The 461,373-nt window shown below is 40.8% G+C and carries 425 protein-coding genes, 4 tRNA genes, 4 pseudogenes and 1 CRISPR repeat array (1 of these 434 only partly in view); of the genes and pseudogenes, 214 read left to right on the forward strand and 219 right to left on the reverse strand.

What is annotated here, in order from left to right; translation table 11 throughout:
- The coding region (locus ACE1CI_RS00005) for a choice-of-anchor Q domain-containing protein (protein ID WP_496615154.1) at nucleotides 1-2,128 on the forward strand (2,128 nt) is incomplete at its 5' end.
- Nucleotides 2,129-2,197: 69 nt separating this feature from the next.
- On the opposite strand, the gene ACE1CI_RS00010 is transcribed toward ACE1CI_RS00005, so the two are convergent.
- Nucleotides 2,198-3,139, reverse strand: coding sequence for a DUF8738 domain-containing protein (locus tag ACE1CI_RS00010; protein ID WP_413265766.1), 942 nt, complete (start codon nucleotides 3,137-3,139; stop codon nucleotides 2,198-2,200).
- Nucleotides 3,140-3,415: 276 nt separating this feature from the next.
- Here ACE1CI_RS00010 and ACE1CI_RS00015 point away from each other — a divergent pair, with 276 nt between their 5' ends.
- From ACE1CI_RS00015 to ACE1CI_RS00025, 3 genes are all read left to right on the forward strand, one after another.
- Nucleotides 3,416-3,820, forward strand: coding sequence for a hypothetical protein (locus ACE1CI_RS00015; protein ID WP_413265767.1), 405 nt, complete (start codon nucleotides 3,416-3,418; stop codon nucleotides 3,818-3,820).
- 24 nt (nucleotides 3,821-3,844) lie between these two features.
- Nucleotides 3,845-4,324 carry a peptide-methionine (S)-S-oxide reductase MsrA gene (msrA, locus tag ACE1CI_RS00020; protein ID WP_413265768.1) on the forward strand — a complete coding sequence of 160 codons (480 nt, stop codon included), beginning with the start codon at nucleotides 3,845-3,847 and terminating at the stop codon, nucleotides 4,322-4,324.
- Between the two features lie 338 nt (nucleotides 4,325-4,662).
- Entirely contained in the window at nucleotides 4,663-6,870 is a 2,208-nt protein-coding gene (locus tag ACE1CI_RS00025; protein ID WP_496615155.1) for a family 10 glycosylhydrolase, read from the forward strand.
- A gap of 121 nt (nucleotides 6,871-6,991) precedes the next feature.
- On the opposite strand, the gene ACE1CI_RS00030 is transcribed toward ACE1CI_RS00025, so the two are convergent.
- The 8 genes from ACE1CI_RS00030 to ACE1CI_RS00065 all read right to left on the reverse strand — a co-directional run bounded on the left by ACE1CI_RS00030 (nucleotide 6,992) and on the right by ACE1CI_RS00065 (nucleotide 14,193).
- Nucleotides 6,992-7,495: a DUF8738 domain-containing protein gene (locus ACE1CI_RS00030; protein WP_413265770.1), complete on the reverse strand. Its 504-nt coding sequence runs from the start codon at nucleotides 7,493-7,495 to the stop codon at nucleotides 6,992-6,994.
- 686 nt (nucleotides 7,496-8,181) lie between these two features.
- Complete coding sequence (gloA2, locus tag ACE1CI_RS00035) at nucleotides 8,182-8,568, reverse strand: SMU1112c/YaeR family gloxylase I-like metalloprotein (RefSeq protein WP_413265772.1); 387 nt, start codon at nucleotides 8,566-8,568, stop codon at nucleotides 8,182-8,184.
- A 13-nt stretch (nucleotides 8,569-8,581) separates the two neighbouring features.
- Entirely contained in the window at nucleotides 8,582-10,186 is a 1,605-nt protein-coding gene (locus ACE1CI_RS00040) for an FAD-dependent oxidoreductase (protein ID WP_413265783.1), read from the reverse strand.
- A 55-nt stretch (nucleotides 10,187-10,241) separates the two neighbouring features.
- Nucleotides 10,242-11,018 carry a PIN domain-containing protein gene (locus ACE1CI_RS00045; protein ID WP_413265773.1) on the reverse strand — a complete coding sequence of 259 codons (777 nt, stop codon included), beginning with the start codon at nucleotides 11,016-11,018 and terminating at the stop codon, nucleotides 10,242-10,244.
- Between the two features lie 69 nt (nucleotides 11,019-11,087).
- On the reverse strand, nucleotides 11,088-12,611 hold the full coding sequence (locus ACE1CI_RS00050) for a site-2 protease family protein (protein WP_413265774.1): 1,524 nt from the start codon (nucleotides 12,609-12,611) through the stop codon (nucleotides 11,088-11,090).
- Nucleotides 12,612-12,653: 42 nt separating this feature from the next.
- Nucleotides 12,654-13,595, reverse strand: coding sequence for an N-acetylmuramic acid 6-phosphate etherase (murQ, locus tag ACE1CI_RS00055; protein WP_413265775.1), 942 nt, complete (start codon nucleotides 13,593-13,595; stop codon nucleotides 12,654-12,656).
- 15 nt (nucleotides 13,596-13,610) lie between these two features.
- Nucleotides 13,611-14,033: a DUF3110 domain-containing protein gene (locus tag ACE1CI_RS00060; protein WP_413265784.1), complete on the reverse strand. Its 423-nt coding sequence runs from the start codon at nucleotides 14,031-14,033 to the stop codon at nucleotides 13,611-13,613.
- A gap of 25 nt (nucleotides 14,034-14,058) precedes the next feature.
- The gene (locus ACE1CI_RS00065; RefSeq protein WP_496615156.1) at nucleotides 14,059-14,193 is read right to left on the reverse strand and encodes a hypothetical protein; all 135 of its coding nucleotides are present in this window, start codon (nucleotides 14,191-14,193) and stop codon (nucleotides 14,059-14,061) included.
- Between the two features lie 106 nt (nucleotides 14,194-14,299).
- Between ACE1CI_RS00065 and ACE1CI_RS00070 the strand changes: the two genes are divergently transcribed.
- The gene (locus ACE1CI_RS00070) at nucleotides 14,300-21,250 is read left to right on the forward strand and encodes a translocation/assembly module TamB domain-containing protein (RefSeq protein WP_413265776.1); all 6,951 of its coding nucleotides are present in this window, start codon (nucleotides 14,300-14,302) and stop codon (nucleotides 21,248-21,250) included.
- A gap of 491 nt (nucleotides 21,251-21,741) precedes the next feature.
- Entirely contained in the window at nucleotides 21,742-24,006 is a 2,265-nt protein-coding gene (locus tag ACE1CI_RS00075) for an ATP-binding protein (RefSeq protein ID WP_496615157.1), read from the forward strand.
- A 184-nt stretch (nucleotides 24,007-24,190) separates the two neighbouring features.
- Here the strand turns inward: ACE1CI_RS00075 and ACE1CI_RS00080 are convergent, their stop codons facing one another.
- The 5 genes from ACE1CI_RS00080 to ACE1CI_RS00100 all read right to left on the reverse strand — a co-directional run bounded on the left by ACE1CI_RS00080 (nucleotide 24,191) and on the right by ACE1CI_RS00100 (nucleotide 29,607).
- Nucleotides 24,191-25,069, reverse strand: a complete 879-nt coding sequence (locus ACE1CI_RS00080; RefSeq protein ID WP_496615158.1) for an ABC transporter permease subunit — start codon at nucleotides 25,067-25,069, stop codon at nucleotides 24,191-24,193.
- 77 nt (nucleotides 25,070-25,146) lie between these two features.
- Entirely contained in the window at nucleotides 25,147-26,808 is a 1,662-nt protein-coding gene (locus tag ACE1CI_RS00085; protein ID WP_496615159.1) for an NAD+ synthase, read from the reverse strand.
- A gap of 57 nt (nucleotides 26,809-26,865) precedes the next feature.
- The gene (locus ACE1CI_RS00090) at nucleotides 26,866-27,612 is read right to left on the reverse strand and encodes an NUDIX hydrolase (protein WP_413265297.1); all 747 of its coding nucleotides are present in this window, start codon (nucleotides 27,610-27,612) and stop codon (nucleotides 26,866-26,868) included.
- Nucleotides 27,573-28,172: a nicotinate-nucleotide adenylyltransferase gene (locus ACE1CI_RS00095; protein ID WP_413265296.1), complete on the reverse strand. Its 600-nt coding sequence runs from the start codon at nucleotides 28,170-28,172 to the stop codon at nucleotides 27,573-27,575. Before ACE1CI_RS00095 ends, ACE1CI_RS00090 begins: the two co-directional genes overlap by 40 nt.
- 34 nt (nucleotides 28,173-28,206) lie before the next feature.
- Complete coding sequence (locus tag ACE1CI_RS00100; protein WP_413265295.1) at nucleotides 28,207-29,607, reverse strand: nicotinate phosphoribosyltransferase; 1,401 nt, start codon at nucleotides 29,605-29,607, stop codon at nucleotides 28,207-28,209.
- A 456-nt stretch (nucleotides 29,608-30,063) separates the two neighbouring features.
- On the opposite strand from ACE1CI_RS00100, the gene ACE1CI_RS00105 reads away from it, so the two are divergent.
- Complete coding sequence (locus tag ACE1CI_RS00105) at nucleotides 30,064-30,225, forward strand: hypothetical protein (RefSeq protein ID WP_413265294.1); 162 nt, start codon at nucleotides 30,064-30,066, stop codon at nucleotides 30,223-30,225.
- Between the two features lie 254 nt (nucleotides 30,226-30,479).
- Here the strand turns inward: ACE1CI_RS00105 and ACE1CI_RS00110 are convergent, their stop codons facing one another.
- On the reverse strand, nucleotides 30,480-31,178 hold the full coding sequence (locus ACE1CI_RS00110; RefSeq protein WP_413265293.1) for a diacylglycerol/polyprenol kinase family protein: 699 nt from the start codon (nucleotides 31,176-31,178) through the stop codon (nucleotides 30,480-30,482).
- A 13-nt stretch (nucleotides 31,179-31,191) separates the two neighbouring features.
- Here ACE1CI_RS00110 and yidD point away from each other — a divergent pair, with 13 nt between their 5' ends.
- Nucleotides 31,192-31,473: a membrane protein insertion efficiency factor YidD gene (gene yidD / locus ACE1CI_RS00115; protein ID WP_413265300.1), complete on the forward strand. Its 282-nt coding sequence runs from the start codon at nucleotides 31,192-31,194 to the stop codon at nucleotides 31,471-31,473.
- 8 nt (nucleotides 31,474-31,481) lie between these two features.
- Here yidD and ACE1CI_RS00120 read toward each other — a convergent pair whose 3' ends face one another.
- Nucleotides 31,482-31,907: a hypothetical protein gene (locus ACE1CI_RS00120; protein ID WP_413265292.1), complete on the reverse strand. Its 426-nt coding sequence runs from the start codon at nucleotides 31,905-31,907 to the stop codon at nucleotides 31,482-31,484.
- Between the two features lie 61 nt (nucleotides 31,908-31,968).
- A CRISPR array of direct repeats spans nucleotides 31,969-32,470; the repeat unit is 37 nt; unit sequence TTTTCAATCCCTGAAAGGGATTAATTGAAGTTTAAAC.
- Nucleotides 32,471-32,727: 257 nt separating this feature from the next.
- Between ACE1CI_RS00120 and ACE1CI_RS00125 the strand changes: the two genes are divergently transcribed.
- Nucleotides 32,728-33,432: a M15 family metallopeptidase gene (locus ACE1CI_RS00125; RefSeq protein ID WP_413265291.1), complete on the forward strand. Its 705-nt coding sequence runs from the start codon at nucleotides 32,728-32,730 to the stop codon at nucleotides 33,430-33,432.
- A 217-nt stretch (nucleotides 33,433-33,649) separates the two neighbouring features.
- Here the strand turns inward: ACE1CI_RS00125 and argG are convergent, their stop codons facing one another.
- Nucleotides 33,650-34,894: an argininosuccinate synthase gene (argG, locus tag ACE1CI_RS00130; RefSeq protein ID WP_413262791.1), complete on the reverse strand. Its 1,245-nt coding sequence runs from the start codon at nucleotides 34,892-34,894 to the stop codon at nucleotides 33,650-33,652.
- A 400-nt stretch (nucleotides 34,895-35,294) separates the two neighbouring features.
- On the opposite strand from argG, the gene ACE1CI_RS00135 reads away from it, so the two are divergent.
- The 6 genes from ACE1CI_RS00135 to recG all read left to right on the forward strand — a co-directional run bounded on the left by ACE1CI_RS00135 (nucleotide 35,295) and on the right by recG (nucleotide 42,580).
- Nucleotides 35,295-36,236 (forward strand): glycosyltransferase family 2 protein, encoded by a 942-nt coding sequence (locus ACE1CI_RS00135; RefSeq protein WP_413266838.1) that lies wholly within the window; start codon nucleotides 35,295-35,297, stop codon nucleotides 36,234-36,236.
- Nucleotides 36,237-36,502: 266 nt separating this feature from the next.
- Nucleotides 36,503-37,102, forward strand: coding sequence for a hypothetical protein (locus ACE1CI_RS00140; protein ID WP_413266839.1), 600 nt, complete (start codon nucleotides 36,503-36,505; stop codon nucleotides 37,100-37,102).
- Nucleotides 37,103-37,254: 152 nt separating this feature from the next.
- Nucleotides 37,255-38,052, forward strand: coding sequence for a 30S ribosomal protein S2 (gene rpsB, locus ACE1CI_RS00145; RefSeq protein WP_413266840.1), 798 nt, complete (start codon nucleotides 37,255-37,257; stop codon nucleotides 38,050-38,052).
- A 42-nt stretch (nucleotides 38,053-38,094) separates the two neighbouring features.
- Entirely contained in the window at nucleotides 38,095-38,757 is a 663-nt protein-coding gene (gene tsf, locus ACE1CI_RS00150) for a translation elongation factor Ts (RefSeq protein ID WP_413266841.1), read from the forward strand.
- A gap of 348 nt (nucleotides 38,758-39,105) precedes the next feature.
- Complete coding sequence (locus tag ACE1CI_RS00155) at nucleotides 39,106-40,014, forward strand: hypothetical protein (protein ID WP_413266842.1); 909 nt, start codon at nucleotides 39,106-39,108, stop codon at nucleotides 40,012-40,014.
- A gap of 82 nt (nucleotides 40,015-40,096) precedes the next feature.
- Entirely contained in the window at nucleotides 40,097-42,580 is a 2,484-nt protein-coding gene (gene recG / locus ACE1CI_RS00160) for an ATP-dependent DNA helicase RecG (protein ID WP_413266843.1), read from the forward strand.
- Between the two features lie 462 nt (nucleotides 42,581-43,042).
- Here recG and ACE1CI_RS00165 read toward each other — a convergent pair whose 3' ends face one another.
- The 4 genes from ACE1CI_RS00165 to ACE1CI_RS00180 form a co-directional block, all read right to left on the reverse strand.
- On the reverse strand, nucleotides 43,043-44,104 hold the full coding sequence (locus tag ACE1CI_RS00165) for a trypsin-like serine protease (RefSeq protein WP_496615160.1): 1,062 nt from the start codon (nucleotides 44,102-44,104) through the stop codon (nucleotides 43,043-43,045).
- 135 nt (nucleotides 44,105-44,239) lie between these two features.
- Complete coding sequence (locus ACE1CI_RS00170; protein ID WP_496615161.1) at nucleotides 44,240-45,292, reverse strand: trypsin-like serine protease; 1,053 nt, start codon at nucleotides 45,290-45,292, stop codon at nucleotides 44,240-44,242.
- Between the two features lie 131 nt (nucleotides 45,293-45,423).
- On the reverse strand, nucleotides 45,424-45,783 hold the full coding sequence (locus ACE1CI_RS00175; protein WP_413267106.1) for a hypothetical protein: 360 nt from the start codon (nucleotides 45,781-45,783) through the stop codon (nucleotides 45,424-45,426).
- Between the two features lie 113 nt (nucleotides 45,784-45,896).
- Complete coding sequence (locus ACE1CI_RS00180; RefSeq protein WP_413267105.1) at nucleotides 45,897-47,147, reverse strand: sensor histidine kinase; 1,251 nt, start codon at nucleotides 47,145-47,147, stop codon at nucleotides 45,897-45,899.
- A gap of 549 nt (nucleotides 47,148-47,696) precedes the next feature.
- Here ACE1CI_RS00180 and ACE1CI_RS00185 point away from each other — a divergent pair.
- Entirely contained in the window at nucleotides 47,697-49,358 is a 1,662-nt protein-coding gene (locus ACE1CI_RS00185) for an ArnT family glycosyltransferase (RefSeq protein ID WP_413267104.1), read from the forward strand.
- A gap of 120 nt (nucleotides 49,359-49,478) precedes the next feature.
- Here ACE1CI_RS00185 and ACE1CI_RS00190 read toward each other — a convergent pair whose 3' ends face one another.
- On the reverse strand, nucleotides 49,479-49,859 hold the full coding sequence (locus ACE1CI_RS00190) for a hypothetical protein (protein WP_413267103.1): 381 nt from the start codon (nucleotides 49,857-49,859) through the stop codon (nucleotides 49,479-49,481).
- 352 nt (nucleotides 49,860-50,211) lie between these two features.
- Between ACE1CI_RS00190 and ACE1CI_RS00195 the strand changes: the two genes are divergently transcribed.
- The gene (locus ACE1CI_RS00195) at nucleotides 50,212-52,137 is read left to right on the forward strand and encodes a chloride channel protein (protein ID WP_413267102.1); all 1,926 of its coding nucleotides are present in this window, start codon (nucleotides 50,212-50,214) and stop codon (nucleotides 52,135-52,137) included.
- Between the two features lie 346 nt (nucleotides 52,138-52,483).
- Here the strand turns inward: ACE1CI_RS00195 and ACE1CI_RS00200 are convergent, their stop codons facing one another.
- Nucleotides 52,484-52,882, reverse strand: a complete 399-nt coding sequence (locus tag ACE1CI_RS00200; protein ID WP_413267101.1) for an AbrB family transcriptional regulator — start codon at nucleotides 52,880-52,882, stop codon at nucleotides 52,484-52,486.
- Nucleotides 52,883-53,212: 330 nt separating this feature from the next.
- Between ACE1CI_RS00200 and ACE1CI_RS00205 the strand changes: the two genes are divergently transcribed.
- From ACE1CI_RS00205 to ACE1CI_RS00225, 5 genes are all read left to right on the forward strand, one after another.
- On the forward strand, nucleotides 53,213-53,656 hold the full coding sequence (locus ACE1CI_RS00205; protein WP_413267107.1) for an RrF2 family transcriptional regulator: 444 nt from the start codon (nucleotides 53,213-53,215) through the stop codon (nucleotides 53,654-53,656).
- Nucleotides 53,657-53,667: 11 nt separating this feature from the next.
- Nucleotides 53,668-54,630: an adenosylcobinamide-phosphate synthase CbiB gene (cbiB, locus tag ACE1CI_RS00210; protein ID WP_413267100.1), complete on the forward strand. Its 963-nt coding sequence runs from the start codon at nucleotides 53,668-53,670 to the stop codon at nucleotides 54,628-54,630.
- Nucleotides 54,631-54,734: 104 nt separating this feature from the next.
- The gene (locus ACE1CI_RS00215) at nucleotides 54,735-54,956 is read left to right on the forward strand and encodes a QAALIT motif small membrane protein (RefSeq protein WP_413267099.1); all 222 of its coding nucleotides are present in this window, start codon (nucleotides 54,735-54,737) and stop codon (nucleotides 54,954-54,956) included.
- 50 nt (nucleotides 54,957-55,006) lie between these two features.
- Nucleotides 55,007-57,076: a thioredoxin domain-containing protein gene (locus tag ACE1CI_RS00220; protein WP_413267098.1), complete on the forward strand. Its 2,070-nt coding sequence runs from the start codon at nucleotides 55,007-55,009 to the stop codon at nucleotides 57,074-57,076.
- 156 nt (nucleotides 57,077-57,232) lie between these two features.
- A complete protein-coding gene (locus ACE1CI_RS00225; protein ID WP_413267097.1) occupies nucleotides 57,233-57,625 on the forward strand; it encodes a four helix bundle protein in 393 nt (130 codons plus the stop codon).
- Between the two features lie 15 nt (nucleotides 57,626-57,640).
- Here ACE1CI_RS00225 and ACE1CI_RS00230 read toward each other — a convergent pair whose 3' ends face one another.
- Nucleotides 57,641-59,569: a penicillin-binding transpeptidase domain-containing protein gene (locus tag ACE1CI_RS00230; RefSeq protein ID WP_496615162.1), complete on the reverse strand. Its 1,929-nt coding sequence runs from the start codon at nucleotides 59,567-59,569 to the stop codon at nucleotides 57,641-57,643.
- Between the two features lie 31 nt (nucleotides 59,570-59,600).
- Complete coding sequence (locus tag ACE1CI_RS00235; protein ID WP_413267095.1) at nucleotides 59,601-60,059, reverse strand: hypothetical protein; 459 nt, start codon at nucleotides 60,057-60,059, stop codon at nucleotides 59,601-59,603.
- 277 nt (nucleotides 60,060-60,336) lie between these two features.
- On the opposite strand from ACE1CI_RS00235, the gene ACE1CI_RS00240 reads away from it, so the two are divergent.
- The 4 genes from ACE1CI_RS00240 (at nucleotide 60,337) to glgB (ending at nucleotide 64,502) form a co-directional block, all read left to right on the forward strand.
- Nucleotides 60,337-60,549 carry a hypothetical protein gene (locus ACE1CI_RS00240; protein ID WP_496615163.1) on the forward strand — a complete coding sequence of 71 codons (213 nt, stop codon included), beginning with the start codon at nucleotides 60,337-60,339 and terminating at the stop codon, nucleotides 60,547-60,549.
- A gap of 212 nt (nucleotides 60,550-60,761) precedes the next feature.
- Nucleotides 60,762-61,427: a glutathione S-transferase family protein gene (locus ACE1CI_RS00245; protein ID WP_413267093.1), complete on the forward strand. Its 666-nt coding sequence runs from the start codon at nucleotides 60,762-60,764 to the stop codon at nucleotides 61,425-61,427.
- Nucleotides 61,428-61,582: 155 nt separating this feature from the next.
- Nucleotides 61,583-61,879 carry a glutathione S-transferase gene (locus ACE1CI_RS00250; protein ID WP_459564067.1) on the forward strand — a complete coding sequence of 99 codons (297 nt, stop codon included), beginning with the start codon at nucleotides 61,583-61,585 and terminating at the stop codon, nucleotides 61,877-61,879.
- 307 nt (nucleotides 61,880-62,186) lie between these two features.
- Nucleotides 62,187-64,502 carry a 1,4-alpha-glucan branching enzyme gene (gene glgB, locus ACE1CI_RS00255; RefSeq protein WP_413264894.1) on the forward strand — a complete coding sequence of 772 codons (2,316 nt, stop codon included), beginning with the start codon at nucleotides 62,187-62,189 and terminating at the stop codon, nucleotides 64,500-64,502.
- Between the two features lie 137 nt (nucleotides 64,503-64,639).
- Here the strand turns inward: glgB and ACE1CI_RS00260 are convergent, their stop codons facing one another.
- The 7 genes from ACE1CI_RS00260 to htpG all read right to left on the reverse strand — a co-directional run bounded on the left by ACE1CI_RS00260 (nucleotide 64,640) and on the right by htpG (nucleotide 75,980).
- Nucleotides 64,640-65,167: a pilus assembly FimT family protein gene (locus ACE1CI_RS00260; RefSeq protein ID WP_413264895.1), complete on the reverse strand. Its 528-nt coding sequence runs from the start codon at nucleotides 65,165-65,167 to the stop codon at nucleotides 64,640-64,642.
- 117 nt (nucleotides 65,168-65,284) lie between these two features.
- Complete coding sequence (locus ACE1CI_RS00265) at nucleotides 65,285-65,905, reverse strand: pilus assembly FimT family protein (RefSeq protein WP_413264896.1); 621 nt, start codon at nucleotides 65,903-65,905, stop codon at nucleotides 65,285-65,287.
- 61 nt (nucleotides 65,906-65,966) lie between these two features.
- On the reverse strand, nucleotides 65,967-67,025 hold the full coding sequence (locus ACE1CI_RS00270; RefSeq protein ID WP_413264897.1) for a hypothetical protein: 1,059 nt from the start codon (nucleotides 67,023-67,025) through the stop codon (nucleotides 65,967-65,969).
- A 39-nt stretch (nucleotides 67,026-67,064) separates the two neighbouring features.
- The gene (locus ACE1CI_RS00275; protein WP_413264898.1) at nucleotides 67,065-67,820 is read right to left on the reverse strand and encodes a prepilin-type N-terminal cleavage/methylation domain-containing protein; all 756 of its coding nucleotides are present in this window, start codon (nucleotides 67,818-67,820) and stop codon (nucleotides 67,065-67,067) included.
- Between the two features lie 32 nt (nucleotides 67,821-67,852).
- On the reverse strand, nucleotides 67,853-72,361 hold the full coding sequence (gene hpsA, locus ACE1CI_RS00280; RefSeq protein WP_496615164.1) for a hormogonium polysaccharide biosynthesis protein HpsA: 4,509 nt from the start codon (nucleotides 72,359-72,361) through the stop codon (nucleotides 67,853-67,855).
- A gap of 770 nt (nucleotides 72,362-73,131) precedes the next feature.
- On the reverse strand, nucleotides 73,132-73,368 hold the full coding sequence (gene rpmB, locus ACE1CI_RS00285; RefSeq protein ID WP_413264900.1) for a 50S ribosomal protein L28: 237 nt from the start codon (nucleotides 73,366-73,368) through the stop codon (nucleotides 73,132-73,134).
- Between the two features lie 632 nt (nucleotides 73,369-74,000).
- The gene (gene htpG, locus ACE1CI_RS00290) at nucleotides 74,001-75,980 is read right to left on the reverse strand and encodes a molecular chaperone HtpG (protein WP_459564068.1); all 1,980 of its coding nucleotides are present in this window, start codon (nucleotides 75,978-75,980) and stop codon (nucleotides 74,001-74,003) included.
- A gap of 165 nt (nucleotides 75,981-76,145) precedes the next feature.
- Between htpG and ACE1CI_RS00295 the strand changes: the two genes are divergently transcribed.
- Both ACE1CI_RS00295 and ACE1CI_RS00300 read left to right on the forward strand, forming a co-directional pair.
- Nucleotides 76,146-77,615 carry an MBOAT family O-acyltransferase gene (locus ACE1CI_RS00295; protein WP_496615165.1) on the forward strand — a complete coding sequence of 490 codons (1,470 nt, stop codon included), beginning with the start codon at nucleotides 76,146-76,148 and terminating at the stop codon, nucleotides 77,613-77,615.
- 7 nt (nucleotides 77,616-77,622) lie between these two features.
- Nucleotides 77,623-78,780, forward strand: coding sequence for a hypothetical protein (locus ACE1CI_RS00300; protein ID WP_413264903.1), 1,158 nt, complete (start codon nucleotides 77,623-77,625; stop codon nucleotides 78,778-78,780).
- Nucleotides 78,781-78,839: 59 nt separating this feature from the next.
- Here ACE1CI_RS00300 and ACE1CI_RS00305 read toward each other — a convergent pair whose 3' ends face one another.
- Together ACE1CI_RS00305 and ACE1CI_RS00310 are read right to left on the reverse strand one after the other, a co-directional pair.
- The gene (locus ACE1CI_RS00305) at nucleotides 78,840-79,433 is read right to left on the reverse strand and encodes a sulfotransferase family protein (protein ID WP_413264904.1); all 594 of its coding nucleotides are present in this window, start codon (nucleotides 79,431-79,433) and stop codon (nucleotides 78,840-78,842) included.
- A 47-nt stretch (nucleotides 79,434-79,480) separates the two neighbouring features.
- Complete coding sequence (locus ACE1CI_RS00310) at nucleotides 79,481-80,602, reverse strand: radical SAM/SPASM domain-containing protein (RefSeq protein WP_413264905.1); 1,122 nt, start codon at nucleotides 80,600-80,602, stop codon at nucleotides 79,481-79,483.
- 148 nt (nucleotides 80,603-80,750) lie between these two features.
- On the opposite strand from ACE1CI_RS00310, the gene ACE1CI_RS00315 reads away from it, so the two are divergent.
- On the forward strand, nucleotides 80,751-81,731 hold the full coding sequence (locus ACE1CI_RS00315; protein WP_413264906.1) for a glycosyltransferase: 981 nt from the start codon (nucleotides 80,751-80,753) through the stop codon (nucleotides 81,729-81,731).
- A 45-nt stretch (nucleotides 81,732-81,776) separates the two neighbouring features.
- The gene (locus ACE1CI_RS00320) at nucleotides 81,777-82,775 is read left to right on the forward strand and encodes a glycosyltransferase (RefSeq protein ID WP_413264907.1); all 999 of its coding nucleotides are present in this window, start codon (nucleotides 81,777-81,779) and stop codon (nucleotides 82,773-82,775) included.
- Here the strand turns inward: ACE1CI_RS00320 and ACE1CI_RS00325 are convergent.
- From ACE1CI_RS00325 to ACE1CI_RS00355, 7 genes are all read right to left on the reverse strand, one after another.
- Nucleotides 82,772-83,947 carry a glycosyltransferase family 4 protein gene (locus ACE1CI_RS00325; protein ID WP_413264908.1) on the reverse strand — a complete coding sequence of 392 codons (1,176 nt, stop codon included), beginning with the start codon at nucleotides 83,945-83,947 and terminating at the stop codon, nucleotides 82,772-82,774. The two genes, ACE1CI_RS00320 and ACE1CI_RS00325, sit on opposite strands and share 4 nt — an antisense overlap.
- Nucleotides 83,948-85,117, reverse strand: coding sequence for a glycosyltransferase (locus ACE1CI_RS00330; protein ID WP_413264909.1), 1,170 nt, complete (start codon nucleotides 85,115-85,117; stop codon nucleotides 83,948-83,950).
- Complete coding sequence (hpsE, locus tag ACE1CI_RS00335) at nucleotides 85,114-86,073, reverse strand: hormogonium polysaccharide biosynthesis glycosyltransferase HpsE (RefSeq protein ID WP_496615166.1); 960 nt, start codon at nucleotides 86,071-86,073, stop codon at nucleotides 85,114-85,116. The genes ACE1CI_RS00330 and hpsE (ACE1CI_RS00335) overlap by 4 nt, the downstream gene beginning before the upstream one ends.
- 76 nt (nucleotides 86,074-86,149) lie before the next feature.
- Nucleotides 86,150-87,118 carry a hormogonium polysaccharide biosynthesis glycosyltransferase HpsE gene (gene hpsE / locus ACE1CI_RS00340; RefSeq protein ID WP_413264911.1) on the reverse strand — a complete coding sequence of 323 codons (969 nt, stop codon included), beginning with the start codon at nucleotides 87,116-87,118 and terminating at the stop codon, nucleotides 86,150-86,152.
- Between the two features lie 39 nt (nucleotides 87,119-87,157).
- Entirely contained in the window at nucleotides 87,158-87,907 is a 750-nt protein-coding gene (locus ACE1CI_RS00345; protein WP_413264912.1) for a class I SAM-dependent methyltransferase, read from the reverse strand.
- 129 nt (nucleotides 87,908-88,036) lie between these two features.
- Nucleotides 88,037-90,670 carry an ATP-dependent chaperone ClpB gene (clpB, locus tag ACE1CI_RS00350; RefSeq protein ID WP_413264913.1) on the reverse strand — a complete coding sequence of 878 codons (2,634 nt, stop codon included), beginning with the start codon at nucleotides 90,668-90,670 and terminating at the stop codon, nucleotides 88,037-88,039.
- Nucleotides 90,671-90,826: 156 nt separating this feature from the next.
- Nucleotides 90,827-91,093 (reverse strand): YciI family protein, encoded by a 267-nt coding sequence (locus ACE1CI_RS00355; protein WP_413264914.1) that lies wholly within the window; start codon nucleotides 91,091-91,093, stop codon nucleotides 90,827-90,829.
- A gap of 37 nt (nucleotides 91,094-91,130) precedes the next feature.
- Here ACE1CI_RS00355 and ACE1CI_RS00360 point away from each other — a divergent pair, with 37 nt between their 5' ends.
- The 4 genes from ACE1CI_RS00360 to ACE1CI_RS00375 all read left to right on the forward strand — a co-directional run bounded on the left by ACE1CI_RS00360 (nucleotide 91,131) and on the right by ACE1CI_RS00375 (nucleotide 93,031).
- The gene (locus tag ACE1CI_RS00360) at nucleotides 91,131-91,679 is read left to right on the forward strand and encodes a 2'-5' RNA ligase family protein (protein ID WP_413264915.1); all 549 of its coding nucleotides are present in this window, start codon (nucleotides 91,131-91,133) and stop codon (nucleotides 91,677-91,679) included.
- A gap of 53 nt (nucleotides 91,680-91,732) precedes the next feature.
- Nucleotides 91,733-92,215, forward strand: a complete 483-nt coding sequence (locus ACE1CI_RS00365; RefSeq protein ID WP_413264916.1) for a DUF29 domain-containing protein — start codon at nucleotides 91,733-91,735, stop codon at nucleotides 92,213-92,215.
- 187 nt (nucleotides 92,216-92,402) lie between these two features.
- The gene (locus tag ACE1CI_RS00370) at nucleotides 92,403-92,639 is read left to right on the forward strand and encodes a type II toxin-antitoxin system Phd/YefM family antitoxin (protein WP_413264918.1); all 237 of its coding nucleotides are present in this window, start codon (nucleotides 92,403-92,405) and stop codon (nucleotides 92,637-92,639) included.
- Nucleotides 92,636-93,031 carry a type II toxin-antitoxin system VapC family toxin gene (locus ACE1CI_RS00375; protein WP_413264919.1) on the forward strand — a complete coding sequence of 132 codons (396 nt, stop codon included), beginning with the start codon at nucleotides 92,636-92,638 and terminating at the stop codon, nucleotides 93,029-93,031. Before ACE1CI_RS00370 ends, ACE1CI_RS00375 begins: the two co-directional genes overlap by 4 nt.
- 36 nt (nucleotides 93,032-93,067) lie before the next feature.
- On the opposite strand, the gene ACE1CI_RS00380 is transcribed toward ACE1CI_RS00375, so the two are convergent.
- Entirely contained in the window at nucleotides 93,068-94,432 is a 1,365-nt protein-coding gene (locus tag ACE1CI_RS00380) for a helix-turn-helix domain-containing protein (protein ID WP_413264920.1), read from the reverse strand.
- A 340-nt stretch (nucleotides 94,433-94,772) separates the two neighbouring features.
- On the opposite strand from ACE1CI_RS00380, the gene ACE1CI_RS00385 reads away from it, so the two are divergent.
- The 4 genes from ACE1CI_RS00385 (at nucleotide 94,773) to ACE1CI_RS00400 (ending at nucleotide 97,204) form a co-directional block, all read left to right on the forward strand.
- On the forward strand, nucleotides 94,773-96,023 hold the full coding sequence (locus tag ACE1CI_RS00385; RefSeq protein ID WP_496615168.1) for a DUF1232 domain-containing protein: 1,251 nt from the start codon (nucleotides 94,773-94,775) through the stop codon (nucleotides 96,021-96,023).
- Nucleotides 96,024-96,116: 93 nt separating this feature from the next.
- Nucleotides 96,117-96,413, forward strand: a complete 297-nt coding sequence (locus ACE1CI_RS00390; protein WP_413264922.1) for a hypothetical protein — start codon at nucleotides 96,117-96,119, stop codon at nucleotides 96,411-96,413.
- Nucleotides 96,414-96,518: 105 nt separating this feature from the next.
- Nucleotides 96,519-96,641 (forward strand): hypothetical protein, encoded by a 123-nt coding sequence (locus ACE1CI_RS00395; protein ID WP_413264923.1) that lies wholly within the window; start codon nucleotides 96,519-96,521, stop codon nucleotides 96,639-96,641.
- Between the two features lie 74 nt (nucleotides 96,642-96,715).
- On the forward strand, nucleotides 96,716-97,204 hold the full coding sequence (locus ACE1CI_RS00400; protein WP_496615169.1) for a PIN domain-containing protein: 489 nt from the start codon (nucleotides 96,716-96,718) through the stop codon (nucleotides 97,202-97,204).
- A 272-nt stretch (nucleotides 97,205-97,476) separates the two neighbouring features.
- Here ACE1CI_RS00400 and ACE1CI_RS00405 read toward each other — a convergent pair whose 3' ends face one another.
- Entirely contained in the window at nucleotides 97,477-97,812 is a 336-nt protein-coding gene (locus ACE1CI_RS00405) for a PIN domain-containing protein (RefSeq protein ID WP_413264925.1), read from the reverse strand.
- A 60-nt stretch (nucleotides 97,813-97,872) separates the two neighbouring features.
- On the opposite strand from ACE1CI_RS00405, the gene ACE1CI_RS00410 reads away from it, so the two are divergent.
- Entirely contained in the window at nucleotides 97,873-98,073 is a 201-nt protein-coding gene (locus ACE1CI_RS00410; RefSeq protein ID WP_413264926.1) for a hypothetical protein, read from the forward strand.
- A gap of 62 nt (nucleotides 98,074-98,135) precedes the next feature.
- On the opposite strand, the gene ACE1CI_RS00415 is transcribed toward ACE1CI_RS00410, so the two are convergent.
- Nucleotides 98,136-98,762 carry a Uma2 family endonuclease gene (locus ACE1CI_RS00415; RefSeq protein ID WP_413264953.1) on the reverse strand — a complete coding sequence of 209 codons (627 nt, stop codon included), beginning with the start codon at nucleotides 98,760-98,762 and terminating at the stop codon, nucleotides 98,136-98,138.
- A gap of 257 nt (nucleotides 98,763-99,019) precedes the next feature.
- On the opposite strand from ACE1CI_RS00415, the gene ACE1CI_RS00420 reads away from it, so the two are divergent.
- Both ACE1CI_RS00420 and ACE1CI_RS00425 read left to right on the forward strand, forming a co-directional pair.
- On the forward strand, nucleotides 99,020-100,291 hold the full coding sequence (locus ACE1CI_RS00420) for a RuBisCO small subunit-like domain-containing protein (protein ID WP_413264927.1): 1,272 nt from the start codon (nucleotides 99,020-99,022) through the stop codon (nucleotides 100,289-100,291).
- Nucleotides 100,292-100,398: 107 nt separating this feature from the next.
- Complete coding sequence (locus ACE1CI_RS00425) at nucleotides 100,399-101,319, forward strand: hypothetical protein (protein ID WP_413264928.1); 921 nt, start codon at nucleotides 100,399-100,401, stop codon at nucleotides 101,317-101,319.
- 233 nt (nucleotides 101,320-101,552) lie between these two features.
- Here ACE1CI_RS00425 and ACE1CI_RS00430 read toward each other — a convergent pair whose 3' ends face one another.
- From ACE1CI_RS00430 to ACE1CI_RS00440, 3 genes are all read right to left on the reverse strand, one after another.
- Complete coding sequence (locus ACE1CI_RS00430) at nucleotides 101,553-101,888, reverse strand: ribulose bisphosphate carboxylase small subunit (protein ID WP_413264929.1); 336 nt, start codon at nucleotides 101,886-101,888, stop codon at nucleotides 101,553-101,555.
- A gap of 46 nt (nucleotides 101,889-101,934) precedes the next feature.
- Entirely contained in the window at nucleotides 101,935-102,348 is a 414-nt protein-coding gene (rcbX, locus tag ACE1CI_RS00435; protein ID WP_413264930.1) for a RuBisCO chaperone RbcX, read from the reverse strand.
- 145 nt (nucleotides 102,349-102,493) lie between these two features.
- The gene (locus ACE1CI_RS00440) at nucleotides 102,494-103,924 is read right to left on the reverse strand and encodes a ribulose-bisphosphate carboxylase large subunit (protein ID WP_496615170.1); all 1,431 of its coding nucleotides are present in this window, start codon (nucleotides 103,922-103,924) and stop codon (nucleotides 102,494-102,496) included.
- 258 nt (nucleotides 103,925-104,182) lie between these two features.
- Between ACE1CI_RS00440 and ACE1CI_RS00445 the strand changes: the two genes are divergently transcribed.
- The 4 genes from ACE1CI_RS00445 to clpP all read left to right on the forward strand — a co-directional run bounded on the left by ACE1CI_RS00445 (nucleotide 104,183) and on the right by clpP (nucleotide 107,799).
- Nucleotides 104,183-105,334: a ligand-binding sensor domain-containing protein gene (locus ACE1CI_RS00445; protein ID WP_413264932.1), complete on the forward strand. Its 1,152-nt coding sequence runs from the start codon at nucleotides 104,183-104,185 to the stop codon at nucleotides 105,332-105,334.
- Nucleotides 105,335-105,473: 139 nt separating this feature from the next.
- Nucleotides 105,474-106,247 carry a 3-methyl-2-oxobutanoate hydroxymethyltransferase gene (panB, locus tag ACE1CI_RS00450; RefSeq protein ID WP_413264933.1) on the forward strand — a complete coding sequence of 258 codons (774 nt, stop codon included), beginning with the start codon at nucleotides 105,474-105,476 and terminating at the stop codon, nucleotides 106,245-106,247.
- Nucleotides 106,248-106,317: 70 nt separating this feature from the next.
- Nucleotides 106,318-107,031, forward strand: a complete 714-nt coding sequence (locus tag ACE1CI_RS00455; protein WP_413264934.1) for a hypothetical protein — start codon at nucleotides 106,318-106,320, stop codon at nucleotides 107,029-107,031.
- 129 nt (nucleotides 107,032-107,160) lie between these two features.
- Nucleotides 107,161-107,799, forward strand: a complete 639-nt coding sequence (gene clpP, locus ACE1CI_RS00460; RefSeq protein WP_413264954.1) for an ATP-dependent Clp endopeptidase proteolytic subunit ClpP — start codon at nucleotides 107,161-107,163, stop codon at nucleotides 107,797-107,799.
- Nucleotides 107,800-107,865: 66 nt separating this feature from the next.
- Here clpP and ACE1CI_RS00465 read toward each other — a convergent pair whose 3' ends face one another.
- Entirely contained in the window at nucleotides 107,866-108,711 is an 846-nt protein-coding gene (locus ACE1CI_RS00465; protein WP_413264935.1) for a slr1353 family protein, read from the reverse strand.
- A 675-nt stretch (nucleotides 108,712-109,386) separates the two neighbouring features.
- Between ACE1CI_RS00465 and ACE1CI_RS00470 the strand changes: the two genes are divergently transcribed.
- The 4 genes from ACE1CI_RS00470 (at nucleotide 109,387) to purU (ending at nucleotide 114,257) form a co-directional block, all read left to right on the forward strand.
- A complete protein-coding gene (locus ACE1CI_RS00470) occupies nucleotides 109,387-111,729 on the forward strand; it encodes a ribonuclease R family protein (RefSeq protein ID WP_413264936.1) in 2,343 nt (780 codons plus the stop codon).
- Between the two features lie 108 nt (nucleotides 111,730-111,837).
- Entirely contained in the window at nucleotides 111,838-112,530 is a 693-nt protein-coding gene (locus tag ACE1CI_RS00475) for a flavin prenyltransferase UbiX (RefSeq protein WP_413264937.1), read from the forward strand.
- Nucleotides 112,531-112,566: 36 nt separating this feature from the next.
- Nucleotides 112,567-113,319, forward strand: coding sequence for a LapA family protein (locus ACE1CI_RS00480; protein WP_413264938.1), 753 nt, complete (start codon nucleotides 112,567-112,569; stop codon nucleotides 113,317-113,319).
- 83 nt (nucleotides 113,320-113,402) lie between these two features.
- Nucleotides 113,403-114,257 carry a formyltetrahydrofolate deformylase gene (purU, locus tag ACE1CI_RS00485; protein WP_413264939.1) on the forward strand — a complete coding sequence of 285 codons (855 nt, stop codon included), beginning with the start codon at nucleotides 113,403-113,405 and terminating at the stop codon, nucleotides 114,255-114,257.
- 197 nt (nucleotides 114,258-114,454) lie between these two features.
- Here the strand turns inward: purU and ACE1CI_RS00490 are convergent, their stop codons facing one another.
- On the reverse strand, nucleotides 114,455-114,919 hold the full coding sequence (locus ACE1CI_RS00490) for an ABA4-like family protein (protein WP_413264940.1): 465 nt from the start codon (nucleotides 114,917-114,919) through the stop codon (nucleotides 114,455-114,457).
- Nucleotides 114,920-115,148: 229 nt separating this feature from the next.
- Between ACE1CI_RS00490 and ACE1CI_RS00495 the strand changes: the two genes are divergently transcribed.
- Nucleotides 115,149-115,358, forward strand: a complete 210-nt coding sequence (locus ACE1CI_RS00495; RefSeq protein WP_413264941.1) for a hypothetical protein — start codon at nucleotides 115,149-115,151, stop codon at nucleotides 115,356-115,358.
- 77 nt (nucleotides 115,359-115,435) lie between these two features.
- On the opposite strand, the gene ACE1CI_RS00500 is transcribed toward ACE1CI_RS00495, so the two are convergent.
- Together ACE1CI_RS00500 and ACE1CI_RS00505 are read right to left on the reverse strand one after the other, a co-directional pair.
- The gene (locus tag ACE1CI_RS00500; protein ID WP_413264942.1) at nucleotides 115,436-115,861 is read right to left on the reverse strand and encodes a DUF4112 domain-containing protein; all 426 of its coding nucleotides are present in this window, start codon (nucleotides 115,859-115,861) and stop codon (nucleotides 115,436-115,438) included.
- Between the two features lie 105 nt (nucleotides 115,862-115,966).
- Nucleotides 115,967-116,254 carry a YkvA family protein gene (locus ACE1CI_RS00505; RefSeq protein WP_413264943.1) on the reverse strand — a complete coding sequence of 96 codons (288 nt, stop codon included), beginning with the start codon at nucleotides 116,252-116,254 and terminating at the stop codon, nucleotides 115,967-115,969.
- A 185-nt stretch (nucleotides 116,255-116,439) separates the two neighbouring features.
- On the opposite strand from ACE1CI_RS00505, the gene ACE1CI_RS00510 reads away from it, so the two are divergent.
- Both ACE1CI_RS00510 and ACE1CI_RS00515 read left to right on the forward strand, forming a co-directional pair.
- Nucleotides 116,440-117,606 (forward strand): pyridoxal phosphate-dependent aminotransferase, encoded by a 1,167-nt coding sequence (locus ACE1CI_RS00510; protein WP_413264944.1) that lies wholly within the window; start codon nucleotides 116,440-116,442, stop codon nucleotides 117,604-117,606.
- A gap of 14 nt (nucleotides 117,607-117,620) precedes the next feature.
- Nucleotides 117,621-118,226 (forward strand): class I SAM-dependent methyltransferase, encoded by a 606-nt coding sequence (locus ACE1CI_RS00515; RefSeq protein ID WP_413264945.1) that lies wholly within the window; start codon nucleotides 117,621-117,623, stop codon nucleotides 118,224-118,226.
- A gap of 284 nt (nucleotides 118,227-118,510) precedes the next feature.
- Here ACE1CI_RS00515 and ACE1CI_RS00520 read toward each other — a convergent pair whose 3' ends face one another.
- A complete protein-coding gene (locus ACE1CI_RS00520; protein WP_413264946.1) occupies nucleotides 118,511-118,702 on the reverse strand; it encodes a hypothetical protein in 192 nt (63 codons plus the stop codon).
- Nucleotides 118,703-119,053: 351 nt separating this feature from the next.
- Here ACE1CI_RS00520 and ACE1CI_RS00525 point away from each other — a divergent pair, with 351 nt between their 5' ends.
- From ACE1CI_RS00525 to ACE1CI_RS00555, 7 genes are all read left to right on the forward strand, one after another.
- On the forward strand, nucleotides 119,054-120,547 hold the full coding sequence (locus ACE1CI_RS00525; RefSeq protein ID WP_413264947.1) for an NB-ARC domain-containing protein: 1,494 nt from the start codon (nucleotides 119,054-119,056) through the stop codon (nucleotides 120,545-120,547).
- 11 nt (nucleotides 120,548-120,558) lie between these two features.
- The gene (locus ACE1CI_RS00530; RefSeq protein WP_413264948.1) at nucleotides 120,559-121,125 is read left to right on the forward strand and encodes a shikimate kinase; all 567 of its coding nucleotides are present in this window, start codon (nucleotides 120,559-120,561) and stop codon (nucleotides 121,123-121,125) included.
- A 95-nt stretch (nucleotides 121,126-121,220) separates the two neighbouring features.
- A complete protein-coding gene (gene argB / locus ACE1CI_RS00535; protein WP_413264949.1) occupies nucleotides 121,221-122,129 on the forward strand; it encodes an acetylglutamate kinase in 909 nt (302 codons plus the stop codon).
- Nucleotides 122,130-122,300: 171 nt separating this feature from the next.
- The gene (locus ACE1CI_RS00540) at nucleotides 122,301-122,825 is read left to right on the forward strand and encodes a hypothetical protein (RefSeq protein ID WP_413264950.1); all 525 of its coding nucleotides are present in this window, start codon (nucleotides 122,301-122,303) and stop codon (nucleotides 122,823-122,825) included.
- 30 nt (nucleotides 122,826-122,855) lie between these two features.
- Nucleotides 122,856-123,659: a DUF3153 domain-containing protein gene (locus ACE1CI_RS00545; protein WP_413264951.1), complete on the forward strand. Its 804-nt coding sequence runs from the start codon at nucleotides 122,856-122,858 to the stop codon at nucleotides 123,657-123,659.
- A 395-nt stretch (nucleotides 123,660-124,054) separates the two neighbouring features.
- Entirely contained in the window at nucleotides 124,055-125,227 is a 1,173-nt protein-coding gene (locus ACE1CI_RS00550) for an RNA-guided endonuclease TnpB family protein (RefSeq protein WP_496615171.1), read from the forward strand.
- A gap of 558 nt (nucleotides 125,228-125,785) precedes the next feature.
- A complete protein-coding gene (locus tag ACE1CI_RS00555) occupies nucleotides 125,786-126,124 on the forward strand; it encodes a P-II family nitrogen regulator (RefSeq protein WP_413262371.1) in 339 nt (112 codons plus the stop codon).
- Nucleotides 126,125-126,174: 50 nt separating this feature from the next.
- Here ACE1CI_RS00555 and rdgB read toward each other — a convergent pair whose 3' ends face one another.
- The 6 genes from rdgB to ndhC form a co-directional block, all read right to left on the reverse strand.
- Nucleotides 126,175-126,759, reverse strand: coding sequence for an RdgB/HAM1 family non-canonical purine NTP pyrophosphatase (rdgB, locus tag ACE1CI_RS00560; protein WP_413262381.1), 585 nt, complete (start codon nucleotides 126,757-126,759; stop codon nucleotides 126,175-126,177).
- Nucleotides 126,760-126,893: 134 nt separating this feature from the next.
- The gene (locus ACE1CI_RS00565) at nucleotides 126,894-128,357 is read right to left on the reverse strand and encodes a phosphoglucomutase/phosphomannomutase family protein (protein ID WP_413262372.1); all 1,464 of its coding nucleotides are present in this window, start codon (nucleotides 128,355-128,357) and stop codon (nucleotides 126,894-126,896) included.
- Between the two features lie 246 nt (nucleotides 128,358-128,603).
- The gene (locus ACE1CI_RS00570; RefSeq protein WP_413262373.1) at nucleotides 128,604-129,896 is read right to left on the reverse strand and encodes a hybrid sensor histidine kinase/response regulator; all 1,293 of its coding nucleotides are present in this window, start codon (nucleotides 129,894-129,896) and stop codon (nucleotides 128,604-128,606) included.
- A gap of 198 nt (nucleotides 129,897-130,094) precedes the next feature.
- Complete coding sequence (locus ACE1CI_RS00575; protein WP_413262374.1) at nucleotides 130,095-130,613, reverse strand: NAD(P)H-quinone oxidoreductase subunit J; 519 nt, start codon at nucleotides 130,611-130,613, stop codon at nucleotides 130,095-130,097.
- Nucleotides 130,606-131,349: an NADH dehydrogenase subunit K gene (locus ACE1CI_RS00580; protein WP_413262375.1), complete on the reverse strand. Its 744-nt coding sequence runs from the start codon at nucleotides 131,347-131,349 to the stop codon at nucleotides 130,606-130,608. The genes ACE1CI_RS00575 and ACE1CI_RS00580 overlap by 8 nt, the downstream gene beginning before the upstream one ends.
- Complete coding sequence (gene ndhC / locus ACE1CI_RS00585) at nucleotides 131,346-131,708, reverse strand: photosynthetic/respiratory NAD(P)H-quinone oxidoreductase subunit C (protein WP_193981533.1); 363 nt, start codon at nucleotides 131,706-131,708, stop codon at nucleotides 131,346-131,348. The genes ACE1CI_RS00580 and ndhC overlap by 4 nt, the downstream gene beginning before the upstream one ends.
- 262 nt (nucleotides 131,709-131,970) lie before the next feature.
- Here ndhC and ACE1CI_RS00590 point away from each other — a divergent pair, with 262 nt between their 5' ends.
- The 6 genes from ACE1CI_RS00590 (at nucleotide 131,971) to ACE1CI_RS00615 (ending at nucleotide 134,314) form a co-directional block, all read left to right on the forward strand.
- Complete coding sequence (locus tag ACE1CI_RS00590; RefSeq protein WP_413262376.1) at nucleotides 131,971-132,306, forward strand: rubredoxin; 336 nt, start codon at nucleotides 131,971-131,973, stop codon at nucleotides 132,304-132,306.
- Between the two features lie 193 nt (nucleotides 132,307-132,499).
- Nucleotides 132,500-133,507: a photosynthesis system II assembly factor Ycf48 gene (locus tag ACE1CI_RS00595; RefSeq protein WP_413262377.1), complete on the forward strand. Its 1,008-nt coding sequence runs from the start codon at nucleotides 132,500-132,502 to the stop codon at nucleotides 133,505-133,507.
- Nucleotides 133,508-133,590: 83 nt separating this feature from the next.
- Nucleotides 133,591-133,839: a cytochrome b559 subunit alpha gene (psbE, locus tag ACE1CI_RS00600; protein ID WP_413262378.1), complete on the forward strand. Its 249-nt coding sequence runs from the start codon at nucleotides 133,591-133,593 to the stop codon at nucleotides 133,837-133,839.
- A 24-nt stretch (nucleotides 133,840-133,863) separates the two neighbouring features.
- Nucleotides 133,864-133,995, forward strand: a complete 132-nt coding sequence (gene psbF, locus ACE1CI_RS00605) for a cytochrome b559 subunit beta (RefSeq protein WP_193980582.1) — start codon at nucleotides 133,864-133,866, stop codon at nucleotides 133,993-133,995.
- 9 nt (nucleotides 133,996-134,004) lie between these two features.
- The gene (gene psbL / locus ACE1CI_RS00610; RefSeq protein WP_413262379.1) at nucleotides 134,005-134,127 is read left to right on the forward strand and encodes a photosystem II reaction center protein PsbL; all 123 of its coding nucleotides are present in this window, start codon (nucleotides 134,005-134,007) and stop codon (nucleotides 134,125-134,127) included.
- Nucleotides 134,128-134,194: 67 nt separating this feature from the next.
- Nucleotides 134,195-134,314: a photosystem II reaction center protein J gene (locus ACE1CI_RS00615; protein ID WP_413262380.1), complete on the forward strand. Its 120-nt coding sequence runs from the start codon at nucleotides 134,195-134,197 to the stop codon at nucleotides 134,312-134,314.
- A 575-nt stretch (nucleotides 134,315-134,889) separates the two neighbouring features.
- Here ACE1CI_RS00615 and ACE1CI_RS00620 read toward each other — a convergent pair.
- The 6 genes from ACE1CI_RS00620 to ACE1CI_RS00645 form a co-directional block, all read right to left on the reverse strand.
- Nucleotides 134,890-136,812, reverse strand: a complete 1,923-nt coding sequence (locus ACE1CI_RS00620; protein WP_496615173.1) for a hypothetical protein — start codon at nucleotides 136,810-136,812, stop codon at nucleotides 134,890-134,892.
- Nucleotides 136,813-136,953: 141 nt separating this feature from the next.
- On the reverse strand, nucleotides 136,954-137,169 hold the full coding sequence (locus tag ACE1CI_RS00625; RefSeq protein ID WP_413264560.1) for a DUF4351 domain-containing protein: 216 nt from the start codon (nucleotides 137,167-137,169) through the stop codon (nucleotides 136,954-136,956).
- Between the two features lie 31 nt (nucleotides 137,170-137,200).
- A complete protein-coding gene (locus ACE1CI_RS00630; RefSeq protein WP_413264562.1) occupies nucleotides 137,201-138,022 on the reverse strand; it encodes a DUF4351 domain-containing protein in 822 nt (273 codons plus the stop codon).
- Nucleotides 138,023-138,299: 277 nt separating this feature from the next.
- Nucleotides 138,300-139,196: an RpnC/YadD family protein gene (locus ACE1CI_RS00635; RefSeq protein WP_413264559.1), complete on the reverse strand. Its 897-nt coding sequence runs from the start codon at nucleotides 139,194-139,196 to the stop codon at nucleotides 138,300-138,302.
- Between the two features lie 568 nt (nucleotides 139,197-139,764).
- Nucleotides 139,765-139,977 (reverse strand): hypothetical protein, encoded by a 213-nt coding sequence (locus ACE1CI_RS00640; protein WP_413264558.1) that lies wholly within the window; start codon nucleotides 139,975-139,977, stop codon nucleotides 139,765-139,767.
- 157 nt (nucleotides 139,978-140,134) lie between these two features.
- The gene (locus tag ACE1CI_RS00645; RefSeq protein WP_413264557.1) at nucleotides 140,135-140,362 is read right to left on the reverse strand and encodes a hypothetical protein; all 228 of its coding nucleotides are present in this window, start codon (nucleotides 140,360-140,362) and stop codon (nucleotides 140,135-140,137) included.
- 248 nt (nucleotides 140,363-140,610) lie between these two features.
- Between ACE1CI_RS00645 and ACE1CI_RS00650 the strand changes: the two genes are divergently transcribed.
- From ACE1CI_RS00650 to ACE1CI_RS00670, 5 genes are all read left to right on the forward strand, one after another.
- On the forward strand, nucleotides 140,611-141,513 hold the full coding sequence (locus ACE1CI_RS00650) for a DUF4384 domain-containing protein (protein ID WP_413264556.1): 903 nt from the start codon (nucleotides 140,611-140,613) through the stop codon (nucleotides 141,511-141,513).
- Nucleotides 141,514-141,629: 116 nt separating this feature from the next.
- Nucleotides 141,630-145,103: a CHAT domain-containing tetratricopeptide repeat protein gene (locus ACE1CI_RS00655; protein WP_413264555.1), complete on the forward strand. Its 3,474-nt coding sequence runs from the start codon at nucleotides 141,630-141,632 to the stop codon at nucleotides 145,101-145,103.
- 318 nt (nucleotides 145,104-145,421) lie between these two features.
- Nucleotides 145,422-146,213 (forward strand): tetratricopeptide repeat protein, encoded by a 792-nt coding sequence (locus ACE1CI_RS00660; RefSeq protein ID WP_413261580.1) that lies wholly within the window; start codon nucleotides 145,422-145,424, stop codon nucleotides 146,211-146,213.
- Nucleotides 146,214-146,336: 123 nt separating this feature from the next.
- The gene (locus tag ACE1CI_RS00665; RefSeq protein WP_459563985.1) at nucleotides 146,337-147,038 is read left to right on the forward strand and encodes an actin-binding WH2 domain-containing protein; all 702 of its coding nucleotides are present in this window, start codon (nucleotides 146,337-146,339) and stop codon (nucleotides 147,036-147,038) included.
- The gene (locus ACE1CI_RS00670) at nucleotides 147,039-147,863 is read left to right on the forward strand and encodes a SirB1 family protein (protein WP_413261578.1); all 825 of its coding nucleotides are present in this window, start codon (nucleotides 147,039-147,041) and stop codon (nucleotides 147,861-147,863) included. It abuts the gene before it with no gap.
- 11 nt (nucleotides 147,864-147,874) lie between these two features.
- Here ACE1CI_RS00670 and ACE1CI_RS00675 read toward each other — a convergent pair whose 3' ends face one another.
- Complete coding sequence (locus ACE1CI_RS00675; protein WP_413261577.1) at nucleotides 147,875-148,342, reverse strand: SRPBCC family protein; 468 nt, start codon at nucleotides 148,340-148,342, stop codon at nucleotides 147,875-147,877.
- A 442-nt stretch (nucleotides 148,343-148,784) separates the two neighbouring features.
- Between ACE1CI_RS00675 and ACE1CI_RS00680 the strand changes: the two genes are divergently transcribed.
- Nucleotides 148,785-150,479, forward strand: coding sequence for a mechanosensitive ion channel (locus ACE1CI_RS00680; RefSeq protein ID WP_496615174.1), 1,695 nt, complete (start codon nucleotides 148,785-148,787; stop codon nucleotides 150,477-150,479).
- A 692-nt stretch (nucleotides 150,480-151,171) separates the two neighbouring features.
- On the opposite strand, the gene ACE1CI_RS00685 is transcribed toward ACE1CI_RS00680, so the two are convergent.
- Nucleotides 151,172-152,653: a GTP-binding protein gene (locus tag ACE1CI_RS00685; protein ID WP_413261575.1), complete on the reverse strand. Its 1,482-nt coding sequence runs from the start codon at nucleotides 152,651-152,653 to the stop codon at nucleotides 151,172-151,174.
- Nucleotides 152,654-152,775: 122 nt separating this feature from the next.
- On the opposite strand from ACE1CI_RS00685, the gene ACE1CI_RS00690 reads away from it, so the two are divergent.
- Entirely contained in the window at nucleotides 152,776-153,039 is a 264-nt protein-coding gene (locus ACE1CI_RS00690) for a DUF3146 family protein (protein WP_413261582.1), read from the forward strand.
- A 3-nt stretch (nucleotides 153,040-153,042) separates the two neighbouring features.
- On the opposite strand, the gene ACE1CI_RS00695 is transcribed toward ACE1CI_RS00690, so the two are convergent.
- The 3 genes from ACE1CI_RS00695 to ntcA all read right to left on the reverse strand — a co-directional run bounded on the left by ACE1CI_RS00695 (nucleotide 153,043) and on the right by ntcA (nucleotide 156,216).
- Nucleotides 153,043-153,501 (reverse strand): pre-16S rRNA-processing nuclease YqgF, encoded by a 459-nt coding sequence (locus tag ACE1CI_RS00695; protein WP_413261574.1) that lies wholly within the window; start codon nucleotides 153,499-153,501, stop codon nucleotides 153,043-153,045.
- Between the two features lie 206 nt (nucleotides 153,502-153,707).
- Nucleotides 153,708-155,399 (reverse strand): DUF3084 family protein, encoded by a 1,692-nt coding sequence (locus tag ACE1CI_RS00700; RefSeq protein WP_413261573.1) that lies wholly within the window; start codon nucleotides 155,397-155,399, stop codon nucleotides 153,708-153,710.
- 145 nt (nucleotides 155,400-155,544) lie between these two features.
- A complete protein-coding gene (gene ntcA, locus ACE1CI_RS00705) occupies nucleotides 155,545-156,216 on the reverse strand; it encodes a global nitrogen regulator NtcA (RefSeq protein ID WP_413261572.1) in 672 nt (223 codons plus the stop codon).
- Between the two features lie 463 nt (nucleotides 156,217-156,679).
- Between ntcA and fabI the strand changes: the two genes are divergently transcribed.
- Complete coding sequence (gene fabI, locus ACE1CI_RS00710; protein WP_413261571.1) at nucleotides 156,680-157,459, forward strand: enoyl-ACP reductase FabI; 780 nt, start codon at nucleotides 156,680-156,682, stop codon at nucleotides 157,457-157,459.
- Between the two features lie 27 nt (nucleotides 157,460-157,486).
- Complete coding sequence (gene hisB / locus ACE1CI_RS00715) at nucleotides 157,487-158,131, forward strand: imidazoleglycerol-phosphate dehydratase HisB (protein ID WP_496615175.1); 645 nt, start codon at nucleotides 157,487-157,489, stop codon at nucleotides 158,129-158,131.
- Nucleotides 158,132-158,311: 180 nt separating this feature from the next.
- On the opposite strand, the gene ACE1CI_RS00720 is transcribed toward hisB, so the two are convergent.
- The 3 genes from ACE1CI_RS00720 to ACE1CI_RS00730 all read right to left on the reverse strand — a co-directional run bounded on the left by ACE1CI_RS00720 (nucleotide 158,312) and on the right by ACE1CI_RS00730 (nucleotide 160,687).
- The gene (locus ACE1CI_RS00720) at nucleotides 158,312-159,640 is read right to left on the reverse strand and encodes a GTPase family protein (protein WP_413261569.1); all 1,329 of its coding nucleotides are present in this window, start codon (nucleotides 159,638-159,640) and stop codon (nucleotides 158,312-158,314) included.
- Between the two features lie 252 nt (nucleotides 159,641-159,892).
- The gene (locus tag ACE1CI_RS00725) at nucleotides 159,893-160,285 is read right to left on the reverse strand and encodes a DUF6575 domain-containing protein (protein ID WP_413261568.1); all 393 of its coding nucleotides are present in this window, start codon (nucleotides 160,283-160,285) and stop codon (nucleotides 159,893-159,895) included.
- Between the two features lie 9 nt (nucleotides 160,286-160,294).
- The gene (locus ACE1CI_RS00730; RefSeq protein ID WP_413261567.1) at nucleotides 160,295-160,687 is read right to left on the reverse strand and encodes a hypothetical protein; all 393 of its coding nucleotides are present in this window, start codon (nucleotides 160,685-160,687) and stop codon (nucleotides 160,295-160,297) included.
- A 178-nt stretch (nucleotides 160,688-160,865) separates the two neighbouring features.
- Here ACE1CI_RS00730 and ACE1CI_RS00735 point away from each other — a divergent pair.
- From ACE1CI_RS00735 to ACE1CI_RS00750, 4 genes and pseudogenes are all read left to right on the forward strand, one after another.
- Nucleotides 160,866-162,321 (forward strand): annotated as a pseudogene (locus tag ACE1CI_RS00735) (folate/biopterin family MFS transporter).
- A gap of 117 nt (nucleotides 162,322-162,438) precedes the next feature.
- Nucleotides 162,439-163,956, forward strand: coding sequence for a carotenoid oxygenase family protein (locus ACE1CI_RS00740; RefSeq protein ID WP_413261565.1), 1,518 nt, complete (start codon nucleotides 162,439-162,441; stop codon nucleotides 163,954-163,956).
- Between the two features lie 178 nt (nucleotides 163,957-164,134).
- Nucleotides 164,135-165,352: a glycosyltransferase family 2 protein gene (locus tag ACE1CI_RS00745; RefSeq protein ID WP_413261564.1), complete on the forward strand. Its 1,218-nt coding sequence runs from the start codon at nucleotides 164,135-164,137 to the stop codon at nucleotides 165,350-165,352.
- A 270-nt stretch (nucleotides 165,353-165,622) separates the two neighbouring features.
- The gene (locus tag ACE1CI_RS00750) at nucleotides 165,623-166,156 is read left to right on the forward strand and encodes a phycobiliprotein lyase (protein WP_413261563.1); all 534 of its coding nucleotides are present in this window, start codon (nucleotides 165,623-165,625) and stop codon (nucleotides 166,154-166,156) included.
- A gap of 37 nt (nucleotides 166,157-166,193) precedes the next feature.
- On the opposite strand, the gene ACE1CI_RS00755 is transcribed toward ACE1CI_RS00750, so the two are convergent.
- The 6 genes from ACE1CI_RS00755 to ACE1CI_RS00780 all read right to left on the reverse strand — a co-directional run bounded on the left by ACE1CI_RS00755 (nucleotide 166,194) and on the right by ACE1CI_RS00780 (nucleotide 171,619).
- A complete protein-coding gene (locus ACE1CI_RS00755) occupies nucleotides 166,194-166,388 on the reverse strand; it encodes a hypothetical protein (RefSeq protein ID WP_413261562.1) in 195 nt (64 codons plus the stop codon).
- A gap of 123 nt (nucleotides 166,389-166,511) precedes the next feature.
- Nucleotides 166,512-166,910: a type II toxin-antitoxin system death-on-curing family toxin gene (locus ACE1CI_RS00760; RefSeq protein ID WP_413261561.1), complete on the reverse strand. Its 399-nt coding sequence runs from the start codon at nucleotides 166,908-166,910 to the stop codon at nucleotides 166,512-166,514.
- Entirely contained in the window at nucleotides 166,897-167,085 is a 189-nt protein-coding gene (locus ACE1CI_RS00765; RefSeq protein ID WP_413261560.1) for a DUF2281 domain-containing protein, read from the reverse strand. Before ACE1CI_RS00765 ends, ACE1CI_RS00760 begins: the two co-directional genes overlap by 14 nt.
- A gap of 177 nt (nucleotides 167,086-167,262) precedes the next feature.
- Nucleotides 167,263-168,987 carry a diflavin flavoprotein gene (locus ACE1CI_RS00770; RefSeq protein ID WP_413261559.1) on the reverse strand — a complete coding sequence of 575 codons (1,725 nt, stop codon included), beginning with the start codon at nucleotides 168,985-168,987 and terminating at the stop codon, nucleotides 167,263-167,265.
- An 82-nt stretch (nucleotides 168,988-169,069) separates the two neighbouring features.
- Nucleotides 169,070-169,645 carry a phosphate-starvation-inducible PsiE family protein gene (locus ACE1CI_RS00775; protein ID WP_413261558.1) on the reverse strand — a complete coding sequence of 192 codons (576 nt, stop codon included), beginning with the start codon at nucleotides 169,643-169,645 and terminating at the stop codon, nucleotides 169,070-169,072.
- A 252-nt stretch (nucleotides 169,646-169,897) separates the two neighbouring features.
- Entirely contained in the window at nucleotides 169,898-171,619 is a 1,722-nt protein-coding gene (locus ACE1CI_RS00780) for a diflavin flavoprotein (RefSeq protein WP_413261557.1), read from the reverse strand.
- 158 nt (nucleotides 171,620-171,777) lie between these two features.
- On the opposite strand from ACE1CI_RS00780, the gene ACE1CI_RS00785 reads away from it, so the two are divergent.
- A complete protein-coding gene (locus tag ACE1CI_RS00785) occupies nucleotides 171,778-172,482 on the forward strand; it encodes a pantothenate kinase (RefSeq protein WP_459563984.1) in 705 nt (234 codons plus the stop codon).
- A 91-nt stretch (nucleotides 172,483-172,573) separates the two neighbouring features.
- On the opposite strand, the gene ACE1CI_RS00790 is transcribed toward ACE1CI_RS00785, so the two are convergent.
- Nucleotides 172,574-173,029, reverse strand: coding sequence for an NUDIX domain-containing protein (locus ACE1CI_RS00790; RefSeq protein ID WP_413261555.1), 456 nt, complete (start codon nucleotides 173,027-173,029; stop codon nucleotides 172,574-172,576).
- A 176-nt stretch (nucleotides 173,030-173,205) separates the two neighbouring features.
- Here ACE1CI_RS00790 and ACE1CI_RS00795 point away from each other — a divergent pair, with 176 nt between their 5' ends.
- Nucleotides 173,206-173,394 (forward strand): Asl3888 family RNA-binding protein, encoded by a 189-nt coding sequence (locus tag ACE1CI_RS00795; protein ID WP_413261554.1) that lies wholly within the window; start codon nucleotides 173,206-173,208, stop codon nucleotides 173,392-173,394.
- Nucleotides 173,395-173,585: 191 nt separating this feature from the next.
- On the opposite strand, the gene argH is transcribed toward ACE1CI_RS00795, so the two are convergent.
- The 6 genes from argH to ACE1CI_RS00825 all read right to left on the reverse strand — a co-directional run bounded on the left by argH (nucleotide 173,586) and on the right by ACE1CI_RS00825 (nucleotide 181,068).
- Nucleotides 173,586-174,974 carry an argininosuccinate lyase gene (gene argH / locus ACE1CI_RS00800; RefSeq protein ID WP_413261553.1) on the reverse strand — a complete coding sequence of 463 codons (1,389 nt, stop codon included), beginning with the start codon at nucleotides 174,972-174,974 and terminating at the stop codon, nucleotides 173,586-173,588.
- Between the two features lie 196 nt (nucleotides 174,975-175,170).
- Nucleotides 175,171-175,422 (reverse strand): hypothetical protein, encoded by a 252-nt coding sequence (locus tag ACE1CI_RS00805; RefSeq protein WP_413261552.1) that lies wholly within the window; start codon nucleotides 175,420-175,422, stop codon nucleotides 175,171-175,173.
- Nucleotides 175,423-175,560: 138 nt separating this feature from the next.
- Nucleotides 175,561-177,066, reverse strand: coding sequence for a SpoIIE family protein phosphatase (locus tag ACE1CI_RS00810; RefSeq protein WP_496615176.1), 1,506 nt, complete (start codon nucleotides 177,064-177,066; stop codon nucleotides 175,561-175,563).
- A 556-nt stretch (nucleotides 177,067-177,622) separates the two neighbouring features.
- Nucleotides 177,623-179,326: a signal recognition particle-docking protein FtsY gene (gene ftsY / locus ACE1CI_RS00815; protein ID WP_413261550.1), complete on the reverse strand. Its 1,704-nt coding sequence runs from the start codon at nucleotides 179,324-179,326 to the stop codon at nucleotides 177,623-177,625.
- 104 nt (nucleotides 179,327-179,430) lie between these two features.
- Entirely contained in the window at nucleotides 179,431-180,057 is a 627-nt protein-coding gene (gene nusB, locus ACE1CI_RS00820; RefSeq protein WP_413261549.1) for a transcription antitermination factor NusB, read from the reverse strand.
- A 285-nt stretch (nucleotides 180,058-180,342) separates the two neighbouring features.
- Nucleotides 180,343-181,068 (reverse strand): DUF502 domain-containing protein, encoded by a 726-nt coding sequence (locus tag ACE1CI_RS00825; RefSeq protein WP_413261548.1) that lies wholly within the window; start codon nucleotides 181,066-181,068, stop codon nucleotides 180,343-180,345.
- Nucleotides 181,069-181,486: 418 nt separating this feature from the next.
- On the opposite strand from ACE1CI_RS00825, the gene ACE1CI_RS00830 reads away from it, so the two are divergent.
- Both ACE1CI_RS00830 and ACE1CI_RS00835 read left to right on the forward strand, forming a co-directional pair.
- Entirely contained in the window at nucleotides 181,487-181,747 is a 261-nt protein-coding gene (locus ACE1CI_RS00830) for a type II toxin-antitoxin system HicA family toxin (RefSeq protein WP_413261547.1), read from the forward strand.
- Nucleotides 181,722-182,087: pseudogene (locus tag ACE1CI_RS00835) on the forward strand (type II toxin-antitoxin system HicB family antitoxin); the annotation flags it as partial. The gene ACE1CI_RS00830 and the pseudogene ACE1CI_RS00835, both read left to right, overlap by 26 nt.
- Before the next feature lie 312 nt (nucleotides 182,088-182,399).
- On the opposite strand, the gene ACE1CI_RS00840 reads toward ACE1CI_RS00835, so the two are convergent.
- Entirely contained in the window at nucleotides 182,400-183,308 is a 909-nt protein-coding gene (locus ACE1CI_RS00840) for a glycosyltransferase family 2 protein (protein WP_413261545.1), read from the reverse strand.
- A 205-nt stretch (nucleotides 183,309-183,513) separates the two neighbouring features.
- On the reverse strand, nucleotides 183,514-184,338 hold the full coding sequence (hpsJ-B, locus tag ACE1CI_RS00845) for a hormogonium polysaccharide biosynthesis protein HpsJ (RefSeq protein WP_496615177.1): 825 nt from the start codon (nucleotides 184,336-184,338) through the stop codon (nucleotides 183,514-183,516).
- A gap of 613 nt (nucleotides 184,339-184,951) precedes the next feature.
- Between hpsJ-B and ACE1CI_RS00850 the strand changes: the two genes are divergently transcribed.
- A complete protein-coding gene (locus ACE1CI_RS00850) occupies nucleotides 184,952-185,500 on the forward strand; it encodes a LeuD/DmdB family oxidoreductase small subunit (RefSeq protein WP_413261543.1) in 549 nt (182 codons plus the stop codon).
- A 147-nt stretch (nucleotides 185,501-185,647) separates the two neighbouring features.
- Nucleotides 185,648-186,001, forward strand: coding sequence for an NAD(P)H-quinone oxidoreductase subunit M (locus ACE1CI_RS00855; RefSeq protein ID WP_413261542.1), 354 nt, complete (start codon nucleotides 185,648-185,650; stop codon nucleotides 185,999-186,001).
- A 79-nt stretch (nucleotides 186,002-186,080) separates the two neighbouring features.
- Here the strand turns inward: ACE1CI_RS00855 and ACE1CI_RS00860 are convergent, their stop codons facing one another.
- On the reverse strand, nucleotides 186,081-186,341 hold the full coding sequence (locus tag ACE1CI_RS00860; RefSeq protein ID WP_413261541.1) for a hypothetical protein: 261 nt from the start codon (nucleotides 186,339-186,341) through the stop codon (nucleotides 186,081-186,083).
- Nucleotides 186,342-186,548: 207 nt separating this feature from the next.
- Between ACE1CI_RS00860 and ACE1CI_RS00865 the strand changes: the two genes are divergently transcribed.
- From ACE1CI_RS00865 to ACE1CI_RS00885, 5 genes are all read left to right on the forward strand, one after another.
- Nucleotides 186,549-186,806 (forward strand): DUF6737 family protein, encoded by a 258-nt coding sequence (locus tag ACE1CI_RS00865; RefSeq protein WP_413261540.1) that lies wholly within the window; start codon nucleotides 186,549-186,551, stop codon nucleotides 186,804-186,806.
- Nucleotides 186,807-186,878: 72 nt separating this feature from the next.
- Nucleotides 186,879-189,182 (forward strand): protein phosphatase 2C domain-containing protein, encoded by a 2,304-nt coding sequence (locus ACE1CI_RS00870; RefSeq protein WP_413261539.1) that lies wholly within the window; start codon nucleotides 186,879-186,881, stop codon nucleotides 189,180-189,182.
- A 113-nt stretch (nucleotides 189,183-189,295) separates the two neighbouring features.
- Entirely contained in the window at nucleotides 189,296-190,963 is a 1,668-nt protein-coding gene (locus ACE1CI_RS00875) for a CHAT domain-containing protein (RefSeq protein ID WP_413261538.1), read from the forward strand.
- Nucleotides 190,964-191,014: 51 nt separating this feature from the next.
- Nucleotides 191,015-191,161 (forward strand): hypothetical protein, encoded by a 147-nt coding sequence (locus tag ACE1CI_RS00880; protein ID WP_413261537.1) that lies wholly within the window; start codon nucleotides 191,015-191,017, stop codon nucleotides 191,159-191,161.
- A gap of 44 nt (nucleotides 191,162-191,205) precedes the next feature.
- Entirely contained in the window at nucleotides 191,206-191,832 is a 627-nt protein-coding gene (locus ACE1CI_RS00885) for a hypothetical protein (RefSeq protein ID WP_413261536.1), read from the forward strand.
- 223 nt (nucleotides 191,833-192,055) lie between these two features.
- On the opposite strand, the gene ACE1CI_RS00890 is transcribed toward ACE1CI_RS00885, so the two are convergent.
- The 3 genes from ACE1CI_RS00890 to ACE1CI_RS00900 all read right to left on the reverse strand — a co-directional run bounded on the left by ACE1CI_RS00890 (nucleotide 192,056) and on the right by ACE1CI_RS00900 (nucleotide 196,117).
- Entirely contained in the window at nucleotides 192,056-192,250 is a 195-nt protein-coding gene (locus tag ACE1CI_RS00890) for a hypothetical protein (protein ID WP_413261581.1), read from the reverse strand.
- Between the two features lie 21 nt (nucleotides 192,251-192,271).
- Nucleotides 192,272-192,835 carry a peptide deformylase gene (gene def, locus ACE1CI_RS00895; protein WP_413261535.1) on the reverse strand — a complete coding sequence of 188 codons (564 nt, stop codon included), beginning with the start codon at nucleotides 192,833-192,835 and terminating at the stop codon, nucleotides 192,272-192,274.
- A 63-nt stretch (nucleotides 192,836-192,898) separates the two neighbouring features.
- Nucleotides 192,899-196,117 (reverse strand): Calx-beta domain-containing protein, encoded by a 3,219-nt coding sequence (locus tag ACE1CI_RS00900; RefSeq protein WP_413261534.1) that lies wholly within the window; start codon nucleotides 196,115-196,117, stop codon nucleotides 192,899-192,901.
- A gap of 652 nt (nucleotides 196,118-196,769) precedes the next feature.
- On the opposite strand from ACE1CI_RS00900, the gene ACE1CI_RS00905 reads away from it, so the two are divergent.
- On the forward strand, nucleotides 196,770-197,594 hold the full coding sequence (locus tag ACE1CI_RS00905; protein ID WP_413261533.1) for a DUF3598 family protein: 825 nt from the start codon (nucleotides 196,770-196,772) through the stop codon (nucleotides 197,592-197,594).
- A gap of 50 nt (nucleotides 197,595-197,644) precedes the next feature.
- On the opposite strand, the gene aat is transcribed toward ACE1CI_RS00905, so the two are convergent.
- On the reverse strand, nucleotides 197,645-198,220 hold the full coding sequence (gene aat, locus ACE1CI_RS00910; protein WP_413261532.1) for a leucyl/phenylalanyl-tRNA--protein transferase: 576 nt from the start codon (nucleotides 198,218-198,220) through the stop codon (nucleotides 197,645-197,647).
- A gap of 262 nt (nucleotides 198,221-198,482) precedes the next feature.
- On the opposite strand from aat, the gene ACE1CI_RS00915 reads away from it, so the two are divergent.
- Nucleotides 198,483-198,812, forward strand: coding sequence for a DUF8822 family protein (locus tag ACE1CI_RS00915; protein WP_413261531.1), 330 nt, complete (start codon nucleotides 198,483-198,485; stop codon nucleotides 198,810-198,812).
- A 134-nt stretch (nucleotides 198,813-198,946) separates the two neighbouring features.
- Here ACE1CI_RS00915 and rpsN read toward each other — a convergent pair whose 3' ends face one another.
- Nucleotides 198,947-199,249 carry a 30S ribosomal protein S14 gene (gene rpsN, locus ACE1CI_RS00920; protein WP_413261530.1) on the reverse strand — a complete coding sequence of 101 codons (303 nt, stop codon included), beginning with the start codon at nucleotides 199,247-199,249 and terminating at the stop codon, nucleotides 198,947-198,949.
- A 243-nt stretch (nucleotides 199,250-199,492) separates the two neighbouring features.
- On the opposite strand from rpsN, the gene ACE1CI_RS00925 reads away from it, so the two are divergent.
- The 5 genes from ACE1CI_RS00925 to ACE1CI_RS00945 all read left to right on the forward strand — a co-directional run bounded on the left by ACE1CI_RS00925 (nucleotide 199,493) and on the right by ACE1CI_RS00945 (nucleotide 202,149).
- Complete coding sequence (locus ACE1CI_RS00925; RefSeq protein ID WP_413261529.1) at nucleotides 199,493-199,759, forward strand: GIY-YIG nuclease family protein; 267 nt, start codon at nucleotides 199,493-199,495, stop codon at nucleotides 199,757-199,759.
- A 6-nt stretch (nucleotides 199,760-199,765) separates the two neighbouring features.
- On the forward strand, nucleotides 199,766-199,990 hold the full coding sequence (locus tag ACE1CI_RS00930; RefSeq protein ID WP_413261528.1) for a hypothetical protein: 225 nt from the start codon (nucleotides 199,766-199,768) through the stop codon (nucleotides 199,988-199,990).
- A gap of 388 nt (nucleotides 199,991-200,378) precedes the next feature.
- Nucleotides 200,379-201,665 carry an RNA-guided endonuclease IscB gene (gene iscB, locus ACE1CI_RS00935; protein WP_413261527.1) on the forward strand — a complete coding sequence of 429 codons (1,287 nt, stop codon included), beginning with the start codon at nucleotides 200,379-200,381 and terminating at the stop codon, nucleotides 201,663-201,665.
- 77 nt (nucleotides 201,666-201,742) lie between these two features.
- Nucleotides 201,743-201,907, forward strand: a complete 165-nt coding sequence (locus tag ACE1CI_RS00940) for a type II toxin-antitoxin system HicA family toxin (RefSeq protein ID WP_413261526.1) — start codon at nucleotides 201,743-201,745, stop codon at nucleotides 201,905-201,907.
- 26 nt (nucleotides 201,908-201,933) lie between these two features.
- Entirely contained in the window at nucleotides 201,934-202,149 is a 216-nt protein-coding gene (locus ACE1CI_RS00945; protein ID WP_413261525.1) for a type II toxin-antitoxin system HicB family antitoxin, read from the forward strand.
- A gap of 20 nt (nucleotides 202,150-202,169) precedes the next feature.
- Here ACE1CI_RS00945 and nth read toward each other — a convergent pair whose 3' ends face one another.
- The 5 genes from nth to ACE1CI_RS00970 all read right to left on the reverse strand — a co-directional run bounded on the left by nth (nucleotide 202,170) and on the right by ACE1CI_RS00970 (nucleotide 206,445).
- On the reverse strand, nucleotides 202,170-202,835 hold the full coding sequence (gene nth / locus ACE1CI_RS00950) for an endonuclease III (protein ID WP_413261524.1): 666 nt from the start codon (nucleotides 202,833-202,835) through the stop codon (nucleotides 202,170-202,172).
- Nucleotides 202,832-203,923, reverse strand: coding sequence for an RIP metalloprotease RseP (gene rseP, locus ACE1CI_RS00955; RefSeq protein ID WP_413261523.1), 1,092 nt, complete (start codon nucleotides 203,921-203,923; stop codon nucleotides 202,832-202,834). Before rseP ends, nth begins: the two co-directional genes overlap by 4 nt.
- A 38-nt stretch (nucleotides 203,924-203,961) precedes the next feature.
- Nucleotides 203,962-205,257 (reverse strand): serine--tRNA ligase, encoded by a 1,296-nt coding sequence (serS, locus tag ACE1CI_RS00960; protein WP_413261522.1) that lies wholly within the window; start codon nucleotides 205,255-205,257, stop codon nucleotides 203,962-203,964.
- 145 nt (nucleotides 205,258-205,402) lie between these two features.
- Nucleotides 205,403-205,678 carry a hypothetical protein gene (locus ACE1CI_RS00965; RefSeq protein ID WP_413261521.1) on the reverse strand — a complete coding sequence of 92 codons (276 nt, stop codon included), beginning with the start codon at nucleotides 205,676-205,678 and terminating at the stop codon, nucleotides 205,403-205,405.
- A gap of 185 nt (nucleotides 205,679-205,863) precedes the next feature.
- Complete coding sequence (locus ACE1CI_RS00970; RefSeq protein ID WP_413261520.1) at nucleotides 205,864-206,445, reverse strand: DUF3611 family protein; 582 nt, start codon at nucleotides 206,443-206,445, stop codon at nucleotides 205,864-205,866.
- A 156-nt stretch (nucleotides 206,446-206,601) separates the two neighbouring features.
- Here ACE1CI_RS00970 and ACE1CI_RS00975 point away from each other — a divergent pair, with 156 nt between their 5' ends.
- From ACE1CI_RS00975 to ACE1CI_RS00985, 3 genes are all read left to right on the forward strand, one after another.
- Nucleotides 206,602-206,892 carry a hypothetical protein gene (locus ACE1CI_RS00975; protein WP_413261519.1) on the forward strand — a complete coding sequence of 97 codons (291 nt, stop codon included), beginning with the start codon at nucleotides 206,602-206,604 and terminating at the stop codon, nucleotides 206,890-206,892.
- A 378-nt stretch (nucleotides 206,893-207,270) separates the two neighbouring features.
- On the forward strand, nucleotides 207,271-207,675 hold the full coding sequence (locus ACE1CI_RS00980) for a PadR family transcriptional regulator (RefSeq protein WP_413261518.1): 405 nt from the start codon (nucleotides 207,271-207,273) through the stop codon (nucleotides 207,673-207,675).
- Nucleotides 207,676-207,718: 43 nt separating this feature from the next.
- Complete coding sequence (locus ACE1CI_RS00985) at nucleotides 207,719-208,255, forward strand: cofactor assembly of complex C subunit B (RefSeq protein WP_413261517.1); 537 nt, start codon at nucleotides 207,719-207,721, stop codon at nucleotides 208,253-208,255.
- A gap of 520 nt (nucleotides 208,256-208,775) precedes the next feature.
- On the opposite strand, the gene ACE1CI_RS00990 is transcribed toward ACE1CI_RS00985, so the two are convergent.
- Nucleotides 208,776-209,093, reverse strand: coding sequence for a DUF3155 domain-containing protein (locus ACE1CI_RS00990; protein ID WP_413261516.1), 318 nt, complete (start codon nucleotides 209,091-209,093; stop codon nucleotides 208,776-208,778).
- A 437-nt stretch (nucleotides 209,094-209,530) separates the two neighbouring features.
- On the opposite strand from ACE1CI_RS00990, the gene ACE1CI_RS00995 reads away from it, so the two are divergent.
- Nucleotides 209,531-210,883 carry a GAF domain-containing sensor histidine kinase gene (locus tag ACE1CI_RS00995; protein WP_413261515.1) on the forward strand — a complete coding sequence of 451 codons (1,353 nt, stop codon included), beginning with the start codon at nucleotides 209,531-209,533 and terminating at the stop codon, nucleotides 210,881-210,883.
- Between the two features lie 72 nt (nucleotides 210,884-210,955).
- On the opposite strand, the gene ACE1CI_RS01000 is transcribed toward ACE1CI_RS00995, so the two are convergent.
- The 4 genes from ACE1CI_RS01000 to ACE1CI_RS01015 all read right to left on the reverse strand — a co-directional run bounded on the left by ACE1CI_RS01000 (nucleotide 210,956) and on the right by ACE1CI_RS01015 (nucleotide 213,839).
- Complete coding sequence (locus ACE1CI_RS01000; RefSeq protein WP_413261514.1) at nucleotides 210,956-211,648, reverse strand: hypothetical protein; 693 nt, start codon at nucleotides 211,646-211,648, stop codon at nucleotides 210,956-210,958.
- 53 nt (nucleotides 211,649-211,701) lie between these two features.
- Complete coding sequence (locus ACE1CI_RS01005; RefSeq protein WP_413261513.1) at nucleotides 211,702-212,268, reverse strand: cyclic nucleotide-binding domain-containing protein; 567 nt, start codon at nucleotides 212,266-212,268, stop codon at nucleotides 211,702-211,704.
- Between the two features lie 321 nt (nucleotides 212,269-212,589).
- Nucleotides 212,590-213,354 (reverse strand): hypothetical protein, encoded by a 765-nt coding sequence (locus ACE1CI_RS01010; protein WP_413261512.1) that lies wholly within the window; start codon nucleotides 213,352-213,354, stop codon nucleotides 212,590-212,592.
- Between the two features lie 230 nt (nucleotides 213,355-213,584).
- Entirely contained in the window at nucleotides 213,585-213,839 is a 255-nt protein-coding gene (locus ACE1CI_RS01015; RefSeq protein WP_413261511.1) for an NACHT domain-containing protein, read from the reverse strand.
- A gap of 141 nt (nucleotides 213,840-213,980) precedes the next feature.
- Here ACE1CI_RS01015 and ACE1CI_RS01020 point away from each other — a divergent pair, with 141 nt between their 5' ends.
- Nucleotides 213,981-214,382 (forward strand): response regulator, encoded by a 402-nt coding sequence (locus tag ACE1CI_RS01020; protein ID WP_413261510.1) that lies wholly within the window; start codon nucleotides 213,981-213,983, stop codon nucleotides 214,380-214,382.
- A 22-nt stretch (nucleotides 214,383-214,404) separates the two neighbouring features.
- Here ACE1CI_RS01020 and ACE1CI_RS01025 read toward each other — a convergent pair whose 3' ends face one another.
- Nucleotides 214,405-214,551, reverse strand: a complete 147-nt coding sequence (locus ACE1CI_RS01025; protein ID WP_413261509.1) for a hypothetical protein — start codon at nucleotides 214,549-214,551, stop codon at nucleotides 214,405-214,407.
- 97 nt (nucleotides 214,552-214,648) lie between these two features.
- Nucleotides 214,649-216,976, reverse strand: a complete 2,328-nt coding sequence (locus ACE1CI_RS01030) for an NACHT C-terminal helical domain 2-containing protein (RefSeq protein ID WP_413261508.1) — start codon at nucleotides 216,974-216,976, stop codon at nucleotides 214,649-214,651.
- A 166-nt stretch (nucleotides 216,977-217,142) separates the two neighbouring features.
- On the opposite strand from ACE1CI_RS01030, the gene ACE1CI_RS01035 reads away from it, so the two are divergent.
- The 5 genes from ACE1CI_RS01035 (at nucleotide 217,143) to ACE1CI_RS01055 (ending at nucleotide 222,275) form a co-directional block, all read left to right on the forward strand.
- Nucleotides 217,143-217,469, forward strand: coding sequence for a hypothetical protein (locus ACE1CI_RS01035; protein ID WP_413261507.1), 327 nt, complete (start codon nucleotides 217,143-217,145; stop codon nucleotides 217,467-217,469).
- Between the two features lie 405 nt (nucleotides 217,470-217,874).
- Nucleotides 217,875-218,150 (forward strand): hypothetical protein, encoded by a 276-nt coding sequence (locus tag ACE1CI_RS01040; protein WP_413261506.1) that lies wholly within the window; start codon nucleotides 217,875-217,877, stop codon nucleotides 218,148-218,150.
- Nucleotides 218,143-218,484, forward strand: coding sequence for a type II toxin-antitoxin system PemK/MazF family toxin (locus tag ACE1CI_RS01045; RefSeq protein WP_413261505.1), 342 nt, complete (start codon nucleotides 218,143-218,145; stop codon nucleotides 218,482-218,484). Before ACE1CI_RS01040 ends, ACE1CI_RS01045 begins: the two co-directional genes overlap by 8 nt.
- Nucleotides 218,485-219,139: 655 nt before the next feature.
- A complete protein-coding gene (sbcC, locus tag ACE1CI_RS01050) occupies nucleotides 219,140-222,169 on the forward strand; it encodes an exonuclease subunit SbcC (RefSeq protein ID WP_413264671.1) in 3,030 nt (1,009 codons plus the stop codon).
- Between the two features lie 34 nt (nucleotides 222,170-222,203).
- Nucleotides 222,204-222,275, forward strand: a tRNA-Thr gene (locus tag ACE1CI_RS01055).
- A gap of 10 nt (nucleotides 222,276-222,285) precedes the next feature.
- Here the strand turns inward: ACE1CI_RS01055 and ACE1CI_RS01060 are convergent.
- On the reverse strand, nucleotides 222,286-222,597 hold the full coding sequence (locus ACE1CI_RS01060; protein WP_413264672.1) for a hypothetical protein: 312 nt from the start codon (nucleotides 222,595-222,597) through the stop codon (nucleotides 222,286-222,288).
- 113 nt (nucleotides 222,598-222,710) lie between these two features.
- Here ACE1CI_RS01060 and ACE1CI_RS01065 point away from each other — a divergent pair, with 113 nt between their 5' ends.
- Both ACE1CI_RS01065 and ACE1CI_RS01070 read left to right on the forward strand, forming a co-directional pair.
- Entirely contained in the window at nucleotides 222,711-223,010 is a 300-nt protein-coding gene (locus ACE1CI_RS01065; RefSeq protein WP_496615179.1) for a FitA-like ribbon-helix-helix domain-containing protein, read from the forward strand.
- Nucleotides 223,007-223,459, forward strand: coding sequence for a type II toxin-antitoxin system VapC family toxin (locus tag ACE1CI_RS01070; RefSeq protein ID WP_413264674.1), 453 nt, complete (start codon nucleotides 223,007-223,009; stop codon nucleotides 223,457-223,459). The genes ACE1CI_RS01065 and ACE1CI_RS01070 overlap by 4 nt, the downstream gene beginning before the upstream one ends.
- A 189-nt stretch (nucleotides 223,460-223,648) precedes the next feature.
- Here the strand turns inward: ACE1CI_RS01070 and ACE1CI_RS01075 are convergent, their stop codons facing one another.
- The 7 genes from ACE1CI_RS01075 to ACE1CI_RS01105 form a co-directional block, all read right to left on the reverse strand.
- A complete protein-coding gene (locus ACE1CI_RS01075) occupies nucleotides 223,649-224,218 on the reverse strand; it encodes a Uma2 family endonuclease (RefSeq protein ID WP_413264675.1) in 570 nt (189 codons plus the stop codon).
- A 67-nt stretch (nucleotides 224,219-224,285) separates the two neighbouring features.
- On the reverse strand, nucleotides 224,286-224,732 hold the full coding sequence (locus ACE1CI_RS01080; RefSeq protein WP_413264682.1) for a GNAT family N-acetyltransferase: 447 nt from the start codon (nucleotides 224,730-224,732) through the stop codon (nucleotides 224,286-224,288).
- 83 nt (nucleotides 224,733-224,815) lie between these two features.
- Nucleotides 224,816-225,145: a divalent-cation tolerance protein CutA gene (gene cutA, locus ACE1CI_RS01085; protein ID WP_413264676.1), complete on the reverse strand. Its 330-nt coding sequence runs from the start codon at nucleotides 225,143-225,145 to the stop codon at nucleotides 224,816-224,818.
- Nucleotides 225,138-226,043, reverse strand: coding sequence for a pentapeptide repeat-containing protein (locus tag ACE1CI_RS01090; protein WP_413264677.1), 906 nt, complete (start codon nucleotides 226,041-226,043; stop codon nucleotides 225,138-225,140). Before ACE1CI_RS01090 ends, cutA begins: the two co-directional genes overlap by 8 nt.
- A 371-nt stretch (nucleotides 226,044-226,414) precedes the next feature.
- Nucleotides 226,415-227,404 (reverse strand): sigma factor-like helix-turn-helix DNA-binding protein, encoded by a 990-nt coding sequence (locus ACE1CI_RS01095; RefSeq protein ID WP_496615180.1) that lies wholly within the window; start codon nucleotides 227,402-227,404, stop codon nucleotides 226,415-226,417.
- 15 nt (nucleotides 227,405-227,419) lie between these two features.
- Nucleotides 227,420-228,556: a hypothetical protein gene (locus tag ACE1CI_RS01100; protein WP_413264679.1), complete on the reverse strand. Its 1,137-nt coding sequence runs from the start codon at nucleotides 228,554-228,556 to the stop codon at nucleotides 227,420-227,422.
- Nucleotides 228,557-228,698: 142 nt separating this feature from the next.
- The gene (locus tag ACE1CI_RS01105) at nucleotides 228,699-229,361 is read right to left on the reverse strand and encodes an Npun_F0813 family protein (protein WP_413264680.1); all 663 of its coding nucleotides are present in this window, start codon (nucleotides 229,359-229,361) and stop codon (nucleotides 228,699-228,701) included.
- 399 nt (nucleotides 229,362-229,760) lie between these two features.
- On the opposite strand from ACE1CI_RS01105, the gene ACE1CI_RS01110 reads away from it, so the two are divergent.
- Nucleotides 229,761-229,834, forward strand: a tRNA-Arg gene (locus tag ACE1CI_RS01110).
- Nucleotides 229,835-230,065: 231 nt separating this feature from the next.
- Here ACE1CI_RS01110 and ruvC read toward each other — a convergent pair.
- Nucleotides 230,066-230,548, reverse strand: coding sequence for a crossover junction endodeoxyribonuclease RuvC (gene ruvC, locus ACE1CI_RS01115; protein ID WP_413268226.1), 483 nt, complete (start codon nucleotides 230,546-230,548; stop codon nucleotides 230,066-230,068).
- 301 nt (nucleotides 230,549-230,849) lie between these two features.
- Between ruvC and ACE1CI_RS01120 the strand changes: the two genes are divergently transcribed.
- A complete protein-coding gene (locus ACE1CI_RS01120) occupies nucleotides 230,850-232,253 on the forward strand; it encodes a gluconeogenesis factor YvcK family protein (RefSeq protein WP_413268225.1) in 1,404 nt (467 codons plus the stop codon).
- The gene (gene tsaE / locus ACE1CI_RS01125) at nucleotides 232,250-232,711 is read left to right on the forward strand and encodes a tRNA (adenosine(37)-N6)-threonylcarbamoyltransferase complex ATPase subunit type 1 TsaE (protein WP_413268224.1); all 462 of its coding nucleotides are present in this window, start codon (nucleotides 232,250-232,252) and stop codon (nucleotides 232,709-232,711) included. Before ACE1CI_RS01120 ends, tsaE begins: the two co-directional genes overlap by 4 nt.
- On the opposite strand, the gene ACE1CI_RS01130 is transcribed toward tsaE, so the two are convergent.
- The gene (locus tag ACE1CI_RS01130) at nucleotides 232,712-234,043 is read right to left on the reverse strand and encodes a dihydroorotase (protein WP_413268227.1); all 1,332 of its coding nucleotides are present in this window, start codon (nucleotides 234,041-234,043) and stop codon (nucleotides 232,712-232,714) included.
- A 139-nt stretch (nucleotides 234,044-234,182) separates the two neighbouring features.
- Here ACE1CI_RS01130 and lepB point away from each other — a divergent pair, with 139 nt between their 5' ends.
- Complete coding sequence (gene lepB / locus ACE1CI_RS01135) at nucleotides 234,183-234,803, forward strand: signal peptidase I (RefSeq protein ID WP_459564169.1); 621 nt, start codon at nucleotides 234,183-234,185, stop codon at nucleotides 234,801-234,803.
- 154 nt (nucleotides 234,804-234,957) lie between these two features.
- Here the strand turns inward: lepB and ACE1CI_RS01140 are convergent, their stop codons facing one another.
- Together ACE1CI_RS01140 and ACE1CI_RS01145 are read right to left on the reverse strand one after the other, a co-directional pair.
- Nucleotides 234,958-236,196 (reverse strand): dihydroorotase, encoded by a 1,239-nt coding sequence (locus tag ACE1CI_RS01140; protein ID WP_413262453.1) that lies wholly within the window; start codon nucleotides 236,194-236,196, stop codon nucleotides 234,958-234,960.
- Nucleotides 236,197-236,371: 175 nt separating this feature from the next.
- Nucleotides 236,372-237,754, reverse strand: a complete 1,383-nt coding sequence (locus ACE1CI_RS01145; protein WP_413262465.1) for a histidine phosphatase family protein — start codon at nucleotides 237,752-237,754, stop codon at nucleotides 236,372-236,374.
- Between the two features lie 107 nt (nucleotides 237,755-237,861).
- On the opposite strand from ACE1CI_RS01145, the gene ACE1CI_RS01150 reads away from it, so the two are divergent.
- From ACE1CI_RS01150 to ACE1CI_RS01195, 10 genes are all read left to right on the forward strand, one after another.
- Nucleotides 237,862-238,188 (forward strand): type II toxin-antitoxin system RelE/ParE family toxin, encoded by a 327-nt coding sequence (locus ACE1CI_RS01150; RefSeq protein WP_413262454.1) that lies wholly within the window; start codon nucleotides 237,862-237,864, stop codon nucleotides 238,186-238,188.
- A 4-nt stretch (nucleotides 238,189-238,192) separates the two neighbouring features.
- Nucleotides 238,193-238,480, forward strand: coding sequence for a helix-turn-helix domain-containing transcriptional regulator (locus tag ACE1CI_RS01155; protein ID WP_413262455.1), 288 nt, complete (start codon nucleotides 238,193-238,195; stop codon nucleotides 238,478-238,480).
- A 6-nt stretch (nucleotides 238,481-238,486) separates the two neighbouring features.
- A complete protein-coding gene (locus ACE1CI_RS01160; RefSeq protein ID WP_413262456.1) occupies nucleotides 238,487-238,846 on the forward strand; it encodes a DUF5678 domain-containing protein in 360 nt (119 codons plus the stop codon).
- Complete coding sequence (locus ACE1CI_RS01165; RefSeq protein ID WP_413262457.1) at nucleotides 238,846-239,298, forward strand: hypothetical protein; 453 nt, start codon at nucleotides 238,846-238,848, stop codon at nucleotides 239,296-239,298. Before ACE1CI_RS01160 ends, ACE1CI_RS01165 begins: the two co-directional genes overlap by 1 nt.
- A gap of 97 nt (nucleotides 239,299-239,395) precedes the next feature.
- Complete coding sequence (locus ACE1CI_RS01170) at nucleotides 239,396-240,922, forward strand: CPBP family glutamic-type intramembrane protease (protein ID WP_413262458.1); 1,527 nt, start codon at nucleotides 239,396-239,398, stop codon at nucleotides 240,920-240,922.
- 160 nt (nucleotides 240,923-241,082) lie between these two features.
- Nucleotides 241,083-241,304 (forward strand): hypothetical protein, encoded by a 222-nt coding sequence (locus ACE1CI_RS01175; protein ID WP_413262459.1) that lies wholly within the window; start codon nucleotides 241,083-241,085, stop codon nucleotides 241,302-241,304.
- Nucleotides 241,305-241,387: 83 nt separating this feature from the next.
- The gene (locus tag ACE1CI_RS01180; protein WP_413262460.1) at nucleotides 241,388-241,732 is read left to right on the forward strand and encodes an NINE protein; all 345 of its coding nucleotides are present in this window, start codon (nucleotides 241,388-241,390) and stop codon (nucleotides 241,730-241,732) included.
- Between the two features lie 25 nt (nucleotides 241,733-241,757).
- Nucleotides 241,758-242,456 (forward strand): helix-hairpin-helix domain-containing protein, encoded by a 699-nt coding sequence (locus tag ACE1CI_RS01185; protein WP_413262461.1) that lies wholly within the window; start codon nucleotides 241,758-241,760, stop codon nucleotides 242,454-242,456.
- A 118-nt stretch (nucleotides 242,457-242,574) separates the two neighbouring features.
- Nucleotides 242,575-244,986 (forward strand): heavy metal translocating P-type ATPase, encoded by a 2,412-nt coding sequence (locus ACE1CI_RS01190; protein WP_413262462.1) that lies wholly within the window; start codon nucleotides 242,575-242,577, stop codon nucleotides 244,984-244,986.
- A gap of 163 nt (nucleotides 244,987-245,149) precedes the next feature.
- Nucleotides 245,150-245,566, forward strand: coding sequence for an FHA domain-containing protein (locus ACE1CI_RS01195; RefSeq protein ID WP_413262463.1), 417 nt, complete (start codon nucleotides 245,150-245,152; stop codon nucleotides 245,564-245,566).
- A gap of 54 nt (nucleotides 245,567-245,620) precedes the next feature.
- Here ACE1CI_RS01195 and ACE1CI_RS01200 read toward each other — a convergent pair whose 3' ends face one another.
- Nucleotides 245,621-245,968, reverse strand: a complete 348-nt coding sequence (locus ACE1CI_RS01200) for a hypothetical protein (protein ID WP_413262464.1) — start codon at nucleotides 245,966-245,968, stop codon at nucleotides 245,621-245,623.
- A gap of 161 nt (nucleotides 245,969-246,129) precedes the next feature.
- On the opposite strand from ACE1CI_RS01200, the gene tmk reads away from it, so the two are divergent.
- Nucleotides 246,130-246,840: a dTMP kinase gene (gene tmk / locus ACE1CI_RS01205; RefSeq protein ID WP_413262466.1), complete on the forward strand. Its 711-nt coding sequence runs from the start codon at nucleotides 246,130-246,132 to the stop codon at nucleotides 246,838-246,840.
- A 623-nt stretch (nucleotides 246,841-247,463) separates the two neighbouring features.
- Nucleotides 247,464-248,432 (forward strand): DNA polymerase III subunit delta', encoded by a 969-nt coding sequence (locus ACE1CI_RS01210; protein WP_413264582.1) that lies wholly within the window; start codon nucleotides 247,464-247,466, stop codon nucleotides 248,430-248,432.
- A 3-nt stretch (nucleotides 248,433-248,435) separates the two neighbouring features.
- On the opposite strand, the gene ACE1CI_RS01215 is transcribed toward ACE1CI_RS01210, so the two are convergent.
- Nucleotides 248,436-248,990, reverse strand: a complete 555-nt coding sequence (locus tag ACE1CI_RS01215; RefSeq protein WP_413264581.1) for a Uma2 family endonuclease — start codon at nucleotides 248,988-248,990, stop codon at nucleotides 248,436-248,438.
- A gap of 287 nt (nucleotides 248,991-249,277) precedes the next feature.
- Between ACE1CI_RS01215 and ACE1CI_RS01220 the strand changes: the two genes are divergently transcribed.
- From ACE1CI_RS01220 to ACE1CI_RS01230, 3 genes are read left to right on the forward strand one after another with little or no spacing between them, the layout of a single operon-like run.
- A complete protein-coding gene (locus tag ACE1CI_RS01220) occupies nucleotides 249,278-249,745 on the forward strand; it encodes a hypothetical protein (RefSeq protein ID WP_413264580.1) in 468 nt (155 codons plus the stop codon).
- Nucleotides 249,746-249,749: 4 nt separating this feature from the next.
- The gene (locus tag ACE1CI_RS01225) at nucleotides 249,750-250,520 is read left to right on the forward strand and encodes a ParB N-terminal domain-containing protein (RefSeq protein WP_413264579.1); all 771 of its coding nucleotides are present in this window, start codon (nucleotides 249,750-249,752) and stop codon (nucleotides 250,518-250,520) included.
- A 10-nt stretch (nucleotides 250,521-250,530) separates the two neighbouring features.
- On the forward strand, nucleotides 250,531-251,421 hold the full coding sequence (locus tag ACE1CI_RS01230; RefSeq protein ID WP_413264578.1) for a hypothetical protein: 891 nt from the start codon (nucleotides 250,531-250,533) through the stop codon (nucleotides 251,419-251,421).
- Nucleotides 251,422-251,529: 108 nt separating this feature from the next.
- Here ACE1CI_RS01230 and ACE1CI_RS01235 read toward each other — a convergent pair whose 3' ends face one another.
- Nucleotides 251,530-252,741, reverse strand: a complete 1,212-nt coding sequence (locus ACE1CI_RS01235) for a quinone-dependent dihydroorotate dehydrogenase (RefSeq protein ID WP_413264577.1) — start codon at nucleotides 252,739-252,741, stop codon at nucleotides 251,530-251,532.
- 319 nt (nucleotides 252,742-253,060) lie between these two features.
- Between ACE1CI_RS01235 and ACE1CI_RS01240 the strand changes: the two genes are divergently transcribed.
- Both ACE1CI_RS01240 and ACE1CI_RS01245 read left to right on the forward strand, forming a co-directional pair.
- Nucleotides 253,061-254,788, forward strand: coding sequence for a GAF domain-containing protein (locus ACE1CI_RS01240; RefSeq protein ID WP_496615181.1), 1,728 nt, complete (start codon nucleotides 253,061-253,063; stop codon nucleotides 254,786-254,788).
- On the forward strand, nucleotides 254,773-256,008 hold the full coding sequence (locus tag ACE1CI_RS01245; protein ID WP_496615182.1) for a hypothetical protein: 1,236 nt from the start codon (nucleotides 254,773-254,775) through the stop codon (nucleotides 256,006-256,008). The genes ACE1CI_RS01240 and ACE1CI_RS01245 overlap by 16 nt, the downstream gene beginning before the upstream one ends.
- Before the next feature lie 123 nt (nucleotides 256,009-256,131).
- On the opposite strand, the gene secA is transcribed toward ACE1CI_RS01245, so the two are convergent.
- From secA to queG, 7 genes are all read right to left on the reverse strand, one after another.
- On the reverse strand, nucleotides 256,132-258,945 hold the full coding sequence (secA, locus tag ACE1CI_RS01250; RefSeq protein ID WP_413267576.1) for a preprotein translocase subunit SecA: 2,814 nt from the start codon (nucleotides 258,943-258,945) through the stop codon (nucleotides 256,132-256,134).
- 554 nt (nucleotides 258,946-259,499) lie between these two features.
- On the reverse strand, nucleotides 259,500-260,054 hold the full coding sequence (locus tag ACE1CI_RS01255; protein WP_413267575.1) for a diheme cytochrome C: 555 nt from the start codon (nucleotides 260,052-260,054) through the stop codon (nucleotides 259,500-259,502).
- Nucleotides 260,055-260,166: 112 nt separating this feature from the next.
- Nucleotides 260,167-261,075 carry an AAA family ATPase gene (locus ACE1CI_RS01260; protein WP_413267574.1) on the reverse strand — a complete coding sequence of 303 codons (909 nt, stop codon included), beginning with the start codon at nucleotides 261,073-261,075 and terminating at the stop codon, nucleotides 260,167-260,169.
- A 99-nt stretch (nucleotides 261,076-261,174) separates the two neighbouring features.
- Entirely contained in the window at nucleotides 261,175-262,254 is a 1,080-nt protein-coding gene (locus ACE1CI_RS01265) for a bifunctional riboflavin kinase/FAD synthetase (protein WP_413267573.1), read from the reverse strand.
- Nucleotides 262,255-262,323: 69 nt separating this feature from the next.
- Nucleotides 262,324-263,226: an MBL fold metallo-hydrolase gene (locus tag ACE1CI_RS01270; protein WP_413267577.1), complete on the reverse strand. Its 903-nt coding sequence runs from the start codon at nucleotides 263,224-263,226 to the stop codon at nucleotides 262,324-262,326.
- 708 nt (nucleotides 263,227-263,934) lie between these two features.
- Nucleotides 263,935-264,585 carry an HAD-IA family hydrolase gene (locus ACE1CI_RS01275; protein WP_413267572.1) on the reverse strand — a complete coding sequence of 217 codons (651 nt, stop codon included), beginning with the start codon at nucleotides 264,583-264,585 and terminating at the stop codon, nucleotides 263,935-263,937.
- Nucleotides 264,582-265,589 (reverse strand): tRNA epoxyqueuosine(34) reductase QueG, encoded by a 1,008-nt coding sequence (gene queG / locus ACE1CI_RS01280; protein ID WP_413267571.1) that lies wholly within the window; start codon nucleotides 265,587-265,589, stop codon nucleotides 264,582-264,584. Before queG ends, ACE1CI_RS01275 begins: the two co-directional genes overlap by 4 nt.
- Before the next feature lie 248 nt (nucleotides 265,590-265,837).
- Between queG and ACE1CI_RS01285 the strand changes: the two genes are divergently transcribed.
- Both ACE1CI_RS01285 and ACE1CI_RS01290 read left to right on the forward strand, forming a co-directional pair.
- The gene (locus ACE1CI_RS01285) at nucleotides 265,838-266,359 is read left to right on the forward strand and encodes an orange carotenoid protein N-terminal domain-containing protein (RefSeq protein ID WP_413267570.1); all 522 of its coding nucleotides are present in this window, start codon (nucleotides 265,838-265,840) and stop codon (nucleotides 266,357-266,359) included.
- 112 nt (nucleotides 266,360-266,471) lie between these two features.
- Nucleotides 266,472-266,900, forward strand: coding sequence for a ketosteroid isomerase family protein (locus ACE1CI_RS01290; RefSeq protein WP_413267569.1), 429 nt, complete (start codon nucleotides 266,472-266,474; stop codon nucleotides 266,898-266,900).
- Nucleotides 266,901-266,907: 7 nt separating this feature from the next.
- Here ACE1CI_RS01290 and ACE1CI_RS01295 read toward each other — a convergent pair whose 3' ends face one another.
- The 4 genes from ACE1CI_RS01295 to ACE1CI_RS01310 all read right to left on the reverse strand — a co-directional run bounded on the left by ACE1CI_RS01295 (nucleotide 266,908) and on the right by ACE1CI_RS01310 (nucleotide 270,583).
- A complete protein-coding gene (locus ACE1CI_RS01295; RefSeq protein ID WP_413267568.1) occupies nucleotides 266,908-267,348 on the reverse strand; it encodes a hypothetical protein in 441 nt (146 codons plus the stop codon).
- Between the two features lie 290 nt (nucleotides 267,349-267,638).
- Nucleotides 267,639-268,070, reverse strand: a complete 432-nt coding sequence (locus ACE1CI_RS01300; RefSeq protein WP_413267567.1) for an ATP-binding protein — start codon at nucleotides 268,068-268,070, stop codon at nucleotides 267,639-267,641.
- A gap of 3 nt (nucleotides 268,071-268,073) precedes the next feature.
- The gene (locus ACE1CI_RS01305) at nucleotides 268,074-269,753 is read right to left on the reverse strand and encodes a SpoIIE family protein phosphatase (RefSeq protein WP_413267566.1); all 1,680 of its coding nucleotides are present in this window, start codon (nucleotides 269,751-269,753) and stop codon (nucleotides 268,074-268,076) included.
- A 101-nt stretch (nucleotides 269,754-269,854) separates the two neighbouring features.
- Nucleotides 269,855-270,583, reverse strand: a complete 729-nt coding sequence (locus tag ACE1CI_RS01310) for a response regulator (protein ID WP_413267565.1) — start codon at nucleotides 270,581-270,583, stop codon at nucleotides 269,855-269,857.
- 753 nt (nucleotides 270,584-271,336) lie between these two features.
- Here ACE1CI_RS01310 and ACE1CI_RS01315 point away from each other — a divergent pair.
- Nucleotides 271,337-273,202 (forward strand): ATP-binding protein, encoded by a 1,866-nt coding sequence (locus tag ACE1CI_RS01315; protein ID WP_413267564.1) that lies wholly within the window; start codon nucleotides 271,337-271,339, stop codon nucleotides 273,200-273,202.
- On the opposite strand, the gene rsmH is transcribed toward ACE1CI_RS01315, so the two are convergent.
- A complete protein-coding gene (gene rsmH, locus ACE1CI_RS01320; protein WP_413267563.1) occupies nucleotides 273,191-274,099 on the reverse strand; it encodes a 16S rRNA (cytosine(1402)-N(4))-methyltransferase RsmH in 909 nt (302 codons plus the stop codon). The genes ACE1CI_RS01315 and rsmH overlap by 12 nt on opposite strands.
- Before the next feature lie 310 nt (nucleotides 274,100-274,409).
- Here rsmH and ACE1CI_RS01325 point away from each other — a divergent pair, with 310 nt between their 5' ends.
- The gene (locus ACE1CI_RS01325) at nucleotides 274,410-274,724 is read left to right on the forward strand and encodes a hypothetical protein (protein ID WP_413267562.1); all 315 of its coding nucleotides are present in this window, start codon (nucleotides 274,410-274,412) and stop codon (nucleotides 274,722-274,724) included.
- A 104-nt stretch (nucleotides 274,725-274,828) separates the two neighbouring features.
- Here ACE1CI_RS01325 and ACE1CI_RS01330 read toward each other — a convergent pair whose 3' ends face one another.
- Complete coding sequence (locus ACE1CI_RS01330; RefSeq protein ID WP_413267561.1) at nucleotides 274,829-276,748, reverse strand: M48 family metalloprotease; 1,920 nt, start codon at nucleotides 276,746-276,748, stop codon at nucleotides 274,829-274,831.
- 149 nt (nucleotides 276,749-276,897) lie between these two features.
- Between ACE1CI_RS01330 and ACE1CI_RS01335 the strand changes: the two genes are divergently transcribed.
- Together ACE1CI_RS01335 and ACE1CI_RS01340 are read left to right on the forward strand one after the other, a co-directional pair.
- Nucleotides 276,898-278,082, forward strand: coding sequence for an NAD(P)H-quinone oxidoreductase subunit H (locus tag ACE1CI_RS01335; protein ID WP_413267560.1), 1,185 nt, complete (start codon nucleotides 276,898-276,900; stop codon nucleotides 278,080-278,082).
- Nucleotides 278,083-278,164: 82 nt separating this feature from the next.
- On the forward strand, nucleotides 278,165-279,343 hold the full coding sequence (locus ACE1CI_RS01340; RefSeq protein WP_413267559.1) for a class I SAM-dependent methyltransferase: 1,179 nt from the start codon (nucleotides 278,165-278,167) through the stop codon (nucleotides 279,341-279,343).
- Nucleotides 279,344-279,566: 223 nt separating this feature from the next.
- Here ACE1CI_RS01340 and ACE1CI_RS01345 read toward each other — a convergent pair whose 3' ends face one another.
- Nucleotides 279,567-280,706 (reverse strand): M14 family metallopeptidase, encoded by a 1,140-nt coding sequence (locus ACE1CI_RS01345; RefSeq protein ID WP_413264583.1) that lies wholly within the window; start codon nucleotides 280,704-280,706, stop codon nucleotides 279,567-279,569.
- 188 nt (nucleotides 280,707-280,894) lie between these two features.
- On the opposite strand from ACE1CI_RS01345, the gene ACE1CI_RS01350 reads away from it, so the two are divergent.
- Complete coding sequence (locus ACE1CI_RS01350) at nucleotides 280,895-281,977, forward strand: ATP-dependent 6-phosphofructokinase (protein ID WP_413264584.1); 1,083 nt, start codon at nucleotides 280,895-280,897, stop codon at nucleotides 281,975-281,977.
- A 62-nt stretch (nucleotides 281,978-282,039) separates the two neighbouring features.
- Here the strand turns inward: ACE1CI_RS01350 and ACE1CI_RS01355 are convergent, their stop codons facing one another.
- The 5 genes from ACE1CI_RS01355 to sufR all read right to left on the reverse strand — a co-directional run bounded on the left by ACE1CI_RS01355 (nucleotide 282,040) and on the right by sufR (nucleotide 284,372).
- Entirely contained in the window at nucleotides 282,040-282,573 is a 534-nt protein-coding gene (locus ACE1CI_RS01355; RefSeq protein WP_496615183.1) for a methyltransferase domain-containing protein, read from the reverse strand.
- Nucleotides 282,570-283,007 (reverse strand): PIN domain-containing protein, encoded by a 438-nt coding sequence (locus tag ACE1CI_RS01360; protein ID WP_413261247.1) that lies wholly within the window; start codon nucleotides 283,005-283,007, stop codon nucleotides 282,570-282,572. Before ACE1CI_RS01360 ends, ACE1CI_RS01355 begins: the two co-directional genes overlap by 4 nt.
- Complete coding sequence (locus ACE1CI_RS01365; protein WP_413261248.1) at nucleotides 282,991-283,254, reverse strand: hypothetical protein; 264 nt, start codon at nucleotides 283,252-283,254, stop codon at nucleotides 282,991-282,993. The genes ACE1CI_RS01360 and ACE1CI_RS01365 overlap by 17 nt, the downstream gene beginning before the upstream one ends.
- Nucleotides 283,255-283,438: 184 nt before the next feature.
- Complete coding sequence (locus ACE1CI_RS01370) at nucleotides 283,439-283,696, reverse strand: NDH complex assembly factor CRR9 (RefSeq protein ID WP_413267799.1); 258 nt, start codon at nucleotides 283,694-283,696, stop codon at nucleotides 283,439-283,441.
- 10 nt (nucleotides 283,697-283,706) lie between these two features.
- The gene (gene sufR / locus ACE1CI_RS01375) at nucleotides 283,707-284,372 is read right to left on the reverse strand and encodes an iron-sulfur cluster biosynthesis transcriptional regulator SufR (RefSeq protein ID WP_413267798.1); all 666 of its coding nucleotides are present in this window, start codon (nucleotides 284,370-284,372) and stop codon (nucleotides 283,707-283,709) included.
- Nucleotides 284,373-284,631: 259 nt separating this feature from the next.
- Here sufR and sufB point away from each other — a divergent pair, with 259 nt between their 5' ends.
- From sufB to ACE1CI_RS01405, 6 genes are all read left to right on the forward strand, one after another.
- Nucleotides 284,632-286,068: a Fe-S cluster assembly protein SufB gene (gene sufB, locus ACE1CI_RS01380; RefSeq protein WP_413267797.1), complete on the forward strand. Its 1,437-nt coding sequence runs from the start codon at nucleotides 284,632-284,634 to the stop codon at nucleotides 286,066-286,068.
- A gap of 106 nt (nucleotides 286,069-286,174) precedes the next feature.
- Nucleotides 286,175-286,609 (forward strand): clan AA aspartic protease, encoded by a 435-nt coding sequence (locus ACE1CI_RS01385; RefSeq protein ID WP_413267796.1) that lies wholly within the window; start codon nucleotides 286,175-286,177, stop codon nucleotides 286,607-286,609.
- Nucleotides 286,610-286,670: 61 nt separating this feature from the next.
- Nucleotides 286,671-287,459: a Fe-S cluster assembly ATPase SufC gene (sufC, locus tag ACE1CI_RS01390; RefSeq protein ID WP_413267795.1), complete on the forward strand. Its 789-nt coding sequence runs from the start codon at nucleotides 286,671-286,673 to the stop codon at nucleotides 287,457-287,459.
- Nucleotides 287,456-288,802 carry a Fe-S cluster assembly protein SufD gene (gene sufD, locus ACE1CI_RS01395; RefSeq protein WP_413267794.1) on the forward strand — a complete coding sequence of 449 codons (1,347 nt, stop codon included), beginning with the start codon at nucleotides 287,456-287,458 and terminating at the stop codon, nucleotides 288,800-288,802. The genes sufC and sufD overlap by 4 nt, the downstream gene beginning before the upstream one ends.
- A 271-nt stretch (nucleotides 288,803-289,073) precedes the next feature.
- The gene (locus ACE1CI_RS01400; protein ID WP_413267793.1) at nucleotides 289,074-290,336 is read left to right on the forward strand and encodes a SufS family cysteine desulfurase; all 1,263 of its coding nucleotides are present in this window, start codon (nucleotides 289,074-289,076) and stop codon (nucleotides 290,334-290,336) included.
- A gap of 84 nt (nucleotides 290,337-290,420) precedes the next feature.
- Nucleotides 290,421-291,053: a type I restriction endonuclease subunit R gene (locus ACE1CI_RS01405; RefSeq protein WP_413267792.1), complete on the forward strand. Its 633-nt coding sequence runs from the start codon at nucleotides 290,421-290,423 to the stop codon at nucleotides 291,051-291,053.
- Between the two features lie 236 nt (nucleotides 291,054-291,289).
- Here the strand turns inward: ACE1CI_RS01405 and ACE1CI_RS01410 are convergent, their stop codons facing one another.
- The 3 genes from ACE1CI_RS01410 to ACE1CI_RS01420 are packed head-to-tail and all read right to left on the reverse strand — an operon-like array spanning nucleotide 291,290 to nucleotide 292,148.
- A complete protein-coding gene (locus ACE1CI_RS01410; protein WP_413267791.1) occupies nucleotides 291,290-291,703 on the reverse strand; it encodes a hypothetical protein in 414 nt (137 codons plus the stop codon).
- Complete coding sequence (locus ACE1CI_RS01415) at nucleotides 291,688-291,906, reverse strand: type II toxin-antitoxin system HicA family toxin (RefSeq protein ID WP_413267790.1); 219 nt, start codon at nucleotides 291,904-291,906, stop codon at nucleotides 291,688-291,690. Before ACE1CI_RS01415 ends, ACE1CI_RS01410 begins: the two co-directional genes overlap by 16 nt.
- Nucleotides 291,906-292,148 carry a type II toxin-antitoxin system HicB family antitoxin gene (locus tag ACE1CI_RS01420; RefSeq protein ID WP_413267789.1) on the reverse strand — a complete coding sequence of 81 codons (243 nt, stop codon included), beginning with the start codon at nucleotides 292,146-292,148 and terminating at the stop codon, nucleotides 291,906-291,908. Before ACE1CI_RS01420 ends, ACE1CI_RS01415 begins: the two co-directional genes overlap by 1 nt.
- Before the next feature lie 78 nt (nucleotides 292,149-292,226).
- Here ACE1CI_RS01420 and ACE1CI_RS01425 point away from each other — a divergent pair, with 78 nt between their 5' ends.
- The 4 genes from ACE1CI_RS01425 (at nucleotide 292,227) to ACE1CI_RS01440 (ending at nucleotide 293,793) form a co-directional block, all read left to right on the forward strand.
- Nucleotides 292,227-292,427, forward strand: a complete 201-nt coding sequence (locus ACE1CI_RS01425; protein ID WP_413267788.1) for a hypothetical protein — start codon at nucleotides 292,227-292,229, stop codon at nucleotides 292,425-292,427.
- 206 nt (nucleotides 292,428-292,633) lie between these two features.
- Nucleotides 292,634-293,050 carry an Imm1 family immunity protein gene (locus ACE1CI_RS01430; protein WP_413267787.1) on the forward strand — a complete coding sequence of 139 codons (417 nt, stop codon included), beginning with the start codon at nucleotides 292,634-292,636 and terminating at the stop codon, nucleotides 293,048-293,050.
- A 64-nt stretch (nucleotides 293,051-293,114) separates the two neighbouring features.
- Nucleotides 293,115-293,504 (forward strand): hypothetical protein, encoded by a 390-nt coding sequence (locus ACE1CI_RS01435; protein WP_413267786.1) that lies wholly within the window; start codon nucleotides 293,115-293,117, stop codon nucleotides 293,502-293,504.
- 70 nt (nucleotides 293,505-293,574) lie between these two features.
- Nucleotides 293,575-293,793 carry a hypothetical protein gene (locus ACE1CI_RS01440; RefSeq protein ID WP_496615184.1) on the forward strand — a complete coding sequence of 73 codons (219 nt, stop codon included), beginning with the start codon at nucleotides 293,575-293,577 and terminating at the stop codon, nucleotides 293,791-293,793.
- A 123-nt stretch (nucleotides 293,794-293,916) separates the two neighbouring features.
- On the opposite strand, the gene ACE1CI_RS01445 is transcribed toward ACE1CI_RS01440, so the two are convergent.
- The gene (locus tag ACE1CI_RS01445; RefSeq protein WP_413267784.1) at nucleotides 293,917-294,309 is read right to left on the reverse strand and encodes a DUF5615 family PIN-like protein; all 393 of its coding nucleotides are present in this window, start codon (nucleotides 294,307-294,309) and stop codon (nucleotides 293,917-293,919) included.
- Entirely contained in the window at nucleotides 294,306-294,680 is a 375-nt protein-coding gene (locus tag ACE1CI_RS01450) for a DUF433 domain-containing protein (RefSeq protein ID WP_413267783.1), read from the reverse strand. Before ACE1CI_RS01450 ends, ACE1CI_RS01445 begins: the two co-directional genes overlap by 4 nt.
- A gap of 197 nt (nucleotides 294,681-294,877) precedes the next feature.
- Here ACE1CI_RS01450 and ACE1CI_RS01455 point away from each other — a divergent pair, with 197 nt between their 5' ends.
- Nucleotides 294,878-295,351, forward strand: coding sequence for a TspO/MBR family protein (locus ACE1CI_RS01455; protein WP_413267782.1), 474 nt, complete (start codon nucleotides 294,878-294,880; stop codon nucleotides 295,349-295,351).
- Between the two features lie 20 nt (nucleotides 295,352-295,371).
- On the opposite strand, the gene ACE1CI_RS01460 is transcribed toward ACE1CI_RS01455, so the two are convergent.
- The 6 genes from ACE1CI_RS01460 to ACE1CI_RS01485 all read right to left on the reverse strand — a co-directional run bounded on the left by ACE1CI_RS01460 (nucleotide 295,372) and on the right by ACE1CI_RS01485 (nucleotide 301,923).
- The gene (locus tag ACE1CI_RS01460; RefSeq protein ID WP_413267781.1) at nucleotides 295,372-296,727 is read right to left on the reverse strand and encodes a glycosyltransferase family 4 protein; all 1,356 of its coding nucleotides are present in this window, start codon (nucleotides 296,725-296,727) and stop codon (nucleotides 295,372-295,374) included.
- Nucleotides 296,728-297,024: 297 nt separating this feature from the next.
- On the reverse strand, nucleotides 297,025-298,059 hold the full coding sequence (locus ACE1CI_RS01465; protein ID WP_413267780.1) for an SGNH/GDSL hydrolase family protein: 1,035 nt from the start codon (nucleotides 298,057-298,059) through the stop codon (nucleotides 297,025-297,027).
- A 143-nt stretch (nucleotides 298,060-298,202) separates the two neighbouring features.
- Nucleotides 298,203-298,772 carry a YdcF family protein gene (locus tag ACE1CI_RS01470; protein ID WP_459564155.1) on the reverse strand — a complete coding sequence of 190 codons (570 nt, stop codon included), beginning with the start codon at nucleotides 298,770-298,772 and terminating at the stop codon, nucleotides 298,203-298,205.
- A gap of 82 nt (nucleotides 298,773-298,854) precedes the next feature.
- Nucleotides 298,855-299,583, reverse strand: coding sequence for a class I SAM-dependent methyltransferase (locus ACE1CI_RS01475; protein ID WP_413267778.1), 729 nt, complete (start codon nucleotides 299,581-299,583; stop codon nucleotides 298,855-298,857).
- A 7-nt stretch (nucleotides 299,584-299,590) separates the two neighbouring features.
- Complete coding sequence (locus ACE1CI_RS01480; RefSeq protein ID WP_413267777.1) at nucleotides 299,591-300,778, reverse strand: glycosyltransferase; 1,188 nt, start codon at nucleotides 300,776-300,778, stop codon at nucleotides 299,591-299,593.
- Nucleotides 300,775-301,923 carry a glycosyltransferase gene (locus tag ACE1CI_RS01485; RefSeq protein ID WP_413267776.1) on the reverse strand — a complete coding sequence of 383 codons (1,149 nt, stop codon included), beginning with the start codon at nucleotides 301,921-301,923 and terminating at the stop codon, nucleotides 300,775-300,777. Before ACE1CI_RS01485 ends, ACE1CI_RS01480 begins: the two co-directional genes overlap by 4 nt.
- Nucleotides 301,924-301,974: 51 nt before the next feature.
- Here ACE1CI_RS01485 and ACE1CI_RS01490 point away from each other — a divergent pair, with 51 nt between their 5' ends.
- Nucleotides 301,975-302,778 carry an FkbM family methyltransferase gene (locus ACE1CI_RS01490; protein ID WP_413267775.1) on the forward strand — a complete coding sequence of 268 codons (804 nt, stop codon included), beginning with the start codon at nucleotides 301,975-301,977 and terminating at the stop codon, nucleotides 302,776-302,778.
- On the opposite strand, the gene ACE1CI_RS01495 is transcribed toward ACE1CI_RS01490, so the two are convergent.
- From ACE1CI_RS01495 to ACE1CI_RS01600, 22 genes are all read right to left on the reverse strand, one after another.
- Nucleotides 302,775-304,025 (reverse strand): glycosyltransferase family 4 protein, encoded by a 1,251-nt coding sequence (locus ACE1CI_RS01495; RefSeq protein WP_413267774.1) that lies wholly within the window; start codon nucleotides 304,023-304,025, stop codon nucleotides 302,775-302,777. The genes ACE1CI_RS01490 and ACE1CI_RS01495 overlap by 4 nt on opposite strands.
- Nucleotides 303,970-304,467: a hypothetical protein gene (locus ACE1CI_RS01500; RefSeq protein WP_496615185.1), complete on the reverse strand. Its 498-nt coding sequence runs from the start codon at nucleotides 304,465-304,467 to the stop codon at nucleotides 303,970-303,972. Before ACE1CI_RS01500 ends, ACE1CI_RS01495 begins: the two co-directional genes overlap by 56 nt.
- Nucleotides 304,424-305,392, reverse strand: coding sequence for a hypothetical protein (locus tag ACE1CI_RS01505; protein WP_496615186.1), 969 nt, complete (start codon nucleotides 305,390-305,392; stop codon nucleotides 304,424-304,426). The genes ACE1CI_RS01500 and ACE1CI_RS01505 overlap by 44 nt, the downstream gene beginning before the upstream one ends.
- Before the next feature lie 17 nt (nucleotides 305,393-305,409).
- A complete protein-coding gene (locus ACE1CI_RS01510; RefSeq protein ID WP_413267772.1) occupies nucleotides 305,410-306,546 on the reverse strand; it encodes a glycosyltransferase family protein in 1,137 nt (378 codons plus the stop codon).
- 25 nt (nucleotides 306,547-306,571) lie between these two features.
- Entirely contained in the window at nucleotides 306,572-307,654 is a 1,083-nt protein-coding gene (locus tag ACE1CI_RS01515) for a hypothetical protein (protein ID WP_413267771.1), read from the reverse strand.
- Nucleotides 307,655-307,885: 231 nt separating this feature from the next.
- A complete protein-coding gene (locus ACE1CI_RS01520) occupies nucleotides 307,886-309,358 on the reverse strand; it encodes an ArnT family glycosyltransferase (protein ID WP_413267770.1) in 1,473 nt (490 codons plus the stop codon).
- Nucleotides 309,359-309,374: 16 nt separating this feature from the next.
- Nucleotides 309,375-309,596, reverse strand: coding sequence for a hypothetical protein (locus ACE1CI_RS01525; protein WP_413267769.1), 222 nt, complete (start codon nucleotides 309,594-309,596; stop codon nucleotides 309,375-309,377).
- Nucleotides 309,583-310,650, reverse strand: a complete 1,068-nt coding sequence (locus tag ACE1CI_RS01530) for an NAD-dependent epimerase/dehydratase family protein (RefSeq protein WP_413267768.1) — start codon at nucleotides 310,648-310,650, stop codon at nucleotides 309,583-309,585. Before ACE1CI_RS01530 ends, ACE1CI_RS01525 begins: the two co-directional genes overlap by 14 nt.
- A 35-nt stretch (nucleotides 310,651-310,685) precedes the next feature.
- Nucleotides 310,686-311,357, reverse strand: coding sequence for a class I SAM-dependent methyltransferase (locus tag ACE1CI_RS01535; protein WP_413267767.1), 672 nt, complete (start codon nucleotides 311,355-311,357; stop codon nucleotides 310,686-310,688).
- 26 nt (nucleotides 311,358-311,383) lie between these two features.
- Nucleotides 311,384-312,700, reverse strand: coding sequence for a glycosyltransferase (locus ACE1CI_RS01540; protein ID WP_413267766.1), 1,317 nt, complete (start codon nucleotides 312,698-312,700; stop codon nucleotides 311,384-311,386).
- A gap of 48 nt (nucleotides 312,701-312,748) precedes the next feature.
- A complete protein-coding gene (locus tag ACE1CI_RS01545) occupies nucleotides 312,749-313,813 on the reverse strand; it encodes an NAD-dependent epimerase/dehydratase family protein (protein ID WP_413267765.1) in 1,065 nt (354 codons plus the stop codon).
- A 19-nt stretch (nucleotides 313,814-313,832) separates the two neighbouring features.
- Nucleotides 313,833-314,180, reverse strand: a complete 348-nt coding sequence (locus ACE1CI_RS01550; protein ID WP_413267764.1) for a glycosyltransferase — start codon at nucleotides 314,178-314,180, stop codon at nucleotides 313,833-313,835.
- A 61-nt stretch (nucleotides 314,181-314,241) separates the two neighbouring features.
- Nucleotides 314,242-315,339, reverse strand: coding sequence for a glycosyltransferase family 9 protein (locus ACE1CI_RS01555; protein ID WP_496615187.1), 1,098 nt, complete (start codon nucleotides 315,337-315,339; stop codon nucleotides 314,242-314,244).
- Between the two features lie 49 nt (nucleotides 315,340-315,388).
- Complete coding sequence (locus ACE1CI_RS01560) at nucleotides 315,389-316,576, reverse strand: glycosyltransferase (RefSeq protein WP_413267762.1); 1,188 nt, start codon at nucleotides 316,574-316,576, stop codon at nucleotides 315,389-315,391.
- 96 nt (nucleotides 316,577-316,672) lie between these two features.
- The gene (locus tag ACE1CI_RS01565; protein WP_496615188.1) at nucleotides 316,673-317,470 is read right to left on the reverse strand and encodes an FkbM family methyltransferase; all 798 of its coding nucleotides are present in this window, start codon (nucleotides 317,468-317,470) and stop codon (nucleotides 316,673-316,675) included.
- A 57-nt stretch (nucleotides 317,471-317,527) separates the two neighbouring features.
- Entirely contained in the window at nucleotides 317,528-318,412 is an 885-nt protein-coding gene (locus tag ACE1CI_RS01570; protein ID WP_413267760.1) for an FkbM family methyltransferase, read from the reverse strand.
- Between the two features lie 129 nt (nucleotides 318,413-318,541).
- Nucleotides 318,542-319,528, reverse strand: coding sequence for a glycosyltransferase family 2 protein (locus ACE1CI_RS01575; protein ID WP_413267759.1), 987 nt, complete (start codon nucleotides 319,526-319,528; stop codon nucleotides 318,542-318,544).
- Between the two features lie 60 nt (nucleotides 319,529-319,588).
- Complete coding sequence (locus ACE1CI_RS01580; RefSeq protein ID WP_496615189.1) at nucleotides 319,589-321,376, reverse strand: hypothetical protein; 1,788 nt, start codon at nucleotides 321,374-321,376, stop codon at nucleotides 319,589-319,591.
- Nucleotides 321,377-322,015, reverse strand: coding sequence for a methyltransferase domain-containing protein (locus ACE1CI_RS01585; protein WP_413267757.1), 639 nt, complete (start codon nucleotides 322,013-322,015; stop codon nucleotides 321,377-321,379). It lies immediately after the preceding gene.
- A 9-nt stretch (nucleotides 322,016-322,024) separates the two neighbouring features.
- Entirely contained in the window at nucleotides 322,025-323,248 is a 1,224-nt protein-coding gene (locus ACE1CI_RS01590; RefSeq protein ID WP_413267756.1) for a glycosyltransferase family 2 protein, read from the reverse strand.
- A 183-nt stretch (nucleotides 323,249-323,431) separates the two neighbouring features.
- The gene (locus tag ACE1CI_RS01595; RefSeq protein ID WP_413267755.1) at nucleotides 323,432-325,681 is read right to left on the reverse strand and encodes a CHASE2 domain-containing protein; all 2,250 of its coding nucleotides are present in this window, start codon (nucleotides 325,679-325,681) and stop codon (nucleotides 323,432-323,434) included.
- 31 nt (nucleotides 325,682-325,712) lie between these two features.
- Entirely contained in the window at nucleotides 325,713-326,510 is a 798-nt protein-coding gene (locus tag ACE1CI_RS01600; protein ID WP_413267754.1) for a DUF928 domain-containing protein, read from the reverse strand.
- A 116-nt stretch (nucleotides 326,511-326,626) separates the two neighbouring features.
- Between ACE1CI_RS01600 and ACE1CI_RS01605 the strand changes: the two genes are divergently transcribed.
- Nucleotides 326,627-327,523 carry an alpha/beta fold hydrolase gene (locus ACE1CI_RS01605; RefSeq protein WP_413267753.1) on the forward strand — a complete coding sequence of 299 codons (897 nt, stop codon included), beginning with the start codon at nucleotides 326,627-326,629 and terminating at the stop codon, nucleotides 327,521-327,523.
- A gap of 64 nt (nucleotides 327,524-327,587) precedes the next feature.
- Here the strand turns inward: ACE1CI_RS01605 and ccmS are convergent, their stop codons facing one another.
- Nucleotides 327,588-328,019, reverse strand: coding sequence for a beta-carboxysome assembly chaperone CcmS (gene ccmS / locus ACE1CI_RS01610; RefSeq protein WP_413267752.1), 432 nt, complete (start codon nucleotides 328,017-328,019; stop codon nucleotides 327,588-327,590).
- A gap of 446 nt (nucleotides 328,020-328,465) precedes the next feature.
- Nucleotides 328,466-329,698, reverse strand: coding sequence for an RNA-guided endonuclease InsQ/TnpB family protein (locus ACE1CI_RS01615; protein WP_413267801.1), 1,233 nt, complete (start codon nucleotides 329,696-329,698; stop codon nucleotides 328,466-328,468).
- Between the two features lie 279 nt (nucleotides 329,699-329,977).
- On the opposite strand from ACE1CI_RS01615, the gene aroC reads away from it, so the two are divergent.
- The 5 genes from aroC (at nucleotide 329,978) to ACE1CI_RS01640 (ending at nucleotide 335,708) form a co-directional block, all read left to right on the forward strand.
- A complete protein-coding gene (gene aroC / locus ACE1CI_RS01620; protein WP_413267751.1) occupies nucleotides 329,978-331,090 on the forward strand; it encodes a chorismate synthase in 1,113 nt (370 codons plus the stop codon).
- Nucleotides 331,080-331,934: an MBL fold metallo-hydrolase gene (locus ACE1CI_RS01625; RefSeq protein WP_413267750.1), complete on the forward strand. Its 855-nt coding sequence runs from the start codon at nucleotides 331,080-331,082 to the stop codon at nucleotides 331,932-331,934. Before aroC ends, ACE1CI_RS01625 begins: the two co-directional genes overlap by 11 nt.
- Nucleotides 331,935-332,017: 83 nt before the next feature.
- Nucleotides 332,018-332,608 carry a cytochrome P450 gene (locus ACE1CI_RS01630; protein WP_413267749.1) on the forward strand — a complete coding sequence of 197 codons (591 nt, stop codon included), beginning with the start codon at nucleotides 332,018-332,020 and terminating at the stop codon, nucleotides 332,606-332,608.
- Between the two features lie 373 nt (nucleotides 332,609-332,981).
- Entirely contained in the window at nucleotides 332,982-335,096 is a 2,115-nt protein-coding gene (argZ, locus tag ACE1CI_RS01635; protein WP_413267748.1) for a bifunctional arginine dihydrolase/ornithine cyclodeaminase, read from the forward strand.
- A gap of 162 nt (nucleotides 335,097-335,258) precedes the next feature.
- Nucleotides 335,259-335,708, forward strand: a complete 450-nt coding sequence (locus ACE1CI_RS01640) for a DUF29 domain-containing protein (RefSeq protein WP_413267747.1) — start codon at nucleotides 335,259-335,261, stop codon at nucleotides 335,706-335,708.
- Between the two features lie 67 nt (nucleotides 335,709-335,775).
- Here the strand turns inward: ACE1CI_RS01640 and ACE1CI_RS01645 are convergent, their stop codons facing one another.
- The 4 genes from ACE1CI_RS01645 to ACE1CI_RS01660 all read right to left on the reverse strand — a co-directional run bounded on the left by ACE1CI_RS01645 (nucleotide 335,776) and on the right by ACE1CI_RS01660 (nucleotide 339,545).
- Complete coding sequence (locus ACE1CI_RS01645) at nucleotides 335,776-336,462, reverse strand: Uma2 family endonuclease (protein ID WP_413267746.1); 687 nt, start codon at nucleotides 336,460-336,462, stop codon at nucleotides 335,776-335,778.
- A gap of 103 nt (nucleotides 336,463-336,565) precedes the next feature.
- Nucleotides 336,566-337,114: an NUDIX hydrolase gene (locus tag ACE1CI_RS01650; RefSeq protein ID WP_413267745.1), complete on the reverse strand. Its 549-nt coding sequence runs from the start codon at nucleotides 337,112-337,114 to the stop codon at nucleotides 336,566-336,568.
- A gap of 69 nt (nucleotides 337,115-337,183) precedes the next feature.
- Nucleotides 337,184-338,980 carry an N-acetylmuramoyl-L-alanine amidase family protein gene (locus ACE1CI_RS01655; RefSeq protein ID WP_459564154.1) on the reverse strand — a complete coding sequence of 599 codons (1,797 nt, stop codon included), beginning with the start codon at nucleotides 338,978-338,980 and terminating at the stop codon, nucleotides 337,184-337,186.
- A gap of 16 nt (nucleotides 338,981-338,996) precedes the next feature.
- Entirely contained in the window at nucleotides 338,997-339,545 is a 549-nt protein-coding gene (locus ACE1CI_RS01660; protein WP_413267744.1) for a pyridoxamine 5'-phosphate oxidase family protein, read from the reverse strand.
- Between the two features lie 189 nt (nucleotides 339,546-339,734).
- On the opposite strand from ACE1CI_RS01660, the gene pyrG reads away from it, so the two are divergent.
- Entirely contained in the window at nucleotides 339,735-341,462 is a 1,728-nt protein-coding gene (pyrG, locus tag ACE1CI_RS01665) for a CTP synthase (RefSeq protein WP_413267743.1), read from the forward strand.
- 239 nt (nucleotides 341,463-341,701) lie between these two features.
- The gene (locus ACE1CI_RS01670; protein ID WP_413267742.1) at nucleotides 341,702-342,121 is read left to right on the forward strand and encodes a hypothetical protein; all 420 of its coding nucleotides are present in this window, start codon (nucleotides 341,702-341,704) and stop codon (nucleotides 342,119-342,121) included.
- A gap of 69 nt (nucleotides 342,122-342,190) precedes the next feature.
- On the opposite strand, the gene ACE1CI_RS01675 is transcribed toward ACE1CI_RS01670, so the two are convergent.
- From ACE1CI_RS01675 to ACE1CI_RS01685, 3 genes are read right to left on the reverse strand one after another with little or no spacing between them, the layout of a single operon-like run.
- The gene (locus tag ACE1CI_RS01675) at nucleotides 342,191-343,084 is read right to left on the reverse strand and encodes an ROK family protein (RefSeq protein ID WP_413267741.1); all 894 of its coding nucleotides are present in this window, start codon (nucleotides 343,082-343,084) and stop codon (nucleotides 342,191-342,193) included.
- Nucleotides 343,085-343,119: 35 nt separating this feature from the next.
- A complete protein-coding gene (locus tag ACE1CI_RS01680) occupies nucleotides 343,120-344,004 on the reverse strand; it encodes an ABC transporter permease (protein ID WP_413267740.1) in 885 nt (294 codons plus the stop codon).
- A 19-nt stretch (nucleotides 344,005-344,023) separates the two neighbouring features.
- Complete coding sequence (locus ACE1CI_RS01685) at nucleotides 344,024-347,242, reverse strand: TylF/MycF/NovP-related O-methyltransferase (RefSeq protein WP_413267739.1); 3,219 nt, start codon at nucleotides 347,240-347,242, stop codon at nucleotides 344,024-344,026.
- A 159-nt stretch (nucleotides 347,243-347,401) separates the two neighbouring features.
- Between ACE1CI_RS01685 and ACE1CI_RS01690 the strand changes: the two genes are divergently transcribed.
- The 3 genes from ACE1CI_RS01690 to ACE1CI_RS01700 all read left to right on the forward strand — a co-directional run bounded on the left by ACE1CI_RS01690 (nucleotide 347,402) and on the right by ACE1CI_RS01700 (nucleotide 352,089).
- On the forward strand, nucleotides 347,402-349,996 hold the full coding sequence (locus tag ACE1CI_RS01690) for a tetratricopeptide repeat protein (protein WP_413267738.1): 2,595 nt from the start codon (nucleotides 347,402-347,404) through the stop codon (nucleotides 349,994-349,996).
- 52 nt (nucleotides 349,997-350,048) lie between these two features.
- Nucleotides 350,049-351,200, forward strand: coding sequence for a class I SAM-dependent methyltransferase (locus ACE1CI_RS01695; protein ID WP_496615190.1), 1,152 nt, complete (start codon nucleotides 350,049-350,051; stop codon nucleotides 351,198-351,200).
- A gap of 313 nt (nucleotides 351,201-351,513) precedes the next feature.
- Entirely contained in the window at nucleotides 351,514-352,089 is a 576-nt protein-coding gene (locus ACE1CI_RS01700; RefSeq protein ID WP_413267736.1) for a class I SAM-dependent methyltransferase, read from the forward strand.
- Between the two features lie 212 nt (nucleotides 352,090-352,301).
- Here ACE1CI_RS01700 and ACE1CI_RS01705 read toward each other — a convergent pair whose 3' ends face one another.
- Nucleotides 352,302-354,080 carry a tetratricopeptide repeat protein gene (locus tag ACE1CI_RS01705; protein WP_413267735.1) on the reverse strand — a complete coding sequence of 593 codons (1,779 nt, stop codon included), beginning with the start codon at nucleotides 354,078-354,080 and terminating at the stop codon, nucleotides 352,302-352,304.
- 290 nt (nucleotides 354,081-354,370) lie between these two features.
- Nucleotides 354,371-355,741, reverse strand: a complete 1,371-nt coding sequence (gene trxB, locus ACE1CI_RS01710; RefSeq protein WP_413267734.1) for a thioredoxin-disulfide reductase — start codon at nucleotides 355,739-355,741, stop codon at nucleotides 354,371-354,373.
- A gap of 216 nt (nucleotides 355,742-355,957) precedes the next feature.
- Between trxB and ACE1CI_RS01715 the strand changes: the two genes are divergently transcribed.
- The 4 genes from ACE1CI_RS01715 (at nucleotide 355,958) to ACE1CI_RS01730 (ending at nucleotide 361,715) form a co-directional block, all read left to right on the forward strand.
- Nucleotides 355,958-357,280: a class I SAM-dependent methyltransferase gene (locus ACE1CI_RS01715; RefSeq protein ID WP_413267733.1), complete on the forward strand. Its 1,323-nt coding sequence runs from the start codon at nucleotides 355,958-355,960 to the stop codon at nucleotides 357,278-357,280.
- Between the two features lie 137 nt (nucleotides 357,281-357,417).
- A complete protein-coding gene (locus tag ACE1CI_RS01720; protein ID WP_413267732.1) occupies nucleotides 357,418-358,746 on the forward strand; it encodes a class I SAM-dependent methyltransferase in 1,329 nt (442 codons plus the stop codon).
- Between the two features lie 113 nt (nucleotides 358,747-358,859).
- Complete coding sequence (locus ACE1CI_RS01725) at nucleotides 358,860-359,396, forward strand: type IV pilin-like G/H family protein (protein WP_413267731.1); 537 nt, start codon at nucleotides 358,860-358,862, stop codon at nucleotides 359,394-359,396.
- Between the two features lie 105 nt (nucleotides 359,397-359,501).
- A complete protein-coding gene (locus tag ACE1CI_RS01730) occupies nucleotides 359,502-361,715 on the forward strand; it encodes an O-linked N-acetylglucosamine transferase, SPINDLY family protein (protein ID WP_413267730.1) in 2,214 nt (737 codons plus the stop codon).
- Between the two features lie 19 nt (nucleotides 361,716-361,734).
- Here ACE1CI_RS01730 and ACE1CI_RS01735 read toward each other — a convergent pair whose 3' ends face one another.
- Nucleotides 361,735-364,038, reverse strand: a complete 2,304-nt coding sequence (locus ACE1CI_RS01735) for a methyltransferase domain-containing protein (RefSeq protein ID WP_413267729.1) — start codon at nucleotides 364,036-364,038, stop codon at nucleotides 361,735-361,737.
- A gap of 194 nt (nucleotides 364,039-364,232) precedes the next feature.
- On the opposite strand from ACE1CI_RS01735, the gene ACE1CI_RS01740 reads away from it, so the two are divergent.
- Nucleotides 364,233-365,045 carry a hypothetical protein gene (locus ACE1CI_RS01740; protein ID WP_413267728.1) on the forward strand — a complete coding sequence of 271 codons (813 nt, stop codon included), beginning with the start codon at nucleotides 364,233-364,235 and terminating at the stop codon, nucleotides 365,043-365,045.
- Nucleotides 365,046-365,087: 42 nt separating this feature from the next.
- Here the strand turns inward: ACE1CI_RS01740 and ACE1CI_RS01745 are convergent, their stop codons facing one another.
- A complete protein-coding gene (locus ACE1CI_RS01745) occupies nucleotides 365,088-365,807 on the reverse strand; it encodes an MORN repeat-containing protein (RefSeq protein WP_413267727.1) in 720 nt (239 codons plus the stop codon).
- Nucleotides 365,808-366,461: 654 nt separating this feature from the next.
- On the opposite strand from ACE1CI_RS01745, the gene ACE1CI_RS01750 reads away from it, so the two are divergent.
- From ACE1CI_RS01750 to ACE1CI_RS01775, 6 genes are all read left to right on the forward strand, one after another.
- The gene (locus ACE1CI_RS01750; protein ID WP_413267726.1) at nucleotides 366,462-367,289 is read left to right on the forward strand and encodes a photosystem II manganese-stabilizing polypeptide; all 828 of its coding nucleotides are present in this window, start codon (nucleotides 366,462-366,464) and stop codon (nucleotides 367,287-367,289) included.
- A gap of 530 nt (nucleotides 367,290-367,819) precedes the next feature.
- Nucleotides 367,820-368,596, forward strand: a complete 777-nt coding sequence (locus ACE1CI_RS01755; protein ID WP_413267725.1) for an RNA polymerase sigma factor SigF — start codon at nucleotides 367,820-367,822, stop codon at nucleotides 368,594-368,596.
- 313 nt (nucleotides 368,597-368,909) lie between these two features.
- The gene (locus ACE1CI_RS01760; protein ID WP_496615191.1) at nucleotides 368,910-370,760 is read left to right on the forward strand and encodes a hypothetical protein; all 1,851 of its coding nucleotides are present in this window, start codon (nucleotides 368,910-368,912) and stop codon (nucleotides 370,758-370,760) included.
- Between the two features lie 12 nt (nucleotides 370,761-370,772).
- Nucleotides 370,773-371,057 (forward strand): hypothetical protein, encoded by a 285-nt coding sequence (locus ACE1CI_RS01765; protein WP_413267723.1) that lies wholly within the window; start codon nucleotides 370,773-370,775, stop codon nucleotides 371,055-371,057.
- Nucleotides 371,058-371,316: 259 nt separating this feature from the next.
- Nucleotides 371,317-372,612, forward strand: coding sequence for a histidine--tRNA ligase (hisS, locus tag ACE1CI_RS01770; RefSeq protein WP_496615192.1), 1,296 nt, complete (start codon nucleotides 371,317-371,319; stop codon nucleotides 372,610-372,612).
- A gap of 127 nt (nucleotides 372,613-372,739) precedes the next feature.
- Complete coding sequence (locus ACE1CI_RS01775) at nucleotides 372,740-373,222, forward strand: KTSC domain-containing protein (RefSeq protein WP_413267721.1); 483 nt, start codon at nucleotides 372,740-372,742, stop codon at nucleotides 373,220-373,222.
- On the opposite strand, the gene ACE1CI_RS01780 is transcribed toward ACE1CI_RS01775, so the two are convergent.
- Both ACE1CI_RS01780 and ACE1CI_RS01785 read right to left on the reverse strand, forming a co-directional pair.
- Nucleotides 373,219-374,760 (reverse strand): FAD-dependent oxidoreductase, encoded by a 1,542-nt coding sequence (locus ACE1CI_RS01780; RefSeq protein ID WP_413267720.1) that lies wholly within the window; start codon nucleotides 374,758-374,760, stop codon nucleotides 373,219-373,221. The genes ACE1CI_RS01775 and ACE1CI_RS01780 overlap by 4 nt on opposite strands.
- 201 nt (nucleotides 374,761-374,961) lie before the next feature.
- Nucleotides 374,962-376,065, reverse strand: a complete 1,104-nt coding sequence (locus tag ACE1CI_RS01785; RefSeq protein WP_413267719.1) for an ATP-binding protein — start codon at nucleotides 376,063-376,065, stop codon at nucleotides 374,962-374,964.
- A gap of 367 nt (nucleotides 376,066-376,432) precedes the next feature.
- On the opposite strand from ACE1CI_RS01785, the gene ACE1CI_RS01790 reads away from it, so the two are divergent.
- From ACE1CI_RS01790 to ACE1CI_RS01800, 3 genes are all read left to right on the forward strand, one after another.
- Nucleotides 376,433-376,870, forward strand: coding sequence for a hypothetical protein (locus ACE1CI_RS01790; protein ID WP_413267718.1), 438 nt, complete (start codon nucleotides 376,433-376,435; stop codon nucleotides 376,868-376,870).
- Between the two features lie 89 nt (nucleotides 376,871-376,959).
- Nucleotides 376,960-377,172, forward strand: coding sequence for a hypothetical protein (locus tag ACE1CI_RS01795; protein WP_413267717.1), 213 nt, complete (start codon nucleotides 376,960-376,962; stop codon nucleotides 377,170-377,172).
- 459 nt (nucleotides 377,173-377,631) lie between these two features.
- On the forward strand, nucleotides 377,632-379,452 hold the full coding sequence (locus ACE1CI_RS01800) for a hypothetical protein (protein ID WP_496615193.1): 1,821 nt from the start codon (nucleotides 377,632-377,634) through the stop codon (nucleotides 379,450-379,452).
- 174 nt (nucleotides 379,453-379,626) lie between these two features.
- Here the strand turns inward: ACE1CI_RS01800 and ACE1CI_RS01805 are convergent, their stop codons facing one another.
- The 4 genes from ACE1CI_RS01805 to ACE1CI_RS01820 all read right to left on the reverse strand — a co-directional run bounded on the left by ACE1CI_RS01805 (nucleotide 379,627) and on the right by ACE1CI_RS01820 (nucleotide 383,140).
- Nucleotides 379,627-380,313, reverse strand: a complete 687-nt coding sequence (locus ACE1CI_RS01805; RefSeq protein ID WP_413267715.1) for a Uma2 family endonuclease — start codon at nucleotides 380,311-380,313, stop codon at nucleotides 379,627-379,629.
- Nucleotides 380,314-380,390: 77 nt separating this feature from the next.
- Entirely contained in the window at nucleotides 380,391-381,668 is a 1,278-nt protein-coding gene (locus ACE1CI_RS01810; protein ID WP_413267714.1) for a beta-ketoacyl-ACP synthase, read from the reverse strand.
- A 121-nt stretch (nucleotides 381,669-381,789) separates the two neighbouring features.
- Nucleotides 381,790-382,518, reverse strand: coding sequence for a peptidylprolyl isomerase (locus ACE1CI_RS01815; RefSeq protein WP_413267713.1), 729 nt, complete (start codon nucleotides 382,516-382,518; stop codon nucleotides 381,790-381,792).
- Between the two features lie 46 nt (nucleotides 382,519-382,564).
- Nucleotides 382,565-383,140 (reverse strand): photosystem I assembly protein Ycf4, encoded by a 576-nt coding sequence (locus ACE1CI_RS01820; protein ID WP_459564156.1) that lies wholly within the window; start codon nucleotides 383,138-383,140, stop codon nucleotides 382,565-382,567.
- Nucleotides 383,141-383,436: 296 nt separating this feature from the next.
- Between ACE1CI_RS01820 and psbD the strand changes: the two genes are divergently transcribed.
- The 5 genes from psbD (at nucleotide 383,437) to ACE1CI_RS01845 (ending at nucleotide 387,614) form a co-directional block, all read left to right on the forward strand.
- A complete protein-coding gene (gene psbD, locus ACE1CI_RS01825) occupies nucleotides 383,437-384,495 on the forward strand; it encodes a photosystem II D2 protein (photosystem q(a) protein) (protein ID WP_496615593.1) in 1,059 nt (352 codons plus the stop codon).
- A 144-nt stretch (nucleotides 384,496-384,639) separates the two neighbouring features.
- On the forward strand, nucleotides 384,640-386,001 hold the full coding sequence (gene psbC, locus ACE1CI_RS01830) for a photosystem II reaction center protein CP43 (RefSeq protein ID WP_413268208.1): 1,362 nt from the start codon (nucleotides 384,640-384,642) through the stop codon (nucleotides 385,999-386,001).
- Between the two features lie 244 nt (nucleotides 386,002-386,245).
- A complete protein-coding gene (locus ACE1CI_RS01835) occupies nucleotides 386,246-386,548 on the forward strand; it encodes a type II toxin-antitoxin system HigB family toxin (protein ID WP_413268105.1) in 303 nt (100 codons plus the stop codon).
- Nucleotides 386,508-386,942 carry a helix-turn-helix domain-containing protein gene (locus ACE1CI_RS01840; protein WP_413268106.1) on the forward strand — a complete coding sequence of 145 codons (435 nt, stop codon included), beginning with the start codon at nucleotides 386,508-386,510 and terminating at the stop codon, nucleotides 386,940-386,942. The genes ACE1CI_RS01835 and ACE1CI_RS01840 overlap by 41 nt, the downstream gene beginning before the upstream one ends.
- Nucleotides 386,943-387,062: 120 nt before the next feature.
- On the forward strand, nucleotides 387,063-387,614 hold the full coding sequence (locus ACE1CI_RS01845; protein ID WP_413268107.1) for a Uma2 family endonuclease: 552 nt from the start codon (nucleotides 387,063-387,065) through the stop codon (nucleotides 387,612-387,614).
- Nucleotides 387,615-387,680: 66 nt separating this feature from the next.
- On the opposite strand, the gene ACE1CI_RS01850 is transcribed toward ACE1CI_RS01845, so the two are convergent.
- Nucleotides 387,681-390,158 (reverse strand): ATP-dependent Clp protease ATP-binding subunit, encoded by a 2,478-nt coding sequence (locus ACE1CI_RS01850; RefSeq protein WP_413268108.1) that lies wholly within the window; start codon nucleotides 390,156-390,158, stop codon nucleotides 387,681-387,683.
- 533 nt (nucleotides 390,159-390,691) lie between these two features.
- Here ACE1CI_RS01850 and ACE1CI_RS01855 point away from each other — a divergent pair.
- A complete protein-coding gene (locus tag ACE1CI_RS01855; protein WP_413268109.1) occupies nucleotides 390,692-390,964 on the forward strand; it encodes a DUF433 domain-containing protein in 273 nt (90 codons plus the stop codon).
- Here the strand turns inward: ACE1CI_RS01855 and ACE1CI_RS01860 are convergent.
- Nucleotides 390,910-394,056, reverse strand: coding sequence for a CHAT domain-containing protein (locus ACE1CI_RS01860; protein WP_413268110.1), 3,147 nt, complete (start codon nucleotides 394,054-394,056; stop codon nucleotides 390,910-390,912). The two genes, ACE1CI_RS01855 and ACE1CI_RS01860, sit on opposite strands and share 55 nt — an antisense overlap.
- A gap of 158 nt (nucleotides 394,057-394,214) precedes the next feature.
- Here ACE1CI_RS01860 and ACE1CI_RS01865 point away from each other — a divergent pair, with 158 nt between their 5' ends.
- Nucleotides 394,215-394,550: a hypothetical protein gene (locus tag ACE1CI_RS01865; RefSeq protein ID WP_413268111.1), complete on the forward strand. Its 336-nt coding sequence runs from the start codon at nucleotides 394,215-394,217 to the stop codon at nucleotides 394,548-394,550.
- A gap of 252 nt (nucleotides 394,551-394,802) precedes the next feature.
- On the opposite strand, the gene ACE1CI_RS01870 is transcribed toward ACE1CI_RS01865, so the two are convergent.
- Nucleotides 394,803-395,132: a winged helix-turn-helix transcriptional regulator gene (locus ACE1CI_RS01870; protein WP_413268112.1), complete on the reverse strand. Its 330-nt coding sequence runs from the start codon at nucleotides 395,130-395,132 to the stop codon at nucleotides 394,803-394,805.
- Between the two features lie 109 nt (nucleotides 395,133-395,241).
- Here ACE1CI_RS01870 and ACE1CI_RS01875 point away from each other — a divergent pair, with 109 nt between their 5' ends.
- The 4 genes from ACE1CI_RS01875 to ACE1CI_RS01890 all read left to right on the forward strand — a co-directional run bounded on the left by ACE1CI_RS01875 (nucleotide 395,242) and on the right by ACE1CI_RS01890 (nucleotide 397,906).
- Nucleotides 395,242-395,940 carry a pirin family protein gene (locus tag ACE1CI_RS01875; RefSeq protein WP_413268113.1) on the forward strand — a complete coding sequence of 233 codons (699 nt, stop codon included), beginning with the start codon at nucleotides 395,242-395,244 and terminating at the stop codon, nucleotides 395,938-395,940.
- 79 nt (nucleotides 395,941-396,019) lie between these two features.
- Entirely contained in the window at nucleotides 396,020-396,400 is a 381-nt protein-coding gene (locus tag ACE1CI_RS01880) for a hypothetical protein (protein ID WP_413268114.1), read from the forward strand.
- A 74-nt stretch (nucleotides 396,401-396,474) separates the two neighbouring features.
- Nucleotides 396,475-397,056 carry an NADPH-dependent FMN reductase gene (locus ACE1CI_RS01885; RefSeq protein ID WP_413268115.1) on the forward strand — a complete coding sequence of 194 codons (582 nt, stop codon included), beginning with the start codon at nucleotides 396,475-396,477 and terminating at the stop codon, nucleotides 397,054-397,056.
- Between the two features lie 166 nt (nucleotides 397,057-397,222).
- A complete protein-coding gene (locus ACE1CI_RS01890) occupies nucleotides 397,223-397,906 on the forward strand; it encodes a Uma2 family endonuclease (protein ID WP_413268116.1) in 684 nt (227 codons plus the stop codon).
- 83 nt (nucleotides 397,907-397,989) lie between these two features.
- Here ACE1CI_RS01890 and aroF read toward each other — a convergent pair whose 3' ends face one another.
- Nucleotides 397,990-398,844: a 3-deoxy-7-phosphoheptulonate synthase gene (aroF, locus tag ACE1CI_RS01895; RefSeq protein ID WP_413268117.1), complete on the reverse strand. Its 855-nt coding sequence runs from the start codon at nucleotides 398,842-398,844 to the stop codon at nucleotides 397,990-397,992.
- 444 nt (nucleotides 398,845-399,288) lie between these two features.
- Between aroF and ACE1CI_RS01900 the strand changes: the two genes are divergently transcribed.
- A complete protein-coding gene (locus tag ACE1CI_RS01900; RefSeq protein ID WP_413268118.1) occupies nucleotides 399,289-399,411 on the forward strand; it encodes a hypothetical protein in 123 nt (40 codons plus the stop codon).
- A gap of 73 nt (nucleotides 399,412-399,484) precedes the next feature.
- Here the strand turns inward: ACE1CI_RS01900 and ACE1CI_RS01905 are convergent, their stop codons facing one another.
- Nucleotides 399,485-399,670: a hypothetical protein gene (locus ACE1CI_RS01905; RefSeq protein ID WP_413268119.1), complete on the reverse strand. Its 186-nt coding sequence runs from the start codon at nucleotides 399,668-399,670 to the stop codon at nucleotides 399,485-399,487.
- Between the two features lie 443 nt (nucleotides 399,671-400,113).
- Here ACE1CI_RS01905 and ACE1CI_RS01910 point away from each other — a divergent pair, with 443 nt between their 5' ends.
- From ACE1CI_RS01910 to ACE1CI_RS01945, 8 genes are all read left to right on the forward strand, one after another.
- A complete protein-coding gene (locus tag ACE1CI_RS01910; protein ID WP_413268120.1) occupies nucleotides 400,114-402,534 on the forward strand; it encodes a response regulator in 2,421 nt (806 codons plus the stop codon).
- 25 nt (nucleotides 402,535-402,559) lie between these two features.
- Complete coding sequence (locus ACE1CI_RS01915) at nucleotides 402,560-407,035, forward strand: PAS domain S-box protein (RefSeq protein ID WP_413268121.1); 4,476 nt, start codon at nucleotides 402,560-402,562, stop codon at nucleotides 407,033-407,035.
- On the forward strand, nucleotides 407,025-407,405 hold the full coding sequence (locus ACE1CI_RS01920) for a response regulator (RefSeq protein ID WP_459564168.1): 381 nt from the start codon (nucleotides 407,025-407,027) through the stop codon (nucleotides 407,403-407,405). Before ACE1CI_RS01915 ends, ACE1CI_RS01920 begins: the two co-directional genes overlap by 11 nt.
- A 616-nt stretch (nucleotides 407,406-408,021) precedes the next feature.
- Complete coding sequence (locus ACE1CI_RS01925) at nucleotides 408,022-409,920, forward strand: response regulator (protein ID WP_413268123.1); 1,899 nt, start codon at nucleotides 408,022-408,024, stop codon at nucleotides 409,918-409,920.
- A gap of 329 nt (nucleotides 409,921-410,249) precedes the next feature.
- Nucleotides 410,250-413,846, forward strand: a complete 3,597-nt coding sequence (locus ACE1CI_RS01930) for a PAS domain S-box protein (RefSeq protein ID WP_413268124.1) — start codon at nucleotides 410,250-410,252, stop codon at nucleotides 413,844-413,846.
- A gap of 26 nt (nucleotides 413,847-413,872) precedes the next feature.
- Nucleotides 413,873-414,253, forward strand: coding sequence for a response regulator (locus ACE1CI_RS01935; protein ID WP_413268125.1), 381 nt, complete (start codon nucleotides 413,873-413,875; stop codon nucleotides 414,251-414,253).
- A 265-nt stretch (nucleotides 414,254-414,518) separates the two neighbouring features.
- Nucleotides 414,519-414,929, forward strand: a complete 411-nt coding sequence (locus ACE1CI_RS01940) for a response regulator (RefSeq protein WP_413268126.1) — start codon at nucleotides 414,519-414,521, stop codon at nucleotides 414,927-414,929.
- Nucleotides 414,930-414,968: 39 nt separating this feature from the next.
- On the forward strand, nucleotides 414,969-416,411 hold the full coding sequence (locus ACE1CI_RS01945; protein ID WP_413268127.1) for a bifunctional orotidine-5'-phosphate decarboxylase/orotate phosphoribosyltransferase: 1,443 nt from the start codon (nucleotides 414,969-414,971) through the stop codon (nucleotides 416,409-416,411).
- Between the two features lie 43 nt (nucleotides 416,412-416,454).
- On the opposite strand, the gene ACE1CI_RS01950 is transcribed toward ACE1CI_RS01945, so the two are convergent.
- Complete coding sequence (locus ACE1CI_RS01950; RefSeq protein ID WP_413268128.1) at nucleotides 416,455-419,220, reverse strand: adenylate/guanylate cyclase domain-containing protein; 2,766 nt, start codon at nucleotides 419,218-419,220, stop codon at nucleotides 416,455-416,457.
- Nucleotides 419,221-419,440: 220 nt separating this feature from the next.
- Nucleotides 419,441-420,172, reverse strand: a complete 732-nt coding sequence (locus tag ACE1CI_RS01955; RefSeq protein WP_413268129.1) for a gamma-glutamyl-gamma-aminobutyrate hydrolase family protein — start codon at nucleotides 420,170-420,172, stop codon at nucleotides 419,441-419,443.
- Nucleotides 420,173-420,467: 295 nt separating this feature from the next.
- On the opposite strand from ACE1CI_RS01955, the gene ACE1CI_RS01960 reads away from it, so the two are divergent.
- The 5 genes from ACE1CI_RS01960 to ACE1CI_RS01980 all read left to right on the forward strand — a co-directional run bounded on the left by ACE1CI_RS01960 (nucleotide 420,468) and on the right by ACE1CI_RS01980 (nucleotide 424,807).
- Nucleotides 420,468-421,733, forward strand: a complete 1,266-nt coding sequence (locus tag ACE1CI_RS01960; protein WP_413268130.1) for a GTP cyclohydrolase II — start codon at nucleotides 420,468-420,470, stop codon at nucleotides 421,731-421,733.
- An 85-nt stretch (nucleotides 421,734-421,818) separates the two neighbouring features.
- Nucleotides 421,819-422,208 (forward strand): four helix bundle protein, encoded by a 390-nt coding sequence (locus tag ACE1CI_RS01965; RefSeq protein WP_413268131.1) that lies wholly within the window; start codon nucleotides 421,819-421,821, stop codon nucleotides 422,206-422,208.
- Between the two features lie 47 nt (nucleotides 422,209-422,255).
- Nucleotides 422,256-423,473 carry a URC4/urg3 family protein gene (locus ACE1CI_RS01970; protein WP_413268132.1) on the forward strand — a complete coding sequence of 406 codons (1,218 nt, stop codon included), beginning with the start codon at nucleotides 422,256-422,258 and terminating at the stop codon, nucleotides 423,471-423,473.
- A 10-nt stretch (nucleotides 423,474-423,483) separates the two neighbouring features.
- Entirely contained in the window at nucleotides 423,484-424,116 is a 633-nt protein-coding gene (upp, locus tag ACE1CI_RS01975; protein ID WP_413268133.1) for a uracil phosphoribosyltransferase, read from the forward strand.
- 223 nt (nucleotides 424,117-424,339) lie between these two features.
- Nucleotides 424,340-424,807 carry a phosphatase domain-containing putative toxin gene (locus ACE1CI_RS01980; RefSeq protein WP_496615194.1) on the forward strand — a complete coding sequence of 156 codons (468 nt, stop codon included), beginning with the start codon at nucleotides 424,340-424,342 and terminating at the stop codon, nucleotides 424,805-424,807.
- Nucleotides 424,808-424,811: 4 nt separating this feature from the next.
- Here the strand turns inward: ACE1CI_RS01980 and pdxA are convergent, their stop codons facing one another.
- Nucleotides 424,812-425,903: a 4-hydroxythreonine-4-phosphate dehydrogenase PdxA gene (pdxA, locus tag ACE1CI_RS01985; protein WP_413268135.1), complete on the reverse strand. Its 1,092-nt coding sequence runs from the start codon at nucleotides 425,901-425,903 to the stop codon at nucleotides 424,812-424,814.
- A 103-nt stretch (nucleotides 425,904-426,006) separates the two neighbouring features.
- Here pdxA and petM point away from each other — a divergent pair, with 103 nt between their 5' ends.
- From petM to ACE1CI_RS02000, 3 genes are all read left to right on the forward strand, one after another.
- The gene (petM, locus tag ACE1CI_RS01990; RefSeq protein WP_073594361.1) at nucleotides 426,007-426,111 is read left to right on the forward strand and encodes a cytochrome b6-f complex subunit PetM; all 105 of its coding nucleotides are present in this window, start codon (nucleotides 426,007-426,009) and stop codon (nucleotides 426,109-426,111) included.
- Nucleotides 426,112-426,275: 164 nt separating this feature from the next.
- A complete protein-coding gene (locus ACE1CI_RS01995; protein WP_413268136.1) occupies nucleotides 426,276-427,250 on the forward strand; it encodes an SDR family oxidoreductase in 975 nt (324 codons plus the stop codon).
- A gap of 50 nt (nucleotides 427,251-427,300) precedes the next feature.
- On the forward strand, nucleotides 427,301-428,218 hold the full coding sequence (locus ACE1CI_RS02000; protein ID WP_413268137.1) for an NAD(+) kinase: 918 nt from the start codon (nucleotides 427,301-427,303) through the stop codon (nucleotides 428,216-428,218).
- 179 nt (nucleotides 428,219-428,397) lie between these two features.
- On the opposite strand, the gene ACE1CI_RS02005 is transcribed toward ACE1CI_RS02000, so the two are convergent.
- Nucleotides 428,398-429,138, reverse strand: coding sequence for a TRP family putative cation channel (locus ACE1CI_RS02005; RefSeq protein WP_413268138.1), 741 nt, complete (start codon nucleotides 429,136-429,138; stop codon nucleotides 428,398-428,400).
- 250 nt (nucleotides 429,139-429,388) lie between these two features.
- On the opposite strand from ACE1CI_RS02005, the gene nblR reads away from it, so the two are divergent.
- Together nblR and ACE1CI_RS02015 are read left to right on the forward strand one after the other, a co-directional pair.
- Nucleotides 429,389-430,084 carry a response regulator transcription factor NblR gene (gene nblR / locus ACE1CI_RS02010; RefSeq protein WP_413268139.1) on the forward strand — a complete coding sequence of 232 codons (696 nt, stop codon included), beginning with the start codon at nucleotides 429,389-429,391 and terminating at the stop codon, nucleotides 430,082-430,084.
- 26 nt (nucleotides 430,085-430,110) lie between these two features.
- Complete coding sequence (locus ACE1CI_RS02015) at nucleotides 430,111-430,689, forward strand: DUF192 domain-containing protein (RefSeq protein ID WP_413268140.1); 579 nt, start codon at nucleotides 430,111-430,113, stop codon at nucleotides 430,687-430,689.
- Between the two features lie 290 nt (nucleotides 430,690-430,979).
- On the opposite strand, the gene ACE1CI_RS02020 is transcribed toward ACE1CI_RS02015, so the two are convergent.
- Nucleotides 430,980-431,207 carry a hypothetical protein gene (locus tag ACE1CI_RS02020; protein WP_413268141.1) on the reverse strand — a complete coding sequence of 76 codons (228 nt, stop codon included), beginning with the start codon at nucleotides 431,205-431,207 and terminating at the stop codon, nucleotides 430,980-430,982.
- Between the two features lie 330 nt (nucleotides 431,208-431,537).
- Between ACE1CI_RS02020 and ACE1CI_RS02025 the strand changes: the two genes are divergently transcribed.
- The 5 genes from ACE1CI_RS02025 (at nucleotide 431,538) to ACE1CI_RS02045 (ending at nucleotide 439,288) form a co-directional block, all read left to right on the forward strand.
- Complete coding sequence (locus ACE1CI_RS02025) at nucleotides 431,538-431,759, forward strand: DUF2949 domain-containing protein (RefSeq protein WP_459564166.1); 222 nt, start codon at nucleotides 431,538-431,540, stop codon at nucleotides 431,757-431,759.
- Between the two features lie 30 nt (nucleotides 431,760-431,789).
- Nucleotides 431,790-431,915, forward strand: coding sequence for a hypothetical protein (locus tag ACE1CI_RS02030; RefSeq protein WP_413268142.1), 126 nt, complete (start codon nucleotides 431,790-431,792; stop codon nucleotides 431,913-431,915).
- Nucleotides 431,916-432,173: 258 nt separating this feature from the next.
- On the forward strand, nucleotides 432,174-433,004 hold the full coding sequence (locus ACE1CI_RS02035; RefSeq protein WP_413268143.1) for a DUF928 domain-containing protein: 831 nt from the start codon (nucleotides 432,174-432,176) through the stop codon (nucleotides 433,002-433,004).
- Between the two features lie 87 nt (nucleotides 433,005-433,091).
- Nucleotides 433,092-436,247 (forward strand): two-partner secretion domain-containing protein, encoded by a 3,156-nt coding sequence (locus tag ACE1CI_RS02040; RefSeq protein WP_413268144.1) that lies wholly within the window; start codon nucleotides 433,092-433,094, stop codon nucleotides 436,245-436,247.
- Between the two features lie 341 nt (nucleotides 436,248-436,588).
- Complete coding sequence (locus tag ACE1CI_RS02045; protein ID WP_413268145.1) at nucleotides 436,589-439,288, forward strand: CHAT domain-containing protein; 2,700 nt, start codon at nucleotides 436,589-436,591, stop codon at nucleotides 439,286-439,288.
- Nucleotides 439,289-439,370: 82 nt separating this feature from the next.
- Here the strand turns inward: ACE1CI_RS02045 and ACE1CI_RS02050 are convergent, their stop codons facing one another.
- From ACE1CI_RS02050 to lpdA, 4 genes are all read right to left on the reverse strand, one after another.
- Nucleotides 439,371-440,522, reverse strand: coding sequence for a pyridoxal-phosphate-dependent aminotransferase family protein (locus ACE1CI_RS02050; RefSeq protein ID WP_413268146.1), 1,152 nt, complete (start codon nucleotides 440,520-440,522; stop codon nucleotides 439,371-439,373).
- Between the two features lie 203 nt (nucleotides 440,523-440,725).
- Entirely contained in the window at nucleotides 440,726-441,007 is a 282-nt protein-coding gene (locus ACE1CI_RS02055; RefSeq protein ID WP_413268147.1) for a DUF5340 domain-containing protein, read from the reverse strand.
- A gap of 39 nt (nucleotides 441,008-441,046) precedes the next feature.
- Nucleotides 441,047-441,943, reverse strand: a complete 897-nt coding sequence (gene trpC / locus ACE1CI_RS02060; protein WP_413268148.1) for an indole-3-glycerol phosphate synthase TrpC — start codon at nucleotides 441,941-441,943, stop codon at nucleotides 441,047-441,049.
- A 131-nt stretch (nucleotides 441,944-442,074) separates the two neighbouring features.
- The gene (gene lpdA / locus ACE1CI_RS02065; protein WP_413268149.1) at nucleotides 442,075-443,514 is read right to left on the reverse strand and encodes a dihydrolipoyl dehydrogenase; all 1,440 of its coding nucleotides are present in this window, start codon (nucleotides 443,512-443,514) and stop codon (nucleotides 442,075-442,077) included.
- A 242-nt stretch (nucleotides 443,515-443,756) separates the two neighbouring features.
- Here lpdA and ACE1CI_RS02070 point away from each other — a divergent pair, with 242 nt between their 5' ends.
- Nucleotides 443,757-443,975: a hypothetical protein gene (locus tag ACE1CI_RS02070; protein ID WP_413268150.1), complete on the forward strand. Its 219-nt coding sequence runs from the start codon at nucleotides 443,757-443,759 to the stop codon at nucleotides 443,973-443,975.
- Here the strand turns inward: ACE1CI_RS02070 and ACE1CI_RS02075 are convergent.
- Both ACE1CI_RS02075 and ACE1CI_RS02080 read right to left on the reverse strand, forming a co-directional pair.
- Nucleotides 443,970-444,761 carry a TrmH family RNA methyltransferase gene (locus ACE1CI_RS02075; protein ID WP_413268151.1) on the reverse strand — a complete coding sequence of 264 codons (792 nt, stop codon included), beginning with the start codon at nucleotides 444,759-444,761 and terminating at the stop codon, nucleotides 443,970-443,972. The two genes, ACE1CI_RS02070 and ACE1CI_RS02075, sit on opposite strands and share 6 nt — an antisense overlap.
- Nucleotides 444,762-444,840: 79 nt before the next feature.
- Nucleotides 444,841-444,922, reverse strand: a tRNA-Leu gene (locus ACE1CI_RS02080).
- A 349-nt stretch (nucleotides 444,923-445,271) separates the two neighbouring features.
- Between ACE1CI_RS02080 and murA the strand changes: the two genes are divergently transcribed.
- The 3 genes from murA to ACE1CI_RS02095 all read left to right on the forward strand — a co-directional run bounded on the left by murA (nucleotide 445,272) and on the right by ACE1CI_RS02095 (nucleotide 447,771).
- Nucleotides 445,272-446,645 (forward strand): UDP-N-acetylglucosamine 1-carboxyvinyltransferase, encoded by a 1,374-nt coding sequence (gene murA, locus ACE1CI_RS02085; RefSeq protein WP_413268210.1) that lies wholly within the window; start codon nucleotides 445,272-445,274, stop codon nucleotides 446,643-446,645.
- A 188-nt stretch (nucleotides 446,646-446,833) separates the two neighbouring features.
- The gene (locus ACE1CI_RS02090) at nucleotides 446,834-447,709 is read left to right on the forward strand and encodes a M48 family metallopeptidase (RefSeq protein WP_413268152.1); all 876 of its coding nucleotides are present in this window, start codon (nucleotides 446,834-446,836) and stop codon (nucleotides 447,707-447,709) included.
- Nucleotides 447,688-447,771 (forward strand) — tRNA-Leu (locus tag ACE1CI_RS02095). Before ACE1CI_RS02090 ends, ACE1CI_RS02095 begins: the two co-directional genes overlap by 22 nt.
- 91 nt (nucleotides 447,772-447,862) lie before the next feature.
- On the opposite strand, the gene dndE is transcribed toward ACE1CI_RS02095, so the two are convergent.
- The 7 genes and pseudogenes from dndE to ACE1CI_RS02130 form a co-directional block, all read right to left on the reverse strand.
- The gene (gene dndE, locus ACE1CI_RS02100) at nucleotides 447,863-448,249 is read right to left on the reverse strand and encodes a DNA sulfur modification protein DndE (RefSeq protein WP_413268153.1); all 387 of its coding nucleotides are present in this window, start codon (nucleotides 448,247-448,249) and stop codon (nucleotides 447,863-447,865) included.
- Nucleotides 448,250-448,400: 151 nt separating this feature from the next.
- Nucleotides 448,401-450,401, reverse strand: coding sequence for a DNA sulfur modification protein DndD (gene dndD / locus ACE1CI_RS02105; protein ID WP_413268154.1), 2,001 nt, complete (start codon nucleotides 450,399-450,401; stop codon nucleotides 448,401-448,403).
- A gap of 156 nt (nucleotides 450,402-450,557) precedes the next feature.
- Nucleotides 450,558-452,201: a DNA phosphorothioation system sulfurtransferase DndC gene (dndC, locus tag ACE1CI_RS02110; RefSeq protein ID WP_413268211.1), complete on the reverse strand. Its 1,644-nt coding sequence runs from the start codon at nucleotides 452,199-452,201 to the stop codon at nucleotides 450,558-450,560.
- Nucleotides 452,202-452,315: 114 nt separating this feature from the next.
- Nucleotides 452,316-453,194: pseudogene (locus ACE1CI_RS02115) on the reverse strand (LAGLIDADG endonuclease); the annotation flags it as partial.
- Nucleotides 453,195-453,213: 19 nt separating this feature from the next.
- Nucleotides 453,214-454,470 carry a DNA sulfur modification protein DndB gene (locus ACE1CI_RS02120; RefSeq protein ID WP_413268155.1) on the reverse strand — a complete coding sequence of 419 codons (1,257 nt, stop codon included), beginning with the start codon at nucleotides 454,468-454,470 and terminating at the stop codon, nucleotides 453,214-453,216.
- 241 nt (nucleotides 454,471-454,711) lie between these two features.
- The gene (dndB, locus tag ACE1CI_RS02125) at nucleotides 454,712-455,755 is read right to left on the reverse strand and encodes a DNA sulfur modification protein DndB (protein WP_413268156.1); all 1,044 of its coding nucleotides are present in this window, start codon (nucleotides 455,753-455,755) and stop codon (nucleotides 454,712-454,714) included.
- On the reverse strand, nucleotides 455,748-456,056 hold the full coding sequence (locus ACE1CI_RS02130) for a hypothetical protein (protein WP_413268157.1): 309 nt from the start codon (nucleotides 456,054-456,056) through the stop codon (nucleotides 455,748-455,750). Before ACE1CI_RS02130 ends, dndB begins: the two co-directional genes overlap by 8 nt.
- Before the next feature lie 142 nt (nucleotides 456,057-456,198).
- On the opposite strand from ACE1CI_RS02130, the gene ACE1CI_RS02135 reads away from it, so the two are divergent.
- Both ACE1CI_RS02135 and ACE1CI_RS02140 read left to right on the forward strand, forming a co-directional pair.
- Entirely contained in the window at nucleotides 456,199-457,797 is a 1,599-nt protein-coding gene (locus tag ACE1CI_RS02135) for a DGQHR domain-containing protein (RefSeq protein WP_413268158.1), read from the forward strand.
- A gap of 132 nt (nucleotides 457,798-457,929) precedes the next feature.
- Nucleotides 457,930-458,055, forward strand: a pseudogene (locus tag ACE1CI_RS02140) (glutathione S-transferase family protein); the annotation flags it as partial.
- A gap of 253 nt (nucleotides 458,056-458,308) precedes the next feature.
- On the opposite strand, the gene ACE1CI_RS02145 reads toward ACE1CI_RS02140, so the two are convergent.
- From ACE1CI_RS02145 to ACE1CI_RS02165, 5 genes are all read right to left on the reverse strand, one after another.
- Nucleotides 458,309-459,169, reverse strand: coding sequence for a hypothetical protein (locus ACE1CI_RS02145; protein WP_413268159.1), 861 nt, complete (start codon nucleotides 459,167-459,169; stop codon nucleotides 458,309-458,311).
- A gap of 430 nt (nucleotides 459,170-459,599) precedes the next feature.
- The gene (locus tag ACE1CI_RS02150) at nucleotides 459,600-460,067 is read right to left on the reverse strand and encodes a DNA phosphorothioation-associated protein 4 (RefSeq protein ID WP_413260808.1); all 468 of its coding nucleotides are present in this window, start codon (nucleotides 460,065-460,067) and stop codon (nucleotides 459,600-459,602) included.
- Nucleotides 460,068-460,072: 5 nt separating this feature from the next.
- Nucleotides 460,073-460,393: a nucleotide pyrophosphohydrolase gene (locus tag ACE1CI_RS02155; protein WP_413268160.1), complete on the reverse strand. Its 321-nt coding sequence runs from the start codon at nucleotides 460,391-460,393 to the stop codon at nucleotides 460,073-460,075.
- Nucleotides 460,394-460,406: 13 nt separating this feature from the next.
- Nucleotides 460,407-461,048, reverse strand: coding sequence for a Uma2 family endonuclease (locus tag ACE1CI_RS02160; protein WP_413268161.1), 642 nt, complete (start codon nucleotides 461,046-461,048; stop codon nucleotides 460,407-460,409).
- Nucleotides 461,038-461,373, reverse strand: the end of a protein-coding gene (locus ACE1CI_RS02165; protein ID WP_413268162.1) for an AAA family ATPase. Its footprint extends 1,728 nt past the window's final position; the window shows 336 of its 2,064 coding nt (coding positions 1,729-2,064); the start codon falls outside the window, past its right edge; its stop codon occupies nucleotides 461,038-461,040. The genes ACE1CI_RS02160 and ACE1CI_RS02165 overlap by 11 nt, the downstream gene beginning before the upstream one ends.

Raw genomic sequence — 461,373 nt, forward strand, 5'->3', positions numbered from 1 at the left:
CAATAATAAATCTGGGTTGAATGGTGGTGCTATTTCAAGTTCGAGTACGCTGAATATTACTAAAAGTACCTTTTCTGCTAATAAGTCTACCGTCGGTGGTGCGTTATCGATCGCTGGTACAGCCAATATTACAGATAGCAATTTTTCCGAAAATGCAGCACTGGTGAGTATTGGAGGTGCTGTTTATATCGATACTAAGGATACCGTGACGATCGATCGCACTACCCTAGCAAATAACTCTGCAAATCAAGGCGGCGCTATTTGGAATCAGTCAAATGGTACTGTGAAAGTTACTAATAGCACGATCGCTAACAATACTGCCAACAATACTGGTGGTGGAGTGGTGAATAATGGCAATCTTGATATTAGTAACAGCACTATTTCCGGTAACAAAGCAAATAGAATTGGTGGGGGAATTTATCACGATAGTACTACTAATACCTTCAACATTAACCAATCAACAATTACCAACAACACTGCTGATTTCGACAGCAATGATACTGGTTCTCTTGGGGGCGATAATGGAGGCGGTATCTTTATCCGAAGTGGGACTGTCAGTGTTAAAAATACGATCGTTGCCGCCAATATTGATAACTCAACGTTTGGGGGAATCAATCCCGATTTTTCTGGCAATCTCACATCCAAAGGTTACAACTTAATCGGCAATGTTGGCACTCAGAATTTTAGCAGCAACACTACAGGCGATTTATACGGCGATCCTAAAAATACTACTACTAAAAATACAGGCGCAACCGAATTTGCTAGTGCGATCGATCCCAAACTCGCCCCTTTAGCAAATAACGGCGGATTGACTCAAACTCACGCATTGCAAACAGGAAGTCCTGCCATTGATGCGGGAGATCCTGCTTTTGTACCGCCTCCAAATACAGATCAAAGAGGTGCTTCCTTCGATCGCATTCAAGGTGGCAGAATTGATATTGGTGCTTTTGAATCTAAATTTACACCTACAGAAATCCGGGGGATAAAATGGAATGATTTGAATGGCGATCGGATTCGCAATATTGGTGAACCCGGACTTGCAGGTTGGACGATTTACCTAGACTTAAATAACAACAGTAAACCCGACTCTGGCGAACCTTCCACTACAACCGATGTCAATGGTAATTATGCTTTTACTGGCTTATCAGCTGGAACTTATACTGTTGCTGAAGTGCGACAACGGGTCTGGAGACAAACCTTTCCCGGCACTTTTGTTAATGGTTCGGGAACGGGAGGAAATATTTTAGTCAGCACAAATCAAACGATTGGAGAATATACTCAAGCTGGCACTGCTGTTTCTGCTGCGATTAATATTCCCTATGGTGCTGGTGCTCGTCCGGGAACAGAAAGTGCAAGAGATATTATCATCGACCAAAATAATCTCGTCTTTAATTACAATGGCACATTCGATCCTTTTTTAAGTATCTACGATCGGAGTAATAGCAGTTGGAACCACAGAACTCATCCAGGTTGGAGTACGGTTAATAATGTCAGCTATGGTGGCATTGCTAAGTATCAAAATTTTGTTTATGCCACTGATATGATTACCTCTGGTCCAGGCGATACACCTACAGGAATTGTACGTTTCGATCTCAGCAACAATACATCTGCGCGTTTTGCAGATACCCAGCAATATATCGACTTAACAATGGGTTTGGACGGTGTACTTTATGCCCTAAAAGATGATAGCAGTTCGTCAGGACGTACAGTTGATGCTTACGATCCAGTAACTATGAATTTATTGTGGACAACTACTCTAGCTAATGATGCTAGAGGCATTGCTGTTAATGAAAATGGTGATATTTTTGCTGCTGCTTGGGATGGCAATATTCGTCATTTTGATTGCGATGGTAATCAACTAAATTTTAAGGCTAGTGGCACTACAAACTTAAGCGATATTGATGTTTCGTTTGATGGAAAAATAATAGTTGGTTCGCGGTTCGGTCAAGTTATTATTACTGATGAATCCCTTGCTAGCCAAACTTCCTTTTCAGTAGGTAGCGACGACATTTTTGTATCGTTCAGTACGCCACAAATGCCGATCGCAATTCTCAACCCAACCCATACTGTAACCCTAAATACTGGTCAAGTTGTAACTGGAATTGATTTTGGTGCGATCGCCACTTAGCCCCTTTCTTTCACCCAGAAAACTAACTCGATCGTCAGAAACCAGGTTTTTGAGAAAACCCGGGTTTCTTTAGTTCCTAGTACTAATAATTTTATTCCAAGCTTGAATTACTTCTCGCAAAGATTTCGGCAATTCACTTTGGACAATATCAGCATAACGAACCGTACCAGATGAACTAATTAATGTCACTGTAATGTAATCAGCAGCGCCCCTTGGTGCCGGGTAACTCAAGCGATTATATTGAGACAATGGTTGACGTTTTAATAAACTTTGAAATTGGCGTAATTCTTGAGGGGAAACTTTTTGTACGCTGCGTTCAGAATCATTAGCATCGCCTATTCTCACTCGCATTAGTAACCCATCATTCATTAAAGTAGTTTGATAAGTACGTCCAGCAAAACCACCGCTAGAAATTGCTTGAAACATCATACCTCTATCTAAAGCTGGTGGTAGTTCGCTGCTAGGAATTTGCGATGGTTTAGGAGTAGCAGCAATCAGAGTTTCGTTACTTACTAACTGCAATGATTTGGGTAATAAGGAAACATTCTGGTTTTCTAATTGGATATTTCTGCCGCTATTATCAGTGCGATAAACCCAAGTTTTTTGCCCATCACTTATCGTAATTCGCCAGCCGGGAACTAATGCTTGAGTACATATTTGATCAGGTGCAGAAATACCTAAACAACCATTAGGCCAAGTTTCTTGTTTATAGTTAGTAACTTTAAGCTTTCCGGGAGCTATTCCGGTACGGCTAGCTAAGTCTTTTTTTACAGCATTAGCTATGGTATTTGGTAAAGTATTGGTGCGATCGGACCGATTTTGACTAACCAAACTACTTCTAGGATTAACAATTTCGTTACTCGCTTGCTCACTACTTTCTGGATAAGCAACAGCAGAGTTAAGCAGAGTAAAATTAGCACCCAAGGACAAAATTGCAGCTAAAACAAAAGCCGGAAAAATGCGCCCTTTCATGGTTGAACTTGTGGTAAACTGATGAGTAAAATGTTTCATGGTAGTGTCACCAATCTTTAATTATGTAATTTGGCGGAGTCTTCGCCTGTGCCTAGCACCTATCGCGCCTCAAAGAAAGAGATTCTACAGCTAGAATATCTTTACTCAGGCGCGATTCCCTCGCCTACGTTGAAATTTTAGACGCTATTACCCCATTCCTGAGTTCCCGGAATTTATCTGTAATATTTAAATTATTCCTCCCCAAGGAGTATGGCTGAGAATTGCCGATTAATTAAGATCTCAGAGTAAACATCAGTTAGAAACCCAGGATTTAAAGTGATTAAAGTTACTAAAAATTGGCGGCTGATTTGTCGAATATTTGTGACTGGATTGTTAATTACAAACATTTGGTTGTTCAACTCGCCAACTGCAACAGCAGCAGTTAATACTCCTCATGAAGAGACTCATCTCACTCAAGGAGAGTCCAACGTTTCTAAAGCTAGGATTAAACGCATTGACGCTATTGCAGAATGCAGAAAATATTTAGACCAAGGAAATAATAGTAGCACTGCCAATTTAGACAGACCATTAGATAAAATGGGAAACGATCGCTTAGTGGGAGCTCTAAAAGCTACAGATAACCCAAATCCGACAGAAGCAGAAGTCGCCTTTAAGCGTTGTCTGGAAGAGAACAAGATTGTACCCAAGCCTAAAGAAAGCGATCGCCCTAGTATTCTATAATCACTTTAACCAACATAGAAAAACATGGAAAAAGCCACTTTTGCTGCTGGTTGTTTTTGGGGAGTTGAAGAAACTTTTCGTCAAGTTAAAGGCGTTATTTCCACAGCAGTTGGTTACACAGGTGGACATTTTCCTAACCCTTGCCATTTAGATGTTTGTGCTAGAATTACGGGTCATGCAGAATCAGTACAAATAGAGTATGACCCGTCACAAATTACCTATAATGAACTATTAGAAATCTTTTGGAATTGTCACGATCCAACCCAATTAAATCGACAAGGGCCCGATCGAGGCGAACAATACAGATCTGTTATATTCTTTCATACTCCAGAACAGGAAACTGCTGCCCAAGCATCTAAACAAAAATTGCAAATTTCCGGGAAATATGATAAAGATATTGTCACAGAAATCAAGCCTGTGGGAGAATTCTATTTAGCAGCAGCAGAACATCAACAATATTTTGCCAAAAAAAGGCAGAAAAGCACTAATTACCAAGCTTTATAAATTTAGACTGGGTAGCTGAATATTTTTATATCTTAGGCTCATAAAGTTTTGTATATCAATTGCATTGAATAATTTCCAGGGAAACAGCAAAATTTTCTGCTTGCTGAAAAACTTTTAATGGTAATCTACTGATTGTTTCCAATTCCACCGACAAGTTATTCAACTTTCAAGTCGGTTCTCATCGCAAAACCGGGTTAACCACCACCCTTTTGATTTTGAGTAGAGAGGTTTCATAAGTTGAGTAGAGACGTTTCATAACAAACTGTAGAGACGTTTCATGAAACGTCTCTACAGTTTGTCAATAAAATTTTCCATGAGGTGTGATAGGAGTTAACGATATGTTTAAAAAGCGCAGATGGTTTCCCCTTTTAATAGCCTTGAGTATGATAGTAGCAGTGTTAACACCAAGCCGCTCCTACTCGCAAACAAAACTTGCTGACATTCAAGGACATTGGGCACAACCTTGCATCGAACAATTAGTGCAAAAACAAATTATTACTACTTATGAAGATGGTAATTTTCGCCCCGATTCGCAAGTAAATCGAGCCGAATTCGCTACTATAATTAGTAAAGCTTTCCCTGAGAGACCAGTAACTAGAAATGCCATTCGTTTTGCTGATATTCCCTCAAATTATGGGGCAGCTAATAGTATTCGTCAAGCTTATCAAACAGGATTTCTTTCCGCTTATATAGGCGAAAGTTTTAACCCGTTGCGAAAGATGACGCGACTACAAGTTTTACTATCTTTAGTAAATGGTTTAAAATACTCACCCACTCAACCAGTAGAAAAAACATTAAAAGCAGTTTTTGATGACGCACAAGAAATCCCCAATGATTCTCGAAATGCGATCGCTGCTGCCACTGAAAAATTACTAATCGTCAATTATCCAAACGTCCGCCAACTCAAACCAAATCAAATAGTTACCCGTGCAGAAGTAGCCAGTTTTTTATGTCAAACATTGGGAACTTCTCAATCAATTCCCCAAGAATATATTGCCAGAATTAGTTCTCCCGATCCAACTACAACCGCACTCAGAAATCAAACTCCTCAAACCACACAAACAACAGAAACTAAACCCACTCCACCGCCAACTTCTCCCACACAAACAACAGAAACTAAACCCACTCCACCGCCAACTTCTCCCACACAAACAACAGCAACTAAACCCACTCCAATCCCAACTTCTCCCACACAAACAACAGAAACTAAGCCCACTCCAGCGCCAATTTCTGCGACTACTCCCAGATTATCAACCCCCGCCCAAACCACATCTCCAGCAGCAGTTTCTATCATAACTCCAACTTCTCGAACTAATATAAATAGAACTGCTGAAACATCAACAAATCCCGCAAACATAACTAACACACCACCAAAACCCTTAGCTATAATTAGAAAACCCACTCCTCAAACATTAGAAAGAACAACAGAAATCAGGGGCGTTTGGCTGACAAATATTGATAGTGACGTTCTCTTTTATAAAAACCGACTTTCTGAGGCGATCGTTCGTTTAAAATCACTAAATTTCAACACCTTGTATCCCACAGTTTGGAACTGGGGTTACACACTTTATCCCAGCCAAGTAGCAGAAACAATAGTAGGAAGTCCCATACGTTTAGTGACACCAACAGATGAAGACCTTGACCCAGAATTAGGCACAGATAGAGATGTGTTGCAGGAAATAATCACCCAAGGACATAAACAAGGTATGGCAGTTATTCCTTGGTTTGAATTTGGCTTTATGGCACCAGCAGATTCTCAAATAGCCAAACTTTATCCAGATTGGATTCTCAAACGTCGGGATGGTAGCCAAATATGGATTGAAGGGCCACATCAACGAGTTTGGATGAATCCTTTCCACCCAGAAGTGCAGCAATTTATTGAAAGTTTAATCCTAGAAATTGTCACCAAATACGATATTGATGGCATTCAATTTGATGACCATTTTGGTTTCCCATCAGAATTAGGCTACGACAAATTTACCGTCGCACTTTATCAACAAGAACACGCGGGGCAATCTCCTCCAGATGATTTTCAAGACCCTGAATGGGTTCGTTGGAGAGCAGATAAAATTACTCAATATATGCAACGAATTCACCGCGCCATTAAACAACGTAAACCCAAAATTGTAATTTCTGTATCTCCCAATCCGCAAGAATTTTCTTACAAATACTTTTTGGCTGATTGGCAAACTTGGAGAGAACAAGGGTTAATTGACGAACTAGTTTTACAAGTTTATCGCAATGACTTGAATCGCTTTATTGCAGAAATAGAACGTCCTGAAGTGGAAGCAGCAAGACAGCGAATTCCTGTTGCTATTGGCATTATGACGGGAGTAAAACCTCAAGCTATTCCTATGTCACAAGTGACAGAACAAGTAGAAGTTGCTCGGAACTGGGGATTTTCGGGAGTTTCTTTCTTTTTCTATGAAAGTTTGTGGAATTTAACAACAGAACCGCCTGCATTTAGACAGTCGGCTTTACAAAATATGTTCCCAAATAAGATGCCAAGACCTAATATTTTTGTAGGCTGGAATCCCCCTCGTTGAGGGACTCTCGGAGATGGGGGGATGGGGGGATGGGGGGATGGGGGGATGGGGAAGATAATTTAATTACCTTTTCAACTCTCCCCACCACCCCGCCTCTTGTTCAGGAGTTCCCTATTACCCACTACCCATTACCAAATGATGTGATATTGCTGGCAAAAGCGTTTCCTTGACTTTTGTGTGTGGGTGTGACATTGCCGTTGTCTAGTTTCAACATCGAACCAGATTTATTCGTGCGATACACCCAGCGTTTTTTTCCACTGGCTACAGTTATTTGCCACCCTGGTATTTCTGACTCAACACAAAGTAAATTAGAGTTTTTGCTAATTAAACAACGATCGCTCAAAATTAATTGTTGAGCATCTATTATTTTTAATTCTGATTCTGCTAAACCCGATCGCTTAGCCAAATCTTTGACCACCGCATCAGCAACCGATTCCGATAAAGCTGTTTGTGAAGCACCAGACTCAACAACGACCTTAGTACTTCTATTAATTGATGGTCTAACAGCGAAGCATAAAACAGTTGTAAACACTAAAGCTAAAACAAAAGGGTTTGGTTTCCCACTGGTTTTAGTGGTTTTATTAAGTGTTGCTTTAATAGCGCCAGTAGTAATTGTATTTTCCATAACAAGCTGGGCGAATCATGGCGTTAACAAAGAGCATTCTCAAAGGTAGAGACTACACCCCGATTCCTGGAAACTCCAGAAAACTTTTAAAGTTTTTCATCGGGTGTGTTTGTAATGCTGTTGCAATATAGCTTTAAGCTTGATAGAGAGCGATTCACTCTAAGAGTCGCACTGGCATCACAGAAGGTTTTCAGAAGAGGCAAGCACCTGCACTCAAAAAATGTTAGTTCCGCAAATGGTTGGTTTTTGAGGAAACTTTACTGAAACCTTACATTACTAGTTTGCTTGTTATTTCCAGATCTTCACACCTTGAAAATACGGAAATAGCTGTAAAAATTGTTACTTATAATCATACGAAATATTAAGTTGCTCACCATACTCAGGACTTACGCAAAGCTTCTATCTGTAGGGTGAGTACAACCTGCGGCATTTAAGATATGCGATCGCGTAACGCACCATTCCCATCAAGCGAATTACGTTTCTCCTTTCTCGTTCCCCGGTTCAACGAGGTGAATGGAGGTAGAACCTCCATGTTTCTCGTTCCCAGGTTCAACCTGGGAACGAGAAATTCACCTCGTTCCCAGGTTGAACCTGGGAACGAGGTGAAAGGAGGTTCTACCTCCATTACAGCCAGATCTGAGTATTTTTCGCTCTGTTCCCAACCAGTAAAAATTGACTTTTAAAAACTACTTTTCGTATATTTCTAAAGGCAAATCATCCGGGTCTTTAAAAAAAGTAAATCGCTTCCCTGTAATTTCATCAACTCGAATATTTTCAACTGGTACGCCATGAGATTGGAGATTAGCGACAGCTGCATCAAGATTGGACACTTGAAAAGCTAAGTGCCTAAGTCCACAAGCTTCCGGGTTGTTGGTTCTTTGGGGAGAATTGGGGAAAGAAAAAAGCTCAATTTGGTCAGTGTCACCAACGCGCAAATCTAATTTATAGGAATTTCTTTGAGCTCTAAAAGTTTCCTGAATTACCGAAAAACCTAAAATATCCACATAAAATTTTTTAGACTTTTCGTAATCTGAGCAAATAATGGCAACATGGTGAAAGCCTGTAGTTTTCATGATCGCTAAAAATTTAAGCTACAAAAACATTACCCAATGCGGATTCAAACGCGCTTAACCTGCTAGCTTCAGCAATTTTAGCAATGCCAAAAATGCGAGGTAAACGGTTAGTATTGGCTAAAACTTGTCTGACTTCTCGATTTGTGACATCTGCCAAATTTCTGTTTTTTAGTAGTGCGATCGCAGCCGCAATACCTAAAGCTTGACCGACACCAGAATTATATTCTACTATTCTGCCGGAAGTAGGAGCCATGCCAGTAAAACCCGAACCCGGACTAACAACCGCTAAGTTACGCACACTCTTTATTAAAGCGTGTTGAAAACCCACATTGTACAGAGGTAACGGAAAACTAACTTGGGTAAAACCATTAGCAGAAGCTTTTTCACCAATGCCTTTAATCCCTCCCCGAACATCAAAATGATAGCCGAAAGTACCCAAAGCTTCATTACTAGAAACACCACTCATTAACATATCCGCACCATCAAGAGGTTGCACCACACCAGTAACATTCCCAGCGTGTCTAATGTAAAGTTCAGTAGCCGGAATTAAATCACTAGCACCAATACTTTTAAACCATTTTTCCAGGTAATTCATTTCTGATAAAAAAGGCAAACTTGGTTTAGCGCCACCCCTAGCTAAAGCTTCTGCTGTGGAAGCATTTACAGCGAATAACAGAGAATTCCAAGAAAGTCTTCCTCCGGGAAGAATAGCGATATTTGCTTTATCAAAAAGTATTCCCGATTCATTGAGAGAAAACTTTAAATTGCGGAAAGAATGGTAAGCTACAGAAAGGGCGGGAGAACGCACTACAATATCATCTGTTCCTACCCAGAGAGTTTTCAAATTTCCCTGAGCATCAACCATATCTTTTCGCAGTTGTTGTACTAGCAGGTCATTATTTCCCGCAGCTTTCCACAACCATTTTTGAGCTTCTATATCTGAGAAGTTAGTAAAGCGTTTGAGTAGCTGTAATTCAAAATTTCTCAGTTCGGTGATTGTGAGTCCTTGAGTTTCAAAAACCAAGGTAACAGGTAACTCAGATTCTGGTAAACCAAAAGTTTCAAAACCCTTTAATTTTCGCACTCCTGCTGCTTGAGCTAATTCGGCATTGACTGTGGCATCAATAAACTGTTTAGCTGTGAAAGTTTCGCCAGTAAAAGTGGTGATACTAACCAATCTATCAGCTTGTTTATCAACTAATTTAATTCGCACATTGCTAATGAAATCGATATTAGCTTCGGTTAGCATTTGTCTGAGAACGGCGCTACCTTTAGCAGGGTCGAGGGAAACTACAAGAACACCAGCTTTTTGCAAAAATTCTTTGTAAATAGCTGGGGGATCGCCAAAGGTATCTAAACCAAGTGAATCTCGCACCGATTTTTCAATTTGACTTCTATCTAAACAAGCAAGTCCACCTCTGATTAAATGACCGCCAATGCCTTGCTGTAAATTACCTTTGGATAGTAAAAGAACTCTGGGATATCTGTTAGTACGGCGGCGGTATTCTCTGGCAGCAGCAACTACAGCAAATACCCCCGGAACTTCATCCCCAAAACCGATAATGTCGTAGGTACGTACTACGCTGGGGGAGGATTGAATTCGCAGCAAAGAACCCATATTAATCAAGCTAAGTAACTCCTATTAACTCAAGTAATTATTCACAAAGTTTAGGTCACTGACCCGGAAGTGCTGGTAAACCTGTTTGTCGCCAAAATTGATTGAAACTTTCGGGTTGAATAAAGCGCCATGCGGTTAAACCTAGTACAAAAAAGATGACCAAACTTATTAATGTACCAGCTATTTTTGTCACCAAATTATTGCTGCTAGACCTTTGTTTGGTTGGTGTTTGGGCAGCTGAGGCGGGACCTGTCATCTGGTGAGAATTTGCGGGAGGTGGGTTTTCTTCCTCAAGGTTTGGTTGAGAAACTGTGGCTGATGTTTCAGAATTAGTAAAGGTTTGTAATTGTTGAGTTACTGCTGGGGGGCGCTGTTTTGTGCGTACCCATTGTAATAGTGCGGCTGTGGTGATACCGCAAAGATTGGCTGTATTTAAACCGGGAATTCGTTGCAGAATTGGTTGAGAATTGGAGACAAAAACTACTAAGTTATCGGGGTTGTCTTGGGCGAAACCATACATACATTGAGCGACAGATACTACTAGTCTGGCTTGTTTGCTTAAGTTTTGCCCAGCAGCGGGATTAAGGGTGCGATGAACGGCGTGGGCGTTGGTTAATTCCCAACCACTTTCGGGAAAAAAGCGGGTAAATTCTCTGGCTGTTTTTTCTAGTTTTGGTTCTGGGGCGCGATCTGTGAGAAATTGGATTTCTTCATAGATTATTTGGGGGAGGTAGCAGTTGCCAATGCGGGAATATTCTTGCCATTCGCGGATGCTGCTACCCATGATGGCGCTGAGGTCGAGAAGAATTGCTATAGGCGGTGTTGTTGCCATGACCTTTACAGGATTTTAGATTTTAGGTTTTAGATTTTAGATTGTTTTTGATTTTTCACGATCGCTAATCTAAAATAGATTATTTGCGCCACCAATTCCCAACCTTCCGGCAATTCCGGGAGTCAGAGGAATTAAGGCGGTAATCATCAAAAACAAGGCTAACAAACCTAATGCTGCTCTAGCATCATCTGGTTCGGTAATTTCGTTTAAGCTGGGGCGTTCTAAATCTCTTTGCAGGAACAAAATAATAATCGCCCAATATAGAGCAATGGGGTTGGCAAAAGCGGCGATCGCTAAAAAGATAAAAGTTGCTAACGTGGCTCTAGAAGCAATTTTCCGCCCATAAATTGCGTGAACTATTCGCCCCCCATCTAATTGTCCAGCTGGCATGGTATTTAGGGCGGTAATTACTAAACCTAGCCAACCAATTATTGTTAAAGGATGGACATCAACTAAAGGTTTTTGCAATGCCGAACCTAAAACAACTTTGGCTAAAGTTCCGACTAAAATTGACCCTTGAAAAAACTCTGCTGGAACTTGGAAAAAACTACCTTCATGGGAAAGAATCAAGCCAATAATTAACATTAACAAAGAAACTATTCCCCCGGCGGCTGGCCCTGCGATCGCCATATCAAACATTACTTTCCGGTTGGGTAAAAGTGATTCAAAGCGAGTGATTGCACCAAAAGAACCAAGTTGCCAAGCGGGAATAAAATAAGGTAAACTTAAGCGAATATTATGGCGTTTAGCCATTACCCTGTGACCGATTTCATGGGATACTAAAATCGCTAAAATTCCGGCAGCAATGGGTAATACTTCATTAAGTCTGCTCAAGTTGTTGTAAAAATCAAAACCTAAGAAGAAGCCAGCAGTTTCTAAACAAGTAGCGATAGTAGCTAACAGGAGAATCACAGCTAAAATCTTTTGGTTTGTCGTAGAAACTTTCGGGTCATTGGTGCTAGGTAAAACGACAATAGTGGGTTTTCCTTCGGGATTTTCGATCGTAAACAGCCGATAGCGATCGCCCAATCTTTCCTTTAAAGCAGCGGATAATCGATTGTGAGTTGCTTCCGCTTCGCCGCGCAAATTTCCCTTAAAAATTGCGCCTTCTTGATAGGGAATTGTTTCTGTGACGAAAAAGGTATCAATACCAAAAATTCCTTGAATTACTTTTAGGTCTTCATCAGGAATCGGAATTGTTTCTTTAATTCCTAATAATTCTGAGCGCCCCTTACCATTTTCTGATTGTGCTACTTCGGGGGGCTTTTGAGAATCTTGATTAGCTGGCATCATGTTAGCAGCTTTTTCTCGCACTATGGCATCTTGACCAGCGGCGCGGAGTTGTCTACCTAAGTAAATATATAAGCCAGAGGAAAGCACCAACATCAACAAAATAGCGGCTAAGTTAATGTAAATTCCTGCCGCAAACAATCCAAAGAATAACAGCCAAGGAACCATTAATACTACTGATTGTAACCAGGCTAAAATTCCGATTTTACCGAAGGGTTTAGCCCGAAAAAATCCCCAACTTAATATTCCTAAAGCAACTAGCACAATTAATGCTATTACAGGAGTTTCTGATGCCGTAAACATTTCCAAATTTCTTGCTCCTAAAAAAGAAAGTTTGAACTTAATTCATATCAATTTCCCAGGCAAATTTCCAAGTTTGTTTTGATTTTGTACAGCTTGTCTGAGATTTCCAAGATTAGCAATTAAAAGTTTTTCACCTTGTTCTTCATCTAATCCTGTCCAGTGCATTAGTAATGCTAATTTGACATTTTTGCCACTGCGTTCTAGTAAGTTAGCAGCGGCATCCCTGTTTAAATCGGTAAGGTCTTGAATAATTCGCAAAGCTCGATCGCGCAATTTACTATTAGTAACTGCGACATCGACCATGCGATTGCCGTAAACTTTCCCCAACTGTACCATTACTCCAGTTGAGAGAATGTTTAAAGCCATTTTAGTCACTGTTCCGGCTTTTAATCTGGTAGAACCTGCTAAAATTTCCGGCCCTACTAACAATCTAATGTCAATATCAGCATCGCAGCTAAATTGTTCTTGGGGGACGCAAGCGATAAAAATAGTAGTAGCACCCCGACTTTTGGCTGCTTGTAAAGCGCCGTGAACAAAGGGCGTAGTTCCACCAGCGGTGATTCCCACCACTACGTCTAACTGAGTGATTTCTTTTTGGTCGATCGCAGCTGCGCCATCCGGGGCTCGATCCTCCAAAGCTTCCGAACTCCGCACCAAAGCATCTGCACCCCCAGCGATAATTCCCTGTACCAACTCTGGAGGTGTACAAAAAGTGGGGGGACATTCGGCTGCATCTAAAACGCCCAAACGCCCGCTAGTACCCGCGCCGACATAAAACAGCCTTCCGCCTTGGCGTAACGCTTTGGCTGTGGCTGCGATCGCTTCGGCGAGGGGAATACGGGCTTTGGCGATCGCGGCAATAGTTTGTTGATCCTCTTGATTGAACAGATCCACCAATTCCAGACAGCTTAATTGATCTAAGTTTTGACTATTCGGGTTAATCTGTTCAGTCAAAAGATGACCACGTTCTTCTAATTGTTTCATTGCACCTCGCTTTTATTAAAGTAACCCTTCCAGCCTACGGCGAATATTATCCAATTCTGCATTGGACATTTCTGAGGCTTCCGATTCTTCAGACTCAGCTAGAAGTTCATCATCGAAGTCATCCTCAAATTCTGCATCAAACTCATCATCTATTTGCCAATCAGTTTCTTCGACGTTCGTTTCTGGAGGTAGAGTTAATTCACCCTCGGCGATGAGTTCCCAGTCATAATCCGCACTTTCGCAAAACGCTTTAATTTCGCGATCGTCCATTGATTCTACCGAGGCAGGCGGAAAGTCTTGGGCTTCCAGCATCAAACCATAGCGGGTAGCATCGTCTTCTGACTCGAACATCAGCACTTTATTGCGATCGCCAATCTGAAGGGTATGAATTCCTTCGTTGTCTGTACCAGCATTGAATAACAAAACGAATACACGCATGGTCATTACTTTACTTTTGCGCTCATCAGTTATTTATATTACTAACCAAGGGCGATCGGTAGTTGGTAATTGGTAGTTGGTAGCGCAAAAGCAACAAAAATCTAATATTAATTTCTTCTTTGAGGCATTGGCTAATCCAGCAACTCGACGTATCCTTCATATAGATTTTGATTGCCAATCCACTGCAACGGAATCTTTTGTGCTACTACAAAAGTCTAAAATGCTGTTTGCTGGTGCTGTCTTAACTTGGCTGGTGTGAGGTTGAAATGACAAATTCTCCAAATTCCAATAACGAAAATAACGAAACCGAACAAACTAGAAATCGTCGTGTGTGGCTGTTGTGGCTAAGTCGTGCTGGGCTTGGTTTTGGTGTAATTGCACTTATAGGTATACTTGCGGGTGCTTGGTGGGCGTGGGTTTTTATTAATCGAGAGTTAGCCCCGCTGGTGGAAAAAAATGTGAGTGACTTGTTGCAAAGACCTGTAAACTTAGGCAGAGTAGAAAGATTTACGTTAAATAGTTTAAGGTTTGGTGCTTCTAGTGTACCAGCAACGGCGACAGATACCGATCGCGCCACCGCCCAAGCAGTAGATGTAAATTTTAATCCCCTACAATTACTTTTTAGTAGAACTTTAAATCTCAATATTACTTTAGTTAATCCTGACGTTTTCATTGAACAAAGTCCTGATGGGCGTTGGATTACTACTCAAATTAAACAATCGGAAGCAAAAGGGGCAATTACTACTAATGTAGAGTCAATTCGGGTTAGTAATGCTAATGTGGTACTCCTTCCCCAAGCTAAAGCAACTAATCCCAGAATACCAGTTAATATTAATCCGATTTCTGCGACTGTAGACTTTTTTGATAATGGTCAAAGATTTGGCTTTAATGCTGAAGGGCGAATTGGACAAACTCCTAATAATCAATCATCTAATAATAATCAGGCTACTTTTAGAACTAATGGCGAATTTTTAGTTCCCTCTCAACAATTAAATGCTCAAGTACAAGGGCAAAATATTCCTGTTAGAGAGATCGATCGCTTAATTCAACTTCCCAATGCTAACTTAATCGCAGGTCAAGTCAGCGGTAATTTAAATGTGAGATATACTCCCCAAGAAACACCTTTTGTTTCGGGAGTCGCCAGTTTACAAAATGTTGCTCTCACCAGTCCCCGATTACCAGCACCAATTGTTAATACTAACGGTGTAGTTAACTTTACTGGTAGAGGCTTAAACTTAAATAATTTTTCCACATCTTTAGGACAAATTCCCGTTTTACTTGGGGGAAGTGCTGACTTAGATAAAGGGTTAAATTTAGATGTCACAGTTCCTAATGTTAATGTGGCAACTTTAACTCAAACTTTCAAAGTCGCGCCACCAGTTCCGGTAATTGGGGAAATCAGATTAGCCTCAAAAGTAACTGGAACTGTTGAATCACCAACTATTTTAGGGCGAGTTAGTACTACTAAACAAGCCCAAGTTGATAAACTGAATTTTCGAGACATTAGCACTAACTTTGCTTTCGCACCACAAACAGGCGAAATAATTATTTCTGAGATCCAAATTGCCCCGGTAGCAGGGGGAAGAATTACAGGTAAAGGTAATGCTAAATTAAGTCAACCTGGGGGAGTGGCGTTAGATTTACAAGCGCAGAATTTGCCCGCAGATGCGATCGCCAAAATCTACAACGTCAATCTTCCTGCTAACATTACTCTTGGCAATGTTAACGCCAAAACTCAAATCTCTGGCCCCTTAAATAATATTAGCATTGCCACTAATTTTCAAGCTCCCCAAGCCACTTACCCGTTAACCGGACAAGCAACAATTAATAATGGCATAATTCGCTTGACAAATGCGATCGCTCAAGTACCAGGCGGCAATGTTCAAGCATCAGCCACAATTAATAATCGGGATCGAAGTTTGGAAGCAACAGTGCAAACAGCCCAACTTCCAGTTAATAGTATCTTAGCCATTATTCCGACAGAAAATCAAACTCAAACCCCACAACAAAGCCAAACAGAAATTCCTCAACCCATCCGCCAAGGAACAATTACCGGAACCGTAAATTTAGAGGGAAATCTTAAATCTTTACAACTAGAAAATCTCACAGCAACCGCCCAAGGAAACTTACAAGTTGCTGGCGGAAATATTCGACTTACTCAAGGACAATTAAACCAGGGAAATTGGCGAGGCTTAGTCAACGCTTCCGGCATTAACTTAGCACTTTTCCCCCAAGTTCCCCCACAATTTAGATCCAATTTTAACGGAGAATTCCGCGTAGCAGGAAATCTCAACGCGCCAACAACAAATATTCAAGCAACGGGACAAGGAAACATCAATGTTGCCGGGGGAAATGCCCAAATTTCGCAAGTAGCATTAAATAATGGCAACTGGAGTGCTACAGTTAGAACTAATAACATTAACTTAGGACAATTAGCCGAAGTTCCCCGCGAATTACAAGCACCTTTTAATGGACAATTCCGCTTATCAGGAAATTTAAATGAACCAGGTACTAATAACATTACAGTAACAGGTTCAGGAAATATTCAAGTAGCTGGCGGTAATGTTAACATTCGCAGTTTACAACTAAATCAAGGCAATTTTCTAGCCACAGTTGCAGCATCAGGAGTACAATTAGCCCGCCTTCCTCAAGTACCAAAAGAATTACCAATTGGCGCATTTACCGGACTATTTCAAATTGCCGGAAACTTAAATAATCTTACCACTCAAACAGGTGAATCTCCCCTGAATCAAATACAAGTTTCTGGACAAGGAAACGTACAACTTGCTGGCGGAAATGTGCAACTGCGTCAATTCCAATTAAATCAGGGAAATTTCCAAACATTAGTTGATGCCAATAACGTCCAAGTTGCCCGTTTTCCCCAAGTACCAAACAATTTTCAAGGTACATTTAATGGACAATTACTAGCTAGAGGAAATCTTACTAATTTAACCGCCGAAAATGCTCAATCTCCTCTCAATCAAATTCAAGCAATTGCCAGAGGAACTTTGCAAACTCCTACCGGAAATCTGCAACTACAACAAGTAGAATTAAATCAAGGGAATTTCCAAGCAAGAGTAACAGCAAATAACCTACAATTAGCCCAATTTGACCAAGTACCAAAAGATTTTCGCGGCACATTTAGCGGTGAATTACAAGCTAGAGGAAATCTTGCCAATTTAACTGCCGAAAATGCTCAATCTCCCCTGAATCAAATTCAAGCAACTGCCAGAGGAACTTTGCAGACTCCCACCGGGAATTTGCAATTGCAACAAGTAGAATTAAATCAAGGGAATTTCCAAGCAAGAGTAACAGCAAATAACCTACAATTAGCCCAATTTGACCAAGTACCAAAAGATTTTCGCGGCACATTTAGCGGCGAATTACAAGCTAGGGGAAATCTCGCCAATTTAACCGCCCAAAATGCCCAATCTGTTCTGAATCAAATTGAAGCCAACGCTACAGGAAATCTGCGAATTGGTGCGGGAACATTACAAATAGAACAGTTGCGATTAAATCAAGGTAACTTCCTGGCTAGAGTTAATACAAATAATCTCCAATTGGCGACTTTACCGCAAGTTCCCAAGGAATTTAGGGGTACATTTACCGGACAATTAGAAGCAGAGGGAAATCTAGATTCATTAACTAATCTGCAACCAAATCAATCTCCTCTTGCGGAAATTCAAGCCAACGCCCAAGGAGTTTTAAGAATTCCCAATGCTGGGACTGTTGAATTACGCCAAGCTACATTAAATCAAGGAAATTGGCAAGTAGCTTTGGAGGTAAATCGTTTACAATTGGCACGTTTACCCCAAGTACCGCCCCAGTTTCAAGGAATATTTACCGGACAATTACTAGCTTCGGGAAATGTTGCCAGTTTGACCCAAAAAAGACAAACTCCGCTAACAGGAATTGACGCAATTGGTAGGGGAACATTACAAATTGCTGGTGGGACAGTTCAGATTAGAGAAGCACAAGTAACTCAAGGACGTTGGGCGGCAGCTGTTAATTTAGCTCAAGTACAATTAAATCAGTTTTCTAATCAATTTAAAGGTAGAGTTAGCGGTGATTTAAAAGTAGGAGGAAGTTTAGCAGCACTAACTCAACCAAAAGGTTCGCCATTAGCAGATATTCAAGCTGCAGGTGATTTAAACTTTACCCAAACACCTTATTTAAATCGTCCTTTAAATGTTGCTTTTCAATGGAATGGGCAACAATTAGAAATTCAACGGGCGACAGCACCCGGACTTAATGCTAGTGGGGTAATTACTGCCAGTTTTGACCAAAAAAATACGCCCCAAATTGGCAACATAAATTTGAATGTGCAAGCGGAAGATTTTAATTTACGAACTCTGCCAATAGCTTTACCGCAAAAAGTGGCTTTATCGGGTTTAGTTGATTTTAATGGGCAGATTTCAGGACAGTTAAATGCTTTAAATGTTAATGGTCAAGTTGGATTACAAAATTTAGTAGTTGGTAACTTTAGATTCGACCCAAATTTGCGGGGGAATATTACGGCAACGGCGGGTAGAGGAGTGAGTTTGCAACTCCAAGGAGAGCAAGATAAAATTGCTGTTGAATTAAATGAAAATTACCGACCAGAAAGTTTATTATTCCGCCGAGGTGACATTTTAGCGCAGGGGAGAAGACAGGGCGATTTATTCTTGTTAGATTTGGCTAATGTTCCTGTGGCAACGGTGAAAAATTTAGCGCAAAATTTTGTAAATTTACCGCCAGAAATAGTTGCTCAACAAGTTAGCGGACAAGTTTCGGGGAATTTGGCGATTAATTTTGATACATTGAGTGTAGAGGGGCGGAATGTGGCGATCGCAAAACCCCGAATCGGTGAATTACAAGCAGATTCCTTAACCGCTGATTTCCGCTACGCTGATGGTAGATTACAAATTCTCAACAGTCGATTACAACAAGGTGAAAGTATTTACGCCCTAAGCGGTACCGCAACTCAACTATTAACTCAAAATCCCCAATTACAAGGAAAAGTTACTATTGAAAAAGGCAAAATTCAGAACGTTTTAGCCGCTCTTGATTGGTTGAATTTACAAGGTTTTGGTACTAGGGGAGGAGAAAATGTTGGTAGAGCCGCCAATGTGCCAACTACCCCCGTAGGAATACCAAATTCTTCCTTAAGGACGCAACTAGAAAGATTTTCGGAAATTACCTCTTTACTGCAACAAGAACGGGCGGAAAATAGAAGAGGTTTTTCCATACCAGATATTACTCAATTGCAGGGTAATTTTAGCGGAACAGTTGATTTTGCCGGAACTTTACCCAGAGATATTCAAGCTAGTTTCAATCTCCAAGGTAATGATTGGAAATTAGGGACTTACACCGCCGAACAGGTAGTAGCTCAAGGAACTTATAATGGTGGGAATTTGAATGTACAAGCCTTACAAATAAAGTCCCAAGATACCAGGGTAGCATTTCAGGGAACTTTGGGAACAGAAGCACAAAATGGAGTATTACAAATCCAAAATTTCCCCTTAGAACCACTCAACAATATTTTACAGTTACCTGTTTATGTCACCGGAAATCTAGACGGAACAGTTAACATAGCCGGAAATTTAAATAACCCTTATGCTAGTGGTCAATTAAATGTTAAAAAAGGCACTTTCGATGGTACAGCTATTCAATCCGCCGTCGCCAATTTTACTTATGAAGATGCTCGGTTAAACCTTGATTCTCAAGTATTAATCAATCCCCCACAACCAATTGTAATTGCTGGTAGTGTTCCTTTTAAATTACCCTTTGCCCAAGTCCAGCCAGCTAGCAATCAAATTAGCCTTAATGTTAATGTTCAAAATGAGGGATTAGCATTAATTAACTTGCTGACAAATCAACAAGTGCGCTGGGTAAATGGTACAGGACAAGCACAGTTAACAGTGGGGGGAACTTTAGAACGTCCAGTTCCCAAAGGATTTGTGAATTTACAAAATGCGACTCTTGGTGGTCAGTTACTTGCAGAAGATTTGAAAAATGTGAATGGACAGATACAATTTGAAGGCGATCGCATTGTCGTAGAAAATCTTACAGGTAACTTCCAACAAGGACAAGTAATTGCCCAAGGAACTATTCCGATTTTCACACCTTTAGACTCTCAAGATCCAGCCCGTCAAAATCCTCTAACGATCGCCCTCGAGCGAGCGAGAATCAACCTGAAAGGATTGTATGGAGGTATTGTTGATGGCAGAGTGGTCATCGCGGGATCGGCAGTCAATCCTATACTCAGAGGAGGAGTCAACTTACTTGATGGTCAACTTTCTTTACCGCAAACTCCCGCTACCGTCGCTACTGTAAGCGACACCACAGCCACCAAGCAAAATCTAGTTATTGAATTTGAAAATTTCCAAATCGGATTAAGCGATAACGTTAGCATTACCTTACAACCAATTCTCGCTTTCCGAGGTAGCGGTAGTTTAACACTCGGAGGTTCTTTAGATTCTCCTCGCCCAGAAGGTGCGATCAAATTACAAAGAGGTGTTGTAAACTTATTTGCCGCCCGGTTTAGACTAGAGCGTGGTTACGATAATATTGCATTGTTTGTTCCTGAGCGAGGATTCAATCCCTTTTTAGATGTAAGATTGTTCGCTACTGTTTCGGAAGTAACTACTTTTCGCTTACCTGCTTCCGCTTTAAGTTCTGAGGTTAGTGATAATCCCGCTACAGGTTTCGGCAGTTTACAATCAGTTAGGGTAAGGGCGAATGTTCGCGGTTGGGCGAATCAATTAGGTGTAAATCCCGATCCTAATGTGGCATCATCTCAAATTATTCAACTAACCAGCGATCCTCCCCGCAGTGAATCAGAAATTGTGGCTTTAATTGGTGGTAGTTTTATTAATAATCTCGGTCAAGGTGGCGATGGTATTGCAGGGTTAGCGGGAATTGCTAGTTCGGTATTTTTGCCCGGTTTAGAAGGATTTTTTGGTGATCTTGGCGAAAAACTTGGTTTAAGCGAGTTTCGCATCTTCCCCACAGCCGTAACTTCTGGAAGAGAAAACGCCTCAGTATTAGGTGTAGCCGCAGAATTTGGCGTTGATATTACTGATAATTTATCAGTTTCCCTCTTAAGGATTTTAACTGCTGAGCAACCCACTCAGTTTGGTTTACGTTATCGTTTTAATCCCGAATTTACTCTCAGAGGTTCTACCGATTTTTCTGGTGATACTAGGGCAATTCTTGAATTCCAAAGAAGATTTTAGTTTTCGGTTTGTTGTGAGGACTTTAGTCCTTTTCTTAGGGGAAATACGACTGAAGTCGATACAACGAACCTAAAGGTTATGGGATATCATTAATAGAGTTAACCAACATTTCATCCCGACAATTTGGTTATGAATTCGGTTATAACTACTTCGATCGCAGAGGGTAATTAAATAAAAATGTTGAGCGCGTTCAAATTAAAAAAATTAAGCTGAGAAATAGGGCAACCTGATATAGCTAAAGATATGGATTAGTATAGTTATCGCACTGGATAATAGTTGGGGAGGGATGATGCAGCTTATTTTTATCCGGGCGATCGTAGCTTTTTCTCACAACATACCGTACAGCACTCTACATGAGAAATAAATGGTGGAAAATACAGTCTACATGGACTGGATTCATAAGTATCTTTGTTAAGCGAATTGCTTCAACAATTGAACATCCCGATCGAACTTCTTCCAGAAACCAGATACTTTCGCTGAGGTGGTATCTTGTGCTGCTAGTGGCAGGTACTTTAGTTCCTGTTGTGTTGTTTGCCGTTGCTGTCGTCTATAAACTGTCAAGTCAGGAACAGGCAGCATCGGAGCGACGTATACTTCTAGCTACCCGTAACTTAGCTTCGATCGTAGAGCGCGAACTTTCCAGCACAACTCGGACACTCCAAGCAGTAGCAGCGTCAGAACGGTTAGAGCCAAGAAACCTGAAAGCTTTTCACAGCGAGGCGACGCGAGTTGTACAAACGCAAGGCTCATGGATTAGTGTAATTCTCCTCACACCACAGGGGCAGCAGGTTGTAAATACTCTACGACCGTTTGGTAGCCAGTTGCCTAAAGTAGAAGAGCCAGCAAGCCTACGGCGCGTTGTCAAGACTCAGCAGCCGACTGTGGGCAATTTCTCCCGTTCAATGCTTAAGTCCAATCTTATGGGCTTCCGAGTTCGGATTCCGGTGATGCGCGATCGCAAACTCCGGTACATACTTACGGCTATCATCGACCAAAAGGCGATCGCTAAAGTCGTCAGCGAGCAAACCAGCATCGATGGAGAATGGACGCGCACAGTCGTTGATGGTCAAGGGGTTGTGGTCGCTCGCACTCGTTACCCGGAACGCTTTGTCGGCAAGAGGGGAACGCCATCTTTTCTCAAACGAATCTCAGAGGCAAGAGAGGGAGTTTACCGCGATACCACTTTAGAAGGGAGGAAGGTTTATGTCGCCTTCAGTCGGGTCAGTGATACCCCTTGGACAGTTGCCATCTCTGTACCCGTTGATTTGATTTTTGAACCAGCCCGACGAGCGATGTGGCTGGTTATCGGGTCTGGTTTAACCTTGCTTTTGGTCAGTGCCATCGGTGCTTTCATTCTCTCCCGATACCTTTCTCGCAGCATTACCTCGGCTGCCTTGGTTGCGGAAGCATTAGCTAAAGGTGAGTTTCCCCGAATCAAACCACTCTTAATTAAAGAAGTCGTCTTGTTAGGGCAGTCTTTGGAATTTGCGGCTAATCTGCTGTCACAGCGCGAACGGGAACGGACGGAAAATTTGCTAAGGGCGGAAGCGGCAAGAGAAGAAGCCGAGGCAGCTAACCGTATGAAGGATGAGTTTTTAGCCGTGTTATCTCATGAGTTGCGAACGCCTCTCAATCCCATTCTCGGCTGGTCTAAATTACTCCGCACTGGCAGATTAGATGCTCTGAAAACGGCTTTTGCTTTGGAAACGATCGAGCGTAACGCCAAACTGCAAACCCAACTAATTGAGGATCTCTTAGATGTGGCTCGGATCATGCAAGGTAAACTGAGCCTGAAAATGGTTCCCGTCAACTTGGTATCTACGATTAGTTCGGCAATTGAAACAGTACAATTAGCGGCAGAAGCTAAGTCGATCGATTTACGATTTATCACTGATGATGGCGAATCCCAAAATCCCATATTTCTAGTTTTAGGAGATTCCGCCCGCCTCCAGCAAGTCTTATGGAATTTACTTATTAATGCGGTTAAGTTCACAGCGGAAGGAGGACGGGTGGAAGTGCGTTTGTGGCGTGTCGCTTCACAGGCTCAAATTCAAGTTATTGATACAGGCAAAGGCATTAATCCCAACTTCCTACCATTTGTATTTGAGTATTTCCGTCAGGAGGATGGCAAGATAACCCGTAAATTTGGGGGTTTGGGGTTGGGGTTGGCGATCGTGCGACATCTGGTAGAACTACATGGGGGAACGGTTAAAGCCTATAGTCCCGGAGAAGAACAAGGTTCAACGTTTACAGTCAGCTTGCCATTGTTAAAAGATGAACCTATAAACATCAGTGATGAATCAATAGACTCTTCATATTTGCCGCTGCACTCCTCACCCCTGATGGGACTTCGAGTTTTAGTGGTTGATGATGATGCAGACACAAGAAATTTTCTTGCCTTCACGTTAGAGCAAAATCAGACGATCGTAACTGCTGTATCATCTGCAAGTGAGGCATTGCAAGTTTTGGAAGAAAAAACCTTCGATCTGCTGATCAGTGATATTGCTATGCCAGAGATGGATGGCTATATGCTAATGCAGCAAATTCGCAGCAGGTATTCTCAACAAGATCGGCAGGTGAAAGCGGTAGGCGAAGCTATGCCAAAGGCGATCGCGCTGACGGCTTTTGCGGGAGAGCACAATCAACAACAAGCTCTCAAGGTTGGATTTCAGCGTCATATAGCTAAACCTGTAGAACCAGAAGCATTCGTTAGAGCGATCGTAGATTTAGTAAGCAGTTGCGAAGAAAAGCAGTAATTTAGCTTTTTTAATATCAATTCAGGATTATCTATAGCCTCGATGTATTAAGTAGGTGTAAATAAATAAAGTGATAATAGTTATATGAGGATGGGGCGGGCAGGATGCCCACCCCACAAGAAAGCTATAAATTTTGTGGGGTGGGCATCCTGCCCGCCAAAGTTTTCACTTTATTTATATCTACCTACTTAGTTACAGAGGATGAATTACTAAAAATAATTCGTAAAATTGACAATCCCAAAATTATTAAAAATAATACTAAGCCAATGGTGCAAGCGTAACTGATTTCTAAATCTCGGAAAGCTCGATCGTACAGGTAATATACAACTGTTTTAGAACTGTTTCTTGGCCCTCCCTGCGTCATAATATAAACTTCTTCAAAAACTTTGGTTGCTGAAATTGCCGAAATTACTGCTACTAAAAATAGATAGGGTTTCATTAAAGGAACGGTAATATCCCAGTGTTTTCTTAGTCCGTCAGAACCATCGATCGCAGCTGCTTCATAAAGATCGTTAGGAATAGACTGTAACCCAGCTAAATAAATCACCATGTAATAACCTAATCCTTTCCAAATTGTCACTGCCATAACGCTAAACAACACCCAATTTGGACTAGTTAACCAGGGAATTCCCTCGTTAAAACCAATTAATTTTAGTAGTTGATTCAGTAAACCATTTTCCGCATAAAGCCATTTCCAAGCTAATCCAGCAACTACCATTGAAATAATTACAGGTGTGTAATAAGCGGCGCGAAACCAACTAATTCCCCGCAGTTTTTGGTTAACTAAAATTGCCAATGCCAAAGGTAAAATTACTAAAATGGGTACTACTACCACTAAATAAATTAATGTGTTTCTGAAGGTCTGCCAAAATATTTTATCTGCTATTAATCTCTGAAAATTAGCTAATCCTACCCATTCCGGCGCTTGGGTAATATCATATTCGTAACGAGTGAAACTGAGGTAAAATGCTTGGAAAGCAGGCCAAATTACTGTTAATCCTAAAAGTATGATGGCTGGTAATAAAAATAAGTAGGGAGTAATTTGTTTTTGGTTAATTGTCATTGGTAATCAAGCAAGTAAATTTAAGTACGTTGTTGCGCTTTAGCGCTAACAGTAGCGCTGAAGCGCAACAACGTACACTAGCTTAGTTTACTGGCGATCGGCATTCGCCAACCAGTACCAAAGGCGCGATCGGTTATTTTTAATCCTGGAGGTGCTTGGCGGCGTTTAAATTCTGCCCTTGAGACTAACTTTACTACTTTTTGAACTACCGCAGCATCGTGTCCTGAAGCGATAATTTGATCGACTGATTCATGCTTATGAATTAGCTTTTCTAAAATATCATCTAACACATCATAAGATGGTAGGGAATCTTGGTCAACTTGTCCGGGTTTTAGTTCGGCGCTTGGGGGTTTTTCTAACACATTTTCGGGGATAATTTCCCGATAACGGTTTAGCCATTTACAAATTGAATAAACGCGAGTTTTGGGTACATCTGCGATCGCAGCTAATCCCCCATTCATGTCACCATAAAGAGTACAATAACCCACCGCCATTTCTGATTTATTTCCGGTGGAAAGTAGCAGATAACCAAATTTATTGGCTATTGCCATTAACAAGTTTCCCCGAATTCTAGATTGGATATTTTCTTCGGCAATGCCAAACTCTGTTCCGGCAAAGATATTAATTAAACTTTCGTCATAGGTTTGCATTAAATTGGCGATCGGTAAAGTATGAGTACTAATTCCCAAATTTCTCGCTAATGCTAAAGCATCTTTAACCGAATGATCGGAACTATAAGGCGAAGGCATTAACACACCTAACACATTTTCTGCACCTAACGCTTCTCTGGCGATCGCAGCGACTAAAGATGAATCAATCCCGCCACTTAAACCAATTAAAACTTTAGAAAAACCGCATTTATGCGTGTAATCCTGCACCCCTAAAACCAACGCCAACCATATTTCTTCATCCGAATTTTCTGGTTGATTAGCTATAGTTCCAGAAACTAAATCTTGACTTTTTTCATCAAATTCTATAGTTGCCAACTCAGTTTCAAAAGAAGCTAAAGCGCTGATTAATTCCCCTTGACGATTTACGGCAAAACTACTTCCATCAAAAATTAAATCATCATTTCCGCCAATTTGATTTGCATAAATGATTGGTTGCTGATATCTAATGGCACTGTGACTCAGCATTGCTTTGCGTAAATCTGGTTTTCCCACTGAATAGGGAGACGCAGAAACATTGACTGTAAAATCTACACCTATTTTGGCTAAATCTGCGATCGGATTCACTGCATAAGTGCGCTTTCCCCAAAACTCTTCATCATTCCATAAATCTTCACAAATAGTTACCCCAATGCGAACTTGATCTAAAGTAAAATAATTTGCTTCTAAACCAGGTTCAAAATAACGATCCTCATCAAAAACATCATAAGTCGGCAATAACCGTTTATGAAATACCTGTTTAATTTTGCCTTTTTCTAACAAAGCGATACTATTAAATAAAGGCTTGCCTCCGGTAACTTCCGCCTGGGTATTTGGTTCAACTGTACCCACTAAAACTGCTAAATTCTCTGGTAAATCTTGGGCTAATTTATCTAATACAGTTGCCATTCCCTCGACAAAACTAGGCATTAATAATAAATCTCTCGGTGGATATCCACATAAAGAGAGTTCTGGAGTTAACAACAACCTTGCACCTGAATCAACTGCTTTTTTGGCAGCTTTCAGAATAGCTTGGGCGTTACCAGTCAAATCACCGATAATGGGGTTAAGTTGAGCGATCGCTATTTTCATAAATTATCATTTGTCATTTGTTATTTGTCAGTTAGATTCACCAATGACTAAGAACTATTAAATAAATACCAAAGGTTTATCCTTAAACGGCACAAAAGCCTCAGCATCAAATCGATATAAAGTAGCCGGACGACCTGCACCACGAGAAACTTTTATTCCTGTATCGCATAAAAAACCTAATTTTAACAATCGAGAGCGAAAATTGGAATAATCAGAAAAATTTTCTCCTAACACAGTAGTATAAAGCTGATAAAGGTCGTTTAAGGTAAAAACATCTGGCAAAACATCAAAAGCTACGGGACTATACTCTAATTTATTTCGTAACCTTTGATAACCATATTCTAATATTTTATTGTGATCGAAAGCTAATTGGGGAACTAGTTGAATAGGATACCAAGCAATGCCACTTACACCATCAGCAATTAACTCTGCTTCGGCAAATCTCACTAAAGCAAAATAACTTACCGATAGGTAACGGACACCAAAACTATCTGGCCCTTCTCTGGGGTCACGACCTGGCCCGCCAAAGGTATATAATTGTTCCAAATAAAGGTTTTCTACGCGAATTTTTTCCGCTAAAATTCGATATGCCGCATCCTCTAAAGACTCCCCATGTCTAACTAAAGTTCCCGGTAGACACCACTGACCTAAAAACGGTTCCTCATGGCGCATTACTAACAAAACTAACAAGCGATTTTGCGAGGTATCGACAGAAAAAATCACGTTATCCACCCCGACTTTAAAATCAGCTAATGCCTGTTTTTTTAACGGATATGCAATTTTTCTCGTCGTGCGTTCTGACATTCGTATAATTGCTCTCGATCGATATATGCCTCAATAGTCGGCGTTAAACTTGTGGTATCTTTATTTTGACGATAAGCTGTAGAAGAAACATTTGGGCCATTTAGGGAAGCGATCGCTACTTTCGCACCCAAATTCCGCAATTCCCCCAAACTAATCTCTTGTATAGGAGATCCTGGACGAGGTACTACTAATAATTCCACTTGCTGCAACAAATCTTCAACTCTGTACCAACGTGGTAGCTGTTTCACCAAATCCGAACCTACAATTAATGTTAGTTCCGCATCAGGCCATAAATTTTTCGCTTTTTCCACAGTTTCCAAAGTCCGAGGGCTACTTAATTCTTGGTGTAAACCAATATTATATCTTGGAGGAGCGATATCTTTAATTAATAATCGCAACATTGTCGCCCGATGTTCTAACGGCGTTTGGTGAGATTTAAAAGGATTGTCCGAAGCCCAAACTGCTACCCAATCAAAATGTTGAGATAGCCAATTAATTATTGTTTGATGTCCCGTTGTCGGGGGATCGGCACTAGTACCAAAAAGAGCAATTGTTGTCATGATTAATTGGTTGTTGGTAGTTGGAATTTAGCTTTTAGCGTTTGGTTTTTTCGGTTAATTCCGTGAGTGCGGGAGAAATTTCTACTGGGATCTGTTGGGGTTGGGTTAATTGGCGGGTCGCAGCTGGTAAACTAGCTAAAGAACTGCTGGTGCGATCGCGAATTTCCGCCAAACTTGCCGGAGATTTTACCCTTTTTCCTTGTTGTAAAAATAGTTGCAGCAAAGCTTCTTCTCCCTCTAAACTTTCGCTGATTAATCCCAATCGATCGGAGTGAATTTCTCCCTTTTCCCAACGGCGAAAAATTTGTTTCCGACCAGGATAAGTTACTTTATTACTGGACTGTTTCATTGTGGGAATGCCATCAATTTCTACCAGTTTATAAACACCACCAACAGGCGTACCTGTAACTAATTTTGTTCCTAAACCATAACCATCAATACAAGCACCAGCCGCTTTTAATTTAGCAATTTCCCACTCATCCAAATCGCCGCTAGCAAAGATGGGAACTCCTGGTAAAAGCGATCGGACTTTTTGCGACAAATTGGTTAAATTCCCCGAATCTAATCGCACCCCCGACAACTGCATTTCCCCAGCTTCGATCTTTTCTAACAACATTTGGGCAGCGGCAACAGTATCGTAAGTATCTATCAGTAAAGGTGCCCCCGGAAAATACTCGTGAAACGCCTTAAAAGCTTCTTCCTCACTCCCAGAAGTCGCCGTCAACGCCATCACAAAAGCATGAGCCATTGTACCACTAGGTTTTTGCCCCAACTTCAGCGCCGCCAACACATTCGATGTCCCATCTAATCCGGCTGCTAAGGCCGCTCGCGCCGCCCACAAAGCCCCTTGCGGACTAAAAGCCCGTCGCGTGCCAAATTCCAGCAAAGTCGCCTCTGGGCCTGCCACATCTCGCAGTCGCGCCGCCCTAGTCGCCACCAAAGTCTGATAATTTAGCGTATTCAGCAGGTAAGTTTCCACAATCTGCGCTTGCCATAGCGGTGCTTCCACCCGCAACAAAGGCTCATTAGCAAACACAGCCGTTCCCTCTGGTACCGCCCAAATATCCCCAGTAAAACCCGATTCTGCTAAAAGTGACCAAAATTGAGCAGGCGCGTGTTGGAAAATCCCCGTCGCCCGCAAAGCATCTAGTTGGGCAGGACTAAAGCGAAACTTCTCCAAATAGTCTAAGGCTTGTTCTAAGCCCATCGCAATCAAATAACCAAAACCTTCTGGTAATTGGCGCACAAATAACTCAAAACTAGCCTTTCTCTGATCTAATCCTTTACCCACATAACAAGCCGTCATCGTCAGTTGGTAAAGGTCAGTCAACAAGCTATAATCTTCGGGATAAAGCGTGAGTTCCCTATCCTCCAAGGTTTCTGCCTGTTGAGTATTTTCAGGAGCTAAACATTTGCAGTCCGGGGCAACAGTCATAGCCCAACTTCCTAATCAAGTTTGATTAATCCAATTATAGTAACTTTCACCAAAATATTGTCAAGGGATTTTGTGAAGATTGCATGAAATCGGGACTGGGGACTGAGAAAGTTTTGAGTTTTGAGTTTTGAGTTAGGAAGAGTTGGACAGTTTTAAGTTTTAAATTCTCCCCTGCCCCTCTGCCCCTCTGCCCCTCTGCCCCTCTGCCCCTCTGCCCCTCTGCCCCTCTGCCCCCAGTCCCCTCCATCTGAAAAATTCTTGTGCAGTGATTAACAAATAATACAAAGTGTATAGATTTAGTAGTTTAACTAAACAATTAGGGGAGTTTAGGACAAAGTATTGCAAACATAATCAAACAAGTGTTGCAATGATGGTTGCTCGATCGAATTTTATAGATAATAAAAATCAGATAGACAAAAAACTATCTCACTATATATCGAAAGGGAGAACAATTTTATGGCTAAGATACCTGAAATGTTTGACCGCGTGACTCAGTTCTTCTCGGAAGCTTTAACCAGAATTTTCAGCCCTCCAGAAGATAAAGATTATCCTGAAATTGGTGTCCAACCTTTTGAAGGAGACGCTTACAAAAAAACCTCTAGAGGTTCAGATTATTAATTGTGCAAAGAAGTAATCCGTTTGTTAATCAAGGTCAAACATCTAACTTTTTGTAGGCTATGCGATTTGCTTGTGGGAAATTCTGCGATCGCCTAGCCTCCTGTTATCATTCAAAATTTCATTGTCATTTCTTCCTAGATAAAATGGGTGGCGAAATTAATTTTCCACCCAATTTTAATTTAACGCTGAAGCGTTCACAACGAACACAATACAGGTTCGTTGTAAACACTTTAGTGTTTCAGCGAAGACAGCGCTTACAACGAACTTGTTAATGTTTCAATTAATAAAAAGCAAAAAGCTGCACTACCAACAGGAACTGTTAAGTTATCTACGCCTAATTTTGAGAAAGTTTCTAAGGCAGTGGCGACTAAAGCAACAGCTATGGATACTACATAAGTTTGCCAGATGTTACCTTGTACAGCTAATAAAATTAAACTAGTGACTACGAAACTTACTACAGCCATTGTTAACGAACCTTCCCAACTTTTTTGGATACCGCCAATTTTGTAGGGATGTTTTCCGTATTTTTGTCCGATTAAAGCTGCTAGTCCATCGCCCCAAGTCATGACTAAAATACCTATGGCAGCGTATTGGGGTTGTTGGATCTGCCAAAACCAAGCTACTAGAATACCAATACTTAAAGCGTAAAAGAAAGTGCCTAAACTTTTGCGTCCAACACTATTTATGCCGGGAAGGATGGGAAATTTATAAGATAAAAGTGTGATGGTACTCGCTAAAATAGAAGCGGTAATTCCTACCCAAGCAGGGATTTCTAACCACCAAGCGAGGAGAATTACTTGTCCAGTTCCGATGTGTACTACTTTGCGAATTTTTTCGGGATCTGTGTTGGTGTAACGGTGCAATAATTCAGCAGTCAGGACGATCGCACACACCCAAACAGCCGCGATCGCAATTTTAAACCACAAACTTGATATGAATGGAAAACTTGACACAGTTGTTAATTTAATGAAAATTTTACTAATTTGGCTAATTCGTGGCTATCAGATGTTCATTTCGCCCTTGTTTCCACCTTCCTGCCGCTATCAGCCCACTTGTTCTAAGTATGCCATGCAAGCGATCGAACGTTTCGGCCCTTGGCGCGGAACGTGGATGGCAATACGTCGCATCTTGCGCTGTCACCCCTTCCATCCCGGTGGTTACGATCCTGTTCCAGAAGTTGATGCTTGTTCTTGTCACCCGGAAACAGGAGATTTTGCAGATAAAACAATAAATAACAATTTAAAATAGTTTTATGTTTAACCGTGACCATTACTACGTTGATTAAGTAAGTATTGCCAGATTTGATTTACTTCCGCTTGCATTTCTCTGATTTGAGCTTGCGATTCTCTCATGATTGCGCGATCGGCTTCCCCATTTCTAGTCAGTCTTCCCACTGCATCTACTAAAGTTTCGATCGCCGCTTCCGTTCTATTTTGTCTCTCAGATAATCCACCTAATATTCTTTGCACTTCAAAAACTAAGCTATCCATACGAGTAGCTAGCTGTTGCTGCTGTTGTTCTAGCTGTTGTTGTTGTTCAGCGAATTGTCGTTGTTGTTGTTGTACTAGCTGTTCTAGCTGCTGCTGTTGTTGAGCAAATTGTTTTTGTTGTTGCGCTAGCTGCTGCTGCTGTTGAGCAGTTTCTTGCAAAATTGCTTCTATACGGTCTAATCTCTCTGTCATCTTTGTTTCTCTGGTTTTAGCAAGCTTAACTCTTATTATCGCTTGTATTGATTGCAGTGCAGTTTCAATCCCTGATAGGAATTAATTGAAGTTTAAACATTACTGGGGGTGTTGGGTGTTGGGTGTTGGGTGTTGGGGAAATTCTCTTCTTCTAGGTTTCAATCCCTGAAAGGGATTAATTGAAGTTTAAACAATTGTACAGTTGTTAATCCCATGTTTCCCTCACCTTTTCAATCCCTGAAAGGGATTAATTGAAGTTTAAACTATCTTTGGAAACATCTTTCCAAGGTTTATTCATATCTAATTTTCAATCCCTGAAAGGGATTAATTGAAGTTTAAACTCCCCGATTGTACCTTACCGCAATGCGGGAATTTTTCGCCTTTTCAATCCCTGAAAGGGATTAATTGAAGTTTAAACGGAATTTGGCATCAAGATTTGAAATCGTGGGAAGTTTTTCAATCCCTGAAAGGGATTAATTGAAGTTTAAACAAAAGATTAAATCTAAGCTTGATGGCGCACGAAATTTTTTCAATCCCTGAAAGGGATTAATTGAAGTTTAAACTGCGGCACTCCGAAACCCTTATGATATGTAATTTTCGAGGTACAGTTGCGCCAGACAAAATAAATTTATCATTTCAGCCCGCAGCGTGTAAATACCTCTCAAAGGCATTTTCGCCAAAACCCTTACCACGCAAGCATTACAAACATTGCGCGGATAACAATTCCCCCATAAAAACCCCAAACACTTGTACATTAAGGATTTGAAGCTCAAAATAGACAACACTGCCAAAAACACCCACCCATTCGCGCAACCTGTCTATGAAACCCTACCAAAAAATCCCCATTTTAGAATGTGGCGAACCCCTAACACCCATTCCCCTAGAACACTTTGCTGCCCAAACACCCCACGCTTACGAAAAACTCCGCGCCCCTTACGGCAAACTTTCACCCTATTATCTCCGGGAAACTGTCCTGGAAAACCTGATTCAAGCGCAAAACCAACTACAGCTAACCCATCCTGACTGGCGAATTTTGATTTTTGACGCTTACCGACCAGTAGCAGTGCAGCAATTTATGGTTGATTATACCTTTGCTGAACTAGTCAACGATCGACAACTAAACCTTGACGAATTAAACCAAACTCAAATCGAAGAACTTTGGCAACAAGTATATCAATTTTGGGCAGTACCGAGCCTCGATCCTGCGACACCACCACCCCACAGCACAGGCGCAGCGATCGATGTTACCTTAGTTGATGAAAATGGCAATTTAGTTAACATGGGTTCTGCCATTGATGAAATTTCCCCAGTTTCTTTTCCCGATTACTTTGCTAATAGTAACGAATTCCCAGAAACAGAATATCATGCTCATCGACAATTGTTGTTTGAGGTGATGCGAAGTGCAAATTTCCAACAACACCCTAACGAATGGTGGCACTTTTCTTACGGCGATCAAATGTGGGCTTGGTTATCCCAACAACAACAACCCAATCAACGGTTTACAGCCAGTTATGGTAGAATTTGAACGATATTAGTTATCACTTATTAATCAAATTTAATAGTACGTTGTTGCGCTTTAGCGCTAAACCTAGCGCTAAAGCGCAACAACGTACCTTTATTTTTTAGTTACTAGTTTCCTAAAAACCAATTTCATGGTAACAATTCCTTGACTAATTTTGAATCTTTGAGTATACAGATACCCGACTTCTTCAAGAAGTCGGGTATCTGGTTTTCAGCCTTTTTTATTCTGTTAATTTCACTTGTCCGCTAGTAGCTAAAACTCTCGCACTTACACCAAACACGCGCAACAAACCTTCGGAATCAGCATGATTATAGCTACCTACACCTTCCATTGAAGCGTTTTCTTCCGAATATAAAGAATGTGCCACATCAGTCGCCGCCAAAAAGGAAATATTTCCCTTATAAATTGCTACTTTAATTGTTCCCGTTGCCAACTCTGCGGTACATTTAATCGCCTGAAGTGCCATCTTAGTCGCCAAATCATACCAGTAACCTTGATAGATTTGTTTGGCAATTAATAAAGATAACTGATCGTAAAACTCACGGGCGCGACGATCCAAAATTAATTGCAACAAATAAGCATAACAAGTCCCTAACAACTCAACCCCTGGACTTTCATAAACTCCCCGTGATTTAATTCCGACAAAACGGTTTTCTACTAAGTGAGTGCCAATACCTAAACCATACTTTCCACCGATCGCATTTGTTTGCAAAAATGCTTCCACCAAACCTACAGAATTACCATTAATTGTTACCGGAACACCCTTTTCAAATCTCACAGTAAATTCTCCCGTTTCATCAGGCGCATCAACCGGATAACAACCCATAATTGGTTTAACAAAATGTGCCGGAGTTGTTAACTCTTCCAACATTCCCGACTCATGAGTTAAACCTAACAAATTCGCATCGGTTGAATAAGGTTTATCTTTAGTAGCAGAAACAGGCAAACCCTTTTCCTGGCAAAAATCAATCATTTCGCTACGTCCAGGGAAACGGGCTAAAAATTCCTCATCGCGCCAAGGAGCATAAACTTCAAATTCAGGAGCTAACATATTAGTAATTAATTGGAAGCGTACTTGGTCATTTCCCCTACCAGTAGCGCCATGACTAAAAATAGTTAAACCCCGTTTTTTCATCTCCAAAATCATCGCTTTGGCTAACACACAGCGGGCAATCCCTGTTGTATTCCAATAGCGTCCTTCATAACAAGCTTGAGCTTGAATTACATCTATACCAGCTTGTGCGATCGCCTCTCTAGCAGGTAATAATACAAAATCAGTTGCCCCAGCTTGCAACATTCTTTGGCGAACTGCTTCAATATCATCTTCATCCGGTTGTCCCAAGTCAGCTGTAAAACAGACAACATTTACCCCGATATCAGTCAGCCAACGAGTAATTGTACAACTATCTAATCCACCCGATCCGGCAAATGCAACTGTTTTCCCTTTCAAATCCTGTGCTTTCATCGCCAATTTTCCTTTAAAGTAGCTGCTAATAAAACCAAAAGCCTAAAAAGACAAACTCTTATTATCTACCAATAGCGATCGATATCTGTCCCCCAAGGCACAGTTTTTTGGGGACTGGGGATTGGGGACTGGGGACTGGGGACTGGGGACTGGGCGACAAGGGGACAAGGGGGCAAGGGGGCAAGGGGACAAGGGGACAAGGGGACAAGGGGACAAGGGGACAAGGGGACAAGGGGACAAGGAGAATTTTGGCCTTCTGCCTTTCCCAGTCCCTAGTCCCCAGTCCCCAGTCCCTAGTCCCCAGTCCCCAGTCCCCAGTCCCCAGTCCCCACATTGACACCAAGCCGATCGCCAAGTAACATAAAGCCTTGACCAACTAAGCCAAGAAGCTCTCTTACAGGTGTTTTTCAGCGTTGTCATTCCCACTTATAACCGTCAACCTATACTGGAAAAATGCCTCAAAGCTTTAGAAAAGCAGCATTTGTCCCCAAATAGCCCGATTACTGGCTACGAAGTGGTATTAGTCGATGATGGTTCTACTGATAATACCCTGTCTTGGTTGGCATCCCACGCTGCCCAACTGCCTCATGTTAGGTTATTTCAGCAAAGTCACCAAGGGCCTGCCGCTGCCCGGAATTTGGGTGTGGAAAAGGCGATCGGTGACACAATTATATTTATTGATAGCGATTTAGTAGTAACTGAAAATTTCCTGCAAGCCCATGCAGATGCTTTAGTAGCAGGGTATCAGAAAATCGGGAGCGATCGCCTTTTTACCTACGGACGAGTAATTAACACCTGTAACTTCGATAATCCCACAGCTGAACCTTATAAAATCACTGATTTTTCAGCAGCCTATTTTGCTACCGGAAATGTGGCAATTTCCCGACATTGGTTAGAAAAAGCTGGATTATTTGACACCCAATTTCAACTTTATGGTTGGGAAGACTTAGAACTAGGAGTACGCTTAAAAAAATTCGATTTAAAACTGATTAAATGTCCCGCCGCTGTAGGATATCATTGGCATCCACCCTTTGCATTAAACCAAATTCCCAACTTAATTGAAAAAGAAATTCAACGCGGACGTATGGGAGTTTTATTTTACCGAAAACATCCCAGTTGGTCAGTAAAAATGATGATTCAAATGACTTGGATACACCGTTTACTTTGGGGAATCTTATCTTTGGGCGGTAGCCTCAACGAACGTACCCTTGCCCCATTATTACAAGCATTAATCAACCAAGGTAAACCACAATTAGCCCTGGAAATCGCCAGAATTTTTCTCAATTGGTACAACGTCAAAGCAGTTTATCAAGCAGCAATCTCAAACCATTTTAAATATTAGATTTGAGAAGCTCGAAAATCGAAAATTGAAAATTGAAAATCGAAAATCCTTGATCCCAGCCATTTAACATCACCACAAATCCAATAACACCACTAAAATTGAAAATCGAAAATCCTTGATCCCAGCCATTTAACATCACCAGCAAATCGCAAAGATATGGTATGTTAATATGGCTATTTTCACACACCGACTTGGTGTTGAATCTTTTTTCAGGAAGTAACAGCTTCCCCAAATACAGCAATTCACTTTTAAATGTGAGATGTAATATGCTTAATCGGGCAAAATTTTTAGGAGTGGTTTCAGGATTAGCTGTTTTAGTAGCTGCTTGTTCTGATAGCACCCAAAGCGCTACAAATACCACCACCCCAGCTGCGGATACCGCTGCCAATGTCAGCACTACTGCACCTGCTGGAGAAAAAAACACAACTCCAGCTATCAACATTAGCAGCTTGGGTGTGAAAGATGTCGGCGAAATCAAATTTCAGACACCACCTGCCACCGTTTTAAATGGTTTTTTTGATGCTGTGAATAACTCAGGGGGACTAAAACATAATGTAAGTAAAAATGGCACCCTTACATTAACTGGTTGGGCAATCATCCCAGAAAAAACCAAAACAGCTGAAAAAGTGATTATTACCTTACCAGATAGTAATCAAATTGTCGCGATCGCTAATGTAAATTTAGCCAGACCTGACGTAGCCAAAGCTATCAAAAATCCAGCCTACAAAAACGCAGGCTGGACTACTTCATTTAAAGCCAACACTTTGCCCACAGGTAGGGTACTCTTAAGAGCTTGGGCTTACGATCCGGCTACCAAGACAGCAACAGGGCTGAAAAATATCCATGAACTTACTGTTGCCGAATAATGGGAACAAGTTTCCCCTAACTTTGCCAAATTGTGTTAGTTTAGGAATTGCTGTCTAAAATCACACATCTGAGGTTTCGGGTGTTTCTGTCACACAAAGCGATCGGAGATGCCCTCAGATGGAGGATTAACCCGAAAGGAGTTTAAAAAATTATGCCAGTTGTCTCTTTGGCTCAAATGATGGAGTCTGGTGTTCACTTTGGGCACCAAACTCGCCGCTGGAATCCGAAAATGTCCCCTTACATTTACACATCTCGTAACGGGGTACATATTATCGATCTAGTCCAAACTGCTCAGTTGATGGAGGAAGCTTACACCTTCATGCGAACTGCGGCAGAACAAGGGAAAAAATTCCTGTTTATTGGCACCAAGCGCCAAGCAGCGGGGATTATTGCCCAAGAAGCTTCTCGTTGCGGTGCTTATTATGTTAACCAACGTTGGTTAGGCGGAATGCTTACCAACTGGACAACTATTAAAACCAGAGTCGAACGTCTCAAAGATTTAGAAAGACGGGAAGAAAGCGGCGCACTGGATTTATTGCCGAAAAAAGAAGCTGCCGTTTTGCGCCGGGAAATGGAAAAGCTGCAAAAGTATTTGGGCGGCATTAAGTTAATGCGGAAAATTCCCGATGTGGTTTTAATTGTGGATCAGAAACGGGAATATAACGCGGTTCAAGAGTGCCAGAAACTAGGATTAACGATCGTTTCCTTGTTAGATACAAACTGCGATCCAGATGTAGTTGATATTCCGATTCCGGCAAATGATGACGCAATTCGATCGATTAAGCTAATTATAGGTAAGTTGGCAGATGCGATTTACGAAGGTCGTCACGGTCAACTAGATGTAGCTGAAGAAGAAGATTACGAAGATTACGAAGGTACGGAAGACGATCTGGAATACGATGAAAGTGATTTCGTAGATTCTGACGAAGACGAAGATACTGAGGAATAATCACGTTGAATCCGTAAAAACTAGATTAGGTAAGGGCAAGAGATGGCGGAAATATCTGCAAAACTAGTTCAAGAACTGCGTAAAAAGACGAATGCAGGGATGATGGATTGCAAAAAAGCACTCCAAGAAACTGAAGGTGATGTTGAAAAGGCGATCGACTGGCTGCGGCAAAAAGGAATGCTCAAGGCTGGTAAGATTGAAACCAAATCAGCCACAGATGGATTAGTGGGTAGCTACATTCATACTGGTGGCAGAGTAGGAGTTTTGGTGGAAGTGAACTGCCAAACAGACTTTGTTGCCCGTAATGAAGCTTTCAAAGCCTTAGTGCAGAATATCGCTATGCAAATCGCTGCTTGCCCTAACGTCGAGTATGTTAAGGTTAGCGATATCCCAGGTGAGATTGTGGAAAAAGAAAAAGCGATCGAAATGGGACGCGAAGATTTAGCGAATAAGCCAGCTAACATCAAAGAAAAAATTGTCCAAGGGCGGATTGAAAAACGCCTCACAGAGATGACATTGCTCGATCAACCTTACATTAAAGATCAAAATATCTCAGTGGAAGAGTTGATTAAACAAAATGTTGCTCAGTTGGGCGAAAACATTCAAGTTCGTCGCTTTGTACGCTTTGTACTCGGTGAAGGATTAGAAAAAGAAGAAAGCAACTTTGCTGAAGAAGTTGCAGCCCAAATGGGGGGTAATAAATAACTACTTCGATCCCCCTAAATCCCCCTTAATAAGGGGGACTTTGAAGAGATCCCCCTTGTGTTTTGGGGGGTTAGGCAGGGCTAATTCATGGTCAACAGAGAAATTGATTTGTGTAGCAGAGATGATGCAAACAAAGGAAAAATCATCTAGCTTCTCTTTCTCCCCTTGTCCCCTTGTCCCCTTGTCCCCCCATCTGTTTAATTTTCTTTGATGACAATGAAGTAGCCCTGGGGTTAGGGGGGATCTAACTTGTGTTAAATAGTTAATACTTTTGTAGATTTTCAGCATTGCGGTACTGTTAAATTAATACCGCAATGCTTTATGTATTATTAAATTTCCAGTAAAATTATGGCAAGAGCAATTGAGCGAATTGAACGGGAAATTGGGGTACTAGAGCAGACGATCGCAGAACTCGCAGAAGAATTTTACAAGATCTATAGCGGTTATTTGACTGCTTTAGGTCAAGGAATCCGGCAACAGCTGATCGTGGCAACTTATCATTTATGTACGCAAAGTTATCCCCAAGAATTTCTCAGTTTGTCTTTTAATCAGCGGCAAAAGTTGCAACAGACAATCAAACAATTGGCAGATCGTACTGCACAAGAGTTAATTATTCAAGTCAACTCACCGATGCAGGAAAAATCACGTTCATCGTCAATAAAGGAACTGGAAATTAGCGAACTTCGGGAATTAATTGAGGAAAGTATTGCCGAAGTAGAACCACAGGAAAGTGATGAAGAAAAGCCTGTTTCGGAGTCGGATTCTCCATTAAGTAATTCTGAAGCTACAACGGAAAAGCCAAATACTCAGATTAAAAATCCCGAAGCTTTGTTACAATGGCAGGAAAAATTAGAAAGTGCGATCGCCAAAAGTTTGCAAAAGCTTTCTCGCGACAGTAACTTAAAATTACAGCAAGCAGGATTATTACCCAAAAAACTGCCCGAACCTGTTTTAGAAGCAGCTGCTAAAGTGGAAGCAGCAGCGGAAACAATGCCGGGACCACCAAATTTATTAAACTTGGTAATTGAGACAGAAAGCGATCGAGAATCCCAAAGTTCCACCGTTACACATTTAGTTGCTATCCATCTCCGCTTGTCAGAAATCGAATTTCCTGACTCCACCCTAACCACAATGCGTCAGCAAATTAGAAACCTCTCAGTAAGACTACATACAACCCGCCGAGAGTATCAGAAAAAACAGCGAGAAAAAGCGATCGCACAAGCAGAATTAGCTTGGCGTGCTAGTTGGTTTGATTAATCCTTGTTATTGGTTATTAGTCATTCGTCATTGGTCATTTGTTAGACTATAAATCTAAAATCTAAAATCGGAAACTTGGTTTATGACTAATCCTCAACCCGATTGGGTAAGGTGGCAAAAAGCCTTAGAAGTAGAAGAAAAAAGCGGTTTTGTTGACTTAATAGGCAATCAATACCGCTTTAGTGAGTTTCTTTGCCTAACTTTTGGTAAACCTCCCACACTTTTAGATTCAGAATGGCGGAATAACTGGCAAGAAATGGCAAGTAGATTTGCGAAATATCCCAACTTGTCAATTACTGAACGAGAAAATTTAGTTAAACTAGCCAAGTTATTTCTCCAAGCTTCTGAAGAAGAATGTCAAAGAATTTGGCAACAAAGGAGTAAATTAACAGAGAAACTAGAGAACAACGAAACCTTAAAACAATTACCAACTCCCAACTACCAACTCCCAACTACCCAACCAGAAATTTACTTAGATCAACCCTTAAGAGAAGTACCAAAATTAGGAATTACCAGAAGTAGACATTTAGCCAAATTAGGACTTTATACAGTTCGGGATTTACTGTTTTATTATCCTCGCGATCATATCGATTATTCCCAACGAGTTGATATTTCTCAGCTAGAAGCTGGCGAAACCGTAACTATTGTCGCCACTATTAAACGCAGTGAATGTTTTACTAGTCCCAAAAATAAAAAATTAACTATTTTAGAAATAGTCTTACAAGACCGTTACGGTAAAATGCGGTTAAGTAGATTTTTTGCAGGTAATCAATATACTAATCGCGGTTGGCAAGAATCCATTAAAAAGCGTTATCCTGCGGGAGGAATAATTGCCGCATCTGGATTAGTTAAAGCGACTAAATATGGCTTAACTTTACAAGATCCCGAAATGGAAATGTTAGCCAGTCCGGGAGATAACATTGAATCAATTAATATTGGTAGAGTTGTACCAATTTATCCTTTAACTGAGGGAGTACCCGCTGATGTAGTGCGACAAGCGGTAATGGCAGTGTTACCAGCAACCGCACAAATTGAAGATCCTTTGGTGGAGGGATTGCGCGATCGCTACGGATTAATTAAACTACAAGATGCCATTAATAACATTCATTTTCCCACAGATAGCAACAGCAAAGAAGCAGCCAGAAGACGTTTAGTATTCGATGAATTCTTTTATTTACAATTAGGATTTCTCAAACGTCGGCAAACATTACGCCAAACTCAAGCCTCAGCAATTTTAGCCCCCACAGGTAAACTAATCGAAAAATTCTATCAAGTATTACCCTTTAAATTAACAGGCGCACAACAAAGAGTAATCAACGATATTCTCAACGACTTACAAAAACCTACACCCATGAATCGATTAGTTCAAGGAGACGTAGGTGCAGGGAAAACAGTAGTAGCAGTAGTCGCCATTCTCGCCGCCATTCAAGCAGGTTATCAAGCCGCATTAATGGCACCCACAGAAGTATTAGCCGAACAACATTATCGCAAATTAGTTACTTGGTTTAACCTCCTACATTTGCCCGTAGAATTGCTCACAGGTTCCACTAAAGCCGCCAAACGTCGAGAAATTCACGCCCAATTAGAAGACGGAACTTTGCCTTTATTAGTAGGTACTCACGCCTTAATTCAAGACAAAGTTAACTTTCACAGTTTAGGTTTAGTAGTAATTGATGAACAACATCGTTTCGGCGTTCATCAACGCGCCAAACTACAACAAAAAGGCGCACAACCTCACGTATTAACCATGACAGCAACCCCAATTCCCCGCACCTTAGCCTTAACATTACATGGGGATTTAGATGTTAGTCAAATCGATGAATTACCCCCAGGAAGACAAGCGATTAATACAGTAGCTTTATCAGGAAAAGAACGCAACGAAGCTTACGATTTAATCCGCCGAGAACTTGTTCAAGGCAGACAAGTTTATGTTGTTTTACCTTTAGTTGAAGAGTCAGAAAAATTAGATCTTAGGGCAGCAACAGTAGAATACGAAAAATTACAAGAAAGCATATTTCCCGAATTTAAAGTTGGCTTACTTCATGGTCGCATGACTTCAGCCGAAAAAGAAGAAGCAATCAACGATTTCCGAGACAATGAAACCCAAATATTAGTAGCTACAACAGTAATTGAAGTTGGTGTAGATGTGCCAAACGCCACAGTAATGTTAATCGAAAATGCCGAACGTTTTGGCTTATCTCAATTACACCAATTACGAGGTAGAGTTGGTCGTGGTAGCCATAAATCTCACTGTTTATTAATGAGTAATAGCACCACCGCAGATTCCCGGCAACGTTTAAGTGTTTTAGAACAATCTCAAGACGGCTTTTTTATCTCAGAAATGGATCTGCGTTTTCGTGGTCCCGGACAAGTTTTAGGAACCAGACAATCTGGTTTACCAGACTTTGCTTTAGCCAGTTTAGTAGAAGATCAAGAAGTTTTAAATTTGGCGCGAGATGCCGCAGAATTAGTCATGCTTCAAGACCAACATTTACAAAACTCTTTGCTAAAAGCCGAGTTAGAATACCGCTATCAAAAATTAATGGGTGGCACAATTTTAACTTGAGCATTAATTACGCATCCAAGTGGAAAAACTCTATATTTGATAGTGCAATAAGTAGGTGTAAATAAATAAAGTGATAATAGTTATATGAGGATGGGGCAGGCAGGATGCCCACCCCACAAGAAAACTATATTTCTTGTGGGGCAGGCAGGATGCCCACCCCACAAGAAAACTATATTTCTTGTGGGGCAGGCAGGATGCCCACCCCACAAGAAAACTATATTTCTTGTGGGGCAGGCAGGATGCCCACCCTACAAGAAAGCTGTATTTCTTGTGGGGCAGGCAGGATGCCCACCCTACAAGAAAGCTGTATTTCTTGTGGGGCAGGCAGGATGCTCACCCCACAAGAAAGCTGTATTTCTTGTGGGGCAGGCAGGATGCTCACCCCACAAGAAAGCTGTATTTCTTGTGGGGCGGGCATCCTGCCCGCCTTAGTTTTCACTTTATTTATATCTACCTACTTACTCATAATTTTTCTTTTACCTTCCTCTTTAACCGCGAAGTAACTGCAAAAGCAGCGAAGGCAAACAAAGCAAATATAGTATTAGGCTCAGGAACTTTAGAAGTAGGAGTTATCTTGCCAACCAAAACATCATCTATATAACTAGCGTAAGTTGATACGCGAGTATCACCGCCATACTCTCCAAAACTAGAGTTTAATATATTATCAATATCAGGAGGAGATGAACAATTAAATACCCCAAAACACCCGCCAAATGATGTTATTCCAGCAATTAATCCATTGATGAAAGTTGGTCCTCCTGAATCACCAGGGGCGGTACTAACCTCTTGCAAACCTAACCCTAAATCAGGAATACCAAAAAATCCAAAGGCATTATTTTCTGGTAATCCATTATCAAAATCGTATAGCAAGAATGCGTTGGGAAGTATTCCAGGATCTAAATCTTCTCCTAAAACTTCATATACATTTTGACCGGAACGTTTGACTCCAAAAGGAAAATTACTTGGGTTAAAACCCTGATTGCCTTGACCAGAGTAACCATATCCCGCCTTAACGTTGACCTGACCGATTTCATCAGTATTTCGGTAGATATCATACCGTTGGGCTGCTTCTGGTGCCACTGATGCCAGTTCCAATATGGCAAGATCGCCACCAAAAGAGTCGAAATCAGCAAAACCGTCCCAGTCTGGGTAAATAAAAATGTTGGCAGTATTTATACCAAACCTACCTGTCGGCAGATTGAAAAATGCTGTAGCCGCATTTGTGATATTCAAGCCAAAATCGTCAGTGAGACAGTGAGCAGCGGTGAGAATGTGTCGCCCTGAAGGTAGCAGCGAACCCGAACAACCAAAACGTCCCAAACTTTTTTGTAAAAATAAACTTACAATACCGTCAAATCCATTACCGGGACTAACTATGTAGTCATTCGGATTGCCTGGAACTACAAGAGCTTGTGCTCGATCGCCAATTCCAAGAGTTGCGAATAGCCCTGCAAAAATTATTACGCCAGAGGTAATAGTAGTTTTTAGTGATTTTAAAGGACTGTGGAAAGGAGGAAATTGCATTTGATAATCTCCCGTATTAGCTAATAGTTAATCCCTTGGCTTTTTTTAATTGTGTAAACGATATAACTCATCACTAACTCAGTTTCAACTGCCAACTGTAAAATCTCTATTTTGATAGTGCAATACTCATACTTTTTATTTTTCCCTCCTCTTTAACCGCGAAGTAACTGCAAAAGCAGCGAAGGCAAACAAAGCAAATATAGTATTAGGCTCAGGAACTTTAGAAGTAGGAGTTATATTGCCAGCCAAAACATCATCTATATAACTAGCGTAAGTTGATACGCGAGTATCAACTCCAAACTCTCCGAAACTAGCGTTTAGTATGTTATCAATATCAGGAGGAGATAAACAATTAAATTTACTAAAACATACGTTCAAGGATGTTATTCCTGCAATTAGTCCATTAATGAATGTAGGCCCTCCTGAATCACCAGGGGCGGCCATAACCTCTTGCAAACCTAACCCTAAATCAGGAAGATCAAAAAATTCAAAGGCATTATTTTCTGGTAGGCCATTATCAAAATCGTATAGCAAGATTGCGTTGGGAAGTATTCCAGAATCTAAATCTTCTACTAAAACTTCATATACATTTTGACCCGAACGTTTGACTCCAAAAGGGAAATTACTTGAGTTAAAACCCTGATTGCCTTGACCAGAGACACCATATCCCACCTTAACGCTGACCTGACCGATTTCATCAGTATTTCGGTAAATGTCATACCGTTGGGCTGCTTCTGGTGCCACTGATGCGAGTTCCAATATGGCAAGATCGCCACCAAAAGAGTCGGAATCAGCAAAACCGCCCCAGTCTGGGTAGATAAAAATGTTGGCAGTATTTATACCAAACCTACCTGTCGGCAGATTGAAAAATGCTGTAGCCGCATTTGTGATATTCAAGCCAAAATCGTCAGTGAGACAGTGAGCAGCGGTGAGAATGTGTCGCCCTGAAGGTAGCAGCGAACCCGAACAACCAAAACGTCCCACACTTGTTTGTAAAGTTAAACTTACAACACCGTCAAATCCATTACCGGGACTAACTATGTAGTCATTGGGATCGCCGGAAACTACGATAGCTTGTGCTCGATCGCCAATTTCAAGGGTTACGAATAGCCCTGCAACAATTATTACGCCAGAGGTAATAGTAGATTTTATTGATTTCAAAGGGCTGTGGAAAGGAGTAAATTGCATTTGATAATCTCCTGTAATAGCTAATAGTTAAACCCTTGGTTTTTTAAATACTAACAATCGCCCTGTGTTAGTTTTATTAGATTTCGCTGGCATTTCTCTCCAACAAAATCTAACTCATAACTAACTCAGTTTTAAATGCGGAATGTGGGTTCTAACCCAAATACTGTAGAGATTTGCGGTAAAATATTTTCGCAAGCTTCTTTAAAGTTATGAGCTTTTGGCGCTTCTTTGACCAGTCCTTTTAATCTTTGCAGTGCTGAAAATGCCATACTCCGATTTTCTTCAATTCCAGCATTTTTGGCGGCTAATACTAACGCCTGAAGTTGGTTTAATGCTTCAACTTCATTTTCGGGTGGTAAATTTTCATCACTTTCAATTCTTCTTTGCAGTTGTTCTAATAGTTCTCTAATTCCTTCTTGTTCTGGGGGAGGTGATGCAGGTAATTCATTAATTGAATTCTTCACTTCATCGCTAACTGTCTTTAGGTTCATTTGAATTATTTTCCCACTAGCTAATCTAGTAATCAAAGCAAAAGAGGCTAGTTTCCTCCTCTACCTATAGATAGGTTTACCTAGAAAATTATTCATTAAATACAATCAAAAATCTAAATTCGATCGACCTGATTAATTGGTAATTCTATAGTGAATGTTGTCCCTACTTCTGATTTAGAGTGGCAATAAATATTTCCTTGATGTACTTCCGTGATAATCCGCTGGGAAATTGACAACCCTAATCCAGTTCCTATTCCTATTAATTTAGGAGTAAAAACTGGCTCAAATATTCGTTCTTTAATCTCTGCATTCAAGAAGATCTGTATCGCTATCGCATCATCGCTGATTCTTTTACTACTAATAATAATTTGTTTTGGCTCGCAATGCTGACAATTATTTTCGGATTCTAATAAAGCATTAATCGACTTACCAAGCAAAGTTAAAATTACTTGATTGATTTGATTAATATAACATTCTACAGGTGGTAATTCATCAAGATGCTTAATTATTTCTATCTTATTTTTGTAAAATTTATACAGCAATAATAAACTACTTTCAATGCTTACATTAATATTTGCTGCCCTCATTTTCGATTCATCCGAGCCAGAAAATTTTCGCAAATTTTGCACTAATTCGAGAATTCTATCTGCTCCTAATTTAATCGAATCAATGATATAAGGAAAATCCGATCGCACATAATCCAAATCAGCCTCTTCTATAACCTTCTCAATCTCCAGATTAACTGAATAAGTTTGCTGATAAACATCAATAACTTTCATCAATCCTTGGGTATATTCTTCTAAATATGGCAAATTCCCATAGATAAAATTAATCGGATTATTAATCTCATGAGCAATACCAGAAACCAACTGACCTAAAATAGTTAACCTTTCTATTTGCGCTAAATGTACTTGGACTTTTTCAAAATTAGCCTGAGCTTCTTGTAAAGATTGACTTTGCTGTTGTAATTTCTCTGTAGCTTCCCGCAATCTTTGTTCTAACTCTTGTTTAGATTCAATAGTTGCAGTTGAATTAAGTAAAAACTGATAACGTTGATATACAATAAAAAAAGCGATCGCAGGTACTAACTCCACACAATTACCCACCATCGGCCCAAAAACAATATTACTTTCACTTCCTCTGGTAATTTTGAGAAAAATGTAACTTGTACTACCAATTAAAAACAAACTTGCTGTTAATATTGTTAACCAATTAACTTCTACTTTTTTATTGCGCCATAAATTCCTAAACATCAAAACGCTAATTAAAAAATAGCAGCCAGCAATAATTGTATTTTCTAATCCACCTACCAACTCTGCATTAACCAAGATTTGAGCGATCGGAAAACAAATTGTATTCCACATAAATATTGGTATCCCTGTTAAGTACTGGCAGCGTCACCATGATGAATCGGGGGATTAGACGAAACCAGCGCCCAACCATAGACTTATTGCCCAAATCGGCTTATAGAGTAAAGAGTAAAATAGAAAAGTTTAAAAAATTTTCCTTTCCCGATCGACCCTTACCTTTTGAACCTGTAACTTTCTTCTACCACCATAACTAAAAATATTTTTGTCGTAAATATTAAATCTCAGATACTTTGCAGATACACTTCGACAAATTCCTGAGATTTAAAAATTTACTATCTCAATTATTATACTGGAAAATTTGCTAAAACCAAAAATAGTAGATTTTCCGGTTGCATTGTACCCTAAACATGGGTAAAGCTTAGTTTTCATCCCAAACTACTGAAATTTACCTTCTTACTTCAGAATATACTACAGCTATCCAACCGGAGTCGATTTGACAGGGCTAGGATTACAATAATCTTTACAATAACAATGTAGATTTTACTATCGTTATCTATCTGAGCATAAATATTTCTAGATTCTCTTATCGTGAGTTAGGCCACCATGTACCGGAAACTGTTTCAGCTGCGTCAGCGAAAAAGCCAAATGTATCGTACCGAAATCTTGCTAGACCGCTTGTGGGTCATCGGTTTGCTAATAGCAGCATTAACTCTTTATCTAGCCAATCTAGGTGGTCTGCCTTTACGAGACTGGGACGAAGGAATAGTCGCCCAAGTTGCGCGTGAAATATACAACGCACCCCCCGGATCGTTACGCTGGCTTTATCCCACCTTAGCGGGAGAAGCTTACATCAACAAACCGCCCTTAGTTCATCTTCTCATCGCCAGCACATATTCAATTGGGGGAACGATTAATGAGTGGACAACGCGCTTACCCGGAGCAATCTTAACAGCCCTTTCTGTACCACTACTCTACGGCGTGGGGCGAGAAATCTTCACAAGAAGGCTATGGGCAATTTTTAGCGCCTTAGTTTACCTCACATTATTACCAGTAGTGCGACATGGACGTTTAGCGATGTTAGACGGGGCGATATTGTGCTTTTTTCTGTTGACAATTTGGTGTTTATTGCGCTGTCGTCGCGACTTACGTTATTGCTTAGGTGTGGGGATAGGGTTAGGATTGATTGCTTTAACTAAAGGGGTTTTAAGTATATTATTAGGAGCGATCGCACTAGCATTCATAGCCTGGGACACCCCCCGATTACTCACATCAATTTACTTCTGGAGTGGCATCATCATCGGCAGTTTACCCGCCACCTTTTGGTATGCAGCCCAACTACTACATCACGACCCAGCCTACGTTCAAATGTTCATCAACCAAGGCATTTTAAACCAATCCCTCAAACGTATATGGGATCGAGTTGATAACAATTCCGGCCCACCTTGGTACTACATCTTAGAAATACTCAAATACAATTGGCCTTGGTTAATATTTCTACCAAACAGCTTAATTTTAGCTTGGGAAAATCGCAACCTTAGTTGGGCGAAATTAATGCTTACTTGGAGTGGTCTTTACTTATTTATCATCTCCATTATGACCACCAAACTGCCCTGGTATGTCCTACCAATTTACCCAGCATTAGCACTCTTAATCGGCGCACAATTAGCAGAACTTTGGAATTGGCCTAGCAGCAAAACCTTCCCCCGGTCTTGGTTTACCATGTTAACCATCTTAGTTATTGGTTCTTGGGCAGGCTGCATTTATTTTGCCAGATTCGCACCTCAATTAGAAACAGATTTAGTATTAACCTTGACTGCAATAGCATTAACAATGACGATCGCCATTGTATTAATGCTGAAACGCGACCTGCAATTCATCATCATTTTGTTTTGGGGCAGTTATCTCTCCCTATTCCTCCTCATGAATTCTGATAATTGGGTATGGGAACTAGCGGAACAATACCCAGTAAAACCAGTGGCGCAAATGATTCAACAAAGTCACCTACCTCCAACTCAGAAAATTTACACATCCCACCCAGCTTTTCGCCCTTCCTTAGATTTTTACAGCGAACACCAAGTCATTCCCACCACTGTTGACGACCTGAAAAAAATTTGGCAAGAACAACCCTCACCCTACTTCCTACTCAGGTCATATTTTCCCAAAAAACTTAACCTAGAACCCGTGAAAATCATTGGTCAAGTGAAAACAAATACTTCTGAACCTGAAGCTAGCTGGGTCTTAATCACCAAAGACAAATATTACTAAACAACTAGTTTTGGGGACCCGAAAACTTTTGAGTCTTGAGTTAGAGAGTTTTGAGTTAAGAAGTTCTCTTGCCCCCCGAACCCCCCGAACCCCCCGGCGGCGAATGTCAATAAAAATCAATTAATTAGGTTTCGTAACCCAATCCATAAATTGCTCAATAGGATTTTTTTGGGAAGGTTTTTCATCTAAAGTTGCCATAGTATAGCCTAAAAAAATAGCGCTGCATACAATAGCAATTAAAGAAATTGGTTTGGCAATGCGAAAGTCACGACGCATTCGTGCTAAAGGACGACTTTGGCGACGCAGCTTTTGCCCATCAGTTCGGTGTCTCTTAATTGATTGGGGATCTCTTACATAATGACCGCTTTGACTAATCACAAAGCGTTCATGACAAAGGGGACACATATAGAGTCCACTACCTACGTTACTCAGCTTCCTTCCCTGAGAACGATAACAAATCGGGCAAGTAACAGAATTGCCATCAAAAGTGTGAGCATTCATCAGAATTTCCTACTTTTCCACAGGTTGTGCCTTTTTTCAGTGCAATTTACTAAACCTGCTGTCACGCATAGCGCCCAGCCTAGATTGGTCACTTCGATCAGCTAGTGCTATCAGAAGATGACTTTGAGCAAGACCCATCTCTACTAAACATTTCACATTTCCAGTAACCAAGGCAAGTTAAAGATAAATTTATTCAAGGACAAATTTGCATATAGTTCCCAATACTAGTCTACCCAGATTGACTAGCAAAAAAGCAAACTTTTAGCCTTCCTTATCGTTAAAATTTATATGAGAAGCCTGTGAAAAAATTTTAGCTTTCTCTAATTACTTTATATACTCACCTTCATATATAATGACTCCCATTCCCCCCGTTGATTTACGGTTAAATCAACCACCTTTGTCAGATACGGGAAATTCCGATCGTACAACTCACTCCTCTCCCCCATTCACCAGACTTCTCAATCGTCTCCAGCCATCACCAGAAACAGTAGTCATGCTTCTAGCTGTACTCATCGGTGGTGGAACTGGCATGGGAATAGTCACATTTCACTATTTAATTGAACTTATCCACAGCCTCGCCCTAGAGCATTTTATGGGGCTAATCTCTCGTTGGGGGGCTTGGACTTTAGCTTGTGTTCCTACCCTTGGTGGTTTAATAGTTGGTTTAATGCGTTGGCGTTGGCAAGATTTAGGCCCGAGCATTTCTTCGATGATTGCGGCTACTCAGGGTTCCTTAAATGATATGTCCCGCCAACTCAGACCAGTGACTAAAATGGTCGCCGCTTCCGTATCTTTGGGAACTGGGGCTTCTTTAGGCCCCGAAGGGCCAAGCGTCGAAATTGGCGCAAATTTCGGAATGTTACTCGGTCAAGTCCTGCAAGTCTCTCAAGAACGACATCGGTTACTTTTGGGCGCAGGGGCAGCGGCTGGTTTAGCGGCTGGGTTTAATGCGCCGATTGCTGGGGTGTTTTTTGCCTTGGAAGTGGTGTTAGGAACTACTTTTGCGACTTCGGCGGTTAGCGTGGTGTTGTTAGCGGCTGTAGTTTCGGCTTTAATTGCCCAAATTGGTTTGGGGGCACAACCTGCTTTTAGTTTGCCTGTTTATGAGGTTCGCAGTCCTTTAGAGTTGCCTTTATACATTGGTTTGGGTTTACTGGCTAGTTTAGTATCTCTGACTTACACCCAAGCAATTCAAACTGCTGGACGTTGCTTTAAGGGGCAAGTGAAAGGCTTTACTTGGTTGGGTAAAATTCCCCGCTTTGTTCATCCAGTAATTGGTGGGTTATGTGTTGGGTTAGTCGCCCTAAAATGGCCGCAAATTTTGGGTATTGGCTATGAAACTGTGGAAGCGATGCTGCAAGATGTGGAGTTTCCCCTTCAGTTGTTGGTGGTGTTACTGGTGGTGAAACTGGTAATGACTGCTTTGAGTGTGGGTAGCGGTTTGGTTGGTGGTGTGTTTGCGCCCGCGATGTTTTTGGGTTCATCTTTAGGCGCTGCTTATGGGAAAACTCTGGCTATTTTGTTGCCGGGAATGAGTGCTAGTATGGCAGGACCACCTGCTTATGCAATGGTGGGTATGGCGGCGGTTTTGGCTGGGAGTGTGCGTGCGCCACTGACGGCGATTCTGTTACTGTTTGAGTTAACACGAGATTATCGGATTGTTTTGCCTTTGATGGCTGCTGTGGGTTTGAGTGTGTGGTTGGTGGATTTACTTAAACCAAGGGCGACTCAGGCTTTGAATCTTCAGCAGATGGGTGTAAATTTGAGTAAAGACCAGAATGTTGAGGTCTTAAAACAAATGCCTGTTTCGGCGGCTATGCAGCCACCTAAGTTGTTACTTGTTGATTCTCTACCAGTTTTAGAGGCTGGTGTTTCTTTAACTAATCATCAGTGTCACACTGCTTTGGTGGTTGATGAACACAAGCAGTTAATTGGGTTAATTACTCTGCAAGATATTAATCGAGCGATCGCACGCGCAGAAACCACTCCCTCTGGTTATAATATCCTTGACCAAACACTGGCTGATATTTGCACCAGAGAGATACTCTACGCTTACGAAGATGAATCTCTAGCTGATGCCCTATCCCGCATGGCGGCGCGTGGTTTACATCAGCTACCAGTAGTGGCGCGAGATCATCCTCTGCAAGTTTTAGGTTTATTGGAACAGGAAGGGATTAATTTGGCTTGTACTGTGGCAGTTACTCATCAAGCCATTAATCGTTACTTGCCCATGTTGGCTCAAGAGTTGCCTGTTTCCAAAGCTAAACAAACCGTTTGAACACTTTAAACCCTGCATCATTACAATCAAAGAAGGTATCCTTTGTCGATCGGGAAGTTTTGCTCAGGCTGGCAGCTAGAAGCGAGTTCCCGGTCTTTTTTGTGGAAAAGCAACCGCATTGAGTAAAGTTTTTCCCGATCAATGCTTGCTTCACACTCTATTTTGATGAGAATTTGTTGATGTAAGATCGCACTTCTGTTGCAACTATTCTCTTGGTTTTATTTCAGGATGCAGTTTAAGTTGTTCTCGGTCAGTTAACTTGGGAATATTTAAGCTCTCTTGGGCCAATATTTTTGTAGGTTGTGGCGTTGCAGTCCCAATTCACAATCTAGCTACGCAGGGCAAATTATTCCTCTTGGGCGGGATTACCCTCACTATCAATTTGGCGTAACCGAATGTGCTTACGTCCCAAAGAAATTTCAAACTCATCTCCTGGCTGCAAACCCATCTGTGATGTGTAAGCTGAACCAATTAATAAGTTACCGTTTGATTGGACGCTAATCCGATAGCTAGCACTGCGTCCACCACGACCATTTCCACCTTGTTTGCTGTCTAACTGAACGCCTTCGGCATCAATCAGAGCATTCAAGAATTTCATCATGTTGACACGCTCTACACCATTTTTGGTAACAGTGTAGTAGCCACAGGCTTTCGCCTTTTCTTCTTTGGTTAGGTTGTCTAGCTCTTTGACTTTCTTTAACAGAGCTTCTCCCACTAGGGGTTCGATCTTTTTGCTTTTATTCATTAACTTGACTCAAAAAGAATTGCTTCAACTAGTTTATAGTATCCGATCCTGAGTTGTGTTTTGCTATGCTTATGAAGCGATAGCTTTTTATCAACTCACAAATCTATCTTATATCGTTAGCTGTAAATTGTTCAAGATAGTAAAGGTAAATATTGATGATATTTTGCTCTCTTATTAATCAGCTGACTCTTGTAGGGGAGGGTAAGGGAAACTAGATAGATAATGACTGGCGATCGATCTAAGTACCTACATCTATCTTATGGCGGGTGGTTGTTGAAGGAAATTACCCAAAGAAAGAAAGCCCAAAATTTTCGAGATTGTAAAGTAAAGATGAAGCTGACTACTAAAGGACATTACAGTGTAAAGGCGCTGTTAGATTTAAGTCAAAAGCCTGGATATGGGCCGACTTCTGTCAAAGCGATCGCTAAACGTCAAGAAATCCCAGCCCCATATTTAGAAAAATTACTTATAGAAATGCGGCGGGCAGGGATAGTAGAATCAGTACGCGGATCTCAAGGAGGATATAAATTAGCTAATTCCCCCGATAAAATTTCATTAGGACAAATTTTAGAAGCTGTTGGCGAAACAATTGAACCGCTACCCCGCCACACTCCCGATGCCAAAATAGCTGAAGATTGGGTAACGTTTGCTATCTGGCGACGGTTGCATCAAAAATTAAAAGAAGCACTGTACAGCGTGACCTTAGAAGACTTATACTATGATGCCCGAAGTTGGCAAGCAGCATTAGGGGAAGAAACAAGTTTTGTTGTTTAGTCATTAGTCAGTTGAGCAATAATCAAGTAATTCTAGCGATCGCAGCTACATTAGACTATCTAATAGGAGATCCTTGGGGATGGCCTCATCCAGTGCGACTCATGGGTTGGATGATCCATAATTTTCAAACATTTACTACGAAATATTTCCCCCATCCGCAAGCACAACGAAGCGCTGGTATAGTATTAGCGATCGGACTAGTAACTATCAGCGGGAGCAGCGGTTGGTTAATCGGACAAGCTGCCCAAAGCTTACATCCTTTATTAGGAATTATAATAGCAAGTATTCTCCTAGCAAGTTGTTTTGCCGGACGTAGCTTAAGAACAGCTGGGGAAGAAGTATTACAATCACTTAACGAAAAAGACATCGCCGCGACTCGTTCTATTTTAAGTCGATATGTTGGAAGAGACACCGAGCAATTAACCGAAACAGAAATTTTGCGGGCGGTTTTAGAAACAGTCACCGAAAATGCCACCGATGGAGTCATGGCACCGCTGTTTTATGCTATTTTAGGTGCTTTTTTACCTGGAGTGGGAAGCGTTCCTTTAGCACTAGCTTATAAAGCTGCCAGTACTCTCGATTCAATGGTAGGTTATCGAGAATATCCTTATATATATATAGGATGGTTTAGTGCCAAACTAGAAGACATTCTGACTTGGCTACCCTGCCGATTGTTAGTCATTACCTTAGCAATTTTATCTGGTAAACCTTTGTATATTTGGCAAATCTGTCGGAGGGATGCCGTAAAAGATTCTAGTCCTAATTCTGGCTGGAGTGAATGTGCTTATGCTGCTGTGCTCGGTGTACAGTTAGGAGGTACTAATTGGTATCGTGGCGTTGCCAAACAAAAACCTTTATTAGGAGATCAAATTAACCCGATTACTGCCCAGAAAATTAAACAAGCAACATTACTCACTCGATATTGCTTCTTGATTTGGTTAGCGATCGCCTTAGTTATTTTGACTCGGTTTTAGGAACAATACAACTTGTTCCTTGTCTGTACTCTTATCAGCTGAGTAAAATCTCCACTGGAAATACCCGTTTTCAGGGATTTCCCACAGCCAAACAGGAGTGAGTGATGCCGAAAAGATTTTTGCAAGCCGTAATTCTGACAATAATAATTAAAGTGCTAGCCTCAACAAGTTCGCCGAATTTCCCTGACATTACTTCAGCAAGAGTATCCCCGGCTAGTAAAACTTCCATAACTTTGCTTTATCACTGGTTGGATCGTTTTAGCGATAAGCCTAACGGCAGGCTACGCCAACGCTTTACCAAAGAATTTGATAATCGCATTGATTAACTGCACGCTAAACTTCAAGAGAAGCTAAACAACGCAGGAAGCAAGCAGCCATGACTAATCGCCTTGCCCAATCTCCCAGCCTCTACCTTCGCAAACACGCCGAAAATCCGATAAACTGGTGGCCTTGGTCTGAAGAAGCTTGTGCTATCGCCCGTCAAGAAAATAAACCCATTTTCCTCTCCATTGGTTACTCTAGCTGCCACTGGTGTACCGTCATGGAAGGCGAAGCATTTTCTGACCTGACTATTGCCGAGTATATGAATGCTAATTTTATCGCCATTAAAGTCGATCGCGAAGAAAGACCCGATCTAGATAGCATCTATATGCAAGGTCTACAGATGATGACAGGGCAAGGCGGTTGGCCTTTAAATGTATTTTTAGACCCCCATACTTTGGCACCTTTTTATGGTGGCACTTATTTCCCTGTAGAACCTCGCTATGGAAGACCGGGATTTTTGCAAGTTCTGCAAGCGATTCGCCGTCATTATGACACGGAAAAAGCTAAAGTTGACTCTGTAACCTCAGAAATCCTGGGTTATTTGCAGCAATCAGCCAGTATGGTATCTTCTGCTGAAGTAGAAATCGGTACAGCCTTACTAGGTAAAGGTTTAGAAACAAATACAGGTGTTCTGAGTCATAGTGGTTCAGGGCCTAATTTTCCGATGATTCCCTACGCAGATGTAGCTTTGCGGAGTACCAGGTTTAATCTAGCTAGCAAATATCCGGTAAAACAACTCTGCACTAAACGCGGTTTAGATTTAGCATTGGGAGGCATTTTCGATCATGTCGCTGGTGGTTTTCATCGCTACACCGTTGACGGGACTTGGACGGTGCCGCACTTTGAGAAGATGCTTTACGATAATGGTCAAATTGTGGAGTATTTAGCGAACTTGTATGCTTTGGGAGTGAAAGAGGTTGTTTTTGAAAGAGCGATCGCACTCACAGTACAATGGCTAACTAGAGAAATGACTGCAAAAGAAGGTTATTTCTGGGCCGCCCAAGACGCTGATAATTTTGCCGACCCTGAAGACTTAGAACCAGAAGAAGGTAACTTTTATGTCTGGAGTTACTTAGAATTACAAAAATTGTTAACTCCAGAAGAATTAACCGAAATTCAAAAATATTTTACCGTTACAAACGAAGGAAATTTCGAGGGAACCAACGTTTTACAAAAGCGCGATCCTAGTCCTTTAACTAATACTTTAGAATCAGCTTTTACCAAATTATTTGCTGTTCGTTATGGCGCTACACCCGACAAAGTAAAAACTTTTCCCCCCGCCCGAAACAACCAAGAAGCAAGAACGAAAAAATGGCCCGGAAGAATTCCTCCAGTCACAGATACGAAAATGATTGTGGCTTGGAATAGTTTAATGATTTCTGGTTTAGCTAGGGCTGCGGCTGTGTTTGCAGAACCCTCTTATTTAGCCCCAGCAGTGCAAGCGGCTAAATTTATTTTAGAAAATCAGTGGGTAAAAGACCGTTTCTTTCGAGTCAACTATGAAGGTGAAGTAGCAGTTTCCGCACAGTCTGAGGATTATGCTTTCTTCATTAAAGCACTGTTAGATTTACATCAAGCAACATTAGGAATTGAGCAAGAAAACGCGCAATTTTGGTTAGAAAAAGCGCAACAAGTGCAAACAGAATTCGATGAATTCTTGTGGAGTGTGGAATTAGGAGGATATTTTAATACTGCCAGTGATGCTAGTGATAATTTGCTAGTAAGAGAGAGGAGTTATATCGATAATGCTACTCCTTCTGCTAATGGAATTGCGATCGCCAACTTAGTCAGATTAGCCCTTTTAACAGAAGATTTAACATATCTCGATCGAGCAGAACTTGCCCTCCAAGCCTTCAGCGAAATCATGAACAAATCCCCCTCAGCTTGCCCCAGCCTATTCACCGCCCTAGACTGGTATCGTAACCACACCTTAATTCGTACTAATAACGAAGAACTAAAATTCCTCAAACAACAATATCTCCCCACCGCAGTCACAATTTTGACCGACGAACTACCACCCGGAACCGTTGGCTTAGTGTGCCAAGGACTAAGTTGCACAGAACCCTCCAAAAATCACGAACACTTGTGGCAGAGAATACAGGAGAGTCTAAGTAGAGGGTAGAGGCTCTTGGCGCAGGGGAGCAGGGGAGCAGAGGGGCAGAGGGGCAGAGAGGCAGGGGGCAGAGGGGCAGAGGGGCAGAGGGGCAGAGAGGCAGAGAGGCAGAGGAGGAATGATATTGTACTATCATACGGAGAAAGTAATTTTTAGCAGTTTCAAATGAATCAAAAGAAGCCTATCCAGAGTCACCGAGATTTGGAAGTGTATCAGTTGGCATTTGAGGTGGCGATGCAAATTTTTGAATTGAGTAAGAAATTCCCTGTCGAGGAACGTTTCTCACTCACAGATCAAATTCGTCGTTCTTCACGCTCTGTATGTGCTAACTTAGCTGAAGCATGGCGTAAGCGTCGTTATCAAGCAGCATTTGTGGCTAAGTTAAGCGACTCCGAAGCAGAAGCAGCAGAAACTCAAAGCTGGATAGAGTTTGCCGTCAAATCTAACTATCTAGAAGTTGAACAGGGAAGAGAGCTATATCGAAATTACAATAAAATTCTCGGTATGTTAGTCAATATGATTATCAACCCTTCTCCCTGGCTAATGCGACGCGAATAACCAGAGAGCGGAAATTCAATCATTCTCTGGCATCCCCTCTGCCCCTCTGCCCCTCTGCTCCTCTGCCCCTCTGCCCCTCTGCTCCTCTGCCCCTCTGCCCCTCTGCCCCTCTGCTCCTCTGCCCCTCTGCCCCTCTGCTCCCCTGCTCCCCTGCTCCTCTGACGAAGATGCTTCCAAAACCTTGGGATTAGTGGGAGGGATTCTTTCGATATTAATTAAAGATTGCATGACTAATTTCACCACTGGCGCAGCTACAGCACCACCAGAACCCCCTTTTGGTTCATCTACTACCGCCGCGACTACGTAACGGGGAGATTCTAAAGGCAAAATAGCCACAAAACTGGTAACTTTCGCATCGCTGTAACCACCTTTGGGGCTGGCTTTTTGGGCTGTACCTGTTTTACCACCTATTCTATAACCGGGAATCTGGGCGGCTTTACCAGTACCTTTTGTGACTACGCTTTCCATCATTTCTGCAACTATTTCGGCAGTTTTTGGAGAGAAGACAGTTTTAGGTGGGGGTAATGTAGGTTGCCAGGTAAGTTCGTTTTTGGAGTTATATAAACCTTGAACTACATGAGGAGTGACTAGTTTGCCGCCGTTAGCTAGGGTAGCTGTCATTCGGACTAAGTGCAGCGGAGTGATGGAGAAACCTTGACCAAAAGCAGCAGTAGCAGGTTCAATGGGTAAGCCAGTAAAAATGCGCTCTGGCTTGAGTTTGCTATTGGCTCTAAAGGGAAGGTCACTTAAGAGAGCCGATCCTACTCCTAAACGTTTTAACCAGTTATAGTAAACTTTGGGCTGGAGGGTTTGCATGATTTGTACCATGCCGACGTTGCTGGAAACTTGGATAATTTTAGTGACGTTGATTCTGCCATGTCCTCCGCCATGAGCATTTCTAATCACTTTGTTACTAACTTTAATCGCGCCCCCATCTGAGAAAACGCTGTTGGGTTGAATTGATTTATTTTCTAAGGCAATGGCGACATTGATAGGTTTGAAGGTGGAACCTGGTTCATAAAGGTCTGTTAGTGCCCAGTTTTTGAACACAGATGTATCGTTATACTTATAAACTTCGTTGGGATTGTAGGTAGGTTCGGCAACTAATGCCAGTAAGGAACCATCCCGCGCATCCATGACAATTACAGTACCTCGTTTGGCTTTGAATTCGGCCATTTTGGTTTTCAAAGCAATACGGGCGGCGCGTTGCAGGCGCACGTCTATTGTCAGCCTCACACGGCTATCATCGGCGTTAAATAAGCCTTGTGGGGCATAGTCTGGCATCACGGCACCATTGCCAGCCCGATTTAATCTGAGTACTTTTAAGGAACGTTCTAGTAAGGTTTCTCGGCTGTATTCTAAACCTGCTTGTCCTTTATGATTGTCATCAACGTATCCGACGATATCGGCTGCGGTTTCTTTTGTGGGATAAAGGCGGGAGTAGTTTTGAATTAGTTCTAAGCCGTCTTGCCTCATGGCGGTGATTTTATCGGCTACTTCTTGTACTATTTTGTCCTTAACCCGAATGCCGCTAGGGGCGCTGTTAAATTTGCTCAGAAGTTCGGCTGTTGATAGTCCAATTAGGGGGGCTAGTTGGTTGGCAATTTCTTCTTTTGTTTGTCTGCGGAAGATTTTCGGGTGGGCGTAGAGGGTGTAGACTGGACGATCGACTGCTAATACGTTATTGTTGCGATCGACTATGGAACGCCTGGGTACAAAGGGACGAAGGGTGATTTCTTGCTGCTGCTTGGCGTAACGTTCTAAAAATCTCCCTTGGATAAGTTGCAACCGAAACAAATTCCAGCACAATCCTAAACCTCCCAAAAGCAAAATTATCCACACAATTACTAAGCGGATTTCTTTTGGGTTTTTAATTACACTTGGCAAATAATTAGCCCCAAGTCGCTTCATATTTGAAAAGGAGGGAGGATGAGATTTAGCCATAATAGATTTTAGAATTACAATTTGTCGCTGCTTAGTACCCTAGTGGAGTTGGCCCAGTTGTGGGAGTAGGTGCTGATTTTACAGAACTACGAGGACTTTTAGTGGCTGGTCTTTGGGGGGCTGCTTCTAAGAATAGGTTATTTTCTGGGGTTGGTGGTATTAGTCCTTGATTTTGGGTTTCGGCTGTTTCTGCTAGTTGATTCTTTCTTTCTTCAATGGCTGTAGTTAGTTCACGTTCTTTTCTTTGTAAGGATTGCAGTTTTTGGTATTCCTGATTCCACTGTTGTTGCGAGTAGACTATGGCAGCATAAGATGAGAGTGTAGCACTGATTAAGATCAAGGCGATCGCTGATGTGTATCTCTGAGATGTGTTTAACCATTGCACCCAAATTGGTGCTGTTGGCGACAGATGACTAATTTTCGATTTTGCCAGCCTTGGGTATGAAATTTTACTTTGGGAAGCACTTTTAGATTTAGGCGCAAATGACATCAGAGTTCTCCAAGTTATTTATCTAAAATCAATCATACATAGCTAAATTAACTTCACAGATATCCATTTTTAGCTATAACTGATTTGACTGTGTTATAATATTGCGCGGTCTAAGCTAAGCGAAAAAAAGCAGATTTTACTTTTTGCGCTAGCCTAGCTGAGAAACTTTGCAGCAAGAATCGGACGTAACAGCATCAGCTTGACGGCTAAACTGTCAATGTTATTATCATGATCTAGCAGGTAATCTAATCTGCACTAATTAACTCACGAGGAGTGTATGAATAAAAAAATTTGGTCTGTAGTTTTCGGACTTGGCTTAGCTTTTACCTTAGCAGCCTGTGGTGAGCAAGCACAAGAAACAACACCCCCAGCCGCAACCACACCAGCAAAACCTCCAGCCGCAACCACACCTCCAGCCGCAACCACACCTCCAGCCGCAAGCACACCCGCAGCTACTCCAAGCAAACCAGCAACACCTCCAAAGCCTTAAGGAATTGCCAACTCTTTATTAGCTTTCGCTAGCTAAGCATCTATATTTTTGAGGATAATAATTCTTCGCCCCATAAAGCGAAAAATTATCTCATCTGAAGGAGTTCTGCCTTTTTCAAAGAGTTTTTTGGCAACAAGGACTTGGGAAAAGGCAGAAAAAACCTTTACCCTTGACCAATTTTTGGTTTAGCAATTGAACTAGCTGTTAGCTGAATGCTATTACTACAATTTAGTACTTCCCACTACTGTCGCAAGGCGCGTTTAGCATTGGGATATAAAGGAATTAGCTACGAAGTAGAGAATTTAACGCCGGGATTGCATAGAATAAAGTTAAAACCAATGACAGGTTTAACTACTGTACCAGTGCTGTTACCGCAAGTGTCGGGTTTACCGGATGCGATCGCAGATTCTACCGAAATATTCAAGTTTTTGGAATCCTACCAACCTGAACCAAGTTTATTACCAAAACCAGAGCAGCAAACAGCAGCTTGGATGTTAGAAGATTGGTTAGATGAAAGTATTGGTACTGCCACTAGATTTATTTATTATGATTTTCGAGCCGGAGTTGGAAAGCAAATTGATCCTTCTTGGTTTAGCCAACTTTTAATTCAGGTAGTGCGTCGTCAGTATCAGATTAATGCAGCTACGGTAAATCTGGCGAAACAGCGAATCAAGCTGGCATTGGAAGTATTAAAACCTTGGCAAGAGCAACCCTATTTAGTAGGAGAAAGTTTGAGTGTAGCAGATATAGCTGCTGCTGCCTTGTTGAGTCCTTTGGCTTTAATTCCTGAATATCGACAGGAGTATCCTTGGTTATTTGCCAGGATAAAAGAAATTCACGAAATTTGTCGAGAGCCATTGCCACCGGGGTTGGTTTAGGCAGGGGGGCAGAGGGGCAGGGGGGCAGAGGGGCAGGGGGGCAGAGGGGCAGAGGGGCAGAGGGGCAGAGGGGCAGAGGGGCAGGGGGGCAAAATAGAAAATCTAAAGTTATGTAGGTAATAGGTAATTAGGGAATGTTTTATAGATTGGGGAAGATGGGGATTTTGGGTTTTGCTGTGCCTTTGTGGGTTGGGTGTTTTCCGAGGGTTGTGCAAGCCCTGCCGCCGCCGGAGGATATGCCGGAAGAGATTTTGCGGACGGAAATTATTACGGAGGCGCGATCGCCGATCGATGGTAAACTTTTGAGTGCAGCCCAGTACGCTGAATTACAAGCGTCACTGCAATTAGATTCCCCTCCAGAACCAATGGTGAGCCGTGATATTAAGCATTTGATTTTTCTGCTGCGTTTGCGATCGCAAATCCGTCTAATCCTACCGTTTTTAGATTTTTAATAGCAGACTGAAATTCTAACCCGAACAAGAGGAAAAAGAGAACCTTTTCCCCTGTGCCCCTGTGCCCCTGTGCCCCTGTGCCCCTGTGCCCCTGTGCCCCTGTGCCCCTGTGCCCCTGTGCCCCTGTGCCCCTGTGCCCCTGTGCCCCTGTGCCCCTCTGCCTTGCCAAATAATAGCCATGACAACCATCCCCACTGGTCGTTCTTGCTAAAAGTGTGTAAAAAAATGTATTAAATATAAACTATTTCTAGACGACTCTCCTGTTCAAACCAACTTAGTTAAGTCGATATTTAGGTAAGGTAGCCTCATGTCCATAACCATTGCCCCAGAGCAGATTGACAGAATTGTTTGGAATCAGCATCACGACCCTTATGAAGTACTAGGGCCTCATACGATAGAACAGAATGGCAAAACCGTCTGGGTGGTGCGAAGCTACTTGCCCAATGCAGATGCAGCCTGGGTAATTCTACCGGAACAACGGAAAGAATATCAGATGCAGCCTGTACATAATCCCCACTTCTTTGAATGTGTCCTTGATGATGTCACAGAACTAGCAAACTATCAGTTGCACGTCAAAGAAGGCGAACATCAGAGGGTTATCTATGACCCTTACGCTTTTCGTTCTCCCCATCTCACGGAGTTTGATATTCATCTGTTTGGGGAAGGAAATCATCACCGAATTTATGAAAAGTTAGGCGCACACCTAACCGAAGTCAACGGGGTAAAAGGTGTGTATTTTGCGGTTTGGGCACCGAATGCGCGAAATGTTTCTATATTAGGTGATTTCAACTGGTGGGATGGGCGCAAACATCAGATGGCAAGGCGGGTAAATGGGATTTGGGAACTGTTTATCCCCGGAATTGGTGTGGGAGAGCATTACAAGTTTGAGATTAAAAATCATGCGGGTCACATTTACGAGAAAAGCGACCCTTACGGCTATCAACAGGAAGTTCGACCAAAAACCGCTTCAATTGTTACCGATTTAAGTACCTACACTTGGAACGACGAAGAATGGATGGAGAAGCGGCGTTACACTGAGCCTTTGACTAAACCAATTGCGGTTTATGAATGTCATTTGGGTTCTTGGTTACACGCTTCTTCGGCTGAACCTGCCAAATTACCTAATGGGGAAACTGAACCTGTAGTTATTACTTCCGAACTTAGACCGGGGGCGCGGTTCCTGACTTATCGGGAGTTGGCAGATTACTTGATTCCTTATGTTAAGGAATTAGGCTTTACTCACATTGAATTGTTGCCTATAGCAGAACACCCGTTTGATGGTTCTTGGGGTTATCAGGTGACTGGGTTTTATGCGCCGACTTCTCGCTTTGGTAAGCCGGAAGATTTCATGTATTTTGTGGATAAGTGCCATGAAAACGGTATTGGCGTAATTGTGGACTGGGTGCCGGGACATTTCCCCAAGGATGGTCATGGTTTGGCTTTCTTTGATGGTACGCATTTGTACGAACACGAGGACCCCCGGAAGGGCGAACACAAGGGTTGGGGAACTTTGGTGTTCAATTATGCTCGCAACGAGGTGCGGAATTTCTTAGTTGCGAATGCGCTGTTTTGGTTCGATAAGTACCACATTGATGGTATTCGGGTGGATGCGGTGGCTTCGATGATTTATTGGAATTACTGTCGTCCTGATGGGGAATGGGTGGCTAATCAGTATGGTGGTTGCGAAAATATTGAGGGTGCGGATTTTCTGCGCCAGATGAACCACGTAATTTTTAGTTATTTCCCTGGTATTCTTTCTATTGCTGAGGAGTCTACTTCTTGGCCGATGGTTTCTTGGCCTACTTATGTGGGCGGTTTGGGCTTTAATTTGAAGTGGAATATGGGTTGGATGCACGATATGTTGGATTATTTCCACATGGACCCTTGGTTCCGCCAGTTCCACCAAAACAATGTTACTTTCAGTATTTGGTATCACCACAGCGAGAATTTTATGCTGGCGCTATCTCATGATGAGGTGGTGCATGGTAAGAGTCCGCTGATTGGTAAGATGCCTGGTGATGAGTGGCAGAAGTTCGCTAATGTGCGGGCTCTGCTGGCTTATATGTATGCTCACCCTGGTAAGAAGACTCTGTTTATGAGTATGGAGTTTGGTCAGTGGAGTGAGTGGAATGTTTGGTCGGATTTGGAGTGGCATTTGTTGCAATATGACGCTCATAAAGAATTGAAGTTGTTTATGACGGAGTTGAATCATTTGTATCAAACCGAACCTGCTTTATATACTCAGGATTTCGGTCAGGAGGGATTCTACTGGATTGATTGCAGCGATAATCGTCATAGTGTGATTTCGTTTGTGCGTCGTGCTAAGGATTCTGAGGAGTTCGTTGTGGCGGTGTGTAATTTTACGCCACAACCTCATAGTCATTACCGCATAGGTGTGCCGCAACCGGGTTTTTATAAGGAGTTGTTCAATAGTGATGCCCGGAAGTATGGTGGTAGCAATATGGGGAATTTAGGTGGTAAGTGGTCTGATGATTGGGGATACCATAATCAACCTTATTCGCTGGATTTGTGTTTACCGCCTTTGGGTGTGTTGATTTTGAAGTTGGAACCGCCAGAGGTTAAGGAAGAGGATGCTGTGGATGTGGATGCTCACTTGTCTTAAGCTGTAAAGCTAGTTCGTTGTGACGACTTTAGTCGTTCTGTTGGGAAAGATTACGACGTAGGGACACGGCATGAAAGAGATAACGGTAAGAATTGCAAATTATTGATGATGCCGTGTCCCTACCCTCACCAACGAACTTAGTTTTGGCATCCTCTGTCGCTGTCTGTACGCATGGCTCCCAGTAAGGTGGAAACAAATACGCAACGCCTGGGGGCTGTGTCGTTGGCTCCGGGGGACATAAAGGTAATTCTACCTAGTTGTCCGTTGACTCTGCCTTTATATTGAAATTGAATGTTGTAAGTTTCGTTAGTTTGTCTTAGTGTGGTTCTAGTTCGATCGATCTCTATTTGATCGGCATCTTCACCCAGTAAGTTGTCCCATCTGCGTTGAGTTTCTGTGTCGTTAACTGGATGTACTGACCATTGTATTGTGCGATCGCTTTTCCGAAAACTGGCTTCCCAAACTCGTTTTTCGCTTTTGGCTTTGTGTTGGGCTTGTCTGATGATATTTAGCGCTTCTGCTTGGGCGCTGTTGAGGCGATGGCGTTTGAGGATGACTTGCCAGGTGGGGGCTGCGATCGCTGCTAGGATACCAGTGGTAGCAACTACTACTAACAGTTCTACAATGGTCAAGCCGCTATTGAAGCTGGAAGGTTGGGATTTCATTTTAAAGACTGTAAACGCACCTGAGTTAGTATTCCCTTACAGGTGCGTTTGGTCACAAGTTTGACATAAGTATATTTAAACTGTTTTTTGTTTATTGATCAGTTTGCTAATTATTCATTATCCTCGACGTGCGGTTTGCACCAGTGTGGGACAGTCATTGTCTGAACCTGCACTGGTAGCACCCATGATCGTCATCACAGCTACACAGCGCTTTGTACCTGCTCTTACTCCTAAACTTCCTTGATTGTCTCTAGTGCCAAAGGTAATTCCACCTGTTTGGGTGGATTCGGTTTTCAGTAAGCCTTTGTATTGAAACAGAACGCTGTAAGTGTTTGAACCAGCATTTGATAGAGTTGTGTTAGCTGAATCAATGGCGATCTTATCGGCATCTTCACTTGCTAAGTCATTCCAAGCAATACCAGCATTGGGGTGTTGTCCGGGATTAAGACAGCGGTTATTATTGCCGTCATCAGGATGTTGCGGTTGTACTGACCACTGCACTTTGGTTCCGGTATCACGAAAGCAAGCTTGCCAAACTCTTTTTTCTCTTTTGGCGTTGGATTGAGCTTCCCGCAGAACCATTACTGCTTCAGCTTGGGCAGTGTTTACCCTTTGTCTGGTTAACCATTGTAACCAGCTGGGTGCGACAATTGCTGACAAAATACCGATAATTACTACAACGACGATCATTTCTACCATAGTGAAACCGTCGTTGGTTTGCTTCGAGTAGGGTTTCATTTTTGTGCTCCTAATTTCTCATTTGTGCAATTGCTGCTTTTAGGAATTGAGAAAGTAATTACTACTGTGCTCCTTGTTGTTTATCTACGACACCACGAGCTACTGCTTGGGTTTTTACAGCTAAAAGTGGTGCCACTTTCACACCTGCTTTACCAGTTGGGTTGCCTCTGAGGAATATCAAAACGTCTTGGTTAGCGTTACTTCGATCGGAACCTGTACCACTTGTATTATTGGTGCTGACGCAAACCATAAAGCTAGGGCGATTAAAAGCAGCACCTGTTGTTGGGGGAATCTGACTGTAGTTTTGCTCGTCAGGACATTTAGGATTATCTGGCGCTCGTAAATTATCGCTATATAGAGGACTGGTACGTGACTCTGTTGGATAATCTACAAAATCGACTAAAACTTGGGTGGTACCTTGTGCTATGCCACTCTGTCGATTTGTACGGTTGCCGTCCAAAGGCCAAGTGGCAAATGTAACAGTATTTTCTTGGGGATCGGTATATCCTGTGGTTTTTGTTAAGTCGCCTACACCATCTAACCTATATTTTGGTATTTGGAGACGGGCAATCCGAGATACGCCTTTCCATCCTCCAAGAGCGTCTTGGCGATCGTTAACTTTCTGCATATATATCACTAGGCTGAAAGCTCTCCGCCTAATTAATAGCAAGTCGCACTCGGTTCGCTTCTCATTATTTTGCCCAAATTGACCGCAATCACCAAGGTCTTGCATATCAGCATCGGAAATTGTTTCTGGTTTCCAGAAAGCTAGTATTGGCGTGTAACCATCAGGTATTTGTACATAATTTTTAATACCTGGCAAATTATCTGGCCCGCCACCGTTAAGACCGTTGTTATCGTAAATGTAAGCTGCCTCGCGGATGTCGTTGACCATAAAATCAAGTGCCATCTGAATTTCCCGTTGGGTTTCGTTACGGGCGTATTCTCGGCGGTCTGTTTGCAACAAATCTACAACGAGGTCTAGGAGTGCTACGATTACGAAAGTAGCAACTAGGGTGGCAACTAGTAGTTCTAAGACTGTAAAACCAGAATTTTTATTCCGTTTTTTAGAACTACGATTTCGCCACTTGAGTATAGTTTCAAGAAATTTTGTAGCCATTGTTTTTCTGAAGAATTATATAAAGAACTAACAATTTATTTAGTTACAGCGAAAATTTCCCGAACCTAAAAATTGTTGGTAACATTGGAGCGAAATTCCTGTATCGCTGCGAACTACATTGGTATACATAACTGCTAGTGGTCGCCTTTGTTGCTGCCCTAAGCCAGTAGTCATAGTCAAAGCAGCGGCGCGTGTTTCTAAATTACCAAAGTTCTGTCTTGCTGTGTAAGCATATACTCTCACACCCATGCCAAAAGCCATCAGTCTATTGTTGGTGTCTCTAACCCCTGCTGTACGGTAGGTTTGTACAATAAAGTCAAAATTTCTATCGCCATTCACATCAACTGCTAGGGCTTGGCTGGCGGCGTTAGAGAATTGTTGCCTGCTGTCGGCTGGGATAGTAACTTCGGAGCTAGGAGCAGGTTCCTGCTGAACGTTATTATTTGGCGCACCACTTTGGGGGGGTAAAAACTCTGTTGTATCGTTGTAAACTCCCCGCTCTACTGTGCGTCTTACTTTGTCAATCTCTCCCTGAGCTAACTGCAAAGCTTGTTCAGCACGGCGGTTTTGTATCCTAGAGGCAACTGTGAGAAAAATCGGAGGAGTAAAAGCTGTGACTACGATCGCGATAATGACGATCCCAATCAAGCATTCCAATAAACTGAATCCTCTGGTTGAGGTGTTTTTTGTTGGTAAGTTGGTGAGTATTGCTAAATCTAATTTACTTTTGAAGTATCCTTGAGCCCCCCTTGAGGAAGGAGGGCCAAAAACTGAATTGTTTTTTCCTAGTAGCATTTTGGCCTCCACTGTTATTTATTTATTGATGATTAGTTGCATTCTCTTTGGGATGCTGGGTCTTGTCCGTTCAGACGATTGAGAGCCAGACGTAACCGACAAATGTAGGGATCGTCTACTTGTAAATCTCGGTAGAACTCACTACGCTTTTTGCCAGAAGCAACGAAACGTTGAGACATTGGGCCTGCTGGTGCGTATTGCAGCCCCACATCATAACCCCACACCCGGTTTGGTGCCCAGTAATATAAATTATTGCCACCAGTGCCGTTGGTTGCTGGTTCCCAAACAGAACTGTTTTGAGTGTAAGGACCCGTAGCGTAGGTACTGAAGTTTAATTGCACAAAAGCCCCGTTAATTATAGAGTTGACGCTCTGCCAGTTTTCAATGTATCTGGGGAAGTTGTGCAAACCACCATTTTGCAGCCCTGTGCGAGTGGGTATGATGCCACTGACAACGATCGCATTAACTCTGGTTTCGGTAGCTTGGTTAATATCACCTGAGTAGTTAGTGTCTAAGGAGCGATAACCGGATTCGGTTCTTTGTGATGCGACAGGACAAACTCCACTAGTTGTACCATCACAGTACATAGGGTGGCCGTCGCGGGAAACTTTAATCGGTAATAAGTTATTAGTGGTCGATCTTACTGTTCCATCTTCGAGCAACCAAGACCTACTAGAGGTACTAGGCCCATTGATGGCGCGGTAAGAATAGCGATCGCTTACTCTAGGATTGCTTCCATCTTGTGTAATCCCCAAGTCTATGTATCCTTTGCGGAAATTATTAGACAGCATAGTTATAGCATCGCTAAGGATTTCCGCAGGTCGCCAAGTATCTTTGCCAGAACCGCTTCTGCCAAAGCGATCGTCCAATGTATTCCGAGTGTAGAAGATGCCCCAGTTAGGCGCTTGGTTGGCGTTAAATATCTTGTCGGTAAATTCTTCAATTAGACTATTACCTGTTCCATCTGTGCTGTGGAAGTTAAAGTCTCCGTGAATATAAACCGGGTTATCGGAAACAAAGGTGATCCCTCTGGGGTTTTCTTGATCGACGCTACCACCGGGAAAACGTCTCAGGTCTTGACCGTTTCTCAACCGGAAACCATAAGGACGGCGATCGGGATCGGGTTTAAAATCTACTGGTTTACGCGAGAGGCCATTGCTTTCTAATGGTGGATCTGAGGGGCTACTGGGATCGGCATTGTTACCAACAGTTCCGCTTCCGGGTCTAGCAATAGCATCTTCCCGTGCTGCATCTTCCCGGAACCCATAGACGATACCGCTTTTTGGTAGCCAGGTATTGTTGTTAGGTACCGATCCGCGCCGCAATAGGTTGAGGTCAAGGGTTAAGGCACGCACCGTCATTTTTTCTCGGGTGTCGAAGAAGGCGGTGTCTATGAGTGAGGTAAATCGGTTTTGATTACCGCTGGGAGTAGTGATCCGAAAATCGTTTTGATCTGCGGGCGCTGGGTTAGGTTGGTCGCTGGTGGGTAAGTACCAGTTTCCACCCGCACTGTTGTTGCCGCCTGTCCAGTTTTCACCTTTTGGCGCAAGGGCTATTTCGGTTAAATTGGCTTGGTTAATTTCTGTAAACTGTCCTCCATCAACTGCAACGCTTCCTACTCTAGTTATGTAATCTTCGGTTGGAGGTTGACTAGTGGTGCGAGCGTGTGAACTGGTGGGGAAGATGTAGTAAAGAGAGGGATATTTAGGCTGGGATGGACATAATACTCCCAACGCACGGGCACCAGTAGTCAGACTACCAGAAACGCTTATACCAGGGAACTTGGTCGTAGGATCGCACGCCAATTGCGGTAACGGAATTTCAGCAGTTGTGTTGCTGTTATCGTGGTCAAAAGTGGGAGGGGTTGTAAGAGGAGTCGAATTAGCAAAACCTAATGTTCGATCGCGCTCTATTTGCTCTTTCATTGCCACCATTCTGGCTAGCTTCTGGTTGTCTCCTGTTAAAAGACTGAGGTAAACATCTGTTGATACAGGAGTAGGAACTGTATAGCTGGTAGTTGCGTTTATATTTACTACACCTGTGGTGCGATTTACCTCTCCATTGGCTGTATTTCCATCAGACAGAAGCCGCAAGGCATTCTCCAAATTTCCTAAATTTGTGAGATCTGATGAATAGTTGTAGTTATTAAAATAGTTGACGTTATAAGCCAACATTCCCACTGCACAACCAGCACTGTGTAAATAAGATTTATCTGCAATGCTGAGTTCGCTATAGGATGTCTGCATTGCTCGCCGCAGGTTGGAAAAATTCCCCCACATAGTCAAATATGGATCTGGATTAACCTGTCCGCTTTGTTGCTGGGGTGGGAAAGCACCTTCTGGATCGCCTGCAAAATTAGCCAAATTTTGCAGCGCATTTCTCAAAGCACCACCATTACTATATTTATCCTGGGAATGAACTGTATATTCCCATCCATTAGTTCCCTTGCCAGTAAGGAAATCACTATACAAGCGCGTTGCACCAGTGTAGATAGGATATGTTTCTCCAGCTACATTGAAATTTCTACTATTCAAATCTGTTTGCTCAGTTCCCGGATGAGCCGTAGTTGCTACACAAGCAACAGGGAAGTCTCCTGCGGGGTTGCCCAAACCGCTATCGTGATGATAAACAACTGTTGCTTGAACTGCGGCTAAGTTATCTCTGAGAGTACGTCTTTGTTGTTGTTCGTGGGATGTGGATGTAGCAACAGGATAAAGTGGGTCGTTATTATTTTGCCAACCATTAGTATTACCCAATTCCAACCGGGGTGAAACAATTACTCGCAAACCATTTGCCCAGGCGCGACGTTCCCAGTAACCATCTAAACCAAGTTCTCTAAATTCTGGATCAGCTACTGGGTCGGTGGTGTTGGAAATCAATTTCTTGATTTTTGGATCGCCAAGGTTATTGGGGATAGGCTGACCATTTTTTCGGCTGGAATCATTGAGCCATAACTCTGAGTCTACGCGATCGTATCTTGGTTTGGGACCCCAGCGGTTATCGGCTCGGTAAGTATCGTCAACATAGGGAGGATTTTGTTGCTGGTTGCGAAATCTGCCTTGTGTTCGCAAAGATCTGTTATCCCAACCACCATCTCTGGCATCTCTGTTAGTTGACTGACCTCCTATGGCACTGGAGCGGTCTTGAGTAAACAAAATTACCGGATTGATCGCCACTTGCCCGGCTGATTTAGTTGATGAGTCGCTATTGGTATCTAGAGTAGCTGGAACTACGTCATTTCGACTCCGATCGGGATCTGTGTTATTACCGCCTGCCTGTTGCAGGTCAATTTTTGCGGAACCACTAGCATCATCAGCCGGTCTGTTTGCTTGAAATTGTCCTTGATATTGTGGTGATCCTCCTGGAGGTGTTGGTTCTTCCAGAACAGTAATTTCCGAGGAATCTTTGCCATAGAAGCAAGATTTGGGGGAGCTAATCAGATAAGCTCTAAATTTATCGCCACTGATAAAGATGTTGCCTGCACTGTACATGGTTCCGTTCCAGTTGAAATCAAAACCTGGATAAATTTCCATGTCGTAGCGGAACCAAGCGCCCCATCTGTTGGCTCTGTCTAGTTGTCTATCTTGTTGAAATTCTAAGGTGGCAACTGTGCGGCTGGTTCCTTCTTTTCGGGAAACTACAATGGCATCTACCTGGAATGTTTTGCGTAGTACACCGCTACCTGATGGATACCAGACACTTTCATCTACAGGGCGAATAGTTCCTGGCGGCGGAGGTGTAGTACTACTCCGAGTCAGATCAGCACAAACTGGGTCGTTAAGATTGATGGTATTAATTGGGCCGTTGCGAGTTACTAGGAAGCTAGCTTTTTCTTTGTCTGTGTCTGCACGACCGTTAGCATCTGGGATCGGTCTTCCGTCCCTGTCTGTACCAAGTACACCACTGATACTGATATTGTTATTGTCACTTCTGCTTCTTAAATAGATCCCATATACGACGGTTTCCTTTATTCCGTCATTATCTACGTCAGCCTTGTAAGCCCAAGCTGGATCGGGAATTCCGTCCTGGTTTAAGTCTAAGCGTGTTTCGCCTCCTTGTTCTTCGCCGCCTTCAAAAGTGTAGGGGTTAGGAGTAACGATACTTGTCAATTCAGGGTAGAGACTGTTATCATTAACCAGCATTTTTAACAACAACTGATCTGATACAGCACCAGTTGGCATCCGAGTATCTTGCGTAAACAAATATTCTAGTTTTGCCTTTGCTCTCTCAATTGCTGGAGTTGCCGCATTATAAATAACTTGTTCTTCCCGCGCCCCAATAACTTGACTAGTTCGGTTTTGAGTCCGCACTAAAAGAGTTGCAACAACTAAGGTTACAACTAATAACAACATGACTACTGTTGGCAACACAAAACCTGCTTTAGCATGATTCTGTCGCCCCTTGCCAATCCCAATTAGTAAGACAGTGCGTAAAAACCAATCAATTACACTTTTACTAACAGTATTTGCCAAAATCCAAGTTCGTTTAAATAACTTGCGAAATGCCCTTTTAATAGCTCTAATTTGTCTGCGTTTAAACATGGCTGCAATCCTTGGCTTAAGAGAATCTTGCTTCTAACAGGCGGGAAAATAAATTATGCTTTTCCCTAATGGAAATTAATATTTAAGAAAGATTTTGCGGGATTCATAAAACTTTTATAAAGTTTCACGCTTAACTCTGTAGTAACAACTAAAAACCTCTTATGCCACCGAGAAAATACGCTTTAATGTCAACTAGACTTGGGTGAGAAATTCTATGTAATTTAACGGAGCAAGAGAGAGTTTTGGGAAAATAGTAGTAGATAGGACAGAAGCTTACCTGTGGAAAAATAAAGTTTATCTTCGTTGGAGTCATGAGCGTTGTGATTTGCCTACTAGAGGTTGTGCGATCGCGATCGTAAAGTAGTGGGAGCAGAGGATTTTTTTCATTTGCGCCTACCATCAGATAACGAATCAACTAAAAACAACGTCAGCAATTTTCCCCTAGAGAACTACAATCCTTGGGAGGATTTTTCTTACTTCTTTACGAAAACTTTAAAAAAAGTTCCTCATCAGGGACTAGACTTATAATACCCAAGACGCACCGGAAACCTATCACCTCTAGGCGAGAAAAGAGAGCAGAGGGGTTCTCGGCGCAGGGGAGATAACTTAAAACTCCAAAGGCAAAACTTAAAATTTTCTGCAAAACTTTCCCTTAAACAACAATTCCCCCGTAATTTCCCTTAGTTCAGGGAGCGGGGGAATTGTCGGGAATAGCAAGTAAAACAAGATTAACTAAGGGAAACCCACCTGGGGGATTGTCCAAAATCCAATTAAAACTTATTTAGGTTAATTCCAGCTTCTTTCGCCATTGCTGCTAAACCTTTTTTCTCCAAAGTCTTAATCGCTTTAGTAGAAATACGAAGTCTTACCCAGCGCTTTCCTTCTTCCCACCAAATGCGCTTTGACTGCAAGTTCACTTCTTGCAACTTTTTGTTACGACGGTGGGAGTGGGAGACGGCATAAGCGTTGTTGGCTTTTTTGCCTGTCAGTTGACAAACTTTCGACATACAATTCTCCAGGTTTCTGTTTTTTGGCTGCAATCTTTTATTCTGACACATTCCTGTAGGGTGCGTTAACGCAGTGTAACGCACCGCATAATTTTGGCGATCGCAACTTGAGAGCGATCTTTTGTAAGACTTCTTCAACTGAGATCTTGCAGCATCTGAGGTAGAACCTCCCAATACTCGTTCCCCGGTTGAACCGGGGAACGAGAAAACGAACGCACCCGAAGGAATTAGGCTTTGCGTAAGTCCGATAATTGTGATTTTGGCGATCGCAAAGAATAAAATTCGGTGGGTTAGGCTGTGGCTAAGGCACCCTAGAGTACTGATTTTGGCGATCGCAAAGAATAAAATTCGGTGGGTTAGGCTGTGGCTAAGGCACCCTAGAGTACTGATTTTGGCGATCGCAAAGAATAAAATTCGGTGGGTTAGGCTGTGGCTAAGGCACCCTAGAGTACTGATTTTGGCGATCGCAAAGAATAAAATTCGGTGGGTTAGGCTGTGGCTAAGGCACCCTAGAGTACTGATTTTGGCGATCGCAAAGAATAAAATTCGGTGCGTTACGGCTACGCCTAACGCACCCTACACCTACACCTCAATACTAGGATAAGAGCGCTAAAGCGCAACAACGTACTTAACTATTTGCTGGTTAGGCGGGTTAAGACTTGATTTGACCTTTCGACGAAGGCTTTCATTGCTTCTGCGTCAAAGGCTTTTTGGGACATCAGTGCTAAGTCATAGACGTGATGACAAATCATGTTAGCTAACTCAGCGCTGGGTGATTGTCCTTCTCCTTGGATGATGCTACTTTGACTCAAACTCACGAGATTTTGGATGAGTGGGTGAGAGGTATTCACTACTAAGGTGTGTTCTTCGGGGAATAGCATTGTTTGTTGCTGCATTAGGGCATTCATTTCCCGCAGTCGCCGCAGAAATTCTGGTAAGAGTACCATTGCTGGTGGTGTTCCTTGGGGATCGTCTGATTTTAAGGCTTCGGTGCGAATAGTAACTTTGGGTTTGTTGAGTGCTTTCTCGAAGATTTCTTTAATCAGTTCGCTGCGCGTTTTGTTGGTGGTGCTGTCTACGATTTCCGCTGCTTTGTTTTCATCAATCAGGGTTTTATCTAAGTCAGCATCAACGCGAGAGAATTGTACATTATTAAACTCTCTCTCTAAGAAGGAGATGAAGTGAGAGTCAATGAATGAGTCCATAAATAGGACTTCCAACCCTTGTTTTTTGTGCAACTCAACGTAGGTTGCTTGGCTTGCTTCATCGCTACAGTAGAATACTCGGTTTTCATGACGTTCTTTGTTGCGTTCCAAGTATTCTTTTAAAGTGGTGTAAGTTCTACCTTGTTGGTCTTTTTGATTAGGGGTTGTACTCACTTCTTGCCAAGGATCGCCTTCTTGTCGTTGTACTTCGACTGTAGGTGTATCAGCAGATTTGGTTGCTGTTTCTTCTCCTTGGTAGGTGGTGCGATAGATAATAATATCTTCGACTTGCTTTTTAAATTTCTCGTCGTTCATCGCCCCAAATTTGACGAAGGTGCCAATATCTTGCCAACAGGTGATGTATTCGGAGCGATTTTCTTTGTAGAGTTCGTTTAAGCGATCGCCAACTTTTTTCGCTACAAAGTCAGCGATTTTGCGGACAGTGCGATCGACTTGCAGCGCACTCCGAGAAACGTTCAAAGGAATATCTGGCGAGTCAATTACCCCGCGCATTGGTAACAAAAATCTCGGCATAATTTCTTCGCAGTGATCGCTGACGAAGACTTGGCTACAAAATAGTTTAATCTGACCTTTTGTAACATCAACATCAGGTCGCATTTTGGGGAAGAAAAGAATGCCGTTAATTTGGAAAGGATAGTCAGTATTTAGATGTACCCACAGCAAAGGGTCTTCTTGAAAAGGATAGAGATAGCGGTAAAATTCTAGGTAATCTTCTTGCTTTAATTCTCTCGGAGATTGTCGCCAAATTGCCTTTTGCTTGTTTAATACTTCTTCGTCCAGTTTGATGGGTACTGGCATGAAGTCGCAATAGGTTTTGACTAATTGGCGAATTCTGGCAGATTCGAGATATTCTAGTTCTTCTTCTTGTAGAGTTAGGGTGATAGTAGTACCCTGTTGGGTGCGGGTTGAATCTTCTAATGTAAAGTTTGGTGAACCGTCGCAAGTCCAGTGAACTGCTTGGGCATCCTTTTGGTAGGAGAGGGTATCAATCTCCACTTTTTGGGCAACCATAAAAGAGGAGTAAAACCCTAAACCAAAGTGACCAATAATTGATTCCCCGTTGCTTTGGTATTTCTGGATGAATTCTTCGGCGCTGGAAAAGGCGACTTGGTTAATATATTTCTTAACCTCGTCAGCGGTCATCCCAATGCCATTATCTGTAATGGAAAGGGTTTTGTTGTCTTTGTCAATGGCAATTTGAATTTCCGGTTCCGCGACTTCGCCAGAAAATTCTCCAGCACGGGATACCATTTTAAGTTTCTGAATAGCATCTACAGCGTTGGAAATCAATTCCCGTAAGAAAACTTCATGACCTGAGTAAAGAGATTTCTTGATGATGGGAAAAATATTCTCGCTATGAATAGTAATCGTACCTTGTTCGAGCATGGTCATAAGTTCAATTCAGGTTGTTATACTTTCTCCAGAATAGATTTTCCGCGATCGCTTGGTACTTTGGTTTCAGGATTTACCCCCAGCCGCAATTCGGATTTCCCTACTTTCTAAAGTTAGGGGATCAGTTTCCTAATTAACATTATGTAACATATTCAGATTGTGCTATTTAACTCTTACACTTTTATTTTTGGGTTTTTGCCAATTACGCTGCTTGTATTCTTTGGGCTAACCAAGTTTCGGACCATCAAAGCAGCTTCCGTTTGGTTGTTTATCGCCAGCTTGTTTTTCTACGGCTACTGGAACGTCGCTTACGTGCCGCTTCTGCTTATCTCAATGGTATTTAACTATCAAATGGGCAGATTGCTTTATTTGGCAAGGGGAAATAAACACCAAGCTCAAGTATTGCTTGGGGTCGGTATAAGTTTAAATTTACTAGCTTTAGGGTATTACAAATACGCAAATTTTTTTATAATTTCTTTTAATCAGTTATTTAACTTTCATTTATTCGCGCCAAATGTGGTATTACCACTAGCAATTTCCTTTTTCACCTTTACTCAAAGCGCTTATTTGGTAGATGCTTATCGCGGGGAAACGAAAAACTATGATTTTCTCACATACAGTTTATTTGTTTTATTTTTCCCGCACTTAATTGCAGGGCCAATTGTACGTCATCACGAACTCGTCCCGCAATTTGAGAAAGTACGCAATTTTGTTTTTTCGCATAAAAACATGGCGATGGGAATTACCATGTTTATTTTAGGGTTAGCTAAAAAGGTATTGATAGCAGATAACATATCCCCCTGGGTAGCGCCGATATTTGCTCACGCTAGCGATTGTACTTTTGTGGAAGCATGGGTAGGGGCGTTGAGTTATACTTTTCAACTATATTTTGATTTTTCTGGCTACTCAGATATGGCGATCGGGTTGGGATGGATGATGAATATTGACCTGCCTATCAATTTCAATTCGCCTTATAAATCAACTTCTATCAGTGAATTTTGGAGACGGTGGCACATCACTCTTTCTAATTTTTTGCGCGATTATTTATATATCCCCTTGGGTGGAAATCGACGCGGGGAATTGCGCCGCTATACCAATCTTTTGATTACTATGCTGTTAGGCGGACTGTGGCACGGTGCGGGTTGGACTTTTGTGGTGTGGGGTGGATTGCACGGACTGTTCCTAGTAATTAATCATGCTTGGCGAAAGTTGAATATCCCATTACCAAAAATTTTGGCTTGGGCGATCACGTTTTTTGCTGTTGTAATTAGTTGGGTATTTTTCAGGGCGCACAGCATCCATGATGGGATAGAAATGGCGCAAACTATGCTAGGTATGAAACCTTTGGTTTTGCCAGTTGCCTATAAAAGCTTTCTAGGTTGGCTGAGTCTATTTGGGGCGGAATTTAAGGGATGGCAACAGTTTTCTTACCTGCCACTTCTGGGTGGGCAAATAAGTCTACTCCTATTAGCTGGATTGACTCTAGGGGTAGTTTTGTTACCGAATACCCAGGAAATTATGAAGTGGATAAAACCAAGGATATTATGGGCACTATTGGTGGGTACATTAGCTGTTTTATGTTTAATTTCCCTAAATCGCGTTTCGGAATTCCTTTATTTCCAATTTTAATAAAAAAATGAAGTCTTACCGTCGATATAGTTTGATTCTGGTGGCAGTGATCTTAGTTGAGTCTTTGTTATTTGCGTCATTTAACCTAGTTGTTGATCCTTACGGAGTGATGAATAGTCGTATCATTTCTAAGGTAAATAGGTTAAAGCCAGAAATTAACGATCATGTGATGCTTTACAAAGCGGTCGCTGTTACCAGGATAAAGCCAAAAGTGATTTTTATTGGTTCATCCAGAACTGAGTTTGGATTAGATCCCAAGCATCCCGTCTTCGCTAATTCCCCATCTACTTACAATTTGGCTTTGACTGGAGCAAATATGTATCCGGTGATGAGGTATTTGCAACACGCGATCGCCAATCAGCCCAACTTGCAACAAGTTGTCATAGGTATTGATTTATTCATGTTCAGTAATTTAAGCGAAATCCCATCAGATTTTTCAGAAACCAGATTAGAAAGGCAAACAATTGCCCCCCAAGATGCCCTAAATGTTTTATTCTCTTTAGATGCTTTTCAAGCAAGTAGAGATACAATAGATATCAATAAAAAAGATTCTAAATCTATCGGTTATTTTTACCCTGATGGCAGGCGGGATGACCGATACTACGTTAAGCAGGTTTATGAAAATAAACCACTTCTAGTTATTTTTAAAGAAGTTATTAAAAAAAATCATTTTCGCGCTCCAATAAAAGATAAAGACTTGCAATTGTCTAACTCATTATTAAGCAATTTTAAAACTATAGTTAGTATATGCAAACAACGAAATATAGATATCAAAATTTTGATTTCCCCTTCCCATGCTACGGAATGGGAAGCGCTACGGGTGAGGGAAATTTGGCCGATTTTTGAACAGTGGAAACGAGAAATTGTCAAAATTGCACCTGTGTGGGATTTCTCTGGTTACAACAGCATTACCACGGAAGCGATCGGCAAAAATATGAAAAATTACATAGATAATTCCCACTATCGCAAAGAAGTGGGCGATTTAGTACTCAACCGAATTTTCCGCTATAACGAAGAAAGCGTTCCCGCAGATTTCGGCGTGCTGCTAACGCCAGAGAACATTGAATCCCACCTAGCTAAGATTCGTAGCGATCGCGAAATTTGGGCTAAAAATAACCCGGATGTGGTGCAATTCGTCGAGAACTTAAAACCCCAATCAAAATAGCGTAGGTGACGATAAGCTTTCGCTAACCCATCCCACCATTAATTGCAGGAAGAAAAGAGTTAAGCCTTTTTCTGGTGGACTTCTACGAATTTATCCCAAGTTACAGCATACTTACCTGGAGTGAAGGGAAAAGGTTTATCTGTTGTTCGACCTGTTAGTTTGGTTAAGAAATCCCAATTCGGGTCTGCTACGACATTCCACTCGTGCAGCTTGACTCCCATCTTTTTCGCCATAGCAATACAAACTTCGTTGTGTTTGTGGTAGGAATCTTCAAAGCGAGTGCGATCGAATTCCAACCCGCCATAAAGATACTGCCTCACGCTAACTTCAAAATCATTTAAGCTATCAAGGGGGCGTGTTTCATACCACAATTGGCAATCATCAAGCCAACTTGACAAATCTCTCACAGTTAAAATAAAAATTCCGTTTCTAGGCAATAAACCCTGCCTGAACCACATTCCAACCGGGGTATCTGTCGCTACGTCGTACCTCCAAAGACTTTCAACAGATGTAGGATAATGTATCCAGCGGTAACCAAGTAAACTCATAGCTCTACCAGCCGTTTGGTTGCCAGTAACTGCCAGCCCTACATAATAATACTTGGCAGGTGGCAAATTAATAATTAACTTTTTGAGAACACTTTTGATGTTCATTCTTGCCATCCAAAAACACAGTTCTTAAAGAATTCAAAGCTTTTTCATCAGTACAGTTTAAAACTATCGGGAGCATCGTTTTCTCCCCAATTGAGTAGGGGCTTTAAAACGCTGCTTTTGCGCTGGTTATAGACGCTAACGTACCAGGTACAACGCTTGCAAACATCAGGAAAATCACCGCGATTGTGACTGTGAATAATTTCCTCAATAGCTTTACCTTCCCAAACTTCCGAAAGCTTTGATTCTTTCAGATCGCCTACAATTAATTCCGCCTCCACATCGCGACAGGCGCAGGCGTTTACTTTGCCATTCACCAGCACTACTGGCTTCATATAAAGCATTTCACAAGCACCGCGTTTGTGAGGCATTAAACGCGGTGCCAGCCCAACTGCCTGCAAATCCTCAGCTTTTACCTTTCCAGCCCAAGAATCATAGGAATTGAGGTGTTCTATATTAAGAAGTCCTTCACGTTCCCAAGCGCGAAACTTCTTCCAAACTTCTCCTTTACATTGGGAGAGGGGACAACGGAGCGCGATCGTGAAACGAATGGGAGAACCTGTGCCACGTTTTGCTTCCACGAACGCCTCAACATTGCGGCTGACCATATCGAAGCGATCGACACCCATAATAGCTTTGTAAGTTTCTCGATCAAACCCACCCCAAGAGACGTGAATCTTCAGCTTATCGCCGTAAACAAGAAGCTTTTCGCTCACTTGCGGCTTCATCAAAATTGCGTTGGTGTAAAAGTAAAACCCTTCTATTTCTTGGCGTTTGTAGAGATCGTCTAACCTAGCGAACAGGTGCGGATCGACAAATGGATCGCCTACAATTGGGGTCAGGGAGATATATTTCCCACCCATTGCCACATACTGATCAATAATGCGGCGAAAATCGTCCAAAGGCATGACCTCTTTTGCCCTTTCCATTTGCGGATAGGCGCAGAAAGTACATCTGGCGTTGCAGGTATTTGTAGCTTCAATGTGGAGTCCTCGTGGGAGTCCGCGCAACTTCTCCAACTGCTTCTGAAATGTCTGTCGTCGAAAGCGGAAGTTGTACTCAGTCGAGATAACGTCAAGCCAAAGATCGAAGCGATGTTCCCCAGCCTGGAGAATTGATTTTACTTGACTCTTCAGGGGCTGGGGGATGAGAGACTTGAGGTTGCTGAGCATAAAACTTACCTATACCATTAGGACAACAGGATGCAACCGATCGATTTATGTTTATTATAGTTTGTACGTCTAGTTCTGCCACTGGATTGTTATTTACTAATTTTTTTCGTTTGCGTTTAATATACTAATAGCCAGTACCACAAATTATATGCCGTTAGTATCCGTAATAATACCAATTTTTAACGGAGAGAAAACAATTAGAGACACCATTGAATCTGTTATAAATCAAACCTTCTCAAACTGGGAATTGATCGCGATCGATGATGGTTCGCAAGACGCAACATTAGATATTGTTTCAAGTATTAAAGATAGTCGTTTAAAGGTATTTTCTTATCCTAACGCTGGCGCTCCTACAAGTCGTAACCGAGGCTTTTCCCATTCAGAGGGTGAATTTATTGCCTTTTTAGATGCGGACGATTGCTGGACACCGGACAAGCTAGAGGCTCAATTGAAAGCTCTGCAAGAAAATCCCGATGCTGCTGTCGCATACAGTTGGAGCGATTTTGTGGATGAATCGGGTTCGTTTTTACGGCAGGGTAGTCACAGCACTGTAAGTGGTAATGTCTATGAAAAGCTTTTATTAGCTGATTTTTTAGACAATGGTTCTAACCCTTTGATTCGTCGGCAAGCTTTTATGGAAGTTGGGGGTTTTGATGAATCGCTGCCTGCGGGACAAGATTGGGATCTGTATTTGCGTTTAGCTGCACGGTACAATTTCGTAGTTGTGCCTGTGTCGCAAATTTTATATAGAGTTTCTGCAAATTCCATATCTTCTAATGTGATGCGGTTGGAATCAGGTTGCTTAAAAGCGATCGAACGTGCATTTTCTCAAGCTCCTGAATCATTGCAGTATCTCAAACCGTACAGCCTAGCAAACCTTTATAAATATCTGACATTCAAGATTCTTGACGCACCTCCTGAACGGCACAAAGGTCTAGCAGCGGCACGATTTATTTGGCAAGCGATCGTTTGCGATCGCGATCGTCTGCCAAAGCAACAAATCCTTTTCAGGATATTACTTAAAATTGCTTTATTCACTCTCCTACCATCTAAAAAGGCTCAGGCATTGATCGATAAATCCAATACCTTGCCAAAAATCCAGAATGTCTTACTTAGCTATATGCGCTAATAATTTGCCTAAAATAAAGTGATTGCTATATAGAACAGAGTTGATATGCCACTTATTTCTGTAATTATTCCGGTTTACAACGGTGAAGCGACTATTAAAGAGACGATCGCATCAGTTTTAAACCAAACCTTTAAAGACTTTGAATTAATAGTAATTAATGACGGTTCCACTGACTCAACCCTGGATGTAGTTTCCAGCATTCAAGATCCGCGAATTAAGGTGTTTTCTTATCCCAATGGTAATCAAGCGGTGAGTCGCAACCGAGGTTTATCTCACGCCACAGGCGAATATATTTCCTTTATAGATGCTGACGATCTTTGGACACCAGATAAGCTAGAAGCTCAATTAAAAGCATTGCAAGAAAATCCTCAAGCAGCTGTAGCTTATAGCTGGACTGATTTAATTGATGAAGAAGGTAATTTTATTCGTGGAGGTGCCAAAATATATTGGAAAGGTGAATCTCATGCCAGGTTGTTGTTGAATGATTTTATCGAAAGTGGCTCTAATGTTTTGATTCGTGCTGAAGCTTTTCAGGAAGTTGGTAAATTTGATGAGTCGCTTCCCCCGGCGGAAGATTGGGATATGTGGATTCGACTAGCGGCTCGTTATCATTATATAGTTGTGCCATCAATACAAGTTTTATATCGAGTTCGGACTAATTCCAGTTCTACTAATGTTTTGAAGATGGAACAAGTAAGCTTGCGAATTATTGAGCAACGTTATGCAGAAGCTCCTGAGTCGATCCAACATTTAAAGTGGTATAGTCTGGGAAACCGCTACAAATATTTAGTATTCAAGGCGTTAGAAGGACTTCCAGTAAGACAAAGAGGTTTAACAGCAATTAGACTTCTTTGGCAAGCTGTTAAATACGATCCGGTTTTGCTGCAAAGGCGAATCATTTGGAAAGTGTTATTAAGAATTGCCATAACAGTTATTCTGCCATCTAAATTAGCTCAAGCTGTGCTAAACAAATTTAAAAACCTGACGGATATTTTGACTTTAGTGATTCTCATCCGTGTGGATCTTGTTGCTCCTCAAACCTAAGCAAATATTAATTCTGTTAATATTTGCTTAAATGTTTGACCTGCAACAGACCAATTTAAGCGGGATTGATATTCGTTAAATGAGGAGAGAGCTAGGCGTTTGTATTCGCTATAGTTCGCCATCAGGGAAGCAATATAGTCACAATATTCCGAAATCTTCGCATCTGAGGAAAAAATTTTTCCGTTTAAGTTATGTTTAATAATAGTTGGTATACCGCCAACATTTGTGGCTAAACAAGGCACTCCAAAGGAATTAGCTTCGCAGAAGACTATTCCATAGCACTCTGCTTGGGAAGGTAAAATCAAAAAATGGGATTCAGCTAACAACTGATTTATTTTGTTTTCTCCTTCTTTGGTGGATTTACTGATAAATCCTAAAGGTTTAACAAAACTAGGTAAAGGTTCGTTAGAAATAGGTTGGCAACCAATTATTGTTAGTTCAGTTTTGATGCCTATTTTGTTTAATTCCTTGGCTACTTCAAGCGCTATATCTCCTCCCTTCCTGATCCATTCAACTCCAAAAAATAGTAATTTACAGACAAAGGGACTCCTGGCATCTACTATTTGGCGAATGTCATCTAATGTGCGATCGCATTCTATATTAGCTCCCGCTGGAACTACTTTTACTTTAGAAGCAGTAATTCCGTAATTTTTAATAGCTGTTTCCGCCGCCCAATCAGACCAATATATAATTAATTTACATCTATCTAAAGCAGCTTTCTCCAAAGTATAAATATTTTTAAGAGTTTCATTGCATAAATTACTTAACCAGGGATAATTATTGATCAAAGCGGCCAAAGTTGAATCTGTCCACAAAACTATTGGCTGCTTGCATTCCAGATAAGAAATTGGTACAGCATTTTCTGGACAAAGCACTATATCTGAGTTTAAATTAGATAATTTATGAGAAATTTGTTGAGCATAATCTTGCAGTACTAAAGGTTCTGACCATCTGTAATAATCTTTCTTGAATAAGTAGCGATAAAAACTCCATTTAGCTCTAGTTATCACTTTAAATTTATGAGAAAAATAATTAATATAATCAATGGAAATAGATGGCTCTTGGAGATTTTTTGCTAGGTAATAACCTGCTCCACAAAGCCCTACTTGATGTTTAGGCCAATTCTGACTATTGAGAACATCATAAGTTGTCACGTAAGCTAACTTTACCACTTAAATTAACTCCTGCAATAAGTTTTTAACTGTTTGCCCTGCCACAGTCCAGTTTAATCTTGTTTGATATTCCATAAACGATGAAAGAGCTAAATTTGTATACTCTTGATAGTTGTTCATCAAATAGGTAATATAGTTGCAGTAATCCGAGATATTAGCATCAAGCGAAAAACTTTTGCCATTGATGTTATCTCTGATAACGGTTGGGATTCCACCTGTATTTGTAGCTATACAAGGCAAACCAAAAGAATTAGCTTCGCAGAAAACATGACCATAACACTCGGCTTGGGAAGGTAGAATGAAAAAATGGGATTCTGCTAGTAATTTATTTATTTGTTCTACACCTTCTTGTTTGGATTTATCGATAAAGCCTAAAGATTTGACGAAGCTGGGTAAAGGTTCGCTTGCGATCGGTTGACAACCCACTATAGTTAACTCAGTATTGATACCTTTCTTATTTAATTCTTTAGCTACTTCCAGAGCTAAAGGGCCACCCTTCCTAAACCAATCAACACCAATAAATAATAATTTACAAGGTTTTGCTTTTCTGCTTTTGACTAGATTATCGATCTCGTCGAAATCTCTATTTTCCTCAATATTTGCTCCAAAAGGAACTATTCTTAATTTTGATTTGTCAAAGTCGTAGTTTTCTATTGCTGTTTTAGCAGTCCATTCAGAGGAAAAAATAATCATACTACACTTAGTTAAAGCCAGCCTGTCCATATTAATTAAATGCTGCTTAGTTTCTGGACAAAGGTTGATATACTCAGGATAATAATTTATTAAACCTGCATAAATAGTATCCACCCATAAAACGATAGGCTGGGAACAATTAAGGTAGGCTAGAAAGTTAATATCTGGTGATAAGATAATGTTCGCTTCTATATCTAAAAGTTTTCTTTCTATCTGGCGAGCATAATCTTGATTGAAAATAGGATCTCCCCAAGGATGGTACACTTGTTGGAAAATATTTTTATAAATCTTCGATTTTAATCTAGGTAAAATTGCCCTCTTTTTGTTTAAAGGACCCAGATAGCAAACAGTTGTTAATTTATCTTTTAAAGCTTTAGCTATGTAATAACTTCTTCCCCAGTGACCTAGTTGGCTTTTTCGCCAACCAGTTCTATCTAATGATTTCAGGTCGAATTCTGTAATATAGGCTATATTCATTGATTTTTCTTAATTCTTAAGTAAGGACCATATAACTGTCCTATTTTTGCTTGCCATTCACAAGCTGTGGCTAAATCATGTTCGATCGCATTTCTATATTTCAGATAGTAACCTAGAACTTTCAAGCTATCGCGAAACGTATAAATTGGTAACAAAAAGGATAGTAAAGGACGCTGCCAAGGATAAAACCGAGCCAAGCGGGTAAGATGGATGGAAAGACCGTATCCTCTGGCTAGTTTGAGCAGATAAGATTTTTCTAACCTATGAGATGGAATATGATGCCAAATTTCCATTTTGGGATTGTGCCAAAGTTCCCATTTACTATTTTGAATATAAAACATGACTTCGGCATCTTCACCAGCAACCATTGTGGTTTCATCTCTACCTTTAATTAATAGTTTTTCTGGTGGGGGAACACATTCTTGCCATGCTTGTTTGCGAATTACTGAACCTGGTGCAGCGGGGATGCGACGGGGTTTAGCTTTTCGTTCGTAGCAAAAAGCTGTATCACCGCGATCGTAAATTGTTAAATAACCTTTAATTCGCTCGAAATAAGGTGGCTCAATTTGGTCTAATTTGGCATGAATAATACCACCATAAGCTCCAATTAGGGGGTTATTTTTGCCAAATTTATATGCTTCGGCTACCCAATTTTCGGCTGGTAAATTATCATCATCTAAAAAACCAATTAATTCACAGCTTGCTTCCTTTACAGCGCGACTGCGTGCGTATGCCTGTCCTTGTCTTGGTTCAAAAATATATTTTATTTGTCGCTGAGGATACCATTGTTCGGCATAGCGAAAAATCACTGCTGCTGTGTTGTCGTTGCTGTTATTATCCACCACCAGCACTTCCCACTGAATATCTTCTGTACCAACTTGCTTTTGCAAGTGGTCTAAGACTTCAGGTAAACGTTTAGAACCATTAAAGGTAGGAATTGCTACAGTAAAGTCCACAGTTAGACAGATAAATTTTAGTTGATTTTAGAATAGCTTATGGTTAGCAATCTGGAGTAAATTTACTAACAAAACTTTATCTTTGTAAGTATCTTCTCCAAATGTAGAAAGGACTGATGAGACTGGCAATATAAAGTTCCATTTCGCAAGTAGTTACTAAATCTTTGCCGATCGCGCTTTTGTATTTCAGGATATGAAATATAATTTTGCGGATATCATTTAGCATATACGCCAGCATTGCTATAGGGCGTTGCCCGGTTTTCACACTTAACATACGGGTATGATAACGCGACAGTCCTGTTTCCCGACAGATTTTAATCAAATATTCTTTTTCTAAACGCTGGCGAGGAATGCGATGATAAATGCACATTTTAGGGTTATACCAAAGCTCCCATCCTGCTTTTTGAATGTATAGTAATGATTCTAAATCTTCTCCTCTTTGAGAAACTTGGTTATCACCTTTAGGCCCCAAAATTAACTGTTTGGGAACATTTTCTAACCATGCTTGCCTGCGAACAACTAATCCTGCTCCTGGTGGTAAAACTTTTTTTTGGGGTTCGTAAATTAGAGGTTCTGAACCTCTATTTGTGATTGCTAGTAAAGGAGCAATTCTCTCAAAATTTTCTGGAGGACTAACTTCAAATTCACCATAAATTCGACTGCCGTAAGCACCAACGCGATCGTTCTTTTGCCCGAAAGTATATGCTTGTGCTATCCATTCGGGAGCAGGTAAATTATCGTCATCAAGAAAGCCGATAAATTTTCCTGTAGCTTCTTCTACGGCTCTTTGTCTGGCAAAAGCTAACCCTTGTTGAGGTTCAAAAATATATTTTAAAGGATAAGCTTGAGGCCAATTTTGTTGGTATTCTTCTACAACTTTCTTGGTGCGATCTGTGCTGTTATTATCAATTACTAAAATTTCCCAATTCAATTTTTCTGTGTTGATTTGCGATCGCAGTTTCTCCAGCACTTCTGGTAAACGAGCTGCGCCATTATATGTTGGTATAGCTACAGTTAAATCTATTTTAAACTTTTCACGGTTCATCGTTCATAGTCCAAACTACTTTTAAGTATACAATACCGCTCAAAACTCTCGATGAAAATCCCACTTTCTTTTATCTTCGGCCTCTTTTTTAAATGCAATACATCTGAGCTTCGGGATAAGTCCTAAATCTAAATCCGGTAGGAGAAATTCTGGTTTAAGAATAGTTCTTATTGGTTGAGAAATTCCTGCGGCATACTTCAGCAGTTTGCGTTGAAAAGAAAGCTGATATTCCCGCGTCGGAAAGCATTGAAATACGCTATATGAACGATTCCTAACAATAAATCGACAGACTTTTCTGATACTTGGAAAACTACAATCGTCTATCACAACTATCCCTCCAATATTTAACAGTTTATCAACAAAAAAGAAGTCTATAAGTGTGTGATCGAATGTGTGCATACCATCTATAAAAGCAAAATCAATTTTTATTTGCTTTGATTCAAGCTGAGGAAGTGCAAGATGAGAATACTCCTTATGAAATTCAATTATTTCTTCATAACCTGCCCTTTTTAAATTTTCCAAACCAATCCCCTTCCAATAATTAAATTGGAATGGGTCTATTATGATATGATGAGCAGGAGAATTTTTTTGCAGTGCTTCACATATAAAAAGGGCTGAAATTCCATAAGCAAGACCTACCTCCAGACTCACCTTTGGTTTTATTTTACTAATTATTTCCTGTAAAAAATAGCCTTGTTCAGCAGTAATTCCTGAATGTAATTTCACAGATTCCCCATCAGCAGATTTGACATGACCAGTCTGGAAAATTTCTTCTAAAACTGAATTCATCTCCTTTCATGCCTCCTTCTTTGATTGGCGATCGCGCTCTGCGATTTATGATACTACATTGAATGATTTCAACCCCAAAACAGTATATATAAATTTAAAAAGGGTGCGATTCAAGCACCCTTTCAATTCTTAACTTATGATGGTTTGAGGTTGTAGTACTAAAGTTTCTTTCTTACTAAAAGTCAGGCTATTATTCTCACAATTAACTACAATCGTATCTCCAGCAACAAACTTATTTTCTAACAACAAAGTCGCCAAGGGATTTTCTAATTGTCGCTGAATCGCCCGTTTTAAAGGACGTGCACCATAAACAGGATCGTAACCTGCTTCTGCTAAATGATCCTGTGCTTTTGCTGTTAGTTCAATGTTGATTTTTTGGTCAGCGAGTAAGTAGTGAATGCGTTTTAGTTGAATACCGACAATTTGCCGCAATTCGTGGCGACTTAAGGTATGGAACAAGATAATATCATCGACGCGATTTAAAAATTCCGGGCGGAAATGTTTTCTTAATGCGTCCATTACTTGTTTTCGCATTTCTTCGTAACGGGAATCATCGCCGCTAAAATCGAGAATGCGATCGCCTCCAATATTACTTGTCATTACAATTACAGTATTGCGAAAATCGACCGTTCTCCCTTGCGAATCTGTAATCCTCCCATCATCTAAAACTTGCAGTAAAATATTGAAAACATCGGGGTGCGCTTTTTCCACTTCATCTAATAATACAACTGAATAAGGTCGTCTGCGAATTGCTTCTGAAAGTTGTCCGCCTTCTTCATATCCTACATACCCAGGAGGCGCACCAATTAACCGAGAAACGGCGTGTTTTTCCATATACTCGGACATATCAATTCTTACTAAAGCGTCTTCTGCATCAAACAGAAATTGCGCTAAAGCACGGGCTAATTCGGTTTTTCCGACACCTGTTGGTCCCATGAATAAAAAAGAACCAATTGGTCTTCCGGGGTCTTTCATTCCCGCCCTAGCGCGACGAATTGCTGCTGCAACTGATGATACTGCTTCCTGTTGTCCGATAACTTTTTGGTGTAATTGTGCTTCTAATTGCAGTAATTTTTGGCGTTCTGATTCCAATAATCTGCTAATAGGAATTCCTGTCCATTTTCCGACAATTTCGGCAATATCTGATTCGGTAACTTGTTCCCTTAAAAGAGTAGAACCTTCAGCTTGCACTTGCAAAAGTTCGGTTTCTTTTGCTTCCCTTTCCCGTTGCAAACCTTCCAATTTGCCGTATTTTAATTGCGCTGCTTTGTTCAAATCATAAGCCCTTTCTGCTTGTTCAATTTGCACCCGCAGATGTTCTTCTTCTTCTTTCATGGCATTAATTGCTTCTAACAGCTGCTTTTCTCCTTGCCATTGGGAAGAAAGTGTTTCTTGTTCGGTTTTTAATTCCAAAATTTCATCTTCGATCCGCTGCAATCTTTCTTGGGAAACCTTACTTTCTTCTCCTTCTAAGGAAAGTTTTTCCATTTCTAATTGCATTACTCGGCGATCGATCGCTTCTAATTCTTCCGGTTTAGAAGTAATTTCCATTTTCAATTTAGCAGCTGCTTCGTCTACTAGATCGATCGCCTTATCCGGCAAAAATCTATCCGTAATATAACGCTGAGAAAGTGTCGCCGCCGCCACTAACGCCGAGTCAGTAATCTTAACTCCATGATGCACTTCGTAACGTTCTTTCAACCCCCGCAAAATCGAAATTGTATCTTCTACGGTTGGTTGATTAACATAAACTTGTTGAAATCTGCGTTCTAAAGCTGCATCTTTTTCGATGTATTTACGATACTCATCCAAAGTAGTCGCGCCAATACAACGCAACTCTCCCCTTGCTAACATTGGTTTTAGCAAATTCCCCGCATCCATCGAACCTTGACTATTTGCACCCGCCCCAACAACAGTGTGTAATTCATCAATAAATAGGACAATTTGCCCTTCCGAATTTGTAACTTCTTTGAGTACCGCCCGCAGTCGATCTTCAAATTCTCCGCGATATTTTGCCCCCGCCACTAAACTGCCCATATCTAAAGAAATTAAGCGGCGATTTTTCAAAGATTCAGGAACATCACCATTAACAATTCTTTGGGCTAAACCTTCTGCGATCGCCGTTTTTCCAACCCCAGGTTCGCCTATTAAAACCGGGTTATTTTTCGACCTTCTCGATAATACTTGAACGACGCGACGAATTTCATCATCTCGCCCAATTACTGGATCGAGTTTGCCTGTTTTTGCTTGTTCTGTTAAATCCCGTCCATACTTTTCCAAAGCTTCATAACGATTTTCGGGATTTTGATCGGTTACTTTTTGATTTCCCCGAATCGTTTTAACTGTTGCTTCTAACTTTTTGCTATCTACATCATAAGCTTTCATCAACCGCCGACCTACTCTTTCGTCTTCCGTAAAAGCTAAGAGTAAATGTTCAACAGAAATATAACCATCTTGCCAACTTTCTCTAGCTGACTCGGCGCGATCGAGCATGACATCTAAACTTTTGCCTAGATATAATTGGTCTACTCTAGGAAGTTTTGGCTGTACCTTTGTATAAGATTCTAACTGTTGAAACAGGCGGGTAGGTTCCACACCTGCGCGGTTGAGAATGCGCTGAGTTAGTCCTTCTTGTTCCAAAAGTGCGATCGCTAAATGTTCTACCTCTAGGTATTGATTTTGAAAGCGACGCGCCACTTCTTGAGATTTGACGATCGCTTCCCAAGCTTTATCGGTAAATTTAGTAGCATCAGTAGGTTGCACAGTAGCTCCTTTTATTAATAGAATTTTTCCTTACATCCCGCAAATACATCTTAATGAAAACTGGCGATATTGTACCTAAATTTTCCTTTCCCTCTAACAACCAAGTTGCTATTTTTCCCAGTCCGCAGTCCCCAATCCCCAGTCCCCAGTCCCCAGTCACTCTACTACTACACACCATTGATGAAGTTTGTATTTAACACAACCATTTTGCACTAAAGGATCTTGCTCAACTATTAATTTTGCCTCATCCATTGAACCTGCTTGGAATAGTAACATTCCGCCGCCGCGTTCTCCCCAGTAACCTGTTTTCGCTTGGTGTCCTTTAGCAATTAAATCTCGGACAAAAGCTTTGTGTGCGGGGATATATTGGTCAAAGGTAAGTTGATCGACAATTCCTTCTTCTATTTTGACAAACCAAGGCATATTAATGTTATGAGATCTAAGAGTTGGTTTTTAACTAATGGTAAGTTCTAGAAGTTTGTTTTTTATTGCTTTGCTACCGCCTGTCAGTATTCAGGAGGAAGTTAATCAGATTAAGCAGTACTTTAGCGATCGCTACGCCAGTAGTCATGCTCAAAAATCTCCCCCTCATATTACCCTACAACCGCCCTTTCAGTGGAATCAGGAATCGGTAGAAGTTTTAGAAGAGTGTTTGCGTGAGTTTGCGTGCGATCGATCCCAAGTACCCATTACTTTATCAGGATTTGCCGCCTTTCCGCCCAGAGTCATCTTTGTGAATGTCTTAAAAACGCCCGAACTCTTGAATTTGCAAGCAGACTTGGCTAATCACCTAAAGACAACCTTGGGTATTGTAGACGAAAAATTTCCGGGAAGACCGTTTGCGCCACACATGACAGTCGCTTTTAAAGACTTAACTAAACAAAATTTTAAAGCCGCTTGGTCTGAATTTCAGGATAAACCTTTTAAAGCAGAATTTATTGCTAATCAATTAACTTTGTTAATTCATAATAATGGGCGATGGAATATTTTCAAAGAGTTTACCTTCTAAAAAACAGGTTTCTTGTTAGACTTATGTAGAGAAGAGAAAGGGAGTTAAATAAAATGACAACTAATCAATCAATGACAATGGCAATAAAATCCCTTTACGAACAAGATCTTTGTCTGTGGTTACAAGCAAATATAAACTTATTAAAGGAGGGAAAATTTGCCGAAATAGATTTAGAAAATCTCCTAGAGGAACTGGAAAGTATGGTGAAAAGTGAGAAAAATGCTTTAAAGAGTAATTTAAGGGTACTTCTCATGCACTTACTTAAGTATAAATATCAGCAAGAAAAACGAACAAATAGTTGGGTTTACACGATTCGAGAACATCGTAAACGCATCCGAGATGCCTTCAAAATTAGTCCGAGTTTATATCGGTTTTTTGAAGATATTTTTAATGAATCTTATCAAGATGCTAGGGAACTAGCCGCAGATGAAACAGGCTTATCTATTAAGATATTTCCCCCAGAGTCTCCCTTTACTGTAGAAGAAGTTCTTAATCCTGATTTTTTACCAGATGATACTCCCGAAAATGTTGGATAATTGAATGAAATGTCTTTTTGGGCGATCGCTTTTTTCCCTGTTTTAGCACTTACCCAAAAACATAAGGGTTTTAGCTTCTTTTTATCAAGCCAAATTCATCTTGCAAGCATCGACTTTCGCACTAGCATTGATAATTTGTATGAAAATGTGATTTTTGGAGATAATTAAGGAGGAAATTAAGGAAAATATGAAATACATTAACCTACAGGAAACGGATGTCACACTAACATCAATTGTTGATGAAATCTCTGCTAACCAGTCTGAAATTGTGATTACCCGCAATGGTTTGCCAGTCGCTCGTATTGTTCCTTATTGGATTTCTGATTTACCTAAAAAACATTATCCACTGCGGGGAATGCCAATTACAATTGCTGCTGATTTTGATGAACCGATGTCTGAACTTTGGGATGCTTTAGGAGAATGATTTTACTTGATACCCATGTTTGGTTATGGTTACTTCACGATCCCAGTCAATTGTCTGAAGCTGCACGCAGCGCAATTGATACTGAAGAACCCTATAATGGTTTGATAGTATCAGCGATTTCAGTTTGGGAAATTGCGGTCAAATCTAGCATTGGTAAATTGATATTACCTTTACCGATTGATGAATGGTACAAGTTAGCATCAACTCATTCCGGTATTGTAATTGAACCGCTATCTCCACTGGATGCGATCGCTAGTGTATCCTTACCTGGAAGTTTCCATAAAGATCCAGCAGACAGAATTTTAGTAGCGATCGCCAGACGATACAATATTCCTTTAATAACTTGTGACACCAAGATTTTGAATTATCCCCATGTACAGACAATCTGGTAATGAGTGAAAAACTGGGTTTCTGCAAGGCAAATTTAATTACTGAGTGAGCGATCGCACATACACTTCCAAAGTTCTATTAAGTCTTAGCAATGAAGCACGATCTCCATTTTGCTCATTCTCTAAAAAACCACGCCTTTTTAAAGATTGGATTGCATTTAATATAATTTCTGTGCTATATTTCTTCGGCTTTTCCTGTAAAATATGGCTCAAAGTTACAGCTTTATTTTGTTTAGCTAAATAGTTGATAATCTGTTTTTCCGCTTCAGTTAATCTTACCCAGATTCGCTTTAGTTGTGAGCAAATCTCATTACTTAATATCAACAACGGTGCAGACAAAAACTCGCTGACACTTCCAGCAAATAATTCTTGAATCATCGTCGCTGTCATTTCTAACCATAAAGGATGACCTTGATATTTTTCAATCAAAATATCCCACATTTGCTCATCTAACAATTCTTTATCCTTTAATATTTGTTTAGCAGAATCGCCCAAACCTGTAAGTTTTAAACAATGGATAAATTTGTGACGATTAGCGTTTACATCTTCTGGTTGTTCGCTAGTAATCAACAACAAACTACTTGCATGAGACAATTCAGCAATTTGTTTAAATAACAGATAATATACTTCAAATTCTGATTGATATTGACCTGCAAATTTTCCGGGTTTAAATAACATTTGCAAGTCATCAATAACAATTAAGCAGCGATGTTGGCGGAGGAATTTAAGTAGTAAATTGATTTGGCGATCGATCGTATTAGGAACAACGAGAGGAGAGACAAAACTTTGCAGTAAATCAGTTAAAAAATTATCTATACTTGGACAATAGCGAAGACTGCGATAAACAATATATTCAAATTGCGTTGATACTTCTTCAATTAGCTTTACAGCAAGTGTCGTTTTGCCAATTCCGATCGTACCAAATAAAGTAATGAGGCGGGAATGCTCTTGAATTAGCCAAGTTTTTAAAGCGTTTAGTTCGTCAGTTCGTCCATAAAATGCGCTAACTTCTGGAGCATTATCTATGTCTAGATGGTGCTTTTCAGTTTGTTTAGATATGGGAGAGGATTTAGACGATCGCCTTCGTTCTGAACAAATATCTACTTTGTGAACACTAATAAAATTTCTAGATGACACACTGTTATATATAATAACTTTTTCTAAAATAGACCGGACATTTAACTTATTAACATCTTCCCCTAAAACATCGGATAACCTTTGCCATAATTCCGATGCAATATCTCGAATATGACCTTCACTTAAATGTTTTTCCGAGGCAATTTTTGCATATTTTTCACCTTGTAAAGTCCTTTTAAGAATTGTTTCTTGCAGATGGTCTAAATGTTCGCCTGTATGCGTAAAAAGCAGTTCATCAGCAAGTTTCAAGACTTCTGCAATATCCATAATTAGACAAATAACTACAATTATTGTTACATTATCCGATCTTCCCGACTTTTTTCCGACAAATCAAGGATTTTTTGGGGAAAAGTTCCGACACGATCCGACTGACAGAGTTATTTATATAAATTTATATCTATAGATAGATGCAATTGCTCTTTGTCGATAAATCAACAACTTACAACTTTATAAACCCTTACAAAGGTGACTTTTTTTCTCACCGATAGGGCGATCGGGAGTAGGCTTTGATTGACCAGGATTATTGTGACTGGACTAGTTGTAACGCCTTATCTTTATTATGATTCAAAAGAAGTTTTGGGAATCACTTACTAAGTCAGCAGCAGATTTGGGAAAAACCATAACTGATTCTGCGACACAAGCTACACAAGCGGTAACAGACACCGCAGCTAAAGCTGGAGAAACTGTTGGCAATGCTACAGCGCAAGCAAGTAAAGTCGTAGCAAAAACAGGAAAAACTATTACTGATTCTGCGACACAAGCTACCCAAATTGTAACAGACACCGCAGCTAAAGCTGGAGAAACTGTTGGCAATGCTACAGCGCAAGCAAGTAAAGCCGTAGCAAAAACAGGAAAAACTATTACTGATTCTGCGACACAAGCTACCCAAATTGTAACAGACACCGCAGCTAAAGCTGGAGAAACTGTTGGCAATGCTACAGCGCAAGCAAGTAAAGCCGTAGCAAAAACAGTCATAAATGCGGGAAGTGCTGCTAACAAAGCTATACGAAATTGGGTATGTTTTTCAGAAAATGATTCTCTAGCTTTTTATGGAGCGCTTTTCGCCGTTGCAGCAGCAGATGGCTCAATTGATGCAGAAGAGTTGAGTCTTATTTTAAGTAGCCCAGACATAATAAATATGTCAAAATCTGCCAAACAGCAAATTCAAAGTTATTCTGTTTCTCCACCTGATTTAGAAGAGTCTCTTAAAAAATTATCTAAAGCAGATGAGAAGCTACGATTTGGTTTAATGTTCTATATTTTTAACATTGTTTGGGTGGACAAAGTTCTTCATACAGGAGAAGAAAAGGCTATTGAATTAGCGCAAAAAGAACTTGGAATCGCCCACGAACAAGTCAAAGCTATAGACGCATTTGTACAGAAAATGGGAGAAATACGCGCTCGCAGTTTAAATGATGAATATGCAACTAACTCCATAAAAGAGGCTACTGCAAAGCTCAAAAAAGTAGGCGTTCCTATTGACTCTTTTTCCACATCAGAAGAGGGATCTGATCTATATAAACTTTCAATGACCTACTCTGATGAAGTTTTCTGGGAAAGATTAGGAAGTTTGGCATCACAAGCCGGAAAGACAGTAGTTGAATCGGCTTTAACTGTTTTCTATGCTGTTCAAGATCCAAACATTCCAGCAAAAGAAAAAGTGCTACTCTTTGGACCGTTAGCTTACTTTATATCACCAATAGACGCAGTTCCAGACTTGCTTCCGGGTGTAGGATTTACAGATGACTTAGCTGTATTAACAGCAGCCGTAGCTACAGTCGCCATGTGTATGAATGTTGACGAAGCTAAAAAATCTGCTCAACAGAAAATGAGAGAATGGTTTGGCGATAGCGTTTGAAAATTCACGGCGCTCTTTTATTTATATTAATAGACTCAATAAAAGATCGTCTAAATTTCAATATTACTTCAATAAATAGGGAGACTGCCGCTAATGGCTTACGTTCATGAAATAAAGTTTTTTAGGCAAGATAACGAAGTGTATGCAGCTTTGTATGATAATCCACCAATTTTTTGCCAAGAGTTCTGGATTAAAAATATTAGAATCCAAGAATTAGGTATTAAAAGTATACCAGAAAATGTACAAATAGGCAGAAAATATAAAGTTAAAGATTTGGGAATTAAACCATTTTATGCTTCCAAGCCGATGTTTGATTTTCTTGATAAAGTAGCTGAAATAGCTTGGAAAGAGGGGACAACATTAGCGATCGGAACCTTTTTGCTTAAATAAGAAATGCTAGTTAGCAGTCTGTAGGGTGCGTCAAATAATCAAATTATTGATTAGATAATTAACTTAAAAATCTGACGCACCCTACCACTCTATTTGAGAGGCGATATGCCTACGGCACGCTACGCTAACGCACTTTACCTTTTTTCACCCAAAGAGCGATCGACAGGAATTGTAAATGCGATCGCACCTTACTTTTTTATAGATAGGCGATCGCCTCGCCACTTGTGATCGGAGGATGCTTTAGAGACCCGTAAAGCATCTTCTTTTGTGGCATAATCAAGTCTTCACCATCGCGCACCCAGATGACTGAAACCGTTTACATTGAAACCAGCATTCTCGGCTACCTGACGGCTCGATCTACAGACAATCTAATTCTGGCTGCCAACATCAAAATCACTCAAGACTGGTGGGATGAGTACAGTAGCTCACTGGCGCTTTATACCTCAGAAATTGTTGAAGATGAAGCAAAAAGGGGAGATCCAAAGATCGCGGCTCAACGACTGAATCTGTTACAATCTTTAACCTTTCTGGATTTAACCGAAGAAGCCACCGATCTCGCAGAAGAATTTCTACGACAGAGTAATCTACCTCCTAAAACCTCCAACGATGCTTTACACATGGCGCTGGCAACAGTCTATGGCTTAAACTACTTGCTAAGTTGGAATTGCAAGCACATGGCAAATTCTCAGATCCAACGAAAATTATCAGAGATTAGCCGCGATCTTGGATATAAGCTACCATTTGTTTGTACGCCTTACGAGTTCATGACAATTGAGCCTCTAGGAAAGTAGCGATGTACAAAGACCCAATTTTGGAAGAGATCCACAAGTACAGAGAAGAATACGCAAAATCCTTTAATTATGACCTCAAGGCAATATTTGAGGATTTGCGAAAGAAGCAAATTGCCAGCGGGCGGAAAGTTGTAAAACTCCCAATAAAGCGCTGGTCTAATACTACAAGTGTTTGATTGGGTACGCGCTCGATGATGCTTGTAAATGCGATCGCTCTTGACTTTTTTATTGAGAGGCGATCGCACTCTTTATGTGGATGCGATCGCGTTCTCCTATTCTCCAGCTAACTGCAAAGTTTCTGCATAGAGGCGATCGTGAATCCAAAACCCATTAGTTCTCAAATCATCTAAAATTGGCTGTACCAAAGAAATCAAACCTTGTTGTTTAGCAGCAATTAAAATTCCTAATAATCCACTCACTTGTAAACCCAGTTGGATTGCTTCATTTCTGCCTCGTCTTTCATCAATAATCAATCGATCGGCTTTTAATTCCACAGCTAATGTAATTGCTTCTGCTTCACCTGGATCGAGATTAATCTGCAACTTTTGTAGTAAAGATTGATTAGTAATAGATTGGCACTTAATCCAATCTAAAGTTTGAATTGCCAATGTAGCTGGATCTGTTTCACCAGAATCCTAAAGTTTCATCGGAAATTATAATACTCATAATTGATTGCCCTCATTCAAATCTGCTTGAATGAGGGAACAAAGCTAGGATGGTTGATCGATCCTACAGAACAGCTGATATTAATATTGTTACCTGATGGTCGGATTTCTTTGCTCAAAAATAGCGATCTCTTACCTGTATTACCGGACATAATGTTAGATTTGACAGCTATGCAAGTATTTAGTTGGGTGCGCGATCGATGACAATTGGTAGACTTTCTTTGAGTGTACTTGCTAAAATCTCGGAAGGTGCGATCGCTTCCAAACTAACCTGGCTGCAATCCCGATCGAAAAACTTGTTCAGCAGTTAAATTAAAGTTAGGAAATCCTGGTGATTGAATCGGATTGTTACCCTGAAATTGACTAACTTGATACTCGTCTTCAACCAATTGATAAACTGAGAAAGTCGGCTGTTTCGGATTACCAATAAATCGCCTACCACCTAAACCCAAATAATCAACAATCCAATATTCAGCAATTCCCATTTCTTCATAATCTCCAGCTTTGACGAAATAATCATTGCGCCAATTAGTACTGACTATTTCTACAATAAGACGCACTGACGAACCCATTGTAATAATAGATTCTTTTGCCCAACGCGGTTCATTAGCTACAGCTTGTCGATCCAAAACAATAATATCTGGTTCGTAACCAGACTCGTCACGAAAAGGTTTAACTACGCATTCTTTCGGTACAAAGCAGTTCAACCCTTGATTTTCAATTGCAACATTTAATTTGTAGGAGAGAAAGCCTCCTAATTCTGAATGTTCGCCTGTTGGTTTTGGCATTTCAATAATTACCCCGTTGTGCAATTCATAGCGATGTTCTGAGTTTTCTGGATACCAAGCGATGAACTCGTCAAATGTGACTTTTTTGGGAATAGCTTGTGTCATAGCAAAGGCTTCTTTTTTAGTCAATTATTATTGTAATCTAATTTCAAATTCAATTATCTCTCGATCGTACTTATTCATAAATCTCTGTGTCGATCGCACCTCTCCTTCTCTTTTTCCGCCAAGCACATCTTCACGATGCAAAATTTCTCAACTCAACTCTCCCCAACTAGACGATTTGTTATAAAATTTTAATAAAGGGCAAATGGCGTGATTTACTAACAGCACGCTGCGCGATCGCAAACACAAAAAACAGACCAATGGCTTACTATATCTCTCCCAAGTTTCTTGACAAATTAGCAGTTCATATCACCAAAAACTTTCTCGATATTCCAGGGGTAAGAGTTCCGCTAATTTTAGGAATTCACGGACGTAAAGGAGAAGGAAAATCCTTTCAATGTGAATTAGTTTTTGAACGCATGGGTATCGAAGCAATTCACATTTCTGGCGGCGAATTAGAAAGTCCAGATGCCGGAGATCCAGCGCGTTTAATTCGGTTACGCTATCGAGAAGCAGCTGAATTAATTAAAGTAAGAGGCAAAATGGTTGCCTTAATGATTAACGATTTGGATGCTGGTGCAGGTAGATTTGATGAAGGCACTCAATACACAGTAAATACTCAGTTAGTCAACGCTACACTGATGAATATTGCTGATAATCCAACTAACGTACAACTTCCCGGAAGTTATGACGCAACGCCTTTACATCGAGTGCCAATTATTGTTACTGGAAATGACTTTTCTACTCTCTATGCGCCATTAATTAGAGATGGGCGAATGGAGAAGTTTTACTGGGAACCAAACCGCGAAGATAAGATTGGCATTGTGGGTGGTATTTTCTCAGAAGATAAACTTTCTCAAAGAGAAATCGAACAGTTAGTTGATACTTTCCTTAATCAATCAGTTGACTTTTTCAGTGCTTTGAGAGCGAGAATTTACGATGAACAAATTCGCCAATTTATTCATGAAGTTGGTTTTGATAAAGTCTCCTCTCGTGTGGTAAATAGTTTAGAAGGCCCACCAGTTTTTCAAAAGCCTAATTTTAGCTTATCTCGCTTAATTGAATTCGGTACTTTCATGGTGCAAGAACAGCAAAGAATTCAGGATTTAAGATTGGTGCAAGAGTACAATGTGTTGCGTCGTTTAAGTGGCAACACTATGCCAAATGTGACGATTAGCCCTCAACCACAAAAAGAACAGCCAAAAGCTGAAAATGCCAAGGTTGTTAATAGTAATCATGGCAATGGCAATGGTCATGCTTCTGGCAATAAGTTGAATTCTGAAACTCTCGAACAAGTGCGACAAATTTTGGCACAAGGTTATCGTTTGGGAATAGAATATGTAGATGAACGACGGTTTCGGATGAATTCTTGGCAGAGTACTAATTCGGCAATTACTAAAGAATCGGAGGCGATCGCAGCTGTAGAATCATCTTTAGCTGAACATAATGGCGAATATGTGCGTTTAGTTGGTATCGATCCAAAAGCAAAACGACGCATGGTGGAAACAATAATTCATCGCCCGAATAAGTAAGTTATTTCGGCTTTAATTAGTGTTAGCGATCGCTCCTTTTAGTGTGAGATGATGGAGGAGCGATCGTATTTCTTTTGATTATTACCAAATTTTCCACATCTCCAATAATGACTCGCTTTATCCACGATCAATTTGCCAAAGATTATCTAGAGGAATTACTAACTCCTTACGGACAAGTAAAACCAGATCAAAAAGTTTTATCAGAGACAAGAGAAATCGATGTACTATTCATTCCCAATACTTCCCCCGAAACCCTTTCCCAAGATTTAGGATTATTGGGAAAATTGGGAGAAACATCTGCAATCTTTGAACCTTTTCGCAATCCCGTCGATCCAGATGAAATTTGTAGTTGTCTCCTGAAAGCATTAGAAGTTAGAGAAAGTATTCAAAGACAAGCAAAGCGGAAAAATGCACCCAATGAACCCATCAGCTTACCTTACTTATGGATTCTTACTCCTACCGCTTCAACCTCTATCTTAGAAGGATTCCACGCTATACTAGAGGAAAATTGGGGTGGAGGAGTTTATTTTCTTCCCTATTATTTAAGAACAGCCATTGTAGTAATTCATCAATTACCCAAAACTCCAGAAACACTTTGGCTGAGAATATTGGGAAGGAAAAAAGTACAACAACAAGCAATTGATGAATTGGAAGCATTACCAGCAGACAATGTATGGCGAGAAAGAATCTTGGAATTGTTTTATCAATTACAAGAAAATTTAAACGTTAATCAAACTTTAGATGCAGACGATCGGGAGTTAATTATGAGATTACAACCTTTGTGGCAAGAAAAGTTAGCACAGGTGGAACAACAAGGCATTCAGCAAGGTATTCAGCAAGGTATTCAGCAAGGTATGGAACAGGGAGAGCGTTTAGTAGTGGAGAATTTATTAAGAGCAAAATTTGGAGAATTAGATACAGAACTATCTACTTTAATTGACTCGATTTTGACTTTCCCTCCCGAAGAATTTACTCCTTTATTATTGCAATTGTCCCGTGAGGAATTGCTAGAAAGATTTGGAGGTTAACTAAAAAGTGCGATCGCACTTACAAGCAAGTAATACAGATCGCCTCCAATGCTATGCGAGTTAGGCGATCGCCATTTTCCAGAGGCAAAATCTTCGGTACAATTCCTCTCATAGTTCGACCTCAATTATTTGCTGTAATTAATGGTTACTATATTAGCCAATAAAAAATCGGGGCAATTTAAAAATTACCCCTACTTAAAACTTGTAATTATTTAATTACGCAATAGCAGAAATTAGTATCTGCTGCTGTTTGGTTTGTGAACGATGAAGCTAAGAACTTGGCACTGCTTCACGTTATCAAAACCCATCACGCGGATGTAGCAGTTGGAATACTCAGAACGGCAAGCTTTGATTTCGTTCAAAATTTCATTGGTGCTGGTAGCGTTGAACAAAGGTAACTTCCACATTGTCCAGTAGTGCTGTTCGGGAGCAGAGCTTTCGCTGAATTCTACACCAGGAATGAAACCATTATCCAAAATATATTGGAGTTGGCGGGCAATTTGAGCATCAGAGAGAGGTGGCAAGTAGGAAAGAGTCTCGAAACGACGCTCTTTAGGTAAAGTTTGCATGGCTGTGAAAAAATCCTTAAATTACGAATGTCTGGAAAACTGTTAATTAGCGATCGGAATTATCCCAATTTTGCTCAGAAGAATCCCTTTCCTGTTCTGGATAACTACTGGAGTCCGAAATGCTCAGTTGCGTGATTCGCTCTAAATGCCCGCGCCGATGTTCCATATTGGCTTGCTCAATATTACTGCGAACCATCTCCGGTAAAAAGTCTGTCACTTCCTCTGCAAAATGCTGTCGCAAGGTCATTAACCGTAAAGCTAAATCCTGTTTTTCATGCAGCAACGCTTCTAGAAACGCTTCTCCATCTTGAACACTGTTCCTAGCGGCAAAGTCATTCAACCAATACGCTAGAGGAGGATTCGTTTCACTAAGCTGAGCCATTACAGTCCGCAGCGCTTGGTAAGTTAGATAACTACTCAGCACTTTAGCTGTGTCTTTCGCAACTTTTTTTAAGTCCATGTCGTGACTCCAGCCTGATAAATTTTAGACTTTAGATTTTAGATTCTAGATTTTAGACTAGGTATTCCTGCTGAGCAACAAAAAATGTTGTCAGATCTAAACATCCCCAAAAAATCGCCAATCTAAAATCCAAAATCCAAAATTATTACAGGGTGTCTACGGCTTGGAACTCGAACTTGATTTCTTTCCACAGTTCGCAAGCAGCAGCCAACTCAGGTGACCACTTGCAAGCTTCGCGGATCACGTCGCCACCTTCACGCATCAGGTCACGACCTTCGTTACGAGCTTGGATACAAGCTTCCAATGCTACACGGTTAGCGGTTGCGCCCGGAGCATTACCCCAGGGGTGTCCGAGAGTACCACCACCGAACTGTAAGCAGGAATCATCACCGAAGATTTCTACCAACGCTGGCATGTGCCATACGTGGATACCACCAGAAGCAACAGGCATTACACCAGGCATGGAAGCCCAGTCTTGGGTGAAGAAAATACCACGAGAGCGGTCTTCTTCAACGTAGTTTTCCCGCATCAAATCAACGAAGCCCATTGTGATGCCTTTTTCGCCTTCCAGCTTACCTACAACGGTACCGGAGTGTAAGTGGTCACCACCAGACATCCGTAAGCACTTGGCTAATACGCGGAAGTGAATCCCGTGAATCCGTTGACGATCGATTACAGCGTGCATCGCGCGGTGGATGTGTAGTAATACACCGTTGCGACGGCACCATTTAGCCAATGTGGTGTTAGCAGTGAAACCACCTGTTAGGTAGTCGTGCATGATGATGGGGGTTTTGATTTCTTTAGCAAACTCTGCCCGTTCCATCATTTCTTCGCAGGTGGGGGCGGTAACGTTCAGGTAGTGACCTTTGATTTCGCCTGTTTCTGCTTGTGCTTTTTCGATCGCTTCTTGTACAAACAAGAATCGATCGCGCCAGCGCATGAATGGCTCAGAGTTAATGTTTTCGTCGTCTTTGGTGAAGTCCAAACCACCGCGCAGACATTCGTAAACCGCACGTCCATAGTTCTTCGCAGACAAACCGAGTTTTGGTTTGATCGTGCAACCTAACAAAGGACGACCATACTTGTTCAACTTGTCACGCTCAACCACAATACCGTGTGGAGGGCCTTGGAAGGTCTTCAGGTAAGCAACTGGAATCCGCATATCTTCCAAACGCAGTGCCTTCAGTGCTTTGAAACCAAATACGTTACCTACAATAGAGGTAAGCATATTGGTGACAGAACCTTCTTCAAACAGATCTAGAGGATAAGCAACAAAGCAGAAATATTGATTATCTTCACCAGGAACTGGTTCGACATCATAACAACGACCTTTGTAGCGGTCTAGGTCTGTCAACAAGTCAGTCCATACTGTTGTCCATGTACCAGTAGAAGACTCAGCAGCTACCGCAGCGCCTGCTTCTTCTGGTGGAACTCCGGGCTGAGGCGTGACACGGAAGCAAGCCAAAATATCTGTATCTTTTGGTGTGTAATCTGGAGTGTAATAAGTAAGCTTGTAATCTTTTACCCCTGCTTGATACCCAGATTTGCTCTGAGTCTTAGTTTGAGCGTAAGACATAATCTACTGTTCCTGGGAATGACTTGAATTTTTATCTGCCTTATTTGGCTGTCGTTTTAAACTATATCAAGAAATGTATTCTTTAAACTTCAATTTTTTTTTAGATTTTCATAACCTTAAGTTATATTATGATTCGATGTATAAACTTTTGTTGCAACATTGATGCAAAAAGTTACATTTTATGTTTAGTTGATTGCCTGTCGATCGCACTTTTTCCCAGACTAAAGTAGAAAGCAACGTAAAACATTGGGTGAGGAAATGATGCTTAAGAAGGCAGAAGGCAGAAGGCAGAAGGCAGAAGGCAAAAAACAAAAATTCCCCTACTCCCCTTGTCCCCTACTCCCCTTGTCCCCTTGTCCCTCTGCCTTTCTCGGTAAAGGGTTCAGCTTAAGCTTGCTCTTGTTAGGAGTAATTCTGGCTCAAAGCAGCTTTGGTGTATTTGCTCAATCTGTTTCTGTCGATCGATCGGTTCCATATTATATGGATGGGGCACCACCTCCGGGAGTAGCACCTTTACCAGTGCAACCTTTACCTGCTCCCCAAACAGAATATCGAGTCGGAGCTCTGCAATCAGATTACACTGGTAGTCTTTGGGTAGGTTCTTGGCGAGGTTTAGCCAGAATCGATCCTAATACAGGGAGAATTTTAGCTAGAGTTGCTTTACCTGATTATGCGATCGGTGCTTTAGCAGCAGATAAAGTAGGTAGAATTTGGGTAGGGACTTATCAGGGTTTACAACGAGTAGACCCCCGGACTAACGAAATTACCGCGCAAAATTATGTAATACCTTCTAAAAGAGTTTTGTCCCTGTTAATTGACAAACGTGGCTATTTGTGGGTGGGAGGCGATCGCGGTTTAGCATTAATTAGTCCTGACCAAGGATTATTAATGACCACTCTGCAAAAATTACGCGGCGTTAGTGCAAACGCTCTCAGTCTCGATCCTGAAGGTCAACTCTGGGTAGGAACATTAGATGGGTTAGTCAGAGTTGATACTGCCAGTGCTTTCCCCATTGGTGATGTTAAGGATCTTCCAGGTACTACCGTACAAGCTTTAGCTTTAGACACTAGGGGTAGTCTTTGGGTGGGAACACCAAGCAGTTTAATTGAACTCGATCCTCTTAATGGCAGAGTGCTCCGTGAAGTTCCAGAATTTAGCCAGCGCAATGTTACAGCCTTAGCAGTTGACGAATTGGGTAGTCTGTGGATCGGTACAGATAATGGTGTATTTCGCTACGACCCATACCGAGGTAGATTAGCTGGTCAAGTGACAGGTTTACCCGCTGCTAGAGTCCTTTCCCTTTCACCAGATACAGGCAATAAACTTTGGGTGGGTACAAGCGAAGGTTTAGCTTGGGTAAGTGTAGATACAGGTTCCGCTACCGCCCATCGTGGTTTTAGTCGCCAGTAGGGAATGGGGAGATGGGGAGGTGGGGAGGTGGGGAGGTGGGGAGATGGGGGGATGGGGAGATGAGGGAAACTCAAAAGTCAAAACTTTCTAAATTACTAACTCAAAACTCAAAACTCAAAACTCAAAACTTTTATTTCTAATGGCACTCACGACTCAGCAACTAATTCAATATAAACAGCAAGGGCGTTCAATTGTAACGCTCACAGCTTGGGATTATGCGATCGCTCAGTTGTTGGATTTAGCTGGGGTAGATATGATTTTAGTTGGTGATTCTTTGGCAATGGTAGCTTTAGGTTATGAAACTACTTTGCCAATTACTCTTGAGGAAATGATTCATCATGCTAAAGCTGTGCGTCGGGGTGTGAAAAAAGCTTTGGTAGTTTGCGATCTGCCGTTTTTAAGTTATCAAGAAAGTCCGCAACAAGCGATGCGATCGGCAGGAAGAATTCTGAAAGAAACGGGAGTACAAGCGGTAAAATTGGAAGGGGGATATCCGGCGATCGCGCAAACAGTCTCCTACTTAACTCAAGCGGGAATTCCTGTCTTAGGTCATGTTGGGTTAACGCCGCAATCTGTACATAAATTAGGATATCGGCAACAGGGGAAAACGACTGAGGAAGGAGAGCGGATTTTTAGTGAAGCGATCGCCTTAGAAGCAGCAGGAGCTTTTGCTATAGTATTAGAGCATATTCCGGGAGAATTAGCATTAAGAATTACTGAAAAACTCTCAATTCCTACCATTGGAATTGGCGCAGGTGTTCACTGTGATGGACAAGTTTTAGTAACTGCGGATATGTTGGGAATGACTCTCAAACAGCCACCTTTTGCCAAAGCTTATGTAAATTTGCAAGAAATAATTACGCAAGCAGTACAGAATTATAGCAATGAAGTCAAAGAGCGAAAATTTCCTTGAAGGTTGACAAATGTGTTTTCAAACCTATAACTATCAAAATAATTCTCTAGTAACTAAGGAGAAATGAACAATGATTACTGCAAAAAAACGTCCGGCAACACTCGACAAGCGAGTATTTTTTTGTGATGATTACCTTGGAGTCTCCAGCATTCAGCAATTTAACCTACTTGACTTGCACCTAAGCTCTAGACACGGTTCAGCAAAGTACAGATGGAAATTAGTATTCGATCTTTTGAATAGTGGGAAAGGCTTACATGGAGTGAATTTCACCAAAGAGGAATTTACTACTCTAATTCAGCTATTTGAATCGAAACCGTTTGACTGGGAAAACCGAATTTTTGATGAATTTACTAGTTATTTTGATTATCGCTATTTAAATTTAGATGACGCAATAGCTGTTGCAAATCAGGTGGCTGAATTTGCATATAAACTCCATAATGATATTTTACATTCTGTTTCAAAAAATATAAGAACTCAACAGAACTCAAGTTTTAGAATTTATATATGTGGTGAAAGAAATAGTCAATACCAATTATGTGCAGATCAAGAGTGGAGACTGGAAATTTTACTATTTAAGAATGGTCAAATTTCTACTAAACGGGGAAATAAAGATATGGGATTAATAAACGGATATCCACGCGATCGGGCAATTGCTACTCTCAATCCTAACCGAGAAGATGGTGTGTTACTGATTAATCATAATGTCCACCATGCAGAATTTTTCCCAACAGATTGGAACACATTTTGTTTACAAGTAGATCGGCGTGCATTTCCGAGAAAATAGTTATAGTTATCGTTTTTCTTGATTCCTCACTCCTCAGTCCCCAGTACCTAGTCCCTAGTCCCTAATCCCTAGTCCCAAATCCCGCTTTCGGTTATCCACACAGAGCGCGTGACCCGACAAACCGATAAAATCAAATTAAGAAAATTAACAAAAAAGCAGGCTCAGATGATTCCTACCGTTATTGAACAGTCTGGTCGCGGTGAACGCGCCTTTGATATTTACTCCCGACTCTTGCGGGAGAGAATCATCTTCTTAGGTAAACAAATTGACTCAGACTTGGCTAACCTGATTGTGGCTCAGTTGCTTTATTTAGACTCCGACGACCCGGAAAAACCTGTCTATATATATATTAATTCTCCGGGTGGTTCGGTAACGGCAGGCATGGGTATTTACGATACCATCAAGCAAATCCGTCCAGAAGTCTACACTATTTGTACTGGATTGGCTGCCAGTATGGGCGCATTTTTGCTGAGTGCTGGTACTAAAGGGAAACGGATGAGTTTACCTAATTCTCGGATTATGATTCACCAACCTTTGGGTGGCGCACAAGGTCAAGCAACGGATATTGAAATTCAGGCGAAGGAAATTTTATACCACAAACGTCGTTTGAATGAAATGTTAGCCGAACATACAGGTCAACCTTTAGAGCGTATTGAAATTGACACAGAAAGAGACTTCTTTATGTCAGCACAAGAAGCTCTAGATTACGGCTTAATTGACCAAGTAATCGATCGCACTGCTGCTGGTAGCAAACCTGTAGCTGTCTAATTAAACAGGTAAGTTGTTGCGCTTTAGCGCTAAACTATAGCGCTAAAGCGCAACTACGTACATAAATTAAGTGGGGTTGGGTTGTGCTTCTAGGTATTCTAGGAAGTCTTCCAACTCTTCTTTTTTGAGGTCGTTACGAGTTTTTTTGCCGTAGGTACGAAATAGATGATCGCTTCCTTGTTTTTTCGTCCAACCTAAGCGTTTAATTTGGACGTTGGTACGAGCAATTAAATCAGAAAAGTCGTCGGGACTGGTGTCTTCAATAGTGTCGCTAGATCGATCGCTAAACTCAGTCTCGAATTCTCTTGGTGGTGCGATCGCCATTTCCGGATCGTGACGACGGGAAGTAATGGGTGTTACTTTACTAAAGCTAACAGGTGGTTCGTCTTCATCTGCAAAAGAATTGATCGGAGTTAACTTGGGTGTTTCCAAAAAGCGATTTACTGGGAGATCTGAGAATGGGGAATCGGATTTTTCTGCTGTATCTGGTGTAACTTCCAGATGAGATTTTGCGGCACCAGTTGTTACTTTACCGGTGGAAAAAGTGGTTCTTTCCGAAACAGATGAGTCTAAATTGGCATGATTTGACCAAGTAGGATCTGTAGTCGCTGGTTCTATATGGGGAGTTTCCCGTTTTTCGGAAGAAAAGACAGCAGGTTGGGAATATTCAGGAGAAATTGTGCTCGCGCTGGTTTCCTGTCCCCAAGATAAATGAATACCCATGAGTTCCAGCGCTCGAATTCTCGCTTGGTCTTCGGCTAATTCAATAGTGTCAGCAATTGCCATCCCAGTTGCTTTTGTGACACCATCAATTTGAACTAAGGCGCGAACGACGAATTTGCCGTTATAAATTGTTAACAATTCTGAAATCAGACTGCCTGTGGGATAACGAACCCGAAATTGTGCAAACATAGTTATTATTATCCTGCTTTAAACATTAAGCATAGCTATTTTCTTCACGACCGCTCTAAACCTACAATAGTGAAAGGATTGTTTATCCGCACGCTATCAAACCGGAACGCTTAATTGTTGAAGCACCCACCGTGCTTTACCGCTAACACGCTACTATCGCGATATGCCTACGGCACGCTGACGCGAACGCTTTCCCAGAAGCAGATTCAAGGCTCTGCACTGGGTCTAAAGGCGATTTATCACCGGAAAAAACTCGCGTGTAACAGCGTAAAGGTGGCTCAAAGCATGGATATCGGGCGCACCAGCAACGCGATCGAACATACAGAGTGGATGCCCTTGGTGAGATCACATATATGAGTAAAACATCTTGGGGTCAAATTTGGGAACAGTTTTTCTCACTTTTCCCATTAAATGACATCATCATCACTATCAGTATGTACTGCATCTACCCTTCCTTTGTATCTGGCAAGGAGATGGCCTAAGTTTAGCGCAATTCTCGTAGGGCTGGGGTTGAGTGTTTAACAATTTTGGATTGAGAAATTATCTGATTTTCGATTTGACTGAGTAATTGTAAATCATCTAAAATCGGCAATTTAAAATCTAAAATTGATGAAGCGTGGAGCGATGGCGAAAAGAAAACACAAATAAATTGAGACGCTAAGGACTAGTCGCTACATGGAATTTTCAATCGCTACATTACTTTCTAATTTTCCCGATGAAAAATTGGTAGCTGCCAAAGTGTTGGAGAAAAAACTGGGTTGTACTGATGAACCTAGTTTACGTAGACTACAAATTGCCTTGGATGCCTTAGAAAAAGTTGGCATTTTAGTCAAAGAACGAGGCAAGTATCGGCGGGTTTTTGAGGCGGGAATAGTAGAAGCAAAACTCCGCTGTTCTAGCAAAGGCTTTTGTTTTGCGATTCAAAATGTCGAAGGCGCAGCTGATATTTACGTGCGGGAAAGTCATCTGAGTACGGCTTGGAATGGCGATCGCGTTTTGGTAAAAATTACTAAAGAGGGCAATCGCAGGCGCAGTCCCGAAGGGGAAGTCAAACTAATTTTAGAACGTGCCAATCCTAGCGTTTTAGCTAGGATAAAACAAAGCATGGATAATACAGGAAAAGTAATTTACAAAGCTGTTCCTTTAGACGATCGCTTATTGTTTGAACTTGATTTAGTAACCAATGGTGATGATTTAAGTGCGGCGATCGATCATCTCGTCCACGCAGAAATTGTTCGCTATCCTTTAGCATCTTACCCTCCCCTTGGTAGAGTTGCTCAAGTTCTTGGTAGTGATGCAGAAGCAGCCGCCGATATTGATATCGTATGCTGTAAACATGACCTACCCCGGAAATTTCCCGCGACGGTACTCTCATCCCTGGAAAAATTTTCCCACAAACTTAGCAAAACAATATTAAAAAGTCGCCTTGATTTACGTCATTTAATTACTTTAACCATAGCTCCGGCAGCTGGCGGTTATATTGACGAGAAAACTTTGCTGGTAGAACAAGCTTTTACCTTAGAAAAAATTGAGGGTGATTTATGGCGAGTGGGGATTCACATCGCTGATGTTGCTAATTATGTACCAGCTGATTCTCCCCTAGATCGAGAAGCAAAAAAACGTGGCAGATCGACCCAATTAGGTGATAAAGTATTGCCGATGTTGCCTGAAACTTTGCTGGCTCATTGTTCCTTATTACCAGGACAAGATCATTTAGCTATTTCGGTGTTACTATCTTTATCCAGTAACGGTGAAGTAGTGGAATTTGAGATTCAAAGAAGTGCCATTCAAGTAGACTTTCACTTAACCGAATCTCAGGCACAGGATATTCTCTTACGTCATCATACAAATTTAGATTTGCAGCAAGCTGACATAGAAGAATTATCCCCGGTTTTTGCTACTCTCGACCAACTCTTTGTTTTGAGTCAAAGCATTAAAGAAAGACGATTGGAAAGGGGTAGCTTTGAATTAAATTTGCCTTATGAAGGTAGCCAATTTAATGATGAAGGAATAGCTGAGGCTGCGATCGCTCTACCAAATCACCCCGCTGGGTCAATGGTCAGGGAATTAATGATTTTAGTCAATCAAATGGTAGGCAGTCATTTACTAGCTTTGGGTGTGCCAAGTCTTTACCGAGTACAACCAGCACCCGATCCAGATGATGCGGTAGAATTGCATAAGTTGGCAAGTAATTTGGAAATAGATTTGCAACTAGAAAATGAGGATACTGTCACACCTTTTGATTTCCAAAAATATATTGAGGATTTTTCTCAATCAAAGGCTCAAAAGGTTTTAAACTCGTTGTTGCAATCAACTTTAAGGCCATCTGTTTACAGCACTAATTCTGGTTATCATTTTAGTTTGGCTTTGTCTGGGGGCTATACTCATTTTGTTTCCCCAGCTAGACGTTATGCAGATTTAATGGTGCAAAGAATACTCATGTTAGTATTTGACGAAGGACGCGATCGCAGAAGTACTCGCGTTAAAGAAAAGGTAGATTTGCATCATAGTTCTTGTCACGGAGAAATTAATTGGAACGTCTTGCCACCCAATGTCCAAGAAGAATTAGAAGAACAATTAGCATCATTAATTGTCCCGCTAAATGAACGAGAAAAAGAAGTCCAAGAAGCGGAAACAGATTTGGCAGGATTGAAAAAAGCTGAACTGATGAAAGAACGCACAGGAGAAATTTTCCAAGGCGTAATTACAGGCGTTCAATCCTACGGTTTCTTTGTAGAAATGGAAGTATCAGTGGGTAATGGTACGCCTTTTTATCCAGAAGGTTTGGTTCATGTATCATCATTAAAAGATGATTGGTATGAGTATCGATCTCGTCAAGAAGCACTCGTGGGACGCAAAAATCGCAAGCAATATCGATTAGGCGATCGCGTAGAAGTGCAAGTAAAAAGCGTAGACTATTACCGTCAACAGATAGATTTAGTAACTGTGGGCAGTGAAAGTGCTTTTGACGATGACGAGCGAGATGAATATCCATTTCCCAATTTTGATGATGAATAATGTTATTTGTCATTCGTCATTGGTCATTAGTCAACAGGTTAACAAATGACTAATGACTAATGACAAATAACAAAGAACAAAAAACAAATGACTAATAACAAATGACTAATGACTAAACCTTTAATCTTGGGAATTACTGGGGCATCGGGCTTAATTTATGCTGTCCGGGCTTTAAAATTTTTGCTAGAAGCTGATTTGAGCGTCGAACTAGTAGCTTCAAAATCTACCTACATGGTTTGGCAGGCAGAACAAAACATCCGACTCCCTGGCGAACCAGTACAGCAAGAACAATTTTGGCGCGAACAAGCAGGAGTATTAACTCAGGGAAAATTATGTTGTCACCCTTGGGGCGATGTCGGCGCAAATATTGCCAGCGGTTCTTACCGCACGCTGGGAATGCTCATCATCCCCTGTAGCATGAGTACAGCAGCAAAGTTAGCAGCGGGTTTAAGTTCCGACCTTTTGGAACGAGCCGCCGATGTCCAACTCAAAGAAGGTCGTAAACTGGTATTAGTCCCCCGTGAAACTCCTTTTAGCTTAATTCACCTGCGGAACCTAACCAGTTTAGCCGAAGCAGGAGCCAGAATTGTTCCAGCTATTCCCGCTTGGTATCACAATCCCCAAACCATTGAAGATTTAGTAGATTTTGTAGTAGCCCGTGCCCTAGATCAATTAGATATTGATTGTGTTCCTTTGGAGCGTTGGCAGGGGAGCAGGGGAGCAGGGGAGCAGGGGAGCAGGGGAGCAGGGGAGCAGGGGAGCAGGGGAGCAGGGGAGCAGGGGAGCAAGGAAAAACTTTAACTTAAAACTCAAAACTCAAAACTCAAAACTTAAAACATGGCTGTTCGCATCGTACTACTACTAATGGCTCTCGGAGGGTTGACAGTGTTTGCCCTTCAGAATACTAAGTCTGTGAGGTTAAGGTTTTTGGGGATGACAACCCAAGCGTTACCTTTGGGATTTTGGATATTAGCAGCGGTTGTAGCTGGAATATTGACAGCTTTAATTGTGGCTTGGTTGTTACAATTAATTAATTCTTGGGGAAATGCTAAATTACGATCGCGAATTCGCCAGTTAGAAGCAGAAAAACGTAGTTATCAAGGGCAAAGTCGAGAATCTGCTTCCTCTACATCTCAAAGTTATTCTTATTCGGCAGCAAGTAGTAGTTCTGCGAGTGCTGCTGGCGCTTCATCAAATGTTTCTGATAGTGATGAACAGTGGGAAGAAGAGGATGAGGAAGAAGGTGATAATTATGGGAGTTCGGGTTCTAGTGTTGCGGGTGATGTGAGCGATCGCAATTACGAAGCCAAACAAGAACCAACTAGTAGTTATCGATCGGGTTCAGTTTATTCTTATGGTTACAGAAACCCCAGCGATTCCGCAGTAGGCAAAACAGAATCCGTTTATGATGCAGAATATCGGGTAATTACTCCACCTTATCGCTCCATAGAAACCGAGGAAGAGAAAGAAGATAATACCCCTGAACCTTCACCATCTAATCAGCAGAACAATAATGATGATGATTGGGGTTTTGTTGATGACGATGATTGGGATTTTGATGACAAAGATAAAAATCCCCGATCCCGATAATAAGCTAAAAAATTATTTAGGGGTCGCAATTTGAATTGTATATTTTGAGCAATGTTTTTTGATTTGGAATTACTAAATAGCTTATGAATAGCCCTACTGCAACCTTGCTGATTTCTTGCCCCGATCAAAAGGGATTGGTAGCTAAATTTGCTAATTTTATCTACTCCAATGGTGGCAATATTATTCATGCCGATCAGCATACGGATTTTGCAGCAGGGCTATTTTTAACGCGGATTGAATGGCAATTAGAAGGATTCAATTTGCCCAGAGAAATAATTGGGCCAGCGTTTAATGCGATCGCCGCACCTCTACAATCTAGCTGGCAGTTGCATTTCTCTGATACAGTTCCCAAAATTGCCATTTGGGTAAGTCGGCAAGACCATTGTTTATATGATTTAATTTGGCGATATAAAGCGAAAGAATTTCCCGCCGAAATCCCTTTAATTATTAGTAATCACCCTGACTTACAAGAAATAGCCGAGCAATTTGATATTGATTATCATCATATTCCCATTAATAAAGATAACAAAGCTGAGGCCGAAGCCAAACAATTAGAACTATTGCAAAAATATCAAATAGATTTAGTCGTTCTAGCCAAATATATGCAAATCCTCAGCCAGGATTTTGTCAGTAAATTTCCTAAAATTATTAATATCCATCACTCATTTTTACCCGCCTTTGTCGGCGCAAATCCATATCATCAAGCTTACCAAAGAGGCGTAAAAATTATCGGTGCAACTGGTCATTATGTCACCACAGATTTAGATGCAGGGCCAATTATTGAACAAGATGTAGTAAAAGTTAGTCACCGAGATGATATTAATGATTTAATTCGCAAAGGTAAAGATTTAGAAAGAGTGGTTTTAGCCAGAGCAGTTCGCGCTCATTTACAAAACCGTGTATTAGTTTACGGCAATAGAACCGTAGTTTTTGAATAAAAATTACTTTTCCGGGTGCTTTTGTAGGGTGCGTTAGCCACAGCGTAACGCACCATCCCACTATTTGTAGGGTGCGTTAGCCACAGCGTAACGCACCATCCCACTATTTGTAGGGTGCGTTAGCCACAGCGTAACGCACCATCCCTATTTGTAGGGTGCGTTAGCCACAGCGTAACGCACCTTAAAGATGATTACTCTTATGCTTGTGATGTGGGAGAATTAGAAACAGAAACATCCTCCTTGGGAGAGAAAAATGCCTGTTTTATCCAAGTAGTAAAAATGTGAGAAAGTAATCCTAAAGGGCCAGCAAATAAACAAAGTAAAATAGAATGAGTGGTGAAAATGCCTGTCTTTTGTCCTTCCCAATAAATCCACCTACCCACAAACAAATCCATCACTAAAAAGTGAGTCCATCCAGTTGCAGCTGCTTTTTGGTCGCCAAAAAAGCGGGCAATATCTGCTAATTGAGGATTCGCTAATGCTTGAGCCGATTCTGAAGTAATTGTACCTGTGAGTAAGTACAAATACAGTCCAGCTAACACTACAAACGGGATGTAAGATTCCATTACTCGCCTGGTAATACTCCAGTTCGGTAAGAGAATCATCAGTGCCCAAAAGGGTAAAACAAACAGGTTAGAGAGGCTAAAAAGTTGAGTCAGCATTAAAATAGAAAAAACTAGGTTTAACAATTCTTAATTATCTTACCTGGATTCCCAGGAAATTGCATCCTGAAAAATGACCCGGACGCAGGATGCCAATTGTTTTAAGATAGGTAAAGCTAGTTTTAGTTCTTAGTTGATTAACCAAGAGGTCAAAAACCAATAAATCAGCCGGAAGCTGATTTTAATGTTTTGTCACATCCCAAAGGAGACTGGCAAAGGAATGATTGTTATGTCTGTAATGAATTTAGTGATTTCCTTAACTTTAGGAATTGCTGCTTTTTGGGCTTATTCCCACTCGAAAGCAGAACCCCCGACTAAGGAGATTGTTTGTGCTTGCGCTGTGGTCATTCTTCTAGTCAGTTTTGTTTGGTTTGTAGTCAGTGCGCCCTGGTTTTTAAATCTTGCCCTATTGGTAGTTTTAATGGCTATTGGGAAATAGGGTCAGGATAATTTTTATAACAAAAAAAGAGGTGAATAAGCCCAAATTTGGGATTAATTTCACCTCTATTTAAAGGATTATTTAATTGTTAAATTTGGCTCTTTTGGTTGAGTAATTACTAAGTTAATTTGCTCTGTTGTTTCGGGATCGTCAATTCCCAAATGTTGCTCCAAAAGTGCTAAGTTGCGAATATTAGATTTATATACAGCATCGAATAAGTCACCTACTAAGGGTACAGTACCTACTGCCGCTTCTAATGCTACATTAAAGATCATTTTTCTCAAGATTTGTGGGGGAAGGTGGAAGCGAGCAGCTAAATAAATTAAATAAGCAGAAAAGGCGGTACTGACTAAATCTCCGGCACCTGGAACTAAACCAATAATGGGGTCTAATCCAAAACGAAAACCAATAATGGGGACGCGAAAAGCGCTATCCATTAAGTAGGTGAATTTGCGAATGCGGTTAAGGGTAGCAATACGTTTGACAGTGTTAGTGGTGTTCATGTTTTGATTTTGATGCGATCGCCTTAATTAATCTTCTACCCCCAGTAAGATCGAGTTTTTCCATCTTAGGGGGTATCACTGGCAAAGATAAATTAATGTTGCTACTTAGTTACTGGAAACTGCTTCCACATCTACAGTATTAGGAGCGGAATTCGACTGTTTTTCTTTGTTATTTTTCCGCGCTTCTAGTAACATTTGCGAAACTTCTGATACTAACAAGGTGGCAACTACAGTGTCATCAATCCAACCAACTATGGGGAATACATCAGGAGAAATATCCACAGGGCCAACTAAATATAACAATGTACCCAGAACTATTAACCAGCGATATTTAGAATTGCGAATAGTTTGACGATACCAGTTATATACGTTTTCTACGATAGTCTTTTTCATGGCTAGTTTTTTACTTGCTTTGCCCTTTGAGTTAACAAGATCATCTTCTCTAATCGGCAAAAGATTTACGAGTGAAAATTCCCGTTAATTTGGTAGTATAAATCCCATCCCGGAAAACCGAATACTATTGAAGGGTTTACCGAATGGATATAAAATTATTAATCAACTAACCTTGTCACCTATTAATGAAAAGCGAAATTGAAAGAATGCAAGCTGTGCAGTCACCAATTATTCCTGTGGTTGGTGAGTTAATTCGCAGTTCTCCGGGAACTATTTCTTTGGGGCAAGGTGTGGTATTTTATGCCCCACCACCGGAGGCGGCAGAACAAATTTCTCTATTTTTAGCCCAACCGCAAAATCATAAATACCAAGCTGTCGAAGGTATTAGTCCTTTGGTAGAGGCAATTGCTGCTAAATTGTCAGCAGAAAATCAAATTCAAATCGATCGGAATAATTGTATTGTGGTGACTGCGGGTAGCAATATGGGGTTTATGAATGCGATTTTGGCAATTGCTAATCCGGGGGATGAAATTATTTTGCAAACGCCTTATTATTTTAATCATGAAATGGCGATCGCAATGGCTAGCTGTCGTGCGGTATTAGTCAGAACTGATGAAAATTATCAGTTGCTTCCCGATGCGATTTCTTCAGCAATTACTGATAAAACTAAAGCAGTAGTCACAATTTCTCCCAATAACCCCACTGGCGCTGTTTATCCACAAGAAACCCTACAAGCAGTTAACGAAATTTGTCGCCAAAGGGGAATTTATCATATTAGCGACGAAGCTTACGAATATTTTACTTACAATGGAGTCAAGCACTTTTCTCCGGCAGCAATTCCCCAAAGTAGCGACTATACAATTTCCCTGTTTTCTCTTTCTAAAGCTTATGGTTTTGCTTCTTGGCGCATTGGGTATATGGTAATTCCCCAGCATTTATTAGTGCCAATAAGAAAGATTCAAGATACTATATTAATTTGTGCGCCAGTGATTTCTCAATACGCTGCTTTAGGCGCATTGCAAGCGGGAGTTAATTACTGTCAGGAAAAACTGAAAGCAATTACCGAAGTGCGCGAAATTGTGCTTAAGGAATTGCAAGCTATTTCAGAATTTTGTATAGTTCCCCAAGCTGATGGCGCGTTTTATTTCCTGCTAAAAGTGCAAACTGATATGGCTGCAATGGAATTAGTAGAAACTCTGATTCGTGAATATAAGGTAGCAGTAATTCCAGGGACAACTTTTGGCATAGATGATGGTTGTTATCTGCGTGTTGCTTATGGCGCATTGCAAGCAGAAACAGCGCAAGCAGGTATTAGTAGATTAGTGAAAGGTTTACAAAATATTTTGGCTTAAATTTAGGAGGAATTATGACTCAAGAACGATCGCTACCCAATTGGGAAGAATTATATCAAGAACAAGAGGTTGAGTCTATGCCTTGGTTTAATCCTAATTTAGACCCAGACATAGAAAAAACTTTAACTAAGTTAAATGTTACTACAGGAAATGCGTTAGATATTGGCACTGGCCCCGGTACGCAAGCAATAATTTTAGCAGAAAGGGGTTTTCAAGTTACTGCTACCGATCTTTCAGAGACAGCTATTCAGAAAGCCGCTGCTAAAGTGCAAGGAAGAGGATTAAATATTAACTGGCAACAGGATGATATTCTTAATAGTAAACTCCAAGGAGAGTTTGATTTAATTATCGATCGCGGTTGTTTCCACGTCTTACCGCCAGACAGTAGAGAAAATTACCTTAACGTGGTGTATAGTTTGCTGAAACCCCAAGGTTATCTGCTCTTAAAATGCTTTTGTTATTTAGAAACTAGGGAAGGTGGGCCATATAGATTTACACCAGAGGAGATCGGGGAAATTTTTAGTAGTAAATTACAAATAGTTTCTCTTGAGGAAACTGTTTATTTCGGTAATTTAGATCCTCATCCTTTAGCTTTATTTAGTGTTATGCGAAAATCTTGAGGATTAATGCGATCGGGCTTTGCTAGATAGCGAATTATGAATTTATGGGCAACTTAATTGATGATTTAGGTTGAGATTTGACTGGGGAAGGGCGATCGAGTTTTCTCAAGCTGTAATTGCCATTTTTGGGTGATAACTTCACCGATTAAACTGCTATATCAAACAATTAAAACAGCTTTGAAAACTCGTCAATCTTTGTTAGTTTACTTTCTCGGCTTAGGCTACAACTATTAAGTTACTTAACTTTACGCTATCTCACACAGCCATCCCACAATAGTACAAACCTAAGAACAGATTAACTCGCGAGACTCTTGCTTGACTTGACCAGACATAGCCGCAAATTGCAGTTTCATGAAAGCATCAAGGTCTTCGGAATCATACTTATTTTTTAACAAATGACGCAGCTGATTTTCTGCTGCCACACTAAGATAACCAGTTTTGAGAGCTTGTTGAACTACTTCACGAATCAGGTACATGATCAATCACCCATACAAATTATTGATTCAAAATAAATGCGGTAAAAACACTGAACTACAACAAGTCATCACGGGGAAAACAAGAGTTAAATTAGCGTAAAGCCTACAGTACTGGGCGTAACACTAAGCTCATTAGCTGAGCTAGCTACAGACTATATATTACTTAGTTTTGCCGATTGCTTTACATGGAAATCATGAATTTTTCATGAGCTTTTCATGAAGTTAATGTTAAGTCATGTTTAGTGAATCCGTTACTATACGGTTGTTAGTAATTATGTTAATGTTTATAATTGGAATGATAAAAAACGCTAAAGATTAACAGATGTTAAATAAACGTTAGTCTGCTTAATAATGTTATTTACATTAAAACAAGTGCAATCAGGGGAATTCATAGAAGCAGCCAATCATTGGAAGCTAGAGAAATTATATGTAGATCTTGCTTCAGCTAAAAACAAAGGGCTAACACCTGTGGAAAAGAAAATTCTTCGCGGGTTACTTTGTGGTTATAGTCCTGGAGAGATAGCAGATATTATTTATAAAACTTCTAGTAGTAGTTCAGTAAGAGTTTACCTTTCCAATGGTTTGTATAAATACATTGAAGTAATGTTATATTCCCAGACTAACCAACAGATAAAAATTAACCATTGGAGTCGGGTAACGAAACTTCTAGAAGAAGCTGGTTATAAATTAACTTCAAGTTTACCACAGCAAGTTGCGCCAACCTTTATTGAGAAAAGTCATCACTCTGAAATTAGACAAAGTTTTGATTGGGGAGAAGCAGTTGATGTCAGTATCTTTTATGGAAGAGAGAAAGAATTAGTTCAATTAGAAAATTGGATTATTAGAGATCGTTGTCGCTTAGTGTCGCTGCTAGGTATGGGTGGAATTGGTAAAACCACTTTATCGGTAAAATTAGCAGCACAGGTACAAGATAATTTTAAGTATTTGATTTGGCGATCGCTACATCACACACCACCACTAGCAGAACTTTTAGCCAATTTGCTGCAATTCTTAGCCCAAGAGCAAGACAGTGAATTCATTTTAGCAGCAACTATTCACCAGAGAACTAACCAATTATTAGAGTTTTTCCGTAAATCCCGTTGTTTGTTAGTATTAGACAACGTTGATACCTTGTTGCAACCCCATACTTACACAGGAAATTTTCGCCCGGAATACGAAGATTATCGAGAATTTTTTCAGCGCCTTGGCGAAGTATTGCATCAAAGTTGCTTGGTGTTAACTAGTCGAGAAAAGCTGAAAGAAGTAACGGCTATTGAAGGCGTAAATTTACCTGTGCGATCGCTACAATTAAAAGGATTAACTGAAGTAGATTGCCAAGAAATAATTAAAGCTAAAGGAGTAACTTGTTCTGAATATGAATGGCGCTTATTAGTTAACCGCTATGCAGGTAATCCTTTGGCGTTAAAAATTGTCTTAACCACAATTTTGGAATTGTTTGATGGTAATGTTTCTCAGTTTTTAAAGCACAATCTTTTGGTGTTTGGAGGAGTGCGAGAGTTGATAGAAGAACAGTTAAGGCGGATTTCCGAAGCTGAAAAGCAAGTATTGTACTGGTTAGCCGTTAAACAAGATATTTTACTGTTAACACAAACGGCAGAAGAAGATCTGCCACCAGGAATGACTAAAGGGGAGTTATGGGAAACGCTAGAATCCTTGGTTAGGCGATCGCTAATCTACAAACATAGTACTACTTTCAAACTGCTCCCCATATTTAAAGAATATCTCAATCAACAACTGAGCAAACAAAATAGCCAAAAGACAGAGGTCATTCCCAACCCAAATCCAGGTAAACTAAGTAGCAGTCCTAAAGTAACTGAAGCTTAGAATCTCAACGAGTGAACAATATTCTCAAAGACATAAGTATTTTTTTAATTGGCATGATGGGTGCTGGGAAAACCACTGTAGGACACTTACTAGCCAAGGAACTAGGTTACAGCCGTTTTTTTGACACCGACAGTTTAATCGAACAGTTAGCCAAAGGTCAAACCATTAACGAAATTTTTACAACCGTTGGTGAAGAAACCTTCCGGGAATGGGAAACTCAAGTTTTAGCAGAACTCTCCACCTACAAAAGAACCGTAATTTCCACAGGTGGGGGTATAGTGCTGCGACAAAAAAACTGGAGTTATTTGCGGCATGGCTTGATCGTCTGGTTAGATGTGTCAGTAGAATTACTGATAGAGCGCCTGACAGAGGACAAGACCCGACCCCTGTTAAAGGATGCTGACCTTAAGAAAAAGCTGCAAACTCTTCTAGAACAAAGACAGTCACTTTATAATCAAGCCGACTTACGTATTACAGTCCAACCCCAAGAAACACCCGAACAAGTAACAAAACGGATCTTAGAAGCAATTCCCTCGGTCTTAAAACCACCAGCCATTCCGCCCTCCTATTTTAATTGATGAAAAAACTAGAAACTGTCGCAATTGACATATTTTTGGCAGTACAAACTCAACTAAACTGCATCTAAAACCTTTTAGGATGACAAAACAAGCTCATGGTTAAAGAACTCGATTACACTCAAACTCATGATGACGCGACTCGCGTGCGAGTACTCAGCGAAGCATTACCTTATATTCAACAATTTGCTGGACGCACTGTAGTCATTAAATACGGTGGCGCAGCCATGAAAGACAGTTCGCTCAAAGATAAAGTAATGCGCGATATTGTCTTTTTATCCTGTGTCGGCTTGCGTTTAGTCGTGGTGCATGGAGGAGGGCCAGAAATTAATTCTTGGTTAGATAAACTAGGAATAGAACCACAATTTAAAAATGGTCTGCGAGTTACAGATGCACCCACAATGGAAGTTGTGGAAATGGTTTTGGTGGGTAAGGTAAATAAAGAAATTGTCACTTTAATTAATCAAGCTGGCGGTTTAGCAATTGGTTTGTGTGGCAAAGATGGTAATTTAATCAAAGCACGTCCTGAAGGTCAAGAAGGAATTGGCTTTGTGGGAGAAGTTAGTGCAGTGAATATTAACATCTTAGATTCCTTACTCAAAAGTGGATATATTCCGGTAGTTTCCAGTGTCGCTGCTGATGAAACTGGACAAGCTTACAATATCAATGCTGATACTGTAGCGGGAGAATTAGCAGCGGCTTTAGGCGCAGAAAAGTTAATCTTACTAACAGATACTCCGGGAATTTTAAGAGATTACAAAGACCCTTCTACCTTGATTGCCAAAATGGATATTCAAGAAGCAAGGTCTTTGATTACTTCTGGTGTAGTTGGTGGGGGAATGATTCCTAAAGTGAATTGTTGTGTGCGGAGTTTGGCTCAAGGTGTTCGCGCTACTCACATTGTAGATGGTCGGGTTCCCCATGCTCTCTTGTTAGAAATTCTCTCTGATGCGGGAATTGGTTCTATGATTGTTGCTTCTGAGTTTATGAATAACCGAAGTAAGTAATAGGAGTTAGCCAAAAAACCCGGTTTCCAGGCAAAATATTATGTTTAGATGAGCGCGGTTAATGCTCCCAACCGGGTTTTTTCTCCCCCGAAATGCTGATGAGCAGGAAACTGGAAAAGGTATACTTTTTTCAGGTTGGGGGATATTTAAATGTTGACAAAAAGTTAAGTTATGAGTGAAGAAACTGTAGAGATTATTAAGGAACAATACCTTGCTGGTAAGGCGGCGTTTGAACGTGGTCAATATCGCCAGTCGGTACAATGTTTGGAAAAGGCTAGTGCTTTGGTCGATCGCAATACCCGCTTTGGTGGCGAGGTGCAAATTTGGTTAGTTACTGCTTATGAAGCAGCCGATCAAAGGAAAGAAGCGATCGCTCTGTGCAAACAATTAGACCGTCATCCCAGTTACGAAATTCGTCAACAAAGTCGTCGCTTACTCTATATTTTAGAGGCTCCCCAACTGAATCGTCGCCCGGAATGGCTGACCCAAATTCCCGACCTGGGTGCGATCGCTGATAATGAAACTAAAACTCGTTTAGGTAAAGCTACGACTGGAGGAAAATCTCCCTCTCGTTCTCTTTCTGGTGCGGAACCTGTAGACTTAAGTCAGGTAAATACAAAAGATAATCGCTTTATTTGGGTAGCTTTGATTGGCGTTCTGTTAATATTGGGTAGCCTAGTTTGGTGGGGATTTTAAAGTTTTATCTTCAAAAGGAATAGGGAAAAAGTGAAGGATCAAAAACTAAAGAGAAAAAATAAGCTTCTGGGAATTTTGCCGTTGATTTTGTGTATTTTAACTTTCCTGACTGGCTGCGTGCAGTATGATGTGGGAGTTAATTTTTCTGGCGCTCATCAAGGTGAAATTGTCCAAAAGATTAAGTTAGGAGAACGGCTAAAAAGTTTCAGCAATGAAACAGTGGACGAGTGGTTAAATAGTATCGAAACTCGCGCCAAAAATTTAGAAGGAAAAGTAAAAAAGGTTTCTGACCAAGAATTAATTGTGACGATTCCTTTTTATAATGGCAAGGAATTAGAGGAAAAGTATAACAAATTTTTCAATCCCGTTGAGGAGCAAAAATCTCAAAATGTAGCTAATCAAGATGCAGATTTGCCAGCGTTTAAATCTGACTTGAAGTTAGAGCAAGGTAATTTTTTGTTTGGGATACGCAACCATTTGATTTATGATTTGGATTTGCGATCGCTTTCCCTAACCTCTGCCAATGGTAACATTGTAATTGACACAGGTTCCTTACTACAGTTAGAATTCCACCTGAATACTCCCGCAGTTGCACGAACTATTATTAAAGGCGAAAACGACCTAATTCCCCAAATCCAAGCCGAAGGAAAAGAGTTAACTTGGGAATTACAACCAGGAAAAGTTAATCATTTAGAAGCAATTTTTTGGCTTCCTAGTCCCTTGGGAATCGGGGCTTTTTTAATTGTTTTGTTGGTGCTAATCGGCAGATTTGTGAAATATCAAATATTAACTAATCCCGCCAAATCTCAACCACGCCAAATCAGGCAAACTTAACTTATTAAAACCTGTGAATAATTCTTGTTGTTATCTGCGGTTTCATTTATAGATTATTTATTAACCACAGATGAAACACAGATGAACGGCTCGACTGAGCGTTCGCCGAAGTCACAGATGGACACAGATGATGGGATTTGGATAGAAGTCAGAGGGGTATTGACTGCTCCTCAATTCTTGTCTAAATTTTCTTAAACTTGCTCATTCACTCAGCTATAACCGACAAATGAGCAAGTTTAATCTAAACAGGAAACTAACAGAGCGGTACAAACAAACGATTAATTCATTAGCTTTTTAAATAGCTCAAACTGAGAATCAAATTATTATTTAAATTATTTAAATGTCGGGATTAAATATGTTAAAATAACCCAAATAAATATTGAGTAATTGCTGAAATGCTTCAAGGTTTTAAGACAAAGCTCAACCTAAATAACCAGCAAAAAACATTAGCTGCCAAACACGCTGGTGTTTCTCGTCATGCTTGGAACTGGGGTTTAAATGTTTGTCTGAAAGCAAAAGAGGCCAAAGAAAAGCGACCAACTGCTATAGACTTACATAAGCGATTAGTTGCAGAAGTTAAATCAGTCAATCCTTGGTATTATGAAGTTTCCAAATGCGCTCCTCAACAAGCGTTAAGATATTTAGATGCAGCGTTTAAACGTTGTTTTAAAGTACCAGGAACTCGTCTACCTAAATTTAAAAAGAAAAACGTCAAAGATAGTTTCTACCTAGAAGGAAATATTAGGATTTCAGGCAATCAGATCAAAATCCCTTTATTTGGCTGGGTTAAATGTTATGAAATCCTCCCAACAGTTCAACCAAAAAATGTCACAATTTCAAAAAAGGCAAATGATTGGTATATCAGTTTTAAATACGAGTTAGAGAGATCGCCAACTCGCCATACGAGAAAGCGGATCGGAGTTGACGTAGGAATTAATGCTCTGGCTACTTGTTCCGATGGGACAGTTTTTCCTAACCGGAAAGCTTATCGAAAGCTGAAAAGAAAGTTAGCGCACCTGCAACGGTCTTTGTGTCGTAAGCAACTCGGTTCAAAAAACCGAGCTAAAGCTAACCTAAAAGTAGCTCTCTTACACAGAAAGATTGCCAACATCAGACAAGACGCGCTGCATAAATTAACGACTTGGTTAGCCAAGAACCACAGCGAAATAGTTATCGAAGATTTAAATATCTCCGGTATGCTCAAAAACCATCGTTTAGCAAGTGCGATTGCTGATTGCGGATTTTATGAATTCAAAAGGCAGCTGGAATATAAAGCTAGTTGGTATGGTTCAAAAGTAATTAAAGTTGATAGGTTTTACCCAAGCTCGCAAATTTGTAGCTGTTGTCATCACCGTCAAAAAATGCCACTCTCAAAAAGAACTTTTCAGTGTGGCAATTGTGGAATAGAGTTAGATAGAGATTTAAATGCCAGTATTAATTTAGAAAATTGGCATCCCTTAATTGAATTTCAAAGAACCGTGAGCTCAACGGGGATTGCTTGTGGAGAGTTAAGTAAACTTAATGGTTCAACTGTTAAGGATTCGTCGGATGCAAGAAGAAAACATTGAATAAACTTTGTTTCCAGCTTCGTTCTGTGACCAAAGTAAGTTTGAGTAAGTTTTTCGGAGCGGAAGGGTAAAATCTTTCCCTTTAACCTTTGAGGTTGTGTAGCCAAAATTTGTTTTCTGTCATGAATTGTTTACTTTTGCGGCTCTCCGTGCTTAAAAAGCATGAAAGATAACGCCAGATATGGTAATCTCAAACGGTGACTTGTGCCAGCATAAGGAGCAGGAATGTCTCATATCAATTCTCTAAAATGCTGCAAATCAATCTCCGCGTCTGGAGTTTCGCCGCGTCGCCGCGTCAATCATCTGTAGCCAACTTAAGGAGAAATGATATTAGACGGTAGGATTAGCCGAAGTAAAAGATGTCACAAATAGCAGTGGACGACTTAAAATACAAGATTATTTTCAAACCAGCTTTCCCCAAGTAGGGACGGTTTCATGGACATTTCTATTTCCTTAGCGACTTCTGTATAGACAGTTCCTACATCAACCCCCTTGCTTCTTTTGTGCTGGTAATGTCTACTAAAAGACGCATGAAACAGATTTTGAGGAGTTAAGAAATTGAAAAAAATTGAAGCGATTATTAGACCATTCAAACTTGATGAAGTCAAGATAGCCTTAGTTAATGCAGGTATTGTCGGGATGACAGTTTCCGAGGTGCGTGGTTTTGGTCGCCAGAAGGGACAAACTGAACGCTATCGCGGTTCTGAATATACTGTGGAATTTCTCCAAAAACTAAAAGTAGAGGTTGTGATTGAAGACGATCAAGTTGACTTAGTAGTGGAAAAAATCATCGCCTCTGCTAGAACCGGAGAAATTGGCGATGGCAAAATTTTCATCTCGCCTGTGGAACAAGTAATTCGGATTCGTACAGGCGAAAAGAATACAGAAGCAATCTAATAATTTTAGATTTTAGATTTTGGATTTTAGATTTGGGATGACTTACCTATTTAGAATCCAAAATCTAATTTTTGTAATTTGGGTAATAAGACTTGAAATGCTTTTCCGCGATGACTCACAGATTTTTTTAATTCGGGAGTCATTTCTGCAAAGGTCATTTGTTGTTCTGGAACATAGAAAACGGGATCGTAACCAAAACCATTATTACCTCGCGGAGAATGCAATATTTCTCCAGGACAAATTCCCTCGGTTTGTAAAGCGATCGAACCATCAGGACGTGCGATCGCAATTGCACAAACAAACCTCGCTTCTCGATTCAATTCGTTACCCAATTCAAACAGTAATCTTTCTATCCGATTGCGATCGCTATGACCATAACGCGCCGAATAAATTCCCGGTGCTCCTTCTAAAGCTTCTACTTCTAAACCGGAATCATCTGCGATCGCCCATTGTCCCATTGCTGCTGCCACTTGAGATGCTTTCAGACAAGCATTTTCGCTAAAAGTTTCGCCTGTTTCTTCAATTTCTAATTCGTCCGGTTTAAGTTGCAATTCTAAATCTAAATCTGTTAAGTAATCTTGGATTTCTAACAACTTACCGGGATTACTTGTAGCAACTACTAATATTTTTTTCATTGGTTGTTTGTCATTAGTTATTTGTCTTATGTCATTGGTCATTAGTTGTTTGTCTTATGTCATTGGTCATTAGTCATTGGTTATTGGTTATTAAATTAACTAATCACAAATGACTAATGACTACTCACAAATGACTAAACAGAATTTGCCCAATCATTCGCCCAATTTAACCTTTTATGCACCTCATCAAGGTTGGCAGCTTCGCAATATAAACGCAACACTGGTTCCGTACCACTAAAGCGAATCATCAGCCAACTACCATCAGCTAAACGGAATTTATAACCATCAATTGTGTTGCAATCAACTACTGATTGTCCAGCAATTTCATTCAGGGGTTGACTTTGTAATTGTTCTAAAAGTCGCGCCCTTACATCCATGCTAGCCAAAGGCAAATCTATGCGATCGTAATCAGAACTAAAGTTAGTTATTTCCTGCAAATTTCTGTACAATTGACTTAAATCTTTGCCCGATTCCACAACTGCTTCTAGCACATACAAAGCCGACAATAAAGCATCTCTTTCGGGAATATGAGTGCCATAACCAATACCGCCAGACTCTTCTCCACCGAGTAAAACTGAGGATTCTAGCATTCGATCGGCAATATATTTATAACCAACAGCAGTTTCAAATACTGATAGTTGATGATGTGCTGCTACCTTGGGAATTAGATCGGAACCACTGACAGTTTTTACCACTTCGCCAGTCATGCCTCTTTTAGTTGCCAAGTGTTCAATTAAAATGGGAATTAACACTTGAGAACTTAAAAAATTACCTTGTCCATCGACAGCAGCAACGCGATCGCTATCTCCATCAAACACTAAACCAACTGACAAACTATCAGGATTGTTTGCTCTATATTCTTTCATTACCCCGAAAAGTTTGCCCAAATATTTTGGTAAAGGTTCTGGCGCACCGCCTTCAAATAACGGATCGCGATCGCTATTAATTTCGTTAATAGGTATACCCAAAATTTGCTCAAATCCTGTTGCTGCTGCACCGTGCATTACATCAGCAAATACTGTTAGTTTACCTTCTTTAATCGCCTGACGAATTTCCTCAATATTTACCTTAGCTCGTAATCCTTCGCAATAGCTAGGCCAGGGATTAAACATTTCTAATTTCCCTGGTTCTGCTGCTGGTGTCAATTTCTCATCTAACTTTGCTTCTATTTGCTTAGTTACTTCTGGAGAAACCGAACCCCCAAAAGCACCCTTGACTTTTAAACCTAAATAGCTGCCAGGATTATGGCTAGCTGTAATCACAATAGCACCCAAAGCATTAAGTTTTTTCGCTGCCCAACTAAAAGCGGGAGTAGGAGCAAAAGTTTCTGTCAACAAAACATCAAAACCAACGGCGCGAATCGCCTCTGCTGCTGTACGGGCAAAGGTTTCTGCCATAAAACGGCGATCGTGACCGACGATCACCGTGCGACTGTTGGTAGTATCACCATATTCTTTAGCTAAGACTTGAGCCGCGATCGGTGCTACCAAAGCTACGCGCTCAAAAGTAAAATCTGCTGCTATTACACCTCGCCAACCATCTGTTCCAAATTTAATTGGATTAACAGTAATTGGCACAAAGGAAGAGTGATCCGTCATTAAAATTGCCTCGCTTACGATTGAGACGCTCACTTTTAAATTTTATCGGCTATCGGTCTAAAGCGGGACATTGTGGTGAAGTAAGGCAACAGGGAAAGTTCTTAGCTTCATCTTTTGAGTTTTGAGTAGGGACAATTCATGAATTGTCCGTACAGGGAGAAACTTTTAAGTTAATTAACTTCCCCTTCTCCCAAGTTCTCCCAAGAGTCCCCCCTGCTCCGAGAGTCCCCCTCCCCTGAAGTCTTCTTAAGTTTGGGGTAAATTAGGAATTTCAATAACAAATTCTGTACCTTCTCCTAATGTAGATTGATAAGTCAATTTACCTTTATGTTTTTCCACTACAATTTGATAACTAGTTAATAATCCTAAACCGCTACCTTTGCCTACTGGCTTAGTTGTAAAAAATGGATCGAACAAATGTTCTCTGACATCTTCAGGAATTCCTGTACCATTATCTTTAATTTTAATAATAGCAGTTTGCCGATCGGTTAATTCTGTAGCAATCCAGATTGTCGGTGTAATCGATGTATTATCGGCTGACTGCAATTTAGATTCTAGAGCATCGATCGCATTATTTAAAATATTCAAAAATACTTGATTCATCAGACTAGCATAACAATTAATCGCTGGTAATTGCCCATAATTTTTTTCTACTTTAATTTCCTGGTTTTGTCCTTCTAGTCTCAGCCTTTGCTGTAACAATACTAAAGTGCTATCAATTCCTTGATGCAAATTTACAGGTTTAATATCAGATTCATTCAAACGAGAGAAAATTCGTAATGCTAAATTAATTGTCGAAATTCGTTCGGCTCCCGTTTGCATAGAATCCAGAACTTTTTCCACATCTTTAATTAGAAATTCTAGGTCAATTTCTTCTAGCGCTGCTTCTATAACCGGAGTTGGTTGCGGATACTCTTGTTGATAAATATTAATTAAGTTTAGTAAATCTTGGACATATCGACGAGCAAATTCAATATTCCCAGCAATAAACCCAATGGAATTATTAACTTCATGCGCCATACCAGCCGCTAGCTGACTTAAACTGAACATTTTTTCTTTTTGAATTATTTGCACTTGGGCAGTTTTTAGTTCGGCTAAAGTCTTTTGGAGTTGGTCATTTTGCGATCGCATCTGACTTTGCAAATTTTTAATAATTAACTGATGTTGAATTCGTGCCAAAACTTCTTCTATTTGAAAAGGCTTAGTAATATAATCTGCACAACCCAAATGAAAAGCTTTAACTTTATCAGTTACATCATCCAAAGCACTAATAAAAATTATCGGCACTGTCTTAGTTCTTTCATCATTCTTTAATTCCTGACAAACTTCATATCCACTCATCATCGGCATATTAATATCTAATAAAACCAAGTCAGGTAAAACAGTTCTAATTGCCGTCAAAGCCATTTTTCCACTAATCGCTTTCCGCACGCTATAACCTTGTTCTTGCAGCAGAGTGGATAAAAAACGAATATTATCTGGCGTATCATCCACAATCATAATATCCGCTTTCGAGGTAATTATTAGATTACTATTCATTACACTAACCAAAGGAGAAAAGACAAAAAACAGTTTTCAAACTCAGCGATTTGTTCAAAACTAACACAACTATGATTAGTATGTTATTTCCTTTATAATCTATTGGTTAAATAAAAGCTCAGTAAAATTACTTTTAATCCCTAGATAAAAGAATTAAAAAACCCCCAATATTGGGGGGGGAGAAAAGTTTGGTCAGCTTTAGTAAGCATCCTGTAACTCGTAAAAATCGGGAGAGACATAATCCTTACGTAAAGGCCAACCTACCCAATCTTCAGGCATTAACAACCGCTTCAAATTCGGGTGTCCTTCGTAAATAATCCCGTACATATCGTAGGTTTCGCGTTCTTGCCAATCGGCGCTTGCCCAAATCCAGTACACTGAGGGCACTGTAGGGTTTTCTCTCGGTAGAAATACCTTTAAGCGCACTTCCTCTGGACGATCGGCATCATCACTGAGTTTAATCAGATTGTAGAAACTGACCAACTCTTGTCCGGGGCCAACATCATAACCACCTTGACACTGAAGGTAGTTAAACCCGTAAGCATACAAAGCAGTAGCCAAGGGAATCAAGAAATCTGGTTCAACCTTTATGATTTCGATGCCACGAGGGTCTGGTTGTAAAGACTCATGTTCAAAACCATTTTCAGTTAACCAGCGAGAGACTTTACCCGCTTCTACCAGCGTCGAAGTTTCTGGTGCTTGAGATTCATCAGCCACGAGAAACCTCCTTTTCTGTTGCTAGGAGTGCTGGTGGTACAGGCATACCCATAGCTTCGGTCAATTCTTTTGGTGGATTGTAGCGAGTATCAGATTGGAGATACTTACCATCTAAGATCGCTGGCACAGCTTTCATTTTGTGAGTTGTGCTGTAGTAACGGTGAATTTGATTGAGTGCTGCCCGTTCCTGCATAGAGTTGTTGGCAATCTTCTTCCGCAGTTTGACGATTGCATCCATAATCGCCTCTGGACGGGGAGGACAGCCAGGGATATAAATATCCACAGGAATCAGTTTATCCACCCCACGCACTGCCGTCGGGGAGTCAACACTGAACATTCCGCCTGTAATGGTACAAGCACCCATAGCGATCACATACTTAGGTTCCGGCATTTGCTCGTACAACCGTACCAAAGCGGGAGCCATTTTCATGGTGATCGTGCCTGCGGTGATAATTAGATCGGCTTGACGAGGGGTAGCACGGGGAACTAGACCGAAGCGATCGAAATCAAACCGAGAACCAATCATCGCCGCAAACTCAATAAAGCAGCAAGCCGTACCAAACATTAAAGGCCAAAGACTCGAAAGCCTCGCCCAATTGTAAAGGTCATCAACCGTAGTTAAAATGACATTTTCCGAAAGTTCTTGAGTAACAGCAGTACGCTCAACCGGGTTGAGAATCTTTTCTTTTAGCTGTTGCTCAAAATTAGAATCTGTAGTTGTGAGATTTGAATTCATGACCATTCCAAGGCTCCTTTGCGCCATGCGTAAACCAGAGCAACGACTAAAATTGCGATAAAGATCAGTGCTTCAATAAAGGCTAAAAGACCCAAACGATTAAAGGCAACCGCCCAAGGGTAAAGAAAAACCGTCTCCACGTCAAAGACCACGAAGACCAAGGCAAACATATAGTAGCGAATGTTGAATTGAATCCAGGCTCCGCCAATTGGTTCCATCCCCGATTCATAAGTAGTGCGACGCTCTGGCCCACGACGGCTGGGGCGTAGTAATTTCGATGCAGTCAGAGCTAAAGCTGGGACTAGGCTGCAAATGATTAGGAAGCCCAGTAAGTATTCATAGCCGCTAAGAACAAACACAATTAGTTGTTACCACTTTGGCAAAAGGACATTTGTTACTTATTTTTACAGATAATTCGCTCTTCGGGATGCTTCTGCTTGCTTATGAAAACCATAAGTCATTGGTCATTAGTCATTGGTCATTGGTTGGCTAATGACCAATGACTAATGACCAATGACAGCTTCTTTCTCATTCTTCTGAGTCAGGAAGACATAATATGTCATAATCTGTAACAGATATTTTAAGATTTCCGCCTGCTTTTCTAATAATCCAAAGAGAGCAATGACTAACCAAGCTGTTGATCCGAACACATTGGATCGATATGAGTGTAATGCCTGCGGCTATGTTTATGAGCCGGAAAAAGGAGACGACAAGAACGATATTGCTGCGGGAACTCCCTTTGAGGAATTGCCAGCAAATTGGCGCTGTCCGGTTTGTGGGGTGCGGCAGTCTGCATTTCAAAATATTGGGCCAAAAGGAACTGCATCGGGATTTAAGTCTAATTATGGCTATGGCTTCGGTGTCAATACTCTTACACCCACACAAAAGAATCTGTTGATTTTTGGTGGCTTGGCACTGGGCTTTTTGTTTTTCCTGAGTCTGTATGGATTACAATGATTGAGTTTTGGCATTCATCGTGGGGCGAGCATTCTGGCAATAATTTGTTGGTTGTGAACCCAAAGATATTTGCCAGAATGCTGCGCCCCTAAGACATCCCCGATGCCGGAGGATAAAAAATTGGCTGATTTTTAGAAGATTAAAAGTTTGGCAGAAAAACTAGGCAAGACAAATTAGAGAAGATTGGGCAAAAATGCGATCGCTATTGAGAAGTTTGCGAAAATTAGGAGTGCTGCTAGCAGTTGTCCTCCTTTGTGTAGCTTGTAGTAAAGTACCCACTATCAGTGAAAATCCTTGGGAAATCATTAATTTACCCACAGACAGTAACCTGTCAGATGTGGCTTTTACAGGCGACAAAAATCACGGCTGGATAGTGGGAAGCAACACAACTTTGCTAGAAAGCACTGATGGCGGCGAAACTTGGCAACCGAAAGTTTTAGATTTAGGTGAGCAAAAGTACCGTTTCAATTCTGTGACTTTTTCTGACAAAGAAGGATGGATTGCTGGACAACCTTCACTGTTGCTACACACCACTGATGAGGGACAAACTTGGTCACGGATTACTTTAAGCGAAAAGCTCCCTGGTAATCCTAACACCGTACTTGCCCTTGGCCCAGACTCGGCGGAAATGACTACCGATGTCGGCGCAATCTACCGGACATCTGATGGCGGTAAAACCTGGAAAGCAATGGTGGAAGAAGCTGTCGGCGTAGTGCGGAATATTTCCCGTTCTGATGATGGTAAGTATGTAGCGGTTTCCTCACGAGGGAATTTTTACTCGACTTGGGAACCGGGACAAAATGCTTGGACACAGCATAACCGCAACAGTTCCCGTCGCGTGCAAAACATGGGTTTCACCAAGGATGGTAGATTGTGGATGTTAGCTCGTGGTGGTCAACTGCAATTTACTGACTCTAAAGATCCAGAAGTATGGTTAGATGCTGATTATCCAGAATTTTCCACAAGCTGGGGTTTGCTGGATGTAGCTTATCGTACTCCTGAAGAAGTTTGGGTAGCTGGCGGTAGCGGGAATTTACTTCGCAGCTTAGACGGTGGCAAAACTTGGGAAAAAGACCGTCAGGTGGAAAATGTGCCTTCTAATCTTTACCGAATCGTGTTTCTAAGTCCAGAGCAGGGATTTATTATCGGTCAGAATGGCACAGTGCTGAAATATAACCCGAATATTGTCGGTGCAGCTTAAACATTCTCAATGTTGGCTTGTGAGAGTGTTTAATATTTCGTATCATTTGTTTAAGATTCGATCTTGTTGTTGGAGGATGAAGAATGGCCGGGACTACTGGAGAGCGTCCGTTTTCGGACATTGTTACTAGTATTCGTTATTGGGTAATTCACAGCATCACTATTCCGATGTTGTTTATCGCTGGTTGGTTGTTTGTGAGCACTGGGTTAGCCTACGATGCTTTTGGCACCCCTCGTCCTGATGAGTACTATACTCAAACTCGTCAAGAATTGCCGATCATTAGCGATCGATATCAAGCAAAAGACCAAATTCAAGAGTTTTCTGGTAAGTAGTTTTTTAATCATTGGTTGCGAAATATGAATACTCCATCGAATCAACCCGTTTCTTATCCGATTTTTACTGTGAGATGGCTGGCTGTACATACACTGGCTGTACCTACAGTTTTCTTCCTGGGCGCGATCGCCGCTATGCAGTTCATTCAACGCTAGGAAAAAATTATGCCGACTCGTAACCCGAACCCCAATAATCAACCCGTTGAGTTAAACCGGACTTCTCTTTATTTAGGTTTACTCTTGATTTTCGTTCTCGGTTTGTTGTTTTCCAGTTACTTCTTTAACTAACTGGTTTTCAGTGATATTCTGTTGCAGGAATTAAAAAGTTGTTGTTGTTTCAACAGGAGGTAATGCTGTGTCTCAGAGTGGAAGAATTCCTTTGTGGATCGTTGCTACTGTAGCAGGTTTAGGCGTAATCGGCGTTGTCGGCATTTTCTTTTATGGCGCATACGCTGGTTTAGGTTCTTCTCTGTAAGAATTGTCTGAGTTTAAGTTTTTAGAAAAAAACCGCTTTTCCTAAATATTAGGTAAGCGGTTTTTCAATTTTTTTGGGATTAGGGATTAGGGACTGGGGACTGGGGACTGGGGAAGTTTGGAGTTTGGAGTTTGGAGTTTGGAGTTTGGAGTTTGGAGTTTGGAGTTTGGAGTTTGGAGTTTGGAGTTTGGAGTTTGGAGTTTGGAGTTTGGAGTTTTGAGTTTGGAGTTTGGAGTTTGGAGTTTTGAGTGAGGGAGAAAGTTCTGAATTTTAAGTTATCTCCCCTGCCCCTCTGCGCCTCTGCCCCTCTGCGCCTCTGCCCCTCTGCGCCTCTGCCCCTCTGCGCCTCTGCCCCTCTGCGCCTCTGCCCCTCTGCGCCTCTGCCCCTCTGCGCCTCTGCCCCTCTGCGCCTCTGCCCCTCTGCGCCTCTGCCCCTCTGCGCCTCTGCCCCTCTGCGCCTCTGCCCCTCTGCGCCTCTGCCCCTCTGCGCCTCTGCCCCTCTGCGCCTCTGCCCCTCTGCGCCTCTGCCCCTCTGCGCCTCTGCCCCTCTGCGCCTCTGCCCCTGTGCCCCTCTGCTACAAAGCATTCAAGTCATCGGAGAACTGCGGTAAGTCTGGGGGAACGACGCTGCGATTAACTTGGGCTTTGTGGCTTTCTTGTTTGGTGGCGATGTCGGAGGAAATTGCTTCAAAGCGAATTTCTAAGCAACCGAAGGGAACTGTCATTTGGAAAGAGGTTTCTAAGTTTCCCCAAGCGTCGAGATAAAAATCACCTAACCAGCGTGGGCCTTCTACTAGCGATCGCGTTTGCAAATCTACTATCCAAAACTTTACACCGAGTCTGGGTTGCCGCATTGGTACTTTGACGCGCACCCGAATTTGTTCTCCTGCGGTGAGTTCTCCTGCGGGTACTTCTAATTCTGGGGTTGGTAAAACTTCCGCTTCCGTTTCATCAGCAGTACTTTCCCCCAGGGAACTCAGACTATTTTCCGGTTTTGCTGGTGGGGGTGGGGGTTCTTCTACGACAAACTCCATTGCGGCTAATTCGGCATCTGGGCCTGTATAAATAGCAGCAGCCGGAGTTTCGGTTTCTTCTTCTATATCTTCAAAAAGCGGGTCTTTACTTAATTCGGTGGATAATTCTGCATCGGCGGCGATCGCATTTAGCCGCGACCAAAAACGCTCTTCTAATTTTAAAGATTGAAAAGCTGTATCAATATTAGCTGGTTCTGTTTCCGCTAAGTTTAGGTCTTCATCAGCAGTAACTCGATCGGAAATTTCCGCTGCTTCTGTGTCCGTTTCGGAATTAATACTTTCTTCTGTTAAACTTGTTGCTTCTGTTGATTCTGTTTCTGTTTCGGTTGTTTCCGAACTTGATTTAGTTGCTAACTCTGGTTCTGGTTCAGGATTGCCAAAATTACCGAAACTTGGCAATTCTATCTTTTTAATTGGGTTTCTGAGTAAGTCTGGTTGATAGAGTTGTGGTGGTAAAATTTGTTTGCCACCGGGTTGAAAAACTGGGAGATTAAGATTTGTTGGTGTAGTTGCTTGGTTATAGGTTGCCAAGTCTAAAGCTGCTGATTTAGATTGGTTTGAGGACAGTTCCAAGACTTCGGTTTCATGGAAATTATCTGCGATCGCACTCAATAAATCATCTAAATCGGCGGTAATACTAAAAGATCTACTTGCCAGAACTAAAGGAGAATCATTTGGGATTTCTGGCACATCATAAATAGTAACTTCACCTAATAGTAAATGAGTTTTACTCTGGTCAGGAATGTAAATGCTGCAAGCAAAAGTAAAAGGTATTTCCTGTGTTATTAATTGCTGCTGACGTTGGGCTAAAACTTGTCCACTTTGCGGATCGCGTAGCCGAATTCGCATTTCTCCTGTCAATGCTACTTTCGCCTCAGTGTCCTGATTTTCAATTGTATTTGGCAGTTCCAGATATCCTGCTAAAGTAATTGATTGTCCTGCACGCGCCACGTATGTTTCTTGCTTGAGGGTTAAGCGTAAGGGATAAGCGTCAGGAGTTGCTGATTTAACAGGAGAAACTGGGATTTTAGATTGATGAGAAATGGTTAAATCTCCTATTCTCCCCTGTTCTCCTACTCCCGTAATACCCGGTTTTGCTGAATCTGGCTGAGGATCTGGGGGCAAAACCTTTATTTGTAGGGTTTTTTGCCAAGGTTCTCCCATTAAATCTTCAAACAAATCTGGCAGACAGCGAAACTCCCAAATTCCGGGGGCGAGATCGGTGAAAGGAATCAGCACCATTAACCCTTCGGAGTTGATGCGACGCGATCGCTTTTGTAACCTACGTTTAGGCGGGTTTTCGTGGATTGAGTGGTGAATGATGCGAATGTCTATGTCGGTGTCTGCACGGTTGGAACGCACTACGAGACGATACCTGCCTTGAGGAAGTTCAACTTCCGGTGATTTCAGGGATTGCCAAGAGCGATCGTTTTCTTTTTGGATCAGAAATTCCCAGTATTCCATCGGTAGCCGGAAAGATAGCGCCAATTCACCCTTAATCGTAGACTAGGGAAGGTTACACGGCAAATGTTTGTTGGTATAAGGCGACTGAAGTCACGGCTACACAAAACTTAGTCCGCCTTCGCGGACTGAAGAAAGTTGCGTCTATGATTGGTTATTTTGCAACCAAATTATTAAATCTGTGGGTTGTGAGAAATCTAATAATGCTTCTCCCAAATCTTCTAATTGTGGAATCGATAAAGTCTGAATTTGCGCTTGGATTTCGGGAGTGAGTGGGCCAATTTTACGGATAAGTTGGCGCATAATCACTGCTATTTCTCCTCGTTGCAAGATATCTTGATAAATCACAGATTCACGCATAATTTCCTTGTAGGCGGACTTACTATTTTATTTATGCCTGATGAGATTCCAACCAAGCAGTTAAATCTGCTAGCTGAGAAAAATCTAATAATGCTTCTGCCAAGTCTTCTAGTTGTGGAATCGATAAAGTTTGAATTTGGGCTTGGATTTCGGGAGTGACTGGGCCGATTCGACGGGTAAGTATGCGTAGAAGCATTGTTACTTCTCCTCGTCGTTGTCCTTGTTCCAAGATATCTTGATAAATCACAGATTCACGCATAATTTCCTCTCTAAATAGTTGGGTAATCAAATTTTTGTCAAATCGCAGACCTGCGAGAATTTCCGTACAAGCTACTACATTTTGCCGTTGCTGCGTTTCTTCAATATTAGCTACGCGATCGGCAACCTGAGCCAGTAAAGTTTGGGGTGAGTCTGTTCGTGCTAATGTTGCCAATGGTAAAAGCCCAGAGTTGGCTAACAGTGGCGCGGGGTCTTGTTCCCACATTCGGATGACTCGATAGCGATGCTGGGTGTTTGGGGAAGTAAACTCGTTGGTAAAGGCGATTTCTGAAGTTGTGGGCTTGAGAAAAATTACCACTTGTTCGACATTACAGCGATATTTTCGATGCAGTCTCAGCCAGTAGTCAAGCATCCGTAGTGGGAGTGGGGGATCTGATGCTGGTAGGGTTTGAAATTCCAGATGCAGAATTAGATTTGGGGTTTGTAGTAAGGTGATGGAATCGGCGCGAATTGGTTCGAGGTTGAGTTCAGTTTTTAGGACTTGAATGTTAGATGTTTCCGATGGGAGTAACCAACGGACAAATTCGGCGGGGTATTGTTCGGCTAGGTATTTACAAAGGTTGTCGGTGTTCAATGGTGAATTGGGTAGGGACAAATTTGTTTAGTTTTTATTTTGACAGATGGTGACGGTTAGGGGTGATGGATAGGGGGTGCGATCGCTCAAATTTGTTCAATTTCATTTATCTCTTCTTCTGATAAATCTGCGTAAACTTTAGCAGCTAATTTAAGCATCATTTCGTTTGGATTTATATATAGATTTTGCATTGGTGGCATTACCGAAATGCCATCCAGATTCGTGAATAATATTATAGGGTCAATTTATGGATTGACCCTACATTTGGCGTTTTTTGTTAATTTCTAAATCTGCTTACCAATTCCTCACGAGACAATTGCACCAATAAGGGAGTAAATTCTTCTGGTGGAAAAGTCAAGATAGAGTCAATTAAAGCAGATAACTCTGCATCTAATTCTCCAAATCTCAACTTTAATAAATTTTCCACTATTAAACGCTCTCCTTGTTGAATACCTTGTGCGATGCCTTTTTGTTCAACTTGTGCTAGCTTTTCTTGCAGCAAAGGTTGTAATCTCATAACTAACTCCCGATCGTCTGCTTCTAAACTTTGATTGATGTTTAAATTTTCTCGTAATTGATAGAACAATTCCAATATTTTGTCTCGCCATACATTGTCGGGTGGCAGTGCCTCCAATTCATCAATTGCTTGTTCTTGTACTTTCTTCCTTCCAAATATTCTTAGCCAAAGTGTTTCTGGGGTTTTGGGTAATTGATGAATTACGACAATGGCTGTTCTTAAATAATAACCAAGAAAATAAACTCCCGCGCCCCAATCGTCCTTTAGTATAGCGTGGAATCCTTCTAAAATGGGGGCTGAGGCAGTTGGGGTGAGAATCCATAAGAAAGGTAAGCTGATGGGTTCATCTGGTGCATTTTTGCGCTTTGCTTGTCGTTGAATGCTTTCTCGGACTTCTAGCGCTTTCAGAAGGCAAGTACAAATTTCATCTGGGTCAACGGGATTGCGAAATGGTTCAAAGATTGCGGCTGTTTCTCCCAATTTTCCTAATAATCCTAAATTTTGTGATAGGATTTCGGGGGAAGCATTGGGAATGAATATGACATCGATTTCTCTTGTTTCGGATGTGACTTTTCGATCGGACCTGACTTGTCCGTAGGGTGTTAGTAGTTCTTCTAGGCAATCTTTAGCGAATTGATCGTGAATGAAGCGAGTCATTATTAGGTGATTGAAAGGCTTTTGGAGTTTTTATTATTATATAATAAGATTGAAAATCATAAATTAATGATGACAATATTAGTTGATATGGTTATAGCTATTATTAAAAAATAAGATTTATTAATAATGGTGTTGCTTCGTACTTAACCTAGTGAGTGTGTAGTTGCGATCGATCAGTTTATACAGATTCTCCTTTCCATGATTCGCATCACCCGCCTGCGATTCAAATCGCAGGCTAATAGCGAAAGTCCTCTGAAGAGGACTAGGTTATAAGAGAATATTTCGCCTAGAGAAAGCAATTACTTTTGCTTTTATTCAGTCGGATTTATCCGAGTTTAGCTATTAGCCTGGGAATTGATTCCCAGGCGGGTGATGTATTCGCCACCGGGAGACAGATGCACTTTTGATTATTTGGTAGGAATAATCAGCATCCAAACGCGATCGGGAATACCAATTTCTAAACCAATTGCGCTTTCTTTAATTGCCAAAAAAAACACCCGCAATCTTTATAAATTACGGGTCATATATAATTAATTAATTGGCTTATCTAGTCGTCCTAGCACTCGTTCTAGTGGTATTTTTTGTGGATGCTTCCAACGTGAGATTGATGATGGCTGCTAGCAATAGAGCAGACCCAAGCAAAGCCTACCAAACCACCTAAAACTCCACCAACTGTAGCACCTATAGGGCCACCAATGGCAGTTCCGGCGTATGCACCTAGTTTCATTGGGCCAAAAAATGCTAACTGATAAGCAGCCGAATGCGGATCTTGATGTGTCATTTTCTTTTTCTCCCGGCTTTTTAAGCCTATTTATTAGTAAAAATTTGAGGGATGATGCTTTTATAGCCGCAACGAAATTATGTTAATTTTTGGCTAAAAAGCATCATATTTAACGCTGAAAATCAAGAGAGAGTAAGTAGATTTTGAAGAAGCAAACCTACTGTTTTCCTGCACCTAAAACACCTGCGATTCCTGCGCCAATGGCAGCAGCAGGAGCTACCCCGGTCGCTGCACAAACTACAACTGCTGCGACAATACCAATTTTTGTTACTTTTAACCAAGTCGGCTCATAGAAATGAGTGTGTGGATGTGGTAAATGCAAATGGTGATGTCCGTGACAGTGATTAATTCCATGAGTTGGGCAATAGTTAAAGTTGCCAGACATTTGGATTCCTCCATAGATTTCTTTTCAACTGTTACCTGCGAATATTTATTCGAGGTGCATGGTTCAAAAATAACAATAGTAAATTTGAATGGCAAGTAATTTTGTAGACTGTTGTAGGTTATTGTCGATTGTAGGTTATTGTCGATTTTTGTAGATTTGTATTTTTTATATTTTTATTCAGCGAAGATTGATTCTTTGCCATTTTATCCCCGATAATATGTGCTAACATCCCATCAGAATAACGGTCTATGAATTTACCGAGATATGAAGATTACGAGGGAGATTTCCTCAATGCAATGGCGACCCGTTTCGGCTTCACGGGTAAGAATAGCCTGATATTTGAGAAACGTTTTCTGGAAGACAATAGAGAAGTGACTCACAAAAAATTAGTTGCTAATTCTAAGTTCGTAGAAAAGTTGATTGAGGGAACCAAAAAAAAGTCAAGTAAGGATGAGGAAGCTAAAAAAGATGAGGAAGCTACTCAAAAAGAAGAGGAAGCTAAAAGACTTGAAGCTTCTCGCATCTTTCGTCAGCAGTTGGCTGCAATTTGTGAAAAACTGGAAGCGGCGGGGTGTCCTCCTAGCACTGGTGATGGTCGTTGGTTGAATGCAAAACGCTGGCTGCGCGAGGAAGTATTTCCCCAATGGGCGAAAGAGCAAGGTTTGGTAGGTCTTCACCCTTGGGAACAATTACTGAAACTGGCTACCCCGACAGACAAAATGGGGCCAAAACTGGCTGGGGTGCTGGATATGGGGAGTGATTATCAAGAATGCGTGCCTTTGGGCAGTAATATTATTTTTGAGGTAAAGCTTGAGACTCCGGGATACTTACTGCTGCTGGAAAAAGGCACAACTGGCAGGTTTTGGTGCTTGTGTCCTTCAGTTTATGCGCCTCAGCCGTCTTTACCTGCGGGTGTGGCTGTTTTGCCCCAGCCTGTTTCGGGGAAAAAATCGTTTAAAATTACTGGCAGTATCGGTCTAGAGCAGATTGTAGCCGTTATTGGGAAGGATAAGCCAAATTTAGATTGGTTGTCAGAGGGAAGCGGGAAAACTTTGCAACTGGAAGAAGGGCATTTGAATGAATTACTAAAATGTTTAGAACGTAGTGGAGATTGTAAGGTTCTCTACACGGAATATACTGTAACAGCATAATTCTAGAACCCAAGTTTACATCTGTTCATAAATGATTTTGTTAAATCAGAAAATGTTCAAATGAAAGCAGGTTAGTGATAAAAAAATTACAATGTAATTCAGGAGAAATAATTAAAATGGCATTTGGGGGAGAATCGAAACCAGATTGGTGGTCAATTTTTACAACACAAATTAAAAAGGTAATTGCAGGTTGGAAGGAGGGGCTATACAAAGAGTTTCTTTCCTTCAAAGAGCGGTATAAATTGTATGAAGAAATACTAAAATCCGAGATTGGAGAGGAGGAAAATATTTTACAAAAAAACTCTGCTTTGATAGATAAAAAGTTTGTGGCAATAATGAAGCATTACTGGGTTAACAAGAAATCTTTTAAGGCAGTTTATGGAGAGCAAAAGGTTGAAAAGTTAAAAAGTTTAGCAACGCAATTAGAAAATACAATTACACATGAGTATCAGCAAAAACCAGAGGTCAACGAATTATCTAATTGTCATAAAGACGCTGAGGGAATAACTCTTGTTGGGCAATCTTTCAAAACACAAATTATAAAAATAATTGCTGGTTGGACGAAGGGGCTATACGAAGACGTTCTTTCGTTTAAAGAACGGTATAAATTGTATCAAAAAATCCTAAATTGCGAGATTGGAGAGGAAGAAAATATTTTGAAAAAAAACTCTGCTTTTATAGATAGAAAGTTTGTGGCAATAATGAAACCTTCTTTTGCTGATAGGGAATTTTTGAAGGCATTTTATGGAGAGCAGAAGGTTGATAAGTTGCAAAGTTTAGCAACACAATTGGAAGACGCAATTACACATTGGTATCAGCTAGAACAAGAGGCTGAGGAATTATCTAGTCGGCATAAATACGCTGAGGCAATAACTATTTCTGAGCAATCTTTGAAGTTAGCACTACAAATATTGGGGCCAGAACACTACAATGTTGCTGCTAGCATGAATAACTTGGCCCAACTTTACAAGTACCAAGGCGAATACAGCCAAGCTGAATCTTTCTTCATAGAAGCCTTAGCTATGATCAAACGCTTGCTAGGGCCAGAACACCCCGATGTTGCTACTTGTCAGAGTAACTTGGCAGGACTGTACAGATTCCAATGCAGATACAGTGAAGCTGAACCCTTGTTAGTGGAAGCCTTAGCCTTGTACAATCGTCACTTTGGGCTAGAACACCACAAAGTAATTGATAGTCTGAATAATTTGGCACTACTGTACAAATACCAAGGCAAAAATACTCAAGCCGAATCCTTGTATCTAAAAGCTTTAGAAATGAACAAAACCCTGTTCGGACCAGTATACCCCATTGTTTTCGCTATCAGTTTGAATAATTTGGGGACACTGTACTACTCCGAAAACAAATACAGTGAAGCCGAACCCTTATTAGTGGAAGCCTTAGCCTTGAACAAACGCCTGCTAGGGCCAGAAGACCCCGCTTCCGTTGCTTTTCAATCTAGCTTGGGAGAATTGTACAGATGCCAAGGCAAATACAGTGAAGCCGAACCCTTGTGTGTAGAAGCCTTAGCCTTGAACAAACGTCTGTTTGGGCCAAAGCACCCCAATGTCATTGGTAGTCTGAATAATTTGGCGGCATTATTAGCAGCAACCAACTGCTGTAGTGAGGCTCTGGCACTCTTGGAACAATCTACTGAAATTAGAGATGGCATGCTCTACCAAATGTTTGCTGCTAGCTCGGAAAGCGAGCGTCTCGCTTATCTCGAAACAATCAGAAATAGTTTTTATAAGTTTCTCTCCCTAGTTAATTCCCACCTTTCTAACTCTCCTGAAGCAAAACAAGCAGCTTATGATTTGGTACTCAAACGCAAAGCTTTAACTGCCGCCGCCTTTGCTGCTTTCAACTATGCTTTACACAGCGATCGCTATTCTCACCTAACACCCCAGTTTAAGGAATGGCAATCTTTAAGGGCAGAACAAATTCACTTAATCTATTCTCCACCCTTACCTAATCCAGAAATTACCGAAGACGAGTTTCGCACGCACCAAGCAGAATATAAAAAGCGGCTATCCGATCTAGAAACAGAATGCAAAAACTTAGAAAAAGTACTAGCATCCCAAGTTCCCGAAATCCAACTGCAACAGGAACTCGAAACTGCTAACCGTCGTGCTGTTGCTTTGGAATTACCAGAAGGTTCCACTTTAGTAGAATTCGTGCGATTTGATGTTTGTGATTTCCAAGCAATCCCGGCGCGTGGTGAATCACAATCGAAACCTGCCCGCTACCTGGCTTTTATCTTACCAGCAAAACAGCCAGAAAAAGTAGAGATGATTGATTTAGGAGAAGCAGAACATATCGATAAATTATTGCGGGTATTTCGATCTTACTTTTCTGGCAAAGGTGACTTGCTGGATATGGGAGATGATGACGAGGAAACCCCTACCTTTATGAAATACGATCCCGCCTCTGGTATGGAACTGCGAAAAGCGATTTTCGATCCCATTTCTGCTGTGATAGGCGATAGTAAATATTTGCTACTTTCTCCCGATGGCGAATTGAATTTGTTGCCGTTTCAGTTATTGCCGGATGAGACAGGAACGCGATTTTTAATGGATGAATATACTATTTCTTACCTCAGTGTCGGGCGCGATATTTTGCGTTCACATTTTCAACCAACTCGTCCCGCTACTGCACCTTTAATTATTGCCGATCCTGATTTTGATTTGGGAAATGAAGCAAGCGCAACGGGCAAGATGCCCATCCCACAAGAAAAATCTGTCTCTTGTGGGGTGGGTGTCTCACCCGCCCAGTCCATTGATGCAAGTTATCAGACAAACCAACTTCTCAACACCTTAGCAGGCAATTCTTTGGAACGCGCACCAGGTACAAGGTTTCTGGGCGAAGCTGTTGCCAAAAAGCTGGAAGTATCGCCGTATTTCGATGCTGAAGCACTGGAAACTCAGATTACAACGAGCCAATCTCCCAGTATTCTGCTGATTGCTACTCACGGCGTTTTCTTACCCGACTTGCCCCATCAACCAGCCACTTTGGAGAGTCGGGTATTTGGGAATCGCTTTTCTGCTACAAAAGTAGAAAACCCGATGCTGCGTTCTGGACTCGCCTTAGCAGGTGCGAACATCTGGCTATCTGGCGGAACTCTACCCGAAAAAGCTGGTAAAGGCTTTCTGTTTGCCCAAGATGTAGCCGCACTTGACCTTTGGGCGAATGAACTCACGGTTTTATCGGCTTGCAATACTGCGATCGGTGATGTCAAAATTGGCGAAGGTGTTTTCGGTTTGCGTCGTGCTTTTGCTGTCGCCGGAACGAAAACTTTAGTAATGAGTTTGTGGCCCGTTCCAGATAAAGCAACTGCTCTATTAATGGAGCGTTTTTTTGATAATTTGGAACGCGGTTTTGGTCGTTCCAACGCATTACTAGAAAGCCAAAATTATATCCGCAACATCACTGTCAGAGAGTTACGCCGATCGGATCTCGGTCGCGAAGTATTAAAAGAATTATTAACACAAAATGACTTATCTTGTCAAGAAGAAAGACCTTTAGAACATCCTTTTTATTGGGGTGCTTGGGTTTGTCAGGGAGAGACAACAGAATTAAAAGATGTTCTTAAGTAGGTAGATATAAATAAAGTGAAAACTGGGGCGGGCAGGATGCCCACCCCACAAGAGTTCCAGCTTTATTGTGGGGTGGGCATCCTGCCCGCCCCATCCTTAAATAACTATTATTACTTTATTTATTTACACCTACTTAGTCTAAATTAGGTGCGTGACGGCAAAAAGGGATAACAGTCAAGATTCTTCGAGTTAAACCGTCACACACCCTACTATTTATAAAATTTTTCCAGCATAACTGCATAGGTCGTTTTCGCCCAGACATATAGAGGAGTAGACAAGCAAAAAATCTTTCTACAACTGATTCTGGGTATAGGGACTATGAAATTTAATTTTAAACATCTCAGCTTGATTCCCTTAACTTTATTCATTGCTTTGGGTACTCCAGTTTCGGCTATTACAAATGTCAAAACTCCTGTTATCCAAGCGCAAGCTGATGATTCTAAATTAGATGCAGCAATTCAATTGTATGAACAGGGATTAGAACAGTACAAACAACAACGAATTTCGGAAGCATTACAAACTTTTACCCAAGTTTTAGGAATGATGCGGAAACTTGGTCATAGTCAAGGCGAAATGTTAACTCTTTATCGATTGGCGATGATTTACGAAGATTTGCAAGATTATCCCCAAGCGCAATCTGCTTATGAAAAGGCGTTGGTAATTAGCCGGAAGTTGAACGATCGCTTTAATGAAGCTGCATACTTAGATTATTTAGGTGTTGTTTATAGAAGACAAGAAAAATATGCCCAAGCTATTGATTATCATCAACAATCTTTGGCACTTTTTCATCAATTAAAAGCTCCTCGCAGTGAAGCTATTGTTCTCCGCAATTTAGGTATGGCTTACCTGGGACAAGAAGGATATGAACAAGCATTAAACAGTTTTCAAACAGCATTAAAAATTGAAGAATCTCTGAATCAGCCAAGGACTAAAGCTGTTACTTATTATATGATTGGTTTAACTTACAGTTATCTTAACCGCCAACAAAAAGCTATGGATTCCTATCAACAAGCTTTGTCTTTGTTCCGGGAAGTTGGCGATCGAGAAGCTGTTCAAGAAACTCTACGCCAAATTCGCGGTGTGCAACAAGCAATGTCTCAAGTTGGATAATAAAAAGTACGTTGTTGCGCTGTCTTCGCTGAAGCGCAACAACGTACCTTTTAGGATTCTGGAAAAGTTGAAAGTTGTGATGTAGCTATGGAGGATGTCAATATGGTTCCGGGAGAAGGAAAAATGCAGGGTTCTTTTAAAATGGGTAATTATTTTGGGGTGTTGATTGGGCTTTTGCGCGATCGCAAAGGCTTTTTAGAAGAAATTCGTCAAGGCACTAAAATCAATCATAAAATCATTGCCTTGCTGGTTTGTAGTTCCATGTTTTTTGGCATTTATGGAGCAATCATCGGTTTATCTCATAGTCCAATTCAAGGATTATCTGCTGCTGTTAAACTACCAATTCTTTATTTGCTCACTCTTTTAATTTGCTTACCTACTCTCTACATTTTTAATATCTTTTTCGGTTCTAGTCGTAGCCTAGCCCAGCATTTTCTCGTTGTATTAACGGCTGCATCAGTGATTAGTGCGCTGTTAATTGCTTTTGCACCAGTGACTTTGTTTTTCCTGATCACTACTAATAATTACCAATTTTTTAAATTACTAAATGTTGCCATTTTCATCTTCACAGGCGTAATTGGTGTACACTTCCTTTATCAAGGAATGCAGCTAATTTCCGATCCTGACACGGAAGGTCAACCAACCCGCACTCGACTGTTACAATTTTGGTTAGTCCTCTATGGGTTTGTTGGTAGCCAACTGGGATGGACTCTTAGACCAATCTTTGGCTCACCCAACACAAAATTTGAGCTATTTCGGCAGTTACAAGGTAACATTTATCTTGATATCGTCAAGGCAATTTCTGAAGTACTAGGTTTTCACTAAATGAACTTTCCTCTGGCGCGGCAATATTTCTACAGAGAGATTCATCAGGCTGAGAAAAACATTAGTTTGGCAAAAGCAGCCTTGTATATTGCTCAAGAAGAATATCCAGACCTCGATCCAGAGGAATATCTCAATGCTTTAGATACAATGGCAGAGGAAATCGAAGAACGTTTACCCAGTGAACCCTATCCTTTAAGAATTATCCAATGTATTAATAATTACCTTTATGAGGATTTGGGTTTTACTGGTAACAGTGATGATTACTACGACCCACGCAACAGCTATTTAAATCAAGTAATTGAACGGAGAACTGGTATTCCCATTACTCTTTCTTTGGTTTATTTAGAAATAGCGCAACGCATCGATTTTCCGATGGTAGGTATCGGAATGCCAGGTCATTTTTTGATTCGTCCCGATTTTCAAGATGTGGGAATTTATGTGGATGCTTTTAATCGAGGGGAGATTTTATTTGAGCAAGATTGCGAACAAAGATTGAGCCAAATTTATCAGCAACCTGTGAGAGTTTCTGCGAGTTTATTAGAACCTGTAACTCCCCGACGCTTTTTGTCACGAATGCTGATGAATTTGAAAATGATTTATCTTAATCGGGGGGAATGGCAGAAGGCTTTAGCGAGTATTGAACGGATTTTATTGTTGTTTCCTGGGACTCCGACAGAATTACGCGATCGCGGTTTACTCTATTACCAAATTGGCGAATTAGCAACAGCTTGTCAAGATTTAGAAAGTTATTTGATGCAGGTTCCTAACGCCGAAGATTCTAGTTTTATTAGGCAATTAGTAGCCCAAATTCGAGAAAATTTATAAGGATTTATTAACTATTTAAAACTTTGAGCTTGTTCTTGAGCAACTATTTTTAATCTGCGTAATTGTGCTTGCATATCTTTTTTTGTCCAAGCTGCTGCAAAAGTATTAAATCCCCAACGAACGATCGGGTTAGCAACTGTAAATTCAAAGCGATTAACTAATAGTGTACCATCACTTATAGGTTGGCATTCCCAGCGATCGCGCCCTTGAAAAAATCCCGTAAATTCCCACACAATTAAACCGGGTTCTCTTTCCACTACTGTACTGTTTAAAGCAGGTTCTAACAGGGGAATTTGAATTACAAATCGACTGCGACTACCAATTTCTGTACTCCAGTCGCCTATAGGATCGCAACGCAAAGCTGGGTTTAACCAACGGTGCATTAAATGGCGATCGGTAATACAGCGTTCTACTACTGTAGCACTAGCTTTGATCCCAATTGATTGCTCAAAAACTTGCTTATCTGATGTCACGTTCAATTGTATCCCTTTGGACTCAAACTTCCGGGACAATGATTCAAAGATTACGGTTGAGTAAATATTCTCATTTACCCCATCATATCTTTGAATTATCCTCTTACGTAATTATCAACCAAGTTTTGCACTTTTGGATTAAGAGAAACCATAAATTTTGCTGATTTTAGCCCAAGTTTCCTGTACGTTAAAATTTAATTAATATTTAACTTTTGACGAATGGTAATTAAAAGCACCCCGGCTAGGGGTAGGTTTTACTTAATTCGTGAAACAGGCTATTCTGAAGACTTGTGAATTGGTTAAAGAATTTACCGAGCATCCGAGTAAAATAGTTGGTTAGCTATTTACCCATAAAGGTAGATGACAAGTAGAAATCGGGAAATTATGCTTGCGAAAGCTGATTTTATGGTATGTTAACCAACAATTCTGACAATAAATCAGAAAAACTATGAATAACATTTGGCAAAGTACAGCACATTTAGTTTTGAGTGTGCCTACTCACCCTCATCAAATTGTGGCCCAGGTTACAAAGACAACTAACCCAGTAAATGAGACGGTTGATGTTGTCCAGCGAACCACTACTAACATTGGTCAATTTTTACCCAATTTGTTAGGTGCGATCGTCATTTTAGTTTTAGGCTGGCTATTAGCGATCTTAATCGCTTGGGCAGTCAAGCAACTACTAAATCGCACTAGCATTGATAATAGGATTACGGCTTGGGTGACAGGGCGACCTGACGCGGAAAGTCTACCTGTAGAAAAGTGGATTTCTGACATAGTATTTTGGCTCATTTTCATCTTTGCTATAGTCGCTTTTCTCCAAGCACTTCAGCTAACGGCGGTTTATGAACCTCTCAATAATTTACTGAATCAGGTCTTTACTTTCCTGCCAAAATTAGCAGGAGCCGCTATTCTTTTAGCTATTGCTTGGGTAATAGCAACGGTAGTTAAATTGGTAGTTACACGATCGTTACAAGCGTTACGATTAGATGAGCGACTCAACCAAGAAGTTACCGATACAAACAATCAATTTTCTCTAAGTGAAACGATTGGTAATACACTGTATTGGTTCATATTTTTGTTGTTTCTGCCCTCAATTTTAAGTACATTAGAATTAGAGGGAACTTTACAACCAGTACAGCGATTACTCAATGATATCCTGTCAATATTGCCGAACATATTTGCGGCGATTTTGATTGCAGCAGCAGGTTGGTTAGTTGCCCAAGTTGTGCGGCGAATTGTCACCAATTTGTTAATAGCTGCGGGAACGGATAGATTAGGGAGTCGTGTGGGAATTAATCCCTCGACAACGGGGCAATCTCTATCTTGGATTATCGGTACAATTGTTTATGTACTGATTTTAATTCCGGTAGCGATCGCAGCCCTGAATGCGCTGAGAATTAATGCGATTTCGATTCCGGCGATCGCCATGCTCAATGAAGTTCTCAGTGCAGTTCCGAGAATTTTCGCAGCAGGAATTATCTTAGCGGTAGCTTATGCGATCGGCAGATTTTTAGCTGATGTTGTCACCAGTATTCTAACCAGTATTGGTTTCAACAACGTTTTCAATTGGATTGGTTTACCAACACCCAGAACAACTCGTAGTAGAATTATTGTCTCTCCCTCAGAAACTCCCATTGATAGTCCGACACCAGGAGTAGTTGAAGAAAAAACTACTTCGAGAACTCCTTCCGAAATTGTCGGAATTATTGTGTTAGTGGGGGTTATGCTGATAGCTACAGTCGCAGCTGTAGAAGTTCTCAACTTTGCAGCCCTCACAGCAATTGTTACCGGAATTGTTGCTATCGCTGGGCAAATTTTAGTTGGTTTAGTGATATTTGCGATCGGTTTGTATTTAGCAAATCTCGCTTTCAGTATCATCACCAGTTCGGGAAATCAACAAGCAGTTATCCTGGGTAATGCGGCGCGAATTGCGATTATTATCTTAGTTTCAGCAATGGTTTTACAACAAATGGGCATTGCTGCGGATATCGTTAATTTAGCCTTTGGTTTATTGCTTGGTGCGATCGCTGTTGCCACAGCAATAGCATTTGGATTAGGTAGTCGCGATGTCGCTGGCGAACAAGTTCGAGATTGGTTAGAATCCTTTAAACGCAAAAAGAATGAACCACCTCGAATCTAGTTAACCAATTCAACAATTTTAAGACTTGAATTAGGGTGCTTTCCAAAGTGAAAAAGCACCCATTTTTAGTTAAATTCGTTGTAACGACTTCAATCGTACCTATCCTCAAGAAAAACACTAAAGTGTTTACAACGAACCTGGTTTGTTGTAACGACTTCAGTCGTACCTATCCTCAAGAAAAACACTAAAGTGTTTACAACGAACCTGGTTTGTTGTCGCGACTTCAGTCGTACCTATCCTCAAGAAAAACACTAAAGTGTTTACAACGAACCTGGTTTGTTGTCGCGACTTCAGTCGTACCTATCCTCAAGAAAAACACTAAAGTGTTTACAACGAACCTGGTTTGTTGTCGCGACTTCAGTCGTACCTATTCTCAAGAAAAACACTAAAGTGTTTACAACGAACCTGGTTTGTTGTAACGACTTCAGTCGTACCTATCCTCAAGAAAAACACTAAAGTGTTTACAACGAACCTGGTTTGTTGTAACGACTTCAGTCGTACCTATCCTCAAGAAAAACACTAAAGTGTTTACAACGAACCTGGTTTGTTGTAACGACTTCAGTCGTACCTATCCTCAAGAAAAACACTAAAGTGTTTACAACGAACCTGGTTTGTTGTAACGACTTCAGTCGTACCTATCCTCAAGAAAAACACTAAAGTGTTTACAACGAACCTGGTTTGTTGTCGCGACTTCAGTCGTTTGATACTCTGTTATATAATTTCGCCCGCAATTCATCTTTTAAGCGATTTAAAATCGAATCTTCATCTAAAGAAGATAATATTTGATCTACCACAGCTTTAGGCCCAGCAGGACCCCAAGAAGCACCATTTGCTAAAAAAGCTTTAGTAACTTGTCCAATTCCATAAGAAGAAACACCAGCTACACTTGCTTGAGTTAATGCAACAGAAAAGTAAGCGCCTAAAGATAAACCACCTGTTGCTGGTGCGCTTAAACCTAACAAACCTTTTAAAGAACTTAAACCTAAATTGGCGACTAATTCACTAGCACTTAAACCACCCATACAAAGAGCGATTCTTTTTAATAAAGATACTGCTCCTTGTTGAGTCATTTGAATTCCGTAAAGTTTGGACAAAGTTAAAATCAAAGCTACATCAATAATTGCGCCACTAAATAAGTCTATTACTGTGAGTGGGTTAAGTGCGATCGCCAATGCTTTTGTCACCGACGCATTCCAAATAATTCGATTGGCGCTATTTTCCCTTATTGCCATTTTTCGCTCTAACACTTTATCATTTACTTCATCAGCAAACAACATGGAATTTAGCGCAATTAAAGACTTACCTTCTCGATGTAAAATCTCTAAAATCTTTAATTTTAATTCCTCAATTTGCGGTTCTCCGAGCTTCATTTGTACGCCTAAACTACCATCTTGGCGGCGCACTGCTTGGGCAATTAAAGGAGAAGCCGCAGCCATGACAATTTCATCAGGTGAGAGTAATTCTCGCACGCGATCGTCACGAATTTTCTGATAAATTGCCATGCGATCGACTTCGGGATATTGGTCTATTTTGTTAAATACTAATAAAATTGGTTTACCAGCCGATCGTAATTCCGAAAGCGCAGTATGTTCCACTTTCGTCATATCACCAGCAATTAAAAATAAAATTAAATCTGCCTGTTTCGCTACATCTCGCGCCAAAGCTGCACGAGTTTCCCCATCTACTTCATCTAATCCCGGAGTATCAATTAATTCTACTTGGGAATTACCTTTTCCTGGCAAAGCAACTCTTAAAACCTGAGAATTACCATCACCCACAGCTTCTTGAGAATAACACCAATTCGCCTTTTGACTGCTGCGAGTTACGCCATGCAAAGGGCCTGTTTCAAACACTTTTTCCCCTAATAAAGCGTTGAGTAAAGAAGATTTACCTCGCCCTACCATGCCAAACACAGCAATTTGCACTACTGAATGTTCCAACTTATCCAGCATATTTTGTAAATCATTAATTGCTGGTTCTAGTCCGGCTTGTTCTTGGGGTGAAAGGTCTAATTTAGCAACAATCTCTCTTAAGGCAGTTTGCGCCTGTTTATAATTTAGTTCTTCTTGAATATCGGTAAAGCTAAAGATAGCATTGTCCAGTTCCCTTTCCAGGTCTGGGGAATTTGTGGAATTGTCTTGTAAACTCTTTTGTGACCCAGAAAAAGTAGTCAAAGTGTATCCTCCGGTGGGCTATAGGGTTATGGTGGGTATATATTTTGATCCTAATGAGATTGACTCAAATTGCCATCAGTTTAGTATGGGAAATGAGAGTTAAAGTAGATTGTCCTGAAATCGTGAGCGCAAAACCTCTACCAGAAACTACCGCCTTCGTCCGCATTACGGAACTGTGTTGGCTACAGGGTAAAATTGCCGGGGAAGTGAGAGCCGAAGATTATGAGTGGCACTTCCAATGGTGTTTTAAACAGGGTAAGTTGTCTGTTCAACCTACTCTGGGGCGTGCTTTAATTATCGAGCCTTTGGGTAGGTTTTTAGAACAGTCTGATTATCAATTAGAGCCAGGTGGAGATTATGCTTTCAAGATCCGGGCTAAGTTTTAGAACTTAACAACTCACTAAACGTCCTAAATATCTTTCGATGAGTAGAATGGCGACAATATCATCTACCGGACGGGGTAAAGGTCGCATTCCTTGGGGAATTAATTTGTAAAGTCCTTTAGGTGGGTACATTTGCCAATAGCGATCGCGTGCCTCTAAAGTACTATATCGTTCATCAACCAAAATAATTCGCAAAGGTTCTGGCAGTTCTTCATTGAGTCGGTTTTTCCAACTTTTAGCGGTAGTTTGATCTCCCATTACTAACACAGAAACCGGATAAATTTGTCTTAATTCTTGAATGGTGGCGATCGCATTTTCCGCTGCAATAACTTCGTGGTAGTGTAGTTTGCGATCGACTGCCATCACCGCTAAACCGCATTTTTGCCGACCTGGATCGAAACCCAAAATTACAGGCTGTTTAGGTGATGCACTAGATTCAGAATTAGAACTATCAGAAGAAAACATGAGTTCAGTTTTAGATTTTAAATTTTAGATTTTGGATTTTAGTTTAACCTCTACAGATAAACGAGAAAACTCTTTTAATTCTCCCCTGCTCCCCTGCTCCCCTGCTCCCCTGCTCCCCTGCCCCCCTGCTCCCCTGCTCCCCTGCTCCCCTGCTCCCCTGCCCCCCTGCTCCCCTGCTCCCCTGCTCCCCTGCTCCCCTGCTCCCTTCACCCCGTTGATGATGTCCTAAAAATTACCTGTCCCCCTTGAATGGCGACTAAATCCATTTTGACTGGCCCAGCAGTATAGGTAGTATCTGATGCTACTACCTGTACATCTAAGGGTTCTTTAGATTGTTTTAGTTGCTCTAAAAAGCGGGTTAATGTTTCAATGCGATCGTCTCCTATTTGCATTGTATTGGCGACAATTCCCGCACGTCGGGCGCGATACTGAGAAGCTGCTATGAGTAACTCAATTCGCTGACGCAATTGTTCTTCTGTCATCTTTGTCGGATCGGCAGAAGTTACTGCTAATACTTCTCCGGCTTGGAAAATTACGCGATTAGGAGTCACATCAGCAAATACCTGCACGGGCGATTCTCCCAGGACATAATTACCAGCTGAAATAATCCGAACTACATAATCATTGCCATCATCTATTTTGTCAATTAATTGATTAACTTCTGTTTCTCTAATTACAATTACCTGTTCTTTATTGTTATTTTCTTCAGGTTTAGTGCGTTGTAGGGCCGAGCGATTAGCTTGGGATAATAATTGATCTACCACTGCACGAGCAGCTGTGGGATCGACAATCCGAAATACACCTGATGCGAGTACTTGACCTCGCAGCAATCTCACATTGCCTTGACGTAATTCTTGATAATCCTGATAATACTGCTCTAATGTGGCAACTTCCTGTTGCAGCTGGTCTAATTCTTTACCTCTCTGGCTAAGTTGTTTCTCTTTTTCTGTGATTAATTTTTCCCGTTCAGCAATTAGTTGTTCGCTTTGGTTCAGTTTAGCTTCTAAAGCTTTCAAACGGCTTTCTTGTTTAGCGATTATTTCGTCTTGAATTCGCATTTTTTGATCGCGAATCCCAATTTCTTGTTCTCTTTGATAAATCCGTTGATCCTGTGTCCTAATTCTTTGATCGCGCTCACTTATGGCAGTATCGCGAACCGCAATTTGTTGGTCTTGTAACCTAATTGTGCGATCGCGGGCGGCAATTTTTTCATCTCTTTGATCCAATTGCGCTTTTAGTTGAGTAATTTGCTGCTGAACTTGATCTCTTTGCCCGATCAATTCTTTCCTTTCTGACTGCAAGCGGCTAATTTCTTGGCGCAGGTTTTCCCTTTGCTGAGAAACTACTTTTAACTGTTCCTGAGTTTGACTCAATTGCCCTTGAGTTTCGCTCAATTGCCCTTGAGTGCGATTTAATTGTGCTTGTGTACCAGCTTGTTTGGCAACTGCTTCCGAAAGTTTTGCCAATGCCATCTGCAACGCTTGATTTGTGTCATCCAAGCGTTTCTGTGCTGCTGCTTGTTGTGCTTTAGCTTGCGCTAACTCATTTTCTACTTGACTTTTTTGCCTTTCTACTTGAAATTTCTCTGCTTCTAAAAGCAGTTTTTCTCCTTTGGTTCTTTCTACCTCTTGACGGGCGTTTTTGAGATTTCTTTGAATTGTCCCTAATTTAAAAACACCTGTACGTAATTGGTCACTGGCGGCGAATAAAATTGCCAGTGTGGAACCTGAAATTAAACTACCTGTCAGGAGGGTGATCAACACCGCTGTGTTCTTTGGTCGTAAATTGAACAAGCTGAGTCTAGCTTTGCCCACTTTCGTACCAATGCGATCGCCCACCGATGCGATCACACCTCCCAACACCAAAACTGCTGCTATCAGGATTAACCCGGTGGTCATACTCAGCTAAATTAGCTCCATATCCAGACTATCTCACACCCTACTAAATATTGAAGCTATTCACTTAAATAGACTAAATAATTTACACCTATTTAAGTTTTTCCCTGTCAGGGGAGAAGTAATTTTGATTGCTGTCAAACCGCAATTAGGTAAACTGTTGGCTTAACGCTACTGGGTTATGGACGGTAATCTTTTTCTTATGGATGGAGATCATTTTTTCCTGCCTAAGATCCCCTAGCAAACGAGTCACCGTTACGCGAGTGGAACCTATGGCTTCCGCGATCGCCTGATGGGATAGCTTTAGATCTATAGTAATCCCATCGGGACCGGAAACGCCAAAATCGCGGCAAAGAATTAACAGAAAACTGACTAATCTCGATCCCATATCTCTGTGAGCTAAGGTTTCAATCATCATCTCTGTTTGTAGGATGCGCGAAGACAAACCTCGCAGCATTAACATTGCTAACTCAGGATTATCTTTCAGTGCTTGTTCTACTTGATCGATCGGTGCTGAGAGTAATTCTGCTGGTGTAAAAGCTACCGCATGATAAAACCTATCAGAGCGATTCCCTGTAATCAGAGATAATACCCCAAACACACTATTTTCTCGCAGTAGCGCGACTGTGATTTCTTCTCCTGCTTCGTAAACTCGCGAAAGTTTTACCGCACCTTTGAGAAGAAAATATACCCTTTCGGCTGGATCTCCGGGGAAAAAAATAGTCTTTCCCCTTTCAAAGGTTTCTACCACTGGTGGAAATGCACCACCTCCTATTTGCCGAAATACAGATGCTAGCGGTCTATCGTCTAAAACGACCATGTTTTTTTGCCCTCACCGACACCCAAGAAACTTGTTTAATTCTTGACAGTTAACCTTAGTAATAACTCCTACCATCCCAATTTCCAAAATCTAGCTTATGAGTTTTTGCTGTTTGGTCAAGATGTAGTTTATTAGATGTTTGTCTTTTTGACTATTATGTGTTCCCATTCCATAATTTGTTTGCCAATCGCATCGGAGATATATAAAATTCCTGTGCAATATAACACATAATAGCTACTTATATAATTGCATCTTAGCTCCTCATGTTGACAGAAATTTCTTAACCTCAAAACCGAGTTAATTTCTCGCGGTTCAACCCAAGAAACTAAGGCAAAATTTGAAGTATTTACAGGAATTTTCTGTATTCTAAGATACATTTGTGCCAAATGATCTGTAATTTTAGTAAGATTGGCGGAATTTTGGCGCTGTTTGTCGGGGCAACTCTCAGATATAATGAACCACTATGCTGAATTTAACCGGAAAAAACGCACTTGTAACTGGCATTGCCAACAATCGCTCGATTGCTTGGGGCATTGCCCAACAGCTTCATCAAGCTGGAGCAAACATAGGCATCACCTACCTGCCTGATGAAAAGGGACGCATGGAGAAAAAAGTGGCGGAGTTGGTAGAACCACTCAACCCCAGTTTGTTTTTACCATGTGATGTCCAAAATGAAGCCCAAATCCAATCTACTTTTGAGACGATCGCCGAAAAATGGGGTAAGCTGGACATCCTCATTCATTGTTTGGCTTTTGCCAAAAAAGATGATTTGTCAGGGGATTTTAGCAAAACCACTAGAGAAGGCTTTAATTTGGCTTTGGAAATCAGTGCCTATTCGCTGATTCAGTTGAGTGGGGCAGCTAAACCTTTGATGACTGAAGGCGGTAGCATTGTTACGCTAACATATTTAGGCGGTGTCAAGGTGATTCCTAACTATAATGTAATGGGGATCGCTAAAGCAGCTTTGGAAATGAATGTTCGTTACTTAGCCGCTGAATTAGGCCCGCAAAATATTCGGGTAAATGCGATTTCGGCAGGTCCGATTCGGACTTTAGCTTCTTCGGCAGTTGGCGGCATTTTAGATATGATTCACCATGTCGAGGAAGTGGCACCTTTAAGACGAACTGTTACCCAAACTGAGGTGGGTAATGCAGCTGCTTTCCTATGCAGTGATTTGTCAAGCGGCATCACAGGTCAAGTTTTGTATGTGGATGCTGGTTATGAAATCATGGGAATGGGATAGGTTAATTTATTGATTTGAAAATAGTTTATGCAAATTAGCGATCGCCAAGTTCTTTCCAACGAACATCCAGAACAAATTACTCCCGCACGTATCGCAACTGTCAGGCGCACTACGGGCGAAACAGATGTCCAGGTAACTGTTAATTTGGACGGTACAGGTGTCTGTGTTTCTAAAACGGGAATTCCCTTTTTAGATCACATGATCCACCAAATTTCTTCGCATGGATTGATAGATTTGGATGTACAAGCAACGGGTGATTTGGAAATAGACGATCATCACACAAATGAGGATGTGGGGATTACTTTGGGGCAGGCGTTGGGGAAGGCATTGGGCGATCGCAAAGGCATTGTCCGTTTTGGTAATTTCCTCGCGCCTTTGGATGAAGCTTTAATTCAAGTGGTTTTGGATTTTTCAGGAAGACCTCATTTAAGTTATGGTTTGGAAATTCCGACGCAGCGAGTAGGAACTTACGATACTCAGTTAGTTAGAGAATTTTTTGTGGCGTTGGTGAATCATTCCCAAATGACGCTACATATTCGTCAATTAGACGGGATTAATTCTCATCATATTATTGAAGCAACTTTTAAGGCTTTTGCTAGAGCAATGCGAATGGCGGTGGAATTCGATCCCCGTCGTTTGGGGAGTATTCCTAGTTCTAAAGGAGTTTTGTAAGATTTTTTCTTAACCGCAAAGAACGCAAAGAGCGCGAAGGAAGAAACCGCAGAGACGCAGAGGAGAGATTAGAGAGATTTTCGCTCTATTTGTAGGGTGCGTTAGCTATAGCGTAACGCACCATCCAGTTATATTTAGTTTTCCTGAGTAATTCTTGAAAACTACTCTTTACTGAACTATTTAAGCCAAGGCAAAACTAAATTGTTGTTTGACTTCTTCAATAGCAATCTTGTCGATAAAGTAAGCGATTGCTGCTTTTCCTATTCTATCTGTAGCTGTTGCTGCACCAAACCCACCTATAATTGCTCCCAACCCAGGCAAGAATAATAAAAAATTCTGAGCTATATAATCTGGCATTCCGTTAGCGATAAGAGTAGGCAAAGACTGTGAAATCAAACTTGGTAAATTATCCCAAGAAAAATCTGCCATTCCACCAGCTAATCCCCCAGCAATGATATTTGCACCTCCTTTCACCCCAAGGTTTTCCAAAAAATTTTTGATCATTTCTAATGAACAATCTTCTCCAGAAATGTAAGCAATTTCTGCAACCATAGCCACTTGGATTAAAGAGATCATTACTGCACTTGGGATAGGAATGGGTGCGCCAGCAATAAGCCCAGAAGCACCAACACGGCTTTTAACAACCGTGCTGGCTACGCTTTTTTTACACTTTTTTATCTTGGCTAAACGTACCATCTCATTTTGAGCTTCTTTTGGAAGTTGCTCAAATAGTACTTCAAGTAAATGGTCAATGTTCCAACGAAAATCAGGAGCTATTGATCCATCCTCGTGATACTCAGCACAAGCAGCTACCGGAATAACATCTACAAGGTTATTACACAAAAACTCTCTGGCTGAGAGATGCTTTGTAAGATCAACAACTGCTGTCTTAATATTATTGTTTTTCCGAGCGTTGTCAGTAGGCAGTTGGAGAATATAGGATGGGTCAAGTTGATCACATTGCGTGACTACACCGATCAGGCGTACATCTCGTTGATGAATATTCTTAATTTCTTTAAGTATTTTCTCGGCAATTTCGAGAACTTGATCAATGCCTGAATTTACTTGTTTAGCTTGACAAAGAAAAAGAGCTACATCTGGGCAAGTTTTTCGTACTGCATCCAAAATAGTCTTTTCAGGTACATTAGAAGATGCTTTACCTGATACATTGTTTTGTGAAGGTTCCAATAAACCTCTTGTATCCAAAATTTCTAGTATCTTGCCATTTCGCTCATACTCGAACCATTCTGTTTTTGCAGTCTGAGGTCTGACATCACCAGTTTCTGCGACCATTTCTCCAAAAATGGCATTAATTAGTGATGATTTACCAACACCACGTTGACCAAAAATCAGAAAACGAGGCGCACGGCTCGCTAGTATTAAGCTGTCAACTTCATTGAAATAGTTTTCAATATCCCGTTTAAGAAAGGCTGGAAGTGGAGCAATTAACTTACGAAAGCAGGTAATCAGTGCTTCAAAGTTTTTGAGTCTTTCGTTAGATATCACCATATTTATGATTGGCAACCCTAAATTGCTTACGTAGTGAGAAGTTATTTGAAAAGTAAGTTATGCAGCTTAAAGAAACCTAGTTTCTCTAGATAATAAAAAGTCTAAAGTCTTTATTTTTCTGCCTGTAAAACTAGCTTTCTCATCCCACAGCTAACTTGGCAAACACTTTCTAATTAAATTTTTGCACAATACTTTTAATAAAATCAACCGTAAATATACTGTAAGAGCTTGCGATCGCTTGCTAATTTAACCTTATTTTGCAAAAATAGGCGGAGTCTGAGAGTCAGGTACGAGACGATAACCAGCTTTAGGCAACCACGCCTCATTCAGTTTTTCACAAGGGATAGTTTCAATCAGATCGGGTTTATTTTCATGGGGAATCTTTACTTCATAAACAATGCCCAATTCTGATTTTAAGAAAGCATCTCTGACATCAATTTTCCCATTTTCAACGGCTTCAAGCATTGATTGAGAAATTGGTATACAAAGATAGATTTCACAATCTTCTGTTTCCTTAACCCAGACAGCTAGAAATATTTCTCCGGCTGAATTGCGACATGAGAATAGTAACGATCGGTTAAAGTAATCATATTCTTTAACAATTTCCAGAAGTTCCAAACTACTACACTCTAAAAGAAAGCTCATGGTTGTACCTCATTGAGTCATATTAATTACTTGGAAAACAGTCCAAACTTCAGCACCTACTGCTAGCCACAAAGTATGATGAGATGGACTATTTGTGGATGATGTATGCTGTATTACTCCAAAATTAGGTATTAAATCTCCTACAGCAACTTTCAAGTTTTCTAAGCCGGGATAGATTCGACGTATATTCAGAATATCCTCTATTTCAGTGTAAACAGAAATTCCGCAGGCGCGGCATTCTTGTTCATTGTTGGAAAACCTTCTACGAGGATTTTTTTGACGCTTTGCAAAAAAATCTTCTGGTGTTGGTGGATCATTCTTAACCAGGTAATAAACTCTACCTGACGCTGGTTGTGCAATTCTAGGTGGACAATTGTCTGGAAAATAGTCAAGGAATAACATCAAATTATTAGGTAATTTAGCACCTTAATTCGCAATTTTTGACCATTTCCAACATTAGCAGGAATCAGCCAATTTTCAGGCAATTGGCAAACTCAAACCACCCTTCCGCCCATAGGCGGACTTCAGCCACCAGAAGGAATATGTTATAAAAGTCATAATTCTTAACGATTATTTATCAATGGTGGTTTCCTCTGGCTTGTCTAAGCTGAAAAATTCCTTGACAAAAAGAACTTTATTAGGTAAAGAACTCACACCTGAGTTAGTCGCCATTTTATTGGTGTACTTGGTTCAGGGCATTTTAGGGTTGGCACGCCTAGCTGTCAGCTTTTTCCTCAAAGATGAATTGGCACTCAGTCCGGCTCAAGTGTCGGCTTTTATGGGAATTGCGGCTTTACCCTGGATGGTTAAACCTTTATTTGGTTTTATTTCCGATGGGTTGCCAATTTTGGGTTATCGACGACGACCTTATTTAATTCTCTCTGGGTTTTTGGGATCTGCTGCTTGGATTTCTTTGGCGACGGTGGTGCATAGTGCTTGGGCGGCGACATTGGCGATCGTCCTCTCTTCCCTCTCCGTTGCTTTCAGTGACGTAATTGTAGATTCCCTAGTCGTGGAAAGAGACCAGAGGAGAATCAATTAGTGATGCCGGATCTTTACAATCTCTCTCTTGGGGCGCTTCTGCATTGGGAGGTTTAGTTACTGCTTACTTAAGCGGCTTTTTATTAGAACATTTTAGCGCTCGCACAGTTTTTGCTATCACCGCAACTTTTCCCCTCATTGTGTCGATCGCAGCTTGGTTAATTGCTGAGTCACCAATTATCGAAAAACCCGATTTCTCTACAGCTTGGCAACAAATTAAACAACTAAAAAAAGCTGTTACTCAAAAGGCAATTTGGTTGCCCACAGCATTTCTATTTATCTGGCAATGTACTCCTTCGGCTGATGCTGCATTTTTCTTCTTTACAACTAATGAGTTGGGATTTGGGCCAGAATTTTTGGGCAGAGTTCGTTTAGTAACTAGTTTGGCTTCTTTAATCGGAATTTGGCTGTTTCAAAGGTTCTTTAAAAATGTTCCTTTTCGCAACTATTTTGTCTGGACAAGTCTGTTTTCTGCTGCTTTGGGAATGACAGCGCTATTACTCGTTACTCACACAAACCGCACTTTAGGAATTGACGACCATTGGTTTAGTTTGGGAGATAGTTTAATTCTCACCGTTATGGGACAAATTGCTTATATGCCAGTCTTAGTTTTGGCAGCAAGGCTTTGTCCTCCCGGTGTGGAAGCAACTTTATTCGCATTGCTTATGTCAGTGACTAATTTAGCGCATTTACTATCTTATCAATTGGGTGCTTTGTTAATGCACTGGCTGGGAATTACAGAACATAATTTTCAATCTCTCTGGATATTGGTAATAATTGCCAACTTAAGTGCTCTTCTCCCTTTACTTTTTATAAATTGGTTGCCTAAAGGCGATCCCCAAGCAGAAATTTCTGAACAATATATTCAACCAGTTCCCACTTTAGAATTAGATTCTACTGCTTCTAAACATTTAGCACCACCTTTTCTACCTGATTTAGTATCAGAATTGGTGCCTAACTCTTTGTTAATGGAAGCAGAAAAATCGGCTGAATAAGTAGGATGCTTGCTAACAAATGTAGAAACGTTGTATACAACGTCTCTACAATCTGAAAATTATATTGTCTGACGCACTCTCAAGTACTACCAACTACCAACTACCCACTACCCAATTATGCAAAACTTCCAACTTTACGAACACGCATCTACAGTTCCAACCAAATCTTACGATCGCCAAAAATGGCAAAAAGGTTATCAATCCCTCAAAAAAGAATTCAATTACTGGATTGATGACATAGAAGGAGAAATCCCCCCTAATCTCCAAGGAACTTTATTTCGTAATGGCCCCGGTTTACTAGATATTAACGGTCAAAAGCTACATCATCCTTTTGACGGTGATGGGATGATTTGCGCTTTCACTTTTACCAATGGCAAAGCTTACTTTCAAAATCGCTTTGTCCGAACCAAAGGTTTTCTAGAAGAACAAAAAGCCGGAAAAATTCTCTATCGTGGTGTTTTTGGCACTCAAAAACCCGGTGGTTGGTTAGCTAATGCTTTTGATTTAAGAGTAAAAAACATCGCCAATACTAATGTGATTTATTGGGGTAAAAAACTCCTGGCACTTTGGGAAGCAGCTGAACCCCATCGCCTTAACCCAAATAATTTGGCGACTTTGGGAATGGAGTATTTCGATCGCGTTTTAAAAGAAGGAGATGCTTTTGCGGCTCATCCTCGCATCGATCCAAGTTGCGAATGGGATGATGGAAAACCAAGGTTAGTTAATTTTTCCATTAAACCAGCACTTTCTACTACTATTACTATTTACGAGTTAGATGAATCTGGCACAATTGTTCAGCGTCATGCTCATTCTGTTCCTGGTTTTGCCTTTATTCACGATTTTGCCATTACCCCAAATTACTGTATCCTATTTCAAAACCCTGTATCTTTTAACCCTTTGCCTTTTGTTTTTGGCTGGCAAGGCGCAGGTCAATCTATCAAATTTAATCCCAAAGAGCCAACACGCATTATCATCATTCCCCGCCATGCTAATACTGCTATTTCGGGAGTAAAGATTTTAGAAACTAAGTCGGGTTTTGTTTTCCACCATGCCAATGCTTTTGAGCAGGATGACGAGATTTATATAGACTCAGTTTGTTATGAATCTCTCCCAACAGTCGAGCCGAATTCTGATTACCAAGAAACAGATTTTGATGCGCTTTCTCCGGGACAACTTTGGCGCTTTGTGGTTAATTTGAATGAGCAAACTGTGCGGCGACAAATGTTAGAAAGTCGCTGTTGTGAGTTTCCTTGGGTGCATCCGGCAAAAGTAGGCAGATCTCACCGTTATTTATATCTTGGTGCGGCTCATGCTGCGTCAGGAAATGCACCGCTTCAGGCAATTTTAAAGATTGACCAACTTTCTGGGGAAAGACAGCTTTGGAGCGCTGCGCTAGAGGGTTTTGTCAGTGAGCCTGTGTTTGTTCCGGCTCCTGATGCTGTCAATGAGGATGATGGTTGGTTAATGACCTTAGTTTATGATTCTGCACATCATCGATCGGATTTAGTGATTTTAGATGCTCGCAATTTGCATCAAAAACCAGTAGCTCGGTTACATTTAAAACATCACGTTCCCTACGGATTACATGGAAACTTTACACCAGAGGTATTTGAAATTAACCATTTCGGTACTTAAAGTCATAAATTCGTAAAAAACTTAATATTCTGAGCGTTAGTTTTTTAACTTTTGTAGAATTTCTAATTTTAGAGGGTTGACGGGGAAAAATATAAGCAGTACAAGTAATGCCAATCAAAGCATTAGTTGCTCCCCCGTAGATTTAGCTAATCAACAGGGTATTAGCCAGGTAAACCCCATGAAATTCACAATTGTTATTACCACTTACAATCGTTTGTCTCTGTTAAGACGCTCAATAGATTCAGCCTTGGCTCAAAGTGTACCCTGTGAAGTAGTAGTGGCTGATGATTGCTCCTCTGATGGTACAGAAGCATATCTCTGTAATTTGCGGGAAGAACTTCGTGCTAAAGGAGACAATCGTTTAGTTTATCACCGCAACTCACATAATATGGGTCATGCGGCGACAATTAATGCGGGAGTACAAGTTGCTACGGGAGATTGGATTAAGCCTGTAGATGATGATGATTATTTAGCAAGTGATTGTATTGAGGAGATTGTAAAAGCGATCGCTCTTCGTCCCCAAGCTGTAATTTGCTCCTGTCAAGCAGCACAAGTTGATGTTAACCAACATGAACTTAGCCGCACCCGCAAAGCTGGCCCAGGTAAAATTTTTTACATCCCCCAAGAAGACATTCACTACGGAATGTTACTCGAACAAATTCCCTTTGGTACTCCGATTCAAGTAGCTTTTACTCGTGATGCTTTCCTCAAATCAGGAGGTTGGGATTCGCGGTTAGATGTTAATTTTGATGATATCGATTCTTGGGTAAAAATTGCTCAGTTTGGCGATGCTATTTTTATTAATCAATGTTTAGCTTATCGCACGGTTTGGCCTGGTAGTTATAATAAAAAGTTCTCCCTGCAAAAGCGGCTAGATACTCATATTGAACTCAAGGAAAAAATTTACACTTTAGTTGATGAAAAGCATCGCCAAAACATTCCCAGTATCCGCGCTTTTCGTAATTATCTCAGATTACACTGGGCTTTAGTTGCTGCGAAACATCGTAGAATCTGCGAGGTTTTGAGTTTTGCTTTACCTGCTGCTTTTTATCTTCCGGCTTGGAAACTTTTATTCACAGCAATTCTTACCCGTTACAATCAACAGTTTTTATTACAAAAGCAATTGGATAAAAACATTTGGGTATGGACGAAACTTTCGATTTTGGTTGGCGACAATCGCTGTTCTAGTTATGCAGATTTTTACAAGATTCGCCATTACTTGCGATTACGTCATAGTTTGACAGCATTTAAGCAAGGCAAATTCTCGATCGCCATGAAACTCGCTTTTCCCTCAGTGTTTTCTCTACCAGCTTGGAAACTGTTAATTAAATCAATTATCTCAGAGCACCATCTCCAGAAAGATGCTTTGATTCGGAAGTTTGTGTTAGTTTATTGATTTTTCTTAACAACCATAAAATCATTCTTTAGAGTAAGACACTTTTGGTTTAGAGATTGTAACTTAATAGTAGGGGCTAAGGATTCGGTCATCAAATTTGTTTTCAGTAATCAATTGTGACCCGAATGCTGATGCCTACCCTGCCACCCATTAATTCTCTGCGTAGACCAAGAGTAAGTATTTTTACGCTATATTAAGTTAAGTTACGAAATGTAAAGCAATGCCAATCAACGGCATTCTGACAATTACTTTGTACTAGGACGAAATTTTGTGACCACACTACTACAACTTTCCCAAACAGAAAATCTCATCGCCGCGTTTTTCCAAGAGTCGGAGGGGACTTGGCATTCTGAGCGCCGTTATTACACTTTGCCACTGGTGGAAACTAAAGAGATGGTGAGTATCTTGACAATTGAGTTTCTCGAACAGGGAAGGGAGGAACTGCGAGAGTTAGCGCAATTGCATGGTTTAAGTGATGAAGTGATTCTCCGTTGTGGCGCAAAGGTGAGTTGGGAAAGTAAGGAATCGGTGAGTGAGAAAAAGCAGTCGAAAGGGGAAACATTGTTTGGTGCATGGGGAAATATTTTGTATCGCGATCGCGGTTTCGCCACAGCAAAACCTGTAACAGCAAAGTATTATTTCCCTAATCCGCAAACTTTGTGTTTGCGAACAGAATATAAGGATTCTGTGTTTGAAGAAGAGTTAAAATTAGTGGGAAAAAATTACCGCACCAGACAATCAATTATTTCCCGTGCTGGGGAACAGTTGATGATTGGTCAATATTTAGAAAAAAGAATTTCATAGTAGTTTCTTGTGAGCGTTAATTGGCAGTTAGTTAGCTTTAACATAAATTTTGTGTTGCGAGTTTCCAACCAGATTCAGCTAAGATTTCTATATCGCAGCAGAGGCTAAAACCGAGCTTAGGGTTGTAGAGGGTGGCATAAATTCCTGTGTTTGTTTGGCTAATTTCCACAATATAAGCTTCGGTGCCTTTGCGATCGCTTACTAACTTTTGTCCTACTTTCCAAGCTTTCATTACTTACTCCTGAAATCGCCTTATTAACCAATTTACTATCAAGTTAACTAGATTCAATTCCTGCTGTTGAGTCATCCGATTGGGTGAGATAGGGATTAATTATTAATTAGTCATCAATATTAATTAGTCATCAATGCAAATTACTGATTGTTGTAAGTAGTTAATCAATTCTGCTTTGCTAATCTCACCCTGTACTACTTGTAAAACTAAATTATATGCTTGGTCATCTGTGAAATTCAAATAATACTTATTCAACCGCAAAAAAGTATCCATTACCGCAAAAGCCGTGCGCTTATTTCCATCAATAAACGGATGATTCATTGAGATATGATAAAGATAAGCAGCAGCTTGCTCATAGATTGTTGAATGTAAAAACTCGCCGCCAAAAGTTGCTTGTGGTTGAGCTAATGCAGATTCTAACAAGCCTTCATCTCTGGTACCAAAACTTCCACCGAACTTTTCAATTTGTCTATTGTGGATTCTCAGAACAGATCTTTTATTAAGAAACTTAGGAATTGGCAAGGCGACGATAAACCTCCTCTCTTTCTTGCTCAGATTTTAAATAAGCTTGCCATACTTCCTCGTCTATTTCCCGTTCCTCACCATTTTGCAATGAGTGAATAAACTCCAGTACTTTTACCAAAGTGGATTCTGAAGCTTGATTGAGTTCCTGAATAATCTGATCTTTAGTCGTCATAATCTGTAACTGATTAATCTAACTCCAGTTTAATATCAAAATTGGTCATTAGTCATTAGATAAAATAGATCTTCATCTGCGTTTATCTGCGTTTATCTGCTTTCATCTGCGGTTAAAAATTAGAACTTCGCAATTTAACCAAAAGCTACAAATGACTAATGACCAATAACAAACAAGTTAATAGTAACTCCCAGACTTGCGGTGATGAACAGCAGTAACGCCATCAGCTTGTAACACTTTTCCTTCATCTGCGGTAGCATAAACTAACCAATGATCGCCGCATTCCATCCGGTTTTGCACTGTACATTCTATATAAGCTAAAGCACCAGTCAAAATGGGACAACCATTTTTTGCTTCTTCAGTTTCCACATTAGCAAAACGGTCTTCTCCGGGAGCAAAACTTTTCATGAAATGCTTCCGTATCTGTCGCCCTTCTGCCAAAATATTCAGCACAAATTTATCGCCAATGTGAGTCATTGTTTCTATGGCGCGGTCTTTTGCGACAGCAACAGTAAGTCCTGGTGGATTAAAAGTTGCTTGGGAAACCCAAGAAGCTAACATAGCGCTTTTTAGGTCGCCTTTTTTGGTAGTAACTACACACAAAGAACCGATAATTCTTCCCACAGCTTGTTCAGTTCTCGCTGCTTGAGAGTCGCCTACAGGTTGACGTAATGGGCGAACTTTTTTGGATTTTTTCAAAGTTTGAGCAAAGTCGGTTCCTGCTTCTTCGCAATATTGTAATGTGGTGTCATCGGGTTTAAATTTAACGCGAATTGGTTCAAATCCAAACCGATAACCTGCGTCTTTTAGTTTACCTTCTAGCAAATCAATTGCTTCGCCACTCCAACCAAAGGAACCAAAAACACCTGCTAATTTAGTTTTTGCTGCTGTGGATAAAACTATTCCTAAAGCTGTTTGAATTTGGGTTGGTGCATGACCTCCTAATGTGGGAGAACCGATAATAAATCCATCGGCTTTTTCAATTGCGGCTTGAATTTCTGTTGGTTCAGAAAATTCACAATTGATTGTTTCAACACTGACTCCAGATTTAGTAACGCCATGTGCGATCGCCTGCGCCAAAGCAGCAGTGTTACCATAAGCGGAAGCATACAAAAGCGCCACTGTTGCTTCTTGATTTTTCTGTTGCTGACTCCATTCCCGGTAAGATTTGGTTAAATCAGTTAAGCTATAAAGCACTAACGGGCCATGACCTGTAGCATAGAATTTGACGTTAAATTCTGCTAATTTGTCTAGGGCTGTTTCTACTTGACGCGCATGGGGAGCCATTAAACAATCAAAATAATAACGTCGGTCTTCTTGGAAAATAGTCCAGCCTTCGTCAAATACTTGATCGCCGCAAATATGCGCCCCAAAAAGTTTGTCGGTGAAGAGAATTTTGGTTTGTGGATCGTAAGTACAAAGTTGATCGGGCCAACGAGGACTAGGTGTAGTAATAAATTCTAAATGGTGTCCTTTACCAATGTCTAAAGCTTCTTCGCCCTTAACTACTAAAATGTTTATTTGCTGTTCAGAAAAAGCGCTTCGGAGAGCGATCGCACCTGGATTAGAACAAACAAAAGTAATTTGTGGTGCTAATTCTATTAAAGCTTTTAAAGATGCGGCGCGATTGGGATTAACATGACCCAAAATTACATAATCGATACTTTTTGGGTCAATATATCGCTGTAAAGCTGTTAAGAAAATTTCGGTAAAAGATTCTCCCGGAGGGTCAATTAAAACGTTTTTTTCGCCTTGAATTAAGTAGGAATTAGCTGTTGTTCCCCGTTGTAAAGCATACTCAATCTCAAACTTAAGACGATCCCAAGTGCGCGATCGCATTACTACTGTATCTAAGCCGATCGGTAGAACTTGCACATCTCTTTTCTTAATTGCTTGGATCATATTTTTTGAGGTATTTGGTAAAGGTGTTTTGGGACAAACTGCTAACCAGATTCGACAGTCTAGAAAAAATGGCAACTATATCTTAGTGATGTTCGCCCGTTATATTGCCATTGCTGTCTAAAATATTAGCAGGAATTCTATAATCTTCTTGTTGCTTTTTCGCTTTTGATTCATCTGTTTCCATTACTTTATGTCTTAAAGAGAACATTTTTTCTGGATCGATGCCACTAAATGTTGGTGGTAGCCATGCTCTTACTATTAACAGTAGTGCCATAACTATCAAGAAAGCACAAGCCGATAGAATTTGTGTCCAATGCGCTTCCAACACTCCCCGCACCAACACTTCCCTTAATACAGATACAATAGAAACTTCAACTGCAACTCCGATCGATACTCTTTGTTCCTGTAAGTAAATAATTAACAGTCGGAACAATTCCACCAAAATTAACAAGAACAGAATATCTGATGTAACTACTGTAAAATTCAAAGGTGGTAGCAATTCAAAAAACATTGCTCTTAGCTGAATTGCCATCAAAGTAAATAAGCCAATGCAAAGAGAAATGATTAGTAAATCCTGAATGGTTTCTAAAACACGAACAATTCCGCCTTTATTTAACCATCCACCAGTAGTTTGCTCATTTTTTAACAACTTGTACATTTCTTGTCCCTCTATCTTGATAGTTTTCAGCATACCTTTAATTAAGTTATAAGTTAACCCTTTTCCTATCAAAATAACTAATGATTGGCATCAATAAAGTTCTCAAAATGAGCTTTGTAGGGTGCGTCCGAAAAACTAAAACTCTTTGAATTTCCCGATTTTCGGTCTGACAAACAATTAATATTAGGTACGTTGTTGCGCTTTAGCGCTAAAGAAAGGCGCTAAAGCGCAACAACGTACTGGGAACTTAAATTAGTAGTGATTTCCTACTTTTCTGTGGTGAACTGCGGTGAGAGAATCAGGTTTACTAACTCTGCCACTTTCGACAGTTGCATAAACAATATAATGATCGGTGCATTCCATCCGACTAACTACAAGGCATTCTACATAAGCCAGAGCGTCGGTTAAAATTGGGCAACCATTTTCTGCTGGCTGAGTTTTCACCCCAGCAAAGCGATCGGCACCCGGAGCAAAACGCTTTAAGAAGTGTTTCATTAAGCTTTGATAATTGCCTTCTTCCAACACATTTAAAACAAATTTGTCTCCCGTGTGCATCAAAGATTCGATCGCCCGATCCTTAGCCACAGCAATGCTAACTCCCATAGGTTTGAAACTAGCTTGAACTACCCAAGAGGCAAGCATCGCACTGCTAACATCGCCTTTTTTCGCAGTAATAATGTAAAGTCCACCGCTAATTCTTCCCAAGGCTTTATCTAAGTCACTATCGAGCGATTTCATTTGCTTAATACTGCGATCGCGACTCAAAAACTGCCCTAAGTCTGTACCCGCTTCTTCACACAGTTGGTAACTTCCTTCCGAAGGCGTTTCTGTAACTCGAATTGGGGGAAAAGCTTCAACTAAACCTAACTCTCTAAACTTGTTTCGTAGCGGATAAACTGATTCATCTTCACCGCCACCTGATTCAAACAAACCAAAACTTTGTTTCGCTTTTGCCGCTGCCAAAATTGTACTTAAACCAGCTTGCGCCACACTAGCACCGGACAAAGGTGGCATTCCAATTACAATACCAGAAGCATTGTTCACTAATTCAGTAATTTCTTGCGGATCTGCTGATTTTAGATCCATCATTTCTACAGCTACACCAGTTTTGATGATCCCGTGAGCAATTGTTTGGGAAAGCCGATCGCTAAAGCCATAATCAGAAACATAAAATACCGCTACATTAGTTTCGGCTTTTGTTTGTTCTTGACTCCATTTCCGATAGCGACCAGTTAATTCTTTAACATGGTGAAATAATAAAGGCCCATGACCTGTAGCGACGGTCGTAATTTCTGGTAATTCTCCCATCCGCTTCAAAGCTGAGAGAACCGATCGCGCATTTGGCCCCATCAAACATTCGTAGTAATATTTAAAATCCTCTTCAATTAATGCCAAATCTTCATCAAACAAGCTATCAGAACAGTAGTGCATTCCGAAAGCATCGCAAGTGTAAAGAATTTGGGTTTTGTGGTCAAAAGTGAAAATAGTATCCGGCCAGTGTAAATTAGGAGCAATCACAAATTCCAACTCATGACCGTTACCTAAATCTAATTTGTCACCATTTTTAACAATGCGGCGCTTAAATGGTTGATGAACTAAATCTTCTAAAAATTGAATGGCAACTTTTGAGCCAACTACTGTAACGTCCGGGACTAGTTGTAAAATATCTTTGACTAACCCGCTATGATCTGGCTCAGTGTGGCTGATAATTAAATAATCAATCTTTGCTGGGTCGATCGAGCCTTTAAGAGTGTCTAAATATAGTTGGCGAAACTTCTCATGGGAAGTATCCACCAACGCAGTTTGCTCACCCTGAATTAAAAAGGAATTATAAGTAGTGCCATTTTGCAGACCAAATTCAATGTCAAAGCGATCGCGATCCCAGTCGAGCGATCGAATCGCCTTTGTCTCAGCCGCAATATCTTGCGTCTGTATTGTCAACCGCTTTTCGATCTTCTCAGTGAGCAATACCATATCTAGCCTCCTTAGCTGGCAACCCAGAGGAAATTTATCTAACTTTATTCTTACATGATTAAAGTTTAAAGAATTATTAAAAAATTTATAGTACAGTTAAAAAACCTAAAAGAGTGAAACGACAGAACGACAAAAAACACAATCCTTGGTTAGCCTTGATGATCGGCAATTCCCGATTACACTGGGCTAAGTTTAACGGGACAAAATTGGTAGAAGCCTGGGATATAGAGCATTTCGGGGCTGGCGATCGAAGATTAGCTTCAGGAGAATGGAAAAAAATCCCGCTATACGTAGCTTCAGTAGTTCCGTCAGAAATCGTATTTTGGCAGAATTTGCCCAACGTCAAGATAATTAACCGTGACCAAATCCCGCTCAAAGGAATTTATTCTAGTTTAGGGATCGATCGCGCTTTAGCAGTTTTAGGTGCGGGCGCAACTTCCGGCTGGCCTATATTAGTGATTGATGGTGGTACAGCACTCACATTGACAGGCGCAGACGAACAACGCCAACTAGTAGGCGGTGCAATTTTCCCCGGATTAAAATTACAAATCAAATCCTTAGCGCAGGGAACTGCTGCCTTACCAGAAATTCCTTTACCTACTCAGCTTCCCCCCCGTTGGGCATTAGATACAAAATCAGCCATTCAAAGCGGGATAATTTACACAGTATTGGCAGGAATTGCCAACTATATGCAAGCTTGGTGGCGCGAATTTCCCAAAGGACAAATTGTGTTAACAGGTGGCGATCGAACTCTCCTATTTAGCTATTTAGAATCTTTATTTCCAGACATAGCGAAAAAAGTTAAAGTCGATCCCAATTTAATATTTTGGGGAATGCGAGATTTAGTCATTGGTCATTTGTGAAAGAAAGCTCCAAGGCAGAGACTTCTAGGGCACAACAGAAGAAATAACTCAAAACTTCCTCAACTCTTCCCAACTCAAAACTCAAAACTTTTCAAGCTATTGTAGTCACGCCATTGAGATAATCTTGTAATTGCCGATCGTGATCGTGACTCAAGTCGCCTTTGGGTAAAGATCCGATCGCAAAAGCTTCAACCTCACTCACCTCTGAAGTATCTTGAATTCCCATAGTTCCCTGCACCGATGCTTCCACTAACACCGCGATCGAATGAAGTCTGGGATCGCGATCGGGTGCAGAATAAACACCAACTAAACGATGTATTTTCACCAAATGTAATCCCGTTTCTTCCTCCAACTCCCGTTCGATTGTCGTCGGAATATCCTCACCCCAATTAACAATTCCCCCAGGTAAACTCCATTTTCCCGTATCACGACGACGAATTAAGACAATTCGACCATCTGGCAAAATCGGAATAATTGTCGCACCTGTAACTGGATGGCGAAATAAAATACCAAGTACAGTTTGAAAAAATTGCCATAGTCGAAGCATATACACCAACAATAGTACAACCAGCGATAATTTTAGCTTTTTTTATCAAATAAAAGACTTTCTGATTAAAGTCTTAGCACTATATTATCTAAGACTTTTTGATTTTTTGCCGTTAGCTGTTATGATCGACAAATGCCCTAAAGCGATACTTCTGGTTGTTTCTCAATGAGGTGAATATGTCGAAGCGCCGCAATCCCAAAAAAGAAAAGGCGCAGCGTAATAAAGCTTATGCTCGCAAGTTTCGGAAACGTCAAACTACAGGTCGATTCTCTAAGAATCGGAACTGGAAGAGCGGGAAAAGCAGTGATACCGCCGCAGAAAGTCAAGATGATGAGTTAGAAGCAGGCGGAGCAGATCAATATTAATCTGTCTGTATAACACAAAGAGAGTAGTTTGAGTGGAACAGGGGAAATAACTAAAACTAAATGAATGTTTTTGCACCCCTGAACCCTGCTCTCCCTGTTAATTTGGCGATAATCAAGCACGGCTAACAAATCCAAGCCAGGACAAGGTAACAGAATATTTGTTCCCTGTTCCCTGTTGCCTGTTCCCTTTACTAAGAGTTTTTGCTGCGAGAACGAGCGGCTGCAATAGCTTGTCTTACCTGCTCAAAACCAGTACCGCCATAACTGTTGCGGGCTGCTACTACTTGTTTGGGAGCGATCGCCTCATAAATATCGCCTGCAAAAGCTGGGTGAAGCGCTTGCCATTCTTCCAAGGTTAAGTCCTTCAACAGCTTATTCGCAGCGATACAAGTTTTCACCACTTTACCAACTAAATTGTAAGCTTCGCGGAAGGGAACACCCCTAGCAGCTAAGTAATCAGCCACATCTGTAGCATTAGAAAAATCTTCTTCCACAGCAGCGGCTAGTCGCTGGGTGCGAAATTCTAAACCTTCGCACATTAAAATAGTCATTGCTTCCAAGCAAGCTTTTACCGTTTTCACGCTATCAAACAAAGCTTCTTTATCATCCTGTAAGTCTTTGTTGTAAGCTAACGGCAGTCCCTTCATCAGCACCAATAAAGCTTGCAAATGTCCAAAGACACGCCCAGATTTTCCTCGTACTAATTCTGGCACGTCCGGGTTTTTCTTTTGGGGCATAATGCTAGAACCTGTAGCGCAGCTATCTTTGAGGGTGACAAAGCCAAATTCTTGGGATGACCAGAGAATTACTTCTTCACTCATGCGGCTGAGGTGAACCATAATTAAACTAGCGGCGCAAAGGAACTCGATCGCAAAATCGCGATCGCTAACTCCATCCATACTATTAGCGTAAACTCCGCCAAAATTGAGTAACTGGGCAGTATAATGACGGTCGATCGGGAAAGTCGTCCCCGCCAAAGCCCCAGAGCCCAAAGGCGAAATATTCACCCGTTGGTAAATTTCCCCCAACCTTTCCCAATCTCGATTTAGCATTTCAAAATAAGCTAATAAATGATGCGCTAAAGATACAGGTTGGGCACGTTGTAAGTGAGTATAACCAGGAATTAAAGTTTCTACATTAGTTTCCGCCAAATCCAGCAAAACCGCTTGAAACTCTCTAATTTGTCTGCGAATTTGATTAATTTGGTCGCGTAGATACAGCCTGGTATCCGTTCCTACTTGGTCATTACGCGATCTTGCGGTATGTAACTTTTTACCCACATCGCCTTTAAGTTCCGTCAGGCGACGTTCCACCGCAAAATGCACATCTTCCGCATCTATTCCGGGATTAAAAAGCCCTTGACGATGTTCTTGCCGAATTCGTTCTAATCCTTCCACCAATTGTTCGCCTTCTTCTGGCGAAATAATGCCTGTTTTGGCAAGCATTTTGGCATGAGCGATCGATCCAGAAATATCATACTCAATCAGTTCAATGTCAAAAGTGATACTAGCATTGAACCGAGCGATCGCTGGATGCAAAGCTGATTCAAAGCGCTGGCTCCAGGTTTGTTGTTCAGTCATTCGATTTTGGATTTTAGATTTTAGATTTTAGATTGCCCCCACAGATCGATCTGTAGCCGCTGGACTAAACGCGAAAAATTTTTCTCTTTGCGACTTCAGGCGATCGGACATTGGTACGCTAAAGAATTAAATGCAAAAATTTCTGCCTTAAGTGCAGATTTAATTCAGGAAACTATTGTTAACAGTTTGCAGCGAATTAACCAAAGGTAGTAAACCCTTTAATGAAATAGCCCAGAATTAGTCCAATAATCATAGCCCAGATTTGACCTGTTTGGACAAAATGATTCCAAGCACCTTGCACCTGTCCCCAGAGATTAGTTTCTCTGATTTGAACTGCCAACTCTAAAGACCAGTAAGGCATTTTCGCGACTAACATCGGCAGAGAATCACTTCCATAAACTTGAACCGATAACCAACTAGTCATTGTTTGCATTAGGTTAATCAGCATAGCCACTTTTCCTCACAATAATTTCCTGTTGCTTATTGTATGGTGAAGACAACCTCCAGAAAATTTTTAGCATAAAACGGTCAAAACCCGTTGGTGAATTTCCTTTAAAAATTCTCTGCTTCCCCTTGTCCCCTTGTCTCAAGAGTCCCCTTGTCCCCTTGTCCCCTTTTGTACTCGCATTACCACCAGCGTCATATCATCGCCATTGCGATTTCCTTGACCGATAAATTGCTGTACTTGGTCAAATAGATACTCCAAAATTGCTTGCGGTTCTTGGTAATTTTGACAAGCTTTCTGGAAAACTAGCATCAAATTTTCCTCATCAAAGCGTTCCCCATTAGGGCTAGCAGCTTCGGTAAAACCATCAGTGTAATAGATAATTGTATCGCCAGCAGCCAGCTGAATTTGTCCCTCTTCATACTCAGAATTAGAATCTAAACCGATCAACATTCCCAAAGTATCCAAACGCCGGACAGAATTAGTGCTTGCTTGCCACAATAATGGGGGATTATGAGCCGCATTGCTGTAAGAAAGAATACCAGTTTGTAAATCGTATTCTGAATAAAACAAAGTCACAAACCGATGGGAATTTTCTAAATCGGCATACATCACTTGATTTAAGTGTTGCAAAATTCGCCCCGGAGTGTGACCGTTGAGAACTTCTGCCCGTAGCATTCCCCTAGTCATGGTCATAATTAAACCAGCTGGCACACCTTTACCCATCACATCCCCAATCACGATGCCCCAACGTCCTTTAGTAGATGTCAAGGGGCTATTTGTGTCGCCCTCTGCGTTGTCAGTTCTTCCTGGAAGGACATAATGAGTGGGAATAAAATCATAATAATCTCCCCCTACTCGGTTTGCAGGTTGACAGCGGGCGGCTAATTCAATTCCGGGAATTTGGGGACATTGGCGAGGTAACAACCGCTGTTGAATTTCTGCACCAATTTCTAATTCTCTGTCGAGACGTTCTTTTTTGCGGAGTTCGACAGTTAGTTCATCGTTAGCGATCGCCACCGCTGTTTGATCTGCCACCAACCGCACCAACTTCTGTCGCGTTTCCGTCCAAGTATATTCTGGATCGCGACTAAATACATATAGTCGCCCTCGTTCCATTTGCTTGACTAAAATTGCTGTACCAAACAAATGAATATCCGATCCTAAATAGCGGTTTACTTGAGCATCTAAAAGCGCCAATCCTTTTTCTACTCCAGATGCTTCCTCAAGATCGAATCGATCGCTCTGGGAAGCTGCTGCTAAAGCCGTACTTTTCGCCGTCGCATCCTTCACCTTTAGAGTTGCTGTTTCGATCGCTTTGCGAATATCTATTCCCTGAAGGTTATCTTGGCAGTGTAACTGTTCTAGCTTTACTTGACCATTGGGTTTTAATAAAACTAGAGCACTACCATCAGCATCGGTGACTCTGGTTGCCATTAAGGGAATTAGCTCTAAAAATTGGTTCAGATTGTTGAATGATCTGAGCGCAAACCCTAAAGAACTCAACAAATCTTGGATTTTATGCTGTTCCCGATACAAACGCGCTACCAACTGTTTAAGCGCGAACACAGGAGTTACATCGGAGGTGTTGTCGCTGCGATCGTCGCCTGATTCAGATGAAAGTTGAGAAAGGGGCACAGTATTCATTACCTAAGCCATTTGGACTACTTTATTTAGGGATAAAAGCAATAGCAAATTGAATAGCAAGGGGTTTACCTAGCACATCAAGATGGAGAGACAAAGTACTTGTTGTTCTTCATTCTGCCTTGATTATTACTAAGAAACAAAGTTCTATCAGATCAATGGCAGGGTGGTCAACATTTTAACCGAGTCTGGGTAGCATAGTACCTTTAACTATTGGGATAAATTCTAGCGAATGATTCCACCATAACAGTATTAATATCTACCACTGGTTTATATCTAAAGATAGTATCTCCGGTACTCCTAGAATTATTCTCAATTTTTACGTATTTATACTCACTTTATTTCTCTAATTCCGTTCCCAGTATGAATTACTTTCGTAAAAGTACCCGAAAAATTTAAGATTGTTTACAATTTGCTGAGGAAAGGTAACGGTTTATGGAACCCGCGAAACCCCAGAAACCCCAGAAACCCTGTTTCTTTGTACCTAGTTTAAAACCCCAGAAACCCGGTTTCGCAGAAGTTACCGGGTTTCTTTGTACCTAGTTTAAAATATTAAGCTTCAACCACTTAACAGCGCTTCCACAAATTCGTAGCTAGAAAAAGGACGTAAATCTTCAATTCCTTCTCCCGCACCAATAAAGCGAATTGGTAAACCCAACTGTTTCACTACCGCTAAAGCTACCCCACCTTTGGCAGTTCCGTCTAATTTCGTCAACACTACACCACTGAGTTGGGCTGTTTGCGCGAATACTTCCGCTTGGCGCAAGCCATTTTGACCAAGCGTTGCATCAAGAACTAACAGGGATTCGATCGTCGCTTCTGGCGCTTTTTTGTCAATAATCCGGCGAATTTTCCCTAATTCGTCCATTAAGTTCTTTTTGTTTTGCAGTCGTCCCGCTGTATCTACTAAGAGTAATTCTGTACCCCGTGATTTGGCTGCACTAATGGCATCAAATACTACTGCTGCTGGATCGGTATTATTCCCTGGATTGGCAACTACTTCTACACCACTGCGCTGTCCCCAAACTTTCACTTGTTCCACTGCGGCGGCGCGGAAGGTGTCAGCCGCAGCAATTAAACATTTGTAGCCAGATTTGTCAGCAATGTGTGCAATTTTACCAATAGTTGTGGTTTTTCCGGCTCCATTTACCCCAGTAATTAGCCAAATATTAAATGTCTCTTTTTCCGGGGCAAGGCTACGTTTTGCCGATTTTTGCAGGGGTGATTCTAGCATTTCCCGGAGGATTTGCTTTAAGTAAGCGATCGCCGCATCCGGCGGCAAAACTTCTTGCCTTAGTTTACTTTGTAGCGCATTTATGATATAATCCGTTGCTTCCACTCCTACATCAGCTTGCAGCAGCAAAGATTCAATTTCCTCGACCGCATCTTGATTGAGTGGCCCTTGACCAACGATCGCCTTTAACTGATTAACAATATTGCGTCGAGTTTTATCTAAACCTTGCCGTAATTTCTTTAACCAGGTAATCTCTTCAATAGAAACATCTTCCGGGCGACGACCTTGGGCGGCTAAAACTTCCGCCGACCACACAAAACCATCATCAAAAGCAAAATCAGGAATTTCTTCTACAGTTGTTTCCGGTGTCGCTACCTTCGCCGCTGGTTTTACTTCCGGTTCTGGTTCTTCAATAGCTGTAGCTTTTAACCGTTCTAACCTAGCTTGGCGATCGTCCTTTGCCCAAAAAGGAACTGTAACCGGAGTTTCCACTTGCGGCGCTGTTTCCACCTCCTCAACTACATCACCAGTTTCCCCAACAGTTTCAATTACAGGAGTTTCCGGTGCCGTTTCTTCCCTAACCACACTTTCGGTTACTATTTCAGGTGCAGGAGTTTCCGGTGCAGTTTCTTCAGTAAGCACACTTTCGGGTACTTTTTCCACAGGAATTTCTCCCGTCATTGCTTCCGTAACTACAGTTTCGGGTAAGCTTTCAGTTACAGGAGTTTCCGTTGCTGTTTCTTCAGTAACAATACTTTCGGGTAATGTTTCAGTTACAGGAGTTGCCGCTGCTGTTTCTTGGGCAGTAACATTAGTTTCTGTAGTTGTTTCTGACTTCTGTTTAGCCTGAATATTTTTATAAGCAGCTTTTGCCCAAGCTAGATAATCATCCGCAGCTTGTGGTTGAACCGAAGCCGAAGGCTCAGTTGATTCTACCTTAGACTCAGGAGGCGGAGTCGTTTCTGGTTGTTTCTCAGTTTTTTCTTTATCTTTATCGTTATATTGACGACGAAACCAGTTAAAAACCATAGCGCTTACATTTCCAGATAGTCACTAAACAGTTATCCAGCTTTTCAATAAGGGAAAAAGTTAAAGGAAAACTTTACCTTTTTCCCATCACTTTACACCAATTATTAACTACTGATTGGTGATTTGAGTTTGTCGCTAACTCGACGTAAAACCCCATTGATAAATCTGTAACCGTCTTCACCGCTGTAGCGTTTAGCTAATTCTACAGCTTCATTTATAGCGATGCGTTCAGGAATGCCTAAATAGAGGATTTCGCAAACAGCAATTCTGAGGATATCGCGATCGATCCTAGCTAACCGATTCAATTGCCAATCTACCATTGCTGACGACAACAGTTGATCCACTTCCTCGCGTTTAACCATCATATTCCGCACGATATCTTCCGCATAATTGCGAACATCTCTTTGGTTCGCCAGCTGAATAAATTCTGGGATTTCCACCGAACTACCCATGCGGTTAATTGCCCCAGAAGCCAATTGTATAGCCTCTTGTACCATCGTTCTAGCACTTTGGATATCCACAGCACGAGTTTGGCTGTTTAATAAGCGATCGTCCGCACGTTGTAATTCTCCAGCAGCTTCCTCCAAAGCCTCTTTAACTTCTGTAGTCAAAGTTCGGATCGCCGCAATAATAAAATCGGGGATTTCCTGTTCCGAAATCTTTTCGGGATTTGTCGGCATCTGAGATAAACTCAGTAAAGCCAATTCACGCGCAACTTGACGAGACTGCATAATATTTCCTGTGATTTCTAAATTTTGCTTTTTTTGTTGATTGTGGAAAACCTAATTTTAGATAGCAAGTAGCAAATTGACTTCTTGTAGAAGAAAGAGAAATTAGGCAGGGGGGACTATTGGAACTATTGGGACTCTTGGGAGAAGGAGACTCTTGGGAAATTAAATTAACTCAAAACCGGATCGGGATTTATGGATTTACATTCAGGATCGGGATTAAGAAACAGGATTAATCAATAAATCTGGCAAATCTGTAAATCCTGAAAATCCCGATCGAACTTTCCCCTAACTTTCTTCTAAGGGTAAGACTTGCAGTTTACTTTCTGGTAAGGAACTTTCCAACTGCCGATCGGGAAACCGGGGAAGAGATGCGGGGGCTAAAGGACTAGGGCTAACAATACCACCGGAGATAATCACCTTAAAGGCTTCTTCTACCGACATACCCAAGTCTACCACTTCATCTTCTCGCACAACTGCATACCAACCTGTCGTCGGGTTGGGTGTAGTAGGAATAAATATACTCAGCATTGGTTGATTGGACAAGTGCGCTTGCATCTCATTGCCCAGAGTGCCTGTAACAAATGCGATCGCCCAGATTCCCCGCCGGGGATACTCCACCAAAATTACCCGGCGAAACTTCCCACCGCTATCCTTCAATATAGTTTCTAGTAATTGTTTGAGCGTTTTATAAACCGCCCCAGCTAACGGAATCGCGTGTACTATTCTCTCGCCAAAATCCAACAACCAACGCCCAACAAAATTCCGCGCCATTAAACCAATTAGCAAAATACTCAACAGGGGAACCGCTAGCCCCACAGCGAGATCCAGCAAATCAACTAAAATTGGATGTAGCCCATCAAAAGGATTTAGCCACTTGGGAATTCGGGTGAGAAAATCAATCACCCAAGTTGCTATAGTCACCGTCAACCAAATAGTGGTAGCAAGGGGAATCACTACCAACAAACCTGCGATCAGGTCATTTTTTAAATCCTGCTTCAAACGTTGAAACACAGACTGCCCACTCTACTATCTACCCTGCTAAAAAAATTATAAAACTTAAAAACTAACCCCTCTTTCACTTTGCCGTACCTTAAGAAAGCGGTTTTCCCGCTTTGGCAGGCAATTGATTATAAAAGAGGCTAATGATGATAGTATCAGCGATTACACTTTTCTGCATCTAGTTTAAAGGCAGGAAAGCAGGTAACGAAAAAGCTAGCAAAAAACGAACTATTCAAGTTTATATGCAAAATATTCGTATCCGAAGCTCTTTGTTCAAAGTTTTACCGGAGTAGCGCCCCTAATCTGTTGTTTTTCAGGTAGCTTCCGCTTTCACCCTTCTTACTTAAATGTGGTACTATATTTAGTACTAGCTTTACAGGAGAGCAAACCATGAGAAAAACACACCATAGAATTAGGAAAAAATTTGAGCATGAGTCAACTAGAAAAATTAGTCAAATTATTTCTGTCCTATCCAACTGAAGTTCGTTATCAAGATGCTAAACGTTTATTAACAGCTTTCGGTTTTGAAGAAGTTCGATCAAAAGGGAGCCACCATATTTTTCGCAATCAAGATGGACAGATATTACCTATACCAAAGCAGGGAGGTAAAAAAGTTGGAGAACGTTATATAGAACTGATAATTGAGGTGCTCAGATTGGAGGAATATGATGCCCAAGAAAAAGATGACTGAGCGAAAATCACTAGAATTTTACCTAAGCTTAAAATATCCTATTACCCTCTACCCCGATCCCGATCCTGAAGTGGGTTATGTAGTTGAAATTAAAGATTTACCTGGCTGCATAACTCAGGGAGAAAACATTGATGAAGCTATGTCTAACATTGAGGAAGTGAGGGAATTGTGGATAGAAACTGCCTACGAATTTGGAGATGATATTCCCTTACCTAAAAGTGGGAAAGATTACAGTGGCAAGGTTTTACTCCGAATGCCTCGATCGTTGCATCGACAATTAGTAGAAAGTGCTGAACGTGAAGGAGTCAGTTTTAATCAATATGTAATATCTCTATTAAGCGAAAGGAACGCTTTAAGAGATACTGAAAGCATCAACAATCAACTCGAAAAGATTTACAAAGTTCTTTCTGAGCAAACAATTACATTAACTGAACAACAGATGGAGACTTTCAAGCAATTAGTGGCTGTAAATAATGTGATATGAATATGGTCAATGGTGCGTTACGTTAACACGCGAGAGCACCCTACGGATAGGGACAGAGGGCGCATCTGTAGGGGCGGGTGAGAGCAGATGACCTCTCTCACCCACAGACAATCTGTGAACAAAACCCGCCCCTACAACTCAAAATTTTCCCAGTCCCCAATCCCCCCTCTAAGTAGAAGAACTCAATTTAGCCGAGTCGGTAGTTGCTTCCTCAATGGTAGATTCAGAAGTAGGGAAGTTGTGAGTTACTTCAAAGTTGGGTAAAGGCAGATGCTTCAATTCCCAAACTTTGAGCATAATGAGATATTCGTAAAAAGCTTGTAGGGTACACCAAGCAAATCCTGCCCTGCCATCAAGTATCCCTCCCAGGATAAAATACATATAAATGAATCGGATTAAGGGTCGAAATGGTAAACGCAGAGATAAATCTTTGAGTGCCCTTCTTCTTTCTACTTCGCTTTGCCCAAAAAACAAATCTCGCCAGTTAACGTTACCTTGTTGTAGCTGACGGAGAGTTTCTTTTGCTTCGTCTGTGGAGTAACGGTTATGTTTTTCAATCCAGCGACTTAATCCTTTACTACAGGTGTAATGCGGGTAAGTTTCTTTGAGAAAACTGGTAGGACCGTTACAGACTTCTCGTTCTGTGTGACCATAATCAGTGAACCAAACTTTGTCTTTGCGGAACAGACGCATTTGGTAACGAGGATATTGGGTGCTGCGGCGAATCCAGCTACCCATGAATGTGACTCTTTCTGCTACGTAGTAACCGATGTATTCCTGACTTTGTGTTGCTTGTAGACATTCCTGAAATAGTTCAGGAGTCATGCGTTCATCAGCTTCTAGGATGTATACCCAGTCGTATTTGGTGGGGATTGATTGCAGCATCCAGGTGCGCTGTTGTCCGTGACTTTCAAATTTATGCAGAAATGTTCGTACTGGGTAGCGATTGGCAATTTCTACGGTACGATCGCTCGACAGAGAATCTACTACAATCACATCGTCAGACAGCATTGCTGACTCAATGCAAGCGGCGATATCAATTTCTTCGTTATAGGTCAGGATGTAAATCGAGATCATGTAAAACTTCCAATTAGGCGAAAAGATAAAGATTTTTTGGCTATTGGTTGAAAGCGGGACATTTTGGCGAGGGAAGGGAACTCCTGAACAGGGAACAAATATTTCTCTTACCTTGTCCCTACTTGGGTTGCTAGCCGATTTTCGATCTTTGCCTTAGAGTACCCTGACGATCGACTCTGACTATAAATTGCTCAAAGTCTTTTTTCTAACGCTTTGGTGGCTGACTTTTCCGGGGTGCTGATGGTAGGGACACTAAACCCCTTAATCCCGTTCCCGCTGTCATAAAAAAGCCTACTGCTAATAAAACACTGCTGATCCCGATTTGAACTTGAGATTTTAGTGCCGCAGTTTTAGCTTGACTTTCTAATTGTTGTTGGCGTTCCCGAATTTGGGTCAGAGTTTGGTTACTAAAGCTTTTCGCTTGTTGATTTAAGAAGTCATCTAGTACTTGGGGATTTGCTTTGGACTGTTGAAGTATATCTCTGACTTCTTTGGGTACTTGTTGATTGTTTACTGCTTGGTTGAATTTTTGGTCGTCTTTGAGTAATTCCCCAATTTGGTTTTTAATTAGGGTGCGTCGCTGTTCTACTTGGGTTTTAAAAGCATCACTATTTAATTGAGTTTCTGCTTGTTTGGTTTGTTCGGCTACTCGCTCGATCGCTGTGTTACTCTGAAGCCGTACATTATTGACGTGCAAAGGTGCAATTAGCAAGTAAACTAACCCTAAAATTCCCGAAAGTCCCAATGCTACTAATTTGACAATTTGCCAAACAGGGGCACCTTTCCCAGATGCGTCAGCTACACTATCAATCCAAACGCCAGCAAACAGGAATGCCATCCCTACTAAAGGGATAATTCCCCTTTCTACTAGCTGAGTTGTCAGGTTGATTTGCCATCCGCGATCGGTAGGATTGAAGGGAATTAGCAGCGTGAATGCGTCTACTAAAAAAGACACTATACAGATTAGTCCAATCAACTTGAGAATTAAAGCCGCTGGTGGAGATAATGGACGGTTTGTACTTGCTTTCATGGCTGTTTTTACTAAAATCTTGAATCGTTTAGTTGAATACGATCGTTAACTATCACTAGTCTGTCATGGGTTTTCTGGTGCCCACAGCGTTCCGAGTTGTCTGAAAGCTTGATTTATCAAGCTTTCAGACTTTTTTAAACCTTACTTTTTTCCCGACGCTGGCTCAGACATTTAATAATTATTTAGGAGTTCCTCTGATTACTTCCATTTAATATGGATGAGTATCCCAACCCCCTGCAAATCATATTCTATTACCTAGAATGCCCTCAAATTTCCAGAAACTCACAATTTGTAAACCTTTTTTCGGGTTGTTCGCCCCCTAGTCATAAACTGCTACGCATTTAAATTTAATATTTAGGCTGATGGGGAAATGGGGGGATGGGGGGATGGAAAGAGGTATTGACGGTTTTTGCCTAACACCAAAAATATACAATTTAGATGCGCTTTAGCTTATCTGCCGATCTTATAGTCAGCTTTTAGTACCTGTTCAATCAGTGAATTCCCTGTACAATTATTGAATGTTGCTTACAGCTTGATGGTAAAAATAATTTAGGATCATCCTCTGCTGAGTAAACCCAAACAGTTGTTAATCTTAAAATTAGAAAACTTAATCATGGACAAAGTAATCCGGGGACTTATTTTTGTTGTAGATGACAACATTGATACCGATCAAATCATTCCCGCTGAATATCTGACCTTAGTCCCCTCTAAGCCAGATGAATATGAAAAGCTCGGTAGTTATGCGATGATCGGATTACCCGATCGCTACGGCAAATTTATCCCCACTGGGGAAATGAAAACCCAATACCCAATTATAATTGCTGGGGAAAACTTCGGTTGTGGCTCCTCACGGGAACACGCCCCGATCGCACTAGGCGCATCCGGCGTACAAGCAGTCGTCGCCCAATCCTACGCCCGGATCTTTTTCCGCAACTGTTCCGCTACCGGAGAACTCTACCCTTGGGAATCTACAGAACGTTTATGCGATTCCTTCACCACTGGTCAAGAAGTTACCATTGATTTTGGCAACAATCAATTAATCAATCATACACTAGGGACAAGTTTCGACCTCAAACCACTAGGAGAAGTCGGCCCCGTAATTGATGCAGGCGGCATCTTCGCCTACGCTAGAAAAACAGGCATGATTTCTAGTAAAACTTGATTGTTACCCACTATCGCCCGGACATGGTGACGCGGAATATTCCTTCCCTGTTCCTTGTCCCCTTAGCCGATAAAATTTGCAAACACTTAACAAGGCTTTACAATAAGATTTGACAAAACAACTCCTAGCATCAGAATTATCCTGACTATGCTACTCAAATCTACAACCCGCCATATCCGCATCTTTACTGCTGAAGTTGAAAACAACGAATTGGTTCCTAGTGAAAATGTATTAACTTTGGATATCGATCCAGATAACGAATTAAATTGGAACGAAGAATCCCTGCAAAAAGTTTATCGCAAATTTGATGAACTAGTTGAAGCTTATAACGGCGAAGATTTAACTGAATATAATCTCCGACGCATTGGTTCTGATTTAGAACATTTGATTCGCGCCATGTTACAAAAAGGTGAGATTAGTTATAATCTCAACAGCCGTGTAGTCAACTACAGCATGGGTTTACCCAGAGTCGATTCCCAGGGCGAATTAAAACCAGCATAAATTAAACATAGGCAAGGGGAAAGGAATCAACCAGGACTTTACCCCTTACCAATTCGCCAATTTTTTAGGATTAAGTTAGCTATTTTTTCGGCAAATCTTTCTGTTGTTGGATTAAATTTTTTAAAGCTAACTGACGATTGCTCATAAACCGATGCCAAAATCCCGGAAACAAGTCATCCATAGTAGCAACTATAGCCCAAGTTTCTAAGTTCATTAATCGGGCTAAATATTCGCGAGAAGTTTTCAGTTCATTAAGTTTTTCTTGAATTTCACTAATGGGAGAAGGATGAATTGAGGCAATCTTTTCTCGCGGCGGATGATGCAATAAGTTTTCCCACATAGATAACACCCTGATGTTTAAGATGGGCTTCAACAGTCAGACTAAAGATAAATTTAAATAAAAAATACCTTTAGCTACAATACTGACAGCTTATGTTTGGACAATGAAGAATTCTCTTTCAATCTAAACCAACAAAGGGGAAAACAAAAGCGGGGTGAAACCCCTACTTGAAATGATAGAATCGACCCATCAAAAATCTAAAATCGGATGAGCGGACAAAAATCTATTAATCCCTGGAACTACAAACCTTGGTGGTGTCAGCCTTGGTCAATTCTACTGACGGGTATTATATTAATTAGTGGTAGTTGGTTCATTTGGCGATCGGTTTGGCTAACGGTAGTGATATCTCTGCCAATATTGGCTTGGATGGGTTTCTTTTTACTAGTTTGGCCGCAATTAATCAGAGAAAGTGGCATCCTGGAACAGTATCGAACACCAACATCAGACCAAAATGAGAGTAATTGATTCAGACTCAAGCGCTAAAATAAGCGATGATCCGTTCTTTTGTTCCAATGGCGATCGGTATGAGAAAATGATATGGGAGATACTGCACAAATTATTTGCTCTAATTTAAACTGTCAGGCTCCCAACCCAGAGACTCACAGATTTTGCCAGCAATGTCGCACTCCTTTAGTAAAGCGTTATTTATGGGTAGTGGGAAAAGGAGTAGAGGCCCTAAAACCCGGAAAGTCGATCGGGGAACGTTTTTTGTTCAAAGAGGAGCGAATTCTTCTAGATACTCAGCCTGGGATACCTTTGCCTTATACAGAAGATATTGCTGATTGGATATTACCCTATCTGCGATTATTTCCCTATCAGCTGCACCTTCCTCAAGTGTATGCAAAACTACCACCACATAAAAAAGGTAAGTATAAAGATATTTGGTTATTAGAAGCAGCTCCGATTCAGGTGATTCCCAATCAGAAGCCGTCCAAGTCACCTGTATTAGTTTTATTACCAGAATTAACGAAAGCTTGGCAAGATGCTACGGCAATGCGTCAGTTAAATTGGTTGTGGCAAATTGCTCATTTGTGGCAACCTTTGGAGAGTGAAGGGGTAGCTGCTAGTTTATTAAATTCGGAGTTATTGCGGGTAGAAGGTCAAGTGGTGCGGTTGTTAGAATTAGAGAATTCGCCAGCACAGGAACCTACTTTAAGACAATTGGGACAGTTTTGGTGGCAATTAGTACCCAAAGCTAAACCAGAAATTGAGCAATTTCTCGAACAACTCTGTCAACAAATGATCGCACAAGAGTTGGTCAGTAGTGAGGAGTTGATGGCAGAATTAGACCGAATTTTACAGGTAGTGGGTCGATCGCAAACCTGCTCTTATCAAATTATTACCCTAACAGATACCGGGCCGACCAGACAACGCAACGAAGACGCAAGTTATCCTCCCCCATCGTCGCCGGGGGTAAAACAGGGGGAAAATAGTCACAGTCTATCTCCTACAGTAATTGTCTGTGATGGGATTGGGGGACATGATGGGGGAAATGTGGCTTCTCACTTAGCCATTGAAACTGTACAACAGTGGTTAGATAAGTTTCCCCAACGCTTAGATAGTAATCACTTTGAGTTAGTATCACAGTTAGAAAATTCGGTTTTTGAAGCTAACGATCGCATCAGCCAACGTAATGATAACGAAGGACGTTCCGAACGGCAAAGAATGGGAACGACTTTAGTCATGGCAAAAGGTTACGTCCATGAAGTTTATATTACCCATATTGGCGATAGTCGCGCTTACTGGATTACCCGCACAGGTTGCCATCAAGTTACCTTAGATGATGACATCGCATCGCGAGAAGTGCGCTTAGGTTATTCACTATATCGGGAAAGTTTACAACAAGCAGGAACAGGCGCTTTAATTCAAGCATTGGGGATGAGTTCTTCTCATCATCTTCGTCCCACAGTGCAACGTTTTATTCTTGACGAAGATTGTATTTTTCTGCTTTGCTCAGATGGACTTAGCGATAACGATCGCGTAGAACAAAATTGGGATAAAGAAATTCTCCCCGTCTTGGAAAAGAAAGTCAATTTGTCCACAGCCGCAGCTAAACTAATTCAAATTGCTAACACTCAAAACGGTCATGATAATGTTACCGTCGGTTTAGTTTACTACCAAGTTAAACAAAACTCGCCACAGCAAACACAAGCAGCAGGGAACAAGGAACAGGGAATAAAGATTAATTCTTCATCTGGGAAACCAACTGAAAATAATCAATTCTCACAACTCAAAACCCGTTTATTAGTAGCCAAAAATAACCCACCTAGCTTATTCCCACTTTTAGCAGGAATCACTTTTTTAATAGGTTTAGGCGGATTACTAGTTTACCTTTGGGTTCCAACAATAGGTTATCGAGTAGATAGCTTAGTAAGTAAAATTAAACAGCAACAACAACCAACTCCAACCACTACTCCTACCCCAACCAATAACCCAAAACCTGCCGCTTCTTTGAGTGTAGGAACCTTGATTCAAGTTACAATTCCCCCATCTCCAACCAACCAAAATCAGAAAACCCTATGGCTGCGTCAAAGTTCCCAACCTCCCCAAAATCAATCAGTCATAGGCAGCATTCCTCATGGTAGTATTTTAGAGATTGAACGCAAAGACTTACGGCAGCAAGAAAGCTGGCTGTTAGTAAAAGTTTGCTCCATTCCCCAAGAACCAAAAAGTAACAATCCCAAACCACAACCGAATCAAGCAGTGTCCTCTACATTTCGGGTAATTAAACCAGGAGAACGAGGCTGGATTAAAGAAACTGAGAGTCAACCATATATTCAAGAATATTCTCCTTCAGCATCGCCAGCATCGGCAGGGTGTTATTCTTCCGATCGAGTTTAGCAAAACCAAACTTTTGTCACCCCAATAGCATCAGAAACAGTTAAAGAATCGATAAACTGATAATTGAAAGCTTTCAATCGCTTCCAAATAGGTCAAATATTCAAGAGTTCTGAATGTTGCCAACTAACAGCCTTTGCCTCAACATCTCTATTGACCGACTGCATCAAGTACCTGGTAAGGCAGATCACTTCGCCGTATGGGTTTGGAATGCACCCTATCCTGCTGGGCACGTCCATCATGACTGCATTTTGCCCGAATCCTTAGCAGAAACCTGGATGATTTGGCAGGATATGTTTTCCCCTTTTAGCTACTCTGGGTCTGCTAAAATTCCAGTACACCAGAGAGCGATCGCCCCAACTGTAGTAGTATCACCACCAAGTAATTCCGGCAAATCAGGTGCTACCTACAGCGGACATCTGATGCAACAGCTGGGAATTGACCTGTGGAAATGGTTGTTTGATGGGCCAATTCAAAACTGTTTGGAACGTAGTCAGGGGATTGCTATTGGTATTGGGCCAACTCAACCTCTGCGGTTACGTTTAGATGTTCGCGATCCTGATTTAATCCTCATGCCTTGGGAAATTATGCAACCCCAAGTTGGCAAGCAGGCAATTTCTTTAAGTCAACAGTTATTATTCAGTCGTACTACTAGTTATGTCGATCATTTACCCCCGCTAAGAACTGAGCAAACTTTAAATATTCTTTTAGTTTTAGGAGAAGAATCAACAGGGCAAAATTCCAGTCATGGCAGTTTAAAGTTGGAACAGGAAGCTAAGCTACTGGCATCAGTTTTAGAGGATAGCGTGTTGAATCATACCAAGGCTGTGGGAACCTTTGTTCCTTGTCAGGTAGACACGCTGATCATGCCTACTGCTGCTGAGTTAATTTCCACCTTGGAAAATGGAATGTATAATGTGCTCTTTTATGCCGGACATGGCGCAGCAGCACCGAATGGTGGTTTGTTGTATCTGCGTCCAGGTGTGACAATGAACGGTACGGAACTGGCGCAGGTGTTAACTAGATGCCGAGTCACCTTAGCGGTGTTTAATTCTTGTTGGGGGGCGCAATCAGCGAGAATTAATCATCAAGCGATTGGGCGCAGTAGTTTAGCTGAGGTGTTGATTCATCATGGTGTACCCGCTGTGCTGGCGATGCGAGATGCGATCGTAGATCAAGAAGCAATTAGTTTTATTGAAGCATTTGCCCGCGCTTTAGCAGAAAGAAAACCAATTGACCAAGCAGTAGCTATAGCTAGACAGCAGCTATTAACTCTTTATAAGTTTAATCAGCCAGCTTGGACTTTGCCTGTGTTGTACATCCATCCAGAGTTTGATGGTCAATTACTCGAAGATATCCCCGATATTACCGAATTACCTCCTGATTCGCCCACTTCCGTCGGTCGTCCTCATTTAAAAGCTTATCTCCGTCCAGTAGGTTTTACGGCAAATATATGTCATATTAACAGCAGCTTACTCCGCATTGGACGGGTACGGGTAGCAAAAAAAGACAAAGACTTGGTATTGGTAAAAAATGACTTGGTAATTGAGGAAAAGTGGGTTTCCCAAGCTCACGCAGAAATTATCTGCCGCTGTACTAGTTTAAATGCTAATGGTGCTGGGCCAAATTACTTTTTGCGGGATTTTTCTCGGTTTGGTACTTTAGTTTCGGGGCCTGACGGTATACGAAAAGTCCACTATGACCAAGTGTCTCTCCAATCAGGAATGGAACTAAAATTTGGCAGTTCCAAAGGTCAGACTTGGGAGTTCGTGATTGGCAGTTAAATTTGGGAACCGGAATAAGTTAGTACAGGGAAAAGATTCGGTGTATTATTAATGCTTTACCTCTTCTACTTGTGGGATGATTCTTTAAGGAAAACATGGGCGGAAATCTTATCCTCAGCTACTCCCAAAATCAAATTCCGGTTTGATTGTGAAAAAGCAGAAAGTTACGGAACTGGTGGGAGTGCTGATGTAGTCTAACTACGGACAGCGTTAGTTAAAAATAAGACTCAGGAGCTAAAATCATGACCAGTCAAATTAGGGGTTCAGGATGTTTCCCTTCTTTCCATTCGCAAGCTGAACAAGAGTTATTGCAGGTGTTGCTGCAAGATGAGGAAGAGTCTGTTTATTATTGGAATCCCACCCAAAGAGATTCAGATACTTATTTTGCTCAGTTAGAAAAGACATTCCAATTAGATGATTGGGTAGAAGAAGTAGAACAAAAGGCGCAAAGTTTCTTTAATCAACTAGACGGAATTTGGGCTATTAATGTTCCCCGGATAGCAGCAGAAGATATTTTTTCTATTTTGCGGCAAAACTTTGCGACTCGTGTGCCAAGTGCTTGGTTAGAAGCTATTTCTCATAAGGCTTATGGGTTGAAGTTTGGAGAAGACCGGGCTTATAATCAAATGAATTTGGCAGATCGGTTGGTACGTTGCGTGCAAGAATTATTACCTAACTGGCATGAGGGAGATTTATATTTATTTTCTCGTCCTTTAGCTTTTGCCATGCGGGGAACTGAAACCGCAGCTATTGATTCAATGCTGGCAACGGTGAGGGAATTACCTTTTTCTGAGTTATCGGATATGGAACAAGCACGCTTAGGATTAGCGATCGCTCGTTATGCTTTAGCAGAATTAGATCGGGAATAATTAAATCGAAAGCTTTAGCTATTTACTTTTGTCTGCCTTAAATAAGTAGTGAAAGTTTGCTCCTAACTTTTTATTTATAGATTGCTAAAATTGAGAGTTTGTCACCCGCAAAACAGGTGTCAAATACTCAAGATCACTACTTACTAAAATTCATAAAAATTCGGAGTGAGGAGAGAATGTAGAGTCAAACTCTCTCCTTACTCCTATTAATCTGATTGACTTATTATTGATTAGCTTGGGCACTACGAACAGCTGCGAAGAAGAATAATCCTCCCAGTGGCACACTAATGGCGAGAATAATTCCAGTAGTCAGGTTGCCAAGATCGGGATTTCCTGACGATAGCTCAAAGATTGAGCCTACAGCGGCGATCGCAGATACACAAGAAGCCATCAAAAACAAACCACTTTTGGGAGTCATTGTACCCACAATTATTTCTCCTTATCCTATTGGCTTAACAGCTTGAGTGGAAAAGCCGTATTTTTTCAGTTCTTGGTTTAAAGCTAAACCATTTTCTACACGGTCTACAAACAAAACGCCATTAAGATGATCCATTTCATGCTGAATAGCGCGTGCTAATAAACCATTAGCTGAGATTGTGCGCGGACGACCATATTCGTCTTTGAAAGTAACTTCGATCGCTTCTGGTCGTTTCACATCTAAATAAACTTTAGGAATGCTCAAACAACCTTCCTGAGCTACACAAATGTCCCGACTAGCAGCTTTGATCGTGGGATTAATCAACACCAAAGGCCCATTAGCGGGATTATCAGGCTCACAGTCAATAACGATCAGCTGCTTATGAACGGCTACTTGGGGTGCTGCCAAACCGATGCCGTCAGCACTATACATAGTTTGCAGCATTTCCCGCACTAGTTGACGAATTTCGGCATCTACTTTGGAGACGCGCTTTGCTGGTTGGCGCAAAACGCGATCGCCCAAAGTATGAATTTCCAAAGGCGGTTTATCTAACTTTTTCTTTTCGACTAAAACCTCAGATGTCATGGAAGATTACGGCGAGTAGGACTAAATTCACACTGTCTGTTTCCTTCATTTTATCTTGCCATCTTAAGGATAGAAGGGCGCAGTAGCAGGTGGCTCAAAGGTAACAGTACCACCACCAAGGACTTTAACTTCATTCCCCAAAGTAGGAGTAGTACTACCAAGCCAGTTATTGGGAGCATTGAGTTTTCCAGTTCCATAGTGAGCAATAGCAGCGTTAGTGTTGCTAGTAAAGTCGTTTTTAGTAACTTGTACTCCGCTAGGAACTGCCGTTTGAGGACGAATCACTAATCCATTGAGAGAATTAGTAACCTTATTCCCCTGCACAAGTATTTCATTTCCCAAAGCAATATCATTTCCGGCACCTCCTTGACGTAGCCTGATACCACCACGCTCTAAGCGATCGGCAGTCGCAGTAGTGTTAGCTTGATCGATGAAGTTGTTTGTAATTTGCGCGTTACCACCTGCTAATTGAATGCCTTGTTGACCAATTTGCGTTAATGTGTTGTTGCTAATTTTGCTGATGTTAGTGCCAGTACCAGTTAGGTTATCTAAAGGCATACCAGGGCCAGCAATATTGGTTAAAGTGTTATCGGTGATAATTAGTGTCTGAACACTCTGTACTTGAATAGCACCGCTAGACCCTCCAGTGATGTCCCTAAAGGTGTTCTCAGCGATCGTCACTTTGGTATTGGGGGCTGAGGACAGGTTCATAAATATCGCACCTCCACCGCCACTACCAGCCCCTGTAAAGATATTTTTTTGAATCTGGATATTTTGACCACCAGGGTTTCCCGCCGGAACCGTCGCTGTGATGGCATTTGCTCCGTTAGTTTGGAACTGTAACCCTGAGATCGTTACATTTGTAGCAGAGGCGCTAATTCCCAATATCGCAGTATTGGCATCAGCTGTGAGCGTAGTTGTTGAAGCACCAGCAGCATTGGGGCTACCAATAATTAATGAATCTGTAATGCTAATTCCCGTTGGACTATTGTAAGTTCCTGGTTTGATGATTATTAGATCCAGTACACCCGCACTTTGGTTAGCCTGATTTACAGCTTCAACAACTGTATTGAACTGGTCTGGAACTATATTATTTGGGTTAGTGTTGATATTTCTGTACAGGAGAACTGGGCCTGTACGATCTTGCAGTTGAGTACTATCTTGGATAGTAATAGTAGCTTCGTCTGGGGCCGCCACTTGATATTGTTCCCCAGCACTGAGGGCTACGCTGAGGGTTTCGGCGAATTCAAAAACTCCGTCGTTGACTGGATTAATCTGGATGTCAATACTCGGCTGATTAGCTGGAATAGTGACAGTCCCAGTCAAACCAGGGGTAGCACCAAAGTCATCAGCCTTAGCCGTACCACCTACGGTGTAAGTAATTGTTAGTGGTTGAGTAATATCTCCACCTGTACGAGTAAACCTAAACGTACCGGGATTAGAGCCAGCTTCTGAAGCATCAGGATCAGGTGCAGTGACAGAAACAGCGGCTTTAGTCGTTGTTGGCGCACCTCCTGCAGCATCGAATATTGTGACTGTAGCAGTTTGAGGTAATCCTGATTTAAAGCCGGGGCCATTGGCATTTAAGGTGAGTGTAACTGTTTCTGGCGTTTCGGTTACAGTATCTGACTTTGGAATCACCGAAATGGTTGCGCGATCGGAACCTTTAGGAATAATGACTACACCGTTTAAAGTGTCATAGTCTGTATCTGGAGTAGCTGCGCCAGTACCAGTTGTGACAGTGTAAGTAATTGCTAGACTTTCCTCTGCTGGACAAGGGATAAAGACTGTAAATTCGCCGTTGTTTTGCAGAACACCATTAGGTGTGGTTATTGGTTCGATCGCAGTAGGATCGGTAGCTACAATAATTGGTCTAGCTGGGCCGATTTTACCAGTACTGTCGATAAACGAGGTGCCATCAATACTGTTGACGTTGACATTCTTGATGATGGCTAAAAACTCACCTGCACCGTTACCTTTAAAGGTATTGGAAATCGAAACAATGGTGTTAGCTGCATTTGCCCCAGTACCTTGTGCCAGAACTATATCGTCGAAACTTAGCCCCTCTGTGAGCGAAATTTTATCTATACATGAATCCCAGTCAGTAATAAGATCGGCATCTGCTATGGTAAGACCACCTGTGGTTTTATTTGTGGGATCACCAGTTAAACCAATTACAAAGATATCTTGAGTCCCTGAATCACCACCATTTCCTGTGAGAGTATCTGCACCGATGTCACCGTAAATAATGTCAGAACCTTTGCCACCAAATAGTAAGTCGTTACCCTTGCCTCCGCTTACTTGGTCATTACCTTGTCCACCATAAACGGTATCATTGCCCTCATTACCATTGAGAGTATCGTCGCCTTCATTACCATTGAGTAGATCTGCCCCAGCGCCACCAAACAAACTATCATCACCTAAGTTACCAAAGACTGTATCGTTGCCTTTGTCACCGTAGAGTAAGTCGTCGTCTTCACCGCCAAAAATGGTGTCATTACCTTGACCACCATAAATGGTGTCTTTGTCTTGATTACCGTAAAGTACGTCGTCATCTTCACCGCCTAAGATGATGTCACGACCTAAGTTACCAAAGATGGTGTCTTTGCCTTTGTCACCAGAGAGTAGGTCGTTGTCTTTGCCACCAAAAATGCTGTCATTACCTTGACCACCATAAACGGTATCGTTGCCATCATTCCCACTGAGGAAATCATCTCCCTCGTTACCGTTGATCAGGTCATCATCCTCACCACCATAGAGGGTGTCGTTCCCCAAGTTACCAAAAATACTGTCCAGTCCAGGGTCGCCAACTAATAGGTCATTACCTTGACCACCATATATTAAGTCGTTGTCTTCACTCCCAAAGATGGTATCTGCATCCTCGTTGCCATAGATGACATCATTACCTGGGTTGCCATCTAGGAAATCAAATCCTGACCCACCAAAGATTGTGTCATTATCTAAGTCCCCGGAAACAGTATCATTTCCTAAGTCTCCATACAATAGGTCGTTGCCTTTACCTCCTCGAACTTGGTCATTGCCTGTACCACCATATACAGAGTCGTTTTCTTCGTTGCCGCTTACTACATCGTTGCCTTGGTTGCCGTAAATTAAATCGTTGCCTAACCGACCAAAGATGAAATCTTGACCCTCACTGCCATAGAGGGAGTCTCCTGCTTCTAATCCTAGTATGGTGTCATTACCTGCTAACCCATTTATCAGGTCGGCATCTTTTGTGCCTACTAGAAAGTCGTTACCTGGGGTACCGATGATAGTCGCCATTGTCTATATCTCCTCACTACCTAATCCATATAATCTAACGATTTAGGTCTAAAAAGAGTCATTATTCCCATTTATTTCCACAACGATCGTTGTTTTGTGTTGGTTTAATTGTTTTGAGATCGATGACTGATGCACTTTTCTCTAGCTTTATGTATGGGAGCTCGCCAGCGCCAGAACTCTGGCTGTTTTGGTCATAAGTTTAACTCTACCTTTATTTATAGCAAGCTAATTTTGCTACATTCTTTTACTGATTAAATTAATTTAACCAATAGATGTTTTATGCGTTTAATGGAGTTTTGCTGTAAATAAAAGCACAAGTGTTATTCTGCTCTATTTTCTCGCTCCGACTCAGGTAAAATATTAACCCTGTAATAGATGCTTTAGCCAACTTTAGGAAGGGAAAATTGAGCGATCGCACAGCCTACCGTTAGGCATATCTGCCCACCCAACTTCAGACTAAATTCAATTAATATTTTAGTCAAACTATACCTAATTTTGCCAATAGTTTAATTACAAAAATTAGTAGATCTTTTCTAAAGTTTTACTGGAAAGCCAACAATCATCAAAGATATTACTTATTACTCTAGCCAAAAGTTACTTAATATGATATAAAAAGAAGAATTTACAATAGACCTATATTTTGTTAAACAAAATGAAGTCTCAGTGGGAATGTTTATTAAGAAATTTGGGAGAATGGCGAGGTTCTTTTACTCGCTTTTCGCCAAGTGGGGAATTAGTAGGGGATACTCCTACGGTAGTTTCTTTGGAAGGGTTAAATAATAATCAAGCGATTCGCCAAAAGATTCTGCGATTTTCACCTACTGGAGAAGCATCAGAACAGGTTTTAGAATACAGTTCTTTGGGGCGGGGGGTGCTATTTTTGGAAAATGGGGCTTTTTCTTTTGGATCAATACAAATCGCCCCTTTTTCCGAGTTTGGGGCAGAGTTGGGATTGATAGATGAGGAACGGGAAAGGCGTTTGCGCTTAGTACAATTGTTTAATAAGAATAGTGAGTTAGAAGAAATTATCTTAATTCGGGAAATTTTAGCTGGTACTCAACCTCAAGAAATTCCTGATTTAACAGTGGAACAATTGTGGGGAGAATGGGTAGGTGAAGCAGTAACAATATATCCTGATTGGCGATCGCCTGATACCTATCCCACAGTGTTAAAAATTCATCTCAATCAATCAGGGGAATTAGTTCAACAACTAAGTTTTGCTAATCGCACTATTGAGTCAGTTGCTAGGGTTGAAGGTTCAATTCTCTATTTTGAACAAGGCACCCAAAAAGTACAAGTTTTATTATTACCTAATGGTGCTTCTGCTACTTGCCCAACTAAAATTAAATTTGGACAAAGCTTTTTTTTAGAAGTGGGTTGGTTACATTCACAAAAAGAAAGACAAAGATTAATTCGCAGTTATAATGAAAAAGGGGAATGGGTAAGTTTGACTTTAGTAAAAGAAAGAAAGCTTTGAACTAGAGAACTAGATCCCCGACTTCTTCAAGAAGTCGGGGATCTTAAAGATTAAATGAAAGATCCCCGATATTTGAGGGCTTTTTTGAGTAAGATTTGATACTCTTTATCTGTAACTATGAATGCGCCAAAACGTTCTAAGTGAGGGTTGTTCATTTGAGCATCAAAAAAGACAAAATTACGCGATCGCAAATGTTCCACTAATTTTACCATTGCCACCTTTGAGCCTTCAGGAATTCGGTAAAACATTGACTCGCCAATAAAAGCGCCACCAATGGCAAGTCCTAAAATTCCCCCAGCTAATTGATCCCCTTGCCAAGTTTCAAAGCTATAAGCCCAACCTGCGTGGTAAAGTGCTTTATATATCTGCTTTAATTCGGGAGAAATCCAAGTAGTTTCTCGGTTGGCACAACCTTCGACTACCGCAAAAAAATCTCGATTGATGGCAACTTGAAATCGTTCTTGATTAATTGCCCGACGTAGTGATTTCGGGTAGCGAAAGCGATCGTCAAGCGGGATAAAAGCACGTTTCTGGCTAGAGTACCAGTTTAAAACACCAGTTTCATCTGCCATTAAAAAGTAACCTTGGGCGTATCCCTCTATAATTCCCTTAATTTCCACTTGCATGGATTAGTTAGTAACTCAAGTTGTTAGCTATGACTTTATTTGTTTTTAATTTCTAGATTCATCTGATATCACGTCAAGACTGTGATAATATTTGTCAAAATGCTGCTATCGAAGAAATCATTCTACCAATTGTAGTCAGAAGTTCAGCTACAGTTTGCCAGCCATCTTAGCAAATACGGTTGTTTAATATACTTTATATCGGGTTTCATCCCTTACGGAAAAAAATAAGGTTCTCACCCTCCCACACTATTTGCGATCGCTCATGGCTCAACCAATTCCACCAATTACACTACCATCCGCGCAAAACCCTCAACAAGAGGCAGAATGGTTACGCGCAAATTTGCAGAGATGGCTCGATCGAGAATTTATCCCAGAAGCAGTCAATCAGCAAATTGCTTATCGCGCCGCGCAAATTTATGCGCGACAACGTATGGAAGGGGAAAATGACTTAGGATCTCTGGTAATTGCCATTGTCACCGAGATGCAGGCGTTTGACTTTTCCCAAAGTTTTTATAGTGAATTTGCGATCGCCAACGCTGTGAGCGACATCCTTTTAGATAGTTTAGGGATCGATCGCTGTTGTGGACAATAATAGTTTTGAGTTGTAGGGGCAGGTTTAGCAGATAAATCTGTGTTCTCAGCGAAAGAATTAACAACAAAACCCGCCCTTACAGAATTTTGAGTTAATAATTGACTCATCACTCACAACTCAACACTTGTCATTATCTACCAGCTAGATTTAACAACCCCAGGTAGTAAACCTTGGTGCGCCCACTCCCGCAAAACGTGGCGAGACAAACCAAAATCACGGTAATATCCTCTAGGGCGACCAGTCACCCAGCAACGATTCCGCAACCGAGTACGACAGCTATTTCGAGGTAATTGTTGAATTTGACGGTGAATTGCAAACTTTTCTTGTTGAGTAGTCGCACTAGCAAACTGATCTAGTAACTCTTCCCGCTTTTCGGCGTACTTTTCCACTAACTTTTGGCGCTTTTTCTCGCGCTCAATCATGCTCTTTTTAGCCATGAAAAACTTTTGTTCCTTGTAGAACGATTAAGACAGCATTTTCTATCTTAGCTTTTTTGGGCATTTTTTTAACAAGGAGTAGGGAAAGTGGTTTAAACTGCTTAACTGTGGTGTGGAGTCATTGATATTGTGGGGGATGAGTTGCCAAGCGATTTCGTGAGAGGGCAAGCACAGAGAATTCTGGAGATTTTCTACTCTACCCCATTTATAGAATGCCACCCATTGACTCGCGAGTTTGCGAGCGTGCCTGCCCGCTCTGGTATCTACGCATTTCGCCATCAATCTGAGGGTATTCTCTATATAGGGAAAGCAGTTAATATCAGGCAAAGGTTACGAGGTGGGCATAAAGCTTTAGCTTGGGCATTTATCGATCGCCTCAACCCAAATGATGTAAAAATAGCTGCAACGGTGTTAACCTATCAGCTGTGGTTGCAAGCCCTGGAAATAGAAGCCCTAATGATTCAAACAGTTAAACCACGCTATAACATTCGTATCAGGCAAGAGGAATAAAGCATAATGGAAACTGCAACCGAACACCTATCACCAGTTGCTGCAAATGCTTTTCTTGATGCGCTTCCCAATAAAATTAAGCAGGCGTTGATTGCATACTCAGCAGAAATTGAATATCCGGTAGAAGCGGTGCTAGAAATGGCGATCGCTGGTTTTCTCGATCCAGATTCAGTTAGTTTTGTAGATTGTAAACCGCTATCTGGGATGAATATTGAGAGGAAAGCGAGTTAAGGGATAAAAAACCCTTGCGTTATAGCGTTCAGCGCCAGATTTAGCGCTAAAGCGCAACAACGTACCTGTTTTCATCTGCGGTTAAAATTTTATTTATGATTCGCAGCAAAAAAGCCGGAGATTAATATTACAAGGAAAAGTAGTCAGCACCCCGCTCTAAAGAGACGGGGATTTTCGAGCCTCACTTTAGATAGCTGACCAGCCTAAGTCTTAGCTGACTACGTTTAAGGCAAGAGTTAAAGACCTACCAAGGAATGCGTGCCAGTTCCTTGCTCTAGAACCGAAAAGTTAAACAGTTTTACGAGGGGTAAAACAGTGCTTTTTGGATAGTTACCGACTTTAAACATTGGCAAGGCAAACATCACGAGTAATCAGTAAAGACAAAACCATGTCTAAACAAAATTATGTTTTTGTTCTTGATACTAACAAGAAGCCTTTATCTCCTTGTCGCCCAATAACGGCAAGAAAACTATTGCAGGCTAATAAGGCGGCAGTGTTTCGCTTATTCCCCTTTACTATCATTTTGAAAAAGGCAGTAAATGAAACACCAAAACCTATCACCCTCAAAATAGATCCCGGCTCTAAAACCAGCGGCATTGCCTTGGTGCAAGAAAACAAAGTGGTGTTTGGCGCAGAGCTTACCCATAGAGGACAATCAATCAAGGCAAGTTTAGATTCTCGTCGAGCGATTCGTCGCGCTAGGAGAAACAGGAAAACTCGCTATCGCCAAGCTAGATTCTTGAACCGCAAAAATGATAGAGGATGGTTAGCTCCCAGTCTTCAGCATCGAGTTGAAACAACAATTACTTGGGTAAAAAGATTCATCAAATTTACTCCAGTTGCATCTATTGTCCAAGAATTAGTTCGATTCGATTTACAGAAAATGGAGAATCCTGAAATTTCAGGAATCGCCTATCAGCAAGGTGAGTTACAGGGTTATGAAATCAGGGAATACCTGTTAGAGAAGTGGGGGAGAAGATGCGCTTATTGTGGCGTTGAAAACGTAACGTTACAGGTTGAACATATTCATCCTCAAGCTAAAGGTGGAACTAATAGAATTTCCAACCTCTGCATTGCTTGCGAGAAATGTAACCAAAAAAAAGGAGCTAAAAATATTGAACAGTTCTTAGCTAAAAAGCCAGAGATATTGAAAAAGATTTTAGCCCAAGCCAAGAAGCCATTAAAAGATGCTGCTGCTGTTAACTCAACTCGCTGGGCATTGTTTAATGCCCTTAAAGAAACCGGATTAATCGTTGTTACTGGCTCTGGCGGATTAACTAAATTTAATCGAATTAGACTTGGTTTACCTAAAGCTCATTGGCTAGACGCTGCCTGTGTTGGACAAGTTGAATCCTGGGAGTTACTAACAGGTCAACCGTTATTAATTAAGGCAACTGGACATGGAACTCGCCAAATGTGTCGCACTGATAAATATGGCTTTCCTTCTCGATATGTCCCTAGAAACAAGTTCGTTAAAGGCTTTCAAACCGGAGATATTATCAAAGCGATAGTCACATCTGGCAAGAAAGTCGGGCAATATTTAGGGCAAGTTGCTGTTAGAACAAGTGGCTCTTTTAATATTTCAATTCACTCTCAAATAATTCAAGGGATTAGTCACAAATGCTGTCAAATTGTTCAAAAGAAAGATGGCTACAGCTATTCTTTCCAATCCTGACGGTGAATAAATTCACCGTGTCGCTTTTCCTCCTTGGTCTGAAGACACAAGGTTTCCAAGCTCCCGGAGGTTTTTAGATGAAAGTTCGTGAGGTAATCAAGCGATTAGAAGCGGATGGATGGTATGAAGCAAGAACGCGAGGAAGTCATCGAGTCCTGAAGCACCCTGAAAAATCAGGTATCGTAGTTGTACCCGGTAATTTCTCTGATGAAGTCGCTATTGGAACTCTCAAAAGTATTTGAAAACAAGCACAATTGGACGATGAATAATGAAAGAATATGTAGTAATTTTTGAATGGGCTGGCAGTAACTATTCAGCTTATGTTCCCGATTTACCCGGTTGTATTTCTACAGGTAAGACATTTGAAGAAACAGAAAATAATATCAAAGAAGCTATTGAGCTTTATATTGACACCCTTCGAGAGGATGGTCAAGCTATTCCCGAACCATCCCTGAAGGCAAAAGCAATTTCTGTTGCAGCTTAATTATTACAGTAAATACCCCCCTACTCTCTGTTGCCTAAATTTGCGGAAGGACAGAGGTCAGCAAGGACACAGGTAGCACAGGCGGGTTTCCTAGCGGTACAAATGGCGCGACCATGATAGATTAGGCGAATTGACCAGTTTTCCCAATCAGGTTGGGGTAAAAGGGTAATTAAATCTCGTTCGATACGAATTGGGTCTTGATGTTCGGTTAAACCTAGTCTATTACTCAGGCGTTTAACATGGGTATCGACTGTTACACCGTGATAAATGCCGTAAGCGTGTGCTGAAACTACGTTAGCGGTTTTTCGGGCTACTCCGGGTAGTTCCAGCAATTGTTCCATGCGTTTTGGGACTTTTCCGCGAAATTTTTCGACTATTAGGCGACAAGCGCCTTGGATGTTTTTGGCTTTGTTGCGGTAAAAGCCTGTGGAACGTACTAGCGATTCTAACTCGGTGATGTCGGCGTTGGCGATCGCTTCTGCATCAGGAAAACGGCGAAACAATTCCGGTGTTACCTGATTCACTCGCTCATCAGTACACTGCGCTGAGAGAATCGTTGCCACCAGCAATTGTACAGGAGTTTCATAATTAAGCGTGCAAGTAGCGTCGGGATAAAGTCGCTTTAAACGAATCAAAATCTCCAACGCTCTTTGCTGCTTTGTAGCTAATTTACGGGTAATGCTCACTGAAGTAACTTTTGTACCCACTCAAGTTGGGTTGTATCTCGGACAATCAAAAAGATTCCTAGTCCTAAGAGTAACATTAACCCAGTTTGCATCACACCATCTTGAATGTGAGTTGGTAAAGGTTTACCACGCAATCCTTCAATTACCAAAAAAGCTAACTGTCCACCGTCTAAAGCTGGTAAAGGCAAAATATTAATGATTGCCAAGTTAATACTAACCAAAGCGGCAAACAAAAATAACCTACTAATATCAGATTCAGCCAACTTTGCACCAGCTTCAACAATTTTCACAGGCCCAGCTACTTGAGAAGCTGTTTCTTGAAAATTGGTAATTAACTGATAAAATCCTTTCACCGTTCCCACAAAGATTTGTTGGAATTGATCGGCAGCAAGGCTAAAGATTTCCAGGATATTATTAGGACGACGATAAATCGGGCTGCCATTGGGAACTAATTGAACGCCAATTCGCCCTTTTCCATCTGCTCCCGCTTCTGGTGTGACGTTGAGAGAGCCTGTGTTCCCATTCCTTTTTACAGTGATTGTAATGGGTTTGTTGGCAGAGTTTTGAATTTCTGTTTTCAGTAATTCTGGGGCTTCTTTAACAGCGCCGAGTTCTTTACCGTTAACTGAAAGAATCACATCTCCAGCTTTAATACCTGCAACTGCTGCGGGTGAGTTTTCCGAGATAACTTGGGGAACAAGTACTCCGGGTTGAAAGTTAATTCCTTTAGGAACACCAACAATTCCGAATTGAATTACTAACACTAAATAAGCAAAGATTAGGTTAGCAATTACCCCGGCACTGATCACAATTGCGCGGTCTAAAATTGGACGATTGCGGAGTAAATTTGGATCGTCAAGGGGATATTTACAATCTGGATCGTCATCGGGAAAACCGACAAATCCACCCAAGGGAAAAGCACGGACGGCGTACTCTGTTTCTGGGCCTTGGTATTTCCAAAGTATAGGGCCAAAGCCCAAGGAAAAGCGATTGGCATGGATGCCTTGAAGACGAGCCGCCATGAAATGACCTAACTCGTGTACGACAATGAGGATAGCTAGAACTGCGATCGCTGCCAAAACTGACATAGATAATTTATGCTGCTAAATCTAAACATTTCTTCATTTTACGTTGCTGTTTCGTAGAGCACATCTCGCCCCAGATAAGGTTGCAACACTTCAGGTATTTTTACTGTGCCGTCAGGTTGCTGGTAATTCTCCAACACTGCTGCCATTGTCCTACCAACGGCTAACCCGGAACCGTTCAGGGTGTGAACAAATTGAGTGCCTTTTTTCCCTGTTTCCTTAAAGCGAATGCCACCCCGTCGGGCTTGAAAATCTCTAAAGTTAGAACAGCTGGAAATTTCTCGGTATTTCTCCGCAGAAGGTAGCCACACTTCTAAGTCGTAGCACCTTGCTGCCCCGAAACCTAAGTCTCCGGTACAAAGTTCAATTACTCGATAAGGTAGCTTGAGGGCTTGTAAAATTGCCTCTGCATCGCGCACGAGTGCTTGATGTTCTGCTTCTGAGTTGTCGGGATGGACGAATTTAACTAATTCGACTTTATTGAATTGATGCAGGCGAATTAATCCTTTGGTATCTCTGCCGTAAGCGCCAGCTTCCCGGCGAAAACAAGGGGTGTAGGCGCAGTGACGTATGGGTAACTGAGCAGCTTCGAGTATTTCTTCGCGGTAAAGGTTGGTGACGGGTACTTCTGCTGTGGGGATTAGCCAAAGGTCGTCATCTTGACATTTAAAACTTTCTTCGGAAAATTTGGGTAATTGACCTGTAGCGGTGAGAGATTGGCTGTTAACTAACAATGGGGGAAGGACTTCGACGTAGCCAGCTGCGATTTGTTTGTCGATCATGCAGTTGATTAATGCTCTCTCTAAGGCTGCACCTGCGCCTTTGAGCATGATAAACCGACTTTGGGCGACTTTGACGGCGCGATCGCTATTCAAAATCCCCAACTTTTCCCCAATTTCCCAATGCGGTAACACCGAATGTTGCGGTTTATATTCTTCTCCCCAACGCCGCACTTCTGGGTTATCTTCTTCGCTTTTACCGATCGGTGTAGTTTCACTTGGTAAATTGGGAAGGGCTAACAGTAGGGTTTCCAGTTGGGATTTAAGTTCCTTTTCCCTGGGTTCGAGTTCGCCAATTTGGGTTTTAACTTTGTTCCCTTCTTCCCGCAATTCTAAAATTTCTGCGCCTTTGGGGTCGCTACCTTGTTTAATTTTGGCAGGAATGAGTTTAGCAATTTCGTTGCTACGCGCTTGTAGTCGGCTGCGTTCTTGTTCTAATTGTCTTTGCTGTTGGTCTAATTCTAAAATCGGTTGAATGTCATATTGACCAGCACCACGCAGATTTAAGCGCTCTTGGACGTATTGTGGATTTTCCCGGATTTGCTTGAGGTCTAGCACAGGTTTCTACTCATTGGAGCCAATTAATTAGGATATCATTTGGGGACTGGGAACTGGGAGAAAGAGGTGGGGAGCAGGGGAGCAGGGGAGCAGAGCAGAGAATTTAAAGCTACAAACTCTCCCCATTCCCCGATCTCTCCATCCCCTACGATTGGATTGTTTCTCTGTTGTGGACGATCGAAAGTTCCTTTGGTTGATTTGGAGATCCTTGAGTGATGCTAGCTGCGTCTGACTCATATTCCCTTTTATTATTTGGTGAGGGTAGCCAGTATCCTAATACACCTGTTAAACCTCCCCAGTATATAGCGGTGTTTGGGTCATTTTTTGCATCGGAAGTACATAGTTTGAAGATACATAAAGCAATCACGATGGTACTAAAAAATACTTGAACGCCAAATTTCCAAGATTCAGAGTTTTTCATAGTAGTATGCCAGAAAACAAAATTAAGGTTTCGTCTATTAATCACTATTAAAGTCTATCCTCCTAAAAAAAATAAGTACCTTTAAGGGTACTCATTTGCTAGAAAATTTTTCGTTCATCAACCCGGTTTTTCAAGTCTTGTTGAGAATGGTGCAATATCTCAGTTTACCTTACTGCCTTCTTGGGCTAGCGGCTAATGCGATCGATCAACCAAAGCGCCACGATAATTCCGGCAAAGTGACCAGCAATAGTATTAATATTTGCTTGTACTGCCAAGATATCTAAAGAACTAATCAGGCGAGAAGGGTCAGCATAGATGGCTGTTTGGACTTGGGAAATTGACCTAGCTGCCAAAGAACCAACGATCGCCCAAGCACCCAAAATAGTTAATAACATTCCTACTAAATTAATTATTAACCCCATGCGGAGGATGGGGATAGTTTCTGCTTTCCGGGGTCGCATACTGGGATTAGATGATTGCAGTTGCTTGCCAATGCGAACATAACGGAAAGCCATGTAAACACCGATACCCAAACTTACAATGCCACAAATTGCCAAAAACACACCAAAACTAGTTCCCGGATTGCCACTGTTGGGATTATTGGTATTAGGTGAACGACTGAAAACAATAAACAATAGTAACACGATTATAGAAATTACACCTAGTACTAACTGAAGCCAGAAACTAGTCCAGCCTGCGATGCGGAAATTTCCGGCTATTTGGCGAATAGCCGCTGGAACTGATGAGGAATCTGATTTATTTGCCATACTGATCAACCTGTTAGCTAATTTAAGATAGAGAAAATTTCTGGTGTGAGAACTTTGCTTATTTATGCGATCGTCAGATTATTTTAGTATTCTCCGATCCGGCTAGAGTAAGTCAACAAACAAAATGTCCATCAACAACAATTTCGATCGCAGCTTATGCCATTTCAGTACCCAAGCAGTTTAGGTCGGCAGTTATTGGCTCGTGGTACTTTGGCTGTTACCTTGGTAGGTAGTTTGGCACTTTACCACCAAAGTGTCTTGACTGATAGGGTAACTTTAGGGCAGAGATACTGGCGAGCTTATGGTACTCATAATCCCATTGCCAGCAGAAATCTGTACTGTAGAAATAAAATTATCCTTAGCAGAACTGATGGTAGGGATAGAAAAGAACAGGGAGAAAAGATACGCCGTTGTTGGCTAAATTTATTTAGAAACAAGAAAATTTAAGAGTTTGAAGAGCTTCTGTTACACCTAGCTTGTAATTGAGCGCTGAAAGTTCATGTTACTTTGTTTTTCTTGGCTCAAAAGATTCTGTCCCTGGCTTTTTGAATCTGCAATTAAACTCTCAATGGCAAGAAAAGCAAAATTATTTTATGAATCTGGTAAGCAGACCAAGAATTGACTGTCTAGAATTGATCGTAATATTCAGCAGTCTCCCATCAGAAAAAATACAATCCGATCGTCATTGATGCTGATACTGATGAGTCACATTAGTCCTGATGGAATTAAGACTAATTGGCGGTTCTGATGAAGAAGAGATCGGGTTGCTGTGGAGCGCTATGCGAATAAAGTAAGAAACAATGGAGTGTTAAGCGGGTTATGCAAATGAAATTTGACGACATTTACCAGTTTTTCGATAATCCTCCGCCGATATATCTCACCAAGGAGTTAGCTGTTTGTTATGTACTTTCTGTGTTAGCACGGGGAGAATCCTACGGAACAGAACTAATTCAGTTGATTGAGACGGAATATCCGGCTTATCGTCTTTCCGATACGGTACTCTACAGTGCTTTAAAGTTTTTGGAAGAGGAACAGGCGATTAGCGGTTACTGGAAAAAGGTGGAAGGGCGGGGTCGTCCCCGGAGGATGTACCGCATTAAACCGGACTGGCGAGAACAGGCGCAAAATTTAGCGGGGCTTTGGCATGATTATGCCAGCAAAAATCACCAGCCTGGTGAATATGTCGGTAACAATCGGGAAGCGGTGCGGGAGGTTTCAGAGAGGACGTAAATTTATGTAAAGTAAAAGATACTTCTCTGATTGTTTTTCCAGCATGAGTACGACGATTCTTTCTTCAACTTTGCTGCTTACGGTATTGTTAGCGATCGGGCTATTCTTCTTTATCAGGGCTTCTGTAAAGGATAGGACACAGGTAATTCAGTTGATGTCAACAGAGCCAACTGATTCGCTTTTAGCTCAATTGCAGCAGTATTTTACGCAGAGATCCTATAAGGTCGTCGCCATAGATGCCACTCAAAACCAAGTAACTTTTGCCGGATTCGTGCGTCCAAGTTGGTTTTTAGCTGTTTTCTTGACCTTTTTGGCGGCGATCGGAATTCTTTGCTTGGTTTTGGTGTTGTCGTTTCTGTTTCCCCAGATAGGTTTGCTGTTTTTGGGTTTGGAACTGTTGTCACCTATCGCAGGTATGTTCTACTGGCAAAAAGCTGGTCGTCAAGAGCAGGTTTCGCTGAAGTTGGAGAGTGCAGCGACAGAAAGTACCCAAGAAACACAGAATTTAATTACTGTGACTGGGCATCGAGATGAACTATCGGTTTTGCGAGAAACTTTGGGCTGGCAACAAGTTTCGTGAATGCCCTCTTAGAGATGTTACGACCTTAAGGCGGTTTGAAATCGCTACTAGGTAATAGGTAGTGGGTAGTGGGATTCCTACTACCCATTACTTGTATGACGAAATATAACCCCATTCAAACCTTAGCTTGAATGGGGTTAATTTAAGATTTCATTTAGCTTATCTGTTGCCTAATTCTGGTTTATTAGTTATTTAAGCAGCTGAATTTTCAACTATAGACAGTTTTGACTGTCCTATTGTGATGCCAGCTTTGCTCAAACAACTAATGTATTGTCAAGAGAATCCTCACAAGTTTTCTTTTTTGAGATCGCCTTGGACATTTCTATCCTTTCGGATATGGGTATGGGTAACAGGGCTACTAAATAACGCAATTACAACCGCTATTGACCCTTTATGATTAACTCCATACCCAGGCTACGTATTTTTTACCACTCAGCTAATTCTGGCTTACTAAAGGCTGAATAGCAGAATTTTAGAAGAAAATTTTGGCTATTCTACCAAACTATTACCAAGTTATGACTCAGACTGACACTGTAGCCAGTTGGGGTTTTTCGTTAGGGTGTTCTAATTCCCTTAAGCTGGGGAACAGGAAATGGTTTTCTTCCACGTACTGCGCCCCAAATAAACCCTTTTCCGCCCAGAAGTACCGATCTGTAGTATGCTCGTTGCGTTTCACTAGCAGTAGCGCGGGTGGTAAAATTCCTTCGGCTTGAATAAATTTTCGTGCCGCCGTTACAGGTTTTTCTTGCCCACTTTCGATGCTATATTGAGGCACGTGCTCAAGAATCCTCCGGCCTTCTTGGCGACGACGACTTTTCCGCTTCCGTCTCCTTGCCAAGCTATCTACCTCCTCTTTAAGGGAACAATTGTAATGATATTTACAAAACCGTCGCAAGTATATCGGCTTGAGTAAAAAAAATCAAGTTTTATTAACTCTTTGATACAAAAGTTTCAGCGAATACAGTGGATAATGGAAAGCTTTGATGAAGATGGGTCGAAAAGGTAGAATAATCAGGGGATTTGTGGTAAGGGGCGAACGGTAAGTGTGGGAGAAACAGTCTGTGGAGGGAAGTCTCCCGGTGAAAGGGTTGGAGATGATGGTGGGAAGGTCATAATAATGTTATGTGAAGTGAGAAAAGATGCGTTTGGGATCTGATGATTGCCTAAACTGGATATACTAAGCTCTTCACACCTGATGCCCCAGGAAAACTAGCTATGGTTAGTTAGGGCAATTAGCTCGAGCAAACTATTATTGATTTTATAGGCCGATCTGCTATGTTGATGCCTGCCAGTTCAGAATTCGTAACTCTTTGTCAAGCGCAGGTTGATTTGTTGAGGCAATCGTTGGGTGCGGCTTTGAGTGTGGTGTATGTGACGGAAGATGTGGTGGAGAACCAGACTAAGTTAATTCCGATCGTGAGTTACCCGAAGGCTGGGGTAATTTGGGAGGAACAACGATCGCTAAGTTTGTTACCTACCCAATTGCAAAGAATGAGTGCTCAACGGCGCTTACCTGCGGCTGTGGGTGAGGATGGGTTGATTTTGGATCAGTGGGCGAAGGATGAGGGTAAGGGTAATTTTCTGGCGCAACAGAGACAGGTTGTTTTCCCTCTGATACATGAAGAGGTGGTGATGGGTTTGTTGGTGACTAGTCGGGGGGATAGGGCTTGGAATGAGTCGGAGAGGAGTCAGATTGAGGAAATTGCTCAAACGATCGCGATCGCTTGTATTTTAGACCAACGTTCGCAATGGTTGGAACACAGATTTAGCGAACAACAACGTTTGCAAGCTCAACAAAATGATTTGTTACATAATCTTTTACATCAGTTACGAAATCCTTTGACGGCGTTAAGGACTTTTGGGAAGTTGCTGGTGAAAAGGTTGGGTTTGAATGATAAGAATGGGGAGTTTGCGGCTAATATTTTACGGGAGAGCGATCGGATTCAAGATTTGTTGCAACAGTTCGATCGGGTGATTGATTTAACTGATGATTTAAATGAGCCGCAACCGGATGGATTTTTGGATAATTTGTTGACGATTTCTCCGGTTGAGTCGAAGGTGGAAACAGAGAAGGCGAAGAATGTTAAGCAACCTTTGCTGTTGTTACCGGAGTCGGGGTTGATGGAAATTCCGAGTTTGTCGGCTTGTTCTTTGGTGCAGGTTTTAGATTCGGTTTTGGCGGCGGCTTTTGCGATCGCACAGGAAAGAAATTTAACTTTTAAAGCGGAAATTCCTGAGAATTTACCAACTATAAAATGTGATAGTAAGGCTTTAACGGAAGTGTTGAGTAATATTTTAGATAATGCTTTGAAATATACGCCTTCTGGGGGCAAAATTTTTGGAGAAATTAAACGGAAAAAGACGGCTGATGGTAAGTTTTTGGGTGTGGCGGTGAGTGATAATGGTGCAGGTATTCCTCCGCAAGATTTAGAGCATTTGTTTGAAAGGGGTTTTCGGGGCGAAAAAGAAAAGACGGAAATTCCGGGGACTGGTTTGGGTTTGGCGATCGCACAGGAATTAACCCAACAAATGCAGGGAAAAATTGAGGTTTTTAGTCCAGCTAAACATCCAAAAATCAAGCAATCAGGAACAACTTTTATTGTCTGGCTACCAGAGTTTAGCGAGTAACATAAGGTTCGTTGTGAACACTTCAGTGTTCTCTTGGAACACTGAAGTGTTCACAACAGACAAATTTAAGATTTATCTAAGGACTAAATCTGAGTTTAGCGTTAGGGTGAAGTCACTGTTAGGAAATATGGTAATAATTGTGGCTTTTTCTTGATTGCGAAATGCGCCAATTAATTCAGCCGAAGAACCGAAACCAGAATTTAATACTACTTCTTGAGAAGCAATAATTGGGTTTCCTGAAATAGCTGCAAAAGCGGCTGCTGCTGCTGTACCTAAAGCGGAATTTTTCACTATTCTGTCAACTCTTTGATTTTTAGAAATTTCGGAAGTTCTATCAATAATTCTCGAACTAGCGCTAATTTCAATTCTTTTTCCATCTGATAAAACTAACTGTTTGGCAACGAATTGAGCAGTTTTTTGGTCTTGAATTGTCACTAATTCGCCAACAATTTGACTACCCGCAGGAATTAAGGAATTGGCATTAAAAGAGGAGACATTTCTAGCTAAACTTAAAGTTAAAGGAATTGGCCCAGGTTCATTAGGGGAAACTAAAATTTTCTTAGCTACATCGTATCTTACTGGAAGTGTTGTCCCGGCTGGAATGCGGACGGCTATTTGTCTTTGTGGGGTTTCTTCTTGCTGTAAGTTAGTATTATTTTGGGCAAAGTTAGGAGATGGTAAAACTAAAGATATTGTCGCAGCAACATTAATCGACAAGGCAATTAATAGAGCTTTTTTTGATGTAACAAAACTGCAATTATACATAAATTGCTCTCGATAGAATTCTTTTTAATGATTTTACTACTAATTTGATTTAGTTAATCATTGTTTTGGGGAATTATAGGTTTAAATTGGTTGGTTCTCAGCCGTCTAATTATCCAATCAAATCTGGCTCTAGCGAGGGTAATGTTTTCTAAAAGATGGGGATGCAGTTGATCTAATTCTACTTCTTCGGCTTGAGCTTTACCGTAGCCTAATTGACTGACTAAACCACGCATTCTCAGGGAAAGTAGAATGGCTAAGGCACGGTAAAAACGGGAAGCAAAGCTAATATCAAATTGTAGTTTGGTGGCTAATTCTCGACGGGGAATGGACAAAACTAAAGACTTTTCTGAAGAGGTAACTGTGGCGGATGGGGGACGAAAATCTATGAAAGACATTTCTCCGACTACTTCGCCGCTGGTAAGTGTAGCAATTTCTTTACCACCAAGGGCGGAAATAGAAACTCTTAAAGTTCCTTCTAAGAGAATGTAGATGGCATCTACGGGTTTTCCTTCTTCAATGAGTGTGGTGTTAGCTGTAATTTCTTGCCATTTACTGGTTTGAATTATCCAGTCAACATCGTCATCACTGAGTTCTCCCAAAATTAAGAAAACTTTTTGCATAATTAAATTCCTGGTACACTGCTAAAGGGATAGTTAAATAATCTCTTAAGCACCCTAATTAAGCAATTAAAAATTGACAATTCACTATTCAAAATGAAGATATTTAAAGATAGTACCCCTTCTGCAACATGGATAATGCTGTCGCTCGGCACGATCGCCGATCGCATCTTGCTTTATTAGGATACAAGATTATTGCCAAGGTATGTTGTCTTGTATAAGTTTGCAGTTTTCTAGGTAAGGTGTCAATCAATGTTTTATACAAAAAAGCGATCGCTATTACAAATTGTAGAGCGATCGCTTTTTTTGGAGAAACCTGTACATCTAGATGCCTCGGTTGTACCCAGGATTAGAATTTGGGTTATTGTAACCGGGGTTATTGTAACCTGGGTCGCTATAACCTGAACTATAACCTGGAGCACGTCCAAAGGAATTGACGACTAAATCTGAGTTTAATCTAAGATCGAGGTCGCTGTCTGGATCGATGATTACAACTCTATTGGATCTGTTGCGTCCTCCTAAAAGTAACCCGCCTACAGTACCTACCCCTGTACCTGCGAGAACTTCTAATGCGTCGATGCGGCGATCGCCTGTAACGCCAGCGATTAAAGCGCCAGCAGCAGAACCTACAGCCGCACCTGCTAAGAGGCTGGTAAGGTCTCTACCTTTGCGAACTTCTTCTGTTCTGGTAATTACGTCGGAGGAAGCGTTGATCGATCGGCGTTCTCCACTAGGTAAAATTAAATCTCTAGCTACAAATTGAGAGCCACCACTTGCGGGTCGTAATTGTCCTGTAACTTGACTTCTAGCAGGAATTAAGATTTGCCCATCACGAGAAACCACATCGCGATCGACACTCAGAGTTAAATTAGTAGTTTCATTAGGAGAAACCACAATTTTTTCTGCTGAATCATATCTAACTTGAATCGCAGTTCCCGCAGGAATTCTGTAATTACCTCTTTGACTAATTGAATCTCGATATTGTGCTGATGCAGGAGAAGCAATTAAAATTGGTGCGGTTGCAGAAGCACTCATTCCCAAAGCAACTATTAGCGCAGTTGTTGATTTCCAGTTGCGAATTTTAAACATTCTTTAGCACCCTCCTGGGGTTTCTCTTGTTAAACTTTATGACGCTGATTTAAAAGGTTTGTTTCCGATATTTTTTAGATTGATGCACAAGAGAGTTTATAGCGCTAATTTTAGGATAACAAGGTTAGGAATGAGGTACATCAACCATTTGGGTTATAACTATTTACAGATTTTGTTTGGTTTGGATTCGGTATTTTTATTAGGAATGGTAAAGACGTGGGTTTGAGGGTTTAGTTCCTGTGATTTGGGAAATTTGATTTTAATTGATGAGTTAAGACAATTGCTATAAATTTGATTTCGGCAAACTCTCGTAAGGTGATAAAGATGGGTACTAAGTTGGTGAAATTTTCGCCATAGATACATTGGATAGCGAGATATTTTAAAAATGTGGTTTTACCGGAACCTGGTTTTCCCAAAACCATCAGTTTTGGATAACGTTCAACTGCTTTTAGACCAGGGACTCTTTCTTTAATAATTCTACTCATTTTCAGTATCTATTTCGCTAAACTTTTGTAAATTTTGCTGGCGAATTCATCTAAGCCAAACATTACGCAAACATTACGCAAACATCGGTTTGTAATGCTGGTGTAAACTGGATTTGAAACAATTCTATCGGGAAATTTGTTATGGCAACCGTTCTGCTCGTTGAAGATGATCCGATAAACGTTAAAGTTTTCTCTAAGATGCTCACTAAGCTAGGGGGTTTAATGGTACGCCACACGGAAAATGTGGAAGAGGTAATCCAAATTGCCCAGTCTGGGGAAGTAGATCTGATTATTATGGATCTTGCTCTGAAGAACAGCTGGTATGAAGGAAAATTTATTCATGGTTTTGCAATAACTCAAATGCTGAAAGCTGATTCGAGAACGGCTAATTTGCCCGTAATTTTGGTGACAGCTAATTGTGGTGAGACACACAGGGAAAACTTTTTGGAAATAAGCGGTGCAGATGGCTATATCCTTAAACCAGTGGTAGATTATCAAGACTTTGTGGATCGGATTCGATCGATGATACTAAACAGGGGATAAACTATTGATCCGATCGCCAATATTATGCTAACCGATGATACAACAATTGCGATCGCACTCTCTCCATTTCCCAATTTTCTGAGTTTACGCAGGCTTTAAAGCTGATAGCAGAGGAGTTTTTGGAGATGTGCGATCGACCAGTCGAATTTGATTCTAATAATTTATTCAATCTAATCCGCGATTTTGTAAATAACGAATTTCAACCACAAATGACTGAACAAATGGTGAATTAAGCGAAGTTTTTAGTAACTTATCCGCTACATCTGTTATAGATTTGGTTTGGGATATTTTTCAATTTCGGAGATGGGTAATAGTAAGGTGTCTTCGATATATTGTCGGACTTCTCGACTGACGTAGCAATCGCTGTTTAGGCATTTTGCTAGTAATTTATTAGCCTCATAATATTGATTTAGTAAATCTTCTTGCTGTTCGTTGAACTGCCAATCATGACCTATGTTACGATACTTAATTATTTGTTTTCTTAATTGCTCAGTCCATGCTTTACCGTTAGCTTGCCACCACTGATTAAAGTTCTCTACCCCATCATCTGAATTAGGCGGTTGCTTTTTAAGTATAACTATTGATTGCGGCAAAGCATTTTCAGGTTTTAAGTTACAAATAAAGTCGAAAATATGGTCAATATTGAGGCAACTTGGTTCAGCATTTTCCTGTATATTTTTAAATTGTTCCAAGTTCAGAGATGTACTTCCAAAAATAATAGACCAGTTAAGCATAAAAATCAGCAAGTAATCGATATAGCATTCAGTAGGTATACCCAAGGATGAGGGATCAAGAATATTTGCAAGTTCATTGATAATAGGAATATAAGTAAAAAGAAGTGTTGAGATCAATTTAAAAGTATGCCAAAAGTAAACAGCACGAGTAACTACTTGCTTTTGATCAACCTCAACTAAAAGGGATTTCTGATTCACCCATATTAAAAATTGCTGTAAATTATCATCGACAGCTACAATTTCATCAACTTTTTCTTTCATTAACAACAACAAACGGTCAGCATTTGGCGACATCTCTACTGCCAGCAAAAAAACTTCTCGCCAGCGTTTTTCTCTCATTTGGCTGACCAAGCTTTTTAACGCTACTTCTGATGACTGCTCAACAGTAATAAACTCTCTAGCAGTGAAATACTCATGAAATGTCAAATGAGAAAAGGAATAAATTCCTTTAGCTCTTTCTACTAATAAACCATGTTGGGCTTCAATTGACTTTAAAACTTTTTCACTGTCCAACTGCAACGTTTCTGGATCTGTGCTGGCATCCGGTAAGTTACGTATATATTCTATAATGTATTGTTCAGCAACTTTTTGTTTAAAGAAATAGTCGGAACGTTCAAATGTATTCAGAGCAATTTTGCTGAGTAAATCTTCTTTACGTTGAACTGATAGCTTTTCGTAAACTTGATCGCGGTAGATTCCCCGTTTAGCATCCCATTTTTTTAGTAAAGCATCTATTCCTTCTTCGTAAAGTAGGGAACGATTAGGTGGAAAATGTCCTGATTCCTCAAATACTAAACAAAGCAATGTTAGAAGTAATGGATTTGTTGCTAGTTGATTAATTCTCCAATTTTCTTCGATACGTTTCAGGAAATTCTCAGCTTTTACAGCTTTATTGTTAAACCAGTTTTTCGCAAACGTAGCAATTTGTTCATCATCAAAATCAGCTACTTCTACCTCGGAAAACTTCTCAAAGGTATATTCCTTTGCTGCAATACGACAAGTCATGACAAAGCGATTGTTACGAAACTGGTCAGAAAAGCCTCGGATTTCCTTTAAAACTCGTTGGCTGTCCTCTTCTCTAACTTCATCTAATCCATCGAGTAAAACTAATGCCTTATTGTTTTGAAATATTTCAACAACCTGATTATCTGTAACCTCGCAATTGACTAATTGCTGGCTAATGTATTCCAGTAATCTTGGTTTATTGGTAGCTTCAGCAAAGTCTTTGAGAGTGATAAAAATTGGTACTAGTTCAGCCTTAAATTTACCCTCGATAGACTGAATCGCTAAATACTTTAAAAATGTTGTTTTACCTGCACCTGGCTTTCCCAGAATCATTAATTTAGAATATTTTTCCACAGCCTCTAATCCGGGAACCTGTTTTTCTTTTATTTTGCCTAATCCGAATCGCTCAAAATCTCCAGAGTTAGATTCTTCGAGTAATTCAGAAATTTCTTTACGCCTGCGTCCTGTAATTTTTTCTAGAATGTTGACGTTAGTGTAAATATCATTTAATCCAATAGGTTGAGTCATGTCTAGTACACGCATTGTGCCGCAGCGTTCTTGAATGATGGGTTTTATTTTTTGACGTACTTCTTGGACTAAGTTATCAATATAACTATCTGACTGTTGATTCTCTTCTATTAAGTCATATTTAACTATTTCATTCTCATTCAATTTGAGTTGAGAGCAGATTTTTCTAAAATATTCGCCATCAATACGATTACCGCTTAATAAACTCGCAATTGTGGCGCGACTACAACCAACACAATCTGCTAAATAAGATTGTGCCCATTTCTTTTTTTTCAGCATAGTTCTGATTTTTTCGATTCCTTCTGAAGATGCTTGGATTCTTTTCATTAACATAAGCCCATAAAAGTTTAGCTTTTAAAGTTATTATATTAAGGTAAATTTTATAACTCTGACAACTCTTACATAAAGTCTTACATAAAGTCTTACAGTTACTCAGACAACATCCCAAGCTATGAATGCCAAACTGTAATTGTCCAGTTTTTAAGTGATGATTATGCAAACTACACAAACAACCTATAAAGAGCTTTACTTCAATGGTCATTTAGTGCGATTGTTCAAAACAGCAGAAAGTATTATGCTAACTGCTGTAGACTTACTTTCTGCCCTTGAACTCAGCCCATCTATTTCTACGAAAATTCCTGACGAATTTAAGGGTTTAGGTGCTGTTGATAAAGATGATAGTGGTCAGTTTTACCTTTGGAAACATCAAGTTTTGACAGTAAAGCAAGACGGGTTGTTAGATGTCCTTTATTTTGCCAAACGGAAGACAGCACTGCAATTCCTAAAATGGTTTTATGAAGAGGCGTTACCTTCTATCTAAAACGAATAGAATTCGCAGCTACACAGACGAAACCCGCCTGCGCGGGTTTTTTGTTTATTTTTTAAATTGTGGACTGGTGGGCTTTGTCTAATTGTTTAATGTAGGGGCGAAGCATTTGGGCGACAAATTTTGCAACTCACAAAAGATTCTTGTACCCAAATGCTTCGCCCTCCCCCGCAGATAACCTGTATTTACAATCTTTCGTCAAGACAGGGCGAAGCATTCGGATATTCATATTTTGGTTGAGTTACGTAAATTGTCGCCCGAATGCTTCGCCCCTACAAAATTTCTGTCCGATACGCTATTTCACATTTGCCAAAAGTTTGTTGAGTCGATCGCACCCACCCCACCCAATTTAATATAGTAAAGTGCCTCATATTCTCCCCAAACTACCAACTAACACCGATGACAAAAACCGAAATTTTACAAGCACTCAAGCAAATGACAACTGATGAACGCTTAGAAATTATCGAAGCAGCTTCGATAATGATGCGGGAAGAGATAGCAGAAAAAGCCAAACGCAAAGCTGAGAGAGAGGAAAAACTTGCTGCTGCTGTTCAGGATGCAATTCCTGATTATATGCCAGGAGGTTGCTTATACGATCTTTGGTCGCCTGAGAGTGAACCATATTATAAAAGTGAGGATGAAATTCCCGGTGGTGGACTAGAAAAAAATGCTTAGGGGTGAAATTTGGTTAGTTACACTTGATCCTACTGTGGGTGCTGAAATACGTAAAACTCGCCCAGCAGTAATCATCAGTGATGATGGAATTGGAATTTTACCTCTTAAAGTTACCGTCCCGATTACTGTATGGCAAGATCGATATATTAATAGAGATTGGATGGTGCGAATTGAACCTAGCGCCGAAAATAATCTCACAAAAACCTCAGCAGTAGATACTTTTCAAGTCCGTTCACTTTCCCAAGAAAGATTTATTCGTCAGATAGGAATCCTTCCCGAAACAACTATGGAAGAAATTAGCACCGCCTTAGCAATTGTTCTAAATATTAACTAATAATTTAATTTGCTAGTTACATAAATTGTTGGTTAGATCCCCCCTAACCCCCCTTACCAAGGGGGGAACCGGATTCAAAGTCTCCCGCTTACAAAAAAGGGAACCGGATTCAAAGTCTCCCGCTTACAAAAAAGGGAACCGGATTCAAAGTCTCCCGCTTACAAAAAAGGGAACCGGATTCAAAGTCTCCCGCTTACAAAAAAGGGAACCGGATTCAAAGTCTCCCGCTTACAAAAAAGGGAACCGGATTCAAAGTCGCCCTCTTACAAAAAAGGGAACCGGATTCAAAGTCGCCCTCTTACAAAAAAGGGAACCGGATTCAAAGTCTCCCGCTTACAAAAAGGGGGAACCGGATTCAAAATTCAAAGTCCCCCTTGGTAAGGGGGATTTAGGGGGATCTAAAACTTCTGGGCTAATAACTAGCAACTTACGTTAATAAGTAGGTGTAAATAAATAAAGTGAAAATAGTTATTTATCAATGGGGCGGGCAAGATGCCCACCCCACAAGATTTTTAGCTTTCTTGTGGGGTGGGCATCTTGCCCGCCTTTGTTTTACTTTATTTAGATCTACCTACTTAGTTTTACAATTTAACTATGCAAAAGTGCAAATGTACTGGTATTAATAAAGAAAGAAAGGTACGGCGAAACAGCCTGCATGATTCCTCTACAACTCTCATTAACAAACTTCCTCAGCTATCGTAAAGCAACCCTGGATTTTCGGGGATTGCATACCGCTTGCATTTGTGGCGCAAATGGGGCGGGAAAATCTTCCCTTTTAGAAGCTATCACTTGGGCGATTTGGGGCGAAAGTCGGGCGGCGACTGAAGATGATGTCATCCACTCTGGCGCGGATGAGGTTCATGTGATTTTCGTTTTTGAACATCAAGATGCAGTTTATCGCGTTTTGCGATCGCGTCGCCGAGGCGGAGGCGCAACTTTAGAATTCCAGGTACAAACCCCTACAGGTTATCGCGCTTTAACCGAACGGGGAATGCGTTCAACTCAGCAATTAATTTCCGAACACCTGAGATTAGATTACGATACTTTTATTAATTCCGCTTATTTGCGTCAAGGTCGAGCCGATGAATTCATGCTCCGAAAACCCACTGAACGCAAACAAATTTTAGCAGATTTACTGAAACTAAGTCAATATGAAGAATTAGCGGAAAAAGCCAAAGATTTATCCCGTCAATTTAAAGGACAAGCGGATCAAATTCAGCAGGATTTAGACAGAATTAAAATTCAGTTACAGCAGCGAGATGTCATTGCTCAAGAACAAGCGATCGTAGAAGCTCAAATCAACACTCTCCAACAAGCCCAAGCTGCTGATAATCATGAATTGCAAAGGTTACAAGCTCTACAACATCAGCGCAAAACTTGGGAACAACAACTAACTTGGCAACAACAACAATATCAGAATCTCCGGGGAGATATTGAACGACTCCAGCAAGATTTGGCGAGTAGTCAACAGCAACAAAAAGATTTAGAAAATCTCCTGAGTCAGGAAGCAGAAATTACTGCTGGTTATGCTCAGTTTCAAAACTTACAATCTCAGGAAGAAGCTTTAGCCGGAAAATTTCAAGCCCATCAAAAAGCAGTTGAACAAAAGCGCAAGTTACAAGAACAACAAACCGGGGTAATTAACGAATTAAATCTGCAATTGCGTCAGATACAAACGCAGTTGCAAGAGTTAGATAAACAGGAACAACAAAACCAACAAATCTTAAATCAAACTGGCGAAGTTGAAGCAGCTTTAGCGAAATTACAACAGGCGCGAATTCGCTTAAATCAATTGGATGAATTGCAATTGCAAGTTAGTCCTTTGTTACAGCGTCGTCAACAGTTGCAAAACCAGATCGATCGCACTCATGCTAAACTCAGCGCCAGGTTAGACGAAATCTCCGCTTCCGCTTACCAATTGCAAGCACAGCAGCAACGTCAACCAAAATTGCAACAAGCAGTCATGGAAGTGGCGACGCAAATCGATCAGTTGGAGAAAAAGCGGGTTTACCAACAGCGCGTGCAGGAGAAAGGTTTAGAAAGACGCAGCTTTATGGAGCGTCTGCAAGAAAATCAGAGGGGATGTGAGCAAAAACTCGGAGAATTGCAGCAAAAAATCGATATGTTGCAAAATCCTGATGCAATTTGCCCATTGTGCGATCGCCCCCTCGACGAACACCACTGGAATCGAGTCGTTCACAAAACTCAAAACGAACACCAAGAAATTCAGCAAGAGTTTTGGGTAATCCGAGAGCAATTAGCAGTCTGCGAACGAGAAATCCAGGTACTTCGGGGAGAATATCGTCAATTATCCCAAGAATTAGCTCCTTATGATAATTTACGGGAACAAAGAGGAGAATTGCAAGCCCAACTTCAGGCGACAGGCGACGTACAACAACGTTTGCAACAAATGAGGGCGGAAGTTGAGCAACTTGAGCGATCGCTAGCCACTGGAAATTATGCCACAGAAGTCCAGCAAGAACTGCGTCAACTAGAGCAAGAGTTACAAAACCTGAGCTACGATGAGAAAAACCACGCTTTAGCCCGAAATGAAGTCGAAAGATGGCGTTGGGCGGAAATTAAGCAGGATAGAATCAAAGAAGCGCAACGTCGTCAAACGCAAATTACCGCCAGAAGACCTGAACTTCACGCCGAAATCGCCGAAATTCAAAGCCAAATCGAGCAACAACAAACTGATTCCGAATTATCGCGTCAAATTGCCGCAATTAACCAAAAAATAGCCGAAATTGCTTACAAAGAAAGCGAGTACAACTCTGTAAGAACTGCGGTGCGTCAAGCGCGGAATTGGGAAATGCGCTATCAACAATTAGCAACGGCGCAACAACAATATCCGCAAATTCGCCAACGCTGTCAAGAGTTAGCGGGAGTGTGGGAAGTGCGATCGCAAGACGTAGAAACTGCTAACCTACAAATTAACAATATCATCAAACAATTAGAGCAAATTCCCAACACAATCAATGAAATTCAAACATTAGAACAGCAGATGCAATGGCGAAAATTGCAATTAGAAGAACAACTGCGCCAAATGGGAAGTTTGCAACAACAATTACAGCATTTAGAAGTCCTAAATCAACAATATCAAGCGCAAAATTCCCAATTACAACAAGCGAAACGTCAATACAAAGTACATAGCTCTTTAGCTGAAGCCTTCGGTAAAAAAGGCATTCAAGCATACATGATTGAAAACATTTTACCACAATTAGAAGCCGAAACAAACTCTTTATTGGCGAGACTTACAGGGAATCAATTGCACGTTCAATTCGTCACTCAAAGAGCAGGAAAAAGCGGTAGAACATCATCTAAAAAAGAAGTAAAAATGATTGATACCCTGGATATTTTGATCGCAGATGCACGGGGTACTCGTGCTTACGAAACATATTCGGGTGGCGAAGCATTTCGGATTAACTTTTCCATTCGTTTAGCATTAGCAAGACTGCTAGCGCAACGTGCAGGAACAGCCTTACAAATGCTAATTGTAGACGAAGGTTTTGGAACACAAGATCAGGAAGGGTGCGATCGCCTAATTGCGGCGATAAATGCGATCGCCAACGACTTCGCCTGCATCCTCACCGTCACCCATATGCCATACTTCAAAGAAGCCTTCCAAGCGCGAATCGAAGTCAACAAAACTCCCAACGGTTCCCAGTTAAGATTATCGATGTAAATTTTCGGGAAGTTGTGATATAATTAATAATTGTGCCGATATAGCTCAGTGGTAGAGTAGCTGATTCGTAATCAGTTGGTCGTGGGTTCAAATCCCACTATCGGCTTTTAAATTTTCTACAACTCTTCTCCAGTAATTCTGGAATAGCGAACACTAAGCAAGCATTCTTCTGATTCTGCAAAGTAGTTTGATACAAGATAGGCTCTAAGAGCCAAATAGCGTTCAACAAGATTTGCATGGTTAGACCAATTGTCATTAACACATTCAGGATCTAGAAGTGTCTTATCTTCTGGTATCCATTGCCACTTAGCATCTTTGTCTCGAATATTTTCCCTGGTATGATACCAATCGTTGTCAAAAACTGTCTCAAAACAATCTAAGAAATGAAGTGTTTTATACAATAAATCCTTATCGAAGTCGTTATTCATTCTTAATACTCTGCATACAGGGGTAATCATATTATTCCATATAAGGTCGTAGTGTTAAGGCTAAAATGGCTTTTAACTTGTTGAGTAACCGTAAGCAACAGTAGAGATAAATTATGGCAACACTCACCATCGAAAACCTACCCGATGACTTAATGGCACAACTGCAAAAACTTGCCAGCCAAAACAATCAAACCATCAACGAACAAATCATCAACCTATTAAAACAAGCAGTACAAAAACCCCAACCTCCCCTAAAATTTCTCATCTCTCCCGAAACAGATCCCACCTGGGAAGAACGCCGCAAAACCGTCCCGCAAATTCTTGCCGACATGGAAAAACGCCGTCGCCTGAACCCAGCAGACTTCGGACTACCCGACAGTACCGAACTCATTCGCGAGGATCGAGAAAGATGAGCAACCCTTTACAGTGTGTTATCGATGCCAACGTCGGCATCAAGCAATTTATTGCCGATCCGCTGACTCCGAAAGTTAATCAACTTCTGGCACACTCGAACATCTCGAACACAGAAATCTATATTCCAGACCTGTTTTATATTGAAGTTACCAATATCTTCTGGAAATACGTCCGCGCAGGAATGTATACGGCTGTGGAAGTTCAAGCAGACTTAGCCACTCTCAAAAGTTTATCTCTCCGAGTTGTTTCCACAGCTGAACTAATGGAAGAAGCCGTTAATATTGCGATCGCTTACGGAATTTCTGCTTATGATGCCTCTTATGTTGCGCTTTCTCACCGAGTCAGCGCCCCTTTACTCACATTAGATCAAAGATTAGTAAATACTCTCACCAATGCACCTTATAACGTGCAGTTATTTACCAACTTTTCCGTTCCACCCTTGCCCTAAAATAACATTAGCTTGGCGAATAATTTGGCAATCAACCGCAGAAAGCAGAACTTAGAGGAAAAGATCAAAATATCTGTTTATATCTGCTAAAAACCTTCTTCTTCAAATTCTCATCAGAAGGCCCCAATTTTGTCACAACATAATTATTAGCAGGATAAGAACGAGAAGGGCGATCGACATGGCGATTCATTAAACAAAAAACCTCGACACAACACAACTAAATCCAGGTAACAAAGGCGAACTTAATTCATCATCATTAATCAACGTCGCCACTAACACCAACCGCGCATTTTCTCTGCGATAAACTTCAACTTTTTTCAACCGCCAATCAGCAATCCAATACTCTTCAACACCCCGCGTAGAATAAAGTTTCAATTTTGCTTCTCTATCTCGCCTCACATTCTCATTACCAGCAGATAAAACCTCTACCACTAACTCAGGCGCACCAGTCAAATGTCCGGCTTCATCTAATAGTAAATCTAATCTTTCATTACTCGCCCAAACTACATCAGGAATCACATCATCTGACTCACCAAAAAGCACACCAGCAGTGATACTTGCCTCTCCTAAACCACTTGATTCTGACCAAGTATCAAGTTCTCGAAAAAATTTACCACAAGTCCGTTGATGTTTCCAGTGAGGCGCTCTTGTCATAAACAAATCCCCATCTACAACTTCGTAGCGCGTACCCTCATTTTCCGGTAAAAGCTCTATATCTGCGGTAGTCCAACGCACTCCCTGAGTTTTCGCATAACTCATGGCAGAACTCCTTTTCAGTGGTACTAATATAAATAGTATAGTCAAATTAATTCATATAATTTAGGTATTAAAGCTTTATTTCCATAGTGATATGTGGAATAGTAAGATAATCAAAAAATTCACCTTGTTCAGAGAAACCTATTTTTTTATAAAAATCTATTGCTGTAATTCGAGATTTTAATCTAACAACCTGCAACTTCTCTTGCTGTGCTTTTTCGATTAACTTTTCTACTAGTTTTGTTCCTATTCCTCGATCGCGAAATTCTGATAAAACAGCGACAAAAGAGATAATTCCCAAGTTTTCTGATTCTTTTCGCAGTCTAGCTGTACCAATAATGCGATCGCCAAAAATCGCAACTAACTGAAAAGAATTTCCTTCATATTGATCTTGCTCAGTACCTAACGCCATTCCCAAAGGCTTTCTCAACACCAGCCAGCGCACATAGAACATCTGACTTAGTTCAACTTCATTAGCAACTAAGCGAATTACTATTTCTTGCTCAGAAATCTTCATCACATAAAAACTTCAACAACACAGCTAAATTTCCTCCTCTCTTCCAGGAGCGTTCTCTGCGTCCTCTGTGGTTTAATAAAAAACTAATGGATATTTTCCGAAATCCAAGCTAAATAAGGCGGATACCCAGCCACTAAAGGTAAAGCAATAATTTCAGGAACTTCGTAAGAATGTAACTCTTTCACCTTCGCTGCTAAACTTTCAAACTTTGCCAAATCAGTTTTAATTAAAAGTTGCCATTCTTCCTCTTTATACAACTCACCTTGCCAAGTGTAAATGGATTTAATTGGCACCAAACTGACACAAGCGGCGAGTTTAGACTCTACTAAACTTTGGGCTATCTCTTCCGCCTCAGCTTGGGAAGGTGCTGTTACCAACACTACACCATATTGAATTTCTGAGATCTCATTCATTACCTGCAACCCTTAATTCTGCTGCTTCAAAATGTAGCGCAGTTTGGGGTAAAGCGAAATAGAATTTAGTTTTTTTTTGGGGTGCGATCGCACATTTTAATCCAGTAGGTTCAATATCCGTACCTGTCAGCGTTGCTTCAGTTAAATCAGCATCCGTTAAATTAGCTTGATTCAACCTCGCCCAAGTTAAATTCGCCTTTTCTAAACAAGCTCCAACTAAATTTGCTCCCGTTAAATCTGCTCCCGCTAAATTGGCATTCCGCAAAATTGCTGTACTTAAATTTGCCCCGATTAAGTTCGCCCCTTCTAAATTTGTCCCGATTAATTTAGCACCACTTAAATTAATCGTAGCCAAATCTACTCCACTCAAATCTAAACCACTCAAAAACGCCTTACTTAAATTAATTCCACTAAAAGAAGAGCCATAAAGCATCGCCCCAATTAATCTTGCAGCTTCCAAATTCACCCAATTTAAATTAGCGCCACTTAAATTAGCACCTCGCAAATTAATTCCTTGCAAATTAGCGCCACAAAGATTTGCGCCCCACATATTTACCGATCGAAAATTAGCACCCTTCAAATTAGCACCACTCAACTTTGCCCCTGGTAACTTAGACTTTACCAAAAAAGCACCTCTCAACTCCGCTTTAGTTAAATCAGCATCAACTAACTTCGCTTCACCCAATTTAGCAAACTTCAAATTTGCCCAATTTAACAAAGCACCACTCAAATCTGATTTATCCAGCAAAGCATGAGCCAGATTCGCCCCCCTTAAATTTGCTCCCGATAAATTTACCCCCATTAAATTAACTTTCGTCAAATTAGTGCCGCTTAAATCAATTCCGGCGAAATTTCTCTTTCCTTGTTCATAAAGCTCTAATAAAGTACTAACTTCCATAATGATTCTGCCCCTTTCTCTTTAACTATAAAATGCTCTTCGATTCTCAATTACCAACCAAATTCAAACAAATTACACTAACTAAAAGAGCATCGAACAGGAAAACCGTAAATTACTTTTTTAGTATTTTAAATGCTTTGCCCAAATACAATTAAGCTTTATCCAAAATTAAAAAGACAAAACTAATATGATTAACACTTGGATTTTAATTAAAATTTTACTATGTAATTTTTTCTTTGTTATACCCCAAACCACCTAGCGTTACAAATATTTTCATAATTTCATTTATTATTAACAAAAACTAAGCTGCTTTGTGTGAGAACCAACATTCTCCAAAGCAGCTTAATGCCAGAAAAAGCTCAGATTTAAATTTAACTTGGCGACAAAGAATAAACTTGCCCATCTATTAGCAAGCGGGTAATTCCTTTGGCTTTCAAATAAGGGCTAGCTTTTTGGAGCATTCTACCATCAGGAACCTTAATCACCCGTTGATTCCGGTTAGAAAAACGTCTAGCGATGCGATGATTATCGAACACAGGCAGAGTTCTTTGTTGAATTTCGTCTTTAGGAATTTCACCCAAATCACCAAAATCCCTTAAAGGTCTGGTAATTAATTCTGCTGCCCTGTCTACCACCAAGTAACAGGGTCTAGGGAAAGAAGCTTCCGAGAGTGGTAAAACTTGAATCAAAGCGCCAATCTGCACTCTTCTTCTAGGAGTTAGTAGCACTTCATCATCTTCATCATCATCTAAATCATCATCTTCATCATCATCTAAATCATCATCTTCATCATCATCCAAATCTTCTTCGCCATCGAGCAAATCTTCGCCCAACATTTCCCTAATAGTGCTGACATCAGCATTGTATGCTTCATCAAGCAATTCATCATTTGTCTTTGCTTCTGGCGGATCTTCGGAGAATTCTACTTGTGGAGGAGCAGGTTTATTTGCCAATTCTTCTTTTACTTCATGCACTGGTGAAGCCACAGCAGAAGAACGTTTTCTAGAACGTCTGGCAGAACTTACCTCTACTTCTGAAGAAACTTCTGGTTCTTCTAGTTCTTCTGGTTCTTTTTCTTTAACAACCTTTTTTGGTTGAGGTAGTACTGGTTTCGGTTTTTCCGGTTCGGGTTCTTCTACTACTTCCGGTTCAACAACATCAGCAACATTTTGTCCGCGAGACGATCGCTTTTGCTGAATCAAAACTTCATATTCATCAGCCAACAAAGTGCTCTTCAGCAACCGACTAATTGTTGAGTGACTAACACCATACCGTGCCGCCAGAGTAGAAGTTGTCTCCTCTGGGTTGTAATACAGCTTAAGAATTTCCGACTTATCTTTTTCTGTTAATTTTTTAGCCATTATACTTTAATTCCCCTAACCCCTTTTCCTTGCCCCAGAACGCCGAGAACGGCTTGATGTCGATGTGTCGTATTCTAAGGCAGCGCCAATTGCAAACAACACTCCACTGAACACCCAAAAAACTTCTGGCAGAGAACCACTTTCATAATCTCGTTGTTTTTCTGCCCATTTAAACCACATATCTGCAATGTAAAGACACAAAGCTGCTGCGGCAATCATCCGCCAAGACTGAGAAAAACGTCCTCCCCAGAAAGCTAATAGTAGCATTGTGGCAATGATTAACAGGAGAACATCTGCCACTACATAAAATAGACCTACTGGCGTAGCGAAAGGTTTAAGTTGTTCATCGATCGCGACAATCCAAGGGGGTGCTGATGTATTTGCTTGTTTAGCTGCTGGTGTAGTTGCTGCTGGTGGTGTGACGGTAGGTTTGGCTGCTGGCGTTGGTGATGCAGCTGGGGTGACTTTTGTTTCCTTGGCAGGTGTGGGAGTTGAATTAGCAGCTGGTGGTTTGGCAGCTGGTGGTTTGGCAGCTGGGGGTTTAGCAGCTGGTGGTGCAGCCGCTGGCGCAGGAGAAGCTTGAGCAACCAAAGCCACATTGTTGCTAGATGGTAGGATAGCGGCTTGAGCAGAGGTGTTACCCAAGGTAGTCACCCAATAAGCTAAGGCTATACCAATCGCTGCGATCGCCACCACAATTACCCATTGCCATTTCTCCAAATTCAATCTCCGAGCTACTACTGCTTGGATCATGCCCCAAGCCAGAGCAATATAAGTACCGATAAAAAACAGATCTCCTAAAGAGACATCTGGTTCAAGTTGCCAAACTAATTCCCAAAAACCAAATAAAAAGTTGCCCAAAAAATAGAACAGCATTCCCAAACCTATTCCCAGCCAGACTTGACGACCGCTGACTATTTGAGGACTACGCCAATTTCTAAAGCAGAGTATCGCTGCAAATAAGTAAGCCACCTGTTCAAAAACATAAGTTCCGATTAAATACCATTTCGGACGCTCCACCCCTGGTGGTGTAATACTAAACAGCAAAAAGAACAACAGCGCCAGAACTGCCCAAACAATGCCAGCGATGACGATCGTTTTCACTGAGAACAGGGGTTTAGGATTAGATGATTTATCCGAAATGTTGCTCATAGCGGTTCACAAAATAGCTGGGGAATGGAAAGCACAACCTGAATAAACTTTGAGAGCTATTGCACTCAACAGACTACTACTAAACAGCATATTGATTAATGCCCACATAAGTCATAGTAACTTTGATGGAGCATTTCATCAGCTATTGCCACAAATTACCTACAACCGGAGTTTGATTCAGCCAACTGACAAACAGGCTGCGCTCAGGAGGTTGCAGGTCTTCTAGGGCATCCTTTGCGCGACTCACAAAGCTGGTATTCCCAAAACATTCTTTACCTAGACGATGCAATTCTCGCAAGAGGGTAATTAAATGATGTTCTTCCCAAGCCGGAAGTTGGTTAGTACTCAACGGATCAATTGACAGCAAGTTCTTTACTGCTGCTGCTGATTCAGTCTGGGGGAAGCGCCACTGCTGGAAAACTTCAATGAGATTTTTTTCAAATAATCCCGCTTGCTTGTTACCTAAAATATCCTCAATGTCTATACTTACCGCTTGGAGCAGCAAAAGACAAGCTTGGGTAAGGGTCGTCGTTTTAGCATCACCAGCACCATCGCTGCCTAGCTGATCTAGGCGAATTTTGCCCCAAACACTGAATCTTTCCGGTTCTTCCAATAATACACAGGCTTTACCTCGGTTATCTGTTAGATCCCGCCAAAAGGCTTTGGCTTCTTCCTCTTGGTTGGCTCTAAACACACTGATTAGGCGAAAGGTTTGCCCTTGGTAATTAAGAATCGGTATTGGCTGATCCCGTTTGGGGTGCTGAATGCTAGATATTTCAACATCCTGCCGTTTCAAAATAAACATGACACTGGCGATTGACTCCTGTCAGAACCGGGGGTGCAGCAAGTGAGAACCGTAACCTCCCAGAGACTAGCTTTAAATGCAGAATGCTGGTGTTACAGGTGCGGCTCAAGCAGCGATCGCAACTTACACACTATCCTATCTAACACTTTTCGGTGCCACAGATAGACTCTTGCGCCTTTCCCCCTCAAAACCAGAAGTGCAAGTATCCCTGCCTCTAGTTCTTCAGATCTTTAATTCTTACTTGCTTTGTGATGACAGTCTAGATGATTTTGACTATCTCTTGCTTATTATGCCCAATAAGTCTCTTTCCCCTGCCAACATCTCCGAATTTTCACTAAATTTTCGGTTTCGACCAGACAAAAGCCCACAAATTTTGATAATATAAGCAAACGTATACTTGGGTGCGTAACTCAGCTGGATAGAGTAGCAGCCTTCTAAGCTGCGAGTCACAGGTTCGAGTCCTGTCGCACCCGTTTTCTGTTAGTCTATTAGGATTGCTTGTTGAGGCATCTCCAGGGGCAGAGGGGCAGAGGGGCAGAGGGGCAGAGGGGCAGAGGGGCAGAGGGGCAGAGGGGCAGAGGGGCAGAGGGGCAGAGGGGCAGAGGGGCAGAGGGGCAGAGGGGCAGAGGGGCAGAGGGGCAGAGGGGCAAAAAAGTCTTTAGCCTCAAACTTTTTCCTCAACTCAAAACTCAACACTCAAAACTTTATTCTCCGTTAAACCAGGCTGTAATCGCTAAAGCTAATCCGTCAGCGGCATCATCCGGTTTAGGTATGTAATCTAAATTCAATTCTCTGGCTACTGCTTGTTGGACATCAAGTTTATCTGCATTTCCCATTCCGGTTAATGCTTGTTTTACTTCTGCAGGAGTGAATTCAACTGTGGGTAATTTATGTTGTGCTAATACCAAAGTTAGTACTCCTCTGGCTTGGGCGATGGCGATCGTATTCCCCATGCGATAAAAAAACAGTTTTTCTATAGCAACTAAATCTGGTTCTAACTGCTCAATTATTGTGTTTAAATCTTCATAAATTGTGCAGAGTCTTTCCCCCATAGGAATTTTAGCAGAAGTTTTAATCACTCCAAAATCTACTAACTTCGCGGGAATTTGCCCCGATTTTTCACACACAATTAGCCCAAATCCAACTACCGCTAATCCCGGATCTAATCCTAAAATTCTCTGCTGCATACAAATTTTTCATCCTAGTCTTAAACAAATAAACAAAAATTTTATATTAGAATCCTTAAAATCATGAAATACTGTATGCCAACCACAGTAATTTTCAGGATATATCTACCGAAATTGTTCAACTGGGTGGCAACTTGCTCTGATTGTATAGGGGTTTACAGTTGCTTAATAGGCGACTTTTCTGGTACAAGTACCTAGACAAATCTATTGGAGCCGTGAAATATTTCCTCATAAAAGCCAAAGCTTTTTACTATACACTCGTCTGACACACATTTCCTAATTCCTTATTTCTGAATCAGTCATGTCAATCGGTTTATTCAAACAAGCACTGCTTTTCCTGTCGAATGAATCCCGCAGTCGCACGCCGGAGCGGTTTAACAAGCGGTTTAACAGGTGGTTTAAATGGTTGGCTCCTGGTTTGTTGGTGAAACGCTGGTTATTAATTAGTGCTGGTGGTGTTTTGCTGACAACTTTGGGTGTGGCAATTTGGGTGAAGCTGACTCCCATTAACCGCTTGATTCAACTAGTTAACGATGTTTTAGAGAAGATTACCACGATCGTTCCCAATTATATTAGTGGGCCATTGGTGATTGCTGGTGGTCTATTGTTGATTTTTTGGGGACATACTCGCAGTTTAAATTCGATTACGGAAGCCCTGAAGCCGAGTGGAGAGGAAGAACTAATTGATGTGTTGCTGACTCACCGGAAGTTGAATCGGGGGCCAAAAATTGTGGCGATTGGCGGTGGTACGGGACTTTCGACTTTATTGCGGGGTTTAAAGGCTTACAGCGCTAATATTACTGCCATTGTTACGGTAGCTGATGATGGGGGTTCTTCTGGACGGCTACGGCGCGAGATTGGGGTGTTACCTCCTGGAGATATTCGCAACTGCTTAACTGCTTTGGCGGATGAAGAGAAGTTGTTAACGGAACTGTTTCGCTATCGTTTCAGCGCTGGGGATGGTTTAGTGGGGCATAGTTTTGGTAATTTGTTCTTGACGGCGATGAGCGAGATTACGGGAGATTTGGAACGAGCGATCGCCGCAAGTTCTAAAGTATTAGCAGTAAGAGGTCGAGTTTTACCTGCTACACTTTCTGATGTTCGTCTGTGGGCTCAATTGGAAGATGGACGACGGGTGGAGGGCGAGTCTCATATTACGGAAGCAATGGGTAAAATAGTCAAAATTGGCTGTATCCCTGCTAATCCTCCGGCTTTACCCAAGGCTGTTCAGGCAATCAAAGAAGCTGATTATATTATTATTGGCCCTGGCAGTCTTTATACCAGCATTATTCCTAATTTATTAGTACCAGAAATTGCTGATGCGATCGCGCAACGGAAAGTTCCCCGCATCTATGTTTGTAACATGATGACTCAGCCAGGAGAAACTCAAGGTTACACGGTTTCCGATCATATTAATGCGATCGACAAAGCTTGTGGTAAAAAACTATTTAATGCTGTATTAGTTCAGCGAAAAATTCCTTCGGCAAAAGCTTTAATTCGCTATGCCCAAGAAGATTCTCACCCAGTTTACTTAGATAGAGAAGCGATCAATTTATTAGGTCGGCGGATAGTTCTCTCTAACATTATCTATGAAGACCAAAAAACTGGTTTAGTTCGCCATGATTCAGCACGATTAGCTAGGGTGTTACTCCGTTGGTATAGTCGCGCTCAATCAGAATCAATTATGGGATTCCATAACTTATGATTTTTAAATCACAGGAAATTCTCCTAGCAAATGCCGCAGAAACTCGTCAGCTAGGAATTCAGTTAGGGCGCAATCTCACTGCTGGTACTGTAATTTTATTGTCAGGCGATCTAGGTGCTGGCAAAACTACTTTAGTTCAAGGAATTGGTGCAGGTTTAGGAATTTCCGATCCCATAGTTAGTCCTACTTTTACTTTAATTAATGAGTATCCCGAAGGACGTTTGCCTCTGTATCATTTTGATTTGTATCGTTTGTCACCGCCAGAAGTAGAAGCATTGAATTTAGAATCTTACTGGGAAGGTGGAGAGTTTTCTTTGGGAATTGTGGCAATTGAATGGGCAGAGAAATTGACATATATGCCGAAAAATTACCTGCAAATCCAATTGATTTATACTCCCGACGAGCGGCGGATAGCTAAACTGATTCCTCTGGGAAATTTTACCTTAAATTTGAGCTAATTAAGCATCAAATGTTAAGGCTTTGCCTCTGACTTCTGTAAATAATTTCCCTCTTTCATAAACTACATTTCCGCCGACAATAGTGATAACGGGCCAACCTGTTAATTGCCATCCTTCAAAGGGGCTCCAACCGCACTTTGTTTGTAATTCTTCGCGCAAAACTGGGCGATAATTATCTAAGTCTACCAACACTAAATCGGCATCGTAACCGGGAGCGATCGCACCTTTATTAGGAATCTTATAACCTTGAGCCACAGCCGTAGACATCCAGTTAGCAACTTGGGCAATTGTACATTTTCCCTGCATCGCTTGAGTTAACATTACTGGCAAAGAAGTTTCCACCCCAGGCATCCCTGATGGCGTATTTGGGTAGCCTTTGGCTTTTTCTTCTAAAGTGTGGGGGGCGTGATCTGTAGCGATAAAATCAATTACCCCATCCCGTAATGCTTGCCAGAGAATTTCGTTGTCATTTGGCGATCGCAAAGGCGGATTCATCTGCGCTAAAGTGCCAATTTTCTGATAAGCTTCTGTATTAAGTACTAAATGTTGGGGCGTGACTTCAGCTGTTACCCAACTGGGTTTATCTTCACGCAACAATAGGGCTTCATCCCCAGTGGAAAGATGCAAAATATGTAAACGTCTTTCGTACTTTTTAGAAAGTTTTAAAGCCAACTGAGTTGCTAACAGCGCAGCTTGGTTATCTTGAATTTGCGAATGAATAGCCGGATCGGTTATACCAGCAAACTCTTGTTTTCTTTGGTTAATTCTTGCCTGATCTTCCGCATGAACAGCAATTAACCTCTTTCCCTTAGCAAAAATCGCCTCTAAAGCTGTTTCTCCATCTACCAATAACTGACCGTGCATTGACCCCATAAAAATTTTAATCCCTGGAGTCGGATTAGCTGTCAATAAATCTGGTAAATTCTCTGCTGTCGCCCCCATAAAAAAGCCATAATTAACTAAGCACTTCTGGGCGGCGCGTTGTAGCTTATCATCTAAAGTTGCCTGTGTAGTCGTTAAAGGGCGAGTATTGGGCATTTCCAGAAACGAAGTTACCCCACCTTTAGCACAAGCACAGCTAGCCGTAAATAAATCTTCTTTGTATTCTAGTCCTGGTTCGCGGAAGTGTACTTGCGGGTCAATTACCCCCGGCAACAAAGTTAAACCAGCCGCGTCGATAATCTTAACGGCACTTTCATCTATATTGGTGCTAAGATCCGATGCAACCTGGACAATTTTCCCATCTGAGATTTTGACATCTCCCACCAGAAACTCTCCAGTAGGTAAAAGTATTCTGGCTTGTCGAATTAATAGGTTTGTAGCAGATGACATGGCAATAATTAAATTAAAGTAGATGTAGAAGGTAAAACTTTGTAGAGATCGCATACTCTGAGAGTATATCTGACGAAGGCTCAATAGAGCTAAAATTCTTCTTCCCGTTCGCTTAATTGATTAAATTTCTATGACCGAAATTCAGAATGAAAACCCTGAAAAAAACCTCCAACAAAAATATGATAATGCCTGGTTAGAGGTTTTGAAGACCATTTTACTAAGTGGTGTTTTAGCTTTAGGGATTCGTACTTTTGTTGCTGAAGCCCGCTATATTCCTTCGGGTTCAATGTTAGAAACTTTACAAATCAACGATCGCTTAATTGTTGATAAGCTAAGTTATAATTTTAGCTCTCCTAACCGGGGCGATATTATTGTTTTCAATCCTACTAAAGCCCTAGAAGAACAAAACTTTCATGATGCGTTTATTAAACGAGTAATTGGTTTACCAGGGGAAAAAGTAGAACTCAAAAATGGCAAGGTATACATTAACGGTAAAGTTTTACAAGAGACATATACTCACGGACAGGAAACAAGTACTGATGTGTGTCCAGCAGGACAACCAGCTTTTTTGGCAAAACCAGTAGTTGTACCTCCTAATTCTTATTTAGTTTTGGGTGATAATCGTCGCAATAGTTATGATGGTCGTTGTTGGGGTTTAGTGCCACGCGATCGCATTATTGGTAAAGCTTCAGTACGTTTTTGGCCTTTAAATAGTATAGGCGGGATCGATCGCGAACCCATCTATCCAACGGCTAAGTAAGGGAGAGGGGATGGGGAGATGGGGAGATGGGGAGATGGGGAGATGGGGAGATGGGGAGATGGGGAGATGGGGAGATGGGGAGATGGGGAGATGGGGAGATTTTCCCTAACCCCTAACCCCTAACCCCTAACCCCTAACCCCTAACCCCTAACTTCTAACACCAAGTTCGCAAAATTCTTCCGGTTAATTGTTTGCCTAGCCAAGGGGTATTTGTAGCAAGAGAAGAGAGATTGTTATTATTTACTTGCCAGGTTTCTTGGGGGGCAAAAAGGGTTAGTTCAGCGGGAGAACCTGGGTTAATTGTTGGGGGAGTTTGTTGTAAACATTGGGCGGGGCGAGTGCTCAAAAGTCGCCACAGTTCTACGGGGGAAATTTCGCCTGTTGTTACTAAGTTTTGCCAGAGTAAGGGTAAGGCTAATTCTAAACCAATTGCGCCGGGAGGGGCTTCGGAAAAAGCGACGGTTTTCTCTTCATAAGTGTAGGGTGTGTGATCGATCGCGATCGCATCAATTATCCCCTGCTTGATTCCCCTTCGCAAGGCTAAACGGTCGCTTGGTGTACCTAAAGGCGGTTCTATTCTTAATGATGGGTTGTAAGTTGCGATCGCTTCGGTGTCTAATAATAAGTGCATCCAAGTTGTACTAGCGGTAATGGGCAAATTGCGCGATCGGGCATCCTCAATCAGTTGTACACTACGAGCAGTAGAAACTCGCATAATGTGGACAGGCGTACCCACAGCGGCGACAACTTCCAGCAAAGCAGCGAGGGCGGAAGTTTCTCCCATCACAGGGTTTCCCGGTAGTCCCAAACGAATGGAATCTTTACCTTCCCGCATTACGCCATTGCCGATCAATTCGGGGTAGGATGCCCATAGTGCGATCGGTTTACCCAAAGGTTGAAGATATTCCAAAACTCTTCGCAATAAAGCCAAATTTACAATAGGTTTGCCATCAGCAAAACCTACCACTCCCGCAGCGGCTAATTCTACCATTTCGGTCATTTGTTGACCTTGCACACCTTGAGTTATTGCGCCCCAAGGAAACAACTGGGGAGAGGTTTTTTGCAATTTGGCGACACCAGCAGGGTTATCTATTGGCGGAGTGGTATCGGGGAGGATGGCGAGGCGAGTAAAACCTCCAGAAATAGCAGCTTTTTGTAATGATTCTAAAGTTTCCCGTTCCTCAAATCCTGGTTCGCCGGAATGACTGTAAAGGTCTACTAAACCTGGGGCTAAAATTAGATCGTGACAATTCCGCACTTGGGCATCAGAAGGAAATTCATAAATCTGATTTTCTACAGCTTTGATGTAACCATCCATGATTAAAACATCAGCTGTTCTTTCTGTCCCGGAAATAGGGTCTATTATTCTTACTTGTTGGAGTAATTCATTCATTTGTCATTTGTTTAGTTGTCATTTGTCATTTGTCATTTGTCATTTGTCATTCGAGAGGAAATAATGATAACTGATAACTAAACAAATGACTAAGGCTTTTGCCGCAAAAGTTTTCAGTTCTAACTCAAAACTTAAAACGTGCTACGCACCGCTACGCTAACAAAACTCAAAACTTTTATAATGCGCCAGCTGCGGTTTTATCTAATACGCCTCCGCCTAAGTGAGAGGTGATATTCATTGATTGCAGGACTGGTAAAGCTTCTATTCCATCAGGATAATCGATGACGGTGACGGCACAATTGCCTTGTTTAAAGTTCCAGAAATGTTCGGGGCCTAAGTTGAATAGATGGGCGAGAATAGCTTTATTAATTGCATCATGGGCGACAACTAAAATGGTTTTTGGTTGTTGGCTGTATTTAACTATAATTGATTGCCATGCTGCGATCGCTCTTGACCAAACTTGTTGTAAGTTTTCCCCTTCTGGCATTTGCACAGTTTCCGGCTCATTCTGCCATTTTTTCAACAAACCAGGATAACTTTCTTCAATCTCATTTTCGTACTTTCCTTCCCAAAGTCCGTGACTAATTTCTTGCAAATCAGTCAGCAATTCTAATGAAACTTCTGGGTGATATTTTAAGATAATTTCCGCTGTTTCTTTGGGGCGCAACATTGGGCTTGTAATAGCCAAATCAATTTCTATATTTTTCAGAAATTCTGCTGCTGCTTTTGATTGTTCTTTGCCGTTCTCATTCAAAGGCACATCAATTTGCCCTTGAAATCTTTTCTGACGATTCCACTCAGTTTCCCCATGTCTGACTAATAATAACCTGGGGCCTTTATGATTAGGGCGAGGTTTCGGTAAACTTTCCCCTAAATGGCTAGTCACATTCATTGATTCGAGTTGTACCTGTTGAACTCCTTTGCTGTTTTCTCCGGTTGCGTCAAAGGAGAAATTATCAGGAAAATTCAAAACGCTTACGCCACAATTGGACTGTTGAATTGAATGATAGGAAGCTGGATGAATTCCGGTTGCTGTACAAATTAGCGATCGATTAATCCCGTTATGCGCCACAATCATAATTGTTTGCCCTTGATGGCGCGGTAATATTTCTTCCCAGAATGACTTAGCTTGTTCAAATAAAGCTAGTACCGGGAAATACTCTTCATTTTCGCCTGTTTCTGTTGGTACTAGCATTCGCAATTCATGAGGGCGATGCTTCCAACATTTATAATCTTCGAGAAACTTTTCTTTTACCTCTTCCTTTAACATTCCTTGCCAAAGAGGTAAGTGAATTTCCATCAGATTATCTTTGACTTCTACTGAAGTTGGATCTGATGTTTCTAAACAGGAAAAAATAGTTAATGCTGTCTCTTTAGCACGTTGTAAAGGACTACTATAAATTGCAGCAAATTTCAGTCCTTTGAGGGCGCTAGCAACTTGAACGGCAGTAGCACGACCTTCTTCCGTTAAGATAGACGCATCTAAGCGACCTTGGATTCTTTTTTCTTTGTTGTAGCTGCTTTGCCCGTGACGGACAAGGATAACGCGAGTTGACAGGGGTTTATCCTCCACAAAGGTTTTCGGTGAGGGCGACAGAGCATAATTGTGCCAAGAAGATTTTACCTCATGGTTGGACATTTCGATGCTCTACTACAATCTAAATCATGGAAGCTCAACCAAGACAAATTCAACGTTACGTCACTCCTGACGGACGAATTCCTTTTGAGGAGTGGTTTAATTCCCTGCGTAACCAGAAAGCTCAAATTAAGATTGATACCAGACTCAGGCGAGTTACACAAGGTAATTTAGGAGATTATCGATCTGTCGGTGAAGGTGTTTTTGAGTTAAGAATTGACTATGGCCCTGGCTACAGAATTTACTTTGGACAGCTAGGATCTACTATTGTACTTCTTCTTTGCGGTGGAGATAAAAGTACCCAAGAACAAGATATTTCAATTGCTAAAATGTACTGGGCAAATTATCGGAGTTGAGAAAATGGGTAAAAGTGTAGGTTATCACGAATCTTTGATTGAAAGGCTGAAAAATCCTGAATATGCTGCTGGTTACATTGAAGCTATTTTAGAAGAAAAAGATCCCGAACCAAATTTACTCAAAGCGGCGTTGCAAGATGTAGCCGAAGCACTTGGTAATGAACAGCAGTTGGCAAAACTCGATCGCATTTTATCCGTCGAAGGTAGTGCGGAAATATACAATTTAAGTCTTTGGTTAGAAGAGTTAGGTTTAAAATTAACTGTCACTGTAAAATCCGATGAAAATGAGTAAATTAACATGATGTACAACACACCTGAAGAATATATTAACGCCGCCGATCGAGAATTAGATCGCTATGATTGGAAAGCAGCATGGCAGATAGCAACTGAAGGTCTTAAGCATTATCCAGAACATCAAGAATTGCAAAAGTATGCTTATATTTTAGCTCCTGCTAAGATAACTACTGTCGATCGCGGAGGACATCCTGAAATTCAAGCCGATCATGAATGGATTAAGAAAAATATTGCTGAGTATCGCGGACGTTGGGTAGCACTAAAAAACGGTAAACTTTTAGCATCTGGGAATGATTTAGATGAAATAATTAAACAGATAGGTGAAATTAAGAATACAGGCATATTGGTGACACCGATTTACTAATGCTACTACTATTTTCTAACGGTGATTTTTTTGCCACAGGTGCTATTCCCTATTCTTATAGACCTGCAACGCCAACGGAAACCACAAATCGAATTATACTTCAAGTGGAAATTCAAGGTATTAAAACTATAGCTGTAGTTGATACAGGCGCACCTTATGTAATTTTGGCACCAAAAATTGCCCGAATTGCAGGAGTAAATCCCGCTGCTGCATTGGAAAGAAGGACAATGTTAATTAGAGGTATGCGATTGGATGGGTTTATTGTTCGTTTGAATATCAGATTAGTAGCAAGAGAAGGTGAAGGTTTAGATGTTGACTCTACAGTTTTTGTGCCAGAAGTTGAGGAGTATTGGGGTGATTTTCCTTCCTTTATTGGGTTAAATGGGTTTTTGGAGAGGATACGATTTGCGATCGATCCTAATACAGATACTTTCTATTTTGGTCAAGTTTAAACTGAATTAGTAACATTTTTTTAATTGAGACATCAACAGCTACACTCATTAGATCCCAAATAAGCTTTAATGGTAAGGATAAATTGCGGAGAGTTAAATGACACTCAAAAGAATAATTTTAGGTTTCCTAACGGTTTTTTTAGTTGTGTTTTTCATTGGCCCATCTTTGTTGGGTAGTTGGCAACAGCCACAAATTCAAAGCCGTTTGGAACTATACCAAACTAATTTACTGCTACACGCAACTCAGTGGCAAGGGGAACCAGGAGAGGAAGCAAATAGTAAATCTTTGCGGGATGCTTTAATTGGCATAGAACCTTTGAAAAATGCCCAAAAGCAATATCAAGAAGCGCGAGAACAAGCTGAAACTAATTTAGCAAAAGCTAAGGCGCAAGCAGAAGTTTTGCCAGCTAAAACTGAACAACTGGAAACAACTATTACGCAGTTACAAGATTTCATTAATCAAGTAGATTTGCGTTTAGGAATTTTACAGGCTAAACAAGGAGAAAGCGAAATTGCCATTCAAACTTGGCAATCAGTAATTAAAAGATTAGAAGCAAAAAATTCTAATTCTAAATCTGGAAAAACTGCTGAGGTTTTGCTTGGTTTGTGGAATCAACCAGCGCAAATTCTACCTAATTCGGAAGCGACAATCAAAAAATCTTTAGATGGTTGGTTTCGTTATCAAGCTTTATCTCAACTTTATACATTACAGCAAAGAGAAGAGGCTTTATCCCAACTAAAAGCGGCGGAACAAGAAATAGCAGAACAGGCGGTTTTAAAATTGGCATTTGTGGGGGCTGTACCGACAATAGGTTTTTTAATAGGGGTAGGATTACTACTGTTCTTGTTAATTCAAAGAGCAATTAAAGGTAAAGATTCTCTGTTGGCGCGGAATGGAGATTTAAGTTGGTCAACACCTTGGGATGGGGAAACTATTTTACAGGTGTTTGTTGCAGGCTTTTTTCTGATGCAAATTTTGGTGTCTGTTTTGGTGTTACCAATAACGCTGAAATTGCTGGGTCTGGATACGACAAATTTTGATTTACGATCGAAGGCTTTTTTAGTTTTTGTTAATTATCTCTTAGTAGCTGCTGCTGCTTTGTTGGTTTTGTATGGGTCGATTAAATCTTTCTTACCTTTACCTGAAGGATGGTTTCGGTTTAAAATCTTAGATAAGTGGTTATTTTGGGGATTTGGTGGCTATTTGGCAGCTTTGCCTTTGGTGATTTTAATTTCCTTAATTAACCAGAGGATTTGGCAGGGACAAGGCGGTAGTAATCCGCTATTATCTTTAGCATTGGAAACAAAAGATCTGGTGGCTTTAGGTATATTTTTTGTCACAGCAGCGATCGCAGCCCCCATCTTTGAAGAACTCCTATTTCGGGGATTTTTGTTGCCTTCTTTAACTCGTTACTTACCAGTTTGGGGCGCAATTATTACTAGTAGTTTAATATTTGCGATCGCACATCTTAGCCTTTCCGAAGTTCTGCCCTTAACAACTTTGGGCATAGTATTAGGTGTAGTGTATACTCGATCACGCAATCTCTTAGCACCCATTTTTCTCCACAGTCTTTGGAATAGCGGCACTTTGATTAGTTTGTTTATCCTGGGTAGTGGTGTATAGTTTTTCCTTCAGGAAAAGCTGTAACTCTTTGCTGAGGAATGTGTAAATTTTGCAGTTTCTTTGTAACGATTAACTGCAAAAACAACACATTACTTAGCAATCCCTTGACACTTAAGCTAAATAGAAAGAAGATCCAAAAAGGCATAGAGTAACTTAAGCAATGAATAATTCCATCTATCCTAAGAGGAATTGGCTTTTATCTGGGTGGCGTATGGTGCCTTTTGTCGTAATTGGCGCGATCGCATTTTCCCTGACTTCAGCAACCGAGCTAAACGTTTATTTAAGAGCTTATTTGGTATTGTTGGAAGTCAAAGTAATTATAGTTTTACTCTACTTCCTAAATACTAAATTCGCCAAAAATAGAGACATCGATATCAATTAGTTTGAGCTAATTCAAGAACAGTATGTTCCGTAATATTAGCTATAAAATAGCAAAATCACTGATAATTTTAAAACGAGGAAAAAATGAAAAATCGAGGCGTAGCGATCGTTTTATGCTTCTTTCTGGGCGGGTTAGGAATTCATAAGTTTTATCTGGGGCAAAATTTAGCTGGAATTGTTTACTTACTATTTTCCTGGACTTTTATTCCTACGTTAATTGCTTTCGTGGAATTTTTCATGCTTCTATTCATGTCCGATCGAGAATTTGATGCTAAATTTAACGGTAGGGGTGGAAGTTTTGCCGGAGGAGCAGTTTCAGCCAAAGATGCTACTAGTGCTTTAGGTGATTTAAAGAAACTTTACGAACAAGGTGTAATTACTGCCGAAGAATACGAACAAAAACGCCGAAAGTTACTCGATCACTTGTAAATTAATCATTTAAACTTTCAGGAAAATGTCACGCGATTCATGGTTGCAACAAACTCCGCAATGGGTCTGGTGTTCCTGTATTCCAGGATTGGGAGGGTTAGCACTTGTTTATGCAGGTTATAAAGCTAACACATCCAATTGGATTGTTTTAGGAGCAGGAATTACTATTGCAGCATTGGTATTATCTTCGAGCCATTTAGCATTACCAATTTGGGTATCACAAATAGTTATTGCTTTCTATTTAAAAAAAAGGTACTTGATTAAAACTGCTCCTAAAGGAGTATTGTTACCAGAAACCTCCCAAACGGCTGCTTTAATTGCCCAAGTTCGGGGTAAAGTAGACATTAATAATTGTTCTAAAGATGACTTAGTGAATCTTTTAGGATTACCTATTGTCTACGCTAACGATATAGAATCGCTGCAAAAAGAAGGATACATTTTTACTCACTTAGAAGAGTTACACGAAATAGCGGGAATACCAGAAAATTATTTGCCTCGCATAGCACCGCTGGTAACTTTTAGTTATGACTACAAGAAAGAGGCACACTCCTCTTGGAAACGCTTAAACGTGATGTCAGTTCAGGAATTAATTGCCAGTGGACTAGAATCAGAGGTGGCATTCCAAATAGTTGCCGAAAGGCAAAAACGCGGCGAATATAAATCAGCGATCGATATTAAAAGGCGAACAAACTTACCTTTTTATTCCTATCGGCATCTTGTTTAGCACCTGCTGGTAGATTAAAAAAGTTGTTGATTTACAGCCAATTAGTCTACCTTTCGCCTACCCTCAAAATAGGTACACTATTTGATGCGCGTAGGTGTCAAGGTAAATTATAAAGTCTATGCAAGTGCAGAGCGAATTAGCGATCGCCAACTCTCACCCAGAATCAGAAACAATTACCCTGGATGTTACAGGAATGAAATGCGCTGGATGCGTCAAAGCTGTAGAAAATCAGCTGACACAACATCCAGACGTGATCTCCGCCTGTGTCAACCTGATTACGGAAGTGGCAGTTTGTGAGGTAAAATCCGGTAAAGTCGAACCATACACTTTAGCCGCTAAATTGACCGATGCAGGTTTCCCCAGTCAACCGAGAACTTCGCAAAATCAGCTAAAGGGCAGTGATTATGTTAGTCCAGCCGAACGTCATCGTCAGGAAATAAAATCTTCAATTGGACGACTGATAATAGCAACTATTCTGATAATTCTCTCAGGAATTGGTCATTTAAGCCGACATTCCTTAATCCCTGGCGAACATTTGACAATTCTCACTTCATTTTGGTTTCACTGGGGACTAGCTACCGCTACCTTATTAGGGCCTGGTCGTTCTATTTTAGTAGATGGGTTTCGCGGACTGCGGCATGGTTCCCCCAACATGAATACTTTAGTTGGTTTGGGGGCGTTTACCGCTTATACTGCGAGTACGATCGCGCTACTATTCCCCCAATTAGGTTGGGAATGCTTTTTTGATGAACCAGTAATGCTTTTAGGCTTTATCTTATTAGGCAGAACCCTAGAACAACAAGCTAGAGTTAAAGCCGCCTCTGCTTTTGAAGCCTTGCTTTCTCTACAACCACCCCAGGCTCGTTTAATCGCCGATCCTAGTGTGGCAGCATTCGGACAAAATAGCGTGGAAATTCCCGCAGATCAAGTGCGCGTGGGAGAATTTTTACAGGTATTGCCGGGAGAAAAAATCCCTGTTGATGGCGAAGTCGTGGAAGGACAAACTACGGTAAACGAGTCAATGCTTACCGGGGAAGCCATACCTGTGAGTAAGAAAAAAGGAGATCTGGTGGCTGCGGGAACTCTCAATCAAAGTGGAGCGATCGCCATTCAAGCTACCCGTACAGGTAAGGATACCACCTTAGCTCAGATTGTCAATTTAGTTGAAACGGCGCAAATTCGCAAAGCACCAGTACAAAGATTAGCCGATACCGTAGCAGGTTACTTCACCTACGGGGTGATGACAATAGCCACACTCACCTTTTTATTTTGGTACTTTGCCGGAACTCGGATTTGGCCCGATGTTTTAGTTAATGGAGCCATGAATCATGGCGCACACCATGTAACTCAACAGTTATCACCATTACTGTTGAGTTTAAAATTAGCGATCGCAGTTTTGGTAGTCGCTTGTCCCTGTTCCTTGGGACTAGCCACCCCAACCGCCATTTTAGTTGGTACTGGCATCGGCGCAGAAATGGGATTACTGATTAAAGGTGGAGATGTTTTGGAACGAGTATCTGCCTTAGATACAGTAGTTTTCGACAAAACAGGCACCCTCACCAGTGGTTATCCAACCGTCACCGACTGTATCCCCAACCCAAATTTAGAATCAAAAAACTCGCAGGAAGCGAACTTTTCCCTGCTGCAACTTGCCGCCGCAGCTGAAAGTGGTAGTCGCCATCCTTTAGGTTCCGCCATTAACCAAGCCGCAAATCAAGCTGGTTTATCGATTCTGGCTGCTCAAGAATTTTATACTGAACCAGGACAGGGTGTATCTGCAAAAGTCGAACAGCAATTAGTATTAGTCGGAACGGAAAGTTGGTTGCAACAGCATGGTGTAGAAATTGATCCGAGTCTGAGTCAGAAAGCCAGCATCTTGGCAGATGCCGGAAAAACTATAGTTTATGTGGCTGCTGGCAATTGTCTGTTAGGGTTAATTGCGTTTACTGACTCGGTGAGATCTGATGCTGCTACAGCAGTGGACGCTTTGAAACAGCTAGGGTTGCGAGTTATGATGCTGACTGGAGATCAGCAAAAAGCAGCTGTGTTAGTTGCCCAAAAATTGGGAATTGACGCAGCGGATATTTTGGCGCAGGTACAACCAGATGGCAAAGCGCAAACTGTAGCCGATCTCCAAAGTCAAGGTCATCGAGTCGCTATGATTGGTGATGGGATCAATGATGCACCAGCTTTAGCGCAAGCAGATGTGGGTATTGCCATGCACGCAGGAACGGATGTAGCGATCGAAAGCGCTCAAATTATCTTAATGCGGGATGCCGTCATGGATATTGTGGCATCGATTAAACTTTCCCGTGCCACTTTCAACAAAATCCGCCAAAATTTATTTTGGGCACTTGCTTACAACATTTTGGGAATTCCCTTAGCCGCAGGTATTTTGTTACCTAAGTTTGGGGTAGTTCTCAATCCGGCGGCGGCTGGTGCAATGATGGCTTTTAGTTCTGTTAGTGTAGTGACTAACTCATTGCTGTTACGTCGCTTACCTGGGAGTCAACAAAACCCTAATGATTAACTAATACCAAAAACCAAAACAGTAAAAAGGGTCAAACTGCCAGAAAATTTACAGTTGTTGCTCTTTTTACTTTTGTGTTTCACACAAACGGTTTTAGTTAATTGATTTTGACACTAAGGTGGATGATAGTCTTATTTAATTTCGTTGCAGGACAGGTTCTTCAATGGCAAGATCAAACGGTAAATACGTTCTAATGGTGGAAGATGACAAGGGGCGTAAGGAGTTTGTACTCACTAAGCCTGCTTATTCGATCGGTCGAGATCCAGAGTGTAATATTCGGTTATACTCCCAATTTGTTTCTCGTCGTCATGCTACTTTAGTTCAGCTACCCAAAAAAGATGGCAGTTATTACTACCGGATTATGGATGGAGATGCTACTGGCAAGGCTAGCGCCAATGGTTTGATTATTAATGGCCGCAAAACATCTGCTCACGATCTCAAAGATGAAGATGAGGTGGTCTTCGGTCCTGGTGTAAAAGCGACTTATTATCAATTGAAGCCAGACACTACTGTACCCACGGGACCGCTTGAAGACCCTTACGACATTACGTTGATTAATCCTGCTAGTTTTGACGACTGATGCCGATCGATTCCATTGGATAAACTTATATAAAGTATCCTAAAGCTTAGATAGCTATCCAGCTACTGGTTCAATTATTTGCCAACTGCGATAGCCAACTAGCGCCTGACTTACCAACTGAAACATTTGATAGCAGTGGTTCTCAACTTGCAAGGGTAACTCTTCGTTTTTGACCACCAAAGTCATTTTAGTTTCCTTCTCAGTTGAAGTGGTGCGGTCAATCAGGATTTCGACGCTGGCAAGTTTGGAAAAAGAAACTTTACCAGGCGTTTCCCTTGCCATAATATATTCCCCTGTGTTGTAGGTGATTTCTAATGGACAAGATTTTAAAACTTCTACCACCAATTCCCCCATGCGTGGGAAGGGGAGGCCAACTGTATACGAGCTAGTGTAACGAGCCATCAATTCCTCCAGCTTTTGTTCCAAGACCCTCTTATAATACCTAACCTTTGCAAAGATCAAAGAGATGTTTTGATTCTCTTTTGCCAACTTTGTTATTCTGCTAGCACTGTCTTTAAATTATGTTCACATTCAGGAAAATGGGTCAAGGAAATCAGCAGGAGATGGCAAAAGTTTCTGAGTTTTCACGGAGTAATTCTGGGTACTCTGGCAAACTGATTGTCTTTGAGGGAGTGGAGGGTTGTGGTAAAACTACTCAGTTGCGGCGGTTAAATGATTGGTTAACTCAAAGTGGCTGGGGGGAATTTCGAGAAGAGCAGATTCAGGCTCAACCAGTAATGGTAACGCGAGAACCGGGTGGGACAAATTTGGGTTTAGAGTTGCGGCGATTGTTGCTAGAACGAGGTAAAGAGACGACGATTCAGGAGAGAGCCGAATTGTTGTTGTATGCTGCGGATAGAGCCCAGCACGTTGAAGAGTTGTTAAAGCCGAATTTACTTAAGGGTGTGGTGATTTTGTGCGATCGCTTTACCGATTCTACGATCGCCTACCAAGGTTACGGTCGCGGACTTAATCTATCCTTAATTTCCCAGCTAAATCATGTAGCTACAAATGGCTTAGAAAGCGATTTAACTGTTTGGCTAGATATTGATGTCGAAATTGGTTTAGCAAGAAAGCGCAAACAAGGGGAAATCACCTTAATGGAACAAGCTGATTTAGCCTTTCACCGCCGAGTACAACAAGGCTTTACCGAGTTAGCCAAAGCTCATCCCCAGCGAATTATCAGGGTAGATGCCAACCAAAAAGAAGAATTAATCGCCGAACAAATCCAAAAAATTTTAAATGCCAAATTTACTCAATGGTACAAACACTAAATTTAAGATTTCATAATTAAGTTCGTAGTAGCGACTTGGGTCGTACTAGGACTAAAGTCCTCACAACCAACCTAATTTAAAGGTTCGTTGTAGCGACTTCAGTCGTTCCTAGCCTCAATAAAAGGACTAAAGTCCTCACAACCAACCTAATTTAAAGGTTCGTTGTAGCGACTTCAGTCGTTCCTAGCCTCAATAAAAGGACTAAAGTCCTCACAACCAACCTAATTTAAAGGTTCGTTGTAGCGACTTCAGTCGTTCCTAGCCTCAATAAAAGGACTAAAGTCCTCACAACCAACCTAATTTAAAGGTTCGTTGTAGCGACTTCAGTCGTTCCTAGCCTCAATAAAAGGACTAAAGTCCTCACAACCAACCTAATTTAAAGGTTCGTTGTAGCGACTTCAGTCGTTCCTAGCCTCAATAAAAGGACTAAAGTCCTCACAACCAACCTAATTTAAAGGTTCGTTGTAGCGACTTCAGTCGTTCCTAGCCTCAATAAAAGGACTAAAGTCCTCACAACCAACCTAATTTAAAGGTTCGTTGTAGCGACTTCAGTCGTTCCTAGCCTCAATAAAAGGACTAAAGTCCTCACAACGAACCTGATTTATTACGAGTAATTTATTTGCATGGAATTTTTTCAGCCAATTATAGGTCAAGAAAAAGCAGTAGAACTCCTCAAGCAAGCAGTAGCACAAAACCGCATTGCTCCCGCTTATTTATTTGCTGGTTCTGATGGCATTGGACGCAGTTTAACAGCTAGTTGTTTTATTGAATTAATCTTTTACAATTCCCTACCTCCTGAAAAAAGAGCCGAAAAGAGCGCAGCAATAAAAAAACGCATTCAACTCAGAAATCACCCCGATTTACTTTGGGTAGAACCAACATATTTACATAATGGTGAGAGAATTTCGGCAGCCGAAGCAGCAGAAAAAGGAGTAAAACGCAAAGCACCACCCCAAATTCGCTTAGAACAAATCCGCGAAGTTAGCCAATTTTTAGGTCGTCCACCTTTGGAAGCATCCCGAAGTTTTGTCGTAATTGAACAAGCAGAAAGTATGGCAGAAGCCGCCGCAAATGGCTTATTAAAAACCTTAGAAGAACCCGGAAAAGCCACAATAATTTTAATTGCTCCGGCGGTGGAATCTTTGTTACCTACTTTGATTTCCCGCTGTCAAAGAATCCCGTTTAATCGGTTAAATTCAGCAGCGATGGAACAGGTATTAACCCAAACCGGAAACCAGGAAATTCTACAACATCCAGAAGTTTTAGCATTAGCCGCAGGAAGTCCGGGAGAAGCAATTTTTGCTTGGCAACAATTACAAACGATTCCCGAAGAGTTGTTAAATAAAGTAAGAAAAGTACCGCAAAGTTTGCGCCAAGCTTTAGATTTAGCAAGAGATATTGATAAAGATTTAGATACGGAAGCACAACTTTGGTTAGCAGATTATTTACAACAGTATTATTGGCAGCACTTCGAGCAGCGAGGAATGATTGAAAAGTTAGAGAAAGTAAAAAAAATGCTACAAAAATATGCTCAACCCAGGTTAGTTTGGGAAGTAACTTTTATGGAAATGGCAAAATCTTTTGTAGCTTAAGATTTATTCAAATACGGGAGGCCAAAGTTCAGAAATAGGCAGTTCCCAACCGGGAAATAATTCTGGGATAGTTAGTATATCTGAGTTAGTTAATATTTCTGGTTCGCTATTGCGACGATAAACTGTTAGAGTTAAGCGATCGGGATCGATGAGTATACCAATTTGAGAACCTAAAGTGAGAAAGAGTTGGATTTTTTCTTGTAGGGGTGGAGTGCGATCGCTCTGTGATTTAATTTCAACAGTTAAATCAGGAACCATCTGAGCAAAATAACGTGGACTTTGCCGCAGTCTAGCAGCCGAAACAAAAGAAACATCCGGCGCTTTTAAATCAGAATTGGGCAGAATAAACCCACCACTTGAATCTAAAACTCGTCCCAGGTTGCGAGGTGCAACCCAATTCATGAGTAACCAGATAAAGCGGCTACCTATTTCACTAGATTGGATATCAGATAGCCCCATAATGATTATTTTCCCATCATCTAGCTCTAATTGGTAGTCAAGCTGTTCTTTTTGGAGAATTTCTTGGATTTGTTCTAAGTGTTTGACAGTAAGTTTCATGGTAAGTGTTTGGGGAGTAGGTGAGGCTATGGCGATTTTAACTTAATTTAACGTTATAAAAATTGTAGAGACGTTTCATGAAACGTCTCTACAGATTGCTTTAAATTCAACAAATAAAATGGTATATTTTAGCTTTAAGGCATTAGTTTTAAGTAATAATCGTGTTTTAATGGTGTTTGGTTAACAGGCTAAATAGGAAGAAATACGGTTGATATTATTAACTCAAAAGGCTGATTCTAGTAGTTAGGTGAGTAAAATAACTTATTTAAATTTTGAGGTACTAAGTAATGCTGCTAGCAGAGTGGAGTAACATTTTAGACAAAATCCTGCCCGATGAGTGCGTAGAGCAAGTCATTTGTAATCAATTTGTAGAACCTCTTCTGGAAGCTCTGGGCTTTAATGCACAAGAGCGTCGTCCCCAGTTTAAGACAGGTAACAGTGCAGATAAAGTAGATTTTGCTGCTCGTCACAACAAGGATAGTGATATATTTTTTAACTCTAAGGTTAATCCTTATTTACTTGTTGAAGTGAAAGCAAGAGCGACTGGTGCTGGCAATAAAATAAACTTAGCAGAAGATACACCTCAATATTTAGCTACTAGACAGCAAATTAAAAAGTACCTGCTTGCCCCTAACTGCCAAACAGCCCAATGGGGAATTATTACTAATGGAGTTCATATTCAACTATTTCGGAGACATGGTAGGGTTGTAATTCCAGCAACTAATAATGAAATAATTAAAAAAGATAATATTTAAGTTAATGTACTTGCCTCTGGAAGAGATTAAAGCTGATGGTCAATCTTATGAGTCAGATTTTATTATCTCCGCAGCAGCAGAGGCAGTTTTGCAAGCAGGTGGAAGGAATTGGATTCCTGTAATTGTCAAAGAAACAAGTGACGGTAAATACCAAGTAGTTAGTAATTATTTTATTTACGCAGTTGCTCAAAAAGCTGAGTTAGAGCGAGTTTGGTGTATTGTAATTGAACCAGATGAAAAAAGCATCGAACAGGCTAAAATTTTGGCAAGAGAAACTACTCCTAAAGTTAACCTATCTATAGCTACAAGAGATACTATACTCTCTGCATTGAGATACTTAATTTCCGAACCTGGTAGTGTTTTGAAAGGAGTAGATCCAGTTATAGCAGCGAATAAAATATCAGAAGCAAAAAGGGAAAATTGGTCAAACTTTAACCCTATTACAACTTTAAAATGTGGAATTACTAAGGGTAAAAAGTTAGATGCTCTTTCTAAAGTATTTTTTCTTTCACCACCAAAACCGTCTGAACCATCTCCACCAGCACCAGAAATCATCAGTATTAAACGTGCATCTAGAGATGAGATTTTTAGCCGTTTGAGTTATTTGTCTAAATACAAAATTGGTGGGTTTGAAGCGATCGATCCCGATCGAGCAGCAGATGTTATCTTTACCGCAAGTAAAAGTAAGTGGAAAAGCTTAAGTCCTATTGCTAAACTGGAATGCGGAATTGATACTGCTAAAATCAAGACACTAAAAACTTTATTTAGCCTTTAAAAACGCAGAAATGATTGCTAAAAAATATTGGTTATTACTTAGTGTTTCGATCGCACTCTCCACCACCCCATTCCTGATAACTGAAAGAACACAGCCGGGATTAAAAAGTGCGGCAACTGCCCAAACTCCCCCCACCACAGCCAACTTACCCAAACAACCCTTTTTGCCCACACCTGGTTGGTTGGGGTTAGCCACAGTTGCAGGCGGGGGAAGGCAGCAATATCCTTGGTCGCCAGCGCACCCAAACGGGCAAGCGGTCATTGTTTCTGATACCGAAGCTTGGGCGAAAGTGAAGGCAGGCACTCCCCTAGTAGCAGTTGCCCCAAATTTCAAACAAAAAGTAACATTCCTGCGTTCTTCTCAGGAACGCTACGGCTGTGATGGCATTCCCACAGCAATGGCAGCTTTTTCTGCACCCAAACGACCCCCCGAAGGCCCTGTTTGGCTGTTACCGGAACGGGATGCCCAAACAGCTACCACCATACCCGTGCAAAAGTTGCCTCTAGCACAGGTTCCTGAGAATCTGTTACCCAGACCTTTGCCGAAAAACAGTGAAGCCCGTGCTTGGAAAGCAGGTTCAATTATTATTTTACAGCGTAAAGAAAGTGCTCATAAAGTGAAGATGACTGTCGCTAATAACTCGCAAGTTATCTTCAATCAAATCCAAGAAAAATACTTCTTTAACAATGGCGAACCTCGACCACCCCTCAATCTTGCCACCGCTAATGGTGAACCGGGAATTTCCGAACCTATAGGTGTATTTAAGTTAAAACCAAATATTACTCCGACTATTGTTTTCTGGGTTCCAGGTTACGAGGGAAACGGTTTTGCAATTCTGGCTTCCGATGGTCAAAAAGTGAAGGAGTATGAAGGCGCAAGTTTATACTTCTGCGCTTATTAAAGTTAGCGGGAATGGTGCGTTACGTTGCACTAACGCACCCTACGAATTCTTCCTCTTCCTTCGCGCTCTTTGCGTCCTACCCTACGGGAAGGCTACGCCTAATGCGGTTCAATTTTCTTCTAATCCCACTGCTTGAGAAATATTCGACAAACCTCTTTCTTCCAACTTCGCCAACAAGCCTTCTAAAATGCGTTTTACCATAAAAGGGCCTTGATAAATCCAACCAGTATAAGTTTGTAACAAACAAGCGCCAGCAGTAATTTTTTCCCAAGCATCATCAGCCGTAAAAATTCCGCCAACACCCATAATTGGCAATTTTCCCTTAGTTTCTTTTCTAATAAAACGGATCACTTGGGTCGATCGCGCTTTCAAAGGCAAACCACTAATCCCTCCAGCTTCATCCTTAACCAAATTTCCCGTTTCCCGCAAAATTTTAGTCTTTAAACCCTCACGACTAATAGTAGTATTCGTAGCAATAATTCCTGCCAAATTATGAGATAAAGTAACATCTAAAACATCCGAAATTGCATCCCATTCCAAATCGGGGGCAATTTTGACTAGAATTGGCTTATTAGCCTTTTGGTTTTCTTGTTGTAAAGCAGACAAGATTGCACTTAGCATCGGCGCATCTTGGAGAGTTCTTAAACCTGGAGTATTGGGAGAGGAGACATTAACTACAAAGTAATCGCCCAAATCCTTTAACAGGCGAAAACTACCCAGGTAATCTGCGGCTGCTTCCTCCAATGGTGTTACCTTAGATTTACCGAGATTAATTCCTACGGGGATCGGTCTAGGTCGTCTTTGTAAAGCTGCGATCAGTGCGGTTGCCATCGCTGCTGCACCATCGTTGTTAAAACCCATACGGTTGAGTGCGGCTTCGTCTGCCAACAGCCGAAACAAGCGCGGAGTCGGGTTTCCCGGTTGCGCGTTCAGGGTGACAGTACCTAGTTCAGCGTAGCCAAAACCAAAGCTTGACCAGACACCCGATGCTGTCCCGTTCTTGTCAAATCCAGCTGCTAATCCCATAGGGTTCTTAAACACCACTGATTGGGGAATAATAACTGAAGACTGAGAAATTGGAGTGGAATTTTCCGATCGTACCTCCGGTTGATTTGGGTGAGCCCAAAGTTTTTGTTCCAGGCGTGCATCTGCGATCGAGAAGTTTTGTTGTAGTTGGTTGAGTATCCAGCTACTTGGGGGGCGATCGCTATGACAATCCAACCAAGTCGAAATTTGCATAAATTGCTTATGCAAAAATTCTGGATCGGTTTTTAATCCAGAAAATACAATGGGGCGTAAAACGGCTTGATATATGTCCAAAGCTATTAAGTAGTAGATACTAAGTGGTAGATGGTAAGTTGATTTTACCTATTACTTTGGGAACTGGGTAGTCCTCAGTTCTTGTACCAAGTGGCAAAGCCTTGGTCAACTAGGGAAAGGAAAAAAGTTTAAAGGGAAATGTGAAAATTCTTTCTTTTTATTCTGATCCTTTAACTTTTTACCTGACAGCACCTTATAGTTAATTAACTGGTGCCAGATAGGAAGTTCCTGCCGTATCGCTGTCCACTACCTCTTCTAACTAATTACCTAATTACCAACCCATTACCAACTACCCATTACCCAACGGGAGTGATAGTAAATGGCCCAACAACAAAAGCGGTATTCTGAAGACAAAAAAATTGTTAATTTGGGTCGTGTTCTTCAAATCCTCCGGGAAGAAGAAAACGTAGATGTATTAATTGAAACAACCCTAAATTATCTCCAATCAGAATTTCAATACGATTTAATTTGGTTAGGATTGTACGATCACATAGAGCATCGCATTTTGGGTAAAGGTGGCATTACCCCAAATGGAGATATTAGCTTTTTGAAGCAAAAGTTTTTCCTGCAACCGGGAGATTTGTTAGAACAGGTAGTAATACAACAAAGACCGATCGGAGTTCCCGATCTAGGAGACGCAAATCGGGCGGGAGAGTGGCGCAAAGCAGCACTTAATTTTAAGATTCGGGGAACCTTAATTTTTCCGATTCGCCATCGCGATCGCTGTTTTGGAGTAGTATTGTTGGGATTATTAGGTTGGGGAATTTCGCCGCAAGCTGAAGAAAAAGCGCAATTATCTGTACTTTTAGGTACTCTAGCAGCTTCATTAAATCAGATTGAAATTAATTGGAATCATCAACGGATTAAGCGCCCTGATGAACCTTTGTTGGCAATCATGCAGAAGTTGCCTTCTCTGCCCACAATGTTGCAGCGACTAGAAGCGATCGTTGCCGAAACCCATCAATTTGTCAACCCAACTCGCACAAATATTTACTGGTTTGAACCAGATAAACGCTATTTTTGGCGTTACATGAGTAATCGTTTAGCCGGGATTGCTGGGGATAGTCAACAACCAGCTTCCGGGATAACTGTGCAAGAATCAGGCAGTTTTTATAGTGCGATGTTGGGCGATCAAATTGTTGCCATTGGGGAAAGTTTGAGTTCCCTAAAGGCTGATGTTACTAGTAGGTTATTGCAGAGAATGGGAGCTAGATCCTTATTAGCTGCACCAATTCTTTTACAAGATGAACTATTAGGATTTCTATCAGTAGAAGGTAACGACCCGCGAATTTGGAAAGAGGAAGAAAAAAATTACTTAAGAGGTGCAGCGAGAATAATTGCTTTAGTTTCCCCGATCGAACAAATGGAAACAATGATTAAGCAAACTAAGCAAGATCAATTATTATTAGCAGAAATTGCCAAAGGCATTTATAGCGATGAAGATTGGTATAATACATTGAAAGAAGCTAGCGATCGGCTAAAAGAACGCTTTCAATCCGAGCGATTTTTGGTATTACTTTTTGATAGCGACCACAAACACTTTGAAATCTCTTATCAAAATCATCCCACTAATCGCCGACCTTTAGGTTCAACTAGTAAACCAGCAAAACGTAACGGCAAAGAAAGCAGAGTTAGCAATCCAACTCCCTCCTCAGAAAATCCTTATATATTGCCTCATTTAAGCGATGTAGATTGGAAATTACTAGAACGTAGTTCAGAATCAGTAGTAATAGAAGACCTAACAACAGACTTAAAATTACTTTCTTGGAGAGACGGATTTTTAGAAGCAGGAGTAAGAAGCGTTTTAATTTCTAACACCAGCATCGGCAAATCACTCAAAGGTTTGTTGATGATTACCTGCGAAAGTGCCCGTACCTTTTCTGCGGCAGAAAAAGAAGTTTTTCGCGTAGTTAGCCAACAAATCGGCTTAATCTTACAGCAATGGCAAATCCAAAAACAATCGGCAAGGGAACAAAAAACCTACCAAACATTGCAGTGGGGTTTAACCATGCTCCAGCAAAACTACCAAAAATGCTGCAACAGTTAGAAGAATGTGCGCTACAGGCTTGTGCTAGTTTGCTAGAAGCGCCTGTAGCTGCCTTAGTTTCTTGGCAACCAGGAGATGAAATTGCCCAAGTTACGGCGACAACACCTCCTAGTGCTGAGTTTGCCATTAATACAGAACAAACAGTTTCAATTTACGCTGATGAATTGATTCAAGAAGCTTTAAATACTGATGGTTTACTTTATAAAAATGTCCAACAGCTAACGCCTAATACTAAACAATGGCTAACAGCTTCAGGAGTTGAAGAAATTATCGTTATGGCTTTGCGAACTACACCGGAACATTTTCCCACAGGTGTAGTAGTGCTTTGTAATGGCTTAGGTTTTCATTGGCCCGAAAGTGCCTTACCAGCCTTTGGTTTACTTGTAGCACAATTTGCTTGGTTCCGCCGAGAATCTTTGATCGCCAGGAGTTTGCAACAAGAACGCGAAGAACTGCAATGTTTAAACTGGTACAAACATCGGGCAATAGAAGATTTTTGCCGCACTGTAGCATCTTCTTTAAAGGTATTTGCGTCTCTTGCCCCTAAAGAAGCTGCCCAGGAAGTGCGCTATCAACAACTTTGTTCTCATTTAGGTGGTTCTTTAGCGGCGCTTTCCCGAATGCTAGCGCGGGAATTGTGGAATACCCAATCGGTTTTACAATCGCACTCAGAAGATCCGATTCGAGTCACAAGTTTGCTGCGTCGGAGTTTGGAACGGGTAGATGATTTGATTAAAAGTCGCCGTCTATGGGCAAAAGTACATGATGTGGGAGACTGGCGTACTGAAACACAAGGAAAAACCGCTCTCACTTCTGCCGCTTTGTTACTCAACCGAGGTTCTACCTTGGTACAGCTAGTAGTTTACGAACTATTGTTAGCTGCCTGTCAACGTGGCGAAGAAGGCGGAAGAATCGATATTTGGTATCGTCAACTGAATGCCCAAGATACAGGAATACCTTATCCCCAATGTTTTCATTCGGATTATTTTTTGGAGTTGTCGATTACTGACAATGGCAACATCGATCCGCAATTAATCGTTGATTTACAAAAGCTACCCAAAGATGATTTAGCGCCCCATACCTTGCGCCAACCCCCCGGACTACACTTACGAATTTGTCAGTTACTCATCAGTGCGATCGGAGGTTTCCTCAACCTATATATTCTCGATGATGGCAGAATTCTGTCTCAGGTGTTGGTGCCGATCGACATCTCCACCTAGAATAAAGTACGTTGTTGCGCTTTAGCGCTAAAAGATAGCGCTAAAGCGCAACAACCTACCTTTAGAAAGTACGTTGTTGCGCTTTAGCGCTAAAAGATAGCGCTAAAGCGCAACAACCTACCTTTAGACCATTTCCGAGGCAGTTTCCATCTGTGGTTGTGCTTGGGGTTGGAATTGGAACAAGGAGTAGACGACATCGCGACGAATAGCGGTCATCATTTCCAAGAACATTTCGTAACCTTCACTCTTGTACTCAATTAACGGGTCTTTTTGACCATAACCGCGCAGTCCCACACTTTCGCGCAATGCGTCCATTGCTTGTAAGTGTTCCCGCCACAGAGTATCAATGCGTTGCAGGATAAAGAAACGTTCTGCTTCCCGCATTAGTCCGGGTTTAAATTGATCGATTTGCGCTTCTTTGATATCGTAGGCAATTCGCACTTGTTCGCAAAGGAAAGACTTAATTTCCCCAACCGATAGATCTTCTAATTGTTCTGGTTGTAAATCAGAAAGCAGGTAGACAAATTCCTTAACTTTGCTAACCACACTCTTGAGATCCCATTCTTCGGAAGGTAACTCTGGGTTAACGTAAGCGTCTACGATGTCTTCCATCGTTTTTTCGGCGTATCTAACCACCTGTTCCTTCAAATCTTGCCCTTCTAATACCCTCCGTCTTTCCGCATAAATTGCCCGACGTTGGTTATTCATTACTTCGTCGTACTCGAATACTTGTTTCCGAATGTCGTAGTAGTAAGTTTCGACTTTTCTTTGGGCACCTTCTAAGGAACGGGTTAACATTCCCGACTCGATGGGCATATCTTCTTCTACCCTTAAGGCGGTCATTAATCCAGCGACGCGATCGCCCCCGAAAATCCGCAATAAGTTATCCTCTAAACTGAGGAAGAACTTGGTAGAACCAGGATCTCCCTGTCTTCCCGCCCTTCCCCGCAATTGGTTGTCAATCCTTCGAGATTCGTGACGTTCTGTACCAATTACGTGCAAACCGCCTAATTGTACAACTTCTTCGTGTTCCCGTTTGGTAAAGGCTTCGTATTCTTGGCGAATGCGGTTATAAACATCGCGCAATTTTTGCACGACTATATCATCAGTCGGGGCTTTTTCGGAAGCGATCGCTACTTTATCTTCTGCTTCCAATTCTGGCAGACTGCGTTCCCCATATTCCTTGGCAGCAAAATCTACTGCTTCTTTCAGGGCTTTTTCCGTTTCTTTGCTAAGTTCTGTGGGGAAAATTTGCGGCGAAGCTTTCCAAGTTTTTACCTTTTTCCCTGGTGTAAAACCTACACCACCGCTGCGGTTATGTTCTGCGCCCGGTACTTGTAAAGGTGAAAAATCCTCATCTTCTTCAGGGCGAACAATTTTGGGTAATAAATATTCCCGCAATTTCAGTCTCGCCATATAATCGGCGTTACCACCCAAAATAATATCTGTGCCTCTTCCTGCCATGTTAGTGGCGATCGTCACAGCGCCTCTACGTCCTGCTTGGGCGATAATTTCCGATTCCCGTTCTACGTTTTCCGGTTTTGCATTTAGCAAGTTGTGGGGAACTTCTTTCTGACGCAGTAACCTACTGAGTACTTCTGATTTTTCCACACTAGTTGTACCCACTAGCACCGGACGACCAAGTTGGTGCATTTCGGCACATTCTTCAGCAATAGCTACCCACTTACCCGACTCTTTCTTATAAACTACGTCGGAGAGGTCAGTGCGACCTGTGGCACGGTTAGTGGGAATAATCGTAACTTCCAGCTTGTAAATCTTTTCAAATTCTGCTTCTTCGGTCTTCGCAGTCCCCGTCATTCCCCCCAATTTAGGATAAAGCAGGAACAGGTTTTGATAGGTGATGGTAGCTAAAGTTTGGGTTTCCGGTTGAATTTCTACTCGTTCTTTCGCTTCGATCGCTTGGTGTAAACCATCACTCCAACGCCGTCCGGTAAGTACTCTTCCAGTAAATTCATCAACAATTACTACTTCGTCATTGCGAACGATGTAGTTTACGTCTTTAATGAACAGTTCTTTGCCTTTAATGGCATTAAAAATGTAGTGCGCCCAAGGGTCGTTGGGGTCATAAAGGTCTCTGACTCCCAATAATCTTTCTGCTTCGGCAAAACCTTCATCCGATAAGATAACGTTACGAGCTTTTTCATCTACCTCGTAATGCTCATCCTTGTTCAATTGGGCTGCTATTTCGGAAGCGCGGATATATTTTTGACCGGGACGTTCTACTTGACCGGAAATAATTAAAGGAGTCCTGGCTTCATCGATTAAAATCGAGTCAACTTCGTCAATGATGCAGTAATTAAAGGGACGTTGCACGACTTCTGACATGGCAACTGCCATATTATCGCGCAGGTAGTCAAACCCAATTTCGCTGTTTGTCGCGTAAGTAATGTCGCAGGCGTAATTTTTTTGCCGTTCTGCTGGTGTCATCCCTTGTTGGATTAATCCTACTGTTAATCCTAAGAAGCGATGAATTTGTCCCATCCATTCTGCGTCCCGACGGGCGAGGTAATCGTTAACAGTTACGACGTGAACGCCTTTGCCAGAAATCGCATTCAGGTAAGCAGGTAGTGTAGCAACTAAGGTTTTTCCTTCCCCTGTTTTCATTTCGGCAATTTGTCCGGTGTGCAGGATAATTCCACCGAGTAATTGAACGTCAAAATGGCGCATTCCTAATACGCGCCGACCTGCTTCTCGGACTACGGCAAAAGCTTCTGGGAGAATTTCATCTAGTAATTCTTTTTCATGTGCCAGGGTTTTAGCGGCTTTGAGTTTCTGTCTAAATTCCGCTGTTTTGCCCCTTAATTCTTGATCTGAAAGGGCTTTAATTTCTTCTTCGAGTAAGTTTATTTCGGTAATGTAAGGTTGGTATCTTTTTAGCTTACGAGCATTGGGATCGCCTAAGAGAGTTTTTAACATGGCAGTAGCTTAAATGTTGTTAGTTGTTTAGTGCAATGATTGGGAGATAAAAATTTGTTAGCTTTTACTAATTATTTTTATATGGTAAATGTTCACCTCTAATATGGCTTAAATATTCATTAAATTTTAGACAGGATGAAAAAAATATTTTGGCATTATTGAAGCAAGAGTAAGCGCAAGAATCCATTCTTTTTGCCTTTGACCTTTTAACTTTCGATCGGACAGACTTCGAGACAGTGCCAGTATAGCGTTCAATGGCTAGTAACAGCTGACTGACGATCGCGTTGGCTTAGCCTGTGCGTCAGCACCTATCGCTCCCCTCTGAGCCGCTTCTGACTGGCAAAATTTTAATCTATCTTAATAATATTATCATTTTCTGGCAGAAGGACTGGGAAGATGGGGAGATGGGGAGATGGGGGGAATTTCCTTAATTTACATCAACAACTCTCTCCACCTCCCTACCTCCTTGACCGAACCCATCTCCCCATCTCCCCATCTCCTTGACCGAACCCATCTCCCCATCTCCCCATCCCCCCATCTCCCCATCCCCCCTGCTAATCTTGCCACTGGGCGGAGAGGCTGCGAAAATCATACTTATCTGCGCCAGGGTGACAGGTGATACAACTAGCCATTGGGAGAGATGGGGGGAGTTTGACTTGGGGATGTAATGCTTTAAAATAGCGGGATTGGGCGATGCGGTAGGGGGTTCGTTCTTCGTATTGCGATCGCACACGGGAAAAAGTCCGCAAGTATTCCCAAACTAGTAAGCGCTGTGGATCGATCAACGGTTTGATTTGTACTCCATAATGTTGAGCATCTTGAATTAAATCTGCCCAAGTTTCTGTAGGTAAAACTGCTGGTGGTACTCCTATATGACAGGTGGCACAATTTTCTAAGTAAAGTTGTTGTCCGAGTCGATAGCGTTGGGGAATCACATCTACAGTTCCCACTGACGGAGTATTGGTTACTGTTTGACTTTGTACAAGTTGAGGTTGAGTGAATAAAGTCAAACCCCAAGCAATGATGCTACTCCATAATAGGAGCAATAAGAATAAACCGAGCGATCGCCGTTTTTGTTTCTGAGTTTTTGACCTGACAAGGTTGATCATTCGATTTCAGATTTTAGATTTCAGATTTTAGATTTTACCCTACAGATCAAAAGACAAAACTTTTTATCTCCACAACTTCAGTCGGGAGATGCAATCAATTATCAACAAAATATTAGGGAATAGCAACTTCCTTTAACAATCTTTCTACTATTGTATTGGCTCGTCTTCCTCCTGAAGGAATCAGGCGATGGGAAAGCACGTAAGGCGCTAAAAACTTCACATCATCGGGAATAGCATAATCTCTACCCAAGAGAAAAGCTAAAGCTTGAGTAGCTTTTTGTAAAGCTACTGCACCACGCGGACTTACACCAAGAGTAATTTCTTCATGTTCTCTAGTGGCACGAACCAAGGTAATAATATACTGTTGCAGAGAAGTTTCTAATTTGATGTTGCTACACAAACGGCGTAACTCTAAAACTTCTTCTAAAGAAATGCAAGGTTTTAATTCTTCAACGGTAATCCCTCCCTTAATCCTTTGTAGCATTTGCAGTTCTTCTGCTTCGGAAGGATAACCGAGAGAAAGGGATATGGTAAACCGATCCATTTGCGCTTCTGGCAGAGGAAATGTACCTTGATATTCGATCGGGTTTTGTGTCGCAATCACAAAAAAGGGATGGGGTACTTGTCGCGATACCCCATCTACCGTTACCTGTCGTTCTTCCATTACTTCTAACAACGCCGACTGAGTGCGGGGTGTGGCGCGGTTAATCTCGTCTGCTAATACGACGTTAGCAAATACTGGCCCTGGTAAAAATTCAAACTCGGCCTTACTTTGATTCCAAATATTAGTGCCTGTAATATCGCTAGGGAGTAAATCTGGAGTACACTGAATTCTTTGGAACTTACCGTCGATCGATCGAGCTAGAGATTTGGCGAGTAAAGTTTTTCCTACCCCTGGTACGTCTTCTAGCAAAGCGTGACCACCAGCTAACAATGCTACCAATACTAAACGGATGGCTTCAGTTTTGCCAACGAGGGTTAAACCCAGGTTTTCAGTTAGCCGCTCAATACCTGTTCTCATATTTTAGGGGGTAAAAGGTAAATAGTTAAGAGTAAAGAAATCTCTATTCTAGTTTTCCCATTTTCCAGTTCTTAATCTCCATCAACTTTCACCTTTTAGTTAACTCAAAATCGACCTCGCTTGTAAACAATCACCTGTAATCTGTTGTTTGAGTTCTTCGAGGGAGGCAAATTTCTGTTCTGGGCGCAGGAATTTTTCTAAACTAACTGTTAAAGTTTTACCGTATAGATCTCCCGTCCAGTCTAACAAATGAACTTCTACAGTTGGATTGATACCATTAACGGTAGGGCGATGACCGATATTCATCACCCCTCTCAAGGGAGTAACAATAGGTGAATTTCCCTCTGTTGCTGTGTTTGGTAGCAAAGCAGTTTCCGTTTCTTGAGCTTGGTCGATCGAAACTCGCACGGCATAAACTCCGAAACGAGGTAAAAACTTGTTTGCGGGTAATTCTAGGTTAGCAGTAGGAAATCCGATCGTCCTTCCTAGCTGCTGACCTTGAATCACACAACCGATTAAAGTATAAGGTCTTCCCAATAATTGATTTGCCCGTTCAACTTCTCCTTCTAAGAGAAACTGACGGATAGCAGAACTACTAATTCTTTCCCCTTCGTTGTTTTGTATTGGCACGATCGTTACTTCTACGCCATATTTGGCAGCAAGTTTTTTTAAGTCTGCTGAAGTTCCTGAACGTCTATTCCCAAAGCAAAAATCTTGCCCTACACTAATCCATCTAGCTTTTAGCTGTCGGACTAATATGTGTTCGACAAACTCTTGAGGGCTTAAATCTGCCATTTCCCGATCGAACGGTAGTAAAACTAATTGTTCTACTCCCAATGCGGTCAATAATTCTACTTTTTCGTCTAACGGCGTTAGTAAAGCACGCGGTTGTCCGGTAAAAAACTCTCGCGGATGAGGATTAAATGTGACAACGGTGGGTAATGGGCGATCGCTGGCACTAATTCGATAATCACTTTCCCAGCAATCATTATCTATATCTATTAATAATCCGTTGTCTAATCGACGACCCCCTTGAGTTGATACTGCTGGACTACGTGCATCCGAACTATGTAATACAGGTTTAATTACCTGTTGATGCCCTTGGTGAACGCCGTCGAAATTTCCCAGGGCAACAGCAGTTGGAGTTAAAGCAGTAGTTAGCGATGAGGTAACCCACACGCTTTACATTTTGACACAAATTGAACAAGTTTCATCTTACCGAGCAAATTACCCCTAATCTTTATAAATTTATACTGACAATTTGATGTCTTCTAAGTCTTCAGGTTGTGGTGCTGGTACTGGGAGTTGAATGGACATTCCTTCCCGTGCCATGATTGTGTTCGGAAATACTTTCGCTGCCTGTTCTCCAACTAAATCCAGGTAGTCATCATCATGTAAGGGATCGTGATGAAAAATTACCAGTTTTTCAACATTAGCCGCTTGAGCAATTTTAATTGCTTCTTGCCAAGTGGAGTGTCCCCAACCAACTTTGCTAGTCCTGGGAGAATGGTATTCTTCATCGGTGTAGGTAGCATCGTAGATTAGTACGTTGGCATTGCGTGCCAAATACAACACATTTTCATCCAAGCGATCGGGATAATGCTCTGTATCAGTCACATAAGCTGCCGAACAACCACGCCAGTTAACTCTGTAACCTACTGCTTCTCCGGGATGATTTAATAGTGCCGTTTCCAATGTTATGTTATGCTCTTCTAGCTCGATGAAATCTCCTGGCTTAAAGTCAAAGAATTTCAACTGAGCCCCCATGATTTGCAATGGCACGGGGAAGTTAGGATGAAGCATTTGATCGTGCAGACGTTGCTCGATCGTGGCACCGTTGGGGGCAATTGCTCCATATATATTGAAGCGATTTCCTTTGATAAAAGCAGGTGTAAAAAAGGGAAATCCTTGGATATGATCCCAGTGGGAGTGGGTGAAAAATAGGTAAGCGTCTAAAGGCATTTGAGACAGGAGTGTTTGTCCCAAAACACGCAGCCCCGTACCACCATCAAAAATCAGGTGTTTGCCACCTACCTGCATTTGGATACAAGGTGTATTGCCACCGTAACGTACCGTGTGTGGGCCAGGACAGGGTATGCTACCTCTAACGCCCCAGAAGTTAATTAAAAATTGGTTTTGCATCACAGACATGGGTGTTGCTCGCTTTTCTTCCTCAAGCAGTCCCTGGTTATGGTTTTGCATCTTTGCGGATGGCTTTGTACAATCATACCCCAGTAATCTCAAAAGGTAATTTGCACTACTCCATAAATCTCACTTTATGTTAACCTTCACCAGGAAAACCAGCTTAAATGCTGGGGTTTATTTTCACAGGATGCAGCCAAATAATTTTGGTCAGCTTAGCAGCAAAGGCAGCATTACTGAGGCAATTGATTCCCATAGGGTTTCACTTTGGTTACTCAACTGCTAGAGAGGTTACTACTTTTTAGCTTAATCTGAAATCAAGTTTCTCATCTGTGCTGCCAAATTGGTTTAGTACAGGGGCATCCAAGTATCACCTCAGAATTAACAATATAGCTGCTTATTGTGGTGAGAGTGAATTTTTATACTCACTTCCACTGTTTGCTGAGTCTATATTCAGTTTACCTAAAGATGATTACCTGTGAGTGTGATATCAAGCACTAGTTGCCATACTTTAGAAACTTCCATCATCAGATTTTACCGCAGATATTTTTTGGGCAATTTGCCGAAAAATTCAGCGCCAAATGGTCAATTCCATATCCTAACAGTGCGTTAGTAAAGGGATCAGTGATCTAAAACACTGAAATCCTGTTATTTTTCTAGGTAGCTTGCTTCGATCGTGTTTTTAGCTTATCATTTCCAAAAGTCTTGTTTAACCGTTTAAGATGGAGGATTTTGCAAAAGTTTAATCACTTCTATTAATTGCTGGGGATGTTCGATTAAAAAATCAGGTTTTTGTTGCTTGAGGATGTTTCCAGAGTTAAATCCCCAACTAACTGCAATTACTTTAATATTACTTTTTTTTGCTGCTTCTATATCCCTAGTTTCATCCCCGACATAGACGATTTCTCCTGGTTGAAGATTAGCTTGGCGCAAGAAGTTGTTAATTACTCGACTTTTACCAAATATTCTAGTACCACAATAAATAAAATCAAACAAATCTAATAAACCATTGTTTTGCAAAAATACTTGCACGTTTTCTCGATCGTTAGATGTAATAATTCCGAGTTTATTACCTTGCTTTTTTAATTCAAATAAGGCGGGTTTCATTCCCTCGACTGGAGATAATGTATCAATTGTACTGTTTAATTGGGCTATAACTTTTCGGAGGAGAAAAGGTAATTTATAAATTGCCACACCAGATTTTTGAATAATTTCTCTAGTGGTCAAATCTTTGATTTTAGGGATATCTTCAGGAGTAGCAGGTAAATAACCAAATTCCGGGGCTAAACTATTGCTAATTGTGACCAAGGCATCAAAAGTATCGGCAACTGTGCCATCAAAATCAAAAATAACTACTTTTATACTCATAGCTTGATAAATTTATAGAGAAAGCTCCGCTCTTGATGCAAATATTCTAAGTTAGTCCGGGCATTTCTTCGCCACATTTCTGGTTTAATTCTGCGTAGTGCGGAGGCGGGAAATTTTTTTTCCCACTCTCGATCGGACATTTGGGCTAATTCTTCTAAGGTAGGATCGACATTTCCAGGGTAAGGTTGAAATTCTAAAACGTCTGTTTCTTGGGCAAATCTTTGGTTCCAAGGGCAAACATCTTGACAGATATCACAACCTGCTACCCAATTGTTAAGATGGGGTGCGATCGCATCTGGTAAATTTTCGCTACGGTTTTCGATCGTATGATAAGCAATACAACGATTCGCATCTACGACAAAAGTTTGGGGATGGCTAAAGTCCGCATCAGCCGCAGGACGAATCGCATTTGTCGGACAAGCCGTGATACAACGAGTACAACTACCACAATGATGAGTATGCGGAGTATCTGGAGCCAATTTTAAGTTAGTCAACACTTCGCCTAAAAATACCCAAGATCCATATTTCCTGGTAATCACATTCGTATTTTTCGCAATCCAACCAATTCCCGCCCGCTGTGCCCAAACTTTATCCTGAATTGGGCCAGTATCAGCATAATAACGTGCTAAAATTCCTTCTCCTTGCTGCTCTAACCAATTACTGAGCACTTTTAATTTTTTGTGCATGATTTTGTGATAATCCCGTCCCCAGCCATAACGGGAGATTTTAGCGTACTCTTTACCCTCTGAACGTTGAGCAGGTGTGTAATAGTTCAGCGCCACACAAATCACTGACTGTACTTCAGGCATCAATAAGCGAATATTTTCCCGCTTTGGATTTGCCATCCACTGCATATCCGCTTGATAACCTAAAGCCAACCACTGCTGCAACCTTTGAGTTTCGGATTCATCCTCTGCGTCCACAGATGCTACCCCGACTTGATGAAATCCTAACTCCGAGGCTTTTTGCTTCACCTGAGCGCTATCAACTATTGCACTTACCACAATTTCTCGGCATTTTAAGCGAACACTAAGGGTAACAACTGCCAGCCTGTTTTGTCAACAGTCCAATATACATATTGAAAATTTATATATGATAACAACCTTAAATATATAAGTTGTTACCTAACTCAAGTATTTGTAATATTTATTTGTAATTCGTAAAATTATGTTGCACTATAGAAATCAAGGAGTACGAGATTCAAGAAGCCCATCGGCTGTACCAGTAATTATCAAGAATCTCTTTAGCAGATATGACTTTTACAGCAGACTTAGCTTCAACTAACTTCTCTAACGCTTTCGCTTCCAGCAATCAGATTGCTAATGCTGTACCTGCAACTACTGCATTATTCAAGCGTCTGAACATTGATGACCAATTGGCTGTATTGTGGTATGTCTATACAGAATGTGGTCGTTCCATTACTCCTGCCGCACCTGGAGCAGCACGCTTACAGTTAGCTGAAGGACTGTTGAATCAAATTAAGCAAATGTCTCATACCGAGCAGCTAGAAGTGATGCGCGATTTAGCTGCGAAGCGGAACACTCAAATCAGCCGTTCTTACGGTATTCTTAGCCCCAACACTAAATTAGCTTTCTGGTATCAATTAGCAGAATGGATGGTACAAGGTTTTGTTGTTCCCATGCCTCCAGGCTATCAGCTGTCTCGCGATGGTGAAAAGGTTTTAGAAGCGATTAAGCAACTGGACTTTGGTCAACAAATCACTGTTCTGCGTAATACTGCGATCGATATGGGTATCGATCCATTAGCAGACTAATCGAATACTGCTAACTGAGCAGTAACTTAAATTTCACTCTTGAGGAGCAGGTAATTGAGCCTGCTTCTCTGTTTAAGTTGGTTTTATATTTGCCCAAACTTGAGGAATTAAGATGCAAACTGCTGATGCTACACCTGTTGTTTTAGATGAGCAAGGTGATTTAGTTATTGAGGGAATAACAGAAAGTACGATATTAAGGTATTTTCAAACGCTAAATGCAGGTGATTTTTCGGCAACAGCGGCTTTGTTTGCTGCTACTGGGGAGTTAAATCCTCCTTTTGAATCACCTGTTATTGGGCCAGAGGCGATCGCAACTTACTTACAGCAAGAAGCAACCGGAATGCAGCTTCTACCCAAAGAAGGTACTGCCCAAAAAACCGAAGATGGTGACACTCAAATTCAGGTGAAGGGAAAAGTTAAGACACCTTTATTTAGTGTGAATGTGGGTTGGATATTTTTATTAAATGCTCAACAGGAAATTGCTGCTGCGACGATTAAACTGCTAGCTTCTCCCCAAGAGTTATTAAGTCTGCGTCGTTAAGCTACATTTAAGCGACGGAAACTGCTGGTTGTTGCAGGGAACGGAACAGCATCCGACGACCTAAATCAACGTCTTTTTCAGAACATCGCCAGTCTGGATGGGCTGTTCTGAGTAAGCTTTCTAATGTTTCTTGATCGAATAGGTGCCACACTGGGGCGCTGTTGTATTCGGTGGCGATCGCAAAGCAATTTTCGCTAATGCAGATAATATTCACGCTTTGGGAAACGCGCACTAACTCCATTTGTTCTCCTGGTTGTAGCCCCCGGAATTGGCGCATAATTTGCTTCCATTCAGTCACCGAAGATACAGTCAATCCGGGAATTGCTACTGTGAAAGCAGTTTCGCCATTAATACTAATCCAGTAATGACGGGCGGGATCGATACCTAAAAGCCACTGAGATTCATCATCTAGACGATAACGGGGGCAAAGGAGAAACAGCTGAGTCATGACAGTAGGTTAATCTTTCAAAACTTCAATTTATGCAAAAACCTTTAGGGTCAAGAAGGTCTAAGGCTTTTGCGAATCTTGTATGAATCTTAAGGTTTGTTTATCTAAAGGTGAATACGTTTGCAACAAAAATTAGCAAAAGTTATATAACCTATTAAATACACTCACTTTTTAATGAAGTTTTGTAAAGTTACTTCGCCATTTTTACAGCACCCTGAATCAAGAGCGGCTTGCTCTGAGAATGGAAGCGCTCGTTTGTTAACTGGCTGATTGGGGATTGTGGTTTGATTTCAGTTATCTTTAGTTTTACTGGGCAGACTAGCTTCTAACTTAAGACAGTTGCGACCATTTACTTGTAAACGGTACTCTACTCTATCCATTAATCGATTCATAATTAGCCAACCATAACCGCTTTCTTGTTTATCTTCTGGGCTGGGTGGTAGATAAGTAGATATATCGTAGCCTTTGCCATGATCCCAAATTTCCAGAGCTAAATCTCGCTCTTGGAGTTCTAAGCGAATGAGGATGGGTAAATTAGGCTGGTCTTTGTGAGCATGGCGGACTACGTTAGAATATGCTTCTACCAGAGCTAAACGTAGGCGGTTAGATTGACGCGGCCAATCAACTGAGTCTCCTAGTTCTACTTCTAAACACCCAAGTAACCAGCTTTCAACAATAGTTAAAAATTTCAGGTCACTGGGAATATGTAACTCCGTTCTCATTGATTACAGAACCTCCAAAGAAAGTATGGTTTGGTCGTCTTCTTGTACTTGGTTGTGTCCGCGAATGCGATCGAGTAAGCGGGTCAAATCCAAAGGACTAGCCTCTTGGGTGAGTAAAGTCCATAAACCTTCTTGTTTGAGCATAAACCTCTGGCTCGGATCGCTACCATTACCACTGCCGGGGGTGAGGTCTTCTTGGGTAACGGTAGCTTCGGTGATGCCATCGCTTGCTAAAAGAAGTGCTTCCCCTGGTTTGAGTTGTAATTCGCCAGCAGTTCCTTTCCATACTGGTAGTATGCCCAAAGGAACGCCTCTAGCTTTAAGGAAGTTCGGTTGAACTCCGTCTATTTTTTTGGCTACGTCTTTGTATGACCAGACCAAGGGATAAATGTGACCAGCGTTAGCGTAAACTAACTCACCAGTCGAGGCGGTGTAACGTGCCAGAACCATTGTAATGAAGCAGTTATTCCCGATGAGGTCTTCGGAAAGGCTGCTGTTGAGATTCTGCATGAGAACGTGAGGAGTGGGAGGATTTTCTTGGGAGAGTTCTCTTCGCATGACTGAGATGGCGCTTGCCATAAACAATGCTGCGGGGACACCTTTCCCGGAAACATCTCCGACTGCTAACCAAATGTCTCCTTTTGGATGAACAAAAACTTCAAAGAAATCGCCTCCGACTTCTCTAGCTGGGAAGCAACAAGCTTGGATTCTGATTCCTTCTAAATCGGGCCAACTTTGGCGGAGCAGGTTATTTTGAATTTGCCGAGCTACTTCGAGTTCGGCTCGCATTTGCTGTGCTTGTTCTTGGGTGCGTTGGTAAAGTTTGGCTTGGGAAAGTGCTAGTGCTGCTTGTTCGGAGACGCTTTCGATTAGTTTTACGTCTTCGGATGTCCAGGTTTCCCGGTTGCTTTGGTGATACAGGCACAGGACGGCGAGTAGTTCCTGCTGACAGATTAAGGGAATGATTAGCTGTGTTGATTGTTTGCCTTCGTTGTCGTTGCTTTGAATGGTTTTTGGTTGTTGGGTTTCTAGGACTGTTTGTAAGCCAGCAGGATCGATCGCCAGTTCGATATCGATTCCCGCTGCATGATAAGAAAAGGACTCTGATAGTAAGCGTAAGCCTTCCACTGGTCGCAGTAAACAAGCAGCTGTGCCAAAGGTTTGACCGATGGTTTCCACAATTTTTTGCAGCATACTGCGATAGTCCAAAGATTCCCGAATCGCACTAGTTACAGCATTAAATATAGTTTCTCGCTGTAAAGCGCGGCGTAGTTCATCAGTACGACGCTTGAGCACTCCGTAAGTCTCTGAAGCTTGTTGAACTACAGCTTTTAATTCCGTAGGATTCCAAGGTTTGGTGATGTATTTAAATACTTGACCTGAGTTGATTGCTTCTACTAGGTCTTCTACATCTGTGTATCCTGTAAGCAGGATACGAATTGTGTCTGGAAAGCGTTCTACTGTCCGACCTAAGAATTCTGTTCCGTTCATTTGGGGCATTCTCTGGTCAGAGATAATTACTGCCATTTCGCCTTCTTTGTCGAGTACTTCTAAGGCACTTGGCCCACTTTCGGCTTTGTATACTTGAAATTCCCGCCGAAAAGTTCTGTACAGCAAATCGAGGTTATCAGGCTCGTCATCCACTACCATGAGTTTGAGTTTGCTGCCATCTCCCCGACTCATCTATTACTCCACTTCCAAGTCATAGTAATTGGGAATTTTGAATTCTAAATTCGGAAATTCAAAATTTGAGAATCTAAAATTCAAAATTCGTGGTTTCTGTTTTACCCTACTAATCCAGAGCGTAGGGCTCGCACAGCCGCTTGAGTACGGTCATCAGCACAGAGTTTGTTTAAAATGTTACGGACGTGAGTCTTCACTGTCCCGACGGTGATGTACAGTTTTTCTGCGATCTGCGCGTTGCTGAAACCTTCCACAATCAGTTGTAGCACTTCCAATTCCCTTTCGGTTAGAGGATATGCTTCCAGCATATTGGTATATTCTGGCTCAGTGGCTTGGATGGCTACGGTTTTGGAACTAACTGGAGCTTGAGGGGTTGTGGTGCCTGGTTCTATAGGTTGCCTGGTTTGACTGAGTACAATTTTGGCGATCGCCGGATCGATCCAAGAGTTGCCTTCTTGTGTTACCTGCAATGCTTCTAGTAAGCGATCGAAGCTAATGTCTTTCATGCAGTATGAGTCTGCACCAGCAGCAAAAGCTGCCATTACAGCTTCTTCGTTATCTTGCAAGGTCAATATTAAGACTTTTGGCACTGGGTTGTTTTCGTCTTCAGTCTCTTTTAACTTTTTCGTCAACTCAATGCCGTCTATATCTGGCAATCCAATATCAACTATGGCAATATCTGGTTGAGATGTTTGTAATAAGTTTAGTCCCTCAGTACCATTAGCAGCTTCACCTACAACTTCAATTTCCTGCCGTTGTTGCAAGGCTGTCTTAATCCCCACGCGAGTGAGGTCATGATCTTCAATGAGGGCAACGCGAATTTTTTTCATTGTCAACGTTCCCAATAATTTATGAGTTTGACTTGTGCCACACTAGTTTACAAATGTTTCCAGGGGTTTAGTTAAATTACACCCCTTGGCAGGAGAGATATTTTCCTCAATCTCGATAGATTCAAAGTAATAGAGTAGTTAATTAGCATTTTTCAAGTTTTGCTTAAAAAACTCAGCTGTGAAACTAATACCAAGGAGGGTTTTAATGTGACCTGTTTGATACTGTTTGGATTACGAGACGATCGTAATGCTTGCTCCACTAGTTCTTGAGTGTGGGTGTTCTACTCCAGTAATTGAGTGAATTCCGCTCAGTCAAGGGTTTTTGGCTAGTAGATGCAAGTAACTGCTGGCTGGGGTATTACAGTTTAATGGTAGAAATACCTTCTATACTCTGAGTTCTCATCTCCAATAGTCAACTTTTATTTAGTTGCCAACGCTTATTCAGTATACCTGGTAAGGGGCAGGAGAATAAGTGGGAGTGAGATTGTCCTATAGGGTTATTCTCACAAAACTTTTTTGTTAGCCCGCACTAGCGTTGTCATAGCTCCAGATGGGGTCAAACTTGATTTCCCTGCTGGCAGTTAATTAATCCCATAAGCTGCGATTTTTCCCAAATATTAGCATTTTTCGGGTCGAAGTTGTGGGTTGTTGGGGTTATGTGCCAAATTTTCTCATAAGAGGGGCTGGGATAACCACTATGAATTGTATTTAAAAGAACTTTAATTACATCTGTCAAAAAAATTTTCAATAATTATGGCAAAAAATTTTCTAGTCTTGGTGGTCGATGATAACGCAGTAGAGCGCAGGGCAGTTTGTCAGTGTCTTCGAGATACTGATGAGTTACTAGAGCTTTATGAAGCGTCTGACTTTGCTGAGGCTTTAGTAATTTTACAAGCACAAAAGTTAGATTGTGTGTTTTTAGATGAGAGTTTACTAGATGCTCAAGGTTTAGGGTTATTAGAGAGGTTATCTGCTGTAGATGTGCGGGTGCCAATTGTGGTGTTAACTAATGAGGAGGATGAAGCAACTTATGAGCAATTGTTAAGAATGGGAGTATCTGATTATGTAAGTAAAGCTAAGGTATCGGCTTTGCTTAAAAGTAATTTAGCGCATTTAATGCGGCTTTATGGAGCTAAAAAACGATTGCTGTTAGAATATAAATCTGCAAAGGACGATCGCTTAAAAAGTTGGGATAATCTATCGGTAGACTTGGGAGAAGAAACCGACCCACAATTTAAAATAACAGAAAAGTTGCGGAGAGCGATCGCCATTTTAGGTCAACAGCAACAGCAGTTAATGACTCTGCAACGTTTAACAAATCTCCTTAATCAAAGGCTGGCAAATTTATCCAATTTGCTGCAATTCATGGTGCAATCTGTTTGTGATGCTATTCCGAAAGCACAGTTTTCTTTACTAGTACTACATAATCCCCAATGTAACCGCTTAATGTTATCTGTCACTGCCGGAGTTGGTACAGAAAAATTGCGCTTAGAAGATGCTTTTGGCAAGGGGGAAGGTTGGTTAGCGAAGGTTGCTTCTACAGGTTTTTTGCAACATATTGAAGGTAGGGATGATTTACCTGCTTGTGTTTATGCGGTTCCCATTGAATCGGCACAAGCAGGACGTTTAGGGTTGTTAGCTATTGGTAATTGGGATAATACTAATGCTTTCAGTAAAGATGAACAAAAATTATTAATTGCTGTGGGAGAACAAGCTGCTATAGCTATTAATAATGCTAGAATAATTAGAATTTTAGAAGAACGAGAAGAACGGTTAGCTATCCAAAATGAAATTCTGGCAAGGCAAAATGAAGAACTAGAAAATCAACGACAAAAAATTCATTTACAAAACCTGCAACTTTTGGAAGCAGCTAAACTAAAATCTCAGTTTTTAGCAACAGTTTCTCATGAATTACGCACGCCGATGAATGCAGTAATTGGATTCTCACAATTACTGTTGCGCCAAATGAGAAATAAGAAATCTGATTCTGAGTTTTCGCCAGAACAGATGAGTATGTTAGAAAGGATTTTAAATAATGGTAAACACTTGCTAGGATTAATTAATGATATCCTTGACCTTTCCAAAATTGAAGCAGGTCGAATGAATTTGCAACGACAACAATTCAACTTGGAATCATTGGTTAGGGAGACTAGTGAAGAAGCACGTTTGTTGGCAGAGGAAAAGCAGATAGATTTACAACTAAGCGCTAATTTGAGTAATCCAATAATTATTAATGATCCTCATCGGTTAAAGCAAGTTGTAATGAATTTGCTATCGAATGCGATTAAGTTTACTTCGGCTGGTAAAGTAGAAATAGAAGTATTTGAAATTGATTCGATGCGATTAGCTATTCGGGTGACAGATACGGGAATTGGAATTGCTGAATCAGATTTAAAAAATATTTTTGCTGAGTTTTGGCAAGTAGATCAAAGTATCACCAAAAAACATTATGGTACTGGTTTAGGTTTGGCGATTATTAAATCTTTGGTAGAACTAATGAAGGGAAAGGTGAATGTGACAAGTGAATTGGGGAAAGGTTCCTGTTTCCAAGTAGAAATTCCTCGTCATATACCGCAGCTTAATCACACAAGTAAATGTGGCAGAAGGTTACTCAGATGATTTGACTTTTTCTGCTATTCTGAGTTTGGCAGAACGCGATCGCAAATTCTCCTCTATCTCTTCTTCTTGGGGTACGATTGGTTTTTTGGTAATCACTTGCAAAATTGGTGATTCCTTGAAAGAATGTTTCACCAATCTATCTTCTAAACTGTGAAAGCTAATAATCCCAATTCTTCCTCCTGATTTTAACCAATTGGGTGCGGTTTTTAGGAAAGTTTCTAAAGATGCTAATTCTTGATTGACGACTATTCGCAATGCTTGAAATACGCGAGTTGCTGGGTGAATTCTGCCATAACGGTAGGAACGGGGAACGCTGTGAAATATTTCGTTTGCTAATTCGGTGGTAGTTTTAAATGGTCGCTTTTCGACTATTTGTTTAGCAATTCGGCGCGATAATCTTTCTTCGCCATATTTATAAAAGATATCTGCTAATTCTGCTTCTTCCCAGTCGTTAATAATGTCAGCGGCGGTTAAGTTTTCTCTTTGATCCATTCGCATATCTAATTCTGCCTCTTGGCGGAAGCTAAAACCTCTAGAACCTGTATCTAAATGAAAGGAACTAACGCCTAAGTCAGCAATTATGCCATCAAATTTTAAATCTTGTGGTTGATATGTAGCAAAATTACCATGCCAAAAGGTGATCCGATCGCTAAATTCAGCTAATTTATTTTTAGCAGCATTAATTGCTTCGGCATCGCGATCGATCGCTATTACTTGAGTATCTGATGCAGCTTGCAAAATTAACCCAGTATGTCCCCCACCGCCAACTGTCGCATCAAGGTAAATTCCTCCGGGACTAATTGCTAACCCAGAAATTAATTCATTTGCTAAAACTGATACATGGACAAAGGTAGATTCTGCTTGCTGATTTACGTCACCCGGTTCGATCGCGTTCATAACTAATGACAATAGACTGATAATAAATAAATTTTAAACTATTTATCTATGTGATAGTCAATAGTAGATTGTATAAAATTTTTTGTGGCATTTAATATTCACATACTCTGATTTAAGATATTTACATTACTTTAAAAAACATTATGGACAGCAGAGAATTACCGAGAATATTATAGTAAATGAACAGCCAATTTTCTTTTAGTAAGATTTGGTTAATAGCTATTTAAAAGTGGTGCTTCTTGATGAAGAATAAAGCAAGCATTGCTTGTTTTTAAGTAGATTGTTTCACCAGTTTATTAAGGAGAAATTCATGAGTTTAAATAGACTGCTCGCTGGGGTAGCGATCGCTGGATTGGCGGTACTGACTGCGACTCCGACAGTTCCTTCATTTGCTGCGGAAAAGGTATCTAGTCAAGCACAAACACAGCAATTTGCACAGCGGCGCGATCGCGATGATTGGGATAGATACAGGGATAGAGACAGGGACGATCGGTGGCGCGATCGCGATCGTCGTGTCTGCTACTATGAACGTCGTGGTAGACGAGTTTTCTATTGCTGTCGTGAGAGAGTTTGGAACGGACGCTCTTATCAAGTACGGACTTCCTGCCAACCAGTAAGAAGATAATTTTTTTGGTAGTTAAATTGAGGAGAAAATCGGGTTTTTAGTGGCAAATCAAACCCGGTTTTTCTTTGATATCATGTCCGGTTGCAGGAGTGAAAGTTTCATAACTAGCAACTTGAGCTACTATAAATACAAGCATTTTCTATTTTGCCGATAATTTTTTCCCATTGCTTATTATAGCCACTGTAATCGTTCAAAAGAATAACGTAAGCTTGACCGGGAAAGTCTACTTCCGAGATAATCTTATTCAGAAGTTGCTGGTCTTGGTCAGAAGTATGCCATTTATACCAGGCTTTCTGTTGGGTAATACCTAGTATGTAAAATGGTTTTTCGGGAAAGTAAGTAACTTGTTTGCGAACCAAATATGCTTGCTTAATTTCCGGGTAACGTGATAATTGCTGATAGATTAGAGTAATTTCTTGATCTGGCAAATTGTGAGGGATAAATTTATCTCGATTGTTCACAAAAGACCGTTCTTGCTTTGCCTTCAGGAGTAATTCGTAGTGGTCTTCAGCACGCTTTTGATAAACTTTAGCTTCTGCTTCTTGGTCTTGTTGGAGCAAGAAATAGTAAATAATTTGGCAGGCTTCCATAACGCAGTCAGGGTCTTTTTTCATGGCTTTTTCTAGGTACTCAATGCCTGAAAAGTCATTTTTTTGCAGCAATATTTGACCGAGACTGTAGTTAGCGGCTGCATGATTAGGCTGATTTATCAGTATTTCTTGCAACAGAGGAATTAAAGCTTCATTTTCCGAAACTTGGGCGGTGAGGCGAACTCGTTCCCAAGCTTCTTCATCTGTTAACTTTTGTTTTGCCGCTTTCTCTTCCAGAGATTTTAATTTTTTGATCGATTGTTGAACCTGAGCATATTGCTGTCGCCAAGTAGTTGATATTTGCTCTGTCCAATTACTGTCAAAATAAGCTATAGTTTTATTTAAATTTTCTCCGAGTAACTGTTGTGCCGCGTTGACTTTAATGAGAGAAAGTAAAGGTAATTTTTCCGATTTTTCCCCAAGAAAACCTAAAGCTTTTAACCGATCGCTCAAGCAAGGATGAGTATCAGCGTTATTAGTTTTTTCGGCTAAAGCTTGGTCTAAAAATTTGCTAATATCTTCATCAGGCAAACTACTAACCAAGGCAGAGGACATTTTTGTAAAAGTTGTTTTTGGTGGCTCAACTTGATGCTGGACTTGTTTGTAGACATCAGGCCAAAAAGTATTTTCCAAAAATCTCGCTTTGACTTCCACATTCATCAGCGCTTCGGCAGTATTTTTGGCACCTGCTAATTCTGCGGCACAGCGATCGGCCTCATATTCGTTCATTCGGGCTAAAACAAAGGAATAAGCCCCAAAAAAGGGGAAATACCATTTAAAAAACGCCTCAAATAGAAAAGAAGAACCATGTTGCCCGCTTTCGTACAGCCGTTGCCAAATTTGAGTGTGTGAGAGGCGGACGCGATAAATCCAGCCAGCAAAACGACTGTGATTGCCAGACAAATGTCCTAACTCATGGGCGAGTACAGCCTGAAACTGGTTTTGAGAAAGGGCTTGCATCAACGGTAGCCCCAGAATCAGGTAATTTTGCTGCCAACCGAACAAACCTAAACGCGGTCTTTGGACAACCGCAGCATTTAATTCATTAGTGAGTAGGATGTGGTGAAAGCGGGGAGCCTGTAGCTTGGCGGTTAGTTCGTCAACGAAAGCAAATAAACGGGGAAATTCTCGGCGTTTGAGTGGTAGTCCCAGCGGAGGGGGGAAAGTTACCCAGAGCGATCGCAAAATAATAAAAAATACAATGAGTAACAAAAAGGCAAACTTAATCACAGCTGCATTGATTCTGTGACTCCACAAGACGAACAACACCACTAAACCCAAGACTAGCAATAGTCCCACTAGGACGAAAACAATGTACGCATAGCCAAGGACAGCCAAAAGACCCACTCGAAGTTTATAACTTGCGGGCTTGCTGTGGGCAAAAATTTCCAAGCGCTTCACGAGTGCATCGAACTTTTCGTCAGTCATCATCATGGAAGTGCACCTACTCACCGAAATACTTAGGAGTTAGCTAATCCTTACCCAAAAATTTCGCTATATTAGCTCAGTCAGTTTTAACCGAACACTCAACGCTCAAGCCAATATAATTGAAGCTACGAAACAAAATTTAAAGTTGCTGTTCTATGGCAAGAATCGAAACGAGAACAGAACCAATGGTTCTGAACATGGGGCCGCACCATCCCTCAATGCACGGGGTATTGCGGCTAATTGTTACCTTAGATGGGGAAGATGTAGTTGATTGTGAACCTGTAATTGGCTACCTACATCGCGGCATGGAGAAAATTGCCGAGAACCGCACCAATATTATGTATGTTCCTTATGTGAGTCGTTGGGACTACGCAGAGGGAATGTTCAACGAAGCTGTCACCGTGAATGCGCCGGAAAAGTTGGCAGGAATTGAAGTTCCTAAACGCGCCAGCTATATTCGGGTGATTATGCTGGAATTGAACCGCATTGCTAACCATTTATTGTGGCTTGGCCCATTTTTGGCTGACGTTGGCGCACAAACTCCGTTTTTCTACATTTTCCGGGAACGGGAATACATTTACGATTTGTGGGAAGCGGCGACAGGTTATCGGATGGTGAATAATAACTACTTCCGCATTGGGGGAGTAGCGGTAGATTTGCCTTACGGTTGGGTGGATAAGTGTTACGATTTCTGCGACTACTTTATGCCTGTGGTTGACGAATACGAACGCTTAATTACTGATAACCCGATTTTCCGGCGACGGACTGAAGGTGTGGGTACTATCACCCGCGAAGAGGCGATTAACTGGGGTCTTTCTGGCCCAACGTTACGCGGTTCTGGCGTGAAGTGGGATTTGCGGAAGGTTGACCACTACGAATGTTACGATGACTTCGATTGGGAAGTACATTATGAAAATTCTGGTGATTGTCTCGCCCGTTATAATGTGCGAATTCGGGAAATGCGGGAGTCGGTGAAGATTATTCGCCAAGCGTTAAAGGGACTTCCCGGTGGCCCTTATGAGAATTTGGAAGCGAAGCGGTTGGCAGGTGGGCCGAAATCTGAGTGGAATGGTTTCGATTATCAGTACATCGCCAAAAAAGTCGCCCCAACTTTCAAAATTCCTAAAGGTGAGTACTACGCCCGTGTGGAAAGTGGTAAAGGGGAATTGGGGATTTACCTGATTGGTGATGATAATGTGTTCCCTTGGCGTTGGAAGATTCGCGCTGCTGATTTTGTGAATCTACAAATTCTGCCTCATCTGTTAAAGGGTGTGAAGGTTGCTGATATTGTGGCAATTTTGGGCAGTATCGACATTATCATGGGTTCGGTAGACCGCTAAGAGATTTTGGATTTTGGATTTTGGATTTTGGATTGAGAGCGATCTAAGATCTAAAATCTGAAATCTAAAATCCCCAGTTTTTATGGATGATTCTAATTTAGGTTTGCGGGAGGCGATCGCATCTCAAATCACTTCCCACCCCGAAGGGCGCATTACTTTTGCCGAATTCATGAATTTGGCACTTTATCACCCAGAATACGGTTACTACTCTACAAATCAAGTTAACATTGGCTCGCAAGGTGATTTTTTTACTTCTCCCCATTTAGGGGCAGATTTTGGCGAGTTATTGGCTGCCCAATTTTACCAAATGTGGGAAGTTCTAGGTCGTCCGATTCCTTTTAATTTAGTGGAAATGGGCGCAGGGCAGGGAATTTTAGCCGGAGATATTCTGCGTTATTTACACAAGCATCATTTCGAGTTTTTCTCTGCATTAGATTACATTATTGTCGAAAAGTCCTCTGCGTTAAGGCTGGAACAACAACAACGGTTGTCTAATTTCCCGCTGCGGTGGTGTGAATGGGAGGAAATACCCGCTAATTCCCTGGTTGGATGTTGCTTTTCCAATGAACTGATAGATGCTTTTCCGGTGCATCAGGTAATTTGGGAACAAGGGGAATTAAAAGAAATTTATGTAACTTTAGGGAAGGAAGAGGAATTTGTGGAAGTAACCGGAGAAGCTTCTACAAATCGGTTAGTTGAATATTTTGATTTGGTGGGAATTGATTTTGCAAAAAATGCTTATCCAGAGGGCTATCGCACAGAGGTAAATTTACTGGCTTTGGATTGGTTAAGCATGATTGCTGATAAAATCCAACGGGGTTATTTGTTAACAATTGATTATGGCTATCCTGCCTATCGTTATTATAGTTTAGGGCGCAGTCAAGGAACTTTGCAATGCTATTATCGCCACAGTCATCATAACGATCCTTATCTGAATATAGGACGACAAGATATTACCGCCCATGTGGATTTTACGGGTTTGGAAAAGTGGGGCGAGTTGTGCAGTTTGCGGCGGTTGGATTTTACGCAGCAAGGGTTGTTTTTGATGGCGTTGGGGTTGGGCGATCGCATTTCGGCTATTTCTGATAGCAACGCTGAAAATTATCAGGATATTCAAAAAGTTCTACAACGCCGAGATTCGTTACACCAAATGATTAACCCGATGGGTTTGGGCGGTTTCGGTGTTTTGCTGCAATGCCGAGGTTTAAGGGATGAAGAAATAACTCAACCTTTGCAGGGTTTTACTGTTCCGAAAAGATAGTTTTTAGGTACGTTGTTGCGCTTTAGCGCTAAAGAAAGGCGAGTCGAGCGCAACAACGTACTAAGTAGGTAGATATAAATAAACTGAAAACTTTGGCGGGCAGGATGCCCACCCCACAAGAAACCTATAACTCTTGTGGGGTGGGCATCCTGCCCGCCCCATCCCTAGATAACTATTATCACTTTATTTATTTACACCTACTTATTTTAATATTAGAGTTAGTTTAAGTGTCAGTTTCTAAGATAGTGAGGACGTATTCTGCTTGGTTGACTGAATGGTTGGTGGATAGGTCGAAAATTATGCCACTTTTTTCAGCGTTAACGTCTATTATAACTGGTAATTTGCCTTCTTTGTTAAAGGTAATTATTTGGTAAATTCGCTCTTCTGATGTTACTGAAGTTCCTAATTTTAGGCGATTTTGAATTACTCCGCCAATGGGCGCGTAGTATTTTTTTAGTTGGGTTTTTCGGGTATAATTTATTTGATGGTTTGCTGTTTCTGGCAGGGGAAATCCTGGGATTGATAAGATACCTTTTTGGGCTAAGTAGTTTTTAATTCCTTGTACTCCTTTGGCAACTGATTCGGGATTCATTTGCATCCCAGACCCTAATTCTAATGTCCACGATTCCAAATCGAATTGTATCGGTTTTCCTTGTTGAGCTAGGGCATCTTCCAAGGCTAACCAAGGCTTTAAGAAGGCTTCGTCAAAGGCATCTCCGTCATATTCGTTGAGTAAAATTTCATAGTCTAAAAGAAAGGCTTTGGCGCTTTCTTCTCTACCTTTAAAGCCGTAAATATAATCGATCGCTTGATTGCTAGAACTGTGAATATCAATAACATAATTGGCATCTAAACATAGAGATTGCAATTGATATCGGTATAACTCGCTTAAAGGTGATCCACTGGGAGCATTTATTTTGTCTGCTAGTTTTTCAAAGCTTTGTTTAATTCGCTGAAGATAATTTTGTCTAATAGCATCAACATCAAAATTTAGTTGGGTTTTAACAAATATTTCCAAATCTTTACATTCTTTTTCAAAATCCCAAAATATGCGATTCCAATCTTTACCATCATAAATGTTAAATCTTCCAGTAGAAAAGTAGTGAGTACGTTGGTTTGTGCTAAAAGGATTACAGAGGGGAACAAGCCAAATTTCACCAGCAATATTTGTGGGATTGATACTAATCAAAAACTCAATTAACTGATGAATGACGGCATTACCAACAATTTCAGCACCATGTAAATTGGCTTGAAGATAAGCTTTTTTACCGGGGGTGGAACCAATGAATTTGTATATTTGGAGGGAAAAGCGATCGCCAGAGGCAAGTTGTACCAGAGGAAGCTGAGAAATTGTCGGAATCATCTGTAACTCCTAGATAGATTGAACTTGATTGCGGTAGGATTACTTCCTCTGAGATTAGCACCGTCAGAGCAAATTTTAGGTAGTGAATTGAGCAACTTTAGGTGAGATATTTTCCAAATAATTAAGCAATAGCTACTTACCAGTAATTCACTACTTAACTAATGCCAGTTACTCTTAAAGACAAAGATATGCAAGAACAAAAACGCATTGGAATTTTAACTAGTGGTGGCGACTGTGCAGGCTTAAATGCAGCAATTAGAGGTGCAGTATGCCGTGCTGTGGGAACTTATGGCTGGAAAGTTTTAGGGATTCGTCAAGCCACAATGGGATTGATGAGTTCTCCTCCAGACTTTATTTCACTAGAGATGGATAAAATTGATGAGTTGTTAACTTATGGCGGTACATATTTAGGAACAACAAACAAGGGAGATCCCTTTGCTTTCCCCATGCCTGATGGTACAATACGCGATCGATCAGACGAAATTATCGCTGGTTATCATCAATTAGGGTTAGATTGCTTAATAGTAATCGGTGGCGATGGTAGCATGGACATTGTGCGAAAGATTGCCCAAAAAGGTGGGATGAATTTAGTAGCTATTCCCAAAACAATTGACAACGATGTAGGGAGCACAGAACGTTCTATTGGGTTTGATACAGCTGTTAATATCGCCACAGAATCCTTAGATCGTTTGCATTTTACAGCCGCTAGTCACAACCGAGTCATGATTTTAGAAGTCATGGGACGTGACGCTGGACATATAGCAATTAGTGCCGGAATTGCTGGTGGTGCTCATATAATTCTGATCCCAGAAATTCCTTATTCTCTGGAGAGCATTTGCGAAAAAATTCGGGAACGTCAAGAGTCTGGAAAGAACTATTCTTTGATAATTGTTTCCGAAGCTGTGAAGGCAGAAGATGGCGAAACAATTAAGAATATAAATCGTTTAGGACAAACCAGATATGGCGGTATTGGTCAATATTTGGCTGATAAAATTTGTGCCTGTAGCGGTGCAGAAACCAGAGTAACAGTATTAGGACATATCCAACGTGGCGGTACACCTTCACCATTGGATAGATTAACTGGTTCTGTGTTTGGCGTAGCAGCAGTTGATTTAATTGCTGAAGGTAATTATGATTGCATGGTAAGTTGGCAAAATCGCCAAGTAGTGAGCGTACCAATTCCTGAAGCGATCGGCAAATATAGTACAGTAGATCCCAATGGAATGCTAGTTAAAACCGCCAGAGGTTTAAACATTTGTTTGGGAGATTAATTGGTACGTTGTTGCGCTTTAGCGCTCTTGTTTAGCGCTAAAGCGCAACAACATACTTTAGTTTATTTAGTAGCAATTACATTTAAACTGATTAAAATATTATCTATTCGCATAATACTCGTATCATTAAATAAACCAAAACCTTCTACTTCTTTACAGTTGAGAAAACCAACTTCTTTTAAAAACATGGATAAAATTTCTAAATCAAAACCAACTTTATGAACATCATACTCATTTGTTTGACCACCAAACATTACCGCCATTAAGTAATAGCGGTCATAAACAGATAATTTCTCTTTCAAATATAGCCAACACAAAACCCGTAAATTGGGAACACTAATATAAAGTTTTCCTCCTGGTTGCAATACTCGATACCATTCGCTTAAAGTATTTAATAATTCACCATTTAAACGATGATAAAAATGTTCTAAAACATGGCTAGCATAAATCGCTTCAATGGAATTATCAGCAAATTGTTCTAAATTCGCCGCATTACCCACAAAATCTACTTCTGGACGAGGTTCAATGTCTAATATTTTCCATTCGGGATGTGCTTCTGTTCCGCCAATGTGAAGTTTCATAGTTTTAAATTTCATATTTGATTTGTCTGCATTTGAATTAATAAAGTTTCTGTCGTCCAAGTTGGACAACCACAACCTAAAAAATCACAGTCTTGAGTCCAAATTGCTGCATTCATTAATAATGCTAACGCTACAGTTGACCAATCATTTGGATCTCTAGGAATGCGATTTCTGGCTTCAGTTTCTAAGTGGATATAGTTAGGTTCTGTAATGACTGTAATTTTAGTTTCAATCAAATGTATTGCTTGAGCAAGTAAAAGTTGTGCATCTGCTTCAGTTAGTCTACCTCGGCTTACCATGAACGGTATCCGTCGTCTGATTTCATATTGAATTTCATCTAAAACTTGTTCAGTAATGTAAAGCATCAGTTCGGGGTTTTGAATTAAATTTTGCCCTCTTTGTCGCAGCAGTTCTCCTATTAAAATGTTTGCGTCAACTATTAGTATCATAAGGAAACGGCTTGCTTGTATCAAAAAGGTCAGCTAATTCATCCTCTGTCATCCCAGTTTCAGCGAGTACGCGCTGTACTGTTTCACTCAATTGTTTAACAGCACGCTCGACTTCTTCCTGATTTGGTCGTTTTTTGGGATAATAAAATCCTACTACTTCGCCATTATGTTCGATCGCTAAAGCTTCATTACCTGTAAGATAATTAATAGAGTGTTCTGCTAACTCCTCTACGGCAATATGTTTCATGGTTCAATACCTAGCTTAGTAGTCAAATTTTAACTTAAGTTTAAAACTAGAGTTATCTTTTTTTGAACCGCGTTCGTTATCTAAGGATGGGGCGGGCAGGATGCCCACCCCACAAGAAAGCTGTAACTCTTGTGGGGCGGGCATCCTGCCCGCCTTATTTTTCACTTTATTTACATCTACCTACTTACCACTTCAAAAACGCCGCTTCCACACCTTGTTCCCGGCGAATTTTGCCATCTTTTTCAAACCAAGCGATAATTTGTTGAGTTGTTAAATCTTCAATAGCAATTCCATATTCTTGGGCGATATGCTGCAATAATTTTAAAGAGGAAATAGTTAATCTAGTTAAAAACTTTTCATGATTTGCCAGCAACGCACTATCAACCATTGCTGACTCTTCTAAAGTTAAAAATTGCGCTCCTGGTTGTCCTTGGGAATTCATAATTAATATCTTAACTTCGGGATTTTTTCGTAATCATATAACCGCAGCGATGTTGCCCATTAATTAACCAGTGGGTACGCTCAACAGTGCAGTCTGGTAAAATCGTGGCAAACATTTCTAATTCGTGAGAACAAACGCTGGGGAAAGTTTCCGCGACATCAGAAATGGCGCAGTTATGTTCGGTAAACATGAACTGAGAACAATTCCCATTTTGAGTAGTTTCCGATTCGATGGGATACCATTCTGCCATGTAACCTTCGGCGCGACGGAGGTCTACTAATTTAGCAACACGCTCTCCCAGTTTACCGCTACCGATGCGATCGCGATATTCCAGCGCCTTTTGTTGCCACTGTTTCTGTAAGATATTATTAACCTGCTCTTTTCCTAGAGTTTGTGCGATCGTATCCAACAGCGATACAGCGAATTTACCATGATTGTTGGGAAAGCGATCGCGCCCCTTGCGACTCAAACGGTAAGCGTGTTGAGGTCGCCCCATCCCCGCCTGCACCAACTCATACTCGATAAGTTCTTCCGCTTCTAAATCTTTCAGATGACGGCGAACTGCTTGAGGACTGATATCCAAACTCTCAGCCAATTCCAGCGCCGTTGCTTGACCTCGCTGCAATAGATGTTCCAGGATATCTTGCTTAGTCGAAGTTTGCTCTGTGGTCGTCATCTTCTTCCCAGGACTCCATGCAGAAAATGTTACTTTGACAACTTACTAGTTGTTAATGTAGCTTAAAATAGACTTAGAAAACAAATTAGTTGTTTTAGTCATACTAGATCCTAACCTGTCTAGCCCCAGATTGCTAGAGGGACGGAAGCACCGGGACGTAGAACCGGGACGTAGGACAGGCATCCTGCCTGTCAGCCCAAAGGCAACCACCCGTCTTCCATCAAAGAGTAGAACACAAGAGAACACGAGAGAACCGATAATGAGTGCCACTGTCAAAACTTTAGTCAATCAGCCATATAAATACGGCTTTGTCACCGACATCGAGGCAGACACCATCCCCAAAGGACTAAGCGAGGATGTAGTTCGCCTCATCTCTGCCAAAAAGAACGAACCAGAGTTCATGCTGGAATTTCGCCTCAAGGCGTATCGGCAATGGCTAAAGATGACAGAGCCCACATGGCCCCATGTTACCTACCCACCAATCAATTACCAAGACATCATCTACTACTCCGCACCCAAGCAAAAGAAAAAGCTCAACAGCATCGAAGAAGTAGACCCCACCCTGTTAGAAACCTTCGAGAAATTGGGAATTCCCCTTTCCGAACAAAAGCGGCTTTCCAACGTTGCGGTCGATGCTATCTTCGATAGCGTTTCCGTCGCTACTACCTTTAGAGAGAAATTGGCGAAAGAAGGCGTAATTTTCTGCTCAATTTCCGAAGCATTGCAAGAATATCCCGAATTAGTGCAGAAATATTTGGGAAGCGTTGTTCCGGTAGCTGATAATTTCTACGCTGCACTTAACTCAGCAGTTTTCAGCGATGGTTCCTTCGTTTATATTCCCAAAAACACCAAATGTCCAATGGAATTGTCTACCTACTTCCGCATCAATACCGGAGAGTCGGGACAATTTGAACGGACATTAATTGTTGCCGAAGAAGGCAGTTATGTCAGCTATTTAGAAGGCTGTACTGCGCCGATGTTTGATACAAATCAATTACACGCCGCAGTTGTGGAATTAGTAGCTTTGGATAATGCCGAAATCAAGTATTCCACCGTACAAAACTGGTACGCCGGAGACGAAAACGGCAAAGGCGGAATTTACAACTTTGTCACCAAGCGCGGACTTTGCCAAGGTGTGAATTCCAAGATTTCTTGGACTCAAGTAGAAACAGGTTCAGCTATTACTTGGAAGTATCCCAGCTGTGTGTTAGTTGGCGACAATTCTGTTGGCGAATTTTACTCAGTTGCGCTGACAAATCATAAGCAGCAAGCTGACACTGGAACCAAGATGGTACATATCGGGAAAAATACCCGCAGCACGATTATTTCTAAGGGTATTTCTGCCGGGAATTCTAAGAATAGTTATCGCGGTTTGGTGAAAATTGGGCCGAAAGCTCAAGGGGCAAGAAATTATTCTCAATGTGATTCAATGTTGATTGGGGATAATGCTCAAGCGAATACTTTCCCTTATATTCAAGTGCAGAATAACACAGGGAAATTGGAGCATGAGGCTTCGACTTCTAAAATTGGCGAGGAACAGTTGTTCTATTTCTCGCAACGGGGAATTTCGGAAGAAGATGCTATTTCGATGATGATTAATGGCTTCTGTAAGGATGTTTTTAATCAGTTGCCAATGGAATTTGCTGTGGAAGCTAATCGTTTATTAAGTCTGAAGTTGGAAGGTTCAGTTGGTTAATAATTGTAGGGCAGGCATCTTGCCTGCCATTATTACCCTGCCATTATTACCATTATTGCCTGCCATTAACTAAAAAATACCAACCTACAGGGATGGTTAGGTTGACATGAAAACAGCAAACATGGGAATAACTTACGCAGAAATAGAACTGATTCGCAGCGATGATTTGGCACTCTTAGAAGTAGGTTTTCTGCAAGAAGAACAAATCAGGCGAGTCAAGGTGAGAGCATTAGTAGATAGCGGTGCATCCATGCTGGCTATTCCTGAATCAATTAAAACTCAACTTAATCTGCGAAAAGTGGACGAACAACAAGCAGAATTAGCAGATGGAACTGTAATAAACCTGCCTGTTGTTGGGCCAGTAGAAATCAGGTTTGAAAATCGGAGAGTAACTACTGATGCGCTGGTTGTTCCGGGCGAATCTGAAGTTTTACTCGGTGCAATTCCCCTCCAAGGAATGGATGTTTTAATTGACCCAAAAAATGAGAGATTGATTGTCAATCCTAAGAGTCCTGATAAGGCAAGAATGTTGCTCAAGTAATGTCAGAAAATAAACCGCTCCAGACACAGAGAACACAGAGTAAGAGCAAAAGAGAGGAAAGATGATTGTTGAGAATAGTCCGGTGATTTTGTCGGTTCGCGATTTAAGGGCGAATGTTGATGGGAATGAGATTTTGAAGGGGTTGAATTTGGAGATGAGGGCGGGAGAAATTCACGCTATCATGGGGCCAAATGGTTCGGGTAAGAGTACTTTTTCTAAGGTTTTGGCTGGACATCCTGCTTATGAGGTGACTGGCGGTGAGGTGATTTTTCAAGGGCAAAATCTCTTGGAAATGGAACCGGAGGAAAGGTCTAGAACTGGGGTGTTTTTGGCTTTTCAATATCCTTTGGAAATTCCAGGGGTGAGTAATTTGGATTTCTTGCGGGTGGCTTATAATTCTCACCGGAAGAGTAAGGGTTTGGAAGAGTTGGATGCTTTTGATTTCCAAGATTTGGTGGAACAAAAGTTGGAAGTGGTGAAGATGAATCCGAGTTTTTTAACCCGCAGTGTGAATGAAGGTTTTTCTGGGGGGGAGAAGAAGCGGAATGAGATTCTGCAAATGGCGTTGTTGGAACCGAAGTTGGCAATTTTAGATGAGACTGATTCGGGTTTGGATATCGACGCTTTGAAGATTGTGGCAAATGGGGTTAATCAATTGGCAAATGCGGAAAATGCCATGTTGGTAATTACTCACTATCAAAGATTGTTGGATTACATCATTCCTGATTATGTTCATGTGATGGAAGGTGGCAGAATTGTCACTACTGGAACTAAGGAATTAGCCCTGGAATTAGAAGCTCGCGGTTATGATTGGGTATTGGAAGAAAAAGCAACTGAGGTGGTACGATGATTACACAAGTTGCTAATAGAGAAACTTTTCTGCCGGAGTTGGTAAATCAGTGCCGCAAGTTGGGTAAAGGTAAGCGGGAAGGTTGCGCTTATGGGTTAAAAGATTTGCGCGATGCTGCTGCGGAATATGTGCTTGCTTCTAAGTTTCCTACTACTAAAGATGAGGAATGGCGGTTTACTGATATCTCGCCTCTTTTAGAAATTCCTTTGCAAGTTCCTGATTTAACTCATGAACCAAATTTGGCTTTGTCTTCTTTAACTTTGCCAGTTAGTGCTAAGGATGCTTTGCCATTGCGGGTGGTGTTTGTTAACGGTTACTATGCACCTCAGTTGTCAACGATGGAAGCATCGCTGTTGCCAACTTTGGCGATGGAGTTTTTTGCTGGGAACTTATCGAATGCGCCAGGAAATTATCACGCCCGTATCCGCGAATTACTCAATCAAGAACAACAATATAATGATGTGTTCACCGCCCTAAATATTACAGGGTTGGCGGATGCAGCAGTGGTGTATGTGCCAAAAAATCAACAGATTGAAACTCCGATTCATCTGTTATTTATTACTATGCCAGGTGAAACTCCAATTTTGGCACAACCCCACTGTTTAATAGTTGCTGAATCTGGTAGTAGTGTTACCGTTGTTGAAGATTTTGCAGTTATCGGTAATGTTGCCACCTTCACCAATGCAGTGACACAAATTTGGTTAGGAGAAAACGCCGCCGTTAACCATATTCGCTTGCAGAGAGAGGGTAGAGAAGCGATTCATGTGGGGAAGAGTGCGATCGCGCAATCTCGCGACAGTCGCTATACTTGTAATGCGATTAGTTTAGGTGGGAAAATCTCCCGTCATAACCTAGAAGTTTTACAAACTGGCGAACAAACCGAAACTGTTCTCAACGGTTTAACAATGATTGCTGGCGAACAACTTTCCGACACCCACAGCGCCATCAATCTTACCAAACCTCACGGTACAACTAACCAATTACATAAATGTATTGTTGCCGATAAAGCACACGCCGTATTTAACGGAAAAGTCTTCGTTCCCCAAGCAGCACAACTCACCAATGCAGGACAATTAAATCGCAACTTGTTACTCTCCCCCAAAGCAAGAGTTGACACCAAACCTCAACTAGAAATTACCGCTGATAACGTCAAATGTTCGCACGGCGCAACAGTTAGTCAACTGGATGCAGAAGAAGTTTTCTATCTTCAAAGTAGAGGATTAAACGAAAACGATTCCCGCAACCTTTTAATTAACGCCTTCGCCGCTGAAATCATCAACAAATTACCCATTCCCTCACTGCGAGAAACCCTTTATTCAGTAGTGAAACAAATGGAAAGATAGACGGGGAATTGGGGATGACAGGCAGGATGAATTAAGAATGACAGGCAGGATGAATTAAGAATGACAGGCAGGATGCCTGTCCTACGGAACTGGTGACTGGGGACTGGGAAATAATGCAAATTAACTTCTCGCCTCCTCACCAGTAACCTACAAAAACATCTGCGTTCATCGGCGTTCATCTGCATTCATCTGCGTTCAAAAAACCAAGACTTTCTGGCAACACCAAAAATTCTAATAAATCATCTGCATTCATCTGCGTTAAAAAAAACAAATGACAATCACAAAAGAAAGAACCCTCGCCGAAATAGTCCGTAAAGACTTCCCAATCTTACACCAAGAAGTCAACGGCAAACCCTTAGTTTATCTCGACAACGCCGCTACCTCACAAAAACCCTTAGCGGTACTCGACGCACTGCGAAATTACTACGAACAATATAACTCAAACGTCCATCGCGGAGTTCACACTTTAAGCGGAAAAGCTACCGACGCTTACGAAGGTGCGCGAGTAAAAATCGCCAAATTTGTTAATGCTAACTTACCCGAAGAAATCATCTATTCTCGCAATGCCTCCGAAGCAATTAACTTAGTAGCTTATGCTTGGGGTTTAACTCACTTAAAACCCGGAGATGAAATCATCCTCTCCGTTATGGAACATCATAGCAACTTAGTCCCCTGGCAATTAGTAGCTAAAACTACAGGCGCGGTATTAAAATTTGTCGAACTAACACCCAGCGAAGAATTCGATTTAGAACAGTACAAAACTCTAGTTTCTGATAAAACAAAACTCGTCTCCGTCGTTCATGTTTCTAACACATTGGGCTGCATCAATCCGGTTAAAGAAATCACCGAAATTGCTCATAAATATGGCGCAAAAGTATTAATTGATGCTTGCCAAAGTACACCACATCTGCCTATTGATGTCCAGAAAATTGACTGTGATTGGCTGGTAGCATCTGGACATAAAATGTGTGGGCCAACAGGTATTGGCTTCTTGTATGGTAAAGAAAAAATTCTGCGGGCGATGCCTCCCTTTATGGGTGGTGGTGAAATGATTGCCGATGTGTTTTTAGAAAATTCAACTTATGCGGATATTCCTCATAAATTTGAAGCGGGAACTCCGGCAATAGCTGAAGCAATTGGACTTGGTGCTGCTGTTGATTATCTATCTAATATTGGCATGGACAAAATTCATGCTTACGAAGCCGAATTAACGGCATATTTGTTTGAACAATTGCGCCAAATTCCCGAAATTAGAATTTATGGCCCTCAAGCTAATTCTACAGGAGAAAATAGAGCGGCACTCGCTTCTTTTACTGCGGGAAATGTGCATCCTCATGACTTATCTACGATTTTAGATCAAGCTGGGGTGGCGATTAGGGCGGGGCATCATTGTACCCAACCTTTACACCGTTATATTAAAGCTCAATCTACTGCGAGAGCGAGTTTGTATTTCTACAATACGAAGGAAGAGATTGATGTTTTTATTGCTGCTTTGAGGGAAGCGATCGAATTTTTTGGCGGAATTTTTGGGTAAAATCGTAGTTGGATCTAGACCCCCGACTTCTTCAAGAAGTCGGGGGTCTGGGCAGAAACTTTTTTATAATAAAAGTTAGAATTTATGCCTGAAGTCGTTGGAATTTCTAAAGCGATTACTAATTTAAATGTAGCTCATGAAAGGTTAAATTTAAGTCCAACTAATGAGCCGAATTTTTTTACTGAATGGTGGCAAGATTTACCGGAACTGACAGAAGAAGAAAAACAGGCGCTAAATCGATTAAAAAATCGCTATCTTTATTATGCTGCTGATGGTTTCGTCTTAGAAGGAACTGTCAGCATTATTATTTTATCGCCTCTCTTAGAATTGTTGGGATTGTGTGATTCTCCGTTCAAGATTCGCGGCGAAAAGTTTGTCAAAGTGGAAATTGAGAATGGAAACACTCAATTAGAGGGTTTTATTGATGCTTTAGTAATTAAAGATTTATTTTGGGTTGTGTTAATAGAGGCGAAACAATATAGTTTTAGCGTTTTACAGGCATTGCCGCAAACTTTAGCATATATGGTGGCAAATCCTAATTTGGAAACGCCTGTTTTTGGGTTAATAATGACTGGTGAAGATTATATTTTTATTAAGTTGAATCAGCAGTCAAGGCAGTATGCTTTGTCGAAAAAGTTTACACTTGTTAATCCGCAAGTGAATGAACTTTACGACGTTGTGAGAGTGATTAAGAGAATTATGAGTTTAAGGAGTTAGTTTTAAGTTTGAGGGAAGCAATAAATTGTTTAGTAAGCCTTTTATTTAGGAATGTAAAGTGAGGATTGCAAATTTTTTTGAACTTCCTATTACTGTATAATGGCAAAAAATATAAAGATTGTTTTAAAAGATACACATGGAAAAAACTTACTATATGACTGTCACTTATCCTGATGGAGGTAAATCTGGCCCTACTCGCCTTGTGGCTGTTCATGATCTAAAACAGGCTAAACGAGTCATAAAGCAACAACAAAAAATATACCCAGACTGCCATTTTCAGCTGGATGAATATGAAGATAATTGGAACTTGAAATGTCGTTGTACTTTAAGTTTGAGTTATCCAAGCTTAAATTCTCAATAGCACTACTAATAATTCCGAACAGCATCCTCAACAAAGATACAGTATAAATCATCGCCTTCCTCTTCTCTTCGTGTCCTAAAACGCTATCGCGTTTCGCTGCGCTATCGTGTCTTCGTGGTTCAAAAAAAGATCGATCGCACACCACAAACAAACAGAAACTAGGGAAATGCGATCGGACTCTCTTTCCTTCGCGCTCTTTGCGTTCTTTGCGGTTCAAAAAAAAGATCGATCGCACGCCACAAACAAACAGAAAATAGGGAAGTGCGATCGCGCTTATAACTCCTCCCATTCCTCTCTGGTGATTTCAGCCTGACGCAAGATTTGAACAAGCAATGCGGGAGTAATATCTCCCTGATGGGGATTAGGAATCCAAACTTTAAGATTTTCTTTGATCATGTACTGATGCTTCCCACCCGAATAGGGGCCGGAAAATCCTAGCTGTTTCAGAAAGCGAATCAAATCCAAGCGTTTAATAGCTCTTAGTGGCGGCATTAGGCTACCTCTAATTGTGGATTCAAATCAATCCCATCTACAATTGGTAATGAATGCTGCAACCGCAATCCTAAAATAATCCAGCCTTCTAACACTTCTTGTAACAATTCTCTACAGGATTCTAGTGTTTCTGAATTTGCATATACACCTTGCAATCCTGGGATTTCTCCGTAAAAAGTTCCATCTTCTAGCAACTGATACTTTGCTTGACGCATTGCAGCTTCAACATAATTTATCAGCATTTTAAGTACTTTATGATTTGTTACTTCTACTATTATAGTAATGTCGCAGCAACCAAACAATCAAAAACTAAAGAAACAATGTCGTCACCTTCTGCCAAAGACAAGAAAGACAATGGGGAGTCCGCCGAATTTTTGACTCCTGAACAAGTCCGAGTTGGAACAAATGCGATCGTGACTCATGCTGAAAGGCAAGCTTTTTGGAGAAATTCTGAAATTGGTAAGTTATTAGGTTTCGATCGCTGGCCGGATGTTAAACAAGAAGATGATAAGCAAAAGTAGTAAAGTGCGATCGCCCTATCTTTCCTTTGCGTTCTTTGCGGTTTAAAAAAGCTCGATCGCACCAAGCAAACAAACAGAAAATAGGGAAATGCGATCAGCCAACCAAAAAAACAGAATAGAAAATGCAATAATGAGGAATTAGAAATTATTACTCCAAGCGGTAGTAAAACAATAGCTGTTAAACCCCCAAATAGAAGGAGGCAATAATGTTTGTTTCAAATCTCACTATAGAAAATAGGGTTGGCAATAAAGATGAAAGTAGTTTCATTGAAAACCCAAGTTGGCAGCAAATAGAAACAGCAATTCTTGAATTAAATGGAAAGAGCAAAACTTTAGTGACATTAGGTGCAGATGAAGAAACTTATATGAGTATTGGCGGTGGTGAAGCGGGAAAATATATCGTCAATGTAACTTTCGATAATATGAGTTTTTATAACTTGGTTAATTTTTCTAAATCTGAACAAATAGAAAAGTTAGTCGTTGGTGGGCAAGTAGGAGATTATCCAGAAAAAATGTGTATTAATTTACAGACAGTTTTACTAGCAAGTAAAATATTTGCTGAATTAGGAAAACGTGAAGAGTCAGTAAATTGGCAAGAAGAAAAGACATTTGCATTCCTGTAAATATTTATCTGCTTTCATCTGCGGTTAAAATTAAAGGTAGTTGAACAGCAGCAATAATAAAGCCATGTCAGAGAACACCACCCTAGAGACAGAAAAAATCACACAGCATCCCCTAGAAACTGTGCTTAAAGACTTAGAATACTTAGTCAAAAGTTTGGAAATGGAAATTGAGGTAGCACCGAGCGATCGCAAAGCGCACCAAGACTTATTGCGCCGCATTCACCGAGTTTCAGAAGTAGGACTCCAAATACCTGATGAAGCTTGGCCTAAAAGTATAGGCAGTAACCCAAAAGAAAATCAGGAATTTACGCAAGAAGAACAAGAGATGTTGAAAAATGGAATAATTATAGAGGGAGAAATCGGGGAAGAAATTGACGTAAATCTAATAAATAAGCGATTGAAAGAACGTGGCTACCAAATCGAATTATCTTTTCCAGAAACACCCGAAGATTGACAGCGAAGATTTACCAGCTTTGCCAATGGAGTTACAAGAGGATTTCTCTGAGATATACAAGCCTATCCTAATGGTTGATCCTTTCCGTTGTGGTGGTTTTCCTAACCATGCTTTAGAAGGACGCTTAAAAAATTATCGTACTCTGGAAATCGATTGGAATGGCATTTCATATAGGTTAGTTTATCGCGTTTATGAATCGCCAGCGCCTAAACGAGTTTATGTGGTAAGCTTTGCCGAACACGATCCTGCTTATGATAAAGCAAAAGAACGAATAGGTAGAGCAAAATAGAAATTTTATGAAGTGCGTTGGTCTAGCCTGCCGTAAGCATATCGCCCCTTTCTTTCCTTTGCATTCTTTGCGTTCTTTGCGGTTTAAAAAAGATAGATCGCCTTATCGTAGTTAATAGTTAATTTAGGGAATGAACAAACGACCAACACCCCTAAAATTATCGGTATTAAGAACTATGTCAAACAACCGAAGGCTACATTGCTCACGATATTCAGGTTCTACTAACCGAGCAACATTCCCAATAGTAAGTACAGGTAGTGATGTAGGTGTGTTTTCTTGACGGATGGTTTCTTCTAGAGAACCTACGCCTTTCATGCTTCGATTTGCTGTTAAAAGAATCATTTGCTGATCTTGAGCTACTTGCCACACTATTCGATCGCTGCTGTTAGTTGCCAAGCCAACCTCTGCAAACATTACGAAGCGAATTGATATTAATTCCAGCCATCCTCCCTTAGCTAAAACTCCGGCTATTAAAACTACATAACCCTCTAAATTATGGTCAACTAAAATCTTCATTCAGCTAATCCAAGTTTAGTTTTCCAAGCTTGGAGTTTAGCATAAATTTCTTCCTTGCCAGTTTGCGGAGGTAGATTTGCGATATAGGCAAAGCGATCGCGATTTTTTTCTTCCCAATATTTCTGATTTTCCGCAGCAATTTGCAAGACTGTTTGATACTCAGCTTCCACTTCTTGATGATGAGTATCTATGTAAGATAATGCTACATTAATTTGTTCATCACTCAAAGGAAGCCAGTTCTGAATTTGTTTAGGTGTCCATCCTGCTTTGAGATGATCCATTATGTCGTAAAGAGTTATGCGCGTACCTGCAATTGTCAGTCCGCGTTCGGTGCGAATAATTTCCGCTCGTCCGTTTGATATAATGGTCATATTTCTATTTATGGCAAAATTTATTTAATTTTTACAAATTGCTAATATTATAACATTTATTTAAGTAAAAAAATTGATTGCCCAACCTCAACCCTAAGATAGATGCACAAAATCTTATTACCAAAGATTGATTAAACTTATTTAAAAAAACTGACACAATCACTAAGGAAACTATTTGTAAAAGCTGTATTAAAGTAATGATTAAATCCTGGATGGTAATTGGGGCAGTGACATTATTAGTCGCGTTAGGTAGTAATATAATTTTGCCCAAAGATGTGAAGTGGTTTAAACGGTTGCAGCGTCCCAGATGGCTAACTTTTGAAGCTGCTATTCCGATTATTTGGACGATTGTTTTTATTTGTGGAGCTTGGTCAGCTTATATTGTTTGGGAAACAGATCCAGGGAGCCAAAAAACATGGTGGTTAATGGGTTTTTACCTGTTAGTGGAAATTGCGATCGTAGCTTATAACCCAGTAATGTTAAGGCTCCATAGTTTAAAAGCTGGCACCATTGTTGGCGCTGTTGGTTCGATTTTAGGGGTTATTTTAGCTCTAACAGTCTGGTCTGTTTCTCCTTGGGCAAGTTTGTTGCTAGTTCCATATATAATTTGGAGTCCCATTGGAACTTATACAACTTATGAAATGATGCAACTCAATCCTGAAGATGAGTAAGTATTAATTAATTAAACTAATTAATGTACTTGTTTCATCCATATTGAGCGATCGATTTTCTGATCTGTCACTAAGGCTTTATAGAACACTTGTGAATATTCCTTAGCAATAATTTCTAGTGTAAAGTGGGACTGAAAGTAACGACGACCAGCTTTACCCATTTGATTGACTAACTGTTTGTTAGTAGCTAAATGACTAATAAACTCAGCTAATTTAGTGGCATCACCGTTGCGAAAAGTTTGACCACATTTAGCTTCTTTTACTAGATTGCAAAGGTAGGAATGCTCCTCACAAACTACCGCTACAGGACGACCAGCTGCTAAAATACCGTAAAGTTTGCTCGGAGCAACTAATCCTTCCATGCCTTGACTGACGCTCACTAAAGATAAATCACAAGCCGTCAAAGAATAGGGAAGATATTGTTTATCTTGGTAGGGCAAAAATAAACAATTATTTAATCCTAAAGCAGCTACTTGTTCCTCACAAAATTTGCGTTTAGCACCATCACCAATAAAGACAAACTGAATGGGTTGATCTTGTAATTGTTTAGCAGCTTCCATGATCGTTTCCATATCATGACAGCGACCCATATTACCAGAATAGAGAACGGTGAATTTTTCTACCAAGTTATATTTGTGAGCAAACCAATTATCTTTTTTAGCTAAGGGAACAATTAAATCAGGATTAGCCCAACTGTGAATTACGGTAATCTTGTCGGCTATCTCTGGACATTTGGCGACAATGCGTTCTTTCATTGTGGAACTAAGAACAATGATTCCCTTAGCATTTTTCCAAACTTCTCTATTAATGAAATTCCATAATTTAACTAGCCAATGGTGTCCGGGAACAACTTTTAACTCTACTGCTACATCGGGATACAAGTCGTAAAGTAAGCATACGTAAGGTAAACCAAAACAAAGATTAGCTAAGTAACCCAAAATTGGTAAAAAGGGAGGTGCTGTAGTCAGGAGAAGAATATCGCCACGCCAACAGGTTTTGAGTAAATGGAAGGCGGAACGTAAACAGAATAATAAACCATTGACAGCTTTGCCGCGAATTCTTTGGGGCCAAAGTCTGGCGGTGCGCGATCGCCTAATTAAAAGATGATCTCTTTTTTCAATAGAAGGTGCTGATTCTTTTTTGAAAGCATAACCTGGTTGACCTGTAAAAATGTGTATGTGTAAACCTTGATGCCGTAACTGTGTGGATAACTCCTCAATAAGTTGCCCGGTGGGAGCATAGTCTGGCGGATAAAACTGAGTAATAATAGACAGTCTGACTGGGAGTTGCTGTTTGGCTGTATCTTCTTCCTTAATGTCACTTGGCTGTGGAGTGAAGAATCTCTGCAATTTCCCTTTCCCTTGGATAGTTTCCATTGATGATGCCCTAAAGGTGTTTGTGAAAACAAAATTCGAGACTAATTTTCCGCCACCTCTTTCCTGATAGTGTTTAATTTTTACATAGTAAATTAGTGGAAAGGCAGCTTTTACTTAAGTAACCTGTTCTTGTCTACGGAAGAGCCCAAGTTACCCATTACACCTATTAACTCTACAAAACCTTTCTCCTTATTCCATAAATTAGGCGACGAAAGAGTATAAATTTTTTGTGTGAGGAGAGCGCTTTAATACATTTACCACTGAATTTAGCGATCGAGCCACTTTATCAATGTTTCTTCAACTGCGTAGTTTTTGATTTTGTCTAGTTGGAGAACCAAGAGGAGGCTGTGGACTGGAGCAGGCTTTTAACTGGCGCTGGAAACAAAGTTGACCAAAGAGGCTGTGCGCTACGGCTTGATTACCTTGTATAGTAAGATGCACCTCATCCCGAAAGTAAGTTGCTACTTCCGTTGGTGACAAGGTTGACCAATTGGTGTGAGTGTCAATGACAGGAACCTGTAAATATTTGAGGAACCGAAAAAACTCTGTTTTGTATTTTGGTACATTGGCTTTTGGTAGTAAATCGTAACGATTTGGTGTGAATAAGACAAAAACAGGTATCTTTTGATTACGAACCAGAGTAACGATCTCTTTAAATTGCTGCATATTTTGCTTAAATTGCTGACCTGGGGTGAGAGATATGGGAGATGATGCAAAATCGCCGTTTGCTAAGTTGTAGCCTAATTTACCAGCTACTTGGGGCCAAATATAGCGATTCCAAGTATCCTGGGTTGCCAGTAATGGTGGGTGGGTGGGAAAAGCTGGATGATGCCCAACAACTGCGCTGGTACTGGTAGGCTGTGTAAGGTCATGAGTACCGATTTGTAGAATTACTGCGTCGGCGTTAAAAGTACCAAATTTTCGTAGATACCCCAATTCGTTGCCAATTCCCCAAGAACCAGCTGAAGCATTTAATACTTCTGCTGGATGTCCAGATGCAGATAGTTTTGCTTCAAATAGTTCGGTAATAGTTTGACTTTGGTCAGTAGGATTGCCACCATTGAGAACTGAGTCACCAATCATTAATATTCTCAGTTGTCCGGGTGTCTTTTTTAGTGTAATTGGTTCGGAGCGTTGCGAGTACTGATTGTACTGAATTTTTTTACCTAATCGAAATAATTTTTGATTTGGTTTAAACCGATAACCAGTAAAAGAGTCTGCTTGTACTAATACCGGGTTTCCTAATCCAAATGCTACTCTGAGTATTACTTCGAGTCCAATAAAAACAGCAAGTACAGAACCAGGTATCCAGTACTTTGCAGGTATTTTCATCTAAAAACCTCCGGGAGAGTGTCAAGTTCTAGCCTCAAGTTTTAATTGTCATTTGTCAAAAGTAAAAAGTTGAAAATCCTGGAAATAGGGGAAATAATTATTTACTCCTGCTTTTTAACCAATTATTAAATTTAAAATCTTGCTTAAAAGTGAGAGTTAAGGCTGGCTCCTGTACGTCCTGTAAAAATCCAGAGTAAGGAACGAAAAATGTCACGTAAGATACGAAGCCAAGATTCGGATGGTTCATGGGAAGGAACAGTTATGGGAGTAAATATAATACCTTGACTACCTAGAATTACGATAGCAATTGCTTTTGCCCTGGTTATGTGATATTCAGAGGTGATCAGGTAAAGATGTTGAATTTTTCGACTTTTAAAGTCGTCGATTAAAGTTGTAAAGTTGGTGACGGTATCAACTGCGCGGTAGTCTAGATGCACTCTGCTGTCTGGGATGCCAAAGGCGCGAAAAATTGGGCTGGCAAATTGGGGGCCTGTACCGGAAGAAACCCAAATTTCTAAGTTAGGATGTTGGGTGGCAAATTGGGCGGTAAAGTATTCTCGATCGAGCCAGCTACCCAGAGTTAATATGGCTTGTGGCTGAGGTGCTTGGATTTTGGCGATCGCTATTCGCACCGGAATAACACTAATTAGCACCACTAAAAAGCTAATGATTGCTAATTTAATTAGTCTAAGAGCGCTAAAGCGCAACAACATACCGCTAATTTAATTAGTCTAAGAGCGCTAAAGCGCAACAACATACCGTCTAAGAGCGCTAAAGCGCAACAACATACCGCTTTTAGGTATTTTCAACTCTACATACCCAAATTACCGTGCTATTAAGTAGATTGCTACCCCAAGGAAAAGGCGAAAATTTTCGCTGCTGAATTTTCACTTTTTCACTCAGCAATTTCTCTATTTTACGGTAATCAAACCCTTTATGAGCAGTGTAATCATTTTTTAAGGAATGGGATGAGGGAAAACTTTCCACATCCCACATAATAGCGGCAGATACTATCTCTCTTAAGGTGTATTTTTCGTAACCATAATTGCCTTTGAGATTGGCAAAATAACGTCCGATTTGTTTTAAGAAAAGTGATGGCCCAATTTCAATGGGAACGGAGATAATCATTGTGGCTCCTGGTTGGCTATAGGTTAAAATTTGTGCTAAAGCCTTTTCAGGATTGCCAATATGTTCTAAGGTTTCTGTACAAAAAATTAGGTCGCAACTTTGAGGCGTTATTACTTTAGATAATTCTTCAGGTTTACAGAATTTAAATCCTGGTGTTTCTGTAAACATTTCTTGACAGGCTTCTAGCATATAATCTGCTACATCTATACCAATTCCTGATGAGATTATGCCTTGTTCGTAAGCTGTTTTTAGTAACCAACCATCACCACAACCATAGTCGATCGCTTGCTGATATTTGGTATTACCCAAGAGATTTAAAACTGCACTAAATCGAGAGCGATGTGCTAGTCGAGTTAAGGGATTTCCTTGTTGTAATAAACGTTGAGAGTAGGTCATTTTGTGCTTAAGAGAAATTGATATTGTTGGGAAGTGTTTGTTTTTCAATAATGGTGCGATAAACTTCGGTAAGTTGACAAGCGATCGCATTCCAAGAATAACGCTCTTTGACTAATTTTTTGCCATTTTCCGCTAATTGGTAACGCTGTTCTGGAGTTGAGAGTAGTTGAGCGATCGCATTTGCTACTGCGGCTTCTTCTCCTGGTACAATTAACCCAGCATTAGCCCTGGAAATTTCCGGCGCAATTTGAATATCTGGGGTAACGATCGCAGGTAATCCATTTGCTAACGCTTCTGCTACCGCAATGCCAAAATTTTCCGAAAAAGATGGCAATACAAATATATCCGATCCTTGCAAGAGTAAATCTTTATCTTTTCCTGTGACAAAACCAGAAAAGGTAGTTTGAGCAGTTAACCCGCTATCTAATACTAAATTTTGCAAATATTGCAGGTATTCAGGCTCTCCTGTACCTGCTAAAATTAAGTGAAATTTAGTTTGATTTAATGCTAATTTGCTCAGGGAACGGATTAATAAATCTGGACGTTTTTTGTAATGTAATCGAGAGAGAAATAATACTATGGGAGTTGTAGGAGAAATTTGATAAATTTCGCGGATTTTTTGTTTAGCATCTGGCAGAGTTTCTGGTTGATTTACTCCTAAAGGTAGAGTAACGGTAGGGGTTTTTATGCCAAAATTTCGGACATCTTCAGCTTCTCCTTCGGAAGTGCAATGAATAGCCGCTGCACGATTCAAATTATGCCGTTCAATAAGTAAGCTATATATTTGTTTTTTGCGCTGACTTTGCGCGAGTGCCCAAGGTGCAAGTTGTCCCATTGTGCGAACTGTGTAGGGAATGTTTTGCCAACGTGCGATCGCACCAGCACAAGTGGAAGCGTAAGAAAAAAGATAATGATTATCTAAAATGTCATAATTTCGGATATTTTGCCATAACCATTTAGTAATAGCGGGAGAAAAGAAATACTCTTTTAAGGATAGAGAAGATTTAGGCAAAAACCACACCGGAACTTGTTCATATTCAGTACATTCATATAATGGCACATCTACATTATCATTAGTAGTAACTATTTCAGCTTCAATTTTACATTCTCGCAAAGCTTTTACTAAGTTTAAAACTACTTGTGTTGGGCCACCAAGAGTTGGACTAATTGAGGGAATAACGTGCAAAACTTTCATTTCACCAACTCCGTTTGCATAATTTCTTGTAAGCTTTGTTTAAAGCGATCGAAGCCATAAATTTCTTTAACTTTTTGGCGTAATGTTTCTGGCTGATACATAATTGCATGGGGATAAGTACCTTGCAATATTTTAATCAAAGTTTGGATAATTTCTGCTATGTTATCAGGGTCTACTAAAGCACCTAATTCGCCATGACAAAGAGCATCAACAGCACCATCTTTAGAACCTGCTAAAGTTGGTTTACCACAAGCTAAAGCTTCTAAATAAACAATGCCAAATCCCTCGCCTTTGCTTGGCATGGCGAAGACATCACAAAGATTGTAATGATCGTTAAGTTCATTGTCAGGAATAAACCCTGCTAAAGTTACACAATTTTGTAAATTTAGCTGAGAAATTAATTGCATAATTCGGGAGCGATCGCTTCCTTTTCCCCCTAAAATATAATGAACATTGGGAAGATAACGCCGAATTTCTGGTAATGCTTGAATAATTTGATCGTATCCTTTATATTGTTCGCTACGATCGAGCCTAGCCACTGTTAGGATAATCGAATTATTAGTTGTTAATCCATAACGTTTTAATAAGTATTCTGGTTTAGGACTAATTTGAAAACGACTGGCATCAAAAGTATTGGGTAAAAGGACAACTTTACTTGGATCTAGGTTTTGTTCTGCGAGTAGGCGATCGCGCGTATAACCGCTAACAGAAATAATTTTATCGGCATTTTGCAGTGCAGTTTTTAGGGCGGGGCGATCGATATTCCAAGCATCAACACCATGAGCAACTGCCCAATAGGGAATATTCGCCATCCGTTTTAACCAATAGGCAGCAATGGTAAAATTTAGATGAGTAGATACGATCAAATTAGGTCTTTGCCAAAGTCCATATCCAGCTATTTTAGTAGCAAAAAATAGTGTTTTAAACTTGGGGTGTACAGTTCCGGCAAAGTGAAATTTGGTATCAGGTAAAAAGGGAAAATCGCTTGATGCAAAAGTATCATGTTTCAGGAAAACATGATAATCTATGTTTGGGTATAAACTTTGTAATGCTTCCAGAAAAAAAGCTGAATAAGTTTGAATTCCCCCGGTAAATTGAAACATATTAGGAATCCAAAGATGAAGCAGCGATTTTTGAGAAAGCATAGTTTTATTAAAAGTTGATATTATCTTAGAAGTCGGCATTAAAGTAAATTTATGGATACTATTTCTCTTCCTTTTGGTTTACCTTGGTTGCAACCCTTCGACTTTCCTTACAAATTGGGAATATGCGATCGAATTTTCGGAAAAGCGATCGTCAATCAAAGAATTTGCTGGGTACAAACCGCCGCTGGTATTCCCTGGAAATTGGATCTAGCAAACCCCGTTCATCGCTGGATCGTGTATGGTAAATACGAAGGGCCAGAGTTTATTAACTGGGCTAGAGAGTTTTTACCTCCAGATGGTGTCATTGTAGATTCGGGTGCAAACATTGGTCAAATACTACTATACCTGTCTCAGTTTGTACCACAAGGCAAAGTATTAGCATTTGAACCGGGAAAAGAGCAAGCAGACTGGCTAGCAGAATGTTTAGCGGTTAATTCTACATTACCAGTAGAATTGATTCGTTGCGGTTTAGGTGCAACTACCACACAATTGAAACTTCGTACTCATGGGCCAGAATATATTCATGGTTATTGGTGTGAAGTATCAGAAACCGAAGGCGAACCAATACAAATTGTGAGATTGGCAGATGAATTGGAGAAGAGGGCGATCGAAAAAGTCGATCTATGGAAACTAGATGTAGAAGGTTACGAAATTCCCGCTTTAGAAGGAGCAAAAGAATTAATTAAACAAAAGCGAATTCGCGTTATTTATGCTGAATTAATGAAAGAAAATGGTCAGCGAATTAGAGAATATTTAGCTAATTTTGGCTATAAGTGTTACCTGTTTAAATCAAACGGCAAACTTTATATTCCTGATGAATTACCTATCTACACTAATGGTTTATTTGTACCCTAATTCAAAATTTCTTTCACCCGATTTGCCAATTTTTGCCTATATAAACTCCAAGTTAATTGTTCGGCTCTTTGTCGAGCAGCTTTTCCCATTTCTGCTAATTCTAAAGGATGAGAATAACACCATTCGAGTTTTTCTTGAAGTGCTTCTACATCGCGAATCGGGATAATAAAGCCTTCAATCCCATTAGTGATGATATCACCAACACCAGAGTTGGGGGTAGTAATAATGGGAATACCGCAAGCCATTGCTTCTAAAACTACTAAAGGCATTCCTTCCACCAAAGTTGGCAAAACAAAAACATTCGCACTGCTGTAATAGTTATTTAAAGAAGCGTGGGGAACAGAGGGAACAAAGCGAACTTTTTCCTGGTATTGTTGCAAATAATTTTCGGGAAATTCATTCAATCCTACTAGCAGTAATTCGGCTTCTGGTAATTGCAATTTCTGCCATGCTTGGAATAGATAGTGAACGCCTTTTCGGGGACTAACTCTACCAACAAATAAAGCGCGAAATAGATTGTCTGTTTTGGGTTTTGGTTGGAAATAATCAATGGGAGCGCCAAAGGGAATCACGCTAATTTTTGCTGGGTTTACTCCTGCTTCCACCACAGAATTTTTCACAAAAGAAGAGGCGACAAAAATGTGGTCTGCTAACTGAATTTCTTGCTCTTTTCGTTCAATTTTCCAAGCTGGTTCTTTTGCTGCTTGTAATGCTGAGGTTAATTCGGGAAAGTTATTAGCTTCCTCAGTTTGAATATCGCGACTGGCACGATAGAAGAGAATTGGCAAATCGTAAAAACAAAAAATTCCCTGTTTTTTAGCGGCTTGAAATGTGGCAGCTGCGCCATCTTCGTAAGCATAAACGGCGTTTAAATTTTGGAGGTGATGCTGGGAAACATGGCGATCGATCGAAGCATAAATCCAATCAACTGTTTGTTGTAAACTAATGCCTAAACGGTTATGTAATCCAGTTCTGACTAAAGCGATTCGGAGTGCTTCTTTTTGCGGATGCGATCGCAAAAAAACACCTTCAGGAGCAACCCAAGTACGTCTTCCTAATTCATCAGCAACTCGTTTTTTAATTGAACTTGGCAGGAAATTTAAGTAATGGGAAAAAGAGCCTTTTGGATTGTAGGCAATTGTAGTAATTATTTCCGATAATAAACCTGCTTCTGCCAAAGCTAATGCAGCTTCACGGGAGTTCGGATTCCCCATTGGGTGAATCAGGGAGATGCGTGGATTGGGCATTTTGGTTAAACAGTTGTAAATGTCGATAAAAGTTTTCTTTTCTTTCTAATTCAGGTAATAGGAATATAAAGCCACTTAAAAACCAATAATAAACCGAGAAAGTATGGAGAGTTACCACCTGTCCTATTATTTGAATAGCTTGAATTAGACAAGCGGCGAGTGCTAAATTCTTCAAAAAAGGTCTTTGCAATTGCCAAAAAACTAGCCAAAGGGCAATTATCAAACTCACCCGAAAACCATACCATAAAGTAAAACCTATCGGCCCTAAATCCAAAGCTATTCTGCCCATTTCTGCTTCAAAACCTGTAGCAATAGGTTCTCCCGGTGGTAAACCTAGAGTGTTGCGAAGTGATTTAGTTGCTCCATGTGTTGCTCCAGTACCATAGCCATCAATATCCTTATACTGAAAAAAACGTAAAGGCTTCGGTAAAAGAGTTTTCAATGCGATGGGATACGTCAGTATTAGAACTAGCTCGATTCCAAAAGGCATCTATAGCTGGTTGAAACCAAATAAAGGCAACTATAGTAACCACAATAGCTATGGGCAATAACCGCCCAACAAAACGTAATGCTCTGCCGGGATAGGTGAGTAAATTAGCAGCTAAATAACCGCATAAAAACAAGACTGAACTAATCACAGGGTTCCGAGAACCAGTCATAGCTAGGTTAACAACTACCAGGAAAATTTCGCTTATAGTGGCTAATCTCCACAAACGAGATTGGTTAAGAGAAAGAAAAGGTATCAATAAACCAAAACATACTATTAGGTATAAGGCGTAATTGTTGATGTAGGCAAAAGTGCTTGTGATTCTAGCAAATTTGGAAAATGTGGCTACTCCTCCGATCGCTTCTAGTCCCGGAGCATAGGCATTAATAGGGCTACTGGGAGGACTAAAGAATTGAACTACCCCTAAAATTCCTACTGGAATTATTAACAAAAGCTGCCAACGTAAAAACTGATATAGCTCTGATTCTGATTCAAATAAATCTACTAATATCCACATTAATGGTACATAGAAAAAGTAAGCTTTGAATCCAAATAAACCAACTATAGGTGAACCTAAACTGGGATTGAAAGCTTGAAATATACACCATCCTGCTGCCAGGAAACACATTACATTAACAAAGTGATTTTTAATGCCCAGCTTTCTTTGAAACAGTAATGTTCCATAGTAGCGAATATAAGCGCCCAAAAGTACTAAATCTTTCAAAAAATAAATCAATTCGCTTGCTTGTGGTAAAAACCATTTTCGTAGTGCCCCCTCAAGCACCACAAGTAATAAAACGGTTTTAATCGCCGTTTTCCAGTTGCGAAATGAAAGATATACTATAGCGAAAATAACTATTAAACCAATTAGCAATTTCACTAATTTGCCCTCTCAAATTATAGGCTTGGCTTCAGGCATTTTTCTAGCTTTGTTACATTATCATATCCATACAAAGCGGCACGAGCGTTTTCAAAACAGTTGGAACTTAATTCATAGTTTCTCATCTGTTCGATCGCTTTAGTTAAGTTAGAAATATCCAAGCGATCGCAGAGCAACCCCAAATTATATTCTCTAACAACTGAAGCTAAAGAACTATCTGCTATTGTATGGGCAAATATAGGTCTTTGCGCTTGTATATATGTGGTTAACTTAGTTGGTAAGCTTGTCTGCCGGAAGATGGCTGAAGCTTGATTAAAAGGATACATGGCATATAAAAAGTTACACTTATACAGATGTTGAATTGCTTCCGCTTCTGTTAACTGAGGAATATCATAAATTAGTTCGGGAAACTCTTCAATAATGGTTGCATATTTTCGAGCTAAGCCGATCGTAATTAACTGAGCATTTAATCCTTTTGATTTAGCATATTCCTGTAATGCTTGACAAAATAAACGGAATTCCGGCAAAGAATAAATAGTGCCGATATGTCCAACAGTTAAACTATTAGCATCTAAAGATATGGGTTCAAAAGTTGGCAAAGAAGGAACATAAGGATGGATGACAACTCCATTTATACCTAATGTTTTTTGATAGTAATCACGCATTCCATCACTTGTTACGTCTAGGCTGCGGATGCGGCGCATTACGTCTGCCAAGCACTTTTGTGCTATTCCCGAAAGCCATTGATAACGACGAGATCTAGCAAATACACCATAAGGGACATCATCCTGAATTGTAAAATGTATGGGTGTACTGGTTCTACTGGCTAGTTCGCCAGCGATCGGGATTGCTTCGTTTAGTCCTACAATCCAATAAACATCAGCTTTTTTATCTAAAATATTAGTTAATATTTTTTCAGAACTTTTAGTTTTAATTCCCGACCATAAGAATAGAGAATTGGTGAGGTCCTGCCATATTTTCCCTCCGGTTAATGGTTTTCCTATGTGAGTGCAACCAGCAATTTTTAGGTCTCGATCGTGTAAATAAAGCCACTCCACCTTCACTTCCTTAAAATATGGAATTATGCTATTGAGATTGACGGCTCCGCCACCTATATTGGGAGCAAAACTTGTAAATAGTACGATTTTGTTCATGGCAAAGAAGCTAATAACTGACTAGTTACTTATCTGTTAATTGGGCAGCAAATACTTTAGCTTGGTAGGATAAATTATGGTTTTGATACCAAGTGTAGGCATTGTCTGCGATCGCTTGTCCGGCGGCTAAGCTCAGACTTTCTTGGGCAAGATCGGCTAACCAATAATGTTTTCCGGCTTGCAAGCCATCCTCTTGAACATTAGTATAAAATGTGCCTACGGGAATTAGCCGATGAGCGCAATAAGCAGCAAAGACAGTTGATTTAGCCAAGAATTCGGTATGATAATCAAAAAAACCTACTATAGAATTTGACAAAATTTTACTAATCTCTGCTGCGGCTATCTCGCCCTTAGCTACAACTGGTACTCCATTGATTTCGCAAATTTCCAGCCCGGTAGCAGGTCCGATATCCAATATTTCCTCAATTAATAGTTCTTGGCAAGTGCGCTCTAAAGCCGCTAAAGATTTTTGATAAACTCGCCGTCGAGTAGGTGTTGCCCCAAACACTACTAGCCGTCGAGGACGTTCTGCAAGTGGGGGCAATTTTTCTGGCTCTCCAATGGTGGAAAAGACTGGTATGGCAGGGATTTGGGTTTGTTTTCCCCGGCTTAATTTAGTGATTATTTTGCCATAACCTTGTTTGCTGGTGAGAGCGCGATCGCTAATCTGCGCCAAACGAGCTAACAGATATTTTTGCACCTGTGATAACCAAAAAGCACTCGTCCAAGGTGGGCCAAAAGCATAAGTTTCGTGGAACATAGTTACTAGACGATCGCTTTTTGCATTTCGCCACCTTTGTAAGCCATTTATTAACCAAAAAGGGCAGCCTCGTAAGGCATAACCGTAGCAGACGTAGTGTAAAAGAATGGTAGATGGTGCAGAATTTTTGTTTAGTAGGGATAGTAAGTTGGAGACAGTGCGATCGTTCACCTTGCTAACAGAAAATCCTTCTATTTCATCTGCTCCCACCCATTTGGGATTACCCACAATAAAATGAGTATCTATGGCGCAGTCTTTCCGAAGTTGCCGAGCTAAATTAAGTGCATAATCTCCAACGCCATCAATAGCAGGGGGAAGACCAGAAACAATAGAAATTATGGGGATCATACTCACTACTTCACTACTCAGCAGTTTGTAAGATTAAACATCTTATTATATCTCCTTTAGGGCGTTCATTCCTTAGCCCTCTTTTGTCACTTTCGGCAGATAAAAACACTTTCGCCTTGCGCTGTCTAGATTTTAGCGATTATCAATAATTATTGGTGTTGCCAGGGGAAAGCCTTACAAATCAATAACTCCCAAAAATTTTCTAGCGAGAGTGACAAAAGAGGGTTAGTCTTAGGGAATTAAAATAATATCAAAAGGCTTTTTGGGCAGTGAATCGAATTTTTGTCCCATAAATTTAACTCTTGGATAATCTAGCTGCATTTCTGGAATAAACTTCGATAAGTTAGATCTAGAAACTATCCAGCTTACATCAGGCTTTTTATCTTTTAATGAATCTGGAATCCCAGCTGGTGCTGGTTTCATATATAGCCAATCAATAGAATTTTTTGGCAAATTATAGTCAAATACAAACCTAGCTGATACTGAATCTATAGCATATTTTCTGTTTGGTTTCGCTAAGACAGCTTCTTTAATTTCTTCATATTTTGATTTTGGTACATCTTCTCTGCCAACCAAAGAGATAATATTTAGAGTCTGACTGGACAAATAAATAATAAATGTGCCTATAACTGCATATAGCCTTAACTTTGATTTTCCTATCAGAGAAACTATACAGACAATCCCCACCCAACAAAAGAAAAAATTAAACCCCCATGCAAAAGCATAAAGAAACATATTTAAAATCATCCCCATAGTTAACCCAAAAAATAAAATCTTTAGGTACATGGGAATTAAATGCCGTTTCCTAAAAAGTATTACAGTTATTGCCAAAAATAAAAGGTAACTCGGGACGTTCAGCACAATTCCGAACGCCCTACTTATCATTTGAAAAAATATAATTATTCCGTTGATATTTGCAGCTTTTCGCCAGGAAGCAGTAAGAACAAAGTCTGATATAAAAGTCTTCAATTCAAAATTGATACAGAGCAAGAAGAGGGTGAAAACCAGCCCGGATGCTGCTAACAGAGCTAAAGTTCTCAGTAGAATATACTTACTATCAATTTTATTTATGCCACCTCGATAAATGACGTTGATTGCTAAGATAGCCAAACCAAAGGAGAATCCGTAAGCAGAGGTAATAGGTGAAGTAAAAACGGCACTACCAATAAAACTAAAACCCAGAAAGTATCGCCACCAATTATCCTGTGCCAATAACCATAAACCTAATGCTAAAAAAGCCATTCCCAAAGCATCGTGACGAAACCCTGTACTGTAGAATGGGTTGGGGTTACAATGCCATAAAGCAAAAAGAACTGTTACGCAAAAAGCTGTAATTCTGGGAAAACCGTAAAATCTTAGTAGCAGCGCAGAAGATAAAGAGAATGTAGCGTAGCATAGATACTGAAATAAGCGTAAGCTCGTTGTATTAATACCTGCGATTTTTAGCCAACCAGCTAAAGTATAGGAGTAAAAAGGCGGTTGATAGTAGAATTTACCGCTACTCAATACAGAATTCCATGCTTCTAAGTAGGGGTTAGTAAATTCTCCTCCTTTAGATAAGTTAATTGCTGCTCCTGTAAAGAAAATATCGTCTAAACTTGGTAAAGGATAACCTAACAAAAATACCAATATCCAAAATGCAATAATAGGTATAGCTACTGTAAGCAGAAAGTTTTTGAAAGAGTAACTTCTTTGGCTGAACATATTACAAATAATCAGATTATAAAAGAATATTATTTACTAGCTCTTTAAATTGATGAATCCAGCTATAAATTTCCGTTAATGTAGTTTCAGCATTTCTTTTTGGTATCCATTTAGTAGCTTGTCTAACCTTACGAGCATCTGTAATAAAAATTGGTACATCACCTGGTCGATTTTCTTGTACAGAATTAATTGTTATCTTATTTCCAGTGATTCCTTTGAAAGGTTTACGAAAAAACATTATTAACTACATCTTTATATTTATGAATCCATTCATAAATTTCAGTTAAGGTATTCTCAGCATTTCTTTTGGGTTTCCATCCTGTAGTTTCTGTAATTTTTCGAGAATCTGTAATATAAATCGGTACATCGCCCGATCGCGTTTCGTAAACTGGAGCTATCGGTATCTCATACCCAGTAATTTTTTGGCAAAGCTGAGTTGTTTCATAGAGGGAAAGTGTATTTTCCACCCCACCACCAACATTAAAAGTTTTCCCTTTTAATTCTTCAAACCTTTGAATTTGGATATCTATTAAATCCAATAAATCTGCAATATGCAAAAAGTCTCTTACCTGCTTACCTGTACCGTTATAGCCGATATATTTAAGCGACTTTTTAAAATAGTGAAATGCCATCCATAAAGCAAATACGCCTTGATCGACTTTCCCCATTTGCCAAGGCCCTGTCAGCACGCCACAGCGATTAATTAAAGTTCTCATTCCATAAGCATCAGCATATTCAGCTATTAACAATTCCGAAGCTAATTTGGTTGCGCCATAGAGAGATCTAGCTCCATCTAAAGGAAATTCTTCGGAAATTCCTTGACTCGATACACCTGGTAAAGATTGCTCATCTAACAGTTGAAAACGAGTTTCTGTTTCTTTATATTTTAAAGTGCCCAGATGCGCGATCGGATAAACTCGACTCGTAGACAAAAAGATAAAATCTGCCTGAGTTTGTCTAGCTAATTCCAGACAATTTACAGTTCCTACCAAGTTAGTTTGGAGAACATAACCAGGAGAATTATATCCAGCTAATACCGATGGTTCTGCGGAACATTCTAAAATTAAATCTGGTTTTAGTGCGATCGGATCGAGGTCTTCTATATTTCTAACATCGCCGTGAATAAATTCAATTCCTGCCTGCTTCAATCTCGGCAAATTTAGCTCCGAACCCCGTCGTTTTAAGTTATCCAAAGCAATAATTTTCCAGTCGGAATAGCGTTCAGCTAAACCTAATCCCAAACAACTACCAACAAAACCTGCTCCTCCTGTAATTAAAACTCTTCTGCTCACTTTCTTTGCCTCTTAAATTATTATCGCTTTCGTCTCTAAAACTGCTTTGATGCCTGAATAAACATCTGTCCACCTAAAAACTGCCAAGCAAAGGGTAACTTGAGATACAAGCTCAAAAGTTTGGGCGAACTTGGTCTACCTTTTGTTGAATAAGGCAAGAATTTGGGAATTAAAACTTTAATTTTAAAACCAATAGCTTCTAGTACTTCTTTGAGAGAAAGATGCGTGATTGGTAATTGGTGATCGATAAAGTCATAGTATTCTTTAACTGAGTACTTAAAGTTTGGCTGTATAATTAATAAAGAGCCTCCGGGATTTAGGTGATTGAAACAGAACAATAAAACCTTGATTAACTCTTCTTTACTGTTTAAATGTTCAAAAAAGTTGGAAACAAAAATTATATCATACTGTTTTTTCAGTACCTTTGGCTCCTGGATGTTGAGAACATTAACGTTAAATATTGTTACATTAGTATCGGCAAATAGTTGAGAATCTGGGTTCAAATCTATAAGATATTTTTCTCTAGCCTTAACTTGATTGATGAATTCACAGTACCCTCCGCCTATATCTAAAACAACTGATTCCGGGTCTATATACTTTTGTAAAAACTCGTCAGTTAAAGTTTTCCACAAAGCAATTTTTGCTTTTCTTTGTTGAGGATCAAAACGATTTGAGTAGAGTTTTTTCAAATATTCTTCTTGGTTCATGGGTTAAAGTTAAAGTTTTCACTAGGTTAGTTGGTTTTTATCCTTATATTACTGTGAGAATGCGGGCGAATATAGTCTCCTCTAGACAGCCATTTTTCTAGAAAGACGTACAAGACGATAAACAAGTAACGACTGCCCATTTCTTTGATTTTCAATTTGGAAATTCCGGTTTTGCGATTGCGCCATATAATGGGTGTTGTTGTATAAGAATAACCTCTAACGATCGCTTTGAGTGGAATTTCCACCGTTAAGTTGAAATGGTGAGATAACAGCGGAGATACTCCATCAATTACTTCTCTTCTGTAGGCTTTAAAAGCATTGGTTGTATCATTAAATTTTAAGCCAAATAAGACTTGAACAAACAAATTAGCAAGGCGATTGATCGTCAACTTATGAGCCGGATAATCAATCACTTTACCACCCCTTATAAATCGGGAACCGAAGACACAATCGTAGCCTTGTTGCAGCTTGTAATAGTAATCAACTAAATTTTGCGGCTCATCAGAATTATCTGCCATCATAATGGCTACAGCATCTCCTTGAAAATTTTCTAAGCCGCAGCGCACTGCAAAGCCAAAGCCATTAGGATAATAGTTGTTGATATAAACTACTTTGCTATTTTCCGAATTTAGCTGTTGCAAAATTTCTTCAGTGCGATCGCGACTATTATCATTTACCACCAGAATTTCGTAATCAATATTATGCTCTTCTAATAATTTGCTAATAGAATGAACTGTTTCTCCGAGCGAACCTTCTTCGTTATAAGCCGGAATTACCACCGATAGCAGTTTAATGTTACCGGAATTTGGCGATGGCGATCGACTCTTCTCACCGGAAGAAGGTCTTTGTAAATTAGGTCTATCTGCTAAAGCAGGCTCTAAACCCTCTGGGTAATAAAGTTCAGAATCCTGGCTATTTGGAGCCTTATTCCGAGTTTTAAATACTAATTTATCACTGATTAAATAGTTGATTGAAGCACTTACCACTACACCAACTAAAGTATTAATTGCATAGTTTACTTTCAGCCAATCCAAAACAGGAAATATCACAAAGATGCGAGCAATGACAGACGCACCTGCGGACAAATGGTAAAGGGGAAGCTGCTTCAACAAAACTTCTCGAACTGTCCAAGCACCTCCCGGCCAAACCCAAATCCGGTAAATAAAGAAACTAAATAATAATGATATTTCAATGGCAATTACGTTAGCAATATTTCGCAAAACAGGTGTGTTTAATCCCAGTTGCTCGATCATCCAATATATAAGCAACAGATTGACTAGTGCTGCTAGTCCACCCCCTAAAAGAAACTTAAATACCCGCCCACGAAATAAGTTTGCTAACATCTTTGTCAATTTATAAACAACAAATTCAAACTTTCTATTTTCTGACACTTATACCCATCGACTGACATTTTGGGTATAAATTTCTTTCAATATCTCCTTTATCCCATAAGTTAAGTTCCATTCTGGGTAATGTTTCTTAAACTTTTGGATATCGCTAATCCACCAGATGTGATCGCCAATTCTATTGGTTTCTTCATAAACCCAATCGAGTTTTTTATCAGTTATAGCTTCACAATGTTGAATTGCTTCTAACATTGAGCAATTGCTAAAACGACTTCCCCCGATATTGTATACTTCAGCTACGCGAGGATTTTGGTAGAAATGATAGAAAGCGTTTACCAAATCGTAACTGTGAATATTATCGCGTACCTGTTTGCCTTTATAGCCATAAATTTTGTAAGGCTTTCCGGTCATGGTACACTTCATTAAGTAAGATAAAAACCCGTGTAATTCTGCTCCCGAATGGCTAGGGCCTGTTAAGCAACCGCCTCTAAAGCTAGCAGTTTTGATGGCAAAATAACGACCATATTCTTGAACCAGTAAATCGGCAGCTACTTTAGAAACTCCAAACAAAGAGTGCTTGGAATTATCGATACTCATAGTCTCATCGATACCTTGGTTATACTGATGATTTTCGTTTATTTCCCAACGAAACTCTTGCTCAATGAGGGGTAAATAATTTGGAGTATCTCCGTAAACTTTGTTAGTTGAACAGAAAATAAATACTGCATCTGGGCAAATGTGGCGAGTATTTTCTAGTAATACTAGAGTGCCGTTAGCGTTGACGGTAAAATCGGTGTGAGGATCGCTAGCAGCCCAGTCATGGGAAGGTTGAGCGGCTGTATGAATGATTAGACTAATATCTTTATTGTAGGTATTAAATAAATTAGAAACTGCTTCTCGATCGCGAATATCAATAGAATGATGAATATACTTGTCTCCATATTTTTCTAGCAAGCGATCGCGATTCCATTCTGTAGAAGCACCTTTACCAAAAAAAGTCTCTCTCATATTGTTGTCTATGCCGACAACTGTATAACCTTTATCGCAGAAGAAACGCACTGATTCCGAACCAATGAGACCAGCCGATCCTGTTACAAGAATAATCGTCATAATATCTTTATTCACTCCGTTAAAAATTAAATCCTGTCCACTGGCAATAGAGGTTTGACAGTTTGTTGATATTAGCATCCCATGTTAGCGATCGTACTCGCTCCCAGCCGTTTTTGGCAGTTTTTATTCGCATTTCTTCATCATCCAACAAACGTAAAACGGCATTTTCCATCGCATCAATATCATCGAAATTGCATAATATGGCTGGCTGTTCATTGGCTCCTCCTGTGCCATAGACATCAAAATACACAGTTGGGTTTTTTGTCAAGACCCGGCTCATAACTGCACTTAGCTGATTTAAACCTTTACACGCAGTCCAGTTTGCCATAAAAGCCACCCAATTTTGCTTTTGGGCTATGAAAGCCATAGACAATTGCCAATTTGCTAACCAAAATTCCTCTCCATAAAACTCAATTACATCATAGTGATTAAATTTTTAATAAATTAGCAATAACTTTTCTCACCTGGGTTGGAGTGTAAATCTCAAGGCGATCGCCTTCCTTACCAAATATGTGGCATATTCCCTCATACCCCCACTGTGCTGCGTGCTGTTTTGTTGAGGTAAAACACTCTCCCAGCAAAACAACCGTAGGAATTGAGAAAGCAGCAGCAGCGTGCATCAACATACTAGAGTTACAGATTACCAAATCAGCATCGGCAACCAAAGCAAAACTTTCTCTTAGCGTCAGATCTCCAGCCAGACTTTTAACTAACGGGGAAAGGTTGGCTAATTGTTTGCCTGCCTCGCGGTCTTGTTTGCCTCCAATGATAATAACTTCTAAGTTGCCTATTTCCGTAAGCATTTTTACTAGCTCTGCATAATTTTCTAAGGGCCAGCACTTTTCGGGAAAACCACCACCAGGGCCAATAACTATCCGTTTCTCTGTAGACCGAGTTTTTATCGACCACCGACGCTGACCTGCCTCTATTTCACTCGGACTCAGAAATATCTGCGGTCTGCATTCTGGGAGTTCAGTCGCCCCCAACAGTTCGGCAAAACGAAGAACCGATCGCCCTACCTGTTCGTACTCGTTGTACTCAACATATTTTTGTACTGCCGTATGTCCGCCTGCATATCCCTTCACACCCAAGCGATAGGGAATGCCCGATCGCATCATCAACAACGAACCAAAATAACTGCCTAAAACATCAATCCCTATATCAAAGCGCCGTTTTGCTAACTCCTGACTTTCGGGAGAAAAAGCAATGTAATTGAGTGCATTCAACAGACTTTGATTAGGAATAAATTTATTGTGCCAAGGTGCATTAACTGTTAGTATTTCTGAAATATAGGGATTTAGTTTGAGAATTTCCACATTCCAATTACCGACTCCTGCCACAATATGAGCATCGGGAAATCTTCGTCTTAAAGCCTCAAAAAGCGGCGTGATTATCAAAAGATCGCCGATATCGTTATTTCTTAACACCAAAATCGATTTTGGTATTTCAGGGATCTTTTTTGAGGAGCTTATGAAATTGGTTGCTAACCAAATCGCTTCATCAGCCAATTTTCTTTTCCCATACATATTTTTTTTGCTAGCTATTATAACCGGATTAGGCGGCAAAGAATAAATTTTAACTTTGCAAGATGTTCCATAGTTGTTGAGCAGTTTTACACAAGTCATACTGATGGAAAAGTAGATGGCAATCTTCTCCAGCTTTTTTAGTTGCTTCAGGATTTTGCCAAAAATACAAAATTTTCTCAAACCATGCAGAGCGATCGTCACTCTTAATTCGGTACTCAGCATTAGTTTGAACTTCTTTCATACTAGAGTTATCTCCACACAAACATAATCTTTTTGCAGAGCCAGCCTCTAAGATTGGTAAACCAAAGCCTTCACTCAAACTGGGATAAACTGTAAATTCAGTTAATCGATAAAGAGCAGCTAAATCTGGATAATTGATAATTGGTAATGGGATGATAGCAGCCCTGACAGAATTTCTTTTCATAGCTTCCCTTATTCCAAAATCTCTTTGAATTACTTGCTCTGTTAATCCAACTAATACACAGCGAAATGAAGGATCGGCATCGTAAATTTGTCCACAAACTTCCAACAGCATAGCAACATTTTTTCTCCCCGCAAAACCACCTACATAGAGGACAAAACGGTGAGGTAAATTAAACTTGTTCTGCACTAATAAGTTATTACTCTCTTGATACTTAGTAATACACCAGCTAGGTACAGGATGTTGCATAATCATTATTCTATCCAAAGAAGTACCAAATTCCTGGTGAACTTGATTTTTAACAAATTTTGTGTATACTATTAAATTCTTTGCTCTAGTTACTAACCACTCTTCCCATTTGACAAACATTGGACGAAATGGTAGCCGCCCTCGCAAATTCCACCAAGGACGGTGGGGATAGATACTGTCTTGTTCGGAAACAATTCTCCAAACTAGGTCTGGAACAAGTACTACATTTTGGCTAAGATTTCCATAGTTGTAAAAGTACGGAATAAAGTGTCGAGAGTTAGGAAAAAATTTCTTAATTTTTTTAGTTACTGCCAAACCCCAAGCCAAACGTCCCAAGTAGTCAGGCGATCGATTTTTAAAATCAACTGTAATCCACTGCACATCCAAATTCTCAAGTCCAAATATTTGAGGACGAAATGACTTTTCCACAAAAACAGCTATTGACTTAGTATATCCAAGCTCTTGCAACCCGCGTAAAAGTTCAGCAGTCACCAGCCCTAAACCAGTTGCAGGATAACTCAAACGGTAGCCATCAATAGTTACAGAAATTTTTGTTTCTTTAGTCATTTTTAATTCAAATTATTAAATCAATCCAGAGTACCTAATTACAAGTTAAATTGGCATGATTGCAATTTGCATATAGTACCTTATAAAGTCCTCTTCTTAAACTAGGTGTCTCTTTAACCACCACTTTAGTAATCTTAAATTCAGTATTACTCGTTTGACTCTAAAATAATCAGCGTCTTGAGGACATACATACCAGTCGTTAACACCAGTACGATGTACTCTTATGTAGCCATATTGCCTGAGATAATTCGCTACAGTAGTATTTTCTCCATGAGAATTGTCTTCAACAATCACAATCTTAGGTTTAAAATGAGCTATCGAAAAACCTCTTAATACTTCCATCTCTGCACCCTCTACATCAATAGAAAGAAGCTCAAATTCTAGAGGAGAATTATAGCGTTTTAGAAGCTCGTCCAATGTGGTAGCTGGGACAGATATTTTTTGAACCTCTCCTCCATAACGGTTAATCATTTCCGTAAAATTTTCACTACCTACCGTAGTTGACAAACCATCTAAAGAACCAGGCCCACCTACCACTTTATAAAAGTCTACATTTCCTACATTGTCAGGCGCGACTACAGCATAGTTAACAACTATACTATTAGGTCTTGATTCTACACAACTGTCAATTAAATCTGGGTTAGCTTCAATTAATAAACCTTTCCACCCTTTTTCTTCTAAAAGAGCAGTATTGCTATTAGTTTTGCCGTCGTTAGCGCCAACCTCTACATAATATCCAGAAGCTTTGAATTTAAAAAGTTTCATTATTTCTAAGTCTTCATCATGTTGTGCATAACTAATTTGAGTCATATTTTGATATGAATTAATTGCTAAACCATCAAAATTTTTCATATTTAAATTATTTCCATCCATAAAGCATTGACGAAATGCCAAACAAATGTAGTATCCGAATAAGAAATCTTCCAACCATATTTACGGAGAACACTTTTTTCATGGGGTGACAAACGCATTCAGAAAATCTGTTTTACTTTTGTGAACTGCCAACGATTCTTGCGGATATATACCGTACTGTGGAATCGAAGTGTATATCTTGGCTGGATTAATTATTACATAGCCTAACTCTTGTAAAAAATCATAACACTTCATCATAGCGTCTACTGAGCCAGAACGAACATTTGTTGATTCAAACCAAAGCATTGGCTGATAATAATTTATAACTTCTCTAGCTCCTGTGAAAACTAAATATTCAAAGCCTTCTACATCGATTTTAATAAAGTCTATTGACTTTATATTCATTAGATTTACCCACTCATCAAGGGAAATAATATTTACAATTTCTCCTGAGTTGTATGGTTTTCCTTCTTCATCAATTAATGATCCATTTCCATCTGGTAAGACTTCTCTCCTAAAGTAGGTAGATTGCTTTTCGCCTATTCCATAATTACTCAGCAATATAATTTCATGTAATTGAGGATTAATTTCTAAGTTAGCACGAAATCGCTGAAAAACTTTGTCTCCTGGTTCAAAGGCATAAACCCGTCCATTTTTATTTAGGTGAGTAGCAACACCAATAGAAAAAGTTCCTATATTTGCACCTATATCCAAAATAGTTGCTGATTTAGGTAAATATTTTTTGATAAACCAAATTACTTCTGGGTCAAAATAACCATACAAAAATATTAACTTTTCAATGTAATAACTAGTATCAATATTCAGCTTGGCAGACTTAAAGTATTTAACTATAGTTTGGTAGCTCTCTGGGCAGTTTCGATCGACCCAACCCCGACCTCTGTTGGTAATTTGAACTAGGTTGATAATATTGGCTCTGATTAAATCGTTTTTCAGTAGTTCACTGACTATATTTTTGTTCTTCACTGTTTTAATGTTATTTTCAAAATTTGTATGGATGTGAATTTCAACAGGAGCGTAGCATCTGAAAAAATATTATATTTCTCAAAATCTCAATAATTAACTAGAATAATTTTTGCCCCCAAACCAAGTTGTCTAAGCAGAATTAATCGCTTTTTCAACGGCGGCATTTTTACTATTTAACTGAGAATTTTCTCGCTCATGAAACTGCCATGCCTGCTTCAATAACCTAAATACAGAAGTTAATTTCAGCCTGACTTTGACACTATATCCTAGTGCGGTACCAGGAAAAATTGTGGCTCGTAACAAATATAAAATTGACCAGGTAATATTTTCCCAAGAAGGAACAATCCAAAAAGCATGAACGAACAAAACATACATTGTACATTCTAATAAATCATGCAGTTGTTTAGGATCATCATATCTGTTTTCATTTATAGCATAATGCCAATGCCACACAAATGTAGCGTCTGAATAGGAAATTCTCCACCCATGCTTACGCAGGATTTTGCCCCAAAGATACCATATTGGCCCAAAACGATAAGTTTCGTCATAGCGTAAACCTTGGTCAAATATCTGTCGGGGATAAACAGAAGAACCATCAGCGATCGCCGCACAATCTGATGGATCTTTGGGAGTACAGCCACAGCCACTTCGATACAACTCTGGAGGACAAAGCAAAGGAGCGTTAGGCTCGTTGTAATTGCGTTCTGGAAAAATCCAAACTCTTTGACGATCGCTTTCCACAACCTCTAAAATCCTCTCTACATAATCTTGGGGGTGTGTATGATCGTCATCTCCTGAGAGAATATGAGTACCTCGACAATTTAAACTAGCATGATTGCGATTTGCATATAGTCCCCGGCGTGGCCCTTTAGTATAAACACAGTTAAATTCTTTAGCTAAGTCTTCTATTTTTGGTGCATAGTTTTCATCGGAATCATCTGATACTACTATTTCAAATGGGGCGACAGTTTGAGAGCGCCAACTTTTCAAACAGCGTTCTAAACTCTCTGGTCTATTTCTAGTCACCAAGGCAACACTAAGGCGAACTTGCGAAGAATCCGTTTGCTTGTGCTGTGTCAAATATTCTGGTTTTCCTTGGTTATAAAAATTCATCATTGAGCATCCTAGACTTTGAATTCAATTGAATATTTGTCCACAGTTAATAATTTTATTAGCTTACAAAGCTTTCAGAGCCGAATATAAAATATCAACTGCGACTTCCTCATCTTTAGGAGTTTTCACTTTAATCCACTTAGTAGCTTGGGGAAACCTCTGCTTTATTTGCAATACCATTTTACTATCACTTTCAAAAGATTTAGAAATCACCAAAATCAATCTCAAATCTTTTGAGCTTGTAAATTTTGATGCTCCTCTGAGGTTAGCTCCCTCTGTACCATGAGTTTGAACTAGAGGCCCCCAAGCATCAACTAGCGGAAGCGTTCGCTGCTTCATTTCTAACCAGGCTCCGAATGGTGCAGGCTCATCCAAAGCTAAGACCACAATATCTTGAGGTGACTTGACCACAGAGTTAATCTGCTCTACTACTGATTTAACATTAACTTTAGATAAAACCGGAACATAAAGTTTATTTGCTGTTGTAATGTAATGCTCTCCTATTCTTTCAAAAACTCCGTTTCTAGCAAAATTACCAACTGTGAAAAAATTAGGAAAAATGAAAAAAAGTATTAATATAATAACTGCCAAAAATTTAGCTGCTCGTTTATGATTATTTTTGAAATAATGTATATAAGCACTTACTAAAAGTATTTGAGTAAATATAAAGAACGCTGACACATATCGGATATTATGAACGATAAAGTTAAATCCCACTTTACCTGTTAAGTAGCCTAGTAGTAAAAAGGGAACAAAAGTAACACAACAGCATAGAATGAATACACTTTTGTCGTAAAGCTTACGGGAGTACAAAAGTAACCAGATAACAACTACTGTTCCGGGAATACCTGCGATCGCTAAGGGAATTTCTCTTTCTCCAGGTCCCCAAGATGCAAACAAAGGGATGAGTCGATCGCTAAAGTAAATCAGGTGCATCAGCCCGCCATAAGCCTGAAAAAGAGCTAGCCCGAGCGAACCCAAGAATGAGACTAAAAGTCCCACTCCTTGAGTAGCAAGCCCAGGCTTGAAATATTCAGCATTTTGAGTCATTGCCGTACTCATCCCTGTTAGATATTGATTCAATAAATTCAAAGAAATGAATGGTAAAAATAGGCAAACTGTAAAGGCTCCCAACAGAAACAACCGTCTGCTTAATGAATATTTAGAATCAAAAAAAAGCAAAGAAATACCCAAATACAAGCCAATGCCTAATGACACAAGAAAAGCAGAGTATTTTAGCCAGTACAATGTCCCTAAGACTACACCTAGCATTCCAGAATGCACGATCGTTTGTTTATAGTTGCTCTCCTGCGACTTAAATCGCCAGCTAACGTATAGCGTGTATAAAAATAACCAGGGCATAATCCCAAAAGGTATTACATCTCCGATTAGCTCAGTTAGACTGGCGATTGTAATGGAATATATGGGTAGTGTGAAAGCAATTACTAACTTTGTAGGCAAATTAGTGCGGATAGCATCCGCTAGCTTAAGCCAACCTAAACAGCCTAACAAAAAAAAGCAATATACAGTTATTTTGGCAGCAATTCCTAACGGTAATCCAATAGCTATTAACGGTAAAAAAAACACAGGAACTCCCGGAGGCCACCACAATGTCCAAGCCTGCACATCTTTGGATATGTCTTGAGGGTTGGGTAGAACAAGCGCATTTATTAAATTCGATTCTCCCCTCAACCACTGCTGGACAGATTTAATTTGAAATGCTGAATCTGCATCTATTCGGAAAGGGTGAATTAAGCTAACTCCAAAGAGTAGGGTAACTAAAAAAAACGTTATTAAGTATGGTACAAAATTATCAAAACGAGAGTTATTAAAAGTCATTTTTGCTACCAATTATTTATTCTCTACTAATAGTTTCGCTACAAAATGCAGATTACTATCAAATATCATTGAAAATGGGGTCGAGTAAAGGTTTAATTTATGCTTCTTTTGTTCACATACGACTCCAGATAATTCATATAATTTATTCCACTGGTTAACAGACAAATAGTTGTAAGGAAGCGGTACATCATAAGCGCGGTTGCCCACCCAGTCCATGAATCGCAAACGAACTCTATCCCACCAATTTTCACAGATATGATCTTTTATTAAAATAAAATTTCGAGATACTCTGGCACATTCATTCATCAATATTAGAGGATTGTCAGTGTGGTGCAACACATCAACTATGATAATAAAATCATAACTTTTATCTTCAAACGGCAGCTTTTGTCCATCAAATTTTACAATATCTATAACAGCATCTTTTCTCTGTAAAATGTCTACACCAACAATTTTTAATTGAGGATTTGAATCTTGTATATATCTTGCTATTTCCCCACTACCACAACCAACATCGATTCCTAGCAACGATTGATTAGGTGGAATCATGGTGTTCAAATGATGGCTTAACCTTTTCACTCTTCTCCCCGAAACAGTCTGGGAGTGTATAGGTTTTACTAACTTCTTTGCTAATAAATCTGTTAAATTCATATATTTCCCCTATCTTCTTTGATGAGTGTAACTGTCTGCTGTAGTCATCGACATAGCTGAAATGAATAAAGAAGAAAATAAAGTTCCAAAGCCTATAATAACCATAGTTGCTGCCAAAGTAGCCCACTCTGGATTCGGTAAAGGTAAAAAACTAGACCTTAGCCACTCAGCCACTAAGTAGATTAGTATAGAGCTACCTACTAGTATCATTACGCTGCCTATCAAAAGACCTGTTTCTAATTTAAAGAATTTGTAAAATTTTTCTAATACTGGATTATGTTTATCAAAGCGGCGACTCCATGAATAAGTCTTTGCGTGTAAACCTAAATTCAAAATTTCAAATCCCACGACACTAAAAATTGTGGCGAATATTCCTGTGACACTGCTAGCGGGTCTGCCACCATGATAAATTAATCCTAAAATTAGTAACAAATGAGTTATTACTCCAATGACCAAAAAAATAAAAGCAGGCCAAAAAAACACCTTGTTTGGACAATACAGCAACATCATCCGTAAACTGCGCCATCCATCTCGAAATGTGCGTAGTTTGGACTGCCCCTTGCGGCTATGTAGTTTAATTGGAACTTCGGCTATTTTTAGTTCAGCTAAACCAGCATTAATTGCCAACTCTAAGTTAAATTCCATGCCCGGACTTACGGGTTGAATTAGATCGTAAGCTTCCCGACTAAACCCTCTAAATCCACAATATACATCTGTATATTTCGTTCCAAACAAAGTATTTAAAATAGCTGTCAGTGCTGGATTACCGATAAAGCGATGGAGCAAAGGCATTGATTTATCTTCAAAACCTTCGATGTATCGGCTACCAGTCACAAAATCATAGCCTTCGTTGATTAATTTTTCTAAGAATTGTGGAATTAAACGAAAATCGTAAGTATCATCTGCATCACCCATAATTAGGTAACTACCTCTAGCATGGGCAAACCCTTTCAAGTAAGCATTACCGTAGCCGCGTAGCGATTGATGTACTACGCGAACACCCATACTTTCTGCAATTTCTACTGAGCTATCAGTTGAGCCATTGTCGCAGACAACTATTTCTCCGTTAATGTTGGCATTGGCAAAGGTTTCCTGAATTTTCTGAATGCAAATACCTATAGCCTCTGCTTCATTAAGACAAGGCATAACTACTGATACTAATGGTTTTTTTTCTCTCTCGTCCACTGGTGATTCTTGATAATTTAATAAATTATCATTGCTACTGCTAAACATTATTTTTTTACCACAAGAAGAGCTTATTAGGCAATAGGCCAACTTTGCAAACAGCGTTCTAAACTCTCTGGTCTATTTCTAGTCACCAAGGCAACACTTAATCTAATTTGCTTTGATGGCAGTTGCATAAAATTTCCCAAAACCTCCTGATTTTACTTATACAATTGGTTTGATCTCAATTGCTTATTTAACCACATTATTTTCTACTTGAGTTGCACTGACGTTAAGTATCTGCTCCAATAGAAGTTTGGCATCTGATGCTACAGTTGTCAATCCTATATAATAAATGTTTTCTTCATTGGGTAATTTCTTTAATACTTTGGCATAGATATCTCCACTAAGGGATGTTTTTTCACAGTTCATCCATAAATTTAACTTGATAGTTTTAAAAATCTCTATATTTCGATCGGTTCTGATTTCTGCTCCTTTGGTTGATAGTTTGACTATACTTGCATCATATATTTTATCATTTATATGCTTGTCTTCTAAGATAGAGTACTGTAATAGAACTTCCTCTTTTAATGGCAGCAGAATATTTTCTTCTTTCGGCAAATGGAGGTTGTACTTTCCCTCTATTCCACCTACTTCATAAATTGAAATTGGATTGGTAGATCCTCTAGGTTGTACCCTCATTTCCGCATCTATTTTTACGATTTCTCCTGCATCTTTGAGGGTAGATTCAGAGATTAAAATTTGCCCACCTACTGTGTAGGATTCAATGCGGGCAGTTAAGTTTACATGATGTCCGACTACGCCGTATTTGGCTCGTTTTGTGGAACCAATATTTCCTACTACTACTTCACCTGTGCTAATGCCAATTCCCATTTCGATTTTTGGCAATCCTAAACGCTCATTTTTCTTGTTTACACTGTCCATTGCTAATTGCATGGCTAGGGCACAAGCGATCGCCCTTTCTGCATCATCTTCTCTTTGCGTTGGCGCACCAAAAAGCACCAAAATGGCATCTCCAATAAATTCATCGATCGTTCCCTGATACTTGACAATTTGATCTGCCATTTCCCCCAAATAAATATTTAACATGGAAACAACTGTTTCTGGCGCTAACTCTTCGGAAACTGAAGAAAAACCGCGCAAATCTGACATTAAAATTGTCACTTTTCGGCGTTCTCCACCAAGTTTAAATCCATCTGTTGATTCCAGCAAATTAGCTACTACTTCATCTGTAAGATAAAGACTAAATGTTTTCCGAATTTCTCCAGCAGTACGGGCAATATAGCTAATAATCACGCTTGCCGAGCCAACAAAAGCAATTACTGGCGGAACTACCGGAACCCACCAACCTTCTAAAAAAGCGAGATAACCTATTAAGAAAAAACCGCCTATTACTGACAATATACTAGCCGTTCTTTTTACAGAAAACTTGCCTACACCTCCTCGATATCGCCACTGCCAAGTTAAAACTGCGCCTATGGTAGCACCAAATAATATCCACAACCACTCTAACCATTCTGGTAAAGTTTTAATTAAAGGACGACCATCCAGAACTGCACTTAAAATCATGCTGGTTAAATGAGCATGAACTTCTACCCCGGAAGTTCTTTGGGGAATGCCGACAAAATTGCTACTATAAGGCGTGTATAATAGATCGTTTAAGCTGGCTGCTGTTGAACCAATTAAGACAATGCGATCGCGCATTAAATCGCTAGGGATGCGATTTTTTAACACATCTATCAGCGAAACAACTTGAAAATTTCCCGCCCCACGAAAGTTTAATATTACCTGATATCCAGCTGCATCAGTACGAACATAACCGCCATCATTAGCTTCAAAAGGAACAAATACCACCTTTCCCAATTGCAAATAATTATTTTTCGCTCCTTTGGGAACTATACCCTCTTTTTTCAAATACATTAAAGCTAATTTCAAGCCCAAGCTTTCTACTTTACCAAGATATAAGAATTGTCGCCGGATTTTCCCATCCGTATCTAAAGGTAAATCGTTAGCACTAATCTGTCCTTTTTCCTTTAAAATTGGCGGCGGATTTACTGCTGGGCCTCCTGCACCGCCTACGACTTTTTTAATGCCTATTAAATTAGGCGTAGTCCTATATAACTGTAATAATTTTTGCTGCTCGGCTTCACTTCCTACAGGTAAATCCCGATAAATATCTAAACCTATGGCTCTAGGTTTTTGTTGTTTAATTTTCTGCAACAATTCTACTAGAATCTTGTCTTTAATCGGCCATTGTTTTAATTCTTGGATGTCTGATTCATTAATTCCCACAATCACAATTCTAGAATCCCTAGCTTCTTTGGGACGCAAGTGAAACATTTGATCGTATGCAGAAAATTCCCAAAACTGAAACAATCCCGCGAAACGTAAAGCAATTACTAATAGAGTGACGCTTGGTACAGTAATTAATACACCACGCCATTCCCAAATTAGCTGTTTTAGTTTTAGCTTAGAAAGCATATTAAATATACCAATTGGTAATCACTAAATTTTAGTTGGGTTTGGATGTACAGCAATCAAGCATTGGCTTTTCTACTAATACATTTAATCCGACAGAATCTAGAAGTTTCTTCCACTGATTTTTTAAATTTCGGTCATCCGGTTTCTGGCGAAGTAAGTCAACTAAAGTTGTTAAACTTTCGTGCCAAATACCTGCTGCTGCATACAAGGCTGGACGATCGGTTGGTGCTGCCTTTTCTAGTTTATTCACTAAACTAGGGTTCAATTGGATTCGCTCCACCCATCCGTCTACGATAACATTTCCACTTTTGTCTGGAAGTTCTTGGTTTGGGTTAGGTGGACAAACCATTGTGAGGAACCAATGATACATTTTGCCCACCTCTAAAGGTGCGGATAATTCATCTTTGGGTAAAGTAAAACTGACAATACCTGAATTAGACGGAACAGCAAGAGTTTTTTTGTAAATTACCTTACCATTTTCCCCGTCTAGCAGCTTAAATTCCAATGCTTCGGCTTTAGATTTGGGAACATACCAAAAGAATGTAGGGTACCCTGATAGTGTTAATCCTAAGTTATTTTGCGGCATTAAGGAAGTGAGAACTCCTGCACTTTCTATACAACCTCCCCGCGAAGCACCTCCGGCAGTCGTTGAAGGTGCGCTTCTGTCTGGTGGCTGGTAACTCTGACTTACTTCCCTGGTTAAATTTTTGACTGGAGTTACTTGTTGATTTTGCCCCTTAACTTCTGTTATTAAGTTGGGAGCGATCGCCAATCCTAAACCCAGACTCACCAGCAAAGTCTTCCCAGTGAGAGCCAATTTCATATTCATGCTCGAATCTTCTTCTAATCTATTTACAAGATAGACTCTAGTTTGGCTTAAATTGCTCCTGAGTGTCAGCAATCTTTATTATCTCGGGCGATCGCATATCAGTTATACTAAAGCTCATGTGGCCTTCTTTTCTTCCTAATTCCGTCGAGCAACTGACAGAATCTACCTCAATTGCTCTAGCACAAAAGATCCAATATCAACCAATTTTCACTCCCTTGAGTACACAACCAATTGGCACAACTTACGTCAATTTGGGTACAAATGGAACACCAATTTTATTACTTCATGGTTTCGATAGTTCAGTTTTAGAATTTCGCCGACTATTACCCATTCTTGCCGAAAAACAAGAAACTTGGGCGATCGATCTCTTAGGTTTTGGCTTTACAGAAAGAAACCCATTACTTAGCTTTAGTCCTAGTGCGATCGCCACACACCTCTACTATTCCTGGAAAACTTTAATCAACCAACCAGTAATTTTAGTCGGCGCTTCTATGGGAGGTGCAGCTGCAATTGACTTTACTCTTACTTATCCCCAAGCAGTTAAAAAGTTAATCTTAATTGATAGTGCAGGTTTCACCGCCGGACCCGCAATGGGCAAATTTTTATTTCCGCCTTTGGGTTATTTAGCTACTGAATTTTTACGGAGTCCTCAAGTCCGTCAACGTATTAGTGTTAACGCTTATTGTCACCCTAGTTTTGCTTCGGTTGATGCTCAATTATGTGCCGCATTGCATTTACAAACCTCTGGTTGGGCACAAGCTTTAATTGCCTTTACCAAAAGCGGCGGTTACGGTTCTTTTCGGCAAAAACTCAAAGATATTGAGCAACCAACTTTAATTTTATGGGGAGAATCTGACCGAATTTTGGGTATTGGTGACGCGGAAAAATTGCAGAATGCGATCGCCAATAGCAAACTAATCTGGATCGCCAACTGTGGTCACGTACCCCACTTAGAAAAACCAGAAATTACCGCCCAACATATTCTCAACTTCATCGCCGAACCGGATGATTAGCAAGTTGAACAATTGCCGAGCTTTGCGGAAAATGCCCCTAAACTTTGTATAATTTAGCGATCGCTTATTCGATCGCTATTTGTTCGCACATCCTTTCTTCTAAATGTTCCAACAAAGTATCCACATCTTTCGCCACCTCAGCAAAACAATCAGGTGGTGAAGGTTCCGGTTCAAATTGCACCAACTTAATTTGACCGCTACCAATGCCAATAATCAAAACTTCTTGCTTCGGATTATGTGCATCTAAAATGCCCAAAATTTCCTGAAGTTGATTCTCGACCTTTTGATTCAATGCTTCGATCGCATTTCTGGGGCAGTATACAAAATGCGGTGATGGTTCGAGATCGATACCCAAAGTATCTTCACTTTCTCCCCTTTGTTGCATTAACCCCCAAGCTAGGGCTGCTAATTCTTTCTGATTTTGCTTGACGAAATCATTTAACTGTTGTCGCCAGTTATTCGCGCCCTGATTTGACTGGGTACTACCAAACATCATAATTACTTGTGTTCTGTCTTTGCCAATGTTAATTCAAATTTCAACTCAGACTGTACTCGCCAAAGGTTAGCATAAATTTTCCCTTGTTCGAGCAATTGTTTGTTTTGTTTCACAATCTACCACTTTGCCATCTTTGCCATGATTAATTACACAGATAGCATCGTTTTATCAAACAGGTGATGCTTTTCAGGTTAAGTCTTAAGCTTTTGCTATCTTAACGGCTATTATCACCTCTGGAAGTATAATGCAAAACTACCATAAGCAATATTTCTGGAAATCTTGTCAGGGAACCAAAATATAGTCTGTCAAACTAAGTTAATGCACCTGTAGCAGACAAAACTAACACAAACTAACATCATCAATATTAACGCCTATTTTCCACAGATCAATAATTGAGAGCATATTTATCCATTATCTGCCCTCTGGATTCAAAGCAGTTAGGTGAACTACCCACACTGTACCGTCAGGTCAGTGTGGGCTTCCTGTCCAACAGAAAGCGCAGTAGTGGATTTCTTACGTCCTCCCTTACTGCGACTTACATCTGGACAACAGGCTTTATCCCCCGTTCCAGAGGTCAAACCTTCGACTGCGCTCAGGTTTAAAATTCGTAGACCCTCATCTCTGAGATTAATACTTGCGTTCACATCTCTGTCATGCTTTGTGTTGCAGTGTTCGCAAGTCCAAAATCTTACATCTAGTGGCAAACTACCAACTTGATTAAGACAAACATGACAAGTTTTAGAACTAGGGAAAAATCTATCCACCTCTAGATAAATCTTTCCTGACATTTCTGCCTTGTATTTCAACATAGTGCAGAACATTCCCCACCCGACTTGGTGGATAGATTTAGCTAGTTTAGATTGGTGCATCATGCCTTTCACATTAAGATTTTCAAGCACTATGACTTGGTTTTCGTTCACTATCCTACGAGATAGCTTGTGCAGAAAATCCTCACGACAGTTAGTTATTTTCCTGTGGACTCTAGCAACTTTCAATCTTGCTTTAATGCGGTTATTAGAGCCTTTCTGTTTTCTGGATAGGTGCTGTTGTTTTAGCTTCAGATTCTTTTCATGCTTGGCGAGTATTCTTGGATTTTCAAACTTAGAGCCATCGCTAGTAACAGCGAAGTGAGTCAACCCCAGATCGATGCCTATTGCTTTGCCTTCGACTTTTTGTTCTGGCTTATCTTTGCCGTCCTCAAAAAGGATTGCTGCAAAGTATTGATTAGAACAGTTTTTAGATACAGTTACGGTTTTAACTTTACCCTCAATAGGTCTATGGATAATTGCTGTTACATCTCCTATTTTGGGGAGAGTTAAATAATTGTTTCCAACTTTGACATTTTGAGAGTATTGTATTGACTGCTTACCATGCTTAGATTTGAACTTGGGATACTTTGCTCGTTTTTCAAAGAAGTTATTAAATGCAACTCCCAGATTCAAACAAACCTGCTGCAAACATTGTGAATAGGTCAAAGACAACCATTCATACTCTTTCTTTAACTGAGGGATTATCTTTTTGACTTCGTATCCAGACAGCCCTTTGCCAGTTTCTTTATATGTTCGGTTTGTCAAATCCAAGCAATAATTCCATAGCCAACGACAAGAGCCAAAAGCTTGCGCTAATGACTGCTGTTGCTGGACATCTGGGTATAGCCTAACTTTAACGACCTTTAACATATTAGAGTAAACAACGTTTGTTATAAAGGAGTATAACACAGGAATTGTACCCTGCGGGAAGCAAGCTACGTTTGGGACCTGTCTTCCTCCCTTGCTATCGCATTGGTCTAATGACTGTCGTCAACACAAGAGCAATTCATCTCATCACCTACCCTGTCGGGTAGGTGATGAGATGAATTGCGGATTTAGCTAAAATTTAGTTAAGTTCAGCTACCCAGCCTGCAACCCCAAACACCAATCGCTGATAAAATCAAAGTTTTCAGCATCCTCAACAACATCATGGGTAACATTTTCGGACATTTATTTCGCATTACCACATTTGGTGAATCTCATGGCGGCGGAGTCGGAGTAGTCATCGACGGTTGTCCGCCAAGACTGGAAATAACTCCGGCAGAAATTCAACAAGAATTAGACAGAAGACGACCTGGACAGAGTAAGATTACCACTCCCCGGAAAGAAGCCGACAGTTGCGAAATTCTTTCCGGTGTTTTTGAAGGTAAAACATTAGGAACATCTATCACAATTTTGGTGAAAAATCAAGATACTCGACCCCAAGATTATGATGAAATGGCGGTAAAATATCGTCCATCCCATGCCGATGCAACTTACGACGCGAAGTATGGGATTCGCAACTGGCAAGGCGGGGGGCGATCGTCGGCGCGGGAGACAATCGGGAGAGTGGCAGCGGGTGCGATCGCTAAAAAAATCCTGAAACAATTCGCCAACACAGAAATTATCGGTTACGTTAAACGCATCAAAGACCTGGAAGGAATCGTTGACCCCAATACAGTGACGATGGAACAGGTAGAAAGCAACATCGTTCGCTGTCCTGACTTAGAATGTTCAGACCGGATGATTGAGCTAATCGAGGAAATAAGGAAACAAGGCGATTCGATCGGTGGGGTAGTAGAATGCGTTGCTCGCAACATTCCTCCCGGATTAGGTGAGCCAGTATTCGATAAACTAGAAGCAGACTTAGCAAAAGGAGTGATGTCCTTACCCGCCAGTAAAGGATTTGAAATTGGTTCCGGCTTTGCTGGTACTTTACTAACAGGCAGCGAACACAACGACGAATTCTATACTGACACAGATGGACACATCCGAACCGTTACCAACCGATCGGGTGGTATTCAGGGTGGCATTTCCAACGGTGAAAATATCATCATCCGAGTAGCCTTTAAACCAACTGCTACGATCCGAAAAGAACAGCGTACTGTAACCAATGAAGGAGAAGCAACCACCTTGGCAGCTAAAGGAAGACATGACCCTTGCGTACTACCAAGAGCAGTGCCTATGGTAGAAGCAATGGTTGCCTTAGTGTTATGCGATCACCTTCTGCGGCAACAGGGGCAATGCGGCACCTTGAAATTTGAAGTTACACATGGAAAATAGCAATTCTTCTGACGAATTTCTAGTTCAATTCTGGGGTGTCCGAGGTAGTATCCCCACCCCTGGAAATCAAACTGCGCGTTACGGAGGTAACACCTCTTGTATCGAAATGAGAATTGGTGGCAAACGCCTAATTTTCGATGGCGGTAGCGGTTTGCACGTTTTGGGTAGAGAACTACTCAAAACTATGCCCGTAAAAGCGTATATGTTCTTTACCCATTACCATTGGGATCACATTCAAGGCGTACCAATGTTTATCCCAGCTTTTGTTGAGGGTAATCATTTTCAAATTTTTGGCGCAGTTCCCGATCAAAATGGCTCTTTAGAACAACATTTTATGGAGCGAGTACTTCACCCCAATTCTCCAGTTCCCATTAAAGGAATGCAGGCAAATATAGAATTTTGCCACATTTCTTGCGGGGATAAATTCAAACTTGACGATATCATCATTGAAACAGGCCCCCTAAATCATCCGAATGGCGCAATGGGTTATCGCGTCACCTGGCGAGGACATTCGGTATTTTACTGTACGGATACAGAACATTATCCAGACCATATAGATGAAAATGTGCTGCAATTAGCTCATAATGCAGACCTGTTAATTTACGATTCCATGTATACCGATGAGGAATATCATAATCCCAAATCTCCGAAAGTTGGCTGGGGGCATTCAACCTGGGAAGAAGGGGTAAAAGTATGCGAAGAAGCTAAAGTCAAAAGGTTTGTGAAGTTTCATCACGAACCTGCTCATACCGATGATTTTCTCGATCGACTCGAAGAAAAAATCCTCGCCGCTTCTCCTAATGCTGTCTTAGCTAAAGAAGGAATGATTTTAAAAGTAGTTTAGGAGAATTATCAGTTGGAAATTGGCAAAGAGTTTACAATTTGAAATATTTGCACTCAATATCTATTTTCCCTGGAATAAGCAAGATGACTACTACAACTGATAATTCTCAGACACTGCCTTTGCCACCTGGAAATTTTGGTTTGCCTTTGATTGGAGAAACAATCCAGTTTCTTCGTGACCCTGATTTCATGGAAAAGCGGCAAAAGAAATACGGTTCTATTTTTAAAACCCGAATTTTTGGCGCTGATTCAATTGTCATAGTCGGAGCAGAAGCAAACCGTTTTGTTCTTACCAATAACCAGTATTTTGCTGTTAGTTTGCCCCAAAGTACAAAAATTCTTTTGGGGCCGAATTCTTTATCCTTACAAGAGGGTAGTCAACACCAGTCTCGGCGCAAATTGCTTTCTTATGCTTTCCAACCCAAAGCATTAGCAGGTTATTTACCGGAGATGGAAAAGATTACTCAGGAATATTTGCAAAAATGGCAACAAATTAATACCTTAACTTGGTATCCCGAACTGAGAAATTACACATTTGATGTTGCCAGTACTTTGTTGATTGCAACAGAATCAGGTTCTCAAACCTCTTTAAGTAAACTCTTTAAAGATTGGTGCTATGGATTATTTACATTCCTATACCAAAGTCTTTGCTGTCTATTTAGTGCGAGATTATAGTTGAGAACTTTTACCTGAGCAAAATTTAGAATGGTTTTTTATAAGTAAATTTCTGATGAGAAAGATGGGTTACTTAATTTCTCAGCAATTCTACTTGAGTTAGATTATTTACATAGGTATCGATATAGGTATTTGTGATTAGAGGAAAAAACCTAAAACTGATATGAGGAGAGCGATCGCGCTTCTGAAACATCACCCAGAGGTAGGAATTGTACAGGATGAGCAGGAAAATATTGACCTATCTCCTTTAGAATAGAGATTTGGCCTTTAATATGTATGACCCGCATCTACTCCTGAGAGTTTGACTAGGGGTAAGTTTATTGCGGCTTATGTATAAAGTCTCAAGCCGTACAGTTGAGCTAGCTAATTTATTATGACTGATCCGATTCGCTTCCTGATGTGCCCTCCCGACCATTACGACGTAGATTATGTGATTAATCCCTGGATGGAGGGCAATATACACAAGTCTTCACGCGATCGCGCCGTCGAACAATGGCAAAAACTGCACCATGTCCTAAAAGATCATGCGTTGGTAGATTTGGTTAACCCGGAAAAAGGTTGGCCTGATATGGTATTTACCGCTAACGCAGGTTTAGTATTAGGTAAAACCGTTGTTTTGAGTCGTTTTTATCACAAAGAACGCCAAGGGGAAGAACCATATTTTAAAAAATGGTTTGAAGACCAAGGTTACACAGTTTACGAGTTACCGAAAGATTTACCTTTTGAAGGCGCGGGTGATGCTTTACTCGATCGCGAAGGTCGCTGGTTATGGGCGGGTTATGGTTTCCGTTCTGAACTAGATTCTCACCCTTATTTGGCAAAATGGCTAAATATTGAAGTACTTTCTTTGCGCTTAATTGATGAGCGATTCTATCATTTAGATACTTGCTTTTGTCCTTTAGCTGGTGGTTATTTACTTTACTATCCTCCAGCATTTGATTCTTACTCAAATCGCTTGATTGAAATGCGGGTTGCGCCAGAAAAACGGATTGCGATCGCAGAAGCAGACGCAGTTAACTTTGCTTGTAACGCTGTCAATGTTGATGACGTGGTGGTGATGAATAAAACAAGCGACAGCTTAAAGCAACGGTTGAAAGAATGCGGTTTTCAGGTAATAGAAACACCATTAACTGAGTTTTTAAAAGCTGGTGGCGCAGCGAAATGCTTGACCTTGCGCGTTACTGAACCTGTGAGAGTGGAAATCCACAGCTTAGTTTCTGTGGAAAGTCGCACTATTCGCATGGAAGGTCATTTGCTAGATTCTGGTTTAATTAGTCGCGCCTTAGACTTAATTGTAGAAAATGGTGGTAGTTTCCAAGTTTTGAATTTTAACTTGGGAGAACAACGCCAAAGTACTTCTTCTGCTGAGGTCAAAGTCTCTGCTCCCGATCATGAGATTATGGAAGAGATTATGTCTCAGTTGATCGATCTGGGTGCTTTACCTCCGCCTCAAGAAATTTGTGATGTTAATACGGAAGCTGTAACTATTCCAGGTGTTGCACCAGATGACTTTTACGTTACTACGATTTACCCAACGGAAGTGCGGGTACATTGCGAATGGGTGAAGGTACAAAATCAGCGCATGGATGGCGCGATCGCAGTAAACTTTACTCCAGACGGACCGATCGCTAAATGTAAATTGCTCAGAGATTTGGAAATTGGCGATCATGTAATTGTAGGTGTGGAAGGTATCCGCACTATCCGCAAAACTGAGTCTCGCGAACAAAGAAATACTCAAGAATTCAGTTTTATGGGTTCGGGTGTTTCCAGCGAACGCCGTGTAGAATTGGTTGTGGAACAAATCGCTTGGGAATTGCGGCAAATTCGCGACCAAGGCGGTAAAGTAGTGGTGACAGCAGGGCCAGTGGTGATTCATACTGGTGGTGCGGAACACCTTTCCCGGTTGATTCGGGAAGGTTATGTACAAGCTTTGTTGGGCGGAAATGCGATCGCAGTTCACGACATCGAACAAGCAATGATGGGAACCTCGTTAGGTGTGGATATGAAGCGAGGCGTTGCTGTTCGCGGTGGGCACCGTCACCACTTAAAGGTTATTAACACGATTCGCCGTTACGGAAGTATCGCCAAAGCTGTGGAAAATGGCGTAATTAATGGTGGGGTAATGTACGAATGTGTTCGCAGCAATGTACCTTTCTGTTTAGCTGGTTCGATTCGTGATGATGGCCCGTTACCAGATACCGAAATGGATTTGATTAAGGCACAAGAAGAGTATGCCAGATTGCTCCAAGGTGCCGACATGATTTTAATGCTTTCTTCCATGTTGCACTCGATCGGTGTGGGTAATATGACACCTGCGGGAGTGAAGATGGTTTGTGTGGATATTAACCCAGCTGTGGTGACAAAGTTAAGCGATCGGGGTTCTATTGAATCTGTCGGCGTTGTTACCGATGTGGGTTTATTCCTCAGTTTGTTAACCAAACAATTGGATAAACTAACCAGTCCTTATCACATCGCTAAGACTGTTTAATTAAGTCCAATCTTTTAATTATTTAAGCTGCCCTAAGTTAGCAATTTTGGGCAGTTTTTTTATTAGAGGTCGCTTGTTATGCTAACATATCACCTGTAAACATATAGATTTCCTGGTTAATAAAAACAGTCAAATATATTCTTTGCTAAAAAAGAGGAAATCATGCTCAACATTACTGATTTAAAAGAGCTTTATGAAGTTGATGACATTAAATGGTTGGATACAACCATCAAACTTCTGAAAAATCGTCAATTTGATTCACTCGATCTGGAAAATTTAATTGAGGAATTAGAAGAATTGGGGAAAAGAGAGAGAAATTCTGTAGTCAGTCTTTTAGAGCAGATAATTCGGCATCTATTATTGCTAAAATATTGGACGGCTGAAAAAGACAATAATTCTGCTCATTGGCAAAGCGAAATCTATAATTTCCGATTACAGCTAAATCGAAAATTAACTACAACCCTTTTTAATTATTTAGAAAATGAATTAGAACAAATCTATCAGGATGCAAAAGGTTATGTGGAATTAAAAACTCAGAACTCGGTTGAGTTTCCTTCTCAATGCCCCTACTCACTTGATGAACTACGCGATCGGACTTGGTGGCCTGGATAAATCCACCTGTTGAAGTTTTTTCTCTATATTATAGTTAGTTGATTATGTGTTAACCAGCGATCGCTAACTAGCCTTTACCCAATTGTTGCACAAAATCTTGATGTTCTTGGCTAACTAATCCCTGCTGCAAAACCTCTAAAACTTTAGCTAAATTTCCCGCCAACAAAGCCGCTTTATCTAACCACAATCCCGGAAATACAACAGAAGAGATTATACCCTCACTGTTGGGTTCAACTTTAATATATTCTCCGGCATTTAATCTAAACCAATCAAATTCTCGATCGTAAATTCGCCAGACTAAATATTCTTGTACTCCATTGCGACGATAAACGTTAAGCTTTTGATGTAAATCTAAAGACGCAGTAGAAGCGGCAATTTCTATAATTAATTCTGGCGCACCTTCGACATAATCATCTTCACTAATACGAGATTGTCCCGCCTGTTCAATTCTTAATAAACCATCTGGTTGCGGTTCGTTATCAGCATCAAGGCGCACAGTTGAGTTATCAAGTGTTTCCACTCCCGGCGTAGCTGCTTCGTAGGTTCCTAACCAGGTCATAATGTGAGAATGGGGTTTGCCATGTTTTTTTGCTCTTACTGGAGATGCCATATAAACAATTCCTTCAATTAATTCTGCCTTCTTTACTTCAGGCATTGCTTCATAACGGCGCTCAAACTCCACACGGGTTAGTTTGTCGCCATTTTCTAATGGCGGAATCGTTGAAGGAGGAGAACTTACAGTAGCAGATCTCATCAGTTTTCCATCACTTATTATTCATCAATCGTAATTATAACATTGATGAATTATAAACAGGGAATCCGATATTTTAACAATTTACTGAATATTCTAATAATTCTCACATTTGAGACAAAAAATTCAACCCCAGGAAAATAGCTGCGATCGTTCCTGAAACCCGAATTTCTCCTTGATTAATTTTAGTCATTACCCGATCGATCGGCATTAAAACCACTTCCACATCTTCTGTAACATCAAGGTTTTGTTTCCCTGTTAACTGCACATTTTTTGCTAGAAACAAGTGGATTTTATTTGTATCTTTAATCGGGTTATCATACAAAGTTGCTAATTTAACCCAATCCTCTGTAACATAACCCGTTTCTTCTTCCAGTTCTCTTCGCGCCGCAACTTCCGCATCTTCTATTTCTGGGTGAAAACTTCCCGCAGGAAGTTCTAATAAAATTTCCCCTGTCGCGTGTCGATATTGGCGCACAAATACAATTTCTTGATTTTCAGTAACGGGGAAAACTAAGGCAATATCTGGACGAACAACGACAAAAAAATCATCAATGATTTCCCCTTTCGGTAATTCTACTTCATCTTGCCGAATTGTTACCCATTTGTTATGAAAAACGAGTTTCGATTTAAGGATTTTCCATTTTTTAATCATTGGTCATTTTCCCCAATCTTGTAGGACAGGCATCTTGCCTGTCATCCCCAATTACTCTGTCATCCCCAATCACTGTTTAAACCATTCTGTAATTGCATCTGCTAATGTTGCAGCTAGTTTACTTTGTTCTTGGGGATTTGTTACCCATTCAAATTCAAAAGGATTGCTCATAAAACCTAATTCTAACAATACTGAAGGGGCAGAATAGGGGCGAGTTAATGCGAGGTTATTCCAATATACTCCGTAGGAAGGGCGGTTTAATTTTTGCACTAAATATTTTTGCAAAAATACTGCTAAACTATGGGCTTGGGGATGATACCAAAAAGTTCCCACGCCGCTAGTATTAAAAGCATCACCATAGTCGGGAAGGGAATTATGATGAATGGAAATTGCGATCGCAGGTTGTACGCTATCAATCATCGCCATCCTTTCTGGCAAAGATACAGTTTTATCATCCTCTCTTGTCATATAAACTGTCGCACCCCTGGCAACTAATTGATCTCGCAATAATCGAGATACACTCAAATTAACATCTTTTTCTAAATAACCATTTGGCCCTGCTGCCCCTGGTTCTGTTCCCCCATGTCCAGGATCTAATAAAATAGTAATACCCGTTAAAGGTTTCTCGGTTTGTGAGGAAGTTGTGGGCGAATGTCTTAAAGTTAAAACTAAACTTGTTCCCTCATATTTTAGTTGATAACCCCATTGTTGCCCTGACTTTAAATTAAAGGTATACTGCACTTGATTCGGCGCGACTTGTTGCCAATCTAAACGGGAAATTAATGGGTTATCATCAAGCCGAATAATATCAGTTTGGGCGGTGGTGTTGTAAAGTGTTAAGGTGAAAGTGCGATCGCCTTGTTGTACACTCACAGGTACAGGAACTTGTAAGGGAAATATCACCTGAGTTGCACCAGGAATTTCTCGCGCACTCACGCTGCGAATAATCGATTTTGGTGGTACACTTCCTCTAGAAATTCGTACTTCTTCAGCTTTAATCCAACCACCATAATCTAATCTTACCCAGTCACCTTCTCGCCCAGTTATTGTTGCTATTGTTCCTTTTGGTAAAGGTGTTAAACGCGAATGATCTGTACTTGGCCCAGTACGGGCAACCCCAGCATCTACAATCACTTCAGCTATTTCTAAATCTGCGGGAGTTAAGATCGAAATTCTCCCTTGCCCTACCTGAGATACAGTATTTCCATTGGCGGTTAATTGAAATTCGGGAAATCCTAATTCTCCCGCTTCTGATGCTACGGCGCAACCTTCATATTTTCCACTCGCATTTAAGCCCCCCTTATCAAGGGGGGTTGGGGGGATCGGTTGATTTTGGTCGGCTAAAACTGCTAAATTAGGAGGTAATTCTACCTTTTTTCCTTGAGGATATAACTCAATATTCTGATTACCTAGTTTAACTGTAACTGTGGCGTTTGTGGGTGCGATCGCACTAAAACAAATCAACTCCCCCGGTAATCTAGCAATATTCACTGAAGGTGACAAAGAACCTTGAGCAAAAGCAAAACCTTTTGGTAAATTTGCTTGTTGAGAAATGCGATTAACTCTGATCCGTCTTTCTTGATTTTGATAACGGAAAACAAAGACATTTTCGCCCATTTGTAAAGGAAATCTTGGCGCAAAATGTCCCGCCGGACTCCTTTGAATTGGTTGCCCATTTACTAACACATTCCCTGCGGGTGGTGCCGAACCTAAAAAGAACATTTTATCAGAACTTGTTTGATATTCTGTCTGCGAAGGGAAAGAAATAACTAGTGATTGTTGTGCCACAGCCATATCTATAATTGAGTTAAGTGTAATGAAAGCAATTCCAATTCCTAAACCAGCTAATTTTACAGCTTTTACCATTGGTTAATACTGCTCCTTAATGATTTTCCAAAATTCTGGTTGGCAGTCCATCAATAGTAGTTTGATTCTTTTCACGCCAATAGTCAAAAATTCCCTGTTCACCCTTTTTAATTGCCCATTGTTTCAAAGTTTCCCTTTCCTCTTTAAACTCAAAAATTGGTACACCATAGCCGCAAGAAGTTTGCGCCGACTCAATATTTAACACAATAATTTGCCGTTCTCCTGGCAAAGAATCAAACAAACTATAAAACTGCGACCATTCCCGATCTTTAGGGCTAATTACTTGTCCTTTGCCATAAAGTCTTAAAATTAAAGGTTTTTCCGTAAAACTGCAAAACATAATCGTCATTCGCCCATTTTCATATAAATGAGCCGCTGTTTCATTACCACTACCAGTTAAATCTAAATAAGCCACAGTTTTCCGATCGATACAACGAAAAGTATCAATTCCTTTGGGTGATAAATTAATTCGACCCGAAAGGGGCGCAGTAGCAGTAAAAAATACCTTTTGTTCCGCAATGAATTGGCGTAAATAATCGTCCAACTGAGTGTAAAATTTAGCCATAAACAACCTCCAAATAGAACTGGAAATTTACAAAAGTTTGAACCAGACAAAAATTAGCTAAAATTAACAGAATAAATCTTTGACAAAAATGCTATCCTGTGTAAGGGGTTGTAGACCATAATCGCAAAGGTTGAGATTGTGGCACAATTAACCGGGTAGGTTGGAAGAACGCTCTCATTTAAGCATTTTATGGCTAAGTTTGTCTTTGTAACAGGCGGTGTAGTTTCTAGTATTGGCAAGGGAATTGTAGCAGCTAGCTTAGGTCGGTTGCTCAAGTCGCGGGATTATTCAGTATCCATCCTGAAACTAGACCCATATATTAACGTCGATCCGGGAACAATGAGTCCCTTTCAACATGGGGAAGTTTTTGTCACCGAAGATGGGGCGGAAACAGATTTAGATTTAGGACACTATGAACGCTTCACAGACACTTCAATGTCGCGCCTCAATAGTGTGACTACTGGATCAATATATCAGGCGGTAATTAATAAAGAACGTCGCGGTGATTATATGGGGGGAACAGTACAAGTGATTCCCCATATTACTAACGAAATAAAAGAACGGATTCGTCGAGTTGCTAAAAATACTAACCCGGATGTAGTAATCACTGAAATTGGTGGTACGGTTGGGGATATTGAATCATTGCCATTTTTAGAAGCGATTCGCCAACTTCGTAAAGATGTGGGACGGCAAAATGTGCTGTATATGCACGTTACTTTAGTTCCTTGGATTGCTTCTGCTGGGGAAATGAAAACTAAACCGACACAACATTCGGTGAAAGAATTGCGATCGATCGGGATACAACCAGATATTTTAGTATGTCGGAGCGATCGCCCAATTCCCAGCAGTCTCAAACATAAACTTTCGGAATTTTGCGACGTACCAGAACAATGCGTCATCGCTTCCATCGACGCTAAAAGTATTTACGAAGTACCACTACTTTTAGAAAGGGAAGGATTAGCGCAACAAGCATTAGAATTATTGCAATTAGAACAGCGCCAACCTGATTTAAGTAATTGGCAAACTTTAGTCGATCGGCTTTACAGTCCCAAAAATAGCATTGAAATTGCCATTGTTGGTAAATACGTTCGGTTAAGTGATGCTTATTTATCAATGGTAGAAGCATTGCGTCATGCTGCGATCGAACTTTCCCTCGACCTCAATTTAAAATGGGTAAACTCAGAAGATATTGAAACTGAAGGTGCAGAAAAATATCTGCAAAATGTTGATGGCGTAGTTGTCCCTGGAGGATTTGGCAGTCGCGGTGTAGATGGTAAAATCGCCGCAGTAGAATACGCTCGAAATCATCAAATTCCCTTCTTAGGTTTATGCTTAGGAATGCAATGTTCCGTCATGGAATGGGCGCGAAATGTAGCAGGATTAAAAGATGCCAATAGTGCCGAATTCGATCCTAATACTGCTAATCCAGTAATTAACCTTTTGCCCGAACAACATGATGTAGTAGACTTGGGCGGTACAATGAGATTAGGGCTTTATCCTTGTCGATTAGCACCTAATACTTTAGCTAAGCGTTTGTACGGAAAAGAAGTAGTTTATGAACGCCATCGCCACAGGTACGAATTTAACAACGCTTATCGTAACCTGTTTTTAGAAAATGGCTACGCTATCAGCGGAACTTCACCCGATGGACGGTTAGTAGAAATTATCGAACTTCCCAGTCACCCCTTCTTCATTGCTACCCAATTCCACCCAGAATTTCAATCTCGTCCCAGCACACCTCACCCCTTATTTAAAGGGTTTATTCAAGCAGCTTTCAAAGTTAAATCTGGAGAAAGTGCAACTCCTACAACCAGTCAAAAACTGATTATTGCACCCGGAATAAATGCTGCCGAACAAGTGATAATTGCTGATGCTGATAGAGATCCCATTTTGAATGCTACAAGCGAAGTTAAATAATAAATAATTCAAAATGGACAATTTCACCCAAGAAAGGCAGAAGTTTTCCAGGGAAGATGGGGGGAAAGGTGAAAGAGAAAAGAATTTTTTAGCCTTTCCTCAAAATTTATCAGTGATATCAATCAAAAATCCTAAATCTAAATTAGCTGAATTCCTTTATACTCAGGAAAACAAAATTATACGGCTTTATTGAAAAAGCGAGCGAATAGAGGAAATAGCGATCGCGAGGAAGAATCTCTGTGGCATATTGGATTAAATTTAGTTACGACAGGAAAGAATATATAGTAGACCTAGACCGCGTTAGTGGTTTCGCTTATGAACCAAACGCCAGGATCACCTTTTGGTTACCAGATAGCGCTTACCCCATTGTCGTCAACTCGCAAGCGCACCCAGAAGTACATAAAAACTTGCTAACTTACATTCAGCACGTTACTGAAATAGCTTTTGAGCAACATTGGGTAAAAATTGACTACGAAAACAAACAGTATTTAATCAATCTGAAAAAGATTGGTGCTTTTTCCTCTGAACCAAATGGCAGAATTACTTTTTGGTTAGCAGAAGGAGCCTTACCAATAATAATTCATCCCGCTAATAGCTCAGAAACATACGCAAAAGTCCAAAACTATATCAAACAATCAACAGGTCTATCTTTACCTTAATAATTAGAGAAAAGTTTGTTGTGAGGACTTTAGTCCTGCTGTCAGCAAAAAGGACTAAAGTCCTCACAACTAACCTTTACTATTTAACATTTGCCATGCTAACTTTGCTGCACCTACCATTCCCGCTTGGTTGCCTAATTCTGCTAATAAAAGTTGCAAACCTGTGCGAGAAATAGGTAAAACTCTTTGTTCAATTTCCGCCAAAGCTGCGGGAAAGAAAAACTTAGCACTAGCGCTAATTCCCCCACCAATAACAATTGCTTCCGGCGTGAGAACATAAATTAAACTTGCTAAACCTATACCCAAATTTTTCCCGTAACTTTGCCAAAATTCTAAAGCTTTAGAATCACCTTTTTGAGCTAATTCTCCTAATTCTTTTGGTTCTAAACCTGTAAGACGACGAATTGCTTGTATTGAGACATATTGTTCCAAAGAACCATGATTTCCGCTATTACATTTTGGCCCTTCTGGATGCAAACAAATTAAGCCTAATTCCCCTGCTGCGCCTTGATGTCCTGTAACTAGTTTGCCATCTAAAATAATTGCGCCGCCAACTCCAGTACCCAAAGTTAGTAATATTAAATCGCGAAAATTTCGTCCTGCACCTAACCAAGCTTCCCCCAAAGCAGCGCAATTAGCATCATTAGCAATAATGGTTGGTAAACCTATTTTTGCTTCCAATAATTCAGCTAAAGGTATATCGTTCCATCCTACTAAGTTAATCGCAATTTTAGCAATTTTTCCGGCTGCATCAGTTGGCCCAGGAGTACCGACACCGATCGCTTTTACTCCCGCAGTTCTCAAAGTATTTATTGCTGCTACCAATGCTTGAATAACTGCTTCTGGTGTTGCAGGTTGGGGTGTCGGTACTGTTAAAGATTGTTCACATTTACCATCTTCCGAAAACCGACCTAATTTAATGGCGGTTCCTCCCAAGTCTATGCCAATTACTTCTGCTGCCATCTTGCGATTTTAGATTTTATATTTTCGATTTGATTTTACTCTTGTCTTCTAGATTTGGGATTGAAAAATTCGCTCAATCCTTCACCTAATAAGGATAATCCTACTACTAATAAGGTTAAGGCTAAACCAGGAAAAAGGGCAGTCCACCAAATACCTGTGGGTAATGCTTCTAAGGCTAATTTTAAATCATGTCCCCATTCTGGTACTTCGTCGGGAAGTCCTAATCCCAAAAATCCCAAACCTCCAAGTATGAGAATAGCATCGGCGGCGTTGAGAGTAAATAATACCGGAACGTTTTGAATTACATTTAAAAACAAGTAGCGAGAAAGCACTGTCCAAGTGTCTGCACCCATTGCTTGCGCTGCTTCAATAAATAGTTCGTTTTTGACGCTAACTGTGTGGTTTCTCACAACTCGGTAATATTGAGGAATGTAGGATATACTAAGTGCGATCGCCGCATTCACCACCCCTTTACCCACCACAAAAGCTAAAGTTACCGACAATAATAACCCCGGCAAAGTGTAAATGCTATCCATCAAAAATAGCAATATTCTGTCTAATCTTCCTGCTAAATATCCACTAACTAAACCTAAAGGTACACCGATGGATAAACTTAAAACAGTGGCGAGAATTACTACTTGTAATGCTGCTTGAGAACCAAACAAAGTCCGGGAAAAAACATCGTAACCTTGGTTAGTTGTACCAAACCAATGTTGCCAAGAAGGAGGTTCGTTAATCGGATTTTTTAATGACTGTGTGGGATCTTGTAACCATCCCCAAGATTGAAATGTCGGCGCTAAAATAGCAACCAAGACGAAGAATAAAGTAATGATAAACCCGATCGCCATTAATTGCATCGAAAGGTTAGCACTTCGGGAAAATCGTAAAAATTGGGGAAACTGAACTTTTGTCGGAGTCATTGCACCAGCGAGAATTTACTTAAACTAAATCATACTCCCAAACAGGTAAATCTGTCATTCCTGCTTCGGCAATTCCTTGACTATTTTCCCTATTTATGTTTATTTTACTGTTAATTTGCTGACGCAGCGTTGACCATTCCGTTTTACTTAGTTTACCGACAAAAGTAATTTCCGGTTGTTGAGAAATATCTAAATCATCTTCGTATAAAATCTCCATTACCGTCCCGGAAATAGTCATTTCTGCTGATTCTTTGTGGCGATCGTCAGTTACAATCAACAGAGTTATCTGCTCTCTTTCAGGATGAGTTAAAATACCTCTCATTATAGTTTTTATTTCTGGCAACAATAACTCTTCCGGTTGACTCCAATCAGGGAATAAAATAAAATTCAATTTTCGCAAATTTAGTTCTTCTTTAACCGAAGGTTGGTGCAAACGAGACAGCATTTTTTCTGCTGCTAGCAACCTTGGTACTAATTTTAAAGTAGTGCGTGCCGCTTTTTGGGCTAACATTACATCACCCATTTTTTCTGCTGTTTCTGCTAAAAACCATACACCACGCCAAGCATCATATTCAATTGTATTTTCTTTGCGAAACCATACACCAGTATCGTCAATTGCCCTGAGAGAAAAAGTCATCATTTTAGCGCGTTCAATTTCATGAATCGCTTTTCTACATCCTTCCCAAAAACCATAATCATCGATTTGAATAATCCCATCATCGACAACGCGATCGAACAAATTATTAAATATATCCATTGTTGATTGATACCAATCCCCATCAGCGTGCAGCAAAGCAATATCACCTATTTCTGATTTATATTGCGGCAAAGTATCAGAAAATAACCCTTGTACTGGAACAACAATATCTCTCACATCTAGAGATTTACAAACAACATCTAAACCATCAACTATGGAAGCTTTTAAAGTACCAGAACCTAAACCAGTATCATTTGCAGGTATGCCATCATGTAGATCCGCATCAGTAGGATCGGGCATTCCAGCAAAAGTATCAAATACATATAAAATTCGCGGACGTAAACTATATTTTTTGATTACAAAAGCTAACATTGCTGCTGTTCCACCACGCCAAGTTCCGCACTCAACGAAATTGCCTGGGATATCATCTAAACAAATTTGTTTTGCTAAGTTATAAAGAGAAAATAATCGCGCTTGACTCAGCATTGTATAGGAACGAACGGCTGCAATAAGTTTTAAAAATTCATCATTACTGCTATAACTACTTAGCAAATTACTTGATTGAGTTGCTACTAAATAATGTTTTAGGCTGGTTTCTAAATCTCCTTTTTGCCAATGAATTAAACTCAGGTATTTGTTACCCATCCAAGAGAGGGGATTTAGTTGAACTGCTTTAGTAAATTCGGGCAAAGCTTCGTCTAAATTTCCAGCAATAAAACTTGCTTTTCCTTTCTGCAAACTTTCAACTACTTCTTTGCTATCAAATTCAGGAAAATTAAAAGTAATATTTATTGGCAGATTTTCTACTAAATTAATTGATTCAATTGCAGCTAAATTTTCATGGGATTCTTTCCCTTTGTTGTCGATACCGCTAACCGGATATTGCTGCAAATGTAATGGTAAATTCCATTCTATATTAGGGTCAGGATAATGAATAAAAGGTTCAACATTTCCGCGCCATGCTACTCCCATAATTTGCATAGTTTGATAAATCATGGTGTTCCATCCCCTTTGTTTGAGGTAATCTAAACCTTGAGTTACATCAGGGGAAGTTAAATCGTGAAACAAAATTATTGCATCTGCTTCGGCAAATTGTTCGCAGACGATCGCATCTAGCAAAGGTGCAGGAGTTTCATGATCTCCGTCGATAAAAATTAACGACCATTTCCTTGGCGACTGATTAACTAATTCCTCTACCGCCAGAGGACTAAAACCTTTAATTAGTTTAACTGAATCAATAACTTTCGCCGCTGTAAGTGAGCTAACTACACTTTCATATATTTCCTCATTCATTAATATAGGATCTATGATATCTAATGTAACTCCTGCCAAAGCTAAATGACAGGCTGACCAACCCAACCAACAGCCAATTTCTAAAGCTTTTTTACCTGGAAATTTAAGGGCTGTATTATAAAGTATATGCGCTTCATCACGACTAACAAATCCAACAGTTGCATAGCGTCGATCCGCATACCAATTATGGGGGATTTCTCGTCGCAAATAAGGCCAATTACAATTATCTCGATCTCCGATAATCATATTAGGAAAACAATCATCGGGACGGATTATTTCACAACCTGGAGAAACGTAATCCCCAACGGGTAAAGAGTCGGCTTGTTCGTTATCATTTGCCGTTGCTATTTTTTCCCTTTTAATAGCTTCACCTTTGTTGGGCAATGATTTTTCACTATAACGTAAGCTAACTTCAATTAAATCTTTATCTGTGGTTAGCAATTCTACGCGATCGTACTTTTCGTAAGTCAGATGTACAATGCCGATATTTGTGTGAGGTAAATAAGGCTCTACCAAACAAGATTTTTCTTTACTCCAAGCGGGTGCAGCCGAGTGACAAGTCCAGTTACACCAAGCCGGAAGTAGTTCAGTTTGCTCAAATAATCCTCGATTATAAATAGCTAAATTGAGCGCAAATTGATCGGTCATCAAAGAGACAGATTGCTGCAATCCTTGTTGCAAACATTCTGCCCAAATTTCCCAATGCGGCGCATCTTTATGTAGCGCAAAAACCCCAGCATTTAATAAAGGATAACTATAGAATTTATTGGCAACTTCTTCGCCAAAAGCTTCTTGATATCGTCGAAACATCCATTGCCATCTCCCTTCGGGTAGCTCACCATATTGAATATGACTACTGCGATCGATTTCGGGAACAATTGCTAATCCCTGTTTTTTAGCGCCTTCAACAAACAAATTGATTGCTTGCCAATCTTGTACCCAAGCATCTGCATCAATCCAAAAATAAACTTCAAAATTCGGAAAGTAGCGACGCAAAAAAGGACGTGCTAACAGTCCCTTAAAATGTTCTGGTGCTTCATTTTTACCCGGAAAATCAAACTCCCAATTTGGGCGTTCAATGAAATTTACTTGCTTTTCTAACCACTGAACTTGTTCCGGCGTGCATCCCAAATCAAAAAATCCAATGTTAACATTTTTCCCCTCTGGTTTCTGCCGAATTGACAGAATTGTTCCTTGCACTAGATCGAAGTATTTAGCATCTGCCGCAGTAATAATTAAGATATCCATCTGAATTTACCTTTTGTTTAAAGCTTATGGTTAAATTTTTCGGCTTCGACTTAGCCATTTGGGTAAATTAGTTTTATTATAACTGTCAGATATGTTTGCTTTGACTCAAGAATCTTTGAGTTTGCCAAATATATAAATTCATTAAGAATCTACTGAGTAATGGATATTACTAAAATCGCACAACAAGCGACTGAATATTTGAATCAAGGGGAGTACAATCAAGCGATCGCACTCTACGAACAGTGTATTCAGGCGAATCCAGCTTTAACATCTAACTATTGGTATCTTGGACTTGCTTGGTTGTTACAAGGAGAAGAATCAGAAGCACAAGCAATCTGGCTATCAGTAATGACGGAAACGCCAGAAGAAATGGATAACTTAATAGTAGAATTGCTGGAGATTTTGACAACAAAAGCTAAGGAATATCTTGACTCGCGAAAACTGCAATTAGCAGAAAAAATTTACTGGCAAATTTTAGAACTAGATGCCACTCAAACTGAAGCTTATTATAATTTGGGAAATGCTTTAGCCCAGCAGGGAAATTTCGATCGAGCAATCGAATGTTGGCAACAGTCAATAGAACTTCAACCTGATTTAGTTGATGCTTATAAAAATCAGGCAAGTGTGTGGCAAAAGTTAGAGAAATTTCCTGATGCGATCGCCAATTATTTAAAAGTTTTAGAACTGCAACCAGATGATTACACAGCCTATAATTTAGGGTTATGCTTTGATCAAATAGGTAGTTTCGATGAAGCGATCGCCTGTTTCCAAACAGCAATAGAAATTAAATCAGATTATACCCTGGCGTACAGCGATTTAGGATATCTTTTATTGCGGCAAAACCAACTTGAACAAGCCATTTCTTTATTCAGTCAAGCTATTCAGCTAAGTCCAAGTTTTGCTCAATCCTACTATCATTGGCAAGAAATTATAAATCAACAGGAAAAATCCAGCGAAAATATTGATGTTAATGCTTGCTTATTAAAAGCTTTACACCTGCAAGGGAATAGTTTTGAAACCTATTTTTATTTAGGAAATATACTAGCTAGAGCTAAAAATTTACCTATAGCATTTGCCCTTTATCAGAAAGCATCTGAACTGAAAACTGACTCATCAGAAATTTACTTAGAAATGGGAAAAGTCTTGGCAGAGATAGGAGAATTGGAAAGTGCGATCGCCAACTATCAAAAAGCCATCGATCTAGCACCCTCCCAAGATAGCATTTATCTAAATTTAGGAATAGCTTTAGCTAAAAAAGGTGATTTATTAGCAGCGATCGCCATTTACAATCAAGCATTAAAAATCAACCCAGAAAATCCCGAAACTTATTTTTATTTAGGTTGTGCATTATCAAATATTGGTCAGTTGGATGAAGCGATCGCCAATTTTCACAAAAGCCTAGAACTTCAGCCAGAATCTAGCCAAACTTACTGGAATTTAGGAATTACTCTAGCTCAACAAAATCAGCCCGAAAAAGCACTTACCTGTTTCCAAAAAGTAATGCAAATTAAGCCAGATATGGCTCAATCAATCTATGATTTAATGATAAATTTGTCTCAGCAAAGTTGGCTGAATCAAAAAGCTCAATCTTTTCAAGAATTGTTGCCAGTAGAAACGCCCCTAAACTTTTATGAGACTACCTTAGATTGGGCTGTTAGTCAAAGGTTAGAAAATACTAATTACTTGCCGATTTATTCGCAAAAAACAATTCATTTAACTCCCCCTCTTACCCCAGATAAAAATATACATTTTAGTTTTAGATTTGGCAATAAAATTGAATTACCAGCTAGCTTTGTGGCGATCGTACCAAATGCACATTTCTGGTTAAATCAAGCCCAAGATAAAAGCGCCGTCATCACCTCAGACAATCAGCTATTAGGCGATATTTCCCCAGAATTTCCAGTTTTAAGTCCCGGACATCCAGATAATCATCCTAGCAAACATTCGATTTTTTCCTTAAGTAAATTACCGCCTATTGAAAAGCTAAATGGAACCGTAGCAATTTTAGCCGGACTTTTAAATGACACATATTTTCATTGGATGTTTGATATCCTTCCTCGCATAGAATTACTGCATCGTAGTAATATAGAAATCACCGAAATAGAAAAATTTTTAGTTAGTAGTCATCTTCCTTTTCAGAAAGAAACTCTGAACCTATTAGGAATTCCCGAAACAAAAATCCTCGAAACTCATAAATATCCTCATATCCAAGCAACTAAATTAGTAATACCATCATTTCCTAGTACTATAGCCTGGATGCCCCAATGGGTTTGTGATTTTCTCAGAACTCAATTTTTGCCACAACCAGCTATTACCAAAACCGAAAAAATAGAACGCCTTTATATTAGTCGCAAAGACACAGCCAATCGGAGAATTATTAACGAATATGAGATTATTGACTTATTGGAAAAGTTGGGTTTTCAAAGTATCGTTTTAGAATCAATGTCTGTAATTGAACAAGCAGCATTGTTAACCAATGCTAAAGTAGTAATAGCTCCTCACGGCGGCGGACTAACTAACATTGTCTTCTGCCAACCAGGAACAAAAGTGATAGAAATTTTTTCACCTAATTATGTATATCCTTGTTACTGGCTAGTTAGCAATCTAATCAACCTTGAATATTACTATTTACTAGGCGAAAATCCCGAAGGATTCTACCTGCATAAACTTCTCTATCCAAATGCTCGAATTGAGGATATTTTCGTCAACCCCACTGATTTACTAAACATTGTAAATTTGGCTGGCATAAGCTGATCAACTGGAGTTAGACTAAATCGGTTATGTTCAAGAAAAAAAAGAGGTCTGATTGAATACTGAAGCAATAGCTCTTTACGAGCAAAGTATCGTAGCTGACCCAACACAGATGTCTAACTATTGGCATCTAGGGCTAGCTTTACTGTTACAAGGAAAAGAAGCAGAAGCTCAGGTTACCTGGATGTCAGCAATGGTTGAGGGAAGTCTGGCACAAATTGATACCTGGACAGCCGAATTAGTTGAGATATTAACAGTAGCAGCCCAAAAAATGGAAGCAATTGCTGACTTGAAATATGCTCTGGTTATTCGCCAGTATATCTACGAATTTGCTCCAGAAAATTTGGATAATCTACTATTTATTGTTTGGCTATCTGTGGAATTAGGATTGTTAAATGAAGTCAAAGTAATCTTAGCAGAAGCTATTAATCAATTGCCAAAAGATATAGAAATAGAAAAAAATATCTCTAGTCCAAATAAGGCAGGAGTATATTACAATTTAGGAATAGCCTTAGTGAGTATAGGTGACTGGGAGAAAGGAATAAATTATTTTCAAAAAGCTCTGAAGGTAGAACCAAATTTTAGCGACGCTGGATTGAAATTAGCTTGGGCAAAATATGAAATCTATAATAAAGAAAAAGGATATCAATTTAGCCAAGATTGGTTTAGTTGGAATATTCCAATCTGGCAAGAGTATTTGCAAAAGTTTGCGAATTTAGCTAGCCTACACTTTTTAGAAATAGGCTCTTGGGAAGGGAGGTCTACTTGTTGGCTATTGGATAACATTTTAACTCATGAATCTGCCGAGATTACTTGCATAGATATCTTTGAGGATAATCAGGAGGGTTGTCTTAAGACTATTGAGGAGCGATTTGATTTTAATATTGCTTGCACAGGAACACCAGAAAAAGTCAAAAAAAAGATTGGAAGGTCGCAAGAGGTAATGCGAACTCTGCCTTTAAATTTCTATGATGTACTCTACATTGATGGTTCTCATGTAGCAAGTGATGTTCTGACAGATGCAGTGTTAGGATGGGATCTGGTAAAAGTGGGGGGAATAATAATTTTTGATGATTATGGTTTTAATCTTACCGATCAACCTAATCAAAGTAGTAAAGTTGGGGTAGATGCTTTTTTAACAGCTTTTCATGATAAAATTAAAGTTCTTCATCAAGGATATCAAGTAATAATTGAAAAACTGGGATGAGCCATACTGTAGAGTAGAGACGTTGCATACAACGTCTCTACTACAGAGTTTTGGACTAAGGATACTTGAACCCTTGCCGTATTTATCTTCTAGTTATATTCCGTAGGGTGCGTCAGAAGCAGAGAATTCTTGTGATTTACCAGGCATTGTGGTGTCTGACGCACAGGACAAATCACTATTTATTAGGTGAAAATCCTGAAGGATTCTATCTACATAAACTTCTATATCCCAACGCTAGAATCGAGGATATTTTCGTCAATCCCAACCAACTTTTAAACATTTTAAATTTCGCTGGCATAACTTAGAAAAATCAATGCAAACTACAAGTATGACTGACTTACGGCTGAATTTAGGTTGTGGTGAAAGACACTTTGAGGGTTATATCAACGTAGATAAATACGGTAATCCCGATGTCAAACACGACTTAGAAACTTTTCCTTGGCCTTGGAAAGATAATTCAGTAATTGAAATCCTGCTAATTCATGTTTTGGAACATTTAGGGCAAGATAGCAAAATATATTTGAATATGATTAAAGAAATGTATCGCATCTGTCAACCAGGAGCAAAAATTAGGATTGTTGTACCTCATCATCGTCACGATTTCTTTTTTGATGACCCTACTCATGTGCGTGTAGTAACTCCTATGGGATTATCGCTTTTTTCCCAAAGATTAAATCGTAAATGGATAGAAGAACAAGCTGCTAATTCGCCACTTGGACTATATTTAGGTGTTAATTTTGAATTAATTGAAACCTTTTATAAACCGAGTTCTTTTTGGTTCAACCTCCACCCAGAACCAGAGGTTGATGTCGCATTTTTACTCTCAGAAAGCGCATATTACAATAATTTGATAGAGCAAATTGAAATGGTTTTAGAAGTTATAAAATAAGACTATTAAGTAGGTGTAAATAAATAAAGTGATAATAGTTATATGAGGATGGGGCGGGCTCTCCTGCCCACCCCACAAGAAAGCTGCAACTCTTGTGGGGTGGGCAGGAGAGCCCGACGAGAGTTTTCACTTTACTTATATCTACCTACTTACTTAACGCAATTTACCAGGCATTTTGGTGTCTGACGCACAGGACAAATCACTTAGTAGCTTTAACCATGATTACTTGATGCTAATTCTTGCAAAGATTGGGCTAACCTTTCGATTAATTCTTGCCAATCTCCAGAGCGATTTTGACGGAATAAACGCATAGTTGGATACCAAGGGCTATCCTCTCGCTCAGTCATCCATCGCCAGTCGGCATTGTAACATAAAAGCACCCATACTGGCTTACCCAATGCACCAGCTAAATGGGCAACAGAGGTGTCTACAGTGATGACTAAATCCAGTTGCGATATCACCGCCGAAGTATCAGCGAAATCATGAATTTTACTGTTTAAATTTAACAAGTTTGCCGGACAATCAATTTCGCTAATTTCTGCTGATTTTGCACCTTTTTGTAAACTGTAAAAAGTAATATTTTTCAGGTTAAACAGTGGTAAAAAATTGTGCAACGAAGTGGATCTTTGCCGATCGCTTAAATGTTCAGGATTACCCGCCCAGACTAACCCAACTTTTAGACAATTATCCAGAGGTGTTTCCAGTTTTAAACTGCTCGATTCCACAGTTTTTAAATAGGGAGTTTCTGCGGGGATTGTTTCTAAAGTTGTGCCAAAAAGTCTAGGTAAACTGAGAAAGGGAATATAAACATCAAATTCCGGCAACTTTTCGCCTATAGCTACTACTTTTTCTAGATCTGCAACACTTTTTAATAACCTGACAAGTGGCGGGTGACATTCCACTACAACACGACCTCCAAGCTTTACCAATAAAGGTACATAGCGGATAAATTGAATCAAATCTCCCATGCCCTGTTCCGCTTGCAGTAAAATAGTTTTACCTGCTAAATTTGCGCCATCCCAAATAGGTTTTGATAAAGTACGTGGTTTGTTTTCCTTTCGTCGCCAGCGCCATTCGTATTCAATAAAACCCTGTTTAAAGTCTCCTAATCTGAGCAAAATTAATGAACGAGCCCAGTAAGCATCTGTATAATTTGGCTCTATTTCAATAGCCCGATCGCAACAGGCTAATGCTTTTTCGTACAGACGTTGTTCCTGATAAAATGTAGCTAGATTGTAATGAGATTCAGCATTGTTTGGTTCTAAAATCAAACCTTGTTCAAAACAAGCAAGTGCTGCGGCTAAATTGCCTTGACTATTAAAGGCAGTTCCCAAATTATTATAAGTTAAAGCATTGTTGCCATCTAAAGAAAGTGAGTTTTGGTAACAATCGATCGCTTCCGCAAATTTACCCTGTCTCTGCAAAGCATTACCCAAATTGTTCCAAACTATCGGATCGTTAGCATTAAACTTCAGAAACTGTTGATAACAAGCGATCGCTTCTTCTAACTTATCCAGCTGATGAAAAGCAATCGCCAAATGATAATAACTTATTGCCTCATTTGGTTCTAATTCAATCCCTTGTTGGTAATAGGCGATCGCCTCCTCCAACTTCCCTTGATTCAATGCAGCATTACCTAAATTTTTATAAGCAATAGCACGATCGGGTACTTGTTCTATAATCTGTAAATAAATTCTTTCTGCTTGTTCATATTTTCCTGCTTCTAAACGTTGAATTCCCGCAAGTTCCAAAATCTCAATTAATTCCCTAGTTGCCGCTTCTATTTGGTGAGAATTTTCTCCTACTATCGCTGACAACCAACAAGCTTGCGCCTCCTCTTCTCTTCCTTGTAAAAGCAAACTCAATCCCAACATCCAATAATTAAACAAAACACTAGGATCGGCAGCAATACATTCCTCGTAGAGAGCGATCGCCCGATCGTACTCATCCTTAACTAAAAACTCCGCCGCTTGTTGTGCCAAATCCATCATTCTATAAATTATTTTCTTTACCTAGATCTGACCATTCCTTACCATAATATTAAATCGAAAAAAGAATCCCATAAATCGGAGATTCCCCTCCCCCAGAGAGACTTAAACTCAGATCTTGCACTCAAAGGAGGTAGAACCTCCTGTGTCCTCGTTCCCAGGTTCAACCTGGGAACGAAAAATGGAGGTTCTGCCTCTAGGCGCAAGATCTGAGTATAAGTTTGGCTTGAGAAGCAGACTTAAAGTGCAGCCTTATCCCCCCCGAAGTTCGGGGGGTTAGGGGGGATCAAACATTAGAGATAACTTTCAATTAACTCACGATATTCACTTTTTGGCTTAACACCCTTGAGTTGGGTCAACAACTCCTTATTCTTGAAAAACTGAATCGTCGGAGTTCCCGTCACCCCAGCATTTTCCGCAATGTCTGGATCTTTCTCAATATCCACCTCAATGAAGTGAATTTTACCCTCAAACTCATCTACCACTTTATTAAGAATTGGCTTCAAAGTATGACAAGGGCCACAATGAGGAGAAACGTACTTAACTACCAACAAGCGATCGCTATCGTGGAACAACTTCCGCAACGCATAACCACCCTCATGGCGAGTATCATCAATACTAAACTCAGCCGCTAACACCTCTTTGCTTTCCTTCACTTCATCAGGACTATCCGCCTTTTCCGCATCAGGTGTTTTGTGGAATTCCTGAATTAAACTATTAGCTGAAAGCCATCTTTCCGCCAACATCGCCGCCATACAACCAGTACCAGCAGCCGTGATCGCTTGGCGAAACTCGTGATCCTGCACATCACCCGCAGCAAACACGCCTTCCACACTAGTTTCTACCGAACCATGCTTAGTGACAACGTAACCCACATCATCAAGTTCTAATTGTCCCTTAAACAAAGAAGTGTTGGGAGTGTGACCGATCGCATAAAACAAACCCTTCACCTCTAGAATGCTTTCTTCCTCAGTCTGGGTGTTGCGGACTTTGATCCCAGTCATGCGATCGCCCTCACCCACCACATCCACAGGCAGAGTATTCCAATGTACCGTAATTTTGGGGTTACTCAAGGCCCGATCCTGCATCGTTTTAGAAGCACGCATCTTCTCACTTCGCACCAACAAATGCACGCGAGAACCATACTTAGTCAAATAAACCGCCTCTTCCAACGCCGAATCACCACCACCAACTACCGCCAACTCAGCACCGTGAAAAATCGGAGTCGCGCCATCACAAATCGCACAAGCCGAAATCCCCCGACTCCAATACTGGTGCTCGCTAGGTAAACCTAACCGTCTCGCTGTCGCGCCTGTAGCAATAATAATACTGTGAGCCTTAACTTCCCTTTCCTCAGAACGAACCACAAACGGACGTTGACTTAAATCCACAAAAGTCACATCTTCCGTGAACAACTGGGCACCCCAACGTTCCGCCTGCGCCTTCATCCTATCCATTAAATCCGGCCCAGTAATCCCTTCAGGAAAACCCGGAAAATTTTCCACCTCCGTCGTCGTCATCAGCTGTCCACCAGGCAACCCCCCAGCTTGGAAACCTTCAAATACAAACGGTTTTAAATTAGCCCGCGCCGCATAAATCGCCGCCGTATACCCCGCAGGCCCAGAACCAATAATTACCACATTCTCTACATTCGAGTTTGCCATAGTTAATTAAACTCATAACGACTACGTTTAATATAGCATAGCTTTCCTCAGATCGTCAGTTTAACGAATTGTCACAGGCTGTAGGCTGGTTTTATGCAAAAGCTATTCTAGTGGCTGATGGTAATTTTTAACTAATCAGGGGAATACTTAAATAAAGATAGGCTGGTTATCCATATTGCAAATTTTTACCAAATTCAGCTACAGGAGTGCCCCAAAATGGATGAACAAGAATATGACTCAATAGAAAGAACTCGTCAGCAGTTTGATGCTGCTCCTTATCCAAGAATTCCCTTGGATCAGTATCCAAATGATAGGAAATATTTATCTATTTATAACCTGGTTACTTCTTATTACCTCAGAAACCAAAGATTGATAGAAACAGAAGGTAAGGTAATTTTAGACGCAGGTTGTGGTAGCGGTTTTATATCCTTAGCTTTGGCAGTAGCAAACCCAGGAGCCAAAGTTGTTGGCATTGATTTATCAGAACAATCAGTAAATTTGGCAAAAAAACGTTTAAATTATCACGGCTTTAAAAACGTAGAATTCTATCCTCTATCCATTTACGATTTACCGAAACTGGGAAGGGAATTTGACTATATTAATTGCGATGATACTTTATACTTACTGCCAGATGCAATTGCCGGATTAGAGGCAATGAAATCAGTTCTCAAACCCGAAGGAATTATTAGAGCTAACCTGCATAATTATAGAACGCGATTTCAATTTTTGACATCACAAAAATTGTTCAAATTGATGGGATTAATGGATGGAACTCCAGGAGACTCAGAAATCGAACAAGTCCGGGCAACCATGAACGCTTTGAAAGATGATGTTTTACTCAAAGTCAACACCTGGAAAACTCAGTATGAAAACAACCCAGAATGGTATTTAGCTAATTATTTACTTCAGGGCGATCGCGGCTATACCATCCCGGAAATGTTTGCCGCCTTAAAAGCAGCTGACTTAGAATTTATCAGCATGGTGAATTGGCATCAATGGAACCTGCTGGATCTGTTCAAAGAGCCAAATAATTTACCTGCTTTAATCGGAATTAGCTTACCAGAACTTTCGATCGAAGAACAGTTGTATATATATGAACTGTTGCATCCCATCCACCGCTTGCTAGACTTTTGGTGTGGTCATCCCAACGTAGCTCCTACCCCTGTACCTGTAGCCCAATGGACTGATTCAGATTGGCAAAAAGTCGTGGTACATCTGCATCCCAGTCAAAGAGTACCAGAAGTCAAAAAAGAAATTTTAGATGGCCTTAAAGATAATAAGCAGCTTGAAATAGGGAGATTTATCCCATTTCTCAAAGGTAATACCCTGTTAATGGACAGTACAGTAGGAGCCTGCATCTTACCTTTATTTGAAGGCTCACAGCCAATGAAGTCTTTAGTCCAACGTTGGCTACAATACAGACCCGTAGATCCAGTCACCCTGAAGCCCACCGAAGAACGAAAAGCCTTCGAGATTCTCAAGCAGATGCTAACAAACCTAGAGCCGTTAGCGTTTGTACTTCTAGAACGCCCACAGTAATAGGGTTGAGCCTGGTCAAAAAATTTTGGTTACAGGCTCGATCGCTCACACCCATACCAGCCATTGTCACTCTTACTATGGCTAGTTAATTCTTGAGCGCAACTTAATTTTGAATCATTACTTAGGAGAGCTTGGTCATGGAAAAAGCATCTGATTCGATCGAGAAAATTCGCCAGCAATTTGATTATGCCCCCTATCCCAGAAAGCCATTAGATTATTACCCAACAGACATTCAATTGCTATATATCCATAGCCTAGTCACTCCTTACTACATGAGATCCCAAAAAGTCCCCGAAACAGAAGGTAAGGTAATTTTAGATGCTGGCTGTGGCAGCGGTTACAAATCCCTAGCTTTGGCAGTAGCAAATCCAGGAGCAACAATAGTTGGGATTGACCTATCAGAAAACTCAGTTAACCTGGCAAAACAGCGCTTACATTATCACGGGTTTACAAATACAGAATTCCATGTTCTCGCCATAGAAGATTTACCAAAACTAGGCAAAGAATTCGATTATATTAACGCCGACGAAGTACTGTATCTTCTGCCGAATATCGCATCGGGATTACAGGCCATGAAGTCGGTTCTCAAACCAGAAGGAATCATCCGTACTAATCTACATAGTTCCCTACAACGAAAAAACTATTTCACCGCCCAGAAAGTCTTTAAAATGATGGGCTTAATGGACGAAAACCCCGGAGAACTAGAAATTGACGTAGTTCGGGAAACAATGAAAGCCTTAAAAGAAGACGTTTTTCTCAAAGCCCGTACCTGGAGACCCGAACATGAACAAGAAGAAGAATGGTTTCTGATGAATTACTTGTTCCAGGGAGATACAGGCTACACAGTACAGGAAATGTTCGCCGCTTTGAGAGCAGCTGAGTTGGAATTCATTAATATGGTGCGCTGGCCACATTGGGAGTTGACCGATCTGTTTCAAGAGCCAGACAACTTACCTGTATTCTTGGGAATGAACTTACCGGAGCTTTCCCAAGAACAGCGCTTGCATTTATTTGAATTGCTACATCCTGTCCATCGCTTACTTGACTTTTGGTGCGCTCACCCCCCTGCTGGCAACCCACCCCTACCAATAGCAGACTGGACAATTTCAGACTGGGAGGCAGCTTTAGTGCATCTACATCCGGTCTTGAAAACCCCACAAGTCAAACAAGAAATGGTGGACTCCGTTACCAACCTCAAAATGCTTGAAATCGCCAGATTTCTGCCCTTCGTCAAACAACCCACCCTGTTCATGGACAGTACAGCGGTAGCCTGCCTTCTACCTTTATTTGATGGCCGACAGTCTATGAATTCCCTACTACAGCGCTGGCTGCAAGTAAAACCGCTAGATCCCGTGACCTTAGAACCCACCCCGCTAAACAAAGCCGGGGAAACTCTCCAACAGATGCTAATCACCTGGGAACAACTTGGCTTGATTCTTCTGGAGCCTCAATCTGCAAAGGATTGAGCTAAATCCAAAAAAAATTTTCAACCAGGTGATATGAAAGTGAGGTGATGTGGGTAAGTTCTATATATAAGGGAGAAAACAAAACCCACCTAGAGCCGAAGGAGAAACTTCTCATGAATACTACATTCAAAACCAAATTCTTATTACACATTAACCAAAAGAAACAAGCATCTGGAGAACAAGGTTTCACTCTAATTGAACTGTTGGTAGTTATCATTATTATCGGTATTCTCGCTGCTATTGCGTTGCCATCTTTCCTCAACCAAGCTAACAAAGGCAGACAAGCAGAAGGTAAGCAATATGTAAGTTCGATTAACAAAGGTCAACAAGCTTACTACACAGAAAATGGTTCGTTCGTCACTGAGACCACACCAGCGGCTTGGGGTTCTCTGGGCGTTGGTATCAAAACTCAAACCGCTAACTACAAATACGAAATCAAAAACGAACCAGCTAACGGTGTCAGCGTTTGGGCAACCAAAATTCCTACTGCTTTGAGATCTTATTCTGGAACAGTAGGTTTGATTGGTGGAAACAACCAAGACAAAACCTCTTTGGCAGTTGTGTGTGAAACTAAGACCGCTGCTGATAGCCCCAAATCGGGTAATGTGACTAACGACGGTGTTAATTGTAATGACATGAACCCTATCTAGTCTAGAGATTTGGTTTACTTGAATAATTTAAAGTTTTTTCCCAAGTGGGTAGTAGAAAGTCTAAGCTACTCACTGGGATTTTACATTTGAGCTACTTTTATTTATATGACTCCTTCTGATGTAGGCAATTGGCAGCAGCAAGGGCATCAATTATTGCTGGAAGGGAACTACAGTCAGGCTGCTAGTTTATACGAACAGGCAATAATAGCCCAACCAGATACTATTTCCCATTATTGGTATTTGGGATTAATGTTGCTTTTGCAGGAAAAAGAAGCCGAAGCTCAAATGACTTGGTTCTCAGTAATGGCGGAGGCAGATCCAGAACAAATTGAACTATTTACGGCTGAATTGTGGGAAGTTCTGCAAACAGAAGCTCAACGGCGAGAAGCGATATCAGATAATTCAGTTGCTTGGTTAATTCGTCAGCATTTGCGGGAAATTAATCCCGGAGATATTAATAATTTATTACACTTAATTTTGTTAGCAATTAAGTTAGAAACTTTTACCGGAGAAGAATTAAACTCTTTAGGAGTTGTGGAAATTCTCCAGTCTTCTGAATTACAAGGTTTGGATGACCAACTGTTAATGCAGGTATTGGAAAAAGTATTAGATGTGGCTCCTTTGCATCCATCGTCTCTGGAATTTGCCGCTGCTTGTATACCTTATGTTCGGGAACCTTATGTTTTTATCGATCGGTTAATTGTAACTTCAGTTAAAATAGCTTACTCTGCTCAAAAAGCGGCATTGGCAGCACGTTTTTTGGAATTGGCTTTGAATTTCGAGCCAGTTAGTCCAGAAGTTGTGATTCAGTTGACTAGTTTTTATCAAGATGCAGGTGAGTATTCCCAAGGAATAGAAATGGCGAAATTTTGCTATTCCTTATTACCGGAATTAGCTCAAAAAGTTTTTGCTAATCATCTGATTATTCGGGGATTAATGGTGGCAGCTGGTGAATATTGGTCAGAAGCTGTTGCGGTTTTTCAAAGACACGAATCGCTTTTGCTGTCTCTATTTACAGCTGAAGATAAAACTCTGGATTTAACGACAGTTATCCGGTTGTTTTCTTCTACTTACTTTTTACCTTACTTTCGTGATGACCTGAAAAATAATAGACGGCTGCAAAATCAAGTGGCGGAAATTTGTCAGTTTAATATTAAATCATATTCTGGCGATCGCTACTCCCAATCGCCAAGAAAAGTTGATACCCAAAAATATCCTCTCGCTCGACCTTTAAAAATTGGCTATGTATCCCACTGCTTAAAAAGACATTCGGTAGGTTGGATTGCACGTTGGTTGTTTAAATATCACGATCGCGATCGGTTTCAAACTTATGCTTATTTAATTAATGCTCAAAAACGCCAAGATCCCTTACAGGAATGGTATGTAAACCAAGTAAATAAAGCTTATAAATTTGGTTTGGAAGCAGCGGAAGTTGCCGAGCAAATTTATCAAGATGAAATAGATATTTTAGTTGATTTAGATAGTATCACATTAGATGTAATCTCGGAAATTACTTCTCTTAAACCAGCACCAATTCAAGTAACTTGGTTAGGTTGGGATGCTTCAGGAATACCAGCAGTTGATTATTTTATAGTCGATCCTTATGTTTTACCGGAAACAGCACAACAAGAATATAGCGAAACTCTTTGGCGATTACCAAAAACTTATTTAGCTGTAGATGGTTTTGAAATTGGAGTTCCTACCTTACGTCGCGATCGCCTAGAAATTCCTCAAGATGCCATTATTTACTTTAGCTCTCAAATGGGTTTTAAGCGACATCCCGATACAGTTCGGTTACAAATGAAAATCCTTAAACAAGTACCCAATAGCTATTTTTTAATTAAAGGTTCTGCTGAACAAAATTCCCTGAAAAGCTTTTTTATTAAAATAGCAGAATCAGAAGGTATAAGTAGCGATCGACTCAGATTCCTTCCAGATGTCGCCTTTGAAGAAATCCACCGAGCTAATTTAGCAATTGCTGATATCGTATTAGATACTTATCCTTATAATGGAGCAACCACTACTTTAGAAACCTTGTGGATGGGTATTCCTTTAGTGACAAAAGTGGGCGAACAATTTGCCAGCCGTAATAGTTACACTATGATGATGAATGTCGGCGTAACTGAAGGAATTGCTTGGACAGATGAAGAATATATAGACTGGGGTGTACAGTTAGGCAAAGATGCAGCTTTGCGGCAAAAAATAGCTGGAAAATTACGACAGTCGAGGCAAACATCGCCGCTATGGAATGCCGAACAGTTTACTCGTGAAATGGAAACTGCTTTCCAGCAAATGTGGGCAAGGTATATTCAAAATTAGTCAGTAGACTGCTGCTGATTTAAGCTTCCGAAATAAATCGCATATTGGTAAGGTTATCTAATTGAATTAATGGTAGAGTCTCTAGCCTTGCTTGTGCGATCGCCTGTTCATTTTCATTGTTCAAGCTAATCCGAGAATGAAGGCGAGGTAACAAAACTTCCCATTGCAGTGAATCTAGTTTGCTAATAGGTGAAATTTCCAGTCCATCAGTAACATCTACATCTTCTTCCATGAGAAGATTCATGACAACACTAGATAAAAAGAGATTAACATCTATTTCAGAATTTTCAGATATATTGCTGGTGTCGATTAGTAGAGTGATTTGGTTTCTATCTGGATGAGTTCCCAAAACCCTAATTACTGCTTCCAATTCCGAATATATAGATTCTTCTGACTGCAACCAATCAGGGAAAATTATTAGATTAACTTCTCTGAGTTTTAAATTGAGAAGAGTTGTTTTTATTAAAACCGATCGCACTTCATTCGCCATTTTTGTCCAAGAAAACTTTTTCGCCTGCGTCAACCCAAGCTCAATTAATAAGTTACGTATTCCAGGTTTTTGCACATCACATAAAGCATTTACCATCCCTTCAACATCATCATGATTTACATATAATGCTGCTTCTCCTGCTACTTCTGGAATAGAAGAATTAGGACAAGTAATAACCGGACAACCACAAGCAAGCGCCTCTAGAACAGGTAAACCAAATCCTTCATATTGAGAGGGAAAAGCTAAAGCTACAGCACCAGAATAAGCAGCTTTTAACTCCCGATCGTTCAGCTGTAATTTGTGGACAGTGCAACCAGAAGTGTAGACACGAAATTCATCTTCAAATACCGGATCGAAACTGGAACAAACAATGTCAAATCCATGTTTATTATATAGTTTATCAAATCCTTGAAAAAACAAAATGCCGTTTTTATAACCGCTTCTTGCACCTACTAATAAAAAGTAGGGTTTTGTAATTCCGTACTTGGTTCTAAAATTACTAATTTCTTCATAACTTGCTGGGCAGAAATTGCTATCAATACCACAATAAGCTACAGTAATTGACTCTGGTGAAATATCGGGAAAAAATCTCACTAAATCTCTGGCTGTATTTTCTGAAACAGTAATGTAAGCCACCCCATGACGAATACCAAAATGCTTTTCTTGCCAGCTAGCTTCACTAAGGTCCCATCCTAAAACTTCGGGAATCATGTCATGAGCCATAAATACAGATGGCGTTGAAATAGGTGTTGTATAGTAAGTAGAAATAAATAGATCGGCATTTTCTTCATCACAAATCTTTTGTAATATTTCGCGATCGAAAGCTGTCATACTATAATTGTAAAGTTGGATATTTCGGTAATTAACACCCGAAATTTTGGGTACAGTTCCCCCTCGATCTAGTACCAAAATATTCTCTGCAAAACCGTCTTTTACCCACTCTTCTAGTAAAGATTTCCACAACCTAGCAATCCCAGTTTTAAATGATTGGAAAAATACTCCATCGATAATTACTTTAAATTTTTCTTGTTGTGGCGCAAGCGGGCTTGTAGTCGTTAATTCTTGTTCAATTTCTTCAGTTTTACCAATGACCTGCAAGTAATCTTTAGTAATTAAAGAAGGTTTTTTATTATTGGGAGGGGGAGCATAAGATAAATTTTCAAATAATACTTCGGGGATCTGCTTTTCTGTGATTAAATGTAGATTCAACCCATTAGAATAGAAATTTAGCCCTAATTGTTTAGCGACTATAGCTAAAGATTTAACAGTATAGATAGCAATATGTTGCCCATCTTGTAGAGAATAATACCACCATTCACCAGGCTTAGGATTATTTTCGGGTAGTAGTTCTGTACTAAACAATATGTTTCGAGAAAACTGGAAAAGGTTTTGAATTTCTGTTAAGGGATCGCTGAAATGTTCAAATACCTCAAAAGCGGTTACTAGTTCGTATTTCTCCTCTTCTGATTCAGCTATAAAACCTTTAGCAAAAATATTATCACAATATTTATCGTACCAATAAAAATCAAATCCTTCATCTCGCATCAGGCGGACAAACAAGCCATAACCACCACCGTAGTCTAAGAATTGACTAGAATGATCGAAAATAGAAAATATTATGTTACTGGTAATCTTAGAGAATTGGAGGTTGCGGAAGACTAAGCCTACATCACTACTTGCTATAGCATTGGTATATGCTTCTGATAGCCAATAGGGTTCTTCTGTTTGGACAAACCCGCAATTTTGACATTTAAAGTAATCAATATTATATTTATCCAGAATTTTCGCATTAGCAAAATGAATACTTTCTGATTGACAAATTTTGCATTTCATAATTTGATAAAGAATTAACTAGGAGGATATCTGTAATTACTTCCTGAGCATCAGACGAGTTACAATATTTATATCTTACTTCAATTAGCTATTATGGACATTTAAATAAATTTATTAATTGCCACTTAGTACAAATGTACTGAATAGAGAAAAGAGTTACTCAAAGTTAACGGACAAATAGTGGATTGATGTTTATGTTTAGTGTATCTCGAATGAAATTCGCCCCTTCTCTGGTAACTTCCTTAGTAGCTGTTCTATGCTTGTTAGCGTTAATAGGGCTGCAACTACCTCAGTTGAACCAATTAATTACTAAATCCAAAACTGCACCGATCGAAGAATTGAGAAGAGAAGTGGCAGCAGAAAAACTCCGACTTGAGTTAATCCAAAAAATACCTTCGTTGGGATTTAGTAACTTAATAGCTGATTGGGTATTGCTGAGTTTTATCCAATATTTCGGAGATGATGTCGCCCGCGATCGCACTGGGTACGAATTGAGTCCAGATTACTTTGAAATTATTGTAGACCGCGATCCCCATTTTTTGCAATCATATCTACTTTTATCTACCAGTGTTTCTCTATTTGCAGGAGAACCAGAAAAAACTATTTCCTTAATGGAAAAAGGCTTAAAATCTCTGACTCCTCAACAACTTGGAGCTTATTACGTTTGGCGCTATAAAGGAATTGATGAACTATTATTTTTAGGAGATTCTAAAAGAGCGCAAAAATCCTTTGCCAAGGCAGCAGAATGGGCGAGTGAACATTCCGATGAGGAAAGTCAAAATATTGCTTCTATTTCTCGAAGAACCGCTGAATTTTTAGCTGGCGATCCCGATCTGACATCAGCTCAAGAAGCTGCTTGGGCAATGGTATTAGTAAATGCCTTAAATGCTAATGACGAACGTACTCGCAAGCAAGTAATAGATAGAATAGAGAGACAGGGAGGAAAAGTAATTATTTCACCAAAAGGAGCCATAAGCGTAAAACTACCAAAGTCCAAATTAAACTAGTTACGAATTAAAAACTAAGGCTCCTTCTAGCTTCAAATTAGTTTACCGAATTGGTTCACCATTACGAAATTGACCGCTAAAACTGCGTCCATCGGCAAACACAATGTTACCTCTGCCGTGAGGCAAAGCATTACGAAGTTCACCCCGATAACGATTACCTTTACTATCGACACAAACTCCTCTGCCATCTAAATCATTATTAAAAAATTCTCCTTGACAGCGTGTACCATCATTACTGGTAAACACACCGCCACCAAGAATTTGTCCTGTCACGAAACGACCTTGGTAGCGATCGCCATTGGCGTAAGAAAATACGCCCGTACCGTGAAATTGTCCATTGCGAAATTGCCCTTGGTAGCGATCGCCATTTGTAAATACAAATGTACCCCTACCATTTGGCTGACCATTGCGAAATTCTCCTTGATAACGGTTATCATCTTTGAATATGAATTCTCCATAGCCATTTGGTTGACCGTTAACAAATTGCCCTTGGTAGCGATCGCCTTCCTTAAATGTAAATACACCTATTCCATTCGGCTGACCATTACGAAACTGTCCTCTGTAAGAACCTTTATCGTTATACGAGCAAACCCCTTTACCGTTGAGCCGATCGCCTTGAAATGCTCCTTCACAGTAAGTGCCATCCGCAAATTTGATCACAACTTGACCCAACGATGGCATGGGTTTCATTATATTAGTAATGATTCCCAAACTAGAAGCCGCTAATACTACGATTCCTAACTTCTGAATTGGGCTAAACATCGGTAAACAATCTCCCTTATTTCCTATCAATAAAATGTTTTAGCGCAATATTTAATCATTTGTCACCTAACAATCCAATTATGTCATCCGATTATATATCTTACTTTTTCCCAGAGCGACTGCCATCCTTAGAGATTCAAGGCTCCCAGGCTGACGGCAAATAAAGCTAACACAAAGCTTTTTTACTGTATAGTTATTTCTACCACATCGCACTAGTTAGTCAAGCTAAAAGCACATAATTAGTAAAAATAACCATCAGTTAATCAATCGTAATATATTCAGATTAATTTTTGAAAGCCAGAAGATATGGGTAAAAGTTTTTTTTCCCGATCGTCCCAGCTACCACGTAACACAAACTAGCCAAGATCAATTATTAGTTAATTTAACAGTGGGAGTGAGCACATTATTCTGTAAAATGCTGTATGAGATTTAGCCGAGCCAATGAAAGATCTAATGAATCTAGCCTAAAACAAGGCAACAGTTCAAAAGGTTTCCTTTTCGAGGGAGAATAGTCTAGCCGACTACCTCCGACTCAAGGTATCAAAGCCAGAGCTGGCATTTGCCTAAGTCAAATGGCTTGATGTTTGATGGCAGTGGCAATAATTTTCACATTTGAGTTTAAGTAGAGATTGAGGTTAGGTACAGAGGTTGACCATGAGGTATCGCGGTTTTATCGTTGCACTCCTAGCATTATGCTTATGCGTGCTAACAGCTTGTAGCGACGGCCCAGCAACAGCTACCGAGCAACTGACATACGATCAAATTAAAGGCACTGGTTTAGCAAATAACTGTCCACAGTTAGAAGAAACAACTCGTGGATCGATCGCACTTAAATCCGGTGAGTCATACGCAATTAAGGGATTGTGCTTACAACCCACAACTTTCTTTGTTAAAGAAGAACCAGTTAACAAACGCCAACAAGCTGAATTCATTCCCGGCAAACTACTGACTCGTTACACCTCCAGCATTGACCAAGTACAAGGCAAACTGAAGATTAACTCTGACAGTAGCTTGACCTTCGTTGAAGAAGATGGCTTAGATTTCCAAGCTATTACCGTTCAGTTACCAGGTGGCGAAAGAGTACCTTTCCTGTTCACCATTAAGAACTTAGTAGCCACATCCCAACCCGGATCGGAAAGCATCAACACTTCCACCGACTTTGAAGGACAATTCAAGGTTCCTTCCTATCGGTCTGCTGCCTTCCTAGACCCGAAAGCTCGTGGAGAAGCGACTGGTTATGATAGCGCCGTGGCAATTCCCTCCCAAGCCGATCGGGAAGAACTAGCCCGTGCTAACATCAAACGCGCCGAAACAGGCAAAGGAAAAATTTCCCTCCGAGTAGCCAAAGTGGACAGCAACACTGGTGAAATTGCTGGTACATTTGAGAGCGAACAGCCCTCGGATACCGATTTGGGAGCCGCTGAACCCAAAGAAGTGAAAATTCGGGGCGTATTTTACGCCAGAGTTGAATCCCAGGCATAAGCCCAGAGAATCGCTCAACAGAGCTTAAAATCGTCAAAGTAAAACAGCAGACGCTATCAATAAACGAGAGTGGAGGCGGGGTACAATCGCCAGTAGGAACCAAAACCATGAAATCTTGCTGAGGATTATCCCGCTTCTACTTAGAAATACGTAACGCGATCGCCTAACTGCACTTATATAAATCACTTAATTAAAATTTCGCAGTCGAGCGATTGTTTCAATTAAATCAAAACTTCCGTAAATATGGGGTTGTTAGAGCTTATAGTAGGTGACTAAGGTAAAGATATAACTTCGCACCAGGTAGAGCAGCACCCTTCTGTTGGGTAATACTCACCGCCAAATAATGTGATAAATTAACAAAGTTTTGGTTAGGTTCAGTTCTATTTCCAGTCTGCTCAAGCAAATCAGCAAAACATAATCATTACCCAATAACTTATGTTGTTGCAGATCACAGCCCACCAGACTGCCAAAGTGATAAAACTGAATCGAAAATAACCCTGGTACAGCCTACCTACCCCCATTACGCCGCTATGCCTACCAATCTGTCTCACGATTTAAAAAATGATAGCTTGCAATTGCTGCAAGAATACCGAAAAACTGGCTTTGCCACTACTCGTAATCAGTTGGTAAATTTGAACTTCGGCTTAGTAAGAAAGGAAGCGCACTACTGGAGCAATCAATGTACAGAAAGCTATGAAGACTTGCTTCAGGTAGGCTGCTTAGGATTAATTAGAGCGATCGAGCGATTTGAAATCTGCAAAGGCAACGCCTTTAGCTCTTTTGCTCTCCCATACATTAGAGGCGAAATTCAACACTACCTCAGAGATCGAGGCTCCTCAGTCCGCATTCCCCGGCGCTGGCTCACACTGCAAAGACAAGGAATAGCAGCCACCAGAGAATTACATAGCCAACTGCACCGCCAACCAACAGACGCAGAAGTTGCAGCTGCCTTACAAATTCCTCCAGAAGAATGGCAAGAAATTAAATTAGCTTGTCAAAATCGCGCCCCCATCAGTCTAGATATACCAGTAGGAGATGACGAAGACGGATCTCGACCTTTAGCAGAACTCGTCCCCGATCCTCGTTACCGCAGTTTTCAGTTAGCCCAAGAAGATCAGATTCGCCTACAACAAGCTTTAGTTAAATTAGAAGAACGAACTCGCGAAATTTTAGAATTCGTTTTCTTCCAAGACCTAACCCAAAAAGAAGTAGCACAACGCTTAGACATTAGCGTAGTGACTGTCTCTCGACGGGTTAAAAAAGGATTGGATGTCCTCAAGCAGTTGATGGCAGGAAGCAACGATTAAAATTCAGACCCAAAAGTTCTTCATTTCATTTTCTGGGCAGGAACTTTCAATAAAATAAATTTAACAAATCAAGGTGTATCTGCTGATTTACTGGATAGAGATATAAACAAATACAAAATTACCCCTCCTCCAGAGAAGTCGAAACAAAAATTTAACTGCAATAAAGATGTAACCGCTCAAATTGTAGGAACTAGTCCCGCTATAGTTTGAGAATTGCAGTTTAATATATAACAGTACTGAGCAATCACTAAATGTCCAATAGAAAAAATAGACATTGATAGTGGAGGCTAAAAAACTTTTTGGGAGACAGGCAATGCGTCAATTATCATTTATTGCCTTATTTGGGACACTGGCTATTCTAATGGGTGGATGCGGTGGCGGAGAAAATGAAACCGCCTCTTCTCCTTCACCTACCACACCCGTTGCTACCACACCCGCTGCTACCACACCCGCTGCTACCACACCCGCTGCTACCACACCCGCTGCTACCACACCCGCTGCTACCACACCCGCTGCTACCACACCCGCTGCTACTACATCCGCTGCTACAACGCCTGCCACTGAACCAACAGCGCAGCCATCACCAACTCAACCATTTTCCAGTCCAATGGTTGAGCCAAAACAAAAACCCACACCTACGCCTGGGGCGACTGCGCCCAAACCAGCACCAAATGTTATTGTTACTGCACCACCAGAATTAATACCACCAACAGACCCAAATCAGCGGGCAGCACAAGTACAAACACAAATAGATAAAGCTAACAGAGATCCTTTTGGGTTGCCGCCTTTAGATTTAAATCAACAGCAACCAACCCCAAATACTGCTAATAGAACTCCTACTCAATCACCCAATAGATCTATTCCTACAGTGGGAGGAGTGCCGGAAGCACAACCACCAGTAGTTAGCATTCCTAGCACCACTACTGCACCTACAGCAAGGAACGTTCCTACAGTGGGAGGAGTGCCGGAAGCACAACCACCAGTAGTTAGTATTCCCAGGAGAGCGACTCCGCAACAAACAGCAGGGCGTGGTACAACCACAACACCGATCCGAATACCCCAAGCACCAGTAGTTCCTGTTCCTGCTAGCCCTGGCATAACTGGGACTAGACAACAACCAAGAGTAAGAACTCCAGCCACACGCACCACTGGTCAAACTCAACCTACTCAGGTGGCACAGGCACCGCAACGGACTCAACAACCAACCCGAACTGTGGCACAGGCACCGCAACGGACTCAACAACCTGCCCGAACTGTGGCACAGGCACCGCAACGGACTCAACAACCTGCCCGAACTGTGGCACAGGCACCGCAACGGACTCAACATCCGTCCCGAACTGCGGCACAGACACCGCAACGGACTCAACAACCAACCCGAACTGTGGCACAGGCACCGCAACGGACTCAACAACCAACCCGAACTGTGGCAAGGACACCGCAACGGACTCAACAACCAACCCGAACTGTGGCACAGGCACCGCAACGGACTCAACAACCAACCCGAACTGCGGCACAGACACCGCAACGGACTCAACAACCAACCCGAACTGCGGCAAGGACACCGCAACGGACTCAACAACCAACCCGAACTGCGGCAAGGACACCGCAACGGACTCAACAACCAACCCGAACTGCGGCACAAGCACCGCAACGGACTCAACAACCAACCCGAACTGTGGCAAGGACACCACAACGGACTCAACAGCCTCGCGCTGTAGCTAGAACGCCACAACAACCTACCCAAACACCTAACCCAACCGTAGCAGCTGCACCAACACCAGCCCCAACTCCGGCAATTGTGGCACCGCCTGCACCTCCCGAAATTCCTACCCTACCAGCCCCACCAGATCCCGTTTTGGCGAAAGCTGTGGAAGTGTCTGGAGTGGTAATTGTTGGTACTGAACCTCAAGCAATTGTTAAAGCACCAAATGAGGCAACTAGCCGTTATGTTAGAGCAGGGCAGCGGTTGGCAAATGGTCAGGTGTTGGTAAAACGGATTGAATTTAATGAAGGCTCAGAACCAATTGTGATTTTGGAGCAAAATGGGGTAGAAGTGTCGAAACTCGTGGGAGAAAGAGCGCCTGCACCAGCACAGCCTGGAGCACAAGGAACACAAGCTGTGACTCCTACTCCTGTGACAGCTAAACGCCAAACTAATGTTTAATTACGGCAAAATATGAGCGAGATAGGCGAAAAAAACCAATTTAAGTACGAAGTTGTATTTCCGAGACTGCCTTTAGCGGTGTATCGAGAAATTGCTGCTCATTTGCGCCAAGTTTCTGGGGTGGAAACAGGTTTAACACCGCAGCTGTCTCAGGATTTTGATTATCTTCAGAGTCAAGTGGGAAGTTTGTGGATTGAGTATTCGGAAACGGCTACTTCAGCTTCTCAGCAACGAGTAGAGCAAATTTTGGCTTACTATCAACAACGATACGGCAAGGCAGTTATCGGTAATCTTTAATAAGAAGACAGGGGAAAGGGAAAAGGGGAAAGGATTTTACCTTTTCCTTTTTGTTTTTCTCCTTAATTATTTGGCAATGAACTAAGTAGGTGTAAATAAATAAAGTAATAATAGTTATCTAACCTTGGGGCGGGCAGGATGCCCACCCCACAAGAGTTACATCTTTCTTGTGGGGTGGGCATCCTGCCCGCCCTATTTTTCACTTTATTTATATCTACCTACTTATTACAATTACATTACAATCAGCAATTATTAAATTATGGGTACGATTCAAGCTTTACGGGGAACGAGAGATATTTTGCCAGAAGAGGTTGTTTACTGGCAGAAGGTGGAAGCAACGGTCAGGGAAATTTTGGGCAAAGCTGCTTACCAAGAAATTCGCACTCCGATTTTTGAGGAAACTGGACTTTTTGAACGTGGCATCGGTGAAGCTACTGATGTGGTGGGTAAGGAGATGTACACTTTTTTGGATCGGGGTGAACGATCGATTACTTTGCGCCCGGAAGGTACTGCTGGAGTAGTGAGATCTTTTATTGAAAATGGTCTTTTTGCTCAAGGTGGCGTGCAGCGTCTTTGGTATACTGGGCCGATGTTTCGCTATGAACGTCCGCAAGCTGGAAGGCAAAGACAGTTTCATCAAATAGGGGTTGAGGTTTTAGGAAGTTCCGATCCCAGGGCGGATGTGGAGGTGATTGCGATCGCCAATAACATCCTACAAACTTTGGGTTTAAAATCTCTCCGCCTCGATATTAACTCTTTGGGAAATGCGGAAGATCGCCAACAATATCGCCAAGCTTTGATTGATTATTTAACTCCGTATAAAAATGAGTTAGATGCTGATTCTCAAGATAGATTAACTCGCAATCCTTTGCGGATTTTAGATAGTAAGGATGAACGGACTAAGGAAATTTCTCTAAATGCTCCGAGTATTTTAGATCATCTTGGCGCTGATTCTAAACGGCATTTTGACCAAGTATTGCAGTTGTTAACTGATTTGGGAATTTCTTATCAGTTAAATCCTCGGTTAGTTCGAGGTTTAGATTATTATACTCACACTGCTTTTGAGATTATTTCCGATGATTTGGGTGCTCAAGCAACGGTTTGTGGTGGTGGCAGATATGATGGTTTGGTAGCCGAATTAGGTGGGCCTGATACGCCTGCGGTGGGTTGGGCGATCGGTCTGGAAAGGTTGATTATTCTGTTGCAAAAATTGCAGGGGAGTTCGGCGCGATCGCTTGATTTCTACGTTGTTTCCAGAGGGGAAAAAGCGGAAGCACAAGCATTAATTCTAGGGCAGAAATTACGCCAACTTGGATTTAGCTTGGATTTAGATTTAAGTGGTAGTGCATTTAAGAAACAGTTTGCCCGTGCTGACAAAAGTGGTGCTGTTGGTTGTTTGATTTTGGGAGATGAAGAAGCGGAAAATCAAACAGTTAAGTTAAAGTGGATGGCGACGAAAGAACAGCAAACTATTTCTCAGGTTGATTTGTTGGAGAAAGCAGAACAGTTGCGAAAGGAAATCGATAGTTACCAACATTCGGGTGTAACTAGTTAAATAACCCATCATTGTAGAGACGTTGTATACAACGTCTCTACAGGCAACGAGAAAAATTTTTTGCTATAATTATAGTACATAAATACCAAATAAAATTATTTTTCTAAGATTGGCAGGAGAATTATCAATGAAGCTAATCAATATTGACTTAAAAAATGTCGTAGCTGTTGGTTATGAAGATGACCATTTAGGCTTTTTGATCGATCGCGGCAACCAGATGGAATATTTAGAAGTTCCTGCCCCTTCTTATGTTTACGAAGGACTACAAGAACTTGCTGAAATAGCGAACGAAGAAGCAGAAATTCCGATGGTGCCAATTAGGTCAACTATGGCATCAGCAATGGGATATGATAAACAAAGAAAAATCTTGCAAATCGAGTTTAATAGCGGTTCAGTTTATCAATATGCTGATGTGGAAATGGAAACTTGGCAACGGTTTCTAGACTCTGATTCTAAGGGCAAATTTTTCAACAAAGAAATTAAAGGACATTATCCTAGCCATTGTTTAGATGATGGCACTGTGATGGAAACATATACAGTGATATATCCTAAAAATGCGCCAGTAAAAGCAGAGAAATACCAGCCTGTTTCTCGGTTAAAAACTGCCTAATAATCACCACCAGAACCATATTTCCACGCATCAATCCATCTTTGAATGTAATATTGTGGTACTGGTGGTAATTCTTTTACCCAAGGTTGGATGCTTGCACCTAATTGATTTAGAACTGAATAGGCTGCTAAATTGAAGTAATGCACCAACCAATCAATTAATGCTAATATGCCAACTTGGGGAATAATTTTAATTACTAACTCTGGGTGAGACAGTTGAGTTTTTAAAAGCGCTTTTGTTAAAGCGGTAAACTGTACTACATCTTGCAGAAATGGTCTGAGTACTGAATCTCCGAGATTTTCCATTTCTAAAAATACTGCTGCTAGTAACTGGTTAATTTGTTCTGGTGCGACTTTTTGATTTATCCCTACACTCATGGTGCGCTGAAATAACCAAGTTACGGCTAAATTTGGTTGGTATGGTTGTAATAATGATAAGTCGGATTGGCTTATGCGATCGCACTCCAACGCCTGATGAATCCCATTAGTTAACCTCTGCAAATGACGCACCATTGCACCAAAACCACCAAAACTTAAAGGCGATTGTGCGCCGCTACTGTCTCCTACTGGTAAAATGCGATCGAACGGCATTTTAACCGGACTCTGGCGATAACTAGGAAAGAACCCAAATAAAGCTCTGACAAATTCTAATTGTGATAATTGTACATTTTGATATTCTGGTAAAAGCCGCAAATATTCGCCAAAGAACTCTTCCAAACTTGGACGTTGAGAATCTGCATCCAAATAAGTAAACATATAAGTTGTTCTACCATCTCTGGCGGGAAAAGCTTCCCAAAAATATTGGCATTGATTTTCTAAAGGTGTAAAAGAATAGATTAAATCTCCGGTTTTATTCTCAGGAAAACCTTTAGCACAAGTTCCCACCACTAAACAAACGCTATGGGGTTTTTGTCCTTGTCTCGCTTGTTGCACAATGGGAGAAAAATTGCCCATTGCATCAATTAATAATCTAGTTTTTAAACTTTCACTTGCTTCTACTAATACTCCATCAGGGTGAATGACTGCACCTTGAAAAGGTGAATTTTCCAAGAGTTTACCGCCAGCAGCGAGGAACTTTAATTTGAGAGTTTCTAGGAGATAAACTGGATCGACACCGATGTTGAGAATGTCTGTCACCCAAATGTCTTTACCACCTAAAAATCCAACTCTCGCAGGGTTGTATTGAGTTGCGATCGCCTTTTCTAATTCCGCTTCTGTCAGCAAATTTAACTCTAAAAATACCTCTAACTCTTTGCGAGAAATGTTCCATTCTTGATCTCTTCCCCGCAAAATTCCCCGTTCAATTACAGCGACTCGCCAACCTAAATTTGCCAAAGCTGCGCCAATTAAAATGCCTAAAGTTCCACCACAAATTACCACATCCCAGTCTAATGTTCCTAATGGTAAGTCGCTTTGTTTGACTAATTGAGGTATTGGTATGGTATCTTCTTTTAAGGATTGCCAAAGGCGATCGACTCGCCGTAATCCTTCTAAAGCATTTCCGGGAATTTGGCTAAGGATTTGTTCAGTTAGAGTCATGCAAAAAACCAGACTGATTGTTAACACTATTGTACTAGACTTAAGAAGAGTGTGATTGCTCTTTTTCGAGGGCAGATCAATGTGTGTCTGCCCTTTTTCCTAAGAATTATTTATAGCTTTGATAAGTAATTATTTTCAGTTAACCCAACAAAAAAAGCAAGTAATACTCGATGCAGTTAGCGATCGCTATAATAATCCAGTTTAACTGCAATTAATATCTAATTGGCGAGGTAAATCAATGTAAAAAGTAGTTCCTTTGCAGTTAGTTTGAAAACAGATTTCTCCGTTATGTGCTTCAATAATTGATTTGGCGATCGCAGTTCCCAATCCTGTGCCCCCTCGTTTCCCATGAGTCACAAAAGGATCGAATAAACTATCCCTAATAGCTTCTGGTATTCCAGGGCCATTATCGCATATTTGAAGTTGGACAAACTTGCCATTATTATTAGCAGTTACCTCTATGCAACCACCATTACCATGAAAAGCTTCCACAGCATTACTAATTAAGTTTTGCAAAACTCGCATCAATTTGTTTTCATCAACATTAACCAAAATTTCTGGTACATCAAATTTGAAGTTTACATGAGCATCTTTGAAATAAATTCGATTCAGCTTTTCAAAGTGTTCTAATAATGTTGCTAACTTGACAGGTTGTTTCTTTAAAACTGCATTACCGCTAGCAAATTCTAGTGCTTCTTCTGCCATTCCCAACATTCGCTTAACTTGTGCTTGAATGATATCGCACCATTCAATTGTATCTTCATCAGGATGGGTTTCTTTTAACATGGCGCTGGCTAGTTGAATGCCTGTTACCGGACTTCTAAAATCATGAATAATAGTATTAACCATTTCTCCGATTAAAGCCATTTTTTCTTGATAAACCATTTGGTTAACATACTGTGCAGTGGTAGCACGGAGATGACGGATAATATAACTTAACAGTTTGAGAATTACATAGCCTTTTGTATTATCTAATATTTCCATCAACTGAGCGCGAGGAATTTTAGCTAAAATTGTGTCTGGATAAGCGATCGCCTGAGCACTGCGCGGTTGTCCATCCAAAACCCCAAATTCCCCAAAAAATTCATTTTGTTTAGCTACAGCAATCACATGATACTTATCACAAGTTGTTTTTTTTCTAAACTCCACTTGCCCTTCTAAAACTAAATATAAATAATCAGGAACGTCGTACTCTTCAAAGACGACCTTTTGTTCAGTATAATTTTCCACTATAGCCATTTTGCATAACTCTGCCGCTTGCGCTGGCTCAAAATAGGAAATAAATTGATGCACTTCTAGTTCCATATTGAGTTACCTACTTTTTAATACATACTAATGACCTAATTCTATCCTACGGCAGATGTATTAAATAGGTATACTTTTTAGCGGCTCTTAATAAAATTAAGTATTATATCTTTGAAGACTTGTTCATAAACTAAAAGATTTATCCGCAAAAATCAGTATTATTTATAAAAACGTTAACTTTAACTTTAGTAAATTTTCGTAAAACAATCGTTTTAATAACAATTTTTCCAAGTTAAGATTTGAAAAATTGTCCGTTGATTAGTTCCTTTATCAAGTATCAGGTTGGCTGCTCAGGGCGATCGCAACCAAATATGCTAAACTCGGACAACTCAAAGGAGATTGAGTTTTGGGGAATTAGGAGAGAGTTGTGAAAAGGCGATCGCTTCTTTACTTAGGAATCAGTTTAGCAGTTTTCGGCGCGACTTCTTTACAAAAAGTTAACGCCCAACAACGCAGAGGAATCACCCGTCGCGTGCAGTTTGCCCCCGGCGCTTCATCATCTATAATTAATGGTGCTGTAACTTTAGGTAATCAAGATACTTATATTTTTCGGGCTAACAAAGGTCAACAAATAATTGCTGATATCACTTGGAAAGGTGAAAGAGTCGATCCTCCCAATAATAACGATCCTGCTGATATTCAAGGACTTTCTGGATTTACTTTTATCACACCTGATGGGCAATCTTATGAACATCCCCAAAATGATACTTTTGAAGCGACAGTAACGGGCGATTACAAAATAATAATTGCACAACCTTATAGATTGAGTAATCCTCGATATACTTTTAAATTAACTATTCGTTAAATCTCTCTCCTAATATCCGCCTGTGAATCAATTTGCAGGCGGGATTGAGGGTGTTATAATTTGACTGTAATTACTTCAAATGCTATTCCATGAATGTGACTGATTTATTACCAATGCTGCAAAGTTTATCTCGTGCTGATAAGTTAAAGGCGAGCGAGTTTTTAGCATCAGAATTAGCTAAAGAAGAAGCAGAGACACAGCAGAAGCCAAGTTTTTCCAGCGTCACCCTCTATAACTCATTTGAAGCTGTCCAGAAATTAGCAAAATTGTTAGAGGAAGACAAGAGAAAAAACGATGCTTGATGCAAAAAAATTCCCTTTTATTGAGATTACGATCGCAATCACAACACATTGCAAAATTTAAAAACCTCGATCGCAAACCACAGACGATCGCCACACATTAATCAATATCACTCATTTTCCTAAAATCAATTCTCCCGTACTCATACTTAATAATCATTTGTAGGGTGCGTTAGTGATAACGTAACGCACCATCCAGCCAAGTTATTAAAACGATCGCAATCGCAACACATCCCAAAATTTAGAAACCTCGATTGCCAATCACAGACGATCGCAACAATAATAAACTGGGAAGAGGTAGGAAACGAACCTTTGAGTCAGAATAAAAATCAAATCTTTTCGGTGTTTGTACGGGTGCGATCGCTTTTCTTAATATTAAAATTCCTGATTCTCCGAAAAATTGCTGAGGTAGGTTAATTCCCCGTTTGCTATAAATTTGGGTGATGGGAATGGGGAGTAGTTATGAAGGGGCGATCGATACTTGGTTTGATAGTGAGTTTGGCTGTTTTGGATGCTGGGTCGTTAGCAGTTTTGGCGCAGTCTCAGCACAGAGGAGTTTCCAATAATTCTAATGACGATATTTCTTCTATTCTCAATTTAGTACGTGGTTATGGAGCTATTGGTGAGATAGTTATTATTGATAACTATGCTAGTTTGAATTATTTTTTCGGACAAAATGGAGACACAGTTACACTAGCACGTCAGAATGGTCGCTGGAGAATCGTTGCGGGTCGTCAAACAACGTCTTGTGCCAGAGGCAGTTGTCAAACAGATTCTTGTCGTGCTGACGTTAATTGTTTAGTGCGTAAAGGAGTTCCTCGTAACATTGCTATTCAACTTATCAGTCGCTTAGAAAATTCCCGTGCAAGACAAGAACGCAATGTACAATCTTTCAGACAAGCTTGGGCTCGCTCTAATAGAAACATAGCACCTTTCTTAGGATATTGGCAAAATCAAAACTGGCCGCAAACTTCCCAAGAAATCGCTATTTCAATATGGCCTTCTTATAGAGAAAACAAAGTATGTATTATAGGAATTTCTGAAAATTCGCAGTATGTTATTGAAGGAACAGTTGATGGAAACACTATTAGAACACAAAACGGTAACTTTACCCTTAATCGACCTGTGGATTTTACAGAATATATTGATTCTACCAAGCATTTCTTAATTGGTGCTCAACCGTTAAATACCTGGTATTTAAATTCAGCAAATAATCAAAAGCTAGAGAATGCTGGTTGTACTGCTTCTTTGCCAAGAGATTCAGGGCAACAAACAGCGACAGGGCGAGTATCTACTCCTAGTCAATCATCACCAGTAACCGCTTCTTCACAGGAATTAGTATTTTCAAATATGGGATGTACCAGTAACCTGCGGAATATTTTAGGTCAAAGCGCACCTGATTACTGCCACAGTGCTGAAGCCGACTCTGGTATTTTGTTTGACAAGTTTCAACAAACAAAGAATCCAGACGGATCAATTACCGTTGATATAACATTATTTAACCGAGGTTCAGCAGATGGATTAATTGAAATATATGACGCTAATGGAAACTTTGTGGATGGCCAAATAATTAATGGAAACAAACCACCTACTGGATTTCTACAATCTGGTTATCGAATGTTTGTTGAATATCCTCAGACATGGTGGAGTAAGTATCCACAAGGAGACTATAGGAGAGACTTAAAAGAGCAGGAATTTAAGAATATAAATATTCCGGCTGGTGGCTTTGTAAATATTACTAAATCTAGTAATCTAGCTCTTTGGTATAACACAGCCATGTTAGTCATTGAAGTTTCTCAATTAAAAGATCCTGAATTTACTCAACAAAAATCGGTGAAAAAATTTATTTTGGGATTTGCTAAAGAGGCTGTTTTTTCCAAAAATTCTGAAACGGTAATTAATATTTTTAAAAGTGAACCGAGTTTAAAAGGAGTTTTCACTTTAGACTTTCTTGATGAGAGAAAAGTAGGAGAAGTATTGCAAAACCTCTGGGAGTACACAAAAACCATCAGTTTCAATGAGTCAGATGGTTTTTGGAAGGAACCCAAGAATCCTTTATATGAAGCATTCAAAGATGTAGGCTTAGATACAGGCAATGTTGGTGTAGAAAATGCTATTGATAGGTTTTTACTTCCAGGCTTAGGCACATTTGTCCGGTCTGTGAGACAAGGTGGTAATGCTCTAAATACGCTGGCACGTCTAATGGATTACAACAACGCTAAGAAATCAGGGGACAAAGGTACTATTACTATAAGAAATGTTTCCACGACTAGCAGAAGGTAAAGTTTAATGTTATAAATTATCTTGATCAATTATGTAAATCATGTTGATGCGATCAAAACTTTTCAACAAGCACTTCAGAATTTTGCATTATAGATAATTGGATTCTTTAGTCCGCGTAGGCGGACTTTGTTTGTGTAGCTGCGATTTCAATCGCTAACTAACCCAGATTTGGTATCATTCAGGCTCAATACCCAACTCTCGCAAACGCGCTTCTAATGCTTGCACTCGTTGTCTTTCTGCTTCCAACAAAGCTTCTGCTTCTTCTGCTCGTTGTTGTTGTTCCTCCCTTGCTATTTGTAATTCCACATAAGTAGCAAATCGCTGTCCCGAAGGCGCAAAAATTTGCAATTCTTCACCACTTAAATCAAACCTAATTCCTAAACTTGGACTTACCCAATTAGCGATCGAATCAACTACCTCTAATCTCCCATTACTAGAAGAACGCACCCAACCACTCAAATCTACTTTATCAGGATCGTAAAGATAATATTCCTCTACGCCATAACGGTCATAAAATGCCAACTTCTTAGCCATTTCCGTTAAAGTGTTCCCTGGCGAAAGTACCTCAAAAACTACTTGTGGCGCAATATTATCTTCTCGCCATTGTACATAACAACCTCTGTCACCTTTTGGTCTACCAAATACAACCATCGCATCAGGGGCACAGCGAGTTTTATTATCCCCTTCAACTGGATACCAAAGCAAATCTCCCGCTACAAAAACATTTGGATCATCCCGAAAAAGTGCATCCAGTCCCCCTTGAATTGTGGTAATCCAACGGAACTGTTTTGTATTATCTGACATTGGGTTGCCGTCTCTTTCGGGATAAATAATCTCTTGTTTGGTAGGAATTTTAACCATTGGTTTACCTCTGTTGAGGTGTTTCTTTTATTTTGCCTAAAATTCAGCTTTAGCGCTGAAGCGCAACAACGTACTTTTTATGTTTTTCCTAATGCTACCACTGCATTTTGTCCGCCAAAACCGAAACTAAAACATAGCAAATTCTGAATTTCGCTCGATCGCGCTACCCTAACTAAATTCAAATCAAATTCTGATTCTCTTAAACCTACACAAGGGGGTAAAATGCGATCGCGCAACCCCAACAAACTAAAAGCTACTCCCAAAACTCCCGATGCTCCCAATGTATGCCCAGTTGCGCCTTTTGTCGAACTAACTGCTACATTTTCGGAAAATAAATAATTAATTAATTGTGCTTCATTTCGGTCATTCAAAACAGTCCCAGTCCCATGAGCATGAATATAATTAATATCAATAGGTGAAAGATTGCTGCGTTCTAAACATTGCTTAACCGCATAGATGGCACTTTTCCCGCCCTCTTCTGGTGCGTTAGCATGAAAAGCATCTGCTGTCAAGCCAAAACCCAAAACTTCAGCGTAAACTTTTGCCCCTCGCTCTCTAGCTAATTCGGCAGTTTCCAAAACAAAAACCGCCCCACCTTCTCCTAAAACCAAACCTTCGCGCTGTTTATCAAAAGGATAAGCGCCCGTTTGGGCTAAAGCGCCCATTTGCTGAAAACCTGCCAAAGTCAAGGGTGTAATTGGTGCTTCTATCGCACCTGCGATCGCTCGCTGACATTGCCCAGTTTGAATTAACTCAAAACCCTGCGCTAACGCCCAAATTCCGGTAGCACAAGCCGCCATTGGTGCCAAAACCGCCCCTGTCGCCCCAATTTGCCGCGCCGCACAAATCGCCGTCATATTTGGCAAACTCTCAAGCCAAGGGAACTGGGGACTAGGGACTGGGGACTGGGGACTGGGAGAGTTTTCACTTGTAGGGGCGGGTTTAGCAGATAAATCTGTGATCACAGCAGAAGAGTTAAAAACAAAACCCGCCCTCCCAAAGTTTTCTTGCCCCTCTGCCCCTCTGCCCCTCTGCCCCTCTGCCCCTCTGCTCTCCTGTACAAACTGCTCCCAGCGTGCTTGTTGACTGCGACTTGAGCCTATTACTACGCCGCAATCTGGTAAAGGTGGGTTTAGTCCGGCATCTTTTAAGGCAGATTCTACAACTAGTTGAGTTAAAGTTAATAGTTCAGTTGGTCGATCGCCAATCATCGCCAAAGGTCTTGGTTTTAGTTCCAAAAAAGGTTGACGCAACCGAATCGCAGATTTTCCAGCTAACAAACTTTGCCAACTGGAATCCAAATCACCCAAAGCTGAGAAAAAACCGATGCCAGTGATAAAAATCTTTACATTCATTAGTTATTTGTCATTTGTCATGAGTCATTTGTCATTTGTCACTAGAAGTTAAGCAAAAACTCGGTTTTTTTAAGATAACTGCTAGACCAATAACCAATGACAAATGACCAATGACAAATAACTATTTTTTCAAGTTTTCTGCGCCTTGAGTTACCTTAGCAGACTCAATTTTATCGCCCTGTTTAATTCCTTCTACCACATTCATTCCGTCGGTTACATAACCAAACACGGCATAGTCGCCATCGAGAAAGTCTATATCTGAGAGGGCGAAATAAAACTGAGAAGAAGCTGAATCTGGAGCTTGCGATCGAGCCATAGCAATAGCTCCCTTCTTGTGATTTAACACAACTTTAGGATCGGAATATCCAGCTTGTCTGCCTAAAGCTTTACCATAGCTGGGTTCCGCTTGACCCTGTAACTTAATTTCTAAAGGAACATTGCGCGGTCTTTTAGTTTGGGGATCGACAAATCCTCCCATTCCAGTACCTTGAGGATCTCCACCTTGAGCAACGAAAGGTTCAGGACTTTTGACTACTCGGTGAAAAATTAGCCCGTTGTAAAAACCCCGCTCAACAAGATCGACAAAATTACCAGCAGTAACGGGGGCGTTAGTGCCATCAACTTCGATCGTAATCGGGGAACCATTCACCACCATAACAACAGTGGCTTTTCCTTCCAAGCGCGGCGAATTAGTCATTTGAGGATTGTTTACTTGAGTGGTGGATACAGGAGTAGTTGCTGATGAATTTTCGGAAGTCTGGGAAGAACCTTCTTGGGATGTGCATCCTCCCAGAAATAATGCACCAACAATTATGAGTGAGACTAACCAGTGCGAAATTCTGATTTGCATTTTCTTAGTTAGATACTCAACTAACATTTTGAATCAAGATATACAATCATAACCCTTCGAGTGGTACTCCCAAAAAGCGTGCCAACTCAGCGCCTTGATTTTCTAAATCTGACAGAGATATGGGTTGTCCAACTCTGGTCAAAGGTACATCTCTACGTCCTTTAATCCGCAAATAAAGAGCGCGACGGGGATTTAAACCTTCTTTGATGTCAACTCGAATAGCTTGAACATCTTCAATCCGACAGCCTACCTCAATTCGCCGATTTTTGCCGGGAAAACCCCAACGGAAAATTTTCACAAATCCAGTTTCCCGATTAAATTCGTTATATCCGCCGCCCACATCTAAAATAATCATCAACCAGAGGTAGGTTGCTAAGAGCGATCCGGCAACTCCATAAAATCCCATTGCGAGTCCTTGAGGGACAAATATTAGTTGAGAAGGATCGCTAAAGAACAACAGATTTTTGTGTAAATAACTGGAAAGCCCAGCTAGGAGAAAACCTACACCGCCGATCGTAACTGCTGTCGCCAACAAGTAATTGCTGAGACGACGCGAACCAAGAATTTGCTGGCAAAGAATGCGATCGCTTGTGGAAATTGTTTGTGTGGTCATGGCTGTGATTAACAAAATTATCTCTGACTAACTGGGCTACTTCAATACCCGATGGGAGATTAATAGCCCAGCTTAATTATTAAAAAATTTGGAAGAAAAGGAGTTTTCCCAGTCTGGTGAGCATGGGTTGACCCGATCCCTAACCAGTCCCCAGTCCTTTAGTTTCCCACTCTTCATAACCTTTGCGCCAGTCAATCTCCTAACTAAAATTTATGAACTTTCCTAATTTTGGCAACAAATTAATATATAGTTATGTTAACTTACTTAAAAAACCTCCCAGTTTTAATCAGGCAAGAGGGTTTGAAATGACCATAGCAGTCGGACGCGCCCCAGCAGAAAGAGGATGGTTTGATGTCCTCGATGACTGGCTCAAGCGCGATCGGTTCGTCTTCATCGGCTGGTCTGGATTACTGCTATTCCCCTGTGCATACCTAGCACTCGGCGGATGGCTCACCGGAACCACCTTCGTTACCTCCTGGTACACACACGGCCTAGCCTCATCGTACCTAGAAGGCTGCAACTTCCTAACAGTAGCCGTATCCAGCCCCGCCGACAGCATGGGACACTCCCTGTTGTTCTTGTGGGGTCCCGAAGCCCAATGGAACTTTACCCGTTGGTGCCAAATGGGTGGATTATGGCCCTTTGTGGCTCTACATGGAGCCTTCGGGTTAATCGGGTTCATGTTGCGGCAATTTGAAATCGCTCGGTTAGTGGGGATTCGCCCATATAATGCGATCGCATTTTCCGCGCCGATTTCCGTATTCGTCAGCGTGTTCCTGATGTACCCCTTGGGACAATCCAGCTGGTTCTTCGCACCCAGCTTCGGAGTAGCCGCAATCTTCCGCTTCATCCTGTTCCTACAAGGATTCCACAACTGGACACTCAACCCCTTCCACATGATGGGAGTAGCAGGCGTACTCGGTGGAGCCTTACTCTGTGCCATTCACGGAGCCACAGTAGAAAACACCTTGTTTGAAGACGGGGATAGCTCCAACACCTTCCGGGCATTCAACCCCACCCAAGCCGAAGAAACCTACTCGATGGTGACAGCGAACCGTTTCTGGTCGCAAATCTTCGGGATTGCGTTTTCCAACAAACGTTGGTTACACTTCTTTATGTTGTTCGTACCAGTCACAGGCTTGTGGATGAGCTCTGTAGGGATTGTCGGTTTAGCACTCAACTTACGGGCGTATGACTTCGTATCCCAAGAGTTACGTGCGGCGGAAGACCCAGAGTTTGAAACCTTCTACACCAAGAACATTCTGCTCAACGAAGGTCTGCGTGCTTGGTTAGCGCCAGCCGACCAACCTCACGAGCACTTTGTCTTCCCTGAAGAAGTTCTGCCTCGTGGTAACGCTCTGTAAAACGAGCTAGATAAATTAAGGATGAATGAAAAATTAAGGCTAGATTTTTCCTTCAACCTTCAATCTTTCACCTTTAAATCCTAAAAAATCCTTAGAACCTTTTAATTTAGGTACTGCCCCGTGGAATCATCATTTAACAGTGCAATGGTTGCGGGCAATCGTGACCAAGAATCGTCAGGTTTTGCCTGGTGGGCTGGTAACGCCCGTTTAATCAACCTCTCCGGTAAACTGCTGGGCGCTCACGTTGCCCACGCTGGTCTGATTGTGTTCTGGGCTGGAGCAATGACTTTATTTGAAGTCGCTCACTTTAACCCAGAAAAGCCCATGTACGAACAAGGCTTGATCCTGCTACCTCACCTCGCTACCCAAGGTTGGGGAGTTGGTGCAGGTGGTGAAGTTATCGATACTTACCCCTACTTCGTAGTTGGTGTTCTGCACCTAATTTCCTCTGCTGTTTTAGGTCTGGGCGGTATTTATCACGCCGTTCGTGGGCCAGACACCCTCGAAGAATACTCTTCTTTCTTCGGGTATGACTGGAAAGATAAGAACAAGATGACCACCATCCTTGGTTTTCACCTAATTGTGCTCGGCATTGGTGCCCTGCTGTTGGTGGCTAAGGCTGTAGCCTTCGGTGGCTTGTATGACACCTGGGCTCCTGGTGGTGGTGATGTGCGGGTAATTACTAACCCCACACTGAACCCTGCTGTCATCTTTGGTTACTTAACAAAATCTCCTTTCGGTGGCGATGGCTGGATTGTCAGCGTTGATAACCTAGAAGATGTCGTCGGCGGTCACATCTGGATCGGTTTGATCTGTATCGCTGGTGGCATTTGGCACGTTCTCACCAAGCCTTTCGGCTGGGCACGTCGCGCTTTCATCTGGTCTGGAGAAGCTTATCTCTCCTACAGCTTGGGCGCATTGTCCCTGATGGGCTTTGTGGCATCTTGCTACGTTTGGTTTAACAACACCGTTTATCCCAGCGAATTTTACGGCCCAACAAACGCTGAATCTTCTCAAGCTCAAGCGTTTACCTTCCTAGTGCGTGACCAACGCTTAGGTGCTAACGTCGGTTCTGCACAAGGCCCCACAGGTCTTGGTAAATACCTAATGCGCTCTCCTACAGGTGAAATCATCTTCGGTGGTGAAACCATGCGCTTCTGGGATTTCCGGGGCCCTTGGTTGGAACCTTTACGTGGTCCTAACGGTCTTGACTTAGACAAGATCAAGAATGACGTTCAGCCTTGGCAAGTACGTCGTGCTGCTGAGTACATGACTCATGCTCCTAACGGTTCTTTGAACTCTGTAGGTGGTCTGATCACTGAAATCAACGGCTTCAACTACGTAAACCCACGCGCTTGGCTGGCGACTTCTCACTTTGTTTTGGCTTTCTTCTTCTTAGTTGGTCACTTGTGGCACGCAGGACGTGCTCGTGCTGCTGCTGCTGGCTTTGAAAAAGGTATCGATCGCGAAACCGAGCCAGTATTATTCATGGGCGATATTGACTAAGGAGTTAGGTAAGTTTAAATTTCTCTCTCCTAAACAGTTTAAAGCTCCTGCCTCAAGGCAGGAGCCTTTTTTTTATCCCCGTTCGTTGTAGGGACTTTAGTCCTAATATCTAGACTGAATTTTTTACCACAGATACCCACAGATAAACACAGATGGGATAATGGTTTGTGCAAGATATTATTGGCCTATTTATGGTTTACTCTGATTCATCATTGTATAAAATAAAAATTGTAAAAAGGCTCTCATGCACGTTATTACCTATAAAAGACTCAAAGAGTTTTGGGAACAACACCCAAATTCCCAAACGAGCCTCCAAACGTGGTACGAACGGACAAAAAAGGTTCAGTGGGAAACTTTTGCAGACCTTCGTCAAGTTTTTCCCTCAGCAGATTTAGTTGGAAAACTCACAGTATTTAACATTAGTGGCAACAACTATCGCTTGATTGCTTTGGTAGATTATAAGTACAAAAAAGTTTTCATTCGCAACGTACTTACCCATGCAGAATATGACACAGACAACTGGAAAAACGACCCCTGGTACTCCTAACAATAGCGAGTATATGTCATTACTGGCAGCTTTTCCGCCAAGACCGATCGCTTCGGAAGAAGATTATGTTGCTACCCAAAAAGTAATTGATTCACTGATCGATCGTGATGAATTAACACCAGATGAACAAGACTATCTTAATGTTTTAGGTAGTTTAATCCGTGATTATGAAGATCTTTATGAATCTATGCCTAGTATTTCCGGTATAGATCTGTTAAAAGCTCTAATGGAAGATTTGAATCTCCAAGAAAAAGACCTAATTCCTATTTTCCAAACCGAAACAAACATTTCCGAAATTTTAAGCGGTGAGCAGGAATTAACTGTAAGTAATATTGAGCAACTAGCTGAATTTTTCCATGTTTCGCCAGCCGCTTTTTTGAGCAAAGGTAAATAAACCAAATCTGGGTTTATTCTCGCTCTTGTTTCTGCGTCCTCTCAACTCACTTAAATTCTGGTCTAATTCAATTCAACACTATGCAAACCAGATGCCGGACTTCAAAGAAGGAGAAATAATATGTCGGTAACTATAGCCAAGTGGACTTTAGAAGAGTATCACCGCATAATTCAAGCAGGTATTTTGGACGATCGTCAAGTTGAATTATTGAGAGGAGAAATTGTTGAAATGGCACCAGAAGGGGAACCTCATGCCTATTCTCGAAATGAAGCTGGAGAATATCTGACAAGATTAATGGGGGATAGAGCTAAAGTTCGTCAAGACAGTCCGATTACTTTACCCAATAATTCTGAACCAGAACCAGATATCGCTGTTGTACGAAATCTGGGACGAGAATATCGAGAGCATCATCCATATCCCGAAAACATTTTTTGGATTATTGAATATTCGCAATCTAGCTTGAGTAAGGATTTAGAAATTAAAAGTAAAATCTACGCCGAAGTTAACATTCCTGAATACTGGGTCGTTAACTTAAACGAATTACAATTAGTGGTCTTTCGTGACCCACAAAACGGGGAGTACAATTCAAAACAAATCTTGACAAGCGGAACAATTCAGCCCTTAGCCTTTCTTGATATTGCCATTTCCATCGATTTGATTCTTAATAGTTAGGGTAGTTAAACCCTAAGAAAAAATCCCCCGGTATTACTACCAGGGGAAAACCAACAGTGCAAAGCTTTAACCAACAGGTTGCAGCACTAAATCATGCTGTTTCTCTGCGGTGACAACTACCTCGCCATCTTCGCCAATATCGATCGCAGCAGTATCACCTTCTTGCACGCGACCAGATAGCATTGCTTCCGCTAAACTATCTTCTAAAAGTCGCATAATTACCCGTCTTAATTCTCTCGCACCGTAAGCAGGATTGTAACCTTCTTGGACTAAGCGATCGCTAAATCTCTCAGTCACATTCAAGCTAATTCCCTGTTCAGTTAACCGAGAAGAAATCTCGCGCAACATAATGCCAGCAACTTGCTTAATTTCATCCTTAGTTAACTGACGGAAGACGATAATTTCATCAATTCGGTTGAGAAATTCAGGACGGAAATATTGCTTAAGTTCATCATTCACCAAATTGCGAACTCGATTATAATTCGCTTCACCTAGATTTTCGGCAAACTCAAAACCTAATCCACCACCACCTTTTTCAATCACCTTAGAACCGATGTTTGAAGTCATAATTAACAAGGTATTCTTGAAGTCTACCGTGCGACCTTTGGCATCAGTTAAACGACCATCATCTAACAGTTGTAACAAGGTATTGAAGACATCGGGGTGAGCTTTTTCAATCTCATCAAACAACACCACCGAGTAAGGTCTGCGGCGTACTGCTTCGGTTAATTGACCGCCTTCATCGTAACCGACGAAACCTGGAGGCGAACCAATTAATTTAGAAACAGTGTGAGCTTCCATATATTCGGACATATCGACGCGAATCATCGCTTCTTCAGAACCGAATAAATAGGCGGCTAATGCTTTAGCTAATTCGGTCTTGCCAACACCAGTGGGGCCTGAGAAAATGAAACTGGCGATCGGGCGATTAGCATTTTTCAACCCAACTCTGGCGCGACGAATTGATTTCGCAACCGCTGTCACCGCTTCATTTTGACCGATCAACCGTTCATGCAAAGTATCTTCTAAATGCAACAGCAATTCCGATTGAGTTTCCGTCAGTTTGCTAACCGGAACACCAGTCCAAGCTGCTACAATTTGGGCGATATCTTCCTCATCAACGATCGGCATTGCTTCGGGATGAATTGGCTGATTTTTGTTGTCAGCGATCGCTTTTAGTTGAGCTTCTAACTCCATTTCGCGATCGCGCAATTCGCCAGCTTTCTCAAAATCTTGCTCTTTAACAGCCTCTTCTTTCTCTTTGGTAACTTGACGCAATTCTTGCTTCAATTCCTTAGTTCCAGAAGCTTGAGAATTTCTGAATCTAACGCGAGAACCAGCTTCATCAATCAAGTCAATTGCTTTATCGGGAAGGAAGCGATCGGAAATATAACGATCTGAGAATTTCGCAGCAGAAACCAACGCTTCATCAGAGATTTTTACCTTATGATGTTGTTCGTAAGCAGAACGCAAACCATATAAAATCTCGATCGTTTCTTCTACAGAAGGTTCACCGACCATAATTGGTTGGAAACGACGTTCTAAAGCAGCATCTCTTTCAATATGCTTGCGATATTCATCTAAAGTTGTCATTCCCATGCACTGCAAATCACCTCTCGCTAATGCAGGTTTCATTAAGTTAGCAGCATCCATACCGCCTTCCACACCACCTGCACCAACTAAAGTATGAACTTCGTCAATTACCAAAATGATATTTCCAGCTTGACGAACTTCATCAAGAATTGCTTTGATGCGTTCTTCAAAATCACCGCGAAAACGAGTTCCCGCAACTAAAGAACCCATATTGAGACTGTAAACTTGCTTGTCTTGCAGCATCTCCGGGATATCTTCATTAGCGATGCGTTGTGCTAAACCTTCTGCGATCGCAGTTTTACCAACTCCCGGTTCTCCAATCAAGACTGGATTATTCTTAGTCCGACGACCTAGAATTTGAACAGCCCGTTCAATTTCCTTTTCCCGACCCACAACTGGATCTAATTTACCTTCTGCGGCTAACTTCGTTAGATTACTCGCAAATTCATCCAAGGTTGCAGTCTTCGTTTTCCCACGAGAAAATCCTTGCTGTCTACCACCTTTAGCAACGGTAGCTACTTCTCCCAGCTGCTTAATGATTTCCGTGCGAAGTATAGCAATGTCAACGCCCAAATTTTCCAACACTTTAACTGCAACTCCAGCTTCTTCCCGAATAATTGCCAGCAGTAAGTGTTCTGGGCCTATGTAATTATGTCCTAATTGACGAGCTTCTTGATAAGCTTGTTCAAAAACCCGCTTAACCTTTGGGGTGAAAGGAATTTCTCTGGGGACGAAACGACTACCCCGACCAAGAATACCTTCTACTTCTTTACGTGCTTTTTCCAGAGTAACACCATTATCTTTCAGGACTATAGCAGGTACTCCTGTTCCTTCTCCAATCAACCCCAGGAGAATTTGCTCGGTTCCCACGAGGTTGTGTCCCAGGCGACGCGCTTCTTCCTGAGCTAGCATTACCGCTTTAACTGCTTTGTCTGTAAAGTACTCAAACATAGTGGGCATTACCTCGCCGAGCGTTCAAAAATATGGATGAATCTTCATCCCGTGTGAACTTTTGTGTACTAAATAAAGGTTAGCTCTGTAGGGTGAGGAATAGCAGTGGTGAGAACCGTATGTTATCAGCGTAGTTGCCGCAAGCTAAAAGGCAGAAGGCTGAAGGTAGAAGGTAGAAGGTAGAAACAATATCTTGATCTTGCACAAGTACCAATACCCGCCTGCGAATCAATTCGCAGGCTAATAGCTCAAGTCCACTCAAGTGGACTAAAAGCCTTTTAGGACTTATGCAAAACCTCTACAAGTAGAGTGCGTATAGCCTACGGCATTCAAGAAAAGTGTTACTACATTTAGCTTCACTGCGTAAGTCCTGGCTTTTGATTGTAGATATTTAGTCCTCTTCAGAGGAGTTTCGCTATAAGAAAAGCGAATTGATAAGGCAGGCGGGTATTGATACTAATGCAAGATCTAAGCAGGGAAGATAAGAGAGACTAAACTTAAGTAGGAAATTTAAGTTTAAAAGTTAAGTTTGTATGAGCTACCGCAACATCATTACTATTGAACCAGGCAAGCGTGGTGGAAAACCCTGCATTAGAGGAATGCGAATTACAGTTTATGATGTTTTAGGCTGGTTAGCAGCTGGGATGTCTCATGCAGAAATTTTAGATGATTTTCCTGAGTTGACGGAAGAAGATATCAGAGCGTGTTTGGAATTTGCTGCTGACAGAGAACGTCGTCTAATTGCTGTGCATTACTCGGCTTCCCCAATTAAAGTAAAAGCTGCCCAATCTTTCGGATTAGGATAGGTTTTCATCATTGTTAACATTGCTTGTCTTAAAGCTTGAGCTTTATCGGGATTAGTTTGCAGATTTTGATAAAATGCTGTCATTAATTGCGCCGTTGGTGCGTCGGGAACTGCCCAAAGGGAAACGATTACACTGGGTACACCTGCGGAAATTAAAGCGCGAGATAAACCTACTACACCATCACCTGTAATTCTCCCTCTTCCAGTGTCGCAAGCACTCAAAACAACTAAGTCGGCAGATAATTTTAAATCGAGGATTTCTTCAGCAGTTAGTAATCCATTATCATTGCCGGAAGGAGTGAAAGCGATCGCACTTCCCAAACCGCGAAAATCGTCTAATAAACCATGAGTTGCTAAATGAATAATTCGCGCCGTTGACATTCTTTGCACAACATTAGCTTTGGTTCCCAAACTACCTGTAATTGCTTGAGTTTTCAGTAAAGGAGCAATAGCTATTGCTTCCCTTTCGGCACCCGGTAAAGGAATTAACTGTTGCGGAGGTTTACCAGGATCTAAGGATACAGTGGGCATAATTGGATTTCCCACAACTAACGCTTCTCCTGTGGTTCTACTTTTTTGTTTTTGTTGGCGAGTTAGTTCTAAAACTTGAATGGAAGGCGCAGTTAAAATTGTATGTTTTTCAATTAAATATTTACCCGATTTGTCTTTTAAAGCGGGGAAGGGAACTAGAAATAAGGAGGATTGAGGAACAAAAATTACACGGGAGTTGGGATCGGTTGGGAGAAGATCGGAAATTGGTTCAATGAGTATTTCATGTAATTGTTGTAAACGTTCACTTTGGTCAGCAGTTGGCTGTAATACGATTTCCACAGTTGCCCGACCTCTGGCACCAATTGATTCTCGACTGTTGATGACTAAGTTGCGAAGAGTAGTATTTTTTTGTTGCCATAAAGGTTTCAGGTCAGCTTTACGGAAGATGATTTCTCCTGTGGGTTTGATTACCCAAATGTAGAGTTCTGATTCTTTTGATTGTTGTTTACCTTGAATTTGAAAATTATCATAAGTAATTGAATACTGTACTAAAGTGGCATTTTGGGCTTTGGCAATTTGTTGAATTTGAGCAATTTTTGGCTTGAGATTAGTTTCGGGTGATGTTTTTTGAGAATTAGGAGATAACCTTTGTGTTAATAACTCGACAAAAGCTCTCGCTCTCCCCCGTTCGGAAATTTCTAGCGCAGTGTCAGTTTTATTCTGAGCAACTAAGACTTGTTGTAAAGTGCGGTAGGGACTAGACTGGGTTTCAAAAATTGAGATTTTTTCCGAGTCTTTTAACCCACCTCTGAGAGATTCGTATACTTCAATAGCGTTGGTTAAAGTTGTCTCTGCTGCTGCGAGATTGCCAGACTTAAATAAAACTTCTCCCAGATTTGTCAGTGTTTTTCCCTCATTTTGTCGATCCTTAATTTCCCTGTTAATCGCCAAAACCTGCTGAAAGTAATTGACCGCCTGTGGGTAGTCACTCAGGAGCAAGTAAGCAAATCCCAGATTTCCCAGAGCGTTTCCCTCATTTTGTGGGTCTTTAATTTCCCTGGTAATGGCTAACCATTGCTCAGAGTACTTGATGGCTCGTGAGTAGTCAGTTAGAGCAAGGTAAGTAGCTCCTAGATTTCCCAATGCTACTCCTTCATTTCGTCTGTCTTTAATTTCCCTGGCAATTCCTAACCATTGCTCAAAGTACTTGATCGCTCTTGGGTAGTCGCCTAATTTAAGGTAAGCACTTCCCAAATTTCCCAGTGCTATTCCTTCACCTTCTCGGTCTTTAATCTCTCGTGTGATCGCCAATTTTTGTTCAGTGTAATTGATCGCTTGTGGGTAGTCGCCTAAGATAAGGTAAGTAAGTCCGAGATTTCCCAATGCTGCTCCTTCACCTTCTCGGTCTTTAATCTCTCGTGCGATCACCAATATTTGCTCAGTGTAATTGATTGCTTGTGGGTAGTCGCCTAAGATAAGGTAAGTAAGTCCCAGATTTACCAGTGCTGGTCCCTCAATTTTTCGGTCTTTCATTTCTCTTGCGATCACCAAACTCTGCTTTGAGTACTCGATCGCTCTTAGGTAGTCGCCCAGAGCAAAGTAAGAATTTCCCAGATTTCCCAGTGCTGCTCCCTCACCTTTTCGGTCTTTCATTTCTCTTGCGATCGCCAAACTCTGCTTTGAGTACTCGATCGCTCTTAGGTAGTTACCCAGTTTCCTGTAAGCAACTCCCAGATGTCTTAGTGCTGCTCCCTCACCTTCTCGGTTTTTAATTTCTTGGAATATGATTAATGCTTGTTGGAAAGACTGTAATGCTGTTTCAATTTGACCGATATTCAAATGTTGAATCCCTTGCTGTAAAAGTCGGTATGCTTCAACTATCCGAGGGTTACTCTCACTTCGAGCAAAAGATAGAGCTTCCTGAACTACTTTTTCTATCTCTGGGTTATTGATTGCGCGTGCGATCTGCAAACTCTGCTCTAAAGATTCAATAGCACGGGGAAAATTGTTTAACTGAATGTAAATACCCCCTATTAATAACAATGCTTTCCCTTGCCCCAAGCGATATCCTATTTCCTGACTAATAGCAAGTGCTTGTTGTAAAGACTGTAATGCTGCTTCAAATTGATTGGTATTTAATTGCTGAATCCCTTGCTGCAACAGTCGCTCTGCTTCAAATATCTGAACTAGTGATAGAATTTGCTTAGCTGACATCTCTAGATTAGGGTTATTAGTTAAACGTGCGATCTGCAAACTCTGCTTTAAATATTCGATAGCAAGGGGAAAATTTTTTAAATTAGTGTAAACAGTCCCTATTAATAACAATGCTGTTCCTTCTCTCTGGCGATCGCCGATTTCTTTATAGACAGCAAGTGCTTGTTGTAAAGGCTGTAATGCAGCTTCAAATTGATTGCTATTTAACTGCTGATTCCCTTGCTGCAATAATCGATCGGCTTCTGCTTTCCGCGCTTCTGGTGTTTGCGCCAAAGCTAATCCATTTAAACTTTTAGATTGGGAATTTGAAATAACTGGAAAATCCCCAAAACTCAGAGTTGTCAGCAGAGTGAAAAGCGCCGTCAGTCCAATTCTTTGCAGTTTCATGGTAGTTGATAATTATCCTTCAGCAACTAAGATGACCGTTCCCTAAACATATATGTCTCACATTTTCAGACTTATGCAGAAAATTTGTTTCTCATGTTTTCTCGCTCACCCTGTAGATACAATTAGGGAAAAAAACTCACCAAGGAAGGTGCTACCCAGTGGCTCGAATTATCCTAGAAATACCTGATGAACTTTCCGAACAATTAGCACAACTAGGAGATAGACTCCCAGAACTGCTTACCCTCAGTTTGCAACAGCCACCATTATCAGCCCACATCTATCGTTATATTCTCAACTTTCTTGCCAGCAATCCCACACCTGAACAAATTACCGCTTTTAGTCCCACACCGGAAATGCAATCACGTCTGCGTGTTCTTCTAGAACGCAGTAAAGCGGGTGAATTAACTACACAAGAACGTCTGGAATTAGATGAGTACGAGCAAATCGAACATTTAGTGATTATGCTCAAAGCTGGTAGCTTCTCTTATACGTAGGGTGCGTTACGTTATCACTAACGCACCATCTCTCCTGTGTAACTCCTGATTATTTGTAAAGATTATATTTCTTCTACCACTCCAGATGCTCCTGAACGCAGAGGAAAGAGAAGGAAGAGTTAATAACTTAAATAGGATTGCGATCGTTAATTAACTATCATTAAGCGAGAATGGTGCGGGCTCTTTCGGGTTGATGGGGAAAATGTTCATTCGTGGTAATGGTGCGTTACGTTGCACTAACGCACCCTACGTTTATCTGTTTTCTAAATACTTTAATCCCCAATCGTGCATTGCATCAAGAATTGGCTTTAAAGTTTCCCCTAATTCTGTCAGCGAATACTCGACTTTCGGCGGAACTTGCAAATAAACATGGCGATTAATAATCCCATCTTGCTCTAATTCTCTTAACTGCTGCGTCAACATTTTCTGTGTAATTCCATGCAAAGCTCGGTGTAGTTCTCCGAATCTTTTGATACCAAGAAAAAGTTCTCGTAAAATCAATACTTTCCAACGTCCGCCTATCACTTTTAAGGTTATTTCTACCGAACAAGATAACCTTTCTGAAGTATCAAAACTTTCCATAGTAACTTTTTGGGAACTATCTTACTTTAAAGTGCATACTTTTCATTTTAGCGTTATAGGCTCTAAAGTAGATATAGAAATAAAACGCAGTAAGTAACAGGAAATTACTATGATTATCATCCGCCCAGCAGAAGAAAGAGGACACGCAAATCACGGTTGGCTTGATAGTTATCACTCATTTTCTTTCGCTTCTTACTATGACCCTAATTTTATGGGATTTCGTCATTTACGAGTGATAAATCAAGACCGAGTTGCACCTGGAATGGGTTTTGGTACACATCCTCACAAGGATATGGAAATTGTTTCTTATGTGGTTGAAGGTGCATTAGAACACAAAGATACGATCGGTACTAGTTCGGTAATTCGTCCCGGTGAAGTGCAAAGAATGAGTGCGGGAACTGGAATTGCTCACAGCGAGTACAATCATTCTAAATCTGAGCCTGTGCATTTTTTACAAATCTGGATTTTGCCTAATGAAAAAGGATTAAAGCCAGGTTATGAACAAAAAATGTTTGCTGATGAAGAAAAGCGTGGTCAACTGCGCTTAGTTGCTTCTGGCGATGGTAGAGATGGTTCTGTTACGATTCACCAAAATGTGGATCTCTACGCTAGTTTACTTGAGCCAGGGCAACAAGTGGTTCACACTCTGGAGCCAGAACGCCATGTTTGGGTACAAGTAATTAAAGGGCAAATTATGCTCAATGATTTGGCTTTAAAAGCTGGCGATGGTGCGGCTATCAGTGAAGAAAATCGTGTGGCTATTGAGGCAACAAATTCTGCTGAATTTTTGCTGTTTGATCTAGCTTAAAATTAGGTACGTTGTTGCGCTTTAGCGCTAAAGCGCAACAACGTACATCAGTCCACTAATTTTCGCTGGATTAACAAAAATGATGCAACTTACTAAGTTAGGTTTAACTACTGTTTTAGCGGGAAGTTTTTGGGGTTTTCTGAGTCTGGGAAATTTCGCTAATGCTGATTTAATTGCTCAAACTTCTGATTTACAACAAGTACAACAACTGATTCAACAAAATCCCGCTTTAACTCAACAAGCCCAACAGTTATTACTCGAAAATCCAGAGTTAGTCAAAATGTTAGTGCAACAATTGGTGGAATCAAACCCGCAGTTGCTCGACCAAATTCAAAGTAATCCGCAACTTGTACAACAGGTAGGAAAACAAAATCAGCAGCTAATACAGCTATTGCAGCAGAATCCTCAACTGGTACAAGATTTACAGCAAATTATCCAAAATTCTCGCCAAAAGCGATGATTTGATTATAGTATAATTGCTCTGAGCAATTAAAAATTGTTCGCTGACAAACTCATCACAACGGAACAGGATTTATGGCTTATACGCCCAAAATTTTGGCATTTGCAGGTAGCACTCGCAAGGATTCTTATAATAAAAAACTTGTCCAAGTTGCTGCTAATGGTGCGCGTGCAGCGGGTGCCCAGGTGACTTATATCGATTTGCGTGATTTTCCGATGCCGCTGTTTGATGAAGATTTAGAACGGGATGAGGGAACACCGGAAACTGTGCTTAAATTCAAGGAGTTAATGATAGCTCATGATGGGCTTTTAATTGCTTGTCCTGAGTACAATAGTTCGATTACTCCGGTTTTGAAAAATGCGATCGACTGGGCTTCGCGTCCTGGGGAAAATGAGCCACCTTTAGCGGCTTATGTTGATAAGGTGGCAGCGATTATGAGTGCTTCTCCGGGTGCTTTGGGGGGTTTGCGGGGGTTGGTTACTGTGCGATCGATCTTAGGTAACATCAAAGTAATTGTCCTCCCCGATCAAGTCGCTGTTTCCAAAGCTTATGAAGCTTTTAATGCTGATGGGAGTTTGGTAGATCCAAAACAACAAGAATCAGTGGAACAACTCGGTAAAAATGTTGCGAATGTAGTCGCAAAATTAAAAGCATAATCCAGGTTCGTTGTAAGCACTTCAGTGCTAAAACGCTGAAGCGTTTACAACGAACTTATATTCAGGTTTGTTGTAAGCACTTCAGTGCTAAAACGCTGAAGCGTTTACAACAAACTTATATTTTAAATTAGCTATAATTTACTAAAGTTATCTCAATATTAGTACCATGACTGCATCAATTACCACAGTCAGCGAAAAAAATGCAAAAATTCTGCATCATTGGCAACCCGCTACTTGGGAAGACTATTTAGTTTATCGGGACGATCGAACTAATAATAGAATGCGGCTATTTTTCCATGAAAACTATATTTTGGTAATTGATATGGGTTGGGAAGGAATTAATCACGCTACTATCAACGAACTGTTCACATTGATATTCGGTTTCTGGTTCTTCACAAAACCAGAACAAATATACAGCTTGCTAGGCGGTTGTTTGTTAGAAAAAGCGCCAAAACAAGCGGGTGCGCCAGATTTAGTGCTTTATTTGGGTGATGATTATCCCCGTTGGCAAGAAGGTGAACCGCGTCGAATTGATTTGAATCGGTGGCGAGTACCTAATTTAATTGGCGAGGTTTCTGATACAACTCTGGCAACTGATTTGGATGAGAAAAAAAGGCTTTATGCTGATATGGGAATTCCTGAATATTGGGTGATTGATGTTCAATGTTTAAGGGTTTTTGCGTTTCAGTTGGATACAAATGGTAAGTATCAGGAATGTGATTCTTCTTTGGCGTTAGAAGGGTTGCCTATTTCTTTGTTAGCGCAAACTTTGGGGCGGTTGAAAGAGGGAACAAATGGTAGTGCGGCTGCTTGGTTTGCTCAACAAATTGTTAATTTGAAAACAGCATAAATTATTCAGAGGTGATGGTGCGTTACGCTGTCGCTAACGCACCCTACGAAATAAAAATAGGATAGACTTTGCCTATCCTATTTCTATGCTGCTAAAAGTTGTGGTTGGTTTTTTGAGGTTGGGATTCTTTTGCCGATCGCTTCAGCTACAGGTCTTATACTTTTTACTAGTTGCACCATGTCTTCTAAGGAAAGGGCTTGACGGGCATCGGAAACGGATTTTTCTGGTTCTGGATGACATTCTATGATTAATCCGTCTGCACCACAAGCGATCGCAGCTTTCGCCAAAGGTGCCACTAATTCCCGCTTTCCTACGGCGTGCGATGGGTCTACAATTACGGGCAAGTGCGTTAATTGTTTGAGTGCGGCTACTGCTCCTAAATCTAAGACGTTTCTTGTATAGTTGTCGAAGCTGCGAATCCCTCTTTCGCAAAGTACTACATCGGGGTTTCCGTGACTTAAAATGTATTCGGCAGCATTGATAAACTCTTCAATAGTTGCGGCTAAACCTCGTTTGAGTAAGATTGGTTTACCTGCTTGTCCTAATGCTTTTAATAAGTCAAAGTTTTGCATATTTCGGCTGCCAATTTGCAGCATATCGGCATAAGCGGCGACGGTTTCTATTTGACTGATTGACATTACTTCGGTGACGACTGGTAAATTATAACGCTCTCGAATTTGTGTGAATATTTTTAGTCCTTCCTCACCTAAACCTTGGAAGGAGTAGGGGGAAGTTCTAGGTTTGTAAACTCCACCTCTTAATGCTTGCACTGAGTTAACTAAATGATTGGCGACTTGTTCCATTTGGGCTAAACTTTCGACTGCACAGGGTCCACCGATAATTACTAAGTCTTTGCCGCCTATTCGCACATCGTCTGTTAGTTTGACGATCGTTTGTTGGTTGAGTTCGGTTTGGGATGCTAGGGTTGCGTTGAACATTGGTTTTTCTCCTTGGTGAAAAAGTGTGGTTAATAAAAAACCCGGAACCTTTTTTCATGTTCCGGGGGTGGTTGTCAGGTTGGCACACAGGACATATTTACCCGGAACTGTTTCTGGGCCAAAAATAAAATCCGTAATACCAACTGAAAAGTGATGTAGTCATTGTTGTTGTCCTGAAATAAACAAAAAACCGCAGATTTTGTTATCTGCGGTTCACCGATTTGGTTCCAAGCGTTCTTGGATCACTCTCGGTGAACCGCTGGATACCAAAAATAAAAGTAATAAGACTTGGTTAACATTTTGTTTGCTTTTTAGATAGAATGCTTGAGATTGACTATATCTACTTAAATTCAAAGTTAGCAGAGATAGCTGTCAGCGTCAAGCTCAAATTCGGGATTTATTCATTTTGGCTGAAATTGGTTTTATTTCCGGGAATAGCCGGATGTGAGGGGAATAATTTACGATCGCTCTAACGTTAACCAAACATTTCTGGGTCGCCGCTTTAGTTTTGTTTCGCAATTTCGAGTAATCTTGCGCCTGGATGCCGGATTTTTCGGTAAACAATAGTAGCGACACAGATGCTCAATCTTCTGACTCATAATTCTCATTTTCAGTAGAAGAACCCTAAAATTGCACAAATTTAAGCACTGACTAAAGAAGGTTTTAAAGAAGCAATCAGCAAATCTTTACCCAAAGTTGGAATTAAACTGGGGACTTTTCGTTCTAGAAGGGGCATTTCTTGCCAGCAGTGGCGACAGAACCAATAAATTTGATGGTGTCGGATGTGGCGGAGCATTTGATGGGAGCAGCAAGGGCAGTTATTCATAGTAGTTTTTCACCTAAGAGATTAAAGCAACTGATGAGTTGGAATGGAGCTTCCTGAACGATCGGGCAATAAAAAAATTTGATAACGGTTTCAGGGTCTAAAAAATTCGTGAAATATTTGTGAATTTGTAACATTCTTATACAAAAGTTTAATAGCTGTAATTTTACCTAGTCGGTTCCTGGCAAAAAATAAAAAGTACGTAATTACAACGGTTTGGCGATTTTGACTAATTATTATTGATTTTCACAAAAACCACATAAATTTCTTACATCTTTTTGTTAGCGTTGAATCATTTAAAAGCCTTATTCAGTAAGCAGGAAGCCTGGTGCATTCTTATACTATGTGCTTTCCCACTTGCGTAAATACCGAATTAAAGCAGAAAACTTTAACAAAACAAGCGTTTGCCTACTGAATCAAGCAGACAAATTGGAGTAAATAAATTTGTGAAGATTCTTTTAGTAGAAGACGATCGAAGCTTGGCGAACTTGCTACAAACAACGTTGAATTGGCAGCAGTATCAAGTTGATACTGCTATTGATGGTCAACAGGGATGGGAGTTAGCTGAGGTGTTCCAGTATGACGTGATTTTACTAGATGTGATGTTGCCTAAACTTGATGGTATATCTTTTTGCCAGCAGTTACGGACGGGAGGACATTATGCTATTCATCTTCCCAATCAAGAAACTCCGGTGTTGTTAATGACCGCAGTAGATACTGTAACGAATAAAGTTATGGGTCTAGATGCGGGAGCAGATGATTATCTGGTAAAACCGATTAATTTAGACGAATTATTAGCACGAATTCGAGCATTGGGGCGCAGAACTCAGGTGCAGCGATCGTCTAAATTAGAGTGGGGAGATTTGCAGCTGCATCCCAAAAACTGTGAGGTGACATTTGCCGGAAACCCGATTTCGCTGACTTTAAAAGAATATCAATTGTTAGAGTTGTTTTTGCGTTATCCTGAACAAATATTTAGTCAAAGTAGATTGAGCGAACAACTTTGGGCAGAGCATGAAACGCCAACGGAAAATGCTGTCAGGGCGCAAATTAAAGGACTGCGGCAGAAGTTAAAACAAGCCGGAGTTAAAGATATGATTGAAACAATTTATAAGCTGGGATATCGACTGCGGCGACCAAATCAAGAAAATGGTAATCAGCAGAAATCTTTATCTTTAAATACTGCTACTCCTGCGGCTTCTTCCTTGATACTTCCTTCCTCAGATCTTTGGGAAATTTGGCAGGAGTGTCGGCAATCTTATGTCGATCGCCTTACCATTATCGAACAAGCAATCACTGCATTAAATAGGGGTGATTTGACAAGAGAACTACAACATCAAGCGGAACGAGAAGCACATACTTTAATTGGCTCTTTAGGTAGTTTTGGCTTAGAAGAAGCTTCCCACATCTCGCGCCAAATCCAGCAAATTCTCAAGTATGATTCAGTTCAGGAACAGTCAGAAGCTAAAATTTTAAACCAATTATTTGAAAATTTACGCTGGATAATCACAGGAGATCAAAAGCTAGAAAAAGCTCAGAAAATCTCAGAAAATAAAGTTGTTTATTTTGATTCTGATTCCTCTACCTTGCTGATAGTTGATGATGATTTAGTATTAGCGGAACATTTGGCTAAAGAAGCGGTTGCTTGGGGTATTCAGGCGGAAGTAGCAACTAATTTGCAGCAAGCTAAACAGTTAATTTTAAAGCAACAACCTGATGTGGTATTGTTGGATTTAAGCTTTGGGGAAATTGGCGAAGGTGGTTTAGAATTTTTGGCTCAATTGCACAGAGAGTATCCAGAGATTGCGGTTTTGGTATTTACAGCTAGAGATAACATGAGCGATCGCGTCCAAGCTGCTAGATTAGGAAGTAAGGGTTTTTTACAAAAGCCGATCGCGCCTTCTCAAGTACTAGCAGCAATTAGCCAAACTTTGCAACAGTCCCATCAAACTTTATCCAAAGTGTTAATTGTTGATGACGATCCGCAAATTCTGAAACTACTAGAAAAGGTTTTAGAACCAGAAGGTTATCATTTAATACTATTGGACAAGGCTCAACTATTTTGGGAAGTTTTAGAACAAACTGCTCCCGATTTGTTGATTCTCGATGTAGAATTGCATGACTGTTCCATAAATAATGGAATTTCTTCTACCTCGGAATTAAGTGGTTTTGACCTTTGCCAAATTATCCGTAACGATCCTCAATGGCACAATTTGCCGATTCTGTTTTTATCGGCTCATACTGATTCTAAAACTATATTAAAGGGTTTTGAGGCGGGAGCAGATGACTTTTTATACAAACCTTTTGCGCCCGCAGAACTGCTAATTCGGGTTAAAAAAAGATTAGAACAAGGAAAAATTCGCCGTCAGGGTGAATTAGACTTACTAACGGGAGTGAGTAACCGCAGCAAGTCTATGCTGGATATTACCCGATTATTGCGTTTAGCTGTTCGTCAGCAACAACCTTTTTGTTTAGCTGTATTAGACTTAGATCAATTTAAGTTAGTAAACGATCGGTATGGACATGAAATGGGCGATCGCGTTCTCAACTATTTTGGGCAATTACTTAATCAATCGTTCCGTATGGAAGATGTTTTAGGGCGTTGGGGAGGAGAAGAGTTTGTGGTGGGGATGTACGGAATTTCTAAACAAAATGGAGTCAAACGATTGGAGGAAATGCTAGATTCGTTCCGAAAAATTAAATTTAGCGCTAGAAATGGCAGTGAATTTCAAGTAACATTTAGTGCGGGAATTGCTCAATTTATAGAAGATGGAGAAGACTTGCAAACACTTTATCGAGTCGCAGATCAAAGACTTTATCAAGCTAAAAACCAAGGGAGAAATCGAGTTTTAGCCACTGAAAGTTAAAGGAATTGTAGATTTTAAATTAAAAATGAGCGATCGCCACAAAACCAAAAATCAATTAATTGCTGAATTGGAGCAACTACGCGCCGAAGTCGTCGCCCTCAAGCAAGAGAAAAAGACTGCACCAATCTGCATATCAAAAATATCTGAAACAGCCGATATACCAGAAGGTTGTAGAATAGCTCTATCTCCTGAATTAGGAGCAGTTTATCAAGCAATTAACCGTCATCCACTGGTTGTTACTCCCGATACAACAATTCCAATTGTTATTCAGCAAATGGAGCAAGCACACTCTAGCAGCGTGTTAGTTATCGATCGAGGATTAGTAGTAGGAATTTTCACGGAACGGGATTTAGTAAAGCTGATTTCTGAACGAATTTCCCTGGATCGATTAACCATTGCTGAAGTCATGACTCGGCAATTAATTGCTATTTCTTTAACAGAATTACAAGATGCTGTCACTGTATTTAACTTAATGCAAGAGCAAAAAATTCGGCATCTCCCAGTATTAGATAAATCTGGCATGATGTTCGGATTAATTACGATGAAAAGTCTGCGCGAGTCACTTCAACCAAGCGATTTGCTGCGCTTGCGCCGAGTCAAAGAAGTGTTAGTACGACAAGTAACTTATGCGCCTCCCGATTGTAGCTTATTTCAAATAGTGCGATTAATGGCGCAAGAAAAAATTAGTTGTGTGGTAATTGCTGAAACAGATAAAACTGGAATAATTTTACCTCGTGGAATTATCACCGAACGGGATATTGTCAGATTTCATACTTTAGAATTGGACTTTTACCAAACTCAAGCAGCAATGGTGATGAGTACGCCGTTGTTGCCAATTTCCCCAGAAGATTCGCTATTACAAGCATATCAATTAATGAATCGCCATCGAATTCGGCGGTTAGTTGTATGTGATGAAAAAGGTAGTTTATTGGGGATTTTAACTCAGCGCAGTATTTTGCAAGCAATGAATCCAGCTGAGGCATATTCTGTAATTCAAATATTGCGCCAAGAAGTCGATCGCCTGCAAAACGAGAATATTTTGCTTTTGCAAACTTGTAACCGCGAACTGCAACGCCAAATTAAAGAAACAGGCGCACAATTAGCAGAACAAATCGAGCAAGAACGTCTATTAGCAGGTTTTACTCAACAGATTAATCGATCGCTAAATATACCCAAAGTTCTCAATGCCAAGCTTTCTTGTACTATTTTGTTACTGGTAACTCAACAAAGCGATCGCACTCTTTATCAAAAATATCTCAGTCAAGATAAAGAATACAACTATACAATTTTAGAATTTACTAGCCCACAAGCAGCATTAAAGCAGTGTCAACAGATGATGCCAGATTTAATTTTGGTTGATGAACTGTTACCTGATATGACTGCACAAGAATTTTTAATTCAATTGGGCAAACTGATTAAGAGAAATTCGCTTCCCGTAATTGTCATTACTGAGAGCGATCGCACCAGAATTATAGTAGAACTTTTGAAAAGTGGTGCCCAAGATTATCTCAAGAAAACTCACCTCACCGCTACCAAATTACATAAAACTATTAAAAGTGTTTTAGAAAGAATTCAATTAAGCCAAGAACAACCCAAACAACAGGAACAACAACAATTAGTTTCTATAACAGCCCTGCATATTCGTCAATTCTTAGATTTAAATCAAATTCTGACAGCTACAGTTAATGAAGTTCGACGCATTTTTGGGTGCGATCGTGTAATTATTTATCGCTTTAAACCTGATTTTAGTGGCATAGTTGTTGTTGAATCAGTTGTCGATCGTAGCTTTTCGATGTTGGGATGGGAAATCAAAGATGATTGTTTCCGAAAAAATTGGGTAAAACCTTATCAACAAGGGCGAATTCGGGCGATCGAAGATATTTACACCGCTACCGATCTCAATCAATGTCATGTCGATTTTTTATCTGGTTTTCAAGTTCGAGCAAATCTAGTAGTTCCCATTTTGTCAGGAGAAAATCTTTGGGGTTTATTAATAGCTCATAATTGTACAGCCCCTAGACATTGGAAAGCCACAGAAATTGATTTTTTATCTCAATTAGCAACTCAAGTTGGCATTGGAATTCAGCAAGCAATACTAGTTACCCAACTACAAACAGAACTCAAAGAACGTCGCGAAGCAGAAGTTGCATTGCAAGCAAGCGAAGCTCACTTTCGTAATGCAATTTTAAACGCTCCCATACCGATTATGCTTCATGCTGAAGATGGAGAAGTGTTGTTAATTAATGAAGTTTGGACAGAAATTACTGGCTATACTTTGGCAGAAATTCCGACAATGATGGCTTGGATAAATAAAGCCGATCGCCAACAGCGGCATCAATTCCAGGCAGATATTCAACAACTTTTCCACTCAAAAAATCGCGTTTCCCAAGGCGAATATACTATTAAAACCAAAACATCAGAAACTCGCATTTGGAATTTTTCTTCAGCATGGTTAGGAGAACTTGCCGATGGGAGAAGGTTAGTCATTAGTACGGCTTTAGATATTACCGAACAGCAAGCTGCTTTGCGCGATCGCCAACAAGCCAAATTACAATTACAAGAAAGTCAACAACGTTTGCAGTTATCATTAGAAGCAGCCAAAGCAGGTTCTTGGGAATTGAATTTGTTCACTCAGGAATTAATTTCTTCCGATCAATATAAAGCCAATTTCGGAGTTTTTCCAAAAGATGAAATTACCTATCGTCAATTAGTTGAAAAATTGATTCACCCGCACGATCGCGCCATGCAGCAAGCATTGATGCGAAAAGCTTTAGAACAACATATTCCTTATGAAGCAGAATACCGCTGTAGTTGGTCAGATGGAAGTATTCATTGGTTAATGGCAAGAGGACAAGCATATTATCAAGATGATGGTACACCCTATCGCATGATTGGCGTAACCCTAGATATTACCGATCGCAAACTAATAGAATTAGAACTCTTTGAATTGACTGCTGAACTAGAACAAAGAGTCGCACAAAGAACCGCAGAATTATCTCAAGCAAACCAAGAATTACTACAGGAAATTAACGATCGCAAACGCATAGAAACCGCCTTAAGAGAAAGCGAAGCCAGATGGCGCAGTTTAGTAGAAAATGCTCCTAGTTTTGTCCTCATGATCGATCGAGAGGCGAGAATCATTTTTATTAATAGAGTTTTACCTGAATTTTCCATAAAAACTGTTATTGGTCAGAGTTTTTATGACTATGTTATTCCTGAATATCAGCCAGTTCAAATAGCCGCAGTTGAGCGAGTTTTCCTCTCAGGTGAGCCAACTACCTTTGAAGTTTTAGGCTACAAAGATACCCAAGGAAATTTAACTTGGTATGAAACGCGCCTTGCTCCAATTTGGCAAGATGGAGAAATTTCCGCAGCAATTGTAATCTCCAATGATATCAGCGATCGCAAACAAACAGAAGCCGACTTAAGAGAAAAAAATCGTCGTTGGCGATCGCTCCTAGATAATGTACAACTAATAGTAATTGGCTTAGATCGACAAGGATTAGTAGAATATGTAAATCCCTTCTTTTTGAAACTCACAGGATATAGCGAAACAGAAGTTGTGGGAAAATCCTGGTTCGATAACTTTGTGCCAAGCACGCGAAAATTAGAACTTGGCAGAAGCTTTCAAGAAATTATTCAAGGTGTGAACGCTCATAGTTATTTTGTCAATCCCATTGTGACGCTGACAGGTGAGGAGCGAATCATTGCCTGGAGCAACACTTTGTTGCATGATGTACAAGGTAATGCGATCGGCTCAATCAGCATCGGAGAAGATATTACCGAACGCTATAAACTAGAACGGATGAAAGGTGAATTTGTCTCAATAGTCAGTCACGAACTTCGCACCCCTCTTACTTCTATGCAAGCTGCCCTTAACTTACTCTCAGAAAACATTGTCGATCCAAGTTCCGAAACTGGACAAAGCGTAATTCAAATTGCTGCCGAAGGAGTCGAGCGTTTGGTGCGTTTAGTCAATGATATTCTCGACTTAGAGCGACTAGAATCTGGGAAAATTCGCCTAGAAAAAAGCTGCTGTAATACTGCACAAGTAGTAAAAAAAGCGATCGACCAAATGCAAGAATTGGCAAATCAAAGCGGCATCAAATTAAGTACAACCATTGAAAGTTGCCCAATTTATGCAGATTGCGATCGTCTCCTGCAAGTCTTGATTAACCTATTAAGTAATGCCATTAAATTCTCTGCCAATGGAAGTACAGTTTGGTTGAAAATAGAAATAATGCAAAATCAACTTAAATTTAGCATCAAAGACCAAGGTAGAGGAATTCCTGCTGATAAACTAGAAACCATCTTTGAGCGATTTCATCAAATTGATGCCTCAGATTCCCGTGAAAAAGGCGGAACTGGTTTAGGTTTAGCTATTTGTCGCAGTATTGTTCAGCAACATGGCGGAGAAATTTGGGTAGAAAGTATTTTAGGTGAAGGCAGCACATTTTATTTCACGTTGCCAATAGGGGAGGAAAATTGTGGTGGTAACTAAACGAGTTTTGATTATTGATGATGATTTAGGAATTCGCAAAATCGTGCAAATTTCCTTAGAAGCAGTGGCAGGTTGGAATGTACTAATTGCCGCTTCGGGAATGGAAGGTATAGACATTGCTCAAGCTGAACAACCAGACGCAATTTTACTAGATGTAATGATGCCAGGAATGGATGGAATTACCACACTGGGAAAAATCAAAGAAAATCCGAATATTCAAAAAATACCAGTTATTTTGCTAACTGCCAAAGCCCAACCAAGCGAACAAAAACAGTTTACAGAATTACAAATAGCAGGTGTAATTACTAAACCTTTTAGAGCAACGGATTTAGTGGAACAAATGCGATCGCTATTACAGTGGCAAGACTAGCACAAAAGGGGATTGGGGACAAGGGCAGGGCTACTTCATTGTCGCCAAAGCAATTTAATAGATGGGGGGATGGGGAGATGGGGGGAAAGAGATGCTTGATGATTCTTCCAATGTGAGCCATCGCAAGTTATATCTCAATCCTAAGCAAATTATTTTCTCCTCCGAACATGAATTAGCCCTGGGGACAAGGGGAAGGGGGAAGGGGTAGAGTACTTAGTCATGATGTAAACTTTGACAACTTCACCAGTTCTTCATTTTTCGACCATAAAGTTAAATCATTGCAGAAAAAAAATGTTTAACCGCCATTTATCAAAAGATTTAGCCAATTGAGGTTATTATGTCAAATTGTCCTTTTTGCTCTCACACCATGCTCCGACATATTCGTAGTAACCAAATATACTGGTTTTGTCGCAACTGCTGACAGGAAATGCCTAATTTTCCACAACTCCGCAGTAAATCACTGTTAGTTAACTTATCAAGTACTTTAGGCATTCTAGAACAGTATCCTGCAATGATTAACAGATAAACCTTTTACTCCTGTTTCCCTGTTGATTTGAGACACTTTGTTTTTTTTGACGGCATTGCTCTTAAAGCTTCAAGTAAAAGTAAAGATATAATGATGAGCTTTTTAACTAAACTTTTCGCTAAGGCAGAAACCATGAAAGTATTACTCATAGAAGACGATCGAGCAACAGCAGATGTCTTAGAAGAAACTCTGGTGGCTCAGTATTGGATTGTCGATCGTGCTACTGATGGAGAAACAGGACTAAAATTGGCACAAGCTCAAGAATATGATTTGATTTTGCTAGATATTGACTTGCCGAAATTGGATGGTATTAGTCTTTGTAAAAAACTGCGGAGTGAGGGATATAAGAATTCCATCTTGTTATTAACTGGGAAAGATAGTACAGAAGCTCAACTTGCGGGGTTGGATGCTGGAGCAGATGATTATATAACCAAACCATTTAATTTAAAGATATTACTTGCCAGAGTCCGCGCAGTTCTTCGCAAGGTTAAGGCATTACCAACGATCGCAACTTATGAAAATATTCAACTCAATTCAACACGCGGCGAGGTAACTTGCGAGGGCAAACTGATACATCTTACTGCTAAAGAATATTGCTTATTAGAACTGTTTCTGCTTAATCCTAAACGTATTTATAGCCGTCGTGCTATTCTTGATTGCCTGTGGAATTTTGCCGACGCACCAGGCGAAGAAACAGTTAATACTCATATTAAATGTCTTCGGCAAAAACTCAAAGCAGCTGGGGCAAGCGATCCCATTGAAACTGTTTATGGATTAGGATATCGGCTACGTTCTCCCCAAGTTGACACCCCCATTTCCCCTACAATTCAAACATACGTGCCATCTGACTCTCAAACTAACGAATCTGAGAATCAGCAAAAAGCGCAAGCAGTGACATTAAAAGTATGGAATCAGTTTAAAACTAAATATGTCGAACAAGTTAGACTTTTGGCAGAATTAATAAATATCCTCAAAACTGGTGATTTTTCGCGGGAACAACAGCAAGAGGCGATTAGTTTAGCTCATAAATTAGTTGGTTCGCTGGGAATGTTTGGGTTAATGGAAGCGGCGCAACAAGCGAAACAAATTGAACTTTTCCTCAAAGAGAATCCTTTAGGAATGTTGCAAATTCAAGAGGCGTTTAAATTAGTTGGTTTGTTGCAGCAGACAGTTGAACAAGCACAAACAATTTCACCTCCCAAAACCCGACCAATTCAACAAAATCAACGCCCAGCTATTTCATCTGCCCGAATTTTGATTGTAGATGATGACTTGGAATTAGCCGATCGCCTAAGAATAGAAGCATTCGCTTGGCATCTTCAAATAGAAATTGCGACAGATCTCAACGTTGCTCGTCAGATGATCGATCAGAGTCCGCCGAGTGTATTGTTGCTCGATCTCAGCTTTCCAGGTGCAGAAGATGGATTAAGTTTGATGCAGGAAATTCAAGGTCGATCGCCAAAAATTCCTGTAATTGTTGTTACTGCAAGGGAAGAGTTGAGCGATCGTGTAGCCGCTGCTCGGTTGGGAGCAAACGTATTTCTTCACAAACCTTTGCCAGCTTACGAAATTCTCAAAACTGTTACCAATGTGTTAAAGCAGAAACCTCAAGAAGTTGGTAGTAATCGCGTTTTAATTGTGGACGATGACCCAGGTTTTCTGAAGTTGTTATCAATTTTATTGTCATCTTATGGAATGCAGGTAACAACTTCTGCTCATCCGCAAGAGTTTTGGCAAGTGCTAACTAGCTGTAATCCCGACGTGCTAATTCTCGATTTAGAAATGCCCGAAATTAATGGCATTGAACTCTGTCAGGTGGTGCGTGCAGATCCAGAATGGCATCATCTCAAAGTCCTATTTTTGTCAGCGCACGTAGAAGCAGAAGCGATCGCCAAAGCATACTCCGCTGGAGCCGATGCTTATATTAATAAAGGGATACCCGGAACCGAATTAGCAACGCAAATTTTATACCGTCTCAATCGAGGTTAATCATTAGACCTCTCCAACAAAGAATCTCAAAGGCAGGCAGGATGCCTACCCCACAAGAGTTTTTGGAGATGTCTATTAAACATCTCCAGAAATAAAAGATGCGTTACATAGATGGTAGAGACGTTGTATACAACGTCTCTACCATGTTTTTTGAAGATGTCTATGTTCATCCGGCTTTGATATAATTAGCGTAACGAAATTACTGGTATAAAGCGTAGCGTGCGAGAAATAATACACCAGTTAGAAAAGCTGAAAAAGCTTTATCTAAGCTTTCTTTACTTTTTGCCTTCTTGCACTAAATTAAATGTAGCAGCGCTAAAGGAAGCCGAATGGATTCCAGAATTTATCGGCGATTATTCCCTTATGTAGTGGCGATCGACACTACAGGAGTCGCTTTGTTGCTGACGCACTGGTTAGAGCCGTTAATGACCCGGACAAGTAGCCCGTTGTTCTTAATCGCCATAATTGTCACTACCTGGTATGGCGGTTTTTATCCCGGTATGCTGTCCGTTGTTCTGTCAGTACTGGCGATCGACTACTTCCTGATTCCCCCAATCTACCAATTATCGATATTCACTACCGACGATCTGGTGCGCTTAGTTATCTTTACACTCATTGCGCTGCTGATCCATTTTCTCAGTAATAATTTAAAAAATAGCAAACGCAAAGTTCAACAACTCAACCGGATATTACGCCAAGAGACTGCCGATCGCCTAAGAACAGCCTTGAGTGCGGCACAAATGGGGATGTGGGACTGGGACTTGCTAACCGGGAAAATTACCTGGTCGGAGGAACATCAACGGTTATTTGGTGTTGCGCCTGGTAGTTTTGATGGCAGATATGAAACCTTTGCTGCTTGTCTCCATCCTGAAGATCGAGAAGGAGTAAATCGGGCGCTTGACGAATCCTTAAAAAATCGCCTTCCCTATCAGCATGAGTTCCGAGTTATTTGGGGGGATGGCAGCATTCACTGGGTAGAAGGACGGGGAAAAGGTTTTTATAACGAACAGGGACAACCTGTGCGGATGTCGGGAACGATTATGGCGATCGATGCCCGAAAAAAAGCTGTAGAGACGTTGCAAGCAACGTCTCTACAGCTGGAACAGCAATTTGAGCAACAGCGATTGGTGTTAGAAATGACCCGACGCATACGGAATTCGCTCAATTTACAAGAAATCCTGCAAACGACAGTGGATGAAGTGCGGGAATATCTGAAAACCGATCGGGTAACGATTTTTCAATTTACCCCTAGTTGGGGTGGAACGATTATAGTCGAGTCGGTAGCAGATGAATGGATGCCGCTTTTACCACTCCAGATTTACGACCCTTGCATTGGCGAAGATTACGTTCAACCCTTTATCGATGGTTTAGTTACAGCCAAATCGGATATCTATAATTCGGGCATTAGTCCCTGTCATGTTGAATTTCTCGCCCAATTACAAGTCAGGGCAAATTTGGTTGTTCCCGTTACCAAAGATAATAAATTGTGGGGATTACTCGCAGCCCATCACTGTCAAGGGCCTCGCCAGTGGCAAGATATAGAAATCAACCTTTTGCGGCAGTTAGCCGCTCAAGTGAGTATAGCGCTTCAGCAATCCGAACTTTTGGAAAAAGTGCAAACGGAACTGGCAGAACGCAAGCAAGCTGAACTCGCCATACAGGAAAGTCAAAACCAAATTCAGCGCCAATTAACTGAAATCGAAACTATCTATCAGTCTGCTCCCATTGGGTTAAATGTTTTGGATACTGAACTTCGCTTTGTGCGAATTAATCAACGACTGGCAGAAATCAATGGGTTTTCTATTGAGGCACATATCGGTCGGAAAATCCATGAGTTACTACCGGATTTGGCTGATATTGCTCAACGACTGTTGCGCCCGATTTTGGAAACGGGAGAACCGCTGTTAAATATAGAAATCACTGGGGAAACTCCAGCGCAACCAGGGGTACAACGAATTTGGTTAGAAAGTTTTTTGCCTTTAAGAGATGGCGATCGAATTATTGGCATCAATACCGTTTGTGAAGACATTACAGAACGCAAACAAGCCGAACAAGATTTAGCAAGAGCCGCACTTCGGATTCAAACATTATTCCATACCTCATTCGATGGCATCGTCACTTTAGATCGGCAAGGAAATGTCATAGATGCCAATCCTCGATTTGCCCAGATGCTGGGCTACACACCAGAAGAAACTGCAAAGCTAAATGTTACTGACTGGGATGCTCTTTTAACTCGCGAAGAACTTCAGCAATTACTCGATGACAGCATTAAGTTAAAAAATGGAGTATTCGAGACTCGCCACCGCCGGAAAGATGGCTCAATTTACGATGTAGAAATCAGTTATAGTGTCGTCCAATGGCAAAAAGAGATTCTCCGATTCTGTGTTTGTCGAGATATTACCGAACGCAAACAAACTCAACTTGCTTTACAACAACTAAATGCCGAACTGGAAGCACGGGTAACTCAACGATCGGCAGAACTAGCAGATCTTTACAATAACGCGCCCTGTGGTTATCACTCTTTGGATGTTGATGGATTCATTGTGCGAATTAATGATACGGAGTTGAACTGGTTGGGTTATACCCGTGAAGAGGTTCTGTACAAAAAGAAATATTCCGATTTAATCACTCCTGGGAGTAGAGAAATTTTTTACCAAAACTTTCCCAAGTTTAAGCAACACGGTGAGATCGATAATTTAGAGTTTGAGATCTTCAACAAAGATGGAACAACTCGCTGGGTAAGCTTAAACGCTACCGCAGTTCGAGATCGAGCAGGAAACTTTATCATGAGTCGATCGAGCTTGTTTGATATTAGCGATCGCAAACTTATCGAAAAAGCCTTGCGTCAAAGTGAAGAAACATTCCGCTTGTTGAGTGAGTTCTCTCCGATCGGCATTTTCCTCTGCGACATTGCAGGTAAATGTGTCTATACCAATCCCCTCTATCAGCAGATCGTCGGTGCATCAAGCGAGGAAACTTTGGGGGATCGTTGGAAAGAATTTATTCATCCTGACGATCGCCAATGGGTGTTTCAATATTGGTCAGATTTAGTTGCTACAGGTAACGAAGGTGTATTTAACGAACTGCGCTATCAAGATCGTCAAGGAAAAGTTTGTTATACCCAAGTGCGAACCGTACCAATTAAGTCAAGTGATGGAACGGTGATTCTGTTCGTCGGGACTGTGGAAGATATTACCGAAAGACGTAAAATTGACCAAATGAAAAAAGAATTTATTTCGGTAGTCAGTCATGAACTGAGAACGCCTTTAACCTCAATTCGCGGTTCTCTGGGTTTAATTGCTGGTGGGGTGTACGATCGAAAACCGGAAAAGATGAAGGAAATGATTGCCATTGCTGCTAGACAAAGCGATCGTCTGGTGCGTCTAGTTAACGACATTCTCGATTTGCGACGCTTGGAATCAGGACAAACAAACTTTAACTTACAACAGTTAACTGCTGCTGAGTTAATCCAGCAATCAGTTGATGTGATGCAAGGTCAAGCCGAAGAAAGCCAAATTACTCTGTCTATAATTCCTTCGGTTGTAGACGTTTGGGCGGATGGTGATGCGATCGTCCAAACACTAACCAATCTTCTTAGTAACGCAATTAAATTTTCTCCGCAAAATTCAATTATTACCATTAGCGCCAAAGTGATTCCTGAAGATTTAGCAACTCAAAAACAACTCCCATCCTCTGCGCTGTTCTGGGTGCAAGACCAAGGTCGAGGTATTCCAGAAGATAAGCGAGAAACCATCTTTGGACAATTTCAACAAGTCGATGCCTCTGATTCTCGTGAAAGAGGTGGCACTGGCTTAGGGCTGGCTATTTGTCGTAATATTATTGAACAGCACGGAAGTAAGATTTGGGTAGAAAGTGTGTTAAACGAAGGCAGCACTTTTTATTTTACTCTTCCTTTATCTAGTTAATTTTTAATTCAATTAACCTAATTATTATGCCCTCTAGACGAGTTTTAGTTGTTGATGATGAAGCCGATATTCGAGCAGTTATCCAAGGATGTTTAGAAGATATTGCTGGATGGAAAGTTATCTTAGCAAATTCCGGCGAACAATGCTTGGAAATCGCTGAAAAAGAACAATTAGATGGCATTTTAATGGATGTAACCATGCCAGGAATCGGAGGGATAGAAGCATTACAACAACTTCAGGAAAACGCCTACACTAAAACCATTCCTGTTGCTTTGTTAACGGCTAAAGTCTTACCAGATGAACAAAAAGAGTTTGCCAGTTTAGGCATTGTCGGTCTAATAATCAAGCCGTTCGATCCAATGACGTTAGTAGATCGGGTTTCCAGGGTTTTTGGTTGGAAAGATTAAAATTTTATAACTTCATAATATCTTCAAAATTTCATTTTAAAGTTAAGGAAAATGGCTCTATTTTCATGGTGTAATCAATTACCAAAATTTAGAAACAAAAACACACAATTCTTGGAAAAAGAACCAAATTGTTATTTAAATAACAAAATTAGAAACGATCGGACGGAGATTTAGAGAGACTACAAGCGGAAAGATACAAGCAAGCTCAACTACCAAGACTACTTCTGTACATAGAAATAGTCATAAAATAAACAGGATTTCCGATATGTTTAAAGAAGCTATTTTAGCTATGGCAACAAAACGAGTTTTAATTGTTGACGATGAACCCGATGTGCGGGCGGTTGTTCAAGGATGTTTGGAGGATATTGCAGGTTGGGATGTCGTCACCGCTGCATCGGGTCAAGAGGGTTTAGCTAAAGTTATGGTAGATCGACCTAATGCGATCGTTTTAGATGTAATGATGCCGGGAATGGATGGGCTTACCTTCTTAAGAGAGTTGCGAACTCGACCAGAAGGGCGATCGATCCCAGTAGTTCTCCTGACTGCAAAAATCAACCCAGCCGATCCGAAAATGCTTTCAGAACTGAGTATTAATGGCATTATCTCTAAACCCTTTGACCCTTTTAAATTAACTGAACAGATTGCAGACTTTCTCGGCTGGGAAATGGAACAATAATAATATTTAATAGATTCACCATCTGAGAAAGGTTAACCAATGCAATTTTTTGATAAGTTGCTGTATGCGATCGAACGTAACCAGAGTTTACTTTACGTAGCCCTCGATCCAGACTTGGACGAAGTAGTAATTGGGCAAAATGGTCAGGATCATGACCGCTTGTTAGGGCAGCTGTGGGAAAGGTTGGATTATATTATCGAACAAACCGCCGATTTAGTTTGTGCTTATAAACCGATATTAGGATTTTACCGAGCATTAGGCACGCTGGGATTAGAACTGCTAAAACGCACTTTGACGAAAATTCCCCCAGAAATTCCCGTAATTTTGGACGCGAAACACAGCGATATTCATACCAGCACAGTCTTTGCCAGAATGGTGTTTGAACAATGGCAAGTAGATGCTGTCACCTTAACTCCTTTAGCGGGACTAGATCACGTTGCACCATTTTTGGTCTATCCCGATAAAGCCGTGTTTATCCAATGCGTTCATGCTAATGCCAGTGCCGCAGCATTGCAAGAATTTCCCGATCGCGATCGTCCTTTTTATTTACATTTGGTACAAGAAGCAAAAAATTGGGGAACTCCCGAACAATTAGGATTAAAAGCAGGTGTGGCGAAGTTGGATATTTTAGCTAATATTCGCCAAGCTGCGCCGGAACGATTAATTTTGTTACAAGAAGGTGTAACCGAAAATGTTGACTTGTCGAGTATTTTAGCAGCTGGTTTAGATGCCCAAGGAGAGGGGTTGCTAATACCAGTACCGCCAGAAATTATCGAGGGAACTGGAGAAAGTACTCGTAAATCTGTGAGAGAATTACGAGATTTAGTGAATCAGGAACGTCAACGCATTGTGCAAACAAGCCCCGCTTGTAATCTCTGGCTTCCTGATGTTTTACCTTCTCTTTCTCATCCCCACCAAGATTTAATTTTGCAACTTTATGACATTGGTTGCATTATTTTTGGCGATCATGTGCAAGCTTCTGGCGCGGTTTTTCCCTATTACATTGATTTGCGAATCATCATTTCTAAACCGCAAATTTTCCATCAAATTTTAAGCGCATATTCAGAAATTTTGGAAACTTTGGAATTTGACAGAATAGCGGGAATTCCTTATGGTTCTTTACCCACAGCAACCGGGTTATCTTTGAGGTTACATCGTCCCATGATTTATCCGCGAAAAGAGGTGAAAGCACATGGAACTCAAAGAGTAATTGAAGGGTATTATCAACCAGGGGAAAAAGTTGTGGTGGTGGATGACATTTTGATTTCTGGCAAAAGTGTCATGCAAGGCGCGGAAAAATTGCAAGTGTCTGGTTTAAAAGTGGAAGATATTGTCGTGTTTATCGACCATGAAAAAGGCGTAAAGGATAGATTAAGGGAAAATGGTTATCGGGGTCATGCTGTTTTAACTATTTCCGAAATTGCTGAAACTTTACTGCAATCTGGTAGGATTGATGAGTCACAATTTAAACTTTTAATCTGATCTAGATCCCCGACTTCTTGAAGAAGTCGGGGATCTGGACAACCTATATAAGTTTTTTGCTTTTGAGAAAATAGGTTGTCATGTTGCCTTTTCCTTTGACATGAATTTGATCGCGTTTTTCAAACAAATATTTATCTTTGAGTCGTTGATATGTGGCTTCTGTAACCTGTATATAACCAGGTATTCCATGAGATTCCATGCGACTAGCAACATTAACAGCATCACCCCATAAATCATAAATAAATTTTTTCTTACCAATGACTCCAGCTACTACTATTCCTGTGTTTATCCCAATGCGAATTTGTAGTTTTTCGTCGATGCTAAGTTGAAATTGCTGCATTACATTTAGCATGGATATTGCTAAATCAGCGATCGCTTCTGCATGGTCAACTCGCGGAATTGGTAATCCTCCTGCTACCATATAAGCATCACCAATTGTCTTAATTTTTTCTAAGCCTAATTCTTCTACTAATTGGTCAAAGGTAGAAAAGATTTGATTTAATAAGTTAACTAATTCAATAGGTGGCAGTTTGGTGGAAAGTGAAGTGAAGCCAACAAGATCGGCAAACATAATTGTTACTTCATTAAAACTTTCGGCAATAACTCTGCTATCTTGTTTGAGTCTATTGGCTATAGGTTCTGGTAAAATATTGAGTAATAATAGTTCCGATCGCTCTTTTTCTAAACGTAATTCGGCTTCGGCTTTTTTGCGATCGCTAATATCCCTAGCTACCCAAATTACTGAATCTTCAGATTTTGGTGTAATGCTGGCAGAAAACCAATATTCAGTTTCATTAACTAGCAGATTATACTCAAAATTAATGGTTTGTCTTGTCTCTAGTGCTTGGTGAATTTGATTTAAGAAGATTTCGGCTTTTTCACCTACTAAAAATTCTTCAATAGTGGGACTAATAATATCAATTTCAGGTGGATATAAACGTTGGGGATTTGTCGGTGCAACATCGATATTATTGGCTTGAGAGTCAATGACTAATATGATATCAGTCATTGACTCTAAAAGGGCATTTAATTGAGCATAAGAATCGCGTAACTTGTTTTCTAATATTTTGCGATCGCTAATATCCCTAGCTACCCAAATCACTTGTTCATCTGACAAAGGCGAAATATTAGCCGAAAACCAAACCTCTTGATTATTGATCGACAAACTATACTCAAAATTGACAGTTTGTTGCGTTGCTAAAGCAGTTTGTACATGATTAAAACAAATATCAGCTTGTGCTTTTGGTAAAACTTCATGTATGGTTTTTCCTACTTGTTCGGATAAAGGTTTAAGCAGAAGTGCCGGATTTGTAGAAACAATTTTGAGGAAATATCCTTGGCGATCGACTATCAATATTACATCAGTCATTGCCGCAATAAATCCTCGGAGTTCAGCTTCCGTTGCTGCTAAAGTAGCTGTTCTTTCTGCCACTCTAATTTCTAACTCTTCATTCAGCTTTTGTAGCGCTAATTCAGCTTTTCTGCGTTCGGTAATATCTGTACCAATAGCAATAATTCCAATGAAATTATCCTCAGCATCTAATAAGCTTTTGTTTGACCAAGATACCCACACTTTTTCCCCATTCTTGCGGATATTTTCATACTCATTTTGCTCATATAATTCGGGATGTTGGACTATATCAATCATCATCGCTGCGATACTTTTTTCTCCTGTATCATTCTGGGCAATAATCGTACCAACGGGACTTTTTCCCCGGATTTCTTCTTCCGAGAAACCAAAGAATTTTTGAGCAAATTCATTAAAAAAAGTAAATTTTCCTTTAGTATCTAGTTTGACAATAATACTGTTTCCGGTTTCTACTAGTTGTCGATATTTAGTCTCACTTTGTCGGAGTAATTTTTCCGAAGAAGCGCGTTCGGTTACTGTAGCAGCTAATAACAGGGAGGTCATGGTACTTACTCCCAAAAAAGCTTGTAAAAATAGTATAGCCTGATTAATATTTTCCCCTTTAGCAATAAAAGGGCCTCCTCCATTAATCACTCCCCAAATAGCAATGCAAGAGATGAGAAAGGAAGCAAAAACAGCACCAGGCTGACCCCATTGAATAGCAGCCCAAATAATAAACGGAAAAGGTAAGTATTCTAATGGATAACGGGAAATTTCTGCTTCAGTTTTGGCTGTAAAAACAATCCAACTTACTGTGACTAATAAAATCAGTAAAACGCCAGATGCCAACCAATTTTCAGGTAAATTTATTAGGTTTATTTTATGAAAATTAATTTTTGCCTTTAGTTGAAATAAAATTAATAATAATGGGGTAAAAATCAACACTCCCATTGCATCTCCCAAAAACCAATTCCAGCGAACTTCCCAATATTGACTCCAGTCCACTAGTCCGGCTAAACACATTCGCAGTGGCCCTAAAAAGGAATTAATTTGGGTGGAAATTAGCGCACTAATAACGATAAAATTAATTACATCTCTGAGGTTATTCAGGGAAGAATGAAACCCTAAACGACGCAGGAAAGCGACTGCAAATACTGCTTGTAATGTGGAACCAAAAGCTGCTTGTAATGCTAAGGTTAATAAGGGTTTTATCCCGACAATCTCGAAGAAAAATGTTCCTAAAGCTACTCCAGGCCAATAACGCAGTCCTAATAATAATAGTGCAGCTTGGGCAATTCCTGCGGGAGGCCATACCGAAGAACCTAAGAGTGCGACACCTGGAATGGAAACCGCTAGCTTTCCTCCAACAAAGTAGGCGATCGCAACTAAAGTAACTTTGGCTAAATATTGCCCTATTCTAGATTTAGGGAATCTGTGCGATCGACTTTTATTTGAGTTCATATTAATTGGAATTTGAGAGTTTTTCTCAGGGTTATGGAACTATCGGCTACAAAGTAGATGCTGAGATCGGCAATTTAAGTGAATAATAAGACATATTATCCAGTAAGCTCATCTATAAATAGAAAGATTTACAAGCTATTTTAAAATGAAAAAGTTGATTTGTCGCTAACATGAAGATAATTAGCGAAAATGAGACAAATAGGCACAATAGTTTTAATAATTAACTAGCTTTTTGCGAAAGCATCATTTGACGTTGCTGTGCTGTGTGAATAAAAGTGCGAAAAATTCGCTGTTGACGGGCATCATTTAAGGATATTTCAGGATGCCATTGAATAGCAAAAGCCCAAGGATGATCCAAATGTTCTAATGCTTCAATAACTCCATCTGCTGCTTTTGCTGCTAAACGCCAACCTTTGGGTATATTACTAGCAGCTTGATGATGCCATGAAACAACTTTTGTTTCTTCGACACCCATAATGTTAGCCAGATGAGTTCCCGGAATGATTTGTACTTTATGTTCAGCAGGGCAACTTTGGGCTTGGCGATGAATGATTTTCTCTCCAAATTCATCGGGTAAATGTGGTACTAATTTGCCCCCGCTAGCGACTACTAATATTTCTAATCCGCGACAAATTCCTAAAATAGGAATATCTGTTTCTAAGGCTAATTTTGCTAGGGATAATTCAAAGCGATCGCGTTCCTTATTCACATTATAAATCTCTGGATGCTCGGCACCATTGTAAGTAGCAGGATCGAGATCGCCACCTCCAGAAAACACAATTCCATCTACCCATTCTAAAATACTATTTAAGTTAGGTTCGCCCGGTGGTATTAACATTGGCAACCCACCTGCTAAACGAATTGCTGTTATATACTCATGCCGTAGACAGTAGTCATTTGTTTTATTTTGAATCGATGTGGTAACGCCAATTAAAGGTGGGTGAAATTTCATAAAACTTTTCTTTAAATCGGTGAGTGAGTTTTGTTCTATAAGATAGTATTCCCTAATAGGGTTCAATTCTATCAGTTGAACTTTATTTATAAAGTTTATATTTTAAATTGGTAACTGCTGAGATTTTTGTATCGGGAGATACTAAGCAGAAAGATTCAGGAATAAAAATCATCATCCAGAAAAATTGCACCACTAATTGAAATTACATCGTAAATTTATCAATTATGCTGTCTAGAACACCCGAATTTTATACTTGGTTTGCTATGATATTAGTTTATCATACAGAGTCAACTTTATGGAAAAACCCACAACAACATCTAAATACAAACATATTGTTCTCACATCTCATCCGGGTAGAACGAGTCAAAAACCAGTGTCAATTAATTGGGGAGAAATTGACGGAATGAAACGCGGGCCTATTATTGGAACTTTAACAAATCCTGCCCAAAAAAATGTAATTGGCACTCATTCTGGCTCTTATTCAGTTTATCGCGCTTTGGCGATCGCTTCCGGTTCACTGCAAGCAAATCATCGCCCAGATTTAACTAATACTTCTCCTGTAGTTCATATTGGCCCTTATCCTAGTTGGTCCGATCCAGATAAAATAGTTTCTCTCGATCCTTTTGGTGCCGTAGTCGGCGAAGTTTTCCAAGACTACTATCAAAAAGAATACGACATTCGCCCGACAATTGCCATTACTAAAGCTCATATTAATATGCCAGAATTGCAAGAGGTGGTCAATCAAGGAATTTTGCAAGTTGATGGCAAAATTTTGAAGGATAATGGCAATTTAGTAGTTACCAAAATAGCAGTCGATCCTGTTTGGTATTTACCCGGAATTGCTAAAAGATTAAACGTGCAAGAAAGCTATTTGCGGCAAGTGCTGTTTCAACAAACTGGTGGGATGTTTCCTGAATTAGTAACTCGCCCAGATTTGCACGTTTTCTTACCTCCAATTGGCGGCAATACTGTTTACATAATTGGCGATGTAGAAGCAATTACTGACCCGGATAAATTATTAGCAGTTCGGGTGCATGATGAATGTAATGGATCTGATGTTTTTGGTTCTGATATTTGCACTTGTCGCCCTTATTTAGTACATGGAATTGAAGTGTGTATTCAAACAGCACAAGCTGGTGGTGTGGGAGTAATTGTTTATTTAAGAAAAGAAGGCAGGGCGTTAGGAGAAGTCACTAAGTTTTTGGTTTATAATGCCAGAAAACGCCAAGAAGGTGGCGATCGCGCAGATGCCTATTTTACCCGTACCGAATGTGTCGCTGGCGTGCAAGATATGCGCTTTCAAGAATTAATGCCAGATGTGTTACATTGGTTGGGCATTACGCGGATCGATCGCCTAGTTTCCATGAGCGATATGAAGTACAATGCCATTGTTAATTCGGGAATTCAAGTAATCGAAAGAATCGCTATTCCTGACGATCGAATTCCTGAAGATGCACAGGTAGAAATTGCAGCAAAACAAGCAGCTGGTTACTATACTCCTAATACTGTGCCAGATGCGATCGCACTTTCTCAAATCAAAGGCAGAAGTTTATCAGAATAGGTATTGGGTAGTTGGTAGTTGGTAGTTGGTAATTGCTCAGGAATTATGAGAGAATAGGTAATCATCTTTTACCAACTACCTAACAATGGAAAGACCAGATTTCGAGAAGTTAAAAGTTTATCAACTATCTGAAAGTTTAGCAGATGCAATTTGGCAAATAGTTGAAGGCTGGCATAGAATAGCTCAAGATACAGTTGGCAAACAAATTATTCGTGCTGCTGATAGCATTGGTGCCAATATAGCCGAAGGAAGAGGTCGTTACAATTTCTCAGATAATCGCCGTTTTGTAAGAATGGCAAGAGGTTCATTAAATGAAACAAGACATTGGTTAAGACGTGCTTATAGACGGAATCTATTAACAACTGAACAAGTAAATCAACTAAAACCAATCATTGATGAATTATCTCCTAAAATAAACGCTTATTTAAAATATCTTGACAATGCTGTAAAACAACAAAGAGGAAATAATGATTAACCATTCCAACTACCCACTACCAACTACCCACTACCAACTACCCAAAAATGCAAATTATTGATTATTTACGAAGTCCAGAGGCAATTCGGGAAAGGTGCGATCGCATTTTTACTCTAGCATTAGATGATAAATTGCCCTACTTTCGCATTGATTTAAGCAAGTTGGAAAAGTGCGCTGATTATGTTATTCAAGTAATGCGCGATGATTATCCAAATTTAGATATTCCTTTTCATAGTCGCTGGCGACATTTTGAGGTAGGAAATGTTTCTCGCATCACTGAATTAGATGCAGCTTTGGCAGAATTTTCCCCTCTGGAAAAAGCGAAAGTTAAGTTTGATTTGGCAATTATTAGCGTTTTATTAGATGCTGGCGCTGGCGCAAATTGGCAGTATTTTGAACAGGAAAGTGGGCAAGTATTTCGCCGTTCGGAAGGGTTAGCTGTTGCCAGTTTTCGGATGTTCTCTCAAGGTGCTTTTTCTAGTAATCGTGATTTACCTTTACAAGCAGATGCTAAAGCATTACAAACTTTAGAGTTAACCACATTGCAACAAGGATTTCAAGTAACTGAGAATAATCCTTTAGTTGGGGGAGAAGGAAGATTAAAATTACTGCAAAGTTTGGGAACAGTTTTAACCCAAAACATCGAAATATTTGGTCAAAAAAATCCCCGACCCGGAAATATGGTAGACTACTTATTAAAACAGGGAAATCATCAATTAAGTGCTAGTCAAGTATTAAAAGCAGTTTTAACAGGATTAGGCGAAATTTGGCCTGGGAGATTGACAATTGATGGAGTTAATTTAGGCGATGTTTGGATTCATTCAGCTTTGGGGGGAGAGGAAGAAAGCGATCGCTTTATCCCCTTCCACAAACTCTCCCAATGGTTAACCTATTCTCTATTAGAACCTTTGCAAGAATTAGGTTTAGAAATTACTGAATTAAACCAATTAACAGGTTTACCTGAATATCGCAACGGTGGGTTATGTTTAGATATGGGTTTATTACAATTGAAAAATCCCGAAGATTTGCAAAAAACTCATCCTGTAGAGTCAGAATTAATTGTAGAATGGAGAGCGTTAACCGTTTGTTTGCTCGATCGCATTGCGATCGCAATTAGAGAAAAGTTAAACATGACTGCCACAGAATTACCATTAGTCAAAGTTTTGCAAGGCGGAACTTGGACTGCTGGGAGAAAAATTGCCTTAGAATTAAGAACAGGTGGCATTCCTCCCATCAAAATTCACAGCGACGGAACCGTATTTTAAAAGGTAGATAATGAAAGAAGTTACTATAATTAACCATCCCTTAATCCAACATAAATTAACATTAATGCGGCAAGTAGACACCAGCACCGCAAAATTTCGCAACCTTTTAAGAGAAATTGGCATATTATTGGCTTATGAAGTAACCAGAGACTTACCCCTAAAATATGTAGAAATTAAAACCCCACTATCTCCCATGTCTGCACCCATGTTAGCCCCAGAAAAAAAGATGGTAATTGTCTCCATTATGCGGGCAGGACAGGGAATTTTAGATGGTATTTTAGAATTAATGCCCTCAGCTAGAGTCGGACATATTGGACTATATCGAGATCCCACAACATTAATGGCAGTAGAATATTACTTTAAAATGCCCCATGATATTGAACAACGAGATGTATTAATCGTAGATCCCATGTTAGCAACTGGGAATTCTGCGGTTGCAGCAGTAGATAGATTAAAAGAACTCAATCCTTTATCAATGAAATTTTTGTGTTTATTAGCTGCACCCGAAGGAATTGCCCATTTTCACGAACAACATCCCGACATACCAATTTACACAGCAGCAATAGATGAATATTTAGACGAACAAGGTTATATTATTCCCGGTTTAGGTGACGCAGGCGATCGACTTTACGGTACAAAGTAGCAAGCAGACAACAGATCCCCGACTTCTTTGAGAAGTCGGGGATCTCGCTTTCTAGATCCCCGACTTCTTTGAGAAGTCGGGGATCTCGCTTAATAGTTTTTCTGCTTTTGGCAAATAAAAGAGTACCCCAAGCGGGTACTTTCAAAAGCTAAAGTAAGCAACTAAAAAGTAAGTAGCACTCTGAGAAAAGTGTTTTACTAGCCAATAGCAGAATTACCCAATTATGGAACTTTTCCCCATAGATAAAAACGGTCAATTATTCATTTCCCCAGATATAGACGACTGGCAACCTATTATTGACAGTGGCATTAATGTAATTTTCGATCTTGATGGTGACTCGGATGTAGGTGTTCCATACCTATCTAATCAAATTCTCTATATTTATTTCCCCTTTGAAGATCGAGATTTACCTAATTTAAAAAGGCTGCACTCGCTGGTCAGACTCGGCGCAAGTTTAGTGAAAAGTGGGCATCGGGTATTAGCTCATTGCGGGATGGGGCACAATCGATCGGCTTTAGTAGCTGGATTAATTCTGATGTACCTTGGTATGAGCGGTATTGATGCAGTAGCTCTGTTACGCCAAAAGAGACGGGGCGCTCTCTACAACAAAGTTTTTGCTTCCTATTTGCAAACGCTATCTTTAGTTAGTGAAACTTATTTAGAATTGGATGCTTTCCCGGAAGCTGCTTAAACTTTCAACTTCGTTGCTTCACTAACTCCACCGCTAACTCTATAGCTGCTTTCATACTTGTAGGGTTAGCAATACCTTTACCTGCAATATCAAAAGCTGTACCATGATCGGGAGAAGTGCGAACAAAAGGTAAACCAATAGTAGTATTAATTGCTCGATCGAACGCCATCAACTTCACAGGAATTAAACCTTGATCGTGGTAAAGCGCAAGATATCCATCATGAGTTGATAGAGGGGTACTACTATGATTACCAAACCAAGCTTGACCCGGTTTTACCCACATTGTATCGGGAGGAATCGGACCATCTAAAACTAAATCCGATCGCCTTTTCCTCTCCCATTCCAACCAAGGATTTAACCAATACTTCTCTTCATTACCTAATTTTCCCTGCTCCCCGCTGTGCGGATTCAAACCAGCAACCGCAATTCTCGGTTGAGCAATGCCAAAATCATGCTGCAAACACTCTACCAACAAATCTAATTTCCGACTCATTAATTCCGGTGTCAGCACTTCGGAGACTTGACATAAAGGAATATGTGTGGTAGCAAGTAAAGTGCGGAGAGTCCAGCCAGTGTGAGGCGATCGCGCCACAAACAACATCCCAAAGCGTTCCACACCAGACATTTGCGCCAAAAGTTCAGTTTGACCAGGGTAATCATGTCCAGCCGCTTGCCAAGCAGACTTGGCGATCGGTCCTGTGACAATACCTTGGAACTGATTTGCTAAAGTTTTGGCGATCGCAGTTTCCAGAAACGCAAAACCGATCGCCCCACTAGCAGCATTACCACAACCAAAAGTAATTTCCCCCTCTAAATCAGGAAATTGCACATCCAAAATAGACAGAGAATCTGGATGGGCCAGACTTTCCCCTGGCAGAATCTTTTGTAAATGAGAGTAGGTTTTTTGGAGTAGCGATCGACTACCCACCACAGTCACCCGACAACTTTGGGTCACACTAGGATCAGCCAGAGCCTTCAGAATCACCTCTGGCCCAATACCCGCTGGATCTCCCAACGTCACCGCCAAACAAGGACGCAAATCATCATTTCTGAGTATCGAGCCACTTTCTGTAAAGAAACTTTGTTCTGTTTTCATTTTTCCCATCCACCCCAACTCTATTAGGGAGAGATCCCCCTCGCTGTTTTATACTAACTTTGCGGGTTTGAAATCATCACAAAGGCAAAGGAGCGTTTAACTAATGAGCGGTGAAATCTTTAATGCAGCATTCTTGGCTATTGTCCTAGTGCTTGTAGGCTTATCAATGGGCTTTGCATTATTGAAAATCCAAGGCAAAGAAGAGTAGAAGTAGGGAGGTGGGGGGGTGGGGAGGTAGGGGGATGGGGGGAGATAAAAGCGCTAGATCTCTCCCCATCCCCCCATCCCCCCATTCCCCAAAAGAAGAAGCATTAATGAGCAAATTCTGATAACATCTTATAGAAAGTTTAAAATTCTTTACTAAAATTCGGGATGAGCTTATTAATCGTCGGTGCCACAGGCACCTTGGGAAGGCAGATAGCCCGTCGCGCCCTAGATGAAGGACACCAAGTTCGCTGTTTAGTCAGAAGTTCTAAAAGAGCAGCTTTTTTAAAAGAATGGGGCGCACAATTAGTTCTTGGTGACTTGTGCGATCCGGCAAGCTTACCCCCAGCCTTAGAAGGTGTAACAGCAATTATTGATGCTGCTACTGCTCGTCCCACAGACTCCCTGAGCATTAAACAGGTAGACTGGCAAGGCAAAGTAGCATTAATTCAAGCTGCCAAAGCAGCGGGTGTGGAACGTTTCATTTTCTTTTCCATCTTGGATGCGGAAAAATATCCCCAAGTCCCACTGATGGAAATTAAACGTTGTACGGAACTATTTTTGGCAGAATCAGGTTTAAACTACACCATTCTCCGCCCCTGTGGTTTTATGCAGGGATTGATTGGTCAGTATGCAGTTCCCATCTTAGACAAACAGGCAGTTTGGGTAACTCAGCAAAGTGCCCCCGTTGCTTACATGGATACTCAAGATGTAGCTAAATTTGCCGTTCGCGCCTTGTCTGTTCCCGAAACTGAAAAAGGTACTTTTCCGGTTGTGGGAACAAGAGCTTGGACAGCTGAGGAAATCATTCGCTTGTGCGAACGTTTATCTGGACAAGAAGCTAAAGTTACCCGCCTACCGACGAACTTAATGCGTACAGCACGTCATGTGGCTCGGTTTTTCCAATGGGGCTGGAATTTAGCCGATCGATTAGCTTTTGCCGAAGTTTTAGCGACAGATAAACCATTCAATGCTTCAATGGAAGCAGTTTATCCTGTTTTTGGCTTGAATCCAGAAGAAACGACTACCTTGGAAGCTTACTTACAAGATTACTTTAGTCGGATTTTGAAGAAACTCAAAGAGTTAGATTATCAAGCTAGCCAAACGAAAAATAAAAAGAAAAAAACGTCTTTAAGATTTTAGAGAACTACTAAAATCGTTTATCATATTGACCAAAAAACGGACTTTTTCGCGTGCCCAAAGCTGGGATTATTTATAACGACGTTAAACCTGTAGCTTGTCGTGTTGCTGGCGAATTAAAAGACCAGCTAAAAGCTGCTGGATGGGATGTTGTCATGACCACAGGTGCAGGCGGTATTCTTGGCTATGCTACTCCCGAAAGCCCAGTTTGCCACACGCCTATCGACCTATTAAGCCCTCCTGGATTTGACAAAGAAATGTCTTTTGGCATCGTCTTGGGAGGAGATGGCACTGTTCTATCAGCGGCTCGTCAAGTGGCATCCATTGGAATTCCTTTGTTGACTGTAAATACGGGTCACATGGGATTTTTGACCGAGACATACCTGAATCAATTGCCTTTAGCGATCGAAAAGGTAATGGCAGGAGAATATGAAGTTGAACAGAGAACCATGATTGCAGTGCGGGTGTTTCGGGACAATGCAATGTTATGGGAAGCCCTTTGTTTAAATGAAATGGTGATTCATCGGGAACCACTGACTAGTATGTGCCACTTTGAAATTAAAGTGGGTAAACACGCATTGGTTGATGTTGCCGCCGATGGGGTGATTATTTCTACTCCTACTGGTTCAACGGCTTATGCTTTAAGTGCTGGTGGGCCAGTAATTACGCCTGATGTGGAAGTATTACAATTAGTGCCTATTTGCCCTCATTCAATGGCTTCCCGTGCTTTGGTGTTTGCTAATACTGAGCCTGTGACGATTTTTCCGGTAAATTTAGAGCGACTGGTAATGGTAGTAGATGGCAATGCTGGGTGTTATGTTTTACCAACTGATTATGTTCTGGTAGAAAAGTCTCCCTACTGTGCCCGGTTTATTCGCTTACAATCACCTGAGTTTTTCCGAGTTTTACGCGAAAAATTAGGTTGGGGTTTGCCTCATGTTGCTAAACCTACTTCGGTAGAGTTGCCTTGATTAAGGGGACTCGCTTAGGCTCCAGGGGCAGAAGGTAAAAATCCCTTTCTCCCCTTGTCCCCTGTTCCCTCTCTCAGTCTTTAATTGTGAAGTTGCTTTCACACAATTGGCGATCGCCTTTTTCCAAATTGGGTCTAAAATATCCAATCTAAAATTGAAAATTGAATGACTTATGGTGACTAGTTAGAGGAAAGTTTTTGGGCGATCGCTTGTTCAATAGAGTAAAAGTCATTTTCTAGTTCAACGGCGGTTAATTTCTCGAATTGAGCGATTTGGTTTACTTGCTCATCGGCAACTTCTCCTTGCAAAGCTGCTACAATGCGATCGGCTGTTCTGCCACTACCTGCAACTACGATTAATGGTCGATTAAGTCTCATCGTATTACTGGCATCTCTTAAAGTTATTCCTCCACCATTAATCAAAACTGTTACCGAGGGTGCGCCCTCTGCTAAACTAGTTGCTACGTCAGCAATCCAAGGCGATTCATCTCCCCAGTTATTACCAGGAACCAATACAAAATGTGTATGATTTGGTTCTAAAGGTGCAGCATCAGCAAATGTGTTTTCGATCTCTGGAAGTATCACAGTTCCAATTGCAGCTACACCAATTAACGGAAATGTTCCACCTGAATTTAAACGCGCTTTTCCCATTAATTGCATTACGCCAGCATCTGTACCACCATCTACTACATAAGCTTGAAATTTTTCTGCTAAGGGAGCTATTTTTTCTTCAAATAATCTTTGCAAAGTAGTAACATACTCCTGGGTTAATCCACTAGCACCGCCGACAATCACTAGAGTAGGGCGCGATCCTTGCAATCCTATTTGTTGTAAAGCATCTGGTAATTCTGTCACCTGTTCAACTTGAATGGCGAGAGCGTTGGGAATATTGGTAATATTAGAAACGCAAGGTTTGTGCATCTTGCTAATTGATAAGTTGTCTATGTTTAAGTTGGTTTTCCTAAGCTTAGCAATTAGTAAACTTTGAAATTGCTGGTTAGCCCGGATCTTGTCCAAATCTGGATCGGTTTTTTCCTTTGACAAATATTCTACAGCATTAAGCTGAAAAGTTTGTTCTAAATTTAACAGAGCCCCCCCTGTCTTTGCAAACGTGCTAAAACTGATGATGTTACAGTAAGCTCAAGTATTAATGCTTATAAACCGGGGAGTTATGAATACTATTACCATCAACAACAGCCCTTGCGTCTTAGTCATAGAAACTGATGAAGCCTTGGCGCAAAGTGTTAGCCTTGACTTGAAAGAATCAGGCTATGAACCAGTTGTAGCTCACGATGCGAATACGGGAATGCTACAAGCCATAGAACGCCAACCCGCTTTAATTGTAGTAGACCGGATGTTAGCTGGGGATTCTGGATTAGGTGTGTGTAAAAATCTGCGCCGTGCGGGAAGTAGAGCCCCAGTATTATTGATGATGGCGCGTGACAGTGTGGACGATCGAGTTGCTTGCCTAGAAGCAGGCGCAGATGATTACTTTCTCAAACCTTATCGATCGGAAACATTTTTAAAGTTAGTCCGTCTTTACCTCCAGCCGGATAACTATAGCTCGGAACAGTTACGATTCTGTGACTTAGTTTTAGATTTGGGTACGCGCCGAGCCCTGCGTAATGGCAGAATCATTGATTTGACAATGAAGGAATATGATTTGTTGAAGTATCTCATGGAACATCCTCGCGAAGTTTTGACCAGAGAGCAAATTCTGGAAAATGTCTGGGGTGACAATTTTATGGGAGAATCCAACGTCATTGAGGTGTATATTCGTTATTTGCGTCTGAAAATTGAACAAGAAAACGAAAGACGCTTAATTCAAACCGTCAGAGGCGTAGGTTACGTACTGCGGGAAACTTAAAACAGATAGTTAGGAGTGGTACAGTGATGAGTAACAGGAAAACTCCTAAGTTACTAGGTTTGGTATTGGGAATTTGGCTGATGGGTTGTTCTACAACTGCGCCAGTGAATTCTGGAAATATAACTTTGATTTCTCAACAAGAAAGCACGAAATCTCCTAATAAACAGGAATTAGCCGAAAATTTGGGTCAAATGTTACCGATTTCAGCTAAAGCTCAGTTTGCTAGCGGTGAAGTTGTGCAGTTAGAAGTGACTCGCACTCCCTCTGAGCAATCTTTGGGGTTGATGTATCGTCGAAATTTGCCAGACGATCGCGGAATGTTGTTTTCCTTTTCTCCTGCTCAAAGAGTCAGCTTTTGGATGAAAAATGTGGTGATTCCTTTGGATATGGTTTTTTTAAGGGATGGCGTGGTCAGAGCGATCGCCGCCAATGTCCCCCCCTGTAAGGAAGATCCCTGCCCTACATACGGCCCTGATGGAACTATAGACCAAGTAATTGAGCTACGTGGCGGTAGAGCCGCACAATTGGGGATTAAACCCGGACAACAGGTGAAAATTGAGTTTTTATCACCTCCATCCCCTAAGCATACAAAATCTTTACTATAACTTGTTGAAATCTTATAACTTTTGAACCCAAATGTTAATATTGGTGTCTATATTGATAAATAACTCTAAGAATTTGCTACGCTGTCCTGGCAATGCGAATTCGAGAGAGAATTGCCCTTGCAGTAGGCAAAACTACCGGAAGTGCAAGATTGAGTCAGTAAAAAAGTAAGTTACTATCAGTAAAGTATGCTTGCTTAAAGTACTGGCACTGTTTAAATTCCATAAGTTCTGAGTTCTGAATCCCTTTGCAGAGCCAATAGGAGAAAAGCCTAAGAATTGTGAGTTAAAGCTTAGTGATATTTCTCTTCAGGCAGATGGGAATTAGGTGTGAGGCGAAAGAAATTAACAGCCAGAACTAAAGGAACCGTGCTCAACACGGAAATTGCCGACTTTGGCGAAAATAACTTTTCGTGAGATTGTAAATTCTCCCCAAGAGTTAAGTCAAAAAAGCAAAAATTATTAACTAAAGATGCAGGGAATTTCCCACTATACTCCTGTAGATATAGTGGCAGAAGCATTCCGACATCTTCCTTGTTAGAGATGAGGTTAGTGAAAGCGCTGAGGTAAAACAAGATCACAATAAAAAAACAATTTTGTTGAGGTTAAAAAGCTGAATAAAAAGCTTTTTTTAAATGATGAGTTTTAGCCAAAAGCTGCTGAACACAATTAAAACTAATCCTCAACTCGTCATCTACGTTGCTCAGGTTTTTTGAGTATTGTCTGTGCTGCCAAGCTCTGATTACACTTGGGTTTGGGTAAATCGACAAACAACACTTTTGAACCCAAGAACAGTGACAAAGAGAATACTGTCTACCGGATTTATATGCCGGAGAGACAAATATTAGAAAATGGTGTCTAGTACCGGAGGTGATGTAGGAGTGGCACCCGCAAACTATTCGAGATTTATTAGATTTTTGCAAGAAGAGTTGTCGATTTCCGGCGCATCGCTTTCGATCGCCCTAAGACACAGCAAAAAAGATCCAGGCCCTTTGCCAATGATTCTTTGGCAATATGGTTTGGTAACACTAGAACAGTTAAACAGAATATATGATTGGTTGGAACAAGCTTAATATTTATTTATCCCCAAGGATCTGGCGATCATGTCAAATCAAGTATTCCTGAGTAAGTTACCACAGAATCGAGGGGTGACACCAAATTCCATACCAGAGCTCCCGAATGGGTTAGCGATCGCTAACCCATTCTTTTATGCCCAAAACTTAAAATAATAAAGTAAGCACTTACTCAGATCTGGCTCCACTTTTGGAGGTAGAACCTCCTGCGATCTCGTTCCCAGGTTCAACCAGGGAACGAGTAACAGAGGCGGACTCTTGGTGCTCTTATCTTTGGACTTACGCTTCAAACCCGGTTTCTTAACGTAATTCGTCATTTTACCTTGAGGGTAAGAATGAGAAACCGGGTTTCTTAGGGTATGGTGCGTAGTCCGAAAGGTAAGCATTGCCAAAAATAACTTAAAAGTGTTGATTATGCCACAGCAATTATCTCCATATCTAGTTTCTGTAACTTTGCTACTAATTTGCAAATTATTTACTATTACTCCCTTACCCACCCAAGCAGAAACTACCCCAACTAATCAAAATACATCTAGTCCTTGGGATCAAATAGATAGTTCATCTGCTTATGAACCACCACCAGATATTGGTTCTCCCGGAAGAAGAGAATCAGGTGGCAAGCGTCCTAGAGAAATACTAAACTGTCCCAACGATTTACAGGTTCCCAATCCACCATTAACAGCTTTAGTCCCAAAAATTAGCGAACAAACTGCCAACTCACGGACGAAAATTACCCTACTCATGGGATTAACAGTAGAAGCACGTCCGACATTTTTTGTCTACCTTCCCAAGACAGGTGCTAATACTGTAGAATTTATTCTTAATGATGCTGGCGAAAAAGAAGTTTACCGGGCTAATTTCCCTACTCCAAAAGTTCCAGGCATCTTTGGCTTCAAACTCCCAGAAACCGCTCCGGCTCTGGATGTTGGGAAAAGCTACCAGTGGTATTTCGTGATTCGCTGCGATCGGGCAAATAGAAAGAAGGATTTAGTTGTCGAAGGCTGGATTTGGCGGACACAGTTACGTGCAGCAATCAACGAACAAATACAAAAAGCTGGATTACGCGATCGCATTGCTTTGTACCGTCAGTACAACATTTGGTATGACGCTTTGGCTAATTTAGCTCAGTTACATTACTCCTCACCACAAAATTTACAGGTAACTACTGAGTGGAGTGAACTATTGCGATCGGCTGGCCTAAGTGAAATCTCTGAACAAATGTTAATTATCCCCATAAAACCTTGATAAACTATTAAGGTTTATCTGGAAATTTGCCGACAAATCTATCACGAAAAAAAGCAAATTTCCGATTCAATTTTAAGGAATAATTTTATGAACAAAATAGCTGATCTCAGACTCTGGCTAAGAGTAGGGACTTATCTATTTTTTTTAGTTCTATCTCATCCCACCTCAGCACAGATAGTACCCGACAGAACGCTACCCAATAATTCCATAGTGACACCAACTAACGACACATCACCTGGAATCACCACACCTGGACAAGGAACACCTGTAATTCACCTGATTAACGGCGGAACACAAGCAGGTAAAAATTTATTTCATAGCTTTCAAGAATTTTCCCTTCCCACAGGACACACCGCCAACTTTAACAACTCAGTAGATATTCAAAATATCATTACTCGCGTTACAGGTAACTCGATTTCTATTATTGATGGATTAATTAAAGCCAACGGTAGCGCCAACCTATTCATTTTAAATCCCAACGGCATTATTTTTGGGCCAAATGCTCAATTAAATATTGGTGGCGCATTTATCGCCAGTACCGCCCAAGCAATTAACTTTGCCGATGGCACTCAATTCAATGCCAATTCTACAGGAAGCACACCCCTATTAACCGTCAGTGTTCCTCTTGGTTTACAAATAAATTCCCCCACAATTTCTTCCCCTGGAATTACCATCCAAGGTTCAAACTTACAAGTGAACTCAGGTCAAACTATCTCTTTAGTAGCTAATCAAATAAACTTTATTGGTGGCAACCTGAAAGCAGAAAAAGGCAGAATAGAATTAGCATCAATTACCAATGGTTCATGGTCACTATTTAGTAACATTCAACCATTAATCAACCAACTAGGGGACATCCAACTTTCCCAAACAGCCACAGTTGATACCAGTGGGGTTGGTGGTGGTAATATTTTAATTCAAACTAGAAGTTTAAGATTAACCGACGGTTCTCAAATCAGAGCTAACACTTTAGGCGCAGAACCCGGAGGAAACTTGACAGTAAATGCCTCTGAATCTGTAGAAGTAATTGGTAGATTAGCAGACGGAACTCCCAGCGCCTTGCAAGCTAGAGTAGAATCAAACGCCAATGGTAATGGTGGAAATATCAACATTAATACCAGAAATTTGCGAGTCGAAGGCGGGGCGAGAGTAGCCGCTTCTTCCTTAACAGATACACCAGCTAACGCCGGAAATATTTCTGTACAAGCGACAGATAAAGTAGAAATAATTGGGGTAAAAGATGTTACCCAAAACGAACAAAATATAATTTACCCAAGTGCATTATCTACCCAAACCACAGGCGCAGGAAATGCTGGAAAGATAAACATTGAAACCGGAAATTTAGTGACTCGTGAAGGTGGACAAATATCTTCGGAAACCTTTGGGAGTGGAAATGCAGGAAACATTGATATTCAAGCCAATCAAATCCAAATCGATGGTAGGTCATTTGATGGTACAGCGCCTAGTGGAATTTTAGCGAGAACTAAACAAGAAGCCACAGGAAACGCTGGAAATATCATTATTAATACTGACACTTTAACAGTGACAAATGGCGCAAGAATTGCCGCAGCTTCTTTAGGCGTAGGAAAAGCGGGAAACTTAACAATTCTTGCCCAAGATTCAGTAGAAGTAACGGGAGTGGGTAATAATATTGATGGTTCAGTTAATCCTACGCAAATATCAGTTTTAACTACTGGAAGTGGCGAAGCTGGAACTTTAGATATTGAAACTAGAAAATTAACTGCTGAAAATGGAGGTCAAATATCTGCTTCTACTCAGGGAATTAGTAATGGGGGAAATTTAACTGTAAAAGCTGAAGAAGTGCAATTAATTGGTCGATCGCCCGATGGCGGTTTTCCCAGTGGTTTATTAGCGAGAGTTGAACCAAAAGCAAGTGGAAATGCGGGAAATGTGGTGATAGAAACCCAACGTTTAACTCTTACCAATGGCGCAAGAGTGGCAGCATCTTCTTTGGGGGAAGGAAAAGCGGGAAGTGTAACAATTCGTGCTGCCCAAAAGGTAGAAGTTAATGGAGTGGGAAAAAATGTCGATGGAAGTTCTAACCCAACGCAAATTTCTGTATTAACAACCGGAACTGGTACAGCTGGTTTTTTAAATATTCAATCTGGGGAATTAACTGTAGGAAATGGAGGTCAAGTTACTGCTTCTACTACAGGAAGTGGTAACGGGGGAAGTTTAACTGTCAAAGCTGAAAATGTGCAGTTAAATGGTCGTTCTCCCGATGGAATTTTTCCCAGTAGTTTATTAGCAAGAGTGGAAGGAAATGCTACAGGAAATGGGGGAGATTTAATCGTAGAAACAGGACGTTTAACTGTTAGAGATGGTGCAAGAGTAGCAGCAGCTTCTTTAACTCAAGCACCATTAAATAATCCGTTGGAACAAGGGAAAGCGGGAAATGTGACAATTCGCGCTAATAATGTAGAAGTAGCGGGAGTTGGTAAGAACGCTGATGGAACTGCTAACCCTGCACAAATTTCGGTGTTATCTACCGGAGTTGGAACTCCAGGTAATTTAAGCATAGATTCTCCGAGTATTTTGCTGAATAATCAAGGTAGTATTTCGGCTGCATCGCAAAAAGGTACAGGGGGGAATATTACTTTCAATTCGCAAAATGTTGTGTTACGCCGTCAAAGTGTGATTTCTGCTGATGCAGGCGCAGGGGGAAGTGAGGGAAATATTAAGATTAATACTCAAATTATGGTTTTGTTAGGAGGAAGCAAAATCATTACTGATGCAGAATCTCCCACTGGTGGAAGTAATATTAATATTTCTGCTCCTAGTGGTTCCGATTTATTATTGTTGGTTTCACCAGATAGTATTATTAATGCTCGTGGAGAGTTGATAATTGAAGGCGAGGTGGAAGTGAAAGCACCGGAATTGCCTAAAGTAGAAGTTGTGGATGCTACTAATTTAGTTGCTCAAACTTGTCCCGAAGGTGAAGAAGTTAGTACTTTTTATGTGACTGGAAGGGGTGGTATTCCTACTAATCCGAATGAACCTTTAAGTGGTGATTTGTTTTGGGAAGATTTACGCATTCCGCAAGTAAGTAAGGATGCAGGGGTGCAGGGGCGCAAAGCACCAGGGGAGAGTTATCAATCTCCAACTATTGTGGAAGCTCAAGGTTGGGTAATTGGAAGTAAAGGTGAGGTGATTTTGACTGCTGAAACTGCTAATTTTACTTTGCATGATGCACCTTTTAATTTACCTGCTTGTCGTTCGAGGTGAATTTTTAAATAAGTTTGTTGTGAGCACTTTAGTGCTTCTATTTTGGGAAGAAGCGACTGAAGTCGTGACAACGGACTTTTACGACTGAAGTCGCTACAACGAACTTTTACGACTGAAGTCGTGACAACGAACTTTTACGACTGAAGTCGTGACAACGAACTTTTACGACTGAAGTCGTGACAACGGACTTTTACGACTGAAGTCGTGACAACGAACTTTTACGACTGAAGTCGCTACAACGAACTTTTACGACTGAAGTCGCTACAACGAACTTTTACGACTGAAGTCGTTACAACGAACTTTTACGACTGAAGTCGTTACAACGAACGAGTTTTAGGAAAATGTTTAAACCTTTTAAATTCAGTTTAGTTTTATGCTTGGGACTAGTAATTTCCCTCTGTTGGGAAAACTTGATTCTCCCATCTCCTGCAACAGCGAATTTCTCTTTTCTGTGTAACTCTTCTCTGCGTTCTCTGCGTCTCTGTGGTTCCATTTCTTCTAATTTTAATTCTTCGCAATTACTCCAACAAGGAAAAACTTTATACGAAGGAGAACAATTTGCGGAAGCAATTAAACTTTGGCGAGAAGCAGAACGAAACTTTGCTGCCCAAAAAGATACTTTAAGCCAATCATTAACTCTTAGTTTTCTTTCTTTAGCTTACCAGAAATTAGGCGATCGCCAATCCGCCCAATCCACAATTGACCAAAGCTTAAATTTATTGCAGACAATTCCCGACTCCAACCGAGAAAAAAATCAGGTTTTAGCAACAGTTTTAAACACCCAAGGACGCTTGCAACAATCATTAGGACAAACGGAAGAGGCTCTTTTAACCTTACAAAAAGCTACCGCTGCTTACCAAAAAGCTGGTGATGAACAAGGGAGAATTGGCAGTTTAATCAATCAAGCACAAACTTTACAAAGCTTGGGTTTTTATCAGCGATCGGCTAAAATTTTAACACAATTAGAACAAAATATCCAAAATCAAACCAATCCGCAGCTTAAACTTAAAGGTTTACTTAGTTTAAGCTCAATTCTTCGCACTAATGGAGATTTAGAAACCTCACAAGAATTAGGTAAACAAGCTCTAGAAGTTGCGGAAAAATTAGCTTCTCCATCTGCTTTAACTACGGCTTTAATTAATTTGGGTAATACAGAATTAGCTTTAGCTAGAAGAGTTGAAGCAGTAGCGGAGGATACAGCAGATAATCAACAAGTGCAACCAAGAAAAATAGCAGCTTTAACCTATTATCAAAAAGCTGCTACTATAGCGAATTTCAGTAATCAAAAACTGCAAGCGCAAGTTAATCAAATGCGGTTGTTACTGGAAACTAAACAATGGAAGGAAGCGGAAAGTTTATGGCAAGAAATTCAAGCTGAACTTGCTCAAACTCCAGCTAATAGAAATAAAGTTTTTGCTCAAATTAATTTAGCTAACTCTTTGTTAAAAACGGCTAATCCTAATTGGGAATTTACGCAACCGCAGAGTATAGGAAAGTTACTGGCGAATGCAGTTCAAGAAGCGAAAAGTTTAGCAGATAAACGCGCCGAATCATACTCTTTGGGTGTTCTAGGGGAATTATACGAAAAAACCGGACAATTTCGGGATGCTGAACAGTTAACTAAACAAGCTTTACAACAGGCTAATTCTATTAATGCAACGGATATTAGCTATTTGTGGGAATGGCAATTGGGGAGACTTTACAAAGTTCAGAAAAGTTGGGAAAATGCGATCGCATCCTACACCACAGCCATTAACACCTTAAAATCTCTCCGCAGCGACTTAGTAAACATTAACCCAGAAGTGCAATTCACTTTCCGGGATAGTGTTGAACCTGTTTATCGGGAATTGGTTGATTTACTTTTACAACCTTCTACCCCCCCTTCCATCCCCCCCGTCAACGGGGGGGAAAGAGGGGGAGTTACTCAAACAAAGCTTATCCAAGCGCGTTTAGTAATTGAATCTTTGCAGTTAGCTGAATTGGATAACTTTTTCCGAGAAGCTTGTTTAGATGCTAAACCTGAACAAATTGAAAAACTGGATGTAAAAGCAGCCATTATTTATCCGGTAATTCTTCCTGATAGATTGGAAATTATCGTCAGTTTACCGCAACAACCCCTAAAAAATTATAAAGTATCGATTCCGCAAAATCAAGTAGAAAGCACCATTAACCAACTCGAACAAGCTTTAGCAATTCGCCATTCTAATCAAGAAGAACGTTTACAAATTTCTCAGCAAGTATATGATTGGTTAATTCGCCCCATGCAAGCAGATTTACAGGCGAGTGGCGTACAAACTTTGGTGTTTATATCAGATGGTTCTTTGCGAAATATCCCAATGGCGGCTTTACATGATGGACAACAATATTTACTAGAAAAATATAATATTGCCCTAACTCCGGGGTTACAATTATTAAGAACTCAGCCTTTAAATCGGAAAAGATTACGGGCATTAACGGGAGGTTTAAGTGAAGAAAGGGAGGGTTTTTCAGCATTACCAGGAGTCAGAATGGAATTGCAACAAATAAATGCTGAAGTTCCCGGAATCACACTTTTAAATCAAGATTTTACTAGTAGAAGTTTGTCACAACAAGTAGCAGAATTGCCTTTTCCTGTGGTTCATTTAGCTACTCACGGACAGTTTAGTTCTAACTTTAAACAAACATTTATTTTAGCTTGGGATGGGCCGATAAATGTGAAACAATTAGATGATTTACTCAGAATTAGAAATCCCAATTTACCCAGCGAAATTGAATTATTAGTTTTAAGTGCTTGCGAAACTGCCGCTGGCGATAGTCGGGCGGCGTTAGGGCTTGCAGGTGTAGCAGTTAGGGCGGGGGCACGCAGTACTTTGGCGACTTTGTGGAAAGTTAGTGACGAGTCTACTGCTGTATTAATGGCGGAATTTTATCGAGAGTTGGCAACACCTGGAATCACAAAAGCTGAAGCTTTACGTCGTGCTCAAATTACTTTATTAAATAATCGTAGTTACCGCAATCCTTATTTTTGGGCACCTTATGTTTTGGTGGGAAATTGGCTGTGAATGGTAGTGGGTAGTGGGTAGTGGGTAGTGGTAAAAATTACAATTACCAACTACCAACTACCAACTACCAATTACCATTCAACTAACTATTAAATACCTTGGCGGCAGCGGCGACACCTGCGCCGGGGGTGAAGGCATCATAGCCTAGTTCTAGTAAGGCTGATTCTAGGGATGCGATCGCAGTTAGTATATCGCGATCGCTCACAAAACCCAAATGCCCAATGCGGAAGATTTTACCTTTTAAATGATCCTGTCCTCCCGCCATTGCGATATCATAGCGTTTCTTGAGTACCTTGCGAATTTGTTCGGAATCTACCTGTACTGGCGCAACTGCTGTAATCGCAGGAGAAGCAGCACTATCTGGCGCAAACAAAGGCAAACTCAAAGCTTTTACCGCTTCACGAGTGGCATTTTTCAACCGTTGATGACGGGCAAAAATATTTTCCAAACCTTCTTTTTGCATCATCTGCAAAGTTGTTTGTAATGCCACAATTAAGTTAACTGGTGGCGTAAAGGGAAAACTATTTTTCGCCGCATCTTTACGATACTTTCCTAAGTCCAAATAATACTTAGGTAATTTGGCAGTTTTGTAAGCTTCCCAAGCTTTGGCACTCACACTCACAAAAGCTAAACCTGGAGGAATCATATAACCTTTTTGCGAACCCGAAGCTACCACATCAATTCCCCATTCATCGATGGGTAAATTAACTGCGCCCAAACTCGTCACCGCATCTACCATCATTAAAGCTTCACCGTGCGCTTTCACATGGCGGTTAATAGTTTCCAAGTCGTTTAATACGCCTGTAGAAGTTTCGCTGTGAGTCACAATTACCGCTTTAATTTGCTTCTCTGTATCAGCTTCTAGCTTTTCGCGGAACTGTTCAGCATCTAAAGGTTTACCCCATTCTGCGGTAATAATGTCTGCATTCAAGCCGTAAGCTTGACAAACTTCGCCCCAACGTTCGCCGAACTTGCCATTCGATCCTACCAAAACGCGATCGCCAGGACTCAAAAAATTAATAATCCCCGCTTCCATCGCCCCAGTACCGCTAGCTGCCAAAACTAGCACATCATTTTGGGTTTGGTGAATCCATTTCAGATTTTGGAAAACTTCCGCCATAATTGGGGTAAACTCGCTGCTACGATGCCCAATTGGGTGTTTCGCCAAAGCGAGTAAAGCTTGTTCCGGTACAGGTGTTGGTCCCGGAATCATTAATATTAACTTATTGTCCATCAGTCTCTCCTAGATACAGTCTGCTATGTTTTAATTGTGAGTTCTGAATTTAGAATTTCTCAAAAAGTTTGGAATTAAATAACTTTTTTTCACTCAAAACTCTTGGCTTTTCCCCAACGCCAGCAACACTATAGGTAAGCTATGAGGAGTTTCTAATTATACATTGTGGATTTGAGATTTAGTCAAATGCAAAATCTCAAATCTTAAACTGGCGGCTGACTTTTCTCTATCCCACTATTTACCTCTACTGCTGAGCGATCGACAACATGATTTAAAGACCAAAAATACTCAGTCGGTAATTTCGCCTGAGAACAAATATCTTCTATTTGCTTTTGTTGAGCAATAGCTTTCCGCAAAGTAATAATCAACTGCCTCACCTTTTCTTTCACTTCTGTATTGTCAGATACAGCAAAATTAGTTTTCCGTTCTAACAATTGCAGTATTAATTCGTATTGGACGGGCGAGGGAAGAGGTATTGGCTCCATGTAAGTAAACTTAAATTAGGTTAACGAATAGCCAATCAATTAGTCAGGCTTAATCTCACTAACTAAGGATTTAATTGCCAATTCTGGATCTGGTTGTTTCACCAATGATTCACCAATTAGTACACCAGTAGCACCTGCTTTTACTACTAATTGTAAATCATCAGGAGTATGCAATCCAGACTCACTCACTACCACGATATCGCGTTCTTTTAGTTGTTGACCGCGAGTGGCGAGAAGATCGCAGGTTAATTGTAAATCCACAGAAAAATCTTTCAAGTTGCGATTGTTAATCCCTACTAAATTGACCTTCTCTAAGGCTAACACTCGATCTAATTCTTCTAAGGTATGAACTTCAATCAACACTGACATCTTCAGGACTTGGGCGATTTTAACAAAATACTGCAAGTCCTGATTGGAAAGAATCGCCGCAATTAGCAAGATAGCATCTGCACCTTTGGAACGGGCTAAATAAATTTGGTAAGGATAAATAATAAATTCCTTACACAATAAAGGTATGTCTACAGCTTGGCGAATTAGGGCTAGATTTTCAAATCCGCCTTGAAAGAATTTGCTGTCTGTTAACACAGAAATACAGGAAGCGCCGCCGTTTTGGTAAGCTTGGGCAATGGCTACCGGATCAAAATCTTCCCGCAATACACCTTTACTGGGAGAAGCTTTTTTCACTTCGGCAATAATTGCAGGTTTTTTGGCTGCTGATTTTAAAGCACCAACAAAGTCGCGAGGCGGGGGAAGATTAGCGATTTGCTTTTGTAATTCTACCAAAGGCAAACGTTCCCGCATCTGATCGACTTCGGTTTCTTTATGCCAAACAATTTCTTCCAAAATGTTTTTTGGTGCAGCATCAGGAGCTACTATTTGATAGCGTAACTCTTGAACTGCAACTGCGGGATTTGGGGGACGACGACGAATTTCCATTTTTTCGGGACTAGGTACTGGGTACTGGGGACTAGGGGAGAGTTTTGAGTTTTGAGTTAGGGACAGTTTCGGGAGTGAGAGAGTTTTGAATTCTCCTCCCCTCTGCCCCTCTGCCCCTCTGCCCCTCTGCCTTATTTAACTGCTTCGGCGGCGCGTTTGTATGCGTCGTCTAGGACTTCTGAGAGTGTGGGATGGGCGTGAACTAGGTATGCTAGGGTGTGGATTGATTGACGATTTGCGATCGCATTTGATGCCTCATGAATCAAGTCGGAAGCGTGCAAACCTATAATATGAACGCCTAAAATTTCCCCATTATCTTTTCGGTAAATCACTTTGGCAATTCCGTCGGCTTCTCCTTCGGCAACTGCTTTAGAATTACCTTTAAAATAACTCCTGACACTGGCAACTTCAAAACCTTCTTTACTTCCCAATTCTTTCGCTGCTGTTTCTGTCATTCCCACAAAACTAATTTCTGGGTGAGTAAATGCAGCTGCCGGAATGCTGTGATAATCTACAGTTTTGTGTCTGCCACAAATATTTTCTACAGCAGCAATTCCTTGAGCAGAAGCGGCATGAGCTAGCATCATTTTACCAGTAGCATCTCCGATCGCCCAAAGATGTGGCACAACTTCCCCACCAGAAAGTACAGCCATGCTGTCATCAACGGTAATATAGCCACGACGGTCTAATTCTACACCTACACTTTCCAAACCTAAGTTTTGGGTAAAGGGAATTCTACCTGTGGCGACTAAACAAGCGTCTACTTCTAAAACTTCTACAGTTTCTTTAGTTTTAGCATCTGCTAATTCGATAATTACTGGCGAACCGGGAGTAACTTTTTTCGCCAACATCCCAACTTTGGTTTCAATATCTCTGGGAGTAATCAGAATTCTTTCGGCAATTTTAGCAATATCGCGATCGAATCCGGGCATTAATTCCGGTAAGGCTTCAATTAAGGTAATTTCCGATCCTAATGCGGAATAAATATCGGAAAACTCTAACCCAATGTAACCACTGCCAACAATTGCCACCCATTGCGGTAGCCAATCTAATTTAATCCCATCATCGCTGGTAAAAACTGTCTTACCATCAACTTCAATTCCGGGAGGCACCCAAGGGATCGAACCAGAAGCAATAATAATATTTTCGGCTGTAATGGTTTTTTCCTGTCCATCGCTAGTAGAGATGGATAATTTTTGTGGCCCTGCCAACTTTGCCCAGCCTAAAATTGTATCTGCGCCGATGCGTTTTAAGCTGTTGGTTAAATCTCCGCGCAGCTTAGAGACAATGTTAACCGCATGATTTGCGATCGCTTCTCGGTCAAATTCTACATTGCCCACTTGAATTCCTAGCGTTTTCAAATGGTGGGCGTTGCGTAGTTCGCGCACTCTCCCCGAAGCTGCCAATAACGCTTTTGATGGGATACAACCACGATTAACACAGGTTCCACCCATATCGCCAGCTTCTACGATCGCAGTTTTTAAGCCACAGCTGACAGCGTGAAGGGCAGCACCATGTCCACCCACGCCAGCACCAACTATAGCTAAATCATAATCAAATCCCTGACTCACCTGAACCTCTCCAGTTGCTCACTGCCCTTATTAATTCTTAACTAGACGGGGTAATTTAGACAACATTTTTTGCAATCAGCAATCATCATGTGAGAATTGGGCATATTTAGAAGAGGGGACTGGGGACTGGGGACTGGGAAGAAGAGATGGGGGGATGGGGAGGTAGGGAGGTAGGGGGAGTATTTTCCCAATCTCCCTCTCTCCCCTGCCCCTGGAGTCCTGTCACACTTTAGGAGTTCTTTATGGAAAACGAGAAGCGAAAAATGCGTCAAGAGGCTGCGGAAGCTTTTATGGCTTCCCTTAACGACTTTGAGAGTATGTTGACCCAGACAGAGGAAAAACCTACTTCTGTTTCTCCGAAAGGAAAGCCTCCGAGCAAAAAGAAAGAAGAGGACATTTTTGAGGATGCTTTAGCTGACATTGATGCTTTTATGGAAAAACGATCGCACCCCAAATCATAAGTTTTTCTGATAACGTTGGCGTTGGGCTTCGTACAAAATTAAAGCAGCTGCGATCGCTACATTTAAAGATTCCACCCCTGGACTAAGGGGTATTTTCACTTGTTTATCTGCCAAAGCTTCTAAATCCGCAGATAATCCCGCGCCTTCGTTGCCCATTAAAATTAAGCTAGGTTTTTCAAAGTCTGTTTCCCAATAGGTTAATTTCGCTTCGGGTAAGGTTGCTACTACCTGCATTCCCTGCTTTTGACATTCGCCAACTACAGCTTTTAAATCTGTTGTTACTGCCATTGGTAAGCGAAACCATTGTCCGGCTGAGGCTCTTAACACCTTGGGATGGTCTAAGTCTACACTATCAGCACTCAACCACAAACCAGAAACTCCAGCCGCTGCTGCGGTGCGAATCATTGTCCCCAAATTGCCGGGGTCTTGAATCGTCTCTAAGGCTAATATTGACCCAGTGTAAGGAACTTGGGTGCGGAAGGTGGCTGCGCGGGCTGCTGTGGCTACTACACCATCTGGTTGGATAGTGGTGGCGATCGCCTTAATCACTTCTGCACTGACTAATTCTAATCTCTGACACCGTTGGGAAACTTGCTGCCAAAGTTGGGGGTATTTCTCCTGCCACTGAGGAGTACAACAAACCGTGACTAAGGGATAATCAACTGCGATCGCTTCTGTTAACAGGTGAGTTCCTTCCAACAAACAAAGCTGCTGTTCTTGTCGATCTTTGGCTTGATGCAGCTTGCGAATTTGCTTTACCAGTGGATTTTGCAGACTGGTCAACATAGTAATTTTAGATTTTAGATTTTAGATTTTGGATTTTACAGTCGATCTAAAATCCAAAATCGCCAATCGAAAATTGAGATGCGGAACCCGGGACTTGAACCCGGAAGGCTTGCACCACATGAACCTGAATCATGCGCGTCTACCAATTCCGCCAGTTCCGCTTGTATTTTTTTAATTTAGCACACAATCTACTATCATGCAGTAAGTTGTTTGATTTGTCAATAAGGGATTGGGGATTGGGGATTGGGGACTGGGGACTGGGAGAAGTTTTGAGTTAAGGAGGGAGTTTCGGAAGTTGTGTTTTCAATTCCCCTTGTCCCCTTGTCCCCTTGTCCCCTTGTCCCCTGTTTGCCCAATCCCCAGTCCCCAGTCCCCAATCCCCAGTCCCCAATCCCCAATCTTGTCATAAAAAAAACTTCTCGATTATGGACATTTGGAAACTTTCCTGTAGAATCAAACCAAAATTAGATGAAGACGCACGAATTGTGAAGTAATTCGGAGGACAGGACAATTACTCGCGTTACTGGTTCAACCGACACTAATGCCAACGCCAAAGAAGACCAATCGGTTTTAGAAATTTTGGGTGGCACTCCCCTCTCAGGGCAAGTCAGAGTTAGCGGGGCGAAAAATTCCGCCCTAGCGATTATGGCGGGTGCTCTGCTCTGTTCAGAAGATTGCCGTTTGCGGAACGTTCCGTCATTGATGGATGTACGGCGGATGGGCGAAATTCTGTCAGCTTTAGGTGTGAAGGTACAACAAGATGGGGACGTTTTAGACATCAACGCCCAGGACATCAGCCAATCCCAAGCACCCTACGAATTAGTTAGTCAGCTACGGGCTAGTTTTTTTGTAATGGGGCCAATACTGGCGCGGTTAGGGGTGGCGAAGGTGCCGCTTCCGGGTGGTTGTGCGATCGGAGCCAGACCTGTAGATCTTCATGTCAGGGGTTTACAGTTAATGGGTGCAGATGTGCAAATCGAGCATGGGATGGTTAACGCTTATGTTCGAGGCAAAAGCCGTCGCTTAAAAGGTGCCCACATTTACTTGGATTACCCCAGCGTTGGTGCCACAGAGACAATCATGATGGCAGCGACGTTAGCAGAAGGAGAAACGACGATCGAAAATGCGGCGCAAGAGCCAGAAGTCGTGGATTTAGCGAATTTCTGTAGAGCGATGGGAGCGCGAATTCAGGGTGCAGGAACTAAAACCATTGTGATTGATGGGGTTCCACGCCTCCACTCTACGGAATACAGTATCATTCCCGATCGGATTGAAGCTGGGACTTTTTTGGTAGCAGGAGCAATTACCCGCTCGGATCTCAGCTTGTATCCTGTAGTTCCAGATCATCAAACGGCTGTAATTTCTAAATTACGAGCGATCGGTGCCCAGGTATTTACCGAAGGGTCTGATTGCTTGCGGATAGTTGCTAGAGAACGTCTGAGTGCGACGGATATTGAAACTCTGCCTTATCCGGGATTTCCTACGGATATGCAGGCGCAGTTTATGTCTTTGCTGACTTTGAGTGAAGGAGATAGCGTAATTTCCGAAACTGTCTTCGAGAATCGCTTGCGTCATGTGGCAGAGTTAAATCGGATGGGTGCAGATATTCGCATTAAGAGTAATCATGCGATCGTGCGTGGTGTACCCATTTTGTCCGGTGCGCCTGTTTTGGCAACGGATTTAAGGGCTTCGGCAGCGTTAGTGCTGGCGGGGTTAGCAGCGCAAGGTAAAACTATTATCAAAGGATTACAGCACCTCGATCGAGGTTATGAAAATCTAGAGATGAAACTGCAAAAAGTGGGAGCCCGCTTACGCCGTATTCAGGCAGAAGGGAAAAGCGAGGATGAGTCAGCTAAGTTGAATTCGTCCACTCTAGCTGGATAAAAGTTGGTTGCCAAACCAAAAGATTGTGGGTAGCTTTAACAAGGCTACCCTTTAACTTTGGAGCCTGATTGATGGGAATTTGGATAAAAATTAGTTATGGGGTCTAAGATGTTTTCAGGAAGAGTGGATCTTTTCCCTTAATGCAGATTTATAAATAAAATTTTGTTGTTTACAAAGAAGTTCGCCTCATGTTTTCCCCAAAAACTACTTTACTCGGTTTAAAAGCAGATCATTTTCGTCATCCTCTGGATTTAGAGGCAACTCAGGCGATTAAGCAGTTGCCAGGGATAGATGTGATGGTCAGAAATTTACTCGGTCCGGTGGCTGAACAGTTTTTTTATTTAGAAAATATTGCGGCTAGCGTGCTGGTGGGTGAGAAACAGTTGCCAGAATTTCACAAGATGCTGTTAGAGGCTTGTGAAGTTCTGGATATGGAACCGCCTCAGCTTTATGTACGCCAGCATCCAGTACCCAATGCTTATACTTTCGCGATGCGCGGGAAACAGCCGTTTATTGTGGTGCATACTTCTTTGCTGGAGTTGCTTTCACCACCGGAAATTCAAGCGGTGATTGCTCATGAGTTGGGTCATTTGAAGTGCGATCATGGGGTTTATTTGACGATCGCAAATATTATGGTTTTGGCAGCGGCGCAGTTACCTAATTGGGGGGCGGTGTTGGCGCAAGGGTTACAGCAGCAGATGTTGCAATGGTTACGGTGTGCGGAGTTTACTTGCGATCGCGCGGCGTTGCTAGCAACTCAAGAACCGCGTGTGGTGAGTTCGTTGTTGATGAAGTTGGCGGGTGGTTCGCCAACTTTAGCTTCACAGTTGAATTTGGATGCGTTTTTGGCTCAGGCGCGGGCTTACGATGACATTAGCAATAGTGAAATTGGGCAAATGCTGAAAGAGGCGCAAACGGTGAATTTGACGCATCCGGTGCCTGTGTTGCGGGCTAGGGAGATCGATCGCTGGGCAAGTAGTAAAGAATATCAGGGGTTGCTAAAAGGTGAGACTATGCGTTATAGTAATAAAGCTGAATCCAAGGGCGGGTGGCGAAACTGGTAGACGCACTAGACTCAAAATCTAGCTCCCGCGAGGGAATGAGAGTTCGATTCTCTCCCCGCCCATAGTTTAGGCAGAGGGGCAGAGGGGCAGAGGGGCAGAGGGGCAAGAAAAGTCTGTTAACCCAATCCCTAATCCCCAGTCCCCAGTACCCAGTCACTTTTTGGTGGCGATCGCTATTAGGTCTTCTATCTTTTTAATATTGGGATCGCCTGCTAGGTAGCCGATGCCTCGATGGAGGTGGAGGCGGAACTGGTGGGCGAGGGTTTCTTTATCTGTTCCTAGTTTGTCGTTGTGGCAGCGTTGTTTGAGGGCGAGGATGAGGATATCGGACATTTCGCCGCCGAATACTTTCCAGGTGAGTTCGACGTTGCTATCGGCGGGGATGGGTACGGGGGAGGGTATGCTTGACTCGGCTAGGGAACGGCAAAATCCCCAACGGCAAAGGATGTTCCATTGGTCTATTTTGGTGTTGCGGCGCAGTTTTAGTAGTTGGTCTTTGGCTGTTTGGGATAGTTTGATGGTGTTTACTGGGGGTTCCATTATGTTTTTTTAAGGCAGACATGGTTTAACCGCAAAGGTTTTGTAGGGACACGGCATCATTAATATTTTGGCTCTCCGACATTATTTTATGATGCCGTGTCCCTACAGGAATAATTCCTTCCATTTGTGGTTAAAATCTTAATATTTTATCTTACCAAAAATACCCATCTTTGACAATTGTTTGGCGCTCATTTCCATCATATTTTAATAGGTATTCTCTGGCGATCGCTTCCAATTTTCTCAAGTTTTCTACCTCGATTTTTCCTATTTCTGTATCAGTAGAAAGCAAGATTACTTGATGGCTGGCTGCGGGAAAATATCTCTCGATTAAATTTTGTCTATGGGAGGAGTCTAATCTTCCTAATGGGGTGTCGATCGCCACTGGTAAATGTCTACCTGATACTCTTGCTAATCCCCATAAAAATGAGATGGCTAATAGTTGTTTTTCTCCGGCAGATAACCGATGTTTTGGTACGGCTTTTCCTTGGGTATCATATAGGAAAAGGCTAAAGGTTTGGGTGTCTATTACTATGCGATGTACTAGGTCGGTTTTATGTAACAAATAACAGAAGCATTGGGTTACTTCTTTTTCTAGTTTGTTGAGTTTTTTTAGGGTTAGTTTTTCTTTGAATAGTTTGAGGGTGTTTTGTACTTTGGCAGCAGATGTAATGATGTGTTGATTGTTTCTTAGTTTGATGTGTTCTTGGCTGTATTGTTCGATTTCTTTGCGGGTTTTTTCTAGTTCTCTTTTGCTTTCTTCGACGCGGCGATTTGCCATTTCTTTGGCGGCTTGGGCTTTGGCTAATTCTTTTTGGGCTAAACGCACGTTTCTTTGCAGTTGTTCGTAGATTTCGGGGGAGGCGGCGATCGCTAATTGTCTCTCTAAAAATTCAATATCTTTCTCGATTTCTTTGAGTTGGTTGATTTTTTTTGCGCCGATTTCTTCTTTGGCTTTTAGTTCGTATTTCAGCAGGTTTTCTAGTTGTTCTATTACTTCTATGTCGGCTTGTAACCAGGGTTTTTCGCTACTGCTGGCGGCTTGTTCTAGTTCTTGGTATTCTTGGTCGAGGAAGGTTTTTATTTGCTCGATTTGTTTGGCTTTTAGGTCGAGTTTGGTGATATATTGGATTAGGCGATCGCTTCTCTTTTGTAAGGCTTCTTTTTCAATCTTCGCCTGTTGTTGTTGGGTTTCACTTTCGGCTTGAGTTTGAATTTGGTTTAACAGGGGAGTTATTAAGGCTAATGGTAATACTCCAGCGGCTAATTCTACCATTGTTTGCCGAGTGGTGTTGGCTTGTTCTTTGAGGTCGGTTTGTTGTTGATCTAATTGATTGCGTTCTCCGGCAATTTTTCCGCCTTCGGAAATGAATTTTTCTTCGGCTAGTCGCAGGGCTTTTTGTTTGTCTTCTAATTGTGTTTGACAGCTTCCTTGTTCTTGGGTGGCGTTGTCTCTTTCGACAATCAAATCTTTAAATTTGGTTTCTAATTTTTCTAGGGTGGCGAGTTCTTTTGCCCCGGCGATTTCTTTGCGTTTGCGGCTAACTAATATATCTAAATCTACTGAGAGGCGTTCGGCTAATTCTAAGCCTAAAAGCGATCGAATTGCATCGACAACTAAGGGCGGAGGTGTTTCTAATTCGGCGAGTTCTTTGACTTGTTCGCCATCGAAAAGGAAGAGGTTGGAAATTCCTAATGGTAAGAGAGTTTCGATATATTCATCCCAAGCGTTTGTTAAGGCTTTGTCGGGCCACCATTCTTTGAGATAATCATCGTAAACGAGAATTCCTAATGTATCTTTGCCGTCTTTGGGTTCTTTTGTCCAATATCTGACGACTTTAAAAATTGTCGGTTTGTCTTCTTGGATATGTTCAAATGTTAATTCAAGGCGGGTGTTTTCTGTGGGTGGGGTGTGGCGGTGTACTGACTGATTTAGGAATTCGCTGTAACTTAAATTTCCCCTGGTGGAACATTGGGCGCGATTTCCATAAAGCGTGAGGCGAATGGCATCCATGAGGGTGGTTTTTCCGCCGCCATTCATGCCACCAAATAAGATAATTGGACGAGTTTCGCCATCATTTTCTGGGCGCAAGTTGATGATATTTTTTCCCAGGTAAGGGCCAAAGTTTTCTAAGGAAAGTTCGAGGAAGATCACGGTTTTTTTAGGGACTGGGGATTGGGGACTGGGGACTGGGGACTAGGGACTGGGGAGGTGGGGAGGTGGGGAAGTGGGGAGGTGGGGAGAGTTGAAGATGTAGTTAAATTATCTCCCCATCCCCCCATCCCCCCATCTCCCCATCTCCCCATCCCCCTATCCCCCCATCTCTTTAAATTTTAGGTCTGCCCAAGAGAGTTGTTTGCCTTGTTCGTTGTCTTCTGTTGTTGGGTTTTCTTCGTCTTTTTTGTTCAGTTCGGGGGTTTCGCCGTTTAATACTGGTCTGATTTGATCAATGTTTTCGGCGTTTTCTTTGAGGGATTCGACGGCGTTTTTTAAGTGACGTTGGTAGTGGGCGTTTTCTATTGCTTCTTCTTTGGGGCGAGAACTGGTATCGAAGGATTTTTCTATGGTGTCGTAGATTCCGGTACGGCGAGTTTTGGTGTAATATTGCCGTTCGGTATCTAATAGTTTCGCCATCAGTTCTAAGTGCATTTGGTCTTCACATATTTCTTCTAAAACTGCCCATTCGTCGCTTCCGAGTAATCTTCTTTCTACTCCTGGGCGGGTGTCTTTAAAGGGTTCACCTGTGACTTCTTCATAAATGCGGGGTAAGCTGTCGTCAAATTCGTGTTTTTCTTCTAGCCAAATGCGGCGAATTTCGCTGAGTTCTTCCTCAGTTATTAAAGTGATGTCGCGCATTTCTGCGGGGGCGGTTTTGCGAATTTGGGTTTGTGCTTCAAGCAGTCTTCTTAGCAAATACTCCCGCCATTCTTTAGTATAAGGGCCGGGAATTGGCTCAACTTCAGTTTTTTCACCATCTACATTACGCTCAAAAAGTTGGACTTCACCCCAAATGCGCCGAAAGTCTCTTTTATCCCGGTCATTTTCCACATCTAATTCCAGACGAAAATCAACCAGTGGTTGTAACCACTCTTTCTCTTCATCATTTTGAATCATTGCTGTTAGAGATTTATCACTGTCAACTAAAGTGCAAACCCAACACCCAAATCGAGAACTGCCACAACTTGGAGTCGAAGTATCAACAACTAAAGGACATTCATTATCTGCTGTAGACTCGCGATACATCGTAAATAAGTCCTTATTATTGCATCCCCAAGGATTTTTCCACTGCATTAGATAAAGCCAAACTTCATCATTTCTCCAATCTTCTATCGGGCTATAGACAAGAGAATTAGGTAAGTGGGCATTAGGACTAAGGCGATCGCGTACCCGCTTTTCTTCCAGCTTTTTCATTGTGGCAGCACGTCTAGCACTTTCAGCTTTTCGAGTACCCAGGACAAGAATTGTCTCCCCGCTGGTTCTTACTACATCACGAATAAAACGGTTAGACGAGTCAATTTTTAGTCGTCCTGTACACCATCGGAACATTTGACGTGGCGCTGGATAACCTTTGCCTATTAAACCAACCCAATATCTTTGTTTAAGATCTGGTTGTAGCAGATGAGCTTCTATTGGCATTTTCTGTTCTTGAGCCGCTAATTTTACCTGTTTAATAGAATTGCTAACCCAAGCAGAAACTATGGGATTTTCTACCAATGTGTCAGTTGTAATAACATAGATAGTCTTAGTGCGTTTTTCAAGGGGGAGATTAGCGATCGCATACCAGACAAGTTGCAATACTGCGCTGGAATCCTTCCCAAAAGATACACCTACGATCCAAGGAACATCATCTTGACAATACAATTCTTGGATTTCTTTAGTTAACTTTTCTATATCTTCCACTAAATCACCAACCGTGCGCGGCGGAAATAGTGACATCTGCTGGACATCTGTCATATCTAATGACCTTTTATTTCTTCCTTCTTGTGGAATTGTAACTGTATCTTGACTTTTATACGCCATTCCAGGGATTTCAAAGGAAGTAAGTATTTTCTTTATCTTCCGACTTGCAGCAGCACGGAAGCGAATATAGAATTGTCCCTGTTTGTTTTTCAAGATACTGTTGGCAAGTCCAAATCTAGATTGGAGCAGTTCAGATAAAAAGATGACTTCTTCTTTAGAAAAAGCCATAGTATAAAGATAGGCTCCGTTGGTAGAACATCCGTCATCGCAAAACCAAACTACCAGAGCAAATTCAGTAAGATACTGCTCTACAATATCTCGCGGTACTATTTTTCTTTCTATATACCATTTGTTATGCCATTCTGTAAGCAAAGGATGTACTGTTGTTCTCAACCACCATCCCAGATAACGTTTTCCACTTTTTGTATGTGGCGATGAGATACGTGCCTTAAAAGAACACTGAAAATATTGACTGAGAAAATCATGCTTCCACTTTAAATAAAGTTCATTTTTTCCTCCTTCAGCATATCTAGCATTGAGTCTGTCTATTCGTTTTTCAATACTACCATCTCCTAACATTGCCCCTGTAAGAAATTCAAACAAACTAGGGTCAGGTTCTTTACCTGAATAATTCAAATAACAAGATTGTACTACCGCTCCTTTACCTCGTCTTTTCTTCATTTCATTAGTCATTAAGGATGCTAAAGGATAGAGGTTTTTGTATTGTGCTGGTGTCAATCCATGCCTCTTGAGATGTGAGTATTGGATAATCTCAAAACGTTCTCCGCAGACAGCACAAGCAACCATTTCCTTGCCATTTTTTTCATCAATTTCTCTTTGTACTTTTCGCCTATTGATGTCACCTACAGAAGCGTGTTGTCTTCTGTAGGATTTCATACATTCAGGACGACGACAGGTTTTGTGTTCTTTTCTGTATAAGGGATGAGGTAAGATTATCTCTCCACAAATTACGCATCGAGCATCCATTATTTTATTTTTATAGGGTTTAAAGCAATTTTATTCCTGTTTTTTCCTCTACTTGTTTGAAGGCAATTCTAAAACCCTTGTCTACTCCTGCTGATTGGGTAACTATCTTTCTGTTACCGTCAGCATCATCTATTACAACGCTGTTATCCCACAGTCTTGAGCTACGTCTGTAATCAATACTTGCAAGAGCATCAATTAGTAAGCGTCGCTGTTCGTCGCCGAAATCCTTACCAAAGCAAATAAAATGTCCAACACGATTAATAATCTGAAACCCTACTGTATTGAAATCTATTCTTTCTTGCCGCAAGCTATACAAATCTAGATTCACAGTTTTTGATGCTGGGTCAAGCAGTAACTTCCAAGTATCATTAATTTGAGCAAATTCTAGATAGAAGGTTTTTGCTTTTTCCAAAAGCATTTTGAATTCGCTCTTTTGTTGATTAGAGCGAGATTCAATTACCTGTTTTCGAGAGGAACCGAATAAAAATTCAGCTACACCAATCCGAAGCTGGTTCATTGTAAATAGATAATTTGGATCTTTGCCCAGTTTTCCAGAAATTTTATCAATACGACCGTCAAAAATAACTAATTCTTTGGCAATTTGTCGGGTTAATTTGGCTAAAACATTCGTTACATCAAATGCTGCTAGTAATGCTGGAGGAATTGGTTTGTTTTTGGCACAGTCGGCAAAGTCTTGATGAATCTGATCGATGTCATCTTCTTGGACAACTAAAACTGTGACGCTATCATCTTTTAACTCAGGTCTTTCTGGTATTGCTTTCTCAACTGCTTTAAGTCGATGTTGTCCATCAGTTACATAAAGCTCAACATTTGTGGGAATAACAGCATAACCAAATTTAACTGCTCCAGTACCAAAAGCAAAGACCTTAATAGGCGTATTTGAATTAAATATGAAAGGAGGAAGAATATAATTTTCTGTTTCCAGTAAGTACTTAGCAATCTCGTCAACGTGCTTCGGAATTAAAGGACGGTTAATTAACTCTTCTGCGTTAGATTTGTTTTTCTTAGTATCAGCAGTTTGCAACCGTGCCATTTCCAGCAGAAGGTTAAACGGCAAAGAAAATGTGAGATGGGTTCTTTGACCTTGCTCGTATAGGTGACACAAAAAGACTCTTGCACCAGAAGTTGCCGCATCTGCGTAAGCTTGGTTTTGCGCCTCCTGTTGAGTGGGAAGCAAAACAACATTAGCACTGGAACGCTTGCCATTATTAGCATTTCCGATTTCCATTATTTGGTAAGGACTGTTGAGCATCATAGCGACCTCTGGTGTTATATATAACAACAGCATAGCTCGTAAAGTGAGTTTTGGCAATTTGCAGTCGAAAAAAGGACTGCGGATGCCACTAATCAGTTTAAAAATGGGCTGCTAAAACGAAATTGACTAGTATCCTAAACTCTGTTCATCTGCGTTCATCTGCGTTCATCTGCATTCATCTGCGTTTAAAAAAAAGCTCAAACCTCCCCACCAAAAACCCCCAAAAACATCTGCCCTTCATTTACCCCAAACCCAAACATTGCAAAATATACCCCCTCAACCAACTAACACTATCACGAGACTTAGAAAACCCCCCCTTAACCAAAATCCTCCCTTGCCAATCAACATTAAAACGTGACCAATCAATCTCCTTCAACCCCTGCAAATAACCCTCCCAACCATCCAAAGAAAGCAAAAAAGCCCCAACTTCACCCAAAGCTAAAAGCGCCACTGGATGACAATGAACGTAATCTCTTCGCACTTCTCCCGCCGCCACTTTTTTAGATAAAACTTGTTGCCAATCAGGGATATTATCGCTGACAATATTCCAAAACCGCACTGCTAAATCTAGCTGTTGAAACAAAGGGAGATGCTGAGAATTAACCAACAAATTAATAGTAGCATTATAAATCCGATCGATCGCAAATAACTTCCCCGATCGCGCCGACAAAACACTATGTTCAGTATCAGTCAAACAGCGAAAAACTGTAACTTGTTTCACCACTTCCCTAACTAATTCTGCGGTGCGATCGCGCTGGTCATAAAGTATATTTAAAGCAGAGTCAGTCGCTACTGGAAAACGGTTTAAATCAGAGAACATTTGTTGCGATCGCTTTAACCCAATATCCAAAAACAAAATGAGTGCGATCGTCTCATATCCTAAATCAGGATTCTCCTTTAATGCTAACTCCAAAGCTGCCCGCCGATGCTTGCCATCATTAATTGAAAATCGCGCATCCATTGGCACTCGCAACCGTCCAATTTTCCGTTCTTCCGCCTCCGTTCCGATTGGTTCAAATGCAATTTCTGCATCGATAGAAGCGGTAATTGCTGAAAATATATAAGTAGTTGGATGTTTTAAAATATATTGACTTATTTCGGGAATTCGTGCTAAATTAATCTCGCGACTCGCCCGTAACTCTGGAGGCATTTCTTCATCATCTAAGGGGAAAAGTTTCGGCAAAATTCGCACTGGGCACATGGAAACATAATACTCGCGCCCAGCTTGAATGCCCCGAATTACAGGTAAAATATATTCAAAGTTAGCGATCGCAGTTTTAACCATTTCCCACCTCAAGTCGCCGGATTAAATATTCTAAAAGTCTCTCTTGTTTCTCTTGTTCTGCGGCTAAAGATGCCTGAATTTCTACCATTTTGTTTATCGCTTTATCTGTTTCAATTTGAGTTTCAATTAGTTGCCTTAATACCTGGTTGGTGATAGTTTGTTCTCGGGCTAATTGGGTGATATTGCGATCGCTTTGTTCGATAAACCGTTCTAAAATCACCTCAATGCGGTCTAATCTATCAGAGGAATTACTGTTAGTTGGTGTCTGGGTCATATTTTTAGTAACAATACGTATTGACATATTTACGATTTTATGCAATTTAAGCATATTTCGCTACTATCTTAGTATTACATATCCCTAAGTTTTAAAAAACTAAGTTTACACATATCTTTTCAAACCGGATTTTTTCTAAAATCAGATCCAGTAATTTAAAAAATAACCCATGAATAACAACCCGGCTAGCGACTTGGCGAGTCAAATTTTGGAGAGAGAAAATCAAGAGAAACAAGCTATAGCCCTCCTACTTGACCGATATTTGGGCAGAAACGACCAAATTTTGGTACAAAAAATCGAAATGGGGGGAAGTGAAGCTTATATTGGTTCGGTTACTCTGGAATGGTTCGCCAGTCGCGTTCGTTTTGCCTCTCGCTTGCCTTTGCTGCGGCAAAAGTTCGACTCCCACACGGAAAATGTGGAAATTGATGCGGAAAGCATCGAGGAAATTCAACAACGTCCGTTAGATTGGACTCGCCAAGCTTCTCTGGCGCAATATTTAGCAGCAAGAAAACATCACAAATTTCCCCCAGTTTTAGTAGTAATTAATCAACCTTGGGTCGATATTCCTCATGCTAATGAATGGAATAATGAGGGAAGGGCGATGAAATCTGCGGCTAACTTTATGCCTTTGGATAAAGATAATAAAGTCGGTTTATTGGATGTTTCTCCTGATGTGACAATCTTCGCTTTGGATGGTCAACATCGCTTAATGGGCGTGCAAGGTTTGATGGAATTATTGCAAACTGGAAAGCTTCCCCGTTATAAAAAAGATAAGAAACCTTCGGGTAGTGTGATTACTATTGAAGATTTGCGGGAACAGTATCAAGTTGATCCGGTTTATTTGCAAAATTTGGCTAAAGAAAAGATTGGCATTGAGTTTATTTCGGCGGTGATTCCGGGGGAAACTTATGAGGAAGCTAGGCGGAGAGTGCGATCGATCTTTGTTCATGTTAACTTAATGGCAGTACCTTTAACTAAAGGACAATTAGCCCAATTAGATGAAAATGATGGGTTCTCAATTGTGGCGAGAAAAGTTGCGGTTACTCATCCTTTGTTGAAGGATATTAAAGGCAGAAATCCTCGCGTTAATTGGGATAGTGCGACTGTTGCTGCTAAGGCTACTGTGTTAACAACTTTGCAAGCACTTAAAGAAATGTCGGAACGCTATTTGCAACATAAGTTTCCCCATTGGAAACCTTTGGAAAAAAAGGGTTTGATTCCTTTACGTCCTGAAGATGATGAACTGGAAGAAGGAATAGAAAGTTTTAAAGCTGTGTTTGACAATTTGGCGAATTTGCTGAGTTTTCAACGTTTGGAATATGGGGGAACGGAAACTCCTGATTTGCGCCGTTTTAGTTTTGAAAAACCTGCTGGTGAGGGCAATTTGTTGTTTCGTCCGGTGGGGCAAATTGCTTTGTTTCAAGCTTTGGGAATTCTGGTTTTTAAAAAGGGTTTTTCGTTAGAGTCGGTGTTTGAAAAGTTGCAAAAGTATGATGCTGATGGGGGTTTTAGTAATATGGAAAGTCCTCAATCTTTGTGGTATGGGATTTTGTTTGATGCTAATAAAAAGCGGGTTTTGGTGTCGGGGAGGGATTTGGCGGCGAAGTTAATTGTTTATTTGGTTGGTGGGGTTGAGGATGATATGGAACGAGCGGAAATTCGTCGCGCTGTGGCGGAAGCGAGGACGGTTGAGGATCGTGCGATCGGTTTTAATGGCAAGTTTGTGGAACCTCGAAAGGTGGGTTTACCTGTTTTGTTGAGTTAGGGTTTTTTTACCACAGATGAACACGGATGTAGGCGCAGCCTTCCCGCAGGGTACACAGATGTTTTTGTGGGTTTTTGGTGGGGAGTTTTTAAGCTAAAGCGCATCTCAATACTGCTCGGTTAAGCATTTTTTGCCTTTGTAGGAGCAATAACCCTGGCATATCTGCGAAATCGCATTTGTGCGCCTCGTGATATGAGTGCAGGTGCCGCTACAGCATTCCGGGCAGGTGTTGATAAAGTGTTGACATCACTTTATTAAAATCTTGCCGCATTTTGCTTACTCTCATCATATTATATCCTCTTGATTATCTATGTTTGTAGAGATGTTATATAACGTCTCTACAAAATTTACTATTAAAAAATTAGGGAAAATTAACCTTTATCTAGATATTTTCATGACCTTAATAAAGGCAAGAAAAAATCAAAATTGCTTGTTTTTTTAGATATATTAGTGAAAGTTTCTGGTATGTTAAAAAAAAGACTGCAATTGAATTGAATCCTATAATTCACTTCTAAAATTTAAAATTATCTGGATAAATATCTTGATATTTAGGAATGCGAGTAGAATCGAAGCCAATTGCTAATTGATTAATCTTTTCCATCTGTTTGTCAAGATAGTAAATAAAGTTTTTTATTTCCTCCTCGTCTGGTTGATTTATTGGATCTTTACCCGTAGCTAAATAAGTAAGTATTTGTTGCTCTAATGCACTATATCTCAAGTATAAAGCTTTATTGTCCGATACATTCTTTTCTTGTTTAAATACAGCCGGAAAAGTACCAAAGAGAATTCCCATGCTTGAAGAAGCTAAAAATAGATTAATTACATACGGATTAGCATTAGTTAAGCCGTCTTTACTGATGAATATTAAACAAATCGCCGCAATGATGGCGGCACTAGATGTAATTGCGATCGATGTGTAGTAACGCACGTAAAAATAAGTCATTACTTTGAAATGACTTTTAGCCCTCAGTTTAATTTCTTCCAACTGTTCCCTAATTCTTTGTTTTTCGCTCTTTGAACCATTGAAATTATCTATGTACACTTGAATTTTTTCTTGAAATACAGCATCATCTTCATCAAAATCACCAGTATTTCGCAAGCCTTTTGACCATTCTTTGGCTATGGTTTCTCCTTGAATAATTAAAAATACAGCAGCTAACCAAGTTAATAACAATAAAAATCCTGTCAGTAATCCATGTTGAACTGTTGGTTTTGCCAGCCAATTAAGCTCTCTAAACAAAAACTTATTTTTTAATAAAATTACTAAAGAAGAAATAACTAACAAGGAAATGAAAAACACTAAAAGATAAGGAGTGTCCGATCGACTAAAAAAATGTTTCAATCGATATTGAGAATTATTTTTAATAGGCATATCTTTATTTCTGATTACTGTACATCTATAATACTACAATCATGAGTCTAAAAAAAGTGGTTTTCATGCACGTTTCTTGGTAAAACTTTATATAATTTTTTGTAGTTCCAGCAGCGGTGAAACGGTCGTTGTAAACGTAGTTTTCAGCAGCATCTTGCAGGACAAATTCAATGGGGGTTTGAGCCGTCAATTGATTAGGTAAATAAAATCGAAATGTGGGGCAATCTCTCGTCCTTTGCTTAGTGTTCCCAATCAAACACTGTTACTAACGAGGCGGCTGATAAAGCCGTAAAGTGCAATCTCTAAATCCGCCTTTGCTCGTCCCGATCCCTCGCATCAGTCAGGGCAGAAATCTTTAAGCACAAACTAGGTCAGACTACCTGAAATTATTGATGGTGGTTGGTGGGATGGGCATCCTGCCCGTCCCACCCTACAAAAATCTACTTAAGTTAAATTCTCCTTCCGGTTGATTTTTTTGATCTCTTTCGGAAATCATCATTAATAGCAACCTCTCGGTATAATCAACTGCGCCTCGGAGTTCTTCTTGCAAAATTTCTAATCCGCCATTGGCGTATTCTTCAAAAATTGCAATGCGTGTTTCTTCTGCTTCTGCGTCATTAGGGGAAATTATGTTAATGTCTTTTGTTTCGGATATTGCTAGTAATTTGATTAGTCTATCATAACCTCTAGAAATAAAAATCTCTTGCGCGATCGCACCCGGTTCTTTTTTAGAAACTTCTTGCAAAGCAACCCGTTTCTTCCTTTTCGCACCTAAAGCGGCGGCAAATGCGATCGCATCTGCATAAGTTTGAAATGGCCCAGTTGTATCATTTCCCAAGGTTAAAGCTTTCACTAAATCAGCTTTATCTTTCCCAACTCTAACTCGATTCGCACCCATTTTAATTACTCAGTCCACAAAAGTTTAATCCGTTTTTGAAAACCGCCTCGTTCCTGACGACGGCGTATTTGTTCGGCAATGATTAAATCCCGATTAATCCCGTAAGTTTCTACAATCGCATCAATAACTTCATATATATCAGCTAATTCTGTAATTAAATTTTGTTCATCAGCTACCGCTACTTCTTCCGCTTCTTCAACTACCTTTTGACGTAAAGCTTGCCGATATTCAGATTCGGAAAGCGTTAAAGTTTCACAGTTCAATCCACTTTGCTGAATGATTTCGGGAATTTTATCTCTTACCAGTTTGTCATACTCTTTCCGCATCCAAATTTCTCCTTTACATTTGGTTAAAAGTTTGAATTAACCAACGATTGATTTCATTATCTTTTTGAGTTTTCCGACGTTGCAATGCTTCATTAATTACTGATAAACTTAACCCTGGCAACACCAAGGATTGATGAATTTGTCCACTGCGACCTTCAGAAATGGAAAAACCTATTACTTCACCTGCTTTGGCATTATTTACCCAATATTCTCTCACTCCTACTTGTTCATAAAGTAAACGTTTAAATCCTAAATCATCACTAAGAGTTGTCGATCCAACTTCTAACACCAATGTTGGTAGATCGTACTCATTTAAATCTATAGGTGAATCAATTTCAGGAGGTATTTTTAAGCCTGAACCTATATAAAAAGAAGAATCAGGTTGAAATTCTGTTAACCCTTCTTTTCGGTAACTAGTATTAGTGAACTCAACAATTTCAATGTCTTTCAAGGTAGCAAATATCGTAATCACATTGGCAACTAAAGAATTTTGTCTACCATGACGAGAACCAAGTGCTGCCATTTCAATCCTCATGTAACCTTGATTATAATAAAACCTTGCCTTTTCATATTCCGGGTTATCTGCTAATTCTAAAAACTCTTCCCAACTCGCCTTTACCCAAATATCAGTAGCGAAAGTAGAACTAGAAACCATAATCCACCTCCGTAATTTCCGTGTATTCAAATTCGTTCGGACTTTGCCTAATTAAAGGATAACTTTTCCCACCTAATGTAATTCCATCTTGTTCGCAATCAGGTTTGGAAGAGTAATAAGTTAATACATATTCTCTGCCAATTCTGTTAGTAATTTCCTCTGCTACTTCACCTCTCCACTGAGTTTTTGTCACCAAAACTACTAATTGATTTGCTAATTGGGGGATGATTTTGGCAATTTGGCGGCGATAGATTTCATCTAAACTACCAAACGGCGAATCCATGACGATCGGAAATGTGCTGCTATCAGGAACCATCATTTCTTC

The sequence above is a fragment of the Floridaenema flaviceps BLCC-F50 genome, from assembly GCF_041929275.2.
Lineage (GTDB): Bacteria > Cyanobacteriota > Cyanobacteriia > Cyanobacteriales > Aerosakkonemataceae > Floridanema > Floridanema flaviceps.

Coding starts and splice junctions, on each gene's coding strand:
- tmk (WP_413262466.1), top strand. CDS start 246,130: ATGGCAAAAGTTTCTGAGTTTTCACGGAGTAATTCTGGGTACTCTGGC.
- ACE1CI_RS00105 (WP_413265294.1), top strand. CDS start 30,064: ATGGCTAAGATACCTGAAATGTTTGACCGCGTGACTCAGTTCTTCTCG.
- ACE1CI_RS00400 (WP_496615169.1), top strand. CDS start 96,716: ATGACTGAAACCGTTTACATTGAAACCAGCATTCTCGGCTACCTGACG.
- ACE1CI_RS00230 (WP_496615162.1), bottom strand. CDS start 59,569: ATGGCTAAATCTCATCCTCCCTCCTTTTCAAATATGAAGCGACTTGGG.
- ACE1CI_RS01065 (WP_496615179.1), top strand. CDS start 222,711: ATGGCAACACTCACCATCGAAAACCTACCCGATGACTTAATGGCACAA.
- ACE1CI_RS00645 (WP_413264557.1), bottom strand. CDS start 140,362: ATGTCTGGCAACTTTAACTATTGCCCAACTCATGGAATTAATCACTGT.
- argZ (WP_413267748.1), top strand. CDS start 332,982: ATGACTGATCCGATTCGCTTCCTGATGTGCCCTCCCGACCATTACGAC.
- ACE1CI_RS00225 (WP_413267097.1), top strand. CDS start 57,233: ATGAATCAAAAGAAGCCTATCCAGAGTCACCGAGATTTGGAAGTGTAT.
- hisB (WP_496615175.1), top strand. CDS start 157,487: ATGCAAATTAGCGATCGCCAAGTTCTTTCCAACGAACATCCAGAACAA.
- ACE1CI_RS00720 (WP_413261569.1), bottom strand. CDS start 159,640: ATGGTGATATCTAACGAAAGACTCAAAAACTTTGAAGCACTGATTACC.
- ACE1CI_RS00050 (WP_413265774.1), bottom strand. CDS start 12,611: ATGTTTACGGCATCAGAAACTCCTGTAATAGCATTAATTGTGCTAGTT.
- ACE1CI_RS01760 (WP_496615191.1), top strand. CDS start 368,910: ATGCGTCAATTATCATTTATTGCCTTATTTGGGACACTGGCTATTCTA.
- psbC (WP_413268208.1), top strand. CDS start 384,640: ATGGTTGCGGGCAATCGTGACCAAGAATCGTCAGGTTTTGCCTGGTGG.
- ACE1CI_RS00565 (WP_413262372.1), bottom strand. CDS start 128,357: ATGACGGATCACTCTTCCTTTGTGCCAATTACTGTTAATCCAATTAAA.
- ACE1CI_RS01060 (WP_413264672.1), bottom strand. CDS start 222,597: ATGAATAACGACTTCGATAAGGATTTATTGTATAAAACACTTCATTTC.
- ACE1CI_RS00740 (WP_413261565.1), top strand. CDS start 162,439: ATGCAAAACTTCCAACTTTACGAACACGCATCTACAGTTCCAACCAAA.
- ACE1CI_RS01575 (WP_413267759.1), bottom strand. CDS start 319,528: ATGATGAATTTTTATAACCAAGGAAAACCAGAATATTTGACACAGCAC.
- pdxA (WP_413268135.1), bottom strand. CDS start 425,903: ATGAAAACAGAACAAAGTTTCTTTACAGAAAGTGGCTCGATACTCAGA.
- purU (WP_413264939.1), top strand. CDS start 113,403: ATGAATAGCCCTACTGCAACCTTGCTGATTTCTTGCCCCGATCAAAAG.
- ACE1CI_RS00420 (WP_413264927.1), top strand. CDS start 99,020: ATGGCTTACTATATCTCTCCCAAGTTTCTTGACAAATTAGCAGTTCAT.
- ACE1CI_RS01725 (WP_413267731.1), top strand. CDS start 358,860: ATGAATACTACATTCAAAACCAAATTCTTATTACACATTAACCAAAAG.
- ACE1CI_RS01090 (WP_413264677.1), bottom strand. CDS start 226,043: ATGGAAGTTAGTACTTTATTAGAGCTTTATGAACAAGGAAAGAGAAAT.
- ACE1CI_RS00985 (WP_413261517.1), top strand. CDS start 207,719: ATGAGTACGACGATTCTTTCTTCAACTTTGCTGCTTACGGTATTGTTA.
- ACE1CI_RS01370 (WP_413267799.1), bottom strand. CDS start 283,696: ATGAATTCCCAAGGACAACCAGGAGCGCAATTTTTAACTTTAGAAGAG.
- ACE1CI_RS00695 (WP_413261574.1), bottom strand. CDS start 153,501: ATGTTTTCTTCTGATAGTTCTAATTCTGAATCTAGTGCATCACCTAAA.
- ACE1CI_RS00580 (WP_413262375.1), bottom strand. CDS start 131,349: ATGAATTCAAATCTCACAACTACAGATTCTAATTTTGAGCAACAGCTA.
- ACE1CI_RS00220 (WP_413267098.1), top strand. CDS start 55,007: ATGACTAATCGCCTTGCCCAATCTCCCAGCCTCTACCTTCGCAAACAC.
- ACE1CI_RS01030 (WP_413261508.1), bottom strand. CDS start 216,976: ATGAAAAGAATCCAAGCATCTTCAGAAGGAATCGAAAAAATCAGAACT.
- ACE1CI_RS00840 (WP_413261545.1), bottom strand. CDS start 183,308: ATGATCTCGATTTACATCCTGACCTATAACGAAGAAATTGATATCGCC.
- psbE (WP_413262378.1), top strand. CDS start 133,591: ATGGCCGGGACTACTGGAGAGCGTCCGTTTTCGGACATTGTTACTAGT.
- ACE1CI_RS01585 (WP_413267757.1), bottom strand. CDS start 322,015: ATGAATTTAACAGATTTATTAGCAAAGAAGTTAGTAAAACCTATACAC.
- ACE1CI_RS01645 (WP_413267746.1), bottom strand. CDS start 336,462: ATGAGATCTGCTACTGTAAGTTCTCCTCCTTCAACGATTCCGCCATTA.
- ACE1CI_RS01020 (WP_413261510.1), top strand. CDS start 213,981: ATGGCAACCGTTCTGCTCGTTGAAGATGATCCGATAAACGTTAAAGTT.
- tsf (WP_413266841.1), top strand. CDS start 38,095: ATGGCGGAAATATCTGCAAAACTAGTTCAAGAACTGCGTAAAAAGACG.
- ACE1CI_RS01010 (WP_413261512.1), bottom strand. CDS start 213,354: ATGTTTAAAATTCGCAACTGGAAATCAACAACTGCGCTAATAGTTGCT.
- ACE1CI_RS02070 (WP_413268150.1), top strand. CDS start 443,757: ATGGAAAACGAGAAGCGAAAAATGCGTCAAGAGGCTGCGGAAGCTTTT.
- ACE1CI_RS00010 (WP_413265766.1), bottom strand. CDS start 3,139: ATGAAACATTTTACTCATCAGTTTACCACAAGTTCAACCATGAAAGGG.
- ACE1CI_RS00830 (WP_413261547.1), top strand. CDS start 181,487: ATGAGTCAACTAGAAAAATTAGTCAAATTATTTCTGTCCTATCCAACT.
- ACE1CI_RS00310 (WP_413264905.1), bottom strand. CDS start 80,602: ATGCTCAGCAACCTCAAGTCTCTCATCCCCCAGCCCCTGAAGAGTCAA.
- ACE1CI_RS01655 (WP_459564154.1), bottom strand. CDS start 338,980: ATGGTAAAAGCTGTAAAATTAGCTGGTTTAGGAATTGGAATTGCTTTC.
- ACE1CI_RS01105 (WP_413264680.1), bottom strand. CDS start 229,361: ATGTTTATTTTGAAACGGCAGGATGTTGAAATATCTAGCATTCAGCAC.
- rcbX (WP_413264930.1), bottom strand. CDS start 102,348: ATGGACTTAAAAAAAGTTGCGAAAGACACAGCTAAAGTGCTGAGTAGT.
- ACE1CI_RS01925 (WP_413268123.1), top strand. CDS start 408,022: ATGATGAGCTTTTTAACTAAACTTTTCGCTAAGGCAGAAACCATGAAA.
- ACE1CI_RS01210 (WP_413264582.1), top strand. CDS start 247,464: ATGGAATTTTTTCAGCCAATTATAGGTCAAGAAAAAGCAGTAGAACTC.
- ACE1CI_RS02015 (WP_413268140.1), top strand. CDS start 430,111: ATGAGTAACAGGAAAACTCCTAAGTTACTAGGTTTGGTATTGGGAATT.
- rsmH (WP_413267563.1), bottom strand. CDS start 274,099: ATGAACGCGATCGAACCGGGTGACGTAAATCAGCAAGCAGAATCTACC.
- ACE1CI_RS01310 (WP_413267565.1), bottom strand. CDS start 270,583: ATGAAAAAAATTCGCGTTGCCCTCATTGAAGATCATGACCTCACTCGC.
- ACE1CI_RS00885 (WP_413261536.1), top strand. CDS start 191,206: ATGACCAGTCAAATTAGGGGTTCAGGATGTTTCCCTTCTTTCCATTCG.
- ACE1CI_RS01560 (WP_413267762.1), bottom strand. CDS start 316,576: ATGACTAAAGAAACAAAAATTTCTGTAACTATTGATGGCTACCGTTTG.
- ccmS (WP_413267752.1), bottom strand. CDS start 328,019: ATGATGTTTGGTAGTACCCAGTCAAATCAGGGCGCGAATAACTGGCGA.
- ACE1CI_RS00330 (WP_413264909.1), bottom strand. CDS start 85,117: ATGAATATAGCCTATATTACAGAATTCGACCTGAAATCATTAGATAGA.
- ACE1CI_RS02160 (WP_413268161.1), bottom strand. CDS start 461,048: ATGGTTTCTAGTTCTACTTTCGCTACTGATATTTGGGTAAAGGCGAGT.
- ACE1CI_RS01755 (WP_413267725.1), top strand. CDS start 367,820: ATGCCTACCAATCTGTCTCACGATTTAAAAAATGATAGCTTGCAATTG.
- ACE1CI_RS01300 (WP_413267567.1), bottom strand. CDS start 268,070: ATGAGAACGGAGTTACATATTCCCAGTGACCTGAAATTTTTAACTATT.
- ACE1CI_RS01435 (WP_413267786.1), top strand. CDS start 293,115: ATGTCAGAGAACACCACCCTAGAGACAGAAAAAATCACACAGCATCCC.
- ACE1CI_RS02055 (WP_413268147.1), bottom strand. CDS start 441,007: ATGGAGCCAATACCTCTTCCCTCGCCCGTCCAATACGAATTAATACTG.
- ACE1CI_RS00140 (WP_413266839.1), top strand. CDS start 36,503: ATGCTTAATCGGGCAAAATTTTTAGGAGTGGTTTCAGGATTAGCTGTT.
- ACE1CI_RS00070 (WP_413265776.1), top strand. CDS start 14,300: ATGACAAATTCTCCAAATTCCAATAACGAAAATAACGAAACCGAACAA.
- ACE1CI_RS01860 (WP_413268110.1), bottom strand. CDS start 394,056: ATGAAACTGCAAAGAATTGGACTGACGGCGCTTTTCACTCTGCTGACA.
- def (WP_413261535.1), bottom strand. CDS start 192,835: ATGACATCTGAGGTTTTAGTCGAAAAGAAAAAGTTAGATAAACCGCCT.
- ACE1CI_RS00190 (WP_413267103.1), bottom strand. CDS start 49,859: ATGAATGCTCACACTTTTGATGGCAATTCTGTTACTTGCCCGATTTGT.
- ACE1CI_RS01415 (WP_413267790.1), bottom strand. CDS start 291,906: ATGCCGCCACTAAGAGCTATTAAACGCTTGGATTTGATTCGCTTTCTG.
- argH (WP_413261553.1), bottom strand. CDS start 174,974: ATGACTGAACAACAAACCTGGAGCCAGCGCTTTGAATCAGCTTTGCAT.
- ACE1CI_RS00390 (WP_413264922.1), top strand. CDS start 96,117: ATGGCTTACGTTCATGAAATAAAGTTTTTTAGGCAAGATAACGAAGTG.
- ACE1CI_RS00045 (WP_413265773.1), bottom strand. CDS start 11,018: ATGGCAACAACACCGCCTATAGCAATTCTTCTCGACCTCAGCGCCATC.
- argG (WP_413262791.1), bottom strand. CDS start 34,894: ATGAAAGCACAGGATTTGAAAGGGAAAACAGTTGCATTTGCCGGATCG.
- ACE1CI_RS00670 (WP_413261578.1), top strand. CDS start 147,039: ATGAACTTTCCTCTGGCGCGGCAATATTTCTACAGAGAGATTCATCAG.
- ACE1CI_RS01315 (WP_413267564.1), top strand. CDS start 271,337: ATGGCAAAAAATTTTCTAGTCTTGGTGGTCGATGATAACGCAGTAGAG.
- ACE1CI_RS00570 (WP_413262373.1), bottom strand. CDS start 129,896: ATGAATAGTAATCTAATAATTACCTCGAAAGCGGATATTATGATTGTG.
- ACE1CI_RS00205 (WP_413267107.1), top strand. CDS start 53,213: ATGAAGCTGACTACTAAAGGACATTACAGTGTAAAGGCGCTGTTAGAT.
- ACE1CI_RS01625 (WP_413267750.1), top strand. CDS start 331,080: ATGGAAAATAGCAATTCTTCTGACGAATTTCTAGTTCAATTCTGGGGT.
- ACE1CI_RS01355 (WP_496615183.1), bottom strand. CDS start 282,573: ATGAAATTTAAAACTATGAAACTTCACATTGGCGGAACAGAAGCACAT.
- ACE1CI_RS00250 (WP_459564067.1), top strand. CDS start 61,583: ATGGGGATTTTGGGTTTTGCTGTGCCTTTGTGGGTTGGGTGTTTTCCG.
- ACE1CI_RS01815 (WP_413267713.1), bottom strand. CDS start 382,518: ATGCAAATCAGAATTTCGCACTGGTTAGTCTCACTCATAATTGTTGGT.
- psbL (WP_413262379.1), top strand. CDS start 134,005: ATGCCGACTCGTAACCCGAACCCCAATAATCAACCCGTTGAGTTAAAC.
- ACE1CI_RS00665 (WP_459563985.1), top strand. CDS start 146,337: ATGCAGGGTTCTTTTAAAATGGGTAATTATTTTGGGGTGTTGATTGGG.
- ACE1CI_RS01515 (WP_413267771.1), bottom strand. CDS start 307,654: ATGATCCCCATAATTTCTATTGTTTCTGGTCTTCCCCCTGCTATTGAT.
- ACE1CI_RS00415 (WP_413264953.1), bottom strand. CDS start 98,762: ATGACACAAGCTATTCCCAAAAAAGTCACATTTGACGAGTTCATCGCT.
- ACE1CI_RS01965 (WP_413268131.1), top strand. CDS start 421,819: ATGGAAAGACCAGATTTCGAGAAGTTAAAAGTTTATCAACTATCTGAA.
- ACE1CI_RS01465 (WP_413267780.1), bottom strand. CDS start 298,059: ATGAAAATACCTGCAAAGTACTGGATACCTGGTTCTGTACTTGCTGTT.
- ACE1CI_RS01245 (WP_496615182.1), top strand. CDS start 254,773: ATGCTGCAACAGTTAGAAGAATGTGCGCTACAGGCTTGTGCTAGTTTG.
- ACE1CI_RS01190 (WP_413262462.1), top strand. CDS start 242,575: ATGCAAGTGCAGAGCGAATTAGCGATCGCCAACTCTCACCCAGAATCA.
- recG (WP_413266843.1), top strand. CDS start 40,097: ATGACTAATCCTCAACCCGATTGGGTAAGGTGGCAAAAAGCCTTAGAA.
- ACE1CI_RS01080 (WP_413264682.1), bottom strand. CDS start 224,732: ATGAAGATTTCTGAGCAAGAAATAGTAATTCGCTTAGTTGCTAATGAA.
- ACE1CI_RS01605 (WP_413267753.1), top strand. CDS start 326,627: ATGTGGCCTTCTTTTCTTCCTAATTCCGTCGAGCAACTGACAGAATCT.
- ACE1CI_RS00215 (WP_413267099.1), top strand. CDS start 54,735: ATGCCGAAAAGATTTTTGCAAGCCGTAATTCTGACAATAATAATTAAA.
- ACE1CI_RS01940 (WP_413268126.1), top strand. CDS start 414,519: ATGTTTAAAGAAGCTATTTTAGCTATGGCAACAAAACGAGTTTTAATT.
- gloA2 (WP_413265772.1), bottom strand. CDS start 8,568: ATGAAAACTACAGGCTTTCACCATGTTGCCATTATTTGCTCAGATTAC.
- ACE1CI_RS01475 (WP_413267778.1), bottom strand. CDS start 299,583: ATGACCTACTCTCAACGTTTATTACAACAAGGAAATCCCTTAACTCGA.
- ACE1CI_RS01510 (WP_413267772.1), bottom strand. CDS start 306,546: ATGAACAAAATCGTACTATTTACAAGTTTTGCTCCCAATATAGGTGGC.
- ACE1CI_RS01255 (WP_413267575.1), bottom strand. CDS start 260,054: ATGATCAACCTTGTCAGGTCAAAAACTCAGAAACAAAAACGGCGATCG.
- ACE1CI_RS00240 (WP_496615163.1), top strand. CDS start 60,337: ATGAATAAAAAAATTTGGTCTGTAGTTTTCGGACTTGGCTTAGCTTTT.
- ACE1CI_RS01550 (WP_413267764.1), bottom strand. CDS start 314,180: ATGGCTTTCATAGCCCAAAAGCAAAATTGGGTGGCTTTTATGGCAAAC.
- ACE1CI_RS02130 (WP_413268157.1), bottom strand. CDS start 456,056: ATGTCAATACGTATTGTTACTAAAAATATGACCCAGACACCAACTAAC.
- ACE1CI_RS00470 (WP_413264936.1), top strand. CDS start 109,387: ATGGAATTTTCAATCGCTACATTACTTTCTAATTTTCCCGATGAAAAA.
- ACE1CI_RS02025 (WP_459564166.1), top strand. CDS start 431,538: ATGGTGTCTAGTACCGGAGGTGATGTAGGAGTGGCACCCGCAAACTAT.
- ACE1CI_RS01275 (WP_413267572.1), bottom strand. CDS start 264,585: ATGAGTATAAAAGTAGTTATTTTTGATTTTGATGGCACAGTTGCCGAT.
- ACE1CI_RS01425 (WP_413267788.1), top strand. CDS start 292,227: ATGTCGTCACCTTCTGCCAAAGACAAGAAAGACAATGGGGAGTCCGCC.
- ACE1CI_RS00180 (WP_413267105.1), bottom strand. CDS start 47,147: ATGTGGAATACAATTTGTTTTCCGATCGCTCAAATCTTGGTTAATGCA.
- ACE1CI_RS01685 (WP_413267739.1), bottom strand. CDS start 347,242: ATGGATATCTTAATTATTACTGCGGCAGATGCTAAATACTTCGATCTA.
- ACE1CI_RS00025 (WP_496615155.1), top strand. CDS start 4,663: ATGTTTAAAAAGCGCAGATGGTTTCCCCTTTTAATAGCCTTGAGTATG.
- ACE1CI_RS01835 (WP_413268105.1), top strand. CDS start 386,246: ATGCACGTTATTACCTATAAAAGACTCAAAGAGTTTTGGGAACAACAC.
- ntcA (WP_413261572.1), bottom strand. CDS start 156,216: ATGGTCGTTTTAGACGATAGACCGCTAGCATCTGTATTTCGGCAAATA.
- ACE1CI_RS00625 (WP_413264560.1), bottom strand. CDS start 137,169: ATGCGTGAATCTGTGATTTATCAAGATATCTTGCAACGAGGAGAAATA.
- psbF (WP_193980582.1), top strand. CDS start 133,864: ATGAATACTCCATCGAATCAACCCGTTTCTTATCCGATTTTTACTGTG.
- ACE1CI_RS01290 (WP_413267569.1), top strand. CDS start 266,472: ATGCAAACTGCTGATGCTACACCTGTTGTTTTAGATGAGCAAGGTGAT.
- ACE1CI_RS00505 (WP_413264943.1), bottom strand. CDS start 116,254: ATGAAAAAGACTATCGTAGAAAACGTATATAACTGGTATCGTCAAACT.
- ACE1CI_RS00395 (WP_413264923.1), top strand. CDS start 96,519: ATGCCTACGGCACGCTACGCTAACGCACTTTACCTTTTTTCACCCAAA.
- ACE1CI_RS00465 (WP_413264935.1), bottom strand. CDS start 108,711: ATGTTTGCACAATTTCGGGTTCGTTATCCCACAGGCAGTCTGATTTCA.
- ACE1CI_RS01955 (WP_413268129.1), bottom strand. CDS start 420,172: ATGAAATTTCACCCACCTTTAATTGGCGTTACCACATCGATTCAAAAT.
- ACE1CI_RS00370 (WP_413264918.1), top strand. CDS start 92,403: ATGAAATACATTAACCTACAGGAAACGGATGTCACACTAACATCAATT.
- ACE1CI_RS00975 (WP_413261519.1), top strand. CDS start 206,602: ATGCCATTTCAGTACCCAAGCAGTTTAGGTCGGCAGTTATTGGCTCGT.
- ACE1CI_RS00200 (WP_413267101.1), bottom strand. CDS start 52,882: ATGAATAAAAGCAAAAAGATCGAACCCCTAGTGGGAGAAGCTCTGTTA.
- ACE1CI_RS00030 (WP_413265770.1), bottom strand. CDS start 7,495: ATGGAAAATACAATTACTACTGGCGCTATTAAAGCAACACTTAATAAA.
- ACE1CI_RS00365 (WP_413264916.1), top strand. CDS start 91,733: ATGACAACTAATCAATCAATGACAATGGCAATAAAATCCCTTTACGAA.
- ACE1CI_RS00940 (WP_413261526.1), top strand. CDS start 201,743: ATGAAAGTTCGTGAGGTAATCAAGCGATTAGAAGCGGATGGATGGTAT.
- ACE1CI_RS01165 (WP_413262457.1), top strand. CDS start 238,846: ATGCTACTACTATTTTCTAACGGTGATTTTTTTGCCACAGGTGCTATT.
- ACE1CI_RS01005 (WP_413261513.1), bottom strand. CDS start 212,268: ATGCAAAAAGTTTTCTTAATTTTGGGAGAACTCAGTGATGACGATGTT.
- sufB (WP_413267797.1), top strand. CDS start 284,632: ATGAGTGCCACTGTCAAAACTTTAGTCAATCAGCCATATAAATACGGC.
- rpsN (WP_413261530.1), bottom strand. CDS start 199,249: ATGGCTAAAAAGAGCATGATTGAGCGCGAGAAAAAGCGCCAAAAGTTA.
- ACE1CI_RS02150 (WP_413260808.1), bottom strand. CDS start 460,067: ATGGGTGCGAATCGAGTTAGAGTTGGGAAAGATAAAGCTGATTTAGTG.
- ACE1CI_RS01720 (WP_413267732.1), top strand. CDS start 357,418: ATGGAAAAAGCATCTGATTCGATCGAGAAAATTCGCCAGCAATTTGAT.
- dndB (WP_413268156.1), bottom strand. CDS start 455,755: ATGGTTAAAACTGCGATCGCTAACTTTGAATATATTTTACCTGTAATT.
- ACE1CI_RS01350 (WP_413264584.1), top strand. CDS start 280,895: ATGCAAGAACAAAAACGCATTGGAATTTTAACTAGTGGTGGCGACTGT.
- hpsE (WP_413264911.1), bottom strand. CDS start 87,118: ATGAACCGTGAAAAGTTTAAAATAGATTTAACTGTAGCTATACCAACA.
- ACE1CI_RS01555 (WP_496615187.1), bottom strand. CDS start 315,339: ATGTATGGGAAAAGAAAATTGGCTGATGAAGCGATTTGGTTAGCAACC.
- msrA (WP_413265768.1), top strand. CDS start 3,845: ATGGAAAAAGCCACTTTTGCTGCTGGTTGTTTTTGGGGAGTTGAAGAA.
- nblR (WP_413268139.1), top strand. CDS start 429,389: ATGAATACTATTACCATCAACAACAGCCCTTGCGTCTTAGTCATAGAA.
- cutA (WP_413264676.1), bottom strand. CDS start 225,145: ATGAATGAGATCTCAGAAATTCAATATGGTGTAGTGTTGGTAACAGCA.
- ACE1CI_RS02040 (WP_413268144.1), top strand. CDS start 433,092: ATGAACAAAATAGCTGATCTCAGACTCTGGCTAAGAGTAGGGACTTAT.
- ACE1CI_RS00320 (WP_413264907.1), top strand. CDS start 81,777: ATGCCACTTATTTCTGTAATTATTCCGGTTTACAACGGTGAAGCGACT.
- ACE1CI_RS01650 (WP_413267745.1), bottom strand. CDS start 337,114: ATGATTAAAAAATGGAAAATCCTTAAATCGAAACTCGTTTTTCATAAC.
- ACE1CI_RS00355 (WP_413264914.1), bottom strand. CDS start 91,093: ATGCCTTGGTTTGTCAAAATAGAAGAAGGAATTGTCGATCAACTTACC.
- ACE1CI_RS01460 (WP_413267781.1), bottom strand. CDS start 296,727: ATGGAAACTATCCAAGGGAAAGGGAAATTGCAGAGATTCTTCACTCCA.
- aat (WP_413261532.1), bottom strand. CDS start 198,220: ATGCAAGTGGAAATTAAGGGAATTATAGAGGGATACGCCCAAGGTTAC.
- ACE1CI_RS01780 (WP_413267720.1), bottom strand. CDS start 374,760: ATGACTCTAACTGAACAAATCCTTAGCCAAATTCCCGGAAATGCTTTA.
- ACE1CI_RS00650 (WP_413264556.1), top strand. CDS start 140,611: ATGAATTTACCGAGATATGAAGATTACGAGGGAGATTTCCTCAATGCA.
- ACE1CI_RS00965 (WP_413261521.1), bottom strand. CDS start 205,678: ATGAAAAACTCTGAATCTTGGAAATTTGGCGTTCAAGTATTTTTTAGT.
- ACE1CI_RS01200 (WP_413262464.1), bottom strand. CDS start 245,968: ATGGCTCGTTACACTAGCTCGTATACAGTTGGCCTCCCCTTCCCACGC.
- ACE1CI_RS00970 (WP_413261520.1), bottom strand. CDS start 206,445: ATGGCAAATAAATCAGATTCCTCATCAGTTCCAGCGGCTATTCGCCAA.
- ACE1CI_RS01365 (WP_413261248.1), bottom strand. CDS start 283,254: ATGAAACATATTGCCGTAGAGGAGTTAGCAGAACACTCTATTAATTAT.
- ACE1CI_RS00850 (WP_413261543.1), top strand. CDS start 184,952: ATGGACAAAGTAATCCGGGGACTTATTTTTGTTGTAGATGACAACATT.
- ACE1CI_RS00805 (WP_413261552.1), bottom strand. CDS start 175,422: ATGCTGATTAACCTAATGCAAACAATGACTAGTTGGTTATCGGTTCAA.
- htpG (WP_459564068.1), bottom strand. CDS start 75,980: ATGCTCGAACAAGGTACGATTACTATTCATAGCGAGAATATTTTTCCC.
- ACE1CI_RS01035 (WP_413261507.1), top strand. CDS start 217,143: ATGCAAACTACACAAACAACCTATAAAGAGCTTTACTTCAATGGTCAT.
- ACE1CI_RS01730 (WP_413267730.1), top strand. CDS start 359,502: ATGACTCCTTCTGATGTAGGCAATTGGCAGCAGCAAGGGCATCAATTA.
- ACE1CI_RS01215 (WP_413264581.1), bottom strand. CDS start 248,990: ATGAAACTTACTGTCAAACACTTAGAACAAATCCAAGAAATTCTCCAA.
- ACE1CI_RS01735 (WP_413267729.1), bottom strand. CDS start 364,038: ATGAAATGCAAAATTTGTCAATCAGAAAGTATTCATTTTGCTAATGCG.
- ACE1CI_RS01700 (WP_413267736.1), top strand. CDS start 351,514: ATGCAAACTACAAGTATGACTGACTTACGGCTGAATTTAGGTTGTGGT.
- ACE1CI_RS00980 (WP_413261518.1), top strand. CDS start 207,271: ATGAAATTTGACGACATTTACCAGTTTTTCGATAATCCTCCGCCGATA.
- ACE1CI_RS00430 (WP_413264929.1), bottom strand. CDS start 101,888: ATGCAAACTTTACCTAAAGAGCGTCGTTTCGAGACTCTTTCCTACTTG.
- ACE1CI_RS01260 (WP_413267574.1), bottom strand. CDS start 261,075: ATGAGAACAGGTATTGAGCGGCTAACTGAAAACCTGGGTTTAACCCTC.
- ACE1CI_RS01495 (WP_413267774.1), bottom strand. CDS start 304,025: ATGCCCAATCCACGCATCTCCCTGATTCACCCAATGGGGAATCCGAAC.
- sufC (WP_413267795.1), top strand. CDS start 286,671: ATGATTGTTGAGAATAGTCCGGTGATTTTGTCGGTTCGCGATTTAAGG.
- ruvC (WP_413268226.1), bottom strand. CDS start 230,548: ATGCAGCAGAGAATTTTAGGATTAGATCCGGGATTAGCGGTAGTTGGA.
- ACE1CI_RS01270 (WP_413267577.1), bottom strand. CDS start 263,226: ATGTCTGTGATGCAAAACCAATTTTTAATTAACTTCTGGGGCGTTAGA.
- ACE1CI_RS01440 (WP_496615184.1), top strand. CDS start 293,575: ATGGTTGATCCTTTCCGTTGTGGTGGTTTTCCTAACCATGCTTTAGAA.
- ACE1CI_RS00125 (WP_413265291.1), top strand. CDS start 32,728: ATGAAACCCTACCAAAAAATCCCCATTTTAGAATGTGGCGAACCCCTA.
- ACE1CI_RS00995 (WP_413261515.1), top strand. CDS start 209,531: ATGTTGATGCCTGCCAGTTCAGAATTCGTAACTCTTTGTCAAGCGCAG.
- rseP (WP_413261523.1), bottom strand. CDS start 203,923: ATGTCAGTTTTGGCAGCGATCGCAGTTCTAGCTATCCTCATTGTCGTA.
- rpsB (WP_413266840.1), top strand. CDS start 37,255: ATGCCAGTTGTCTCTTTGGCTCAAATGATGGAGTCTGGTGTTCACTTT.
- ACE1CI_RS02135 (WP_413268158.1), top strand. CDS start 456,199: ATGAATAACAACCCGGCTAGCGACTTGGCGAGTCAAATTTTGGAGAGA.
- ACE1CI_RS00090 (WP_413265297.1), bottom strand. CDS start 27,612: ATGTCAGAACGCACGACGAGAAAAATTGCATATCCGTTAAAAAAACAG.
- ACE1CI_RS00120 (WP_413265292.1), bottom strand. CDS start 31,907: ATGACAGAGAGATTAGACCGTATAGAAGCAATTTTGCAAGAAACTGCT.
- ACE1CI_RS01525 (WP_413267769.1), bottom strand. CDS start 309,596: ATGTTTTTTCGTAAACCTTTCAAAGGAATCACTGGAAATAAGATAACA.
- ACE1CI_RS01490 (WP_413267775.1), top strand. CDS start 301,975: ATGGATACTATTTCTCTTCCTTTTGGTTTACCTTGGTTGCAACCCTTC.
- ACE1CI_RS00540 (WP_413264950.1), top strand. CDS start 122,301: ATGAGTGAAGAAACTGTAGAGATTATTAAGGAACAATACCTTGCTGGT.
- ACE1CI_RS00515 (WP_413264945.1), top strand. CDS start 117,621: ATGACTCAAGAACGATCGCTACCCAATTGGGAAGAATTATATCAAGAA.
- ACE1CI_RS00930 (WP_413261528.1), top strand. CDS start 199,766: ATGGAAACTGCAACCGAACACCTATCACCAGTTGCTGCAAATGCTTTT.
- ACE1CI_RS01335 (WP_413267560.1), top strand. CDS start 276,898: ATGGCAAGAATCGAAACGAGAACAGAACCAATGGTTCTGAACATGGGG.
- ACE1CI_RS01630 (WP_413267749.1), top strand. CDS start 332,018: ATGACTACTACAACTGATAATTCTCAGACACTGCCTTTGCCACCTGGA.
- dndE (WP_413268153.1), bottom strand. CDS start 448,249: ATGGAACCCCCAGTAAACACCATCAAACTATCCCAAACAGCCAAAGAC.
- ACE1CI_RS00165 (WP_496615160.1), bottom strand. CDS start 44,104: ATGCAATTTCCTCCTTTCCACAGTCCTTTAAAATCACTAAAAACTACT.
- ACE1CI_RS00915 (WP_413261531.1), top strand. CDS start 198,483: ATGGCTCAACCAATTCCACCAATTACACTACCATCCGCGCAAAACCCT.
- ACE1CI_RS00860 (WP_413261541.1), bottom strand. CDS start 186,341: ATGTGGGAAAACTTATTGCATCATCCGCCGCGAGAAAAGATTGCCTCA.
- ACE1CI_RS01745 (WP_413267727.1), bottom strand. CDS start 365,807: ATGTTTAGCCCAATTCAGAAGTTAGGAATCGTAGTATTAGCGGCTTCT.
- ACE1CI_RS01775 (WP_413267721.1), top strand. CDS start 372,740: ATGAAGCTAATCAATATTGACTTAAAAAATGTCGTAGCTGTTGGTTAT.
- ACE1CI_RS02075 (WP_413268151.1), bottom strand. CDS start 444,761: ATGTTGACCAGTCTGCAAAATCCACTGGTAAAGCAAATTCGCAAGCTG.
- ACE1CI_RS01875 (WP_413268113.1), top strand. CDS start 395,242: ATGATTATCATCCGCCCAGCAGAAGAAAGAGGACACGCAAATCACGGT.
- ACE1CI_RS01520 (WP_413267770.1), bottom strand. CDS start 309,358: ATGTTCAGCCAAAGAAGTTACTCTTTCAAAAACTTTCTGCTTACAGTA.
- iscB (WP_413261527.1), top strand. CDS start 200,379: ATGTCTAAACAAAATTATGTTTTTGTTCTTGATACTAACAAGAAGCCT.
- ACE1CI_RS00780 (WP_413261557.1), bottom strand. CDS start 171,619: ATGGTATTGCTCACTGAGAAGATCGAAAAGCGGTTGACAATACAGACG.
- ACE1CI_RS01595 (WP_413267755.1), bottom strand. CDS start 325,681: ATGCTTTCTAAGCTAAAACTAAAACAGCTAATTTGGGAATGGCGTGGT.
- ACE1CI_RS01880 (WP_413268114.1), top strand. CDS start 396,020: ATGATGCAACTTACTAAGTTAGGTTTAACTACTGTTTTAGCGGGAAGT.
- ACE1CI_RS01785 (WP_413267719.1), bottom strand. CDS start 376,065: ATGGAACTAGAAGTGCATCAATTTATTTCCTATTTTGAGCCAGCGCAA.
- ACE1CI_RS00765 (WP_413261560.1), bottom strand. CDS start 167,085: ATGACGACTAAAGATCAGATTATTCAGGAACTCAATCAAGCTTCAGAA.
- ACE1CI_RS01795 (WP_413267717.1), top strand. CDS start 376,960: ATGAATGTGACTGATTTATTACCAATGCTGCAAAGTTTATCTCGTGCT.
- glgB (WP_413264894.1), top strand. CDS start 62,187: ATGTCCATAACCATTGCCCCAGAGCAGATTGACAGAATTGTTTGGAAT.
- ACE1CI_RS02045 (WP_413268145.1), top strand. CDS start 436,589: ATGTTTAAACCTTTTAAATTCAGTTTAGTTTTATGCTTGGGACTAGTA.
- ACE1CI_RS01150 (WP_413262454.1), top strand. CDS start 237,862: ATGGAAGCTCAACCAAGACAAATTCAACGTTACGTCACTCCTGACGGA.
- tsaE (WP_413268224.1), top strand. CDS start 232,250: ATGATTTTTAAATCACAGGAAATTCTCCTAGCAAATGCCGCAGAAACT.
- ACE1CI_RS00260 (WP_413264895.1), bottom strand. CDS start 65,167: ATGAAATCCCAACCTTCCAGCTTCAATAGCGGCTTGACCATTGTAGAA.
- ACE1CI_RS02035 (WP_413268143.1), top strand. CDS start 432,174: ATGCCACAGCAATTATCTCCATATCTAGTTTCTGTAACTTTGCTACTA.
- ACE1CI_RS00235 (WP_413267095.1), bottom strand. CDS start 60,059: ATGTCATTTGCGCCTAAATCTAAAAGTGCTTCCCAAAGTAAAATTTCA.
- ACE1CI_RS00040 (WP_413265783.1), bottom strand. CDS start 10,186: ATGGGTTCTTTGCTGCGAATTCAATCCTCCCCCAGCGTAGTACGTACC.
- ACE1CI_RS01075 (WP_413264675.1), bottom strand. CDS start 224,218: ATGAGTTATGCGAAAACTCAGGGAGTGCGTTGGACTACCGCAGATATA.
- ACE1CI_RS00905 (WP_413261533.1), top strand. CDS start 196,770: ATGAAGTCTCAGTGGGAATGTTTATTAAGAAATTTGGGAGAATGGCGA.
- ACE1CI_RS01705 (WP_413267735.1), bottom strand. CDS start 354,080: ATGATGGATTTGGCACAACAAGCGGCGGAGTTTTTAGTTAAGGATGAG.
- ACE1CI_RS01915 (WP_413268121.1), top strand. CDS start 402,560: ATGAGCGATCGCCACAAAACCAAAAATCAATTAATTGCTGAATTGGAG.
- ACE1CI_RS01945 (WP_413268127.1), top strand. CDS start 414,969: ATGCAATTTTTTGATAAGTTGCTGTATGCGATCGAACGTAACCAGAGT.
- ACE1CI_RS00095 (WP_413265296.1), bottom strand. CDS start 28,172: ATGACAACAATTGCTCTTTTTGGTACTAGTGCCGATCCCCCGACAACG.
- ACE1CI_RS01480 (WP_413267777.1), bottom strand. CDS start 300,778: ATGAAAGTTTTGCACGTTATTCCCTCAATTAGTCCAACTCTTGGTGGC.
- ACE1CI_RS01840 (WP_413268106.1), top strand. CDS start 386,508: ATGACACAGACAACTGGAAAAACGACCCCTGGTACTCCTAACAATAGC.
- ACE1CI_RS01070 (WP_413264674.1), top strand. CDS start 223,007: ATGAGCAACCCTTTACAGTGTGTTATCGATGCCAACGTCGGCATCAAG.
- ACE1CI_RS00900 (WP_413261534.1), bottom strand. CDS start 196,117: ATGGCGACTATCATCGGTACCCCAGGTAACGACTTTCTAGTAGGCACA.
- ACE1CI_RS01305 (WP_413267566.1), bottom strand. CDS start 269,753: ATGAGTCGGGGAGATGGCAGCAAACTCAAACTCATGGTAGTGGATGAC.
- ACE1CI_RS01225 (WP_413264579.1), top strand. CDS start 249,750: ATGTACTTGCCTCTGGAAGAGATTAAAGCTGATGGTCAATCTTATGAG.
- ACE1CI_RS02020 (WP_413268141.1), bottom strand. CDS start 431,207: ATGCTTCTGCCACTATATCTACAGGAGTATAGTGGGAAATTCCCTGCA.
- ACE1CI_RS01485 (WP_413267776.1), bottom strand. CDS start 301,923: ATGCTTTCTCAAAAATCGCTGCTTCATCTTTGGATTCCTAATATGTTT.
- ACE1CI_RS00550 (WP_496615171.1), top strand. CDS start 124,055: ATGCTTCAAGGTTTTAAGACAAAGCTCAACCTAAATAACCAGCAAAAA.
- ACE1CI_RS00810 (WP_496615176.1), bottom strand. CDS start 177,066: ATGAATACTGTGCCCCTTTCTCAACTTTCATCTGAATCAGGCGACGAT.
- ACE1CI_RS00620 (WP_496615173.1), bottom strand. CDS start 136,812: ATGGAATACTGGGAATTTCTGATCCAAAAAGAAAACGATCGCTCTTGG.
- ACE1CI_RS01180 (WP_413262460.1), top strand. CDS start 241,388: ATGAAAAATCGAGGCGTAGCGATCGTTTTATGCTTCTTTCTGGGCGGG.
- ACE1CI_RS01340 (WP_413267559.1), top strand. CDS start 278,165: ATGGATGATTCTAATTTAGGTTTGCGGGAGGCGATCGCATCTCAAATC.
- argB (WP_413264949.1), top strand. CDS start 121,221: ATGGTTAAAGAACTCGATTACACTCAAACTCATGATGACGCGACTCGC.
- hpsJ-B (WP_496615177.1), bottom strand. CDS start 184,338: ATGAAAGCAAGTACAAACCGTCCATTATCTCCACCAGCGGCTTTAATT.
- ACE1CI_RS01455 (WP_413267782.1), top strand. CDS start 294,878: ATGATTAAATCCTGGATGGTAATTGGGGCAGTGACATTATTAGTCGCG.
- ACE1CI_RS00425 (WP_413264928.1), top strand. CDS start 100,399: ATGACTCGCTTTATCCACGATCAATTTGCCAAAGATTATCTAGAGGAA.
- ACE1CI_RS00270 (WP_413264897.1), bottom strand. CDS start 67,025: ATGGCTACAAAATTTCTTGAAACTATACTCAAGTGGCGAAATCGTAGT.
- ACE1CI_RS00300 (WP_413264903.1), top strand. CDS start 77,623: ATGAAGTCTTACCGTCGATATAGTTTGATTCTGGTGGCAGTGATCTTA.
- ACE1CI_RS00770 (WP_413261559.1), bottom strand. CDS start 168,987: ATGATCCAAGCAATTAAGAAAAGAGATGTGCAAGTTCTACCGATCGGC.
- ACE1CI_RS00655 (WP_413264555.1), top strand. CDS start 141,630: ATGGCATTTGGGGGAGAATCGAAACCAGATTGGTGGTCAATTTTTACA.
- ACE1CI_RS01385 (WP_413267796.1), top strand. CDS start 286,175: ATGAAAACAGCAAACATGGGAATAACTTACGCAGAAATAGAACTGATT.
- ACE1CI_RS01870 (WP_413268112.1), bottom strand. CDS start 395,132: ATGGAAAGTTTTGATACTTCAGAAAGGTTATCTTGTTCGGTAGAAATA.
- ACE1CI_RS00795 (WP_413261554.1), top strand. CDS start 173,206: ATGTCGAAGCGCCGCAATCCCAAAAAAGAAAAGGCGCAGCGTAATAAA.
- ACE1CI_RS00880 (WP_413261537.1), top strand. CDS start 191,015: ATGCTTTACCTCTTCTACTTGTGGGATGATTCTTTAAGGAAAACATGG.
- ACE1CI_RS01995 (WP_413268136.1), top strand. CDS start 426,276: ATGAGCTTATTAATCGTCGGTGCCACAGGCACCTTGGGAAGGCAGATA.
- sbcC (WP_413264671.1), top strand. CDS start 219,140: ATGATTCCTCTACAACTCTCATTAACAAACTTCCTCAGCTATCGTAAA.
- ACE1CI_RS01100 (WP_413264679.1), bottom strand. CDS start 228,556: ATGAGCAACATTTCGGATAAATCATCTAATCCTAAACCCCTGTTCTCA.
- ACE1CI_RS00680 (WP_496615174.1), top strand. CDS start 148,785: ATGAATAACATTTGGCAAAGTACAGCACATTTAGTTTTGAGTGTGCCT.
- ACE1CI_RS00700 (WP_413261573.1), bottom strand. CDS start 155,399: ATGACCACCGGGTTAATCCTGATAGCAGCAGTTTTGGTGTTGGGAGGT.
- ACE1CI_RS01445 (WP_413267784.1), bottom strand. CDS start 294,309: ATGAAGATTTTAGTTGACCATAATTTAGAGGGTTATGTAGTTTTAATA.
- ACE1CI_RS00590 (WP_413262376.1), top strand. CDS start 131,971: ATGACTAACCAAGCTGTTGATCCGAACACATTGGATCGATATGAGTGT.
- ACE1CI_RS00595 (WP_413262377.1), top strand. CDS start 132,500: ATGCGATCGCTATTGAGAAGTTTGCGAAAATTAGGAGTGCTGCTAGCA.
- ACE1CI_RS01980 (WP_496615194.1), top strand. CDS start 424,340: ATGGAACTTTTCCCCATAGATAAAAACGGTCAATTATTCATTTCCCCA.
- ACE1CI_RS01950 (WP_413268128.1), bottom strand. CDS start 419,220: ATGAACTCAAATAAAAGTCGATCGCACAGATTCCCTAAATCTAGAATA.
- rpmB (WP_413264900.1), bottom strand. CDS start 73,368: ATGTCGAAAGTTTGTCAACTGACAGGCAAAAAAGCCAACAACGCTTAT.
- ACE1CI_RS00755 (WP_413261562.1), bottom strand. CDS start 166,388: ATGAAAGCTTGGAAAGTAGGACAAAAGTTAGTAAGCGATCGCAAAGGC.
- ACE1CI_RS00865 (WP_413261540.1), top strand. CDS start 186,549: ATGAGCGGACAAAAATCTATTAATCCCTGGAACTACAAACCTTGGTGG.
- ACE1CI_RS00785 (WP_459563984.1), top strand. CDS start 171,778: ATGATCGGCAATTCCCGATTACACTGGGCTAAGTTTAACGGGACAAAA.
- ACE1CI_RS02120 (WP_413268155.1), bottom strand. CDS start 454,470: ATGATGCTCAACAGTCCTTACCAAATAATGGAAATCGGAAATGCTAAT.
- ACE1CI_RS01230 (WP_413264578.1), top strand. CDS start 250,531: ATGATTGCTAAAAAATATTGGTTATTACTTAGTGTTTCGATCGCACTC.
- ACE1CI_RS02090 (WP_413268152.1), top strand. CDS start 446,834: ATGTTTTCCCCAAAAACTACTTTACTCGGTTTAAAAGCAGATCATTTT.
- ACE1CI_RS00245 (WP_413267093.1), top strand. CDS start 60,762: ATGCTATTACTACAATTTAGTACTTCCCACTACTGTCGCAAGGCGCGT.
- ACE1CI_RS00660 (WP_413261580.1), top strand. CDS start 145,422: ATGAAATTTAATTTTAAACATCTCAGCTTGATTCCCTTAACTTTATTC.
- ACE1CI_RS00510 (WP_413264944.1), top strand. CDS start 116,440: ATGAAAAGCGAAATTGAAAGAATGCAAGCTGTGCAGTCACCAATTATT.
- ACE1CI_RS00480 (WP_413264938.1), top strand. CDS start 112,567: ATGGCTGTTCGCATCGTACTACTACTAATGGCTCTCGGAGGGTTGACA.
- ACE1CI_RS00725 (WP_413261568.1), bottom strand. CDS start 160,285: ATGAGCTTTCTTTTAGAGTGTAGTAGTTTGGAACTTCTGGAAATTGTT.
- ACE1CI_RS00490 (WP_413264940.1), bottom strand. CDS start 114,919: ATGCTGACTCAACTTTTTAGCCTCTCTAACCTGTTTGTTTTACCCTTT.
- ACE1CI_RS00185 (WP_413267104.1), top strand. CDS start 47,697: ATGTACCGGAAACTGTTTCAGCTGCGTCAGCGAAAAAGCCAAATGTAT.
- ACE1CI_RS00305 (WP_413264904.1), bottom strand. CDS start 79,433: ATGAACATCAAAAGTGTTCTCAAAAAGTTAATTATTAATTTGCCACCT.
- ACE1CI_RS00065 (WP_496615156.1), bottom strand. CDS start 14,193: ATGAAGGATACGTCGAGTTGCTGGATTAGCCAATGCCTCAAAGAAGAA.
- ACE1CI_RS01935 (WP_413268125.1), top strand. CDS start 413,873: ATGCCCTCTAGACGAGTTTTAGTTGTTGATGATGAAGCCGATATTCGA.
- ACE1CI_RS01160 (WP_413262456.1), top strand. CDS start 238,487: ATGATGTACAACACACCTGAAGAATATATTAACGCCGCCGATCGAGAA.
- ACE1CI_RS02155 (WP_413268160.1), bottom strand. CDS start 460,393: ATGCGGAAAGAGTATGACAAACTGGTAAGAGATAAAATTCCCGAAATC.
- rdgB (WP_413262381.1), bottom strand. CDS start 126,759: ATGAAAAAAATATTAGTAGTTGCTACAAGTAATCCCGGTAAGTTGTTA.
- ACE1CI_RS01470 (WP_459564155.1), bottom strand. CDS start 298,772: ATGTTGTTGCGCTTTAGCGCTCTTAGACTAATTAAATTAGCAATCATT.
- hisS (WP_496615192.1), top strand. CDS start 371,317: ATGGGTACGATTCAAGCTTTACGGGGAACGAGAGATATTTTGCCAGAA.
- ACE1CI_RS00520 (WP_413264946.1), bottom strand. CDS start 118,702: ATGTACCTGATTCGTGAAGTAGTTCAACAAGCTCTCAAAACTGGTTAT.
- ACE1CI_RS00875 (WP_413261538.1), top strand. CDS start 189,296: ATGTTGCCAACTAACAGCCTTTGCCTCAACATCTCTATTGACCGACTG.
- ACE1CI_RS00175 (WP_413267106.1), bottom strand. CDS start 45,783: ATGAACCTAAAGACAGTTAGCGATGAAGTGAAGAATTCAATTAATGAA.
- ACE1CI_RS00475 (WP_413264937.1), top strand. CDS start 111,838: ATGACTAAACCTTTAATCTTGGGAATTACTGGGGCATCGGGCTTAATT.
- ACE1CI_RS00500 (WP_413264942.1), bottom strand. CDS start 115,861: ATGAACACCACTAACACTGTCAAACGTATTGCTACCCTTAACCGCATT.
- ACE1CI_RS01960 (WP_413268130.1), top strand. CDS start 420,468: ATGGAAAAACCCACAACAACATCTAAATACAAACATATTGTTCTCACA.
- ACE1CI_RS01155 (WP_413262455.1), top strand. CDS start 238,193: ATGGGTAAAAGTGTAGGTTATCACGAATCTTTGATTGAAAGGCTGAAA.
- ACE1CI_RS00375 (WP_413264919.1), top strand. CDS start 92,636: ATGATTTTACTTGATACCCATGTTTGGTTATGGTTACTTCACGATCCC.
- ACE1CI_RS00265 (WP_413264896.1), bottom strand. CDS start 65,905: ATGAAACCCTACTCGAAGCAAACCAACGACGGTTTCACTATGGTAGAA.
- ACE1CI_RS01015 (WP_413261511.1), bottom strand. CDS start 213,839: ATGAGTAGAATTATTAAAGAAAGAGTCCCTGGTCTAAAAGCAGTTGAA.
- ACE1CI_RS01095 (WP_496615180.1), bottom strand. CDS start 227,404: ATGGCTAAAAAATTAACAGAAAAAGATAAGTCGGAAATTCTTAAGCTG.
- ACE1CI_RS00890 (WP_413261581.1), bottom strand. CDS start 192,250: ATGACTCCCAAAAGTGGTTTGTTTTTGATGGCTTCTTGTGTATCTGCG.
- fabI (WP_413261571.1), top strand. CDS start 156,680: ATGCTGAATTTAACCGGAAAAAACGCACTTGTAACTGGCATTGCCAAC.
- ACE1CI_RS01810 (WP_413267714.1), bottom strand. CDS start 381,668: ATGAATGTAAAGATTTTTATCACTGGCATCGGTTTTTTCTCAGCTTTG.
- ACE1CI_RS01130 (WP_413268227.1), bottom strand. CDS start 234,043: ATGTCATCTGCTACAAACCTATTAATTCGACAAGCCAGAATACTTTTA.
- ACE1CI_RS01855 (WP_413268109.1), top strand. CDS start 390,692: ATGAGCTACCGCAACATCATTACTATTGAACCAGGCAAGCGTGGTGGA.
- ACE1CI_RS01195 (WP_413262463.1), top strand. CDS start 245,150: ATGGCAAGATCAAACGGTAAATACGTTCTAATGGTGGAAGATGACAAG.
- yidD (WP_413265300.1), top strand. CDS start 31,192: ATGAAAATTTTACTAATTTGGCTAATTCGTGGCTATCAGATGTTCATT.
- ACE1CI_RS01680 (WP_413267740.1), bottom strand. CDS start 344,004: ATGACTCCGACAAAAGTTCAGTTTCCCCAATTTTTACGATTTTCCCGA.
- ACE1CI_RS01360 (WP_413261247.1), bottom strand. CDS start 283,007: ATGATACTAATAGTTGACGCAAACATTTTAATAGGAGAACTGCTGCGA.
- ACE1CI_RS01640 (WP_413267747.1), top strand. CDS start 335,259: ATGCTCAACATTACTGATTTAAAAGAGCTTTATGAAGTTGATGACATT.
- aroF (WP_413268117.1), bottom strand. CDS start 398,844: ATGTTCAACGCAACCCTAGCATCCCAAACCGAACTCAACCAACAAACG.
- ACE1CI_RS01660 (WP_413267744.1), bottom strand. CDS start 339,545: ATGGCTAAATTTTACACTCAGTTGGACGATTATTTACGCCAATTCATT.
- ACE1CI_RS01800 (WP_496615193.1), top strand. CDS start 377,632: ATGAAGGGGCGATCGATACTTGGTTTGATAGTGAGTTTGGCTGTTTTG.
- ACE1CI_RS00635 (WP_413264559.1), bottom strand. CDS start 139,196: ATGACTCGCTTCATTCACGATCAATTCGCTAAAGATTGCCTAGAAGAA.
- ACE1CI_RS02050 (WP_413268146.1), bottom strand. CDS start 440,522: ATGGACAATAAGTTAATATTAATGATTCCGGGACCAACACCTGTACCG.
- ACE1CI_RS01805 (WP_413267715.1), bottom strand. CDS start 380,313: ATGGTTAAAATTCCTACCAAACAAGAGATTATTTATCCCGAAAGAGAC.
- ACE1CI_RS01845 (WP_413268107.1), top strand. CDS start 387,063: ATGTCGGTAACTATAGCCAAGTGGACTTTAGAAGAGTATCACCGCATA.
- ACE1CI_RS00315 (WP_413264906.1), top strand. CDS start 80,751: ATGCCGTTAGTATCCGTAATAATACCAATTTTTAACGGAGAGAAAACA.
- ACE1CI_RS01600 (WP_413267754.1), bottom strand. CDS start 326,510: ATGAATATGAAATTGGCTCTCACTGGGAAGACTTTGCTGGTGAGTCTG.
- upp (WP_413268133.1), top strand. CDS start 423,484: ATGAAAGAAGTTACTATAATTAACCATCCCTTAATCCAACATAAATTA.
- ACE1CI_RS00170 (WP_496615161.1), bottom strand. CDS start 45,292: ATGCAATTTACTCCTTTCCACAGCCCTTTGAAATCAATAAAATCTACT.
- ACE1CI_RS00640 (WP_413264558.1), bottom strand. CDS start 139,977: ATGACACATCAAGATCCGCATTCGGCTGCTTATCAGTTAGCATTTTTT.
- ftsY (WP_413261550.1), bottom strand. CDS start 179,326: ATGGTTTTTAACTGGTTTCGTCGTCAATATAACGATAAAGATAAAGAA.
- ACE1CI_RS00380 (WP_413264920.1), bottom strand. CDS start 94,432: ATGGATATTGCAGAAGTCTTGAAACTTGCTGATGAACTGCTTTTTACG.
- ACE1CI_RS01170 (WP_413262458.1), top strand. CDS start 239,396: ATGACACTCAAAAGAATAATTTTAGGTTTCCTAACGGTTTTTTTAGTT.
- ACE1CI_RS01430 (WP_413267787.1), top strand. CDS start 292,634: ATGTTTGTTTCAAATCTCACTATAGAAAATAGGGTTGGCAATAAAGAT.
- ACE1CI_RS01540 (WP_413267766.1), bottom strand. CDS start 312,700: ATGTTAGCAAACTTATTTCGTGGGCGGGTATTTAAGTTTCTTTTAGGG.
- ACE1CI_RS00085 (WP_496615159.1), bottom strand. CDS start 26,808: ATGAAAATAGCGATCGCTCAACTTAACCCCATTATCGGTGATTTGACT.
- panB (WP_413264933.1), top strand. CDS start 105,474: ATGGCACTCACGACTCAGCAACTAATTCAATATAAACAGCAAGGGCGT.
- ACE1CI_RS00745 (WP_413261564.1), top strand. CDS start 164,135: ATGAAATTCACAATTGTTATTACCACTTACAATCGTTTGTCTCTGTTA.
- ACE1CI_RS01120 (WP_413268225.1), top strand. CDS start 230,850: ATGTCAATCGGTTTATTCAAACAAGCACTGCTTTTCCTGTCGAATGAA.
- ACE1CI_RS00345 (WP_413264912.1), bottom strand. CDS start 87,907: ATGAATTCAGTTTTAGAAGAAATTTTCCAGACTGGTCATGTCAAATCT.
- dndC (WP_413268211.1), bottom strand. CDS start 452,201: ATGACAGATGTCCAGCAGATGTCACTATTTCCGCCGCGCACGGTTGGT.
- ACE1CI_RS01295 (WP_413267568.1), bottom strand. CDS start 267,348: ATGACTCAGCTGTTTCTCCTTTGCCCCCGTTATCGTCTAGATGATGAA.
- secA (WP_413267576.1), bottom strand. CDS start 258,945: ATGTTAAAAACTCTCTTAGGCGATCCCAATGCTCGTAAGCTAAAAAGA.
- ACE1CI_RS01450 (WP_413267783.1), bottom strand. CDS start 294,680: ATGACCATTATATCAAACGGACGAGCGGAAATTATTCGCACCGAACGC.
- ACE1CI_RS00855 (WP_413261542.1), top strand. CDS start 185,648: ATGCTACTCAAATCTACAACCCGCCATATCCGCATCTTTACTGCTGAA.
- ACE1CI_RS01405 (WP_413267792.1), top strand. CDS start 290,421: ATGCCTGAAGTCGTTGGAATTTCTAAAGCGATTACTAATTTAAATGTA.
- ACE1CI_RS01345 (WP_413264583.1), bottom strand. CDS start 280,706: ATGATTCCGACAATTTCTCAGCTTCCTCTGGTACAACTTGCCTCTGGC.
- ACE1CI_RS01045 (WP_413261505.1), top strand. CDS start 218,143: ATGCTTAGGGGTGAAATTTGGTTAGTTACACTTGATCCTACTGTGGGT.
- ACE1CI_RS01420 (WP_413267789.1), bottom strand. CDS start 292,148: ATGCTGATAAATTATGTTGAAGCTGCAATGCGTCAAGCAAAGTATCAG.
- ACE1CI_RS01690 (WP_413267738.1), top strand. CDS start 347,402: ATGGATATTACTAAAATCGCACAACAAGCGACTGAATATTTGAATCAA.
- ACE1CI_RS00275 (WP_413264898.1), bottom strand. CDS start 67,820: ATGCTACTAGGAAAAAACAATTCAGTTTTTGGCCCTCCTTCCTCAAGG.
- ACE1CI_RS01140 (WP_413262453.1), bottom strand. CDS start 236,196: ATGAATGAATTACTCCAACAAGTAAGAATAATAGACCCTATTTCCGGG.
- ACE1CI_RS01400 (WP_413267793.1), top strand. CDS start 289,074: ATGACAATCACAAAAGAAAGAACCCTCGCCGAAATAGTCCGTAAAGAC.
- ACE1CI_RS00730 (WP_413261567.1), bottom strand. CDS start 160,687: ATGTTATTCCTTGACTATTTTCCAGACAATTGTCCACCTAGAATTGCA.
- ACE1CI_RS00360 (WP_413264915.1), top strand. CDS start 91,131: ATGGTAAGTTCTAGAAGTTTGTTTTTTATTGCTTTGCTACCGCCTGTC.
- trpC (WP_413268148.1), bottom strand. CDS start 441,943: ATGGAAATTCGTCGTCGTCCCCCAAATCCCGCAGTTGCAGTTCAAGAG.
- ACE1CI_RS01175 (WP_413262459.1), top strand. CDS start 241,083: ATGAATAATTCCATCTATCCTAAGAGGAATTGGCTTTTATCTGGGTGG.
- ACE1CI_RS01000 (WP_413261514.1), bottom strand. CDS start 211,648: ATGTATAATTGCAGTTTTGTTACATCAAAAAAAGCTCTATTAATTGCC.
- ACE1CI_RS00445 (WP_413264932.1), top strand. CDS start 104,183: ATGATGCTTAAGAAGGCAGAAGGCAGAAGGCAGAAGGCAGAAGGCAAA.
- aroC (WP_413267751.1), top strand. CDS start 329,978: ATGGGTAACATTTTCGGACATTTATTTCGCATTACCACATTTGGTGAA.
- ACE1CI_RS00080 (WP_496615158.1), bottom strand. CDS start 25,069: ATGACAATTAACCAAAAACAAATTACTCCCTACTTATTTTTATTACCA.
- ACE1CI_RS01930 (WP_413268124.1), top strand. CDS start 410,250: ATGGATTCCAGAATTTATCGGCGATTATTCCCTTATGTAGTGGCGATC.
- ACE1CI_RS02145 (WP_413268159.1), bottom strand. CDS start 459,169: ATGCCTATTAAAAATAATTCTCAATATCGATTGAAACATTTTTTTAGT.
- ACE1CI_RS00060 (WP_413265784.1), bottom strand. CDS start 14,033: ATGCGTGTATTCGTTTTGTTATTCAATGCTGGTACAGACAACGAAGGA.
- ACE1CI_RS01740 (WP_413267728.1), top strand. CDS start 364,233: ATGTTTAGTGTATCTCGAATGAAATTCGCCCCTTCTCTGGTAACTTCC.
- ACE1CI_RS01715 (WP_413267733.1), top strand. CDS start 355,958: ATGGATGAACAAGAATATGACTCAATAGAAAGAACTCGTCAGCAGTTT.
- pyrG (WP_413267743.1), top strand. CDS start 339,735: ATGGCTAAGTTTGTCTTTGTAACAGGCGGTGTAGTTTCTAGTATTGGC.
- nusB (WP_413261549.1), bottom strand. CDS start 180,057: ATGCAGTCTCGTCAAGTTGCGCGTGAATTGGCTTTACTGAGTTTATCT.
- psbD (WP_496615593.1), top strand. CDS start 383,437: ATGACCATAGCAGTCGGACGCGCCCCAGCAGAAAGAGGATGGTTTGAT.
- ACE1CI_RS01535 (WP_413267767.1), bottom strand. CDS start 311,357: ATGAACCAAGAAGAATATTTGAAAAAACTCTACTCAAATCGTTTTGAT.
- ACE1CI_RS02005 (WP_413268138.1), bottom strand. CDS start 429,138: ATGCACAAACCTTGCGTTTCTAATATTACCAATATTCCCAACGCTCTC.
- ACE1CI_RS01330 (WP_413267561.1), bottom strand. CDS start 276,748: ATGATGATGACTGACGAAAAGTTCGATGCACTCGTGAAGCGCTTGGAA.
- ACE1CI_RS01750 (WP_413267726.1), top strand. CDS start 366,462: ATGAGGTATCGCGGTTTTATCGTTGCACTCCTAGCATTATGCTTATGC.
- ACE1CI_RS01590 (WP_413267756.1), bottom strand. CDS start 323,248: ATGTTTAGCAGTAGCAATGATAATTTATTAAATTATCAAGAATCACCA.
- ACE1CI_RS01850 (WP_413268108.1), bottom strand. CDS start 390,158: ATGTTTGAGTACTTTACAGACAAAGCAGTTAAAGCGGTAATGCTAGCT.
- ACE1CI_RS00100 (WP_413265295.1), bottom strand. CDS start 29,607: ATGACTGTTGCCCCGGACTGCAAATGTTTAGCTCCTGAAAATACTCAA.
- ACE1CI_RS01220 (WP_413264580.1), top strand. CDS start 249,278: ATGCTGCTAGCAGAGTGGAGTAACATTTTAGACAAAATCCTGCCCGAT.
- ACE1CI_RS01765 (WP_413267723.1), top strand. CDS start 370,773: ATGAGCGAGATAGGCGAAAAAAACCAATTTAAGTACGAAGTTGTATTT.
- ACE1CI_RS00195 (WP_413267102.1), top strand. CDS start 50,212: ATGACTCCCATTCCCCCCGTTGATTTACGGTTAAATCAACCACCTTTG.
- ACE1CI_RS00155 (WP_413266842.1), top strand. CDS start 39,106: ATGGCAAGAGCAATTGAGCGAATTGAACGGGAAATTGGGGTACTAGAG.
- ACE1CI_RS00495 (WP_413264941.1), top strand. CDS start 115,149: ATGTCTGTAATGAATTTAGTGATTTCCTTAACTTTAGGAATTGCTGCT.
- ACE1CI_RS00870 (WP_413261539.1), top strand. CDS start 186,879: ATGGGAGATACTGCACAAATTATTTGCTCTAATTTAAACTGTCAGGCT.
- ACE1CI_RS01545 (WP_413267765.1), bottom strand. CDS start 313,813: ATGACGATTATTCTTGTAACAGGATCGGCTGGTCTCATTGGTTCGGAA.
- ACE1CI_RS01675 (WP_413267741.1), bottom strand. CDS start 343,084: ATGGCAGCAGAAGTAATTGGCATAGACTTGGGAGGAACCGCCATTAAA.
- ACE1CI_RS01615 (WP_413267801.1), bottom strand. CDS start 329,698: ATGTTAAAGGTCGTTAAAGTTAGGCTATACCCAGATGTCCAGCAACAG.
- ACE1CI_RS01890 (WP_413268116.1), top strand. CDS start 397,223: ATGACTGCATCAATTACCACAGTCAGCGAAAAAAATGCAAAAATTCTG.
- ACE1CI_RS01970 (WP_413268132.1), top strand. CDS start 422,256: ATGCAAATTATTGATTATTTACGAAGTCCAGAGGCAATTCGGGAAAGG.
- ACE1CI_RS00455 (WP_413264934.1), top strand. CDS start 106,318: ATGATTACTGCAAAAAAACGTCCGGCAACACTCGACAAGCGAGTATTT.
- ACE1CI_RS00790 (WP_413261555.1), bottom strand. CDS start 173,029: ATGCTTCGACTATGGCAATTTTTTCAAACTGTACTTGGTATTTTATTT.
- ACE1CI_RS01410 (WP_413267791.1), bottom strand. CDS start 291,703: ATGGGAGGAGTTATAAGCGCGATCGCACTTCCCTATTTTCTGTTTGTT.
- ACE1CI_RS01285 (WP_413267570.1), top strand. CDS start 265,838: ATGACTTTTACAGCAGACTTAGCTTCAACTAACTTCTCTAACGCTTTC.
- ACE1CI_RS02030 (WP_413268142.1), top strand. CDS start 431,790: ATGTCAAATCAAGTATTCCTGAGTAAGTTACCACAGAATCGAGGGGTG.
- sufD (WP_413267794.1), top strand. CDS start 287,456: ATGATTACACAAGTTGCTAATAGAGAAACTTTTCTGCCGGAGTTGGTA.
- ACE1CI_RS01240 (WP_496615181.1), top strand. CDS start 253,061: ATGGCCCAACAACAAAAGCGGTATTCTGAAGACAAAAAAATTGTTAAT.
- ACE1CI_RS01325 (WP_413267562.1), top strand. CDS start 274,410: ATGAGTTTAAATAGACTGCTCGCTGGGGTAGCGATCGCTGGATTGGCG.
- trxB (WP_413267734.1), bottom strand. CDS start 355,741: ATGGCAAACTCGAATGTAGAGAATGTGGTAATTATTGGTTCTGGGCCT.
- ACE1CI_RS01185 (WP_413262461.1), top strand. CDS start 241,758: ATGTCACGCGATTCATGGTTGCAACAAACTCCGCAATGGGTCTGGTGT.
- ACE1CI_RS00945 (WP_413261525.1), top strand. CDS start 201,934: ATGAAAGAATATGTAGTAATTTTTGAATGGGCTGGCAGTAACTATTCA.
- sufR (WP_413267798.1), bottom strand. CDS start 284,372: ATGACGACCACAGAGCAAACTTCGACTAAGCAAGATATCCTGGAACAT.
- ACE1CI_RS01905 (WP_413268119.1), bottom strand. CDS start 399,670: ATGAATAACTGCCCTTGCTGCTCCCATCAAATGCTCCGCCACATCCGA.
- ACE1CI_RS00775 (WP_413261558.1), bottom strand. CDS start 169,645: ATGTACAAGTTGTTAAAAAATGAGCAAACTACTGGTGGATGGTTAAAT.
- ACE1CI_RS00525 (WP_413264947.1), top strand. CDS start 119,054: ATGTTATTTACATTAAAACAAGTGCAATCAGGGGAATTCATAGAAGCA.
- ACE1CI_RS00440 (WP_496615170.1), bottom strand. CDS start 103,924: ATGTCTTACGCTCAAACTAAGACTCAGAGCAAATCTGGGTATCAAGCA.
- ACE1CI_RS01885 (WP_413268115.1), top strand. CDS start 396,475: ATGGCTTATACGCCCAAAATTTTGGCATTTGCAGGTAGCACTCGCAAG.
- hpsA (WP_496615164.1), bottom strand. CDS start 72,361: ATGTTTAAACGCAGACAAATTAGAGCTATTAAAAGGGCATTTCGCAAG.
- ACE1CI_RS01040 (WP_413261506.1), top strand. CDS start 217,875: ATGACAAAAACCGAAATTTTACAAGCACTCAAGCAAATGACAACTGAT.
- murQ (WP_413265775.1), bottom strand. CDS start 13,595: ATGAAACAATTAGAAGAACGTGGTCATCTTTTGACTGAACAGATTAAC.
- petM (WP_073594361.1), top strand. CDS start 426,007: ATGAGCGGTGAAATCTTTAATGCAGCATTCTTGGCTATTGTCCTAGTG.